The sequence below is a fragment of the Streptomyces sp. NPDC016677 genome, assembly GCF_055562815.1.
In genome coordinates, this window is the sequence record NZ_JBVHEO010000003.1 from 1 (window position 1) to 393,087 (window position 393,087).

The 393,087-nt window shown below is 72.3% G+C and carries 366 protein-coding genes, 6 pseudogenes and 1 riboswitch; of the genes and pseudogenes, 228 read left to right on the forward strand and 144 right to left on the reverse strand.

The genetic code is table 11. From position 1 onward, the window contains the following. From ACZ3IG_RS09695 to ACZ3IG_RS09705, 3 genes and pseudogenes are all read right to left on the reverse strand, one after another. Positions 1-269 (reverse strand): annotated as a pseudogene (locus tag ACZ3IG_RS09695) (IS701 family transposase); the annotation flags it as partial. 10 nt (positions 270-279) lie between these two features. Further along, complete coding sequence (locus ACZ3IG_RS09700; protein ID WP_467430597.1) at positions 280-1,086, reverse strand: helix-turn-helix domain-containing protein; 807 nt, start codon at positions 1,084-1,086, stop codon at positions 280-282. Positions 1,087-1,276: 190 nt separating this feature from the next. After that, the gene (locus ACZ3IG_RS09705) at positions 1,277-1,723 is read right to left on the reverse strand and encodes an ATP-binding protein (protein WP_467430599.1); all 447 of its coding nucleotides are present in this window, start codon (positions 1,721-1,723) and stop codon (positions 1,277-1,279) included. A gap of 159 nt (positions 1,724-1,882) precedes the next feature. Between ACZ3IG_RS09705 and ACZ3IG_RS09710 the strand changes: the two genes are divergently transcribed. Together ACZ3IG_RS09710 and ACZ3IG_RS09715 are read left to right on the forward strand one after the other, a co-directional pair. Next, a complete protein-coding gene (locus ACZ3IG_RS09710) occupies positions 1,883-2,731 on the forward strand; it encodes a helix-turn-helix domain-containing protein (RefSeq protein ID WP_467431631.1) in 849 nt (282 codons plus the stop codon). Continuing rightward, positions 2,728-2,931, forward strand: a complete 204-nt coding sequence (locus ACZ3IG_RS09715; protein WP_467430600.1) for a DUF397 domain-containing protein — start codon at positions 2,728-2,730, stop codon at positions 2,929-2,931. The genes ACZ3IG_RS09710 and ACZ3IG_RS09715 overlap by 4 nt, the downstream gene beginning before the upstream one ends. On the opposite strand, the gene ACZ3IG_RS09720 is transcribed toward ACZ3IG_RS09715, so the two are convergent. Further along, on the reverse strand, positions 2,928-3,860 hold the full coding sequence (locus ACZ3IG_RS09720) for a LysR family transcriptional regulator (protein ID WP_467430602.1): 933 nt from the start codon (positions 3,858-3,860) through the stop codon (positions 2,928-2,930). The genes ACZ3IG_RS09715 and ACZ3IG_RS09720 overlap by 4 nt on opposite strands. A gap of 90 nt (positions 3,861-3,950) precedes the next feature. On the opposite strand from ACZ3IG_RS09720, the gene ACZ3IG_RS09725 reads away from it, so the two are divergent. Further along, positions 3,951-5,162 carry an MFS transporter gene (locus ACZ3IG_RS09725; protein WP_467430603.1) on the forward strand — a complete coding sequence of 404 codons (1,212 nt, stop codon included), beginning with the start codon at positions 3,951-3,953 and terminating at the stop codon, positions 5,160-5,162. Positions 5,163-5,164: 2 nt separating this feature from the next. Here the strand turns inward: ACZ3IG_RS09725 and ACZ3IG_RS09730 are convergent, their stop codons facing one another. Continuing rightward, complete coding sequence (locus tag ACZ3IG_RS09730) at positions 5,165-7,174, reverse strand: leucine-rich repeat domain-containing protein (RefSeq protein ID WP_467430604.1); 2,010 nt, start codon at positions 7,172-7,174, stop codon at positions 5,165-5,167. Positions 7,175-7,327: 153 nt separating this feature from the next. Here ACZ3IG_RS09730 and ACZ3IG_RS09735 point away from each other — a divergent pair, with 153 nt between their 5' ends. Next, on the forward strand, positions 7,328-8,503 hold the full coding sequence (locus ACZ3IG_RS09735) for an acyltransferase family protein (RefSeq protein WP_467430605.1): 1,176 nt from the start codon (positions 7,328-7,330) through the stop codon (positions 8,501-8,503). A gap of 15 nt (positions 8,504-8,518) precedes the next feature. Here ACZ3IG_RS09735 and ACZ3IG_RS09740 read toward each other — a convergent pair whose 3' ends face one another. Beyond that, positions 8,519-9,577 carry a hypothetical protein gene (locus ACZ3IG_RS09740; RefSeq protein ID WP_467430607.1) on the reverse strand — a complete coding sequence of 353 codons (1,059 nt, stop codon included), beginning with the start codon at positions 9,575-9,577 and terminating at the stop codon, positions 8,519-8,521. 448 nt (positions 9,578-10,025) lie between these two features. Here ACZ3IG_RS09740 and rpsJ point away from each other — a divergent pair, with 448 nt between their 5' ends. From rpsJ to truA, 31 genes are all read left to right on the forward strand, one after another. Next, positions 10,026-10,334, forward strand: a complete 309-nt coding sequence (gene rpsJ / locus ACZ3IG_RS09745; RefSeq protein ID WP_003948644.1) for a 30S ribosomal protein S10 — start codon at positions 10,026-10,028, stop codon at positions 10,332-10,334. Positions 10,335-10,350: 16 nt separating this feature from the next. Next, positions 10,351-10,995: a 50S ribosomal protein L3 gene (gene rplC, locus ACZ3IG_RS09750; protein WP_467430609.1), complete on the forward strand. Its 645-nt coding sequence runs from the start codon at positions 10,351-10,353 to the stop codon at positions 10,993-10,995. A gap of 8 nt (positions 10,996-11,003) precedes the next feature. Next, positions 11,004-11,660 carry a 50S ribosomal protein L4 gene (gene rplD, locus ACZ3IG_RS09755; RefSeq protein WP_467430611.1) on the forward strand — a complete coding sequence of 219 codons (657 nt, stop codon included), beginning with the start codon at positions 11,004-11,006 and terminating at the stop codon, positions 11,658-11,660. Then, on the forward strand, positions 11,660-12,079 hold the full coding sequence (gene rplW, locus ACZ3IG_RS09760) for a 50S ribosomal protein L23 (protein WP_215167408.1): 420 nt from the start codon (positions 11,660-11,662) through the stop codon (positions 12,077-12,079). The genes rplD and rplW overlap by 1 nt, the downstream gene beginning before the upstream one ends. 40 nt (positions 12,080-12,119) lie before the next feature. Further along, complete coding sequence (rplB, locus tag ACZ3IG_RS09765; RefSeq protein WP_018543909.1) at positions 12,120-12,956, forward strand: 50S ribosomal protein L2; 837 nt, start codon at positions 12,120-12,122, stop codon at positions 12,954-12,956. Positions 12,957-12,968: 12 nt separating this feature from the next. Then, entirely contained in the window at positions 12,969-13,250 is a 282-nt protein-coding gene (gene rpsS / locus ACZ3IG_RS09770; RefSeq protein ID WP_003948639.1) for a 30S ribosomal protein S19, read from the forward strand. Between the two features lie 42 nt (positions 13,251-13,292). After that, positions 13,293-13,640, forward strand: coding sequence for a 50S ribosomal protein L22 (rplV, locus tag ACZ3IG_RS09775; protein WP_019329637.1), 348 nt, complete (start codon positions 13,293-13,295; stop codon positions 13,638-13,640). Then, positions 13,640-14,476 (forward strand): 30S ribosomal protein S3, encoded by an 837-nt coding sequence (gene rpsC / locus ACZ3IG_RS09780; RefSeq protein ID WP_215167409.1) that lies wholly within the window; start codon positions 13,640-13,642, stop codon positions 14,474-14,476. Before rplV ends, rpsC begins: the two co-directional genes overlap by 1 nt. 6 nt (positions 14,477-14,482) lie before the next feature. Then, the gene (rplP, locus tag ACZ3IG_RS09785; protein ID WP_190206087.1) at positions 14,483-14,902 is read left to right on the forward strand and encodes a 50S ribosomal protein L16; all 420 of its coding nucleotides are present in this window, start codon (positions 14,483-14,485) and stop codon (positions 14,900-14,902) included. Then, positions 14,902-15,126: a 50S ribosomal protein L29 gene (gene rpmC, locus ACZ3IG_RS09790; protein ID WP_010036720.1), complete on the forward strand. Its 225-nt coding sequence runs from the start codon at positions 14,902-14,904 to the stop codon at positions 15,124-15,126. Before rplP ends, rpmC begins: the two co-directional genes overlap by 1 nt. Beyond that, on the forward strand, positions 15,126-15,413 hold the full coding sequence (gene rpsQ / locus ACZ3IG_RS09795; RefSeq protein WP_189417909.1) for a 30S ribosomal protein S17: 288 nt from the start codon (positions 15,126-15,128) through the stop codon (positions 15,411-15,413). Before rpmC ends, rpsQ begins: the two co-directional genes overlap by 1 nt. A 97-nt stretch (positions 15,414-15,510) precedes the next feature. Then, positions 15,511-15,879, forward strand: a complete 369-nt coding sequence (gene rplN / locus ACZ3IG_RS09800; RefSeq protein WP_003974257.1) for a 50S ribosomal protein L14 — start codon at positions 15,511-15,513, stop codon at positions 15,877-15,879. A gap of 2 nt (positions 15,880-15,881) precedes the next feature. Beyond that, positions 15,882-16,205, forward strand: coding sequence for a 50S ribosomal protein L24 (gene rplX, locus ACZ3IG_RS09805; RefSeq protein ID WP_003992365.1), 324 nt, complete (start codon positions 15,882-15,884; stop codon positions 16,203-16,205). After that, positions 16,205-16,762, forward strand: a complete 558-nt coding sequence (gene rplE, locus ACZ3IG_RS09810) for a 50S ribosomal protein L5 (protein WP_030930495.1) — start codon at positions 16,205-16,207, stop codon at positions 16,760-16,762. Before rplX ends, rplE begins: the two co-directional genes overlap by 1 nt. A 5-nt stretch (positions 16,763-16,767) precedes the next feature. Continuing rightward, positions 16,768-16,953, forward strand: a complete 186-nt coding sequence (locus ACZ3IG_RS09815) for a type Z 30S ribosomal protein S14 (protein WP_003948630.1) — start codon at positions 16,768-16,770, stop codon at positions 16,951-16,953. A 211-nt stretch (positions 16,954-17,164) separates the two neighbouring features. Then, the gene (gene rpsH, locus ACZ3IG_RS09820; protein WP_007384075.1) at positions 17,165-17,563 is read left to right on the forward strand and encodes a 30S ribosomal protein S8; all 399 of its coding nucleotides are present in this window, start codon (positions 17,165-17,167) and stop codon (positions 17,561-17,563) included. Between the two features lie 24 nt (positions 17,564-17,587). Beyond that, positions 17,588-18,127, forward strand: a complete 540-nt coding sequence (gene rplF, locus ACZ3IG_RS09825) for a 50S ribosomal protein L6 (protein ID WP_215167410.1) — start codon at positions 17,588-17,590, stop codon at positions 18,125-18,127. A gap of 3 nt (positions 18,128-18,130) precedes the next feature. After that, a complete protein-coding gene (gene rplR / locus ACZ3IG_RS09830; protein ID WP_215167411.1) occupies positions 18,131-18,514 on the forward strand; it encodes a 50S ribosomal protein L18 in 384 nt (127 codons plus the stop codon). A gap of 36 nt (positions 18,515-18,550) precedes the next feature. Next, positions 18,551-19,156 carry a 30S ribosomal protein S5 gene (rpsE, locus tag ACZ3IG_RS09835; protein ID WP_108014598.1) on the forward strand — a complete coding sequence of 202 codons (606 nt, stop codon included), beginning with the start codon at positions 18,551-18,553 and terminating at the stop codon, positions 19,154-19,156. 2 nt (positions 19,157-19,158) lie between these two features. Continuing rightward, positions 19,159-19,341, forward strand: coding sequence for a 50S ribosomal protein L30 (rpmD, locus tag ACZ3IG_RS09840; protein WP_003974250.1), 183 nt, complete (start codon positions 19,159-19,161; stop codon positions 19,339-19,341). A 2-nt stretch (positions 19,342-19,343) separates the two neighbouring features. After that, a complete protein-coding gene (gene rplO, locus ACZ3IG_RS09845) occupies positions 19,344-19,799 on the forward strand; it encodes a 50S ribosomal protein L15 (protein WP_189417905.1) in 456 nt (151 codons plus the stop codon). A 241-nt stretch (positions 19,800-20,040) separates the two neighbouring features. After that, positions 20,041-21,354: a preprotein translocase subunit SecY gene (gene secY / locus ACZ3IG_RS09850; RefSeq protein ID WP_467430613.1), complete on the forward strand. Its 1,314-nt coding sequence runs from the start codon at positions 20,041-20,043 to the stop codon at positions 21,352-21,354. Continuing rightward, positions 21,354-22,007 carry an adenylate kinase gene (locus ACZ3IG_RS09855; RefSeq protein ID WP_215167413.1) on the forward strand — a complete coding sequence of 218 codons (654 nt, stop codon included), beginning with the start codon at positions 21,354-21,356 and terminating at the stop codon, positions 22,005-22,007. Before secY ends, ACZ3IG_RS09855 begins: the two co-directional genes overlap by 1 nt. Before the next feature lie 216 nt (positions 22,008-22,223). Then, entirely contained in the window at positions 22,224-23,060 is an 837-nt protein-coding gene (map, locus tag ACZ3IG_RS09860; RefSeq protein ID WP_215167414.1) for a type I methionyl aminopeptidase, read from the forward strand. A 153-nt stretch (positions 23,061-23,213) separates the two neighbouring features. Beyond that, positions 23,214-23,435 carry a translation initiation factor IF-1 gene (gene infA, locus ACZ3IG_RS09865; RefSeq protein ID WP_003948620.1) on the forward strand — a complete coding sequence of 74 codons (222 nt, stop codon included), beginning with the start codon at positions 23,214-23,216 and terminating at the stop codon, positions 23,433-23,435. A gap of 68 nt (positions 23,436-23,503) precedes the next feature. Next, positions 23,504-23,617, forward strand: coding sequence for a 50S ribosomal protein L36 (rpmJ, locus tag ACZ3IG_RS09870; RefSeq protein ID WP_003974245.1), 114 nt, complete (start codon positions 23,504-23,506; stop codon positions 23,615-23,617). A gap of 188 nt (positions 23,618-23,805) precedes the next feature. Beyond that, the gene (rpsM, locus tag ACZ3IG_RS09875) at positions 23,806-24,186 is read left to right on the forward strand and encodes a 30S ribosomal protein S13 (protein ID WP_004984507.1); all 381 of its coding nucleotides are present in this window, start codon (positions 23,806-23,808) and stop codon (positions 24,184-24,186) included. A gap of 69 nt (positions 24,187-24,255) precedes the next feature. Continuing rightward, a complete protein-coding gene (rpsK, locus tag ACZ3IG_RS09880) occupies positions 24,256-24,660 on the forward strand; it encodes a 30S ribosomal protein S11 (RefSeq protein ID WP_003948617.1) in 405 nt (134 codons plus the stop codon). 118 nt (positions 24,661-24,778) lie between these two features. Further along, positions 24,779-25,801 (forward strand): DNA-directed RNA polymerase subunit alpha, encoded by a 1,023-nt coding sequence (locus ACZ3IG_RS09885; RefSeq protein ID WP_003966937.1) that lies wholly within the window; start codon positions 24,779-24,781, stop codon positions 25,799-25,801. Between the two features lie 115 nt (positions 25,802-25,916). After that, positions 25,917-26,387, forward strand: a complete 471-nt coding sequence (rplQ, locus tag ACZ3IG_RS09890) for a 50S ribosomal protein L17 (RefSeq protein ID WP_467430617.1) — start codon at positions 25,917-25,919, stop codon at positions 26,385-26,387. 144 nt (positions 26,388-26,531) lie between these two features. After that, a complete protein-coding gene (truA, locus tag ACZ3IG_RS09895) occupies positions 26,532-27,398 on the forward strand; it encodes a tRNA pseudouridine(38-40) synthase TruA (RefSeq protein ID WP_467430618.1) in 867 nt (288 codons plus the stop codon). Positions 27,399-27,446: 48 nt separating this feature from the next. On the opposite strand, the gene ACZ3IG_RS09900 is transcribed toward truA, so the two are convergent. Then, entirely contained in the window at positions 27,447-28,334 is an 888-nt protein-coding gene (locus ACZ3IG_RS09900) for a hypothetical protein (protein ID WP_467430620.1), read from the reverse strand. Between the two features lie 74 nt (positions 28,335-28,408). Here ACZ3IG_RS09900 and ACZ3IG_RS09905 point away from each other — a divergent pair, with 74 nt between their 5' ends. From ACZ3IG_RS09905 to glmM, 4 genes are all read left to right on the forward strand, one after another. Continuing rightward, complete coding sequence (locus tag ACZ3IG_RS09905; protein WP_467430621.1) at positions 28,409-29,623, forward strand: glycosyltransferase family 87 protein; 1,215 nt, start codon at positions 28,409-28,411, stop codon at positions 29,621-29,623. Positions 29,624-29,827: 204 nt separating this feature from the next. Beyond that, a complete protein-coding gene (gene rplM / locus ACZ3IG_RS09910; RefSeq protein WP_055632362.1) occupies positions 29,828-30,271 on the forward strand; it encodes a 50S ribosomal protein L13 in 444 nt (147 codons plus the stop codon). Positions 30,272-30,315: 44 nt separating this feature from the next. Further along, positions 30,316-30,828 (forward strand): 30S ribosomal protein S9, encoded by a 513-nt coding sequence (gene rpsI / locus ACZ3IG_RS09915; protein WP_215167419.1) that lies wholly within the window; start codon positions 30,316-30,318, stop codon positions 30,826-30,828. A 178-nt stretch (positions 30,829-31,006) separates the two neighbouring features. Then, the gene (gene glmM / locus ACZ3IG_RS09920) at positions 31,007-32,365 is read left to right on the forward strand and encodes a phosphoglucosamine mutase (protein WP_467430623.1); all 1,359 of its coding nucleotides are present in this window, start codon (positions 31,007-31,009) and stop codon (positions 32,363-32,365) included. A 92-nt stretch (positions 32,366-32,457) separates the two neighbouring features. Here the strand turns inward: glmM and ACZ3IG_RS09925 are convergent, their stop codons facing one another. After that, complete coding sequence (locus ACZ3IG_RS09925; RefSeq protein WP_467430624.1) at positions 32,458-33,198, reverse strand: NADPH-dependent F420 reductase; 741 nt, start codon at positions 33,196-33,198, stop codon at positions 32,458-32,460. A 118-nt stretch (positions 33,199-33,316) separates the two neighbouring features. Between ACZ3IG_RS09925 and ACZ3IG_RS09930 the strand changes: the two genes are divergently transcribed. Continuing rightward, positions 33,317-34,165 carry a LysR family transcriptional regulator gene (locus ACZ3IG_RS09930; RefSeq protein WP_467430625.1) on the forward strand — a complete coding sequence of 283 codons (849 nt, stop codon included), beginning with the start codon at positions 33,317-33,319 and terminating at the stop codon, positions 34,163-34,165. A gap of 45 nt (positions 34,166-34,210) precedes the next feature. Here the strand turns inward: ACZ3IG_RS09930 and ACZ3IG_RS09935 are convergent, their stop codons facing one another. Further along, a complete protein-coding gene (locus ACZ3IG_RS09935; RefSeq protein ID WP_467430626.1) occupies positions 34,211-35,152 on the reverse strand; it encodes a DUF389 domain-containing protein in 942 nt (313 codons plus the stop codon). Between the two features lie 35 nt (positions 35,153-35,187). Continuing rightward, positions 35,188-36,201, reverse strand: a complete 1,014-nt coding sequence (coaA, locus tag ACZ3IG_RS09940; protein WP_467430627.1) for a type I pantothenate kinase — start codon at positions 36,199-36,201, stop codon at positions 35,188-35,190. Positions 36,202-36,364: 163 nt separating this feature from the next. On the opposite strand from coaA, the gene glmS reads away from it, so the two are divergent. Then, positions 36,365-38,212, forward strand: a complete 1,848-nt coding sequence (glmS, locus tag ACZ3IG_RS09945) for a glutamine--fructose-6-phosphate transaminase (isomerizing) (RefSeq protein ID WP_467430628.1) — start codon at positions 36,365-36,367, stop codon at positions 38,210-38,212. A 182-nt stretch (positions 38,213-38,394) separates the two neighbouring features. Continuing rightward, complete coding sequence (locus tag ACZ3IG_RS09950; protein WP_403533320.1) at positions 38,395-38,766, forward strand: holo-ACP synthase; 372 nt, start codon at positions 38,395-38,397, stop codon at positions 38,764-38,766. Between the two features lie 7 nt (positions 38,767-38,773). Here the strand turns inward: ACZ3IG_RS09950 and ACZ3IG_RS09955 are convergent, their stop codons facing one another. After that, entirely contained in the window at positions 38,774-39,382 is a 609-nt protein-coding gene (locus tag ACZ3IG_RS09955) for a helix-turn-helix domain-containing protein (RefSeq protein WP_467430630.1), read from the reverse strand. Further along, positions 39,366-40,049 (reverse strand): TetR/AcrR family transcriptional regulator, encoded by a 684-nt coding sequence (locus tag ACZ3IG_RS09960; protein WP_467430632.1) that lies wholly within the window; start codon positions 40,047-40,049, stop codon positions 39,366-39,368. The genes ACZ3IG_RS09955 and ACZ3IG_RS09960 overlap by 17 nt, the downstream gene beginning before the upstream one ends. Positions 40,050-40,162: 113 nt before the next feature. On the opposite strand from ACZ3IG_RS09960, the gene ACZ3IG_RS09965 reads away from it, so the two are divergent. The 7 genes from ACZ3IG_RS09965 to ACZ3IG_RS09995 all read left to right on the forward strand — a co-directional run bounded on the left by ACZ3IG_RS09965 (position 40,163) and on the right by ACZ3IG_RS09995 (position 48,432). Continuing rightward, entirely contained in the window at positions 40,163-41,275 is a 1,113-nt protein-coding gene (locus tag ACZ3IG_RS09965; protein WP_467430634.1) for an FAD-dependent oxidoreductase, read from the forward strand. 144 nt (positions 41,276-41,419) lie between these two features. Beyond that, positions 41,420-42,667 (forward strand): hypothetical protein, encoded by a 1,248-nt coding sequence (locus tag ACZ3IG_RS09970; RefSeq protein ID WP_467430635.1) that lies wholly within the window; start codon positions 41,420-41,422, stop codon positions 42,665-42,667. A gap of 56 nt (positions 42,668-42,723) precedes the next feature. Then, the gene (locus tag ACZ3IG_RS09975) at positions 42,724-44,196 is read left to right on the forward strand and encodes an NAD(P)H-hydrate dehydratase (RefSeq protein ID WP_467430636.1); all 1,473 of its coding nucleotides are present in this window, start codon (positions 42,724-42,726) and stop codon (positions 44,194-44,196) included. 926 nt (positions 44,197-45,122) lie between these two features. Beyond that, entirely contained in the window at positions 45,123-46,292 is a 1,170-nt protein-coding gene (gene alr, locus ACZ3IG_RS09980) for an alanine racemase (RefSeq protein ID WP_467430638.1), read from the forward strand. A 47-nt stretch (positions 46,293-46,339) separates the two neighbouring features. Further along, complete coding sequence (locus ACZ3IG_RS09985; protein ID WP_467430639.1) at positions 46,340-47,605, forward strand: alpha/beta fold hydrolase; 1,266 nt, start codon at positions 46,340-46,342, stop codon at positions 47,603-47,605. Further along, positions 47,562-48,095 (forward strand): tRNA (adenosine(37)-N6)-threonylcarbamoyltransferase complex ATPase subunit type 1 TsaE, encoded by a 534-nt coding sequence (gene tsaE / locus ACZ3IG_RS09990; RefSeq protein WP_467430641.1) that lies wholly within the window; start codon positions 47,562-47,564, stop codon positions 48,093-48,095. The genes ACZ3IG_RS09985 and tsaE overlap by 44 nt, the downstream gene beginning before the upstream one ends. A gap of 187 nt (positions 48,096-48,282) precedes the next feature. Continuing rightward, positions 48,283-48,432 carry a hypothetical protein gene (locus ACZ3IG_RS09995; protein ID WP_467430643.1) on the forward strand — a complete coding sequence of 50 codons (150 nt, stop codon included), beginning with the start codon at positions 48,283-48,285 and terminating at the stop codon, positions 48,430-48,432. Between the two features lie 20 nt (positions 48,433-48,452). Here the strand turns inward: ACZ3IG_RS09995 and ACZ3IG_RS10000 are convergent, their stop codons facing one another. Further along, positions 48,453-49,034 (reverse strand): hypothetical protein, encoded by a 582-nt coding sequence (locus tag ACZ3IG_RS10000; protein ID WP_467430644.1) that lies wholly within the window; start codon positions 49,032-49,034, stop codon positions 48,453-48,455. Positions 49,035-49,177: 143 nt separating this feature from the next. Here ACZ3IG_RS10000 and tsaB point away from each other — a divergent pair, with 143 nt between their 5' ends. Genes tsaB through ACZ3IG_RS10020 form a run of 4 tightly spaced genes read left to right on the forward strand, consistent with a single transcriptional unit; the run spans position 49,178 to position 51,699 of the window. After that, positions 49,178-49,831 carry a tRNA (adenosine(37)-N6)-threonylcarbamoyltransferase complex dimerization subunit type 1 TsaB gene (tsaB, locus tag ACZ3IG_RS10005; protein ID WP_467430645.1) on the forward strand — a complete coding sequence of 218 codons (654 nt, stop codon included), beginning with the start codon at positions 49,178-49,180 and terminating at the stop codon, positions 49,829-49,831. Between the two features lie 35 nt (positions 49,832-49,866). After that, entirely contained in the window at positions 49,867-50,361 is a 495-nt protein-coding gene (gene rimI / locus ACZ3IG_RS10010; RefSeq protein ID WP_467431634.1) for a ribosomal protein S18-alanine N-acetyltransferase, read from the forward strand. Then, positions 50,354-51,445: a tRNA (adenosine(37)-N6)-threonylcarbamoyltransferase complex transferase subunit TsaD gene (gene tsaD, locus ACZ3IG_RS10015; protein WP_467430646.1), complete on the forward strand. Its 1,092-nt coding sequence runs from the start codon at positions 50,354-50,356 to the stop codon at positions 51,443-51,445. The genes rimI and tsaD overlap by 8 nt, the downstream gene beginning before the upstream one ends. Next, the gene (locus tag ACZ3IG_RS10020; RefSeq protein WP_467430648.1) at positions 51,442-51,699 is read left to right on the forward strand and encodes a hypothetical protein; all 258 of its coding nucleotides are present in this window, start codon (positions 51,442-51,444) and stop codon (positions 51,697-51,699) included. Before tsaD ends, ACZ3IG_RS10020 begins: the two co-directional genes overlap by 4 nt. 186 nt (positions 51,700-51,885) lie before the next feature. Here ACZ3IG_RS10020 and ACZ3IG_RS10025 read toward each other — a convergent pair whose 3' ends face one another. Further along, a complete protein-coding gene (locus tag ACZ3IG_RS10025; protein ID WP_467430649.1) occupies positions 51,886-54,201 on the reverse strand; it encodes a beta-xylosidase/alpha-l-arabinosidase in 2,316 nt (771 codons plus the stop codon). 146 nt (positions 54,202-54,347) lie between these two features. On the opposite strand from ACZ3IG_RS10025, the gene ACZ3IG_RS10030 reads away from it, so the two are divergent. From ACZ3IG_RS10030 to ACZ3IG_RS10050, 5 genes are all read left to right on the forward strand, one after another. Beyond that, on the forward strand, positions 54,348-55,397 hold the full coding sequence (locus tag ACZ3IG_RS10030; RefSeq protein WP_467430651.1) for a LacI family DNA-binding transcriptional regulator: 1,050 nt from the start codon (positions 54,348-54,350) through the stop codon (positions 55,395-55,397). A gap of 184 nt (positions 55,398-55,581) precedes the next feature. Next, entirely contained in the window at positions 55,582-56,592 is a 1,011-nt protein-coding gene (locus ACZ3IG_RS10035; RefSeq protein ID WP_467430654.1) for an LCP family protein, read from the forward strand. A 195-nt stretch (positions 56,593-56,787) separates the two neighbouring features. After that, complete coding sequence (locus ACZ3IG_RS10040; protein ID WP_467430656.1) at positions 56,788-57,144, forward strand: YciI family protein; 357 nt, start codon at positions 56,788-56,790, stop codon at positions 57,142-57,144. A 162-nt stretch (positions 57,145-57,306) separates the two neighbouring features. Continuing rightward, positions 57,307-58,539 (forward strand): RNA polymerase sigma factor, encoded by a 1,233-nt coding sequence (locus ACZ3IG_RS10045; RefSeq protein ID WP_467431636.1) that lies wholly within the window; start codon positions 57,307-57,309, stop codon positions 58,537-58,539. Between the two features lie 229 nt (positions 58,540-58,768). After that, a complete protein-coding gene (locus ACZ3IG_RS10050) occupies positions 58,769-60,823 on the forward strand; it encodes a cell wall-binding repeat-containing protein (RefSeq protein ID WP_467430657.1) in 2,055 nt (684 codons plus the stop codon). On the opposite strand, the gene ACZ3IG_RS10055 is transcribed toward ACZ3IG_RS10050, so the two are convergent. Then, positions 60,801-62,045, reverse strand: coding sequence for a THUMP-like domain-containing protein (locus ACZ3IG_RS10055; protein ID WP_467430658.1), 1,245 nt, complete (start codon positions 62,043-62,045; stop codon positions 60,801-60,803). The two genes, ACZ3IG_RS10050 and ACZ3IG_RS10055, sit on opposite strands and share 23 nt — an antisense overlap. 89 nt (positions 62,046-62,134) lie before the next feature. On the opposite strand from ACZ3IG_RS10055, the gene ACZ3IG_RS10060 reads away from it, so the two are divergent. The 4 genes from ACZ3IG_RS10060 to groL all read left to right on the forward strand — a co-directional run bounded on the left by ACZ3IG_RS10060 (position 62,135) and on the right by groL (position 66,171). Next, the gene (locus tag ACZ3IG_RS10060) at positions 62,135-63,052 is read left to right on the forward strand and encodes a polysaccharide deacetylase family protein (protein WP_467430659.1); all 918 of its coding nucleotides are present in this window, start codon (positions 62,135-62,137) and stop codon (positions 63,050-63,052) included. 88 nt (positions 63,053-63,140) lie between these two features. Further along, complete coding sequence (locus ACZ3IG_RS10065) at positions 63,141-63,854, forward strand: polysaccharide deacetylase family protein (protein WP_467430660.1); 714 nt, start codon at positions 63,141-63,143, stop codon at positions 63,852-63,854. A 251-nt stretch (positions 63,855-64,105) separates the two neighbouring features. After that, positions 64,106-64,414, forward strand: a complete 309-nt coding sequence (groES, locus tag ACZ3IG_RS10070; RefSeq protein WP_019329594.1) for a co-chaperone GroES — start codon at positions 64,106-64,108, stop codon at positions 64,412-64,414. 131 nt (positions 64,415-64,545) lie between these two features. Continuing rightward, positions 64,546-66,171, forward strand: coding sequence for a chaperonin GroEL (groL, locus tag ACZ3IG_RS10075; RefSeq protein ID WP_467430662.1), 1,626 nt, complete (start codon positions 64,546-64,548; stop codon positions 66,169-66,171). Between the two features lie 372 nt (positions 66,172-66,543). Here groL and ACZ3IG_RS10080 read toward each other — a convergent pair whose 3' ends face one another. Next, positions 66,544-66,972 carry an ATP-binding protein gene (locus ACZ3IG_RS10080; RefSeq protein WP_467430663.1) on the reverse strand — a complete coding sequence of 143 codons (429 nt, stop codon included), beginning with the start codon at positions 66,970-66,972 and terminating at the stop codon, positions 66,544-66,546. Between ACZ3IG_RS10080 and ACZ3IG_RS10085 the strand changes: the two genes are divergently transcribed. Then, entirely contained in the window at positions 66,856-67,143 is a 288-nt protein-coding gene (locus tag ACZ3IG_RS10085) for a Scr1 family TA system antitoxin-like transcriptional regulator (RefSeq protein WP_467430665.1), read from the forward strand. The genes ACZ3IG_RS10080 and ACZ3IG_RS10085 overlap by 117 nt on opposite strands. Then, positions 67,140-67,346 (forward strand): DUF397 domain-containing protein, encoded by a 207-nt coding sequence (locus tag ACZ3IG_RS10090; protein ID WP_467430666.1) that lies wholly within the window; start codon positions 67,140-67,142, stop codon positions 67,344-67,346. The genes ACZ3IG_RS10085 and ACZ3IG_RS10090 overlap by 4 nt, the downstream gene beginning before the upstream one ends. A gap of 87 nt (positions 67,347-67,433) precedes the next feature. Here ACZ3IG_RS10090 and ACZ3IG_RS10095 read toward each other — a convergent pair whose 3' ends face one another. Continuing rightward, positions 67,434-68,204, reverse strand: coding sequence for an SDR family NAD(P)-dependent oxidoreductase (locus ACZ3IG_RS10095; protein ID WP_467430667.1), 771 nt, complete (start codon positions 68,202-68,204; stop codon positions 67,434-67,436). Between the two features lie 96 nt (positions 68,205-68,300). Then, positions 68,301-68,978, reverse strand: coding sequence for an MOSC domain-containing protein (locus ACZ3IG_RS10100; protein ID WP_467430669.1), 678 nt, complete (start codon positions 68,976-68,978; stop codon positions 68,301-68,303). 81 nt (positions 68,979-69,059) lie between these two features. Between ACZ3IG_RS10100 and ACZ3IG_RS10105 the strand changes: the two genes are divergently transcribed. After that, on the forward strand, positions 69,060-69,959 hold the full coding sequence (locus tag ACZ3IG_RS10105) for a LysR family transcriptional regulator (RefSeq protein ID WP_467430670.1): 900 nt from the start codon (positions 69,060-69,062) through the stop codon (positions 69,957-69,959). Between the two features lie 41 nt (positions 69,960-70,000). Here the strand turns inward: ACZ3IG_RS10105 and ACZ3IG_RS10110 are convergent, their stop codons facing one another. Next, positions 70,001-70,330 carry a WhiB family transcriptional regulator gene (locus tag ACZ3IG_RS10110; RefSeq protein ID WP_403533241.1) on the reverse strand — a complete coding sequence of 110 codons (330 nt, stop codon included), beginning with the start codon at positions 70,328-70,330 and terminating at the stop codon, positions 70,001-70,003. Positions 70,331-70,719: 389 nt separating this feature from the next. On the opposite strand from ACZ3IG_RS10110, the gene ACZ3IG_RS10115 reads away from it, so the two are divergent. From ACZ3IG_RS10115 to ACZ3IG_RS10130, 4 genes are all read left to right on the forward strand, one after another. Continuing rightward, a complete protein-coding gene (locus ACZ3IG_RS10115; RefSeq protein WP_003948568.1) occupies positions 70,720-71,331 on the forward strand; it encodes a response regulator transcription factor in 612 nt (203 codons plus the stop codon). Positions 71,332-71,737: 406 nt separating this feature from the next. Further along, positions 71,738-72,328, forward strand: a complete 591-nt coding sequence (locus ACZ3IG_RS10120; RefSeq protein ID WP_215167476.1) for a sigma-70 family RNA polymerase sigma factor — start codon at positions 71,738-71,740, stop codon at positions 72,326-72,328. 198 nt (positions 72,329-72,526) lie between these two features. Beyond that, a complete protein-coding gene (guaB, locus tag ACZ3IG_RS10125; RefSeq protein WP_467430671.1) occupies positions 72,527-74,029 on the forward strand; it encodes an IMP dehydrogenase in 1,503 nt (500 codons plus the stop codon). A gap of 105 nt (positions 74,030-74,134) precedes the next feature. Next, the gene (locus tag ACZ3IG_RS10130) at positions 74,135-75,259 is read left to right on the forward strand and encodes a GuaB3 family IMP dehydrogenase-related protein (RefSeq protein WP_467430674.1); all 1,125 of its coding nucleotides are present in this window, start codon (positions 74,135-74,137) and stop codon (positions 75,257-75,259) included. A 705-nt stretch (positions 75,260-75,964) separates the two neighbouring features. On the opposite strand, the gene ACZ3IG_RS10135 is transcribed toward ACZ3IG_RS10130, so the two are convergent. Beyond that, a complete protein-coding gene (locus tag ACZ3IG_RS10135; RefSeq protein WP_467430676.1) occupies positions 75,965-77,173 on the reverse strand; it encodes a nucleotide sugar dehydrogenase in 1,209 nt (402 codons plus the stop codon). A 323-nt stretch (positions 77,174-77,496) separates the two neighbouring features. On the opposite strand from ACZ3IG_RS10135, the gene ACZ3IG_RS10140 reads away from it, so the two are divergent. The 7 genes from ACZ3IG_RS10140 to ACZ3IG_RS10170 all read left to right on the forward strand — a co-directional run bounded on the left by ACZ3IG_RS10140 (position 77,497) and on the right by ACZ3IG_RS10170 (position 91,902). Next, the gene (locus ACZ3IG_RS10140) at positions 77,497-79,203 is read left to right on the forward strand and encodes a glycerol-3-phosphate dehydrogenase/oxidase (RefSeq protein WP_467430677.1); all 1,707 of its coding nucleotides are present in this window, start codon (positions 77,497-77,499) and stop codon (positions 79,201-79,203) included. A gap of 514 nt (positions 79,204-79,717) precedes the next feature. Continuing rightward, positions 79,718-81,754, forward strand: a complete 2,037-nt coding sequence (locus ACZ3IG_RS10145; RefSeq protein ID WP_467430678.1) for a serine/threonine-protein kinase — start codon at positions 79,718-79,720, stop codon at positions 81,752-81,754. Between the two features lie 165 nt (positions 81,755-81,919). Further along, on the forward strand, positions 81,920-84,772 hold the full coding sequence (locus ACZ3IG_RS10150; protein ID WP_467430679.1) for a protein kinase: 2,853 nt from the start codon (positions 81,920-81,922) through the stop codon (positions 84,770-84,772). Between the two features lie 234 nt (positions 84,773-85,006). Then, positions 85,007-86,737: a serine/threonine-protein kinase gene (locus ACZ3IG_RS10155; RefSeq protein WP_467430681.1), complete on the forward strand. Its 1,731-nt coding sequence runs from the start codon at positions 85,007-85,009 to the stop codon at positions 86,735-86,737. A gap of 213 nt (positions 86,738-86,950) precedes the next feature. Continuing rightward, complete coding sequence (locus tag ACZ3IG_RS10160; RefSeq protein ID WP_467430682.1) at positions 86,951-88,225, forward strand: serine/threonine-protein kinase; 1,275 nt, start codon at positions 86,951-86,953, stop codon at positions 88,223-88,225. A 137-nt stretch (positions 88,226-88,362) separates the two neighbouring features. Further along, a complete protein-coding gene (locus ACZ3IG_RS10165) occupies positions 88,363-90,015 on the forward strand; it encodes a succinic semialdehyde dehydrogenase (protein WP_467430684.1) in 1,653 nt (550 codons plus the stop codon). 78 nt (positions 90,016-90,093) lie between these two features. Beyond that, positions 90,094-91,902, forward strand: a complete 1,809-nt coding sequence (locus ACZ3IG_RS10170) for a GMC oxidoreductase (protein WP_467430686.1) — start codon at positions 90,094-90,096, stop codon at positions 91,900-91,902. Between the two features lie 148 nt (positions 91,903-92,050). Here ACZ3IG_RS10170 and ACZ3IG_RS10175 read toward each other — a convergent pair whose 3' ends face one another. Then, entirely contained in the window at positions 92,051-93,022 is a 972-nt protein-coding gene (locus tag ACZ3IG_RS10175) for an LAETG motif-containing sortase-dependent surface protein (RefSeq protein WP_467430688.1), read from the reverse strand. Positions 93,023-93,858: 836 nt separating this feature from the next. Beyond that, positions 93,859-94,209, reverse strand: coding sequence for a chorismate mutase (locus tag ACZ3IG_RS10180; protein WP_467430689.1), 351 nt, complete (start codon positions 94,207-94,209; stop codon positions 93,859-93,861). A gap of 336 nt (positions 94,210-94,545) precedes the next feature. Here ACZ3IG_RS10180 and guaA point away from each other — a divergent pair, with 336 nt between their 5' ends. Further along, a complete protein-coding gene (gene guaA, locus ACZ3IG_RS10185; RefSeq protein WP_215172913.1) occupies positions 94,546-96,129 on the forward strand; it encodes a glutamine-hydrolyzing GMP synthase in 1,584 nt (527 codons plus the stop codon). A 13-nt stretch (positions 96,130-96,142) separates the two neighbouring features. On the opposite strand, the gene ACZ3IG_RS10190 is transcribed toward guaA, so the two are convergent. After that, positions 96,143-96,616: a pyridoxamine 5'-phosphate oxidase family protein gene (locus ACZ3IG_RS10190; protein WP_467430691.1), complete on the reverse strand. Its 474-nt coding sequence runs from the start codon at positions 96,614-96,616 to the stop codon at positions 96,143-96,145. 152 nt (positions 96,617-96,768) lie between these two features. Between ACZ3IG_RS10190 and ACZ3IG_RS10195 the strand changes: the two genes are divergently transcribed. Next, the gene (locus ACZ3IG_RS10195; RefSeq protein WP_467430692.1) at positions 96,769-97,572 is read left to right on the forward strand and encodes a class II aldolase/adducin family protein; all 804 of its coding nucleotides are present in this window, start codon (positions 96,769-96,771) and stop codon (positions 97,570-97,572) included. 169 nt (positions 97,573-97,741) lie between these two features. Here ACZ3IG_RS10195 and ACZ3IG_RS10200 read toward each other — a convergent pair whose 3' ends face one another. Next, entirely contained in the window at positions 97,742-98,587 is an 846-nt protein-coding gene (locus ACZ3IG_RS10200; protein ID WP_467430694.1) for a DUF4429 domain-containing protein, read from the reverse strand. Positions 98,588-98,754: 167 nt separating this feature from the next. On the opposite strand from ACZ3IG_RS10200, the gene ACZ3IG_RS10205 reads away from it, so the two are divergent. Together ACZ3IG_RS10205 and ACZ3IG_RS10210 are read left to right on the forward strand one after the other, a co-directional pair. Beyond that, complete coding sequence (locus ACZ3IG_RS10205; RefSeq protein WP_467430697.1) at positions 98,755-100,029, forward strand: hypothetical protein; 1,275 nt, start codon at positions 98,755-98,757, stop codon at positions 100,027-100,029. A 282-nt stretch (positions 100,030-100,311) separates the two neighbouring features. After that, positions 100,312-100,836, forward strand: coding sequence for a DoxX family protein (locus ACZ3IG_RS10210; protein ID WP_467431638.1), 525 nt, complete (start codon positions 100,312-100,314; stop codon positions 100,834-100,836). Between the two features lie 111 nt (positions 100,837-100,947). Here the strand turns inward: ACZ3IG_RS10210 and ACZ3IG_RS10215 are convergent, their stop codons facing one another. Then, on the reverse strand, positions 100,948-101,199 hold the full coding sequence (locus ACZ3IG_RS10215; protein WP_467430698.1) for a hypothetical protein: 252 nt from the start codon (positions 101,197-101,199) through the stop codon (positions 100,948-100,950). Beyond that, entirely contained in the window at positions 101,186-102,613 is a 1,428-nt protein-coding gene (locus ACZ3IG_RS10220) for a PspC domain-containing protein (protein WP_467430700.1), read from the reverse strand. The genes ACZ3IG_RS10215 and ACZ3IG_RS10220 overlap by 14 nt, the downstream gene beginning before the upstream one ends. Positions 102,614-102,792: 179 nt before the next feature. On the opposite strand from ACZ3IG_RS10220, the gene ACZ3IG_RS10225 reads away from it, so the two are divergent. From ACZ3IG_RS10225 to ACZ3IG_RS10235, 3 genes are all read left to right on the forward strand, one after another. Continuing rightward, entirely contained in the window at positions 102,793-104,085 is a 1,293-nt protein-coding gene (locus ACZ3IG_RS10225; RefSeq protein WP_467430702.1) for an ATP-binding protein, read from the forward strand. After that, a complete protein-coding gene (locus ACZ3IG_RS10230) occupies positions 104,082-104,801 on the forward strand; it encodes a LuxR C-terminal-related transcriptional regulator (RefSeq protein WP_467430703.1) in 720 nt (239 codons plus the stop codon). The genes ACZ3IG_RS10225 and ACZ3IG_RS10230 overlap by 4 nt, the downstream gene beginning before the upstream one ends. A gap of 178 nt (positions 104,802-104,979) precedes the next feature. Next, entirely contained in the window at positions 104,980-105,333 is a 354-nt protein-coding gene (locus tag ACZ3IG_RS10235; RefSeq protein WP_437085466.1) for a hypothetical protein, read from the forward strand. Between the two features lie 64 nt (positions 105,334-105,397). Here ACZ3IG_RS10235 and ACZ3IG_RS10240 read toward each other — a convergent pair whose 3' ends face one another. Beyond that, on the reverse strand, positions 105,398-106,561 hold the full coding sequence (locus tag ACZ3IG_RS10240; protein ID WP_467430706.1) for a C40 family peptidase: 1,164 nt from the start codon (positions 106,559-106,561) through the stop codon (positions 105,398-105,400). A gap of 8 nt (positions 106,562-106,569) precedes the next feature. After that, positions 106,570-106,744: riboswitch (cyclic di-AMP (ydaO/yuaA leader) on the reverse strand. 231 nt (positions 106,745-106,975) lie between these two features. Between ACZ3IG_RS10240 and pcrA the strand changes: the two genes are divergently transcribed. Beyond that, on the forward strand, positions 106,976-109,486 hold the full coding sequence (pcrA, locus tag ACZ3IG_RS10245) for a DNA helicase PcrA (RefSeq protein ID WP_467430708.1): 2,511 nt from the start codon (positions 106,976-106,978) through the stop codon (positions 109,484-109,486). Positions 109,487-109,597: 111 nt separating this feature from the next. Here the strand turns inward: pcrA and ACZ3IG_RS10250 are convergent, their stop codons facing one another. Together ACZ3IG_RS10250 and ACZ3IG_RS10255 are read right to left on the reverse strand one after the other, a co-directional pair. Further along, positions 109,598-111,283, reverse strand: coding sequence for a M23 family metallopeptidase (locus tag ACZ3IG_RS10250; RefSeq protein ID WP_467430710.1), 1,686 nt, complete (start codon positions 111,281-111,283; stop codon positions 109,598-109,600). Between the two features lie 254 nt (positions 111,284-111,537). Continuing rightward, positions 111,538-112,569: an esterase/lipase family protein gene (locus tag ACZ3IG_RS10255; RefSeq protein ID WP_467430712.1), complete on the reverse strand. Its 1,032-nt coding sequence runs from the start codon at positions 112,567-112,569 to the stop codon at positions 111,538-111,540. Positions 112,570-113,079: 510 nt separating this feature from the next. Between ACZ3IG_RS10255 and ACZ3IG_RS10260 the strand changes: the two genes are divergently transcribed. After that, positions 113,080-113,496 carry a cobalamin B12-binding domain-containing protein gene (locus tag ACZ3IG_RS10260; RefSeq protein ID WP_467431640.1) on the forward strand — a complete coding sequence of 139 codons (417 nt, stop codon included), beginning with the start codon at positions 113,080-113,082 and terminating at the stop codon, positions 113,494-113,496. Positions 113,497-113,587: 91 nt separating this feature from the next. Here ACZ3IG_RS10260 and ACZ3IG_RS10265 read toward each other — a convergent pair whose 3' ends face one another. After that, a complete protein-coding gene (locus tag ACZ3IG_RS10265) occupies positions 113,588-115,240 on the reverse strand; it encodes a DUF5691 domain-containing protein (RefSeq protein WP_467430713.1) in 1,653 nt (550 codons plus the stop codon). A gap of 159 nt (positions 115,241-115,399) precedes the next feature. Continuing rightward, positions 115,400-116,761: an SWIM zinc finger family protein gene (locus ACZ3IG_RS10270; RefSeq protein WP_467430714.1), complete on the reverse strand. Its 1,362-nt coding sequence runs from the start codon at positions 116,759-116,761 to the stop codon at positions 115,400-115,402. Between the two features lie 133 nt (positions 116,762-116,894). On the opposite strand from ACZ3IG_RS10270, the gene ACZ3IG_RS10275 reads away from it, so the two are divergent. The 7 genes from ACZ3IG_RS10275 (at position 116,895) to sucD (ending at position 126,571) form a co-directional block, all read left to right on the forward strand. Next, complete coding sequence (locus ACZ3IG_RS10275; RefSeq protein WP_467430717.1) at positions 116,895-118,079, forward strand: ATP-binding protein; 1,185 nt, start codon at positions 116,895-116,897, stop codon at positions 118,077-118,079. After that, positions 118,076-118,267 (forward strand): hypothetical protein, encoded by a 192-nt coding sequence (locus ACZ3IG_RS10280; protein ID WP_467430719.1) that lies wholly within the window; start codon positions 118,076-118,078, stop codon positions 118,265-118,267. The genes ACZ3IG_RS10275 and ACZ3IG_RS10280 overlap by 4 nt, the downstream gene beginning before the upstream one ends. Then, positions 118,254-120,968 (forward strand): DUF5682 family protein, encoded by a 2,715-nt coding sequence (locus ACZ3IG_RS10285; RefSeq protein WP_467430721.1) that lies wholly within the window; start codon positions 118,254-118,256, stop codon positions 120,966-120,968. The genes ACZ3IG_RS10280 and ACZ3IG_RS10285 overlap by 14 nt, the downstream gene beginning before the upstream one ends. Continuing rightward, a complete protein-coding gene (locus tag ACZ3IG_RS10290) occupies positions 120,965-122,140 on the forward strand; it encodes a VWA domain-containing protein (RefSeq protein ID WP_467430723.1) in 1,176 nt (391 codons plus the stop codon). The genes ACZ3IG_RS10285 and ACZ3IG_RS10290 overlap by 4 nt, the downstream gene beginning before the upstream one ends. 842 nt (positions 122,141-122,982) lie before the next feature. Further along, positions 122,983-123,705, forward strand: a complete 723-nt coding sequence (locus ACZ3IG_RS10295; RefSeq protein ID WP_467430724.1) for a hypothetical protein — start codon at positions 122,983-122,985, stop codon at positions 123,703-123,705. 771 nt (positions 123,706-124,476) lie between these two features. Next, positions 124,477-125,658: an ADP-forming succinate--CoA ligase subunit beta gene (gene sucC / locus ACZ3IG_RS10300; RefSeq protein ID WP_467430725.1), complete on the forward strand. Its 1,182-nt coding sequence runs from the start codon at positions 124,477-124,479 to the stop codon at positions 125,656-125,658. Between the two features lie 28 nt (positions 125,659-125,686). Continuing rightward, on the forward strand, positions 125,687-126,571 hold the full coding sequence (sucD, locus tag ACZ3IG_RS10305; RefSeq protein WP_403533145.1) for a succinate--CoA ligase subunit alpha: 885 nt from the start codon (positions 125,687-125,689) through the stop codon (positions 126,569-126,571). Between the two features lie 93 nt (positions 126,572-126,664). On the opposite strand, the gene ACZ3IG_RS10310 is transcribed toward sucD, so the two are convergent. After that, the gene (locus tag ACZ3IG_RS10310; protein WP_467430727.1) at positions 126,665-128,014 is read right to left on the reverse strand and encodes a helix-turn-helix domain-containing protein; all 1,350 of its coding nucleotides are present in this window, start codon (positions 128,012-128,014) and stop codon (positions 126,665-126,667) included. Between the two features lie 96 nt (positions 128,015-128,110). Between ACZ3IG_RS10310 and ACZ3IG_RS10315 the strand changes: the two genes are divergently transcribed. Beyond that, positions 128,111-129,796 carry a cell division protein PerM gene (locus tag ACZ3IG_RS10315; RefSeq protein WP_467430728.1) on the forward strand — a complete coding sequence of 562 codons (1,686 nt, stop codon included), beginning with the start codon at positions 128,111-128,113 and terminating at the stop codon, positions 129,794-129,796. A gap of 84 nt (positions 129,797-129,880) precedes the next feature. Here the strand turns inward: ACZ3IG_RS10315 and ACZ3IG_RS10320 are convergent, their stop codons facing one another. Further along, positions 129,881-130,723 carry a hypothetical protein gene (locus tag ACZ3IG_RS10320; protein ID WP_467430730.1) on the reverse strand — a complete coding sequence of 281 codons (843 nt, stop codon included), beginning with the start codon at positions 130,721-130,723 and terminating at the stop codon, positions 129,881-129,883. A gap of 277 nt (positions 130,724-131,000) precedes the next feature. Between ACZ3IG_RS10320 and purN the strand changes: the two genes are divergently transcribed. After that, the gene (gene purN / locus ACZ3IG_RS10325) at positions 131,001-131,639 is read left to right on the forward strand and encodes a phosphoribosylglycinamide formyltransferase (protein WP_467430731.1); all 639 of its coding nucleotides are present in this window, start codon (positions 131,001-131,003) and stop codon (positions 131,637-131,639) included. After that, complete coding sequence (gene purH / locus ACZ3IG_RS10330) at positions 131,636-133,198, forward strand: bifunctional phosphoribosylaminoimidazolecarboxamide formyltransferase/IMP cyclohydrolase (RefSeq protein WP_467430732.1); 1,563 nt, start codon at positions 131,636-131,638, stop codon at positions 133,196-133,198. The genes purN and purH overlap by 4 nt, the downstream gene beginning before the upstream one ends. Positions 133,199-133,316: 118 nt before the next feature. Here the strand turns inward: purH and ACZ3IG_RS10335 are convergent, their stop codons facing one another. The 3 genes from ACZ3IG_RS10335 to ACZ3IG_RS10345 all read right to left on the reverse strand — a co-directional run bounded on the left by ACZ3IG_RS10335 (position 133,317) and on the right by ACZ3IG_RS10345 (position 136,666). After that, positions 133,317-134,915 carry a serine/threonine protein kinase gene (locus ACZ3IG_RS10335; protein WP_467430733.1) on the reverse strand — a complete coding sequence of 533 codons (1,599 nt, stop codon included), beginning with the start codon at positions 134,913-134,915 and terminating at the stop codon, positions 133,317-133,319. Then, positions 134,912-135,700 carry an FHA domain-containing protein gene (locus ACZ3IG_RS10340; protein ID WP_467430734.1) on the reverse strand — a complete coding sequence of 263 codons (789 nt, stop codon included), beginning with the start codon at positions 135,698-135,700 and terminating at the stop codon, positions 134,912-134,914. Before ACZ3IG_RS10340 ends, ACZ3IG_RS10335 begins: the two co-directional genes overlap by 4 nt. Positions 135,701-135,850: 150 nt before the next feature. Beyond that, the gene (locus ACZ3IG_RS10345; RefSeq protein ID WP_467430735.1) at positions 135,851-136,666 is read right to left on the reverse strand and encodes an RDD family protein; all 816 of its coding nucleotides are present in this window, start codon (positions 136,664-136,666) and stop codon (positions 135,851-135,853) included. Positions 136,667-136,956: 290 nt separating this feature from the next. On the opposite strand from ACZ3IG_RS10345, the gene ACZ3IG_RS10350 reads away from it, so the two are divergent. The 9 genes from ACZ3IG_RS10350 to ACZ3IG_RS10390 all read left to right on the forward strand — a co-directional run bounded on the left by ACZ3IG_RS10350 (position 136,957) and on the right by ACZ3IG_RS10390 (position 149,101). After that, positions 136,957-137,814 (forward strand): bifunctional methylenetetrahydrofolate dehydrogenase/methenyltetrahydrofolate cyclohydrolase, encoded by an 858-nt coding sequence (locus ACZ3IG_RS10350; protein ID WP_467430737.1) that lies wholly within the window; start codon positions 136,957-136,959, stop codon positions 137,812-137,814. A gap of 40 nt (positions 137,815-137,854) precedes the next feature. Beyond that, the gene (locus tag ACZ3IG_RS10355) at positions 137,855-138,427 is read left to right on the forward strand and encodes a DUF3017 domain-containing protein (RefSeq protein WP_467431642.1); all 573 of its coding nucleotides are present in this window, start codon (positions 137,855-137,857) and stop codon (positions 138,425-138,427) included. 576 nt (positions 138,428-139,003) lie between these two features. Further along, entirely contained in the window at positions 139,004-140,338 is a 1,335-nt protein-coding gene (locus tag ACZ3IG_RS10360; protein WP_467430738.1) for a helix-turn-helix domain-containing protein, read from the forward strand. Positions 140,339-140,666: 328 nt separating this feature from the next. Beyond that, positions 140,667-141,656 (forward strand): malate dehydrogenase, encoded by a 990-nt coding sequence (locus ACZ3IG_RS10365; RefSeq protein WP_467430739.1) that lies wholly within the window; start codon positions 140,667-140,669, stop codon positions 141,654-141,656. A 242-nt stretch (positions 141,657-141,898) separates the two neighbouring features. Beyond that, positions 141,899-143,428 carry an aldehyde dehydrogenase family protein gene (locus ACZ3IG_RS10370; protein ID WP_467430742.1) on the forward strand — a complete coding sequence of 510 codons (1,530 nt, stop codon included), beginning with the start codon at positions 141,899-141,901 and terminating at the stop codon, positions 143,426-143,428. 64 nt (positions 143,429-143,492) lie between these two features. Then, positions 143,493-145,025: a GMC family oxidoreductase gene (locus ACZ3IG_RS10375; RefSeq protein ID WP_467430744.1), complete on the forward strand. Its 1,533-nt coding sequence runs from the start codon at positions 143,493-143,495 to the stop codon at positions 145,023-145,025. Beyond that, a complete protein-coding gene (locus ACZ3IG_RS10380) occupies positions 145,022-146,209 on the forward strand; it encodes a quaternary amine ABC transporter ATP-binding protein (RefSeq protein ID WP_467430746.1) in 1,188 nt (395 codons plus the stop codon). Before ACZ3IG_RS10375 ends, ACZ3IG_RS10380 begins: the two co-directional genes overlap by 4 nt. Next, entirely contained in the window at positions 146,209-148,152 is a 1,944-nt protein-coding gene (locus ACZ3IG_RS10385) for an ABC transporter permease subunit (protein WP_467430748.1), read from the forward strand. Before ACZ3IG_RS10380 ends, ACZ3IG_RS10385 begins: the two co-directional genes overlap by 1 nt. Before the next feature lies 1 nt (position 148,153). Further along, complete coding sequence (locus ACZ3IG_RS10390; protein WP_467430751.1) at positions 148,154-149,101, forward strand: ABC transporter substrate-binding protein; 948 nt, start codon at positions 148,154-148,156, stop codon at positions 149,099-149,101. A gap of 43 nt (positions 149,102-149,144) precedes the next feature. Here the strand turns inward: ACZ3IG_RS10390 and ACZ3IG_RS10395 are convergent, their stop codons facing one another. From ACZ3IG_RS10395 to ACZ3IG_RS10405, 3 genes are read right to left on the reverse strand one after another with little or no spacing between them, the layout of a single operon-like run. Next, positions 149,145-149,864 (reverse strand): isocitrate lyase/PEP mutase family protein, encoded by a 720-nt coding sequence (locus ACZ3IG_RS10395; protein WP_467431645.1) that lies wholly within the window; start codon positions 149,862-149,864, stop codon positions 149,145-149,147. After that, the gene (locus tag ACZ3IG_RS10400; RefSeq protein ID WP_467430753.1) at positions 149,861-150,331 is read right to left on the reverse strand and encodes a carboxymuconolactone decarboxylase family protein; all 471 of its coding nucleotides are present in this window, start codon (positions 150,329-150,331) and stop codon (positions 149,861-149,863) included. The genes ACZ3IG_RS10395 and ACZ3IG_RS10400 overlap by 4 nt, the downstream gene beginning before the upstream one ends. Next, positions 150,328-150,831 (reverse strand): carboxymuconolactone decarboxylase family protein, encoded by a 504-nt coding sequence (locus ACZ3IG_RS10405; RefSeq protein WP_467430754.1) that lies wholly within the window; start codon positions 150,829-150,831, stop codon positions 150,328-150,330. Before ACZ3IG_RS10405 ends, ACZ3IG_RS10400 begins: the two co-directional genes overlap by 4 nt. A gap of 46 nt (positions 150,832-150,877) precedes the next feature. Between ACZ3IG_RS10405 and pdxR the strand changes: the two genes are divergently transcribed. The 5 genes from pdxR to ACZ3IG_RS10430 all read left to right on the forward strand — a co-directional run bounded on the left by pdxR (position 150,878) and on the right by ACZ3IG_RS10430 (position 155,168). Beyond that, positions 150,878-152,269, forward strand: a complete 1,392-nt coding sequence (gene pdxR / locus ACZ3IG_RS10410) for a MocR-like pyridoxine biosynthesis transcription factor PdxR (protein WP_467430757.1) — start codon at positions 150,878-150,880, stop codon at positions 152,267-152,269. A gap of 79 nt (positions 152,270-152,348) precedes the next feature. Then, entirely contained in the window at positions 152,349-152,534 is a 186-nt protein-coding gene (locus ACZ3IG_RS10415; protein WP_467430759.1) for a DUF1737 domain-containing protein, read from the forward strand. Positions 152,535-152,582: 48 nt separating this feature from the next. Beyond that, the gene (locus ACZ3IG_RS10420) at positions 152,583-153,413 is read left to right on the forward strand and encodes a class I SAM-dependent methyltransferase (protein ID WP_467430761.1); all 831 of its coding nucleotides are present in this window, start codon (positions 152,583-152,585) and stop codon (positions 153,411-153,413) included. Positions 153,414-153,665: 252 nt separating this feature from the next. Beyond that, positions 153,666-153,977, forward strand: a complete 312-nt coding sequence (locus tag ACZ3IG_RS10425) for a hypothetical protein (RefSeq protein ID WP_467430763.1) — start codon at positions 153,666-153,668, stop codon at positions 153,975-153,977. Between the two features lie 6 nt (positions 153,978-153,983). Then, complete coding sequence (locus ACZ3IG_RS10430; RefSeq protein WP_467430764.1) at positions 153,984-155,168, forward strand: glutathionylspermidine synthase family protein; 1,185 nt, start codon at positions 153,984-153,986, stop codon at positions 155,166-155,168. A gap of 33 nt (positions 155,169-155,201) precedes the next feature. Here the strand turns inward: ACZ3IG_RS10430 and ACZ3IG_RS10435 are convergent, their stop codons facing one another. From ACZ3IG_RS10435 to ACZ3IG_RS10445, 3 genes are read right to left on the reverse strand one after another with little or no spacing between them, the layout of a single operon-like run. Next, a complete protein-coding gene (locus tag ACZ3IG_RS10435; RefSeq protein ID WP_467430766.1) occupies positions 155,202-155,906 on the reverse strand; it encodes an alpha/beta hydrolase fold domain-containing protein in 705 nt (234 codons plus the stop codon). Between the two features lie 41 nt (positions 155,907-155,947). Continuing rightward, a complete protein-coding gene (locus ACZ3IG_RS10440) occupies positions 155,948-156,151 on the reverse strand; it encodes a hypothetical protein (RefSeq protein ID WP_467430767.1) in 204 nt (67 codons plus the stop codon). A 23-nt stretch (positions 156,152-156,174) separates the two neighbouring features. Beyond that, a complete protein-coding gene (locus tag ACZ3IG_RS10445) occupies positions 156,175-157,101 on the reverse strand; it encodes an oxidoreductase (RefSeq protein ID WP_467430768.1) in 927 nt (308 codons plus the stop codon). A 95-nt stretch (positions 157,102-157,196) separates the two neighbouring features. Here ACZ3IG_RS10445 and ACZ3IG_RS10450 point away from each other — a divergent pair, with 95 nt between their 5' ends. The 5 genes from ACZ3IG_RS10450 (at position 157,197) to ACZ3IG_RS10470 (ending at position 163,509) form a co-directional block, all read left to right on the forward strand. Further along, positions 157,197-157,772 carry a TetR/AcrR family transcriptional regulator gene (locus ACZ3IG_RS10450; RefSeq protein WP_467430770.1) on the forward strand — a complete coding sequence of 192 codons (576 nt, stop codon included), beginning with the start codon at positions 157,197-157,199 and terminating at the stop codon, positions 157,770-157,772. Between the two features lie 213 nt (positions 157,773-157,985). Next, the gene (locus ACZ3IG_RS10455) at positions 157,986-159,440 is read left to right on the forward strand and encodes a glycine hydroxymethyltransferase (protein WP_467430772.1); all 1,455 of its coding nucleotides are present in this window, start codon (positions 157,986-157,988) and stop codon (positions 159,438-159,440) included. Between the two features lie 101 nt (positions 159,441-159,541). Next, positions 159,542-160,555, forward strand: a complete 1,014-nt coding sequence (trpS, locus tag ACZ3IG_RS10460) for a tryptophan--tRNA ligase (RefSeq protein WP_467430774.1) — start codon at positions 159,542-159,544, stop codon at positions 160,553-160,555. 132 nt (positions 160,556-160,687) lie between these two features. Further along, positions 160,688-161,269: a 2'-5' RNA ligase family protein gene (locus ACZ3IG_RS10465; protein WP_215172880.1), complete on the forward strand. Its 582-nt coding sequence runs from the start codon at positions 160,688-160,690 to the stop codon at positions 161,267-161,269. A 53-nt stretch (positions 161,270-161,322) separates the two neighbouring features. Beyond that, complete coding sequence (locus ACZ3IG_RS10470; RefSeq protein ID WP_467430776.1) at positions 161,323-163,509, forward strand: serine/threonine-protein kinase; 2,187 nt, start codon at positions 161,323-161,325, stop codon at positions 163,507-163,509. Positions 163,510-163,529: 20 nt separating this feature from the next. Here the strand turns inward: ACZ3IG_RS10470 and ACZ3IG_RS10475 are convergent, their stop codons facing one another. Both ACZ3IG_RS10475 and ACZ3IG_RS10480 read right to left on the reverse strand, forming a co-directional pair. Continuing rightward, positions 163,530-164,285: a decaprenylphospho-beta-D-erythro-pentofuranosid-2-ulose 2-reductase gene (locus ACZ3IG_RS10475; protein WP_467430779.1), complete on the reverse strand. Its 756-nt coding sequence runs from the start codon at positions 164,283-164,285 to the stop codon at positions 163,530-163,532. A 9-nt stretch (positions 164,286-164,294) separates the two neighbouring features. Continuing rightward, complete coding sequence (locus ACZ3IG_RS10480; RefSeq protein ID WP_467430781.1) at positions 164,295-165,650, reverse strand: FAD-binding oxidoreductase; 1,356 nt, start codon at positions 165,648-165,650, stop codon at positions 164,295-164,297. Positions 165,651-165,794: 144 nt separating this feature from the next. Here ACZ3IG_RS10480 and ACZ3IG_RS10485 point away from each other — a divergent pair, with 144 nt between their 5' ends. From ACZ3IG_RS10485 to ACZ3IG_RS10500, 4 genes are read left to right on the forward strand one after another with little or no spacing between them, the layout of a single operon-like run. Next, positions 165,795-166,319 carry a phosphatase PAP2 family protein gene (locus ACZ3IG_RS10485; protein WP_467430783.1) on the forward strand — a complete coding sequence of 175 codons (525 nt, stop codon included), beginning with the start codon at positions 165,795-165,797 and terminating at the stop codon, positions 166,317-166,319. After that, positions 166,312-167,262 carry a decaprenyl-phosphate phosphoribosyltransferase gene (locus tag ACZ3IG_RS10490; RefSeq protein ID WP_467430784.1) on the forward strand — a complete coding sequence of 317 codons (951 nt, stop codon included), beginning with the start codon at positions 166,312-166,314 and terminating at the stop codon, positions 167,260-167,262. The genes ACZ3IG_RS10485 and ACZ3IG_RS10490 overlap by 8 nt, the downstream gene beginning before the upstream one ends. Then, positions 167,259-167,777: a GtrA family protein gene (locus tag ACZ3IG_RS10495; RefSeq protein ID WP_467430787.1), complete on the forward strand. Its 519-nt coding sequence runs from the start codon at positions 167,259-167,261 to the stop codon at positions 167,775-167,777. The genes ACZ3IG_RS10490 and ACZ3IG_RS10495 overlap by 4 nt, the downstream gene beginning before the upstream one ends. Further along, the gene (locus tag ACZ3IG_RS10500; protein WP_467430788.1) at positions 167,765-168,682 is read left to right on the forward strand and encodes a YihY/virulence factor BrkB family protein; all 918 of its coding nucleotides are present in this window, start codon (positions 167,765-167,767) and stop codon (positions 168,680-168,682) included. The genes ACZ3IG_RS10495 and ACZ3IG_RS10500 overlap by 13 nt, the downstream gene beginning before the upstream one ends. Here ACZ3IG_RS10500 and ACZ3IG_RS10505 read toward each other — a convergent pair. Further along, the gene (locus ACZ3IG_RS10505; protein WP_467430790.1) at positions 168,630-169,916 is read right to left on the reverse strand and encodes a D-alanyl-D-alanine carboxypeptidase family protein; all 1,287 of its coding nucleotides are present in this window, start codon (positions 169,914-169,916) and stop codon (positions 168,630-168,632) included. The genes ACZ3IG_RS10500 and ACZ3IG_RS10505 overlap by 53 nt on opposite strands. Before the next feature lie 91 nt (positions 169,917-170,007). Between ACZ3IG_RS10505 and ACZ3IG_RS10510 the strand changes: the two genes are divergently transcribed. Continuing rightward, positions 170,008-170,247, forward strand: coding sequence for an SCO4848 family membrane protein (locus tag ACZ3IG_RS10510; protein WP_467430792.1), 240 nt, complete (start codon positions 170,008-170,010; stop codon positions 170,245-170,247). Between the two features lie 33 nt (positions 170,248-170,280). Continuing rightward, on the forward strand, positions 170,281-171,612 hold the full coding sequence (locus ACZ3IG_RS10515; protein ID WP_467430794.1) for a metallophosphoesterase: 1,332 nt from the start codon (positions 170,281-170,283) through the stop codon (positions 171,610-171,612). Between the two features lie 30 nt (positions 171,613-171,642). On the opposite strand, the gene ACZ3IG_RS10520 is transcribed toward ACZ3IG_RS10515, so the two are convergent. Continuing rightward, positions 171,643-173,121, reverse strand: a complete 1,479-nt coding sequence (locus tag ACZ3IG_RS10520) for a sensor histidine kinase (protein WP_467431647.1) — start codon at positions 173,119-173,121, stop codon at positions 171,643-171,645. A 5-nt stretch (positions 173,122-173,126) separates the two neighbouring features. Beyond that, positions 173,127-173,816, reverse strand: coding sequence for a response regulator transcription factor (locus tag ACZ3IG_RS10525; RefSeq protein WP_467430795.1), 690 nt, complete (start codon positions 173,814-173,816; stop codon positions 173,127-173,129). 172 nt (positions 173,817-173,988) lie between these two features. On the opposite strand from ACZ3IG_RS10525, the gene ACZ3IG_RS10530 reads away from it, so the two are divergent. Beyond that, positions 173,989-176,382 (forward strand): MMPL family transporter, encoded by a 2,394-nt coding sequence (locus ACZ3IG_RS10530; protein WP_467431649.1) that lies wholly within the window; start codon positions 173,989-173,991, stop codon positions 176,380-176,382. On the opposite strand, the gene ACZ3IG_RS10535 is transcribed toward ACZ3IG_RS10530, so the two are convergent. The 11 genes from ACZ3IG_RS10535 to ACZ3IG_RS10585 form a co-directional block, all read right to left on the reverse strand. Further along, positions 176,375-177,130, reverse strand: coding sequence for a TetR/AcrR family transcriptional regulator (locus tag ACZ3IG_RS10535; RefSeq protein WP_403533053.1), 756 nt, complete (start codon positions 177,128-177,130; stop codon positions 176,375-176,377). The two genes, ACZ3IG_RS10530 and ACZ3IG_RS10535, sit on opposite strands and share 8 nt — an antisense overlap. Before the next feature lie 9 nt (positions 177,131-177,139). Continuing rightward, complete coding sequence (locus ACZ3IG_RS10540) at positions 177,140-177,676, reverse strand: thiol-disulfide oxidoreductase DCC family protein (RefSeq protein WP_467430798.1); 537 nt, start codon at positions 177,674-177,676, stop codon at positions 177,140-177,142. A gap of 4 nt (positions 177,677-177,680) precedes the next feature. Then, on the reverse strand, positions 177,681-178,088 hold the full coding sequence (locus ACZ3IG_RS10545) for a hypothetical protein (RefSeq protein ID WP_467430800.1): 408 nt from the start codon (positions 178,086-178,088) through the stop codon (positions 177,681-177,683). A gap of 94 nt (positions 178,089-178,182) precedes the next feature. Further along, positions 178,183-178,593, reverse strand: a complete 411-nt coding sequence (locus tag ACZ3IG_RS10550; protein ID WP_467430802.1) for a VOC family protein — start codon at positions 178,591-178,593, stop codon at positions 178,183-178,185. A gap of 18 nt (positions 178,594-178,611) precedes the next feature. After that, complete coding sequence (locus tag ACZ3IG_RS10555) at positions 178,612-178,986, reverse strand: Uma2 family endonuclease (RefSeq protein WP_467430804.1); 375 nt, start codon at positions 178,984-178,986, stop codon at positions 178,612-178,614. An 8-nt stretch (positions 178,987-178,994) separates the two neighbouring features. Then, the gene (locus tag ACZ3IG_RS10560; RefSeq protein ID WP_467430805.1) at positions 178,995-179,120 is read right to left on the reverse strand and encodes a hypothetical protein; all 126 of its coding nucleotides are present in this window, start codon (positions 179,118-179,120) and stop codon (positions 178,995-178,997) included. A 158-nt stretch (positions 179,121-179,278) separates the two neighbouring features. Then, a complete protein-coding gene (locus tag ACZ3IG_RS10565; protein ID WP_215168579.1) occupies positions 179,279-180,058 on the reverse strand; it encodes a succinate dehydrogenase iron-sulfur subunit in 780 nt (259 codons plus the stop codon). After that, on the reverse strand, positions 180,058-181,812 hold the full coding sequence (sdhA, locus tag ACZ3IG_RS10570) for a succinate dehydrogenase flavoprotein subunit (RefSeq protein ID WP_467430806.1): 1,755 nt from the start codon (positions 181,810-181,812) through the stop codon (positions 180,058-180,060). Before sdhA ends, ACZ3IG_RS10565 begins: the two co-directional genes overlap by 1 nt. 17 nt (positions 181,813-181,829) lie before the next feature. After that, positions 181,830-182,309: a succinate dehydrogenase hydrophobic membrane anchor subunit gene (locus ACZ3IG_RS10575; RefSeq protein WP_215168577.1), complete on the reverse strand. Its 480-nt coding sequence runs from the start codon at positions 182,307-182,309 to the stop codon at positions 181,830-181,832. 5 nt (positions 182,310-182,314) lie between these two features. After that, positions 182,315-182,695, reverse strand: coding sequence for a succinate dehydrogenase, cytochrome b556 subunit (gene sdhC, locus ACZ3IG_RS10580; protein WP_215168575.1), 381 nt, complete (start codon positions 182,693-182,695; stop codon positions 182,315-182,317). 212 nt (positions 182,696-182,907) lie between these two features. After that, positions 182,908-183,426: a 2-oxo-4-hydroxy-4-carboxy-5-ureidoimidazoline decarboxylase gene (locus ACZ3IG_RS10585; protein ID WP_467430808.1), complete on the reverse strand. Its 519-nt coding sequence runs from the start codon at positions 183,424-183,426 to the stop codon at positions 182,908-182,910. A gap of 219 nt (positions 183,427-183,645) precedes the next feature. Here ACZ3IG_RS10585 and ACZ3IG_RS10590 point away from each other — a divergent pair, with 219 nt between their 5' ends. From ACZ3IG_RS10590 to ACZ3IG_RS10605, 4 genes are all read left to right on the forward strand, one after another. Continuing rightward, positions 183,646-185,274 (forward strand): beta-N-acetylhexosaminidase, encoded by a 1,629-nt coding sequence (locus ACZ3IG_RS10590; protein ID WP_467430809.1) that lies wholly within the window; start codon positions 183,646-183,648, stop codon positions 185,272-185,274. A 140-nt stretch (positions 185,275-185,414) separates the two neighbouring features. Further along, a complete protein-coding gene (locus ACZ3IG_RS10595) occupies positions 185,415-185,924 on the forward strand; it encodes a hypothetical protein (protein ID WP_467430810.1) in 510 nt (169 codons plus the stop codon). Between the two features lie 93 nt (positions 185,925-186,017). Further along, entirely contained in the window at positions 186,018-186,434 is a 417-nt protein-coding gene (locus tag ACZ3IG_RS10600) for a hypothetical protein (protein ID WP_467430812.1), read from the forward strand. 489 nt (positions 186,435-186,923) lie between these two features. Beyond that, a complete protein-coding gene (locus tag ACZ3IG_RS10605) occupies positions 186,924-187,304 on the forward strand; it encodes a beta/gamma crystallin domain-containing protein (RefSeq protein WP_467430813.1) in 381 nt (126 codons plus the stop codon). Between the two features lie 62 nt (positions 187,305-187,366). Here the strand turns inward: ACZ3IG_RS10605 and ACZ3IG_RS10610 are convergent. The 3 genes and pseudogenes from ACZ3IG_RS10610 to ACZ3IG_RS10620 all read right to left on the reverse strand — a co-directional run. After that, positions 187,367-187,813 (reverse strand): annotated as a pseudogene (locus tag ACZ3IG_RS10610) (integrase core domain-containing protein); the annotation flags it as partial. Positions 187,814-188,125: 312 nt separating this feature from the next. Further along, complete coding sequence (locus ACZ3IG_RS10615; RefSeq protein ID WP_467430816.1) at positions 188,126-189,406, reverse strand: nucleotide disphospho-sugar-binding domain-containing protein; 1,281 nt, start codon at positions 189,404-189,406, stop codon at positions 188,126-188,128. Between the two features lie 135 nt (positions 189,407-189,541). After that, the gene (locus ACZ3IG_RS10620) at positions 189,542-191,773 is read right to left on the reverse strand and encodes an ATP-binding protein (protein ID WP_467430818.1); all 2,232 of its coding nucleotides are present in this window, start codon (positions 191,771-191,773) and stop codon (positions 189,542-189,544) included. Positions 191,774-191,902: 129 nt separating this feature from the next. Here ACZ3IG_RS10620 and ACZ3IG_RS10625 point away from each other — a divergent pair, with 129 nt between their 5' ends. From ACZ3IG_RS10625 to ACZ3IG_RS10635, 3 genes are all read left to right on the forward strand, one after another. Beyond that, positions 191,903-192,706, forward strand: a complete 804-nt coding sequence (locus ACZ3IG_RS10625; protein WP_467430820.1) for a nuclear transport factor 2 family protein — start codon at positions 191,903-191,905, stop codon at positions 192,704-192,706. Between the two features lie 679 nt (positions 192,707-193,385). Next, positions 193,386-194,048, forward strand: coding sequence for an RNA polymerase sigma factor (locus ACZ3IG_RS10630; RefSeq protein WP_467430821.1), 663 nt, complete (start codon positions 193,386-193,388; stop codon positions 194,046-194,048). Continuing rightward, a complete protein-coding gene (locus tag ACZ3IG_RS10635) occupies positions 194,048-195,304 on the forward strand; it encodes a hypothetical protein (RefSeq protein ID WP_467430823.1) in 1,257 nt (418 codons plus the stop codon). Before ACZ3IG_RS10630 ends, ACZ3IG_RS10635 begins: the two co-directional genes overlap by 1 nt. A gap of 147 nt (positions 195,305-195,451) precedes the next feature. Here the strand turns inward: ACZ3IG_RS10635 and ACZ3IG_RS10640 are convergent, their stop codons facing one another. Then, a complete protein-coding gene (locus ACZ3IG_RS10640; RefSeq protein ID WP_467430825.1) occupies positions 195,452-196,357 on the reverse strand; it encodes a L,D-transpeptidase family protein in 906 nt (301 codons plus the stop codon). Positions 196,358-196,739: 382 nt separating this feature from the next. Between ACZ3IG_RS10640 and ACZ3IG_RS10645 the strand changes: the two are divergent. The 5 genes and pseudogenes from ACZ3IG_RS10645 to ACZ3IG_RS10665 form a co-directional block, all read left to right on the forward strand. Then, positions 196,740-196,925 (forward strand): annotated as a pseudogene (locus ACZ3IG_RS10645) (Uma2 family endonuclease); the annotation flags it as partial. 182 nt (positions 196,926-197,107) lie between these two features. Beyond that, positions 197,108-197,758, forward strand: a complete 651-nt coding sequence (gene leuE / locus ACZ3IG_RS10650; RefSeq protein WP_467430828.1) for a leucine efflux protein LeuE — start codon at positions 197,108-197,110, stop codon at positions 197,756-197,758. 38 nt (positions 197,759-197,796) lie between these two features. Next, positions 197,797-199,023: a sensor histidine kinase gene (locus tag ACZ3IG_RS10655; RefSeq protein WP_467430829.1), complete on the forward strand. Its 1,227-nt coding sequence runs from the start codon at positions 197,797-197,799 to the stop codon at positions 199,021-199,023. Further along, entirely contained in the window at positions 199,020-199,700 is a 681-nt protein-coding gene (locus tag ACZ3IG_RS10660; protein ID WP_467430831.1) for a response regulator, read from the forward strand. Before ACZ3IG_RS10655 ends, ACZ3IG_RS10660 begins: the two co-directional genes overlap by 4 nt. A gap of 104 nt (positions 199,701-199,804) precedes the next feature. Then, complete coding sequence (locus tag ACZ3IG_RS10665; protein ID WP_467430834.1) at positions 199,805-200,713, forward strand: lysostaphin resistance A-like protein; 909 nt, start codon at positions 199,805-199,807, stop codon at positions 200,711-200,713. Between the two features lie 107 nt (positions 200,714-200,820). Here the strand turns inward: ACZ3IG_RS10665 and ACZ3IG_RS10670 are convergent, their stop codons facing one another. Then, positions 200,821-202,236 (reverse strand): FAD-dependent monooxygenase, encoded by a 1,416-nt coding sequence (locus ACZ3IG_RS10670; RefSeq protein ID WP_467431650.1) that lies wholly within the window; start codon positions 202,234-202,236, stop codon positions 200,821-200,823. A 93-nt stretch (positions 202,237-202,329) separates the two neighbouring features. Here ACZ3IG_RS10670 and ACZ3IG_RS10675 point away from each other — a divergent pair, with 93 nt between their 5' ends. Then, the gene (locus tag ACZ3IG_RS10675; protein WP_467430837.1) at positions 202,330-202,992 is read left to right on the forward strand and encodes a TetR/AcrR family transcriptional regulator; all 663 of its coding nucleotides are present in this window, start codon (positions 202,330-202,332) and stop codon (positions 202,990-202,992) included. 34 nt (positions 202,993-203,026) lie between these two features. On the opposite strand, the gene ACZ3IG_RS10680 is transcribed toward ACZ3IG_RS10675, so the two are convergent. Beyond that, complete coding sequence (locus ACZ3IG_RS10680; RefSeq protein WP_467430838.1) at positions 203,027-204,169, reverse strand: acyltransferase family protein; 1,143 nt, start codon at positions 204,167-204,169, stop codon at positions 203,027-203,029. Between the two features lie 274 nt (positions 204,170-204,443). On the opposite strand from ACZ3IG_RS10680, the gene ACZ3IG_RS10685 reads away from it, so the two are divergent. Continuing rightward, positions 204,444-205,901 carry a glycosyltransferase family 29 protein gene (locus ACZ3IG_RS10685; protein ID WP_467430840.1) on the forward strand — a complete coding sequence of 486 codons (1,458 nt, stop codon included), beginning with the start codon at positions 204,444-204,446 and terminating at the stop codon, positions 205,899-205,901. Next, positions 205,898-208,231 carry a glycosyltransferase gene (locus tag ACZ3IG_RS10690; RefSeq protein WP_467430843.1) on the forward strand — a complete coding sequence of 778 codons (2,334 nt, stop codon included), beginning with the start codon at positions 205,898-205,900 and terminating at the stop codon, positions 208,229-208,231. The genes ACZ3IG_RS10685 and ACZ3IG_RS10690 overlap by 4 nt, the downstream gene beginning before the upstream one ends. Positions 208,232-208,276: 45 nt before the next feature. Here the strand turns inward: ACZ3IG_RS10690 and ACZ3IG_RS10695 are convergent, their stop codons facing one another. From ACZ3IG_RS10695 to ACZ3IG_RS10705, 3 genes are all read right to left on the reverse strand, one after another. Beyond that, complete coding sequence (locus ACZ3IG_RS10695; protein ID WP_467430845.1) at positions 208,277-209,125, reverse strand: FkbM family methyltransferase; 849 nt, start codon at positions 209,123-209,125, stop codon at positions 208,277-208,279. A 124-nt stretch (positions 209,126-209,249) separates the two neighbouring features. Continuing rightward, positions 209,250-210,587: a polysialyltransferase family glycosyltransferase gene (locus ACZ3IG_RS10700; protein ID WP_467430846.1), complete on the reverse strand. Its 1,338-nt coding sequence runs from the start codon at positions 210,585-210,587 to the stop codon at positions 209,250-209,252. Then, positions 210,584-211,564 (reverse strand): glycosyltransferase family 2 protein, encoded by a 981-nt coding sequence (locus ACZ3IG_RS10705; RefSeq protein WP_467430849.1) that lies wholly within the window; start codon positions 211,562-211,564, stop codon positions 210,584-210,586. Before ACZ3IG_RS10705 ends, ACZ3IG_RS10700 begins: the two co-directional genes overlap by 4 nt. Positions 211,565-211,762: 198 nt before the next feature. On the opposite strand from ACZ3IG_RS10705, the gene ACZ3IG_RS10710 reads away from it, so the two are divergent. From ACZ3IG_RS10710 to ACZ3IG_RS10725, 4 genes are all read left to right on the forward strand, one after another. Beyond that, positions 211,763-213,085, forward strand: coding sequence for a DUF6716 putative glycosyltransferase (locus ACZ3IG_RS10710; protein ID WP_467430850.1), 1,323 nt, complete (start codon positions 211,763-211,765; stop codon positions 213,083-213,085). 62 nt (positions 213,086-213,147) lie between these two features. Beyond that, positions 213,148-214,368 (forward strand): cytidylyltransferase domain-containing protein, encoded by a 1,221-nt coding sequence (locus tag ACZ3IG_RS10715; RefSeq protein WP_467430852.1) that lies wholly within the window; start codon positions 213,148-213,150, stop codon positions 214,366-214,368. A 17-nt stretch (positions 214,369-214,385) separates the two neighbouring features. After that, a complete protein-coding gene (locus tag ACZ3IG_RS10720) occupies positions 214,386-215,324 on the forward strand; it encodes an N-acetylneuraminate synthase family protein (protein WP_462706737.1) in 939 nt (312 codons plus the stop codon). A 50-nt stretch (positions 215,325-215,374) separates the two neighbouring features. Next, entirely contained in the window at positions 215,375-216,439 is a 1,065-nt protein-coding gene (locus tag ACZ3IG_RS10725) for a hypothetical protein (RefSeq protein ID WP_467430853.1), read from the forward strand. 55 nt (positions 216,440-216,494) lie between these two features. Here ACZ3IG_RS10725 and ACZ3IG_RS10730 read toward each other — a convergent pair whose 3' ends face one another. Further along, the gene (locus ACZ3IG_RS10730; RefSeq protein WP_467430854.1) at positions 216,495-217,517 is read right to left on the reverse strand and encodes an alpha/beta hydrolase; all 1,023 of its coding nucleotides are present in this window, start codon (positions 217,515-217,517) and stop codon (positions 216,495-216,497) included. A 53-nt stretch (positions 217,518-217,570) separates the two neighbouring features. Further along, positions 217,571-218,209 (reverse strand): TetR/AcrR family transcriptional regulator, encoded by a 639-nt coding sequence (locus ACZ3IG_RS10735; RefSeq protein WP_467430856.1) that lies wholly within the window; start codon positions 218,207-218,209, stop codon positions 217,571-217,573. A gap of 114 nt (positions 218,210-218,323) precedes the next feature. Between ACZ3IG_RS10735 and ACZ3IG_RS10740 the strand changes: the two genes are divergently transcribed. Further along, positions 218,324-219,493, forward strand: coding sequence for an FAD-dependent oxidoreductase (locus ACZ3IG_RS10740; protein ID WP_467430858.1), 1,170 nt, complete (start codon positions 218,324-218,326; stop codon positions 219,491-219,493). Between the two features lie 9 nt (positions 219,494-219,502). On the opposite strand, the pseudogene ACZ3IG_RS10745 reads toward ACZ3IG_RS10740, so the two are convergent. Then, positions 219,503-219,769 (reverse strand): annotated as a pseudogene (locus ACZ3IG_RS10745) (type 2 periplasmic-binding domain-containing protein); the annotation flags it as partial. Here ACZ3IG_RS10745 and ACZ3IG_RS10750 point away from each other — a divergent pair. From ACZ3IG_RS10750 to ACZ3IG_RS10765, 4 genes and pseudogenes are all read left to right on the forward strand, one after another. Next, positions 219,753-220,181, forward strand: a pseudogene (locus tag ACZ3IG_RS10750) (GNAT family N-acetyltransferase); the annotation flags it as partial. The pseudogenes ACZ3IG_RS10745 and ACZ3IG_RS10750 sit on opposite strands and share 17 nt — an antisense overlap. Before the next feature lie 213 nt (positions 220,182-220,394). Then, positions 220,395-221,636, forward strand: coding sequence for a M20 family metallopeptidase (locus ACZ3IG_RS10755; protein WP_467431653.1), 1,242 nt, complete (start codon positions 220,395-220,397; stop codon positions 221,634-221,636). A 19-nt stretch (positions 221,637-221,655) separates the two neighbouring features. Beyond that, complete coding sequence (locus tag ACZ3IG_RS10760) at positions 221,656-221,958, forward strand: hypothetical protein (protein ID WP_467430859.1); 303 nt, start codon at positions 221,656-221,658, stop codon at positions 221,956-221,958. Between the two features lie 183 nt (positions 221,959-222,141). Further along, complete coding sequence (locus tag ACZ3IG_RS10765; RefSeq protein WP_467430862.1) at positions 222,142-223,737, forward strand: MFS transporter; 1,596 nt, start codon at positions 222,142-222,144, stop codon at positions 223,735-223,737. 179 nt (positions 223,738-223,916) lie between these two features. On the opposite strand, the gene ACZ3IG_RS10770 is transcribed toward ACZ3IG_RS10765, so the two are convergent. Beyond that, complete coding sequence (locus ACZ3IG_RS10770; RefSeq protein ID WP_467430864.1) at positions 223,917-224,411, reverse strand: recombinase family protein; 495 nt, start codon at positions 224,409-224,411, stop codon at positions 223,917-223,919. 94 nt (positions 224,412-224,505) lie between these two features. Continuing rightward, positions 224,506-225,717 carry a helix-turn-helix domain-containing protein gene (locus tag ACZ3IG_RS10775; protein ID WP_467430865.1) on the reverse strand — a complete coding sequence of 404 codons (1,212 nt, stop codon included), beginning with the start codon at positions 225,715-225,717 and terminating at the stop codon, positions 224,506-224,508. A gap of 243 nt (positions 225,718-225,960) precedes the next feature. On the opposite strand from ACZ3IG_RS10775, the gene ACZ3IG_RS10780 reads away from it, so the two are divergent. The 7 genes from ACZ3IG_RS10780 (at position 225,961) to ACZ3IG_RS10810 (ending at position 234,115) form a co-directional block, all read left to right on the forward strand. Next, positions 225,961-227,016, forward strand: coding sequence for a BMP family lipoprotein (locus ACZ3IG_RS10780; RefSeq protein WP_467431655.1), 1,056 nt, complete (start codon positions 225,961-225,963; stop codon positions 227,014-227,016). Between the two features lie 190 nt (positions 227,017-227,206). Next, on the forward strand, positions 227,207-228,256 hold the full coding sequence (locus ACZ3IG_RS10785; protein WP_467430868.1) for a BMP family lipoprotein: 1,050 nt from the start codon (positions 227,207-227,209) through the stop codon (positions 228,254-228,256). Positions 228,257-228,429: 173 nt separating this feature from the next. Further along, complete coding sequence (locus ACZ3IG_RS10790; protein WP_467431657.1) at positions 228,430-230,031, forward strand: ABC transporter ATP-binding protein; 1,602 nt, start codon at positions 228,430-228,432, stop codon at positions 230,029-230,031. Then, complete coding sequence (locus tag ACZ3IG_RS10795) at positions 230,031-231,155, forward strand: ABC transporter permease (RefSeq protein ID WP_467430869.1); 1,125 nt, start codon at positions 230,031-230,033, stop codon at positions 231,153-231,155. The genes ACZ3IG_RS10790 and ACZ3IG_RS10795 overlap by 1 nt, the downstream gene beginning before the upstream one ends. Beyond that, a complete protein-coding gene (locus ACZ3IG_RS10800) occupies positions 231,152-232,426 on the forward strand; it encodes an ABC transporter permease (RefSeq protein ID WP_467430871.1) in 1,275 nt (424 codons plus the stop codon). The genes ACZ3IG_RS10795 and ACZ3IG_RS10800 overlap by 4 nt, the downstream gene beginning before the upstream one ends. Next, positions 232,423-232,815, forward strand: coding sequence for a cytidine deaminase (locus tag ACZ3IG_RS10805; RefSeq protein WP_467430874.1), 393 nt, complete (start codon positions 232,423-232,425; stop codon positions 232,813-232,815). Before ACZ3IG_RS10800 ends, ACZ3IG_RS10805 begins: the two co-directional genes overlap by 4 nt. Before the next feature lie 16 nt (positions 232,816-232,831). Continuing rightward, on the forward strand, positions 232,832-234,115 hold the full coding sequence (locus ACZ3IG_RS10810) for a thymidine phosphorylase (protein ID WP_467430875.1): 1,284 nt from the start codon (positions 232,832-232,834) through the stop codon (positions 234,113-234,115). A 26-nt stretch (positions 234,116-234,141) separates the two neighbouring features. Here ACZ3IG_RS10810 and ACZ3IG_RS10815 read toward each other — a convergent pair whose 3' ends face one another. From ACZ3IG_RS10815 to ACZ3IG_RS10830, 4 genes are all read right to left on the reverse strand, one after another. Continuing rightward, entirely contained in the window at positions 234,142-234,795 is a 654-nt protein-coding gene (locus tag ACZ3IG_RS10815) for a hypothetical protein (RefSeq protein WP_467430877.1), read from the reverse strand. Positions 234,796-234,849: 54 nt separating this feature from the next. After that, the gene (locus ACZ3IG_RS10820) at positions 234,850-235,188 is read right to left on the reverse strand and encodes a hypothetical protein (RefSeq protein ID WP_467430879.1); all 339 of its coding nucleotides are present in this window, start codon (positions 235,186-235,188) and stop codon (positions 234,850-234,852) included. 13 nt (positions 235,189-235,201) lie between these two features. After that, complete coding sequence (locus tag ACZ3IG_RS10825) at positions 235,202-237,403, reverse strand: glycoside hydrolase domain-containing protein (RefSeq protein WP_467430881.1); 2,202 nt, start codon at positions 237,401-237,403, stop codon at positions 235,202-235,204. Positions 237,404-237,936: 533 nt separating this feature from the next. After that, the gene (locus tag ACZ3IG_RS10830; protein ID WP_467430883.1) at positions 237,937-238,857 is read right to left on the reverse strand and encodes an AEC family transporter; all 921 of its coding nucleotides are present in this window, start codon (positions 238,855-238,857) and stop codon (positions 237,937-237,939) included. A gap of 213 nt (positions 238,858-239,070) precedes the next feature. Here ACZ3IG_RS10830 and ACZ3IG_RS10835 point away from each other — a divergent pair, with 213 nt between their 5' ends. Together ACZ3IG_RS10835 and ACZ3IG_RS10840 are read left to right on the forward strand one after the other, a co-directional pair. Then, positions 239,071-239,385, forward strand: coding sequence for a hypothetical protein (locus ACZ3IG_RS10835; RefSeq protein ID WP_467430884.1), 315 nt, complete (start codon positions 239,071-239,073; stop codon positions 239,383-239,385). Between the two features lie 142 nt (positions 239,386-239,527). Next, on the forward strand, positions 239,528-239,803 hold the full coding sequence (locus tag ACZ3IG_RS10840) for an STAS domain-containing protein (protein ID WP_467430886.1): 276 nt from the start codon (positions 239,528-239,530) through the stop codon (positions 239,801-239,803). Here ACZ3IG_RS10840 and ACZ3IG_RS10845 read toward each other — a convergent pair. Then, positions 239,696-240,700 (reverse strand): sigma-70 family RNA polymerase sigma factor, encoded by a 1,005-nt coding sequence (locus tag ACZ3IG_RS10845; protein WP_467430888.1) that lies wholly within the window; start codon positions 240,698-240,700, stop codon positions 239,696-239,698. The two genes, ACZ3IG_RS10840 and ACZ3IG_RS10845, sit on opposite strands and share 108 nt — an antisense overlap. A gap of 123 nt (positions 240,701-240,823) precedes the next feature. Continuing rightward, a complete protein-coding gene (locus tag ACZ3IG_RS10850; protein ID WP_467430889.1) occupies positions 240,824-242,101 on the reverse strand; it encodes an MFS transporter in 1,278 nt (425 codons plus the stop codon). 63 nt (positions 242,102-242,164) lie between these two features. Here ACZ3IG_RS10850 and ACZ3IG_RS10855 point away from each other — a divergent pair, with 63 nt between their 5' ends. Continuing rightward, on the forward strand, positions 242,165-243,115 hold the full coding sequence (locus ACZ3IG_RS10855) for a LysR family transcriptional regulator (protein ID WP_467430891.1): 951 nt from the start codon (positions 242,165-242,167) through the stop codon (positions 243,113-243,115). A 4-nt stretch (positions 243,116-243,119) separates the two neighbouring features. Here ACZ3IG_RS10855 and ACZ3IG_RS10860 read toward each other — a convergent pair whose 3' ends face one another. Next, positions 243,120-243,878 carry an alpha/beta hydrolase family protein gene (locus tag ACZ3IG_RS10860; RefSeq protein ID WP_467430893.1) on the reverse strand — a complete coding sequence of 253 codons (759 nt, stop codon included), beginning with the start codon at positions 243,876-243,878 and terminating at the stop codon, positions 243,120-243,122. A 146-nt stretch (positions 243,879-244,024) separates the two neighbouring features. Here ACZ3IG_RS10860 and ACZ3IG_RS10865 point away from each other — a divergent pair, with 146 nt between their 5' ends. Together ACZ3IG_RS10865 and ACZ3IG_RS10870 are read left to right on the forward strand one after the other, a co-directional pair. After that, entirely contained in the window at positions 244,025-245,143 is a 1,119-nt protein-coding gene (locus ACZ3IG_RS10865; RefSeq protein ID WP_467430895.1) for an adenosine deaminase, read from the forward strand. Positions 245,144-245,320: 177 nt separating this feature from the next. Next, positions 245,321-245,674, forward strand: coding sequence for an ATP-binding protein (locus tag ACZ3IG_RS10870; RefSeq protein ID WP_467430896.1), 354 nt, complete (start codon positions 245,321-245,323; stop codon positions 245,672-245,674). A gap of 104 nt (positions 245,675-245,778) precedes the next feature. Here ACZ3IG_RS10870 and ACZ3IG_RS10875 read toward each other — a convergent pair whose 3' ends face one another. From ACZ3IG_RS10875 to afsQ1, 5 genes are all read right to left on the reverse strand, one after another. Next, positions 245,779-245,982 (reverse strand): PspC domain-containing protein, encoded by a 204-nt coding sequence (locus ACZ3IG_RS10875; protein ID WP_403532910.1) that lies wholly within the window; start codon positions 245,980-245,982, stop codon positions 245,779-245,781. A gap of 93 nt (positions 245,983-246,075) precedes the next feature. Next, positions 246,076-246,627, reverse strand: coding sequence for a VanZ family protein (locus ACZ3IG_RS10880; protein WP_467430899.1), 552 nt, complete (start codon positions 246,625-246,627; stop codon positions 246,076-246,078). Between the two features lie 105 nt (positions 246,628-246,732). After that, positions 246,733-247,335: a hypothetical protein gene (locus tag ACZ3IG_RS10885; protein WP_467430900.1), complete on the reverse strand. Its 603-nt coding sequence runs from the start codon at positions 247,333-247,335 to the stop codon at positions 246,733-246,735. Beyond that, positions 247,335-248,927, reverse strand: coding sequence for an ATP-binding protein (locus ACZ3IG_RS10890; protein ID WP_467430901.1), 1,593 nt, complete (start codon positions 248,925-248,927; stop codon positions 247,335-247,337). Before ACZ3IG_RS10890 ends, ACZ3IG_RS10885 begins: the two co-directional genes overlap by 1 nt. After that, positions 248,924-249,601 carry a two-component system response regulator AfsQ1 gene (gene afsQ1 / locus ACZ3IG_RS10895; RefSeq protein WP_467430903.1) on the reverse strand — a complete coding sequence of 226 codons (678 nt, stop codon included), beginning with the start codon at positions 249,599-249,601 and terminating at the stop codon, positions 248,924-248,926. Before afsQ1 ends, ACZ3IG_RS10890 begins: the two co-directional genes overlap by 4 nt. A 233-nt stretch (positions 249,602-249,834) precedes the next feature. Between afsQ1 and ACZ3IG_RS10900 the strand changes: the two genes are divergently transcribed. Further along, positions 249,835-250,587 carry a SigE family RNA polymerase sigma factor gene (locus tag ACZ3IG_RS10900; RefSeq protein ID WP_467430905.1) on the forward strand — a complete coding sequence of 251 codons (753 nt, stop codon included), beginning with the start codon at positions 249,835-249,837 and terminating at the stop codon, positions 250,585-250,587. Between the two features lie 230 nt (positions 250,588-250,817). Here ACZ3IG_RS10900 and ACZ3IG_RS10905 read toward each other — a convergent pair whose 3' ends face one another. From ACZ3IG_RS10905 to deoC, 4 genes are all read right to left on the reverse strand, one after another. After that, positions 250,818-251,522, reverse strand: coding sequence for a uridine kinase family protein (locus ACZ3IG_RS10905; protein ID WP_467430908.1), 705 nt, complete (start codon positions 251,520-251,522; stop codon positions 250,818-250,820). Positions 251,523-251,619: 97 nt separating this feature from the next. Beyond that, on the reverse strand, positions 251,620-252,507 hold the full coding sequence (locus ACZ3IG_RS10910) for an aldehyde dehydrogenase family protein (RefSeq protein WP_467430909.1): 888 nt from the start codon (positions 252,505-252,507) through the stop codon (positions 251,620-251,622). After that, positions 252,500-253,936, reverse strand: a complete 1,437-nt coding sequence (locus tag ACZ3IG_RS10915; RefSeq protein WP_467430910.1) for an aldehyde dehydrogenase family protein — start codon at positions 253,934-253,936, stop codon at positions 252,500-252,502. The genes ACZ3IG_RS10910 and ACZ3IG_RS10915 overlap by 8 nt, the downstream gene beginning before the upstream one ends. A 5-nt stretch (positions 253,937-253,941) precedes the next feature. Beyond that, complete coding sequence (deoC, locus tag ACZ3IG_RS10920) at positions 253,942-254,898, reverse strand: deoxyribose-phosphate aldolase (RefSeq protein WP_467430913.1); 957 nt, start codon at positions 254,896-254,898, stop codon at positions 253,942-253,944. Positions 254,899-254,990: 92 nt separating this feature from the next. Between deoC and ACZ3IG_RS10925 the strand changes: the two genes are divergently transcribed. Together ACZ3IG_RS10925 and ACZ3IG_RS10930 are read left to right on the forward strand one after the other, a co-directional pair. Then, on the forward strand, positions 254,991-255,674 hold the full coding sequence (locus ACZ3IG_RS10925) for a PH domain-containing protein (protein ID WP_467430914.1): 684 nt from the start codon (positions 254,991-254,993) through the stop codon (positions 255,672-255,674). Positions 255,675-255,908: 234 nt separating this feature from the next. Continuing rightward, on the forward strand, positions 255,909-256,253 hold the full coding sequence (locus ACZ3IG_RS10930; protein WP_215168509.1) for a hypothetical protein: 345 nt from the start codon (positions 255,909-255,911) through the stop codon (positions 256,251-256,253). A gap of 483 nt (positions 256,254-256,736) precedes the next feature. Here ACZ3IG_RS10930 and ACZ3IG_RS10935 read toward each other — a convergent pair whose 3' ends face one another. The 3 genes from ACZ3IG_RS10935 to ACZ3IG_RS10945 all read right to left on the reverse strand — a co-directional run bounded on the left by ACZ3IG_RS10935 (position 256,737) and on the right by ACZ3IG_RS10945 (position 259,837). Then, on the reverse strand, positions 256,737-258,371 hold the full coding sequence (locus tag ACZ3IG_RS10935) for a phospho-sugar mutase (RefSeq protein ID WP_467430917.1): 1,635 nt from the start codon (positions 258,369-258,371) through the stop codon (positions 256,737-256,739). A gap of 77 nt (positions 258,372-258,448) precedes the next feature. Continuing rightward, positions 258,449-259,273 (reverse strand): purine-nucleoside phosphorylase, encoded by an 825-nt coding sequence (locus ACZ3IG_RS10940; RefSeq protein WP_467430919.1) that lies wholly within the window; start codon positions 259,271-259,273, stop codon positions 258,449-258,451. A 126-nt stretch (positions 259,274-259,399) separates the two neighbouring features. Beyond that, positions 259,400-259,837 (reverse strand): gamma-glutamylcyclotransferase family protein, encoded by a 438-nt coding sequence (locus tag ACZ3IG_RS10945; protein WP_215164575.1) that lies wholly within the window; start codon positions 259,835-259,837, stop codon positions 259,400-259,402. 84 nt (positions 259,838-259,921) lie between these two features. Here ACZ3IG_RS10945 and ACZ3IG_RS10950 point away from each other — a divergent pair, with 84 nt between their 5' ends. Beyond that, positions 259,922-261,370 carry an NAD(P)H-quinone dehydrogenase gene (locus ACZ3IG_RS10950; RefSeq protein ID WP_467430921.1) on the forward strand — a complete coding sequence of 483 codons (1,449 nt, stop codon included), beginning with the start codon at positions 259,922-259,924 and terminating at the stop codon, positions 261,368-261,370. A gap of 145 nt (positions 261,371-261,515) precedes the next feature. Further along, positions 261,516-262,490: a DeoR/GlpR family DNA-binding transcription regulator gene (locus ACZ3IG_RS10955; RefSeq protein WP_467430922.1), complete on the forward strand. Its 975-nt coding sequence runs from the start codon at positions 261,516-261,518 to the stop codon at positions 262,488-262,490. Positions 262,491-262,731: 241 nt separating this feature from the next. Here the strand turns inward: ACZ3IG_RS10955 and ACZ3IG_RS10960 are convergent, their stop codons facing one another. Beyond that, positions 262,732-264,507 (reverse strand): acetyl/propionyl/methylcrotonyl-CoA carboxylase subunit alpha, encoded by a 1,776-nt coding sequence (locus ACZ3IG_RS10960; protein ID WP_467430924.1) that lies wholly within the window; start codon positions 264,505-264,507, stop codon positions 262,732-262,734. Positions 264,508-264,884: 377 nt separating this feature from the next. Between ACZ3IG_RS10960 and ACZ3IG_RS10965 the strand changes: the two genes are divergently transcribed. After that, positions 264,885-265,325 carry a hypothetical protein gene (locus ACZ3IG_RS10965; protein ID WP_467430925.1) on the forward strand — a complete coding sequence of 147 codons (441 nt, stop codon included), beginning with the start codon at positions 264,885-264,887 and terminating at the stop codon, positions 265,323-265,325. Here ACZ3IG_RS10965 and ACZ3IG_RS10970 read toward each other — a convergent pair. From ACZ3IG_RS10970 to ACZ3IG_RS10985, 4 genes are all read right to left on the reverse strand, one after another. Continuing rightward, positions 265,294-265,914 carry a nucleoside triphosphate pyrophosphatase gene (locus tag ACZ3IG_RS10970; RefSeq protein ID WP_215164579.1) on the reverse strand — a complete coding sequence of 207 codons (621 nt, stop codon included), beginning with the start codon at positions 265,912-265,914 and terminating at the stop codon, positions 265,294-265,296. The genes ACZ3IG_RS10965 and ACZ3IG_RS10970 overlap by 32 nt on opposite strands. Before the next feature lie 51 nt (positions 265,915-265,965). Next, on the reverse strand, positions 265,966-266,094 hold the full coding sequence (mmpB, locus tag ACZ3IG_RS10975; RefSeq protein WP_467430926.1) for a morphogenic membrane protein MmpB: 129 nt from the start codon (positions 266,092-266,094) through the stop codon (positions 265,966-265,968). A 100-nt stretch (positions 266,095-266,194) separates the two neighbouring features. Further along, on the reverse strand, positions 266,195-266,398 hold the full coding sequence (locus ACZ3IG_RS10980; RefSeq protein WP_467430928.1) for an acyl-CoA carboxylase subunit epsilon: 204 nt from the start codon (positions 266,396-266,398) through the stop codon (positions 266,195-266,197). 9 nt (positions 266,399-266,407) lie between these two features. After that, positions 266,408-267,997, reverse strand: coding sequence for an acyl-CoA carboxylase subunit beta (locus ACZ3IG_RS10985; RefSeq protein ID WP_467430930.1), 1,590 nt, complete (start codon positions 267,995-267,997; stop codon positions 266,408-266,410). Between the two features lie 109 nt (positions 267,998-268,106). Between ACZ3IG_RS10985 and ACZ3IG_RS10990 the strand changes: the two genes are divergently transcribed. The 4 genes from ACZ3IG_RS10990 (at position 268,107) to ACZ3IG_RS11005 (ending at position 272,374) form a co-directional block, all read left to right on the forward strand. Next, entirely contained in the window at positions 268,107-268,973 is an 867-nt protein-coding gene (locus tag ACZ3IG_RS10990; protein ID WP_467430932.1) for a biotin--[acetyl-CoA-carboxylase] ligase, read from the forward strand. Between the two features lie 244 nt (positions 268,974-269,217). After that, positions 269,218-270,345: an adenylate/guanylate cyclase domain-containing protein gene (locus ACZ3IG_RS10995; RefSeq protein WP_403532847.1), complete on the forward strand. Its 1,128-nt coding sequence runs from the start codon at positions 269,218-269,220 to the stop codon at positions 270,343-270,345. 23 nt (positions 270,346-270,368) lie between these two features. Next, positions 270,369-271,169: an enoyl-CoA hydratase/isomerase family protein gene (locus ACZ3IG_RS11000; protein WP_467430934.1), complete on the forward strand. Its 801-nt coding sequence runs from the start codon at positions 270,369-270,371 to the stop codon at positions 271,167-271,169. Between the two features lie 53 nt (positions 271,170-271,222). Next, complete coding sequence (locus tag ACZ3IG_RS11005; protein ID WP_467430937.1) at positions 271,223-272,374, forward strand: GGDEF domain-containing protein; 1,152 nt, start codon at positions 271,223-271,225, stop codon at positions 272,372-272,374. On the opposite strand, the gene ACZ3IG_RS11010 is transcribed toward ACZ3IG_RS11005, so the two are convergent. Together ACZ3IG_RS11010 and ACZ3IG_RS11015 are read right to left on the reverse strand one after the other, a co-directional pair. Continuing rightward, the gene (locus ACZ3IG_RS11010) at positions 272,371-273,162 is read right to left on the reverse strand and encodes a hypothetical protein (RefSeq protein ID WP_467430938.1); all 792 of its coding nucleotides are present in this window, start codon (positions 273,160-273,162) and stop codon (positions 272,371-272,373) included. The two genes, ACZ3IG_RS11005 and ACZ3IG_RS11010, sit on opposite strands and share 4 nt — an antisense overlap. Continuing rightward, a complete protein-coding gene (locus tag ACZ3IG_RS11015) occupies positions 273,159-273,740 on the reverse strand; it encodes a hypothetical protein (protein ID WP_467430939.1) in 582 nt (193 codons plus the stop codon). The genes ACZ3IG_RS11010 and ACZ3IG_RS11015 overlap by 4 nt, the downstream gene beginning before the upstream one ends. Before the next feature lie 132 nt (positions 273,741-273,872). Between ACZ3IG_RS11015 and hutH the strand changes: the two genes are divergently transcribed. Beyond that, the gene (hutH, locus tag ACZ3IG_RS11020) at positions 273,873-275,411 is read left to right on the forward strand and encodes a histidine ammonia-lyase (RefSeq protein ID WP_467431659.1); all 1,539 of its coding nucleotides are present in this window, start codon (positions 273,873-273,875) and stop codon (positions 275,409-275,411) included. A 96-nt stretch (positions 275,412-275,507) separates the two neighbouring features. Here hutH and ACZ3IG_RS11025 read toward each other — a convergent pair whose 3' ends face one another. Further along, the gene (locus tag ACZ3IG_RS11025; RefSeq protein ID WP_467430941.1) at positions 275,508-275,822 is read right to left on the reverse strand and encodes a hypothetical protein; all 315 of its coding nucleotides are present in this window, start codon (positions 275,820-275,822) and stop codon (positions 275,508-275,510) included. A gap of 109 nt (positions 275,823-275,931) precedes the next feature. On the opposite strand from ACZ3IG_RS11025, the gene ACZ3IG_RS11030 reads away from it, so the two are divergent. The 6 genes from ACZ3IG_RS11030 to ACZ3IG_RS11055 all read left to right on the forward strand — a co-directional run bounded on the left by ACZ3IG_RS11030 (position 275,932) and on the right by ACZ3IG_RS11055 (position 286,018). After that, a complete protein-coding gene (locus tag ACZ3IG_RS11030; RefSeq protein ID WP_467430942.1) occupies positions 275,932-276,336 on the forward strand; it encodes a hypothetical protein in 405 nt (134 codons plus the stop codon). Between the two features lie 222 nt (positions 276,337-276,558). Then, positions 276,559-277,806, forward strand: a complete 1,248-nt coding sequence (locus tag ACZ3IG_RS11035; protein WP_467430945.1) for a L,D-transpeptidase — start codon at positions 276,559-276,561, stop codon at positions 277,804-277,806. A 153-nt stretch (positions 277,807-277,959) separates the two neighbouring features. Next, on the forward strand, positions 277,960-279,456 hold the full coding sequence (locus ACZ3IG_RS11040; RefSeq protein ID WP_467430946.1) for an ABC transporter permease: 1,497 nt from the start codon (positions 277,960-277,962) through the stop codon (positions 279,454-279,456). Positions 279,457-279,532: 76 nt separating this feature from the next. Next, positions 279,533-280,216, forward strand: coding sequence for an ABC transporter ATP-binding protein (locus tag ACZ3IG_RS11045; RefSeq protein WP_467430947.1), 684 nt, complete (start codon positions 279,533-279,535; stop codon positions 280,214-280,216). Positions 280,217-280,464: 248 nt separating this feature from the next. After that, positions 280,465-283,803 carry a S8 family peptidase gene (locus ACZ3IG_RS11050; RefSeq protein WP_467430949.1) on the forward strand — a complete coding sequence of 1,113 codons (3,339 nt, stop codon included), beginning with the start codon at positions 280,465-280,467 and terminating at the stop codon, positions 283,801-283,803. A 130-nt stretch (positions 283,804-283,933) separates the two neighbouring features. Further along, entirely contained in the window at positions 283,934-286,018 is a 2,085-nt protein-coding gene (locus ACZ3IG_RS11055) for an NACHT domain-containing protein (protein ID WP_467430950.1), read from the forward strand. A gap of 16 nt (positions 286,019-286,034) precedes the next feature. Here ACZ3IG_RS11055 and ACZ3IG_RS11060 read toward each other — a convergent pair whose 3' ends face one another. From ACZ3IG_RS11060 to ACZ3IG_RS11070, 3 genes are all read right to left on the reverse strand, one after another. Next, positions 286,035-287,189 carry a hypothetical protein gene (locus ACZ3IG_RS11060; RefSeq protein WP_467430951.1) on the reverse strand — a complete coding sequence of 385 codons (1,155 nt, stop codon included), beginning with the start codon at positions 287,187-287,189 and terminating at the stop codon, positions 286,035-286,037. Positions 287,190-287,253: 64 nt separating this feature from the next. Continuing rightward, on the reverse strand, positions 287,254-287,625 hold the full coding sequence (locus ACZ3IG_RS11065; RefSeq protein ID WP_467430953.1) for an ATP-binding protein: 372 nt from the start codon (positions 287,623-287,625) through the stop codon (positions 287,254-287,256). Next, a complete protein-coding gene (locus ACZ3IG_RS11070) occupies positions 287,622-287,843 on the reverse strand; it encodes a hypothetical protein (RefSeq protein ID WP_467430955.1) in 222 nt (73 codons plus the stop codon). Before ACZ3IG_RS11070 ends, ACZ3IG_RS11065 begins: the two co-directional genes overlap by 4 nt. 116 nt (positions 287,844-287,959) lie before the next feature. Here ACZ3IG_RS11070 and ACZ3IG_RS11075 point away from each other — a divergent pair, with 116 nt between their 5' ends. From ACZ3IG_RS11075 to ACZ3IG_RS11085, 3 genes are all read left to right on the forward strand, one after another. Next, complete coding sequence (locus ACZ3IG_RS11075) at positions 287,960-288,823, forward strand: helix-turn-helix domain-containing protein (RefSeq protein ID WP_467430957.1); 864 nt, start codon at positions 287,960-287,962, stop codon at positions 288,821-288,823. Next, a complete protein-coding gene (locus tag ACZ3IG_RS11080) occupies positions 288,795-288,995 on the forward strand; it encodes a DUF397 domain-containing protein (protein WP_467430959.1) in 201 nt (66 codons plus the stop codon). Before ACZ3IG_RS11075 ends, ACZ3IG_RS11080 begins: the two co-directional genes overlap by 29 nt. A 1,083-nt stretch (positions 288,996-290,078) precedes the next feature. Then, entirely contained in the window at positions 290,079-290,930 is an 852-nt protein-coding gene (locus ACZ3IG_RS11085; RefSeq protein WP_467430961.1) for a helix-turn-helix domain-containing protein, read from the forward strand. An 80-nt stretch (positions 290,931-291,010) separates the two neighbouring features. Here the strand turns inward: ACZ3IG_RS11085 and ACZ3IG_RS11090 are convergent, their stop codons facing one another. Both ACZ3IG_RS11090 and ACZ3IG_RS11095 read right to left on the reverse strand, forming a co-directional pair. Then, on the reverse strand, positions 291,011-291,577 hold the full coding sequence (locus ACZ3IG_RS11090) for an ester cyclase (protein ID WP_467430962.1): 567 nt from the start codon (positions 291,575-291,577) through the stop codon (positions 291,011-291,013). Between the two features lie 134 nt (positions 291,578-291,711). Continuing rightward, positions 291,712-292,221: an MmyB family transcriptional regulator gene (locus ACZ3IG_RS11095; RefSeq protein ID WP_467430964.1), complete on the reverse strand. Its 510-nt coding sequence runs from the start codon at positions 292,219-292,221 to the stop codon at positions 291,712-291,714. Between ACZ3IG_RS11095 and ACZ3IG_RS11100 the strand changes: the two genes are divergently transcribed. Next, positions 292,211-292,723: an SDR family NAD(P)-dependent oxidoreductase gene (locus tag ACZ3IG_RS11100; RefSeq protein ID WP_467430965.1), complete on the forward strand. Its 513-nt coding sequence runs from the start codon at positions 292,211-292,213 to the stop codon at positions 292,721-292,723. The two genes, ACZ3IG_RS11095 and ACZ3IG_RS11100, sit on opposite strands and share 11 nt — an antisense overlap. Positions 292,724-292,768: 45 nt before the next feature. On the opposite strand, the gene ACZ3IG_RS11105 is transcribed toward ACZ3IG_RS11100, so the two are convergent. Continuing rightward, a complete protein-coding gene (locus ACZ3IG_RS11105) occupies positions 292,769-293,674 on the reverse strand; it encodes a DUF5829 family protein (RefSeq protein WP_467431661.1) in 906 nt (301 codons plus the stop codon). A gap of 56 nt (positions 293,675-293,730) precedes the next feature. Further along, positions 293,731-294,636, reverse strand: coding sequence for a helix-turn-helix domain-containing protein (locus ACZ3IG_RS11110; RefSeq protein ID WP_467430966.1), 906 nt, complete (start codon positions 294,634-294,636; stop codon positions 293,731-293,733). A gap of 206 nt (positions 294,637-294,842) precedes the next feature. Here ACZ3IG_RS11110 and ACZ3IG_RS11115 point away from each other — a divergent pair, with 206 nt between their 5' ends. Continuing rightward, complete coding sequence (locus tag ACZ3IG_RS11115; protein WP_467430967.1) at positions 294,843-295,883, forward strand: NAD(P)-dependent alcohol dehydrogenase; 1,041 nt, start codon at positions 294,843-294,845, stop codon at positions 295,881-295,883. Between the two features lie 61 nt (positions 295,884-295,944). Here the strand turns inward: ACZ3IG_RS11115 and ACZ3IG_RS11120 are convergent, their stop codons facing one another. Next, a complete protein-coding gene (locus ACZ3IG_RS11120; protein WP_467430968.1) occupies positions 295,945-296,589 on the reverse strand; it encodes a GAF domain-containing protein in 645 nt (214 codons plus the stop codon). A gap of 665 nt (positions 296,590-297,254) precedes the next feature. Here ACZ3IG_RS11120 and msrA point away from each other — a divergent pair. Further along, positions 297,255-297,767, forward strand: a complete 513-nt coding sequence (gene msrA / locus ACZ3IG_RS11125) for a peptide-methionine (S)-S-oxide reductase MsrA (protein ID WP_215164607.1) — start codon at positions 297,255-297,257, stop codon at positions 297,765-297,767. A gap of 36 nt (positions 297,768-297,803) precedes the next feature. Here msrA and ACZ3IG_RS11130 read toward each other — a convergent pair whose 3' ends face one another. The 4 genes from ACZ3IG_RS11130 to ACZ3IG_RS11145 form a co-directional block, all read right to left on the reverse strand. Then, a complete protein-coding gene (locus tag ACZ3IG_RS11130; protein WP_467430971.1) occupies positions 297,804-298,820 on the reverse strand; it encodes a MerR family transcriptional regulator in 1,017 nt (338 codons plus the stop codon). Positions 298,821-298,823: 3 nt separating this feature from the next. After that, positions 298,824-299,498, reverse strand: coding sequence for a HEAT repeat domain-containing protein (locus ACZ3IG_RS11135; RefSeq protein ID WP_467430973.1), 675 nt, complete (start codon positions 299,496-299,498; stop codon positions 298,824-298,826). Positions 299,499-299,646: 148 nt separating this feature from the next. Next, positions 299,647-300,240, reverse strand: a complete 594-nt coding sequence (locus tag ACZ3IG_RS11140; RefSeq protein WP_467430974.1) for a DUF4291 domain-containing protein — start codon at positions 300,238-300,240, stop codon at positions 299,647-299,649. 85 nt (positions 300,241-300,325) lie between these two features. Further along, complete coding sequence (locus ACZ3IG_RS11145) at positions 300,326-301,444, reverse strand: hypothetical protein (RefSeq protein WP_467430976.1); 1,119 nt, start codon at positions 301,442-301,444, stop codon at positions 300,326-300,328. Positions 301,445-301,566: 122 nt separating this feature from the next. On the opposite strand from ACZ3IG_RS11145, the gene ACZ3IG_RS11150 reads away from it, so the two are divergent. Next, positions 301,567-302,721, forward strand: coding sequence for a cystathionine gamma-synthase (locus ACZ3IG_RS11150; protein WP_467430978.1), 1,155 nt, complete (start codon positions 301,567-301,569; stop codon positions 302,719-302,721). Between the two features lie 4 nt (positions 302,722-302,725). Here the strand turns inward: ACZ3IG_RS11150 and ACZ3IG_RS11155 are convergent, their stop codons facing one another. From ACZ3IG_RS11155 to ACZ3IG_RS11165, 3 genes are all read right to left on the reverse strand, one after another. Further along, on the reverse strand, positions 302,726-302,974 hold the full coding sequence (locus tag ACZ3IG_RS11155) for a hypothetical protein (protein WP_467430979.1): 249 nt from the start codon (positions 302,972-302,974) through the stop codon (positions 302,726-302,728). Between the two features lie 58 nt (positions 302,975-303,032). Further along, positions 303,033-303,545 (reverse strand): RNA polymerase subunit sigma-70, encoded by a 513-nt coding sequence (locus ACZ3IG_RS11160; protein ID WP_467430981.1) that lies wholly within the window; start codon positions 303,543-303,545, stop codon positions 303,033-303,035. A gap of 120 nt (positions 303,546-303,665) precedes the next feature. Then, on the reverse strand, positions 303,666-304,172 hold the full coding sequence (locus ACZ3IG_RS11165; protein ID WP_467431663.1) for a MarR family winged helix-turn-helix transcriptional regulator: 507 nt from the start codon (positions 304,170-304,172) through the stop codon (positions 303,666-303,668). Positions 304,173-304,336: 164 nt separating this feature from the next. Between ACZ3IG_RS11165 and ilvA the strand changes: the two genes are divergently transcribed. The 3 genes from ilvA to ACZ3IG_RS11180 all read left to right on the forward strand — a co-directional run bounded on the left by ilvA (position 304,337) and on the right by ACZ3IG_RS11180 (position 307,644). Further along, the gene (gene ilvA / locus ACZ3IG_RS11170; protein WP_467430983.1) at positions 304,337-305,566 is read left to right on the forward strand and encodes a threonine ammonia-lyase; all 1,230 of its coding nucleotides are present in this window, start codon (positions 304,337-304,339) and stop codon (positions 305,564-305,566) included. A gap of 232 nt (positions 305,567-305,798) precedes the next feature. Further along, the gene (locus ACZ3IG_RS11175; protein WP_467430985.1) at positions 305,799-306,782 is read left to right on the forward strand and encodes an ATP-binding cassette domain-containing protein; all 984 of its coding nucleotides are present in this window, start codon (positions 305,799-305,801) and stop codon (positions 306,780-306,782) included. 55 nt (positions 306,783-306,837) lie between these two features. After that, the gene (locus ACZ3IG_RS11180; RefSeq protein ID WP_467430988.1) at positions 306,838-307,644 is read left to right on the forward strand and encodes an ABC transporter permease; all 807 of its coding nucleotides are present in this window, start codon (positions 306,838-306,840) and stop codon (positions 307,642-307,644) included. 225 nt (positions 307,645-307,869) lie between these two features. Here ACZ3IG_RS11180 and greA read toward each other — a convergent pair whose 3' ends face one another. Together greA and ACZ3IG_RS11190 are read right to left on the reverse strand one after the other, a co-directional pair. Next, the gene (gene greA / locus ACZ3IG_RS11185) at positions 307,870-308,367 is read right to left on the reverse strand and encodes a transcription elongation factor GreA (RefSeq protein ID WP_215164619.1); all 498 of its coding nucleotides are present in this window, start codon (positions 308,365-308,367) and stop codon (positions 307,870-307,872) included. A 190-nt stretch (positions 308,368-308,557) separates the two neighbouring features. After that, positions 308,558-308,956 carry a DUF4307 domain-containing protein gene (locus ACZ3IG_RS11190; RefSeq protein ID WP_467430989.1) on the reverse strand — a complete coding sequence of 133 codons (399 nt, stop codon included), beginning with the start codon at positions 308,954-308,956 and terminating at the stop codon, positions 308,558-308,560. A 149-nt stretch (positions 308,957-309,105) separates the two neighbouring features. Between ACZ3IG_RS11190 and mca the strand changes: the two genes are divergently transcribed. Both mca and ACZ3IG_RS11200 read left to right on the forward strand, forming a co-directional pair. Further along, the gene (gene mca, locus ACZ3IG_RS11195; protein WP_467430990.1) at positions 309,106-309,987 is read left to right on the forward strand and encodes a mycothiol conjugate amidase Mca; all 882 of its coding nucleotides are present in this window, start codon (positions 309,106-309,108) and stop codon (positions 309,985-309,987) included. Further along, positions 309,980-310,237, forward strand: coding sequence for a hypothetical protein (locus tag ACZ3IG_RS11200; RefSeq protein ID WP_467430993.1), 258 nt, complete (start codon positions 309,980-309,982; stop codon positions 310,235-310,237). Before mca ends, ACZ3IG_RS11200 begins: the two co-directional genes overlap by 8 nt. Before the next feature lie 234 nt (positions 310,238-310,471). Here ACZ3IG_RS11200 and ACZ3IG_RS11205 read toward each other — a convergent pair whose 3' ends face one another. After that, positions 310,472-313,675: a tetratricopeptide repeat protein gene (locus ACZ3IG_RS11205; RefSeq protein ID WP_467430994.1), complete on the reverse strand. Its 3,204-nt coding sequence runs from the start codon at positions 313,673-313,675 to the stop codon at positions 310,472-310,474. A 481-nt stretch (positions 313,676-314,156) separates the two neighbouring features. Here ACZ3IG_RS11205 and ACZ3IG_RS11210 point away from each other — a divergent pair, with 481 nt between their 5' ends. The 7 genes from ACZ3IG_RS11210 (at position 314,157) to ACZ3IG_RS11240 (ending at position 324,421) form a co-directional block, all read left to right on the forward strand. Then, positions 314,157-315,389, forward strand: a complete 1,233-nt coding sequence (locus ACZ3IG_RS11210) for a sensor histidine kinase (protein WP_467430996.1) — start codon at positions 314,157-314,159, stop codon at positions 315,387-315,389. A gap of 1 nt (position 315,390) precedes the next feature. Further along, positions 315,391-316,065, forward strand: coding sequence for a response regulator (locus tag ACZ3IG_RS11215; RefSeq protein ID WP_467430998.1), 675 nt, complete (start codon positions 315,391-315,393; stop codon positions 316,063-316,065). 135 nt (positions 316,066-316,200) lie between these two features. Beyond that, positions 316,201-317,046, forward strand: coding sequence for an ABC transporter ATP-binding protein (locus tag ACZ3IG_RS11220; RefSeq protein ID WP_467431001.1), 846 nt, complete (start codon positions 316,201-316,203; stop codon positions 317,044-317,046). Then, positions 317,043-319,577, forward strand: a complete 2,535-nt coding sequence (locus ACZ3IG_RS11225; RefSeq protein ID WP_467431003.1) for an FtsX-like permease family protein — start codon at positions 317,043-317,045, stop codon at positions 319,575-319,577. The genes ACZ3IG_RS11220 and ACZ3IG_RS11225 overlap by 4 nt, the downstream gene beginning before the upstream one ends. Positions 319,578-319,694: 117 nt before the next feature. Continuing rightward, entirely contained in the window at positions 319,695-321,092 is a 1,398-nt protein-coding gene (locus tag ACZ3IG_RS11230) for an MFS transporter (RefSeq protein ID WP_467431005.1), read from the forward strand. Next, positions 321,089-322,303 carry an FAD-dependent monooxygenase gene (locus ACZ3IG_RS11235; protein ID WP_467431007.1) on the forward strand — a complete coding sequence of 405 codons (1,215 nt, stop codon included), beginning with the start codon at positions 321,089-321,091 and terminating at the stop codon, positions 322,301-322,303. Before ACZ3IG_RS11230 ends, ACZ3IG_RS11235 begins: the two co-directional genes overlap by 4 nt. A gap of 111 nt (positions 322,304-322,414) precedes the next feature. After that, a complete protein-coding gene (locus ACZ3IG_RS11240) occupies positions 322,415-324,421 on the forward strand; it encodes a thioredoxin domain-containing protein (RefSeq protein WP_467431008.1) in 2,007 nt (668 codons plus the stop codon). Positions 324,422-324,497: 76 nt separating this feature from the next. Here ACZ3IG_RS11240 and ACZ3IG_RS11245 read toward each other — a convergent pair whose 3' ends face one another. Further along, complete coding sequence (locus ACZ3IG_RS11245; RefSeq protein WP_467431010.1) at positions 324,498-325,214, reverse strand: Mut7-C RNAse domain-containing protein; 717 nt, start codon at positions 325,212-325,214, stop codon at positions 324,498-324,500. A 110-nt stretch (positions 325,215-325,324) separates the two neighbouring features. After that, the gene (trhA, locus tag ACZ3IG_RS11250) at positions 325,325-326,029 is read right to left on the reverse strand and encodes a PAQR family membrane homeostasis protein TrhA (RefSeq protein WP_467431011.1); all 705 of its coding nucleotides are present in this window, start codon (positions 326,027-326,029) and stop codon (positions 325,325-325,327) included. Positions 326,030-326,378: 349 nt separating this feature from the next. Between trhA and ACZ3IG_RS11255 the strand changes: the two genes are divergently transcribed. Next, positions 326,379-328,199, forward strand: coding sequence for a phosphoenolpyruvate carboxykinase (GTP) (locus tag ACZ3IG_RS11255; protein WP_467431014.1), 1,821 nt, complete (start codon positions 326,379-326,381; stop codon positions 328,197-328,199). A gap of 181 nt (positions 328,200-328,380) precedes the next feature. On the opposite strand, the gene ACZ3IG_RS11260 is transcribed toward ACZ3IG_RS11255, so the two are convergent. The 4 genes from ACZ3IG_RS11260 to ACZ3IG_RS11275 are packed head-to-tail and all read right to left on the reverse strand — an operon-like array spanning position 328,381 to position 332,800. Next, a complete protein-coding gene (locus tag ACZ3IG_RS11260; RefSeq protein WP_467431015.1) occupies positions 328,381-328,983 on the reverse strand; it encodes a hypothetical protein in 603 nt (200 codons plus the stop codon). Continuing rightward, on the reverse strand, positions 328,970-330,544 hold the full coding sequence (locus ACZ3IG_RS11265) for a substrate-binding and vWA domain-containing protein (protein WP_467431017.1): 1,575 nt from the start codon (positions 330,542-330,544) through the stop codon (positions 328,970-328,972). Before ACZ3IG_RS11265 ends, ACZ3IG_RS11260 begins: the two co-directional genes overlap by 14 nt. After that, the gene (locus tag ACZ3IG_RS11270) at positions 330,541-331,710 is read right to left on the reverse strand and encodes a toxic anion resistance protein (protein ID WP_467431019.1); all 1,170 of its coding nucleotides are present in this window, start codon (positions 331,708-331,710) and stop codon (positions 330,541-330,543) included. Before ACZ3IG_RS11270 ends, ACZ3IG_RS11265 begins: the two co-directional genes overlap by 4 nt. Positions 331,711-331,723: 13 nt before the next feature. Continuing rightward, positions 331,724-332,800, reverse strand: a complete 1,077-nt coding sequence (locus ACZ3IG_RS11275; protein WP_467431021.1) for a substrate-binding domain-containing protein — start codon at positions 332,798-332,800, stop codon at positions 331,724-331,726. 210 nt (positions 332,801-333,010) lie between these two features. On the opposite strand from ACZ3IG_RS11275, the gene ACZ3IG_RS11280 reads away from it, so the two are divergent. After that, a complete protein-coding gene (locus tag ACZ3IG_RS11280; protein ID WP_467431023.1) occupies positions 333,011-334,756 on the forward strand; it encodes an Ig-like domain repeat protein in 1,746 nt (581 codons plus the stop codon). A 21-nt stretch (positions 334,757-334,777) separates the two neighbouring features. Here ACZ3IG_RS11280 and ACZ3IG_RS11285 read toward each other — a convergent pair whose 3' ends face one another. From ACZ3IG_RS11285 to ACZ3IG_RS11300, 4 genes are all read right to left on the reverse strand, one after another. Further along, positions 334,778-335,200 carry an SCO4983 family protein gene (locus ACZ3IG_RS11285; protein ID WP_467431025.1) on the reverse strand — a complete coding sequence of 141 codons (423 nt, stop codon included), beginning with the start codon at positions 335,198-335,200 and terminating at the stop codon, positions 334,778-334,780. 82 nt (positions 335,201-335,282) lie between these two features. Then, positions 335,283-336,494: a pyridoxal phosphate-dependent aminotransferase gene (locus ACZ3IG_RS11290; protein WP_467431027.1), complete on the reverse strand. Its 1,212-nt coding sequence runs from the start codon at positions 336,492-336,494 to the stop codon at positions 335,283-335,285. Between the two features lie 75 nt (positions 336,495-336,569). Then, positions 336,570-338,189 carry an N-acyl-D-amino-acid deacylase family protein gene (locus ACZ3IG_RS11295; RefSeq protein WP_467431028.1) on the reverse strand — a complete coding sequence of 540 codons (1,620 nt, stop codon included), beginning with the start codon at positions 338,187-338,189 and terminating at the stop codon, positions 336,570-336,572. 12 nt (positions 338,190-338,201) lie between these two features. Next, positions 338,202-339,482 carry an amino acid deaminase gene (locus ACZ3IG_RS11300; protein WP_467431030.1) on the reverse strand — a complete coding sequence of 427 codons (1,281 nt, stop codon included), beginning with the start codon at positions 339,480-339,482 and terminating at the stop codon, positions 338,202-338,204. 163 nt (positions 339,483-339,645) lie between these two features. On the opposite strand from ACZ3IG_RS11300, the gene ACZ3IG_RS11305 reads away from it, so the two are divergent. The 5 genes from ACZ3IG_RS11305 to ACZ3IG_RS11325 all read left to right on the forward strand — a co-directional run bounded on the left by ACZ3IG_RS11305 (position 339,646) and on the right by ACZ3IG_RS11325 (position 344,016). Further along, positions 339,646-340,662 carry a sugar kinase gene (locus tag ACZ3IG_RS11305; RefSeq protein ID WP_467431032.1) on the forward strand — a complete coding sequence of 339 codons (1,017 nt, stop codon included), beginning with the start codon at positions 339,646-339,648 and terminating at the stop codon, positions 340,660-340,662. After that, positions 340,659-341,441: an IclR family transcriptional regulator gene (locus ACZ3IG_RS11310; protein WP_467431033.1), complete on the forward strand. Its 783-nt coding sequence runs from the start codon at positions 340,659-340,661 to the stop codon at positions 341,439-341,441. The genes ACZ3IG_RS11305 and ACZ3IG_RS11310 overlap by 4 nt, the downstream gene beginning before the upstream one ends. Next, positions 341,438-341,848 (forward strand): RidA family protein, encoded by a 411-nt coding sequence (locus ACZ3IG_RS11315; protein WP_467431035.1) that lies wholly within the window; start codon positions 341,438-341,440, stop codon positions 341,846-341,848. The genes ACZ3IG_RS11310 and ACZ3IG_RS11315 overlap by 4 nt, the downstream gene beginning before the upstream one ends. A gap of 107 nt (positions 341,849-341,955) precedes the next feature. Further along, positions 341,956-343,407 carry a GntP family permease gene (locus ACZ3IG_RS11320; RefSeq protein ID WP_467431036.1) on the forward strand — a complete coding sequence of 484 codons (1,452 nt, stop codon included), beginning with the start codon at positions 341,956-341,958 and terminating at the stop codon, positions 343,405-343,407. 69 nt (positions 343,408-343,476) lie between these two features. Beyond that, on the forward strand, positions 343,477-344,016 hold the full coding sequence (locus ACZ3IG_RS11325; protein WP_467431038.1) for a hypothetical protein: 540 nt from the start codon (positions 343,477-343,479) through the stop codon (positions 344,014-344,016). Positions 344,017-344,034: 18 nt separating this feature from the next. Here the strand turns inward: ACZ3IG_RS11325 and ACZ3IG_RS11330 are convergent, their stop codons facing one another. Next, complete coding sequence (locus ACZ3IG_RS11330; protein ID WP_467431039.1) at positions 344,035-345,384, reverse strand: M14 family metallopeptidase; 1,350 nt, start codon at positions 345,382-345,384, stop codon at positions 344,035-344,037. A gap of 177 nt (positions 345,385-345,561) precedes the next feature. On the opposite strand from ACZ3IG_RS11330, the gene ACZ3IG_RS11335 reads away from it, so the two are divergent. Next, entirely contained in the window at positions 345,562-346,866 is a 1,305-nt protein-coding gene (locus ACZ3IG_RS11335) for an Nramp family divalent metal transporter (RefSeq protein ID WP_467431041.1), read from the forward strand. Between the two features lie 23 nt (positions 346,867-346,889). Here the strand turns inward: ACZ3IG_RS11335 and ACZ3IG_RS11340 are convergent, their stop codons facing one another. The 3 genes from ACZ3IG_RS11340 to ACZ3IG_RS11350 form a co-directional block, all read right to left on the reverse strand. Continuing rightward, the gene (locus ACZ3IG_RS11340) at positions 346,890-347,627 is read right to left on the reverse strand and encodes a hypothetical protein (protein WP_467431042.1); all 738 of its coding nucleotides are present in this window, start codon (positions 347,625-347,627) and stop codon (positions 346,890-346,892) included. A 318-nt stretch (positions 347,628-347,945) separates the two neighbouring features. After that, complete coding sequence (locus ACZ3IG_RS11345; protein ID WP_467431044.1) at positions 347,946-349,214, reverse strand: hypothetical protein; 1,269 nt, start codon at positions 349,212-349,214, stop codon at positions 347,946-347,948. A 96-nt stretch (positions 349,215-349,310) separates the two neighbouring features. Next, a complete protein-coding gene (locus tag ACZ3IG_RS11350; protein ID WP_467431046.1) occupies positions 349,311-349,829 on the reverse strand; it encodes a SigE family RNA polymerase sigma factor in 519 nt (172 codons plus the stop codon). Between the two features lie 233 nt (positions 349,830-350,062). On the opposite strand from ACZ3IG_RS11350, the gene ACZ3IG_RS11355 reads away from it, so the two are divergent. Both ACZ3IG_RS11355 and ACZ3IG_RS11360 read left to right on the forward strand, forming a co-directional pair. Continuing rightward, positions 350,063-351,355 carry a glycosyltransferase gene (locus tag ACZ3IG_RS11355; protein ID WP_467431047.1) on the forward strand — a complete coding sequence of 431 codons (1,293 nt, stop codon included), beginning with the start codon at positions 350,063-350,065 and terminating at the stop codon, positions 351,353-351,355. A 211-nt stretch (positions 351,356-351,566) separates the two neighbouring features. Then, entirely contained in the window at positions 351,567-352,469 is a 903-nt protein-coding gene (locus tag ACZ3IG_RS11360) for a hypothetical protein (protein ID WP_467431048.1), read from the forward strand. A gap of 54 nt (positions 352,470-352,523) precedes the next feature. On the opposite strand, the gene ACZ3IG_RS11365 is transcribed toward ACZ3IG_RS11360, so the two are convergent. Then, entirely contained in the window at positions 352,524-354,272 is a 1,749-nt protein-coding gene (locus ACZ3IG_RS11365) for a chitinase (protein ID WP_467431049.1), read from the reverse strand. 292 nt (positions 354,273-354,564) lie between these two features. On the opposite strand from ACZ3IG_RS11365, the pseudogene ACZ3IG_RS11370 reads away from it, so the two are divergent. From ACZ3IG_RS11370 to ACZ3IG_RS11440, 15 genes and pseudogenes are all read left to right on the forward strand, one after another. After that, positions 354,565-355,419, forward strand: a pseudogene (locus ACZ3IG_RS11370) (hypothetical protein); the annotation flags it as partial. Positions 355,420-355,707: 288 nt separating this feature from the next. Then, the gene (gene cpaB, locus ACZ3IG_RS11375) at positions 355,708-356,415 is read left to right on the forward strand and encodes a Flp pilus assembly protein CpaB (protein ID WP_467431051.1); all 708 of its coding nucleotides are present in this window, start codon (positions 355,708-355,710) and stop codon (positions 356,413-356,415) included. A 9-nt stretch (positions 356,416-356,424) separates the two neighbouring features. After that, on the forward strand, positions 356,425-357,681 hold the full coding sequence (locus ACZ3IG_RS11380) for an AAA family ATPase (RefSeq protein ID WP_467431053.1): 1,257 nt from the start codon (positions 356,425-356,427) through the stop codon (positions 357,679-357,681). Beyond that, the gene (locus ACZ3IG_RS11385) at positions 357,678-358,064 is read left to right on the forward strand and encodes a TadE/TadG family type IV pilus assembly protein (protein ID WP_467431055.1); all 387 of its coding nucleotides are present in this window, start codon (positions 357,678-357,680) and stop codon (positions 358,062-358,064) included. The genes ACZ3IG_RS11380 and ACZ3IG_RS11385 overlap by 4 nt, the downstream gene beginning before the upstream one ends. Position 358,065: 1 nt before the next feature. Continuing rightward, the gene (locus ACZ3IG_RS11390) at positions 358,066-358,431 is read left to right on the forward strand and encodes a TadE/TadG family type IV pilus assembly protein (protein ID WP_467431056.1); all 366 of its coding nucleotides are present in this window, start codon (positions 358,066-358,068) and stop codon (positions 358,429-358,431) included. Between the two features lie 18 nt (positions 358,432-358,449). Continuing rightward, positions 358,450-359,787, forward strand: a complete 1,338-nt coding sequence (locus ACZ3IG_RS11395) for a CpaF family protein (protein ID WP_467431057.1) — start codon at positions 358,450-358,452, stop codon at positions 359,785-359,787. Between the two features lie 31 nt (positions 359,788-359,818). Further along, on the forward strand, positions 359,819-360,763 hold the full coding sequence (locus ACZ3IG_RS11400; protein WP_467431059.1) for a type II secretion system F family protein: 945 nt from the start codon (positions 359,819-359,821) through the stop codon (positions 360,761-360,763). Positions 360,764-360,775: 12 nt separating this feature from the next. Next, complete coding sequence (locus ACZ3IG_RS11405; RefSeq protein ID WP_467431061.1) at positions 360,776-361,663, forward strand: DUF5936 domain-containing protein; 888 nt, start codon at positions 360,776-360,778, stop codon at positions 361,661-361,663. Positions 361,664-361,672: 9 nt separating this feature from the next. Further along, on the forward strand, positions 361,673-363,067 hold the full coding sequence (locus ACZ3IG_RS11410; RefSeq protein WP_467431063.1) for a sensor histidine kinase: 1,395 nt from the start codon (positions 361,673-361,675) through the stop codon (positions 363,065-363,067). Continuing rightward, a complete protein-coding gene (locus ACZ3IG_RS11415; RefSeq protein ID WP_467431065.1) occupies positions 363,064-363,852 on the forward strand; it encodes a response regulator in 789 nt (262 codons plus the stop codon). The genes ACZ3IG_RS11410 and ACZ3IG_RS11415 overlap by 4 nt, the downstream gene beginning before the upstream one ends. A 105-nt stretch (positions 363,853-363,957) precedes the next feature. Further along, a complete protein-coding gene (locus ACZ3IG_RS11420; RefSeq protein ID WP_403532714.1) occupies positions 363,958-364,155 on the forward strand; it encodes a Flp family type IVb pilin in 198 nt (65 codons plus the stop codon). Then, complete coding sequence (locus ACZ3IG_RS11425) at positions 364,152-364,757, forward strand: pilus assembly protein TadG-related protein (protein WP_467431664.1); 606 nt, start codon at positions 364,152-364,154, stop codon at positions 364,755-364,757. Before ACZ3IG_RS11420 ends, ACZ3IG_RS11425 begins: the two co-directional genes overlap by 4 nt. A gap of 32 nt (positions 364,758-364,789) precedes the next feature. Then, a complete protein-coding gene (locus tag ACZ3IG_RS11430; RefSeq protein ID WP_467431067.1) occupies positions 364,790-365,377 on the forward strand; it encodes a hypothetical protein in 588 nt (195 codons plus the stop codon). A gap of 7 nt (positions 365,378-365,384) precedes the next feature. Then, complete coding sequence (locus ACZ3IG_RS11435) at positions 365,385-365,999, forward strand: OmpA family protein (RefSeq protein ID WP_467431069.1); 615 nt, start codon at positions 365,385-365,387, stop codon at positions 365,997-365,999. Between the two features lie 5 nt (positions 366,000-366,004). Beyond that, on the forward strand, positions 366,005-366,508 hold the full coding sequence (locus tag ACZ3IG_RS11440) for a hypothetical protein (RefSeq protein ID WP_467431070.1): 504 nt from the start codon (positions 366,005-366,007) through the stop codon (positions 366,506-366,508). Here the strand turns inward: ACZ3IG_RS11440 and ACZ3IG_RS11445 are convergent. Then, entirely contained in the window at positions 366,495-366,878 is a 384-nt protein-coding gene (locus ACZ3IG_RS11445) for a DUF192 domain-containing protein (protein ID WP_467431071.1), read from the reverse strand. The two genes, ACZ3IG_RS11440 and ACZ3IG_RS11445, sit on opposite strands and share 14 nt — an antisense overlap. Then, positions 366,875-367,510 carry a DinB family protein gene (locus ACZ3IG_RS11450; RefSeq protein ID WP_467431073.1) on the reverse strand — a complete coding sequence of 212 codons (636 nt, stop codon included), beginning with the start codon at positions 367,508-367,510 and terminating at the stop codon, positions 366,875-366,877. The genes ACZ3IG_RS11445 and ACZ3IG_RS11450 overlap by 4 nt, the downstream gene beginning before the upstream one ends. A gap of 195 nt (positions 367,511-367,705) precedes the next feature. Here ACZ3IG_RS11450 and ACZ3IG_RS11455 point away from each other — a divergent pair, with 195 nt between their 5' ends. From ACZ3IG_RS11455 to ACZ3IG_RS11475, 5 genes are all read left to right on the forward strand, one after another. Beyond that, the gene (locus tag ACZ3IG_RS11455) at positions 367,706-368,584 is read left to right on the forward strand and encodes an LLM class flavin-dependent oxidoreductase (RefSeq protein ID WP_467431074.1); all 879 of its coding nucleotides are present in this window, start codon (positions 367,706-367,708) and stop codon (positions 368,582-368,584) included. A gap of 10 nt (positions 368,585-368,594) precedes the next feature. Next, complete coding sequence (locus ACZ3IG_RS11460; protein ID WP_467431076.1) at positions 368,595-369,380, forward strand: class I SAM-dependent methyltransferase; 786 nt, start codon at positions 368,595-368,597, stop codon at positions 369,378-369,380. 936 nt (positions 369,381-370,316) lie between these two features. After that, complete coding sequence (locus ACZ3IG_RS11465; protein ID WP_467431078.1) at positions 370,317-371,639, forward strand: PhoH family protein; 1,323 nt, start codon at positions 370,317-370,319, stop codon at positions 371,637-371,639. Positions 371,640-372,033: 394 nt separating this feature from the next. Further along, complete coding sequence (locus ACZ3IG_RS11470) at positions 372,034-372,753, forward strand: aggregation-promoting factor C-terminal-like domain-containing protein (protein WP_467431080.1); 720 nt, start codon at positions 372,034-372,036, stop codon at positions 372,751-372,753. 146 nt (positions 372,754-372,899) lie between these two features. Further along, the gene (locus ACZ3IG_RS11475; protein WP_467431082.1) at positions 372,900-374,324 is read left to right on the forward strand and encodes an AI-2E family transporter; all 1,425 of its coding nucleotides are present in this window, start codon (positions 372,900-372,902) and stop codon (positions 374,322-374,324) included. A gap of 89 nt (positions 374,325-374,413) precedes the next feature. Here the strand turns inward: ACZ3IG_RS11475 and ACZ3IG_RS11480 are convergent, their stop codons facing one another. Further along, a complete protein-coding gene (locus tag ACZ3IG_RS11480; protein ID WP_467431083.1) occupies positions 374,414-374,947 on the reverse strand; it encodes an alkyl hydroperoxide reductase in 534 nt (177 codons plus the stop codon). A gap of 6 nt (positions 374,948-374,953) precedes the next feature. After that, positions 374,954-375,508, reverse strand: coding sequence for a peroxiredoxin (locus ACZ3IG_RS11485; protein ID WP_467431085.1), 555 nt, complete (start codon positions 375,506-375,508; stop codon positions 374,954-374,956). Positions 375,509-375,637: 129 nt separating this feature from the next. Between ACZ3IG_RS11485 and ACZ3IG_RS11490 the strand changes: the two genes are divergently transcribed. After that, the gene (locus ACZ3IG_RS11490; RefSeq protein ID WP_467431666.1) at positions 375,638-376,591 is read left to right on the forward strand and encodes a LysR substrate-binding domain-containing protein; all 954 of its coding nucleotides are present in this window, start codon (positions 375,638-375,640) and stop codon (positions 376,589-376,591) included. Positions 376,592-377,055: 464 nt separating this feature from the next. Here ACZ3IG_RS11490 and ACZ3IG_RS11495 read toward each other — a convergent pair whose 3' ends face one another. From ACZ3IG_RS11495 to ACZ3IG_RS11505, 3 genes are read right to left on the reverse strand one after another with little or no spacing between them, the layout of a single operon-like run. Continuing rightward, positions 377,056-379,386, reverse strand: coding sequence for an ABC transporter permease (locus tag ACZ3IG_RS11495; RefSeq protein WP_467431087.1), 2,331 nt, complete (start codon positions 379,384-379,386; stop codon positions 377,056-377,058). After that, entirely contained in the window at positions 379,383-380,075 is a 693-nt protein-coding gene (locus ACZ3IG_RS11500; protein ID WP_467431088.1) for an ABC transporter ATP-binding protein, read from the reverse strand. The genes ACZ3IG_RS11495 and ACZ3IG_RS11500 overlap by 4 nt, the downstream gene beginning before the upstream one ends. After that, positions 380,072-380,596 carry a PadR family transcriptional regulator gene (locus tag ACZ3IG_RS11505; protein ID WP_467431091.1) on the reverse strand — a complete coding sequence of 175 codons (525 nt, stop codon included), beginning with the start codon at positions 380,594-380,596 and terminating at the stop codon, positions 380,072-380,074. Before ACZ3IG_RS11505 ends, ACZ3IG_RS11500 begins: the two co-directional genes overlap by 4 nt. Before the next feature lie 415 nt (positions 380,597-381,011). On the opposite strand from ACZ3IG_RS11505, the gene ACZ3IG_RS11510 reads away from it, so the two are divergent. Continuing rightward, positions 381,012-383,309, forward strand: a complete 2,298-nt coding sequence (locus tag ACZ3IG_RS11510; RefSeq protein WP_467431092.1) for a transglycosylase domain-containing protein — start codon at positions 381,012-381,014, stop codon at positions 383,307-383,309. A 103-nt stretch (positions 383,310-383,412) separates the two neighbouring features. Here ACZ3IG_RS11510 and ACZ3IG_RS11515 read toward each other — a convergent pair whose 3' ends face one another. The 4 genes from ACZ3IG_RS11515 to ACZ3IG_RS11530 form a co-directional block, all read right to left on the reverse strand. Next, positions 383,413-385,491, reverse strand: a complete 2,079-nt coding sequence (locus ACZ3IG_RS11515; RefSeq protein ID WP_467431093.1) for an ATP-binding SpoIIE family protein phosphatase — start codon at positions 385,489-385,491, stop codon at positions 383,413-383,415. 280 nt (positions 385,492-385,771) lie between these two features. Further along, on the reverse strand, positions 385,772-386,467 hold the full coding sequence (gene fomD, locus ACZ3IG_RS11520; RefSeq protein ID WP_467431096.1) for a cytidylyl-2-hydroxypropylphosphonate hydrolase: 696 nt from the start codon (positions 386,465-386,467) through the stop codon (positions 385,772-385,774). A gap of 143 nt (positions 386,468-386,610) precedes the next feature. Beyond that, entirely contained in the window at positions 386,611-387,996 is a 1,386-nt protein-coding gene (locus ACZ3IG_RS11525) for a class II fumarate hydratase (RefSeq protein ID WP_467431668.1), read from the reverse strand. A 54-nt stretch (positions 387,997-388,050) separates the two neighbouring features. Then, positions 388,051-389,727 (reverse strand): fumarate hydratase, encoded by a 1,677-nt coding sequence (locus tag ACZ3IG_RS11530; protein ID WP_467431098.1) that lies wholly within the window; start codon positions 389,725-389,727, stop codon positions 388,051-388,053. A 145-nt stretch (positions 389,728-389,872) separates the two neighbouring features. On the opposite strand from ACZ3IG_RS11530, the gene ACZ3IG_RS11535 reads away from it, so the two are divergent. Both ACZ3IG_RS11535 and ACZ3IG_RS11540 read left to right on the forward strand, forming a co-directional pair. Further along, on the forward strand, positions 389,873-390,568 hold the full coding sequence (locus ACZ3IG_RS11535) for a DUF1707 SHOCT-like domain-containing protein (protein WP_467431099.1): 696 nt from the start codon (positions 389,873-389,875) through the stop codon (positions 390,566-390,568). 123 nt (positions 390,569-390,691) lie between these two features. Further along, positions 390,692-391,069: a WhiB family transcriptional regulator gene (locus ACZ3IG_RS11540; protein ID WP_467431101.1), complete on the forward strand. Its 378-nt coding sequence runs from the start codon at positions 390,692-390,694 to the stop codon at positions 391,067-391,069. A 150-nt stretch (positions 391,070-391,219) separates the two neighbouring features. Here the strand turns inward: ACZ3IG_RS11540 and glpX are convergent, their stop codons facing one another. Continuing rightward, positions 391,220-392,254: a class II fructose-bisphosphatase gene (gene glpX, locus ACZ3IG_RS11545; protein WP_467431103.1), complete on the reverse strand. Its 1,035-nt coding sequence runs from the start codon at positions 392,252-392,254 to the stop codon at positions 391,220-391,222. Between the two features lie 125 nt (positions 392,255-392,379). Between glpX and ACZ3IG_RS11550 the strand changes: the two genes are divergently transcribed. After that, positions 392,380-392,913 carry a DUF4245 domain-containing protein gene (locus ACZ3IG_RS11550; RefSeq protein WP_467431105.1) on the forward strand — a complete coding sequence of 178 codons (534 nt, stop codon included), beginning with the start codon at positions 392,380-392,382 and terminating at the stop codon, positions 392,911-392,913. The last annotated feature ends 174 nt before the right edge of the window (positions 392,914-393,087 follow it).

A 393,087-nucleotide genomic window follows, 5' to 3' on the forward strand; every position in this document is an offset into this window, starting at 1 on the left:
CAGATGGCCGGCAGCCTGGCGGCGGCCCAGTCGTAGACGCGCGGGCCTTTGGCGCCGTCGCCGCAGGAGTGGCGTTCCCATGCCTCATCTGGTGCCTCGGCGATGGCGCGGTCGATACGGCTGAACGGGCCGTGGAGGTGCTGGGACTTCGGCACGGCCAGGACGTAGCCGATGCCGGCTTCTTCCAGGGTGCGGCGCATGCGCCATTCCTGTCCGTAGGCGCAGTCACCCGTCACCCAGGCGAGCGGCAAGGGTGAAGCAAGAGCTCGCCTTGCGGGGTTACGGGTGGGTGGGTGTGCGGCAGTCGCGGCAGCGGCTTTCTGTGCCGGTCGGGCGGAAGCCGCGGTCGCAGCCGTCGCAGTTGCGCATGCGGAGCGGTGGGGGTGGGGGCAGGGGCGTCGCCGGGGTGCGGAACGGGGGTGCGGGTGGGAGTCGGTCCGTGAGGCGGTGGGCCAGCAGGGCGGCCGGGCGGCGGAGGTCTTCCAGGGGGAGGTCCGTGGTCAGGGCGGCGCGTACGGCCGTGGGGGAGACGTCCCGTTCCAGCCAGGCGGCGACACCCGGGGCCAGGTGGGCGGTGTCCGACTCGGACAGCAGCAGGCGGCGGTCGTGGCGGCGGAGGCCGGCGAGGACGTCGGTGGCTTGCTGGAGGAGGGCGGGGGCGGGGTACGACGGCTTCGGTACGGCGGGCAGGGCGCGTTTTCGGGGAGGGGCCGTCGGCTTGCGGGACGGTTGCCTCGGCTGTGCGTGGGCGCCTGGCTGGTTGCAGGAGATCGTGCGGGTGACGATCCGGCCGTTCGGCGTGCGAACGCGCTCGCGGCGGAGGTAGCCGTGGGTCTCCAGTTCGCGCATGGCTGCGGCTACTCGGGTGGTGCCCTCGCGGAGGCGGGCGGCGACGGACTTGATGTCGGCGGGGGTGCCGGTCGGCAGTGACTGGAGGTGGACGGCGACGCCGATGGCCAGGCCGGAGAGTTCGCTGTGCTGCGCGAGGTGGTTGCCGATCACCACGAAGTGGGTGGTGTGGCGGGTGTTTTCGTGCATCACGCCGGAGCGGGGAGGGCAGGGCGCGATAGGGTTTTGGGTATCCATCGGGAAGGTCTCTTCTTCCTGGGTGGTGAGGCCCTCGCTCTGGGATGCCAGTCCCTGCGGGGGCCGTTCTGTTGCCGCTGAGCGTAGGGCAGTTGGGGGAGTCGAAAGCCAGCCCGGCCGGTGATGTTCACCCGGGCGAGTGAGCGGGCGCCACGGGAGGGAAGGCGGGGCTTGGTCGGGTTCTTTCTCTCTACGGTTCTTTGGAGAAGGCGGTCGCGGCACCGGAGTTCGGAGAATCGGGTTCCGGTGGGGTGAGGCGCAGTTCCGCCCACACGGTCTTGCACGGGAAGCGGTCGTCCGCTACGCCCCAGCGGTCGGCCAACGCGTCGACGAGCAGCAGGCCACGGCCGGTTTCGGCGTCCGGCGGCGTGTCCTGGGGTTTGGGAAGGCGGTCGCCCTGTGTGTCGGTGACCTCGATGCGGAGGGTGCCGTCGATGACGTGGAGTACCAGGCGGAAGTCGCGACCCTGGACTCGGCCGTGGGTCGCGGCGTTGGCCGCCAGTTCGGCGACGAGGAGGTCGGCGGGGTGGGTGGGGAGGCCCCAGGAGCGGAGTTGCTCGGTCGACAGGAGGCGGGCGAGGCGGGCGCCTCGGGGTGTTGAGGAGAGCTGCACGTTGAAGGGGCATTTCTGATTCACGCCACTCAGCGTGGCGTTCTCTGCTTACCGTGGACAGTGACTCTGCGGATGCGTGCCGTGACTGTCCGGAGCTTGTCCTGAGCGTCCGGGGCTGTCGGTGTGGGGCGGAGGGGTAGGGCGGTGGGTGACGTTGCGGGTTCGACGAAGGGGTGGTGCGTGATGGCCGTCGAGGTGGATGAGCCGGGGTGGGAGGTCGACCCGGACGATGAGTGGGGGGTCGCGGTCATCGCGATGGTCGGGCGGCAACTGAAGTTGCTGAGGGAGGCGGCGGGGATGCGGGCCGCCGAGTTCGGGGCGGCGATCGGGTATGGGGAGGACCTTGTCTACAAGGTCGAGGGTGGGAGGCGGATTCCTCGGCAGACATATCTGGACCGGTCGGACCAGGTACTGGACGCGGGTGGGGTCATCTCAGCGACCTGGGAGGACGTAAAGAAGGTTCGCTATCCGAAGAAGGTTCGGGAACAGGGGAAGGCCGAGGCGAAGGCAGTTGAGATCGGCCTGTACGAGTGCCACATCATTCCCGGCTTGTTGCAGACGCGGGAGCACGCCGAGGCCGTGATCGGGGCAGCGCAGCCGCCGTACTCCCCAGACGATGTGGAACGCATGGTGGCTGCTCGTCTGGCCAGGCAATCGATCTTCGGACGTTCGCCTGCTCCCGCGCTCAGCTTCGTCATGGAGGAAGGGGTTCTACGGCGTCGTATCGGCGGCACAATGGTCTGGTGTCGGCAGCTCGAACGTCTGCTGGAGGTGGGGAACTTGCACAACGTCGTGCTCCAAGTGATGCCGATGGCCTGCGAGACCCACTCCGGTCTGGACGGCCGGATCGAGCTGTTGAAGTTCCCGGACGGCACGGCGGTCGGTCGTTCCGACGGTGCGTTCAATGGCCGATCGACCGCCGAACCCAAGCACCTGCGCATTCTTGAGCTGCGCTATGGCACCATCCGGGCTCAGGCTCTCTCGCCGGGGGAGTCGCTGGCCTTCATCGAGCAACTGCTGGGAGAGACATGATCCGCGAGACCACTGCCGGGGACGCCTTCGAGCTGGCGTGGTTCAAGAGCAGCTACAGCGGCGGAAACGACGGCACCTCCTGTGTCGAGATCGCGATAACCCCCCGCACCATCCACGTCCGCGACTCCAAGACCACGGACGGCCCCCACCTGATCCTCCCCCCGCAGACCTGGGCGGCGTTCCTCTCCCAACTCCGCTAACGCCGCCGTACCCACCCCGGCACCCACGCCCCGCTCCCGCCCCTCTCCCCGCCGCCCGCGAGGTGCCCCCGCAGCGCCCCCAACCCCGGGTGGGCATTGTCCCGGTGCCACAGCAGTGAGTGCGGATACACGGGCGTCGGGTCGGTCACCGGGATGAGGCGCAAGTCGTGGGCCGTCGGCCAGATCAGGCGGGTGCGGGTGCCCATGAACGTGGCCAGGGACGGTGTGTCGGCGATGGTGTCGAGCAGTGCGTCGCTGCCGAAGTTGGGGCCGGTCGCCTCGATGGTCAGGCCGAACTCGGCGACCAGGTCGTCGTAGTACGCGGCCCACTCCGTGCCCGGGACGATGCCCGGCATCCAGATCCGGTGGCCGGCGAGGTCGGCGAGGCGCACCGAGCGGGCGTCGGCCAGGGCGTGGCCGGGGCCGGTGAGGAGGTGGAGCGGCTCGTCGAGCACCCGTACCGACCGGATGTCGTCGGGCAACGGCCGCCCCGGTGCCGCCACCGCGCGGAACGTCGCGTCGAGCGCGCCCGAGCGGATCGCGGCGACGGCGGTGTCGATGCCGAAGATCGTCATCACGTCGAGGTCGATCTCGGGGTGTGCCTCGTGGAAGCCGCGCATCAGGCGGGACTGCGCGCTGCGTGAGGTGAGGACGTCGACGCGCAGGGGGCGGCGGCCGGCGCGGACGGACGCCTCCGCGCGCTCGGCCACGCGCAGCAGCTCGCGGGCGTGGGGGAGGAAGGCCCGTCCGTCGATGGTCAGGTCGGCGCCGCGCGGCGTGCGGACGAACAGCCGGACGTCGAGGCTCCGCTCCAGCGCGGCGACGCGTTTGGAGACGGCCTGCTGGGTGAGGCCCAGCTCGGCGGCGGCCTCCTGGAACTGTCCCGCGTCGGCGACGGCGACGAAGGTCCGGACGGTGGCGAGGTCCATGACGACACCGTAGACGTACAACGAGAAGTTGTGATGCGAGGGTGCCTGGGTTGTTTGATGCCAGCGCTTCCCGATCGCTTTGATGTCGGCATGGGATGGCTCTGGGCGGCGTACGGGACCAGCGCGCTCGGGACGTGGCTCGCCTTCGGGGCGTTTCCGCTGATCGCCGTGGAGGTGCTGCACGCCGGGTCGGCCGAGGTCGCCGCGCTCTCCGCCGTGGGGACCGCTGTGGGCGCGGCCGTGGCGGTGCCGCTCGGGCCGTGGGTGGAGTTCCGGCGCAAGCGGCCGGTGCTGATCGGGACGGATCTGGTGCGGTGCGTGGCACTGCTGACGGTCCCCGTCGCCCACGGGGTCGGCGCGCTGAGCCTCGTACAACTGATGGTGGTGTCCATCGTCGTCGCGGCTGGGGATATCGGGTTCCGGGCCGCCTCCGGGGCGTATCTGAAGGCGGTGCTGGACGGGGAGGAACTGCTCGTCGCCCACGCGCGGCTGGAGGCCACCACCTGGTCGGCCACGATCGTCGGGCCGCCGCTGGGCGGTGCGGTGAGCGGGGTGCTCGGGCCGGTGGTGACCGTCGCGGCCGACGCGGTCAGCTATCTGCTGTCCGCGCTGGGTATCCGGGCGACGGGCCGGGGAGGGCGGGACGCCTTGCCCCGGAGGCCGGAGGCCGCGGTGCGGACGCGGGCCGGGGAGCTGTTCGACGGGTGGCGGTTCATCGTCTCCGACGCGGCGCTGCGGGCGCTGTTCCTCAACACCGCGCTGTTCAACGGGCTGGTGATGGCCACCTCACCGTTGCTGGCCGTGCTGATGCTCGGGCCGCTCGGGTTCGCGCCGTGGGAGTACGGGCTGGCCTTCGCCGCGCCCTCGGTCGGCGGGCTGCTCGGGGCGCGGCTCGCCCGGCCGCTCGTCCGGCGGTTCGGGCCGTACCGGGTGCTGGTCGGGGCAGGGGCGTCGCGCGCGCTCTGGCCGGTCGGGCTGGTCTTCGTCGGGCCGGGGGCGGGTGGGCTGCTGGTGGTGGTCGGCGTCGAGTTCGGGCTGATCCTGTGCTGCGGGGTCTTCAACCCCGTCCACGCCACCTACCGCCTCCAGCGGACCCCGGCCGACCGGGTCACCCGCACGCTGACCGCCTGGACGGTCACTACCAGGGGCTCGACCGCGCTGCTCACGGCCCTGTGGGGCGTACTGGGCGGGCTCCTCGGGCCGCGTACCGCCGTCGGTCTGGCCGGAGTACTCCTGCTGGCGACCCCGCTGCTGCTGCCCCGCCGCCCGGTGCCGGACGGCGGGGGCGGGCGGCGGCCGTGAGGTCAGTGCCAGTCGACGGTCACCTCGCGGGTCTCCAGCTCGGCCAGGACGAGGTCGGGCCGGTCCGACAGCGCCTGCGCGCGCATCTGGCGCGACCTCTTGACGCGGCGCAACGACTCCACGTCGAGCAGGGGGCCGGTGTCCGTGAGGAGGGGGAGATCGATGAAGTCGATCTCGGCGAGGTCGGGCAGCGCGGTCAGGGCGCTGATGTCCGTCAGCTTCTCCATGGTCCCCAGCTCCAGCTTCCGGAGCGAGGTGAGACGGGTCAGCGGGGACAGGTCCGGCCACGGAAGGTGGGACAGGGAGAGGTCGGTGAGGGAGCTGGTGTCCGGCAGCTTCGTCAGGGTTTCGGCCCCCCGGAGATCCAGTGTGCGGAGGCCGGGGCAGTTCTCCAGGCCGTCCAGTGCGGGCAGGCTCGTGGCGTCCATCAGTCTCAGCTCGGTGAGCGGGGCGCCGGACAGCCCGCTGATGTCGGTGAGTGACCGGCAGTCCGACAGGTCGACCCTGGTGACCGGGGCGCCGGCCAGCGCGTCGAGGTCCGTGAGCGCCGGGCAGCCCCAGACGCGTACGTGAGTGAGCGCGGGCAGCCGGTTCAGGCGCCCGAGGCCGGTGAGGGAGGGGACGCCGGACAGGTCCAGTTCGCGCAGGGCCGGCAGGCCGTCGAGGTCGGCGAGGGTGCGCAGGCCGTGGGCCTGGCTGACGGAGCACCGGGTCAGCTCGGGGTGGACGCCGAGGCCGGTCAGGTCGGTCAGCCCGTGGCAGGTGCCGAGGCTGAGCGTCCGCAGGCCGGCGAGCGCGGCGAACGGGGAGAGGTTCCCCAGCGCACCGGGTCCGGTCAGGTGGAGGTGGCGCAGGCCGGGGAGGAGGGCGAGGCCGGAGAAGTCCTCCAGCGCGGGGCAGTCGAGGAGGACGAGCCGTTCCAGGGAGGGCAGCGGGCCGACGCCCGCGACGGAGACCAGTCCCTCGCCCCCCTCGACGCGCAGGTCCGTCAGGCCGGTCAGCGCGGCGACGCCGGTCAGGTCGCGCAGGGCCGGGCAGCCCTTGACCCTGAGCGCCGTCAGCCGGGGGTGGTGGCCGAGCCCGCGGAAGCTCTGGAAGCGGGGGCAGTCCTCGACGACCAGCTCGGACAGGTTCGGGGCCGCGGCGATGCCGGTCAGGTCGCGCAGGCGCTTGCAGCTCGCCAGGTCGAGCGCGAGGAGGTCGGGGACGTCGGCCAGACCGGTCAGGTCGCGGACGCCGGTCCAGCCGAGGTCCAGGCGGGTGAGCCGGGTCAGCCCGGACAGCTCGGCGGGGGTCTTGAAGGACCGGCAGCCGCGCAGGTTCAGCCGCTCCAGGAGCGGGAAGGCCGCGCCGAAACCGGCGACCGACGTCACCCGCGTCATGCTCAGGTCCAGGTCGCGCAGGCGGCCGAGGGTCAGCAGGGGCGCCGTGTCGGCCACGGCGCGGCAGCGGTGCAGGTCGAGCCGGGTCAGCTCGGTGAGGGCGCTGAGCGGGGTGAGGTCCTCGACCTTGGCGCAGCCGCGCAGGTCGAGGCCGGTCAGGCCGGTGAGGGCGGCGAGCGGGGAGATGTCCTCGACCCCGGAGCAGCCGTACAGCCCGAGGGAGGTCAGGCCGGTGAGCGCGCCGATCTCCGTGAGGTCGGTGATGTCCTTGCTGCTCTCCAGCTCCAGCTTGCGCAGCATGGTCAGGTGGCGCAGCCCGGTCAGCGTGACCATGCGGGTCAGCCGCAGCGTGGTACGGCCCTCACGGCGGAACGCCGGTGCCAGCACGGCGGCGGCGAAGCCGTCCTCGTCGGCGGCGGACCGCCACCACAGCTGAAGCAGCGAATCCGAGGACAGCTCGGCGACCGGGGCGAAGCGCGCGGCCAGCTCCAGCGCCGCCCCGTCGTCGGAGATCTGCGCCAGTTCCCGTAAGGCGGAGCGGGCCTGGGCGCGGGTGGCCGTCTCCAACCGCCCGCTCCAGTACGCGACTCGGGAACCGATGGCGTTACGGGAACCGTCATTCGAAGGCATGCGCGAACCCTAAGCGCCGGGTGTGACACGGCACACCCGGAACGGCCGGAGCGGCGCCCGTAGGTGAACTCCCCGCCAACTCTGTGGGGGAGCTTGGCGACAGCTGTCCCAAACCCCTACCGCTCACTGTGAACACTGTTCTTGTCTGGAAGGATGAGACATCCGTTGCCCCCGCTCACCGCGACCGTCCCCGCCCAGCGCTCCTCGGCACGCCACGGGACGCGCGGGACGGCCGGGACGGACACGGCCAAGGGACGGGGCGCGGGGCGCCGGCTGTACGTGATCGACGGCATCCGTCTCGTCGCCGCCCTGATGGTGGCCCTGCACCACTTCGCCGGCACCGAGCGGACCGACCGGCCGGGCAACGTCATATGGGGCCGGCCGGTCGGCGACATCATGCCGACGGTGCACCACGTCGGCACCTACGGCTGGATCGGCGTCGAGATCTTCTTCGTGATCAGCGGCTTCGTGATCTGCATGTCGAGCTGGGGGCGCACGCCCCGCCAGTTCTTCGTCTCCCGGGTGATCCGGCTCTACCCGGCGTACTGGTTCGCGGTCCTGTTCACCACGGCCGTCCTGGTCGCCGTACCGGGCGTGTGGGAGCGCCTCAAGGTGCGCGAGATCCTGCTCAACCTCACCATGCTCCAGTCCGGCTCGGCCGTGCCCAACGTCGACGGCGTCTACTGGACGCTCTGGTCCGAGCTGCGCTTCTACCTGCTGTTCCTGGTCGTCGTCGCGATGGGGCTGACGTACCGCAGGGTCGTCGCCTTCTGCTGCGTGTGGGGCGCCGTGGCGATGCTGGCGCCGATCTCCGACCTGCCGCTGCTGGAACTGGTCGCCAACCCGGACGGCGCCTGGTTCTTCATCGCCGGACTCGCCCTGTACCTGATGCACCGCTTCGGCCCCGACCTGCTGCTGTGGGGCATCCTCGGCACGGCCTGGCTGATGGGCCAGCTGGAGCTGGGGAAACGTATCGACGAGGTCGAGCACGTCTCCGGCTGGCGCGGCGCCTTCCTGATCTACACCGTCTTCCTGCTCTTCATGGCCGCCGTCGCCCTCGGCTACACCGACCGTATCCAGTGGAAGTGGCTGGTGACGGCGGGTGCGATGACGTATCCGCTGTACCTGATGCACTACGCGGCGGGGACGGCGCTGATCAGCCGGCTGCGGGACACGATGGACCCCCGGCTGCTGGTGGTGGCGCTGATCGCCGGGTTCTGCGTACTGGGCTGGCTGGTGCACCGGTGCGTGGAGCGGCCGCTCTCCCGTCTGCTGAAGAGCGGCCTGGACACGTCGTTCGCCCGGCTGCGCAACGCGCGCGAGCAGTGATCAGACGGTGGACATTCAGGCCTCGGTCGGCAGTAGCGTCCCGGACCTGTTCTTCTCCACGGTGATGGTGTCGACGAACAGCTGGAAGAGCAGCTGGCTGGCGCCCACCTCGCGTTCGCCCCGCTTGTTCGGCGGGGCGCCCTGGGCGATGCTCAGGCTGAACGGCTCGTTCGACTCGGCCTTCACGCCTATGTAGCCCTGAAGGACGCCCTCGTTGTTGGTGCCGTTCTGGAACTCGCCGCCCTGCGCCTGGCGGATGGCCTCGGCCTTCTTGCCGCCCTGGAGCGCCATGTACTCCGGCGTGAAGAGGTACTCGTGCGCGCCGGGCTTCAGGGTGAACTTCAGCATGACCGCGTAGCCCGGTGTCTGACTGTTGTAGTACTGGTCCGCCTGGCCCAGGTCGCCGAGGTGCTTGCCCACGGTCAGGCCCTTGTTCCGTCGCTTGAACTGCGACGCGGGCTCGCGGGCGGTCAGGTACTCCTCGACGGCCGCCCGGTCCGGGCTGCCCCAGTACGTCAGCAGGCTCTGCGCCTCCTCCAGGCTCATCGCCCGGTACAGCACCAGCTGCCCGCCCTGCTTGTCCTTGAGCTGGTCCAGGAGGGCCGGGCCGACCCGCTCGATGATGTCCGAGATCTGGCGCGGCGTGCCTGTGGTGGACATACCCGCCTTGCCCCCTTTGCCACCCTTCTTGCCCTTCGAGGCGTCCAGCAGGGCCGCCTTGAGCGGCTTGGCCGCCTTGCCCTTCCCGGCCTTGCTGGAGCTCGGCTGCGCCGCGGGCTCGGCAGCCATCTTGGCTGCGGCCAGGCCGTCCCAGTGTTCCTGGGTCAGCAGGTACTGGAGGTCCTCCGCCTCCGGTGCCGCCTCCGCCGTCTCCGCAGTCTCCTCCGCCTCCGCAGTCTCCACGCGCTGGACGGCGTGCGGGTGGCCGGTCGCCCGCAGCCGCTGCACGATCGCCGTGTTGCCGGCGCCAGCGGGCAGGCCGAGCATGGCCTGAAGGGGCGTGGTCGTGGGCGGGCGGACCGCGAGACGGGCCACGTCGGCCTCTGTCTGCTTGGTCTTGTCGTGAGCGTGCACGGGTCTCTCTTCCGGTGCGGAGCGGACGGCTGACGTCGGGCTACAGGCGGATCAAGGGATTGGTTTGATCCACATCGGCTCCGGGGTAAGGTCTTCCGCTTGATTGGCGTCCCCGATGCCCCGTATGGCAGACTAGCGGGGTTGCTCGGTCGAGTGCCGATGCTGCGCGCCTCCCGCCGGGAGGACCGGAAGCGAGTCCCACAGTACTCGTCGCCCCTGCTCAGGAGCGGACGTACGGGAATCTTCCGGGAAGCGTATGCGGGGTTCCGACCAGGTGCCCGGTGGGTTTTCACCCCCGGTCCGCGGTTCCGGAAGGGCCCGCACTCCCCATCGCAGGGATGTTCGAGGTAGGGCATCTGTGTCAGCGAGAGTGCGACACGCCCGACCGCGTGGGTCGGAGGAGTGCCGGATGCCAGAGCGTGAAGAGAGACAGGACTACGGAGTAGCCATGGCGGGACAGAAGATCCGCATCCGGCTCAAGGCCTACGACCACGAGGTCATCGACAGCTCGGCGAAGAAGATCGTCGAGACGGTGACCCGCACTGGTGCGTCGGTCGCGGGCCCGGTGCCGCTGCCCACTGAGAAGAACGTGTACTGCGTCATCAAGTCGCCGCACAAGTACAAGGACTCGCGCGAGCACTTCGAGATGCGCACGCACAAGCGCCTGATCGACATCCTCGACCCGACCCCCAAGACCGTTGACTCCCTGATGCGACTCGACCTCCCGGCCGGTGTCGACATCGAGATCAAGCTCTGAGGCCGGTGATCTGAAGATGACCAAGCAGATCAAGGGCATCCTGGGCGAGAAGCTCGGCATGACGCAGGTGTGGGACGAGAACAACCGTGTTGTTCCGGTCACCGTCGTCAAGGCCGGCCCCAACGTCGTCACCCAGGTCCGCACGAACGACGCCGACGGCTACGAGTCGGTCCAGATCGCCTTCGGCGAGATCGACCCGCGCAAGGTGAACAAGCCCCTCAAGGGTCACTTCGCCAAGGCCGACGTCACCCCGCGCCGCCACCTCGTCGAGATCCGGACGTCCGACGCCGCCGAGTACACCCTCGGCCAGGAAGTCACCGCCGAGGTCTTCGAGTCCGGCGTGAAGGTCGACGTCACCGGCAAGAGCAAGGGCAAGGGCTTCGCCGGTGTCATGAAGCGTCACAACTTCAAGGGCCTCGGCGCCGGTCACGGCACCCAGCGCAAGCACCGCTCGCCCGGCTCCATCGGTGGCTGCGCCACCCCGGGCCGCGTGTTCAAGGGCCTCCGTATGGCGGGTCGCATGGGCAACGAGCGCGTCACCACCCAGAACCTGACCGTCCACGCCGTTGACGCGGAGAAGGGTCTGCTGCTCATCAAGGGCGCGGTTCCCGGTCCGAACGGCGGCCTCGTCCTGGTCCGCACCGCGGCCAAGGGGGCCTGAGGTAACCGATGAGCACTGTTGACATCCTTTCGCCTGCCGGCGAGAAGACCGGTAGCGTCGAGCTCCCCGCGGAGATCTTCGGCGTGGAGAAGGTCAGCATCCCGCTGATCCACCAGGTCGTCGTCGCGCAGAACGCCGCCGCCCGCCAGGGCACGCACAAGACCAAGCGTCGTGGCGAGGTCCGCGGTGGCGGCAAGAAGCCGTACCGCCAGAAGGGCACCGGCCGCGCCCGTCAGGGCTCGACCCGCGCGCCGCAGTTCGCCGGTGGTGGCGTCGTGCACGGTCCCGTGCCGCGTGACTACTCGCAGCGGACCCCGAAGAAGATGAAGGCCGCGGCTCTGCGCCACGCCCTCACCGACCGGGCCCGCCACAACCGCATCCACGTCGTCACCGGCGTGATCGAGGGCGACACCCCCTCGACCAAGGCCGCCAAGACGCTGTTCGGCAAGATCTCGGAGCGCAAGAACCTGCTCCTGGTCGTCGACCGCGCCGACGAGGCCGCGTGGCTGTCCGCCCGCAACCTGCCCCAGATCCACATCCTGGAGCCGGGCCAGCTGAACACGTACGACGTTCTCGTCTCGGACGACGTGGTCTTCACCCAGGCCGCGTTCGAGTCCTTCGTGTCTGGCCCCAAGGCCGCTGACACCGAAGGGAGCGAAGCCTGATGGCTACGCGTCACCCGAGCATCGCCTCGAAGGCGGCCAAGGCCGCCAAGGCCGCGCGCGTCGCCAAGGCACGTCGCCACGAGGCCGAGGGCAAGAACACCGTCGTCACCCCGGCGAGCAAGGCGTTCACGGACCCCCGTGACGTCCTGCTGAAGCCGGTCGTGTCGGAGAAGAGCTACGCGCTGCTCGACGAGGGCAAGTACACCTTCATCGTCGCGCCGGGCGCCAACAAGACCCAGATCAAGCAGGCCGTGCAGGCGGTCTTCTCGGTCAAGGTCACCGGGGTCAACACGATCAACCGCCAGGGCAAGCGCAAGCGCACCCGCACCGGTTTCGGCCAGCGTGCCGCGACCAAGCGCGCGATCGTGACCCTCGCCGAGGGCGACCGTATCGACATCTTCGGCGGTCCGACCTCCTGACGGAGGTCCGGATCGTCCGATATCGGACGAGGACTGAGAAATGGGAATCCGCAAGTACAAGCCGACGACTCCTGGCCGTCGTGGCGCCAGCGTCGCCGACTTCGTCGAGGTCACGCGGTCCACGCCGGAGAAGTCGCTGGTTCGCCCGCTGCACAGCAAGGGCGGCCGTAACAACGCCGGTCGTGTGACCGTTCGCCACCAGGGTGGCGGACACAAGCGCGCCTACCGCGTGATCGACTTCCGTCGGCACGACAAGGACGGCGTGCCGGCGAAGGTCGCGCACATCGAGTACGACCCCAACCGCACCGCGCGCATCGCGCTGCTGCACTACGCCGACGGCGAGAAGCGCTACATCCTCGCTCCGCGCAACCTGCAGCAGGGTGACCGCGTCGAGAACGGTCCCGGGGCCGACATCAAGCCGGGCAACAACCTCGCCCTGCGCAACATCCCGGTCGGTACGACCATCCACGCGATCGAGCTGCGCCCCGGTGGCGGCGCCAAGTTCGCCCGCTCCGCCGGTGCCTCCGTGCAGCTGCTCGCGAAGGAGGGCGCCTACGCCCACCTGCGCATGCCGTCCGGCGAGATCCGCCTGGTCGACGTCCGCTGCCGCGCCACTGTCGGCGAGGTCGGCAACGCCGAGCAGTCGAACATCAACTGGGGCAAGGCGGGCCGCAAGCGGTGGCTGGGCGTTCGCCCGACCGTCCGTGGTGTGGTCATGAACCCGGTGGACCACCCGCACGGTGGTGGTGAGGGCCGGACCTCCGGTGGCCGTCACCCCGTGTCCCCGTGGGGCAAGAAGGAAGGCCGTACTCGTTCGCCCAAGAAGGCGTCGAACAAGTACATCGTCCGCCGCCGCAAGACGAACAAGAAGCGCTAAGGACGGGTTGAGATGCCGCGTAGCTTGAAGAAGGGGCCCTTCGTCGACGACCACCTGATCAAGAAGGTGGATGTCCAGAACGAAGCCGGCACCAAGAACGTCATCAAGACCTGGTCCCGTCGCTCGATGATCGTCCCGGCCATGCTCGGCCACACGATCGCGGTGCACAACGGCAAGACCCACATCCCGGTGTTCGTCACCGAGTCCATGGTCGGCCACAAGCTCGGCGAGTTCTCGCCGACGCGCACCTTCCGGGGTCACGTCAAGGACGACCGGAAGTCGAAGCGCCGCTAAGGCGGGGTGGAATCGACTATGACTAACACCGAAGGGACAACCATGGAAGCCAGGGCCCAGGCGCGGTACATCCGCGTCACGCCCATGAAGGCCCGCCGCGTGGTGGACCTCATCCGTGGCATGGACGCCACGGAGGCTCAGGCGGTCCTGCGTTTCGCCCCGCAGGCCGCGAGCGTGCCGGTCGGCAAGGTGCTGGACAGCGCCATCGCCAACGCCGCGCACAACTACGACCACACCGACGCCGACAGCCTCTACATCTCCGAGGCGTACGTCGACGAGGGCCCGACCCTGAAGCGGTTCCGTCCGCGCGCCCAGGGCCGCGCCTACCGGATCCGCAAGCGGACCAGCCACATCACCGTGGTCGTCAGCAGCAAGGAAGGAACCCGGTAATGGGCCAGAAGGTAAACCCGCACGGGTTCCGGCTCGGTGTCACGACCGACTTCAAGTCGCGTTGGTACGCCGACAAGCTGTACAAGGACTACGTCAAGGAAGACGTCGCCATCCGTCGGATGATGACGTCCGGCATGGAGCGCGCCGGCATCTCGAAGGTGGAGATCGAGCGCACCCGTGACCGTGTCCGCGTGGACATCCACACGGCGCGTCCGGGCATCGTCATCGGCCGCCGCGGCGCCGAGGCCGACCGCATCCGCGGTGACCTGGAGAAGCTGACCGGCAAGCAGGTCCAGCTGAACATCCTCGAGGTCAAGAACCCGGAGACGGACGCTCAGCTGGTGGCCCAGGCCGTCGCCGAGCAGCTCTCCTCCCGCGTCTCCTTCCGCCGCGCCATGCGCAAGAGCATGCAGTCGGCGATGAAGGCGGGCGCCAAGGGCATCAAGATCCAGTGCGGTGGCCGCCTCGGCGGCGCCGAGATGTCCCGCTCGGAGTTCTACCGCGAGGGCCGTGTGCCCCTGCACACGCTCCGCGCGAACGTGGACTACGGCTTCTTCGAGGCCAAGACGACCTTCGGCCGCATCGGCGTGAAGGTCTGGATCTACAAGGGCGACGTCAAGAACATCGCCGAGGTCCGCGCCGAGAACGCCGCTGCCCGCGCCGGCAACCGCCCGGCCCGTGGTGGCAACGACCGCCCGGCCCGTGGTGGCCGCGGTGGCGAGCGTGGCGGTCGCGGTCGCAAGCCGCAGCAGCAGTCGGCTCCGGCCGCCGAAGCCCCCAAGGCTGACGCGCCCGCCGCTGCGGCTCCGGCTGAGAGCACCGGAACGGAGGCCTGACCAGTCATGCTGATCCCCCGTAGGGTCAAGCACCGCAAGCAGCACCACCCCAAGCGCAGTGGTATGGCGAAGGGTGGCACGCAGGTTGCGTTCGGCGAGTACGGCATCCAGGCGCTGACCCCGGCGTACGTCACGAACCGCCAGATCGAAGCGGCTCGTATCGCCATGACCCGCCACATCAAGCGTGGCGGCAAGGTCTGGATCAACATCTACCCGGACCGCCCCCTCACCAAGAAGCCCGCCGAGACCCGCATGGGTTCCGGTAAGGGTTCGCCGGAGTGGTGGGTGGCCAACGTCAAGCCCGGACGCGTCATGTTCGAGCTGTCGTACCCCAACGAGAAGATCGCGCGCGAGGCCCTGACCCGTGCGGCTCACAAGCTGCCGATGAAGTGCAAGATCGTCAAGCGCGAGGCAGGTGAAGCGTGATGTCGGCCGGTACCAAGGCGTCCGAGCTGCGCGAGCTGGGCAACGAGGAGCTGCTCAACAAGCTCCGCGAGGCCAAGGAAGAGCTGTTCAACCTCCGCTTCCAGGCGGCGACGGGTCAGCTCGAGAACCACGGCCGGCTCAAGGCCGTCCGTAAGGACATCGCGCGGATCTACACCCTGATGCGTGAGCGCGAGCTGGGCATCGAGACGGTGGAGAGCGCCTGATGAGCGAGAGCAACGTGACTGAGAACAACACCGAGGCGCGCGGCTTCCGTAAGACCCGTGAGGGCTACGTCGTCAGCGACAAGATGGACAAGACCGTCGTCGTCGCCGTCGAGGACCGCGTCAAGCACGCGCTGTACGGCAAGGTCATCCGCCGTACCAACAAGCTCAAGGCGCACGACGAGCAGAACGCCGCGGGTGTCGGCGACCGCGTCCTCCTCATGGAGACCCGGCCGCTGTCCGCCACGAAGCGCTGGCGCGTCGTCGAGATCCTCGAGAAGGCCAAGTAATTCTCCTGCGGGCAAACCCGCAGGACAGTTCCGCCAGGCTCCGGGGGCCGGTCGCTGACCAGCCCCCGGGGAACCGGCAGACAATCAGGAGATAGACGTGATCCAGCAGGAGTCGCGACTTCGTGTCGCCGACAACACGGGTGCGAAGGAAATCCTCACCATCCGTGTGCTCGGTGGCTCAGGTCGCCGCTACGCGGGTATCGGTGACGTCATCGTCGCCACCGTCAAGGATGCGATCCCCGGTGGCAACGTGAAGAAGGGTGACGTCGTCAAGGCGGTCATCGTTCGCACCGTCAAGGAGCGCCGCCGTCCGGACGGCTCGTACATCCGCTTCGACGAGAACGCCGCCGTCATTCTGAAGAACGACGGCGACCCTCGCGGCACCCGTATCTTCGGCCCCGTCGGCCGTGAGCTGCGCGAGAAGAAGTTCATGAAGATCATCTCCCTCGCGCCGGAGGTGCTGTGAGCATGAAGATCAAGAAGGGCGACCTGGTCCAGGTCATCACCGGTAAGGACAAGGGCAAGCAGGGCAAGGTCATCGCGGCCTTCCCCCGCGAGGACCGCGTCCTGGTCGAGGGTGTCAACCGGGTCAAGAAGCACACCAAGGCCGGGCCGACCGCTCGCGGTTCGCAGGCCGGCGGCATCGTCACCACCGAGGCGCCGATCCACGTCTCCAACGTCCAGCTGGTCGTGGAGAAGGACGGCAACAAGGTCGTGACCCGCGTCGGTTACCGCTTCGACGACGAAGGCAACAAGATCCGCGTTGCCAAGCGGACGGGTGAGGACATCTGATGGCTACCACCACCACTCCGCGTCTGAAGACGAAGTACCGCGAGGAGATCGCGGGCAAGCTGCGTGACGAGTTCAAGTACGAGAACGTCATGCAGATCCCCGGCCTCGTCAAGATCGTGGTCAACATGGGTGTGGGCGACGCCGCCCGCGACTCCAAGCTGATCGACGGCGCGATTCGCGACCTCACCACGATCACCGGTCAGAAGCCGGCCGTCACCAAGGCCCGCAAGTCCATCGCGCAGTTCAAGCTGCGTGAGGGTCAGCCGATCGGTGCCCACGTCACGCTCCGTGGCGACCGCATGTGGGAGTTCCTGGACCGCACCCTGTCGCTCGCGCTGCCGCGCATCCGCGACTTCCGCGGCCTGTCCCCCAAGCAGTTCGACGGCCGTGGCAACTACACCTTCGGTCTCACGGAGCAGGTCATGTTCCACGAGATCGACCAGGACAAGATCGACCGCGTCCGGGGTATGGACATCACCGTGGTCACCACGGCGACCAACGACGCTGAGGGCCGCGCGCTCCTTCGTCACCTCGGCTTCCCCTTCAAGGAGGCGTGAGCGAGATGGCGAAGAAGGCTCTGATTGCCAAGGCTGCTCGCAAGCCCAAGTTCGGTGTGCGTGGCTACACCCGCTGCCAGCGCTGTGGCCGCCCGCACTCCGTGTACCGCAAGTTCGGCCTCTGCCGCGTGTGCCTTCGTGAGATGGCTCACCGTGGCGAGCTGCCGGGCGTGACCAAGAGCTCCTGGTAGTCCCCTTACAGGGACTCCCCAGGGCTCTCGGTAAGCAACTGGGTCGGCAGGGGCCCACCCTCGCATGCCTTAGGCTTGTGGGGTTGGGCGCCTGTCGTGCCCATACGACTTACTACGCCGTAGGTCCACCGCGCCGCACCCGTCCCGTCTCGGATCGGGGAGAGGGATGGCGCACCAGGAAACCCCGGCGAGAGAGGCCGAAGGCCAATTCATGACCATGACTGATCCGATCGCAGACATGCTTACGCGTCTGCGGAACGCGAACTCGGCGTACCACGACTCCGTGACGATGCCGGCGTCCAAGATCAAGTCTCACATCGCGGAGATCCTCCAGCAGGAGGGCTTCATCACGGGCTGGAAGGTCGAGGACGCCGAGGTCGGCAAGAACCTCGTCCTAGAGCTGAAGTTCGGCCCCAACCGTGAGCGCTCCATCGCGGGCATCAAGCGGATCTCCAAGCCCGGTCTCCGGGTGTACGCGAAGTCCACCAACCTGCCGAAGGTGCTCGGCGGCCTGGGCGTGGCGATCATCTCCACGTCGCACGGGCTCCTCACCGACAAGCAGGCCGGCAAGAAGGGCGTGGGTGGGGAAGTCCTCGCCTACGTCTGGTAGCGGAAGGGAACGGAGGAAACAGCTATGTCGCGCATCGGCAAGCTCCCCATCGCGGTTCCCGCCGGCGTGGACGTCACCATCGACGGCCAGACGGTCTCGGTCAAGGGCCCCAAGGGCTCGCTGACCCACACCGTCGTGGCGCCGATCGAGATCGCCAAGGGTGAGGACGGCGTGCTCAACGTCACCCGCCCCAACGACGAGCGTCAGAACAAGGCCCTGCACGGCCTGTCCCGCACGCTGGTGGCGAACATGATCACCGGCGTGACCCAGGGTTACGTGAAGAAGCTCGAGATCAGCGGTGTCGGTTACCGCGTTGTCGCCAAGGGTTCGAACCTGGAGTTCTCCCTCGGCTACAGCCACCCGATCCTGGTCGAGGCCCCCGAGGGCATCACCTTCAAGGTCGAGGCCCCCACCCGTTTCTCGGTCGAGGGCATCGACAAGCAGAAGGTCGGCGAGGTCGCGGCCAACATCCGCAAGCTGCGCAAGCCCGACCCGTACAAGGCCAAGGGCGTCAAGTACGAGGGCGAAGTCATCCGCCGCAAGGTCGGAAAGGCGGGTAAGTAAGCCATGGCATACGGGCAGAAGATCCTCAAGGGCGACGCTTACAAGCGCGCCGCGATCAAGCGCCGTCACATCCGCATCCGCAAGCGTGTCGCGGGTACGGCGGAGCGTCCCCGTCTGGTCGTGACCCGCTCCAACCGCCACATCGTGGCGCAGGTCATCGACGACCTGAAGGGCCACACCGTGGCGTCGGCGTCCACCCTGGACACCTCGATCCGCGGTGGCGAGGGCGACAAGTCCGCGCAGGCCAAGCAGGTCGGTGCCCTGGTCGCCGAGCGCGCCAAGGCCGCCGGTGTCGAGGCCGTGGTGTTCGACCGTGGTGGTAACCAGTACGCCGGGCGCATCGCCGCCCTGGCGGACGCCGCCCGCGAGGCCGGGCTCAAGTTCTGAGCCGCTTGTAGCTAGCGGAAAGAGAGAGGTAATCCAATGGCTGGACCCCAGCGCCGCGGAAGCGGTGCCGGTGGCGGCGAGCGGCGGGACCGGAAGGGCCGTGACGGCGGCGCTGCTGCCGCCGAGAAGACCGCATACGTTGAGCGCGTCGTCGCGATCAACCGTGTCGCCAAGGTTGTGAAGGGTGGTCGTCGCTTCAGCTTCACCGCGCTGGTCGTGGTGGGCGACGGTGACGGCACCGTGGGTGTCGGTTACGGCAAGGCCAAGGAGGTGCCGGCCGCCATCGCCAAGGGTGTCGAGGAGGCCAAGAAGCACTTCTTCAAGGTCCCCCGTATCCAGGGCACCATCCCGCACCCGATCCAGGGTGAGAAGGCCGCCGGCGTCGTGCTGCTCAAGCCCGCGTCGCCCGGTACCGGTGTTATCGCCGGTGGTCCGGTGCGTGCCGTGCTGGAGTGCGCCGGTATCCACGACATCCTGTCGAAGTCGCTCGGCTCCGACAACGCGATCAACATCGTGCACGCGACCGTGGCGGCCCTCAAGGGCCTGCAGCGTCCCGAGGAGGTCGCGGCCCGCCGCGGTCTGCCGCTCGAGGACGTCGCCCCCGCGGCTCTTCTCCGTGCGCGTGCCGGGGCGGGTGCGTAATCATGGCGCAGCTCAAGATTACGCAGGTCAAGTCCTACATCGGCAGCAAGCAGAACCACCGTGACACCCTGCGTTCCCTTGGTCTCAAGGGCATCAACACGCAGGTCGTCAAGGAGGATCGTCCCGAGTTCCGCGGCATGGTGCACACCGTCCGCCACCTCGTGACGGTCGAGGAGGTCGACTGATCATGGCGGAGCAGAACCCGCTCAAGATCCACAACCTCCGTCCCGCCCCGGGCGCCAAGACCGCCAAGACCCGTGTGGGTCGTGGTGAGGCGTCGAAGGGTAAGACGGCCGGTCGTGGTACCAAGGGTACGAAGGCCCGCTACCAGGTTCCGGAGCGCTTCGAGGGTGGCCAGATGCCCCTCCACATGCGTCTTCCGAAGCTGAAGGGCTTCAAGAACCCGTTCAAGACCGAGTACCAGGTCGTGAACCTCGACAAGCTGGCCAAGCTCTACCCGCAGGGTGGCGAGGTCACGGTCGAGGACCTGGTGGCCAAGGGCGCCGTTCGCAAGAACAGCCTGGTCAAGGTCCTCGGCGAGGGCGAGATCTCCGTGGCGGTCGAGGTGAAGGTCGACAAGGCCTCCGCCTCCGCCAAGGAGAAGATCGCCGCCGCCGGCGGCAGCGTCACCGAGCTCGTCTGAACACCACAGGCGTCTCGATGACTTGAGCGATCCCGACCGGGGATACCCCACAAATGGGGTATCCCCGGTTGGTCGTTCCAAGGGCAGTGGTCTCGCCGGTAAGGTGACCGGAACTGCCCACTTTCACGGGTGTCACACATGGGGCACCCTGAGCGGCAGTTGACCGTTACTCATTAAGTCGTCAGTCGAACCTCAAGACCGTCACCCTTGACGCGCCAGCGCGGGGGTCGCAGGAGGCACCGTGCTCACCGCGTTCGCCCGGGCGTTCAAGACGCCCGACCTGCGCAAGAAGCTCCTCTTCACGCTCGGGATCATCGTCGTGTACCGCGTGGGTACGCACATCCCCATCCCGGGCGTCGACTACAAGAGCGTTCAAGAGTGTGTGGACCAGGCGTCCGGCAACCAGGGCCTCTTCGGTCTGGTCAACATGTTCAGCGGCGGCGCCCTGCTGCAGATCACGGTCTTCGCGCTCGGCATCATGCCGTACATCACGGCCAGCATCATTCTGCAGCTGCTGACCGTCGTGATTCCGCGCCTGGAAGCCCTGAAGAAGGAGGGCCAGGCGGGTACGGCGAAGATCACGCAGTACACCCGCTACCTGACCATCGCGCTCGCCATCCTCCAGGGCACCGGCCTGGTCGCCACCGCGCGCAGCGGCGCCCTGTTCTCCGGCTGCACCGTCGCCGGTCAGATCGTTCCCGACCAGGCCATCTTCACCACCATCGTCATGGTGATCTGCATGACCGCCGGTACGGCCTGTGTCATGTGGCTCGGTGAGCTGATCACCGACCGCGGCATCGGCAACGGCATGTCGATCCTCATGTTCATCTCGATCGCCGCCACCTTCCCGTCCGCCCTGTGGGCCATCAAGACGCAGGGCTCGCTGGCCGACGGCTGGATCGAGTTCGGCACGGTCATCGCGGTCGGCCTGGTCATGGTCGGCCTGGTGGTCTTCGTCGAGCAGGCACAGCGCCGCATCCCCGTGCAGTACGCCAAGCGGATGATCGGCCGCCGCTCCTACGGCGGTACGTCCACGTACATCCCGCTCAAGGTGAACCAGGCGGGCGTGATCCCCGTCATCTTCGCGTCGTCGCTGCTGTACATCCCGGCTCTGATCGCCCAGTTCTCCAGCGGCACGTCCGGCTGGAAGACCTGGATCGAGGCCAACCTCGTCCAGGGTGATCACCCCATCTACATCACCCTCTACTTCTTGCTCATTGTTTTCTTCGCGTTCTTCTACGTGGCGATCTCCTTCAACCCCGAGGAAGTCGCGGACAACATGAAGAAGTATGGTGGCTTCATCCCGGGCATCCGGGCTGGCCGACCGACCGCTGAGTATCTGAGCTACGTACTCAACCGGATCACCTGGCCGGGTTCGCTGTATCTGGGTCTTATCGCTCTCGTGCCGACGATGGCGTTGGTTGGTTTCGGGGCAAACCAGAACTTCCCGTTCGGTGGTACCAGCATCCTGATCATCGTGGGTGTGGGACTGGAGACGGTGAAGCAGATCGAGAGCCAGCTCCAGCAGCGCAATTACGAAGGGTTCCTCCGCTGATGCGAATCGTCCTCGTCGGGCCGCCGGGCGCCGGTAAGGGAACGCAGGCCACCCGCCTTGCCGAGACGCTGCACATCCCGCACATCTCCACGGGTGACCTGTTCCGCGCCAACATCAGCCGGCAGACGGAGCTGGGCAAACTCGCGAAGTCCTACATGGACGCGGGGAATCTCGTCCCCGACGAGGTCACCATCGCCATGGCGAAGGACCGCATGGAGCAGCCCGACGCCGAGGGCGGCTTCCTGCTGGACGGCTTCCCGCGCAACGTCTCGCAGGCGGAGGCGCTGGACGAGCTGCTCGAGACCGAGGACATGAAGCTCGACGCGGTGCTGGACCTGGAGGCACCGGAGGAAGAGGTCGTCAAGCGCATCGCCGGACGGCGCGTGTGCCGCAACGACTCGTCGCACGTCTTCCACGTCACGTACAAGCAGCCGGCCAAGGAGGGCGTCTGCGACGTCTGCGGCGGGGAGCTGTACCAGCGGGACGACGACTCCGAGGAGACCGTGCGCAAGCGGCTGGAGGTCTACCACACGCAGACCGAGCCGATCATCGACTACTACAAGTCGCAGGGGCTGGTCGTGACCATCTCCGCGATGGGAGCGGTCGACGAGGTCACGGGGCGGGCGCTGGAGGCGCTGAAGCGGGACCAGTAGGTTTTTACGGTCGCTGCAGCCGCGGTCCGCTTTTTTGCGGGCCGCGGCTGTGCTGTGGGGGGTGCGTCGCGCAGCCCGGCGCTTACGGGGCGCCGCCGCGCCCGCCCGTGCCGCCCCAGGCGGCACGACTGCCCGCGGAGTGACGGCCCCCGTATCGTTGAGGATGTCGTCGAGGGTTTTCGCCCTTCCCTGGTTCAGAGAGGCCGCAGGTTTTCCATGGTGCAGATCAAGAGTCCCGAGCAGATCGCCAAGATGCGCGAGGCGGGGCTGGTCGTCGCCGCCATTCACGCGGCCACGCGGGAGGCCGCCGTGCCCGGCGCCACCACCAAGGACCTGGACCAGGTCGCCCGCAAGGTGCTCGCGGAGCACGACGCCAAGCCGAACTTCCTCGGCTACGGCGGCTTCCCCGCGACGATCTGCACCTCGGTCAACGAGGTCGTCGTCCACGGCATCCCCTCCGACGAGGTCGTGCTCAAGGACGGGGACGTCATCTCCATCGACTGCGGCGCGATCATCGACGGCTGGCACGGTGACGCCGCCTACACGGCCTTCGTGGGCTCCGGTCACTCCCCGGAGCTGGTCGAGCTGTCCCGGGTGACCGAGGAGTCGATGTGGGCCGGGATCGCCGCCATGAAGCAGGGCAACCGGCTGGTCGACATCTCCCGGGCGGTCGAGACGTACATCCGCCGGCAGCCCAAGCCCGGCGGCGGCCGGTACGGGATCATCGAGGACTACGGCGGCCACGGCATCGGCACAGAGATGCACATGGACCCGCACCTGCTGAACTACGTCGACCGGCGCCGGGGCAAGGGGCCGAAGCTGGTCCCCGGGTTCTGCCTGGCCATCGAGCCGATGGTGTCGCTCGGCACCCCGAGGACGCGAGTCCTCGAGGACGAGTGGACGGTCATCACGACCGACGGCACCTGGTCCTCGCACTGGGAGCACTCCGTCGCGCTCACTGAGCAGGGCCCCCTGGTGCTGACCGCCCCCGACGGCGGCAAGGCCAAGCTGGCGGAGCTGGGGATCACGGCCGCGCCCGACCCGCTCGCATAGTGATCTCCCCGGTGGGGCAGACTTCCTCGTTTCGCCTTTCCGGGGGTGCTGACGTAGACTGACTCGTCGGCTCTGGTGCACCCGCATGTCTGCATGCAGACGCGTGCGAGTGTGGCGAGAGTCGATCAAGGTAGTCGATTCGAAGGGCGAAGCGTGGCCAAGAAGCAGGGTGCCATCGAGATCGAGGGCACTGTCGTCGAGTCTCTGCCGAACGCCATGTTCAAGGTTGAGCTCCAGAACGGCCACCAGGTCCTGGCACACATCAGCGGCAAGATGCGTATGCACTACATCCGCATCCTCCCTGACGACCGGGTCGTGGTGGAGCTGTCTCCGTACGACCTGACGCGTGGCCGGATCGTCTACCGGTACAAGTAGATCTTGCCCACGCCCCGTGGCCGCCAGGCCGGGGGGCCGCCGGCAACTGACCCGGAGAACCTCACCCCATGAAGGTCAAGCCGAGCGTCAAGAAGATCTGCGACAAGTGCAGGGTGATCCGCCGTCACGGTCGGGTCATGGTCATCTGCGACAACCCGCGCCACAAGCAGCGCCAGGGCTGACGCAGTACCCTCCCTCCGCGATTCGCAGTACTTCGCGCGACGCGAGCTGAATATGTTCATACGCAGAACCCGGGCGCTCAGGTGCCCGACACCCCCGGTTCGGAGGCCGGGGACCCGGTCCGTACCTGGTACGGCGGGCGGGGAGCCGGTTCTGTGGAAGACCTCCGAAGATCACCAGGAGCCATTGAATGGCACGCGTTTCCGGTGTTGACATCCCGCGCGAAAAGCGCGTGGAGATCGCCCTCACCTACGTGTTCGGCATCGGCCGGACCCTCTCGCAGCAGACGCTCGCCGCGACCGGCGTGGACCCGAACACCCGTGTTCGGGACCTCTCCGAGGAGCAGCTCGTCGCGATCCGCGAGTACGTCGACAACAACATCAAGACCGAGGGTGACCTCCGTCGCGAGATCCAGGCCGACATCCGCCGCAAGGTCGAGATCGGCACCTACCAGGGTCTGCGTCACCGCCGTGGTCTGCCGGTGCGCGGTCAGCGCACCAGCACGAACGCTCGTACCCGCAAGGGCCCGCGTCGCGCCATCGCCGGTAAGAAGAAGCCGGGCAAGAAGTAGTCCTCAGCGGACAACGCTTCATCAGCGGTCTTCGCTGTAGGACCGACCACCTCCCCGTAGGAGTTACAGATGCCCCCCAAGGGACGTCAGGGCGCTGCCAAGAAGGTGCGCCGCAAGGAAAAGAAGAACGTCGCTCACGGCCACGCGCACATCAAGAGCACGTTCAACAACACGATCGTGTCCATCACGGACCCGACCGGCAACGTGATCTCCTGGGCCTCCGCCGGCCACGTCGGCTTCAAGGGCTCCCGGAAGTCCACGCCGTTCGCCGCGCAGATGGCCGCCGAGTCGGCCGCCCGTCGCGCGCAGGAGCACGGCATGCGCAAGGTCGACGTGTTCGTGAAGGGCCCGGGTTCCGGTCGTGAGACCGCGATCCGTTCCCTCCAGGCCACCGGTCTGGAGGTCGGCTCCATCCAGGACGTCACGCCGACCCCGCACAACGGCTGCCGTCCGCCGAAGCGCCGTCGCGTCTGACGTTCGCTTCTCGGCTTGCGGTTCCGGGCGGTACGGCTCCTTTCGGTCGTGCCGCCCGTACCCTTGCAGTACATGGTCGGGCGTCAAATAGCGGGCGCCCCTGACTGAAGGAACACACATGCTGATCGCTCAGCGTCCCTCGTTGACCGAAGAGGTCGTCGACGAATTCCGCTCCCGGTTCGTGATCGAGCCGCTGGAGCCGGGCTTCGGCTACACCCTCGGCAACTCCCTGCGTCGTACGCTCCTGTCGTCGATCCCCGGTGCGGCTGTCACCAGCATCCGGATCGACGGTGTCCTGCACGAGTTCACCACCGTGCCGGGCGTCAAGGAGGACGTGACCGACCTGATCCTCAACATCAAGCAGCTGGTCGTGAGCAGTGAGCACGACGAGCCGGTCGTGATGTACCTGCGCAAGCAGGGTCCGGGTCTGGTCACCGCCGCCGACATCGCGCCGCCGGCCGGTGTCGAGGTGCACAACCCCGACCTCGTCCTCGCCACGCTCAACGGCAAGGGCAAGCTGGAGATGGAGCTGACGGTCGAGCGCGGCCGCGGTTACGTCTCCGCCGTGCAGAACAAGCAGGTCGGTCAGGAGATCGGGCGCATCCCGGTCGACTCGATCTACTCGCCGGTGCTGAAGGTCACGTACAAGGTCGAGGCCACGCGTGTCGAGCAGCGCACCGACTTCGACAAGCTGATCGTCGACGTCGAGACCAAGCAGGCGATGCGTCCGCGTGACGCCATGGCCTCCGCCGGCAAGACCCTGGTCGAGCTGTTCGGTCTCGCCCGCGAGCTGAACATCGACGCCGAGGGCATCGACATGGGCCCGTCCCCGACGGACGCCGCGCTCGCCGCCGATCTGGCGCTGCCGATCGAGGAGCTGGAACTCACCGTCCGGTCGTACAACTGCCTCAAGCGCGAGGGCATCCACTCCGTGGGTGAGCTGGTCGCGCGGTCCGAGGCGGACCTGCTCGACATCCGCAACTTCGGTGCGAAGTCCATCGACGAGGTCAAGGCCAAGCTCGCGGGCATGGGCCTGGCGCTGAAGGACTCGCCTCCCGGGTTCGACCCGACCGCCGCCGCCGATGCCTTCGGCGCGGACGACGACGCGGACGCCGGGTTCGTGGAGACCGAGCAGTACTGATCGGTCCGCTTTCCGGGGGACGTCCGCGTCCCCCGGATCTCCGACAGGCGACCGCCTGCTCGGATACTGACTCCGGTACCTGATACGGCCGGGGCAGACACCTAGGAGAAACATCATGCCGAAGCCCACCAAGGGTGCCCGTCTGGGCGGCAGTGCCGCGCACGAGAAGCTGCTGCTCGCGAACCTCGCGAAGTCGCTCTTCGAGCACGGCAGGATCACCACCACCGAGGCGAAGGCCCGCAAGCTGCGGCCGTACGCCGAGCGTCTGGTCACCAAGGCGAAGAAGGGCGACCTTCACAACCGCCGTCAGGTGCTCCAGGTGATCACGGACAAGAGCATCGTCCACACGCTCTTCACCGAGATCGGCCCGCGCTACGAGAACCGGCCGGGCGGCTACACGCGTATCACCAAGATCGGCAACCGCCGTGGTGACAACGCGCCCATGGCCGTCATCGAGCTGGTCGAGGCGCTGACGGTCGCCCAGCAGGCGACCGGTGAGGCCGAGGCCGCGACGAAGCGTGCGGCCAAGGACGCCGAGGCGGCCGAGGCCACCGAGGCGCCCGCCGAGGAGTCGAAGGACGCGTAAGCGTCTGCCGGGTTCCGCGCGGTTGGCGGCTGCGGGTTCGTCGTGGCTGGTCGCGCGGTTCCCCGCGCCCCTGGAGGGGCGCGTTGCGGGTCCGTTCCTTTTCGAAGGGGCGGGCCCGCTTTCGCGTGGTGAAAGGATCTGGGTGTGAGCGATGGAGTAGCGGACGGGCACGTGCGGGTGCGGCTCGATCTGTCCTATGACGGGACCCACTTCTCCGGCTGGGCCAAGCAGGCCGGGGGGCGGCGGACCGTGCAGGGGGAGATCGAGGACGCGTTGCGGACGGTCACGCGGTCGGGGGAGCGGACGTACGAGCTGACCGTGGCCGGGCGGACGGACGCGGGGGTGCACGCGCGGGGACAGGTCGCGCACGTGGATCTGCCGGTGGAGGTGTGGGAGGCGCACCGGGAGAAGCTGCTCAAGCGGCTGGCCGGGCGGTTGCCGAAGGACGTGCGGGTGTGGTCGGTCGAGGAGGCGCCGGCGGGGTTCGACGCGCGGTTCTCGGCGGTGTGGCGGCGGTACGCGTACCGCGTCACCGACAACCCGGGCGGGGTCGACCCGCTGCTGCGGGGGCATGTGCTGTGGCACGACTGGCCGCTGGACGTCGACGCCATGAACGAGGCGGCGCGGGCGCTGCTGGGGGAGCACGACTTCGCCGCGTACTGCAAGCGGCGGGAGGGGGCCACCACCATCCGGACCTTGCAGGAGCTGAGCCTGGCGCGGGGGGCGGACGGGGTCGTCACCGCGACGGTGCGGGCCGACGCCTTCTGCCACAACATGGTGCGGTCGCTGATCGGGGCGCTGCTGTTCGTCGGGGACGGGCACCGGGGGCCCGAGTGGCCGGGGAAGGTGCTGGCGGCCGGGGTGCGGGACTCGGCGGTGCATGTGGTGCGGCCGCACGGGCTGACGCTGGAGGAGGTCGGCTATCCGGCCGACGAGCTGCTGGCGGCGCGGAACCTGGAGGCCCGGAACAAGCGGTCACTGCCCGGCAGGGCGGGCTGTGAGGCCTGCTAGTCCCCCAGAGTCCCCCTCCGCTGCCGGAGCGCCGGCGGGCGACCGGAGTCAGCCGCTCGCCGCCGCCGAGGCCTGCGCCTCCCCCCGCCGGTGGATCTGGCGGTAGGTGAACGTGCCCAGGTCGTCGCCGGTGCGGAAGACCGCCGTGTCCTGCTCCGTGACGTCCTTGCCGCCGGTGAAGCCGGCGACGGTGAAGTAGACGTAGCGGCCGTAGGAGTTGGTCGTGTTCCGGCAGACGGGGCCGTCGCAGAAGGAGGCGACGCCGCCGCCGGAGAGCGGCTTGACGATGCTCTTGGTGTCGGTCTGCGACTTGGCCTGGGCCGCCTTCGCGGCCGTGTCGAAGACGGCGACGCCGACCGTGACCGCGATGTCGTCCTTGGTGTAGGTGACGCGCATCAGCCGGGTGCAGTCGTTGGCCTCCAGCACCTTCGGCAGCGTCCGCTGGGCGGCCGAGGAGCAGGTGGTGGTGTCGGCCGTCGGGCCCTTCTTGTAGACCGTCTCGCCCATGGTCAGCTGGGTGCCGGGGAAGAGGGTCTCCGGGCTGAGCGCGGCCGTGTCCTTCTTGGCGCTGGAGATGAAGTCCTTCGGGTCCAGCGGAGGCGGCGCGCTGGTCGGGGCGAACGACGGGGCCGCGGCCGACGCGCTCGGGATCTCGGCCGCGCTCGGCAGCCGGGACGTCGGCGAGTCCGACGCCTGGCCCGAGCCGTCCGCCGAGACGACGGCCACGGCGACGGCGGTCGCCACCGCCACGGTGGCCAGCGCCCCTCCGCCGATGAACAGCAGCCGGCGGCGCTTGGCGCGCGCCTCGGACGCCTCGGCCAGCGCGGCCCAGTCCGGGGTGTCACCACCCCCGCCGTTCCACGGCTGTTGCCGCTGTTGGGATTGCGGTGTCCAGGGATCCCACTGGGAGTCAGGTCCCCCCTGCCCAAAGCTCATGGGGCGCATCTTAGACGGGACAGATGGCGTGCTGGTCCGTGTCCACAGGGAGGGGAGCGCCTAGCGTTCCGGGCATGTGTACGGGCAAAAGTGACATCTCGGGGTGGTTGGGGCGGCCGGCGGGACGGGCGGCGTGGGCGGTGCTCGTGGCGGTGCTGGGCGCCCTGGTGGCGCACGCCGCGCGGGTGACCTCGGACGGAGGGATGGACAACGCCATCGTCGTACGGGCCGCCCGGACCTGGCTGGCCGGCGGCGACCCCTATGACGATCCCCACTTCCTCTATTTCCCGAGCGCGGTCCTGGCCGCCGTACCGCAGGCCCTGCTGCCGCCGGCGGTGCTGCGGTGGGCGGTGCCGCTCGTGGTCGCCGGGCTGCTGGCGCTGGGCTGGGCGTGCGCGCTGCGGCTGCACGGGGTGGCGCGGGGCAGCCGGCTCGCCGTACTGGGGCTGACCGGGCTCGCGGCGGGGTTCGCGCCGTTCGCGCACCTGGTGCGGCTGGGCAACTGGACCGTCACGGCGGCCCTCGCCCTGCCGCTCTGCCTGCTCCTCGCGCACCGGGGCCGGTGGGCCGCGGCGGGCGCGGTGCTCGGCGCCGCCGTCGCGCTGAAGCCGCTGCTGGTCCCGGCGGCCCTGCTCTTCGTGCTGGCCGGGAGGTGGCGGGCGCTGGCGGCGGCGGCCGCGGTGCCGGCCCTCGCCTGCGGCATGGCGGCGCTGCTGATGCCCGACCCGGCCGGCTTCTTCACCCGCACCCTCCCCTTCCTGCTGAGCGGCGACGACGGCTTCGTACGGCTCTACGAGGCGTCCCCGGCGGCCGTGCTGCCCCGGCTCGGCGTGCCCGCGCCGCTCGCCCAGGGGCTGGCCGTCCTGGCCGCGGGCGCCGGGGTGCTGTGCGCCCGGCGGCGCTGGCGGCGCGGTGACCCCGGCCCGCTGCGGTTCGCCGAGACCGCCGCCGGCCTGATGCTCTCGGCGTTCCTGGTCTCCCGCCCGTCCTACGACCACTATCTGCTGGTCGTCGTGGTCCCGCTGCTGGCCGGGCTGCCGTACGGCGACTCGGTCGCCCGGCGCCCCGGGTTCTGGGTCGCGCTGGTGCCGCAGCTGCCCGGGGTGACCTGGCCCTGGCTGGAGACGGGGCGGCGGCGGGCCTTCCGGGACGCGTTCACGCTGGGTGCGCTGGCGGTGACGGTGGCGGCGCACGCCCGGGGACGCCGGGACCACCGGGTTCCGCGGGGCGGTGCCGTCCGGTCACGTACGCTGGAGATGGACAGCGGTTCCCGGCGCCCCTCGTTTTGACCCTTCTGGGGGCACACCGGTATCCTGCATGTTCGTTGTGTATTGGCTTGCTCATTCTCACGGGACGGGCCCTTACACCGGTCCACCGGGCCGATGACCAGCGACCCACGTACGCGGTATGCGTCGCCGCAGTGCGGTCCAGGCTGTCGTGATCGTTTCGGTGACCTGTTCAGGACCATTCACTCGAAGCGAAGGCTACGAACCGTGCGTACGTACAGCCCCAAGCCCGGCGATGTGACGCGCCAGTGGCACGTCATCGACGCTCAGGACGTCGTCCTGGGCCGTCTGGCCTCCACCGCGGCCTCCATCCTGCGTGGCAAGCACAAGCCGATCTACGCGCCCCACGTCGACACCGGTGACTTCGTCATCATCATCAACGCCGACAAGGTGCACCTCTCCGGCAACAAGCGGACCCAGAAGATGGCCTACCGCCACTCCGGCTACCCGGGCGGTCTGCGCTCCGTCCGCTACGACGAGCTGCTGGACAAGAACCCGGAGAAGGCCATCGAGAAGGCCGTCAAGGGCATGCTCCCCAAGAACACGCTGGGCCGTCAGATGCTCTCGAAGCTGAAGGTCTACAAGGGTGACCAGCACCCGCACGGCGCGCAGCAGCCGCAGCCGTTCGAGATCACCCAGGTCGCGCAGTAAGTCCGGCCACCCCCAAGACTGAACAGAATCTTCTGAGGAGAATCGTGGCCGAGACCACTGCCGAGCAGCCGCTCGAAGAGCTTGACATCGACAGCTACACCACCGAGTCCGAGGTGCCCGTCGAGGGCGAGTACACCTCCGAGTCGATGGCCTCCCGCTTCGGCGAGCCCCAGCCGGCCGCCGGCCTGGGCCGCCGCAAGAACGCCATCGCCCGTGTCCGGATCGTCCCGGGCACCGGCAAGTGGAAGATCAACGGCCGCACCCTTGAGGACTACTTCCCCAACAAGGTGCACCAGCAGGAAGTCAACGAGCCCTTCAAGGTGCTCGAGCTGGACGACCGCTACGACGTCATCGCCCGGATCTCCGGCGGCGGCGTCTCCGGCCAGGCCGGTGCCCTCCGTCTCGGTGTCGCCCGCGCGCTGAACGAGGCCGACGTGGACAACAACCGCGGCGCCCTCAAGAAGGCCGGCTTCCTGCGCCGCGACGACCGCGCGGTCGAGCGGAAGAAGGCCGGTCTGAAGAAGGCCCGCAAGGCTCCGCAGTACAGCAAGCGCTAAACCCCACGCGCCCGCGCGTACTCCGAACGCCCCGGCGGCACGCCACTTGTGCCTCCGGGGCGTTCGTTTATCCACAGCCGGGGGCGTATAACGGCACAAGACGCTCAAAGGCTTATGTGATCGGATGCCGGTTCGGATGTCGGTGCGGTGTGCATCTGACGATTCCTCAGGAGGACAAGTGGGACGACTCTTCGGCACGGACGGCGTGCGCGGTGTCGCCAACGCGGATCTGACGGCCGAGATGGCTCTCGGCCTCTCCGTCGCCGCGGCGCACGTACTGGCCGAGGCGGGCACGTTCGAGGGACACCGGCCGACCGCCGTGGTCGGACGTGATCCGCGGGCGTCCGGGGAATTCCTGGAGGCCGCGGTCGTCGCGGGCCTGGCCAGCGCCGGTGTCGACGTGCTGCGGGTCGGTGTGCTGCCGACGCCCGCGGTCGCCCACCTCACCGGCGCGCTCGGCGCCGACCTCGGGGTGATGCTCTCCGCGAGCCACAACGCCATGCCCGACAACGGGATCAAGTTCTTCGCCCGCGGCGGCCACAAACTCGCCGACGAGCTGGAGGACCGCATCGAGTCCGTCTACGCCGAGCACCGCACCGGGGCACCCTGGGACCGTCCGACCGGGGCCGGCGTCGGCCGGGTGCGGGAGTACAAGGAGGGGCTCGACCAGTACGTCGCCCACCTCGTCGGCGTGCTGCCGAACCGGCTGGACGGGCTGAAGATCGTGCTCGACGAGGCGCACGGCGCGGCCTGGCGGGTCTCGCCGGAGGCGTTCGCGCGGGCCGGCGCCGAGATCGTCACCATCGGTGCCGAACCGGACGGCCTCAACATCAACGACGGCTGCGGCTCCACCCACCTGGACCTGCTGAAGGCCGCCGTCGTGGAGCACGGCGCCGACCTCGGCGTCGCGCACGACGGTGACGCCGACCGCTGCCTGGCCGTGGACCACACCGGCGCGGAGGTGGACGGCGACCAGATCCTCGCCGTGCTGGCCCTGGCGATGCGGGAGCGGGGCGCGCTGCGCTCGGACACGGTCGTCGCGACCGTCATGTCCAACCTGGGCTTCAAGCTGGCCATGGAGCGCGAGGGCATCCAGTTCGTGCAGACCGCGGTCGGCGACCGGTACGTGCTGGAGGCGATGAAGCAGCACGGGTACGCCCTCGGCGGCGAGCAGTCCGGGCACGTGATCGTGCTGGACCACGCCACCACCGGCGACGGCACCCTGACCGGGCTGCTGCTGGCGGCGCGGGTCGCGCAGTCCGGACGTACGCTGCGGGAGCTGGCGTCGGTGATGGAGCGGCTGCCGCAGGTGCTGATCAATGTGCCGGACGTGGACAAGACCCGGGTGAGGACTTCGGCGGAGCTGGCCACGGCGGTGGCGGAGGCGGAGCGGGAGCTGGGGGCCACCGGGCGGGTGCTGTTGCGTCCCTCCGGGACGGAGCCGTTGGTGCGGGTGATGGTGGAGGCGGCCGACATCGAGCAGGCGCGGGCGGTGGCCGGGCGGCTGGCTGATTCGGTGAAGTCGGCGCTCGGATAGCCGTCCGCGCCGGGTCCGGGGCCGGGCGCGGTGGTGTGCGTCCCGCCGCGCCCCTCACCTCCCGGGCACCGCTCGGCACCCGCCGGGGTCCGCTACTCCATCCGGAAGCCCGCCGGGCCCCGCACCGCGGCGGCGGCGAGTTCCTGCACCCGGGCGGCGGGCACCGGCACACCGGGCGCCTGCTGGACCCAGGCCACGAACTCGTCGACCGACAGGCCGGACGGCGGCTCTCCCACGTACGGGAGGGCGTACAGCGGGGTGTTGGGTTCGCTGCGCCAGCTGTCCGCCAGGGGGCCGAGGTCCACGGTGTCGAAGCCGAGGACGTCCAGCAGGTCCGCCGCCTCCTTCATGGCCCGCGGCTCGTCGCCGGACAACGGCAGCGCGGTGCGGTCGGGGGCGCCGGCCGGGCGGTGCAGCTCCAGCAACTGCTTCGGGCCGATGTTGTGCAGCGCCTTCACCACGTGGGCGCCGGCGAGATGGCGCTGCACCAGCTGGCTGGAGGTCAGCTCGTCGCGGTCGAGCTCGGGCAGCCGGAAGCCGGGGTACAGCGCGTAGTTCATCGGGTCGATGACGGTCTTGCCGGCCAGCTCCGCGCGGGGCAGCCGCTGGTGGGCGGCGAGCGGCACGGCCGCGAGGACCAGGTCACCGGCGCTCGCCGCCTCGGCCGGGGTGGCCGCGCGGGCCCGCGCACCGAGCTCCGCGACGACACCGGCCAGGGTGTCGGGGCCGCGCGAGTTGCTCAGGACGACGTTCAGGCCGGCGTCGACGGCGCGGCGGGCTGCCCCGAGGCCGACCATGCCGGTGCCGATGACGCCGAGGGTGGTTGTGCTCACTGTGGTGTCCGTTCTGTTCCGCGGTGGCTTCGCTGGTATCCATCACAGCCCGACTGACCTGCGCGAACAATGACCAGAAACGCTCGGCAGCGATCACTTCGTGTGATAGATCGGAGTGATGGAACTGAGAGCGCTGCGGTACTTCGTCACCGTCGCCGAGGAGCTGCACTTCGGGCGCGCGGCGCAACGTCTGGGCATCGTGCAGCCGGCGGTGAGCCAGCAGATCGCCCGGCTGGAACGCGAGCTCGGCGTGCGCCTGCTCGACCGCACGTCACGCCGGGTGCGGATCACCCCGGCCGGCGAACGGGTGCTCGTCGAGGCCCGTGCGGCGCTCGCCGCGGCGGCCCGGGTGCGGGTGGTCGCCGGGGAACCCGCGGCCGTCCTGCGGATCGGGGTGGCGTCCTGCGTCACCCGGCGGATCGAGCGGGCGGTGCGCCGCCTGAGCGACGGGGAACGCCCCGCCGAACCGACACTGGTCGACCTGCCGGTGACCGCGCGGCTCGACGCCGTCCGCGGCGGCGAGCTGGACCTGGCGCTGGTGCGGGGCGCGCTCGCCACCGAGGCGGTGACGGTGGTGCGCGCCTGGACCGAGCCGCTGCACGCGGTGCTCGGACGGGACCACCCGGCCGCCCACCGGCCCGCGGTCGCCCTGGCCGACCTCGATCCGCGCGGTCTGCGGCTGCCCGCCCGGGACAGCGACCCGCCGCTGCACGACGCCGTCCTCGCCGCCCTGCCCGTGGCTCCGCTCCGGCCGCCCGCCGGGGACATGCTCAACGTGCTGTTCGAGGTGGGACGGGACCCCGGGGGCTGGACGCTGGCGCCGGCCGAGCAGTTCGACGGGTCCGGCTCCGAGCGGCTGCTCCGCAAGCCGCTCGACCCGCCGGTGACCGTCGACGGCCACATCGTCACCTCGCGGGCCACCCCGAGGTCGTGCGTGGCGTCGTACGTGGCCGCGTTCGCGGACTGAACCCCGGGCGGACGCGCACGGCCCCGGACCGGGCGGGCCGACGGGTCAGGGGCGGGACCTGAGCCGCCGTTTCATCGGTGCCCACAGTGCCTTCTGGGCGAGCAGGGTCAGGGTGCCGGCGACGACGATGCCCGCCAGGTTCAGCAGGAGCTGCTCGGTCGAGTGCCAGGTCTGGCCGGCGTCGCCGTAGATCAGGGCCACGGCCGCGTTCGCGGCGGCCGGGACCGTGGTGACCGAGATGGCCACGCCGACCAGGGCGCCGGACTTGGCGGAGGTCAGGGAGAGCATGCCGGCGGCCCCGGCCAGCACCGCCACCACGAACGAGAACCAGTCCGGGGCGTAGACGAAGCCGGTGTTGGGCCGGTCGGCCTCCAGCTTCGCCTCGGTGAACAGGCCGACGGAGTCCATGAAGACGCTGAAGCCCGCGGTGACCGCCATGGCGACCGCGAAGCCCGCCAGCAGGGCGACGGCCGAGCGCAGCGCCAGGCGCGGGGCGCGCTGGACGGCGGCGGTGCAGATGCCGGCCAGCGGGCCGAACTCCGGGCCGACCGCCATCGCGCCGACGATCAGGATGGCGTTGTCCAGCACCACACCGCAGGCCGCGATCATCGTGGCGAGCGTGATGAAGGCGACGTAGGTGACCGAGAGGGTCGACTCCTCGTGGGTCGCCTCCTGGAGCTGCTCCCACAGGACCGCGTCCGCCGCCTCGCCCGGCGCCTCCTTCTCGGCCCGGTCGGCGTACTCGGACAGCGACAGGTCGATGTCCTCGGCGGTGATGGCGCCGTGGCGTTGCAGGCCCAGCTCGCGCAGCCGGCCGATGAGGTCGTCGCCCGCCTCCCGTGCCACGTCGCACAGCACCACGTCCCCGGCGGGGGAGCGGGCGGCCCCGGGGAGGACGATCAGGTGCGCGGTGCCGACGGTGGTGTCGAGGAGACGGACCACCTCGTCGGTCCGCTCGGGCGGGGTGATCAGGCGCAGATGCAGCATGCGGCCTATTGAACCGTCGGACGGCCCCGGTCAGGTCACAGTTTGCGCAGGTGCAGCCGCTGCACCTTGTGGTCCGGGCCCTTGCGCAGGATCAGGGTGGCGCGGCCCCGGGTGGGGGCGACGTTCTCGATCAGGTTGGGCTTGTTGATGGTGCGCCAGGTGGTGCGGGCGTAGTCGAGGGCCTCCTCCTCCGACACCTGGGTGTACTTGCGGAAGTAGGAGGAGGGGTTCTGGAAGGCGGTCGCGCGCAGCTTCTTGAAGCGGTTGAGGTACCAGCTCTCGATGTCCTCGGGGCGGGCGTCGACGTACACGCTGAAGTCGAAGTAGTCGGCGAGGCCGACCCTGGTGCGGCCGTCCTTGCCGGGGAGGGCGGGCTGGAGGACGTTGAGGCCCTCGACGATGAGGATGTCCGGGCGGCGGACGGTCAGCTTCTCGCCGGGGACGATGTCGTAGATCAGGTGGGAGTAGACGGGCGCCGTCACCTCCGCCTTGCCGGCCTTGATGTCGGCGACGAAGCGGGTCAGCGCGCGGCGGTCGTACGACTCGGGGAAACCTTTCCGCGCCATCAGGCCGCGCGCCTCCAGCTCCCGGGTCGGCAGCAGGAAGCCGTCGGTGGTGACCAGCTCGACGCGCGGGTGCTCGGGCCAGCGGGAGAGCAGCGCCTGGAGGAGGCGGGCGACGGTCGACTTGCCGACCGCGACCGAGCCGGCCACGCCTATGACGAAGGGGGTGCCGGACTGGGAGCCCTGTTCGCCGAGGAAGGTGTTGAGCGCGCCGCGCAGGCCGTCGGTGGCGCCGACGTAGAGGTTGAGCAGCCGGGAGAGCGGGAGGTAGATGTCCCGTACCTCGTCGAGGTCGATGACGTCGCCGAGGCCGCGCAGCTTCTCCACCTCCTCGGCGGTGAGCGGCAGCGGCGTCTTCTCGCGCAGCGCGCTCCACTCGGCGCGGGTGAGGTCGACGTAGGGAGTCGCCTCCGGCCTGGGCCGGTGGGCGCTCCGGGGGGTCGAGGGGGCGGCCGAAGGTGCCGTCGGAGGGACCGGAGAGATCACAGTCCATTGTTAACGGAGTTCGAACGGGGTGCAGGGTGGGGTCGGTCACGTCGCCCGGCCGGGGCCCCTGCGGGCCGACGCGGGCCCCGGCAGCCGTGGGAATTTCCGATATCGGGCACGATCCGGCAGGTTCGTGATCGGATCTGACCGTAGGCTGCCGATCATGTGCGGAATCGTGGGATATGTGGGAACGCAGTCGGCCCTCGACGTCGTGATGGCCGGGCTGAAGCGACTGGAGTACCGGGGATACGACTCGGCGGGCGTCGCCGTGCTCGCGGACGGCGGCCTCGCCGCGGCCAAGCGGGCCGGCAAGCTCGTCAACCTGGAGAAGGAACTGGCCGAGCATCCGCTGCCGGCCGGGACCACCGGCATCGGCCACACCCGGTGGGCCACGCACGGCGGCCCCACCGACGCCAACGCCCATCCGCACCTGGACAACGCGGGCCGGGTCGCCGTCGTGCACAACGGCATCATCGAGAACTTCGCCGCGCTGCGGGCCGAGCTGACCGAGCGCGGTCACGGCCTCGCCTCCGAGACGGACACCGAGGTCGTCGCCCACCTGCTCGCCGAGGAGTACTCGGCCTGCGCCGACCTGGCGGAGGCGATGCGGCTGGTGTGCCGGCGCCTTGAGGGCGCGTTCACGCTGGTGGCGACGCACGCGGACGAGCCGGACGTGGTGGTCGGCGCCCGCCGCAACTCGCCGCTGGTGGTCGGGGTCGGGGAAGGCGAGTCCTTCCTCGCCTCCGACGTGGCGGCGTTCATCGCGCACACCCGCGAGGCCCTCGAACTCGGCCAGGACCAGGTGGTCGAGCTGCGCCGGGACGGCGTCACGGTGACCGGCTTCGACGGCTCCCCGGCCGACGTCCGCGCCTACCACGTCGACTGGGACGCCTCCGCCGCCGAGAAGGGCGGCCACGCCTCCTTCATGCTCAAGGAGATCGCCGAACAGCCGAAGGCGGTCGCCGACACGCTGCTGGGCCGCATCGACGCGGCGGGCTCCCTGACCCTGGACGAGGTGCGGATCCCGGCGCACGAGCTGCGCGAGACCGACAAGGTCGTCATCGTCGCGTGCGGTACGGCCTTCCACGCCGGGCTGATCGCCAAGTACGCCATCGAGCACTGGACCCGCATCCCCTGCGAGGTGGAACTGGCCAGCGAGTTCCGCTACCGCGACCCGATCCTCGACTCCCGGTCGCTGGTCATCGCCATCTCCCAGTCCGGCGAGACCATGGACACGCTGATGGCCCTGCGGCACGCCCGCGAACAGGGCTCCAAGGTGCTGGCCATCTGCAACACCAACGGTTCGACGATCCCCCGCGAATCCGACGCCGTGCTCTACACGCACGCCGGTCCGGAGGTCGCCGTCGCCTCGACCAAGGCGTTCCTGACCCAGCTGGTCGCCTGCTACCTGGTCGCGCTGTACCTGGGCCAGGTGCGCGGCACCAAGTGGGGGGACGAGATCCGGGCGGTGATCCGGGACCTGGCCGGCATCGGGGAGGCGGTCGGCCGGGTGCTGGAGACCATGGAGCCGGTACGGGAGCTGGCGCGCACGCTCGCCGGGAAGGACACGGTGCTGTTCCTGGGGCGGCACGTGGGCCATCCGGTCGCGCTGGAGGGCGCGCTCAAGCTGAAGGAACTGGCCTACATGCACGCCGAGGGCTTCGCGGCGGGGGAGCTGAAGCACGGGCCGATCGCGCTGATCGAGGAGGACGTGCCGGTCGTCGTGGTGGTGCCGTCCCCGCGCGGGCGCTCGGTACTGCACGACAAGATCGTCTCCAACATCCAGGAGATCCGCGCCCGGGGCGCCCGCACCATCGTCATCGCCGAGGAGGGCGACGACGCGGTGACGCCGTACGCCGACCACCTGATCCGGGTACCGGTCACACCGACGCTCCTCCAGCCGCTGGTGACGACGGTGCCGCTGCAGGTCTTCGCCTGCGAGCTGGCGACGGCCCGGGGCAACGAGGTGGACCAGCCCCGGAACCTGGCGAAGTCGGTGACGGTGGAGTGAGGGCCTGAGCCGCCCGGCCGGTCCGGCAGGATCGCCGCATAAGGGGCGGAACTGCCGGAAGCGGGCCTGGAGAACACTCCGGCCCGGGAGGCGAAGAGGTTCATCTCCTGCTTCCCGGCGGCCGGGCGGGCGGGGACCTCTTCGGTGCGGGGGAGGAGCGGGGCGCCCCGTAGGGTGCCCGCATGAGCATCATCGGGGTCGGGATCGACGTGGCGGAGATCGAGCGGTTCGCGGCGTCGTTGGAGCGTACGCCCGCGTTGGCCGGGCGGCTCTTCCTGGAGAGCGAGTTGCTGCTGCCGGGCGGTGCGCGGCGCGGGGTCGCCTCGCTGGCCGCCCGGTTCGCGGCGAAGGAAGCGCTGGCCAAGGCGCTGGGGGCGCCCGCAGGGCTGCTCTGGACCGACGCCGAGGTCTACGTCGAGGACAGCGGGCGGCCCCGGCTGCGGGTGACCGGGACGGTGGCGGCCCGGGCCGCCGAGCTGGGTGTGACCTCGTGGCACGTGTCGCTGAGCCATGACGCCGGGGTGGCGTCGGCCGTGGTGATCGCGGAGGGGTGAACGCCGGTCAGTCCCGCGTCGGGCGGACCCTGACGTGCATGCGCTCGCCCTGGGCGCCGTACAGCGCGATCCACTCCACCGGGCGGTCGCCCGCGTTGGCCAGGCCGTGCGGGACGCGGGTGTCGAACTCCGCCGACTCGCCCGCCGCGAGGACCAGGTCGCGGTCGCCGAGGGCGAGCAGCAGGCGGCCGGAGAGGACGTACAGCCACTCGTGGCCCTCGTGGGAGCCCTGCTCGGGGCGGGTGGTGCGCGGGGCGGCCGGGGCCGGGAGGATCTGCTTGTAGGCGTGCAGGCCGCCGAGGTGCGGGGCCGGGGTGAGGGGGATCCAGGTCTGGCCGTGGCGGACGAAGGGCCGGGGGTGGACGCGGGGGTCGCCGGTGCGGGAGCCGACCAGTTCGTCCAGGGAGACGCGGTACGCCTCGGCCAGCGGCAGCAGATGACGCAGGGTCGGCTCGCGTTGCCCCGACTCCAGCCGGGACAGGGTGCTCACGGAGATGCCGGTGGCCGCGCCGAGCTGGGCCAGCGTGGTGCCGCGGGCCTGGCGCAGGGCGCGCAGGCGGGGGCCGAGGCCGGCCAGCACCGTTGGCGGACCGCTCTGCTCACGCGGGTCGTTCACGGGACACGATGCCGGTGAGGATGAGGTCGATGCCGGCCAGGAACTCCACCCGGTCGTCGTGGTGGGGCAGGTCGCCCGCGATGTCCCGGACGAACCGGTACTCCTCGGGGTCGAGGTCCGCCCAGGCCGCCGCCATCGCGGTCAGGAACTCGGTCCGGTCGGTGCCCGGCTCGACCGTACGGGCGCTGGCCGCGTTCTGTCCGGCCACTCCGACGACGTAGTTCAGCAGCGCGGACGCCGCCGTGAACTGGACGGCGCGGGGTACGCCGAGCGCCTGGACCTGGCGGCCGAGGCGTTCGAAGATCCGCAGGATCGGCGCGTCCATGGAGGAGCGGGCGAGCTGCGCGCCGACCCACGGATGGGCCTCGATCGCGTCGAACACGCCGAGCGCGGTGGCGCGGACGGCGTCCCGCGGGGAGGTGCCGGCGGCCGCCGGGGACACGGCGGCGGTGACGACCGCGTCGGTGGCGGCGTGCAGGAGTTCGTCCTTGCCGGTGACGTGCCAGTAGATCGCGCCGGGCCCGGTGGCGAGCCGCTCGGCGAGGGCGCGGAAGGTGAGCCCGCTCTCGCCCGCCGCGTCGAGCAGTCCGATCGCGGCCTCGACGATGCGCTCGCGGGAGAGCGGGTGCTCGCGTCGCTCGGTGCGGCGGGTCCTGGTGGCTGCCATGCGCTCATCCTCCCACAGGGCTGGAACCTCGTTCCAGCTTGACTTTCCTGGAACGGCGTTCCAGGGTGGCCGGAGACGCACTGGAACGTCATTCCAACGTTATGGAGGCTGTCATGACCACCGACATCACGATCATCGGCGCCGGGCTCGGGGGACTGGCTCTCGCCCGCGTCCTGCATGTCCACGGCATTCCCGTCACCGTCTACGAGGCGGAGGCGTCGGCAGACGCCCGCGCGCAGGGCGGGATGCTCGACATCCACGACCACAACGGGCAGCTCGCCCTCAAGGCGGCCGGTCTGTACGAGGAGTTCCGCGGCCTCGTCCTGGAGGGCCGCCAGGCATCCCGCGCCCTCGCCCCGGACGGGACCGTCCTGCTCGACGAACCCGACGACGGCACGGGGGGACGCCCCGAGGTGCAACGCGGTGAGCTGCGGCGACTGCTGCTCGACTCGCTGCCGGAGGGCACCGTGCGGTGGGGGCGCAAGGTGAGCGGCGTCCGGGCGCTGGGCGAGGGCCGGCACGAGGTGGCCTTCGCCGACGGCGCGACCGCTCTGACGGAGCTGCTGGTCGGCGCGGACGGGGCCTGGTCGCGGGTGCGGCCGGCGCTGTCCGCCGCGACACCCGAGTACACCGGCACCTCGTATGTCGAGACGTACCTGTACGACGCCGACACCCGGCACCCGGCCACCGCGCGGGCGGTCGGCGGCGGGGCGATGTACGCGCTCGCGCCGGGCAAGGGCGTCATGGCCCACCGGGAGCGCGGGGGCACCCTGCACACGTACGTGGCGCTGACCAAGCCGCTGGAGTGGTTCGACGCCGTCGGCGTCGACGAGATGACGGCGGAGTTCGAGGGCTGGACGCCGGAGCTGACCGCGCTGATCACCGACGGCGAGACCCCGCCGGTGCACCGGCCGCTGTACACACTGCCGGCCGGACACCGCTGGGCGCGGGTGCCCGGCGTGACGCTGCTCGGGGACGCCGCGCACCTCATGATCCCGTCCGGGGAGGGCGCCAACCTGGCCCTGTACGACGGGGCCCGGCTCGGCGAGCTGCTCGCCGGGCACCCCGACGACCGGGAGGGCGCGCTCGCGGCGTACGAGGAGGAGATGTTCGCGCGCAGTGCCGCCGAGGCGGTCGGGGCGGGGCGGCTGCACGAGCTGATGTTCGGCGCGGACTCGCCCCACGGCTTGCTCGACCTGTTCACCGGAGGCGAGCGGTCCGCCTGACGGGGAAGGGCGGTCCGCCGTCAGTGCTTTCCCTCCAGTTGCCTCTCCGGACTCCTGGAAGAAATCGAGGTGACCTAACGTCAGTCACCTTTCTTTCCTCCTTCTTTCCCCCGGTTCCGGCGACGGAGAAACAATCGGTGTCCGATGCCAGGTGATTTTCGGCGCAATACGCTCAAGGTGACCGGGCGGGCCGAGGACGACGCACACCGCGTCCCCCTGTCCCGCCTGCGGCAGCCGGACGCCGCGCTGCTCGTGAACGGCCGCCGGGTGGCGGACGACCCGCGGGCGGTGGCCGAAGTACAGCGCCGGGCGGGCAACCGCGCCACCGCCCGCACCGTACGGCTCCGGATGGACCGGCACAACGTGCTGGACCTCACCGCGGCCGCCGTTTACGACGAAGCCGCCGGGTCCGTCACCCCGCGCGGGCGGAGCGCGGCGCTCCGGAACATCGTGTGGGCGGAGCACTGGGCGCCCATTTCGGAGGTGTGCCGGAAACACAAGTACACCATCGCCGTCCGGCAGGCCGGCGAGTATTCCATCCGGCGTATCGCGGAAGGCGCCAAAGCCAAACCGCACGACGTCCTGGAGAAATCGATCAAGCCGTCCTCCGTCCGCCAGGCCTACGGTACGGAGTCCGGGCAGGCGGAGAGCGACCCGGCGACCGTACTGCGCTGGCTGACCACCCACGACCTGGACGGTTTCGTCGGCCACTGGAACGAGCGGGGCCTGGCCGGCGTGCGGATCGACCACCCGCCGCAGCCGGTCCTGGACGCCGGGATCGTGCGGACCGGCGCCCAGGGGGAGCAGTACGTCCCGATCGACATGAAGGCGCCCGGCGGCGGCCCACAGCTGAGGCGTCTGAAGACCGACCCGAACTGGAAGCAGTACCTCTACACCGGGGACTACGACCTGCACGAGGCGTACGCCGCGACCGGTGGCACGAACGGTGGCCAGATCGCCGAGGCCACCCCCGAGAAGGCCAAGCTGCTCAGCCGTCTCAACGACGGCATCGCGAGCGGCGCCCGGGAGAAGGTGGTGCGCGGCGGCACCGCCGCCGTGGGCCCGCGCGGGCTGCACATGGCGAGCGGCTCCGACTACGCCATGTTCCAGCACGGCGACCAGGCCACCTACCGGATGAACCAGTACCTGGAGGCGCGGGCGCTGGAGGAACCGGTCGGCCGGCAGGCGGCGCAACTGGTGCGGGCGGTCGCCACCGAGAGCGACGAGCCCCTGGCGTGGTGCCGCATGGGGCAGTGGTACGTGACCATGAACCGCGAGGAACACGCGGTCCTGCGGGACCGCTGGAAACTGGCCGTGCCCCACACCTGGGGTGACGCGGAGCAGGAACGCACCGCCCGCGGCGGTTACCGCACCGCCCGCTACACGGACTGACCGCCGCCCCTGCTGTCCCCGCGTTTCGCCGCGCGGTGCGGGGCACACTCGGACCCATGCGGACTGCGTACAGCGTGGAGACGGTCAGGACGGCGGAGCGGGCGGCGATGGCGCGGCTGCCCGAGGGAGCCTTGATGCGACGCGCGGCGGCCGGGCTCGCCGCCGCCTGCGCCGAACTGCTCGGCCGGGTGCCGGGCCGGGTGTACGGCAGCCGGGTGGTGCTGCTGGTCGGCAGCGGCGACAACGGCGGCGACGCCCTGTACGCCGGTGCGCGGCTGGCCCGGCGGGGCGCGGGCGTGACCGCCGTCCTGCTCGCGCCCGAGCGGGCGCACGCCGGGGGGCTCGCGGCGCTGCGCCGGGCGGGCGGGAGCGCGGCGGGCGCGGATTCCGGGGCGGGGCTGATCGAGCGGGCCGACCTGGTCGTCGACGGCATCGTCGGGATCGGCGGCAAGGGCGGGCTGCGGCCGGAGGCGGTGCCGCTCGCCGAGGCGGCGGAGCGGGCGCGGGCCGCCGTGGTCGCCGTGGACCTGCCGAGCGGGGTGGACGCGGACACGGGGCAGGTGCGGGGGGCGGCCGTGCGGGCCGACCTGACCGTGACGTTCGGGACGCACAAGCCGGGGCTGCTGATCGACCCGGCGCGGGAGCACGCCGGGTCGGTGCGGCTCGTCGACATCGGGCTGGAACTGGACGGGACGCCGGCGCTGGAGGCGGTGCAGCACGCGGACGTGGCGCGGCTGCTGCCGGTGCCGGGGGCGGAGAGCGACAAGTACCGGCGGGGGGTGGTCGGCATCGCCGCCGGGTCGGCCCGCTATCCCGGCGCCGCGGTGCTCGCGGTGTCGGGCGCGCTGCGGGGCGGGGCGGGTGCGGTGCGGTACGTCGGCCCGGCCGGGGACGCGGTGATCGCCCGGTTCCCCGAGACGCTCGTGTCCGACCGGGGACCGGAACGGGCGGGGCGGGTCCAGGCCTGGGTGGTCGGACCGGGGGCCGGTGACGACGCCGGGACGGTGGCGGAGGTGGTCGCGGCGGACGTGCCGGTGCTGATCGACGCGGACGGGCTGCGGCTGGCGGACGCCGGGGCGGTACGGGCCCGGACGGCGCCGACGCTGATGACGCCGCACGCCGGGGAGGCGGCGGCGCTGCTCGGGGTGAGCCGCGAGGAGGTCGAGGGTGCGCGGCTGGCGGCGGTGCGGGAACTGGCGGGGCGGTACGGGGCGACGGTGCTGCTGAAGGGGTCGACGACCTTGGTCGCGGGGGCGGGCGGGGGGCCCGTGCGGGTCAACGGGACGGGGACGCCCTGGCTGGCCACGGCCGGCAGCGGCGACGTGCTGTCCGGGCTGGCGGGGTCCTTGCTGGCGGCGGGGCTGTCGGCGGTGGACGCGGGGAGCGCGGGGGCGTATCTGCACGGGCTGGCGGGGAGGCTCGCGGCGACGGGGGCGCCGACGGGGGCGCACGACGTGGCGGCGGCGATTCCTCGGGCTTGGCGGGATGTGCGGGATGCGCGGGATGCGCGGGGTGCATGGGGTGCGTGAGGTGCCCGGGATGGGCGGGGCGGTTGGCGGGGTGCAAGGGTGCCCGGAGTGCTCGGGGTGCGGGGTGTTTGCGGGGGTGCAGGGGTGCGCCGGAGCGGTCGGGGTGCGGGGTGTTTGCGGGGTGCAGGGGTGCGCCGGAGCGGTCGGGGTGCGGGGTGTTTGCGGGGTGCAGGGGTGCGCCGGAGTGCTCGGGGTGCGGGGTGTTTGCGGGGTGCAGGGGTGCGCCGGAGCGGTCGGGGTGCAGGGTGTTCGCGGGGGTGCACGGGTGCCCGGAGGTCGGGGTGCATGGGGTGCGTGAGGTGCACCGGGTGTGCGGTTCGCGGGATGCGCCGGGTGCACAGGGGCCCGGAGCGCTCGGGATGCGCCGGGTGCACGGGGTGCCCGGAGCACTCGGGGTGTGCGGGCTGTAGGGGGTGTGCGGGGTGTGGGGTGCGCGGAGCGCGTGGGATGCACGGGTGTGCGGGGTGTGCGGAACGTGCGGCATGTACGTGGGTGACGTGCAGGCCGGTCACGGGGCACGGGGGCACGAGGCCACGGGGACGGCGGGGCCGCAGGGCCCACGGTGCCACGGGGAACGTGGTGCCGGTGCCGGTGCCCGTGCCCGTGCCCGTGCCGGTGCCCGTGCCCGTGCCCCTGCCCGTGGCAGGGCGCGCGGTGTCGGTGCCGGCGCCGGTGGTGTACGCCTCCGCCCGGCCGCCGGTGTTGTACGCCTCCGCCGGCCGCCGGTGTTGTACGCCTCCGCCGGCCGCCGGTGTTGTACGCCTCCGCCGGCCGCCGGTGGTGTACACCCCCTCCGGCCGCCGGTGGAGCACGCCCCCGCCCGGCCGCCGGTGGTGTACGCCCCCGCCCGGCCGCCGGCGGCGTACGCCCCCGCCGGAGACATCCCCGGCCGCCCTGTCCGACCCCTCTGAGACACTGGCCCCACGATGAGTGAGACAACCGCCCGCCGGGGCGCCGCCCTGCGGGCCCGGGCCGAGATCGATCTGGACGCCCTGCGGGGCAACGTGCGCACCCTGCGCGCACTGCTCGCGCCGGGCGCGGAGCTGATGGCCGTGGTGAAGGCCGACGCCTACGGCCACGGCGCGATCCCGTGCGCCCGCGCGGCGGTCGAGGCAGGCGCCACCTGGCTCGGTACCGCCACCCCGCAGGAGGCCCTCGCGCTGCGCGCCGACGCCGGGCTGCCGGACGACCTCCGGATCATGTGCTGGCTCTGGACGCCCGGAGGGCCCTGGCAGGAGGCGGTCGAGGCCGGTCTCGACGTCTCCGTCAGCGGCATGTGGGCCCTGCGCGAGGTCGAGGACGCCGCCCGGCGCGCCGGGCGTCCGGCGCGGGTGCAGCTCAAGGCCGACACCGGGCTCGGCCGCAGCGGCTGCCAGCCGGGCCCCGACTGGCACGAGCTGGTCGGCGCCGCCCTGCGCGCCGAGGACGCGGGGCTGCTCCGCGTCACCGGACTCTGGTCCCACTTCGCCTGCGCCGACGAGCCCGGCCACCCCTCCATCGCCGCCCAGCTCACCGTCTTCCGGGAGATGACGGCGTACGCCGAGGAGAGCGGCGTGCGCCCCGACGTACGGCACATCGCCAACTCCCCGGCCACCCTCACCCTCCCCGAGGCCCACTTCGACCTCGTACGCACCGGCATCGCGCTCTACGGCCTCTCGCCCAGCCCCGAGCTGGGCACCCCCGCCGACCACGGACTGCGTCCGGTGATGACGCTGTCCGCCTCCCTCGCCCTGGTCAAGGACGTCCCCGGCGGCCACGGCGTCAGCTACGGGCACCACTACACGACCGCCGGCGAGACCACCCTCGGCCTCGTCCCCCTCGGCTACGCGGACGGCATCCCGCGGCACGCCTCCGCCACCGGCCCGGTCCTGGTCGACGGCAAGTGGCGTACGGTGGCGGGCCGGATCGCGATGGACCAGTTCGTGGTCGACCTCGGCGGCGACCGGCCGGCGGCCGGTGCCGAGGCGGTGCTGTTCGGACCGGGCGACCGGGGCGAGCCCACCGCCGAGGACTGGGCGCAGGCCGCGGGCACCATCGGGTACGAGATCGTCACCCGGATCGGGGCCCGGGTGCCGCGCGTCCATGTGCGTGAGTGACGTGCGTGATCGTGCGTGAGTGACCCGGTGGCGAGGAGGAGCGGTACGTGAGCGAGAGCAGCGGGGAGACCGTCGCCGCGGCGGCCGTCGCCGAGGTCGCCGAGGCCGCCGTCGAGGTCGCCGCCGGCGGCTGGCGCCGGGCGACCGGCATAGCGGGCGTCGCGATAGGCGTGGTCGCGGCGGGCGCCGCGGCCGGCGTCGCGATAGAGCGGCTCACCGTCGGCCGCGGCATGCGCCGGCGGGCCCGCCTCGCCCTCGACTCGACGGGCCCCTACGGCGCGCTGCGCGGCATACCCGGCCAGGTGTACGCCGACGACGGCACCGAGCTGTACTACGAGATCGACGACGTCGAACCGGAGGACGGGACCGCGCCGCGCCGCCGCCGGCTCTTCGGCCGCAAGGCCCCCGTCCCCGTGACCGTCGTCTTCTGCCACGGCTACTGCCTCAGCCAGGACTCCTGGCACTTCCAGCGCGCCGCCCTGCGCGGCGTCGTCCGGTCCGTCTACTGGGACCAGCGCAGCCACGGCCGGTCCGGGCGGGGCGTGTCCCAGGTCCGGGACGGCGAGCCGGTCAGCATCGAGGACCTGGGCCGCGACCTGAAGGCGGTCATCGACGCCACCGTCCCCGAGGGACCGATCGTGCTGGTCGGGCACTCGATGGGCGGGATGACCGTGATGGCCCTGGCCGACGAGTTCCCCGAGCTGATCCGCGAGCGCGTCGTCGGCGTCGCGCTGGTCGGCACCTCGTCGGGGCGGCTCGGCGAGGTCAACTTCGGACTCCCCGTGGCCGGCGTGAACGCCGTGCGGCGGATACTGCCGGGCGTGCTGAAGGCGCTGGGGCAGCGGGCCGAACTGGTGGAGCGGGGACGCCGGGCGACCGCGGACCTGTTCGCCGGGATCATCAAGCGGTACTCCTTCGCGGCCCGGGACGTCGATCCGGCCGTCGCCCGGTTCGCCGAGCGCATGATCGAGTGCACGCCGATCGACGTCGTCGCCGAGTACTACCCGGCCTTCGACGACCACGACAAGACGGCGGCCCTCGTCCGCTTCCAGGACATACCCGTCCTGGTGCTGGCCGGCGTGCGGGACCTGGTGACGCCCAGCGAGCACAGCGAGGCCATCGCCGGCGAGTTGCCGGACGCGGAACTGGTCCTCGTACCGGACGCCGGGCACCTGGTGATGCTGGAGCACCCGGAGGTGGTCACCGACCGCCTCGCCGACCTGCTCGTCCGCGTCGGCGCCGTCCCCTCAGGGGCTACCGTGGGTGGCTATGGAAGCACCAGCAGCCCCGCAGGGCCCGGACAGCCCGGCTGAGCAGACCCCTGCCGCAGAGATCACCGTCACCTCCCCCGAGCAGATGCGCGAGCTGGGCCGCCGCCTGGCCAAGCTGCTGCGCCCCGGCGACCTCGTGATGCTCAGCGGCGAGCTGGGCGCCGGCAAGACCACACTGACCCGGGGACTCGGCGAGGGCCTCGGCGTGCGCGGCGCCGTCACCTCCCCGACGTTCGTCATCGCCCGCGTCCACCCCTCCCTCGGCGACGGCCCGCCGCTGGTCCACGTCGACGCCTACCGGCTGTCCGGCGGCCTGGACGAGATGGAGGACCTCGACCTGGACGTCTCGCTGCCGGACTCCGTGATCGTCGTGGAGTGGGGCGAGGGCAAGGTCGAGGAGCTGACTGACGACCGGCTCCAGCTCGTCATCCACCGTGCCGTCGGCGACACCACCGACGAGGTGCGGCACGTCACGCTGACCGGGATCGGCGCGCGCTGGGCATCGGCCGACCTGACGGTCCTGACCGCCTGAGCCGACCAGACCTCCCCCCCGGCTCGCCCCCCCCCGGCTAGCCGCCGGCTCCTCCCCTGCTTCCCGATACTTCCCGACAACACGTCGGGAACATATTGCGTTCCGCGTGCTGCCCGTGGTCACATGGTATCCAGCACGTGGTTAGGCATGCCTAACCACGCCCGCCCCCGAGCGTCAGGAGGCGACCATGTCGGCTTCGCAGACCCAGCCGGTCCAGGTGCCCATGCGCGAGCTGCTGGCCGCCTGCGCCGCGGCCCGGACCATCTCCACACCGCCGCGCGCACCCGAGCCCGAGCCCCGGCGGCAGCCCGCGCCACAACACCGCGACGCCGCCTGAGCCGGGCCGCCGCGCGGCACTCAGCGGACGACGACGACCTTCTGTCCGATCGTCGCGAAGTCCCACATGGCGTCGCCGTCCGCGCGTGTCTCCCGGATGCCGCCCGTCTTCGCGCCCGGCGCGGCCTTCTCCGTCGAGCCGTCCACCGCCGCGCTGAACCCGATGACCACCCCGTCGACGCTGGTGAAGCGCACGACGTGCTCGACCGGGACGCCGTCGGAGCCGGTGACGCGCTTGGAGCGGGAGGTGACCGCGTAGGTGCCCGGCGCCGGGTCCACCGTGCTGGGCGTGACCCGGAAGGTGCGCTGGACCCGGTCGCCCGCGCCGACCAGCCAGACCCGGTCGTCGTCCACCGAGTACACCACTCGTTCACCCGTTCCGGACCTCCTCGGCAGGGCCTCGGGGTGCCGCTTGTCGCGCGGTGCCCCGGAAGCCCCGGAAGCCCCAGGGGCTCCGGAGACGCCGGGGGAGGGGGAGGCGCTCGCGCGCGGCCCGCCCAGTTCGGCCGGGACGGTCGCCGACGCCTGGTAGGCGAGGAAACCGATCACGGCCAGGGCCGCCGCGGTGAGCCCGGTGACCATCACGGAGCTGCTGCTTGGCACTGACGACCACCTCGGCGTCGTACGGGACGCGGCGGACGCCGTCCCGCGCCGCGCCGTCACTGATTCCGTAGCGACGGTAGCAGTCCGTGACCTCCCGACCGGCCCGGCCGACACGGCTGTCCGGGCCGCCGTAGGCTGTCCGTGTGCTCTTGCTCGCTCTGGATACCGCCACCCCAGCCGTCACCGTCGCGCTGCACGACGGCACGGACGTCATCGCCTCCGCCGGCCAGGTGGACGCGCGCCGCCACGGTGAGCTGCTGCTGCCCGCCGTCGACCGGATGCTCGCCGAGACCGGGCTGCGGCTCGACGCGGTCACCGGCGTCGTCGCCGGCACCGGCCCCGGGCCGTACACGGGGCTGCGCGTCGGCCTGATGACCGCCGACACCCTCGGGCTCGCGCTCGGCGTGCCCGTGCACGGAGTGTGCACGCTGGACGGCCTCGCCTACGCCGCCGACCTGGAGGGCCCCTTCGTGGTGGCGACCGACGCCCGCCGCAAAGAGGTCTACTGGGCCCGCTACGCCGACTCCCGCACCCGGCTCACCGACCCGGCCGTGGACCGCCCCGCCGACATCGCGGAGGAGGTCGCGGGCCTCCCGGCGGTCGGCGCGGGCGCGCTGCTGTACCCGGACACCTTCCCCCAGGCCCACGAGCCCGAGCACGTCTCCGCCGCCGCCCTCGCCCGCCTGGCCGCCGAGCGGCTCGCGGCCGGCGAGGAACTGCCCCCGCCCCGGCCGCTCTACCTGCGCCGCCCCGACGCCCAGGTCCCCAAGAACTACAAGGTGGTCACCCCCAAGTGACCGCCCCAGTGAGCCCGACCGCCGCACTGCGCGAGATGCGCTGGTGGGACATCGACCCGGTGCTGCTCCTGGAACGGGAGCTGTTCCCCGAGGACGCCTGGTCCCGGGGCATGTTCTGGTCCGAACTGGCACACGCCCGGGGCCCGGCGGCGACCCGCCGCTACGTCGTCGCCGAGGAACCCGCCGACGGCCGGATCGTCGGCTACGCGGGACTCGTCGCCTCCTCCAGCGACCAGGCCGACGTCCAGACCATCGCCGTGGCCCGCGACCAGTGGGGCACCGGCCTCGGCTCCCGGCTGCTGACCGAACTGCTCCGCGCGGCTACCGCCTTCGAGTGCGCCGAGGTGATGCTGGAGTGCCGCGTCGACAACGTCCGGGCGCAGCGACTCTACGAGCGCTTCGGCTTCGCGCCCATCGGCGTCCGGCGCGGCTACTACCAGCCGGGCAACGTGGACGCCCTGGTGATGCGCCTCACCGACCCGGCGAACTCCGTACCCGATCCCGTACAAGGAACCGAGACCCATGGCTGACGAACCCCTGGTACTGGGGATCGAGACCTCCTGCGACGAGACCGGTGTCGGTGTCGTGCGCGGCACCACCCTGCTGGCCGACGCCGTCGCCTCCAGCGTCGACGAGCACGCCCGCTTCGGCGGCGTCGTCCCGGAGGTCGCGAGCCGCGCCCACCTGGAGGCGATGGTCCCCACCATCCAGCGCGCCCTGAAGGACGCCGGGGTCGGCGCCCGCGACCTCGACGGCATCGCCGTCACCGCCGGTCCCGGCCTCGCCGGCGCCCTGCTGGTCGGCGTCTCGGCGGCGAAGGCGTACGCCTACGCGCTGGGCAAGCCGCTCTACGGCGTCAACCACCTCGCCTCGCACATCTGCGTCGACCAGCTGGAACACGGCCCGCTGCCCGAGCCGACGATGGCCCTGCTGGTCTCCGGCGGACACTCCTCGCTGCTGCTCTCCTCCGACATCACCTCCGACGTGCGGCCGATGGGCGCGACCATCGACGACGCGGCCGGCGAGGCGTTCGACAAGATCGCCCGGGTACTGAACCTCGGCTTCCCCGGCGGCCCGGTCATCGACCGCTACGCCCGCGAGGGCGACCCGTCCGCGATCGCGTTCCCGCGCGGTCTGACCGGGCCGCGCGACCCGGCGTACGACTTCTCCTTCTCGGGGCTGAAGACGGCCGTGGCCCGCTGGATCGAGGCGAAGCGGGCGGCGGGGGAGGAGGTGCCGGTGCGCGATGTGGCGGCCTCCTTCCAGGAGGCGGTCGTCGACGTGCTGACCCGCAAGGCCGTGCGGGCCTGCAAGGACGAGGGCGTCGACCACCTGATGATCGGCGGCGGCGTCGCCGCCAACTCCCGGCTGCGGGCGCTGGCCCAGGAGCGCTGCGAGGCGGCCGGCATCCGGCTGCGGGTGCCGCGCCCCAAGCTGTGCACGGACAACGGGGCGATGGTGGCCGCGCTCGGCGCCGAGATGGTCGCCCGCAACCGGGCCGCCTCCGACTGGGACCTGTCGGCGGACTCCTCCCTCCCGGTCACCGACCCGCACGTGCCCGGCCACTCCCACGACCATGTGCACGAGATCGGCGAGGAGAACCTGTACTCATGACCGTCGCCGTGATGTGGGAGGCGCGGGCCGTCCCCGGCCGGGGCGAGGAGCTGCTGGCCTGGGCCCGCGCCCAGGAGCTGCCCGCCGCCCCGCTGCGCCGCGAGACGTTCCGCGCCCCGCAGGACCGCGTCCTCGTCATCACCTGGTGGGACGCGGAGTACGGCGCCGGCCTGCCGGAACTCCCGGAGCCGGCCGAGGACCTGGTCACCCGGGCGGTGCACCGCTGGCGGTTCGAGTCGGTCGCGGAGGACTGACCGGCGTGCAGGAGTGATCCGACGGGTCCCGGCCCTCGCGGCCCTTCCACAGCCGGACCCCGCGCCGGCGTCGGCCCCCTGCGGCGCCCGGCCCACGACCCACGGCCCACGGCCCACGGACCACGGCCCACGGCCCACGGTCCACGGCCCACGGCCCACGGACCGCCGGAGGTTCCGGCGCCGGGCTCACTCCGTGGCCGACACCTCCGTCTCGCAGCGCAGCCGCCGGTCGGAGCCGACCTTCCGTGCGGGTCCCGTGAGGGTGAGCCGGGCCGTGTGCCGTACGTCCGCGCTGGACGCTCCCAGGCGTAGGTCCAGCGCGCCCGGTTCGACCACCCTTCGCCCGGAACGGTCGGTGAAGGAGGAAAGATCCGCATGGAACCGGAACGTCACCCGCCGGGCCTCGCCCGGGGCCAGTTCCAGGCGCCGGTAGCCGATCAGACGGACGTCGGGGCGGGTCACCCGGGCCACCGGGTCGTGCAGGTAGAGCTGCACCACCTCGGCGCCCGCCCGGTCGCCGGTGTTGCGGACGGTCACGGACACGTCGTACGAGCCGTCCGTGCCGATCACGGCGGGCGGCCCGGTGAAGTCCTCCCACGCGAACGCCGTGTACGAGCGCCCGTGTCCGAAGGGGTACAGCGGCGTCGGGTCCAGGTTGCTGACCTCGCCGGCCAGGCCCAGCGGGGGCTGGAGGTAGGTCCACGGCTGGCCGCCGGGCAGCCGCGGCACGCTCACCGGGAGGCGGCCCGACGGGTTGACGCGCCCGGACAGCACGCCCGCCACCGCCGGGCCGCCCTCCTCCCCGGGGAAGAACGCCTGGACCACCGCGCCCAGCCGCCCGTGCCAGCGGCCCAGCGCGTACGGCCGCCCGGTGAGGAGCACCAGGACCACCGGGACGCCGGTGGCGACCAGCGCGTCGAGCAGCTCGCCCTGCACGCCCGGCAGCCGCAGGTCGCTCGCGTCGCAGCCCTCGCCCGAGGTGCCCCGGCCGAACAGGCCCGCCCGGTCGCCCAGTACGGCCACGCACACGTCGGCCTCGGTGGCCCGCGCCACCGCCTCCGCGATGCCGGCGGTGTCCGGCTCCGAGGTGTCGCAGCCCTCGGCGAAGGTCACCTTGGCGTCCGGGAGTTCGGACCGCAGGGACTCCAGGACGGTCGGGATGTCGATGCCGGCCGGGGTGCCGGGGTGGCTGGGCAGGACGTGGGACGGGAAGGAGTAGCAGCCGAGCATCGCCAGCGCGTCGTCGGCCCGGGGGCCGACCACCGCGATCCGGGTGTCGGGGGCCAGCGGCAGCAGGCCGCCGGGGTTGTCGAGGAGGACGACCGACTCCTCGGCCAGGCGGCGGGCGAGGGCCCGGTTGGCGGGGGAGTCCAGGTCGACGGGGCCGTCGCCGGCGGGCGGCGCGGGCGTCCAGTCCTCGTCCAGCAGGCCCAGTTCGCACTTCTGGAGCAGGACGCGCCGCGCCGACTGTTCGATCAGCGCCTCGGGGACCTCGCCCGCCCGGACCGCTTCGAGCAGCGGGGTGCCGTAGCACTTGACCGTCGGCAGCTCCACGTCGATGCCGGCCGCGAGGGCGAGGTGGGCCGCCTCGGCGGGGCTCCCGGCGACGCGGTGCAGGGACTGGAGGAAGTTGACGCCGAAGTAGTCGGCGACCACCGTGCCGGTGAAGCCCCACTCCTCGCGCAGCAGGCCGGTCAGCAGCGCCGGGTCGGCCGAGGCGGGCACCCCGTCGGTCTCGGTGTACGCCGCCATCACCGACCGGGCGCCGCCCTCGCGCAGGGCCAGCTCGAACGGGGGCAGAGTCACGTCCGCCAGCTCCCGCACCCCGGCCCGCACCGGCGCGAGGTTGCGCGCCCCCGCCGACGCGGCGTACCCGGCGAAGTGCTTGAGCGTGGCGACGATCCCGGCCGACTCCAGCCCCCGCACATAGGCGGCGCCGACCGTGCCGACCAGGTACGGGTCCTCGCCGATGGTCTCCTCCACTCGGCCCCAGCGCGGATCGCGTACGACGTCCAGGACCGGGGCGAGGCCCTGGTGGACGCCGACCGAGCGCAGGTCGCGGCCGATGTGCTGGGCCATCTCCTCGACGAGGTCGGGGTCGAAGGACGCGCCCCAGGCCAGCGGCACCGGGTAGGCGGTGGCCCGCCAGGCGGTGAAGCCGGCCAGGCACTCCTCGTGGGCGAGCGCCGGGATGCCGAAGCGGCCGGCCGCCATGATGCGCCGCTGGGCGCTCGCCAGCGACCGGGCGCCGGCGGCCGGATCGACGGGCGCGGTGCCGAAGGGGCGGGTGAGCTGCCCGAGGCCCCGGGTGATCAGCTCCTCCCAGTCGTACTCCTCGGTCATCTCGCGCTGGAGGGGGGCGACGCCCGCACCGTCCGCGGAGGCGCCCACCCACACGCCGTAGAGCTGGGCGGTCTTCTCCTCCAGGGTCATCCGGGCCAGGAGGTCGTCGACACGGACGGCGGCGGGCAGGGCGGGGTCACGCCAGGGCGCGGTGGTCATGGAACTCCTGTTCCGGGAACTCCGAGGCTCTTACGGTCGATGGACTGAAAGGATTCGAATGTTTCGATGTATCAAGCGAATGTTCCGGGAACCTATGGCCCCGCGCACTCTTCGTCAAGAGGTCCCGCAGGGATACGATCGCCGCCATGACATCCCCGCAGCCCGCTGAAACCCGGACGCGAGGGCGGTCCTCGCAGACCGCGACCCTCGCCGAGATCGCCCGCGAGGCCGGTGTGTCGGCGCCGACTGTTTCGAAGGTCCTCAACGGCCGTGCCGACGTCGCCCCGGCCACCCGTGCCCGGGTGGAGGAGCTGCTGCGCGCCCACGGCTACCGGCGCCGCCGCGCCGAGGCCACCCGCTCGCCCCTGATCGACCTGGTCTTCCACGAACTGGAGAGCGCCTGGGCGATGGAGGTCATCCGGGGCGTGGAGAACGTCGCCCGCGACACCGGCCTCAGCGTCGTGCTGTCGGAGAGCGCGGGCCGGCTCACCCCGGGCCGGACCTGGGCCGACCAGGTCGCCGCCCGCCGCCCGCACGGGGTGGTCCTCGTCCTGTCCGGCCTCGACGAGTCCCAGCGCGCGCTGCTGACCAGCCGTTCCATCCCGTTCGTGGTGATGGACCCGGCCGGCGACCCGGGCGCCGACGTGCCCTCCATCGGCGCCACCAACTGGCAGGGCGGGCTAGCCGCCACCCGGCACCTGGTCGAGCTGGGCCACACCCGCATCGGCGCGATCAGCGGACCCACCCGGATGATGTGCAGCCGCGCCCGCATCGACGGCTACCGGGCCGCGCTGGACACCGCGGGGCTGCCCGCGGACCCCGCCCTGATCCGCACCGGCGACTTCCACCACGAGACCGGCTACCGCCAGGGCCTGGAACTGCTGCGCCGCCCCGACCGGCCCACCGCGGTCTTCGCCGGCAACGACCTCCAGGCGCTCGGCCTGTACGAGGCCGCCCGCGAACTGGGCCTGCGCGTCCCGGAGGACCTGAGCGTGGTCGGCTTCGACGACCTGCCGGTGGCCCGCTGGGTGGGGCCGCCGCTGACGACGGTGCGGCAGCCCCTGACGGAGATGGCCGAGGCCGCCGTCCGGCTGGTGCTCGACCTCGGCCGCGAGGGCGGCTCCGCGGCGGCGACCCGGGTGGAGCTGGCGACCAGCCTGGTGGTGCGCAGCAGTACGGCGCCGCCGACGGCGTAGCCCCGCGCCGGTCGGTCACGGGCCCGAAACTTTCGACTCCCCCGGAAGTCTGAGAATTTCCGCAGAAATGGCCCCCGTGTGTCGCCGCCCGCAACAATTCGGACGTACGTTCTTCCCGGGCGGGCACCCGGTGACGGCACCGTGGGGCGTGGGCAGGGGCGACAGAGCCGACAGGGGCGGACGCATGGGCGGGCGGGCAAGAGGGCTGAAGGTCGCCGGCCTCACGATGGCGGGCCTCCTGCTGCTGGGCGTCGCAGCGGCCGGCTGGGTCTACTGGCACCTCAACGACAACATCACCGGCGTCGACATCAACAGCGCGCTCGGCGACGACCGTCCCGCCCGTGCCACCCCGGAGCCGTCCGCGTCGGCGTCCGTGTCCGCGCGGGCCACCGGCCCCCTCAACATCCTGGTCCTGGGCTCGGACTCGCGCAGCGGCGAGGAGAACGAGGAACTGGGCGGCGGCGACAGCGAGGGCGCCCGCTCCGACACGGCGATGGTCGTCCACCTCGACGCCGGCCGGACCGGCGCCACCGTGGTCAGCATCCCGCGCGACACCCTCGTCACCCGCCCGTCCTGCCCGCTGGCGGACGGCACCTCGACGCGGGAGGCGTACCAGGTCATGTTCAACACCGCCTACGCGGTGGGCGGTCCGGTGTGCGCGGTGAAGACGGTCGAGTCCATGACGGACGTCCGTATGGACCACTACATCGAGATCGACTTCTCCGGTTTCGCCAAGCTGGTGGACGCGCTCGGCGGGGTCACCGTCACCACCGACGAGGACATAGACGACGAGAAGAGCCACCTGACGCTCGACGCGGGCACCCACCACCTCGACGGCACCCAGGCCCTGGGGCTGGCCCGCACCCGGTACGGCATATCCGGCGGCAGCGACCTCGCCCGCATCGAACTCCAGCAGAAGCTGGTCAAGGCGCTGCTGAAGCAGATCTCCGGCACCGACCTGCTCACCGACCCCGCCCGGCTCTACTCCGTCGCCGACGCCGTCACCGGCAGCCTCACCACCGACACCGGCCTGGACTCCCTGGGCGAGCTGACGAGCCTCGGCCAGAGCCTGGGGAGCCTCGCGGAGGACGAGGTGAAGACGGTGACGATGCCGGTCGTGCAGGCCCCTTCCGACGTCAATCGGGTGGTCGCCGACGAGCCGGACGCGAGCGCGCTGTGGGAGTCGCTGCGCTGACCGCGCGAAGCCGACCGCGACCGCCACCGCCACCGCGCGAAGCCGACCGCCACCGCCGCCGCGACCGCGACCGCGCCCGCGCGAAGCCGACCGCGCGAAAAAAAACTCCGCGGCCGTGTCGATCCGGCCGCCTCCCGATCGACGTACGGGTGAGAGGCCGGGACGGACCCCGGCCGCCGACCCCGAGGAGTCACCATGCCCCGCTTCCTGTCGCTGATCCGCGTCGACGAGGTCAACGCCCCCGCCGACGGTCCCAGCCCCGAACTGATGGAACGCATGGGGAAGCTGATGGAGGAGATGACGAAGGCCGGCGTCCACCTCGACGACGGCGGCCTCGCTCCCACCGCCCAGGGCGCCCGCGTCCACTACACGGGCGGACGGCTCTCCGTCACCGACGGCCCGTTCACCGAGACCAAGGAGGTCATCGGCGGGTACGCGATGCTCCAGGCCAAGGACCAGGCCGAGGCCGTCGAGTGGGTCAAGCGCTTCCTGAAGACCCACGAGGAGTACTGGACGATCACCTGCGAGGTGCGGGAGATCATGGGCGGCTGACGCCCGCGGTTGGTCCGGGGCGGCCCACGGTGTTGCATGGGGGCTGTGGAACCACAGCCCACCGCGACAGCCGGGGACGCCCGGACCGCCCGGACCGTTCATACCGCCCAGTCCGCCCAGTCCGCCCAGTCCGCCGAGTCCGCCGAGTCCGCCCAGTCCGTCCTGGAGACCGTCTTCCGCCTGGAGTCCCCGCGCGTCGTCGCCGGCGTCGCCCGCGTCGTCCGCGACCTCGGCATCGCCGAGGAACTCACCCAGGACGCCCTGGTCGCCGCCCTGGAGCGGTGGCCCCGCGACGGCGTCCCCGACAACCCGGGCGCCTGGCTCATGACCACCGCCCGCCGCCGCGCCGTCGACCTGGTGCGCCGCCGGGAGAACTACGCCCGCAAGCTCGCCGAGATCGGCCGGACCCTCGACGACACGGCCCCGCCCGAGGAGCCCGCCGACCCGGATGACATCGACGACGACCTGCTCCGCCTGGTCTTCACCACCTGCCACCCGGTGCTCTCCGCAGAGGCCCGCACCGCCCTCACCCTGCGCCTGCTCGGCGGCCTCACCACCGCCGAGATCGCCCGCGCGTTCCTGGTCCCCGAGCCGACGGTGGCCCAGCGCGTCGTCCGCGCCAAACGCACCCTGGCCACCCGGAACGTCGCCTTCGAGGTGCCGTACGGCCCCGACCGCGAGGCCCGCCTCGGCTCCGTCCTCGACGTCATCTACCTGATCTTCAACGAGGGATACGCGGCCACCGCCGGGGACGACTGGCTCCGCCCCGCGCTCTGCGAGGACGCCCTGCGCCTCGCCCGCCTGCTCTCCGTCCTGATGCCCGAGGAACCGGAGGTGCACGGCCTCACCGCCCTGCTGGAGTTCCAGTCCTCCCGCGCCGCCGCCCGCACCGGCCCCGACGGCGCCCCGGTCCTCCTCAAGGACCAGAACCGCGGCCGCTGGAACCGCCTGCTCATCACCCGCGGCCTCACCGCCCTCGCCCAGGCCGACGCCGCCTCCCCGGGCCCGTACGTCCTCCAGGCCGCGATCGCCGCCTGCCACGCCCAGGCGTACACGTACGAGGAGACCGACTGGCCCCGCATCGCGGCCCTCTACGCCCTGCTCGCCGCCCGCGCCCCGTCCCCGGTCGTGGAGCTGAACCGCGCGGTCGCCGTCTCGATGGCCGAGGGCCCGGCCCCCGCCCTGGAGATCGTCGACGCCCTGGCCGCCGAACCGGCCCTGCGCGCCTACCACTTGCTCCCCAGCGTCCGCGGCGACCTCCTCCACCGCCTGGGCCGTACGGCGGAGGCCCGCGCCGAGTTCGAACGGGCGGCGTCCCTGACCGGCAACGCCCGCGAACGCGAGCTGCTCACCCGGCGTGCGGAGGAGTGCGGTCCGCCCCGCTCCCGCGACTGAACCGGCCTCTTCACCCGCCCGCGACCCACTGTTCACCCAATGATCGACTCGAACACGTGTCCCGAGCGTCCCGCCCGCCCCTACACTGACGCCGCCGCTGTGGAACGGCTGTGAGGTCGACGGGAGAACGCACCGACCCGGCCCCGCGCGGCACTTCTCCGTGACATCGGCACCGGCGTCGACAGCGACGCCGACATCGATGTCCTCCGATCCGTGGGGGGTCGACAACTTGAGACTGTTCACGCGCCGCCGTGCCGCGGCGCTCGCCACCTCGGCGGTACTCGCCGCCGTGGGCACCCTGGCCACCGTGCCCGGCGCCGTCGCCGACGACGCCGGACCCTGGCCGGGTACCGAGGGCAGGATCCTCACCAGTGGGGGAGGGCTGATCGACCCGGCGACCGGGCGGGTCGCCCAGATCCCCGGCGTCGGCGGCACCGACGCCGCCTGGGCGCCGGACGGCAGCCGGCTGATCACCTCCGCCGGCCAGATCACCAGCTACCGGCCGAGCGGCTCCACGCCCATCACCCTGCCCTGGGCGGAGGGCGTCCGCTCCAGCGCCGCCTACGAGGATCTGGCCTACTGGTGGGGCGGGCGCTACGTCGTCTTCTCCACCGGCGGCCAGCTCGTCTACGGCCCGTCCGACGGCTCGTGGGCGCCCGTCCCGCTGCTGACGGACGCCCAGGAGCCGTCCACCGTCTGCGACACCGACCCGGCGGTGAACCCGTCCGGCCAGGTCGCCTTCACTCGCAGCACCGGCTACGGCTGCTACGACAACGCCGGCGTGTACGTCTTCGACGGCGACGCCGGCACGATCAAGCGCGTCCTGACCGACGCCGCGCAGCCCGCCTGGTCGCCGGACGGCACCCGGCTCGCCTTCGTCCGCGCGGACGCCGACGGCAACCCGCAGGTCTTCACGGCGAACGCCGACGGCAGCGCGGTCACGCAGCTCACCAGCGGCCCGCGCTGGTACGCCAACCCGTCCTGGTCGCCCACCGGCGAGCGGATCGTCTTCGACGCCCACACCACCGGGAACAGCGCCGACGTGCACACCGTCGAGTACGCCGACCTCGCCACCGGCGAGCTGACCGCCGTCACCGACGCCACCCAGAGCGCGTACGTCGACAGCCCGAGCTGGCAGCCGCTGCGTCAGAACAGCACCGCCCGGGTCTGGGGCGCCGACGCCTACGCCACCGGCATCGCCTCCTCCCGCTGGACCTTCGACGACATCGGCGGCGACGTGCCGGGGCTGCTGGACGCCAAGGCGGCCGTCCTGGTCCAGCAGGACAGCCCGGAGTACGCGCTGACCGCCGCCACCCTGGCCGGCAAGAAGCAGGCGCCGGTCCTGATGACCCCGAAGACGGGGCTGTCGACGGCGGTGAAGAACGAGCTGAAGCGGACGCTGAAGCCCGGCGCCGACGTGTGGATGATCGGCGGCACCTCGGTACTGAGTTCCTCGGCCGCCGCCCAGCTGCGCACCCTCGGCTACGTCCCCAAGCGGATCTCCGCCGCGGACCGGTACGCCACCTCCGTCTCGGTGGCCAAGGTGGTCACCACCGCCCCGAAGTACGTCTTCCTCGCCGACGGCACCGACTACCAGGGCGCCCTCGCCGCAGCGGCCGCGGCAGGCGCCGACGGCACCGGCAGCGCCGGCGGCCTGGTGCTGACCAGTGGCAACAAGCTCAGCACCGGGGTGCGGTCCTACCTCAACAGCCTGAACCCCGACAAGACCATGATCATCACGGTCGGGTCGGCGGCGAAGTACGCGCTGACCCACTCCACCTTCTCCAAGTGGCCGTCGACGTACTCGTACTATCCGATCACGGGCTCCACCGACGCCGCGCTGTCGGTGGCCGTCGCCAAGTTCTGGTGGACCGCGCCCAGCCAGGTCGGCCTCGCCTACGCGGGCAACTGGCGCGACGGTGTCTCGGCGGGCTCGGCCATGAACGTCTTCGGCCCGCTGCTGTGGACCTCCCGCCCCGCGCTGTCCGCCGAGACCAAGAGCTACCTGCTGCGCCAGTCGGCCGGCACCCAGGGGGCGATCGCCTTCGGTGACACCGCCGCGGTGACGGTGACCGCGCTGAACTCGGCGGGCTCGTCGATCAGCGCGAGCGGCACGCAGTTCACGTACCACCCGTACTACGACGGCAAGGTCCCGGCGAGCCCCGCGGCGACCGCCCGGTCGGCGATGCGGACCAACGACGGGCAGGAGATCACGGTCGCCCGCTCCGGCCCCGTCGGCTCCGACCCGCACCTGGACTCCCTCAGGACGGTCCACCGCCAGTGACCGGACCGCCGGTGACGGGGCCGTCGGAGAGCGGACCCCCGGCAGCCGGACGCGCGGGGGCGCCGACGAGCATGAACGGCGCCCCCGCCACCCGGGTCAGGAACACGGTCGCCGCGTGCGGCCCCTGCGGCTTGACCTTCCTCCGCAGCTCCTCCGGCTCGACCGCCGACCCCCGCTTCTTCACGGTCAGCGTCCCGACGCCGCGCTCCCGCAGCAGCGCCCTCAGCTTCTTGACGTTGAAGGGCAGCAGGTCGGTGATCTCGTACGCCGTGGCGTACGGCGTCGGCAGCAGCGCGTCCGCGGTGACGTACGCGATCGTCGCGTCGAGCAGCCCGCCGCCGACCTGGTCGGCCACCTCGGCGACCAGATGGGCGCGGATGACGGCGCCGTCCGGCTCGTAGAGGTACCGGCCGGGGGTGCGGACGTCCGGGTCGGGCAGCCGGCGGGAGAGCAGGGTGCGCGGGCCCGGCAGCAGCGTCGCCCGCACCGCGCCCGGCTCGGTGCCGAACCACAGCACCGCCTCCTTGACGTCCCCGCCGTCGGAGATCCACTCGGCCTCGGCGCCCTCGGGCACCGCCTCGTGCGGGATGCCGGGCGCCACCTTCAGCGCGGCGGCCCGGGACGCCGTACGGGCCGCCCGCACGGCCCACGACAGGGGCGGCGAGTAGGCCTCGGGGTCGAAGATCCGGCCCCGGCCGCCTCGCCGGGCGGGGTCGACGAAGACCGCGTCGTACCCGCCGGTCTCCACCTCCGCGACATCCCCCTCCCACACCTCGATCAGCCCGTCGAGCCCCAGCGCCTCGGCGTTGGCGCGGGCCGCGGCGGCCGTCGCCGGGTCCCGGTCCACCGCCAGCACCCTGATCCCGGCGCGGGCCAGCGCGATCGCGTCCCCGCCGATCCCGCAGCACAGGTCGGCGACGGAGGTCACGCCCAGCTCGGTGAAGCGCCGGGCGCGGTACGCGGCGACACTCGCCCGCGTCGACTGCTCGACCCCGTTGGGCGTGAAGAACATCCGCCCGGCGTCCTCGGCCCCGAACTTCGCCACCGCCCGCTGCCGCAGCCGGGCCTGGCCCAGCGCCGCCGAGACGAGGCCGGCCGGGTGGGTGCGGCGCAGCCGGGTGGCGACGGCCAGCTCCTCGGCGGGATCGGTGTCGCGCACCTGGTCGAGCAGGTCGCGGCCGGCGGGGGTGTCGAGGGCGAGGAGGGCGTCGAGGTCGTTCACCGGGCCATTGTGGGCCAGGCGGTGGACCGTTCACCTCCGGTCGCGTGTCGGGCGGGCTGACGGTCCGGCGGCTGCGAGGATCCGGCACCATGCGAGCAGTAGTACAAAATGACAAAAATCGGGTACGTCGCAGAGGGAAGGCGCGCGTCCGTGGCGGTCTCGCCGTGCTCGCCCTCGCCATGCTCGTCCCGGGCTGTGCGCTGGGCTCCTCCGACGTGCGGCCCGCCGCCGGCCAGCCCCTCCAGGCGCCCCCGGCCCGCGCGCTGGACGCCTACGCAGGCAAGCTGCGCGCCGCGCACGCCGTGGCGAAGCGCTGGGGGCTGAAGCGGGCCCCGCTGCCCGCGCCCCCGCCCCCGGCCGAGAAACCGGAGATCCCCACCCGCGACGGCTTCGAGGTCGACGACCACACCGAACGCGGCCTCCCGCCGGTCTTCACCACGGTCCCGACCAAGGAGAAGATCGTCTTCCTCACCATCGACGACGGCGGCGAGAAGGACCGCCGCTTCCTGAAGATGATGAGCGACCTCAAGGTGCCGTACACCGCCTTCCTCAGCGACTACCTGGTGAAGGACGACTACGCCTACTTCAAGAAGATGCGGGCCCGCGGCGTCACCCTGAACAACCACACCCTCACCCACCCCTACCTGCCCGGCCTCTCCTACGCCGAGCAGCGGCGCGAGATCTGCGGCATGCAGGAGGTGATCCGCGAGCAGTACGGCAAGCGCCCCTCCGTCTTCCGCCCGCCCTTCGGCAACTACAACCAGGACACGCTGGTCGCAGCCAAGAGCTGCGGCATCACACACGTCCCGCTGTGGAACGAGGAGGTCTTCGCCGACCACTGGGACTACCGCGAGTGGGACCGCGAGATCCACCCCGGCGACATCGTCCTCACCCACTTCCGCGGCACCAAGGACTGGGACGGCACCATGCGCGACATGGTCCGCCGCTTCCTGGACAAGGTCACCGCCGAGGGATACGCGGTGGCCCGCCTGGAGGACTACCTGTGAGGCGCTCGGAGGACCACCCGCGAGCCGCTTGGAGGCCCGCCTGCGAGCCGCGCGGAGGACTATCTGTGAGGCGGCTGGAGGACCACCTGTGAGGCGGCGCCGGGCGGCCGCGGCGGGAGCCGCCCTGGCCGCCGCTCTCCTCACCGCCTGCGCCACGGCCGGCGCCCCCGCCCGTCCCGGGACGGGCCCCGGGACGGGCGGGGGTCCGGCGGGCGGCCTGCCGCCCGTCGTCGACCACGTCCCGACCCGCGACCGCGTCGTCTTCCTCACCTACGACGACGGCGCCGAACGCGACCCCGGCTTCCCCGCCCTGGTCCGCGACCGGCGGCTGCCGGTCACGCTGTTCCTCACCGACAAGGTCGCCGGACCGGCGTACGGCCACTTCGCGCGGCTGCGCGCGGTCGGCGCGAGCCTGCAGAACCACACCCTCGACCACCCCGCCCTGCGCGGCCTGCCCTACGCCGGTCAGCGCGCCGAGATCTGCGGCCAGCAGCGCAAGCTGAAGTCCCGCTTCGGCGTCCGCCCCCGGCTCTTCCGCCCGCCCTACGGCCGCTACGACACGGCGACCCTGCGGGCCGCCGCCGGCTGCGGCATCACGGCGGTCGTCCTGTGGCGGGCCGCCCCGGACGCGACCGGCGCGCTGGCCTTCACCCGCGGCGAGCCCCGCCTGCGCCCCGGCGACATCATCGCCGTCGACCCGGACCGCCCGAAGGGGGCATCCCTGACGGCGCGTACGGAGCGGGTGCTGCGGGAGATCGAGAGGGAGGGGCTGAGGGTGGGGCGCCTGGAGGACTACCTGTGACGTCCCGGTGACGCCCCTCGCCGGAACGTCACGGAAACCGGCGTCCACCAGCGAATCCCCGCCGACGCGCCGCGAGGATTGGCACTCCGCTTGACCGAGTGCTAACCACAGTCATAGTCTCAGGTCTGGCACTCCCCCCAGGAGAGTGCCAACAACGCGACGGGCAGGTCCGGCACCCGCGACGACGGATCGACCTGGTCGCCACCTCAGACAGTTAACCCCGTGAGATCTCCGAAGGGGGAGGTCGGATCGTGACGACCGCCAGCTCCAAGGTTGCCATCAAGCCGCTCGAGGACCGCATCGTGGTCCAGCCGCTCGACGCCGAGCAGACCACGGCCTCGGGCCTGGTCATTCCGGACACTGCCAAGGAGAAGCCCCAGGAGGGCGTCGTCCTGGCCGTGGGCCCGGGCCGCTTCGAGGACGGCAACCGTCTTCCGCTCGACGTCTCCGTCGGCGACGTCGTGCTCTACAGCAAGTACGGCGGCACCGAGGTGAAGTACAACGGCGAGGAGTACCTCGTCCTCTCGGCCCGCGACGTCCTCGCGATCGTCGAGAAGTAGTTCACCCGAAGCACTTCGCTTCGAAGCACATTGCTTTTCAGCTGCGCCCCTGGCCCCCGCCACCACCAAGAAGCCGGGCGCCCGGGGCGCAGCGTCGTTAACCCATATTCCGGAAGAGGGCTCACGCTCCCATGGCGAAGATCCTGAAGTTCGACGAGGACGCCCGTCGCGCCCTCGAGCGCGGCGTCAACAAGCTCGCTGACACGGTGAAGGTGACGATCGGCCCCAAGGGCCGCAATGTCGTCATCGACAAGAAGTTCGGTGCCCCCACCATCACCAACGACGGTGTCACGATCGCCCGTGAGGTCGAGATCGAGGACCCGTACGAGAACCTGGGCGCCCAGCTGGTGAAGGAGGTGGCGACCAAGACCAACGACATCGCGGGTGACGGCACCACCACCGCCACGGTCCTGGCCCAGGCGCTGGTCCGTGAGGGCCTGAAGAACGTCGCCGCCGGTGCCTCCCCGGCGCTGCTGAAGAAGGGCATCGACGCGGCCGTCAAGGCGGTCTCCGACGACCTTCTCGCCACCGCCCGCCCGATCGACGAGAAGTCCGACATCGCCGCCGTCGCCGCGCTGTCCGCGCAGGACAGCCAGGTCGGCGAGCTGATCGCCGAGGCGATGGACAAGGTCGGCAAGGACGGTGTCATCACCGTCGAGGAGTCCAACACCTTCGGTCTGGAGCTGGACTTCACCGAGGGCATGGCCTTCGACAAGGGCTACCTGTCGCCGTACTTCGTCACGGACCAGGAGCGCATGGAGGCCGTCCTGGAGGACGCCTACATCCTGATCAACCAGGGCAAGATCTCCTCCATCCAGGACCTGCTGCCGCTGCTGGAGAAGGTCATCCAGGCCAACTCCTCCAAGCCGCTGCTGATCATCGCCGAGGACGTCGAGGGCGAGGCCCTCTCCACCCTGGTCGTCAACAAGATCCGCGGTACCTTCAACGCGGTGGCCGTCAAGGCCCCCGGCTTCGGTGACCGCCGCAAGGCGATGCTCCAGGACATGGCCGTCCTCACCGGCGCCACGGTCATCTCCGAGGAGGTCGGCCTCAAGCTCGACCAGGTCGGTCTGGACGTGCTCGGCACCGCCCGCCGCATCACCGTCACCAAGGACGACACCACCATCGTCGACGGTGCCGGCGACAAGGCCGACGTCGAGGGCCGCGTCAACCAGATCAAGGCCGAGATCGAGGCCACGGACTCCGACTGGGACCGCGAGAAGCTCCAGGAGCGCCTCGCCAAGCTGGCCGGCGGCGTGTGCGTGATCAAGGTCGGCGCCGCCACCGAGGTGGAGCTGAAGGAGCGCAAGCACCGTCTGGAGGACGCCATCTCCGCGACCCGCGCCGCGGTCGAGGAGGGCATCGTCTCCGGTGGTGGCTCCGCCCTGGTCCACGCGTCCAAGGTCCTGGAGGGCAACCTCGACAAGACCGGCGACGAGGCCACCGGTGTCTCCGTGGTCGCCCGCGCCGTCGTCGAGCCGCTGCGCTGGATCGCGGAGAACGCCGGCCTGGAGGGCTACGTCATCGTCTCCAAGGTCAAGGAGCTGGAGAAGGGCAGCGGTTACAACGCCGCCTCCGGTGAGTACGGCGACCTGGTCAAGGCCGGCGTCATCGACCCGGTGAAGGTCACCCGCTCCGCCCTGGAGAACGCCGCCTCCATCGCCTCCCTCCTCCTGACGACCGAGACCCTGGTCGTCGAGAAGAAGGAAGAGGAAGAGCCGGCCGCCGCTGGTCACAGCCACGGCCACAGCCACTGAGGCTCCCCGCGCGCTGAACGCCGGTGCCCGGCATCCCCTTTCGAGGGGGTGCCGGGCACCGGCGCGTTGTCAGTGGGCTCGGGCATGCTGTGAGCACGGACGCAGGGGAGGGGGCGGCGCTGCGTACACCGGTCAGGGGCGACGTCATGTTCGATGCCTTGCGTGCCGATCCCGGGGTTCCGCGTCGCGCGGTGCTGAAGCGACTCCTCAGCGGCGCCCGCCGTACCGGCCGCCGCAGCCCCACCCCGGCCAGCCGAGGCCGGCTCCCCGGCAGGCGGACAGCCGACGGCCCACCACCCGGCAGGGCCTCGGCCGATACCTGGGCACGCTCACACCGACGCCCCCGGCCAGGGGCCAGACCCACGGGGAGCACTACCCGGACCTGTTGGCGGAGGTCCGCTCGCTGTGCGGCGAGGGGCACGGACCGGAGGCGTAGCGCCCGTCGGACACGGCCACGACCATCGCCCACACCGTCTTCCCGGGACCGCCGGCCCGTTCGCACACGCCCCAGCGGTCGGCGAGCGCGGCCACCAGCAGCAGACCACGCCCGCTGTCCTCGCCGGGATCACCGCTCGTCGGCCGCGGCAGGCACTCCCCGAGCGTGTCGCTCACCTCGACCCGTACGAACCCGAGGTCAGGGAAGGGGACCAGCCGCATCTCCGCGTCCCGTCCGGGGACCCGGCCGTGCGTGACGGCGTTCGCGGCCAGCTCGGCGACGATCAGCGCAACGTCGAGTTGCAGGTGATGCCGACAGACCGCGATGAACACGCGGGTCTGGCCGGTCCGTTCACGTTGATCCACTCGGCGGATCAGCGCAGGATGGCTTACATGGAGGTACAGGACGTGAGCGCCCTGTACGCGGACCCGAAGAAGGTCGGTTCGTTGGAGGCGACGTACGGCGTTCTCCGAGCGCAGGCGCTGACTCCGAGGGAGTCTCTGACCTTCATCGAGAAGCTGTTGGGAGAAGTATGAAGACAGGCGGTCCCACGTCCGGCGCTGCTGAGCCGCTCTGGGCCAAGAGCAGCTACAGCGCAGGCAATGGCGGAGATTGCGTCGAGGTCGCGGACATCGGCGCGTCCGTGCTGATACGTGACTCCAAGCGGCCGACGGAGTCGATCCTCACCGTCGGCGTCGATGAATGGGCGGCGTTCGTGCGCATGGCAACGCGCCGTTGACGCGCGGGGGGAGGGGCGACCGGCCGACCGGTCGCCCCTCCCCTCCATCACCCGCGGCTGTGCGTCACGCCCACCCCGGGGCGCGGCTCACTGCGGCCCGTACTTCCGCGTCCGCGAGCTGACCGCCCCCAGCATGCCCCGCGGCACCAGCTTCGCCGCGCCCATCAGGGCCTTGTAGCGGGGGTCGGGGATCGACAGGGTCTTGCCGCGGGCCAGGTCGTCGAGGGCCGCCGCGACCACCTTGTCGGCGTCCAGCCACATCCAGTCGGGGATGCTGTCCGTGCCCATCCCGGCCCGCTCGTGGAACTCCGTGCGCACGAAGCCGGGGGCCAGCGCCATGAGCCGTACGCCGCTGCCGGCCAGGTCCCTCGCCGCGCCCTGCGTGAACTGCACGACCCACGCCTTGGAGGCGCCGTACGTGCCGCGCGGGACGAACGCCGCGACCGAGGCCACGTTGACCACGCCGCCGCGGCCCCGCGCGCGCATCGCCGTCGTCGCCGCCGACGTCAGCCGCAGCACCGCCTCGCAGTGCACCTTGAGCATCCGCAGCTCGTCGGCCATCGGGACGTCGAGGTAGCGGCCCTTGTTGCCGAAGCCGGCGTTGTTGACCAGCAGGTCGACCGGGTTCTTGCGGTCCTCCAGCCGGGCGGCCACCGCCTCGATGCCGGTGTCCTCGGCCAGGTCGGCGGTCAGGACCTCGGCCTCGATACCGTGCCGGTCGTGCAGTTCGGTCGCCTGCTCGCGCAGTCGCCGGGTGTCACGGGCGACCAGCACCAGGTCGTGCCCGTCGGCCGCCAGCCGCCGCGCGAACGCGGCGCCGATGCCTGACGTCGATCCCGTAATCAATGCCGTTGTCATGACGCAAGGTTAGTGACCCGGACTGTCGGCGTCCGGTTCGCTCACCGAGCCTCCGTCCGGTGAAGCGCCGGTGAAGGTACGGCAGGCCCGCCGGTGCTACGGGGAAACGGCGGCCGTCCGGGACCCCTCCGCGTACGCCCGTGCCTTCGCGAGCGCCACCGGGTGCAGCGCCTCGCCCGCCGCCAGCAGGCGCGGCAGCAGCTCCCGCTCGGTCGTCACCGCGCGGAACTGCAGCGCCACCGTCACCTCGTGAGCAGGCCGGTGCACGACTTCGACCGGGTCGCCCGCCCGCACCTCGCCGGGCACGATCACCCGCAGATACGCGCCCGGCGCGCCCTTGCGGGTGAACCGCTTCACCCAGTGTTTCTCACCCAGGTGGCCCTGGAAGGTGAGGCACGGGATACGTCCGCTGGTGACTTCGAGGACCACGTCGGGGCCGATCCGCCAGCGCTCGCCGATCAGCGCCCCGGAGACGTCCACACCGGAGGTGGTGAGGTTCTCGCCGAACGCGCCGGAGCGCAGCGTGCGCCCCAGCTCGCGCTCCCAGCCGTCCAGGTCCTCGCGGGCCACCGCGTACACCGCCTGGTCGTCCCCGCCGTGGTGGCGGGTGTCGCAGACCGTGTCCCCGGCGACGCCGCTCGCGCCGTCCGGCCCGGGCGCCACGATCCGCACCGGCCCGTCGGCCGGCCTCTTGTCGATGCCGGTCACCCCTTGGGGGTGGTCCGTGTACGACACGGTCTCGGGACGGCCCAGATTCACCGAAAGAAGCCTCATGACCCGCACGGTAGACGAGCGCGGTCAAAGCGTCGACGCATTTGTCGCCGGTACGTCAAAGCTTCGCTTATCCTCGGTCGCGTGATCGAGGCTCGTCATCTCCGCGTGCTGCGCGCCGTGGCCGCCACCGGCTCGTTCTCGGCGGCGGGGCGCGCGCTGGGCTGCACCCAGCCCGCGGTCAGCCAGCAGATGAAGGCCCTGGAGGCGTCCGTCGGCACGCCCCTGCTGGTCCGCGGCCAGCGCGACATGCGGCTGACCCAGGCCGGCGAGGCCCTGGTCCGGCACGCCGCGGGCATCCTCGCCGGGCTCACCGCCGCCGAGGAGGAGGTCGCCGCCATCGCCGGGCTGCGCGCCGGCCGGGTCCGCCTGGTCTCCTTCCCCAGCGGCAGCTCCACCCTCGTCCCCACCGCACTCGCCGCCCTGCGCGCCGCCCACCCCGGCACCCGGGTCTCCCTGGAGGAGGCCGAACCCCCGGCCTCGGTCGAACTGCTGCGCGAGGGCGACTGCGACGTGGCGCTCACGTTCCGTTACGAGGGAGCCGCGGGCGGCGCCGAGGAATGGGACGACCTCGTCGTACGGCCGCTGCTGTCGGACCGGCTCGTGGCGCTCGTACCCGACCGGCACGCCCTGGCGCGCGCCGGGTCCGTCGCCATCGGGGAGCTGGCCGACGAGCCGTGGATCGCGGGCTGCCCGCGCTGTCGCGGCCAGTTGGTCGAGGTGTGCGAGGCGGCCGGTTTCTCCCCCCGGATCGACTTCGCCACCGACGACTACCCGGCGGTCGTCGGCCTGGTCGGCGCCGGTCTCGGCGTCGCCGTCCTGCCCCAGCTCGCGGTCGACTCGGTACGGCCGCGGGGTGCCCGCACGGTGCGGCTGGAACCGGCGGTGCGGCGGGAGATCGTCGCCCTCACGCTGCCGGACCTGGCGCAGGTGCCGGCCGTCGCGGCGACGCTCGACCAGCTGGCGCGGGCCGCGGGGCGCTGACGCGCGCGCGTGCCACGTACGGCGCTTGCAGAAACGTTCCTTCAGCTGTTCGGGGCGGCGTCCGTGCCGCCGGCCGCCGCGGGTACCAGACGGTGGCGCGCCCGCCCCATCAGTTCCTCACGCTCGTCCTCGGTCAGTCCGCCCCACACGCCGTACGGCTCACGTACGGCCAGCGCGTGCGCGGCGCACTCGGCGCGGACCGGACACCGCATGCAGACCTCCTTGGCCGAGTTCTCGCGAGCGCTTCGGGCCGCGCCGCGCTCCCCCTCCGGATGGAAGAAGAGCGAGCTGTCCACCCCGCGGCAGGCGGCCAGCAGCTGCCAGTCCCACAGGTCCGCGTTAGGTCCGGGAAGGCGGGAGAAATCTGCCATTGCGTGACCCCTTGTAACCGATATGGGTGGATGCCGTATCCACGACCGTACAACTACGATCTAAGGAGATGAAAATATGACCCATTGCGAATCTAGTGCCAGACACCTCCAAAGCGGAAGAAAAGCGTCTAAATGGGGCACGGGTTGTGGTGAAAGATTGAGGGTCCCCGCGCGTGACTGCGTCGTGTTCGTCCCCTCACGTAGAGTGCCGAAGACGACACACAGCCCCGTAACTCTTTCGAGTGACCGTCGTTGAGAGGGCGGAGGCGGTTGCAGGAACAAGCGCTCGGGCGGGCGTCCGAGACGGTGACCGCACAGGTGACGAATTCCGTACCAGCCTGGAGGCTCAAGGTGACGCGCAGCAGCTGTGAGAGCCGCGGAGGACAGCCATGACATCCGTCCTCGTCTGCGACGACTCCCCGCTTGCCCGAGAGGCGCTCCGCCGCGCGGTCGCGACCGTGCCCGGCGTCGAGCGCGTGACGACGGCGGCCAACGGCGAGGAAGTCCTCCGCCGCTGGGGTGCCGACCGCTCGGACCTGATCCTGATGGACGTGCGCATGCCCGGCCTGGGCGGCGTCGAGACGGTCCGGCGGCTGCTGTCCGCCGACCCCGGCGCGCGCATCATCATGCTGACGGTCGCCGAGGACCTGGACGGCGTGGCCCTCGCGGTCGCCGCCGGCGCCCGTGGTTATCTGCACAAGGACGCCTCGCGCGCCGAGCTGCGGGCCACGGTCACCCAGGCGCTGGCCGACCCGACCTGGCGGCTCGCCCCGCGGCGGCTGCGCTCGGCCGAGATGGGCGCCGCGCCCACGCTCACCGCGCGCGAGATCCAGGTCCTGGAGGGCATGAGCCACGGCCGCTCCAACGCGGAGATCGGCCGTGAGCTGTTCCTCTCCGAGGACACCGTCAAGACGCACGCCCGGCGGCTCTTCAAGAAGCTCGGCGCCTCGGACCGGGCACACGCGGTGGCGCTCGGTTTCCGGTGGGGCCTGGTCCGCTAGGCAACGCCCGTGAGGCGCGGACCCACGGGGGCGTACGGAGGCGCGGCCGGCCTCGGCCAGGGTGCGACGGACCCCGGTGAGGGCGCGACGAGCCCCGACGGACGTGCGGCAGTCCCTGACGGAGGCGCGGCAGTCCCTGACGGAGGCGCGGCAGTCCCTGACGGAGGCGCGGCGGGCCCCGCTCATCACCAGGTGGGCGGGGGTGACGAGCGGAACCGCCGGGTGCCCGCTGCCCGTTTCGGCGCCGATGCCGCATCCTTGAGGTGTGGAGTTCCTCGGGGACGAGTCGGTCGAGCGGAAGGGGAGGGCGCAGGGGATGAGTTCCGGCGCACCTGCTCATAACGCTTCGGTGCACAACAACGGACGCGGCGGAGCGGACCAGACGGCCGCAAGGCACCATGGACCGATGCGTGACGACGAGACGGCCCCTGGGCAAGGGGGAACAGTCGGTGCGCTCGTCCACCGTGCCGTAGACGGGGACGAGCAGGCCACGCACGACCTGCTCGCCCATGTCCACCCCCTCGCACTGCGCTACTGCCGCACCCGGCTGTCCCGGCTGCCCGGCGACGCGCGTCACTTCGTGGAGGACCTGGCCCAGGAGGTCTGCGTGGCGGTGCTCCTGGCGCTGCCCCGCTACAAGGACACCGGGCGCCCGTTCGAGGCGTTCGTCTTCGCCATCGCCGCCCACAAGGTCGCCGACCTCCAGCGCGCTGCGATGCGCCACCCCGGCTCGACCGCCGTCCCCTCCGACGAGATGCCCGAGCGGCCCGACGACTCCCTCGGCCCCGAGGAACGCGCCCTGCTCAGCAGCGACGCCGAGTGGGCCAAGAAGCTCCTGGCCAACCTCCCCGACAACCAACGGGAACTGCTCCTGCTGCGCATCGCGGTGGGGCTCACGGCGGAGGAGACCGGTCAGATGTTGGGAATGTCACCCGGCGCCGTCCGCGTGGCACAGCACCGCGCGCTGAGCCGGCTGCGGGCCCTGGCGGAGCAGTAGCCGCCCCGACGGCGCAGGCGTGCCATGCCGGGCGCGGGCGCGCCTGCCCGGGGCGGCGGCCACCCCGTTGAACGGGCGGCCCGTCACCTTCGTACGAACATACGGCGGTGGAAGATGCCCATGATCGTGGAATGCGCCACCTTCACTTCCCGTTAGCATGGACATCCGCACCGATCAAGGCCATTTGGGGAAGGTGTCATGACTGCGAACGTCGACGGAGTGCCCGATAAATTCGCGACACTCGGGCTGACCTACGACGACGTGCTGCTGCTGCCGGGCGCCTCCGCGGTGCTCCCGAACGCGGTCGACACCTCGTCCCGTATCTCCCGCAACGTGCGGGTCAACATCCCGCTGCTCTCCGCGGCGATGGACAAGGTGACCGAGTCCCGGATGGCGATCTCCATGGCCCGTCAGGGCGGTGTCGGTGTCCTGCACCGGAACCTGTCCATCGAGGACCAGGCCAACCAGGTCGACCTGGTCAAGCGCTCCGAGTCCGGCATGGTGGCCAACCCCATCACCATCCACCCGGACGCCACCCTCGGCGAGGCGGACGCGCTGTGCGCCAAGTTCCGCATCAGCGGCGTGCCGGTCACCGACGGCGCCGGCAAGCTGCTCGGCATCGTCACCAACCGTGACATGGCCTTCGAGACCGACCGCTCCCGGCGGGTGCGCGAGGTCATGACGCCGATGCCGCTGGTCACCGGCCAGGTCGGCATCTCCGGTGTGGACGCCATGGAGCTGCTGCGCCGCCACAAGATCGAGAAGCTGCCGCTGGTCGACGGCGACGGTGTCCTCAAGGGCCTGATCACGGTCAAGGACTTCGTGAAGGCCGAGCAGTACCCGCACGCCGCGAAGGACGCGGAGGGCCGCCTGATCGTCGGCGCCGCCGTGGGCGCCAGCCCCGAGGCGCTCGACCGCGCCCAGGCCCTCGCCGAGGCCGGCGTGGACTTCCTGGTCGTCGACACCTCGCACGGCCACAACAGCAACGCCCTCAGCTGGATGGCGAAGATCAAGTCGAGCGTCGGCATAGACGTCATCGGCGGCAACGTCGCCACCCGCGACGGCGCCCAGGCACTCATCGACGCCGGTGTCGACGGCATCAAGGTGGGCGTCGGCCCCGGCTCCATCTGCACCACCCGAGTGGTCGCCGGCATCGGCGTCCCGCAGGTCACGGCGATCTACGAGGCGTCCCTCGCCGCCCGGCCCGCCGGCGTGCCGCTGATCGGCGACGGCGGACTGCAGTACTCCGGCGACATCGGCAAGGCGCTGGCCGCCGGCGCCGACACGGTGATGCTGGGCAGCCTGCTCGCGGGCTGCGAGGAGTCGCCGGGCGAGCTGCAGTTCATCAACGGCAAGCAGTTCAAGTCGTACCGCGGCATGGGCTCGCTGGGCGCCATGCAGTCCCGTGGCCAGGGGAAGTCGTACTCCAAGGACCGCTACTTCCAGGCCGAGGTCGCGTCCGACGACAAGCTCGTGCCCGAGGGCATCGAGGGCCAGGTGCCCTACCGGGGCCCCCTGGCCAACGTGCTGCACCAGCTCGTCGGCGGCCTGCGCCAGACCATGGGCTACGTGGGCGCGGCCACCATCGAGGAGATGGAGTCCAAGGGCCGCTTCGTGCGGATCACCTCCGCGGGCCTGAAGGAGAGCCACCCGCACGACATCCAGATGACGGTCGAGGCGCCGAACTACAGCCGTAAGTGAGCGAAGCGCTTCCCGAGGGCGGCCCCGGAGCACCGGGGCCGCCCTCGTCCGTGTCCGTCGGGGATACTGGAAGACGCTGCAACGCATGAGGGAAAGGCCACACACGTGACTGAGATCGAGATCGGGCGCGGCAAGCGCGGCCGCCGGGCATACGCCTTCGACGACATCGCCGTCGTCCCCAGCCGCCGTACGCGGGACCCGAAGGAGGTCTCGATCGCCTGGCAGATCGACGCCTACCGCTTCGAGCTGCCGTTCCTGGCCGCCCCCATGGACTCGGTCGTCTCCCCGGCCACCGCCATCCGCATCGGCGAACTGGGCGGCCTCGGCGTACTCAACCTGGAAGGGCTCTGGACGCGCTACGAGGACCCGCAGCCGCTGCTCGACGAGATCACCGGTCTCGACGCGGAGACCGCGACCCGCCGCCTCCAGGAGATCTACGCCGCCCCGATCCGTGAGGAGCTGATCGGGCAGCGCATCAAGGAGGTGCGCGAGGCCGGTGTCGTCACCGCCGCCGCGCTCTCCCCGCAGCGCACCGCCCAGTTCTCCAAGGCCGTGGTCGACGCGGGCGTGGACATCTTCGTCATCCGCGGTACGACCGTCTCCGCGGAGCACGTCTCCAGCGCCGCCGAGCCGCTGAACCTGAAGCAGTTCATCTACGAGCTGGACGTTCCGGTGATCGTCGGCGGCTGCGCCACCTACACCGCCGCCCTGCACCTGATGCGCACCGGCGCCGCGGGTGTCCTCGTCGGCTTCGGCGGCGGCGCCGCGCACACCACGCGCAACGTGCTGGGCATCCAGGTGCCGATGGCGACCGCGGTCGCCGACGTGGCGGCGGCCCGCCGGGACTACATGGACGAGTCCGGCGGCCGGTACGTGCACGTCATCGCGGACGGCGGCGTCGGCTGGTCCGGCGACCTGCCCAAGGCGATCGCCTGCGGCGCGGACTCGGTGATGATGGGCTCGCCGCTGGCCCGCGCCACGGACGCGCCGGGCAAGGGCCACCACTGGGGCATGGAGGCCGTCAACGAGGAGCTGCCGCGCGGCAAGAAGGTGCACCTCGGCACGGTCGGCACGCTGGAGGAGGTCCTCACCGGGCCGTCCCACCACCCCGACGGCTCGATGAACCTGTTCGGCGCCCTGCGCCGCGCGATGGCCACCACCGGCTACAGCGAGCTGAAGGAGTTCCAGCGGGTCGAGGTGACGGTGGCGGACTCGCAACACCGGCGGTAGTCACGACGGACCGTCGTCACGACGGACGGTCGTCGCGGAGGCCGGTCGCCCTTGCGGGGGTGACCGGCCTCTTTCGTGTGTCCGGGCGTTCGGGCGTTCGGGCGTCCGGGCGGTCCGGCGCGGGGGCGCGCAGGGTGATCGGGGGGCGCATGGTCGTCTTCGGCCCGAATACGCCGAAATGCGCCCTGGAGCGCCGGTAACGTCCGTGTCCGGCGCCCCGGTTCTTCTGGGACGCCCCCTTCCAAGGAAACGCGTTCCGGGCCCCGTCCCCTCGGGGCCCGGCCCGAATCCAGACGCGCCGCCCACCGGGCTGACGGCGGCATCGTGGAAGGGGGCGTGCCCATGGGACGTCACCGCAAGCCCACCCGCTGGGACCGGATCCGTCTTCGGATGGTTCAGTGCCGGAGGAGGTGGATCTTGCGGATTTTCGGATGGTGAGCGGCCACCCCCACGAGAACTAGGGGTGGACACTCCGTGATCCATCTTGGAGCCTGCCGCAGCTTCAGCCCTGCGGTGGGCTCCGCCTTCTGTGTTGCGGAATTCCGGATGGTGAGCGGCCATCCCAAGGAGAACTAGGGGTGGACACTCCGTGATCCATCTGGGGTCCGCCGCAGTGCCCTCTGCGGTGGGCCCGCCTCTACGTTACCCACCCAGCCCGCCGCCCACCACACCCCTCGTGGCGGGGACGGCATGCGCGCGCCCCTCTCACAACCGATGCGCCGCCCCCGTGGGGGTCGCCCCCCGCGTGTCCAGCAGCAGCTGGGCCTTCACCGACAGGCCCTGGAGGTCGTACGTGCGGTGCTGCTGGAGGAGGATCGTCAGGTCGGCGTCGGCGGCTGCCTCGTAGAGGGAGTCGGCGCGGGGGATGGGGCGGTCCAGGACGGTCCAGGACGGGATGTGCGGGTCGTGGTAGCTGACCGCGGCGCCCATCGAGAGCAGGCGGGTCGCGACCTCCTGGGCCGGCGTGCCCTGCTGGTCGGCGAGGTCGGCCTTGTACGTGACGCCGAGGAGGAGCACGCGGGCGCCGCGCGCGGACTTGCCGTGCTCGTTGAGGAGGGCGGCGGCGCGCTGGACGACGTAGCGGGGCATCTGGGTGTTGACCTGCTGGGCGAGTTCGACCATGCGCAGGCCGCGGGGGGCGTGGCCGGCCAGGTCCTGGGCCACGGAGTGGCCGCCGACGCCGGGGCCGGGGCGGAACGTCTGGAAGCCGAAGGGCTTGGTCTCCGCGCAGCGGATGACGTCCCAGAGGTCGACGCCGAGGTCGTGGCAGAGGACGGACATCTCGTTGACGAGGGCGATGTTCACATGGCGGAAGTTGGTCTCCAGGAGCTGGACCGTCTCCGCCTCGCGGGGGCCACGCGCGCGTACCACCTTGTCGGTGAGCCGGCTGTAGAAGGTCGCGGCCGACTCGGTGCAGGCGGGGGTGAGGCCGCCGATGACCTTGGGGGTGTTCGCGGGGGTGAAGTCGCGGTTGCCGGGGTCGACGCGGCTGGGGGAGTAGGCGAGGTGGAAGTCGCGGCCGGCGCGCAGGCCGGAGCCGTTTTCGAGGAGAGGGCGGAGGAACTCCTCCGTCGTGCCGGGGCGGACGGGCGACTCCAGGATCACCGTGGTGTGCGGGCGCAAATGTGCCGCCAGGGTGCGCGCCGCGGCCTCGACCTGGCCGAGATCAGGGCCGCCGCCCTCGCTCGGCGGGGTCGGGGCGCAGATGACCGCGGTGCGGACCCGGCCCAGCTCGGCCGGCCCGGCGGCCGTCCGGAAGCCGCCCGCGAGCATCCGGCGCAGCTCGGCGGGGGTCAGGGAGCCGGCCTCGGGCCCGGTCCGGTAGCCGAGGGTGGGGATGCCGGCGGCGATGGCGGCCTGGGCCAGGGGCAGGCCGTAGGGGCCGAGTCCGATGACGGCGAGATCTGCGGGCATGGCGTGGGCCGTCCTTCCCAATATCCGGAGCGGGACAGGTGCGCAAGCCCTGTGGACAGAACGGGCGAGCACAACGTCAGACTAGGAGTAAATATGACCGATTTGTGGGATTGGTCGGCCGAGTTTCGGTGAGTGTTGAGGGCTCTGTGCACCGGAAGAGCCCTCTGAGGTTGTCCACAGGCTCTGGGTGCGTGGTGGCTGAAGTCGGGCAACCCGGTCAGAATCTGGGCAGGGGGGTACTGGGAACCACCGGGCTTCGCCTGCCTGACGGGTGCGGCCGACGCGACCGATCGATGGATGAGCGGGATGAGCGGGAGGCAGCGGTGAGGACAGCGACACTGGGCCCGGCGCAGCGAGCCGAGTCGCTCGCGGCCATGGCCGAGCGGGAACTGGACGTACTGGTCGTCGGCGGCGGCGTGGTCGGCGCGGGCACCGCCCTGGACGCCGTGACCCGCGGCCTGTCCACCGGGCTGGTCGAGGCGCGGGACTGGGCGTCGGGCACCTCCAGCAGGTCGAGCAAGCTGATCCACGGCGGCCTGCGCTATCTGGAGATGCTCGACTTCGCGCTGGTACGGGAGGCGCTGAAGGAACGCGGCCTGCTGCTGGAGCGACTCGCCCCGCATCTGGTGAAGCCGGTGCCGTTCCTGTATCCGTTGCGGCACACGGGATGGGAGCGGCTGTACGCCGGTTCGGGCGTCGCGCTCTACGACGCGATGTCGATGGCCCGCGGGCACGGCCGGGGCCTGCCGCTCCACCGTCATCTCACACGCCGTCACGCCCTGCGCGTGGCACCGGCACTGAAGAAGGACGCGCTGGTCGGCGCGCTCCAGTACTACGACGCGCAGATGGACGACGCCCGCTTCGTGACCACGCTCGTCCGCACGGCGGCGGCGTACGGCGCGCCGGTCGCCAACCGCGCGCGGGTGACCGGTTTCCTGCGTGAGGGCGAACGGGTCGTCGGGGCCCGGGTGCGGGACGTCGAGGGCGGCGGCGAGTACGAGATCCGCGCCAAGCAGATCGTGAACGCCACGGGCGTGTGGACCGACGACACCCAGTCGCTGGTGGGGGAGCGCGGGCAGTTCCACGTCCGGGCCTCCAAGGGCATCCACCTCGTGGTCCCCAAGGACCGCATCCACTCCTCGACCGGGCTGATCCTGCGCACCGAGAAGTCCGTGCTGTTCGTCATCCCCTGGGGCCGGCACTGGATCATCGGCACCACCGACACCGACTGGGACCTGGACAAGGCCCACCCGGCCGCCTCCAGCGCGGACATCGACTATCTCCTTGAGCACGTGAACTCGGTCCTCTCCGTGCCGCTGACCAGGGACGACGTCCAAGGCGTGTACGCGGGGCTGCGCCCGCTGCTGGCCGGCGAGTCGGACGCCACCAGCAAGCTGTCGCGCGAGCACACCGTCGCCCACCCGGCGCCGGGGCTGGTCGTCGTGGCGGGCGGGAAGTACACGACGTACCGGGTGATGGCCAAGGACGCGGTCGACGAGGCCGTGCACGGACTCGACATGCGCGTCGCCGACTGCGTCACCGAGGACGTGCCGCTGCTGGGCGCCGAGGGCTTCTCGGCGCTGTGGAACGCGCGGGCCCGCATCGCCGCCCGCACCGGCCTGCACGTCGTGCGCGTGGAGCACCTGCTGAACCGGTACGGCACCCGGACCGAGGAACTGCTGGAGCTGATCGCCGCCGATCCCTCGCTCGGCGACCCCCTCCAGTCCGCCGACGACTATCTGCGGGCCGAGGTCGTCTACGCCGCCTCGCACGAGGGGGCACGGCATCTGGACGACGTGCTGACCCGGCGCACCCGCATCTCCATCGAGACCTTCGACCGGGGCACGCGCAGCGCCCGCGAGGCCGCCGAACTGATGGCGCCGGTGCTGGGCTGGGACAAGGACCGGATCGAGCGCGAGGTGCAGCACTACGAGAAGCGGGTGGAGGCCGAGCGGGAGTCCCAGCGCCAGCCCGACGACCTCACGGCGGACGCGGCACGGCTGGGGGCACCGGACATCGTGCCGTTGTGACGGGGTCTTCGGACCTGTCGTGACGGGGTCTTCGGGCCTGTCGTGACGGGGTCTTCGGGCCCGTTGTGACGGGCCTCCGGACCCGACGTGGCAGGGTCTCCGGCCCCGTCGGTCCCGTCGGCCGCATTCACTCGAACGGGTGTGCGTGGTCGGGATATCCGGGCGGACGCCGGGCGTTCTACCGGGTGTAAGGGCAGAACTCGGGGGCGGACACAGGGTCGTGCGGACCGGGCGGCGAAGTACGGGAACCAGGGGAGGAGGTGACGGACGGTCCCGACGGAAGGACCGGTTGGGGAGAGGTCAGAACCAGACGGAGGTCTGGAGCGTCCCAAGCGGTGGCGCCACGGTTTCGTCCGCGTCGCGCCACTCGTCCAGGGCGGGGGGAACGGCCGGTTCACCGGGCTGCCCGGTACTCGGGGCCGCGGGGCGCGGTCAGGGGGCACCCTGGGCGTCGAGCACTTGTCGGGTGAGAGACAATGAAGGCTCTGTCAGGGCGGGTTGCATGAGGGGACGCATGTCGGAGGCGGAGCGGGCGGGGACATCCCGTCAGGACAAGAGCGCACGTCTCCTCGCCGGGCGGTACCGGCTGGGAGATGTGCTCGGCCGCGGCGGCATGGGGACGGTGTGGCGGGCCCAGGACGAGACCCTGGGACGCACGGTCGCCGTCAAGGAGCTGCGGTTCCCGACCAACATCGACGAGGAGGAGAAGCGGCGCCTGATCACGCGGACGCTGCGCGAGGCCAAGGCGATCGCGCGGATCCGCAACAACGGCGCCGTGACGGTCTTCGACGTGGTCGACGAGGACGACCGGCCGTGGATCGTGATGGAACTCGTCGAGGGCAAGTCGCTCGCCGAGGCCATCCGGGAGGACGGCCTCCTGGAGCCCAGGCGCGCGGCCGAGGTGGGGCTGGCGGTGCTGGACGTGCTGCGGTCCGCGCACCGCGAGGGCATCCTGCACCGCGACGTGAAGCCGTCGAACGTGCTGATCGCCGAGGACGGCCGGGTCGTGCTCACCGACTTCGGCATCGCCCAGGTCGAGGGCGACCCGTCCATCACCTCCACCGGCATGCTCGTCGGCGCGCCCTCCTACATCTCCCCGGAGCGGGCCCGCGGGCACAAGCCGGGACCGGCGGCCGACCTGTGGTCGCTGGGCGGACTGCTGTACGCGGCCGTCGAGGGCACGCCGCCGTACGACAAGGGCTCGGCGATCGCGACGCTCACCGCGGTGATGACCGAGTCGCTGGAGGAGCCGAAGAACGCCGGTCCGCTGCGGGACGTCATCTACGGACTCCTCACCAAGGACCCCGCCCAGCGCCTCGACGACGCGGGCGCCCGCGCGCTGCTCAACAAGGTGATCCACGCGCCCGCGAGCACACCGGCCGAGCCGATGGACGCGACCAAGGTCGTGCCGTTGCCCGCCCAGCCGGACGAGCGTTCCGGGAGCAGGCGGGGCGAGGAGGCCGGGGAGCGGCTGAAGGGGGCGCTGCGCTCGGTGCGCAAGGCCGCGGTGTCGGCCGGAGCGGTCGGGGCGGCTGCCGGGGCCCGCGCCAAGTCCCGGAGCGGTTCGGCCACCACCGGGTCGGCCACTACGGGGTTCGGGTCCGGGTCCGTCGCCACGGGGTCCGGCGCTGGGGCCGCCGAGGGCGCGGCTGCTGCCGGTGCGGTGCGTGGGACCGGTGCCACGGCGGCCACGCCTGCCGCGGGCGGCGGGAACACGACGACGGGCGGCCGGAGTTCGGGCTGGCCCGTGATGACGCCGCCCGACCTGCCGTCCCGGCCCGTGCCGAAGGCGTCCCTCACCGACGTGGTGCCGCGGCGCACGCTGGTGATCATCGCGGTGGTCGTCGTGCTCGCCGTGATCGGCACCGTACTGGCCTTCACGCTGGGCGACGACGGCGAGGAGAGCGGCGGGAGCGGCGTGGGGACCACGGCCACCGCCACCGCGAGCGACCAGACCAAGCAGGACGACAGCACGGACAGCGCGGGAGCGTCGGCGCCCACCGCGGACGGCTCGACGGGTGCGGAGGCGAGCGCGTCCGGTGGCACGGGCACGGGCGGTTCCGCCGAGGACGAAGAGGACGGGAACGAGGACTCGACGGGGACGGAGGACTCCGGCAACGGGGCCGTCGCCACGCACGAGGGTGACCAGGGGTACGAGATAGGACTGCCCGAGGGCTGGAAGTACCAGACCACGGGCTCCGCAGGGGACCGGTTTACCGGACCGGACGGGCAGAAGCTGCTCGTCGCCTGGACGTCCACGCCCAAGGACGACCCGGTGGCGGACTGGAAGAACCAGGAGCGGTACATGACCCGCTCCCAGTACAAGAAGATCCGCATAGAGGAGGTGGACTACCGGGGGTGGAACACGGCCGACTGGGAGTTCACCTATGTGGACAGCGGTACCAAGTACCGCACGATCGACCGGGGATTCGTCGTCGACGACGATCAGGGGTACGCCCTCATGTACACCGCCAAGGCCGCCGACTGGGGCACTGACCAGCGCCGGGAGACCTGGCAGACCCTCACGAAGAGCTTCGAGCCGCAGCCCTGATCCCTCCCTGCGCCCGGCGTGCGCGGGTTTGGTGATGCCGAGATGTGGTGACACCTCTTTGCGGGTTGCCTCCGGCACGTATCGTGAGTGCTTGCGGACCGTACGCAGTAGGAACGGCCCGCGGGGCGAACGGAATTGACCGACCGGGATGCCGGGGGAGGCAACGTGGACGACTACGCGGGACGGGTCCTCGCCGACCGCTACCGGCTGCCGCTGCCGCCCTCCGACGAGTACGAACTCACCGAGACCCGCGCCTTCGACACCTACAGCGGGCAGGAAGTGCTGGTCAGGCAGGTGCCGTTGCCCGAAGTCGTCGAGGCCGAGGTACTCGACGCGGAGGGGCTGCCGGACGGGTTCACGGCGCGTGACGGTGCGCCGCGCCGGCCGGTCCAGCGGCCGTCGGCCGCGCGTGGCAGTACGCGGCGTCCGGCCGACCCCGTGGTGCGGCGGGCCGTGGAGGCGGCCCAGGCGGCGGCCGGCATTCCCGACCATCCCCGCCTTGACCAGGTCTTCGACGTGTTCGCCGAGGGCGGTTCGCTGTGGGTCGTCAGCGAACTGGTGCCCGCCCGGCCGCTGGCCGCGCTGCTCGCCGAGCAGCCGCTGACGCCGTACCGGGCGGCCGAGATCGCCTCCGACGTCCTCATGGCCCTGCGGGTGCTGCACGCCCACGGCTGGGTGCACCGGAACATCACCGCCCGCACGGTGCTGGTCTGCGACGACGGCCGCGTGCTGCTGACCGGCCTCGCGGTCGGCGCGGCGGAGGAGGCGTTGTGCGGGTACGACCCGGTGCCGGGGGACGATGAGGAGGAGGGTGAGGGGGACGGCCCGCATGGCCTTCGTGGCCTTCATGGTCCTCACGGCTCTCATGGCCCCCACGCTTCCCAGGGTTCGCACCGGCACGGTGGTCCCGTTGGACACGGCCCCGTTGGACACGGCCCCGTTGGACACGGTGGTTCCGTCGGACAAGGCGGTCCCGTCGGCTCCGCCGGCCCCAGCGGTGTCAGTGACCCGGGCGGCCCCGGCAGTTCCAACGGCCCTGAGCACCCTGTGGACGCCTCATCCACTCGGCTGGATCCCGAGGCCGCTCGGCGGGCCGCCATTCAGGCGCGGGCGGCCGGGGTACTGCCGGGGCAGGGGGCCGGGGCGGCCAACGGGCGGGTCGACGCGGGCGGGGCGCGTTCGCTCGGGGACGGCAGTGCGGACGTCCGGGCCGCGCGGGCCGGGGCGATCGCCGCCTACCGGGCGGGTGCGCGGGCCGCGGCCCGTGTCCAGGAGGCGGAGAACGGCCGGGCGGCCCTGCCCGGCGCCCGCCCCGCCCCCGGCAGCGGCGCCCTGCCGTACGGCGGTGGCGACGGCGGCGGCAATGCCAACACCAACGGCAACGGCAACGGTGCGGAGCGGTCGCCGTACGGCCCTGGCGGGACCCCGCCGGGGCAGATCCCCGACCCCTACGGCGTCCGCACCACCTCCTGGCACGGTGCAGCGCCCCGGACCGCCGGTGATGTCCGGTCGTCGTCCGGCCAGGCCGCGCTGCCCGCAGCACGTGGCCTGTCCAAGACACCCGCCTCGCCCGTGCCGCCCGCCGAACCGGCCGTAACCGGGGCGTCCGCCGAGCCCGTCGTGCCTGGAGCGCCCGCCGCGTCCGCCGTCCCCGAGGCGGGCGCGGCGTCGCAGACCAGTCGTTGGGACGACCTGGTCGCCAAGACGCCCCCGCGCCGGGGCCCGGCCACCGCGCTCGCCGCCGAGCGGGCCCGGCAGGCCAGGATGGCGGTGGTCGGCCCGGTGACCGAGCGCTGGGCGCCGGAGCAGGCCGGCCCGGTGCACGAGAACTGGCAGCTCGCACCGCCCATCGGCCCCGCCACCGACCTGTGGGCGCTCGGCGCCCTGCTCTTCCGGGCCGTACAGGGACACGCGCCGTACCCGGAGGAGTCCACCGCCGAGCTGGTGCAGATGGTGTGCGCGGAGCCGCCGGCGTACGCCGAGGAGTGCGGACCGCTCCGGCCGGTCGTGGAGTCGCTGCTGCGCCAGGACCCCACCGAGCGTCTGGACTTCGAGGAACTGCGCGGCTGGCTGCGCTCCCTGGTGCGTTCGGCGCCCGAGGCGGACGCCGGACTGAACGTCGTCCCGGCCCCGCCGGCCGACGCCAGCCGGTTGCCGATCGTCCGCCGCCGGGGCGAGCTGGTGCGCAGGCGGCGCGCCGGGCTGCCCGCCCACCACGGACGCCACAAGCGGGCCAAGCGGGACGGCGGCTCACCGCGCCGGCTCGGCCGCACGCTGCTCCTGCTGATACTGCTCGGTATGGCAGCGCTGATCGCGTACGCCATGCTGTTCATGCCGAAGAGCGAGGAGACCGGCGCTGTCGGCGGGACGGACCGCACGGGGGCCACCGGATCGGTGGACGCCAGCGACGAGCCGCGGCCCGAGCGCGAGTCGCCGCAGGAGTCGGACGGTTCGGACAGTTCGGATGGTTCCGGGGGCTCGGACGGTTCGAAGGGGTCGAAGGGGGAGGCGAATCCCTCCCGGTCCGCGGGCTCCACCGAGCCGCAGACCGCCGAGCCCGAGGTCGCCGAGGGCTTCACCCTGCGCAAGGACGCGGAGGGCTTCCGCGTCGCCGTCGCCGAGGGCTGGGACCGCGCGGCGATCAACGGACGCGGTCAGGTGGTGTACGCGAAGGGCGACTTCGAGCTGATCGTCGTACCCGGCCGCGACGGCAGTGACGACTTCGGGGGCGACCCGATGACGTACCAGCGGGACCGGGAACCCGAGTTGCAGCCCTACCGCGACTCCAGCTGGGCGACCTCCTCCGGGCTGAAGTCCATCGAGGTGGGCGGACGGTCCATGGCCGAGGGGCAGTTCACCTGGACCGGCGACGACGGGGGCGAGCTGTTCGTGCGCAACCTCGCCATCCTGATCGACGGGCACTACCACGTGGTGCAGGTACGCGGACCGGAGGCGGAACGCGACGAGGTGACCCGGCTGTTCGAGCAGGCGTCGACGACGTACCAGTACACCGGCTGACCGCGCCTGAGGCGCTGACGCGTCGGACAGGTCTGAGGTATTGGCGTCTGTTTCTGCCAGATCGTCAAGCAAATCGGCAGAGCAGTGACGCAAGTTGAGCGCCTTTGGTTGCTCAGCAGAACAGAAAGCGACAACCGTCACAGAGCGGTCTCCGGGGTACCCCACCGGTTCCCTGGACGGGGGCCGGTCCCTACGCTGACCCTGTCAAGAGCATTGCGGGGCAACGTGAATCAGATGCAGGGCCAGCTCCTCGCCGGCCGCTACCGGCTCGGCGACGCCATCGGCAGCGGTGGCATGGGCCGGGTGTGGCGTGCCCACGACGAGGTGCTGCACCGAGTCGTCGCCATCAAGGAGTTGACCGCCGCGCTCTACGTCTCCGAGAGCGACCGGGCCGTACTGCTGGCCCGCACCCGGGGCGAGGCGCGTGCGGCCGCGCGGATCAACCACCCGGCCGTCGTCACCGTGCACGACGTACTCGAACACGACGGCCGGCCGTGGATCGTCATGGAACTCGTCGAGGGCCGTTCGCTGGCCGACGCGGTCAAGGACGAGGAACGCGTCGAGCCGCGCGAGGCCGCCCGGATCGGTCTGTGGGTGCTGCGCGCCCTGCGTGCCGCCCACACCGCCGGTGTGCTGCACCGCGACGTGAAACCGGGCAACGTGCTGCTCAGTACGGACGGACGCGTACTCCTCACCGACTTCGGCATCGCGCAGATAGAGGGCGACTCCACCATCACGCGGACGGGGGAGGTGGTCGGTTCGGTCGACTACCTGGCGCCTGAGCGCGTCCGCGGCCATGACCCCGGTCCGTCGTCCGACCTGTGGGCGCTCGGCGCGACGCTGTACACCGCGGTGGAGGGCCGATCACCGTTCCGCCGCACCTCGCCGCTGACCACCATGCAGGCGGTCGTCGAGGAGGACGCCGAACCGCTGGAGTACGCCGGTCCGCTGGAGCCCGTCGTCAGCGCCCTGCTGCGCAAGGACCCGGCCACCCGCCCCTCCGCGGCAGAAGCCGAGCAGATGCTCGCCGAGGCGGCGGAGGGCCGCCGGCCGGACGCGGCGCAGGCGTATGTGCCGACCGGGCCGGTGCGGTACGGGACGACGGAGACGCAGACCGCCGGAACCGGGACCGGAACCGGGACCGGAACCGGGACCGGGGCACGCGCAGACGCCGGCACCGGTGCCAGTACGGGCACCAGCACCGCTTCCGCGCAGACGGCTGCCACCGCGCGTCCTTCGCCGGTCACCGCGGTGTCGTCCGTCCGGCCGAAGCGCGGGCACCGGCTGCGCACGGTCGCGCTCGTCGTCGCCCTCGCGGCGCTCGTCGGCGGGGGTGTCGCGGTCACGCTGCACCAGTTCGGCTCGGACGGCTCCAGCGCCTCCGCCTCCGTATCGCAGACTCCGAATGCCGGTGCCAGCGACAGCGCCAGTGCGGGCGCCAGTGCCGACGTCAATGCCACACCGAGCGGCGAGGGCGCTCAGGGGGCGGTACCCGAGGGTTGGGAGCGGCGCGAGGACCCGGTGGGCTTCAGCATCACCCTGCCCGAGGGGTGGAAGCGGTCCGTCTCCATCGACCAGGACGGCATCCAGCAGGTCGACTACTCGCCCGACAACGGCAAGCACCTCGTGCGGGTCGCCATCGACACCGCGCCGGACTTCAGCACCTCGTACGAGCACATGAGCTACTTGGACGAGCGGCTAGCCGCGCGGTTGCGGGACTACGAGCAGGTGGTCCTCAAGGAGGAGCTCTTCCGTGACCTGCCGGGCGTCCGGTGGGAGTACACGTGGAACGCGCTGGCCGAGGACGCGCCGCACTACTTCGCGGGGCCCTACCGTGCCATCGACGTCGGCTACATGAAGAGCGACGGCACCGAGTACGCCCTCTACGCGTCTGCGCCGGCCGACGACTGGGCCACCACCAGCGAGCAGTTCGACGTGATGCTGCGGAGTTTCCAGGAGGGCTGATCCCCTCGACATGATTCCTTTGAGGTGAACCCTGTGAGGTAAGCCCTGTGAGGTGAGCCCGTCGAGGTGACCCCTGCGAGCTGCTCCCGGAGAAGCCGGTGGGGATTGCCGGTGCGAACAGACGGGTAATCGTCTGATCGGTGGCCGGGTGGCGACACACTTGGCCGGTCACCGCCCCGGAAGGGGCCCGCCCGGGGCGGCATGATGAGACACATGGGGAGCCAGGGGAGCCAGGGAAGTCATGGGGGCAATTCCCCTCTCGTAGCGAACCGGTACCGCCTGGAGGCACAACTGGGGCGCGGCGGCATGGGCGTGGTGTGGCGGGCGAGAGACGAACTGCTCGGCCGGCGGGTCGCCGTCAAAGAACTCCCCTTCGACGTGAGCCTTTCCGACGCCGAGGCCCGGCAGTGGCGGGAGCGCACGCTGCGCGAGGCCCGCGCGGTCGTGCGACTGAGCCACCCGCACATCATCGTCGTCCACGATGTCGTCGAGGACGGTGAACGTACGTACATCGTCATGGAGCTGCTCGACGGCGGCTCGCTCGCCGACCGCATCGCCCGGTACGGCCCGGTCGGTCCCGTCGCGGCGGCCCGGATCGGGATCGCCCTGCTCGGTGCCCTGCGCACCGCGCACGCGGCCGGGGTCCTGCACCGCGACGTGAAGCCGTCCAACGTCCTGGTCGCCGAGGACGGCCGGATCGTGCTCACCGACTTCGGCGTCGCCCAGGTCCCGGGCGCGACCACCCTCACCGAGTCCGGCTCCTTCGTCGGCTCGCCCGAGTACACCGCTCCCGAACGGATGTCCGGGGCCGGGACCGGGCCGGAGTCCGACCTGTGGTCGCTGGGCGCCCTGCTGTGCACCGTCCTCAGCGGTGAGTCCCCGTTCCGCCGGGACTCGCTGGGCGGCATCCTGCACGCCGTGGTCTCCGGGGAGTTCCGGCCGCCCCCACAGGCCGGTCCGCTCCTCCCCGTCATCGAGGGCCTGCTCGAACGCGACCCGCGACGGCGGCTGGACGCGGCGGAGGCGGAGCGGATGCTGCGCGCCTATCTGGCCACGGGCCTCAGTCCCCTCCCGCCCGGAACCGGGCGACCGCGTTCCAGACGGAGCGTGCTCACGGCGGCGCTGCTGGCCGCCGCGACGGCGGGCGCGGGCATCTCCGCTGCGGTCCTGCTGATCGACGACATCGGCGACGACGATGAGAACGGCGGCGGCGACGGTGACGGGAACGGGAACGGCGGCAAGGGCGGCGACGGGAACGGGGGCGGCGACGGGAACGGGGACGGGAACGGGGACGGCGGCACGTCACCGACGCCCCCGACGCCCCCGACGCTCCCCACCCCCCACACGCCCCCGACCGCCCCGCACCCCTCGCCCCCGATGCCCACCGCCACGGTCACCGTGACCCGCCCGCCCCTGTCCCCCGCCGCCTCCTCGCCCCCCGCCTCCACGTCCCCGGCCGCGACCCCGCCTCCACCGCTCTCGTCCTGAGGAAAAACGTCGGCACAGCCGGACAACGCCCTGATCAGGCATTCGTTGCCACCGATCACTGGCGCCATGTGAGCAGTCGGTGAATCTGGATTACCGACGGGTACACAAGGGCCCCGGCGCGGCATACCCTGCCGCTCATGACGGATGCGCAGGCCCTGGACAGCACCGAGAAGACCGGCACGGGACGGACCGGCCCGGCACCGGCCGGCACCAACCCCCTCGCCCCCGCACCGGAGGGCGCCCGCACCGCCGCCGACGTGGTCACGCCCGAGCTGATCGCCCAGCTCACCAAGGGGGTGACCGGTTCCGGACGGACGGTCAGCCACGCGCCGTTCACCGGCCGGAAGCTGGCCGACCTGCCGGAGTCCTCGCCGGCCGACGTGGCGAAGGCGTACGACCGTGCCCGTGCCGCCCAGCCCGCCTGGGCGCGGACCCCGGTCCGGGAGCGGGCCGCCGTCCTGCTGCGCTTCCACGACCTGGTCCTCCAGCGCCAGGCCGAGGTCCTCGACCTGATCCAGCTGGAGACCGGCAAGGCCCGCCTGCACGCCCATGAGGAGGTCCAGGCCGTCGCCGTCGCCGCCCGCCACTACGGCCGCCGCGCCACCGCGTATCTGAAACCGAGGCGGCACACCGGCGCCGTACCGACCCTGACGAAGGTCACCGAGCTGCGCCACCCGCGCGGCGTCGTCGGCCAGATCGCCCCCTGGAACTACCCCCTCGAACTGTCCGTCGGCGACGCGCTCCCCGCGTTCGTCGCGGGCAACGCGGTCGTGATGAAGCCCGACACCGAGACCTGCCTGACCGCCCTGTGGGCCCGTGACCTGCTCATCGAGGCCGGGCTGCCCGCCGAGGTCTTCCAGGTCGTCCTCGGCGAGGGCCCGGTCGTCGGCCCCGAGGTCGTCAAACACGCCGACTACGTCTCCTTCACCGGCTCCACCCGCACCGGCCGCGAGGTCGCCCAGGGTGCCGCCGCCCGGCTGGTCGGCGTCTCCCTCGAACTCGGCGGCAAGAACGCCATGCTGGTCCTGGAGGACGCCGACATCGAGAAGGCCGCCGCGGGCGCCGTCCGCGCCTGCTTCTCCTCGGCCGGCCAGCTCTGCATCTCCGTCGAGCGGCTCTACGTCCACGAGTCCGTCGCCGACGCCTTCCTGGAGCGCTTCGCCGCCCGCACCAGGGCGATGCGGCTGGGCAACTCCCTGGCCTACGGCGCCGACATGGGGTCGCTGGTGGGGGAACGGCAGCTGGAGACCGTACAGCGGCATGTGGCGGACGCCGTCGAACGCGGCGCGAAGCTCGTGGCCGGCGGGGTCGCCCGCCCGGACATCGGACCGTACTTCTACGAGCCGACCATCCTCGAAGGCGTCACCGCACCCATGACGGTGTGCACCGAGGAGACCTTCGGCCCGGTCGTCTCCGTCCACCGCTTCCACACCGAGGAGGAGGCCGTCGTACTCGCCAACGCGACGCCGTACGGCCTCAATGCCTCGGTGTGGACCAGGGACGCCCGGCGCGGCCACGGGGTCGCCGCCCGTCTGCGCACCGGCACCGTCAACATCAACGAGGGGTACGCCGCCGCCTACGGCAGCGTCCAGGCGCCGATGGGCGGCATGAAGGACTCCGGCCTCGGCCGCCGGCACGGCTCCGAGGGCATCCTCAAGTACACCGAGGCCCAGACCGTCGCCCACCAGCGCCTGCTGCCGATGGCCCCGTCGCTCGGCATGGACGACGAGAAGTACGCCCGGTTCATGTCCCGCAGCCTCCGCCTGATGAAGACGTTGCGGCTGCGCTAGGGCCTGTCCGAGGCCCCTGGCCCCGGGCCCCTGCCACCACAGACGAACCCGCACGTGAAACTCGACGAGGAGACAACCGTGCCCCAGGACGCTTACGACTACGACGTCATCGTCGTCGGCTCAGGCTTCGGTGGCTCGGTGAGCGCCCTGCGCCTCACCGAGAAGGGCTACAAGGTGGGCGTCCTGGAAGCCGGCCGCCGTTTCACCCGCGCGTCGCTGCCCAAGAACTCCTGGGACCTGAAGAACTACCTCTGGGCCCCCCGGCTCGGCATGTTCGGCCTCCAGCGCATCCACCTCCTCGGGAATGTCATGGTCCTGGCAGGTGCCGGGGTCGGCGGCGGTTCCCTCAACTACGCCAACACCCTCTACGTCCCGCCCGCGCCCTTCTTCGAGGATTCCCAGTGGCGTGACATCACCGACTGGAAGGACGAGCTGGCGCCCTACTACGACCAGGCCCGCCGCATGCTCGGCGTCCGGCTCAACCCGACGACGACCCCCTCCGACGTCCATCTGAAGGCCGCCGCCGAGCGGATGGGCTGCGGCGACACCTTCCATCTGGCCCCGGTCGGCGTCTTCTTCGGCGACGGGCGGGACGCCGACGGGTCGGTACGGGCCAGGCCGGGGGAGCGGGTCGCGGACCCCTACTTCGGCGGCGCGGGCCCGGACCGGCACGCCTGCGCCGAGTGCGGCGAGTGCATGACCGGCTGCCGGCACGGCGCGAAGAACACCCTGAACGAGAACTACCTGTACCTCGCCGAGAAGGCGGGCGCCGTCGTGCACCCGATGACGACGGTCGTCTCCGTCACGGACGACTCCCGGGGCGGCTACGCGGTGACCACCCTCCCCACCGACCGCCGGGACCGGAACCGGAACCGGACGAGGGGCGAGGGCCGCACCCTCACCGCCCGCCGGGTGGTCCTCGCGGCCGGCACGTACGGCACCCAGACCCTGCTGCACCGGATGAAGGCCGGCGGGCAGCTCCCGTACATATCCGACCGGCTCGGGTCGCTGACCCGGACCAACTCAGAGGCGCTGGTCGGCGCCCAGACCGACGACCGGCGCTACCGCAAGGCCACCGGGGAGCCGAAGGCCGACTTCACGCGGGGCGTCGCCATCACGTCCTCGGTCCACCCCGACGCCAACACCCACATCGAACCGGTCCGTTACGGCAAGGGGTCCAACTCGATGGGCGGCCTGTCGATCCTCCAGGTCCCGTACGCCGGCCGGACCGCCTCCGGGACCACCCGCGTCCTGGGCTTCCTGGCCAACGCGGCCAGGCACCCGCTGCTGGTCCTGCGCTCCCTCTCCAACCGGCGCTGGTCGGAGCGGACCATCATCGGCCTGGTGATGCAGTCGCTGGACAACTCCCTGACGACGTACCTGAAACCGGCGGGCGTCGGCAAGGGCCTGCTCACCGCCCGCCAGGGCCACGGCTCGCCCAACCCCAAGCAGATCGAGGCCGCCACCGAGAGCGCCTCCGCGCTCGCCGCCGAGATCAACGGCTTCCCCGGCTCCAACGTCGGTGAGCTGATGGGCACCCCGCTCACCGCCCACTTCCTCGGCGGCTGCCCGATCGGCGCCACGCGCGAGACCGGCGTCATCGACCCGTACCACCGGCTCTACGGCCACCCCGGCATCTCCGTCGTCGACGGCGCCGCGGTCTCGGCCAACCTGGGCGTCAACCCCTCCCTGACCATCACGGCCCAGGCGGAACGGGCCATGTCCTACTGGCCCAACAAGGGCGAGCCCGACCCGCGCCCGGCACAGGGCACGGCGTACGAACGTCTGGCCCCCGTCGAACCCAAGTCCCCGGCGGTCCCGCCGGACGCGTTCGGCGCGCTGCGGCTGCCGTTCCTGGGCATGCCGACGGTGCCGCCGAAGCCGTAGCCGTAGCCGTAGCCCGCCGGCCCCCGGCTGCCGGCCCGCCGGGAAGACGCGGTCGGAAAGGAGAAGGACCCGCACCCCCCTCCGAGCGCGGGTCCTCCCCTGTTCTGCGGCGGGCCCGGTCCACAGGCCCGCGGGTACCACGTGCCGGCTACGCCCCGGCGCCGGCCTTGCGCCGCCGCACGGCGAACACCGCGCCGGCGCCGGCGACGACGGCGAAGCCGCCGACCAGGCCGACCATCGGCAGCGCGGAACTGGAGCCGGTCTCGGCGAGGTTGCCGGTGACCTGCGGGGTACCGGCCGTGGGCGAGGCGCTGGCCACGGGCACCGTGCCGCCAGTCTGGGGCTTGGTGCCGGTGGTGTCCGTGCCGGCGGCGACGATCTGGAACTGGTACGCCACCTCCAGGTCGCGGACGCACAGGTCCTCGTCGGCGTAGAGCGTCGAGCCGATCGTGAAGGCGGTGCCGGCCGCGGCGCCGGCGGCCACGTTGACGCGCAGCGGGACCTCGGCCTCGTAGCCGGGCTTGAGTTCCTCGGTCATACCGGCGTAGCCGATGGCGTAGCCGTACTCGTCGAGGTCGTACCAGCTCTTCTCCTCGGGGTCGTACGCCTGGAGGCGGACGGTCCGGCTGGTGAACAGGTCGTCACCGGCCTTGTTCGAGGCGGCGCTGATCAGGTAGCCGAGCCCGTAGAGCGTGCCGTCGGAGGTGTTCTTCACGGTGAGGGAGAACTCGTGCCAGCCGCTGCCCGCCGCGATCTTGCCCGGCAGCCCGGTGATGTCCGAGTCGACGGCCTCGGCCACGCACTCGCTCGGCTCGGGTTCCGGCGACTGCGACTCCTCGGGCTTCGAGGTGCTCGGCGACGGGCTGCTGGAGCCGGTGGGCGAGGCGCTCGCCGAGGACGACTGGCCGGCCTCGGCCGTCGGGGCGGCGCTCGTGGAGGTGTTCTCCTCGGGCGCGGTCTCCGGCGCGGAGGTGGACGGGGCGGGCGGCGTGCTCTCGGCGGCCGGCACGCTCGCGGAGGTGCTCGGTGAGGCGGACGGCGTCTCTCCGGTGGCGTACGCGGCCGGAGCGGCGAGCAGCGCCACGGGGGCGATCACTGCCGTCGTGGCTGCTGCTGCCATGGCGCGGCGAAGCTTCATGAACACCTCGGGAAGTCGGGCGTACCGCTGGGACGCGGCACGGACGGTGAAGGAAACCTCCGCGGTGGGGCGCGGCCGGGGCCCTTGGGTCAGCAGGTTGGATCAGTGAGACCTGTGAATGGTTGTCCGCGCGTTCATGGAATTCTCATGTGGCTTGGATCACTACTGTCCGGCACGGTTCGCTCACGGTCGGCTTCCGTGTCCGTTCGGACCGGACTGACTGGTCGGGCCGGGCTGACGGGACTGACGGAACGACGGGGCTGACGGGGCTGACGGGGCTGACGGGACTGACCGGTCGGACTGGGCGGACCGACATGGCGAAGGGCCCCGCGGTGGATGGCCGCGGGGCCCTTCGTCGGCCGGCACCGGCGGCAGGGCGGCGCCGGTGCCCGCGGAGCGGCGCCGGGGGGTCGCGCCGCTGGTCACGGATGGCCCGGCGCGTCGGCACGGGGCATCGGACTACGGGAGAGAAGAGCTGGGGCTGCGCACGCATCGTGCTGGAGGAGGAACAAGCTCCGCAACCGTTTGACGCGGACTTGAACATTCCTGGACATGTACCGACGGTCGGCCCCGGGCGTCCCCGGAGCCGACCGTTCTGTTGGGTGACCGGGCTGCTGTCCCCTGCCGTCCGGTCACTTCCCTGGAGCGAGGTCCCACGACGTACGGCACGATCCGTACGTCTCATCGCTCCAGCGAGCCACGCGTGGTTCTTTCGGGCCCGCCCCTGGCTGGCACGGACACCGGGACCAACGAAGCGGCGCGGCCACCGGTCACGCGCCGTACGGGTGAGAACGGCCCCGAACTCATCTGCGACCGGTTCAGACGCGGCCCCGGCACAGTTCCAAGAGGGTCATGGCGAGGGCGGTGCCCGGCTTGCCCAGGGCGTCGCGGTAGTGGGAGAGGACGCCCATCTCGCGGGAGAGGTTCACGCGCCGGCCGCCGGAGGCGATCCGGGCGTCCTGGATGACGGCCGAGACGGCCATGCGTTCCTGGATCAGACCGATGATCCGGTCGTCGAGCGCGTCGATGCGTTCCCGGGCGCCGGTGATCACGTCGGCTGCTTCAGGGGTGTGTGCGCCGGTCGCGTCGGTGGCGGTGATCGCGGTGGTGGCGGTGGTGGCGATTGCGGTGGCGGTGGTGGCGGCGGCGGTTGTGGTGGCGGCTGTCATGGGCGGGGGCTCCTCGTCGGACGGGGTGCCCCGGGACGACAGGATCCGGGAGAAACGTCAGGCGCCCCGGGCCTTGTCGGCCCGGGGCGCCTGGGAAGTCGCTGTCAGTTGCTCAAGCAGCACGACCATGGCAGCCGGTGGGCCGGTTGCCATAGGTAAACAGGAAAGCCTGCTGCGGAGTGAGCATGGACCCAGTATGCCGGGGGGAACGCACGGTGGCCAAGCCCTTTCGCATGGTGAGACGTGCCACCGGCGTCCGCGGCCGGGACGGGTCACGTGCCCGCCTCGGTAGAATCGGAGTCACAAGCCCCCCGCCCGACCGCCGGAAGGCACCTCGTGTCATCAGCGACTCCCGCTGCCAACGCCGCCCCCGACACCGTTCTGGTCGTCGACTTCGGCGCGCAGTACGCCCAGCTCATCGCCCGCCGAGTCCGCGAGGCCCGGGTCTACAGCGAGATCGTGCCGAGCACCATGCCGGTCCAGGACATGCTCGCCAAGAACCCGGCGGCCATCATCCTCTCCGGCGGCCCCTCGTCCGTGTACGAGGAGGGCGCCCCCCGCCTCGACCGCGAGATCTTCGAGGCCGGCGTCCCCGTCTTCGGCATGTGCTACGGCTTCCAGCTGATGGCGCAGTCCCTCGGCGGCACGGTCGACAACAGCGGCGCCCGCGAGTACGGCCGTACCGACCTCGCCGTCTCCCGACCGTCCTCCACCCTCTTCGAGGGCACCCCGGCCGAGCAGGCGGTCTGGATGTCGCACGGCGACGCCTGCTCCGCCGCCCCCGAGGGCTTCACCGTCACCGCGTCCACGGACGTCGTCCCGGTCGCCGCCTTCGAGAACGACGAGAAGAAGCTCTACGGCGTCCAGTACCACCCCGAGGTGATGCACTCCACGCACGGGCAGCAGGTGCTGGAGCACTTCCTGTACCGGGGTGCGGGCCTGACCCCCGACTGGACCACCGGCAACGTGATCGAGGAGCAGGTCGCCGCGATCCGCGAGCAGGTCGGCGACAAGCGCGCCATCTGCGGCCTGTCCGGCGGCGTGGACTCCGCGGTCGCCGCGGCCCTCGTCCAGAAGGCCATCGGCTCCCAGCTGACCTGCGTCTACGTCGACCACGGCCTGATGCGCAAGGGCGAGACCGAGCAGGTCGAGAAGGACTTCGTCGCCGCGACCGGCGTGCAGCTGAAGGTCGTGGACGCCGAGGAGCGGTTCCTGACCGCGCTGAAGGGCGTCTCCGACCCCGAGGAGAAGCGGAAGATCATCGGCCGGGAGTTCATCCGGGTCTTCGAGCAGGCCCAGGCCGAGATCATCGCCGACGAGGGCCCGGCGGTCGAGTTCCTCGTCCAGGGCACCCTCTACCCGGACGTGGTCGAGTCCGGCGGTGGCACCGGCACCGCCAACATCAAGTCGCACCACAACGTCGGCGGGCTCCCCGAGGACCTCGAGTTCCAGCTGATCGAACCGCTGCGCAAGCTGTTCAAGGACGAGGTCCGGATGGTCGGCCAGGAACTGGGCCTGCCGGAGGAGATCGTCCAGCGCCAGCCCTTCCCCGGCCCCGGCCTCGGCATCCGGATCGTCGGCGAGGTCACCAAGGAGCGGCTCGACCTGCTGCGCGAGGCCGACGCCATCGCCCGCGAGGAGTTGACGGCGGCCGGTCTCGACCGCGAGATCTGGCAGTGCCCGGTGGTCCTGCTCGCGGACGTCCGCTCGGTCGGCGTCCAGGGCGACGGACGCACCTACGGCCACCCGATCGTGCTACGGCCCGTCTCCTCCGAGGACGCGATGACGGCCGACTGGTCCCGGCTGCCGTACGACGTGCTGTCCAAGATCTCGACCCGCATCACCAACGAGGTCAAGGACGTCAACCGGGTCGTCCTCGACGTGACGTCGAAGCCGCCGGGCACCATCGAGTGGGAGTGACCCCTGTGAGCCCCTACGTGCGCCTCACGGTGCGCAGGGGCTCTCCGGGCTGCCAGACCTGGACGACGAGATACGCGTCGTCCTCCACGGAGGTCCGCACGACCTCCGTCAGCTCGGTACGGAAGAGGTGGAACGGCTCCGGCGGTTCCACCTCTTCGACGTATCCGGCCTTCGTCCCCGCGTCCTCGACCTCGAACGCCCGCCCGCTGATCCGTACGTCCCCGCCGCCCATGCCGGTGCCCTCCCCGAGGTTGGCCTGGAGCGCGAAGCGCGGGTCGCGGCGCAGGTCCAGGGCCTTGAGCGAGCCCGGCATCAGACCGAGCCACAGCTCACCGGCGAGAAAACGCACCTCCAGACCGCTGGTCCGGGGCGAGCCGTCCTTGCGCAGGGTCGCGAGGACATGGTGGGTGAAGGCGCCGAAACGTCGCTCCACGGTCGTGGCGAGATCGGGTTCGGCGGCGGCGAAGAAGGCCCAATTCGCTGTCATGTGCCGAGTCTCCCGCCCAAACCAGACATCTGCTGTCGGGTATCGGCCGGACGGCGTCGATCAGTCCCACACATTTACGGAACAGAACTGTCTTCCCCGGCTCACCGACGGTAACTTCACGCCCCGTGAATCAACCCAGTGCCGGAGGGCACATGCACGGGACGCCCGGGGCCGCTCCGCCCCCGCCGCGGCCACTCGACACGCTCCAGTTCGCGATGCCGCCGATGCACGAGTCCGTCGCCGACGAACGCCGGCACCGCAAGGAGCGGCTGGCGGGCGCCCTGCGCATCTTCGGGCGGTACGGCCTGGAGGACGGCGTCTCCGGGCACATCACCGCCCGCGATCCCGAGTTCACCGATTGCTTCTGGGTCAACCCCTTCGGCCTGCCGTTCCGGCACGTCACGGTGAGCGATCTGGTCCTGGCCAACGCCGACGGCCAGGTCATCGAGGGCCGCTACCACGTCAACCAGGCCGCCTTCACCGTCCACTCCCGGGTGCACGCCGCCCGCCCCGACGTCGTCGCCGTCGCCCACTGCCACTCGGTGCACGGCCGCGCGCTCGCCGCCCTCGGCGACCTGCTCGACCCCATCACCCAGGAGAGCTGCGCCTTCTACGAGGACCACGCCCTCTACGACTCCTACAGCGGCGTCACGGTCGACGCCGAGGAGGGGCGGCGCATCGCCGCGGCGCTCGGCTCCCGCAAGGCGCTGGTGCTGCGCAACCACGGGCTGCTGACGGTCGGTGACTCGGTGGACGCGGCGGCCTGGTGGTTCCTGTCGATGGAACGGTGCTGCCAGGTGCAACTGGCGGCCAAGGCCGCGGGCCGGCCCGTACTGATCGAACACCGACGGGCGACGGCGACCTGGGAGCAACTCGGCGGGGACCTGGTGGCGTGGATCAACTACCAGCCCCTGTGGCGCGAGGTCACCCGCGACGAACCGGACCTGCTGGACTGACGGGTCAGACGGGTGAGACGGGTCGGACGGGTCGGACGGGTCGGACGTGTCAGACGGATCACATGGGTCTGGCAGACCGGCGAGTACGGCAGACCGGCGAGTACGGCAGACCGGCGGGTCCGTGGGGTCCGTCGGGTCCGTCGGGTCTGGCCCGTGGCAGGGCCGCGTCTCAGAACTTCCGGAGCACCACCGCCTTGGTCATCGCGAACTCCTCGTCGGTGAGCACCCCGTCGCGGTGCAACCGCCCCAACTCGCGCAGCCGGCACAGCAGTACGTCGTGATGGCCGGCCCGCGCCGGCGCGGCGCGGGCCGACGGGTGCGGCAGCCGGGCGGTGACCGCGGTGGCGACCAGCGCGGTGAGCAGATCGCGGCGGGCGTTGCCCCACAGATCCAGGGCGTACGGGTCCTTCTCCGGCGGCAGCTCGGAGAGGACCGTCTCCCGCGTCACGAAGCGCAGAACGCCGTCCCCGTGACCCGAGTTGGGCAGCCACTCGACCCGCACGAGGTCACCCACGTGGAGGATCCTGGGCCCCGTGGCGCGTTTGACCCGCTCGGAGGTGTCCGCCCAGTCGATCCGTACCCGGGTGCCGTCGAAGGAGACCGTGCCGTCGGAGGAACGGACCGAGACCGGGACCGGAGGGCCCGGCAGCAGATACGCCTGGGTGGGCTCCTGCGGAACCCGGTCGAGCAGCAGTGCCCGGCGGATCTCCTCCACGACGTACTCGGCGATCCCGGCGCGGTCGGTGTCCACTGTCAGCCGGTAGGGGTCCGCCGGGTCGGGGAGCCGGCCGCCGGTCGCCTGGAGCAGGGGGTCGGCGCCTTCCCGAAGCCGCAGCCGGAGCCGCCCGCCTTTGCGTTCCGGCTCGAAGACGGCGCCCGAGACGGCCTCCAGCGGTACGGCGACCTCCCCGTACGTCTGCCGGAACAGCGGCACCGAGCGGTGCAGGCCCGGGGTGATCCTGACCGTACTGCCGTCGAAGGCCCAGGCCCCGTCACGCTGGATGATCTCGGCCATAAGGGAATTCTCGCAGGCGGGTCAACACTGCGGACCGCACGTCACCCGTGCTGAGCAGAGGAGGCCGGGGGCGCCCGGCGCGAACGGGGTGGTGTAGGGCACAATTCGCTGTCGTCCCGGGGGAGTTGCGGGTCCGGTCGCAAGGGTGCGGAAGGTGGATGTCGGGCGTGGCGGTGCAGGAGGCGAGACACGGTGGGGCGGGCGTGCACGGCGGCGGGTGCACGTGCGGGGACTGCCCGCACGGCGCACGTGAGGGCCATCGGCGGGCGGTCGCCGATTTCGCCCTGCGCAGGGACGAGTTCGCGGCCGGACAGGGGCTGCCGGCCGCAGTGGCCCACTCGGCGTCGGCCTCCCGGCAGTGGGTCTCCGAGGAACTGACCCAGTCCGCCGGACTCGTCGCCGAACGCGGCCGGGCCGAGGGCGGGGCCTGGCTGGCCGGCCTGTGGCGCCGCACGGCCGGTGCGGCGCTGGCCGCCGTGGTGGTCCTGCTGCTGGTGCAGGCGCTCACCGCGGTGGGCGCCGGCTGGACTCCCGCCCGCACCGCCGGTCTGGCGGCGGCGCTGGTCGTGGCCGGGGCGCTGACGGCGGCGTCCTGGTTCCACCGGGCCCGGGGCGGCGCGCTGGCTCCGGTCATCGGCGAGGACAACCGGCTCTCCACGTCCCGCGCCGTGGCAGTGGCCTGGGTACTGTTCGTCGCCTACGCGGTACTGGTGCTGGTGGGAGAACTCGCGCTGGCCTCCGCGCCCGGAGACCGGGACGCCCTCATCTCCGGCCTCGAACTGCGTCGGGGCGCCGGCGTGGTGACGGTGCTCGCGGTGGTCTGCGGGATCGCGGTCCTGGTACGGCGGGTGGTCGGGCTGCGGGTGCTGGGACAGCGGCTCCAGAAGGTACGGGCGGACCGGCCGCGCGCGGCCGATCTGCTGACGGACGACGCCGGACGCGGGACCTTCGCCGACATCCAGTACGTCGTGATCAACGGGGTCGCCCTGGTGTTCGGGGCGGTACGGCTGGCCCGCCGGCCGGAGCAGTTGCCGGACCTGCCGTGGGGGCTGGCGGTCGTGGTGCTGGTGTCGGCGGCGACCTACCTGGCCGGCAAGTACGCCGAGGGCGGCCGTCCGGTGGTCCTCTCGGTGGTGCGGGCCCGGGAGGCCGGTGCTCTGGACGGGCCCATCCGGACGGGCGACGACATCGAGATCCGGGGCGCCGGATTCGTACCGCCGGGGGCGCAGAGCGCGGACCGGCTGTCCCGGATGGTGGTGCGGATCGGCGCGGTCAATGTCCACGTGCCGCTGGTCCCGGTCGCCGGAGGTTTCAGCAACCCCACCGACACGCTGCTGACCGTGCCCGTACCGGCGGACGTGGAGCCGGGGCGGGTCGAGGTGCAGGTGGTCACGGCGGCGGGAGTGGAAACCAACCGGTGCGTGGTCGACGTGACGGAGTGAGGGCAGTGAGGGCAGTGAGGGCCTGGAGCGGTCTCCACTGGGGTCCACGCAGGGTGGGTTTCACGTAGGTGGGCTCCGTGCAGGGGGGCGTCCGTACAAGGCGGTCTCCAAGCAAGGCGGTCTCCAAGCGCGGTGATCTTTGAGCAGAGCGGTCGTCCATCGGTCAGAAATCGATCCAGTCGGGAAAAATCTCGGCCCGTGAGGATTGAGCGGGTCCTCGGTGTCGTACGTATGGACGTCGAGGGGGTCTCGGCACGCGGCGGCGAGAGGCGGCTGGCAGCGATGGCTCACGGCATGCGGACGGACACGTCCCCCACCGACGGCGCCCTGGACTGGCGCGAGCGGGCCACCCGGTACGCGCTCCTTCCTCTGCGGGTCTTCCTCGGCATCACCTTCGTCTACGCCGGCATCGACAAACTGACCGACAGCGCCTTCATGAAGGACTCGGGCTCCGGTTCCGTCGGCGACATGATGCGGACCGTCCGTGACTCCTCGGCCATTCCCGCCCTGGTCGACCTCTCCCTGAAGAGCCCGTCCGGCTTCGGCTACGCCATCGCCTTGGGGGAACTGGCCGTCGGCATCGGCACCCTGATCGGTCTCCTCGCCCGGCTCGCCGCGTTGGGCGGCGCCCTGATCTCGCTCAGCCTGTGGCTGACGGTGAGCTGGGCGTCCGACCCGTACTACTACGGCAATGACCTGGCCTACCTCATGGCGTGGATTCCTCTCGTGCTGGCGGGTGCGCCGCTGCTGTCGCTGGACGCGGGGTTGCGTGCGCGGCGACGGCGGCGACGAGACGCGAGCCGGTGACCCCGGTGACCCCGGTGACGCCGGTGACTCGGTGACCCGGCGATCCGGGGGTCGGGGGTCGGGACGAGAGAAAACGGAGTTGCGGGGTCCGCGTCGGTCCTCCGCCTGGTCTCAGCCCCGGGCGTCCGCGTGCGGCTCGGCGGTGTCGGGCGGGCGGTGGCCCGGCGTCCGCCGGCGTCGCCGTACCCCGTGGGCCAGCGTGCCCACCGCACCCGCGAGACAGAGGCCGCCGATGACGACGGGGATCACCACGAACCACGGTGTCTCCCACAGCTTCCCCGCGTCGCCGGCGTAGACGACGCCCGCCACGGTCAGGAAGGCCCCGGCCACCAGCCGCCCCGGCTGGAACTCATGACGCAGCACGGCTCACCTCCGCCTGGCCGAGGCCGACCTCCACATCGAGGTCGAGTGTCCCGGCGTCCTTCCCGCCCCCGGTGGGGGTCAGGGTCACCCGCCGGTGTTTGTCCGGTGCCACGTCCACGTCCTTCTGATCGTCGCCGGGCAGTTGGATGTCGCCCAGTCCGACCTCGACGTCCAGCCGCACCGTCACGTCCGGCGGCACGATGACCCGTATTCGGCCCAGGCCCGCCTCGGCCCGGGTGGTGACCGTCCGGTCCGTGCCCAGGTCCAGCCGGGACAGGTCCAGGGTGCCGACGCCGGTGCCGACCTCGTACCGCTGCTTCACCTCCGCCGGCGAGGCGGGTGTCCAGTCGGCGCGCACCCACTCGGTGCCGATGTCCTTGGGCAGGGCGGCCGACGCGGCGAGCAGCCCCGCCGTGACGATCGCCAGGAAGACCGAACCGGCTCCCGTGCGCCCGAGGAAGGCGCTGACCGCGATGCCCAGACCGAAGACGGCCAGCGCGCAGGCCAGGCCGGTCTGCAGGCTGGTGCCCAGCGCCTGCTCGCCCCAGGACGCCCGGGTGCCGAGGGCGCCGGCGACGAGGGCCAGCAGGAAGACCCAGCCGCCGATCCCGCGGGGACCGCGCGGCCTGGGCGGCCGGGAGCGCGGTTTGCCCGGGCCCGCCCGGTCGCGGTCGTGGCCGTGGTCGCCCAGGCTGATGTTGACGGCCGCCGCTATGTCCCGGGCGCGGGCGTCGCTCGGCCCCCACAGATAACCCGTGCCGCCGGCATGGGAGCCGTCCTTGACGATGGGGTCACGCCACCAGGACGGCCAGGTGATGATGACCGGTGGCGCCTTCGCCTCGGGCGGGGCGTCGGCGACGGCCTGCGCGGCGAGCGGGTCGGGCCCGGGCGTGCCGCGCTGTTGCGACCAGTACCCCGCGCCCGCGAGCAGAAGGGAGAGGACCACGGCGAAGGTGAGCACCCCGCTGTTGTGCAGCATGGTCAGGAAGACGCCGCAGCCGACCAGGGCGAAGAGCACGGCTGCCAGCGCCTGGCCGTCGACGCGTCCGGTCAGCAGCTTGCGTACCTCGTTCTCCTCCTCGTCGTCGGCCGGGACGAACAGCCACGCGAAGCCGTAGAAGAGCAGACCGAGGCCGCCGGTCGCGGAGAGCACCGCCAGCGTGATCCGGAAGATCACCGGGTCCATGTCGCACTGCCGGCCGAGCCCCGAGCACACCCCGGCGACCATCTTGTGCCGCCGGTCGCGGCGGAACCGGTGCGGAGGCCCGGGCACGCCCGGCCCGACCCCGGCATCGGCGCCGGCACCGGGCGTGGCAGCCGCGCCGGGCGCGGTGTCCTGCGGCCCGGCGCCCCGTGGCGGGCGCGGGCCGGCACCGGGCCCCGTATCCGCCGCGGCGCGCTCGTTTTCTGTCATGCGTCCATGGTGGCGGGCGCGGCGCCGCGGCGGCAGCCGGTACGACCCTGGTCGGACCCTGATATCGGCCCTGATGAGGCGCCGGGGAGATGTTCGACGACACGCCGCCGCGAAGATCAGGGGAGTCTCCGGGATACACCCTGATGCCCTGGCCCCGGGGCCGTGTGACCATCGTTGGCATGCCGGAAGCCGCAGCAGCGCCAGTCGTCGAGCCACGGCCGCCGCGCAAGCTCTACCGCAGCAGCGACGGACGCTGGCTCGGTGGAGTGGCGCGGGGGCTCGCGGGCCACCTCGGGCTGCCCGTGGTCTGGGTGCGGCTGGTCTTCGTCGGCCTGTTCATGGCCGACGGGCTCGGCGCGCTGCTCTACGCGGCGTTCTGGTTCTTCGTGCCGCTCGGCGTCGGCGGTGTCGACGCGCAGAAGCCGCCGTCCCTCGTCTCCACCGAGACCTCCCCGGACGGCCGCCGCAGACTCGTCGCCCGCAGACCGGACAAGGGACAGATCGTCGCCCTGCTCCTCATGGTCGTCGTGGCCATGGTCTTCGTGGGCAACGTGGATCTGAGCGGCGGGGTGAAGGCGTACCTCTGGCCGACCGTGCTGGTCGGTGCGGGCGTCGCCCTCGTCTGGCGGCAGGCGGACAACGCCCGCCGGGCCCGCTGGGTCGAGGCGGGCCGGCGCCGACGCACGGTCCGGCTGCTGCGCGCGGTGGCCGGGGTACTGCTGGTGACGGCCGGTGTCTCCGGCATCTTCGTGCTCCAGGGCTCCGCCGCCCACCTCGGGTCGGTGCTCCAGGCGGCCCTCGCGGTCCTGGTCGGCATAACGCTGCTGGCCGGGCCGTATCTCGTGCGCATGACGCAGGACCTCTCCGAGGAACGCCTGATGCGCATCCGGGCGCAGGAGCGCGCCGAGGTCGCCGCCCATGTGCACGACTCGGTGCTGCACACCCTGACCCTGATCCAGCGCAACGCGGAAAGTCCCGGCGAGGTACGGCGCCTGGCCCGCGCTCAGGAGCGGGACCTGCGCGCCTGGCTCTACAGACCGGAGGGCAACGGCAAGGACGAGGACGACGAGCCGGCGACCCTCGCCGAAGCCGTGAAGCGCGACGCCGCCGAGGTCGAGGACAAGCACGGCGTCCCCATTGAGGTCGTCGTGGTCGGCGACTGCCCGCTCGACGAACGGATCGGGGCACAGACGCAGGCCGCGCGCGAAGCGATGGTGAACGCGGCCAAGTACGGTGGCGAGGGCGGTGCCGTACAGGTCTTCGCCGAAGTCGAGGGCAGGACGGTCTTCGTGTCCGTCCGGGACCGGGGGCCCGGCTTCGACCCCGAGTCGATACCCGCCGACCGGATGGGTGTCAGAGAATCGATCATCGGCCGCATGGAGCGCAACGGCGGCACGGCGCGACTGCGCGCGGTGCCCGGCGGCGGCACGGAGGTCGAGCTGGAGATGGAGAGGGCGGAGAAGACGTCATGAGCGACCCGACCGAAGCGAACACGGAGTCCGCCGAGTCGACCGGCGGAGCGGCCGGACGGCAGGTGCGCGTGGTCCTCGTCGACGACCACCGCATGTTCCGTACGGGCGTGCAGGCCGAGATCGGCCGGACCGAGCAGACCGGGGTCGAGGTGGTCGGGGAGGCCGCCGACGTCGACCAGGCCGTCACGGTCATCACCGCGACCCGGCCCGAGGTGGTCCTGCTCGACGTCCACCTCCCGGGCGGCGGTGGCGTCGAGGTCCTGCGTCGCTGCGCCCCGTTGATGGCCGACGCCGAGCGGCCCGTCCGCTTCCTCGCCCTGTCCGTCTCGGACGCGGCGGAGGACGTGATCGGCGTGATTCGCGGCGGTGCCCGTGGCTATGTGACCAAGACGATCACCGGCTCCGACCTCGTCGACTCGGTCTTCCGCGTCCAGGAGGGCGACGCCGTCTTCTCGCCCCGTCTGGCCGGCTTCGTCCTGGACGCCTTCGCCTCCACCGACGCCCCGCCGGTCGACGAGGACCTCGACCGCCTCACCCAGCGGGAGCGCGAGGTGCTGCGCCTGATCGCCCGCGGCTACGCGTACAAGGAGATCGCCAAGCAGCTGTTCATCTCCGTCAAGACGGTCGAGTCCCATGTCTCGGCGGTCCTGCGCAAACTCCAGCTCTCCAACCGGCACGAGCTGACGCGGTGGGCCACCGCACGGCGCCTCGTCTGACGCGGCCCGTACCGGACGGCCTTGGCGGCCTGTGCATGTGACTCAGGCCCCCCACGGGCCCGTTCTCTCGCAGGGTGATGACCGATGTGTGGAATCGGGAGCGCGGCGGCCGGGGGGTCGGGGAACTTGGGGGACTGGTGGCCGGCCGGATTCGCGCCCTTCATTAGGCTCCGGACTCATGGACGTACTCATCCACCTCTTCGTCGGTCTGCACATCATCGGCATCGCGGCACTGCTCGGCGGCTTCCTCACTCAGATGAAGGCGATGGGCGAGGGCACCGCCCGCTTCGGTCCGGCGATGCTGCACGGCGCGCTGACCATGCTGGTCACGGGGGTGATCCTGGTCGGGCTGAACCAGGCCGACGACCAGTCCGTCAACAACATCAAGATCGGCGTGAAACTGGCCGTGCTGGTCGTGATCCTCGGCCTCGTCTACGTGAAACGGGACGAGGAGAAGGTGGAGAAGGGCCTGTTCGGGCTGGTCGGCGCGCTGACCATGGTGAACGTCTTCATCGCGGTGCTGTGGACCTGAGCGCCGGCCGCGCGGACACGACCGGCGCACCAGGCCGGGGCCGGTGCCGAGCGAGCGGAACCGCTCAGGCCGGACGCACCACGCTGTAGATCGACGACTCGCCGTCGTAGTAGACGGACTCCTCGCGGACGTACGCGCCCGGCTTCGGCGCGTGGATCATCATGCCGTTGCCGATGTAGATGCCGACGTGCGAGATGTCGTCGTAGAAGAAGACCAGGTCACCGGGTTGCGCCGCGGAGATCGACACCGTGGTGCCGGCGTTGACCTGGTCGTAGGTGACGCGGGGCAGGTCGACGCCCGCGTCCTTCCAGGCGGCCTGGGTGAGGCCGGAGCAGTCGTAGGAGTCGGGGCCGGTGGCGCCCCAGACGTACGGTTTGCCGATCTGGGCGCGGGCGAAGGCCAGGGCCTTCCCGGCCTTGGTGGCGTACGAGGAGTCGGTCGCGGACGACGACCCGGTCGACCCCGAGGAACTGCTCTCCTGCGCGGCGGCGGTCTTCGCGGCCTCCTCCTGGCGCTGCCGTTCCTCGGCCTGCTGCCGGGCCAGCTCCTGGGCCTTGCGGGCCGCCTCCTGCTGCTTCTCCTTCTCGATCGCGGCGAGCCGCGCCTTCTCCTGGGCGGTCAGGTCGGCCAGCAGCTCACGCGCGGAGGCGAGTTTCGTCTGGACGGTGGCCTTGGCCGTCTTCAGGTCCTTCTGTGACGTGGTGAGCGTCTGGAGGCTCTCGGTGGCCTCCTGGCGTTTCTCCATCGTCTCGGCCTGCTGGGTGACGTAGTCGTCGACCATCTGCTTCTGGCGGCCGGTGAGCCGGTCCATCAGCTGGTTCTGGTCGAAGTAGTCCTGCGGGGAGTCCGCGAGCAGGAGGGTCGCGGTGTCGGAGACGGCCGCGCCGGTGCGGTACTGGGCGGCGGCGAAGGAGCCCAGCTCCTCGCGCGCGTCGTTCAGCTCCTGGGTGCGCTGGGCGACGTCGTCCAGGAGGCTGTCGACCTGCTCGCGCTGCTTCGCGGTCTTCTCCTCGGCCGCGTTGTACTTCTCGGTGGCCGACCCGGCCTGGCGGTAGAGGTCGTCGACCTTCTTCTGGACCTCTTCGAGGCTCGGCCGGTCGTCGGAGGGGGCCGCGGTGGCCGTCTGGGGGAGCAGGGCCACGGAGGTCAGCGCGGCCGTGGCCAGGACCGGGGTCCGTATGCCTGCCATGAGCGTTCCGGCGGGACGCGACTTGCGGTGCGACGCCAAGGGAGGCGACTCCTTCCGTGCTCCGCCTACCGGGTTAGCTGTCGGGTTCGGGCGGTGTGGTGTTACGGAAGGCTGCCCTACGGTTCGCGCCCGGAGCGGGCTGTGAACCGACTCACCCCATGTCACGGTGGGTCCCCGGTTCCGGGCGCCACGCGGGCACGCCGGATTCGGCGGAGGCCGCGCGGCCCGGCGACGTTCGCCGGTGGGGGTCGAGCGGCCCGCCCGCACCGTAGCCAACTCGTGTGCCCCCTGTGAAGGTTGAAGGGTGATATGCCCGATACATTTTCGTGACCTAGAGGGCTTCCCTCACGGTGGGTGATGTGCGGTGACGGGAGCGTGTCCGGCGGTACGGGTCCGGCCGGGTTTTCGAGGGGGCGTCCGGTTGTCGGTGGGGCGCCCTAGACTCGTAGAGCGATGAGCAGCCTCTTTGACGACAGCTTCCTGGCGAGCCTCCAGGCCCCCCGCGGGCACGAGGAGGAACCTCCGCCACCGCCCGAGGACGAGCACGTACCGGAGCCGATCCCGGACGATCTGTTCGCCGGGAAGTTCGACGTGCCGCCGGACCGGGACCCCTACTACCGGGACGGCGCCCCGCGCCCGGTGACGGACCCCGCCGCGCTCCTGGAGGGGCTGAACGAGAACCAGCGCGCCGCGGTCGCCCACGCCGGCTCCCCGCTGCTCATCGTGGCCGGTGCCGGTTCCGGCAAGACCCGCGTACTCACCCACCGCATCGCCCACCTGCTCGGCGCGCGCGGTGTCCACCCCGGCCAGATCCTCGCGATCACCTTCACCAACAAGGCCGCCGGTGAGATGAAGGAGCGCGTCGAGCAGCTCGTCGGCCCGCGGGCGAACGCCATGTGGGTCATGACCTTCCACAGCGCGTGCGTACGCATCCTGCGGCGGGAGTCGAAGAAGCTGGGTTTCACGTCGTCGTTCTCGATCTACGACGCCGCCGACTCCAAGCGGCTGATGGCGCTGGTCTGCCGTGACCTGGACCTCGACCCCAAGCGCTTCCCGCCGAAGTCCTTCAGCGCCAAGATCTCCAACCTGAAGAACGAGCTGATCGACGAGGAGGACTTCGCCGCCCAGGCCGCCGACGGCTTCGAGAAGACCCTCGCCCAGGCGTACGCGATGTACCAGACGCGCCTGCGCGAGGCCAACGCCCTCGACTTCGACGACCTCATCATGACGACGGTCAACCTGCTGCGCGCCTTCCCGGACGTCGCCGAGCACTACCGCCGCCGCTTCCGGCATGTCCTGGTCGACGAGTACCAGGACACCAACCACGCCCAGTACGCCCTGGTGCGCGAGCTGGTCGGCACCGGCGCGCACGACGAGGACGTCCCGCCGGGCGAGGGCGACGTCCCGCCCGCCGAGCTGTGCGTCGTGGGCGACGCCGACCAGTCGATCTACGCCTTCCGCGGCGCGACCATCCGCAACATCCTCCAGTTCGAGGAGGACTACCCGGACGCGACCACGATCCTCCTGGAGCAGAACTACCGCTCCACGCAGACCATCCTGTCCGCTGCCAACGCGGTCATCGAGCGCAACGAGTCGCGCCGGCCGAAGAACCTGTGGACCAACGCGGGCGCGGGCGAGCGGATCACCGGGTACGTCGCGGACACCGAGCACGACGAGGCGCAGTTCGTCGCCGACGAGATCGACCGGCTCACGGACGCGGGCGAGGCCAAGGCCGGCGACGTCGCCGTCTTCTACCGCACCAACGCCCAGTCCCGTGTCTTCGAAGAGGTCTTCATCCGCACCGGCCTGCCCTACAAGGTCGTCGGCGGCGTCCGCTTCTACGAGCGCAAGGAGGTCCGGGACGTCCTGGCCTACCTGCGGGTCCTCGCCAACCCCGAGGACTCGGTGCCGCTGCGGCGCATCCTCAACGTGCCCAAGCGGGGCATCGGCGACCGGGCCGAGGCGATGATCGACGCCCTTGCCCAGCGCGAGAAGATCAGCTTCCCGCAGGCGCTCCGGCGCGTCGACGAGGCGTACGGCATGGCCGCGCGCTCCACGAACGCCGTCAAGCGCTTCAACACGCTGATGGAGGACCTCCGCACGATCGCCGAGTCCGGCGCCGGACCGGCCACCGTGCTGGAGGCGATACTGGAACGCACCGGCTACCTCGCCGAGTTGCAGGCCTCCACCGACCCGCAGGACGAGACCCGGATCGAGAACCTCCAGGAACTCGCCGCCGTCGCCCTGGAGTTCGAGCAGGAGCGGGCGGAGGCGGAGGGGGAGCAGGCCGGGACCGGCACCCTCGCCGACTTCCTGGAGCGGGTCGCGCTGGTCGCCGACTCCGACCAGATCCCCGACGAGGAGGACGGCGACGGCGTCGTCACGCTGATGACGCTGCACACCGCCAAGGGCCTGGAGTTCCCGGTCGTCTTCCTGACCGGCATGGAGGACGGCGTCTTCCCGCACATGCGCGCCCTCGGCCAGACCAAGGAACTGGAGGAGGAGCGGAGGCTGGCGTACGTCGGCATCACGCGCGCGCGTGAGCGGCTGTACCTGACCCGTTCGACGCTGCGCAGCGCCTGGGGGCAGCCGTCGTACAACCCGCCCTCACGGTTCTTGGAGGAGATCCCGGCCGCCCATCTGGCGTGGAAGCGGACGGGCGCGAGTGCCGCCGCCTCGTCCGCCGGGCCGGTGTCCGGGGTGGCGGCCTCGCTGTCGTCCTCCCAGTCCCGGTCCCGGTCGCGTTCGTCGGCGTCCGGCGGGTCCGGGTTCGCCACGCGCCGGGCCGGTGAGCAGCCGGCGGTGTCGCTGGCGGTCGGGGACCGGGTCACGCACGACCAGTTCGGGCTGGGGACCGTGGTCGCGGTGAAGGGCACGGGAGGCAACGCCGAGGCGACGATCGACTTCGGTGACACCAAGCCGAAGCGGCTGCTGCTGCGGTACGCGCCGGTGGAGAAGCTCTGACGGAACCTCGGACCTGCGCCCCCTTCGGGGGCCGGGGCCCGGGCGGTTTACGCCGGGTGGTTCGGGCTTTCTACGTCCGGGGAGTCCGGGAAGTCCGGGGGGCCGGGCCGCTCACGTCGGGTCGAGGTCGTGGCTGCGCAGCCACGCCAGCGGGTCGATCGCCGAGCCGCCGGAGGGGCGCACCTCGAAGTGCAGGTGCGGGCCGGTCGAGTTGCCGGAGTTGCCGGAGTACGCGATCGCGTCCCCGGCCTTGACGGTCGTACCGGAGGCGACCTGGTAGCTGGAGAGGTGGCAGTACCACGTCTCCGTGCCGTCCTTCGCCGTCACGATCATCATGTTCCCGTACGCGCTGTTGTACTGGGTGCGGACCGTGCCGTCGGTCGCGGCCACGACCGTCGTGCCGTACGAGACGGGGAAGTCGATGCCGGAGTGGACGGACATCCAGTTGATGCCGGACTGGCCGTAGTAGGCGCTGAGCCCGTGCTGTGCCACGGGGAGCGCGAACTTGGGGCGCAGTCGCTCCTTGCGCGCCGCCTCCAACGCCGCGCGCTTCTTCTCCGCCGCCTGCTCGGCCCTGAGGTCGATGCGCTCCTGGGTCCGGCTGGCCCGGTCGGCGAAGTCGTCGGCACCGGCGGAGAGACTGGCGAGCTGGGTGTCGAGCTTGTTGTTGGCGGCGGACGGCTTCACGGCCTGGGGCTGGGGGTCCGACGCCGAGGCCGTGTTCTCCTTGCCGCCGTCGCCGTTCAGGCCGTCGACGGAGGCGGCGGCGATACCGGCCACGCCCATCACACAGGCCGAGGGCACGGCGATGGTCAGCAGCGCGGAACGCTTGGCGGGCTGGCGGCGGCGCGACCGGGATCCGCTCCGGGAAGCCGCGCGGGCGGCGGCGCGGGTGCCGGGCGCCTGCGGCACGTCAGCGGCAGGTGCGGTCTCTTCCTGCCCCTCCAGCAGCGGCGCGACGGCGGGGAGTTCGCCGGTGGCGGCGAGGCCGTCGTCCGGACCGGCGTCGTGCGGGTCGCTCTGGGGGTGGTTCTGCGGGTTGCCCTGCGGGTTGTCCTGTGCGGTGCCGTCGTGCGTCGGCGTGCCGTCGGTGTTCCACTGGGTGGCGTCGTACGCGCCGGTGTCGAAGGTCTGCGTGCCCCAGTCCCACTGCTGGGTCTGGGCGGCGGGGTCCGCCGGGGCCGGGGTGGAGGCCGGGGCGCCGGACTGGTCGATCTGGTCGAGCCGGTCAGGCTGGAGCCAGGCGCTGCTGTCCCACTGACCGCTGGTGTCCGGGGCCCCCGGCTGCGGCGGCACGGTGGGCAGGGGCTGGCAACCGTCCGCCCAGGTGGTGGTGTCGAAGGCTCCGGTGTCGTACGTGGCGTGATGCTGAGCGGCGTACGCGTCGTAGTTCAGGGTCTGGTGGCTGCCGGTGTCCAGCGTGTGGTGGCTCCCGGTGTCCAGGACATGGTGTCCGCCGGTGTCCAGGGTCTGGTGACCGCCGGTCCACTGGGTGGTGTCGTACGTGCCGGTGGTGTCGTAGGCGGCGTACGCGCCGGTCGTGTCGTACGTGGCCGTGGCGGCAGCCGCGGCAGTCGTGGCGGCGGCGTACGGAGCGGCCTCGTATTCGCCAGTGCTCTGACCCGGGAGACTGCCGAAGAGCGGGTCCGCGGCAAAACCAGTGGTGTCGTAGCCGCTGTACGTGGTGAGGTCGCCGTACTGGGCTTCCTGGATGCCGTACGACGCGTAGTGCGCCGAGGCGGCTTCGGAAGCCGCGGTCGGGGCGGTGGGGGTCCCCGACGGGTGACGGTCGTTCACCAACTTCTCTTTCGCCTCGACAACAGGGGCTGCCAGAGCAGTGCGGCGACTGTACCCGGCGGTACGCGGGCGCGACAATCTTCCTCAGGTTTCGCTCGCGCAGGAAACGGGCAATCGGCCGTGATTCGGCGGACTGCGGGCACGGGTTTGGTCTTGTGTTCGAGAGTTGTTCGATGGGCCGGTCGCGAGTGAACGTCTTTTCGCGTTCGGTGGACGCGCGCTGGATGCCGGATGCGTGGCCTGTCGGACGGCTGTCAGGCGACCGTGAGCCCGGTGGGGCCGGTGGAACCGGTCGGGGCGTCGGAGTCGGCCTCCGACGGTGCGCTGATATGACTCGCGTCGAGGGCCTGCCGGATTCCGGTTGCCACCGCGGGGTGAACCGGCAGGGCCAGATGGCCGATGCCGCTGACCCGTACGTTCTGCGCCAGCAGGTCCGGGTGGTCCAGGCGGGCCGCCTCCAGCGGAACCATGAGCGGGTCCAGGTCGCTCCAGAAGCTGACGAAGCGGGTACGGCAGCCGGGCGCGGGGCGGGCCAGTTCCTCGATCACCGGAGAGCCGGGGCGCATCTGGCGCACGATCGGGTGCGCGTTGGCCAGTGGCGCCACGCGGGTGCCGGTGTGCGGGGTGCCGAGGGTCACCAGCATCCGGACGCGCCGGTCACCGCCTAGGCGCTGGACGTAGTACCGGGCGATCAGCCCGCCGAGACTGTGCCCGACGATGTCCACCTGGTCCTTGCCCGTGCGCTCGCAGATGTCCTCCAGGTGCCGGCCCAGCAGCTCCGCCGCGGTGCGTATGTCGCAGGTCAGCGGCGAGTAGTTGAGCGACTCGACCTGCTGCCTGCCGTGCTGCGCCAAGCTGCGGCGGAGCAGGACGAAGACGGACCGGTTGTCGATGAAGCCGTGCAGCAGGACGACCGGGGGGCGGTTCTCGGCCTGCGTCGGCAGTCGCGGGGGTGCGATGGAGGTTCCGGCGGAGCTTTCGGCGGCGGTGCGGCCGTCGGGGGCGGGGGCCTCGGTGGCGGTGGGGGTGGCGGTAGCGGTGTCGGCTTCGTCGTGCGTGGCGGAGGGCCGGCGGTCTGGCGAGACCGGCGTGGGCAGCGTCGGTGCCGCCCGGCGTTCCTGGATGATGCCCGAGGGGTAGAGGATGACGTGCCCCGCCAGGATCGCGATCTCCAGGGCCGTCGCCTTCAGCAGGCCCAGGGACACACCCGCGACCTTCACCGGCAGAACCGGTGCGAGCCGCTGACACAGCGGTCGAAAGGGCTGCACTGCCCAGCTGACCTTCATGGCCGGCCTCCCGTCGGTACGCGGAAGAACGCCTCTGTCTCCCGTGTGCCCTCATGGAGAGCCGTGACACGGGTGCCGGGCGGTGCAAATGGGGTACAGCGTGACTTCTGCGAGGGGTGAGGTCCGGCGCACCAGCGATGAGCTGGTAGTTCGCGTATTCCGTCGATGCGTCGGTGGTGTGCCGGCGGTCTGCCGGTGGTGTGTGGTGGTGTGTGGTGGTACGCCGGAGGGTGTGCGTGCGGTGAGCGGGTATCCCGCGTGCGGCCCGCGTACTGTCCCCGTGCTGTGCGTGTCCCCGTGTTCGCTGCGCGTGTGCTGTGCTGCCCGGTGCGTCCGTGTCGGGCGCGGCTCTCCTTGCGCGGTCCCGCTGATGGTCGGAACGCTGCGCGGTCAATATGTTCTTCTGTGTGATTTCCCCCTCGGTGTCCACCGCGAAACTGCCGGTTGCGGGATGCTGGAGATAACGTTCGTTCACTTCATCAGAGGTCGCTTCATGTCATGGAGGCAGTGATGGGCGTGGCAGCCGGACCGATCCGAGTGGTGGTGGCCAAACCGGGGCTCGACGGACATGACCGAGGGGCCAAGGTGATCGCGCGGGCGCTGCGCGACGCGGGAATGGAGGTCATCTATACCGGGCTCCATCAGACCCCCGAGCAGATCGTCGACACCGCGATTCAGGAGGACGCCGACGCGATCGGCCTGTCCATCCTCTCGGGCGCGCACAACACGCTCTTCGCCGCCGTGATCGACCTTCTTGAGGAGCGGGACGCGGCGGACATCCTGGTCTTCGGGGGCGGGATCATTCCGGAGGCCGACATCCCGCCGTTGAAGGAGAAGGGCGTCGCGGCGATCTTCACCCCTGGCGCGACCACGACATCGATCGTGGAATGGGTGCGGGAGAACGTGCGGCAGCCCGCGGGGGCATGAGGGTCAGGGAGCGGAATGGATGGGCAGGGGCAGAGGCAGGGGCAGGGGCGCAGGGGACGGAACGGGCGCGGTACGGCGGGGCGGCCCCACGTCAGTGTGGCCTCTGGGCTCGGGGAACGTCCGTGAGGGCCGGGCCCGGCTCCAGTTCCTCCGCCATCGTCGCGCGCAGCCGCAACGTGGTGACCAGGCGCTGGAACGCCTCCGCCCAGTACCCGCCGGCCCCTGGTGACGCGTCCTCCGGCTCGTCCGGTATCGCCGACAGCCCGTCGAAACGGTCCGCCTCGGAGGGGTCGAGACACCGTTCGGCCAGGCCCATGACCCCGCTGAAGCTCCAGGGGTAATTCCCGGCGTCCCGAGCGATGTTGAGGGCGTCGACCACCGCCCGTCCCAGCGGCGCGGCCCACGGCACCGCGCACACCCCGAGGAGCTGGAACGCCTCGGACAGACCGTGCGTGGCGATGAACCCGGCGACCCACTCGGCCCGTTCGGCGGCGGCCAGGACACCGAGCAGCTTGGCCCGCTCGGCCAGGGACACCGCGCCCGGCCCTCCGGCCTCGGGCGCCGTGGGCGAGCCGAGGAGTGCCCGTGCCCACGCGGTGTCCCGCTGGCGTACGGCCGCCCGGCACCACGCGGCGTGCACCTCGCCCTGCCAGTCGTCCGCCACCGGGAGCGCGACGATCTCCTGGGGCGTGCGTCCGTCCAGGCGCCGGGTCCACGTCGGCAGCGGCGCCGCTTCCAGCAACTGGCCCAGCCACCAGGACCGCTCGCCCCGTCCGCTGGGCGGCTTGGGGACGACACCGTCGCGCTCCATGCCCGCGTCGCACTCGTGCGGCGCCTCCACGACGATCGTCGGGGCGCTCTGTGTGCGGTCGATGGACACACAGGTCACCGCTCTCGCGGCCATCCGCTCCGCGAGCGCCGAACCCGGCAGCGCCGACAGCAGCTCCGCCGCCGTGGCCCGCACGTTGCGGCTGCGGTCGGTGAGCGCCTGCTCCAGGAACGGTTCGTCGTCCGGGCCGAGGCCCGTGCGGAGCGAGTCGAGGAACATCAGGCGGTCCTCGGCCCGTTCCGTCGCCCAGGTGGTGGCGAGCAGGTCGCGGGCGTCGGCGGGGTGCCGGGCGCGCAGGGACGAGAGCAGCGCGACCCGCTCGGCGAACAGGCCCTCTTCCCACAGCCGGCGAACCCGGTCCGTCTCCTCCGGGAGCGGCAGTGCGGAGTCGCCGCCCGGTGCCGCGCGCAGGGCGAACCGCCAGTCCGGGTTCAGCCGCGCCAGCCACAAGGCGCGGGGCCCGGCGAATTCCAGGGCCGCCGGGCGCAGGTCGGTGCGTCCGCGTGCCGCGTCCAGCAGGGCGGGCAGTGCCTCCGGCGGGGCCGCGTACCCGTGGTCGTTCGCCGCCGCCAGCCACTGGGGCAGCAGCTCCATGAGGTCCGGGGCCGACCCGCGCCGGCCGCCGCCCGTGCCGGGACGGTCCGTGAGCAGCAGGGCGAGCCTGCGGGCGGCGGCCTCCGGCAGGGGCGGACGGTGATCGGCGGGGGCCGGCGCCGGACGCTCCGCCGACCGGGCGGGACGCAGGGAGGCCCTCCTGCGGACGGTCTCCATGGCCGCCGCGTCCAGCAGGGCCGTCGGAGCGTGCGGACCGGGTGCGCAGCCTGGCGGAGTACGCCGTTCCGTGCCGAGCAGGGCCGCGGTGACCAGTTCCTCCCAGACGGGCGGCGCGGTCGCGGGCGCGGATGTCCTGGACATGCGGTTCCTTTTCCTGGAGAGGGTCGGGACGGGTGTCTGAAACGCTGAGGAGGCGGATTCCTGGGGATCTGAAGGAGTCGGGATCTCTCGGGAACAGCCACGGAACGAGGAGGAGTGGATCCCTCGGGCAGCAACGGAGTCCGGAGGAGGCAGGGTGGGTCAGTGCAGCGGCACCGCCGGGCCCCGGCCGGTCGGCCAGGCCGTCAGCGGGGTGAAGCCCCGGTGGCCGCACTCGCCGAAGACCTTGACGGGCGCGCCGCCCGACAGCGCGACCAGGCGCCACAGCCCCGGGCGGTTGCGAGCCGCGGGTGTGAGGGGCAGGGCCGTGTCGCCGTCGGCGTCCGCCAGTTGCCAGCCGTCGCCGTCCGGGACCGGTATGACCCCGTCCAGTGTCACCGGGACGGAATCCAGCCAAGGATCGTCACGAAGGGCCTCACCGTAGCGGGCAGCGGCCCGCGACGTACTGACTCCCGGGGGACGTCTCTCCGTCACGGCGGGCGGGGCGACCCGCTCGCCCAGGGAGGCCCGGTACTGGCCGGCTCCCGGATAAGGGGACACCTCGGTCTCCAGTGCCAGTCCCACCGGCAGCGCGAGCTCCGGGGCCCGGCCGGCGGCGCCGTAGGAGAGGAGCAGGGCGGTGCGGTCCGACTCGGTCCCGTACAGCCAGACCCGGCGCGTGGTCAGCCGCGCGTCCGTCGTGTCGTACTGGGCGAGGACCAGCCACCGGTCGCGGACGGCTGGTCCGTCCGGCGAGGCGGGCAGGCCCACCCGCGAGCGGACCGTCGCCGCCAGTTCCTCCGGCAGACGGTCACGGCGCAGCCAGCCCCGGTCGAGCAGGTGGAGCAGGGCGCACTCCTCCAGCAGCCGGACCGGCCAGCCGGGTCCGGACGACGGGATCGAACCCAACTCGCGCGCCCGGGCGGCCAGTCCGGGAGCCTGGGCGTCGACCATGCGGGCTGCGGTCTCCTCCCACAGCTCGTACCCGGCCGTCTCCGCGCCGGCCAGACCGCCGCGCAGCAGGTCCGTCAGGCGCTGCTCCAGCTCCGTGGCGCCCGCCGAGATCCGCTCGGACCGGCGCTCCGCCCGGCGCCGCGCCGCGTCCGGATCGACGGACGCGGTACCGGAGCCGGAACCCGAGGCCTCCGCCCGTCCCTTCCGCTCCGCTTTCCCCCGCCGCGTCGACAGCCACTGCTCGGCCCAGTCCGGTGCCTGGGCCGACGGAACCGCGCCGTCCCCGCCCGTCCAGAGCAGCAGCAGGCCGAGCGCGTGTTTGCACGGGAACTTGCGGCTCGGGCAACTGCACTTGTACGCGGGCCCGCTCCCGCCCCCGAGATCGACGACCGTCTGGTACGGCTTGCTGCCGCTGCCCTTGCACAGTCCCCACACCGCCCCTTCTTCGGTACATCCCGCTCCGGACCACGGCCCGGCCGCGCCGAGTTTGCTCCCCGCCTTGCGTGACGACGCGTCAGGCGCCAGTGCCAGGACCTGGTCCGCCGTCCAGCGCTCCCCCTGCTGAGTCATGCCCTCGAAGTTAGGACCTGCCACTGACAATCACCCCTCGCGAAGGCGTTTGTGCAGGTCAGAGCGATTGTCAGTGGGGTGGTGCACCGTTGATGTCAGATCCGAACCGGCCGAGCTGGAGGGGGACTCAGCCATGCCTGTGTCCGCAGAACCGACGTCCGTCGACCCGAGCCAGAGCGGGTCCGCGCCCGTGCCCACGGACGCGCAGACCCAGACATCCACAGGAGTGCGGGAGAGCGCGCAGGCCCTGCGACCGCACGCCGAGAACGCCTTCGCCGGCGAACTGGCGGCACTCGCCGCGCAGGACGACCGCCCGCGCCCGGCCCGCTGGAAACTGTCGCCGTGGGCCGTCGCGACGTACCTGCTCGGCGGCACCCTGCCGGACGGCACAGTGATCACGCCGAAGTACGTGGGTCCGCGCCGCATCGTCGAGGTCGCCGTCACCACGCTGGCCACCGACCGCGCCCTGCTCCTGCTGGGCGTGCCCGGTACCGCCAAGACCTGGGTGTCCGAGCACCTGGCCGCGGCGGTCAGCGGCGATTCGACGCTGCTGGTGCAGGGCACGGCCGGCACGCCCGAGGAGGCGATCCGGTACGGCTGGAACTACGCGCAGCTGCTGGCCCACGGCCCCAGCCGGGACGCCCTGGTGCCGAGCCCGGTCATGCGGGCGATGGCCGAGGGGATGACCGCCCGGGTCGAGGAACTGACCCGTATCCCGGCCGACGTGCAGGACACGCTCATCACGATCCTGTCGGAGAAGACGCTGCCGATACCGGAGCTGGGCCAGGAGGTGCAGGCGGTCCGCGGCTTCAACTTGATCGCCACGGCCAACGACCGCGACCGCGGGGTCAACGACCTGTCCAGCGCCCTGCGCCGCCGCTTCAACACCGTCGTACTGCCGCTGCCGGAGAGCCCCGAGGCCGAGGTCGACATCGTCTCGCGCCGCGTCGAGCAGATCGGCCGCTCCCTCGACCTGCCCGCCGCGCCCGACGGCATCGACGAGATCCGCCGCGTCGTCACCGTCTTCCGTGAACTGCGCGACGGGGTGACGACCGACGGACGCGTCAAGCTGAAGTCGCCCAGCGGCACGCTGTCCACGGCCGAAGCGATCTCCGTCGTCACCGGCGGTCTCGCGCTGGCCGCGCACTTCGGCGACGGCGTGCTGCGCTCCGGCGACGTCGCGGCCGGCATCCTCGGCGCCGTGGTCCGCGACCCGGCGGCCGACCGTGTCATCTGGCAGGAGTACCTGGAGACGGTCGTCCGCGAGCGCGACGGCTGGAAGGACTTCTACCGCGCCTGCCGGGAGGTGAGCGCATGACCGGCATCCGTGGGGCGTCCCGGAGGACGGAAGGGCTGGGGCTGGTGGCGTACGACGGACAGGCCCTGGTGGGGCGCTCCGGTGACGAGGACGACACGACATGGTCCTGCACGGGCGTCCGGGCGTCGGCGGGAGTCCGGGAATCCGTGGGGGAGTTCAAGGGAGGGGGACGGTGTGACGAGCACTGACGCCCACGTCCCCGGGGGCGGCCCGCTGCTGCTGGGCGTACGGCATCACGGGCCGGGGTCGGCTCGCGCGGTGCGGGCGGCGCTGGCGGCCGTCCGGCCCCGGGTCGTCCTGATCGAGGGACCGCCCGAGGCCGACGCCCTGGTTCCGCTGGCCGCCGACGAGGGGATGCGGCCGCCGGTCGCCCTCCTCGCCCACGCCGTGGACGAGCCCGGCCGCTCGGCGTTCTGGCCGCTCGCCGAGTTCTCGCCGGAGTGGGTCGCCCTCCGCTGGGCCCTGGACCACGACGTCCCGGTCCGCTTCTTCGATCTGCCGGCCACGCACACGCTGGCCATGCGGGAGCGGACGGAGGAGAGGGGTGGGTCCGGTGAGCCGGGCGGGCCGGGTGGGTCTAGTGAGCCTGCCGGGTCCGATGGGATCGACGGGTCCGAGGACGGGTCTGATGGGTCCGGCGGGACCGGCGGGTCCAATGGAGCCAGTGGTTCCGGTGAGTTCGGCGGGCGCGCGGAGTCCGATGTGCCCGATCAGGCGGGTTTGGAGGCGTTGACCGGGCGGACCGGCCTTCGGACCGAACCACGGATCGACGTTCGGACCGATCCGCTCGCCGTGCTCGCCGACGCCGCCGGGTACGACGACCCCGAGCGCTGGTGGGAGGACGTCGTGGAACACCGGGGCACGGGAGAGGACGACCCGCTCGCACCGTTCGCCGCACTGGAGGAGGCGATGGGGGCGCTGCGGGAGACCGAGACGGCGGAGGGGGCGGAGGGGACCGGTTCGCCGAGCCCGTCGGGAACGCCTGGACCGCCGGGGCCGCCGGGGGCGGACACCGAGCACGGCCGGGACCTGGTTCGCGAGGCGTACATGCGGCTGCAGGTCCGGGCCGCGCAGCGCGAGTTCCCGGGCGGCGTGGCCGTGGTGTGCGGGGCCTGGCACGTGCCCGCGCTGCGCCGGAAGACCACCGTCACCGCCGACCGGGCGCTGCTCAAGGGCCTGCCCAAGGTCAAGGTGGACATGACGTGGGTGCCGTGGACCCACCGCAGGCTGTCCCGGAGCAGCGGCTACGGCGCGGGCATCGACTCACCGGGCTGGTACGGGCATCTGTTCGCGGCGCCGGACCGGCCCGTCGAGCGGTGGCTGACCAAGGTCGCGGGTCTGCTGCGGGAAGAGGACCGGATCGTGTCCTCGGCCCACGTCATCGAGGCGGTGCGGCTGGCCGAGACGCTCGCCGTGATGCGCGGACGTCCGCTGCCCGGTCTGACCGAGACGACCGACGCCGTGCGCGCGGTGATGTGCGAGGGCTCGGACGTGCCGCTGGGCCTGGTGCACGACCGGCTGATCGTCGGGGACGAGCTGGGGGAGGTGCCCGAAGCGGCGCCGGCGGTACCGCTGCAACGCGACCTGACGCGGACACAGCGCTGGCTGCGGCTCAAGCCGGAGGCGCTGGAGCGGGAGCTGGAGCTCGATCTGCGCAAGGAGAACGACACCGAGCGCAGCAGGCTCCTGCACCGGCTGCGACTGCTCGGCGTCGGCTGGGGCGAGCCGGCCACGTCACGCGCGGGCACGGGCACGTTCCGCGAGACCTGGCGGCTGCGCTGGGAGCCGGAGCTGTCGGTGCGGGTCGCCGAGGCCGGTGTGTGGGGCACCACGGTGCTCGCCGCCGCGACCGCCAAGGCCGAGGCGGACGCCGTCGCCGCACCGCACCTCGCCGACGTTACGGCCCTCGCCGAGCGCTGCCTGCTGGCCGAACTGCCGGACGCGCTGCCGGTGGTGATGCGGATCCTGGCCGACCGGGCGGCGCTGGACACGGACGTCGGCCGGCTCGCCCAGGCGCTGCCGGCGCTGGTCCGGACCCTGCGCTACGGCGATGTGCGTGGTACGGACACCGGTGCCCTGGCCGGGGTGGCAGCGGGCCTCGCCGAGCGGGTGTTCGTCGGCCTGCCGCCGGCCTGTGCCGCGCTGGACGCCGACGGGGCAGAGGAGATGCGGCGCCATGTGGACGCGGTGCACGGGGCGGTGGGCTTGCTGGGGGACGCCCCCGCGCCAGGCCACGGTGATCTGCGCGCCCGCTGGCGCCGGGTGCTGCGGGTGCTGTCCGCGCGGGACACCGTGCCCGGCGTCATCCGAGGACGTGCCGTGCGGCTCCTGCTGGACGACGGGGAACTGCCGGCGGAGGAGGCTGCCCGCCTCATGGGGCTGGCGCTCTCCCCGGGGACACCACCAGCGGATGCCGCCGCCTGGATCGAGGGCTTCGTCGGCGGCGGCTCCGGGGGCGGCATGCTCCTCGTCCACGACGAGCGGCTGCTGGGGCTGGTCGACGCCTGGCTGAGCGACGTACCGGAGGAGGCGTTCACGGACGTTCTGCCGTTGCTGCGCCGCACGTTCTCGGCGTACGAGCCCGGGGTACGGCGCACGCTGGGCGAACTGGTGCGGCGCGGGCCCGGGACGAGGGGGAGCGCGGCCATCGGCGGTTCCGGCATACCGGGCTTCGCCCCCGAGCCGGATGCCGTACGCGCCGACGCGGTGGAGCCGGTGGTGCGGCTGTTGTTGGGCCTGGACGATCCGGGTCCCGATTCGGAGTCGGGGGCGGGGTCGGGGTCGGGGTCGGAAACGTGGGTGAGCGGCAGTGCGGGTGCGAGTCAGGGTCCGGGCAGGGACGACAAGGGTGACAGGGACGGCAGGGACCTTGTGGGGGTGGAGGCGTGACGGTCTCATCGGCTGAACTGGGTGATCCGGGGGCGGAGCGGCTGCGGCGGTGGCGGCTGGTGCTGGGCGGTGACGCGGCCGACGGCACCGGATGCACCCTCACCGGGCGCGACGCCGGGATGGACGCGGCGCTCACCTCGCTCTACGGGAAGGGGGACAAACCGCAGACGGCGGGACGGGAGCGTTCGGCCGGGCTCGGGGCGTCGGCGCCGTCCGTGGCGCGCTGGCTGGGGGACATACGGACGTACTTCCCCTCCTCCGTCGTCCAGGTGATGCAGCGCGACGCGATCGACCGGCTCGGGCTCTCCACACTGCTGCTGGAGCCGGAGATGCTGGAAGCGGTGGAGGCGGACGTGCACCTCGTCGGCACGCTGCTCTCCCTCAACAAGGCGATGCCGGAGACGACGAAAGAGTCGGCACGGGCCGTGGTGCGCAAGGTCGTCGAGGACCTGGAGAAGCGACTCGCCACCCGGACCCGGGCCACTCTCACCGGCGCCCTCGACCGCAGTGCCCGGATCAACCGGCCGCGCCATCACGACATCGACTGGAACCGCACGATCGCGGCCAACCTCAAGCACTATCTGCCGGAGTACCGGACGATCGTGCCGGAGCGGCTGATCGGCTACGGGCGGGCGTCCCAGTCGGTGAAGAAGGAGGTCGTCCTCTGCATCGACCAGTCCGGGTCGATGGCGGCATCGGTCGTGTACGCGTCGGTGTTCGGGGCGGTGCTGGCGTCCATGCGGTCGATCAGCACGCGGCTCGTCGTCTTCGACACGGCGGTCGTGGATCTCACCGATCAGCTCGATGACCCGGTCGACGTGCTCTTCGGTACCCAGCTCGGTGGCGGTACGGACATCAACCGGGCGCTGGCGTACTGCCAGTCACAGATCACCCGGCCCGCGGAGACGGTCGTCGTGCTGATCAGCGACCTCTATGAAGGGGGCATACGGGACGAGATGCTCAAGCGGGTGGCGGCGATGAAGGCGTCGGGGGTGCAGTTCGTGACGCTGCTGGCGCTGTCCGACGAGGGAGCGCCCGCCTATGACCGGGAGCACGCGGCGGCGCTTGCCGCGCTGGGCGCGCCGGCCTTCGCCTGCACGCCGGACCTGTTCCCGGACGTGATGGCGGCGGCGATCGAGAAACGGCCACTGCCGATACCTGACACGGTGTGAGGGCCGAGGCGGTGCGTCGGTGACAGAGGGCTTGCGCGGACTCCGTATATCCGTGCGAGTATCGGCGTCTGTCAGCGGTGACTCGCAATGCGCTCGTCCGTATTGCTGGGCCGCTGGGCCGCTGTACCGCGTCACGCCGGCAGGTGCCCGTGACGCCCACCTCGTTCCCTCGCACGGGAGGCATCTCCTTGTCCTGGCCGGCCGCTCCGCACGCTGCCGTTCGGCGCGCGCTCCTCGGCGTGCTGCTGGTCGGAGGGGTGTTCCTCCTCGGGCTGCTCCTCGGACAGCCCGCGGAGGCGGCCGAAGACGCGGGGGGCGTGACGTCGTCGCCTTCCGAGCGGGGGGCGTTGTCGCTGGTGGGTGGGGTGACCGACCGGGTGGTCGAGCCGGGGGCCGACGGTTCGGGGGCGGCCCGTACCGGTGGTACCGGTGGTACCGGTGGTACCGGTGGTACTAGTGGTGCCCGTAGCGCCAGTGTTGCCGGAGGTTTCGTCAACGGTCGGGCGGCGGAGCCGGTGAGGGACCGGGGCGCGGAGTCGGTCGGTGACGTGGTGGGGGCGGTGGCCGAGGGGCTCGGTTCAGTGCGGGGGACCTCCTCGCTGGAGCCGTCGCCGTTGCCGTCGTTGCCCTCGTCTCCGGCGGGAGGTCGGCCTGACGCCCCGTCCGGCCGACCGAGCGTGCCCGATCTGCCGAGCGTGCCGGACCTTTCGGGCCCCGCCGATCCGCCGAGTCAGTTGCCGTCGCCGGGTGGGTCCGGTGCCTCGGAGGGGGCGCCGAGTCTGCCCGCTCCGCAGTCCCCGGCCGACTCACCGGCCCTGCCCACCTCACCGGCCCTGCCCACCTTGCCGGTCCTGTCGGATCTGCCGGTCGTCTCCGACCTGCCCATCCTTTCCGACCTGCCGAGCCTGTCGGACCTGCCTGTCCTGTCGGACCTGCCTGTCCTGTCGGACCTGCTGCCCATCGTGTCCGACCTGATCGGCGGCTCGACGCTCCCCGCGTGGCCCGCGTTTCCCGAGTCCCCCGTTGCTCCGGCCGAGCCCGTGCTTCCGGTGCTTCCCGAGTTGCCGATGTCCCCCGCGCTGCCTGCGGACCTGCTGCCCGCCCCGATCGGATCCGCGGCCGAACCTGTCGGATCCGGGGCGGGGGCCGGGTCCGTGCCGGACGAATCCGCCTCGCCGTCGGAATCGGTGACCACGTCCCCGGCAGGAGGTCACGGCGCCGACGGTCAGGTGGCCGGAGGTCAAGGCGGTGCGCGGAGCGTGGTGGCCGGTCCGTACGGACCGCGTTTCGTCGGTGGGGCGACGCACTTCGGTGGGAGCGGTGACGGTGGTCCGTCCTTGGGCGCGGGATACGTACCCGGCCCCGTTCACGAGTCGCCCGCAGGGCCGGACGGCGCCTCGGGTGACGCGTCGGCGGCTGATCACGGCACGCCGCGGCACGGTGACGCGTCGGCCGTCGCCCTGAGCATCCGCATCCCCCTGCGACTCGCGCCAGGCGCCGTCGCGTACGCCGACGCGGGCGACGTCCGCGACCGGTACCGGGACATTCCCGTTTCCCCTGCCTAGTCCGGGTCCGGGGGCGGCAGCAACGCGACCGACCGACCCGGTGACCCCGCCACTTCGGCACACCGTCGATCGCCGTAACTCGCCGTAGCTCGCCGTAGCTCGTTTGGTTCGGCGTGCCGCGTGCGTGCCCGTCGTGCGGCTGGCGCCCCAGCACCCCGCGCCCCAGCACCCCCGCGCCCCTGTCCAGCTTCCGTCCTGCGGCCCCTGCGGCCCCCGCGGCCCGCGTCTGCGGCTACGTCGACGCCCAGGCCCCCGGCGTCAGCGGGACGGGTGTCGACGCCGCGGAGCCTCCGGTGCCGGACGGCCGAAATCCGTCGGTTCCGTCCGGTACGGGAGACCGCGGGCGGGGTGGCGGTCCCCAGGGGTGGGGATCGACCACCCCACGCCCCGAGAGCACCGGCATTGCCGTGGCTCAGGGGTGTTCACCGGCCTCACCGGGCCGACCCCAGCCCGGTGAGGCCCCACGCAGGCCCACGCAGCCCCACGCAGTCCCACCTGCGCCTCGCCCGTTCACCCCACCTGCGCCCCCAGCCGTTCACCTCACCTGCGGCACGCGGTGCCAGAGAGGCAGGCATCATGTGACAGGTATCACCGCTCAGGTGTGAGATGAGATTTAGAGACCGTCCGCAAGCGGCGATAACCTGCGAGACGGACATGCCGCGCGCTCGGACACCGTGTGCGCCTCCCCTGTGACAGCGGACGTCACGTTGCCCTTCGCGGCACGCCCACGCATCCAACGAACCGCGAGATCACTGATAGGGACGGAAGCGCGTGGACCTGTTCGAGTACCAGGCGAGGGACCTCTTCGCCAAGCACGATGTACCGGTGCTGGCCGGTGAAGTCATCGACACGCCTGAGGCGGCCCGCGCAGCCACTGAGCGCCTCGGTGGCAAGTCCGTCGTCAAGGCCCAGGTGAAGGTCGGCGGCCGCGGCAAGGCCGGCGGCGTCAAGCTCGCCGCCGACGCGGACGAGGCCGTCGCCCGCGCGACGGACATCCTCGGCATGGACATCAAGGGCCACACGGTCCACAAGGTGATGATCGCCGAGACGGCCCCGGAGATCCTGGAGGAGTACTACGTCTCCTTCCTCCTCGACCGTGCCAACCGCACCTTCCTCTCCATCGCCTCCGTCGAGGGCGGCATGGAGATCGAGGAGGTGGCGGCCACCCGCCCCGAGGCCGTCGCCAAGACCCCGATCGACGCGAACGAGGGGGTCACCCCCGAGAAGGCGCGCGAGATCGTCGAGGCCGCGAAGTTCCCGGCCGAGGTCGCCGACAAGGTCGCGGACATCCTGGTCAAGCTGTGGGACACCTTCATCAAGGAGGACGCCCTCCTGGTCGAGGTCAACCCGCTCGCGAAGGTCGCCTCCGGTGACGTCATCGCCCTGGACGGCAAGGTGTCGCTCGACGACAACGCCGAGTTCCGTCACGACTGGGACGAGCTGCACGACAAGGCCGCGGCCAACCCGCTGGAAGCCGCCGCCAAGGAGAAGAACCTCAACTACGTCAAGCTCGACGGTGAGGTCGGCATCATCGGCAACGGCGCGGGTCTCGTCATGAGCACCCTGGACGTCGTCGCGTACGCCGGTGAGAAGCACGGCAACGTCAAGCCCGCCAACTTCCTGGACATCGGTGGCGGCGCCTCCGCCCAGGTCATGGCGAACGGCCTGGAGATCATCCTCGGCGACCCGGACGTCCGTTCCGTCTTCGTCAACGTCTTCGGCGGCATCACCGCCTGCGACGAGGTCGCCAACGGCATCGTCCAGGCGCTGAAGCTCCTGGAGGACCGCGGCGAGAAGGTCGAGAAGCCGCTGGTCGTCCGCCTCGACGGCAACAACGCCGAGCTGGGCCGCAAGATCCTCACCGACGCCAACCACCCGCTGGTGCAGCGCGTCGACACGATGGACGGCGCCGCCGACAAGGCCGCCGAGCTGGCTCACGCCGCCGCCAAGTAAGCACTCAGGACGAGGACACCAACACACCATGGCTATCTGGCTCAACAAGGACAGCAAGGTCATCGTCCAGGGCATGACCGGCGCCACCGGCATGAAGCACACCAAGCTCATGCTCGGCGACGGCACCAACGTCGTGGGCGGCGTGAACCCGCGCAAGGCGGGTCAGTCCGTGGACTTCGACGGCACCGAGGTACCGGTCTTCGGCACCGTCAAGGAGGCCATCGAGAAGACCGGCGCGAACGTGTCCGTCATCTTCGTGCCGGAGAAGTTCACCAAGGACGCCGTCGTCGAGGCCATCGACGCCGAGATCCCGCTGGCCGTCGTCATCACCGAGGGCATCGCCGTGCACGACTCGGCGTCGTTCTGGGCGTACGCCGGCAAGAAGGGCAACAAGACCCGCATCATCGGCCCGAACTGCCCCGGCATCATCACCCCGGGCCAGTCCAACGTCGGCATCATCCCGGGCGACATCACCAAGCCGGGCCGCATCGGCCTGGTGTCGAAGTCCGGCACGCTGACGTACCAGATGATGTACGAGCTGCGTGACATCGGCTTCTCCACCGCCGTCGGCATCGGTGGCGACCCGATCATCGGCACCACGCACATCGACGCGCTCAAGGCGTTCCAGGACGACCCCGAGACCGACCTGATCGTCATGATCGGCGAGATCGGCGGCGACGCCGAGGAGCGGGCCGCGGACTTCATCAAGGCCAACGTGACCAAGCCGGTCGTCGGCTACGTCGCGGGCTTCACCGCGCCCGAGGGCAAGACGATGGGCCACGCCGGCGCCATCGTCTCCGGTTCGTCCGGCACCGCCCAGGCGAAGAAGGAGGCCCTGGAGGCCGCGGGCGTCAAGGTCGGCAAGACCCCGACCGAGACGGCGAAGCTGGCGCGCGAGATCCTCGCCGGCTGACCCTCCGCACCGCAGGACATGGAAGGGCCCGCGCCCCCGGAACTCCCCGGGGTGCGGGCCCTTCCGCGTACCGGGGAGTTCCGGGGGCGTGTCTCAGCGCACCTGCGGAACCAGCCGCTCCGGCCCGTCCTGCAACTCCTGCCGCAACTTGTTCCGCAGGGACAGCTCCTCGTCCGACAGCGCCCCCGGTGCCACCCGGGCCGGCACGCCCCGTACCGCCTCTCCCACGGGCACCGGCGGCTCGTACTGCGTCGGAGCCGTCCGCAGGGTCAGCGCCGTCGTGCCGATCAGGGCCGCAGTGAAGGCGATCGCGGCCCTGGTCCAGAACCTGGCCCGGCGTTCACTGCCCGTCCGTACGGCCGGAGCGTCGGCCGCCCGCAGCCGCGCGGTGGACGCCAGCTCGGCGAGCCGGCGGTGCAGTTCGGCCGGGTCGGCCAGTTCCGGCAGCCGGGCGGCGACGGCCTCACGGGCGCTCAGCAGACGGTTCGCCGCCGCCGGGGTGGTCGCCTCCGTCTCGGCCGCCGTCTCCGGCAGGCCGAGGCCGACACCGTCGTAGAGGACGAGGGTGCGGCGGCGGGAGGGCGGGAGTTTCAGCAGGGCGTCCAGCAGGACGCGGCCGTCGGCGTCGGCGGCGGGCGGCTCGGAGCGCCGGGGGCGCAGCCGGAACCGGTGCCAGGGGGAGAGGGCGGCCTCGTACGCCGCCGCCCGCACCCAGCCCGCCGGGTCCCGGTCGCGGGCCACCTCGGGCCAGCGCTCCCAGGCGAGTTGGAAGGCCCGCTCGACCGACTCACGCGCCAGTTCGCGCCGGCCGGTGAGCAGGTACGCCTGCCGTACGAGGGCGGGGGCGCAGAACGCGTACAGCGCGTCGAACGCCTGAGCGGGTGTCAGGGCGGGCGGGCTCGGGACCGGCTCGTGCGGCGGCTCACCTTGTGGCGCTGGGGCCGGCTCCGGGCCTGGTTGCGGCTCCGGGTGCGGCTCCGGCTCCGGAGCCATCTCGGTCGCAGTAGCAGTAGCAGTAGCGGTAGCAGTCTCGGTCTCCGCCTCCGCCTCCGCCTCCGCCTCCGCCTCCGCCTCCGCCTCCGCCTCCGCCTCCGTCTCAACCTCCGCCTTCGGCCTCTGCTCCCGTGCCTGTTCCCGTTCCGGCTTCGCGGGAGCGGTGTGAGCGGTGTGAGCGGTGAGTGCGGTGGTCGTGGGCTGCTCAGGTGGTGACCACACGAGCGTCTCGCCGGTCTGCTGTGTCTCCTGGGCCAGCCTGGCCAGCAGTTTCGCGTAGGTCTCCCGTTTCCGGCCGCGCGGAGTCATGCGGCCCGTCTCCCACGCGCGTACCGTCTCGCGGGTGACACCCACTCGTGCCGCCAGCTGAGCCTGTGTCAGCGAGGCGGCCTCCCGCAGGCGTCGGCGTGCCTTGGGAGGGGGAAGCGGAATGGCAGGACTCTCCGTCACCAGGCGCCCCTCCGTGCGAAAAAGTACATAAACATATATTGAGCGACACAGCGGAGCTTCGCCTGTTACGACGGGAAGGCGCGTGTCGTTGGGAGCATGACCGGCGTGATCCCCACGACCGTTCGCCGACCGTTGCTGTTCGTCCTGCTCGCCCGCTGGCACGTCCGCTGGCGTGACCGTTCGCCGGGCCTCGCCGCCGGTCTGCTGGGCGGAGCGGTCGCGGCCGGCCTTGGACTCGCCTCCCTCGCCGTCCTCGTGACGGTGCTGTGGATCAGCTCGCCGTACCCCGACAGCGGGGCCGGCGGCGCCCTGCACGCCGCCGCGACCCTGTGGCTGCTCGCCCACGGTGTCGAACTGGTCCGCACCGACACTCTCTCCGGCACCCCCGCGCCCGTCGGGATCACCCCGCTGCTCCTCACCCTGTTGCCCGTCTGGCTGCTGCACCGCGCCGCCCGGGACGTGACCGACCCCGGGGACGGCGCGGGCGTGACCGTGGGGGCGGGGCCGGGGGTCCACGTCCGGGACTTCTCGGGGCCACCGCCGGTCTCCGCGCGCAACGCCTGGGCGGGCGTGGTCCTCGGCTACCTGGCCGTCGCCCTGCCGGTGACGCTGCACGCGGACAGCGCGGACGGCGGTGTGCTGCGGCCTTCCTGGGCGGGGGTGGTGGTCTGGCTGCCGCTGGTGGTCATGGCCGCGGCGGGCACGGGAACGTGGTCGGCGTTCGGCCGACCGGGCGGCCCGGTGGGCCGGACGCTGCGGCTGCTGCCCCGGACCCCGCGCGAACTGATCGTGGAACCGGACGCGCGGGTGGGGGCCTCGGCACGGGCGGCGGGCGCCGGGGCGGCGGTGCTCGTCGGCGGCGGGGCCCTGCTGTTCCTGGTGTCGCTGGTGGGGCACGGCGGTGCGGTCCGAGGGGCGCTCCTGCTGCTGGCCGACGGGTGGGTGGGGCTGCTCTCCGTCGTGCTGCTGTGTCTCGCGCTGGTGCCGAACGCGGCCGTCTGGGCGGCGGCGTACTCCCTCGGTCCGGGCTTCGCGCTCGGCACCGGTCATGCCGTCGGCCCGTCCGTCTCGGCCCCCGCCGCGCTGCTGCCGCCGTTGCCGCTGCTGGCGGCGGTGCCGGACGCCGGTCCGGGCACGCCGCTGCACTGGGCGGTGGGCGTGGTGCCGCTGGCTGCCGGGGCGACGGTGGGGTGGTGCACCGCCCGGTCGGCCGTCGCGCCCGCCCGCGCCCCGGTCCCCACGATGACCTCATCGGCCACGGTGACCTCTGCGGCTTCGGTGACCTCTGCGGCTTCGGGCGGCCCGGCGGGCGGTGAGGGCCGTGCCGACCCCTGGTCGAGCGGACGTACGGCCGTCGCCGCGTCCCTCGCGGCACTGCTCTGCGCGCTCCTGGTCGCGTTGCTCGCCGCGCTGGCCGGGGGACCGCTCGGCAACGGGGCCCTCGCCCGCTTCGGACCGGTGTGGTGGCAGGCCGGGGGCGCGGCGCTGGCGTGGATCTGGCCGGTGGCCGTGCCGACGGCCCTGGCCGCACGGGTCTTGCTGCGGCGGGTCGCCGCCGCGGGCGGGCGCCGGCGGAGGTCTTGGCCGTTGCCGTTGCCGTTGCCGTCGCCGTTCGGGAGGCGGCGCGGGCGGACGAAGGCCGGGGCGGGAGGCCGCGGGGCAGTGGTGCGACGAGGACGCCGTGCCGCTCGGGCCGTACGCCGGAGATGGCGGGGATGGCGGGGATGGCAGGGATGGCAGGTACGGCAGCAATGGCGGGGAGGGCGAGGCCGACGGCGGTGACTGACGACGCCCACCGACGGCTCAGCCCTCCGCCCCCGGCCCTCGATCCTCCGCCCTCGATCCTCCGCCCTCAGCCCTTCGCCCTCAGCCCTCCGTCCCCAGCACCCCCCGCAGCTCCTCCGGCAGATGCCGGCTGCACGACTGCCTGGCCTCGTTGGTGAGGGCGTCGCTCTGGCAGGTGTAGTAGTCGCTGTAGACGAGCTGCGCGGCGAAGGACGCGGCGACCAGCAGGATGCCCAGCGACGCCGTGACCAGGCCGCTGACCGCGGCGGTGGTCTGCGGGCGGCCGGGCGGCTGCTCGGGCGCCGGGGTGTTCGGGTCGGCGGCGGCGCGGGGCTTGGCACGCAGGGCGCTGATGCCCCAGTACAGAGCCAGGGCACCCAGCAGCAGCGCCACGTACCCCCAGCTGAACAGCGCGAAGAACAGGGCCCACATGCCGCTCAGCAGGGCGTACCGGGCGCGGCGCTGGGCGGGGTCGGTGGGGTCCCAGCGCGGGCCGGGGGCGCCGGACGGCTGCTCGGGACCGTTGCCCGGGCCGCCGGGGCGGTCGCCGAAGCCGCCGGGGGAACGGCCGGGCTGCCGGTCGCTCCACCGACCGCCCCACGGCCGGTTGCCGTCACCTCGGCCCGAGGAGCCCCGCGAGCCGTCGCCGCCGGACCCGTGCCGCGGCTGCCAGGGCTGGTCCGGGGAGCCCTCGGGCGGCGGGGCGAAGGGGTTGTCGTCCTGCTGGGCGCCCTCCCGGCGCCCCTGCCGGGCACCGTCCCGGGAATCCTTCCGGCTCTCGCCCCGCCCCTCGCCGGACCCGTGGCCGCCCGGCGCGTCGGGCGGCGAGGACGGGCGCTCCCGCAGCAGCACGACGGCGCTGTGCTCCCTTCCCTGCGCCGACTGCTGGGGGAGCGTGAGCAGTCGCGGGCTGCGGTCCGGCATCAAGTGAGCGTCTTCCCCTTGGCTGTGCGGATCGGGCGGGTACGAGTGGTGAACGCGCGGTGCGCGGACAGCGTTCCCGGCGCGCCCTCGACCCGACGCTACCTTCCGGCCACGCCCCCGTCCCGAGGGGGCCGCCCGGAGTGCCGGTATCGTTGCTGCCGGTCGGCTGCTTCGTAGGCTTCCCCGTATCCGGGGGCGTGAAGCATTCGTATGACCGCACAAACGCGGTCGTGCGAGCCGCCCGTACGCACCCGTTTCCCCGAGAAAGGGCCCCATCGTGGCCGCCAAGCCCGTGGCCGAGGGCGTCGCACGCCTCGTCGTCCTGGTCTCCGGATCCGGCACCAACCTCCAGGCGCTCCTCGACGAGATCGACGCCACCGGCACCGCGGCCTACGGCGCCGAGGTCGTGGCCGTGGGCGCCGACCGCGACGGCATCGAGGGGCTCGCGCGCGCCGAGCGCGCCGGGCTGCCGACCTTCGTCACGAAGGTCGGGGACCACGCCACCCGCGAGGAGTGGGACGTCGCGCTCGCCGAGGCCGTCGCCGCGTACGAGCCCGACCTCGTCATCTCGGCCGGGTTCATGAAGATCGTGGGCAAGGAGTTCCTCGCACGGTTCGGCGGGCGCCTGATCAACACCCACCCCGCCCTCCTGCCCAGCTTCCCGGGCACCCACGGCGTGCGCGACGCGCTCGCGTACGGCGCGAAGGTCACCGGCTGCACCGTCCACTTCGTCGACGACGGCGTCGACACCGGGCCGATCATCGCGCAGGGCGTGGTGGAGATCCGGGACGAGGACGACGAGAGCGCGCTGCACGAGCGCATCAAGGAAGTCGAACGAAAGCTGCTCGTCGACGTCGTGGGGCGGATCGCCCGCAACGGCTGTTCGATCGAGGGACGAAAGGTAGTTATCCCGTGACCGCCGAGAGCAACAAGCGGGCCATCCGCCGCGCACTGGTCAGCGTCTACGACAAGACCGGTCTTGAGGACCTCGCCCGCGGCCTGCACGAGGCGGGCGTCGAACTCGTCTCCACCGGCTCCACGGCCGGCCGGATCGCCGCCGCCGGGGTCCCGGTCACCAAGGTCGAGGAGCTCACCGGCTTCCCCGAGTGCCTGGACGGCCGGGTCAAGACCCTGCACCCCAAGGTGCACGCCGGCATCCTCGCCGACCTGCGCCTGGAGAGCCACCGGCAGCAGCTCGACGAGCTGGGCGTGACCCCGTTCGACCTGGTCGTGGTCAACCTCTACCCGTTCCGCGAGACCGTCGCCTCGGGCGCCGGCCCCGACGAGTGCGTCGAGCAGATCGACATCGGCGGCCCCTCGATGGTCCGCGCCGCCGCCAAGAACCACCCCTCGGTCGCCGTGGTCACCAGCCCCGGGCGCTACGCCGACGTCCTGTCGGCCGTGCGGGACGGCGGCTTCGACCTGGCCACCCGCAAGCGGCTGGCCGCCGAGGCGTTCCGGCACACCGCCGAGTACGACATCGCGGTCTCCTCCTGGTTCGCCTCGTCCTACGCCCCGGCCGACGACTCGCAGTTCCCCGAGTTCCTCGCCACCAGCCTGGAGCGCTCGCACACCCTGCGCTACGGCGAGAACCCGCACCAGCCGGCCGCCCTCTACACCTCGGGCACCGGCGGTCTCGCCGAGGCCGAGCAGCTGCACGGAAAGGAGATGTCGTACAACAACTACACGGACACGGACGCCGCCCGCCGTGCCGCGTACGACCACGCCGAGCCCTGCGTCGCGATCATCAAGCACGCCAACCCGTGCGGCATCGCGGTCGCCGCCGACGTCGCCGAGGCGCACCGCAAGGCGCACGCCTGCGACCCGCTGTCGGCCTTCGGCGGGGTCATCGCCGTCAACCGGCCCGTCTCCAGGGAGATGGCCGAGCAGGTCGCGGAGATCTTCACCGAGGTCATCGTCGCGCCGGACTACGAGGACGGCGCCCTCGAAGCCCTCACCAAGAAGAAGAACATCCGGGTACTGCGCTGCCCCGAGACCCCGGCCCACCCGGTCGAGGTCAAGCCGATCGACGGCGGTGCCCTGCTCCAGGTCACCGACCGGCTCCAGGCCGAGGGCGACGACCCGGCCACCTGGACCCTCGCCACCGGTGAGGCCCTGCCGGAGGCGGAGCTGGCCGAGCTGGCCTTCGCCTGGAAGGCGTGCCGGGCGGTCAAGTCCAACGCCATCCTGCTCGCCAAGGACGGCGCCTCGGTCGGCGTCGGCATGGGCCAGGTCAACCGGGTCGACTCCGCGAAGCTCGCCGTGGAGCGGGCGGGCGCCGAGCGCGCGCGGGGGGCGTACGCCGCCTCCGACGCGTTCTTCCCCTTCCCCGACGGCCTGGAGATCCTCACCGAGGCCGGTGTGAAGGCGGTCGTCCAGCCGGGCGGCTCGGTCCGGGACGAGCTGGTGGTCGAGGCCGCGAAGAAGGCCGGCGTGACCATGTACTTCACCGGCACGCGGCACTTCTTCCACTGATTCCACCGGCGTGACCGACGGCGGTACGGGGGCGACGACCTCATCCCCGTACCGCCGGACTCATAGCCGCGTCTCACCGCCGTCGGCGTACAGCTCGGCGCCCTGAGAAGTCTCAGGGTCACGTCCGGCCCGGAGGCGTGTATTCCTTGAGGTAGTGAGCGACGCGGTCGGCGTAGTCGCGGTACTTCGGGGGAACACCGGCCGCGTCGTTCACCGTGCCGTACGACGTCCGGTAGGCGGCGGCGATCAGGACGCGGCGGTCGCCGGGCAGGTCGTCGGCCAGGCGGGGGGCGATCCAGCACAGGTAGCGGCCCATCGCCGGGATGGACTCGGCCGGCGGGAACGGCGGCTCGGGCACCGTCTCGGCGGGGGTGCCGTCGTCGTTCATCCACCAGCGCAGCACCTTCGGCGTCCACCGGGCGATGCCGTACTCGTCGAGTGCGTGGTCGGCCAGGTCCGGGTCGAAGTCGCTCTCCACCTTCAGCATGGCGGCGATCAGCGCCGGGGTGACGTGCTCGTCCGCGCAGTCGTGGGCCGTCTCCACGATCAGCAGCCGGTAGGCGGACGGGACGCCCCGGTCGGTGCGCAGCTCGGCGGCGCCGTAGGAGGCGGCGGCGACGGCCGGGGCGCCGGCCGTTCCCGTGCCGCTCCCGTCCCGCCGGTCCGGCCCGGCGGCCGTCAGGCCGGCGACGCCGTACGCCAGCGCCGCGACGGCCGCCGTGGCGGCCGCGGCGGCGAGGCCGCGCCGGCGGCGTCGTCCGGGCACGTCCCGGCGGGCGGACGGGCGAGGCGGCCAGGGGAAGCGCCGGCCGGCCGGTGCCGTGGCCGTGGCGTCCGAGACCCGGCGCAGCAGCGCCTCGGTGCCGACGCGGTCGGCGTGCGTACGGGTCAGACAGGCGCGGACGATCTCCCGCCACGCGTCGGGCAGCGCGGGCGACAGGCGCAGCTCGTCGCTGCCGCGGGCGTAGGCGACGGCGGCGTCGCGGCGGGCCGTCGGGGTGCCGCCGGGCAGCGGGAAGGAGCCGGTGAGCACCAGGTGGGCGAGGACCCCGAAGGCCCAGACGTCGGCGGACGGGCGGGTCTGCCGGCCCCGCTCCCCGACCTCGGACCACAGCAGCTCGGGCGGGGTGTAGTCCGGGGTGGAGAAGGCGGGCGTGTAGGCGTGGGTGCCCTCCAGCTCCGCGGCCATGTTGAAGTCGGCCAGGCGCACCGAACCGTCCGCCATCAGCAGCACGTTGCCCGGCTTCAGGTCGCCGTGCACCCAGCCCGCCCGGTGCAGCTGGGCCAGGCCCTCGCAGACCTGGGCGAGCAGGACGGGACCGGACGGCGGGCGCGGGGTGGCGGCCAGCAGGCCGGACAGCGAGCCCTCGGCCCGTTCCAGTACGAGGACGGTGGCGCCGTCGAGGCGGGGCGCGCCGGGGTCGTCCACGGTGAGGGTCTCGTACATCCGCACCAGCCGGGGCCGCCGCAGCCGGCCGAGCAACCGCACCTCACGGTCGATCAGTTCGCGCAGGTGGGCGAGTTGGCGGGGCGTCCCCGTGCCGGTGGGCAGGAACTTCAGGGCGACCGAGTCCGGGGCGTCCGGCCCGCCCTCGCCGGCGTCGGCCCGGCGGGCCGCGTACACGCTGCCGAAGGCGCCGGTCGCGATCGGCTCGCGCACCTCCCAGCCGCCCACCCGGTACCCCCGGGGCACCGGCACGGCGTACGGCTCGGTCACCGCGGCACCCGTCGGGACGGCGCGAGGACCAGCAGGTCGTCCTCGCGGACCAGGTCGAAGCGGAGCGCCAGCGACACCAGCGACTCCTTCTTGCCGTTGAGCCGCGTACCCGGCTCGGCCGTCTCCGGGCCGGGCTTGAGGCGGAGCTTGACGGCCAGGTAGTCGATGTTCCACTGCACGGAGGTGCGGGACGCGGCCGGCCAGGCGGGGCGCAGCCGCTCCACGACCTGGTCGACGGTGGGCAGCGGGGCGTGCGGCGCGCCCCGCAGGCGCGGCTCGCACAGCGCGGCCAGGACCGCGAAGTACCGCTTGGTGCGGTCCACGGAGAAGGCGGGCGCGGTCGGTTCGCCGTCGGTTCCGTCGTCGGCGCGCGGGCAGTCGTGTCCGTCCTCGGCGCGCAGGTAGTCGTGGCGCGGCGCCCACACCTCCACGGGGAGCAGGTCGCCCGCCGCGGGCAGCACGATCCGCGAGAACTCGAACGGCACCGGCGCGTCCAGCCGGCCCGGCGCCACCTTGATGTGCTCGCCCGCGCCCTCCGGGTTCTCCACCACGTACGTCTGGTGGGCGGAGAGGTTGCTCAGGGTCCAGAAGGCGCCCTGGGCGGTGATCTCACCGGCTCTGCGGGACACCCCGTCGTGCGGGATGAGCAGGCCGTCCGCGCCCACCGCCCGCCCGAAGGCGAGCCGCTCGCCGGGAGCGAGCCGGACCTGGGCGCGGTCGACGGGGCCGGCCGGTCCCCGTCCGTCCTCCGTGGTCGGCGGAGGTACCACGATGATGCTGTACAAGGTGCGTCTCCCCGTGCCTGACGGCTGCCTCGGCCAGCCTAGGGGGACACGAGAGGGCCGTGTCCCCCTCGAAAGGGTGGAACACGGCCCTCACGGTTGAATGGCGAGAACGGGACCCCGGACGGGTACGGATGTCCGTTCTGACGGATGTCAGTTCTGGATGACCATCGTGCCGGCGGCCTTGTCGTGCCAGCCCTGCTGGCGGCCGGACTTGTCCCAGAACGGGGACAGGTAGACGAGCAGCTGGCCGATACCGCAGGCGAAGCCGCCGACCACCGGGATGATGTAGCGGATGAACGACGACCCCAGGCCCGGCTTCTGGCCGGTGTCGACCTTCACCACGCGGATGCCGACGCAGAGCTTGCCGAGGGTGGCGCCCACCAGGCCGGTCATCAGCCACTCGTAGAGCACGCCGATCAGCAGGAACACGCCGAAGATCGCGCCGAACGAGCTCAGGAAGTCCGAGCCGGCGTCGTTCATGCAGCTGTCGTAGTTGACGGAGGCCGGGTCGCAGTCCTGCATCGCGTCGACCGAGCCGGCCACGCCGATGAAGGCGAGCACGGCGTAGATGATGAGGAAGGCCACGCTGTCGATCAGGCGGGCGCTGAAGCGGCGGCCCATGGAGGCGACGCGCGGTCCGCCCGGGTAACCGCCCTGCTGCGGGTAGCCGTACCCCTGCTGCGGCGGGACGCCCGGCGCCTGCGGGTAGCCGTAGCCGGCCTGGCCCTGCTGGGGGTACTGGGGGTAGCCGTAGCCCGGCTGACCTGGCTGGCCCGGCTGTTCCTGCGGCGCGCCGTAGCCCGGCTGGCCCGGCTGTTCCTGCGGCGCGCCGTAACCCGGCTGCCCCGGCTGCCCCGGCTGCCCCGGCTGCCCCGGCTGACCGGGCTGGCCGTCCTGGGGAGCGCCGTACCCGGGCGGGGGGTTCTGCGGCTGACCGTACGGATTGTTGGGCGAGCCGAAACTCATGGCGGATTTCCTCCGTTGCGCAAGCGGGGACGGTGCGGACGCCGCGGAGGAACGTCAGGACGTGAGCGGTTCGCCCCCCGAGCTTGACCGCGGTACTGCGCCGTTCATCGTCGTCGGCGGGTCGAGCCCTTGTCCAGCCGATCGCCGCACTGTTGTGCAAGTGCAACATCCCTGATCAAGGACGGACACGGCGGGACAAGCCGTCTGTTGCCGTCCGGGGCTGCCCAGGGACGGTGGCCCGATGGTGGCCGGATTGGAACAGGAGGGCGGTCATCCGCGAGGATGGAGGCATGACCGCCCAGATTCTCGATGGCAAGGCCACCGCAGCCGCGATCAAGTCCGAACTGACCGCCCGCGTGGCGGCCCTGAAGGAGAAGGGGGTCACGCCGGGGCTCGGCACGATCCTCGTCGGGGAGGACCCCGGCAGCCAGAAGTACGTCGCCGGCAAGCACCGGGACTGCGCCCAGGTCGGCATCGCCTCCATTCAGCGTGAGCTGCCCGCGACCGCGACGCAGGAGGAGATCGAGGCGGTCGTCCGCGAGCTGAACGAGGACCCGGCCTGCACCGGCTACATCGTCCAGCTGCCGCTGCCCAAGGGCATCGACGAGAACCGCATCCTGGAGCTGATGGACCCGGAGAAGGACGCGGACGGCCTGCACCCGATGAACCTCGGCCGCCTCGTCCTCAACGAGCCGGCGCCGCTGCCCTGCACCCCCAACGGCATCCTCACCCTGCTGCGCCGCCACGGCGTGGAGATCAAGGGCGCCGAGGTCGTGGTCGTCGGCCGCGGGGTCACCATCGGCCGGCCGATGCCGCTGCTGCTCACCCGGCGCAGCGAGAACGCGACCGTGACCCAGTGCCACACGGGGACGCGCGACCTGGCCGCCCACCTCAGGCGCGCGGACATCATCGTCGCCGCGGCCGGCTCTCCGCACCTGGTCCGGGGCGAGGACGTCAAGCCGGGCGCCGCCGTCCTGGACGTCGGTGTCTCGCGCAACGCCGAGGGCAAGATCGTCGGCGATGTCCACCCGGACGTCGCCGAGGTCGCCGCCTGGATCTCCCCCAACCCCGGCGGCGTCGGCCCGATGACCCGGGCCCAGCTGCTGGTCAACGTGGTCGAGGCGGCGGAGCGCAGTGCCGGCCGATGAGAAGGCCGCGGACACGGTCGAGGAACGGGGCGCGGACGCGGTGACGGAGGCCGGAGTGGCGCGGAAGGCGACCGAGGGCGCGGCCGGTGACGCTGACGCCCGTCAGAACGGTGCCGGCGCCGGTGACGCCGGCGCCCGTGGGAACGGCTTCGGTGACGGCGCCGACGAGCTCACCGTGCGGGACCCCGTCAGCGCCCCCGACGCCCAGGGCCGCCCACGCCGCGTCACCCGCCGCTTCCCCCTGTTCACCAGGGACACCGCGCGTCCCGAGGGCGGCGGCCGGGCCGCCCCCGGTGACGCCCCGGCGCCCGCCCGGCAGTGGCCGGTGCTCACCGTGACGGGACTGGTCGGGCTCGGCCTGCTGCTGACCGCGCTGGACGTGTTCCGGTACGGGACGCTGCTCATCGGCCTCGCGCTGCTGGGCGGCGCCGCGCTGCGCTGGTTCCTGCCCGACGTCGGCATGCTCGCCGTACGGTCGCGCTTCACGGACATCGCCACGTACGGCTTCCTGGGCCTCGCCATCGTGCTGCTGGCGTTGATGGCGCAGCCGAAGCCGTGGCTGGAGATCCCGTTCCTGAAGGACACGCTCCACTTCACGGTGAGCAACGGATAACACGCGCGCCTGCCCGCGTCACGAACGGCTGTCACGGAACGGCTGTCACGGAACGGCGGCCCGTCCCCTCGCCCCCCGGCGTGAGGACGGGCCGCCGTTCGCTGTCCGGGCCGCCGTTCGCTGTCCGGGGCCCGGGCCGGTCCCCGCGCCGTTCGTCTACCAAGACACCCGCCGAACCCGTGACCGGAGAGAATCGTGCGCCGGTCGTGACAGGGCGTGCGCGGGCGTGTGCATTCGGTGTGATGATGTGACGACAAGTTCGCGGATGTGTGGTCAACTCGTCCGAGAACCGCTTCACTTGGTCAATCGGGACGGTCCGGGGCGTCCCGACGGAAAAACAGGGCTCCGTGATTGGGACCACGAGGGCCTCGGTGGGAGACTGGTCCGCGATCCAGCGGGCGTGCGACGGTGCTCGCCCGCGGTTGCTGTGCTTCTGTGCGCCCCCACCCCGGGAAACCGAGTTCCACGCCGGGCGCATCCCTGTGGGTAGCCAGAACGGGACTCGGCGGAGCGCATGCGCACGGGGGAACGACCAGCACGACCCAGCAAGACATCCGGGGGGAAGAGGGGGAAGCAATGCCTCGTTGGAAGGCCTTGCCCGACGAACTCGATCCGCAGATCAAGGAGTTCGCCGGCCAGTTGCGCAGGCTCGTCGACCGCAGCGAACTGAGCATCGCGGCGGTGGCCGACGCCACGGGCTACAGCAAGACGTCCTGGGAGAGGTACCTCAACGGCCGGCTGCTCGCGCCCAAGGGGGCCATCGTGGCCCTGGCCGAGGTCACGGGGACCAATCCGGTCCATCTGACCACCATGTGGGAGCTGGCCGAGCGGGCGTGGAGCCGCTCGGAGATGCGGCACGACATGACCATGGAGGCCATCCGGATCTCCCAGGCGCGCGCGGCGCTGGGCGAGTTGACCGCGCCCCAGCAGAAGGCCAGGAGCGGCCGGGGCGCCACGGACACCGCGGGGGCCGCGGGGGCCACGGCGGCGCCCGCGGAAGCCAAGGGCGCCGCGGGGGCCAAGAGCGGCCGTGCGGCCGGCCGTGCGGTGTTCACGCCCGGGATCGCCGGTCCGGCCGGGGTGGCGCCCACCGTGCCGCCGGTCCCGGCGCAGCCGACCGCCGCCGACAGCCAGGACTGGGCCGGTGACCGGGGGGCCCGGGACGGCGGTGCGGTCGCCGAGGTCTCCGGCGCGTCCTCCGGTGTCTCCTCGGGCGCGTCCTCGGGAGGCAACTCCTGGGGCATGGCCGGTTACCGCGGACCCGCGCCCTCCGGCAACCGGAGAGCCACGCCGCCCGGCGCACCCGTGCCGGACGCCACCGTGGCGCTGGGCACCTTCGGGAGCCCCCGGCCCGCGGGCACGCAGCCGCAGGGCGGACCGCCGCCCGGCGACCACGGGCCGGGGCAGGGCTCCGGAAGCGGCGGCAAGCGGCTGGTGACCTTCGTCGCGGGCGTGGTCGGCGTCCTCGTCGTGATAGCCGGCGCCTTCTTCCTGCTGAACGACGGCGGCGAGAAGGACGCGGAGGCCCGTCCGTCCCCGTCGCCCACCGTGTCCGCCGGCCCGGATCTGCCGGCCGGCGTGAAGTGCAGCGGCGACCAGTGCACCGGCAAGGACGCCGAGACCATGGGGTGCGGCGGAGACCTGGTGACCACCGAGCGGACGGCGACCGTCGGCACGGCCGTCGTCGAGGTCCGGTACAGCAAGACCTGCGGTACGGCATGGGGCCGGGTCACCCAGGCCGGACAGGGCGACGAGGTCGAGGTGAGCGCCGGCGGGGCCGAGCAGACCGGGTCGATCACGGTGGCCGGCGACACCATCGCGTACACGCCGATGGTGGCCGTCGACAGCGCGGCCGACGCCAAGGCGTGCGTGACGCTCGCGTCGGGGGAGAAGGGCTGCACGGAGCAGTAACGAGAGAACCGGGAAAACAATCCGTCGGGCAGGCATGGCCGGCGGCTTCGGGGGCACGCGAACAGTACCCCCACGGGATCCGGCAACGGGTGTCCCATACGGCGGCCGCTCACGTCCCCCCTCTCCCGGACGGGCGGCCGCCTCTTTTTCGCAGGCCCGGGGGGTTGTGGGCCGGTGACCTGTGGGCTGGGCCACACACACCCGGAGGTCCGGGATGCCGGATGCGCGATAGCCTGACGGCTGGATGGATCTCTTGATAACGAGAGATCGATCAAACGTAGCGGGGCAGGGACGCCGCCCCACCGCCAGCTGTCATACGGAGAACGCCATGACCCGCACTCCCGTGAACGTCACCGTCACCGGCGCGGCCGGCCAGATCGGTTACGCCCTCCTCTTCCGCATCGCCTCCGGCCAGCTGCTCGGCGCGGACGTGCCGGTGAAGCTGCGCCTGCTGGAGATCACCCCGGCGCTGAAGGCCGCCGAGGGCACGGCGATGGAGCTGGACGACTGCGCGTTCCCCCTCCTCCAGGGCATCGACATCACCGACGACCCGAACGTCGCCTTCGACGGCGCCAACGTCGGTCTGCTCGTCGGCGCCCGCCCCCGTACCAAGGGCATGGAGCGCGGTGACCTCCTGGAGGCCAACGGCGGCATCTTCAAGCCGCAGGGCAAGGCCATCAACGACCACGCCGCGGACGACGTCAAGGTCCTGGTGGTCGGCAACCCGGCCAACACCAACGCCCTGATCGCGCAGGCCGCCGCGCCCGACGTACCGGCCGAGCGGTTCACCGCGATGACCCGCCTGGACCACAACCGCGCGCTGACCCAGCTCGCGAAGAAGACCGGCTCGGCCGTCTCCGACATCAAGCGGCTGACCATCTGGGGCAACCACTCCGCCACCCAGTACCCGGACATCTTCCACGCCACCATCGCCGGCAAGAACGCCGCCGAGGTCGTCGACGACGAGAAGTGGCTCGCGGACGAGTTCATCCCGACCGTCGCCAAGCGCGGCGCCGCGATCATCGAGGCGCGGGGCGCGTCCTCCGCCGCCTCGGCCGCCAACGCCGCCATCGACCACGTCCACACCTGGGTCAACGGCACCGCCGACGGCGACTGGGTCTCCATGGGCATCCCGTCGGACGGCTCCTACGGCGTCCCCGAGGGCCTCATCTCCTCCTTCCCGGTGACCTGCAAGGACGGCAGGTACGAGATCGTCCAGGGCCTGGAGATCAACGACTTCTCGCGCGCCCGCATCGACGCCTCCGTCAAGGAACTGGCCGAGGAGCGCGACGCGGTCCGCGGTCTCGGCCTCATCTGAGCCGCCCCGCCCACGACGTCCGAAGGGCCCCCTTCCGGTACTGACCGGAAGGGGGCCCGCGGCGTTCGCGACAGTGACATACCGCACTTTCAGCCGTCGATCCGGCATGCAAACAGGCGACCGGGGCAGGGCTCCCGGTCGCCCGAGCGCGCGGCACCCGAACGTGCCACCCGAGGGACACCCGGGCGCTGAACAGGACCGAAAGGCGGACATCAGGCATGGCGGCAGGTACGGCGGCAGACATGGCGGACAGAGCGGCACCGTCGGCGGAGCGCACGCGTCGCAGCATCCACGCGGGAGGCGAGTGGCGGGAAGCGTCCTGTGGGGCCACCCGGGAGGTCGTCGACCCCGCGGACGCCCTGCCGTTCGCCGTCGTCGCGGAGGGCGACGCGAAGGACGCCGACCTCGCGGTGGCCGCCGCGCGCCGCGCCTTCGACGAGGGCCCGTGGCCGCGCACCCCGGTCGCCGAACGCGCCGCCCTGCTGCGTCGCGTCGCCGCCCTCCTGGTCCGCGACCGGGAGCGGATCGGCCTGCTGGAGAGCCGGGACGCCGGCAAGACCGTCGAGGAGGGCCGCGTCGACGTCGACTGTGTCGCGGACGCCTTCCGCTACTTCGCGGACCTGGTCGCCGCCGAGGCCCCCGGCCGGGTCGTCGACGCGGGCACCCCGGACGTGCACAGCGTCGTCGTCCACGAACCCGTCGGCGTCTGCGCGCTGATCACGCCCTGGAACTACCCGCTGCTCCAGGCCAGTTGGAAGGTCGCCCCGGCGCTCGCGGCCGGCAACACCTTCGTGCTCAAGCCGAGCGAGATCACCCCGCTGACCACCATCGCCCTGATCGAGCTGCTCGTCGAGGCGGGGCTGCCGGCCGGTGTCGCCAACCTCGTCACCGGTCCCGGCGACACCGTCGGCGCCCGGCTCGCCGAGCACCCCGACGTCGACCTGGTCTCCTTCACCGGCGGCCTGGTCAGCGGCGTCAAGGTCGCCCGGGCCGCCGCCGTCACCGTCAAGAGGACCGCCCTGGAACTCGGCGGCAAGAACCCCAACGTGGTCTTCGCCGACGCCTGCGCCACCGCCGAGGGCTTCGACACCGCCGTCGACCAGGCACTCAACGCCGCCTTCATGCACAGCGGCCAGGTCTGCTCGGCGGGTTCCCGCCTGATCGTCGAGGAGTCCGTCCGCGACCGCTTCGTGGCCGAACTCGCCCGCCGCGCCGAGCGGATCCGCCTCGGCCGCGGCACCGAGGAGGGCGTCGAGTGCGGCCCCCTCGTCTCCGAGCGGCAGCGCGCCCGCACCGAGGAGTACGTCGCCTCCGCGCTCGCCGAGGGCGCGGTCCTGCGCTGCGGCGGCAAGCGCCCCGCCCCCAGCGCCGTACGCCCCGAAGCCGGCTACTTCTACGAGCCGACCGTCCTCGACCGCTGCCACCGCGAGATGCGCGTCGTCCGCGAGGAGGTCTTCGGCCCGGTCCTCACCGTCGAGACCTTCCGCACCGAGGACGAGGCGGTCGCTCTCGCCAACGACACCGAGTACGGGCTCGCGGGCGCCGTGTGGACCGCCGACGCGGGCCGCGCGCGCCGGGTCGCGGGCCGGCTGCGCCACGGCACCGTCTGGATCAACGACTTCCACCCCTACCTGCCGCAGGCGGAGTGGGGCGGCTTCGGCAAGAGCGGCACCGGCCGCGAACTGGGCCCCGCGGGCCTTGCCGAGTACCGCGAAGCGAAGCACGTTTATCAGAACCTCGCGCCCGCGCCCGTCCGCTGGTTCGCCGGCTGACACCGCTCCGCCCCGTTCGCCGCAAGCTCCCTCTCCCCGCCCCGGCCCCACCTGGAGTACCCCCATGCCAGAGACCCCCCATGTCTACGACTACGTCGTCGTCGGCGGCGGTACCGCCGGCTCGGTCATCGCCGCCCGCCTGACCGAGAACCCCGACACCACCGTCGCCGTCATCGAGGGCGGCCCCAGCGACGTCGGCCGCGACGACGTGCTGACCCTGCGCCGCTGGATGGGCCTGCTCGGCGGCGAACTGGACTACGACTACCCCACCACCGAGCAGCCGCGCGGCAACTCGCACATCCGGCACAGCCGCGCCCGCGTGCTCGGCGGCTGCTCCTCGCACAACACCCTCATCGCCTTCAAGCCGCTGCCGTCCGACTGGGACGAGTGGGAGGCGGCCGGCGCCAAGGGCTGGGGCGCGGTGCCGATGGAGGCGTACTGGGCCCGGCTGCTGAACCACATCGTCCCGGTCGACGAGAAGGACCGGAACGCCATCGCCCGCGACTTCGTCGACGCCGCCCAGAAGGCCCTCGAAGTCCCCCGGATCGAGGGCTTCAACAAGAAGCCGTTCACCGAGGGCGTCGGCTTCTTCGACCTCGCCTACCACCCCGAGGACAACAAGCGCTCGTCGGCGTCGGTGGCCTACCTGCACCCGGTGATGGACGAACGCCCCAACCTCACGATCATGCTGGAGACCTGGGCGTACCGGCTGGAGCTGGACGGCACCCGCGCCGAGGGCGTGCACGTGCGCACCAAGGACGGCGAGGAGATCCTCGTACGCGCCCGCCACGAGGTCGTCCTCTGCGCCGGCGCCGTCGACTCCCCCCGGCTGCTGCTGCACTCGGGCATCGGACCGCGCGCCGACCTCGAAGGGCTCGGCATACCCGTGGCGCACGACCTGCCCGGCGTCGGCGAGAACCTTCTCGACCACCCCGAGTCGGTGATCGTCTGGGAGACCAACGGCCCCATCCCGGAGAACTCCGCGATGGACTCCGACGCCGGCCTGTTCGTGCGCCGCGACCCCGAACACGCGGGCCCGGACCTGATGTTCCACTTCTACCAGATCCCGTTCACGGACAACCCCGAGCGACTGGGCTACGAACGCCCGGCGTCCGGCGTCTCGATGACCCCGAACATCCCCAAGCCGCGCAGCCGCGGCCGGCTCTACCTGACCAGCGCCGACCCGTCCGTCAAGCCCGCCCTGGACTTCCGCTACTTCACCGACGAGGACGACTACGACGGCCGCACCCTCGTCGACGGCATCCGGATCGCCCGCGAGATCGCGAAGACCGAGCCGCTGGCCGGGTGGCTCAAGCGCGAGGTGTGCCCCGGCCCGAACGTGCTGGGCGACGCCGAGCTGAGCGAGTACGCCCGCAAGGCCGCGCACACCGTCTACCACCCGGCGGGCACCTGCCGGATGGGCGCCCCCGACGACCCGCTCGCCGTCGTCGGTCCCGACCTGCGGGTGCGCGGCCTTGCGGGCCTGCGGATCGCCGACGCCTCCGTCTTCCCGACGATGCCCGCCGTCAACCCGATGATCGGCGTGCTCATGGTGGGGGAGAAAGCCGTGGAGCTGATCGGCGGTGACGCCCGGTGAGCGCCGTCACCCGGACCCCGGCCGAGCGTCCCCCCGTCTTCTCCGTGGACGGCCTGTGGAAGGTCTTCGGCCCGAAGGCCGACCGCGTCCCCGGCGACCCCTCCCTCACCTCCCTCACCCCGGCCGAGCTGCGCTCCCGTACCGGCTGCACGGCCGCCGTCCGGGACGTCGGCTTCGAGGTGCGCAAGGGCGAGGTCTTCGTCGTCATGGGCCTGTCCGGCTCCGGCAAGTCCACCCTCGTACGCTGTCTGACCCGGCTGATCGAACCGACGGCCGGCACCATCACCATCGACGGCGACGACGTACGCGCCATGGACCGCGCCCGGCTGCGCGCCCTGCGCCGGCACCGCACCGCGATGGTCTTCCAGCACTTCGGCCTGCTCCCGCACCGCACCGTGCTCGACAACGTCGCCTACGGCCTGGAGATCCAGGGCGTGGGCCGCGCCGAGCGGCGCGAACGGGCCGCCGCCGTCATCGCCAAGGTCGGCCTGGAAGGCATGGAACGGCGCCGGCCGGCCCAGCTCTCCGGCGGTCAGCGCCAGCGCGTCGGTCTCGCCCGCGCGCTCGCCGTCGACCCCGAGGTGCTCCTGTTCGACGAGCCGTTCAGCGCGCTCGACCCGCTCATCCGGCGGGACATGCAGGAGGAGGTCGTCCGGCTGCACCGCGAGGAGGGCCGCACGATGGTCTTCATCACCCACGACCTCCAGGAAGCCCTGAAGCTCGGTGACCGCATCGCCCTGATGCGGGACGGGCGGGTGGTGCAGCTGGGCACGCCGGAGGAGATCGTGGGCTCGCCCGCCGACGACTACGTACGGGAGTTCGTGCGGGACGTGCCGCGCGAGCAGGTCCTGACGGTCCGTACGGCGATGCGGCCCGCCGCCGACGCGGACGAGGCGGGCCGCGGTCCGGCGCTGCGCCCCGACGCCACCGTCTCGGAGGCCATCGAGGCCGTCGCCCGCGCCGGATCGGCGGCCCGGGTGATGGCCGACGGCCGTTGCCTGGGGGTGGTCGACGCGGGCGCGCTGCTCGGCGTGGTCGCCGGGACCGGAGGCGGCGCCGGAACCGGCCCCGAGGACGCGGCAGTCCCCGACGATCCTGAAGACCCTTCAGACCCTTCAGACCCTGAAGACCCCGAAGACCCTGAAGACCCCGAAGAGACGGAACGGCCGAAGGAGGCGGTCTGATGGCGACCGCCACGGCGTCCACCGCCCCGCGTCCCGCCCTGCCGGCCCTCCTGCGCCGCCGCCCCGTCGGCAAGCTGCTGCTCCTCGCCGTCGCCGCCGCCGTCCTCGCCCCCCTCGCCCACGCCCAGGGGGCCGGCGGAACCTGGCCGGCCGCCCTCACCGTCGACGTCTCCGCCCCGCTCGGCGACGTCAGCGACTGGATCATCGACAACCGCGACAGCCACCCGCTCTTCCTCTACTTCCTCGGCCACGTCAGCAACGCCGTCGTCCTCTCCGTACGCGCCGTCTACCTCTCCCTGCTCGCCGTCGGCTGGGCGGGCGTCCTCGCGATCGGTGCCCTGGCCGCCTGGCGGGTGGCGGGCGCCCGGCTCGCGCTCGGCACGGCGGCGGCGTTCGGGGCCTGCGGCCTGCTCGGCATGTGGGTGCCGACGATGCAGACGCTCGCCCTGATGGCCGTGGCCGTCCTGGCCTCGGTGACCGTGGGCGCCCTGCTCGGGCTGGCCGGCGGGCTGTCCGACCGGATGGACCGGCTGCTGCGCCCGGTCCTGGACACCATGCAGGTGCTCCCCGCCTTCGCCTACCTCCTCCCGGTCGTCCTGGTCTTCGGCATCGGCGTCCCCGCCGCCGTCCTGGCCACCGTCGTCTACGCCGCCCCGCCCATGGCCCGGCTCACCGCCCTCGGCCTGCGCGGCGCCGACAAGGAGGTCCTCGAAGCCGTCGAGTCCCTCGGCACCACCGCCCGCCAGCGGCTGCTGACCGCCCGTCTCCCGCTGGCCCGCGGGGAACTGCTGCTCGGCCTCAACCAGACGATCATGATGGCGCTGTCCATGGCCGTCATCGCCTCCGTCATCGGCGCCGGCGGCCTCGGCGACCGCGTCTACCAGGCGCTCGCCTCGGTCGACGTCGGCGCGGCGCTCGCCGCCGGCGTCCCCATCGTGCTGCTCGCCGTCGTCCTGGACCGGGTGACCGGCGCGGCGGGGGAGGGCAACCGGCCTTCGTACACCTGGCCGTACGCCCTGTTCGCCGCCGTGGCCGCCCTGGCCGTCGCGGTCGCCGGCCGCCTCGCCGGCCGCCTGGAGTGGCCGGAGTCCTGGGTGCTGGGCATCGCCGAACCGGTCAACCGCGCCGTCGACTGGATGACCGCCCACCTCTACTCCGGCGTCCCCGTCGTCGGCGGCACCGCCGACTGGGCGGGCCGCTTCACCACCTGGGTCCTCGACCCGCTCCGGGACGGCCTGCTCTGGCTGCCCTGGTGGTCCGTGCTCCTCCTCGTCGCCGCCCTGGCCTGGCTGATCGGGACCTGGCGCACCGCGCTCACCGCCGTCCTGGCCATGGCCGCGATCGGCGTCCTCGGCGTGTGGGAACCGTCCCTGGACACCCTCTCCCAGGTCCTGGCGGCCGTCGCCGTCACCCTGGTCATCGGCTTCGCCGCCGGCATCGCGGCGGCCCGCGGCGACCGCTTCGAACGGCTGCTCCGCCCGGTCCTGGACGTCTTCCAGACGATGCCGCAGTTCGTGTACCTCATCCCGGTCGTCGCCCTGTTCGGCGTCGGCCGTGCCCCCGCCGTGGCCGCCGCCGTCGTCTACGCCCTCCCCGCCGTCGTCCGGATCACGGCCCAGGGCCTGCGCGGTGTCGACCCGGGAGCCCTGGAGTCGGCCCGCTCGCTCGGCGCCACCAGCGGGCAGCAACTGCGGCAGGTGCAGCTCCCGCTGGCCCGTCCGGCGCTGCTGCTCGCCGTCAACCAGGGCGTGGTGCTGGTCCTCGCCGTCGTCGTCATCGGCGGCCTGGTCGGCGGCGGCGCCCTCGGCTACAGCGTCGTCTTCGGCCTCGCCCAGGGCGACCTGGCGACCGGTCTGGTGGCCGGCGCGGCCATCGTCTGCCTCGGCCTGACGCTCGACCGGGTGACCCAGCCCACCGAACGCCGCGCGCGGAAGGGAGCCTGACATGTGCCGTCGCGTCATCGCCCTGGCGGGCTCGCTGCTGCTGCTGACCGGCTGCGGCGCCGCCGACATGACCAAGCAGGCGTCACCGTTCGCGAACGCGCAGGGCGCGAAGACGGTGACGCTGTCCGTGCAGTCCTGGGTCGGCGCCCAGGCCAACGTGGCCGTCGCCCGGTACCTCCTGGAGCACGAACTCGGCTACCGCGTCGACACCGTCCAGGTCGACGAGGTCCCCGCCTGGGACGCGCTCAGCCAGGGCCGCGTCGACGCCATCCTGGAGGACTGGGGCCACCCCGAGCAGGAACAGCGCTACGTCGAGGACAAGCGCACCATCGTCAACGGCGGCGACCTCGGCGTCACCGGCCACATCGGCTGGTTCGTCCCGACGTACTTCGCGAAGGCGCACCCCGACGTCACGGACTGGAAGAACCTGAACGAGTACGCCGGCCGGCTCCGCACCCCGGAGAGCGGCGGCAAGGGCCAGCTCCTGGACGGCTCCCCGTCCTACGTCACCAACGACAAGGCGCTGGTGGCCAACCTGGACCTGGACTACCAGGTCGTGTTCGCCGGCTCCGAGGCCGCGCAGATCACCCAGATCCAGCAGTTCGCGAAGGAGAAGAAGCCCTTCCTGACGTACTGGTACACCCCGCAGTGGCTGTTCGAGAAGGTCCCGATGACCGAGGTGCGGCTCCCCGCCCGCGAGGACGGCTGTGACGCCGACCCCGCGAAGACCGACTGCGCCTACCCGGTCACGCCCCTCCAGAAGTACCTCAACGCCGGCTTCGCCCGGGACGGCGGCGAGGCGGCCCAGCTGCTGAAGAACTTCCAGTGGACCACCGAGGACCAGAACGAGGTCTCCCTGATGATCGCGGAGCAGAAGCTGTCGCCGGAGGAGGCGGCGGAGAAGTGGGTGGACGGCCACGCGTCGGTGTGGCGGGCGTGGCTGCCCTGACCCGTGACCCGCGCGCGGCCCGCCTCCGGTCCTCCCGTGGCCCTCAGCTCCGTAGCCGCGCGGCCGTCTCCCGCAGCGCCTGGGCCGTCCGCCGCTGGAACCCCGGCCCGAAGGTGACCCGGGTGGCCCCGAGCCCGCCGAGTTCGGCGGGGGAGGGGCCCTCCCCGACCAGGGCGCCGACGTTCAGCGGCCCCTCGATCCCGGCCCGCAGCAGCGGCAGTACGGCCACGGGGGCCATGATCGGGTAGACGCAGTCGGCGCCCGCGGCCACGTACAGCGCCGCCCGCTCCAGGGCCCGGCCGGGATCGGTGACCCCGCGGACGAACGTGTCGACCCGCGCGTTGACGAAGAGCCGGTCGCCGGCCGCCTCCCGGACCCCGGCCAGCCACTCCGCGTGCTCCCGGGGGTCCTTGAGGACGCCGTCCACGGAGTCCTCCAGGTTGCAGCCCACGGCACCGGCTGCCAGCAGCCGCTCCACCAGCTCCCCCGGCGCCAGCCCGTACCCGTCCTCGACGTCCGCCGAGACCGGCACGTCCACCGACCGGACGATCCTGGCCACGGCCGCGAACATCTCGTCGGCCGGGGTCTGCCCGTCCTCGTACCCGAGGGACGCCGCGACCCCCGCGCTGGGCGTCGCGAGCGCCGGGAACCCGGCGGCCTCGAACACCCGGGCGCTCGCCGCGTCCCACGGTCCGGGCAGCACCAGGGGGTCCTCCGGGGCGCGGCGGCGGTGCAGGGCGCGGAACCGCTCCGCCTTGGTCACCACGGGCTGCCCCCCGCCGGGACGCGCCGGGCGACCATCAGCCGGTTCCAGCTGTTGATGGCGGTGATCAGCGCGAGGAGGTGGGCGAGCCGGTCCGCGTCGAAGTGCGCGGCGGCCCGCGCGTACACCTCGTCGGACACCGGGCTGTCCGTCAGCACCGTCACCGCCTCGGTCAGCTCCAGCGCCGCCCGTTCCCGGCCGTCGAAGACGTCGTCCCCCGCCTCCTCCCAGGCGGCCAGCAGATCCAGCTGCCGCTGCCCGACCCCGGCCTTCCGGGCGATCTCCAGATGCATGTCGAGGCAGAACGCGCAGTGGTTGAGCTGCGAGGCGCGGATCTGGACGAGTTCGGCGAGGGCGGCGTCGCCGAACCCCCGCTTGGCGGCGGCGCTCACCGCCTGGAGCGCGGACCGCACCCCGGCGTCCAGACGCGACGTACGAGCCGTACGAACATCTGTGCGAGCCGTCACGCGTACTGCCCCGGCGTGTAGTGCCCCGGCGTCATCCGGCAGGTCACGCCGAACCGGTTCCAGGCGTTGATCACCGTGATGGCGGCGATCAGCTGGCTCAGCTCCGCCTCGTCGGGGAAGTGCGCGGCGGCCCGCGCGTACACCTCGTCCGGCACGAACCCGTCCGTCAGCACGGTCACCGCCTCGGTCAGCTCGATCGCCGCCAGCTCCTTCTCCGTGTAGAAGTGCCGCGACTCCTCCCAGGCGCTGAGCTGCACGATCCGCTCCACGCTCTCGCCCGCCGCGAGCGCGTCCTTGGTGTGCATGTCGAGGCAGAGGGCGCAGCGGTTGAGCTGCGAGGCACGGATCTTGACCAGCTCGTACAGCTTGGGGTCCAGGCCCTTCTTGGCGGCGGCGTCGAGCCGGACCATCGCCTTGTAGACCTCGGGGGCGTGCTTGGCCCACTGGAGCCGGGGCTCGTGTTCGCCGGCGTACGTGGTGGTGTTCTCGTTGTCCGTCATGCCTCGACCCTAGAGAGCGAACAGCCCACGGGTATGGTCCACTTCCGTGACGGAAACGCGGGCCAATCTCGGCATCGACCTGCACCTGGAACCGGCCGGTCCCGGCCTGCGCCGCGGCCTGACCGACGCCCTGCGCGACGCCGCCCGCACCGGCCGCCTCGCCCCCGGCACCCGGCTGCCGTCCTCCCGCGTCCTCGCCGCCGACCTGGGCATCGCCCGCAACACCGTCGCCGACGCCTACGCCGACCTGGTCGCCGAGGGCTGGCTCACCGCCCGGCAGGGCTCGGGCACGAGGGTCGCCGACCGCCCCGTCGCCGCCCCGCCCGCCGACCCCGTGCCCCAGGGCCGCGCCCCCGCCCGCCCCGCCTACGACCTGCGTCCCGGCACCCCCGACCTGGCCTCCTTCCCGCGCGCCGAGTGGCTCAAGGCCGCTCGCCGCGCCCTGCACAGGGCCCCGCACGACGCCCTCGGCTACGGCGACCCCCGAGGCCACCACGACCTGCGCGCCGCACTCGCCGGCTACCTCTCCCGAGCCCGCGGTGTGCACGCGGACCCGGCCCGCGTCCTGGTCTGCAACGGCTTCGTGCACGCCCTGTCCCTGCTCGCCGCGGTGCTGCGGGCCCGCGGCGTCCACACCGTCGCCGTCGAGTCCTACGGCCTCCACATCCACCGCGACCTGCTGACCGCCGCCGGTCTGCGCACCGTCCCGCTGCCCTTCGACGACCAGGGCACCGACCCGAGCGCCCCCGCCGGCGACGCCGGGGCCGTCCTGCTCACCCCGGCCCACCAGTTCCCGATGGGCATGCCGCTGCGCCCCGACCGCCGCGCCGCCGTCGTCGACTGGGCCCGCCGCACCGGCGCCCTGGTCCTGGAGGACGACTACGACGGCGAGTTCCGCTACGACCGCCAGCCCGTCGGCGCCCTCCAGGGCCTCGATCCCGACCGCGTCGTCCACCTCGGCACCACCAGCAAGGCCCTCGCCCCCGGCCTCCGCCTGGCCTGGGCCGTCCTCCCGCCGCCGCTCGTCGACGAGGTCCTGGACGCCAAGCACAACCTCCCCACCTGCTCCGCCCTGGACCAGCTCACCCTCGCCGAGTTCCTCACCTCCGGCGCCTACGACCGCCACGTCCGCGCCTGTCGCCTGCGCTACCGGCGCCGCCGCGACGCCCTGGTCACCGCCCTCGCCGCCCGCGCCCCCGGCGTCCGCCCCACTGGCATCGCCGCCGGCCTGCACGCCGTACTCCTCCTGCCGCCCGGCACCGAACAGTCCGTCGTCCAGGCCGCGACCTGGCAGAACCTCGCCCTCTACGGCCTCTCCCTCTTCCGTCACCCCGCCGCCACGACACCCCCCACCGACGCCCTCGTCGTCGGCTACGGCACCCCGCCGGACCACGCCTGGACGGGGGCGCTGGACGCCCTGTGCCGGGTGCTGCCGTAGGCCCCGGGGCCGTTCCCCGGGGCCTGGGAGCGCCGGCTCGCCGGACCGGTCGGCGGGTGAGTCTGAGACCCTTCTCCGCATGAGCACACCACCAGACGGACTGCCCGTCTACCGAGTCCTGACCGGTCCGGACGACGCCGCGTTCTGCCGACGCGTGAGCGAAGCGCTCGGCCTCGGCTACGAACTGCACAAGGGCCCCGCCGTCACCTTCGACGGCGAGAACGTCATCGTCGCGCAGGCCGTGGTCTGGCCGGCACGGCCTTGACCTGCTCCGCCTCTTGGTGCGTGGGCAGTTGCCCACTAAGGTGGGCGCATGCCCACTCCAGAGCGAGAGCAGCCAGAGCCGGTGCGGCCGCATCAGGCTCGCCAGACCGCCGAGTCGTTCGGCGCCGACGCGCGACGTTACGACCGGGCCCGCCCCGGCTACCCCGATGACCTGGTGACGCGGGTCATCACCGGAAGCCCGGGGTCCGGCGCGCCCGACGTGCTGGACGTCGGCTGCGGCACCGGCACGGCCGCCCGCCAGTTCCAGGCCGCCGGCTGCGCCGTGCTCGGTGTGGAGCCGGACGTGCGGATGGCCGAGGTCGCGCGAGCCCGTGGCCTGCGGGTCGAGGTGGCGGCCTTCGAGGCCTGGGAGCCGGCCGGCCGGACGTTCGACGCGCTGACCGCCGCCCAGTCGTGGCACTGGGTCGACCCGGCCGCCGGCGCCGCGAAGGCGGCCCGCGTGCTGCGTCCGCGCGGGCGTCTGGCGATCTTCGGGCATGTCTTCGAGCCCCCGGCCGAGGTGGCCGAGGCGTTCGCCGCCGCCTGCCTGCGGGTGGCGCCCGACTCCCCGTTCAGCGGCCGGCCGGCGCGACGTCCGCTGGAGATGTACCGGGCGGGGTACGCGCAGATCGCCGGCACGGTCCGCGAGACCGGGCGGTTCGACGAGCCGGAACAGTGGCGGTTCGACTGGGAGCGGCCCTACACGCGCGACCAGTGGCTGGACCTGCTCGCCACGACCGGCGGCGTCACCGGGCTCCCCGCCGGCCGGCTCGCCGAGATCCTGGGCGAGGTGGGCGACGCCATCGACGCGCTGGGCGGCGGGTTCACCATGCGGTACACCACACTGGCGACCACCGCCGTACGCACAGCGGCTCCCTAGGAGGTGTCCGCCAAGTCGCGCCTGCCTCGCGACGCCCGGCACGCACTCCGGCCGCACCGGGCGAACACCCGAGTACGACCAGTACGCGGGCGTCCGCCCGGCACTCCCCGGGCCGCCACCGCACGCCCGTGCGCGTTGCCACCCGCACGGGCTCCTGCCGTAGCATCCACCTCCGACGGCGGCCGTACATCTGAGCGACCCGACGGCCGTACGTCCGGACGGACATCGGCAACAGCAACGGGGGATGGGGACATGGCAGAGACTCGGCGACGGCTGCGGTCGAGCACCGTCGTACTCGGCGGTATGGGGGTCCTCGCGGCGGCCCTGTCCTCGTGCGGCTCGGAGCCCGACCGGCGCTGTGTGGACCGCGACAACTACACCTTCACCGACGGCTACAAGGTCGTCGCCGACAAGAACTGCAAGTCCTCCACCAGCCTTTCGAGCTCGGACTGGTACTACGACTCCGAGGTCACCCGCGGCCGGGCCGACTACGGCACCTTCGACCGCGACGAGGCCGTCGACCGGGGCGGCTTCGGCTGCTCCTCCGGCAGCAGCGGCGGCTGAGCGGCCGTGGAGCGCCGCACCACCGAGCCCCGCCCCGGCTGGCAGCGGACCGTCGAGGAACAGGGGCTCGTCTACCCCCTCACCCGCTACCCCGACGGCTCCCTGCGCCCCTACTGGGACGAGAGCGCCTACTACGTGTTCTCCCTCCCCGAGGTCGAGGCGCTGGAAGAAGTCGTCGAGGAACTGCACCGCATGTGCCTGGCCGCCGCCGAGCACATCGTCACCACCGGCCGCTTCGCCGACCTCGGCATCACCGACCCCCGCGTGGCCGGGGCCGTCGCCGAATCCTGGCGGCGCCGCGCCGAACTCCCCTCCGTCTACGCCCGCTTCGACCTGCGCTACGACGGCTCGGGACCGGCGAAGCTGCTGGAGTACAACGCCGACACCCCGACCTCCCTCGTCGAGGCGGCCTCCCCGCAGTGGTTCTGGATGGAGGAGCGCTTCCCCGGCGCCGACCAGTGGAACTCCCTCCACGAGCGCCTGATCGACGCCTGGAGGAAACAGGCCGCCCTGCTCCCGCCCGGCAGCCCCCTGTACTTCGCGCACTCCACCGCCGACGAACTCGGTGAGGACCTGATGACGGTCGCCTACCTCCAGGAGACCGCCGAACAGGCCGGCCTGAGGACCGAGTCGCTCTCCATGGAGGAGATCGGCTGGGACCGCCTCTCCGGCCGCTTCGTCGACACCAGGCTCCGCTTCATCCGCAGCTGCTTCAAGCTCTACCCCTGGGAGTGGCTCACCACCGACCGCTTCGCCGGCCACGTCCTCGACACCCTCGACAACGGCGGCGGCACCGGCACCACCCTGTGGATCGAGCCCGCCTGGAAGATGCTGCTCAGCAACAAGGCGCTGCTCGCCGTCCTCTGGGAGCTGTACCCCGGCCACCCCAACCTCCTCCCGGCCTACCTCGACGGCCCCCGCGAACTGGCCGAGGGCCCCGGCTGGGTCGCCAAGCCCCTCCTCGGCCGCGAGGGCGCCGGCGTCACGGTCCACGAGCCCGGCAGCCCGGCCGTCCTCCGCGACGAACCCTGCTGCTACCAGGCCCTCGCCCCGCTCCCCGACTTCGACGGCAACCACGTCGTGCTGGGCGCCTGGGTGGTCGAGGACGCGTCGGCGGGCCTGGGCATCCGGGAGTCGTCGGGCCTGGTGACGGACGAGTACGCGCGCTTCCTGCCCCACGTGATCCTCTAGGCACCCGCGGGCGGCGGGCGGAACGGGAGCGGGTCAGGAGGCCAGGCGGGCGCTGAACCAGGACGAGACGCGTGCGGCGACGGCGCGGCCGGTGCGGGGGGCCAGGGTGTTGAAGCCGTGGACGCCGCCGGGCCAGACGTCGAGGTCCGCGTGGTTGCCCGCGGCCCGCCAGCGGGCGGCCATGAACAGGCTGTCGTCCAGGAGCGGGTCGAGGGAGCCGACGGTGAACAGGGCCGGCGGCAGGCCGTCGAGCTGTGCGTGGAGCGGTGAGAGGGCCGGGTCGCGCGGCCGCTCGGCGTCGAGGCCCGGGAAGGCGTTGGCGGCGAAGCCGCGGATCCAGTGGGCGGGCAGGACGAGGGTGCGGTCGTCGGCGAGGCGCCGGCTGGGGGTGCCGCTCAGGTCGTACGCGCCGTGGAGCAGGCCGGCCGCGGCGATCCGGGCGGCCACCCGGGGGTGCGTGTCGCGCAGCCGCAGCAGGGTCGCCGCGGCCAGGTGCGCGCCGGCCGAGGCGCCGTGCGGCAGGAGGCGTTCGGTGCCGGACTCCGCGGCGGCGTGCTCGGCGACCCACAGGACGCCGGCCAGGCAGTCGTCGACCGCCGCGGGCATGGGGTGCTCGGGGGCGAGCCGGTAGCCGATGCCGACGGTCGCGATGCGGGAGCGGCCGGCGTAGTAGTCGTTGAGCCAGTCGTCCTCGGCCGGGGTGCCGGCGCACCAGCCGCCGCCGTGCATGCCGATCATGACGGCCTCGGGCGGCCCCTCGGGCCGGATGATCCGCGGCGTCAGCTCCCCGCCGGGGCCGGGGACCGTCCGCTCGCTGACGGGACGGCTCGGGCGGCCGCGGGCGAGAAGCCGGTCGCGCGTACCGCTGCCAGGCCCTCGGGGGTGGTGAGATCGGGGTACCGCGTCATCGTGGCGATCCGTCGGCCGGCGGCGGCCGGCTCGGCCGCGTCGGGGTTCGGGACGAATCCGTCGGAGCTGGTCACGGGCTCTCTCCTGGCCGGCACGGTCAGGTCTGCGGGACCGGGAAGGTGACGCCGGTCAGCCGTTCGCTCTCGCGCCACAGCCGGGCCCCCACGCCGGGGTCGTCGGCCCCGGCGGGCAGCCGGACCGGCCTCGGCGTGCCGGAGGTCTGATCGCGTCCGGCCGGGCCCAGGTAGGCCCCGTTGACGGCCTCGGGGTGGGTCGCGGCGTACAGGGACGGCCAGGCCGCGCCGTCGGGGGAGCCCATCAGCGTGCGGGAGGCGAGGGCCACGAACAGCCGCCCCGTCCGGCTGGTGGAGGTGTGGCGCTGGAGGTTGGTGACGGCCGAGCCCGGATGGACGACCACGGCGCGGTGCGGGCCGCCGGCGAGGCGGCGGGCGAGTTCCCGGGTGAAGACGACGTTGGCGCGCTTGGACTTCGCGTACGCGCTCATCGGGCGGTAGCCGCGCTCGCTCATCAGATCCGTGAGGTCGCCGGAGCGCCAGGCGGCGGCGACGGCGCTGACCGTGACGACCCGGGCGGCCGCGGAGCGCCGCAGGGCGGGCATCAGGTACGCGGTCAGCGCGAAATGGCCGAGGTGGTTGGTGCCCACCGTGAGTTCCAGGCCGTCGCGGGTCAGCCGGCGCTCCGGGACGCTCATCACACCGGCGTTGTTGATGAGCAGGTCGAGGGTCCCGGCCGCGGCGAGCGGGGCGGCGGCCTCGCGGATCGAGGCGAGGCTGGCGAGGTCGAGTTCCACCGTCTCCAGGCGGGCGCCGGGCACCTCCGCGCGCAGGCGGCGGGCGGCATCCGCCAGGGAGTCGGGTCGCCGGCCCGCGAGCAGGACGCGGGCGCCGCGCTCCGCCAGCACCTGCGCGGTGCGGAAGCCGATGCCGCTGTTGGCGCCGGTGATCAGCGCGGTACGGCCTTCGAGGCCGGGGATGTCGGCCGGGGACCAGTGTGAATCGACCATGTCACTTCCTAAATGAATGTTCATTTACTTCGGCCCCAGTATGGGGAACCCGGCCCGAGTTGTAAAATGAACGTTCAGTAAGCAAGGTTGGCGGCATGGCAACACGCGACCCCGACCGCAAGCGTCAGCAGCTGATGGAGGCGGCCCTCGCCGAGTTCGCCGAGTTCGGTGTGGCCGGAGCCCGCGTGGACCGGCTCGCCAGGCGTGCGGGGATCAGCCCCGGCCTGGTGTACTCCTTCGCCGCCGGCAAGGAGGGCCTGTTCCAGGCCGTCTACGAGGCGATCGCCGAGCAGACCGTGAACGCGGTCCCCCTCGACGCCGACGACCTGCCCGAATACGCCGGCCGCCTGTACGACGCCGGGCAGGCGCACCCCCAGGTCATGCGCTTCCTCACCTGGTACGCGCTGGAAAGCGCCGAACGGCCGGCGTCCGACGCCGTGGCCCGCTCGATGCGGGACAAGACCGCCGCGGTCGAGGCCGCCCAGCGGCGCGGCACCGTCCGGCGGGACAAGCCCGCCGCGGAGATCCTGGCGCTCGTCCTGACGCTCGCGAACATGTGGCAGCACCACACCGAGGACGTCAACTCCCTGGTCCCGCCCGCACGGCAGCGCGCGACGATCACCGACGCCGTACGCCGCCTGGTCACCCCGGACCGCCCCGCCGAGCGCTGACCGCGCACGTCATGCCGCCCGGCCCGCATGATGGACGCTTGACGTCCGCATTACCGTCCCCCGGGTAATCTGGCCCCCGGGCCGTGACTGGCGCGCTGGGATGGGACCGACCATCGGGAAGCGGCCCCCGGACCCCGCGACCCGGGGCCCGGACAGTGCCGTGCGCCTGGGCCCCGTACCGTGAACGCTGATTGTCGACGTCCGGAGGTCCCCATGTCAGCCGAGCAGCAGCCCCTCTCCACCGAGTCCGCCGCCTACCGCGCCGCCCTCGACGTGATCCGTGCCGTCGAGCCGCGCGTCGCCGACGCCATCGGGCAGGAGGTGGCCGACCAGCGCGAGATGCTCAAGCTGATCGCCTCGGAGAACTACGCCTCCCCGGCCACGCTCCTCGCGATGGGCAACTGGTTCAGCGACAAGTACGCCGAGGGCACCGTGGGCCGCCGCTTCTACGCCGGCTGCCGCAACGTCGACACCGTCGAGTCGCTCGCCGCCGAGCACGCCCGCGAGCTGTTCGGCGCCCGGCACGCCTACGTCCAGCCGCACTCCGGCATCGACGCCAACCTGGTCGCCTTCTGGGCCGTCCTCGGCGCCCGCGTCGAGGTCCCGTTCCTGGAGCGGACCGGCGTCCGCCAGATCAACGACCTCACCGACGAGGACTGGGCCGAGCTGCGCCGCGCCTTCGGCAACCAGCGGATGCTCGGCATGTCCCTGGACGCCGGCGGCCACCTCACCCACGGCTTCCGCCCGAACATCTCCGGCAAGATGTTCGACCAGCGCTCCTACGGCACCGACCCCGCCACCGGACTCATCGACTACGAGGCCCTGCGCGCCTCCGCCCGCGAGTTCAAGCCGCTGATCATCGTCGCGGGGTACTCCGCGTACCCGCGCCTGGTGAACTTCCGGATCATGCGCGAGATCGCCGACGAGGTCGGCGCCACGCTCATGGTCGACATGGCGCACTTCGCCGGTCTCGTCGCGGGCAAGGTCCTCACCGGCGACTTCGACCCGGTCCCGCACGCCCAGATCGTGACGACGACCACGCACAAGTCGCTGCGCGGTCCGCGCGGCGGCATGGTGCTGTGCGACGACTCGCTCAAGGACCAGGTCGACCGGGGCTGCCCGATGGTCCTCGGCGGCCCGCTGCCGCACGTCATGGCCGCCAAGGCCGTCGCCCTCGCCGAGGCCCGGCAGCCCGCCTTCCGGGACTACGCCCAGCGCATCGTCGACAACTCCCGCGCGCTCGCCGAGGGACTGATGAAGCGCGGCGCCACCCTGGTCACCGGCGGCACCGACAACCACCTCAACCTGATCGACGTCGCCTCCTCCTACGGGCTCACCGGCCGCCAGGCCGAGGCCGCCCTGCTCGACTCCGGCATCGTCACCAACCGCAACGCCATCCCCGCCGACCCCAACGGCGCCTGGTACACCTCCGGCATCCGCATCGGCACCCCCGCTCTGACCACCCGTGGCCTGGGCACCGCCGAGATGGACGAGGTCGCGGGCCTGATCGACCGCGTCCTGACCGCCGCCGAGCCCGGCACCACCAAGTCCGGCGCCCCCTCCAAGGCCTCCCACGTCCTGGACGCCAAGATCTCCGACGAGATCTCCCGCCGCGCCACCGACCTGGTCGCCGGGTTCCCCCTGTACCCGGAGATCGACCTCGGCTGAGGGGCCCCGAATCGGGGCGGGCGACCGCGCGACCGGCCACGGCGGTCGCGCGGTTCCCCGCCCGCCGAAACCATCCATGACCCTCTGAGACAATGGTGGGCATGGCGAATGACCGAGCTCGTGTGCTCTCCGGAATCCAGCCCACCGCAGGCTCGTTCCACCTCGGCAACTACCTGGGCGCGGTCCGCCAATGGGTGGCCCTCCAGGACACCCACGACGCGTTCTACATGGTCGTCGACCTGCACGCGATCACGGTCCCGCAGGACCCGGAGGAGCTGCGGGCCAACACCCGCCTGGCCGCCGCCCAGCTCCTCGCGGCCGGCCTCGACCCGGACCGCTGCACCCTCTTCGTCCAGAGCCACGTCCCCGAGCACGCCCAGCTCGCCTGGGTCATGAACTGCCTCACCGGCTTCGGCGAGGCGTCCCGGATGACCCAGTTCAAGGACAAGTCCGCCAAGCAGGGCGCCGACCGCGCCTCCGTCGGCCTGTTCACCTACCCGGTCCTCCAGGTCGCCGACATCCTCCTCTACCAGGCGCACGAGGTGCCGGTCGGCGAGGACCAGCGCCAGCACATCGAGCTGACCCGCGACCTCGCCGAGCGCTTCAACGGCCGCTTCGGCGAGACCTTCACCGTCCCCAAGCCGTACATCCTCAGGGAGACGGCGAAGATCTACGATCTCCAGGACCCGACGGTCAAGATGAGCAAGTCCGCCTCCACGCCCAAGGGCCTGGTCAACCTGCTGGACGAGCCGAAGACCACCGCCAAGAAGGTCAGGAGCGCGGTCACCGACACCGACACGGTCATCGTCTACGACGCCGAGAACAAGCCCGGCGTCAGCAACCTCCTCACCATCTACTCCACCCTCACCGGAGCGGGCATCGGAGAGCTGGAGGAGAAGTACGCGGGCAAGGGCTACGGCGCGCTCAAGACCGACCTCGCCGAGATCATGGTCGACTTCGTGACGCCGTTCCGGGAGCGCACCCAGCAGTACCTGGACGACCCGGAGACGCTGGACTCGGTCCTGGCCAAGGGCGCGGAGAAGGCGCGGGCGGTCGCGGCGGAGACCCTCTCCCAGGCGTACGACCGCGTGGGCTTCCTGCCCGCCAAGCACTGAGAGCCACCCCGAGCGCCGCACATCACCCCGGTTGCGCCTGCCCGCTGCCGGGCCGTGGCCGTACAGTCGATGAACAGGTGGCCGCACCGGCGGCCGCTTCCGGAACGACGACAGGTCAGAACAGGAGACGACGTGGGGACCGTAACGATCGGCGTGTCGATCGCGGTCCCGGAGCCGCACGGCAGCCGGCTGCAACAGCTGCGCGCGGGCTTCGGCGACGCCGCCGCTCACGGCATCCCCACGCACGTCACCCTGCTGCCGCCGACGGAGGTCGACGCCGCGACGCTGCCCGCGATCGAGGCGCACCTCGCGGAGGTCGCCGCCGCCGGGCGGCCCTTCCCGATGCGGCTGTCCGGCACCGGCACCTTCCGCCCCCTCTCCCCGGTCGTCTACGTCCAGGTGGTGGAGGGCGCGGAGGCCTGCTCCTGGCTGCAGAAGCAGGTCCGTGACGCGTCCGGGCCGGTCGCCCGCGAGCTGCAGTTCCCGTACCACCCGCACGTCACCGTGGCGCACGGCATCGAGGAGGCGGCCATGGACCGCGCCTTCGAGGAGCTGGCCGACTACGCGGCCGAGTGGCCCTGCACCGGCTTCGCCCTCTACGAGCAGGGCACCGACGGCGTCTGGCGCAAGCTGCACGAGTACGTGTTCGGCGGTACCGTCGTACCCCCACAGCCCGGTGCCCCGCGCGCCCGGGGCGGCCTGCCCGCCCGCTGACCGCCGCGGCCCGGGCGCACAGGCACTCATGGGCATGGGGGAGGGCACGAGGGGTGGGGGTCACTGGGCTCAGATCCGACGACCCGGTCACGGTGGGGGACTTCCGCCTGCTGGGCCGGCTCGGCGCGGGCGGTTTCGGCACGGTCTACCTGGGGCTCACCGCGGGCGGCCGCAGGGTCGCGGTGAAGACGGTGCACCGGCACATCGCCGACCACGACGGCTTCCGGGCCCGGTTCCGCCGCGAGGTGGAGGCGCTGCGCCGGGCCGGAGGGTTCTTCACCGCCTCGCTCGTGGCCGCGGACCCCGCCGCGCCGCTGCCCTGGTTCGCCACCGAGTACGTGGCCGGGCCCGACCTCGGCACGGTCGTCGCCCGCGGCGGCCCGCTCGCCCCCGACGCCGTCTGGCGGCTCGGCGCCGGGCTCTGCGAGGCACTGGCCACCCTGCACGGCGCCGGGCTCGTGCACCGCGACCTCAAGCCGTCCAACGTGCTCCTGGCCGAGGACGGCCCCCGGGTCATCGACTTCGGCATCGCCTCCCTCGCCGACGCCACCCGCCTCACCGTCACCCACGAGGCGGCGGGCACCCCGGGCTACGCCGCCCCCGAGCAGTTACGGGGCATGCGCGACGTCGGCCCGGCGGCGGACGTGTTCGCGCTGACCTGCCTCCTGGTGTACGCGGCCGGCGGCCGGAGCCCGTTCCGCGGCGGCACGCTGGTCGAGTACATCGCCCACGTCCTGCACGAACCGCCCGACCTCCCGGACGGCCTCGACGCGCCCTTCGCCGCCCTGGCCGAGGCCGGACTCGCCCTCGACCCCGCCGCCCGCCCCGCCCTGTCCGACCTGGCGGCGCTGTGCGCCGAGCGGGCCGGCCGGGCCGGGCCGCCGCGCCCCTTCGCCGGGTTGCTGGCCCCCGCCGTCCAGGACCTCCTCGCGGGCGCCGAGTCGCAGGCGGCGACGGCGGTGGCCTCGGCGGCGGTGGCGTCCGCCGGGCAGGAAGCACGGGGAGCGGCCGTACGGCCCCGGCCGTGGGAGTGGACGGCGCCCGAGCGCGCGGGCACGGAGTGGGTCCCGCTGCGCGGCCCGGCCCTCGCGTACACCGGGGACGGGACCGGCGTGGTGTGCGTCGCGGCCGGCGGCCGGCTGTACGGGCTGGACGCGGCCGCCGGCACCGTGCGCTGGAGCGTCCCGACCGGCTGGAGCGGCCTGGCCGCGGGCCCCGTGGCGGCCGGGGACGTCTTCGTGGTCGCCGACGCCGACGGCCGGATCAGCGGCCACCGGGTGGCGGACGGGGCCTGCCGGTGGACCCGCCAGGAGAAGGAGGCGTCCGGCGTGTCCCTGGGCGCCCGGCTGTTCGTCACCGGCACACCGCGGCACTGGGTCGCCCTGCGCCACACCGTGCGCGACCCCGCCCCCGAGACGCCCGACCACTCGGTGGCGACCTGGGAGCACGTCTACCTGCTGGACCCGGCCACCGGCGAGCCGGTCATGACGCCCCTGATGAGCAACGACCCGGGCACCACGCTCTGGGGCACGACCCTCTGGGCGGCCCACCACCGGCTGTTCGTCCAGGGCTACCGGCACCTGGAGTCAGTGGGGCTGGCCACCGACGCGGGCGACCGCTGGCGGGAGCGGGCGGAGGCCTCCGCCTCCCTCGGCGAGCGCGTCTTCACCTGGCGGCCCCGCTGGGGGCTGGCCTGCCGGGACGGTGTCACCGGCACCGTCCTGTGGCGCAGCCGCAGACCCCGGGGAGCCGACGGCGCGGTGAGCGTCGATCCCGACCGGGACGTGGCCGCCGTGGTGACGGCCAAGGGCATGTGGGCCTTCGCCGCGCGCACCGGCCGGCTGCTGTGGTCGGCGCCGGCGTACGGCGACCGCGACACGCTGTCCCACACGTACACCGGAGCCGTGGACGGTGTGCTGTGGGCCGTGGCCGGCGGGGTGGCGTTCGCCCGTGACACGGCCCGCGGCGAGCTGCTGTGGCGGGCGGAGGCCGGACGGAGCGCGGGCGCCCCGGAGTTCACACCGGAGCGGCACGGCGGTCTGCTGTTCCTCTACGACCGGTCGCGACTGCGCGCGGTACGGCCGGCGGACGGTCACGAGGTGTGGTCCGCGGAGTCGGTCCACGAGCCCGCGGCCGGCGACACCCAGCCGCACTGGACCTGCGGCGACCTGCTCTACCTGCGCGGCCCCGGCGGCGTACGGGCCTGTCACGTCCCCGGCCTGTCACCGGACGGCGGGTAGCGGCACAGCGGGCCGGAGCCCTACACCGGCAGCCGCCGGAACACCGTGCGGGGCAGATGGCGCAGGGCCGACATCACGACCCGGAGCGCGCCGGGCACCCACACCGTCTCCGAGCGGCGCCTCAGGCCCAGCTCGATGGCGGTCGCGACCGCCTCGGGCGTCGTCGCCAGCGGCGCCTCCTCCAGACCGGCGGTCATCTTCGACCGCACGAACCCGGGGCGTACGACCATGACGTGCACGCCGGTGCCGTGCAGCGCGTCGCCCAGGCCCTGCGCGAAGGCGTCCAGGCCGGCCTTGCTGGAGCCGTAGATGAAGTTGGCGCGGCGGGCCCGCTCCCCGGCGACGGAGGAGAGGACGACCAGGGAGCCGTGGCCCTGGTCCTGGAGCGCGGCGGCGCACACCAGGCCGGCGGAGACGGCGCCCGTGTAGTTGGTCTGCGCGACCCGCACGGCGCTCACCGGCTCCCGCTCGTCGTGCGCCTGGTCGCCCAGGACGCCGAAGGCGAGCAGCACCAGGTCGATGTCGCCCTCGGCGAAGACCTTCCCCAGCACCTCCTCGTGCGACTCGGGGTCGAGGGCGTCGAAGGCGACCGTGCGCACCTCGGCGCCGAGCCCCCGCAGCCGCTCGGCGGCCTCGTCGAGGGCGGGGGAGGGGCGCCCCGCCAGCCAGACCGTGCGGGTGCGGCGGGCCACCAGGCGGCGGGCGGTGGCCAGCGCGATCTCGGACGTACCGCCGAGGACGAGGAGGGACTGGGGCAGGCCGAAGGCGTCCTTCATGGCGGTCTCCTAGAGGTCGAGGCGGCGGGAGAGGTCGGAGACGAACACCCCGCGCGGGTCCAGCTCCGCGCGCAGCGCGCGGAAGTCGTCGAGGCGCGGGTACATCGCGGCCAGCAGTTCGGGCCGCAGCCGGGAGTCCTTGGCGAGGTAGACCCGGCCGCCCGCCCCCGCCACCTCCTCGTCCAGCGCGTCGAGGAGGGCGCCGAGGCCGGGCAGGCGGGCCGGGATGTCCAGGGCCAGCGTCCAGCCGGGCACCGGGAAGGACAGCCAGCCCGGGTCGGCGTCCCCGAAGCGCTTGAGGACGGCCAGGAACGACGGACAGCGGTGCGCGCGGATGCGGTGCACGATGCGGCGCAGGGCCTCCTCCTGGCCGTGGCCGACGGCGAACTGGTACTGGACGAAGCCGCCGCGGCCGTAGATCCGGTTCCAGTGCGGGACGCCGTCCAGGGGATGGAAGAAGGACGGGATGCGCTGGAGCCGGCCGGTGCGGGCGCGGGGGGCCTTGCGGAACCAGGCTTCGTTGAAGAGGCCGACGGTGGACCGGGTCAGCAGCCCCTCCGGAACGTACGCGGGGGCGGCCGGGAGGCGGGCGGTGCGGAACGCGAGGGGGTCCCGGCGGGCGCGGCGCGGCAGGGCGTGGGGCGGGGCGTGGTCGCCGCGGGTGAGGACCGCGCGGCCGGTCGCGGCACCGCGGGCGAGCAGGTCGATCCAGGCGACGGAGTACCGGTAGCGGTGGTCGGTCGCGGTCAGCCGGGCCAGCAGGTCGTCCAGGTCGGCGGCGCGCTCGGTGTCGACCGACATCCACGAGGAGCCGACGCGGTGCAGGCGGACCGTCGCGGTGAGGATCACGCCGGTCAGGCCCATGCCGCCGGCGGTCGCGTCGAACAGCGGCGTGCCCGGCGTGACGGTCCGCACCCGCCCGTCGGCGGTGAGCAGCTCCAGCGACCGTACGTGCCGGGAGAAAGAGCCGCTGACGTGGTGGTTCTTGCCGTGGATGTCGGCGCCGATCGCCCCGCCGACGGTGACGTAGCGGGTCCCCGGCGTCACCGGCACGAACCAGCCGAGCGGCAGCAGCACCTCCATCAGCCGGTGCAGGGAGACGCCCGCGTCGCACAGTACGGTGCCGCCCTCGACATCGATGGCGTGGATCTTGTCCAGGCCGGTCATGTCCAGCACGGCCCCGCCCGCGTTCTGCGCCGCGTCGCCGTACGCCCGGCCCAGGCCCCGGGCGACGGCGCCGCGCCGGCCGCAGGCACGGACGGCGAGCGCCGCCTCCTCGTACGTCCGGGGGCGGACCAGGAGGGCGACGGTGGGGGCGGTGCGGCCCCAGCCGGTGACGGGAGCCCAGTCGGTGTCGGCAGACATGCCGGTGACCGTATCGCCCCTTTATCCAACATCCATTCTGAAACCTCCGGTTTATCCCCGAAATGGGTGATTAATGGGATGTCGCTCAATAGTTCCGGAGTTTTGCCGGAGTTCCGCCGCCACCGGCATGAACAGTGAGTCCGTATGGACCACCACCTCGACCACCGCGACGGCATGGACCACCGGATCGTCTCCGCCCTCAGAGCGTGCGGCGGCGACCCGCGCGTGGCGGGCGCCGCCCGCGCCCTGTCCTTCGTCGGGGAGCACGGGGCGCTGTGGCTGGCGGCGGGCCTCGCCGGGGCCGCCGTGGACGGCGCCCGGCGCGGCGCCTGGCTGCGCGGCACCGCGCTCACCGCGGGCGCGCACCTGGCCAGCATGGGCGTGAAACGGGTCGTGCGCCGTCCGCGCCCCGCGCATGTGCGACCCCTGGTGGCCACCGCGGGGCGGCACTCCTTCCCCAGCTCGCACGCCACCTCCGCGGCGGCCGCCGCCGTCGCCTTCGGCACCCTCGGGGTCCGCGCCGCCTGGCCGGTGGCCGCCGCCGTGTGCCTCTCCCGGCTGGTCACCGGCGTCCACTACCCCTCGGACGTGGCGGCCGGCGCCGCCCTGGGCGCCCTCACGGCCCGCCTCGGCGCCGACTGGATGCGGGGAGGCGCCGCCCGTGGCTGACACCACCGCCGTCCCGCGCCGGCGCACCCCCGAGCGGCCCCCGGCACCACCGCCCGGCGCGGGCGGCCTGCTGACCGGCCTGGTCCGCACCGCGCGCCCCAAGCAGTGGGTCAAGAACGTCCTGGTCGTCGCCGCCCCGGCCGCCGCCGGCGAACTGTTCACCACGCCCGCCCTGACCCGGCTCCCCCTGACCTTCCTCCTGTTCACCGCCTGCGCCGCCGCCGTCTACCTGGTCAACGACGCCCGCGACGCCGACGCCGACCGCGCCCACCCGGTCAAACGGCGCCGCCCGGTCGCCGCCGGACAGGTCCCCGTCCCCGTCGCCTACGCCGCCGGCACCGCCCTCGCCCTCCTGGCGCCCGCCACCGCGCTCTGGCTCTGCCCGCCCGCCGTCGCCGCCGTGCTGACCGCCTACCTCGGCATGCAACTGGCGTACTGCGTCACCCTCAAGCACATCCTCGTCGTCGACCTCGTCGTCGTCACCACCGGCTTCCTGATGCGCGCGGTGACCGGCGGACTGGCGCTCGGCATCCCGCTCTCCCGCTGGTTCCTGATCACCACCGGTTTCGGCGCGCTGTTCATGGTCTCCGCCAAGCGCTACTCCGAGGCCGTGCAGATGGCCGGGGCGGCGGGCGCCACCCGCGCGCTGCTCACCGAGTACACCGTCGGCTACCTGCGCTTCGTCTGGCAGCTCGCGGCCGGGGTCGCCGTCCTCGGCTACTGCCTGTGGGCCCTGGAGGAGGGCGGCGTCCCGCACGCCGGTCTGCTGCCCTGGCGCCAGCTCTCCGTGGTCGCCTTCGTCCTCGCCGTGCTCCGCTACGCCGTCTTCGCCGACCGGGGCGCGGCCGGCGAACCCGAGGACGTGGTGCTGCGCGACCGCGCGCTCGCCGTCATCGGGGTGGTCTGGGCCGCGATGTACGGGGCCGCGGTGGCCAACTGGTGAGCGCGGCGCACGGTGGCATGGCGCGCGGGCCGGGCGACACGGCGATCGGGCCGGGCGACACGGCGATCGGGCCGGGCGACACGGCGAGCGCGCCCGGCCCCCGCCGGGAACTCCTCGGCTTCGCCTCCGTCGGCCTGCTCGCCTACGCCGTCGACCTCGCCCTCTTCACCTGCCTGCGCGGACCGGCCGGACTCGGCCCGCTCACCGCCAAGACGCTCGCCTTCGTCGCCGGCTGCTCGGTGGCGTACGCCGGCAACGCGCTCTTCACCTACCGGCACACCCGGCCCCGGGGCCCGCGCCCCTGCGCCGTCTTCTTCGCGGTGAACCTCGCCGGGGCCGCCGTACAACTCCTCTGCCTCGCCGTCAGCCACTACGGCCTCGGCCTCACCTCGCAGCGCGCCGACACCGTCTCCGGCGCGGGAATCGGCATGGCACTGGCCACGCTGCTGCGTTTCTGGGGCACAAGGACACTGGTTTTCCCGACCAGGGGCGGAGACGGACCATGGACTGGCTGAAAAAGCTTCCCGTAGTGGGCCCGTGGGCGGCGCGGCTGATGGCCACGCACGCGTGGCGGTCGTACGAGCGCCTGGACCGGGTGAAGTGGACGCGGCTGGCCGCCGCCATGACCTTCAGCAGCTTCGTCGCGCTGTTCCCGCTGCTCTCGCTGGGCGCCGCGATCACCGCCGCCACGCTCAGCGAGCGGCAGCAGAAGGAGGTCCAGGACGCGATCACCGACCAGTTCCCCGGCCTCGGCGACCAGCTGGACATCGAGGGGCTGGTGGCGAACGCCGGCACCGTCGGGCTGATCGCCGGCGCCCTGCTGCTGTTCACCGGCATGAACTGGGTCGACTCGACCCGGGGCTGTCTGCGGGCGGTGTGGGAACTGCCCGACGAGGACGACAACCCCCTCCTGCGCCGGGCCAAGGACGGCGGCGTCCTGATCGGCTTCGGCGGCGCGCTGCTGGTCACCCTCGCCCTCTCCACCGTCGCCTCCACGCTGGCCGGCCGGCTCGTCCGGCACCTGGGCATGGACGACGGCGGCGTCGGCGGGGTGCTGCTGCACGTCGCCGCGTTCGCCGTCGCCGTACTCGCCGACTTCCTGGTGCTGCTCTACGTCCTCACCCTGCTGCCCGGCGCCGAGCCCGAGCGCCGCCGGCTGCTGGTGGCGGCGCTGATCGGCGCGGTCGGCTTCGAACTGCTCAAGCTGCTGCTGAGCGGCTATGTGCGGGGCGTGGCCGCGAAGAGCGTGTACGGCGCGTTCGGCGTGCCCGTCGCCCTGCTGCTGTGGATCAACTTCACCTCGAAGCTGGTCCTGTTCTGCGCCTCCTGGACGGCGACGGGCGGCAAGGAGACCGAACCCGCCGGCGTCACGGACGGGTCCGGCGACGCACCAGGTCCGGCAGCGGCCACCGGCGGTTGACCAGGAACACGGCGCCCGCGAGCAGCACCAGCACCCCGCCGGTGACCGCCAGCGCCGTCCCGGCGCCGCCGGAGCCGCCCGCCGCGGCGGCACCGACGGGCGTGGTACCCGTGGCCGCGTCACCGCTGCCCCCGGCCTCACCCCCGCCCGTCGCCGGGGAGGCGCTCGACCCGGCGCCCCTCGGGGCCACCAGCTCGCCCACCGGCTCGACCTTGCCGGCCGCCTCGAACCCCCAGTCGAACAGCTCGGCGGTCTCCTTGTAGACCTCGTTGTGGTCGTTCTTCTCCGGGTTCATGACCGTGACCAGCAGCACCTTGCCGTCGCGTTCGGCGACCCCGGTGAAGGTGGCGCCCGCGTTGGTGGTGTTGCCGTTCTTGACGCCGGCGATGCCCTCGTACTGCTCCATGTCGTAGTCGCCGGTCAGCAGCCGGTTGGTGTTCTGTATCTCGAAGGACTCGCGGACCGTCTTGCCCTTCTTGTTCTTCGTCGTCTCGCCCGGGAACTTCGCGCTGACCGTCGAGCAGTACTCGCGGAAGTCCGCCTTCTGCAGCCCGGAGCGGGCGAACAGGGTCAGGTCGTACGCGGAGGAGACCTGCCCGGGGGCGTCGTACCCGTCCGGGCTGACCACGTGGGTGTCGAGGGCCTGGAGCTCCTCGGCGTGCTCGTTCATGTCGGCGACCGTCCGGTCCACGCCGCCGTTCATCGCGGACAGCACGTGCACGGCGTCGTTGCCGGAGCGCAGGAAGACACCGAGCCACAGGTCGTGGACGGTGTACGTCTCGTTCTCCTTGATCCCGACCATGCTGGAGCCGGAACCGATGCCCTCCAGGTCGGAGGGGGCGACCTTGTGCTCGGTGGTCTTCGGGAACCGCGGCAGCAGCGTGTCGGCGAACAGCATCTTCAGGGTGGACGCCGGGGCCAGCTGCCAGTGGGCGTTGTGCGAGGCCAGGACCTCGCCGGACTCGGCGTCGGAGACGATCCAGGAGCGGGCGGTGATGCCCTTGGGCAGCACGGGCACGCCGTCGGCGAGATTGGCCTGCGTCCCCGGCTGCCCGAGGCGGGCGCCGCCCACGGTCGACATGTTCGCCGGGGGCGTGGCGGACGGGCTCGCCGAGGAATCCGGGCTCGGCGCGGCGTACGCGGCCGGTGCGGCCAGCGCGAGCGCCGAGACGGTGGTCAGGACGGCGGGAGTGACCAGCAGCGGTCGCCGGACGGTCTTCTTGGGTGCGGGCACGGTCGAGAACGTACCGCCCGTTCCCCGCGCCGTCCCACCCGCCTCCCCACCCCGGACACGGAACCGGACACGCGGCGGCGATACTGGCTGCATGAAGCTCAGCCGTCCCGTCTCCTGGTTCCTGCTCGCCTTCGGGGTGTGGTCCTGGATCATCTGGATCACTTTCGTCAAGAATCTCGCCAAGGACAGCAGCGGGCTCGCGTTCGAGGACGGCGACCCCACGGCGTACTTCTGGGTCCACCTGCTGCTGGCGGTGGTCTCCTTCGTACTGGGGACGGTTGTCGGGGTCATCGGGTTGCGCGGACTGCGCGCACTGCGCCGCACGTCATAGTCGCGGTTTCACAAGGGGTGGGGTAGGAACACGATGGTGATCGTCTTCGCGCTGGTCGCGCTGCTGGTGGTGGGCGTCCTGGTGGCGGCCAACTGGTATGTGTGGCGGCGCCTGTTCCGCGACACGACCCGGCGCGCGGGCGGCGTGCGCCGGGCGGGCGCGGTACTGGTCGCCGGCGGCTGGCTGCTGGCGATCGGCGCGCTGGTCGCCGAGCGCTCGGGCGCGCCCTTCTGGCTCCAGCGGGTGCTGGGGTGGCCGGGCTTCCTGTGGATGGCCCTCTCGGTCTACCTGCTGCTGGCGCTGCTGGTGGGGGAGGCGGTACGGCCGCTGCTGCTGCGGTACCCGGCGCGGCGGGCCCCGGTCACGCCGGTCACGGAGGAGGCCGTCGCCCGGACACCGGCGGCCACGGTACCGGCGGCCACGGCACCGGCTTCCCCGGCCGAGGCGGGCGCCGGGACCGAGTCCGACGCCCCCACGACCGATGCCCCCACGACCGGCGCCCCGGTGCCCGGCACCCCCGTGCCGAGCCCCCTCGCCGTCCCCTCCCGGCGGCTCTTCGTCTCCCGGGTCGTCGGCGGGGCCGCCGCCGCGGTGGCCGTCGGGACGGTCGGGTACGGGACGTACGGCGTGCTGAACGGGCCGACGGTCAAACGCGTCACCGTGCCGCTGGCCAAGCTGCCGCGCGCCGCGCACGGGTTCCGGATCACCGTGGTCAGCGACATCCACCTCGGCCCGGTCCTCGGCCGGGGCTTCGCGCAGAAGGTCGTCGACACGGTCAACGGCACCCAGCCCGACCTGATAGCGGTCGTCGGCGACCTGGTCGACGGCAGCGTCAAGGACCTCGGCCCCGCCGCCGCGCCGCTCGCGCAACTCCGCGCCCGGCACGGCGCGTACTTCGTCACCGGCAACCACGAGTACTTCTCCGGCGCCGAGCAGTGGGTGGAGGAGGTGCGGCGGCTGGGCCTGCTGCCCCTGGAGAACGCCCGTACCGAGCTGCCCCACTTCGACCTGGCCGGCGTCAACGACATCAGCGGCGAGGACGAGGGCCAGGGCCCCGACTACGAGCGCGCCCTCGGCGACCGCGACCGCAGCCGCGCCTGTGTGCTCCTCGCCCACCAGCCGGTGATGATCCACGACGCCGTCGACCACGGCGTCGACCTCCAGCTCTCCGGCCACACCCACGGCGGCCAGCTCTGGCCTGGCCCGCTCCTGGCCGCCGCCGCCAACCCGACCGTGGCCGGCCTGGAGCGCTACGGCGACACCCAGCTCTACGTCAGCCGCGGCGCGGGCGCCTGGGGCCCGCCCACGCGTGTGGGCGCCGAGTCCGACGTCACCGTGATCGAACTCGCCTCCCGCCAGGCCTGACGACCTCGTCCGGGATCCGGCCGGGCGCCCTCACCCGGCTCCCGGCCCCGCCACCGCCCCCTCCGCCCCCTCCGCCCGGTCGGGCAGTACCACCGTCACCACGAGCCCCTCGCCCGGCGCGGTCCGCACGTCCACGTCACCGCCGTGCGCGTGCACCGCGCCCTGCACGATCGCCAGCCCCAGGCCGCTGCCCGCGCCGCCGCCCGCCCGGAAGAACCGGTCGAAGACCCGGGCCGCGTCCTCCGCCGTCAGCCCCGGTCCCCGGTCCTCGACCGACAGCCGCACCGCCCCGTCGACACGCTCCGCGGCGAGCCGTACCGGCACGTCCGCCGGGGTGTGCACCCGTACGTTCGCCACCAGGTTGCCGACCACCTGCCGCAGCCCCGACTCGTCGGCGCACACCGTCAGCGCCCCCTCGGCGTCCACGGTGACCGGCCGCTCCGGCTGCTGGACGCGCAGGTCCCCGGCCGCGTCCCGCAGCAGCCGGCCGACGTCTACCGGGCGCAGCCGCAGCTCGGGGCGCTGGTCGAGGCGGGCGAGGGTGAGCAGCTCGTCCACCAGCCGCCCCATCCGGTCGGCCTCCGCCAGCACCCGCTCCCAGGCCCGCTTCCGCTCGGCCGGCTCACGCAGCATGCCCTTGTCGTAGAGCTGGAGGTAGCCGCGTATCGCGGCCAGCGGGGTGCGCAGTTCGTGCGAGGCGTCGGCGACGAAGCGGCGCAGCTGCGCCGTGCTGCGCTCGCGCGTGCGGTACGCCGACTCCACCTGGTGGAGCATGGAGTTCAGCGCGAGCCGCAGTTGCTCCACCTCCGCGGTGGCCTCCCGGCTGGAGGGCACCCGCCGGGTCAGGTCCCCCTCGGCGATCGCCGACGAGGTCTCCACCATGTCCTCCAGGGGCCGCATCCGGCGCCGCACGCTCATCATCGTCAGCCAGGCCAGCGTCGCCAGCAGCAGCGTGCCGACGCCCAGGTCGAGCCGGAGGGCCTTGGCGACGCCGGTGTGCAGGGCGTCGGTGGAGGCGGCGACCAGGACGAACGTTCCGTCGGAGAGCCGGGTCGCGGTGACCCGGTAGGCGGTGTCGCGCACGGTGACGTCGTGCGGCTCGGGGCCGGCGGCCAGCGGCGCCGGGTCGGCCACGGCGGCGGCCAGGGCCCGCTGGCCGCCGGTCGGTTCGTACCCGGCGAGGGCGAGTGCCCGGCCCCGCCGGTCGGTGGCGGCGATGAGGCTGTCCGGCGCCCGGTCGCCCGTGTCGCCGTTGAGGAACCGGTCCCGGACCAGCGTCACCGCGCCCAGCGCGTCGAGCTGCTCCAAGGTGAGCGGCGCGGTGCCCAGCGACTGGCGGGTGCCGAGCAGTTCGGCGTCGATCTGGTCGATCAGGTAGTGCCGCATGCCCACCAGGCTGACGGCGGTCGCCACGACGACGCCCACGGCGAGCAGGGCCATGTTCGCCACCGCCAGCTTGGCGCGCAGCGAGGGGATGCCCCGCCTCCGTCGGGGCAGGACGCGCCGCAGGACCCTCACGCGAGCCCGTATCCGACGCCCCGCCGCGTGGTGATCAGCGGTGGTCCCAGCGCGTCCAGCTTGCGCCGCAGATAGCTGACGTAGGTCTCCACCACGGTCGACTCGGACGGCGCGTGCTCGTACTGCCAGACATGGCGCAGCAGTTGGTCCTTGGGCACGATCCGGCCGCCGTTGCGCACCAGGAAGCGCAGGAGCGCGTACTCGGTCGGGGTCAGCTCGACCGAGCGGGCGCCGCGCCGGGCCGTGTACGTCGTCTCGTCCAGCTCCAGGTCGCCGTAGGTGAGCGGGGGCCGTTCGGGCAGTACGTCTGCGGGGCGGACCCGGCGCAGCACCGCCTGGACGCGGGCGACCACCTCGTCGATGTTGAACGGCTTGGTGATGTAGTCGTCGCCGAAGCCGAGCGCGCCGACTATCTCGGCGGGCGCGTCGCGCGCGGTGACGAAGACGAGCGCCAACTCCGGGCACCGGACGCGCAGTTCCCTGCCGAGCGCGCGGCCGTCGCCGTCGGGCAGCATCACGTCGAGCAGGGCCGCGTCCGGCCGGGTGATCCCGGCGAGCGCGAGGGCGTCGCGGACCGTGGCCGCGCACATCACCTCGAAGCCGTGGAAGCGCAGGGCGATGGCGAGGACGTCCGCGATGCTCGGTTCGTCCTCCACCACCAGCACGGTGCCTGGACCCGTCGTCATGCCCCCCAGTATCGGCGCGGGCACCGGCGGCGGGGGCGGTTCCCGCTTTGGAGTTCCTTGAGAGTCGGGCCGAGCCGGTGTCCACGCCCGTGCCGCGCCCCCGATTCTGAGGCGCAGGACCTGGGGGGACCGACCGACTTTTCCTGGAATGAAGGAGTTTGGCGTGACGGCTTTGGCGCGATGGTGCTACCGGCACCGGCTGGTGGTCCTGGTGTTGTGGGCGGGGGCGGTGTTCGGGCTCGTGGCGGGGGGTTCGGCCGCGGGGACGGACTACTCGAACGTGTTCTCGCTCCCGGACACGGACTCCAGCGAGGCCCTCGACCTGATGGAGAAGGCGTTCCCGGAGAGTTCCGGCGACACCGACACGGTGGTGTGGAAGGTCGACGAGGGCTCGGTGCGGGACGCCGCCGTACGGTCCCGGATCGAACCCGCGCTGGAGGAGATCGGGCGGATGGCGGGGGTCGGCGCGGTCAGCAGCCCCTACGGCGCCGACGGCGCGGCCCAGGTGAGCCGGGACGGGACGATCGCGTACGCCCAGGTCACCTTCACCGAGCAGGCCAACTCGGTGGAGCTCGCGGTGATCGAGGACGTCGTGGACACGGCGCAGGGCGCCGAACGCGCCGGTCTGACGGTGGAGCTGGGCGGGCAGGCCATCGCCCGCACCCAGGAGCTGCCGATGGGTACCGCCGAACTGGTCGGCATCGTGGCGGCGGCCATCGTCCTGTTCCTGACCTTCGGGTCGCTGTTCGCGATGCTGCTGCCGCTGGTCACCGCGATCGCCGGCGTGGCGAGCGGACTGATGTCCACGACCCTGCTCAGCCATGTCACCGACGTGCCCGAGGTGGCCCCGCTGCTGGCCACGCTCATCGGCCTCGGCGTCGGCATCGACTACGCCCTGTTCATCGTCACCCGGCACCGGCGCGGCATCCTGCGCGGCATGGCTCCGGAGGACGCGGCCGTGACCGCCCTCAACACCTCCGGGCGGGCGGTGCTGTTCGCGGGCGGCACGGTGTGCATCGCGCTCGCCGGGATGCTGGTGATGAACATGGACTTCCTGAACGGCGTGGTCGTCGCCACCTCGCTGACCGTCGTCCTGAGTGTGCTCGCGGCCGTCACCCTGCTGCCCGCGCTGCTCGGGGTGCTCGGCACGCGGGTGCTCAGCCGGCGGCAGCGGCGGCGGCTGGCCGCGACGGGACCGGAGCCGAAGGAGTCGGCCGGTCTCGCGGCGCGCTGGGCGGCGTTCGTGCAGCGGCGCCCGCGCGGTACCGCCGCGGTGGCCGTCGTGGTGATGGCGGTGCTCGCCATCCCCGTCTTCTCGCTGCGGCTCGGCGCCAGCGACCAGGGCAACCTGCCGGAGTCCACCACCACCCGGCAGGCGTACGACCTGCTCGCCGAGGGCTTCGGACCGGGCTTCAACGGCCCGCTCCAGGTGGTCGTGGAGGGCGATGCCCCCACCGGCCTGGTCCGGGCGATCGAGTCCACCGAGGGCGTCGCCCGGGTGGCCGCCGTACCGCCCGCGAACGGGGTGTCCGTCATCCAGGTGGTGCCGACGACCTCACCGCAGTCCGCGGAGACGGACCAGCTGATCGACCGGCTGCGCGACGACGTGATCCCGCAGGCGGGCGTGGACGCGCACGTGGGCGGGGTGACGGCCGTCTTCAAGGACTTCGCGACCGTCACGGGGGACCGGCTGCCGTACTTCGTCGCGACCATCATCGCGCTGGGCTTCCTGCTGCTCCTGGTCGCGTTCCGGTCCCTGGTGGTGCCGCTGACGGCCGCCGTGATGAACCTGGTGGCCGCCGCCGCGTCGTTCGGCGTGCTGGTGGCGGTCTTCCAGTGGGGCTGGGGCTCGGAGGCCCTCGGCTTCGGCGCGGAGGGGCCGATCACCTCCTTCCTGCCGGTCATCATGCTGTCGCTGCTGTTCGGCCTGTCGATGGACTACCAGGTCTTCCTGGTGAGCCGGATGCACGAGGAGTGGGAGCACACCAAGGACAACGCCCGCGCGGTGCGGGTCGGCCTCGCCGAGACCAGCCGGGTCATCAACTCCGCCGCCCTGATCATGATCAGCGTGTTCGCCGCGTTCGTGCTCAGCGGCGACACGGAGGGCGCGATGGCGGGCATCGGCCTGGCGGCGGCGGTCGCGCTGGACGCCTTCATCCTGCGTACGGCCCTGGTGCCGGCGGCGATGTACCTGCTGGGCCGGTCCAACTGGTGGCTGCCGAAGGGCCTGGACAAGCGGCTGCCGCACCTGGCCGTGGAGCCGGCCGAGGAGCCGGCGGCTGCGGAGGGACCCGCCTCGGTCGTGCACGGCTTCGTGCGCACCGCCGACGGCGGCCCCGTCGAGGGCGCGTCCGTCACCCTGCTGTCGTCCGGCGGCCGGCGGCTCGACCACGTCACGGCCCTCGCCGACGGCTCGTACATCCTCGCCGTCCCCGCGCCGGGCACCTATCTGCTGGCCACGACCGCCCCCCGGTACGGCTCCCGGGCCGCGCACGTCACCGTGGCCGACGGCCCGCTCACGCACGACGTGGAGCTGGCCGGGCACCAGGTCGACGCGGTCAACTGACCCCGTCCGGCGGACGCTGCCTCTTCCTGCCGGGATCGGGCAGCGCCGCCGTCATGCCCGGCAGGAAGTCCCTGAACAGTTCGTGCACCTCGCGCACCAGCGGGCGCAGCACCCGGAACCGGGCCAGTACGACGCCCCGCGCGGTCAGCCGGGCGCCGCGCTCGGCCAGCCGGTAGCTGCGCTCGCGCCCCTCGGTCCGGTCGAAGATCCAGTATAGGACGAGCCCCATCTGCGACAGCCACATCAGCTCCGGCAGGATGTCCCGCAGTTCCTCCGGCACCTTGGTCTTCGTGCCGGCCAGCACCGCCCGGTGGACGCTGATGGCCTCCACGCGCGCGTGCTCCGACTCCGGGGAGAACGGGCTGAGCGGGCTGTCCGGGTCGGCGGCGTTCTTGAAGAACTGGACCGCGAACTCGTGGTACGGCGTCGCGATGTCCAGCCACACCTTCAGCACGCCCGCCAGCCGGGCCTCCAGGTCGGTCTCCCGGGCCAGCACGTCCCGGACCGCCACCTGGTGCTCGGCGGCGATCCGGTCGTAGAAGCCCTGGATGAGGTGTTCCTTGCCGGCGAAGTAGTAGTAGGCGTTGCCGACGGAGACCCCGGCCTCCTGGGCGATGGCCCGCATGGTCGTCTTGTCGTACCCCCGCTCCTGGAACAGCCGCATCGCCGTCTCCAGGATCAGGGCGCGGGTCTGCTCGGACTTGCTGAGGTGGGCTCCGTCACCGGGGCCGTCGTTCTTCGCGGGCACGTTCAGAGCCTAGGGCCTGTCGTCCCCTTCCCGTCGTCCGCCCGGAGGCAGACGGGAAGGGGACGACAGGCCCTGGCCAGTGCGGCAGGAGCCGTCGGCGCAGCCCGGCGCGGTGTAGGTCCAGCCGGCGCTCGGGTGGTACGTCCAGCCGTCGGCCCGGCGGTACGCCTGGCCGCCCCACCGGGCGCCCCGCCACTTGGCGGCGGCCAGCACCGCGCCCCTGGCCAGCTTCGCCCCCGAGGGGGTGCTGAGCCGGTGGGCGAGCGGCCGGTGCTCGCGCAGGGCCCACAGCACGGCGACCCAGGCGGCGGCTCCCCGGTAGACCTGCCCGGCGTCCCCGACGACGGTGATCTCGTCGAGGGTGGCGGCGTGGTCGAGGCCGGGGAACCGGTCGCGGGCCTCGGCGGACCCGGCGGGCACCGGCTCCAGCTCCACCAGCTGCGGCTGCCGCGTCAGCCAGTCCCGTACGAAGGCGCACAGCGCGCACTCGGCGTCGTAGAGGACGGTGAGCCGCCGTACGGGTACGGCGGCCGTCTCGGCCGGCATCGGCTCAGTGCCCGACCGTCGGAGCCACCCAGCCCTGCGGCGGCACGGGCGGCGTCTGCTCCCGCTCCATCACCCCGCGCCGCCGGATGCGGTTGAGCACGTACACGTTGCCCAGGTGCATCACGCCGAGGACCAGCAGCACCACGCCGAGCTTGGTCGACAGGGCCTCGAAGACGCCCCGGGTGTCGCTGATGGTCTCGTCGCCGCTGAGGTAGAGGGCGACGAAGCCGAGGTTGACGAGGTAGAAGCCGACCACGAGGAGGTGGTTGACCGCGTCGGCGAGCTTCTCGTTGCCGTGCAGTACGTCGGCGAGGAAGACCCGCCCGTTGCGGCTGAGCGTACGGGCCACCCAGATGGTCAGCCCGATGCTGACGGCCAGGTAGATGACGTAGGCGATGACGGTGCGGTCCATGCCCCACCCCTTCTTGAACGCGTTCAAAACGCTGACAGGAGAGACTCTAGACCTGCTTTTGAACGTGTTCAACTCAAGGGGTGGGTGGCCCGCGTCACGCGCGGCGGGCGAGCTGGGGCCGCTTGCGGTAGTCGGTCAGCCCGATCACGTTGCCCCAGGGGTCGGCGAACTCGACCGTCCATCCGGTGGCGCTGGAGAAGGGCCCGTCGTACGGCTCGACCCCGGCGTCCGTCAGCGCCCGCGCGGCGGCCTTGGCGTCCGGCACCTCCAGCCAGACCCGGGGGGCCGGCCAGGGCGGCGGCCGGTGCCCGAACCCGTCCTCGTGGCGCAGCAGGATGCCGGGGGTCTCCTTGCCGGCCTTCAGCAGCGCGATCCCGCCCTCGTCGAACCGGAACCCGACCTCGAACCCGGCCCGCTCGTAGAACTCCACCGCCTCGCCGAGATCCCCGACGGGCAGCAGCACGTTGTCGAACCCGAGCAGCTCGTACGACTCGTCATCTGACATGGCGTCAGGGTAGGGCGATCATCGCCCGGGGAGGCTGATTGTCAGTCCTCGCCGGGTGCGCGATTGGGCCGTCCGGCGGCAAGGACCCCGGCGACGTCGAGGGTGACCGTGGCACCGAGCGACGATGACGTACAGGGGGATTCCGGCCCCCGCGTAGGCGGTCGCTTTCGTACGCAGGTCATGTCGCCAGTTCTCGGAGGTCACCTCCAGGACCAGGCGGAAGCAGGCGGGGGCGTAGCAGTTGTACTGGACGTGGTGATCCGCGATGGGGTCTTCCCTGACCGAGAGGTCCGCGATCGCGTAGTCGTCGGGTTCGCCGGGGAGCTTCAGGGCGACGCCCTGGACGACGATGGAGGACCCGTCGTGCAGGCCCGCCGTCCAGAACCGCCGCATGAGGGTGGTCAGAGCGTGACCGTGCGGGCCGTCCCGCAGTGGACGGTGACGAGGATCTGACCCTGGATGCTCTCGACTCGGCAGCCCGGGTGCCGTTCCATGATGTCGTCGGCGATCCTGGTGAGCATGAGCATCACGTATCTCCTGCCGGGTGAGCTTCTCGGAGCATCGTGAGGAAACCGGCGGGGTGCTGGAGCCGCAGCCGATCACCTTCACTCGAACGCGTGGCCCATGCGAAAGGGCCCCGTCTCCCAGCGGAAACGGGGCCCTGACCGGCGTGAACCGACGGACGTCAGAAGCGGCGCGTGATCAGCGCTCGCTTCACCTCCGCGATGGCCTTGGTGACCTCGATGCCGCGCGGGCAGGCGTCCGTGCAGTTGAAGGTCGTGCGGCAGCGCCAGACGCCGTCGCGGTCGTTGAGGATCTCCAGCCGCTGCTCGCCGGCCTCGTCACGCGAGTCGAAGATGAAGCGGTGGGCGTTGACGATCGCGGCCGGGCCGAAGTACTGGCCGTCGTTCCAGAAGACCGGGCACGAGGACGTGCACGCGGCGCACAGGATGCACTTGGTCGTGTCGTCGAACCGCTCGCGGTCCTCGGCGGACTGCAGGCGCTCGCGCGTCGGCTCGTTGGTGTCCTTCGTGATCAGGAAGGGCATCACGTCCCGGTACGCCTGGAAGAACGGCTCCATGTCGACGACCAGGTCCTTGAGGACCGTCAGGCCCTTGATGGGCTCGACCGTGATCGGCTTCTCGGGGCTGATGTCCTTGATCAGCGTCTTGCAGGCGAGGCGGTTCTTGCCGTTGATCCGCATCGCGTCGGACCCGCAGATGCCGTGGGCGCAGGAGCGGCGGAAGGTGAGCGTGCCGTCCAGTTCCCACTTGATCTTGTGGAGGGCGTCCAGGACGCGCTCCTTGGGGTCCATCTCCAGCTGGAAGTCTTCCCAGGTCGCCTCGGCCGAGACCTCCGGGTTGAACCGGCGCACGCGGACCGTGACGGTGATGTAGGGGGAGTCGGCGAAACCGGGCTCGGGGGCTCCGGCCGCGTCCGCCTTGTCCAGAACAGGGGTAGCCATCAGTACTTACGCTCCATCGGCTGGTAGCGGGTCTGGACGACCGGCTTGTAGTCGAGACGGATGGACTCGGTGCCGTCGTCGCCGACCTCGCGGTACGCCATGGTGTGGCGCATGAAGTTCACGTCGTCGCGGTTGGGGTAGTCCTCGCGGTAGTGACCGCCGCGCGACTCCTTGCGGGCCAGCGCGGAGACGGCCATGACCTCGGCCAGGTCGAGCAGGTTGCCCAGCTCGACGGCCTCCAGGAGGTCGGTGTTGAACCGCTTGCCCTTGTCCTGGATCGAGACGTTCTTGTAGCGGGCGCGCAGCTCGCCGATCTTCTCGACCGCCGTCTTGATCGTCTGCTCGGTGCGGAACACCATGACGTTGGCGTCCATGGTCTCCTGCAGCTCGCGGCGCAGCTCCGAGACCCGCTCGTTGCCGGTGGAGGTGCGCAGCCGCTCGATCTGCTCGACGACCAGGGACTCGGGGGAGTCCGGCAGCTCGACGAAGTCCGCCGAGTGCGCGTACTCCGCCGCGGCGATGCCGGCCCGCTTGCCGAAGACGTTGATGTCGAGCAGCGAGTTGGTGCCCAGGCGGTTGGCGCCGTGCACCGAGACGCAGGCGACCTCGCCGGCCGCGTACAGGCCCGGCACCACGGTGGTGTTGTCCGCCAGGACCTCACCCGCGACGTTGGTCGGGATGCCGCCCATCGCGTAGTGCGCGGTGGGCTGGATCGGGATCGGGTCCGTGTACGGCTCGATGCCGAGGTACGTACGCGCGAACTCGGTGATGTCGGGCAGCTTGGCGTCGAGCTGCTCCGGCGGGAGGTGGGTGAGGTCCAGGTAGACGTGGTCGCCCTCGGGACCGCAGCCGCGCCCTTCCCGGATCTCCGTGTAGATGGACCTCGACACCACGTCGCGCGACGCCAGGTCCTTCATGACGGGCGCGTACTTCTCCATGAAGCGCTCGCCGTCCTTGTTGCGCAGGATGCCGCCCTCACCGCGGGCGCCCTCGGTGAGCAGGATGCCCATGCGCCAGATGCCGGTCGGGTGGAACTGGAAGAACTCCATGTCCTCCAGCGGCAGCCCGCGCCGGTAGCAGGCCGCCTGGCCGTCACCGGTGAGGGTGTGCGCGTTGGAGGTCACCTTGAAGAACTTGCCGGTGCCGCCGGACGCGTAGATCACGGACTTGGCGTGGAAGACGTGGATCTCGCCGGTGGCCAGCTCGTAGGCGACCACACCGGCGGACTTCTTGACGCCGTCGACCTCGGTCATGATCTGGTCCAGGACGTAGAACTCGTTGAAGAACTCCACGCCCTCCTTGACGCAGTTCTGGTACAGCGTCTGGAGGATCATGTGACCGGTGCGGTCGGCCGCGTAGCAGGACCGGCGGACGGGAGCCTCGCCGTGGTTGCGGCTGTGCCCGCCGAAGCGGCGCTGGTCGATCGTCCCGTTCGGCGTCCGGTTGAACGGCAGGCCCATCTTCTCCAGGTCGAGGACGGAGTCGATGGCCTCCTTCGCCAGGATCTCGGCGGCGTCCTGGTCGACCAGGTAGTCACCGCCCTTGACCGTGTCGAAGGTGTGCCACTCCCAGTTGTCCTCCTCCACGTTGGCGAGCGCGGCGGCCATGCCGCCCTGCGCGGCGCCCGTGTGGGAGCGGGTGGGGTAGAGCTTCGTCAGGACGGCCGTGCGGCTGCGCTTGGTCGCCTCGATGGCGGCCCGCATACCGGCGCCACCGGCGCCGACGATGACGGTGTCGTACTTGTGTACCTTCATGATTCGCAGCCCCGTGCCTAGCGGATGTTCGGGTCGAAGGTGAAGATCACCAGCGTGCCCAGCAGGATGGTGAACACCGTGGCGGTGTAGAGCAGGCCCTTCAGCCACAGGCGCGTGTTCGGGCGCTCGGCGTAGTCGTTGATGACCGTGCGCAGGCCGTTGGCGCCGTGCAGCATCGCCAGCCACAGCATCAGCAGGTCCCAGACCTGCCAGAACGGGGACGCCCAGCGGCCCGCCACGAAGGCGAAGCCGATCTTGGAGACGCCGCCGTCGAGCACCAGCTGGATCAGCAGGTGGCCGAGGACCAGGACGACCAGCACCACGCCGGACAGGCGCATGAACAGCCAGCCGTACATCTCGAAGTTGCCCCGGGTGGACTTCGGGGACTTCTTGGTGCGCTTGCGCGGGGGCTCGATGAGCGGCGCGGGGTTGTCGACCGTGTAGACGGAGGAACCCTCGACGGGGCCGACCCCGGAGGCGGTTTCAGTCGTGGACATCTGCGTCAGCTCCCGAACAGTTCACGAGCGGCGTGGCCGAGGACCGGGTACAGGGCCCCGATCATCAGCACCAGCCACACGGCGACGACGGACCAGAGCATCTGCTTCTGGTAGCGAGCGCCCTTGACCCAGAAGTCGACGGCGATGACGCGCAGACCGTTGAGCGCGTGGAAGAGGATGGCGGCGACGAGGCCGTACTCCAGCAGCGCGACGATCGGCGACTTGTACGTGGCCACGACCTTGTCGTAGGCCTCGGGGGAGACACGCACGAGAGCGGTGTCCAGCACGTGTACGAACAGGAAGAAGAAGATGAGGACGCCGGTGACTCGGTGAGCCACCCAGGACCACATTCCTTCCCGGCCGCGGTACAGCGTTCCAGCCGGCACGGAAGTTTCCTCCGGGAGCGGGGGTTGGGGCCGCGCCGGCTTCTCTGTCGGTGGGCCCGGCCGGGTACGGTCCACCGGCCCCCAGCATCGTAGCCAGCGCTCGCTGTCGTTCTTACAGCGGGCCTACCGGTGTGATCAAAGTTGCACGCAACGGAGTACCGCCGGTGGTTGCCGGGGGCGGGGGCTCGTCCGGTTTGTCCGGTGCGGGTGGGTCAGTGGCTGGTCGCGCGGTTCCCCGCGCCCCTGATGGCGTGCCTCAGCCGCTGTCCCGCCAGGCGCCGGAGCTCCTCTGCCGCGACCACCCGTTCGTCCTCGGGATCGTTCGCCAATCGTGATCGAACGGCGGTCAGGACGTGGTTCAGGCGCTCGTCCTCGGACATTCCGTCGAGGCAGATGACGAACGCGTGTCCGAAGCGGGACTCGTAGGCCGCGTGCGCGGCGCGCAGGGCCGTGCCGGCTGCCGCGTACGTGTTCTCGGGCAGGACGGGGAGCGTCTCGGCCGCCAGGGCTTCGGTCAGCTCTTCGGCGTTCAGGTCGTACGACGCCTCGTCGGCCGCGGCCAGCAGGGCCGGGAGGTCGGGGTAGGGGCGGTGGGCGGCGACGAGACGGGCCCAGCGCGGGCTGCGCAGGCAGGTCAGGAGGGTGCTGACGGTGTCCTCGGGGCTCGCGGTGTTGAAGAAATGCAGGGGGGTCGCAGTGGTACGGGTTTGGGCCGGTACGGGTATGGCCACCCGGCCGGGGAGATCTGGAAGACGGTGCGCAGGCAGCGTGGGTCCTTGTGCGTCACGTGTGTGTCGGGTGTGTCGGCAGGGGCTCGTGTGAGTTGTGTGGCGTCACGTTAGCGAGTGAGGGCATGACATGTCCGAGCGATGCCTGAATTTCACCCGAACGGGAGAGTTTCAGAAAGGGTGCAGGACGTTTCCCGCCAGTGCCGGCCGTAGGTTGACGCCGTGAGTCAGCACGGACGCCGTGGACCGGCGAGGCAGAAGGTGGGACGGCGGGCGGTGGCCGCCGGTACGGCGGTCGTCGCGCTCGGCGCGGGGCTGTGGGCCTGCGACGGGGGGTCTTCGGGGCCGGCGGGCCGCTCCGCCGAGGGGCTCTCCGCGGCCTCCCCCTCGGACAGCCCGTCGCCGGCCCGGTCCTACGCCCTGTCCGGCGAACCCCGCACCATACCCGCCGTACGCGACCACACCCCCGCGCGCGGACCGGGCTGGAAGCCCGCCGACGACCACCGGGTCGTCGTCTCCGACGCCGCCCTCGCCGACGAGGGCAGGCTCATAGCGAGCGAGCTGGGGCTGACGTACGCGGGCGAGAAGGACGACGAGAGGTCCGGGGACCTGCGGCTGGAGACGAAGGACTCCGCGGGCTCCGCCGGCGCCGGGAGCGAGTCGTACACCATGACCGTGCGCGACGGGCGGGTCACCGTCAGCGCGCCCGGCGAGAGCGGCGTCTTCTACGGCACCCGGACCCTGAAGCAGGCGGTCCGGGCGGACGGCACGGCGCCCGAGGGGGTCGTGGAGGACGAGCCCGCCAAGGAGCGGCGCGGATTCATGCTGGACATCGCCCGCAAGCACTACTCGGCCGACTGGATCAAGGACCGGATACGGGAGCTGGGCGACCTGAAGTACAACGAGCTGGGGCTGCACTTCTCCGACGACCAGGGCTTCCGTATCGAGTCCTCCTCGCACCCGGAGATCGTCTCGGCCGACCACCTCACCAAGGCGCAGGTCAAGGAGATCGTCGCGCTGGCGGAGGAGCGGCACATCACCGTGGTCCCCGAGATCGACTCGCCCGGCCACCTGGGCGCCGTCATCGAGGCCCACCCCGACCTCCAGCTGCGCAACGCGCAGGGCACGGCGACCAAGGGCGCGATCGACATCTCCGAGCCGGGGGCCGCCGAGATCGTCGACGACCTGATCGACGAGTACTCCGACGTCTTCCCCGGCGGCCAGTGGCACCTGGGCGGTGACGAGTACCAGGCGCTGACCGTCTCCGACCCCGAGGCGTCCTACCCGCAGCTCGCCGCCGCGGCCCGCGAGAAGTACGGCTCCGGCGCCACCGTCGAGGACCTCACCGCCGGCTGGCTCAACGACCGCGCCGCCACCGTCCAGAAGAACGACCGCACCCCGCGCGCCTGGAACGACGGCTTCTTCAAGGACAGCGACCCGGCGGCGGCCGACGACATCCTCGTCGCCTACTGGACCGGCAAGGAGATCGGCGCCCGGCAGCCCGCCGAGTACCTGGCCGAGGGCCGCGACGTCATCAACTACAACGACGAGTTCCTCTACTACGTGCTCGGCCAGCCGCAGACCTTCGTCTACCCGACCGGTGAGCGGATCTACGAGCAGTGGACCCCGCGCGTCATCCGCGGCACCGAACCAGTCGATGCCAAGTACGACGATCAGATCCTTGGTGGCAGCTTCGCCGTCTGGGGCGACTATCCGAGCGCCCAGACCGAGGACCAGGTCGCGAACGGCATCCGCCTGCCGCTGGCGGCGACCGTCCAGAAGCTCTGGGACCCGGGTGACCCGGAACTGTCCTGGACGGAGTTCCGCGCGCTGGCCGGCCGGCTGGACTGACCCGCGTACGCCCGCGCGTCTGTGGCGATTCCCGCGCCGTTCCGGACCGGAACGATGCGGGAATCGCCCGGGAGTTGCTGCGAACTCCCCTCGACTGTGGTGGTCTGTGGACGAGCCAACGGAACACGGGGGAGCCGGACATGGGCTACTGGGGGTATCTCGTCGTGGGCCGCGCCGAGCGGCCGCTCGCCGCACTGGACACGCTGCCCGGCGCCGAGGACGGCATGACCCTGCGCGCGTCGGCGCCGGGCGGCTGGCAGGTGTGGGAGTACCCGGGCGAGGCCGGCGTCGGCAACATGAACGACCTGGCCGCCCAGACCGGCGCGCCCGCGCTGTTCGGGTACGTCATGGACGGCGCCTGCGTGGTCGTGGAGGCGGCGGCGCCGGAGAGCGGGGCGTGGACGACCTGTCTGGGCCGGGCGGCGATGGCCGGGTACCTCGGCGCGGAGCGGAACGGCCTGACCCTGGAGGACTACTTCCTGGAGCCGCCCGACGCCGCGGAGCGGGCCGTCGCCTGGGCCGCCGAGGCCGGGCACCCGGCCGAACGCGGCGACCTGCTCGGCGTACTGACGGCCGAGCCGCCGGCCGGGGACGCCGAGGAGCTGTTCTTCCGCCTCCTGGACCGGTTGGGTGTCGTGGCGCCCTCGTGACCGTCGGGGCCGAGATGTGGCGGTCCTGCGCCGATTGCGGGCAGCCGCCCCGATCCGCGTGACGAAAGGCCGCCGGGCGACGCTGCTGCCGGTGTGACGACTTGGACCAGTACGACAGCGACAGCGACGGCGGCACCGGGGACCAGGCCCTCCGCCGCCAACCGGCCGGTGCGGTGGGCGGCGGACGCGGTGACCGCCCTGCGCGAGGGCGCCCGGCTGCGCCTCGACTACTCGGCGCAGAGCCTGTGGCGCGTCGACCGGATGATCGAGGGCATCCGCCGCGAGGAGGCGCCGTACGCCGCGGTGGAGACCGTGCTGCGCGGCTTCGGCGCCTACGCCGGTGAGGTGATCGTCCGCCGGACGGGCGGTGAGTGGTGGACGTCCGGCGGCGACCACTGGGTCCGCACCCCGGACGGCCGCTTGTGGGACCCGATCGACGAGGCCCGCCGCTGCTACGCCGGCGACGGCTCGCTGCGGCTGCTGTGCCGGGAGGCGACGACCTCCCCGTGACCCGCCCGGGGCGGTGACCACGGGGGACTGCCGGGTGCGGGCCCGGGGTGTGGTGGCGCCAGCCGCAGTCATGCGTCCCGTCTGAATCGGCCCTCATCCGGGTGTTTCTGGCTGTCCTGACCGCTACTGGTCACGCGCTGGTCACGTGGTCGGCCCAGCCCCGCTGTTGCCTTCTCGTCCGCCTCGGCGGCATCGGTGCCCGCGCCCCCTCGCCTGCCCGGCCCGTGGTCCCGAACCCAGAGGCGCAGGCCCCGGACGGCCACCCGGTGTCAAGACCCCAACACCGGGCCCCTGCTACGATGTTGGAAAAATCATTCGACGCTCCGAGACCCTCAAGGCCATCGGCAAGCCCGGAAGACCTTGGTAGACAAAGAACAAGCCGAGGAAGGGCAGAACCCTTGCCGCATCGACGACGTCGTTGCTGTGCGTCGAGGGCACGCGCCCGCCTCCCCGTCCTTCCCTCCAGGAACCGAGAAGTGGAGAGCTGCCGTGCAGCGAGGTGTACGCAAGGCCGTACTGGCCGGTTTGTCGGCCGCAGCACTGCTGACGTCCATGAGCGTCGGGGCGTCAAGCGCATCCGCGATTAACCAGGTCCCTTGCGGAGCCGAATTCCTCAAGGTCCATATGCACGACGCCAGTGGCAATACTTTCGTCAACTGTTACGCCAATGCGGGTCAGACGGCCGTCGCCCCTGGCCGCGAAGTGTGGGTCACCAAGATCGAGACCGGGAACAACATGGTCCAGTGGTACGGGGTGGGGAAGTGGCAGCCCGCGGTGCCGATCGACAAGTGGACCGTGTACATATGGCCTCAGTATCCGGACGGAGTGAGGATCGAGCGCGTGAACATCACCGCTGCGGTCAATCCGTAGCGAGCTGCCCGAGATGGGTAGCAGCCGTTGATGGAAGTACTGAGCAGAAGCTGATGGGTTGCCTACTGGATCGTGTGGCGGACGGGTCGAGCAGCGAAGTGCTGAACTCGCATTCGTGATGCCGGAAGCTCCTGTGGCCTCGCTCTCGCGTGACGGTCCGCCGACGGAGTCGGTGGACCGTTCTCGTGTCTGTGGGTTGAGGCGGGGAAAGTCGAGGACCCGAGTGCCGTCCCGGGTTCGGCAGGAGTGTGAGCTGTTCGAGTGCAGCGGTGAGGTGGCTGGCCCAAGGTGGTCAGTGAGGCACCAGTCAATGCGTGGCGGTCCTCGGGCTCGGCGGGCGGGACGTGACCTGACTCTCCGTGGAGTCTTCGCTGGTTGACCCAGTCGATGTATTCGGCGACGCCGGTCTCGACGTCGTTGATGCCCTTCCAGGGGCCGCGGTTGCGGATCAGCTCGGCCTTGAACAGGCTGTTGAATGCCTCGGCGAGGGCGTTGTCGTACGAATCTCCCCGAGATCCGGCCGAGGCGACCGCGGCAGCTCTCGCCGTAGCAGGCGCTGTCTACGCGAAGACGCCGGGTGAAGCACTCGATCCCGTAGCCGGGGGAAAAGGGAAACACAGGGCGGGCGAACACCGCGGCTGCCAGACGCCGGAGCCGCGGTACACGTGCGGGGCTCGCCGCCGACCTTCGGGTACGCAGTGCTCGGCCGCGCCCACCCCGCCGGGGCCGTGCCGAACGGGGACGTCGGTCACTGTCGACGATGCTGGCCGAGTCACAGACGATGCTGGCCGAGTCACAACGGACGGTCTTGGAGGGAGAGGTTACGCGCCGTCGATGATGTCGAGAACGGCGCGCACTGGGTCTGCGGACCGGTACTCCGCGCTCAGGTCTTGCGCCCGGCGGCGGAACGCCGGCTCGTCGAGCACCCGCCGGACGGCCTGTCCGACCGCGGCGGTTGCCGGTCGTCCTGTGCGCAGGTCGACACCGACTCCGAAGTCCGAGACCCGGGCGGCCACGGCGGGCTTGTCCTCGCTGCCGCCTGCCACGACGAGCGGCACGCCGTGGTGCAGGGCGAGCTGCACGCCGCCGTATCCACCGTTGGTGACCACGACGTCGGCCAGTGGGAAGAGCGCGTCGAACGGGATGAACGACTCGACGCGCGCGTTCGACGGCACGCGCAGGTCGCCGGGGGCGATCTCGCGTCCGCCGAGCCCGGCCACGACGAGCACGTCCTCGTCGGCGAGCGCGTCGAGCGTCGGTTGGACGAGATCGGTCAGGTCCTGGTTGGCCACCGTGCCTTGCGTGAGCGCGACGACTCGGCGCTGCGACAGCTCGGGCCACCAGGAGGGTGGCTGCCATGCGGTGGGCGGTTCGGGCGGCAGGGCCCCGATCAGCCGCAGCGTCGGCGGCGCATCGATCCGGGGATATTCGAAGGACGGGACGGTGAGCTGAGCGAACATGTCGGGCAGCAGGACCTGCGCGTCGCTGATCACGGGCAGTGTGGCCGTCGCGCCCAGCCCCGCCATGACGTGCTGGGCGTGCGCGGTGGCGCCGGCGAGCTGGGCGGCGAGTTCGGCGTTGAACGCCGCAGCCGCTCCCCGCACGTCGAGCCCGGCGCGTGGGGGAGGAGGCCCCATCATGGTCAGTTCGGCCCCGCTGAGGGTCAGAGGGAAGATCCCGAGGCCGACGGTGCGCCGTGGCCGGATCCCGGGTGCGCCCAGCAGTTGCGGCCACGTTCCGTAGAAGGCGGCCTCGTGGATGACGGCGGCGTCCGGCTGCTGTGCCAGCACCTCCTGCAGCACGGCGTTCTGCGTGGGTGCCATGTCGGTGAACCAGCCGAACATGGCCTCCAAGAAGGCCGGGCCCGGCGGCAGCTCGTGCAGCCACGGCTGCAGCTCACCGAGGCGGCGGTCGTCGAAGTCGGCCGGTCCGGCCAGCGTGACGAACGCCGCCCCCGCTGCGTCGGCCTGCCGCGCGAACCGGCTGCCGCTGACGACCGTGACCTGTCGTCCGGCCGCGACGAGATGGCGGGCGAGGTTCAGGATCGGCCGGACGTGACCGGTGAGCGGGGTCGCGGCGAGCACGACGGGGGCGGCTGTCATGGGGGGCTTCCTCGGGGTCGACGGAGGTCGGCCCGCGGGGGCGGCCGACCCGATGAACCCGATCCTGGCCCTCTCGCCCGGGGGGAGACCACCGGACATCGACCGGACAGCGCCGGTACGGGCGGACGGCCGGGCTCAGTCCCGCCCGGAAACGGTCTCTGCACGCCGGACAAGTTCCCGGAACCGTTCCCCGAGTTGGTCGGAGTCCGGGGCCGGCTTCGAGCCTGCCACTCCCTCCCACCATTGCGCTGATGCCACGTCACCGAGGTCGGCGGCCACGGCTGCGGCCACGCCCGCCAAGTGTGTCCGCGGCCGCTCGTCCTGCTGGGGGGAGAGTTCGGCGGCGGCGGCGAGCATCACGGCGGCGTCGCCCAGGCGTCCTTCGCTGCGGGCGGCCTGCGCGCACTCCGCGAGGACCGCTGGGACCGAGAACTCACTGCCCAGCTTTCGCGCCGTGTCCGCGGCGGCCCGCCAGTGCCGCGCTGCCGCGGCCCGGTCGCCGCGCAACAGCGCACCGTCGCCGTAGCCGATGGGCACGTGCACGGCCGCCCACACGTCGCGCTCCACATCAAGGCGCTTCTTCATCAGGACCTCTGCCCTGGCCAGCAGAGTCTGTGAACCGTCGAAGTCCTCCAGGCGCAGCGCCGCCGCCGACGCGAAGATCGCTGCTTCCGCGGCCAGCGAGGCGTCGTCGATCCGCTCGGCAAGGCGCATCGCCCGCTCCGCGGTGGTGAACAGATCCGCGGCGACGCGATGGGACCCGGCGCGCGCCACCAGCCAGCGGGCCCGCCCATGTTCGCTCAGGTCGTTCTCGTGCAGGCGGTTGGTCCAGGCGAGGGCTTCGTGGGTGTGCCCGGTCATCCACAGCGGCAGCCACACCGACCACAGCAGCTCGGCGGCGGCGTCGTACTGGCCGGTGTCGACGAGGTGGTCGAAGCCGAGCCGCAGCACATGGCGGTCGGCCTCGACCCGCTCGACCGCCGTCATGTCGCCGCGGCCCCGGATCCGCGCACCGTGTTCGCGTCCCGCCCGCAGGGCCCATCGGGCCACGCCCCGACGGACGTGTTCCCGGCCGGCCGGTTCGAGGGTCTCGACGGCGTGCCGGCGGACCGGTTCCAGCAGCCGGTACCGCGTGACCGGCCCCGTGTCGTCGGCGCGCGCCACCAGGGAGTGCTCGATCAGCTCGGCGAGTGCACCCACCGCGTCCGCCGCGTCCGCCGCGTCCGCCGCGTCCGCCGCGTCCGCCGCGTCCGCCGCGGCGATCGCGTCGACGGTGTCGAGGGAGAAGCTGCCCGGCACCACGGCAAGCCGGGGGAGCAGCCGCTGGGCCGCTGGACCGAGCAGCTGGCAGCTCCACTCGATGGTGGCCGCCATGGTGCGTTGCCGCGCCGGCAGATCCTGTGGGCCGGCCACGGGCAGTTCCGTGAGTGCGTCGATCCGCTCAAGCAGCGCCCGCGGCCCCAGCCGGGCCGCTGCGGCGGCCAGAAGCTCGATGGCCAGGGGCAGCCCGTCGGCCTGTCGGCACAGCTGCGCGACGGCACTGTCGTCGGCCCTCCTCATGAGCGGTGCCCCGGCGGCGGCCAGCCGGTCGCCGAAGAACCGCTCCGCCGCGCCCGGACCGAGCGGGGCGATACGCACCTCACGTTCCCGGCGTACGCGCAGCGGGACGCGGCTGGTGGCCAGGATCACCGTGTCGGGAGAGGCCGTGAGCAACTCGGCCAGGTGGGGGCCGCAGGCCGTGACGCGCTCCAGGTTGTCGAGCACGAGCAGGGCCGACGTCCCGGCGAGATGCTCGGCGAGTCCGGTCACGGTGCCGGCGGCGCAGGCCGCCGCGTGGGCCACGGCCGCGAGGGCGTCGTCGGGTTCGGTGACGTCGGTGAGGTCGGCGAAGTACACGGCGCCCGGGCGCTCGGCGGCCATCACCTCAGCGGCTACGAGGGCGACGGTGGTCTTGCCCACCCCGCCCGGACCGGTGAGCGTCACCAGCCGGCCCGGCGTGGTGCCCAGGGAGGCGACGATCTCCGCGACCTCGTCGTCACGCCCGACCACCTCGACGCTCGGCGGCGACGGCGTGCGGGGCGTCAGCTTGCGGGACGGCATTTCGAGCGCCGCGTCCCCGGCCCGGCCCAGGGTGGACAGCAGCGCCATGCGTTCGGCGTCGCGGAGCCGCAGCGCCGTGGCCAGCGCCCGCACGGTGTGCGGCTGGGGCTGGGTCCGTCGCCCGCGTTCCAGCGCGCTGACCGCGTCGACGGACACCCCGGCGGCGGCGGCCAGCTCCTGCTGGGTCAGCGACCTGGCCTCCCGTAAGTCCCGCAAGAGCGCCGCGAAGCTGATCGCCTTCCGTGCCGGTCCCGCTGAATCGTTCACGATGCCGATTATGCCGCCGGGTCCGGACCGCTGTCCGGGCGGTGTCCCGGCAGTGTCCGGTTGTCGGGCAGCACCCCCGATGCTCATGATCGACAGGACAGGACGAACCCCCGCTAGGAGATCCACGCCATGCTCCCCCAGGCCCTTCAGTCACTGCGCGACGCGATCAACTCCCACGTCCCGGAACGGATCGCCGGCTGTTTCACCGAGGACTACGTCGCCGAACGACCGCTGCGACCGGCCGAAGGGTTCATCGGTTCCGGCGAGGTCGCCGCGAACTGGACGAAGATCCTGGCCGGGCTGCCCGACCTCCACGTCGAGATCCTGCGCCACGCCCAGAACGGCGACGAGCTGTGGTCGGAGTGGGAGTACCGGGGCACCGCCCCGACCGGGGCGACGGTCCTGCTGCGCGGCCCGGTCATCCTCACCACCCGCGACGGACGGATCGCCTGGGCCCGGTTCTACCCCGACCCGGTCACCCTTGAGGGCCCGACCCACACCACCGTCTCCCAGGTACTGAACGCACCGGCCGAACGGATCTTCGCCGTCCTCCGCGACCCCCGCCGCCACCCCGAACTCGACGCCACCGGCCGCCTCCGGCACGCAGAGACCTCCCAGCCGCTCGCCGCCGTCGGCGACACCTTCATCATGGCCATGCACAGCGAGGAGCACGGCGACCACCGGATCGAGAACCGCGTCGTCGCCTTCACCGAGAACCAGAGCATCGGATGGGCCCCCGGACAGCCCGGACAGCGCCCGATCGGGCACCGCTTCACCTGGAAGCTCACCCCGACCGGCGACGGCCGCACCGAGGTGACCCTGACCTACGACTGGGCGGCGGTCACACACCCGGCACACCTGGTGCGACTGCCGGTAGTCGCCGCGCACGAACTCGATGCATCGCTGACCCGCCTGGCCGCTGTGCTGGCCTGACTGACTGTTCTCTATCCGGCCGGGTGGTCGACGCGTGCGAACAGGGGCCTGGTCCGGGTCCTGGGTGTGACCGTCTCGCCCACAGGTTCGGGAACGCGGCCGGCCGGCCGGGGCGGGCGGCCGGAGGGCTACTGCCACCGCCAGACGACCGACGCGGTGTGCTACCTCGCCCTCTCCACGACTGGAGGCGCAGCAAGGTCACCAACGATCCGGATGCCGGCAGTACGGGAAGCGCCGAGTCGAAGGCGCCCGCAAGCTCGCGGCCTGGGACGGCTCAGCGCACAGGTCTGGAGGGCATCGCACGAAGTGCCGGACGCGCTGGTCACGCTACTGGTCACGGCGATGGGGAATGCCACACCAGTGCAGGTCACGTAGGTGAAAGCCACGGCGACGACCGGGGCCGCCACCCCCCACAGGAGAGGCCCCGGCCGACGCGCGGCACGGGCCGCGCGGCGGCCCGTACTTCCTACTGCGCCACGCTCGCGATATGTGTCACACCCCCGCGCGTCACGGGTTAGTTGCGTCTTGTACGGCCTGTCCTCCGGGCATGGACGGGGACCGGTTTCACGACGTAACGTGCCTTTCGCGCCGGAGTGCGGAGGGCGGTGCCCCCGTCCCGAGCTGCGGTAGACCACCGCAACCACCCACGGAGAGTCAGGCGCAAAGAGAGGCGCGCGCGGTGCTGGGGGACGACGCGGAGCTGACCGCCGCCGTACACGCGGCACAGGACGGGGACGAGACCGCGTTCCGGACCGTGTACCGCGCGGTGCACCCACGGCTGCTCGGCTACGTCCGCACACTCGTCGGCGAACCCGACGCCGAGGACGTGGCCTCCGAGGCGTGGCTGCAGATAGCCCGCGACCTGCACCGGTTCGCAGGCGACGCGGACCGGTTCCGCGGCTGGGCCGCCACGATCGCCCGCAACCGCGCCCTGGACCACATCCGGACACGCGGGCGCCGCCCCCTGATCGGCGGCGACGAGACCGAACTGACCGGCCGGGCCGCCCCGTCGGACACCGCCGGCGAGGCCATCGAGGCGCTCACCACCGGCACCACCCTCTCCCTGATCGCCGCGCTGCCCCAGGACCAGGCCGAGGCCGTCGTCCTGCGGGTCGTGGTGGGCCTGGACGCCAAGACGGCCGCGAAGACACTGGGCAAACGCCCGGGGGCCGTCCGTACCGCCGCGCACCGCGGTCTGAAGCGGCTGGCCGAACTGCTCGGCGACGATCCGGAATCGGCCGCCGGGCTCCGCGTACCGCCGGCGCGGCGAGAACCGCGCGGCCGTGCGGTGACGTCCGCGACTGTGACGCAAAGCGGCGCGCGGACGCAGAAGGACATGTGATGGCCGACAAGCAGGGCGGGTGGCTGGACCGCGAAACAGCGGAGCGGGTGCTGCGCGGAGACCCGCCGACCGGCGACCCGGTGGCCCGGGCCCGCGCCGAACGGCTCGCCGCCTCCCTCGCCACGCTGGCCGCCTCGGCCCCGCCGGCCGGCGAGGAACTCCCCGGCGAGGCCGCCGCGCTGGCCGCCTTCCGCGCCGCGCACGCCGGTCGGGCGGGAGCGGCGGGAGCGCCGGCCCCGACCGGCGGCGGGGACACCTCCGACGCCCCGCTGGTGCGCATCGGCGGCCGTGACGGCGGTGCCCGGCCCGCCCGCCGGCCCCGCCCGCTGCGGCTGGGCCTGGCCGCGATGCTGGCGGTCGGCGCGGTCGGCGGGGTCGCGGTGGCGGCCGGAACCGGAGGGCTGGTCCCGTTCGGCGGCGACCCCGGGCCCGCTTCCTCGGCCTCCGCCGGGGTCACCCCCGACCGCCCGCTGGTGTCGCCGTCCCCGCCCGGTGTCCCGCGGCGCGAGGACACCGACGGCTCCGCCAACGCCCCGACCGGGGAGGCCCCCTCGGCGCGGGAGGACGGCGGCGTCACCGGGCAGGACCCCGGCACGGGTACGGGCGGGGACACGGGTACGGACACGGACCTCGGGCGGTCCGGCGCCGACGATCCGGCGGGCGACGGCACCGCGGTGCGCGAGGGTCTCGCCGGGTCCTGCCGTGACCTGGGCACGGGCCAGCAGCTCGACCGCACCCGCCGACGGGCCCTGACGGAGGCGGCCGGGGGGCCCGCCCGGGTCCGGGCCTACTGCGCACAGCTCCTCGCCGGCTCCGGGGAGAAGAGCGGCGAGAAGGCGGAGGGAGTCGGGGGCGGCGTCGGCGACGGTGTCGGGGAGAAGACCGGCAAGGGCGACGACGGGTACGTCAAGGGCGACGTCGACGTCGACGACGATGTCGACGGTGCCGGCGCCGGAGACGAGGACAGGGACGACCGCGCGCACGGTGGGCACACCCGGCCGACACGGAACGCCAACGTCCTGATCGGCAACGGCGACGGCCCCCGCACCGGCCCCCGCGAGGACTGCGACACGGACGGCGCCGACCGGAGGAAGCACCGGGGCGACCGGGCGGGCGACGGCCGCTTCGGCCACCGCTCCGGCCCCCGCGCGGACACCCGGCGGTCCGCGTCCGGGCCGGACCCCGTCGCGCACCCGGCGACGGGCTCGGGCCGGGAGTCCGCCCAGGTCACGAAGGCCGCCACGGCGCCGGTGTGACACTTTCGGACGCCCCGACGCAGTAGGGAGTGAGCCGACTGGTCATCGGCTTCCGCACAGAGCCGGGGTTCCCCCCGTACCCGCGGCTCGTGCACCCGCGCGGACGGGACTCGTTCCCCCGGTCCCGTCCGCGCCCCCTCACTTCCCTCAGCGGTACACGACGACCTTGTCGCCGTCGCGGACCTCCGCGTACAGCTGCTTGACGGCCGCCTCGTCCCGGACGTTGACGCACCCGTGCGAGGCACCGGCGTAACCGCGGGCGGCGAAGTCGGACGAGTAGTGCACGGCCTGGCCGCCGCTGAAGAACATCGCGTACGGCATGGGCGAGTCGTACAGCGTCGACCAGTGGTTCCGGGACTTCCAGTAGACGGAGAACACGCCCTCCCGGGTCGGGGTGCCCCGGGAACCGAAGCGGACCGCCATCGTCGACACGGTCCGGCCGTCGATCATCCAGCGCAGCGTCCGGCTCTCCTTGCTGACGCACAGCACCCGGCCGGTCAGACAGCGCGGGTCGGGCGCGGCGGCGGGCTGGCCGCCCATGAGGTACAGGTCCCAGTGGCCCGGCTCGCGGGTCATGCCGCGCAGCCGTTCCCAGGTGACCGTGTCCGTCCGGCCCGTCACCGGCAGCCCGCGCTTGCGCTGGAAGCCCCGGACCGCCTCCTCCGTCAACTCGTCGTAGGTGCCGGTCGGCCCGTCGTACAGCCAGGCGATCTGACGCAGCCGGGCCTGGACCTCGCGGACGTCCCGGCCGGTGGCGCCGGGTCCCCAGAGCACGGGGGCGGGCACCACCGGGGGCGGCGGGGCGCTGCTGCGCTGCGTGGGGACCGCGGGAGTCGTGGGAGTTGCGGGAGCTGTGGGGGCTGAGGGAGTTGAGGGGGCAGTCGGGGCAACGGGTGCCGTGGTCGCCGGGCCGCCGCTGCCCGGCAGCTCGATGTGCACCGGCGAGCGGCCCTTCCCGTCGCCGTCGACCGGCTGCACCGTGCAGCCGCCGACACCCCCGACGGCCAGCGCCAGCAGCGCGGCGAACCCCGTTCCCGTACGCGCCCTACGCATCGACGTCACCCTGGATGTCTCCCCACCCGGAGCGGCTCCGATACCCGCACGGGTGATCGTGGGCGGAAGTGGCCGCGCCCCGGCTGCGCTCGTTGCAGAGTGAGCCCCGCAAGGGGGACGCCAAGGCCGTACCGCAGCAGGAGATGACCCTGGGCGAGGCTGCCGACCGGCTCGCCCGCGCACTGCCTGGCCACCGCGTGGAGATCCTCCAGGGGAGGCTCACTGTGACACCGCTGCCGGAGGGCTCGCATCAGCTGGCGTTGACGAAACGCGGCAGGGTGATGGAGCGGCAGGGATCGCCGCGACCGAGCATGAGTACGTACAGGGTCTCGGGCTGTGACTACCGAGTCTGCCCGCGGATTTCGCGATCCCCGACTTCTCCGTGGCCGACGCCGACTTCCGCGACGCCCACGTCACCAAGAACCATCACGCCCCGCACGTCTTCCGCGTGGTCGTCGAGACCACCTCGTCGGACTGGGCCGACGACCTGAACACCAAGGCCGAGTGCTCCGAGTGCTACGCCCAGGCCGGTGTCCCGGCGTACCTGATCGCGGACCGCAAGCACGACGAGGTGCTGCTCTGCACGGAACCGGCCGACGGGAAGTATCCCGCCCCCCCAGCACTTCAAGCGCGGCCGGGACATGCCCCTGCCGGAGTCGGTCGGTGTGCGCGCCGAGCTGTCCGTGGACACCCTTCTCGACGGCTGAAACGGCGCGGCGCGTTGTCGTACCCCCGTGCGACACTCCTCCCATGTTCGGCGTCATCGATCTGCCCACCTACCTGGCGGGCCTCGTCCTCATCATCCTGCTGCCCGGGCCCAACTCCCTCTACGTGCTGTCCGTCGCCGCCCGCCGCGGAGTGCGTGCCGGGTACCGGGCCGCCGCCGGGGTCTGGTGCGGGGACACCGTGCTGATGACCCTCTCCGCCGCCGGGGTCGCCTCCCTGCTCCAGGGCAACGCCGTGCTGTTCGCGATAGTGAAGTACGCCGGTGCCGGGTATCTGACCTGGCTCGCGGTGGGGATGCTGCGGGCGGCTTGGGCGATGTGGCGGACGCGGCGCGAGCGGACCGCGGGACGGGCGCCGGACGCGCCCGCCGGTGACGAGCGGCCGTTCCGCCGGGCCCTGGTCGTCAGCCTGATCAACCCGAAGGCGATCCTGTTCTTCATCGCCTTCTTCGTGCAGTTCGTCGACCCGGGGTACGCCTACCCCGCCCTCTCGTTCGTCGTCCTCGGCGCCTTCGCCCAGCTGTTCAGCTTCCTGTACCTGAGTGCCCTGATATTCAGCGGCACCAGGCTCGCCGCCGCCTTCCGCCGCCGCAGGCGGCTGTCGGCGACGGCCACGTCGGCGGCCGGTGCGCTGTTCCTGGGCTTCGCGGTGAAGCTGTCACTGGCCAGCGCCTGAGCGGCACGACACGCGGGCTCGGTACTAGGCTCCCGTCCGTGGCGGAAACGACTGGGGCGGCACTGGTCAGGAGCGGGCGGGACGTCGCGGCCCGCTGGAGCGCGCTCGGCGTCGTGACCCGGGACGCGGTGGGCACCGTACTGCTCGCGCCGGTGGTGTTCGCACCGGTGACGGCGTCGATCGGCGCCCAGTTCGGGGACCTGCCGCAGCGGCCGTACGACCTGCCCGGCGTGCTGCTCACCGCGGCGCTGTGGCTGCCGCTGGCGGTGCGGCGGCGGTGGCCCGGGGTCTGCCTGGTGCTGGTGGCTCTCGCGTTCGCGGCGCGCGAACTGATCGCTTACCCGCCGGTGTTCGCGAGCGTCGGGCTGTACGCCGCCCTGTACGCCGTGGGCGCCCACGGCGGCCGTACGGCGGACCGGGTGCTGCCGGGGGTGGGCACCGCGCTGTACGTGGCGTTCGCGCTCGGGCTGCACGCCCGGGGCGCCCCGCACGACGGCGCCGCGTACGCCCTGATGTACCTGGTGCTGGCCGCGTTCTGGGGCGCGGGCCGCACCGTACGGGCCCGCCGGGCCGCCGAGGCCGACCGGCGGCGGCTCGCGGCCGAGGCCGCCGTCGCCCGCGAACGGGCCGGGATCGCCCGGGAGTTGCACGACGTCGTCACCCACCACGTCACCGCGATGGTGGTGCAGGCCGACGCGGCGCAGTACATGCTCGACGTCGCACCGGACAAGGTCGCCACCGGGCTCGGCGCGATCAGCGACGCGGGCCGGCACGCGCTGACCGACCTCCAGTACCTGCTGGGCGTCCTCAAGGCGGCCGACGGGCGACCGGACCACGGGGCGCCCGCCGCACCCGCACCGGGCAGCCTCGCGGACCTGGTGGCACAGACCCGGGCGGCGGGCCAGCCCGTGGAACTGGCCGAGAGCGGCGAGCGGCGGCCCATGGCGTCGGCGGTGGAACTGGCCGCCTACCGGGTGGTCCAGGAGGCGCTGACCAACGCGCTCAAGCACGCACCGGGGCGGCCCACGCGCGTGCGGGTGGCGTACGGGGCCGAGCGGCTGGAGGTCGAGGTGATCACCGAGGCGACGGAGGCCGCGGTTCCGGTGGGCTCCGGGGGACCCCGGCCGCTCGGCCGGGGCGGCGGGCACGGTCTGATCGGGCTGCGCGAGCGGGTGAGCGTGTGCGGCGGCGAACTGGAGGCCGGCCCGCGGCCGGACGGCGGGTTCGGCGTCCACGCCCGGATACCACTGACGGAGGCGGCATGACCCTGCGGGTAATGATCTGCGAGGACCAGGAGCTGGTGCGGGCCGGCTACGCGATGATCTTCTCCGCCCAGCCGGACCTGGAGGTCGTGGGCGAGGCCGCCGACGGCCGGACGGGCGTCGAGGAAGCGCGGCGGCTGCGGCCGGACGTGGTGGTGATGGACATCCGGCTGCCCGTCCTCGACGGCATCGAGGCGACCCGGCTGCTGGCCGGGCCCGAGGTCACCGATCCCGTGAAGGTCCTGGTGGTGACCACCTTCAACCTCGACGAGTACGTGTACGAGGCACTGCGGGCCGGCGCCAGCGGGTTCCTGCTGAAGAACGCGCCGCCGCGCGAACTGATCGACGGCATCCGGACCGTCGCCGCCGGCGAGTCCCTGCTGGCGCCGGCCGTCACCCGGCACCTCGTGGGCCGCTTCGCCGACCGCATCCGCCCGGCCGGGGGACGCCGCCAGGCGGCACTGCCGGAGGCGGTCGCGGCGCTCGCCCCGCGCGAGGCCGAGGTACTGCGGCTGATCGCCGAGGGGCTGTCGAACACGGAGATCGCCGACCGGATGGTGCTCAGCCGCGAGACGGTGAAGACGTACGTCTCCCGCATCCTGACCAAGCTCGATCTGCGGGACCGGGTCCAGGCGGTGGTGCTCGCGCACCGGGTGGGGCTGGTGTCCGCCGACGACTGAACGGGGCCGGGGGCGGCGGCGCCGGTGTCACCCGAGGGAGCTACACGGAGCTGTCCACCCCGGGGGGACGTCCCGCCCCGCCCCGCGCTCATAGCGTTCCGGACATGGACCTCACGAAGGCAGCAGCGCCGTTCTCGCTGCTCAAGCCCCTGTTCGCGCAGACCCCGGCCGTCTCCTCCGGCCGGGTGCGGCATGCCGGTGTCCGGCTGGTGGTGCTGGTGGCGGCGTTCCTCGTCGTGACGGTGCTCGCCGCCGGGGTGCGCGCCGTGGCCGGCGACAACCCGGTGCTCTCCCTCGTCGGCGGCGCGCTCGTCGCCGTGGGCGCGCTGTGCGTCTACGCGGCCGTCGTCCGGGCCCTGGAACAGCGCTCGGTCACCGAACTCGACCCCGCGCGGGTCCGCCCGGAGCTGTGGACCACGACCCTGGCCGGCCTCGGCCTGTTCGCCGCGACCTTCGTCCTGATCGTCCTGTGCGGCGGCGGGTACGACAGCGAGGGCGGGGTGTCCGTCGGCGGCGCGATCACCGTGTTCGGGCTGATGGCGGGGGTCGCCGTCACCGAGGAACTGCTCTTCCGCGGGGTGGTCTTCCGGCTCGTCGAGGAACTGGCCGGCACCACGGGCGCGCTGCTGGTCTCCGCCCTGCTGTTCGGCGGACTCCACCTGGTCAACCCCGAGGCCACCCTGTGGGGCGCGCTGGCGATCGCCGTCGAGGCCGGCCTGATGCTCGGCGCCGCCTACGCCGCCACCCGCTCCCTGTGGGTGCCGATCGGCCTGCACCTGGGCTGGAACTTCGCCGTCAGCGGGATCTTCGGCGTGACCGTCTCCGGCGACGACGGCGCCCCGGCCGGTCTGCTGCACGGCACCCTCTCCGGCCCCGAGGCGCTCACCGGGGGCGTCTTCGGACCGGAGGCGAGCATCTTCGCCATCCTGGTCTGCGCGGTGCCGACGGTCCTCTTCCTGCGGACGGCGCGGCGCCGGGGCCGGCTGCGGGCGCGCGGCGGCCACGCCGCCTGACGGTCGGCCCGCGTCTGACGGAGGGCCCGCGCCTGGACGGCTCCGTCCTCCCTCCTCCCGGACCGGGAGGAGGGAGGACAGAGCCGTTTCACCGGACCGGCAGGCCCTCACCCCAGCCCCACGCGCCCCAGGTACTCGGCCGGCACGGCCGCCCCCGAAGCCCCGCTCCAGCCGACGTACCCGTCCGGCCGGACCAGGAACAGACCGCTCCCGTACGTCGGGTGGGCCGGCCCGCTCACCACCCGCACCGCCCCCGGCAGCACCCCGGGCACCTCGGCGTCCAGCGCGAGCAGCGTCCAGTGCGGCCCCCGGAACGCGTCGAAGAGCCGTACGCCCGCCACCGTCGCGTCGGGGGCGCGGTCGCCGGCCCGGACCGGACCGTCGGGGGTCGAGCGGGTCGACAGGGCGAGGGACGACTCCCGGTAGTTCAGCCCCAGTTGCGAGGTCACCTCCCCGCGCCGCACCTCACCCCGGTGCACCCCGCTGGTGAGCCCGAGCATCTCGGCGGCGAGCGGGCGCCGCTCCTCCTCGTAGGTGTCCAGCAGCGCGGGGTCCGCGCCCCCGCGCAGTACCGCGCCCAGCTTCCAGCCCAGGTTGTAGGCGTCCTGGACGCTGGTGTTCAGGCCCTGTCCGCCGGCCGGCGAGTGGATGTGGGCGGCGTCCCCGGCGAGGAAGACCCGGCCGTCCCGGAAGCGGTCGGCGAGGGCCTCACGGGGCCGGAAGTTCGAGGCCCAGCGGACCTCGGTGACGTCCTCGGCGGCGAGGTGGGAGCGGTCGGCGACGGTCTTGCGGACGCCGTCGGGGGAGAGGTCCACCTCGGTGCCCTCCGGGAAGTCGGCGTAGACCTGGAAGTCGTCGGTCCCGGCGAGCGGGCAGGCGGCCAGCACGACGCTGTCCTTGGTGACAGGCCCCTGGCCGGCCGTGAAGAAGTGCCAGTTGTTCCGGTCCAGGCCGGTGATCCGGACGTCCGCCACCAGCGCCGGCCTGGGGTCGATGGTCCGGCCGGTCATCGCCACGCCGAGCGCGCGGCGCACGGCCGAGCGGCCGCCGTCGGCGGCGACCGCGTACCGGGCGCCCAGCTCGGTCCCGTCGGCGCACCGGACCCGGACCCCGTCCGCGTCCTGGACGACGCCGGTGACCTCCCGGCCGAACTCCACCCGGCCGCCCAGCTCCGTCAGCCGCGCGTACAGGATCTCCTGGGTGCGCCACTGCGGCACCATCCACGACGAGGCGTACGGCGCGGACTCGTCCGCCTTCAGCGGGTCGGCCATGTGGTGCTCACCGAGCCGCTCGCCGTCCCGCCAGAACATCCCGACGGGGTACTCGCCGCCCGCCGCCTGGATCGCGTCGATGACGCCGAGGTCGTCGAAGACCTCCCGGGTGCGGGGCTGCAGGCCCTTGCCGCGGGAGCCGGGGAACAGCCCGTCCGCCTTCTCCACCACCAGCGCGTCGATGCCGCGCCGGGCCAGGTCGATACCGAGGGCGAGTCCGGTCGGCCCCGCGCCCACGATCAGCACGTCCATACCATCGGTTTTCACGCATCTCACCTTAACGTCGTTAAGCAGTGTCGACGACGAGCATGGCCTTAATGCCGTTAAGGTGTCAAGCTGTCAGGCGTGGAAAGTAGAACGACCGGACGACAGCGCACGCCCCTCGACCGCCGCCGGGTCGCGGACACGGCGCTGCGCCTGCTCAACGAGGTCGGCCTGGACGGCCTGACCCTGCGCACCATCGCCCGTGAGCTGGACGTGAAGGCGCCCGCGCTGTACTGGCACTTCAAGGACAAGCAGGCGCTGCTCGACGAGATGGCGACGGAGATGTACCGCCGGATGGTCGCCGGGACCCCCCTGGACCCGGCCGACACCTGGCGTGAGCGCCTGCTGAAGACCAACCGGGGGCTGCGCGCGGCGCTGCGCGGCTACCGCGACGGCGCGAAGGTCTTCAGCGGCTCCCGCTTCACCGGCATGGTGCACGCCGAGCAGATGGAGGAGGTCCTGCGGCTGCTCACCGCGGCCGGCTTCACCCTCCCGCAGGCCGTGCGGGCGACCACCACGACGTACGCCTTCACCCTCGGCTTCGTCACCGAGGAGCAGGGCGTCGAACCCCTGCCCGGCGAGCGGCGCGAGGGCTACGACGTGGCCGAACGCACCCACAGGATGGCCGACTTCCCGCTCAGCGCGGCGGCCGGCCCGGAGATCTTCGCCGACTACGACCGCCACTTCGAGGAAGGGCTGGCACTGCTGCTCGACGGCATCGCCGCCCGCTACCGCGCCGGCTGAACGCCCCGGGGCCCTCTCCCTCTCCCGGCCCCGGTCAGCGGGTGCGGGACAGCGCCTTGCGCAGCCGCGGCGTCAGCGGCTTCTCGACGAACCGGTTCAGCAGCCAGGCCAGTACGAGCATGGAGGCGACGGTCAGCACGAACGTCGCCGCCGACGGCACGCCCAGCGTGCGGTGCAGGGCGTGGATCACCACCCAGCCCAGGTGCTCGTGGACCAGGTAGAACGGGTACGTCAGCGCCCCGGCCACCGTCAGCCAGCGCCAGTTCGCCCAGCGCAGCCAGCCCAGCGCGATCGCCGCCACCGCCACGAAGCCGAAGGCGACGATCGCGATGATGCCGAAGGTGGTGCGGGAGGAGAAGGCGTCCGGATTGCCGGCGGTCCACAGGTTGTCCACCATGTAGTGCTGCCCGATCAGGAAGCAGACGGCGGTGAGGAACCAGGCGTGCGCGTCCCGGCGGTCGCGGTGGATCAGGTACAGGCCGATCCCGCCGATGAAGAACGGGGCGTACTCCGGCAGCAGCACGAGGTCGAGCAGCGGCTCCTCGGAGGCCCGCGCCAGCACCGACGCCAGCAGCCAGCCGCCGCAGAACATCAGCACCCGCCGGCGGTTGGCGCCGGGCAGAACGACGCACAGCGCGAACAGCGCGTAGAAGCGGATCTCCACCCACAGCGTCCAGCACACGCCCAGCACCCGGTCGGCGCCCAGCGGCTGCTGCATCAGCGTCAGGTTGACCAGCGCGTCGCTGGGGGAGACGGCCTGGTAGACGACCTGGGGCAGCGCGAAGACCGCCGTCACCAGGATCACCGCCACCCAGTAGGCGGGCATCAGCCGGGACACCCGGGAGGCGAAGTACGCCGTCAGGGTCCGCCCCCAGCCGCTCATGCAGATCACGAACCCGCTGATCACGAAGAACACCTCGACGCCGAGGCAGCCGTAGGCGAACAGCGTGTGCAGGGTCGGGAACTGGTGCGCGGCGGAGCCGCCCCAGGCGGTGGTGACGTCGCCGCCGCGGCCGCCGTAGTGGTACGCGGCCACCATCAGCGCGGCCACCAGCCGCAGCCCGTCCAGGGCGCGCAGCCGGTGCTCCCGGCGCGGTGCCGCGGCGGTCTCCGGCACGGGGGCCGGTCCGGTCGCCTCGGCCCCTTCGGCCACCGGTCGGACGGTCGCGCTGGTCACGGGATGCTCCTCGCCGGATGTCTGTGGGCCCTCGGTCAGCCGTGGGCCGGCTGTGAACCACCGGCCACGTTAGTCAGCACGTCAGTCCGAATCACGGTATGACCGTTCGAAGGCGCAACGATTCGCCCCGTGGACCCAGCCCGTTCACCTGTGCGTCGTTTTGGCTTTCTAAATTCGCCCAGCATCCCCCCACGTCGCAGTCAGTCGCCTCTCCTTCGCGGCACGCGTGGCTGCGGGTGCAAGAAACGCTTGGCAAAAGAAGACCGGGAGTGGCATGACGAGGGTCCAGAACAAACGTGCGCGCGGGGGTGAGCTGGACGCCTGCCTGCGCGCCTGCGCGGTGCACAGCGGCAAGCTCGTGGGCAGCCTCGACCGGCGCCGCGTGGAACTCGCCGAGGAGCTGCGCAAGCTGCTCGTCGTGTGGGGGACGCACCGCACCGACAGCCCCGCCGCGGCTCCGTCCGGTGCCACCGCCCTGCTCAAGCGCGCCGTCAAGGGCTCGGCGGCCCCCGCCGCCGGCACCATCTCGGGTGACCTGCTCGACGCCCTGCTGGCCGTCGCCAACAAGGCCCTGCAGTGCGGCTACGACGACGAGCTGAACCTCGCCCTCGTCATCAGCGACACGGTCCTGGCCCAGCGGAAGAACTCCCGCGCCGGCTGGCGCCTGCGCGCCCGGCTCCTGGAGGCCCTCGGCGACGAGGCCGACGCCATCGAGGCCTACGAGAAGTACGTCTCCCTCACCGACGCCGACGGTTTCGGTGTCCGCCCCCGCATCGCCGGCCTGCGCGCCGCGGGGGAGAAGGAGCGCGAACTGCTCGCCCTGCTGGCCCGGCAGTGCCCGGCCGCCCGGGACCACGCCCGCGGCTCCGCCACCGACGTATGGGCCGAAGGGCTGGCCCTGCACGCCGCCGGCGACTGGGCCGCCGCCGAGCCGCGGCTGGTGGGAGCGCTCCTGGTCCAGGCCGAGGAGGAGGCCCCGGTCGCCGACCGGCAGGACCTGCTCAGCCAGTACCTGGACCTGCGCACCGCCGTCGACCGGGACCTGCCCGCCCTCACCGAGGTCCTCGCGCTCTACGCCGAGCAGCGCCGCCACCGGATGCGCGGCCCCGTCGCCGACCCGACCGTCGGCGGCGTCCAGTGGATCACCCTCGGTGAGTTCCGCAACCTGGTCGCCGGCAAGTCCGTCTGCCTGATCGCCAACTCGGGGCGGGTCGGCGCGAGTTCGATGGGCTCCCAGATCGACGACTACGACCTGGTGGTGCGCTTCAACTCGTACAGGATCGACCCGAAGCACACCGGCAGCCGTACCGACATCCACGCCACCATCCACAAGCACGGCTTCAACTGGGACCAGAAGGTCACCACGCGGCTGGTCTTCGGCGGGATCTCCGGCGACTGGAAGTGGTCCCTGCGCAACCGCCTCGTCCCGGGCGCCCAGACCTACCTCGGCGACGAGTCGCTGCGCTGGCCCGTGCGCAACATCGGCAGGCTCGGCGCCGACGTCTGGTCGGGCATCCCGACCACCGGCTTCAACATGCTGTTCCTGCTGGACTTCCTGGACGTCAGCCCGAAGCTCGACCTGATCGGCTTCGACTTCTACGAGTCCGGCGCCTACCGCGTGCCGGAGGCGATGAAGCTGGCCATCACGTCCGTGCACGAATACACCAGCGAGAAGGAATGGGTCATGCAGCGGGCCCAGAGCGTGACCGACATGAGGATATCCCTGCGATGACGACGACCTCCCTGACGCCGGCCGCCGCACCCCAGGCCCCGGTGACCGCGGCCCACGACCTCACCGGCAAGCGCCGCATCGCCTTCGCGTCCTACGTCGACGAGAACTACCTCCCCGGTTTCCTCGTCCTGCTGCGCAGCCTCGCCCTGTCCAACCCGAGCGTGTGCGAGGACTTCGTCGTCCTCTACGACGACCTGCGCCCCGGCTCGATCGCCAGGATCCGCGCCCTGCACCCGCGCATCGTGCTGCGCCGCGTGAACGCCGAGCACTACGACTCGTACAAGAAGGGCGACCAGGACAACTACCTGGTCCGCAAGGCGTACTTCATCCTGGACGTCTTCCGCATCCGCGAGTACGACACGATCATCACCCTGGACACCGACATGGTGGTCCTCGGCGACCTCGGCGAACTGCTCAAGCTCCGCGAGGGCCTGGCGGCCGTCCCGCAGTTCTTCTACGGGCAGCACAAGCTCAACTCGGGCCTCCTCGTCATCCAGCGCGAGTACCTCTCCGACGAGTTCTGCGCCAAGCTCGACGCCACCGGACGCAGCGGCGACTACGAGCTGGACAAGCACGACCAGGGCATCCTCAACGCCGTCCTGGACGGCGACTTCGTCCGCCTCGACGCCCGCTACAACTTCGTCAAGCGGCGCCTCTCCGGTGACCTGCCGGTCCCCGAGGACACCGCGATCCTGCACTTCACCGGGCGGCACAAGCCCTGGCAGGGCGGTGAGTCCGGGTACTCCCAGGCGGAGGACCGCTGGCGCGAGTTCGACATGAGCGACGCCGACTTCCACGCGGCCTACCTCAACTCCTCCGGCGGCCTCCACCACGACCTGCTGGTGCACTTCGGCACCCCGCACGTCAAGCGCACCGGGAACGTCGAGTACGCCCGCAAGGTGGCCGCCGCGCACATCGCGGCCGGCGACTACCAGGACGCCGTCGACGTCCTCTCCGGCGTGCGCATCCCGCTCGACGAGGCCTGGCCGCACGAGGTGCTCGGCCACGCCCTGATGAGCGTCTCCCGCTACGACGAGGCCAAGGCCCAGCTGCTGCTGGCCACCGCCGCGCCCAACCGGGCCGCCACCGCCTACGCCCGGCTCGCCCAGATGTCCTGGGTGCACGGCGACAACGCGGCGGCCCTGGAGTACGCCACGGCCGGCCTCTCCGTCGACATCACCCACCGCTCCAACCGCCTGTGGGCACAGCGCGCCTCCAGCGTCCCCGCGCAGGAGCTGGGCGCCCCCGAGGACCAGCTCGCGCACGTCGCGTTCTACATGGACCGGCAGGGCAATGCCGGAGACAAGCTGCTCCCGGAGACGGTCCGGCTCGGCTTCGGGGCGGACACCTCCACCCGCCGCTGGCACTCGGTCCACGCCCACCGCTACTTCGACAAGGAGGCGCTGGACCGGGTCAACGCCCGGCGCGGCCTGGTCATCGGCGGCGGCGGCCTGTTCATCCCGGACACCATGCCCAACGGCAACAGCGCCTGGCAGTGGAACGTCCCCGACGAGCACCTGCGCGCCATCGACGTGCCGATCATGGTTTACGCGGTCGGCTTCAACGCGTTCGACGGCCAGTCCTACCGGGCCGGCCGGTTCCGGGAGAGCCTGCGGCTGCTGGTGGAGAAGTCCTCCTTCTTCGGCCTGCGCAACCACGGCTCCATCGCCAAGGTGCGGGCCATGCTCCCGGCGGAGCTGCACGACAAGGTCCGCTTCCAGCCCTGCCCCACCACGGTCAGCCGCCAGCTGGTCCCCGGCTGGACCGACCCGTCGTACCGCGAGGACACCGTCCTGCTCAACGCGGCCTACGACCGTGCCGGCCTGCGCTTCGGCCACGACTACGCGCACTTCCTCGGCGAGATCGCCAAGGCCGTGCGGGGCATCGGGGCGCACACCGAGGTCAAGTGCGTGGCGCACTCGCTCGACGACGAGAAGATCGCCTTCGACCTGCGCCGCGAGCACGGCATCTCGCTGCCGGTGATCCCGATGTACGACTTCGACAACGACGAGATCCGGGATCTGTACGCCAAGACCCGCCTGGTCATCGGCATGCGCGGACACGCCGGCATGATCCCGTTCGGAGTCGGCACGCCGATCATCAGCCTGATCTCGCACCCGAAGATGGCGTACTTCCTGGCCGACATCGAGCGCCCCGAGTGGGGCGTCTCGGTGCACGACAAGAACCTGGGCGCGATCCTCACCGAGCGGGCGATCGGCATCCTGGACAACCACGCCAGGACGGTCGCCGACGTCCACGGGCGCCAGCAGGAACTGTGGAAGGTCACGGAGGCCAACGCGGCCGACATCAAGGCCATCCTGGGCCGCTGACCCGGAGCCCCCGCGGCCTCATGGCCCCGGGGGCTCCCGGCAGCCCTAGGGCCTGTCCAGCGGCGTGAACAGCAGGTTCCGGGTGCCGCGGGGGCGTGGCGCGGAGGACGGGATCAGGGTGCCGTCGGCCTCGGCGATCCAGTGGGCCTCGTAACCGAGCGGGACGAACTCGTCGAGGAGCGGATCCAGCGACGCGCCCACCAGGGCCTCCAGCATCACCGTCGGCCGGTCGCGCTTGAGCACCTGACGGGCGCCGCGCAGGACCGCCATCTCATGGCCCTCGACGTCGATCTTGACCAGGTCCAGCTTGGTGTGGCCGAACATGTCGTCCAGGGTGAGCAGCTGGACGCGCTTCAACTGGGCGTCGTCGGCGGCGTGTTCCAGGGACGACCCGGTGGAGAGCAGGTTCCCCGCGAAGCGGACGCTGATCTCGGAGAACCCGGGCTCGCTGGAGACGCCCGCCTGGTGGCGCTTGACGTTCTGGACGTTGTTCAGCCGGAGGTTCACCGCGAGACGGGCGTGGACCTCGTCCACCGGCTCGAACGCGTGCACCTGGGCCTTCGGGTTGGCCAGCGCGGCGATCATCGAGAAGTACCCGACGTGCGCGCCGACGTCGGCGATCGTCCCGCTCTTCGCGGCCAGCCGGGCCCAGGTGGCCAGGGAGCCGGGCTCGTAGCCGAATTGCCCGTTCCACAGCGTGTCGAGGGCGACCGCGTCGTCGTTGACGCAGAGCATCACGAACGGCGGACAGTACGGGGAATCGATCTCGGCCAGGCCCCGGTACGGGAATTTCTTGCGGTGGGTGCGGATGATGTCGCCCGTGGACACCGGTCGGACAGTTGGTGCGTGGGCCAGCATCCGGGCATTGGTTTCTTCGAGCTGGGCTATGCGCATTCCGCGATCGTAGGTGGGGAACGCGCCGGGGAACCGGAACCCGGAAGTGAGTCGGCCCCTTGTTCCCCTTTGTTTCCGCGGGCATGGGGCCGCTCGACGTCAACTGTTCATGATTGTTCCCGGATCAGCGGCGCACCATCCGCCGCTGAAGGCTGCGTGCCGTGCGGGCCACCCGGCGTACCGTCGCGTTGCGTGGCAGGAAGCCGAGCTGTGCGGGCACACCGCCGGGCAGGCCCAGGGAGGTCAGGCGCTTCTTCTTGAAGTACCGCCAGGTGCGCTCGTCCAGCCGTGCCGACAGGTACTTCTCCGTCTCCGGGCGCAACTGCGGCAGTATCCGCGGCTGCATGGTGTAGCCGACCGCCCGCACCAGTTCCGCCAGGGCGTCGGTGTCCGTGCCGGGGCGGCGCTCCGTGACCGCCGCGCGGTCGGCGAGGTCCGGCAGCAGGGCGTCGACGATGGTGACGGGCATCCGGTTGCTGTTCTCGAACGGCGTCAGCCGGTCCAGGAGCGTGTCGGTGCCGACCCGGGCGACGGGCAGGCCGTACAGCGCGGAGGCGGTCAGCAGGGCGGTGGAGAAGCAGCCGACGACCAGCGCCGGGCGCATCCGCTGGTACAGCACCTCGGCCAGGACCGGCGTGTCCAGGACGGTGAGGTCGACGCCGAGCTTCTCGGCCTCCTCCTCCAGGGTGCGGGTGAAGCGGGCCGGCGCGGTGGGGTGCGGCTTGAACACCACCCGGGTGTGACCGAGTCCGACGGCGCCCTTCAGCATCCGTACGTGCAGGTCCTCCTCCTGCTCGGCGCTGAGGATCTTCAGCGCCGAGAGGTACTGGCCCAGCAGCAGCGCGGGCTCCTCGATCCGCGGCAGACCGGCGCCGGTGTCGACCAGCTCCGCCAGCACCTTGGTGAACGCCTCGGTCGGCACCACCTCGGCTTCGACACCGAACTCGGTGAGCAGCAGCGGGCGCAGCCCCGGCACCAGGTCCAGGTGGAGCAGCCGCTCCACGCGCGTGCCGACCAGCGGGTCGATCTTGTTGCGGGTGGGGCCGTAGCTCATCAGGCCGTCCGCGTAGACGGTCACGGGCGCGTCGGTGAGGATCTGTGCCACCCCGAGTGCCGGGTTGACCTGGATCGACTCCACGGCCAGGGCCACGTCGTCGTCGCCCAGCCGCCACGCGAGCCGCAGGTACCTCTCCCACAGCGGGAGGTCGTCCGGGCGGGGCGCCCAGGCGCCGGGGTGGAACGGGAAGATCGCCTCGTTCCAGGAGACGACCTCGTCGAACCGGGACCGCAGCCGCTCGAAGCCGGGCATCTCGTCCACGGCCGGCGTGGTCTCGGGTGTCATCGCGTTGTTGGAGACCAGCAGGATCCGCCGGTCGGACGGGTCGAAGCAGCCCGCGTCCAGGGCGGCGGCCAGCGTGGCGGTGCCGTACAGCGTCGACGCCATGAAGATCTGCGTGGTCACGCCGCCACCTCCGCGGCCGACCCGGAACGGCGGCGGAGCCGGCGCAGCCGGCCGGCCCGCTCGGCGTCCATCGACGCCAGCGCGTCGTCGAGCACCGTCTGCGGCATCCTGCGCAGCGCGGCGGCGCTCATCTCCTTCAGCTTGCGGGCCACGGGTGCCTCGAACCTCTCGATGGAGCCGAGATGATGGGAAATGATCGCGCAGTACGTGCGCACGGCCTTCGGCAGCAGGGCCGCCGCCTCGGCGTCCTCGGCGGTCTCCTCGATCACCTGGTCGAAGGCGCGGATGAAGTCGAGCTGCCGGGCGTCACCGATCTGGGTGAGCGAGGAGGCCACCCCGCGCCGGTAGAAGACCCCGAGGAGGCTGGTCACCGCGAAGGACTCCGCCTCCCGGTGCAGCTTCCAGATCCAGGGGCGGTCCTCGGCGGTGCGCAGCCCGTGGGTGAAGTGCAGCAGGCCGCGGTCGACCAGCCGGCGGTGGTAGATCCCGGCCCAGGCGTAGGCGTAGTCGACGGAGGTGGTGCGGTGGGCGGGCAGGATCGCGTCGCGCGGGCGCATCACCGTATTGCGGCGCCCGTGCGGCACCCGGTGCACCGAACGGGCCCGTGCCGTGCACTGCACGTGGTCCGTGCGGACGAAGTCGCAGCCCAGCTTCTCGATGACGGCGACCAGCTGCTCGTAGTAGCCGGGGGCCAGCCAGTCGTCGCCGTCCAGGAAGGTCAGGTACTCCCCGCGGGCGGCGTCGATGCCGGTGTTGCGGGCGGTCGCCAGGCCGCCGTTCTGTTCGTGTCTGACCAGCACCGCCCCCGGCAGGTCGGGTTCCGCGCGCGCGAGCAGGTCGGCGGTCCCGTCGGTGGAGCGGTCGTCGACGAGAATGAACTCGAAGTCGTCGCGTGCGTTGGCGCGAAGACTCCGCAGGGCATCGGGGACGTATTGGCGCACGTTGTAGAACGGCACGATGACGGAGAGCTTTGGCACACCCGGGACGTTAGGGGGCGGCCCGGCCCGTCGATTTACCCGAACCTTGATACCGGGTGAACGCCATGTGGCGAAGCCGTGACGCGAACCTTTTTTCGAGCCGTGGACGTGCCGATTCGCCATTCGGCGGTGTGCTGTTAACCGTTTGTTGTGTTCTGGTTGGGCGGTTCCTCGGAATCGCTTCCTAGCGTCTTCGATGTGCCAGCCAGTGCAACGAAGGCCCTGCGGGTCGCCGTCCTCGCGGATTCCGACACCCGGTGGAAATGGGGCGCGCTCACCGCGAGCCGCATCGCCCCCACGACCACCCACGATACGGACATCCGCCTCGACGGCTACCTGCTGCGCGGCCGTGCGACCCCGACCGCCCGCCAGCTCGGCGAGGTGGGCGTCCGAGCGGACGCCCTCACCGAGGTGACCTCGGTCGAGTTCCTGCGGGCGATGGGCGAGAAGGAGTACGACCTCGTCGTCCTCGCCCTCGTCGGCGGCGGTGTCCAGGCGATGCTGCACGGCCTCGGCCGGGTCTGGTCCGACCGCTCCGACCGCCCCGTGGTCGTCACCGGCTACGTCGGCGTCGTCTACGAGAAGCTCGCCGACGGCCTGCTGCTGCGGCACGGCGCGGACCTGGTCCTCGCCAACTCCCGCCAGGACGCGGACCGCTTCCGGGCCGTGTACGACGGGGTCGGCGCCGACGCCTCCTCGGTCACCGAGGTCGCGCTGCCCTTCCTCGGCGGCGCCCCCTACACCGGCGAGCACGACCCGTACACGGTCGTCTTCGCCGCCCAGCCCTCCGTGCCGGAGAGCCGCAAGGACCGTACGTACCTGCTGAACCGGCTCATCCGGCACGCCCGCAAGCACCCTGAGCGGGAGGTCGTGCTCAAGCTGCGCTCCAAGCCCGGCGAGCACACCACCCACATCGAGGAACTGCCGTACCAGAAGCTGGTCCAGAAGGCCGACCCGCCGCCCAACTTCCACCTGAAGTACGGGAACATGGGCGAGGTCCTGGACCGCACCGACCTGCTGGTCACCGTCAGTTCCACGGCCGCGCTGGAGTCCCTGCACCGCCGCATCCCGACCGTGGTCCTCACCGACCTCGGGGTGCGCGAGGCGCTCGGCAACCACCACTTCGTCGGCTCCGGCTGCCTTGCCTCCTGGGACCAGCTCGACGAGGGCCACCGGCCCACGCCGGACGAGGACTGGGTCGCCCGGCAGGGCGTCGCCGCCGACGGCGGGTACGACACCGCCTTCGACGCCGCCCGCGAGCGCATCGCCAAGCTGCTCGCCCGCCCCGGCGGCCTCTCCCCGCTCACCCCGTACTACACACCCGTCACCGCCCCCGGCTACCTGCCCGGCATCCTCGCCCGGCACCACCTCGCGCCCGACGGCCACCCGCTGCCCGGCGCGCCCGCCGCCGACAAGGAGCCCGGCCCGGTCCGGCAGGTCGTGCGCCGCGCGGCCCGCGGCGCCTACCGGCACGGCGTGCAGCGCGTCGCCCCGGTGATCCGGCGGATGGGCGAGCTGTGACCGCCCGGACCGACGGGCACCCCGCGACCGCCGTCCCGACCCCCGACCGAGAGGTACACCTCATGCCCGATCCGCAACCGGTACGCCGCGTGCTCGCGGTCATCCCCGCCCGCGGCGGCTCCAAGGGCGTACCCGCCAAGAACCTCGCTCCGGTGGGCGGCGTGCCGCTGGTGGTCCGGGCGGTGCGCGAGTGCCTGGCCACCCGGCTGGTGACCGACGTCGCCGTCTCCACCGACGACCAGGCCATCGCCGCCGCCGCCCGCCAGGCCGGCGCCGAGGTGGTGCTGCGGCCCGCCGCCATCGCCGGGGACACGGCCACCTCCGAGGCCGCGGTGCTGCACGCCATGGACGCCCACGAGGCGGCGCACGGCGCCCCCGTCGACGTGGTCCTGCTCGTGCAGTGCACCAGCCCGTTCCTCGTCCGTGAGGACATCGACGGGGTGGCCGGCGCGGTCGCCGAGGGCGGCGCGGACACCGCCGTGACCGTCGCCCCCTTCCACGGCTTCGTCTGGCGCGAGGGCGCCGACTCCGGCGAGGAGCCCGGCGGCCACGGCGTCAACCACGACAAGTCCTACCGCCCCCGCCGCCAGGACCGCCCCCAGGACTTCCTGGAGACCGGCGCCGCCTACGCGATGGACGCGGCCGGCTTCCGCACCCACGGCCACCGCTTCTTCGGCCGCACCGAACTGGTCCGCACCGACCCGGCGCGCGTCCTGGAGATCGACGACCCGCACGACCTGGCCCGCGCCCGCGCGCTGGCCCCCCTCTTCGACGGCGCCCGCCCCGGCGCCCTGCCGACGGCCGCCGACATCGACGCGGTCGTCCTCGACTTCGACGGCACCCAGACCGACGACCGGGTGCTGATCGACTCCGACGGACGCGAGTTCGTCTCCGTCCACCGCGGCGACGGCCTCGGTATCGGCGCCCTGCGCAAGGCCGGGATGCCGCTGCTGATCCTCTCCACCGAGGTCAACCCCGTCGTCGCCGCCCGCGCCCGCAAGCTCCAGATCCCGGTGCTGCACGGCATCGACCGCAAGGACCTCGCCCTGAAGCAGTGGTGCGAGGAACAGGGCATCGCCCCCGAGCGGGTGCTCTACGTCGGCAACGACGTCAACGACCTGCCCTGCTTCGACCTCGTCGGCTGGCCCATCGCGGTCGCCGGCGCCCATGACGTCGTACGCGGCGCCGCCCGCGCGGTCACCACCGTGCACGGCGGTTCCGGCGCGATCCGGGAGATCGCCGGCTGGCTGCTCGGCCCCTCTCTCGACACCCTCACCAAGTAAGCCAAGTTAGGACACCCCTGATGAGCAACTCCCGTATCCGCAAGTTCGGCGACCGCGAGGCCGGCCCGGGCCGTCCCGTCTACATCTGCGGCGAGATCGGCATCAACCACAACGGTGAGCTGGACAACGCCTTCAAGCTGATCGACGTGGCCGCCGAGGCCGGCTGCGACGCCGTCAAGTTCCAGAAGCGGACGCCCGAGATCTGCACCCCGCGCGACCAGTGGGACATCGAGCGGGACACCCCCTGGGGCCGGATGACGTACATCGACTACCGCCACCGCGTGGAGTTCGGCGAGGACGAGTACCGCCAGATCGACGCGTACTGCAAGGAGAAGGGGATCGACTGGTTCGCCTCCCCGTGGGACACCGAGGCCGTCGCCTTCCTGGAGAAGTTCGACGTCCCCGCCCACAAGGTGGCCTCCGCCTCCCTCACCGACGACGAGCTGCTGCGCGCCCTGCGCGCCACCGGCCGCACGGTCATCCTCTCCACCGGCATGTCGACCCCGAAGCAGATCCGCCACGCGGTCGAGGTCCTCGGCTCGGACAACATCCTCATGTGCCACGCCACGTCCACCTACCCGGCCAAGGCCGAGGAGCTGAACCTGCGCGTGATCAACACCCTGCAGCAGGAGTACCCGAACGTCCCGATCGGCTACTCCGGCCACGAGACCGGCCTGCAGACCACGCTGGCCGCCGTCGCCCTCGGCGCCACCTTCGTCGAGCGCCACATCACCCTCGACCGCGCCATGTGGGGCTCGGACCAGGCCGCCTCCGTCGAGCCGCAGGGCCTGGAGCGCCTCGTCCGCGACATCCGCACCATCGAGGCGTCCCTCGGTGACGGCGTCAAGAAGGTCTACGAGTCGGAGCTGGGCCCGATGAAGAAGCTGCGCCGCGTCACCGGCGTGGTCGCCGAGGCGGAGATCGCCGCCGCGGCCGGCGAGCCGGTCAACGTCTGACCCGCACCGCCCACCCCACCCCACGCCCAAGACGGGACGGTCCTACGCCGATGAGCCCCCGCGCCGGGAACGCCGGCCCTCGCACTCTCGCCTTCGTCGAGAGTCCGGTACAGCTCCTGAACGTGCTGGAGTGGGCGCACACCCGCGCCCCCCGGACGGGGCTCACCCTCGTCGTCCTGTCACCCGTGGACCCCATGACCCGGGGCCAGCTCCGCCGCATGTCGGAGCTGGCCCGCGAGGACGGTCACGAGGTCCGCTGGGAAGAGGCGCGGGGCGGGGCCTCGGCCCCCTTCCGCACGGTCGGGGGCCTGGCGGGCCTGCTCCGCCGCGCCGAACGCATCGTCATGGGCGACCCGTTCTCCCGCTACGTACAGCTGCTCCTCACCATCACCCGCGCCCGCGACCTGGTCGTCGTCGACGACGGCACGGCCACGATGGAGTTCGTGGGCCAGCTCGCCCGCGGCGAACGCCTGGTGCGCTGGCACCGCAAGGGCAGCCGGCCGGGCCCCCGCGACCTGGTCTTCGCCCCGGTGTCGGCCTCGGCCCGCCGCCGGCTCACCCCGGCCGAGGGCCGACGGGTGGAGGTCTTCTCCTCCATGCCGATCGAAGAGGTCCCCGACGGCGTCACCGTCACCGCCCACGACTTCGCCTGGACCCGGGAGCGTTTCGGCCCGCCCCGCATCACCAAGGGCGCCGACATGGTCGGCACCTCCCTGGTGGAGACCGGCGTCGTGGACGCCGAGGCGTACCTCGACGCGGTCCGCCGCCTGGCCAAGACCCACGGCGCCACCCGGTACTTCGCCCACCGCCGCGAGGCGACCGAGAAACTCCACCGGCTGGCCGTGGAGACCGGCCTGGAGGTCGTCCGCCCCGACCTCCCCCTGGAACTGATCGCCCGCCGCGGCCCGGTCGGCCGTACGATCCTCAGCTTCCCCTCCACGGTCGTCCACACCCTTCCGCTGGCCCTGGCCGGTACGGAGGTCAAGGTCGCCGTCTGCGACATCGACCCGGCCTGGCTGACCCAGGGCGCCTCCCCCCGGGCCCAGGGCTTCCTGGACGGGGTGACGGGGACGGCCCGGGGAGTGGAGCGGCTGCTGGCGGTGCCGGGGGTCTGACGGTCCCTGGCCCGCGGGGCCGTTCGCGCGACCGTGCGCGGAGCCGTGCGCGCGGCTACCGGCGGGGCCGGCCGTGCAGGGCGGCCAGCAGCATCGGCAGCGCGTGCCGCAGTTCGCGGTACCCGTAGGTGCCGGTGTGGGTGCCGCGGTAGAGGTGCGTGGTGACCGGTGCCCCCAGCGACTTCAGCCGGTCGCTCAGCATCCGGGTCTCTTCCGCGCAGACGGCTTCGGTGACGGAGACGACGCCGGGGTCCGCCAGCGCGACCCACTTCTCGGTGCCCGGGATGTGCGGCTCGGGGTCCTCGCCGTCGAGAGGACCCGGGGTGCCGTCACCGCAGGCGAGGTAGACGGGCGTGTCGCGCAGGCCGGCGGCGTGGCGGAAGGGGTCCCAGTCCAGCCACACCTTCCACTGCTCCCACGGATCCCCGAAGATCGCGTAGCCGTCCACGCCCACGAACTTCGCGCCGGACAGCCACATCTCGGGGTGCCGGACCGGGTGCACCGGGGCCCCGAACGCGGCGACGGCGCGGAACAGCCCGGGAACCCGGGCGGCCATCCCCAGGGCGCCGAAGCCCCCCTGGGACTCACCGGCCGCCGCCCGGCGCGTCCCGGCCCCGTAGTCCCGCTCCACCAGGGGCACGACCTCGCGCAGGAAGTACGTCCGCACCCGGGGCGGGCCGCCCTCCCCGTGGTTCCACCAGTCGGTCCAGAACCCGAACAGCGGCATGCCGGGCATGACGACCAGGACGTCGCGCAGTTCGGCCAGCTCCTGCACACGGAACAGCGTGGTCCACGCGGTGTGGTCCCCGTCGCCGCCCGCCAGCAGGTACAGGGTGGGCCAGCGGTCACCGGGCCGGCGCCGGTCCCATCCCCGGGGGGTGAGCAGGGCGACCCGGCCGGGACCGCCGAGGGCCGGGGAGTCCACCGTCAGCTCGACGAGCCGTTCGTCCACCCGCCGCTCCGCGAGGACCCGGCCCGCGGCCCCGGCCAAGTCCGCCCCCCGCAGTGATGTCCCGCCGGCGGTCAGCAGAGCGGCGCCGGTGAGCACCGTACGGCGGCGTGCGTGTGAGTCGGGCATGCCCGTTCTCATCGGCCGGGGGACACCGTGACTTGAGGGTGAACCCGTGGTGGTCAGGGGGCGGGCGGCCGCCAGCCGTCGGTCAGGATGCCGAAGATCTCCTCGATCGCGGCCCGGTGGTCGGGCCGCCCCTGGGCGAGGGCGGGGGCGTCCAGGACGAACCGGGCGAGCGCGGTGCAGGCCAGGTTGTCGTGTGCCACGCCGAACTCGTCGGCGATGGCCGCGGCCAGGGTGGCGGTGTGCCGGACCCACATGCGTTCCGCGTACGCGCGCAGTGCCGGGGTGGAGTCCACCAGCCGGTTGAACTCCACCCGCTGCGGGTGCTCCGCGATCGGCAGCCAGGTGGCCAGCACGTGCGCCCGCAGGGCGTCGGGGACGGTGGTGCCCGGGGCCCGGTCGCGTACGGCCGAGGCGAGGGCGGCGTCGGTGCTCTCCTCCCGGTCGAAGACGAGCGCCTCCTTGCCGCTGAAGTGCTTGAACACGGTGGTGACGGAGACGTCGGCCGCCTCCGCGACATCCCGGACGCTCACGTCGTCGTAGCCGCGCTCCAGGAAGAGCCGGAGCGCGGCGTCGGCGATCGCCTGCCGGGTCGCCGCCTTCTTGCGCTCGCGGCGTCCGGGAGCGGGGGCGGGGGCGGTCGCGGAGGCGGTCGCGGAGGCGGTGGGGCCGGCGGGGGCGGTGGGCTCGGGCATGGGGCCATCCTAACCGGTCATGGCATCCGTAGCTTTATTGAGTCTGTGACTAAGTTGTCAGATTGCACTTTTGCTCCTACGGTGGTCCCGCCCGCTTCCGTCGGAAGGACACCCATGGCTTCTCCGCACCCCTCCCGCGCCCGGATCAGCGTCATCGGCGCCGGTCCCGGCGGCCTGACCTGCGCCCGCATCCTGCAGCGGCACGGCCTCCGGGTCACCGTCCACGACCGTGAGCCCGGCCCCGGCTCCCGCGACCAGGGCGGCTCCCTGGACCTGCACGCCGACAACGGCCAGCTCGCCCTGCGCGCGGCCGGTCTGCTGGACGCCTTCTTCGCACACGCCCGCCCCGAGGGGCAGGAGATGCGGCAACTGGACCTCACCGGCGCGATCACGGACCACCGGGTCCCGGCGCCCGACGAGATGTTCAAGCCGGAGATCGACCGCGGACAGCTCCGCGCACTGCTGCTCGACTCCCTCGCCCCCGGCACCGTGCGGTGGGGGCAGGCGCTGACGGAGGTCGACGGCCCCGCCGACGGGCCCCGGCGACTGCGCTTCGCCGACGGCTCCACCGTCGAGACGGACCTGGTCATCGGCGCCGACGGGGCCTTCTCCCGGGTCCGCCCGGCCGTCTCCGACGCCACTCCGGCACACACCGGCGTGAGCTTCCTGGAGGCGTGGTTCGACGACGTCGACCGCCGGCACCCCGAGATCGCGGACCTGGTCGGCCGGGGCGGCGCCCACGCCCGGGACGGCGAGCGCGCCCTGTTCGCCCAGCGCAACGGCGGCGGCCACATCCGCGTCTACCTGATCCAGCGCGTCCCGGCCGACTGGATCGGCGCGAGCGGCCTGACACCCGGGGACACCGGCGGCATCCGCGCCCTGCTCCTGGAGCGCTACGCCCACTGGTCGCCCCGCCTGCTGAAGACGATCACCGACAACGACGGCCCGTACGTCGACCGCCCGATCCTCGCCCTGCCCGTGCCGCACACCTGGGAGCCCAGCCCCACGGTGACCCTGCTCGGTGACGCGGCCCACCTCATGCCGCCGCTGGGCGTCGGCGTCAACCTCGCGATGCTCGACGCGGCGGAACTCGCCGCGGCCCTCGCGGAGTCCGACACGGTCGAGGACGCCGTCCGCCGCTACGAGAAGACGATGCTGCCCCGGTCGACGGAGATGGCACGCCGGCTGGAGGGCGGGGCGGAGCACCTGATCGCCGTCGACGACGACGGCGATGGTGGCGGTGACGGTGGCGGTGACGGGCACGATGGCCCCGGGGGCGCGTGACCGGCCGCGTCAACCGGGGGCGCGCAGGGCGCGGCGAACAGCGTCCCGGAGCCATCGGTGGGCTCCGTCGGCCGCGTGGCGGGGGTGCCAGGCCATGCCGATGGTCACGGGCGGCAGCGGCAGGGGGATGTCGAGGAGGCACAGGCCGAGGGCGGTGGCGGTACGGGTGAGAGGCGACGCGGGGGCGCCGGGAAGGGCGGCGGGGACGAGACAGACGACGTCGCCGCCGGCCGCGAGGGTCATCGCCGCCAGGTGACCGGGGAGCAGCGAACACACGGAGGCGGCGGCCGCCTTCTGGGTGCCGCCGGAGGCCCAGGCCAAGGCCGTCCCCGACGCGGAGGCCGTCCGGCAGCTCCAGGACGTCCTCGGCGACCGGGCCCCGTACTTCCGGGACACCATCGAGACGGCCGCCCGGCACACCCCCCGGGAACCGCACTGGTACCTGGCGGTGATCGGCGCCGACCCGGCCGCCCAGGGACAGGGACACGGCGCCGCCCTGCTGCGCTCGGGGCTGGCCAGGGCCGACGCGGCAGGGCTGCCCGCCTACCTGGAGTCCTCCAAGCCGTCCAACCTCCCCTTCTACGAGCACTTCGGCTTCACCGTGCGGCAGGAACTGCGGCTGCCTGGGGACGGGCCGGTGCTGTGGGGGATGTGGCGCGAGCCGCGCGGCCCGCACGCCGACGCGTAGGAGGCGTGAGGCGTGGTAGCCGTGAGGGACGGGGTGGGAGCCGGGCCGGAGCGGTGCGCCGCGGCCCGGTCGGTAATCGGCGGATTTTACCCACCCTCGCCGGGGCATATGCGTCCGGCGGCCGGATTTTCGTCCCCTGAGGGGCTGAAGTTTTGTTGATCGTGGGTCGGTCGGCCGTCCGGGCGTCCTACCCTTCAAAGGGTGAAGCAACTGATGTCACTGGAGTCCGAAGCCGACGTCCCCGGGGAAGCCACGCTGCCCGGCACCCTGCCGGAGGCGCTGCGGGCGGAACTCATCGCCTTCCGCCGCGATCTGCACATGCACCCCGAGCTGGGAAACCAGGAGTTCCGCACCACCGCCGCGATCAAGGAGCGGCTGGAGCGGGCCGGACTGGCGCCGAGAGTCCTCCCCGGCGGCACCGGCGTCATCTGTGACATCGGCACCACCCCCGGGCGCCCGTCCGCCGGGCCCGCCGGTCCGGGCGTGCTCGCCCTGCGCGCCGACATCGACGCCCTGCCCATCCCGGACGTCAAGACCGGATGCCCGTACCGCTCGACCGTGCCCGACCGCGCCCACGCCTGCGGCCACGACGTGCACACCACCGTCGTCCTCGGCACCGGCCTGGTCCTGGCCGCCCTGCACGAGCGCGCCCCGCTGCCCCGCCCGGTCCGCCTGATCTTCCAGCCCGCCGAGGAGGTGCTGCCCGGTGGCGCCGAGGACGTGATCGAGGCCGGGGCGCTCGACGGCGTGCACCGCATCCTCGCCGTGCACTGCGACCCCCGGGTGGACGCCGGCCGGATCGGGCTGCGCGAGGGCCCCATCACCTCCGCCTGCGACCGGCTGGAGATCGCCCTGGACGGCCCCGGCGGCCACACCGCCCGGCCGCACCTCACCACCGACCTGGTCACCGCCGCCGCCCGGGTCGCCGTCGACGCCCCCGCCCTCCTCGCCCGGCGCGTCGACAGCCGCGGCGGCCTCTCCCTGACCTGGGGCCGCATCGAGTCCGGCCACGCCGCCAACGTCATCCCGCAGCACGCCGAGCTGTCCGGGACCGTGCGCTGCCTCGACCTCGACGCCTGGCGCCAGGCCCCCGACCTGGTGGTCGCGGCCATCGACGAGATCGCCAACCTGCACCGCGCCAAGTCCGAGATCACCTACGTACGGGGCGTCCCGCCCGTCGTCAACGAGGTGACCAGCGTCGAACTCCTCCAGACCGCGATGATCGCCCGGCGCGGCACGGACTCCGTGGAGTCCACCGAGCAGAGCCTGGGCGGCGAGGACTTCTCCTGGTACCTGGAGCGCGTCCCCGGCGCCATGGCCCGCCTCGGCGTCCGCCCGCCCGGCGAGCGCGCGGTGCGCGACCTGCACCAGGGCGACTTCGACGTGGACGAGCACGCCATCACGGTGGGGGTGGAGCTGTTCACCGCCGCCGCCCTCATCGACACCGGAGTCTGAAAGCGGCTGTCGGGCCACCGTGCCGGCCACTCCGGTGCGGTCGTCCGGCACGCCCGCGACCGTCACGACGGCCCGCCGGCGCACGCCCCGCCGCGAGGACGCGGACCAGCGCGCCGCCGATGCCCCGGCGGTGCCGCGGGACCCGATCAGGGGTCCCCGCCCGGCCGGACGGCGGAACTCCTCGCCGTGGACCGTGAACGAGCCGGCGGGCGGCCCTGAGCGCCGCCAGGACGAGACCGGCCGACGCCGGCGGGCCCTCGGCACACCGGTCATCGGCGAGACCCCCGCTCAGCGGGGCCCCGCTGAGCGGGACCACTCCTGAGCGACCCGCTGAGCACGGACGCGTTTGCGTGCGAGGCTGTCCGGCTCCCCGTCTTCTTGCCTCATGAGCAACACCGTATGCCTACGACGCAAGGCGGGGTTAGCGTCGACGTACGCGACCCCAGCACCGCGCGACCGGACCCTGGTCCGGCGCCTGTGCGGCATGCCCTGTTGAGAGGAACCCATGAGCGCGAACGACCCCGCACAGTCCCCTGAACCCGGCGCGGGCGACGTCCTCGACGCGCGTCAGCTGCGCAGCGTCCTGATCGCCGTCTCCCTGGCGCTGATGGCCGTCATCGCCTCGGTGTCCGGGCTGGGCGTGGCACAGACCCACATGGCCGTCGAGTTCGGCGCCTCCCAGAACACGATCCTGTGGATCATCAACATCTACGCCCTGACGCTGGCCGCGCTCCTGCTGCCGCTCGGCGCGATCGGTGACCGCCTGGGCCGCAAGCCGATGCTGATCGCCGGACTGGGTGTCTTCGGCGCCGCGAGCGCTCTGGCGGGACTGGCCCCGACGGCGGAGGCCATGCTGGCCGCGCGGGCGGCCGGCGGCGTCGGCGCGGCGATGATCATGCCGATCACCCTGGCCGTCATCACCTCCACCTTCCCCGAGGAACAGCGCGGCAAGGCGATCGGCGTGTGGACCGGCGTCGCCGGAGGCGGCGGCATCCTGGGCATGTTCCTCTCCGCGCTCCTCGTCGACGTCGCGGACTGGCGTTGGCTGTTCCTGCTGCCCGTCGTCCTGACGGCCGTCGCCCTGGCCATGACCTTGAAATCGGTCCCCAACTCCCGCGAGAAATCGGCCCATCGCTTCGACACCGTCGGCGCCCTGGTCTCCGCCGTCGCCGTCACCGGCCTCATCTACGTCCTCCAGGAAGGCCCCGAACGCGGCTGGACCGCCCCCGAGGCTCTGCTCGGCCTCGCCGTCGGCCTCCTCGCCACCCTCGGCTTCGTGGCCTGGGAACTGCGCCGCCGCGACGCCGCACTCCTGGACGTTCGGCTCTTCCGCGAGCGGGGCCTCGCGGGCGGCTCCGTCACGCTGCTCGTGGTCTTCGGCGTCCAGGCGGGCATCGCCGTGGTCCTCTTCCCGTTCTTCCAGGCCGTGCTCGGCTGGTCGGGACTGCTCTCCACGCTCGCGCTGATGCCCATGGCCGTCATGATGATGGTGACCTCGGGCCTGGCCCCCAAGCTCGCCGCACGCGTCGGCTCCCGCCCGACCATGGCCGTCGGCGTCGCGCTGGCCGGCGTCGGCCTGGCCCTGATGGCCCTGCTCGTCTCCGCCGACGGCTACCTGACCATCCTGCCCGGCATGCTCGTCATGGGCATCGGCATGGGCCTGTCGATGACCCCCTCCACCGAGGCCATCACCGGTTCCCTGCCGCGCGAGAAGCAAGGGGTCGCCTCCGCCCTGAACGACGTCACCCGCGAGTTCGGCACCGCCCTCGGCGTCGCCCTGCTCGGCGCGCTCCTGTCCGCCGGCTACCGCAGCGCCGTCGACGACCGGTTGGACGGCATCCCCCAGGGCACCGCGGACACCGCCCGCGAAGGCGTCGCCAACGCCGTCGAGGCGGCGGACAGCGCCGGCCCGTACGCGCAGGACCTGCTCCACGCCGCCCAGCAGTCCTTCGTCGACGGCTGGCAGCAGGCCATGTGGGCGGGCGTGGCCGTCATGGGCGTCCTGTTCGTCTACCTCACCTTCCGCGGCCCCGGGACCACGGTCCCCACGGTCACAGAACAGCCGGAAACCCCGGAGCCCGCCGCCACCCGACAACCCTGACGGCGCCCCGACGCGGCGAGACCAAGGGGCTCGGCCCCCGCCCCGGGCGGAAAACGGATGACACTTCGGGCTGAAGTGTCATCCGTTTCCGGTGCCCCCTCCCGTCGGGCGGCGGCCAGGACGTACGGAGATCCGTGGACCGGCGGCGGCGAAGGTGCCGACAGCCTCCGGGGCGAAGATCACGCCGGGTGCCCGGCGGCCCGCGTGAGCCCCCTGCGTGCCGAATCCTTGACGTGCAGGAAGCCGCCGGCCTTCTCGATCTCGCGGGCGACCTCGTCGTACTCCTGCGGAACGGAGGAGATCATCGAGCGGCACGCCGTGAGCACCGCCCCGGCCGCTCCCTCCTGGACGCGTTCGACGGCTCGCCACAGCCCGGCACGCCCTCGCGGCGGCAGCAGGCCCGCGCGTTCCTCGATCACGTCCGTGATCTCCCACCCGAACGCCTCGGCGTACTCCCTGCACTCCCGGCCGGGGCGCGTGATGTCCGTCGGGGGAGCGCCGCACAGGTAGATCACGCAGCGGAACCGCTCGACCTTCGCCGCCTCGGCCAGTACGTCGGCCTCCCCCGGCGAGACCCCCGCCGCCGCGTCCGCCAGTGCCTGGCGTCGTCTCAGATCGCCCTTGGTGCGGCGGCGGGCCGGTTCCTGCGTCTGTGCGCTCTTGTAGCTGACCATGCGTCAACTGTGCTCGATCGATCACGCACAGTGAAGTGACGAGACGTACGACAAGGAGAGGTTGTCCGGCCCCGACTCGTACGCTCCGTACGAGTCACGCGATCAGGGGTACGCCGATCACTTCGCCGATCCTGCGCACGCGAGCCGTCGACACCTTCGCGAGCCGCTTCCCGATGACGCCGGGCAGCGCCTGGTGCCTGACCCACTCCGGGGCGTCGAGTCCCACCTCGATCAGGGTGTCTCCCGCCTGGTCGTAGAGGCCGGCGGAGCACTGCGCGAGGGCGACGTCCAGTTTGTAGCGGTTGCGGGCCACTTTCGACATGGATGCGGGAAGTCTTTTCATGTCCGGCTGGCCGGCGAGCGTGAGTGCGCGCCCGTAGTTCCTCAGTGCTACGTGGATTCCGACGGCCTCGGTCTTCGCTGCGGTCGGACCGAAGCTCGTCCCGTACAGCTTCTCGTCCCGGCCGAGCCTCGCCGCCGCGGCGTGCGCCTGCGACAAGTAGTCATCGGCCGCGCTCTCGTCCTCGCGCCGCGACGCGGCCACGGCCGCGGAGATCATCAGGCGACCGTACGCCAGCAACTGCGGGCGAGAGCCGGTGCTGAACGACGGCTCGATCGCCACTGCCGCGCGCTCGGCCACGGCCACGGCGCGCGGCAGCTTGGCGCCGCGCAGGTGGATCCACGACAGCGTGGACTCAAGCAGCGCCGTCAGCACGGGGTCGTCGACGCTCCGCGCGAGGTGTTTCGCTGACGTCAGCGCGCTCAACGCGAGGTCGCGTTGCCCGAAGCCGTTCGAGCACGACGCGGCTACGCGGTACGTGCTGGCCAGGATCGACCCCAGTCGCTCACGCTCGCTGCCGGTGGCACTGGCATACCTGACCTGTCCTTCCATGAGGACATTCGAGGCATAGCTGCTCACCTTGGCCGTGTCGCTCGCCCAGTAGGCGTCCCAGGCGCGGTCGCGGGCCTCGCTCAGTTCCTTGACGGTGCTCGGGTCATCGATGCCCTCCCACTCGCCGAGGGCGCTCTCGTGCACGGCATCGGACAGTCGGCGCAGCGCGGCGCGGTCAGCCTGGTCCATCCCTCGACGCGGAGCCTGTTGCCCCAGAATCACCGACACATCCGTGTTCAGCGCGTGCGCAAGCTTCAGCAGGGAACCGACGGACAACTCCCCCCGGTCCTGCTCGGCCTTCTGCACCAGGGCCAACGACAGCCCCGACGCCTCCGCCAGCCCCTGCTGGGTCAGGTCGGAACCTCGTAGGTGCTTGATGCGCTTACCGGTCGTCAGGTCTGCCCAGTTGCTCACGGTCACCCCAGTGGGTCTGTTTCGCTCCGGCTTGCCGTACCTCGATGGTAGGGCGGTGCCCGGACGTTTCCGCCCCCTTCGAACCGCTGGTTCACACCCCCGTAACCCCCTCCGGCACGAATGGATAACGGCCCCGAGGAACCCCGTTCCCAGGAGTTTCTACGCGCGTTAATGTGCGCCGAACCGGGCGCCCGCCGCGGGGACTTGAGGGATGGGGAACTTCAGATGCGTCGGACAACGAGTCTGCGTCGGACACCGAGACTGACCAGCGCCGTGGTCGGGGTCGCGTCGCTCGCGCTCGCCGCCACCGCCTGTGGAGGCACCAGCACCGAGGGCGGCGGTGACGGCGGCGGCTCCGAGGAAGACATGGGCATGGCCATCGCCTACGACATCGGCGGCAAGGGCGACCAGTCCTTCAACGACGCCGCCTACGCGGGCCTGGAGCGGGCGAAGAAGGAGTACGGCTACAAGACCGCCGACATCGAGCCCACCGACGGCGAGACCGACGCCGACAAGGAGCAGCGGCTCGCCTCGCTGGCCAGGCAGGGCTACAACCCGGTCGTCGGCGTCGGCTTCGCCTACGGCCCGGCGATGGAGAAGGTCGCCGCCGACTACCCGGACACCACCTTCGGCATCGTCGACTCCGTGGTCGAGGGCGACAACGTCGCCTCCCTCGTCTTCGCCGAGAACGAGGCGTCCTACCTGGCCGGCGTCGCCGCCGCCAAGGCGACGAAGACCAGGACGGTCGGGTTCGTGGGCGGGGTCGACGTCCCGCTGATCCACAAGTTCCAGGCCGGCTTCGAGCAGGGCGTCGCGGACACCGACCCGAAGGTCGAGGTCCTCTCGCAGTACCTGACGCAGACCGCGGAGGAGGGCGGCTTCTCCAGCCCGGACAAGGGCAAGGCCGCCGCCGAGGGGCAGATCGAGAAGAAGGCGGACGTCGTCTACCAGGCGGCGGGGCTGTCCGGGCAGGGGGTCATCGAGGCCGCCGCCGCCAACAAGGTGTGGGCGATCGGGGTCGACTCCGACCAGTACCAGCAGGAGGCCCTCGCCCAGTACAAGGACTCCATCCTGACCTCCGCGCTCAAGGACATCGACGGGGCCGTGTTCGCGCTGGCCCAATCGGTGGAGGACGGCGAGCCGCTCACCGGCACCAAGACCTTCGACCTGAAGTCCGACGGCGTGGGCCTGTCCGAGAGCAACCCGGAGTACGCCGAGGTCCCCGGGCTCACGGACGCCGTCGCCAAGGCCGAGGAAGGCATCGTCGACGGGTCGATCAAGGTGAGGACCGAGCCGTAACAGACCCCCTCCAGCCCTTGCCGGGCGTCACGGAACGCCACCTCGCGTTTGCGCCCGGCGAGAGTTGGGCACGGGCCGATAACAAGGTGGACAGAAGGGGTTTTCAGGCCGGTCTACGCGCGTTAATCTGCGGCGAACCCAGCGCCGCAGCCGAACCCCGTCCGGCGCTTGTACGACAGGAGCACCACACATGCGCCGGATTTCCCGGATCACGGTCGCAGGCGCAGCGACCGCCTCCCTGGCCCTCGCGCTCGCCGCCTGCGGTGGTACCTCGACCTCGTCCTCCTCCTCGGAGTCCAAGGGCGACAAGGGTCTCGCGATCGCGTACGACGTGGGCGGCAAGGGCGACCAGTCCTTCAACGACGCCGCCTACGCGGGCCTGGAGCAGGCGAAGAACGAGTTCAAGTACGAGACGGCGGACATCGAGCCGACCGACGGTGAGACCGACGCCGACAAGCAGCAGCGCCTGGAGTCCCTCGCCAAGCAGGGCTACAACCCGATCGTGGGCGTCGGCTACGCGTACGCCTCCGCCGTCAAGGGCGCGGCCGAGAAGTTCCCGGACGTCACCTTCGGCATCGTCGACGACTCCACCATCGAGGCCAAGAACGTCGCCGACCTCGTCTTCTCCGAGGAGCAGGGCTCCTACCTGGCCGGCGTCGCCGCCGCCAAGTCCACCAAGAGCAACGTGGTCGGGTTCATCGGCGGTGTGGACAACCCGCTGATCCACAAGTTCCAGGCCGGCTTCGAGCAGGGCGTCAAGGACACCAACCCCAAGGCCAAGGTCCTCTCCCAGTACCTGACGCAGACCGCGGAGGAGGGCGGCTTCTCCAGCCCCGACAAGGGCAAGACCGCCGCCGAGGGCCAGATCGAGAACAAGGCCGACGTGGTGTACGCCGCGGCCGGGCTGTCCGGGCAGGGCGTGATCGAGGCCGCCGCCGCCAACAAGGTGTGGGCGATCGGCGTCGACTCCGACCAGTACCAGCAGGAAGCCCTCGCCAAGTACAAGGACTCGATCCTCACCTCGGCGATGAAGGACGTCGCCAAGGCGGTCTACAACCTGGCGAAGTCGGTCGAGGACGGAAAGCCGGAGACCGGTATCGTTCGGGGCGATCTGAAGACCGGTGAAGTGAGCCTGTCGGACTCCAACCCGAAGTTCGCGGACGACACCGAGCTCCAGGAAGCCATCAGCACGGCCAAGGACAAGATCATCAGCGGCGACATCAAGGTCAAGAGCAGCTGACACCGGCAGCACCCGCACCGTGCCACCACCGCGGTCGCGCAGCCGCTCGGCGGGGTACGGGGAGGCGCCCTCGGGCGTCCGCCCCGTACCCCGCCGAGGCAGGTGTGCCACCGCTTTCGATGCCGTAGGGGCGCTACACGCGTAGACGGCCCCCGTCCCCAGGAGAGTGCGCCATCAACGCGTCCAGCAGCCCTCCGGCCTCGGCAGCGGCGGGCAGCGGTCAGGCGACCGCCGTCCAGCTCGCCGGGATCACCAAGCGTTTCCCCGGAGTCGTGGCCAACCACGACATCCACCTCACCGTCCGCAAGGGCACCGTGCACGCCCTCGTCGGCGAGAACGGCGCCGGCAAGTCGACGCTGATGAAGATCCTCTACGGCATGCAGAAGCCGGACGAGGGGACGATCGCGGTCGACGGCGAGCAGGTCTCCTTCTCGTCCCCGGCCGACGCGATCGTGCGCGGCATCGGCATGGTCCACCAGCACTTCATGCTCGCCGACAACCTCACGGTCCTGGAGAACGTGGTCCTCGGCAGCGAGAAGCTGTACGGCATCGGCTCCAGGGCCCGCCGCAAGATCCAGGAGATCTCCGAGCGCTACGGCCTCGACGTCCGCCCCGACCTGCTGGTCGAGGAGCTGGGCGTCGCCGCCCGCCAGCGCGTGGAGATCCTCAAGGTCCTCTACCGGGGCGCCCGCACCCTCATCCTCGACGAGCCGACCGCCGTGCTCGTGCCGCAGGAGGTCGACGCGCTCTTCGACAACCTGCGCGAGCTGAAGGCCGAGGGCCTGTCGGTCATCTTCATCTCCCACAAGCTGGGCGAGGTGCTCTCCGTCGCCGACGAGATCACCGTCATCCGGCGCGGCACCACGGTCGGCACGGCCGTCCCGTCCGAGACGACCCCGCACCAGCTCGCCGAGATGATGGTCGGCAGCGAACTGCCCACCCCGGAGACGGCCGAGTCCACGGTCACCGACCGCCCCGTGCTCACCGTCGACAAGCTGCGCCTCGCGGCCCCCGGCGGCAAGGCCCTCCTCGACGACGTCACCTTCACCATCCACGCCGGTGAGGTGCTCGGCATCGCGGGCGTCGAGGGCAACGGGCAGACCGAGCTGGTCGACGCGCTGATCGGCCTGCGCGCCCCCGACTCCGGGTCGATACGCCTCGCCGACGACGAGATCACCGCCTGGACCACCCGCAAGCGCCGCGAGCGGGGCGTCGGCTACATCCCCGAGGACCGGCACCGCCACGGCCTGCTGCTGGAGGCCCCCCTCTGGGAGAACCGCATCCTGGGCCACGTCACCGAGAAGCCCAACGCCAAGGGCGTCTGGCTGGACATCAAGGCCGCCCAGGACGACACCCGCCGCATCGTCGAGACGTACGACGTCCGCACCCCCGGCATCGACGTCACCGCCGCCTCCCTCTCCGGCGGCAACCAGCAGAAGCTGATCGTCGGCCGCGAGATGAGCCACCGGCCGCGCTTCCTGATCGCCGCCCACCCCACCCGGGGCGTGGACGTCGGCGCCCAGGCCGCGATCTGGGACCACATCCGCGAGGCCCGCCGCGAGGGCCTGGCCGTGCTGCTGATCTCCGCCGACCTGGACGAGCTGATCGGCCTGTCCGACACCCTCCGGGTCATCTACGACGGCAGGCTCGTCGCCGACGCCGACCCGGCGACCATCACGCCCGAGGAACTGGGCTCCGCGATGACGGGCGCGGCCACCGGCCACCTGGAGCACGAAGAGAACCCCGAGCCCGCGGAAGACGACGAGGCCCGCTGATGAAGAAGTTCGACAAGGAGCGCGTGCTCCTCGCGGTGGCCGGACCGGTCATCGCGCTCGCCGTGGCCTTCGTGCTGAGCGCGATCGTGCTGATCGCCTCCGGCAAGAACCCCGTAGAGCCGTTCGCCTTGATGTTCGAGCAGGCCGGGTTCTCCGACATCCAGGTCCTGATCGTCAACCAGGCGTCGATGTACTACATCGCCGCCCTCGCGGTCGCCATCGGCTTCCGGATGAACCTGTTCAACATCGGCGTCGACGGCCAGTACCAGCTCGCCGCCATGATGGCCGCAGTCGTAGGCGCCCACGTGGCCCTCCCGGGCGTCCTGCAGATCCCGCTGCTCCTCCTCACCGCCGTCCTCACCGGCGCCTTCTGGTCCGGCATCGCCGGCGTCCTGAAGGTCACCCGGGGCGTCAGCGAGGTCGTCGCGACGATCATGCTGAACTCCATCGCCACCGCCGTCATCGGCTACCTGTGGCTGCCCGACGTCTTCGGCGTCAAGGTCGGCAACAACAACACCACCGGCGAGATGCACGACTCCGGCTGGGTCCCCGGCATCGACATGGGCGCGGCCGGCGAGATCTACGGCCTGGTCGTCCTCGCCGTCCTCCTCGGCATCGGCTACTGGGTCGTCCTCAACCGCACCCGCTTCGGCTTCGACCTGCGCGCCTCGGGCGCCTCGGAGACCGCCGCCTCGGCCAGCGGCGTCGACCCCAAGCGCATGGTCCTGACCGCCATGCTCATCTCGGGCGGACTGGCCGGCCTCGCGGGCCTGCCCATCCTCCTCGGCGACACCCACACCTACAGCCTCAACTTCCCCACCGGCATCGGCTTCCTCGGCATCGGCATCGCCCTGCTCGGCCGCAACAGCCCCGTCGGCATCGCCTTCGCCGCCCTGCTGTGGGCCTGGCTCGACAAGGCCAGCCCCGAGCTGGACTTCCACGGCTACGACAAGGAGATCGCGGTCATCATGCAGGGCCTGATCGTCCTCTCCGTGGTCGTCTCCTACGAGGCCGTACGCGAGTGGGGCCTGCGCCGCCAGCAGCGCCGGGTCGGCGCGGAACTGGCCGCCGGGCACGTCCTGGGCGCCACCGACAACACGGACAAGGAGGTGGCGGCCCGATGACCGCTCCCCTCATGGCGAACGATCTCAACCAGCCGACGATGAAGCCGGCCGCCCCCACCGGCCGCCGCGTGTCCCTGCCGGTGCTGCTGCTCGTCATCGCCGGAGCCCTGGCGCTGACCTCGATCGTCCGCATCATCACCGGCGCGGACGGCATCACCAACGTCAGCCAGATGTCCACCGCCCTCCAGCTCGCCGTCCCCATCGGCCTCGCGGGCCTCGGCGGTCTGTGGGCGGAGCGCGCGGGCGTCGTCAACATCGGCCTCGAAGGCATGATGATCCTGGGCACCTGGTTCGGCGCCTGGGCCGGCTTCCAGTGGGGCCCGTGGACCGGCGTCCTCGTCGGCATCGTCGGCGGCGCGCTCGGCGGTCTGCTGCACGCCATCGTGACGATCACCTTCAACGTCAACCACATCGTCTCCGGCGTGGCGCTGAACATCCTCGCCCTCGGCGCCACCCGCTACCTGGCCCCCCTCGCCTTCGAGGGCCACCAGGGCGGCAGCGCCAAGCAGTCGCCGCCGGTCGACTCGCTGGGGCACTTCACCGTCCCCGGCCTCTCCGACGGACTGAAGTCGCTCAACGACCAGGGCTGGTTCTTCGTCTCGGACATCGCGGGACTGCTCGGCGGCCTGGTCACGGACGTCTCCTGGCTGACGCTCGTCGCGGTCGCGCTGATCCCCGCCACCTGGTGGGTCCTGTGGCGCACGCCGTTCGGTCTGCGCCTGCGCTCCTGCGGCGAGAACCCGGTCGCCGCCGAGTCCCTCGGCGTCAACGTCTACAAGTACAAGTACCTCGCCGTGATCATCTCCGGCGGCCTGGCCGGTCTCGGCGGCGTCTTCCTCTCCATCGTCGCCAACCCCTTCTACCTGGAGGGCCAGACCAGCGGCCGCGGCTACATCGGCCTCGCCGCGATGATCTTCGGCAACTGGATGCCGGGCGGCCTCGCCGTCGGCGCCGGGCTCTTCGGCTACACCGACAGCCTCAACCTGCGCGGCGGCTCGGCCAACGTGCACGCGCTGCTGCTGCTGGGCGCGCTGCTGCTGCTCGCGGGCGCGATCTGGCTGGCGGTCCGCAGGAAGTACGTCAAGGCCGTGATCACCGTCGTCGTCGGCGCACTGGTCTTCGCCTGGTACGCGGGCACCGACGAGGTCCCCAACCAGGTCGTCTCCGCCACGCCGTACGTCATCACCCTCGTCGTCCTCGCCCTGTCCGCGCAGCGCCTGCGGATGCCCAAGGCGGACGGCATGCCGTACCGGAAGGGACAAGGGAAGTGACCGACGCCGACTGGGAGTCGCTGCGCCAGGCCGCCCGGGACGCCATGTCCCGGGCGTACGCCCCCTACTCCGGCTACCCGGTCGGCGCGGCGGCCCTGGCCGACGACGGCCGCACCGTCACCGGCTGCAACGTGGAGAACGCCAGCTACGGCATCGGCCTGTGCGCCGAGTGCGGCCTGGTCTCCGCCCTGCTGAACTCGGGCGGCGGCCGGCTGACCCACTTCACCTGCGTCGACGGCCACGGCGAGGTCCTCGTCCCGTGCGGACGGTGCCGCCAGCTGCTGTACGAGTTCGGCGGCCCCGGCCTGCTCCTGGAGACCCCGGCGGGCGTCCTCCCGCTCTCGGAGATGCTCCCGCAGGCCTTCGGTCCCGACCACCTCACCAAGTAAGTAAGGAAGTCCCGTCATGGCCATGGACGTCATCTCCGTCATCCGCACCAAGCGCGACCGCGGGGAACTCAGCGACGAGCAGATCGACTGGGTCATCGACGCGTACACCCGCGGCGAGGTCGCCGACGAGCAGATGTCGGCGCTCGCCATGGCCATCCTCCTCAACGGCATGAACCGCGGCGAGATCGCCCGCTGGACGGCGGCGATGATCGCGTCGGGCGAGCGCATGGACTTCTCCTCCCTGTCCCGCCCCACCGCCGACAAGCACTCCACGGGCGGCGTCGGCGACAAGATCACCCTCCCGCTGGCCCCGCTGGTCGCGGCCTGCGGCGCCGCCGTCCCGCAGCTCAGCGGCCGGGGCCTCGGCCACACCGGCGGCACGCTGGACAAGCTGGAGTCGATCCCGGGCTGGCGCGAGCTGCTCTCCAACGCGGAGATGCTGGACGTACTGGACTCCACGGGCGCGGTGATCTGCGCGGCCGGCGACGGCCTGGCCCCGGCGGACAAGAAGCTGTACGCCCTGCGCGACGTGACCGGCACGGTCGAGGCGATCCCGCTGATCGCCTCCTCCATCATGTCCAAGAAGATCGCCGAGGGCACCGGCTCGCTCGTCCTCGACGTGAAGGCGGGCAGCGGCGCCTTCATGAAGACGGTCGAGGACGCCCGCGAGCTGGCCCGCACGATGGTGGGCCTGGGCACCGACCACGGCGTGAAGACGGTCGCCCTGCTCACCGACATGTCCACCCCGCTCGGCCTGACCGCCGGCAACGCCCTGGAGGTCCGCGAATCGGTCGAGGTCCTGGCCGGCGGCGGCCCGTCCGACGTCGTCGAACTCACCCTCGCCCTGGCCCGCGAGATGCTCGACGCGGCGGGCATCCGCGACGCCGACCCGGCCAGGGCGCTGGCCGACGGCTCCGCGATGGACGTCTGGCGCCGCATGATCAGCGCCCAGGGCGGCGACCCGGACGCGGCCCTGCCCACCTCGAAGGAACAGCACGTGGTGACGGCCGGCGCCTCCGGTGTCCTGACCCGTCTGGACGCCTACGACATCGGCGTCGCCGCCTGGCGCCTGGGCGCCGGACGCGCCCGCAAGGAGGACCCGGTGCAGGCGGCGGCGGGCGTGGAACTGCACGCCAAGCCCGGCGACGAGGTCCGCGCGGGCCAGCCCCTGCTGACCCTGCACACGGACACGCCGGAGCGGTTCGCGTACGCGCTGGAGGCGGTGGCGGGCTCCTACGACATCGCGGCCCCGGGGACGGAGTTCAGCGGCCCGCCGGTGGTGCTGGAGCGCATCGCCTGACCGGGCCCGCGAGGACGGACCCCCGGCTAGCCGACAGCCACGGCCGCCCCGGCACCCTTGCCGGGCGTGGCCTCACCTCTCCGCAACCGGTCCGCGAGCTCGCGTACGCGCGCGTCCTGCGGGCCCGCGTCCAGGTAGAACAGTGACTCGTCAGCCGGGGAGTGGTCACCGCCCCATCCGACGACGCCCGCGCAGTCGGCGAGTATCTCCCTCAGCGCCGTCCTCTCCAGCGGGAACAGACTGCCCGCCGCGGACGCCCCCGGGCGGATCCGGACCGCGGTGCCGGACGCCAGGTTGGCCTCCGGGACCGCGGCTGCCAGCCCGTCCGCCTGCTGCCAGCCGCTCAGCTCACCGGCTCGGATCTCCGTCACCTCGTAGTGGTACCGGCGCACGAGGTACAGCAGGATCGCCTCCGGGGCGCCGATCCACACCGGCACGTCGAGCCCGGTACCGGCCACCGCACGGGTCCACACCTGGGAATCCCGATCGGTGTTCGTCTGCACGGGCCACCCGTTCGGTGTGGTCTCCCGGGGCCCGGCGGCACCCTCCCGCCCCGCCTCCGTCTCCTTCGCGCCCACGGCGGACGCCGTGGCCGATCCCGCCGCCAGGGAAGCAGCGGTCATCGCGCCCAGTACGGCCGCGGACCGGACCACGGTCCGTCGTGTGATTCCGTCGCTCAAGGTTCTCTTCCTCTCCTCGGATCTCATTCAGCGGGTTCGTCCAGCGGCTTGCGCTCAGCCGAATCCGGTGGCCAGGAAGAACGGGGCGATGGTCAGCGTCGCCGACACCAGCCAGTAGGGGTACGGCGGGGCCCCGGGGACCAGTCTGCGCCGCATCCATACGTTGACCAGTGCCCAAAGTCCTCCGAAACCCGCCACCAGCGGAACGATGATGATCAGCCACAGCAGCATCCCGTCGTTCTCGTTCGGGTCCCGCTGTGTCCAGCCGACGTCCGCAAACGGGCCGTTGGACAGGAAGTACCAGATCAGGAAGACCGGCACGACGGCCGGGATTCCGAGCAGCAGATTCACCGCCACGGGGACGAGGGACTTCCACAGTCGCGCGTTCTTCACAGGCTCTCCGGGGTCAGCTGGCGCGGCAGCGCGCGTTGTAGTTCTCCAGCACGTTGTAGAGACCGATCAGCTCGCGCCCGTACTGTTCCGCCTTGTCGCCGGTGCCGTTGTAGCGGGCGAGGAGCGCCTGCGTGTCGGCCGGGCCGGTGGTCGTTCTCGGCCGGTCGATGCCCAGCTGGTGGGCGTTGTAGACGGTCAGGTAGGCGGCGGTGGGGATGGTGTACTCGGGCTCTTGGAGATCGTCCCAGACAGCGCGGGTGTCACTGCTGGTCAAGGGGGTCCCGTTGATGATGCCTTGTCCCATGCAGTAGTTGCGGGCCTCGATGGCCACCCACGCGTAGATCTGTCCCCAACCGGTGGTCGAGTCGTCCTTCAGGCCGTACTTGACCGCTTCGTCGGCGGCCGCGTCGAGGGGGTTCAGTTTGCGCAGTTCCCACAGGACCGGGGCCTGGACGAGCGCCTTGCGCAGCTTCAGCGTCCGCGCCATGTTGGTGAACAGCCAGTCGGCGTCCATGATCATATTGAAGGCCTCGGTCGTGGACAGGACGTTGTACGTGACCCAGTCGCCGTCGGCGGTCCAGCCCTCCCCGCCGGTCTCCGGGACACCGATCGAGTCCAGGTACGTCTGCACGTCGCTCAGCATCGCCGACCGGTAGGCGTCCTTGTCGAAGTCGACGTCGAGGCCGCTCTCCACCGGCGTACCGGGATCGAAGTCGCCCTGACCGGTGTCGCGTCCGGAGGCGATGTTGTTGTCGATCTCGATCGAGCCGTCGCCGGACCCGACCGTGACGGTGGATATCTGGTCGAAGGCCCAATTGGTGGGCAGCGGATAGCCGAGGTTCCCGGAGAAACCCGAGGACATGTCGGAGACGAAGCCGGCCGCGGCGTAACCGGCGTCGCCGACGCGCTGGCAGACATTGCGCGGGCCGTACACCCCGACGTCGTACCCCGAGTTCTCACGGATCGTCCGCATCACACCCCGGAAGTGCGGAAGGACGTAATCGGTGACCTCACCGTCCATGGCGTCGTAGTCGACCGCGAAATAGATGATGGTGCCCGACTTGAATCCGTGCATCGTGGCCCACTCGATGGCGTTGGTGGCGTCGATGCAGCCCTGGGCGTAGCTGAAGTAGTCGGCCGAGCGGCTCCAGGTCTGGTAGATCGGGAAACAGCGCAGCCCGTACTCCTTGATGGTGGCCAGTTCACCGGGCTGGATCTGCTTCTCCGGCAGGGATGTGCTGGAGGGATTGAACAGGTAACGGCCGATGTACTGGTAACCGGCGTCCTTCAGCGCCTGGGCGCGGGCGGGCGTGACCATCGTGACGCCGTCGCAGGCGGTCCCCTTGCGGGACTGGTCGCCGTAGGAGACGAGCAGCGAGGACCAGGTCGGGAAGTCACCCTGCCCGGTGACGGACAGCCTGGAGAAGGACTGGAAGGTTTCCACCGCGGACTTCACCGAGGAGGTGAAGTCACCGAAGGCCACGGCGCGCTTGTTCAGGATCATGGCGGCGGTGAAGAGCCGCGCCCAGACGCCGGTGGTTCCCACGGACACGGTGTGCGACTTCAGGCCGGCCTGGGTGCCGGGTCCGAAATTGCCGTTGGCGGTGCCGTCCGCCATGCCCAGCTCGTACTGGATCGCGAAGAGCATGGACTTGGCGACGTCCCGGGAGTGGTGACCATCACAGGGGATCACGTAGAAGTCCGCGCGCGGCAGGTAGCGGCCGTTCAGCCACTGCTGGATGGAGCGGATGGTGTCCGAGCCGCTGTTGACGGTGACATAGGCGTCCATGGTGAACAGACCCTTGGTCGTCTTCGGCCACAGCGATCCACCGGGGTAGATGCCGTCGACGCCCATGTCCCGGTGGAGCTCGGCGACCGCGCCCTTGACCCGGTCGTTGTACGTGCCGTCGATCTCGCCACCGTCGTAGCCCTTGCAGTAGAGGGCCGACTGGATGATGCGGCAGAAGACCGCGGACGGGACGGTGGTGTCGTCGATCTTTCCGTACAGCGAGCCGATCTTGCCCAGGGTGGCTGGGCCGAAGGAGTCGGACAGCGCGGTGATGCCCATTTCGTACTGGAGGGCCCGGGTGAGGGCATACATGACCGGCCATCCGGTCTGGCCGTTCTCCTCCAGCTTGGATATGCCGAGGGTGGTGCCGTCGTTGTAGGTGGTGTTCACGAATCTCTGGGCGCGGAGCACCATCTCGTCGGCCATGGGGATTCCTTTCTCCGGATGAGTGTGGGAGTGGCCGCCGCCGGCGAAAGAAATAAGGGTCCGTACCGGAGAAAAAGGGCATACAGGCCCGCCCGGATGTACCGGTGGCGCATGAATCCCCCTGAGGCCGAACCGACTGCGCGGCGGGTCGGGCGGCGCCTTTCCCGGTGTGATCACCTTCCCATGAAGATCACCGGCTTCGGCAAGGGGGCGATGTCAAACTTCTGGTGGCTCCGGGGGATGCCCACGACATCGGCGTCGCCGTCTGGCGCCCGGGTGCCGGACGCGCCCGCGAGGAGGCATCGATACCGGGGAGTTCCCCGGAGGCCGAGTGGCGCGTGGGTTCGGTGCCTCGCTCGTGGTGGCGAACTCCGGTGTCGGCAGGCGGGGGCGGCCGTACGCCGGCCGTGTACGCCTGCGGCGTCGTACCGGACATGCCGATCTCTGGCGCCTCGAACTCGCTCCCGCCCCCATGCTCGTCGTGTGCGCACTGCGGGACCCAGCCGGACTCTCCCGGCAGTAACCGCGGCTGATCACCCCAGCATCGTCGCGATCACCACCAGCACCGGCACCGCCACCACCGTCGACACCAGCACCACGTCCCGGGCCAGCCGCTCGCCCACCCGGTAGGCCGACGCGTACGTGTACATGTTCTGCGCGGTCGGCAGGGCGGAGGTCACCACCACGTCCAGCAGTTGGGCGCCCCGCAGTCCGAAGACGCCCGCCGCCAGGGCCCAGGCGACCGCCGGCTGGCCGGCCGCCTTCAGGGCCACCGCCAGCAGCACCGGGCCCCGGTCCGGGCCCCGGAAGGGCATCGCGCTGCCGCGCAGGGATATGCCGAACGCCATCAGGACCGCCGGGACGGACATGTTGCCGATCAGGGTCAGGGGGTCCATGACGGGCGCGGGGACGTGGAGTCCGAGCGCCGCCACCGCCACCCCGGTCAGCGACCCGACCGCGATGGGGTTGCGCAGCGGGGTGAGCAGCCGGGACCACGGTGAGCCGGACCGTTCCGTGCCGGCCAGATCCAGGAACGTCAGGCCGACCGGCGCCACCACGACCAGCTGGAACAGCAGCACCGGCGCGACGAGGGAGGCGTCGCCCAGGACGTACACGGCGATCGGGATGCCGAGGTTGCCCGAGTTGACGTATCCCGAGCACAGGGCGCCGATCGTGATCCGGCCGGTGCCCCAGCGGCGTACCGCGCCGACCGCGATGAAGACCCCGGCCACCGCGACCGTGCTGAGCGCCGTCACCAGCAGCCGGCTGGAGAAGACCACCGAGAGGTCGGCCTGCGCGCAGGTCGTGAACAGCAGCGCCGGGGAGGCCACGTGGAAGGCGAGCTTGGTCAGCACCTCGCGGCCCTGATCGCCCAGGTATCCGCCCCGGCCGAGCAGATACCCGACCCCGATCACGACCGCGATCACCGCGAACCCGGTCAGCACCCCTTGCACGGCACCCCCCGAGCGGCGCGAACGGCATCGGGCGGGATACGGGGAGGGGATGCGTGCGGCATACAGCAAACCTTCCGCCGTAGAGCATGCGCAGGTCAATGTGACCCCGGCGGCACCCCTGCGGCACGTCCGGATTCCCCGCTTCCGGAACCCGTGCCGGCGCCCCGGCGTCTGACTCCCCGACGGACGGCTGCCGATCACCAGGGAGAGCACGTGGCGAAGAAGGAGAAGGCGACGGCACAGGAGAAGGACCGCGAGCGGTGGCTGGCGCGTTTCCAGGTACGGCTGGCCATGCAGCCGGGCGTCGACCGGGCCGTCGTGCTCCAGGGGGTCAAGGAGGTCACGGCGCACTGCGAGGAGACGGGGGAACACCCGAGGACCGCTCTCGGCGACCCGGACGCCTGTGCCGTGCGGACCGCCGAGCGCCTGGTTCCGGCGGACCGGGCGGAGCGGGCACGGCGCAAGGACAAGTGGCTGGACGCGCTCGACTCCGTGGGCAAGAAGGCCGAACACATCGCCGGGATGTGACCCGGTGGCGATGCGGCCCCGCCGCCACCGATGAGTTCCGCCCCGCCTCCCGGTCTACCGGGACGTGGATGCCGTGACACCCGCCGTACTCGTGCTGCCGGGGCCCCTGTCCAGGGAGACCCTGCCCCGGCTCTGTGCCGAGGTGCGCGCGCTGCTGGACGCCACCGGGGCCGGGGTGGTCGTCTGTGACGCCGGCGGGGTGGGGCCGCCGGACCTCGCCGCGGTCGACGTGCTGGCCCGGATGCAGCTGACCGCGCTGCGGTGCGGGGGCCGGATCAGACTGCGGGACCCCGATCCGGCCCTGCGCGCCCTAATCGGCCTGGTCGGCCTCCGCTTCGAGGTGGAGGGGGAGACCGAACAGCGGGAACCACCGCTTGGTGTCCAGGAAGCAGTGGAACCCGGTGATGCGGCCGTCTGAGATCTCCAGCACCTGCACCGCCCAGGGCGAGAAGCCGCCCGCCTCCGGGTCCGGCTTGTAGTGCGCGAAGGCCGGCAGCCCGTTGGCCTGGACCGGGACCAGCCGGGAGCCCGCGCAGGACGCGCCGATGGTGGTCATGAAGCCCGTGATGTCGGCCGGGCCGGCCAGCCACAGGTCGAACGGCGGCATCGTCATGACCGCGTCCTCGTGCAGCAGCGCGGTGAGCGCCGTCATGTCGTAGCCCTCGAAGGCGGCCACGTACCGCTCCAGGAGCTTCTGCTGCTCCTCGTCCAGGGGGTCCGAGACCGCGCCCGCGGCCTCCAGGTCCGAGCGCTCCGCGAGGGTCGCGCGGGCCCGCTGGAGGGCGCTGTTCACCGACGCCACCGTGGTGCCGAGCAGCTCGGCCACCTCGCTGGCCCGCCAGGCCAGCACCTCACGCAGGATGAGCACCGCCCGCTGCTTGGGCGGGAGCTGCTGAAGGGCGGCCATGAAGGCCAGCCGCACCGACTCCTTGGCCACCGCGGCCTCCGCCGGGTCGTCGGTCGTGGGCAGCATCCGGGCGTCCGGCATCGGCTCCAGCCAGGTGTTGTCCGGGCGGGGCGTCAGCGCCGCCCGGGCCAGCGGGGTCGCCTCGGTCAGGTCGACCGGGCGGGCCCGCTTGTTGCCCGCGGTCAGCATGTCCAGGCAGACATTGGTCGCGATGCGGTAGAGCCAGGAGCGCAGACTGGACCGGCCCTCGAACTTGTCGTAGCTCCGCCAGGCGCGGACCAGGGTGTCCTGGACCGCGTCCTCCGCCTCGAAGGAGGAGCCGAGCATCCGGTAGCAGTACCCGGTCAGCTCGACCCGGTGCTTCTCCAGCGCGGATTCCAGCTCCGGCGTCACCGTGCCGTTGGTCATCGTCCACCCACCCCTGTGGCCGTCCTGCCGGGCGCGTCTTCGCGCCTCGCACTTCGGAAGCTACAGGAGAGGACTGACATTGGCCCGTGCAGCCGAGGAATCAGCAGGTCACAGCGGTCCTGATCAGGCCGCGGCGGGGAGCTTCGCGCGCTGTCCGCGGGCCGCCCGGGTGCCGAACAGGGTGACCGTCACGACCCCCAGCACGGCCAGCAGCCCGACCCCGACCGTCCCGGCCCAGCCGCCGGAGTGGAAGGCCACCGCGCCCACCGTGGAGCCGGCGCTGGAGCCGATGTAGTACGCCGACTGGTACAGGGCCGACGCCTGTGCCCGGCCGTGCGTCGCCGTACGGCTGACCGCCGAGGACGCCACCGAGTGGCCCGCGAAGAAGCCCGCCGTGATCAGGACCAGGCCCAGCAGGACCAGGGGCAGGGAGTCCGCGAGGGACAGCAGCAGACCGGCCGCCGTCGTGCCGCCCGCCAGGTACAGGGCACCGCGCCGGCCCAGCCGGCCCACCAGCCGGCCCGACGAGGACGCGGAGACCGTGCCGACCAGGTACACCAGGAAGACCGAGCCGACGATGCCCTGGGGGAGGGAGAACGGAGCCTGGGTCAGGCGGTAGCCGATCACCGTGTAGACGCCGCCGAAGACCGTCATGAACAGCGCGCCGATCGCGTACAGGCGGCGCAGGAGGGGGTCGGCGAGGTGATCGCGGAGCGTCCCGGCCAGGACGCGGGGGCGCAGGGAACCCGGGCGGAAGTGCCGCGGCCTCGGCAGCAGCATCCGGAACGCCACCGCGCAGCCGACGGCGACGACGCCGATCACGGCCACGGCCACCCGCCAGCCCCACTCCTGCGCGACCCAGCCGGTGATCACCCGGCCGCTCATGCCGCCGACGCTGTTGCCCGCCACGAACAGGCCGATCGCCGTGACCAGCGCCTTCGGCGTGACCTCCTCGGCGAGATACGCCGTCGCGGAGGCCGGCAGTCCGGCCAGCGCCGCGCCCTGTACGGCGCGCAGCGCGACCAGCACCGGCAGCGAGGGGGCGAAGGGGACCAGCAGCCCGACGGTCACCGCGACCGCGAGCGACGCCGTCATGACCGTACGCCGTCCGAACCGTTCCGACAGGGCGCTCATCGGGATGACGAACAGCGCCAGGCCGCCGGTCGCGGCGGCCACCGTCCAGCTCGCGTCGCCCGCCGTCACCCCCAGGTCGCCGGAGATCAGCGGCAGCAGGGCCTGCGTGGAGTAGAGGAGCGCGAAGGTGGCCACGCCCGCGAGGAACAGGGCGAAACTCATCCGGCGGTAGCCGGGGCCGCCCGGGGCCACACGCGTGTCGGGGAGATCGGGGACGGAGGCGGCGGCGCCCACGGTGGTGGACGCCCCGGTATCGGCGGGAGTCATGCCATGACCGTACGAAGCCCCTTACTCATCCGTCCAATGCATGGAACGTCCATAATCGTTCCCATGGCGCATCAGCGAAGCTCACAAGGGCGGCTGTCACGGGACAGTGACACAGAAGACATCGTCGCGCTGCTCGCGCCGCGCCTCGCGCACTTCGCCGGCGTGGCCCGCACCGAGCACGTCACCCGCGCCGCCCAGGAGATGAACGTCCCGCAGTCGACCCTCTCCCGGGCCGTCGCCCGCCTCGAACACGACCTCGGCGTCGACCTGTTCGCCCGGCACGGCCGCGCCCTCTCCCTCACCCCCGCCGGGCACACCTTCCTCGCCTCCGTCGAACGCGCCCTCGCCGAGATCGAGCGGGCCGCCGACGAGGTCCGCGCCGACGCCGACCGCACCACCGGCAAGGTCGCCTTCGGGTTCCTGCACACCATGGGCGCCGAGACCGTGCCCGGACTGATCCACGCCTTCCGCGCCGACCACCCCAGGGTCCGCTTCAGCCTCGTCCAGAACTACGGCGAGGCCATGCTGGAGAGGCTGCGCGCCGGGGAACTGGACCTGTGCCTGACCTCCCCGGTGCCCGACGCCCCCGACCTCGTCGCCCGCCGCCTGGACGAGCAGCGGCTGCGCCTGGTCGTCCCCGCCGACCACCGGCTCGCCGCCCGCCGCCGGGTGCGGCTCGCCGAGGCCGCCGACGAGCCCTTCGTGACCCTGGAGCCCGGCTACGGGCTGCGGCGCATCACGGACGCGGTCTGCGCGGAGGCCGGTTTCCGGCCCAAGGTGGCCTTCGAGGGGGAGGAGGCGGAGACCCTGCGGGGGCTGGTCGCGGCGGGCCTGGGCGTCGCCCTGCTGCCGCCGCCGGCCGTGCCCCGCCCGGGGGTGGTGGAGCTGACGGTCACCGCGCCCCGCGCGGCCCGGGAGATCGGCGTGGCGTGGCTGGCGGGGCGGGCGGACACGCCGCCGGTGGCCGCGTTCAAGAAGTTCCTGCTCTCCAGACGGGGCCGCCTGCTGCCCTGAGGCGTCACCGCAGCGTCTTCCCGAACCCCACCGCCAGCGGCATCCGCAGCCCCAGCGGCGGCGGGGCCGCCAGCGCGTCCGCCACCGGCCGTGAGAACGGCCGGCCGAACAACGCGCCCAGCGCGAAGTCCTCCGCCAGCGCCGCCACTTCGTCGCGGTAGTGCCGCAACCCGTGCCCCTCGCTGTGCACTTCGAACCGGCACACGTCCCGGTTGGCCTTCTTCGCCCGCGCCGCCAGCCGGAACGACAGCTCCGGATCGCACCGCCCGTCGTCCGTGCCGTGCACGATCAGCACCCGCCGCCCGGTGAGCTGTTTCACCGGTTCGGGCGGCGCCGCCACGTCCTCGTCCGGCAGCCAGGGGGCGATCGCCAGCACGGAGTTGACGGCCTCGTGGCCGCCCGCGCGCAGCGCCGCCCGGCCGCCCATGCCGACGCCGACCAGGCAGACGGGGACGTCGCCGTAGAGCCGTACCGCCTCGTCGGCGGCCCAGGCGGCGTCCCGGGCGAGATGCGCCTCGCTGCCGTTCCAGCCCCGGTAGCGGTAGTGCACGACGTGGGCCGCCAGCCCCTCGTCGCGGCCGGCCCGTGTCAGCCGGCGCCCCAGCGCGCGGACGGAGGCGTTCGCCAGCAGGGGGGACGGTCTGCGGCTGGAGACCTCGTCGCCCGCCGGGAGCAGTACGGCCACTCCGCTCACCGCCGCCGTCTGCGGGCCCAGCGCCCGCCCCAGCCGGGCCTCGCGCACCGGTGTCACTTGTTGTGCCATGACAAAACAGTGTCAGAAGAGCGGGTGTCCGCCATCCGTACGCGCGGTCACTGTTACGTATCGGCCGGTGCGTCGGTCACCTGGTCCTGCCACGGAGTTTCGTCGTCCGCCCGGTGATCTACGCGCGTAGGAGCTACAGTGCGGAGATGACGAGCCAGACCACCGCGAAGTCCCCGACGCCGGAGCAGATCCGCCGGGCGCCCAAGGTTCTGCTGCACGACCACCTCGACGGCGGGCTGCGCCCCGGCACCGTCGTCGAACTCGCCCGCGAGACCGGCTACTCCGGGCTGCCCGAGACCGACCCCGACACACTGGGCCACTGGTTCCGCCAGGCCGCCGACTCCGGGTCCCTGGAGCGGTACCTGGAGACCTTCTCGCACACCGTCGGCGTGATGCAGACCCGCGACGCCCTGGTCCGGGTGGCCGCCGAGTGCGCCGAGGACCTCGCCGAGGACGGCGTGGTCTACGCCGAGGTGCGGTACGCCCCCGAACAGCACCTGGAGGGCGGCCTCTCCCTCGAAGAGGCCGTCGAGGCGGTCAACGAGGGCTTCCGGGAAGGGGAGCGGCGGGCCCGCGAGGCCGGCCACCGCATCCGCGTCGGGGCCCTGCTCACCGCCATGCGGCACGCCGCCCGCTCCCTGGAGATCGCCGAACTCGCCAACCGCTACCGGGACCTCGGTGTCGTCGGCTTCGACATCGCCGGCGCCGAGGCCGGTCACCCGCCCACCCGGCACCTGGACGCCTTCGAGTACCTCAAGCGCGAGAACAACCACTTCACCATCCACGCCGGCGAGGCGTTCGGGCTGCCGTCCATCTGGCAGGCGCTGCAGTGGTGCGGCGCGGACCGGCTCGGGCACGGGGTGCGGATCATCGACGACATCCAGGTGGCCGGGGACGGCGCGGTGAAGCTGGGGCGGCTCGCCTCCTACGTCCGGGACAAGCGCGTCCCGCTGGAACTGTGCCCCTCCTCCAACCTCCAGACCGGGGCGGCGGCCTCGTACGCCGAGCACCCGATCGGGCTGCTGCGGCGACTGGGATTCCGCGCGACGGTCAATACGGATAATCGTCTGATGTCCCACACCAGTATGAGCCAGGAATTCGAGCACCTTGTCGACGCGTTCGGTTACACGCTCGACGACATGCAGTGGTTCTCTGTCAATGCGATGAAATCAGCGTTCATTCCTTTCGATGAACGACTGGCCATGATCAATGACGTGATCAAGCCCGGATATGCGGAGCTGAAGTCCGAATGGCTGTTCCGGTAGACCGCTCCCACCAGGGATTATTCGGGAAGTGAGGGTCGAGTGGAGGGGAACGGGGGTCGTGCGCGCGGACCGGCTTTCACAATCCGTTCGCATTTCGATGTTTGCGGCGGGCGATGGTGCGTGTTTACGGTCGAGGACCGCTCAGATCCCCGACCTCCCATTTCGAGGACGCATTTCATGAAGCAGTCTGCTGCCAAGACCCTCGGTGTCGCCGCCCTCGGTGCCGCTTTCGCCGCCGCCGGCGCGGGCGCGGCCAACGCGGCCCCGGTCGTCCCGGTCGGCCCGACGGTCGACGGCGTCGTCCGTACGCTCCCCGCCGCCGAGCGCCTCGCCCAGGCCGCGCACGGCGCCCAGGAGCCCGGGACCCAGGCGCCCGGCGCCAAGGGGGCCGACGCGAAGAAGACCACCCCCGGCGCGGAAGCACGGCCGGCCGCCGCGCAGTCGGTCGCCGACACGCTCACCAAGGGGCCGGTCGCGCCGGTCGCCCGGATGCTCGGCGGCCTGCCGGTCAAGGGCCTGTCGCTCGGCTGAGCCGCGCCCGTCACGAAGCGCCGACGGGGCGCGCCCGGTACTGCCGGGTGCGCCCCGTCGGCTTTCCAGAGGGAGATCCGGAGCGCGGCCGTCGGCCGTCGTCGTCACCAGGCCGTGCGGGCCGCCTTCTCCTCCGACGGGAGGAGTATCCACAGCGCCAGGTAGAGCAGGAACTGCGGGCCGGGCAGCAGGCACGAGGCCAGGAAGACGACGCGCATCGTCGTCGCGGAGGTGCCGAAGCGCCGTGCCAGCGCGGCACACACTCCGCCGATCATGCGGCCGTCGGTGGGGCGGGCAAGGCGGGACATGGCGGCTCCTTCGTGAGCGTCGGTCCGAGGCGCCTCGTCGGTCGCCTCATCTGCCCTCCACGCTACGGGGACGAACAGGGGCGAAGCGTCGCTCTACGGGGCGATCCCGACCCTGGGAATCGTCGGGGTCCGACCCTGAGAGGGCTCCTCCTGGGGGAGGTCCCCGTTGCGCCCCGCCTCGGACCTGCGACGGAGCCAGGCCCGGCCCGCCGGGACCACCGCGAGGTGCGCGAGGGCCACGCCCACGGTGTTCAGCAGCAGCGAGTCGATGTCGGCGACCCGGCCGGGCACCCCGGTCTGCAGCAGCTCGATGCCCAGGGACAGCAGGGCGCCCGCGGCGGTGCTGCGCAGCAGGGAGGCCGGCACCGAGACGACGGTCCGGCCGTTCACCATCGGCAGCAGGACGCCCAGCGGCGCCAGCAGGCCCAGCCCGCCGCCCACGCACCGGACCGCCTGCGGCCAGCCCAGCGCCACCTCGGCCCGGATGCCGTCGAAGGGGTGCAGGTTGGGGGGCGTCACCCAGGGGACGTCCAGGGGACGCAGCGTGAGCCAGGCGACGACCACGAGGTGCGCGGCCAGGAGGACGCCTCCCGTCGCACGGATGCGGAGCGCGGCGCTGCCGCCGAAGAACCCTTGACGCTGCACGCCCCCCTAGACGCGACCCCCGGCGCGCGCGGTTCCGGACTCTCCCCCACACGGGTGAGTCATGCGCCACACCGGGGCGGACCGGACACCTCGGTCACACCTCGGTCAGTCCCGGGTGACCTCGCTGGACGGCGGTTCGTTGCTGCCCGGCCGGGTGCGGACCTCGTCCGTGCACACGTACCGGCGCGGCGCCCGCTCGTCCGGTCCGCCGAGGACCACGGAACCGTCGTCCTCGGCCACGGCCGACTGGGCGAACGTGCAGACGGTCTGGGCGAGGGCGTACGAGGTGAGGTCGCCCGGCGCGGTGCTCAGCCGCAGGGTGGTGTCCGGGTCGCCGTCCCGCGGCCCCGAGACCGTGATCCCGCCGGGCACGTCGGTGGTGTACCGGGCCTCCGTCTCGGCGGCGGAGGGCGGCGCGGCGAGCTGGCTCAGCAGCCCCCTCGCCACCGCCACCCGGCGCGCGGCACCGGCCGAGCCCCGCGGCACCCGTACCGTCCGGTCCACCGTGACCAGCGACGAGCCGCACAGCAGGGACACCCGCACGGCCACGTCCCGCCCGGACCCGGTCGGCGCCTCCGGTTCGGCGGGCGAGCAGCGGACCCGCGAGGGCGCGGGGCCGAAGTCCGTCGGCACTTCCGTGGCCCGGATACCGCATCCGGTGAGCAGTGCGGCGAGTACGGGGAGCGCCAGCAGGCGGCGTACGGTCATCAGCCCTGTTCCTTCGCGTCCTTGCCCTTGCCCTTGCTCCCGGAGCCCTCGGCGTCCGCGCCGGCTTCCGTCAGCGACGACGCGTCCCGCGGCAGCCGCAGGGTGAACACCGCCCCGCCGTCGGGGGAGTTGCCCGCGGTGATCTCACCGCCGTGGATGTGCGCGTTGGCCAGGGCGATGGACAGGCCGAGCCCGCTGCCCTCGGAGCGCGGCCGGGAGGCGCTCGCCTTGTAGAACCGGTCGAAGACGTGCGGCAGGACGTCCTCGGGGATGCCGGGCCCGTGGTCGCGCACGGCGATGACCACCGCGTCGTCCACCGCGCTCACCGACACCCGCACCGGTGACCCGCCGTGCTTGAGCGCGTTGCCGATCAGGTTGGCCAGGATGACGTCGAGGCGGCGCGGGTCGAGGCGGGCGTGGATGCCGCGCTCGGCGTCCAGGTCGACGGCGTCCAGCCAGGCGCGGGCGTCGACGCAGGCGGTGATCTGGTCGGCGACGTCCACGTCGTCCAGGACCAGCCGGGCGGTGCCCGCGTCGAAGCGGGTGACCTCCATCAGGTTCTCGACCAGGTCGTTCAGCCGCCGCGTCTCGCTGACCACCAGCCGCACGGCCGGTTCGATCATCGGGTCGATGGACCCCGACTCCGCCTCCAGCTCGTCCTCCAGCACCTCCGTGACCGCCGTGATCGCGGTCAGCGGCGTACGCAGCTCATGGCTCATGTCCGCGACGAACCGCCGGGACGACGCCTCCCGCGCGGCCATGTCCTCGACCCGTTTCTCCAGGGACTCGGCCGCCTTGTTGAACGTCCGGGACAGCTCGGCCAGTTCGTCGGTGCCGGAGACCCGCAGCCGGGTGTCCAGCTTGCCCTCGCCGAGCCGGCGGGCGGCGCTGCCCAGCCGGTGCACGGGCTTGAGCACGGTCGTCGCCAGGGCCTGCGCGAGCAGCGCGGAGCCGATCAGCGCCAGCGCGGTCGCGATCCCCAGCGACCAGGCCAGCGAGTCGATGTCCTTGGCCTCCGGCTCCAGCGACTTGAGCATGTAACCGGTCGGCCCGCCGCCGACCACCCGGCTGCCCGCCACCAGGTACGGGGTGTCGTCGACGGCGATCCGCTGCCAGTACAGGTGGTACGGGGACTTGTTGGCGTCGGTGACCTTCTGCTTCTTGTTCACCGCCGTACGCAGCGACTCGGGCACGTCGGACAGGGCGAAGCCGTCCGGCCCGCCCGCGCTGCCGTACACGGTGCCGCCGTCGGTGTCCTCGGCGACCAGCAGCACGCCGAAGCGCTGGCTGCTGTTGGCCATCTGACCCGCGGTGTGCTGGAGCTCGTCCGCGGTGGGGTGCTGGGGCAGCGACCCGGCCCGGTTGCGCATCTCCTGCTCGAAGTCGCCCAGCACGGCGTCCTGGGCGCGGGTGAGCACGGCCTCCCGGTTCAGCCAGTACGCGATCCCGGACGCGGACACGGCGGCGGTGAGCGCCACCAGTCCGAAGACGACGACCAGCCTGAGCCGCAGGCTGGTGAAGCGCAGCCGCGACCAGACTCCCTTGCGCGCCGCGGACCAGCCGCGGTGACCCCCTGGGTGTTCCTGTGTCACTGAGGCGGATCCAGCCGGTAGCCCACGCCCCGCACGGTACGGATCAGCGTCGGGGAGGACGGCACGTCCTCGACCTTGGCGCGCAGCCGCTGCACACAGGCGTCCACGAGCCGGGAGTCGCCGAGGTAGTCGTGCTCCCACACCAGCCGCAGCAACTGCTGCCGGGAGAGCGCCTGGCCGGGCCGGCGGCTCAGTTCGAGCAGGAGCCGCAGCTCGGTCGGCGTGAGCTGGAGGTCCTCCCCGTTCTTGGTGACGGTCATCGCGGAGCGGTCGATGACCACGCCGCCGAAGGTCGCCGAGTCGGTGGACTCCCGCTCCCCGCGGCGCAGCACCGCCCGGATACGGGCGTCGAGGACCCGCCCCTGCACCGGTTTGACGACGTAGTCGTCGGCGCCCGACTCCAGGCCGACGACCACGTCGATGTCGTCGTTGCGCGCGGTCAGCAGGATGATCGGCAGCTGGTCGGTGCGCCGGATGCGCCGGCACACCTCGAAACCGTCGATGCCGGGCAGCATCACGTCCAGCACGATCAGGTCCGGCCGCTGCTCGCGCAGCAGCTTCAGACCGTCTTCACCGCTGGCCGCGGTGGCCACCCGGTGGCCCTGGCGCGTCAGGGAGAGCTCCAGGGCCGTGCGGATGGCGTCGTCGTCCTCGATCAGCAACAGGGAAGGCACGGTCTCATTCTGGCCCATGGAGGGAGCGGGGTTCGACCGGCGGGTGGAGAAGCGGGCCTTTGTACCGCCGGACCTTGTGAAGGGCCTGTGGTTCCGCGGTGACCGGGCGCTGTGACAGGTCTGTGACAGTCGGCGGACACGGCCATGAAGTGGCCTCGGCAGGATTCTCGGCACAGAGCAGGACGGCGACACCGCAAGACGGACACCGGTAACTCCACGACGGGGGGCGCATGATGAACACGCTGACTCGCACCAGCACCAGCGCAGTGATCACGCGTCTGCACGACGTGAACGGGCACCGGGGTTGTGAGAAGTCCGGTGTTGTGAGCGGGCGGGGGTGCGCTCGCGGCACCGGGCGTCAGCACGCGACGACGTACATGTCGGTGCTCGACGCGAAGTCGGGGGAGTCCCAGGGGGGGACGGGGACCGCGTACGGGGAGGAGCCGGAGGAGCGAAGCTCGTTGTCGGAGGCGGAGTTCACCGCCTACGTCCAGGAGCGCCGCGCCTCCCTGTACGCCACCGCCTACCACCTGACCGGCGACCGCTTCGAGGCCGAGGACCTGCTGCAGAGCGCGCTGTTCTCGACGTACCGGGCGTGGGACCGGATCAGCGACAAGGCGGCGGTCGGCGGTTACCTGCGCCGCACCATGACCAACCTGCACATCAGCGCCTGGCGGCGCCGCAAGCTCAACGAGTACCCGACCGAGGAACTGCCGGAGACGCCCGGCGACACGGACGCCATGCGCGGCACCGAACTGCGCACCGTCCTGTGGCAGGCGCTGGCCCGGCTGCCCGAACTCCAGCGCACCATGCTGGTCCTGCGCTACTACGAGGGCCGCACGGACCCGGAGATCGCCGACATCCTCGGCATCAGCGTCGGCACGGTGAAGTCCAGCATCTGGCGCTCGCTGCGCCGGCTGCGCGAGGACGAGGTCCTCAGCTTCGGCCGTGACCGTCAGGACGCCTTCGGCGAACTGGTCGCCTGAGGGGCCCGAGGGGGCGGAAAAAAGTATGGGCCCGGGTGTATCAGGGGGAGGGTGCCGGGCTCTTACTCACGGGGGAAACACCCCGCGGGGGAACAACGGGGGAACGGGGAACACGGGGGAAAGCACGGGGGATACGGGGGATCACGGGGGAAGAAGCGGGACTGGAGGGCCGGGGGGTCCGTCCAGTCCCGCTTCGCCGTGTGGCCCTCGGGGCCTGTGCGACACGTCCGTCAGGCCGCCGTACGCGCGCCCGCGCACCGTCCCGCCGCCGCGGCGGCCAGCCGGCCCATCGCCTCGTCCCGGTCGCAGGCGTGGGCGCCCAGCGCCGTCTGGCGGGCGACGATCGACCGTTCCAGCCGCATCAGCCGCCAGCCGCGGCGCAGCAGGAACGGCACCGACTTGCGGCCCTCCTTCAGGTCCCGCAGGAAGCGGCGGCGGAAGGTGGTCAGCGGGCCCCGGCTCAGACAGAGCGCGTCGGCCAGCACGCCCAGGTCCCGGCAGCGCGCCACGATCTCCGCGGCGAAGACGCCCTCCGCGATGAACAGCGGGGTCCGCCCGATGTCGACCGTGCCCTCGCCGGTGCGGGCGCTGAGCGCGATGTCGTAGGCCGGCACGGACGTACGGCCCGTACGGCACAGCTCCACGATGGCGGCGACGGCCGTGTCCGCGTCCCACGAGGCGGGATGGTCCCAGTCGATGTCCGGACCCCCCGCCACCAGCGGCAGCGTCGGGTCGGTGCCCTCTTTGTAGAAGTCGTCGAGCCGCAGCACCGGGAGGCCGGAGCGGGCGGCGAGGAGGGACTTGCCGGAGCCGGAGGGGCCGCAGAGCAGCACGACTCGGGTGGGTATGGGCGGATGGGAGGTCACGGGAGACCAGTGTGCGGCATCGACCGGCCGCGGGCCGACCCGGCGGAGCGGGTTTGCGGCGCGCGTCACATCGCCCCCGCGCGGCGGGGCGGCGCGACCACGCCGCGGAGCGCGCCGACGGCCGGCTGGACGTCGGCGCGCTCCGGTTCCCGGGGCGGCGCGGGGGTCAGTACGAGGACCCCGAGACCCCCAGCGCCCCCGTCGGGTGCCACACCGTCTTCGTCTCCAGGAACGCCGTCATGCGGTCCGGGCCCGGAGTCGCCGACCAGTCGTCCACAGGCTGTGGACGCAGGACGCGCTTCAGGTTGTCCGCCGCGGCGATCTCCAGTTCCGTCGCCAGTGCCTCGTCGGCGCCCGCGAGGTCGATCGCGTTGACGTCCTGGTGGGCGGCGAGGGTCGGGGCGATCTCCGCCGTACGGCCGGAGAGGAGGTTGACGACTCCGCCGGGGACGTCGGAGGTGGCCAGGACCTCCGCCAGGGAGAGGGCGGGGAGGGGGGACTTCTCGGAGGTGACGACCACCGCCGTGCTGCCCGTCGCGATGACCGGGGCGACGACCGAGACCAGGCCCAGGAGCGAGGACTCCTGCGGGGCCAGGACCGCGACCACGCCGGTCGGCTCGGGGGAGGAGAGGTTGAAGTACGGGCCCGCGACCGGGTTGGCGCCGCCGGTCACCTGGGCGATCTTGTCGGTCCAGCCCGCGTACCAGACCCAGCGGTCGATCGCCGCGTCCACCTGCTCGGCCGCCTTCGCCTTCGACAGGCCCTCGGCGCCGGCCACCTCGTGGACGAACTGGGCCCTGCGGCCCTCCAGCATCTCCGCGACCCGGTACAGCACCTGGCCCCGGTTGTAGGCCGTCGCGCCGGACCAGCCGCCGAACGCCTTCCGGGCGGCCACCACCGCGTCCCGGGCGTCCTTGCGGGAGGACAGGGGCGCGTTGGCCAGCCACTTGCCTTTCGAGTCCGTCACCTCGTACACCCGGCCGCTCTCGGAACGCGGGAACTTCCCGCCCACGTACAGCTTGTAGGTCTTCAGGACACTCAGTCGGTCAGACATCGAGGTACGCCTCCAGGCCGTGACGACCGCCCTCGCGGCCGAAGCCCGACTCCTTGTAACCGCCGAAGGGCGACGTCGGGTCGAACTTGTTGAACGTGTTGGACCAGATGACGCCCGCGCGCAGCCTGCTCGCCACCGCCAGCATGCGCGAGCCCTTCTCCGTCCAGATGCCCGCCGACAGGCCGTACGGCGTGTTGTTGGCCTTGGCGACCGCCTCGTCGGGCGTACGGAAGGTCAGCACCGACAGGACCGGGCCGAAGATCTCGTCGCGGGCGATGGTGTGCGCCTGGGTGACGCCCGTGAACAGCGTCGGGGCGAACCAGTAGCCGGAGGAGGGGAGCGCGCAGGCCGGGGACCAGCGCTCGGCGCCCTCCGCCTCGCCCTGGTCGGCCAGCGCGGTGATCCGGGCGAGCTGCTCGGCGGAGTTGATCGCGCCGATGTCGGTGTTCTTGTCGAGCGGGTCGCCGAGGCGGAGGGTGGAGAGCCGGCGCTTGAGCGACTCCAGCAGCTCGTCGTGGAGCGACTCCTGGACCAGCAGCCGGCTGCCCGCGCAGCAGACCTGGCCCTGGTTGAAGAAGATGCCGCTGACGATGCCCTCGACGGCCTGGTCGACGGGGGCGTCGTCGAAGACGATGTTGGCGCCCTTGCCGCCCAGCTCCAGCGTGAGCTTCTTGCGGGTGCCGGCGACCGTGCGGGCGATCTCCTTGCCGACGGCCGTGGAGCCGGTGAAGGCGACCTTGTCCACGTCGGGGTGGGCGACCAGGGCGGCGCCGGTGCGGCCGTCGCCGGTGACGATGTTGACCACGCCGCGGGGCAGGCCGGCCTGGCGGCAGACGTCCGCGAAGAACAGGGCGGAGAGCGGGGTGGTCTCGGCGGGCTTCAGCACCACCGTGTTGCCCGTCGCCAGCGCCGGGGCGATCTTCCACGCCAGCATCAGCAGGGGGAAGTTCCAGGGGATGACCTGGCCGGCGACGCCGAGCGGGCGCGGGTTCGGGCCGAAGCCCGCGTGCTCCAGCTTGTCGGCCCAGCCCGCGTAGTAGAAGAAGTGCGCGGCGACCAGGGGGAGGTCGGCGTCGCGGGTCTCCCTGATCGGCTTGCCGTTGTCCAGCGTCTCCAGGACGGCCAGTTCGCGGCTGCGCTCCTGGATGACGCGGGCGATGCGGAAGAGGTACTTCGCGCGCTCCGAGCCGGGCAGCGCCGACCACTTCTCGAACGCCTTGCGGGCGGCCTTGACCGCCCGGTCGACGTCGTCGGCGTCGGCCTGGGTGTACTCGGCGAGCACTTCCTCGGTGGCCGGAGAGACCGTCTTGCGCAGCTCCCCGCCCGAGCCTTCGGTGAACTCCCCGTCGATGAACAGGCCGTACGACGGCGCGATGTCGACGACCGCGCGCGATTCGGGTGCCGGTGCGTACTCGAAAACAGGTGCCATGGTGATCAGTCCACCGTCACGTAGTCGGGGCCGGAGTAGCGGCCCGTGGCCAGCTTCTGACGCTGCATCAGCAGGTCGTTCAGGAGGGAGGAGGCGCCGAAGCGGAACCAGTGGCTGTCCAGCCAGTCCGGGCCGGCCGTCTCGTTGACCAGGACCAGGAACTTCACCGCGTCCTTGGCCGTCCGGATGCCGCCGGCCGGCTTGACGCCGACCTGGACGCCGGTGGCGGCCCGGAAGTCGCGTACCGCCTCCAGCATCAGCAGGGTGTTGGCGGGCGTGGCGTTGACGGCGACCTTGCCGGTCGACGTCTTGATGAAGTCGGCGCCCGCCAGCATGCCGAGCCAGCTCGCGCGGCGGATGTTGTCGTACGTCGACAGCTCGCCGGTCTCGAAGATGACCTTGAGGCGGGCGTCCGTGCCGCACGCCTCCTTCACGGCCGTGATCTCCTCGTACACCTTGAGGTAGTTCCCCGCGAGGAACGCGCCCCGGTCGATGACCATGTCGACCTCGTCGGCGCCCGCCGCCACCGCCTCGCGCACGTCGGCCAGCTTGACGGCGAGGGAGGCGCGGCCGGCCGGGAACGCGGTGGCGACGGAGGCGACCTTGACGCCGGAGCCGGCCACGGCCTCCTTGGCGGCCGGCACCATGTCCGGGTAGACGCAGACGGCGGCGGTCGACGGGGTGGCGCGGTCGGTGGGGTCGGGGCGGACCGCCTTGGCGCCGAGCGCCCGGACCTTGCCGGGGGTGTCCGCGCCCTCCAGCGTCGTCAGGTCGACCATCGAGATGGCGAGGTCGAGGGCGTACGCCTTCGCGGTCGTCTTGATCGAACGGGTGCCGAGCGCGGCGGCGCGGGCCTCCAGGCCGACCGCGTCGACGCCGGGCAGTCCGTGCAGGAAGCGGCGGAGCGTGCCGTCGGACGCGGTGACGCCGGCGAGTCCGGGTGCGGGTGCAGTGGTGGGCATGGTCACCAGCCGAGCATATCTACGCGCGTAGCGGCTGTACAGCCCCCGGGCCGGGACCGGTCCGTCCGGGGCGCGTCGGGCACAATCGGCACATGACGACCCCGGAGCATCCCCCGCCCCCACCGCAGCCCCCGGTGCCCGCAACCAAGGACCGGGTCCACCGCTCGCCCGCGGGCATCGCCGGCGGGGTGCTGCTGCTCGCCGTCGTCCTGTGGCTCGGCCTGGACGCGGTGGTCGCGGGCGAGGGGCGCACCCCGTGGCTGGCGCTGGCCGCGATGCTGCTGGTGGTGCCGCTGGTGGTCGCCTACACCCTGCGCCCGGCCGTCTTCGCGGGCGAGGACCGGCTGCGGGTGCGCAACCCGCTGCGCGTCGTCGTGCTGCCCTGGGGGCGGATCGCCTCGCTGCGCTCCGGTTACTCCAACGAGGTCGTCACCGACTCCGGGGCCAAGTACCAGCTGTGGGCCGTACCCGTCTCGCTGCGCGCCCGCAAGAGGGCGGCCCGGCGGGAGGCGCGGCGGACCGCCGGGGACGGCCGGGGCGCGGCCGGGCGCGGCGGCTTCGGGCTCACCGGGCAGCGGACGGCCGCCGCCGGGGCCGCGGACGGGCCGGTGCGGGCGGAGAGCGACAAGGTGATGGACGAACTGCGCTCCCTCCTGGAGGCGCGGCAGCAGAGCGGGACCGCCCAGGGCGAGGTGACCGTCCGCTGGGCCTACGAGATCCTGGCGCCGGCGGCGGCCGGGGCGGTGCTGCTGGCGGTGCTGACCGGGATCGGGTGAGGAGCCGGGCGGACAGTTTCCCTTTGCATTGCCTACGGGTTGCCTAGGGGATACTTCGATATGAAGCGTGGCCCCGGTGACCGGATTGGCCTGTCTGCCGTCACCGCCGTCTCACTAGATTGCCTCTGTCGCCCGTAGCTCCTTACCTGCACATTTTCTCGTTCTCGGGCGACGGGGGTGGGGAAGTTGGAGCGGTCAGAGGAGACGGCGAGAGCCGCCGTCCCGGCAGCGGGCATGAGATGTCTCATCGACATCGACGGCGCGGGAGGATTCGGCTGGCGCCTGGTGGCGCCCAACGGCCGGCCCGTCGCGGTGTCGCTCACCTCGCACGACACCCACGACCGGTGTCGCGCCGCTTTCGAGCGGCTGTGCGAGCGGTACGCCGAAGTCGGCGGAGGGGTGCAGCACAGTACCGAGGGCGGCTGGGTGTGGGCCGTCTGGGACCGGTCCGGACGCCATGTGGCCGGTTCGGCGCGGACCTACGAACGGCACGCCACGTGCCGTACGTCGTACGAGCGGTTCCGTGCGACGCTTCCTCAACTCCGTTACTCGGGGCCCGAGTTATGGGGTGATGCCTGACCGGACACCCGTGACCGAAGTTGCCCCCAGGGCACCTCTGGGCCACCCTTCGGGCCGGGCGTGGCCACCGGGGGCCCGGAGCGTCGGGAACGTGCGTTCGCTGAGGGGAACCAGACAACCGCGGCTCGCGGCGGTCGGCCCCGCCCCCGAGGCAGGGGCCGACGTACCGAGACGGCTGTACGCCGATCCCGGCCTGCCCGACCGGCTGTTCCGCCTGCTGCTGCGCTCCGGCGGCGGCCTGGTGCTGACCGTCATGCTGCTGGTCGGCGGATTCCTGCTGTACCGCGCCTGGCTGGCCCTGGACGGCCGGGGGCCGGGCGTCCCGCGACGCGAAGGGGGGCTGCGGGACGCCGACGCGAACGCCTCCGAAGGGGGGACGGAAACGTCCGCGCTCCGCTCCACCGTGCGACGGCCGGGCCCGCGGCGGACGCACGAGACGCGTGCGACAGACCAACCTCCGGTGAAAGAAGGGGCGCCGGGGAATCAGAGACCGGCCGCGGCGGACAGATCCCGCTTGATCTCCGCCAGCAGCCCGGCCGCCGCGGACCGGGCCGCGGGCAGACCGGCACGGTCGGCGACCGGGACGACCACCTCCAGGTAGCACTTGAGCTTGGGCTCGGTACCGCTGGGCCGGACGATCACGCGGGCGCCGTCCAGGGTGTACCGCAGCCCGTCGGTGGGCGGCAGCCCGTCCGCGCCCTCGGTGAGGTCCTCCGCCCTGGTGACCGCCAGGCCTCCCAGCACGCCCGGCGGGCGCTCCCGCAGCCGCCGCATGGCGTCGGCGATGACGGTGAGGTCCTCGACCCGTACCGACAGCTGGTCGGTGGCGTGCAGCCCGTGCGCGACGGCGAGGTCGTCGAGGAGGTCGAGCAGGGTGCGCCCCTCGGCCTTGAGCACGGAGGCCAGCTCGGTGACGAGCAGCGCGGCGGTGATGCCGTCCTTGTCCCGCACGCCCTGAGGGTCGACGCAGTAGCCGAGGGCCTCCTCGTAGCCGTAGCGCAGGCCCTCGGCGCGGGCGATCCACTTGAAGCCGGTGAGGGTCTCGGTGTGCGGCAGCCCGGCCGCGGCGGCGATGCGGGCGAGCAGCGAGGAGGAGACGATCGACTCCGCGAAGGTCCCGGTCACTCCACGCCGCACCAGGTGGGCGGCGAGCAGCGCCCCGACCTCGTCCCCGCGCAGCATCCGCCACCCGCTGCCGTCGGGTACGGCCACGGCGCAGCGGTCGGCGTCCGGGTCGTTGGCGATGACCAGGTCCGGACCGGCCGCGCGGGCCGTCGCGAACGCGAGGTCCATGGCGCCGGGCTCTTCGGGGTTGGGGAAGGCGACGGTCGGGAAGTCCGGGTCCGGGTCGGCCTGTCCGGCGACGAGGACGGGTTCCGGGAAACCGGCCCGCGCGAAGGCGGCGAGCAGCGTCTCCCGGCCGACGCCGTGCATCGGGGTGTAGACCGTACGGGCCGTACGCGGGGAGCCGGGGGCGAGGACGGCGTCCGTGCGGGCGAGGTAGGCGTCCAGGACGCGGTCGTCGAGCGTCTCCCAGCCGGAGTCGGGCCGCGGTACGTCGTCCAGGCTCCCCACGGCGTCGATCTCGGCGGCGATGTCCGCGTCCGCCGGGGGCACGATCTGCGAACCGTCGCCGAGGTACACCTTGTAGCCGTTGTCCCGGGGCGGGTTGTGGCTGGCGGTGACCTCCACGCCCGCGACGGCACCGAGGTGCCGGATGGCGAAGGCGAGGACGGGGGTGGGCAGGGGGCGGGGCAGGACGGCCGCGCGCAGACCGGCGCCGGTCATCACGGCGGCGGTGTCCCGGGCGAAGTCGGACGACTTGTGCCGGGCGTCGTACCCGACGACGACGAGGCCGTCGCTCCCGTGGCCCTGCTTCCTGAGGTACGCGGCGAGGCCGGCGGCGGCCCGGATGACGACGGCGCGGTTCATGCGCATCGGCCCGGCCCCCAGCTCGCCGCGCAGACCGGCGGTGCCGAACTGGAGGGTGCCGGAGAAACGGGCGGTGAGTTCGGTGACGTCCTCCTTGTCGATGAGCTGGGCCAGCTCGGCGCGGGTCTCCGGGTCGGGGTCCTCGGCCAGCCAGGTCCTGGCCTGTGCGATGACATCGGCGTGCACGGGAGTCCTCTCGGTGCGGTGCGGTGGGGAGGGGGCGCGCGGTCCAGGGGGCGCGGCGCAGCCCCCTGGTACGGCAACTAAAGCCGACCCAGCACCTGCGTCAGCAGCGACCCCATCCGCGCCGCGGAGTCCCGTCCCGCCCGCAGCACCTCCTCATGGTTCAGCGGCTCCCCGGTCATCCCCGCGGCGAGGTTCGTGACCAGGGAGATCCCCAGCACCTCCGCCCCCGCCTCCCGCGCGGCGATCGCTTCGAGGACCGTCGACATGCCCACCAGGTCCGCCCCGATCACCCGGGCCATCCGGATCTCCGCCGGCGTCTCGTAGTGCGGCCCGGGGAACTGGGCGTACACGCCCTCCTCCAGCGTCGCGTCGACCTCCTTGCACAGCGCCCGCAGCCGCGGCGAGTACAGGTCGGTGAGGTCCACGAAGTTCGCCCCGACGATGGGGGAGGTCGCCGTGAGGTTGATGTGGTCGCTGATCAGGACCGGCTGGCCGGGGCGCATGCCCTCGCGCAGACCGCCGCAGCCGTTGGTCAGGACGACCGTCTTCGCGCCGGCCGAGACGGCGGTCCGCACGCCGTGCGCGACGGCGGCGACGCCGTGACCCTCGTAGTAGTGGGTGCGGCCCAGGAAGACCAGGGCGCGGCGGTCGCCGATGCGGTACGAGCGGATCTTGCCGCCGTGGCCCTCGGCCGCCGGCGGCGGGAACCCGGGCAGGTCGGTGACCGGAAGCTCGGCCTCGGGGGCGCCCAGGGCGTCCACCGCCGGGGCCCAGCCGGAGCCCATCACGAGGGCGACGTCGTGGGTCTCGGCGCCCGTGAGCTCGCGCAGGCGGGCGGCGGCGGCGTCGGCAGCGGCGTAAGGGTCGCCCTGGATGTCGTCCGGAAGAAGAGATGCGTTCACGCGGACGAGGGTAGCCGGTCCGGGCCTACGCGCGTAGATGGTGAGGTCGGCCGGTTTCCGATTGTTGCGCTGTCGTTTCCGTCGTCCCTGTCGTTCCCGGCGTGGCGACCGCCGAAGGGCCCGGCGTCAGCACGGCCGCTTGCGCAGTTCCATCACGTAGTCGTGCGGCGCCCCCGCCGACTCCGCGGCGTCGGCCAGTTCGCCCAGATAGCGGGCCGAGGGGAGGCCGCCCTCGTAGGCGTTGAGGACGTAGGTCCAGGCGCCCTCCTCGCCGTCCAGGGTGTGGGCCCGGACCCGGGTGCGGCGGTAGATGTCCAGGCCCGCGCCCTCCCAGCGGTCGAGCGCGTCCTCGTCCATCGGGGCGATGTCGTACAGCGCGACGAAGACCTGGCAGAGCGGGTCCTCGACGAGCGTGGCCAGCGCGCCCTCCCAGCCGAGCCGCTCGCCCCCGAAGGTCAGCCGCCACCCGTTCAGCCAGCCGGTGGCGCGCAGCGGCGAGTGGGGGGCGCGGCGGGACATCAGCCGCGCGTCGAGGTTGCCGGCGTACGCGGCGTAGAGCGACATGGGGAGAGGGTACGGGGTGTTCCGGATAACGGGGGCGCATCGGGCGGGGCCCCCGGGCGGTGCGCCGTTGAAGCGTGCGGGACAATGGAGTACGTGACTCGGATCGTGATCATCGGTGGCGGACCCGGCGGATACGAAGCGGCGCTGGTCGCCGCACAGCTCGGCGCGGAGGTGACCGTCGTCGACTGCGACGGTCTGGGCGGGGCGTCGGTGCTCACCGACTGCGTGCCGTCGAAGACCCTGATCGCCACGGCCGAGGTGATGACCACCTTCGACTCCTCCTACGAGGAGCTGGGCATCATCGTCGCCGACGACACCCCGCACATCGAGCGGGCCGCCCGGGTCGTGGGCGTGGACCTCGGCAAGGTCAACCGGCGCGTCAAGCGCCTCGCGCTCGCCCAGTCGCACGACATCACCGCCTCCGTGACGCGCGCCGGAGCGCGCGTCATGCGCGGGCGCGGGCGCCTGGAGGGCATGCAGGCCCTGGACGGGTCGCGCAAGGTCGTGGTGCGCGCCGCCGACGGCAGCGAGGAGACGCTGACCGCCGACGCCGTACTGATCGCGACCGGCGGCCACCCGCGCGAGCTGCCCGACGCCCGCCCCGACGGCGAGCGCATCCTCAACTGGACCCAGGTCTACGACCTCGACGAGCTGCCCGAGGAGCTGATCGTGGTCGGGTCGGGTGTCACCGGCGCCGAGTTCGCCGGCGCGTACCAGGCGCTCGGCTCCCGGGTCACCCTCGTCTCCTCCCGCGACCGGGTGCTGCCCGGCGAGGACCCGGACGCCGCCGCCGTCCTGGAGGACGTCTTCCGGCGGCGCGGCATGAACGTCATGGCCCGCTCCCGCGCCCAGTCCGCCAAGCGGGTCGGCGACCGGGTCGAGGTCACCCTCGCCGACGGCCGGGTCATCACCGGCTCGCACTGTCTGATGGCGGTCGGCGCCATCCCCAACACCGAGGGCATGGGCCTGGAGGAGGCCGGGGTCACGCTCAAGGACTCCGGGCACATCAAGACCGACAAGGTGTCCAGGACCTCCGCGCCGGGCGTGTACGCAGCCGGTGACGTGACCGGCGTCTTCGCGCTCGCGTCGGTCGCCGCCATGCAGGGCCGGATCGCCATGTACCACTTCCTGGGCGACGCGGTCACGCCGCTGAACCTGAAGACCGTCTCCTCCAACGTCTTCACCGACCCCGAGATCGCCACCGTCGGCTACACGCAGGCCGACGTCGAGGCCGGGAAGATCGACGCCCGCGTCGTCAAGCTGCCGCTGCTGCGCAACCCGCGCGCCAAGATGCAGGGCATCCGGGACGGCTTCGTCAAGCTCTTCTGCCGGCCGGGCACCGGGATCGTGGTCGGCGGTGTGGTGGTCGCGCCGCGCGCCTCGGAACTCATCCACCCCATCTCGATCGCGGTCGACAACAATCTGACGGTCGAGCAGATCGCGAACGCCTTCACCGTGTACCCCTCGCTTTCGGGCTCGATCGCCGAGGTGGCGCGGCAGTTGCACACCCGGAAGTCCGGCGCGGAGGGCTGACCTGCGGGGCGGTTCGCGCCCGGTCACCGCTGGTCACAGGGCCGGTCGCGGGCTTATACCACTTCCGGCGGGGCAGTGCGAACAACTTCTGTTATTCGGCGCAAACTGCTGAAAGCAGACGGTCGCTGGGGTTACTGTCAGTTTCGTGTTCGCTGCAGAACGTCGCCAATTGATCCTCGAAATGGTGCGAGCGAACGGGGCCGTGTCGCTCCGTGAACTCGCCCGCGTCGTCCAGACCTCCGAAGTGACCGTACGGCGGGACGTGCGCGCGCTGGAGGCAGAAGGACTCCTCGACCGCCGGCACGGCGGTGCGGTACTGCCGGGCGGTTTCACGCGGGAGTCCGGCTTTCCGCAGAAGTCCCATCTCGCGACCGCCGAGAAGACGGCCATCGCCGATCTCGCCGCGGGCCTCGTCGAGGAGGGCGAGGCCATCGTGGTGGGGGCGGGAACCACCACCCAGGAGCTGGCCCGCCGGCTCGCCCGGGTGCCCGGCCTGACCGTGGTCACCAACTCCCTGCTGGTCGCCCAGGCGCTCGCCCACGCCAACCGGGTGGAGGTCGTGATGACCGGCGGCACGCTGAGAGGGTCCAACTACGCCCTCGTCGGCAGCGGCGCCGAGCAGTCCCTCCAGGGGCTGCGGGTCTCCAAGGCCTTCATCTCGGGCAGCGGGCTGACCGCCGAGCGGGGGCTGTCCACCTCCAACATGCTGTCGGCCTCCGTCGACCGGGCGCTGGTGCAGGCCGCCGCCGAGGTCGTCGTCCTGGCCGACCACACCAAGCTGGGCACCGACACCATGTTCCAGACCGTGCCCACGGAGGAGATCACCCGCCTGGTGACGGACGAGCCGCCCGGTCACGACGACCGCGCGGGCGCCGAACTCCAGGTCCTCGCCGACCAGGGCGTACAGATCGCCGTGGCCGGTGCCTCGGGGGGAGCGGCGGGCCGGCCAGGCCCGGGGGATGAGGCCGGTCCGGGGCGCCAGCAGCGCCGGGACGTGCCCCTGCCCGGCCCGCGCCGCCAGGTCCCCGGGGCGGGTCCGGGACTGCGTACGGCCGCGCCGCTTGACCAGGGCGCCGGGCCGGAACAGCGGGCCCGGGTCGCCGACCTGCGGCGGCGCTGAGCCGTCCGGACTCCGGTGAGGTCCGTCGGGTCCGCGCGGTGCGGGTTTCGGGTGAGGTCCGTCGGGTCCGCGCGGTGCGGGTTTCGGGTGAGGTCCGTCGGGTCCGCGCGGTGCGGGTTTCGGGTGAGGTCCGCCGGGTCCCACGGCCCGGGCGCCGGGTGAGGTCCGCCGCGTCACGCGGCAGGGCGCCCGGCGGACCGGCCGTCGCGGTCCACCGGGCGCCCGGGTGCGTGCCGTGCGGTCAGTCCTTGATCTCGCAGATCGCCGCACCGGACGTGACCGACGCGCCGACCTCGGCGCCCAGGCCCTTGATGGTGCCGGACTTGTGGGCGTTGAGGGGCTGTTCCATCTTCATGGCCTCCAGGACGACGATCAGGTCGCCCTCCTTGACCTCCTGGCCCTCCTCCACCGCGACCTTCACGATGGTGCCCTGCATGGGCGAGGCGAGGGTGTCGCCGGAGGCCGCCGGGCCGGACTTCCTCGCCGCCCGGCGCTTGGGCTTGGCGCCCGCCGCAAGGCCCGTACGGGCCAGCGACATGCCCAGGGACGACGGCAGGGAGACCTCCAGGCGCTTGCCGCCGACCTCGACGACGACCGTCTCGCGGCCGGCCGTCTCCTCGTCGGTGTCCGCGCCGGCGCCGGCCGTGAAGGGCTTGATCTCGTTGACGAACCCGGTCTCGATCCAGCGGGTGTGGACCGTGAACGGGTCCGTGGAGCCGGTCAGCTCCGGCGCGAACGCCGGGTCCCTGACGACCGCGCGGTGGAACGGGATGGCCGTCGCCATGCCCTCGACCTGGAACTCCTCCAGGGCCCGGGAGGCCCGCTCCAGCGCCTCCTTGCGGGTGCGGCCGGTGACGATCAGCTTGGCGAGCAGGGAGTCCCACGCCGGGCCGATGACCGAGCCGGACTCCACGCCCGCGTCCAGCCGGACACCGGGACCGGAGGGCGGGGCGAACAGGGTGACCGTGCCGGGCGCCGGGAGGAAGTTCCGCCCCGGGTCCTCGCCGTTGATCCGGAACTCGAAGGAGTGGCCGCGCAGCACCGGGTCGCCGTAGCCCAGCTCCTCGCCGTCGGCGATGCGGAACATCTCGCGGACCAGGTCGATGCCGGCGACCTCCTCGGTCACCGGGTGCTCGACCTGGAGCCGGGTGTTGACCTCCAGGAAGGAGATCGTGCCGTCCAGGCCGACCAGGAACTCGACCGTGCCGGCGCCGACGTAGCCGGCCTCCTTCAGGATCGCCTTCGACGCGGAGTACAGCTGGTCGAGCTGGTCCTGGGAGAGGAACGGCGCCGGGGCCTCCTCGACCAGCTTCTGGTGCCGGCGCTGCAGGGAGCAGTCACGGGTGGAGACGACGACCACGTTGCCGTGCTGGTCGGCCAGGCACTGGGTCTCCACGTGCCGGGGCTTGTCCAGGTAGCGCTCCACGAAGCACTCCCCGCGCCCGAACGCCGCCACGGCCTCGCGGACCGCCGAGTCGTACAGCTCCGGGACCTCTTCGAGGGTGCGGGCCACCTTCAGGCCGCGCCCGCCGCCGCCGAAGGCCGCCTTGATGGCGATCGGCAGACCGTGCTCCTCGGCGAACGCGACGACCTCGTCGGCCCCGCTCACCGGGTCGGGCGTACCGGCGACCAGCGGGGCACCGGCGCGCTGGGCGATGTGCCGGGCGGCGACCTTGTCGCCGAGGTCGCGGATGGCCTGCGGCGGCGGGCCGATCCAGATCAGGTCCGCGTCGAGGACGGCCTGGGCGAACTCGGCGTTCTCCGAGAGAAAGCCGTAGCCGGGGTGGACGGCGTCCGCGCCCGACTCGCGCGCCGCCTTCAGCACCTTCCCGATGTCCAGGTAGCTGCTCGCCGGAGTGTCACCGCCCAGGGCGAACGCCTCATCCGCGGCGCGGACATGCAGAGCGTCCCGGTCCGGGTCGGCGTAGACGGCCACGCTCGCGATCCCGGCGTCCCGGCAGGCCCGGGCCACGCGGACAGCGATTTCGCCACGGTTGGCGATGAGCACCTTGCGCACGATTGAGGCTCCCTCCTTGAAACAAGCCGAGTTTAGGGACTGCCGACACGGGCCTTCGACCCGTCCCCAGTGGTGAGCTTGCCCACACGGAGTGTGATGCGAGGCTTGCTCGACCCGCGAAAGCCCTTGTCGCATCAGGGTGCGGCGGACTCCTCCGGCAAACCCTAGCCGCCCGGTGTGGTCAAGGTCTCTGTGAGAGCGTGCTGCGCCCCACTCCGTTTCTTTGTCGAGTCCCTACGAATGGACCAACGATTCTTTGCCGCCGACGCGACTCTTGCCCCTGGGTTTACCCTCCGCCAGGCCCTTAACGAGCTGGGGGGACCCCCAGTAGCGTCCGTGAAGTACCGAACGTACTCCGGGCAAGGGTGGCGATCGCGATGGTGCGCAGGCCGGTGGCGTGGGCGGTGGCGGTCGTGTTCTTCGCCGAGGCGCTGGGCGTCGCCGCGCTGAACTGGTTCCTCGGGATCGTCGTCGACCGGCAGGAGATGTCCCTGGCCGGCCTGGACGCGGGCGCGATGTCGGTCTCCGCGAAGACCGGCGGTCTCGTCTTCGGGCTCTACTTCGCCCTGTGCGGCCTGGTCGCCCTGCTGGTGGCGGTGCGCGACCGCCCGCCGGCCGGCCTCGGCCGGGCCCTGCTGATCAGCGCGGCCGTGGTGCACGGGCTGCTCGGCGCGGTGTGCTGGGGGCTGGTGGGACCGGCGGCGTTCGTCCTCATGGTCCTGGTCCTCGGGCTGGTCGTGCTGCTGCTGATGACCCACGACGCGCCCGAGGAACCCGGCGACCGGGTCAGCTCTCCGCCGGCGCCCACAACTCCGTGATGCCGACGCCCAGTTCCGCCAGGAGCCGGCGCAGCAGGGGCAGGCTGAGGCCGATCACATTGCCGTGGTCGCCCTCGATGCCGTCGACGAACGGCGCCGAGCGGCCGTCCAGGGTGAACGCCCCGGCGACGTGCAGCGGCTCGCCGGAGGCGACGTAGGCGGCGATCTCCTCGTCGCTGGGATCGCCGAAGCGGACGACGGTGGAGGCGGTGGCGGAGGTGTGGCGGCCGGTGGCCGTGTCCCAGACGCAGTGCCCGGTCTGCAGGGTGCCCGCCCGGCCGCGCATCGCCTTCCAGCGGGCGGTGGCCTCCTCGGCGTCGGCGGGCTTGCCGAGCGCCCGGCCGTCCAGGTCGAGGACCGAGTCGCAGCCGATCACCAGGGCGCCGTGCACCTCCGGCCGGGCGGCCACGACGGACGCCTTGGCCTCGGCGAGGGCGAGGGCCAGCTCGGCCGGGGTGGGGGCGGTGACGGCGTCCTCGTCGACACCGCTGACGATCACCTCGGGGGTGAGTCCGGCTTGGCGCAGCAGGCCCAGCCGGGCGGGGGACTGGGACGCGAGGACGAGTCGGCGGCGGGGCTGATCAGTCATGCGGTCAGGTTAGTCACGCGGGGGCCTTCGGCTCACCTCGCGCGGATCACGTCACCTCGTGTAGATCACGATCATCGCCGCGATCATGGCCAGGGCCATGAGCAGACCGAGCCGCCGGAGCATGGCCTGCGCGTCGCGCAGCTCCTCGGGGGGCTTGTCGTCGGGGTCGGACCAGAGCATGCCACCAGCGTGCGGCCTGGGCGGGGAGGGCGCCTGAGTAGGGGTACTCATTCGGCGCCCTCGGTTCCGGCTCCGCGCGCGGTTCCCCGCGCCCCTGGGTTCATGGCCAGTAGGTGCGTGTCCAGGCGGACGGGCCCGGGTGCGGGAGGCGGGTGCGGGCGATGCGGGACGGGTCGGACCAGGTGTCGGGCGTCGGCTCCGGGGCCGGTTCGGCGGCCGGCGTCGCGGTGCGGGCCTTGACGACCGCCAGGGCGGCGGCCAGTTCCTCCGGGGACGGGTTGCCCCGTATGACCCTGATGGTCACAGCGGCTCCTTACAGGGGGATGTTGCCGTGCTTCTTCGGCGGGAGGGACTCCCGCTTGGTGCGGAGCTGGCGCAGCCCGCGGACGACGTGGGCGCGGGTGTCGGACGGCATGATCACGGCATCGACGTAGCCGCGCTCGGCGGCGGTGTAGGGGTTGAGGAGGGTGTCCTCGTACTCCCGCATCAGCCGGGCCCGGGCGGCCTCGGGGTCGTCGGCGTCGGCGATGGCGCGCCGGTGCAGGATGTTGACGGCGCCCTGCGCGCCCATCACGGCGATCTGGGCGGTGGGCCAGGCCAGGTTGAGGTCGGCGCCCAGGTGCTTGGAGCCCATCACGTCGTACGCGCCGCCGAACGCCTTCCGGGTGATCACCGTGATCAGCGGGACCGTCGCCTCCGCGTAGGCGTAGATCAGCTTGGCGCCGCGGCGGATGATGCCGTCGTGCTCCTGGCCGACGCCGGGCAGGAAGCCGGGGACGTCGACGAAGGTCAGGACGGGCACGTTGAAGGCGTCGCAGGTGCGGACGAAGCGGGCGGCCTTCTCGCTCGCGGTGATGTCCAGGCACCCGGCGAACTGCATCGGCTGGTTGGCGACGATCCCGACCGGGCGGCCCTCGACGCGGCCGAAGCCGGTGAGGATGTTCGGCGCGAACATCGCCTGCGTCTCGAAGAACTCCGCGTCGTCGAGGACGTGCTCGACGACCGCGTGCATGTCGTACGGCTGGTTGGCGGAGTCGGGGACGATGACGTCCAGCTCGCGGTCCTCGTCGGTGACCGCGAGGTCGGCCTCCTCGGGGAAGGCGGGCGGCTCGGAGAGGTTGTTGGACGGCAGGTACGACAGCAGCTGCTTGACGTACTCGATGGCGTCCTTCTCGTCGCCGGCCATGTGGTGGGCCACGCCGGAGGCGGTGTTGTGGGTGCGGGCGCCGCCCAGCTCCTCGAAGCCGACGTCCTCGCCGGTCACCGTCTTGATCACGTCCGGGCCGGTGATGAACATGTGGGACGTCTGGTCGACCATGACGGTGAAGTCGGTGATCGCCGGGGAGTACACCGCGCCGCCCGCGCAGGGGCCGACGACCAGGCTGATCTGCGGGATCACACCGCTGGCGTGGGTGTTGCGGCGGAAGATCTCGCCGTACGCGCCGAGCGAGGCCACGCCCTCCTGGATACGGGCGCCGCCGGAGTCGTTGATGCCGATGACCGGGCAGCCGGTCTTCAGCGCGAAGTCCATCACCTTGCAGATCTTCTGCCCGTACGTCTCGCCGAGCGCGCCGCCGAAGACGGTGAAGTCCTGGGAGAAGACGGCGACCGGACGGCCGTCGACCGTGCCGTAGCCGGTGACGACGCCGTCGCCGTAGGGGCGGTTGTCCGCCAGGCCGAAGTTGGTGGAGCGGTGCCGGGCGAACTCGTCCAGCTCGACGAAGCTGTCCTCGTCGAGGAGCAGGGCGATCCGCTCACGGGCCGTCAGCTTGCCTTTGGCGTGCTGCTTCTCGACAGCGCGCTGTGAACCGGCGTGCGTCGCCTCGTCGACACGGCGTCGCAGGTCCGCGAGCTTGCCCGCGGTCGTGTGGATGTCGGGCTGCTGCCCTTCCGGCTCGGACATCGGGATGGGGCTCCCTGCCTGGTCAAATGAGCGGTCGGTTGTTCATCGCAGCGTAGTGGGGTGCCTACCGATCGGCAGTGCGGCGTTTGCCACACCTAGGGTGGCTTGCATGACTCCGCGAGATGACGCAGACCGCAGCCGCAGCCGGTGGTCCGACCTGGACCGGCCGCCCCTGAACGCCACCGCCCTGCGGCGCGGCCTGGTGCGGCCGGGCGGGCTGTGGCGCGAGGTGGACGTCGTGCAGCGCACCGGCTCCACCAACTCCGACCTGGTGGCGCGGGCCGCCGCCGGCCGGGCGACGGAGGGCACCGTCCTGGTCGCGGAGGAGCAGAACGCGGCCCGGGGCCGCCTGGACCGGCGGTGGACCGCACCGGCCCGCTCGGGCCTGTTCTTCTCCGTCCTGCTGACGCCCGCCGAGGTACCGGTCGCCCGCTGGGGCTGGCTGCCGCTGCTCACCGGCGTCGCCGTGGCCGCCGGCCTGTCCCGCGCGGCCGGCGTCGACACGGCCCTCAAGTGGCCCAACGACCTCCTCGTCACCGTCGGCGGCGAGGAACGCAAGGCCGGCGGCATCCTCGCGGAACGGGCCGGCCCCGACGGCGTGGTCGTCGGCATCGGCGTCAACGTCACCCTGCGCGCCGGTGAACTGCCGGTCCCGCACGCCGGCTCGCTCGCCCTGGCCGGCGCGATCAGCACCGACCGCGACCCCCTGCTGCGCGGCGTGCTGCGGTCGCTGGAGGAGTGGTACGGGCGCTGGCGCGCGGCCGGCGGGGACCCGGGGCCCTCGGGGCTCCAGGAGGCGTACGCCGCCGGCTGCGCGACGCTCGGCCGCACCGTACGGGCCGAGCTGCCGGGCGGCACCGACCTGGCCGGCGAGGCGGTGGCCGTGGACGGGGACGGACGGCTGGTGCTCGCCACCGAGGACGGGGTGCGCGCACCGGTGGGCGCGGGGGACATCGTCCACCTGCGGCCCGCGTGAGGGTGGGCGGCCTGCGCGGCGGCGTACGTACGTGAGGTGAGCGGCCTGTGGGGCAGTGGCCCGCGTGAGGAGGAGCGGCCTGTGGGGCGGTGGCTCGCGTGAGGGTGTGTGGCCTGTGGGGCGGTGGCTCGCGTGAGGGTGTGCGGCCTGTGGGGCGGCGGCTCGCGGGAGTGAGCTGGCCCACAGCTGTCGTAAAGTTGGGCCCGGTCGCTATCTGACCGCGGCAGATCGGAAGGCAGCAGGCGTGACCGTAGACGACACGGGCTCGGGCACGGACGGGAACGGCGAGGTGGACCCCGCCGAACCCGGCGAACCCGGCGACGACCCGCTCGCGCTCCGTCTGGAACAGCTCATCCTGGGCGCCGGGCGCCGCTACACCCCCTTCCAGGCCGCCCGCAGCGCGGGCGTCTCCATGGAACTGGCCTCGCGTTTCTGGCGGGCCATGGGCTTCGCCGACATCGGGCAGGCCAAGGCGCTCACCGAGGCCGACGTACTGGCCCTGCGGCGCCTGGCCGGTCTGGTGGAGGCCGGGCTGCTCAGCGAGGCGATGGCCGTGCAGGTGGCCCGGTCCACCGGGCAGACCACCGCCCGGCTGGCCGAGTGGCAGATGGACTCCTTCCTGGAAGGGCTGACCGAGCCGCCGGAGCCGGGGATGACCCGCACCGAGGTCACGTATCCGATCGTCGAGCTGCTGCTGCCGGAGCTGGAGGAGTTCCTCGTCTACGTCTGGCGGCGCCAGCTCGCCGCGTCGGCCGGGCGGGTCGTGCAGGCCACCGACGACGAGGAGATGGTCGACCGGCGCCTGGCCGTCGGCTTCGCCGACCTGGTCGGCTTCACCCGGCTGACCCGCCGCATGGAGGAGGAGGAACTCGGCGAGCTGGTCGAGGCCTTCGAGACCACCGCCGCCGACCTGATCGCCGCCCGCGGCGGACGCCTGGTCAAGACGCTGGGCGACGAGGTCCTCTACGCCGCGGACGACGCCGGTACGGCCGCCGAGATCGCCCTGCGGCTGATCGAGACCATGTCGGGTGACGAGACGATGCCGGAGCTGCGGGTCGGCATGGCCTTCGGCACGGTCACCACCCGGATGGGCGACGTCTTCGGCACCACCGTCAACCTGGCGTCCCGGCTCACCTCGATAGCTCCGCGCGACGCTGTCCTCGTCGACTCGGCCTTCGCGCAGGAGCTGATCCGCACCGGGGACGCGCCGGCCTCCGAGGCGCAGGCGGCCCAGGAGGCCGAGGCGGCGGAGAAGGAGGGCGAGGAGCCGCCGGCGTACCGCTTCGCGCTCCAGCCGATGTGGCAGCGCCCGGTGCGCGGCCTCGGGGTCGTCGAACCCTGGCTGCTGACGCGGCGGGGGGAACCGTTGTAGACGTCTTCAACCGGAGGGGTGTCATGAGCGAGGAGCGGTACGGGGAGTCCGTGCTGGTACAGCGGCACGCGGACGGGCACGTCGCGGAGCTGGCGCTGGACCGGCCCCAGGCCATGAACGCCGTCTCGACCGGCATGGCCCGGTCCATCGGCGCGGCCTGCGCGGCGCTGGGCGCGGACCCGGGCGTACGGGTGGTGGTGCTGACCTCGACCCATGAGCGGGCGTTCTGCGTCGGCGCCGACCTCAAGGAGCGCAACTCCTTCACCGACGCCGACCTGCGGCGCCAGCGGCCGGTCACCCGGGGCGCGTACACGGGCGTACTGGAGCTGCCGGTGCCGACGGTCGCGGCCGTGCACGGGTACGCGCTGGGCGGCGGCTTCGAGCTGGCCCTCTCCTGCGACGTGATCGTCGCCGACCGTACGGCCGTGGTGGGGCTGCCCGAGGTGTCCGTCGGGGTGATCCCCGGGGGCGGCGGTACACAGCTGCTGCCGCGCCGGGTGGGGGCGGCGCGCGCCGCCGAGCTGGTCTTCACGGCGCGGCGGGTGGAGGCGGCGGAGGCGCGCGAGCTGGGCCTGGTCGACCAGCTGGTGGACGAGGGACGGGACCGCGACGAGGCGCTGGCGCTGGCCGGCCGGATCGCGGCCAACTCCCCGGTCGGCCTGCGCGCCGCCAAGCGGGCCCTGCGGCTCGGTCAGGGGCTGGACCTGCGGGCCGGCCTCGAAGTGGAGGACGCGGCCTGGCGGACGGTGGCGTTCTCGGGGGACCGGGCGGAGGGCGTGGCGGCGTTCAACGAGAAGCGGAAGCCGCGGTGGCCGGGGGAGTAGCCGAGAGGCGACCCCCGGCGGCGGTCCGTCCCGTATGTCCCTAACCTGATGAAATGGGTGAGGACAGACGTCTCGCGGCCGTCGTCGCGCTGGCGCAGGGGATGGCCGCCGCGCACGGCCTGCGGGAGGCGTGGCGGGCGGCGGCCGTCGGCGGCTGCCGGGCGCTGGGCGGCAGCTTCGCCGCCCTGTCGGTGTGGGAACGGGAGCTGGGCCGCCTGCGCGTGCTGGTGAACGTGGGGGAGCGGGCCGAGGGCGAGGAGGAGTTCCCGGAGGACGAGTCCTACCCGGTGCACCAGTTCGCGGAGATCACCGAGTTCCTGCACGAACGCTGGGCCGGCGGCGGCGAGCCCGACGCCTGGGTGGAGACGGCGCGGGGCCCGGCGGCCGGACGGCCGGGCTACGTCCATCAGCGCGTCGCCGCCCTGCGCCGCCGGGGCCGCGGCTGCTGCGTCGTCGCCCCGATCGTGCTGCACGGCCGCGCCTGGGGCGAGCTGTACGTGGCCCGGCCGGTGGGGGCGCCCGTCTTCGAACGGGGCGACGCCGACTTCGCCACCGTCCTGGCCTCCGTCGTCGCCGCCGGGATCGCGCAGACCGAACGCCTGGAGGAGGTACGGCGCCTGGCCTACACCGACGCGCTCACCGGCCTGGCCAACCGCCGCGCCGTCGACGCCCACCTGGACGAGGCGGTGGAACGCCACCGCCGCGACGGTGTGGTGGTCAGCCTCGTCGTCTGCGACCTCAACGGCCTCAAACGGGTCAACGACACCCACGGGCACGCCGTCGGCGACCGGCTGCTGGAACGGTTCGGCTCGGTGCTGTCGCTGTGCGGGGCGATGCTGCCGGGCGCGCTGGCGGCCCGGCTCGGCGGCGACGAGTTCTGCCTGCTGGCGGTCGGCCCGCCCGCCGACGCGGTGGTCGAGGCGGCCGGGGAGCTGTGCCGCCGGGCCGCCGTACTGGAGCTGGGCGACGGGGTGGCCTGCGGGGTGGCCTCCACCGGCGACCCGATCGGCCCGGTCCGCTCCGCCCGCCGGCTCTTCCGGCTCGCGGACGCCGCGCAGTACCGCGCGAAGGCGGACCGCGCCGACTGCCCGGTCGTCGCCGGCCGCGAGGGCCCCGACGACCCGGTCGTCCGCCTGGCCGACCAGCCGTCCGGGGAGGAGCGGGACGGGGAGCGCCGCCGCTTCCGGGGGCGGCACGCGCCCTAACCTCTCCTGCCCAGCCGCCGCAGCCAGCCGCGCAGCCCGCCGGGGGGCGTCCGCGGCCCGCCGCCGTCGGCCGCGGCGCGGGCGCGGACGCGGTCGAGGGCGGCGCGGTGGCCGAGCACGGAGGCTTCCGCCACGGGGAGCGCGGCCAGCTCGCAGCCGTTCTGGTGACGGTGCCTGTGGTGACAGGCGGGACAGAGGTCCGTCGGCGGCGGTCCGCCCTGCGGCTCGGCGGCGCGGCGCGTGTGGACGCGGTCGAGCGCGGCACCGTACCCGAGCACCGCGGCCTCCTCCACCGGCAGCGGTTCCAGGGAGCAGCCCGGCTGGTGCCGGTGGGTGTGGTGGCAGGCGGGGCAGGTCGCGGACGGGGGCGGTGGGGCGCCCGGTACGGGGTGTCCGCCGCCGTGTGCGCGGACGCGGGCGAGTGCGGCGTCGTGGCCGAGGGCGGCGGCGTCGTCCACCGGCAGCGGTTCCAGGGGGCAGCCCGGCTGGTGCCGGTGGGTGTGGTGGCAGGCGGGGCAGGTCGCCGACGGGGGCGGTGGGGCGCCGAACGCCTGCGGGGGCGGCGTCGGCGGGGCCGGCTGCTGGGCGCCCTCGGCCCGCGCGCGCACCTGCTCCAGGGCCGCCTCGTAGCCGAGCGCCGCGGCCTGGCTCACCGGCAGGGAGGCCAGGTCGCAGTCCGGGGTGTGGCCGCGCGAGTGGTGACAGCCCGGACAGGCCGACGCGGGCGGTGGTGCTGCCCTGTCGTGCTCGTAGTCGCCCCACCACTCCCGCGGATCGCCGCCCGTCATGCGTCCCCCCGAAGCAAGCGGCGCCGCCGCACCCGGCGCCGGATCGATGGATACGTGCTCCACACCGCCTCGCCCACCGCCGCGCAGGCCGCCACGGCCGCCGCCGCCCAGCGGAACGGTGTGTCCAGGGAGGTACCCGGCGTGGGCGGTACCAGAACCAGCGACACACCCAGCCACAGCATGATCAGGCCACCGCTGTAGGTGACGTAGGTGCGGCGGCGCCAGGCGTCCCACAGTTCGAAGTCGTGGTTCTGTTCCTCGCGCAGCAGGTCACGGCGGTCCCGTACCTCCTCCTCCGTCCACCAGGCGGTGATGTCGGCGTACGAGTACAGGTGCCGGCGGGCGTGGAAGCCGAACTGCACGCAGGTGACGAAGAGCAGGGCCGCCAGGGTCAGGAACAGCAGGACGGGGCCGGGCCAGCGGAACTTGTCGCTGTCCGCGGCGACCACCCCGATCGCGGCGACGGCGAACCCCGCCAGCAGCGGCGCGGCGACATTGCTCACCGCGTCCACGGCCACCCCGAAACCCAGCGGCGACGGCTTGCGCCACTGCGGCGACGACGGCCTGTACGGGCTCAACGGGACCTCCGGAAAAGGGTGTTCGGCGCAGCAAACTACCGGCCCGGCGGACGGTCCGCGCGATGTAAGGGGTGAACGGCCGCCCCAGGGGTGACACCGTCGCATTCACTGCGTACGCTCCTGAATATGACTATGCACACTGTGGTGGTGGGGACGGCCGGAGTCACCGCGTCCGACGTCCTCGCCGTGGCGCGCGGCGGCGCCCGGGTCGAGCTCTCCGGGGAGGCGGTGGCGGCGCTGGCCGCGGCCCGCGAGACCGTGGACGCGCTGGCCGCCAAGCCGGACCCCGTCTACGGCGTCAGCACCGGCTTCGGCGCCCTGGCGACCCGGCACATCAGCCCCGAGCTGCGGGCCCGGTTGCAGCGCAACATCGTCCGCTCGCACGCCGCCGGAATGGGGCCGAGGGTGGAGCGGGAGGTCGTACGGGCCCTGATGTTCCTGCGGCTGAAGACCGTCTGCTCCGGGCGCACCGGCGTCCGCCCCGAGGTCGCCCAGGCCATGGCGGACGTGCTGAACGCCGGGATCAGCCCCGTCGTGCACGAGTACGGCTCCCTCGGCTGCTCGGGCGACCTCGCGCCCCTGTCCCACTGCGCGCTGACGCTGATGGGCGAGGGCGAGGCGGAGGGTCCGGACGGGACCGTACGGCCCGCCGGCGAGTTGCTCGCGGAGCACGGGATCACCCCCGTCGAGCTGCGCGAGAAGGAGGGCCTCGCCCTGCTCAACGGCACCGACGGCATGCTCGGCATGCTGGTCATGGCCCTCGCCGACCTCGACACCCTCTACACGTCGGCCGACGTCACCGCCGCCCTCACCCTGGAGGCGCTGCTCGGCACCGACAAGGTGCTCGCCCCCGAGCTGCACGCCATCCGCCCGCACCCCGGACAGGCCGCGTCCGCCGCCAACATGGCCGCCGTGCTGGCGGGCTCCGGCCTCACCGGCCACCACCAGGACGACGCCCCGCGCGTCCAGGACGCCTACTCGGTGCGCTGCGCCCCGCAGGTCGCCGGCGCCGGCCGGGACACCCTGGCCCACGCCCGCCTGGTCGCGGAGCGGGAGCTGGCGGCGGCGGTGGACAACCCGGTCGTGCTGCCCGACGGCAGGGTGGAGTCCAACGGGAACTTCCACGGCGCCCCGGTCGCCTACGTCCTCGACTTCCTCGCCATCGCCGTCGCCGACCTCGCCTCCATCGCCGAGCGGCGCACCGACCGGCTGCTGGACAAGAACCGCAGCCACGGTCTGCCGCCGTTCCTCGCCGACGACCCCGGGGTGGACTCCGGGCTCATGATCGCCCAGTACACGCAGGCCGCGCTGGTCAGCGAGTTGAAGCGGCTCGCCGTACCGGCGTCGGCGGACTCCATCCCGTCCTCGGCCATGCAGGAGGACCACGTGTCGATGGGCTGGTCGGCGGCGCGCAAGCTGCGCACGGCCGTCGGCAACCTCACCCGGGTGATCGCCGTCGAGCTGTACGCCGCCACCCGGGCGCTCCAGCTCCGTGAGGGACTCACCCCGGCCCCGGCCTCCCGGGCCGTGATCGACGCCGTACGGCGGGCCGGGATCGAGGGCCCCGGTCCGGACCGCTTCCTGGCGCCCGACCTGGCCGCCGCGGACGCGTTCGTACGTGACGGGCGGCTGGTCGAGGCGGCGGAGACGGTGACCGGACCGCTGCGCTAGTCATACGAAAGCGCTGTGCCGGTGACAGTTCACCGGCACAGCGCGTCAAGAAAAAGCCAAGAACACCAAAAGCTTTGAGAAACCCTCAGGAGTTCCTCAGAAGTCCAGGCGTTCGCGGCGCACCGAATAGACCACGAAACCGGCGCCCAGCCCCAGACAGGCGGTGCCGCCGATGACGTACGGAGTGCTGTCGAAGCTGCCGGTGTCGGCCAGCCGGGTGCTCCCGTCGACGGCCCCGGGGGCCGTGGCGGCGAGTCTCGCCTGCTCGGTGACCTGCGGAGACGGGCTGCTGGGCGGGGTGTTTCCCGCGGCGGTCTCCGGGGTCGCGTTGGCGGACGGGACGAACCACAGGGCGCACAGCAGGGAGCCCGCGGCAGCGGCGGTCAGCAACGGACGGCGAGCGGATGACACTGAATATCGATCCCCTTGTGGCGCTGGTGAATTGGCCGTGCGGGGCGATGTTAGTGAAAGGCGCGGGTCACCGGAAAGCCGCGGGGGTCGTCGGCCGTACGCTCCGGACATGAGCGCTGATGAGACATCACGGTATGTACGGATTCGTGTCGACCTCGTCCTGGAGGTCGAGGACGACGAGGCGGTCACCCGGGCCGCGCTGCGGCGGATCGCCGGGGACGCCGCCCTGCCCGAGGCGGAGCGGACGGGCGCCGAGGACGCTGTGACGGAGGACACCGCGGAGGCGCTGGCCCATCTCGTCGACCCGTTCGACCTGGTCAGCGAGGTGCCGGGGGTCGAACTCCAGCAGGCGTCCTGGAGCGGCGAGTGGATCGACTACGACCCCGATTCGCCGGACTGGGGCCTCGACGAGGATGATGGCCCCCTGTACGACGGATACGGCGACGGCGGCGACGACGACGGCGGCCACGGAGGCGGTCGCGGCGCGCGTGACCCGGAAGTGACGGTCGGCTGACGCTCCTTGGGGAAACCGTGACCCCGGGCGGCAACCGCCGCCCGGGGTTTCGCCGTCTCACCCGGCGCACGGACCGATACCGGCGCGGGAGCGTCCGTCCCGCGGACGTGGTGTGGCCCACACCTGGGGGCCATGTGGAACGGGACGAACCGGTCGTAGCGTTGAACAGGTTGACGGGGAATCTCGTGGTTTCCGGAATCGGTAGCGATGGAGAAGCGTGTGATGACGAACAGTAAGCGGCGCAAGGGCCTCGCGGCCGCGTCCGCGCTGCTCGGGGGTGTACTGGTGCTCTCGGCGTGTTCCGGCGGCGACGACGACGCGGCCGGTGGCGGCGGTGAGTCCTCGCAGGCCCAGGTCGACAAGGCGGCGGCCGAGAAGACCTCCGAGGCGCAGATCAAGATCAAGCCGGAGAACGGGTCCGACAACGCGTCCATCAACAACTCCGCGACCGTCTCCGTGACCAAGGGCACGCTCACCGAGGTCAAGATGACCACCTCGGACGGCACCGAGGTCAGCGGCGAGATATCCGCCGACAAGACCAGCTGGAAGCCCAGCGCGCAGCTGGAGCGGGCCACCACCTACAAGCTGACGGTCACCGCCGAGGACTCCGACGGCCGCGCGGCGCACGAGAACGCGTCGTTCACCACGGTCGCCCCGAACAACAGCTTCATCGGCACCTTCACGCCGGACGACGGCACCACGGTCGGCGTGGGCATGCCCGTCTCGATCAACTTCGACAAGGAGATCACCGACAAGGCCGCCGTCCAGAAGGGCATCACGGTCAACACCGACAGCGGCCAGGAGGTCGCCTGTCACTGGTTCAGCACCCAGCGCATGGACTGCCGCCCCGACGAGTACTGGAAGGAAGGCTCGACCGTCACCCTGAAGCTCGCGCTCGACGGTGTCGAGGGCGCCGACGGCGTCTTCGGTGTCCAGCAGAAGACGGTCACCTTCAAGGTCGGCCGCAACCAGGTCTCCTATGTCGACGCGCAGACCAAGCAGATGAAGGTCACGCAGGACGGCAAGACCGTCAAGACGATCCCGATCTCGGCCGGCTCCCCGGAGAACAAGACCTACGAGGGTCAGATGGTGATCTCCGAGAAGTACAAGGAGACCCGGATGGACGGCTCGACGGTCGGCTTCACCGACGACGACGGCAAGGGCGAGTACGACATCAAGGACGTACCGCACGCCATGCGGCTGAGCACCTCCGGCACCTTCATCCACGGCAACTACTGGGGTGCCAAGTCCATCTTCGGCAGCCAGAACACCAGCCACGGCTGTGTGGGCCTGTCGGACACCAAGGGCGCCAACGACTCCAGCACCCCGGCCGCCTGGTTCTACGACAACTCCCTCATCGGTGACGTGGTCGTCGTCCAGAACACCGGCGACGACACCATCGCCCCGGACAACGGCCTCAACGGCTGGAACATGGACTGGGCCGAGTGGAAGGCGGGCTCGGCGATCTGACGCCCCCGCAATTCACCGCTGCCGCACCGCCGTTCGCCCCTCAGAGGGCGGGCGGCGGTTCGCTTTGGTCACACATCGGCATCTCTCAGCCTTCTCATCCTCCTCTTATCGGAGGCTTATCCGCCCATCACGCGCCGTCCCTACTTTGCGGCCATGTTCTTCACCTACCTGAGGCGCGAACTGCGCCGCCGTAGAAAGGCGGCCCTCGTCGTCGCCTCCGGACTCGCGCTGGGCATCGCGCTGGTCATCGTCGTCAACTCCGTGTCGTCCGGCATGGGCAAGGCCCAGGAGAAGGTCCTGGAGTCGCTGTACGGCCTCGGCACCGACATGACCGTCACCAAGGCCGCCGCGGCGGACAGCGGCGGGAGCGGGCAGGGCGAGCGCCCCCGTTTCGAGTTCGACGCGCAGGACAGCGACTCCGACGAGGAGCAGTCCAGCGACCGGGTCATGGTGCAGGGCTTCCAGACCCTGGCCGGCTCCACCGTCGGCGAGGTCGCCGGCCAGAGCGGCGTGGCCGACGCGGTGGGCGGGCTCAGCCTCCAGGTCATGAAGGTCAGCGGCCAGTTCACGCGCGGTCAGTTCCAGCAGGGCGGCGGGGGCCAGACGCAGGGTCAGGGCCAGGGCGGCGCCCCCAGCGGCGGCACCGGCAGTCAGCAGGGCGGCGAAGTCCGGGGCGGCGGCGCCGACTTCGACGTCAACAGCTACTCCGTCTACGGCACCGACGTCACCGAGACCGCGCTCGGCCCGCTGACCTCCTCGAAGATCACCAGCGGCCGGACCTTCAAGACGTCCGAGACCGACGCCGAGGTCGCCGTCGTCGACTCGGCGTACGCCAAGGAGAAGGAGCTGAAGACCGGCTCCACGCTCACCATCAGCAGCACCAAGTTCAAGGTCATCGGGATCGCCACCGCCGACAGCGGGGACGCCGCGGCCAACGTCTACATCCCGCTGAAGCGGGCCCAGACGCTGGGTGACGCCAAGAACAAGGTCACCACCGTCTACGTCCAGGCGTCCGACTCGCAGCAGATCGACGCGGTCAAGTCGGCCATCCAGAAGAACATCTCGGGGACCACGGTCACCACCTCCGCCGACCTCGCCGACACCGTCTCGGGCTCGCTGTCCACCGCCTCCTCGCTGGCCACCAGCGTCGGCAAGTGGCTCTCCGTCCTGGTGCTGGTCGCCGCGTTCCTGGTCGCCGGCCTGCTCACCTCCTCGGCCGTCTCCCGCCGCGTACGCGAGTTCGGCACCCTGAAGGCGCTCGGCTGGAAGTCCGGCCGGGTGACCCGGCAGGTCGTCGGCGAGGCCGTCGTCAACGGCCTGGTCGGCGGCGTCCTCGGCATCGCGCTCGGCCTGGCGGGCGCGTACGCCGTCACCGCGGTCAGCCCCAGCCTGGAGGCCCAGCTCGGCGCCACCGCCGGCGGCACGGGCGGCGGCCCCGGCGGCGGCATGGGCGGCGGTCCCGGTGGCGGCATGGGCGGCGGACAGTCGGCGTCCAAGACCCTGGAGGTCGCCCTCACCGCGCCGGTCAGCCTCACCACCATCGCCCTGGCCGTCGTCCTCGCCGTGACGGGCGGTCTGATCGCCGGCGGCTTCGGCGGCTGGCGCGCCTCCCGGCTGCGCCCGGCGGACGCCCTGCGCCGCGTCGAGTAGCGCCGCCCCGCGCCGCGCCGAGCAGCGCGCGCCCCGCCCCGCCCCTCCCCTCACGTTTTCCAGGAGTCGGACCACCATGTACGAACTCAGAGGCGTCACCAAGCGCTATACGCGCGGCAAGGACACCGTCAACGCCCTCGACGGCATCGACCTGACCATCCCCGACGGCGACCGGCTGGTCATCCAGGGCCCCACCGGCGGCGGCAAGTCCACGCTGCTCCAGATGCTGGGCGCGCTGGACCGGCCCACCGCCGGCGAGATCGTCCTCGACGGCACCGACCTGGCCAAGCTGTCCGAGGCCCGGCTGACCCGGGTGCGCAGCGAAACCATCGGCATCGTCTTCCAGTCGTTCAACCTCATCCCCACGCTGACCGCGCAGGAGAACGTCGAGACCGCGCTGGTGCCGCTCGGCGTCAGGACCAGGGAACGGCGCGAACGCGCCGCCGAGGCACTGGAGTCGGTCGGCCTCGGCGAACGGCTCGGCCACCTGCCCAGCGAGATGTCCGGCGGCCAGCAGCAGCGGGTCGCCATCGCGCGGGCCCTGGTGAAGCAGCCCAAGGTGCTGCTCGCCGACGAACCCACGGGCAACCTCGACGAGTCGATGCGCGACGAGATCATGGACGTACTCGAACGGATGTGGAAGGAACTGGACCTGACCTTCGTGATGGTCACCCACGACTCCGCCATCGCCAAGAAGGCCCCGCGCCTGGCGACGATCCGCAAGGGGAAGATCACGATCCGGGAGAACGCGGAGGCGTGACCCGCGTGGCCCGAGTGATCCGCGCGACACACGGGCTCCTGTGACCGCCGGTAATCCATCGGTCAGGTAACGGAGTTCCCGCGGGGGCGTAACAGTAGTCCGGCGGTTCTCTCACCTTTCTCTCATCCGATTGAGGCAGATGATCGTCCCCGGCATACTGCGTGCACCGGGGGGTGCGCACTGGCGTACGAGACCACCCCCGGCCGGGTGAACCGCGTGGTTGGCCCGGACATCCGCTAGGGGGAACCTTGCGCAGACAAAAGAACAGAGGGCACGCCGCCACGGTCGCCGTGGCGGCGGCCGTCGCCCTCGCCGCCGGACTGACCACCCCGGCCGGCGCGGCCGGCACCGAGGCGCGGGGGACGGCCGACACGGCCGGCACCGCGCTCACCGCCACCCACCACATCACCCTGATCACCGGCGACCGGGTCGTCGTCGACGCGCGGGGCCGGGTCACCGGCCTCAAGCGGGCCAAGGGCCGCGAGCACATACCCGTGCAGGTCCGCCGCGCCGACGGGCACACCTACGTCGTCCCGGCCGACGCCGCCCGCCTGGTGGCCACCGGCAAGCTCGACCGGCGCCTGTTCGACGTCACCGAGCTGAACAAGGCCACGACCCGCAAGGCCCAGAAGAAGGGCCTGAAGGTCATCGTCGGCTACAAGGGCGCCCCCGCGGCGACCAAGGCCGACGTCCGCGAGGCGGGCACCCTGCGCCGCAGCCTCAAGTCCCTGAATGCCGACGCCGTCCAGACCCCGCAGAAGGACGCTCCCGACCTGTGGAAGGCGGTCACGGACGGCGAGAAGACCGCCTCCGGCATCGCCCACGTCTGGCTGGACGGCGTCCGCAGGGCCAGCCTCGACACCTCCGTTCCGCAGATCGGCGCCCCGCAGGCGTGGGAGGCCGGCTACGACGGCAAGGGCGTCAAGATCGCCGTCCTGGACACCGGCGTCGACGCCACCCACCCCGACCTGAAGAACCAGGTCGTCGCGGCGAAGAACTTCACCGCCGCGGCCGACGCCACCGACAAGTTCGGGCACGGCACCCACGTCGCCTCCATCGCGGCCGGCACCGGTGCCAAGGGCGGCGGGACGTACAAGGGCGTCGCGCCCGGCGCCCAGCTCCTCAACGGCAAGGTGCTCGACGACTCCGGCTACGGCGACGACTCCGGCATCCTGGCCGGCATGGAGTGGGCGGCCGAGCAGGGCGCCGACATCGTCAACCTCAGCCTCGGCGGCGGCGACACCCCCGAGATCGACCCGCTCGAAGCCGAGGTCAACAAGCTCTCCGCGGAGAAGGGCATCCTCTTCGCCATCGCCGCCGGCAACGACGGCGAGTTCGGCGACCAGACGATCGGCTCCCCGGGCAGCGCCGCCGCGGCCCTCACCGTCGGCGCGGTCGACGACAAGGACGCGCTCGCCGAGTTCTCCAGCACCGGCCCCGGCCTCGACGGCCAGATCAAGCCGGACGTCACCGCCCCCGGCGTCGACATCACCGCGGCCTCCGCGTCCGGCAGCGTCATCGCCCAGGAGGAGGGTGAGAACCCCGAGGGGTACGTCACCATCTCCGGTACGTCGATGGCGACCCCGCACGTCGCGGGCGCGGCGGCGATCCTCAAGCAGCAGCACCCGGAGTGGACGAACACCGAGCTGAAGGCGGTCCTCACCGGCTCCGCCAAGGGCAACGGCGCCTACACGCCGTCCCAGCAGGGCACGGGCCGCATCCAGGTCGACAAGGCGATCACCCAGACCGTGATCGCCGAGCAGTCCTCGATCAGCTTCGCGCCGCAGCAGTGGCCGCACGCCGACGACCAGCCGGCCACCGAGAAGCTGACGTACCGCAACCTCGGCACCGAGGACGTCACCCTCAAGCTGACCTCGACGGCCATCGACCCCAAGGGCAAGACGGCCCCGGCCGGCTTCTTCACCCTGGACGCCGACACGGTCACCGTCCCCGCGGGCGGCACCGCCTCCGTCGGCATCACCGCCGACACCCGCCTCGGCGGCACCGTCGACGGCGCGTACTCGGCGTACGTGACGGCGACCGGCGGCGGCCAGAGCGTCCGCACCGCCGCGGCGGTCCAGCGCGAGGTGGAGTCCTACGACGTCACGCTGAAGGCCATCGGCCGGGACGGCAAGCCGTCCGCCAACTACAACATCGACCTGGCCGGCATCTCCGGTCTGGCCGCCGACGAGTTCTACAACCCGTACGAGGCCGACGGCACCGTCACCGTGCGCGTGCCCAAGGGCGGTTACATCCTCAACTCCTCGCTCTACGTCAACGCCGACCCGGAGAAGTACGAGGGCGCCGACTGGCTGGCCCAGCCCAAGCTGAGCATCACCAAGGACACCACGATCACGCTGGACGCGCGTACCGCGAAGCCGGTCGACATCACGGTGCCCGACAAGGCCGCCGAGCCGGTCCTCGGCTCCGCCGACTTCAGCGTGGACACCGCCGACGGCGGTTACAGCTTCGGCTGGTTCCTGGAGTCCTACGCCAACTTCCGCAGCGGACACCTCGGCCCGCAGATCACCGACGGGTCCGTGACCCAGCAGTGGGACGCGCACTGGGCCAAGGGCACCAAGGAGCAGTACGACACCGTCACCGGCGGTGCGGTCAAGAAGCTCGCCACCGGCTTCACCCGGCACTACAAGGCCAGCGAGCTGGCCACGGTGAAGGCGTCCCTGGGGGCCTCGGCCGGCGGCAAGACGGGCGACGTCAGCGCGGTCGGCTGGCTCCCGGCCAGCGGCGGCGGCTCCGGCACCAGCGTCCCGCAGACCCTGCCCGGCGTGCACACCCTGCACCTGTCCACCACGTCGGACGTCCAGTGGGACCTGTCCTTCATGCAGTACGGCGGCACCGACGAAGAGGGCTTCCCGATCCCGGACGCCTTCTACGCGCAGGACCCGGGGCAGATCTACAAGGCGGGCAAGAGCTACTCGACGACGTTCAACACGGCCGTCTTCTCCCCGCGCATCACCTCCGAGTTCGGCGTCTTCCGTGACGGCAACGGCATCAGCGGCCTGATCCCGCTGTTCGCCGACGGCAAGGGCCACGCGGGCTCGTCGGACTTCTCCTCGGTCACCACGACGCTCTACCGCAACGGCACCAAGGTCGGCTCCAACGACGACCCGCTCTTCGGCGAGCAGGAGTTCAGGGTCCCGTCCGGTGACGCGGCGTACAAGCTGACGACGTCGGTGAAGCGTTCCTCCAAGGTCGCCGCGGCGGCCAGCCGGATCGACGCGACCTGGACCTTCCGTTCCAAGAAGACCAGCGAGCGCACCCAGCTGCCCGCCTCCTCGGCCCGCTTCGGCGCGACCGTGACGCTGGACAGCAAGAAGACGGCCGGCCAGAAGGCGGTCATCCCGGTCACGGTGGAGGGCGCCGCCAAGGGCTCCAACCTGAAGTCGCTGGTGGTGTACAGCTCCTACGACACCGGCAAGACCTGGAAGAAGGTCACCGTCACCAAGGGCAAGATCACCGTCAAGAACCCGTCGAAGGGCAAGGGCATCTCCTTCCGCGCCAAGATCACCGACAAGAAGGGCAACACGTCGATGATCTCGCTGTACAACGCCTACTACGGCAAGTGAGCCGTTAGCCCGTAACACCGGGGCCCGCCGCAGTCACCGACTCCGGCGGGCCCTTCCGCGTCGGGGCCCCCGGCGGACGTGGTCGCCAAAAGTCCGCGCGGGCGGCGCGGGAGACGGCGATGATGTCCGCATGCGGTTCGGGGGACGTGGTCATCGGCGTGTCTGGCAGGCGGTGTTCGTCTGCAGCGGAGTCGCACTGGCGGGATGTGCGACATGGACCCTGCGCGCCCTGCTCCGGGGCGGCCTGGAACCGCAGGACACGGCGGGTGTCGTGGGCCTCGTGGTCGCGGTCCTGGCGCTGGTGGTCTCCGTCGCGGGGCTGCGGCGCAGTCCGTGGGAGCCGGTGGACACGCCCCTGCTGGCCGAGGATCTGGCCGCGCGCGTGCGCGAGTCGGAGACGTTCCAGCGCGGACAACTGCTCGGCACCGACCACGTCGCGATCGACCTGCGGTTCGCGGTCCGTGCGCAGGCGCGGTCGGCGGCCGTACCCGGTCCTTCGGGCCCCGTGTCCGGCGGGCGGCTCGCAGAGATCGGCTCGTTCCACACACGCACCCCCTACGGGCGCACAGTGATCACGGGGCCGGCCGGGGCCGGCAAGACCGTGCTGGCGGTGGAACTGGTCCTGGCCCTGCTCGACAGCCGCCGGCCCGACGACCCCGTGCCGGTGCGGCTCGGTCCGGCGGGCTGGGACACGCGGCGCGACTTCGCGGACTGGCTGGCCGAGCGGCTGGTGGAGGAGTACGACCGGCACCCGGCCGTCGCCAGGCTGCTGGTGCGCCAGGGGCGCGTGCTGCCCGTCCTCGACGGGCTGGACGAGATGGACCCGGCCGCCTCCTCCGCCGCCGGGGCGCCGCACGCCCGTGCCGCCCTGCGGGCGCTGAACGGCCGGTTCCAGGGACGTGCCCCGGCCCCCGTCGTCGTCACCTGCCGCACCGAGCGGTACGAGGCGCTGAGCGGCGACGGCACCGGCCTGCGGGACTCGGTCTGGATCGACCTGACCGCCGTCACCGCCGAGCAGGCCCACCGGTACCTGGCGGAGCGTGCCGCGCACGACGGCTGGCGACCCGTCCTCGACGAACTCGCGCGGCACCCTGGGGGCCGCCTGGCCGGGACCCTGTCGACGCCGTGGGCGCTGACGCTGGCCGCCACGGTGTACGCGGAGGGCGGAGATCCGGATCAGTTGCGTACCCGGGCGTCCGACGGCAGCCTGCGGGCCCACCTGCTCGCCGAGTTCCTGCCGGCGTCGGTACGGCTGCACCCGGAGAGCCCCGGCCGCTTCGAGGCGGAGGCCGTTCAGGAGTGGCTGGCCACGCTGGCGCGGCACCTGCGGGCCGTGCCGTCGCAGACCGGTACGGGATCGCGGCGCGGGGCGCCGACGGGCGGGGCCCTCGCCGACCCGAATCCGCCAGCGGCGCCGGACCTGGACATCGTGCCGCACCGGCTGTGGCTGCTGGCCGGCCCCCGGCGGGTGCGCCTGGCCCACCTGGTGGTCTGCACCGTACTGGTCGCCCTGGCCGCGGCCGGGTTCGGGCTCCTGGCCCGGCTGTCCGACGCCGCACCGCCGTTCCTGTTCGTCGCCGGGGCCGCCGCGGTGGTGTGCCTGTGGGGGCTGCCGCAGTGGAGCCGGCCGTGGCCCCCGCCGAGACGGCTCATGTCCTACCGGAGGATGCGTGCCGCCGCCTCGTGGCTCAACGGCGGTCTGGCGCTGCTGGGCAGCGCGGGCGCGGCCGTGGTGTCGATCCTCACCGACATCTACCCGCACCGCCTCGGCCTGGACGTGCTGGCCGCACTCGGCGTCGGGGCGGGGATCGTCATGACGGTGAGCACGTTCCTCCTCGGCAGGGCCACCTCGCTGCCCGTGGACGGAGCGGACCACCCGGTGAGCGACCCGTGGCGGCTCCTGCGCGGCGACCTCGCGGCGGGGCTGGTGGTCGCGCTGGTCTTCGGCCTGATCGTGGGCACGGGGGCCGGCGTCACCATGGGGGTCCTGCCCGGCCTCGCCCTGGGCGTCGTGTCCCTGCTCGCGGTGGTGCTCGTGGCGAACGCGTGGACGCGCTACGTCGTCTCGCTGCTGTGCATGAGACGCCTCCTGCCCTTCAGACTGGGGGAGTTCCTCGACTGGGCCCATCGCGGCGGGCTGTTGCGCGTCTCGGGCAACGCCTACCAGTTCCGCCACCACGAACTGCAGGAGTGGCTCGCCGGCCGGCGGCGTTGACCGGTACCGTTGCGGCTCACGCCTGTTCCTCCTCGGGGGGCGGTTCCAGTTCCTGCTCCGACCGGGGCCGGCCCGAGCGGGCCCGCTCCATGTCCGCCCGCGCGTGGATCAGCAGCGCCACGGCCTTGATGATCGCGGCCGTACTCATGCCGATGGCCGACCCCAGCGCGCCGATGGCGGCGAGCACCTGGGCGGTGTCCGAGGGGCCCAGCCGATCGCCGTGGACGCTGTCCAGCACGGAGCCGCCGGCGAGGTAGGCCACCAGGTACGCCGCGGCGGCGCCGGCGGCCAGCCACACCGCGACCCACGCCTCGGCCCGCCGGCGGTGCGGGTCGTCCGGGGCGGAGCGGGCCGCGGAGGGCGCGCCGCCCGGGCGGCGGGCGGACAGCGACCACCAGGAGACCATGACGACGGAGACCATGACGACGGAGACCATGACGACGGAGACCGAGCCGAGGAGCAGCGCCGCCCAGCTGACCGCACCGGCACTCACGTCCACGCCGGTCACACCGGAGTCAGCCCCGTCGCCGAGCACCGCGGCGCACAGCTGAGCGAGGACGACGGCGCAGAGGAAGGCGATCAGGGCCGCGGCCCGCCGCAACGTCGTGGACCCGCCCCGCTCCTCCCGCACGCTCCCGCCCGCGAGTCCCGCGACGACCTCGGGACGGCGGAACAGCGCGTCGCAGTGGCCCGGTTCGCGGTCCAGGAGGACCAGCACCTTGTAGGAGGCGCCGCGGTCGAGGCGTACCCGGGGCAGCCGGAGGGAATCGTCGCGGGCGTGGAGGGCGGGGGAACCCAGGAAGTGGTCGGCCAGGTGGGGATGGCTGAATTCGGTCGGGGCCATGCCTACGACGCGGCGGCCCGGGAACCTGACCCGGATGCCCACGGAGGCCCCGTCGAGGGCCAGGTAGTCCTGCTCCTCGATCCGCGTCCAGCCGCTGTTCCGGATCCGCAGCAGGACGAACGACGGATCGGCCGGCCGGGCGCCGTGGACGTCCCCGATCTCCCGCAGAGGACCGGCATACGGCTGATGCGCCGCGTCACGCGGATCCATGTCCAACTGCACCTGGTGGCCGAGCCGTTTGCGCTGCCCGACGGCCATGTACAACGCGACGACCACCGGAACGGCCACCCCCAGGAGCCCGAGCATCACCACCCAGGCACCGTCCATGACAACCCCCCAGCCACCTCGGCGCACGGCGACAGCCATGATCCCGTACGGCGGCGCGACCCTGTCAAGGCGCGCGGACCCGGCACACTTCGCACCACACCGTCTTGTGGTCCGGGCCCTGCTCCACGCCCCATCGGGCCGCGACCCCGTCGACGAGGGCGAGTCCGCGTCCGGACTCGCAACCGTCCGACGCGGAACACAGGACCGGCAGGGCGCGCGGGGCGGGGTCGGTGACCTCCACACGGACGCGGCCGGTCCCGGTGTCGTGGACGCGGACGGTCACGGGGGTGCCCTCGCCGAGGTGGTCGATGACGTTCGTGAGCAGTTCGCTCGCGCAGAGCAGGACGTCGTAGGTGTGGTGGCGCAGCAGGCGGCGCAGTTCGGGGACGGCCTTGGGCGTGGCGAGGAGGCGGACGTCGACGGTCACGCGGGTCACGCCGGCGCCGCCGTCCGGAGGGCCGCGGTGAGCGCGCGGGCCGTGGCGGTGTTGCAACTGCCGAGCGCGATCAGCCCCGCGGAGGGCGCGTACGTGCCGGCGAAGGTCAACGGGTCCACGCGGAGGGAGGGGAGTCTGATGCCGTGGAGGGCGAGCGCGGCGCGGAGTTCGTCCACGCAGCGGGTCATGTCGTCTTCCTGGGGGCGGGGCTGGGGCATGGGGCTGCGCCTTTCCGTGTGCGGGCTGTGATGAATCACTCACAGAGTGACGTCGGGCGCCCTACCGTGAAAGGGGTCTCGCGTAGGCGGCACGGAGTGTGGAAGAGGGCAGGCCAATGGCACGGCGCAAGGACATCGACGGCTCGATGAGCGTCCCGACCTTCTACGGCAAGGAGTTGCGGTGGAAGAGGGAGGCGGCGGGGCTGTCGCTGGAGGGGCTCCTCGAAGGGAGCTTCTACGGGAAGTCGTACCTCAGCGACATCGAGCACGGGGAACGGCGGATGCCGATGGATCTGGCTCGGCATGTGGATCGGGTGCTGAAGACGGACAAGTTCTTCGAGCGGCATTGCGAGGATGTGCGGAAGGCGCGGCGGGGGCCGCACGCCGCGTACTTCGAGAAGGTCCTGGAGGCGGAGCAGCACGCCGAGTCCATCGAGGAGTGGTGCCCCAGCACGTTCCCCGGACTACTCCAGACCGCCGCGTACGCGCGGACCCTCGTACGGTCGGCTCACCCGTACGCCTGCGACGAGGAGGTGGAGGAGAAGGTCCAGGCCCGCCTGGCGCGCGCCCGCCTCTTCGAGGACGATCACGCCACCCCGGAGTACTGGACGGTCCTCCACGAGTCCCTGCTCCTGGACCCCATCGTCTCGTCGGAGGAGATGGCCGGACAGCTCGACCGGATCGTGGAGTTGGCCGAGTGGCGCCGGATCACTCCACAGATCGTTCCGCGGAAGTGTGGCGCGTATCCCCTGATGGCGGCCCCTATCAAGGTCATGACCTTCTCCGACGCGCCGCCGCTCCTCTACATCGAAGCGTCGTACAGCGGGGACACCATCGACGATCCGGCCCTCGTGAAGCAGTACCGAAAGGCATACGATCGGCTCAGGGCCGCCGCACTGTCACCGAAGGCGTCCCTGGCCAGGATCAAGGCTGCGGCAGGGGAATACCGAAATGGCGAGCAACCGGATCGACTTGACTGAAGCGCTCTGGACGAAGAGCAGCTACAGCAACGGTGACGGCGGCGACTGCGTCGAGGTTGCCGACGGAGTCGTCGGCCTTGTCCCCGTTCGGGACTCCAAGGTTCCGGACGGGCCGGTGCTGGTGGTTGCCGCTTCTGCGTGGGGGGCCTTCGTCGCCGGGGTGCGGGGCTGAGTGATGCGGGCCGTCAGGAGGTTTGCGTCGCCGCCTGTGGTGAGGGCGCCGCTGGTGACGTAGGCGGTGGTGTCGGTGACGGCGACGGACGTGGTGTTCTGGAGGCCGTCGCTCGCGTCGAGGACGGTGCGGGCGGGGTGGCCCGGGGTGATGAGTACCACCTCGCTGGGGATGTTGAGGGCGGCCAGGAGCTGGTCGCCCCGGCCGGTGAAGGCGAAGTCGTCGACGCTGTCCAGACCCGACGCCTTGAGCTGGGGCCGGCCGGCCCCGCCCGTGGCCGTCAGGGGGATGCGCAGGATCGTCCCGCGGTCGATGTTGGACACCCACACCGCGCCGTTGTGCACCTTCACGCCGTTGGCGCCGAAGAAGCCGGTCGGGGCGAGGGCGGGGCCGTCGGCCCAGACGGTGGCCGGGCCGCCGTGCGGAGGGACCCGCCACACTTTCCCCCGGGTGGAGTCCGTGATGTAGAAGTTCCCCGTGCGGTCGTCCCGGGCGAGCCCGTTGGCGAAGCTCGTCGCGGGGAGAGCCGCGACCCGCGTCGGCTCGCCGCCGCCCGGGGGCAGCTTCCACAGGCCGGTCAGGGCGCCGTCACCGGCGGAGTAGAGGAAGTAGAGAGTGCCGCCCGGGGTGCGCTCGATGCCGGTCACGTTGGCGGTGCCGACGCCCGGGGTGTTCACCCCTCCGTCCGCCGGCAGCGGCATGGTGGCCAGCACCTCGACGCGGCCGTCGAGGGACACGTGCGCGATCTGGCGGGACAGGATGAGGCCGACGTCGGCCGAACCGTCCGGCTCCACGACGACGCTCTCCGCCGCCTGCCCGGAGGGCCGGTCGAAGTGGGCCACGACGCGCGGGTCCGACAGGGGCGGCGCGGCGGCTCCCGCCGGTGCCGGGACCGCGGCGAGTCCCAGGGTCATGCCCGCCAGGGCCAGTCGGACGGCGAGGTGGGTGCGCATGGGTGCGCTCCGATCTGACGCGTTCGCTCGCGCCGAGCATCGATCGCCGCGCGCGGGCCGGCCAGTACCCGGCGTAACCCTGGAACCGCAGTACCACGCTGCGGACGGCCCGGTGGGCGAGACTGGGCCCATGAGCGTGCCGGACAACTCCCTGGGCGAGGCGCTGCGGGCCTGGCGGGACCGCCTGACGACGGACGACGTCGGCCTGCCGGCCACGGGGCGCCGGCGGACGGCGGGACTGCGCCGCGAGGAACTCGCCGCGCTCGCCGGGATCTCCGTCGACTACCTGCTCCGCCTCGAACAGGGCCGGGCCCGGCGCCCGTCCCGCCCGGTGGTCGCCTCGCTCGCCCGCGCGCTGCGGCTGACGGACGACGAGACGTGTCATCTGCACCTGGTCGCGGGGCTTCTCCCGCCGGCACCGGGGCGGATTCCGCAGGAGGTGCCGCCGAGCGTCGACCGGCTGATCAGCCGCTGGGGAGACATTCCGGTGGGCGTGTTCTCGGCCGCCTGGACCCTGCTGTCCTGGACGCGGTCCTGGGCGGCCCTGCTGGGCGACCCGGCGGCCCGGTCGCCGAGGGAACGGAACCTGGTACGGGCGGTCTTCGCCGAACCGGCGACCGGGACCGGCCGCGCCCCGCTCTTCCCCTTCGCCCCCGACGGGGCGGCCCTCGTCGCCGATCTGCGGCTCGCCCGCGCCGCGTACCCGGGGGAGAGGGAACTCGACGAGCTGGTGCGGGAGACCTGGCGGGCCAGCGCCGGCTTCCGGGAGCTGTGGGCCACCGCGACGCTCGGCTCGCGACTCGGCGGCGACCAGCGGAACCGGCACCCGCTCGTCGGGGAGATCGTGCTGGACAGCGACGTGCTGAAGGTGCCGGACCACGACGTGCGGATCATGACGTTCACGGCCGAACCCGGCAGCCCGGACGCGCGGAAGCTGGACCGCCTGCGCTCCGCCGCCGGACAGGGCGCCGGAAAACCGTGAGCACTTCGCCCCGAAGTGCTCACGGTTTTCCGAACCCCTGACCCGGACCGTCCGTCACGGCCCCCAGGCCGGCCGCCCCGTCACTGCCGCAGGTCGGCCGGCACGGTGGTGGACAGCAGGCGCGGATCGGGTTCGCGGGTCATCGACGCCAGGCCCTTCACCGCCTTGGCGAGCTTGAGCAGGTCGCGCGGGTTCTTGAAGTCGAGCGCCTTGAGGAGCTGGCGGAGCATCGAGAGGGTGTCGAAGTAGACCCGCTCGCATATCAGCCGCTCGTCCTCGTCGAAGAGGAAGTACGCGGTCATACGGACCCGGAAGCGACCGCCGGTGGGCGGGATCTTGCCGAGCGGTCCGCGGTGGGTGCCCAGCAGCCAGAACTCGACGATGACGGCGTCCGCGCTGTGCCGCAGCTCGATGATCTCGTGGTCCTGGTCGGGGAAGGCGACGCGGGTCTCGTGGTAGTAGCCGCGGACCGCGGAGTCGCCGTCGTGCACGGTCATGGTCGGGACCAGCTCGTAGTGCGGGTGCGGGAAGGTCGACAGTACGTCGTCCCACGCGTGGACGACCTCGTCGTGGAAGTGGTCCAGGACCAGCTTCTGCCGGGCCTGGAGGACGTCACGGTCGGGGATGTCGAAACGCGTGCGGGTCATCGCTGGTCTCCCTGGGACTGGGGGTCGGGCGGGGCGGGTGAGGTGTCCGCGCGTGAGGTGCAGCTTAGGGGCAACTGCCGCACGGCCGGTCCGCACGCCGGAGGTGCCGCTCCGCCCGCCACCGTCCGCCGTCGCTACTCCGTGCCGAGCGAGCGGGTGGCGCGCAGCGACGCCAGCAGGCGCAGCCGGTCCGCGTCGGGGCCGCCCGGCTCGGCGGTGAACACGAGCAGGAACGGGCCGGGGGAGCCGGGCAGCGGGTACGTGTCCCGGTCCAGGACGAGGTCACCGACCTCGGGGACCCGGAAGGTCTTGGTTCCGCTGACCGGCGTGCGTACGTCGTGCCGGGCCCACAGCCGGCGGAACTCCGCGCTGCGGACGCTCAGTTCGCCGATGATCGCGGTGGCGCGCGGATGGGTGGGGTCGGTGGCGACGGCGGCGCGCATCATGCCGATGTACTCCAGGGCCTGCCGCTCCCAGTCCGGACAGCTCCGTTCGCCGGTCAGCGTGTCGTCGAACATCAGCAGCAGCATGTAGAGCCGGTCGCGCGGACGGTCCCCCGGGCTGCCGAGCAGCGCCTCGGCCATCACGTTCCAGGCGAGCAGGTCGAGGTGCCGGCCGCGCACGACCGCCGGGGTGTCCAGCACCCGCAGCAGCCGCCGGGTGCTGTCCGGTACCCGCTCCGGACCGTGGTCCCCGCGGGCACGGGCCGGCGGGCGGCGCGGGCCAGGCCGAACACCGGCCCGCCCCGCCTACGGCCGCTCCAAGTTCGCCACCACGGTCTTCGGCGTCGAGCTGGACCGCCGGCTGCGCGCGGTCGACGCGCCGGTCGTCAGCGTGCTGGCCCACCCCGGTCTCACCCGCACCAACCTGACCCCGCGGGCGTGGGAGCACCGCGGCCGGCTGGGGCGGCTGATCGCGTCGGCCGGTCCGCTGGCCACCCAGCCGGTGGAGCGGGGCGCGCTGCCGCAGTTGCGCGCGGCGACCGAGCCCGGTGTGCGGGGCGGCCGGTTCTTCGGGCCGGCCGGGCCGTGGGAGACCCGGGGCCGGGTCACCGACGCCCGGCTCAGCCAGGAGGCGGCCGACCCGGCCGTCGGGGCGCGGTTGTGGGCGGTGGCCGAGAAGCTGACCGGCGTCAGCCACCTGTGAACCGGACCGGCCGGCCCGGCGGCACCGGTGACGAACCGGCCGTCGCTACTGTCCGCCGCCCGCGAAACTCCACCCCGCCCGGGCCCCCGGCCCGACCACGAGCGTGGAGTCCCCGATCCGCTCCACGCGCCGCTCGGCCACCGGCCGGTTGAGGGCGAAGCCGAGGGACCGCAGCCCCGCCCGGTCGCGCGCGACGGTGTCCAGCCGGATCGTCGTGGTGCCGTCCTCCGCGACGACGCCACCGCCCGGCACCGCCCGCACCGCGAACCCGCCCGCGCGCAGCAGCGGCACCGTGTCGGCCAGGTCCCCTTGCGTCACCCCGAGGCGGACGGACGTCACGTTCCGCATCAGGTGATCCCGGTAGCCGTCGGAGAGGTACCGCTCCCGGCCGACGTCCCCCGGCCCGCTCGCCGGCTCCGTGTTGCCGCGCGGGTCGGCGAAGTACTCGGGCCGGTACTCCATCCCCCACGCCCCGAAGGCGTCGTACCGCGTGTCGGTGAACACCGCGTCGAACCACGGCACCGGCACCCCGTCCCCGAAGTCACGGGTCTGCTGGAACTCGACCGGCTCGGGGACGCCGTACTCCGGCAGCCGATCGACGACCTTCGCCAGGTCACCGGCGCGCTCGACCGACACCCCGAGCCCGGCGGAGCCCAGCGTGCCGTCCTGGCCGGGCAGGTCGCCCACCCCGAACAGTTCGACGTACGTCTCGCGCCCCATCAGATAACGCCCGGTCCACGTCCGCCCGTCCGCCCCGGTCGTGGTCCGCACCTGGAAGTCGGCGAACTCCCGCAGATACGCCGAACCCTCGATCGCGTCGGCGGTCTCCCGGTCGAGCACCCCGTACGCGTGGTTGAAGTACAGCAACGGCTCCTCGCCCGCCCGCGCCGTCACACCACTCGCGACCACCCCCGTCAGCGTCACGGCGATTATCATGACTGCTCGTAACATTCCGCGAAACGGCATGCGCGCGAGGGTAGTTGAGTCTCGGCCGCCGTGTGCGGCTTTCAGACGCGAGCGGCTGTCTCCGCGCTCCAGCTCGCCAGCAGGCGCAGCGCGTCCGCCGACGGGGAGCCCGGCTCGGCGTGGTACGTGATCAGGGACTGTTCCGCGTCGTCCACCAGGCGGAACGTCTCGAAGGACAGGGTCAGCTCCCCGACCAGCGGATGCCGCAGCCGCTTGACGCCGTGGCTCTTCTCCTTGACGTCGTGCGCGGCCCACAGCCGCCGGAACGTCTCGCTCTTCACCGACAGCTCCCCGACCAGCGAGGCCAGCAGCGGGTCGTCGGTGTGGCAGCCGGCGTCCATCCGGAGGTAGCCGACGATGTCGGACGCCTTCCCGTCCCACTCCACGAACAGCTCGCGGTAGTCCGGCCGCAGGAAGACCAGCCGGGCCCAGTTCCGCTCCCGGGCCGGCATCCGGTCCCAGTCGCCGAAGAGGGCCGAGGCCAGCGGGTTGTAGGCGAGGACGTCGGTGCGCCGGCCGGTGATGTACGCCGGGACCGTGTCGAGCGAGTCCAGCAGCTGCCGCAGCTCCGGCCGCACCTGCTGGGCCCGCACCGCGTGCCTGCCCCGCTGCTGCTTCGGCTTGGCCAGGTGGGTCAGGTGCGCGCGCTCGGCGTCGGTCAGCCGCAGCGCGCGGGCGATGGCCTCCAGGACCTCCGCCGACACGTTCCGCCCGTTGCCCTGCTCCAGGCGGGTGTAGTACGCCACGGACACCCCGGCGAGCTGCGCCAGCTCCTCCCGGCGCAGCCCCGGCACCCGGCGGGCCCGCCCGTACGAGGGCAGCCCGACGTCCTCCGGCTTCAGCCGGGCCCGCCGGGTGCGCAGGAACTCGCTCAGCTCGGCGCGCTGGTCCAGGCCCGGGCCGGCCCCGGGTGCGGGCGAGGGTGCGGTCTCGGGCGGTACGTCCATGCTCTCCAGTATCCCCGTCCGTATTCCTGGACACCGGCGGTCGTACGCACGGAGCCTGATCCTGTCAGTGGTACGCACGGCGGACGTACGCAGAACCGTGGTCTGGGTGGCAGCCGCCGCGGGCGGCACGCTGGGTGACGCGCCCCGGCCGACCGGCCGGCCGGCGCTCCGCAAGACCCCGCTACGAAGATTCCGGAGAACCCGGCATGACCACTGTCGCCGCGTACGCCGCCCCCGCCGCCAAGGCTCCGCTGGAGCGCACCACCATCGAGCGGCGGGACGTCCGCGAGCACGACGTCCTGATCGACATCCAGTACGCCGGTATCTGCCACTCCGACATCCACCAGGCCCGTGAGGGCTGGGGCGAGGCCATCTTCCCGATGGTCCCCGGCCACGAGATCGCCGGTGTCGTCTCGGAGGTCGGCTCCGGTGTGACGAAGTTCAAGGTCGGCGACCGCGTCGGCGTCGGCTGCATGGTCGACTCCTGCCGCGAGTGCGAGAACTGCCGGGCGGGCCAGGAGCAGTACTGCGTCCGTGGCCAGATCGGCACGTACAACGCCATCGGCCACGACGGCGAGCCCACCTACGGCGGCTACTCGCAGAAGATCGTCGTCGACGAGGCGTTCACGGTCCGCATCCCGGACGGCCTGTCCCTCGACGAGGCCGCGCCGCTGCTCTGCGCCGGCATCACCACGTACTCCCCGCTGAAGCGCTTCGGCGCCGGCCCCGGCAAGAAGGTCGCCGTCGTCGGCCTGGGCGGCCTCGGCCACATGGCCGTCAAGATCGCGCACGCCCTCGGCGCCGAGGTGACCGTCCTGTCGCAGTCGCTGCGCAAGAAGGACGACGGTCTCAAGCTGGGCGCCGACCACTACTACGCCACCAGCGACCCGGCGACCTTCACCGAGCTGGCCGGCACCTTCGACCTGATCGTCTCCACGGTCTCGGCGCCCCTGGACTTCGGCGCGTACCTGGGCCTGCTGACGGCGGGGGGCACCCTGGCCAACGTCGGCGCCCCCGAGGAGCCGATCTCGCTGAACCTCTTCTCCCTCATCGGCGGCGGCAAGAACCTGGCCGGCTCGATGATCGGCGGCATCGCCGAGACGCAGGAGATGCTGGACTTCTGCGCCGCGCACGGCATCGGCGCGGAGATCGAGCTGATCGAGGCGAGCCAGATCAACGAGGCCTACGAGCGGGTGCTCGCGAGCGACGTGCGCTACCGCTTCGTGATCGACACGGCGACTATCTGACCGACGCGACGGCAGGACCACCGCTCCCGTGCCGGTTTCCTCTCCGGGGACCGGCCGGGGATCAGCGGGACAGGGCTGCCCCGAGAAGTTCCGCCAGGATTCTCAGCAGTACCTGCTCCGTGGCGCTGAGAGCGCCCGCCTCTTCAGCGTCTATGGACAAACAGCCGTAACTCTGCGTCCCACCCCACACAGTGACTGCCATGAAGGTCTTGAAGTCGGCTCCCGCCGGAAAGGCCACGCCAGGGTCATCCACGTTCTCGATATAGACCGCGCCCCTGCTCTCCGCTATTCCGATGATGGTGTCACTGCCGTCGTTCATCCCCTCTTTGAAGCAGAGATACAGCTTCGCGCTCCTGCCCTTCCAGACGCTGTTGCACCTCAGGACTCGCGGTGGCCCCGGAACGAGTTCCAGCAGGCAGGCGCGCGTACGCGCCGGACCGATCTTTTCCGCGGCCAGATCAACCACCAACTGCTTCATCTGCTGCTGATACGTACTCCGCGTGCTTGCGTTGGGAGCGCTTATCACTTCCCCGAGCAGACTGACGGCCGGCGCCAACAGGTCTTCCAGAACCGTTCGTTCGTCCGCCACAGCCGCCTCGCAGAGGTCTTCGGCCGCCCTTCGCGCGATCCGCTGGCGCGAAACCTCACGCGCCGGAATGAAAACACTTACGGCCATCAAAAGCGCCCCGCCAACTCCGATCAGCACGCGAACAGGAGTTGGCACCTCCTCGGCAAGAACTGCCCCGACGTAAGCCAAAGCTGAGCAACTAGCGGTGATCCCGGTAGCGACATCCCAGCGGCGTATAAATTGCAATGCCGACATGAACGGGAAGCATACAGGCGGTTATTGTTACCATTGATGTGGCTGCATCGCCCGGCAGGGGGCGCATGGGAGCGCTGGGGGGCGTGAAGCGGCGCTTGTTCCGGTAGCCATTGCGCGGCCGCCTATCCTTCGTTTAGATATCGGCAGTTTGCGGTAAGCGATCAGGGGGGCATGTTGTCGAGCCGAGCGGGGGCTAAAATGGAAAGTCCCAAGGTTACTCACGTACCGTCTCGGGATCCGAAGATCGACGAGATCTTGCAAGACACATCGGCATACTTCGCACGCGTCGACGTCACTCGCAAGGTTCAGGCGAAGACGTGGCTGCAGGAAGAGATGGAGCGTTTACTGCGCGAGCGCGCGCCCGCGCGACGCAAGCTCTCTCACGTCCTCAGGGGTCTGTTCAGCTCAAGAATCTGACGTGTGTCCCGGGCGCGGAATCGCGCGGGGCGCTCGTGCGTTGTGACGGGTGGCCGTGGGCGCCCGTGGTGTGTGAGCCGAGGGGCCCGAGTGATTCAGTGACACTGAAGTGACAGAGAGTGGAGGCCGCGATGGCCGCGCAGACGCAGAGGGCCGTGCTGGCGGGCGGATGCTTCTGGGGGATGCAGGACCTGATCCGCAAGCTCCCGGGCGTGACGGCGACCCGGGTCGGCTATACCGGGGGTGACGTGCCGAACGCGACGTACCGCGACCACGGGACGCACGCGGAGGCCATCGAGATCCTCTTCGACCCGGAGCAGACCGACTACCGGGCGCTCCTGGAGTTCTTCTTCCAGATCCACGACCCGAGCACCAAGAACCGCCAGGGCAACGACATCGGCATGAGCTACCGCTCGGCGATCTACTACGTGGACGACGAGCAGAAGCGCATCGCGGAGGACACCATCGCGGACGTGGACGCCTCGGGGCTGTGGCCGGGCAAGGTCGTCACCGAGGTGGAGCCGGTCGGCCCCTTCTGGGAGGCCGAGCCCGAGCACCAGGACTACCTGGAGCGTTACCCCGACGGCTACACCTGTCACTTCCCGCGCCCGGGCTGGCGGCTGCCGGCCCGCGCCGAGGGCTGACGCCGCGGGCTGCGCGGCCCGTCACCGCGTGGCCCGTCACCGCGCGTCGCGCAGCCGCAGGAGGTACGTCGCGGTGAGCGAGACCGCGCGGTCCGGGTCGGACGACAGTTGCACGAGGGCGCGGGAGGCCGTGGGCCCCGGGATGTCCGCCAGCGCCTGGGTCAGCCGCACCCGGGCGGGCGCGGTGGAGGCGCCGTGGGCGAGGCGGTCGGCCAGCGCGGTGGCGATCCGCTCCGCCGTCGCCGCGTCGTCCGCCAGCACACTCAGCGCGTCGGCCGCGTCGGTGTCGTTCCTGCCGTCCGCGATCATGTCGACGAGTGTGGGGACGGTGTCCGCCGACCCCCGCGTCCCGAGCGCCAGGGCGGCCTGGCCGTGGACCACGGGATCGGGGTGGGCGAGGGCCTCCCGCAGCCGCGCGGCGGCCCGGTCGCCGGGCAGCGCGGCGAGGGAGCGGACGGCCCGTTCCCGCACCGCCGCCACCGGTGAGCCGAGGGCGTCGGCCAGCAGCGCCGCACCGCCGTCGTCGCTGCCGTCGCCCGACCGTGCCAGCGCCCAGCGCAGGGCTCCGGCGACGTTCGGGTCCGTCTCGCTCAGTACCGCCTCGACCAGGGCCTCCACCGGCACCGGAACCTCGTCGCCCGAGGACAGGGCCGCGCGCTGACGGTCGACGGCGCTCTTCGAACCCAGCGCCTGGAGGACCGCGACGACCTGGAGGACGTCCTCCCAGCCGGCGGGCTCCGCGGCGTCGATCCGGCGCAGCCGCGTCAGCAGCTCGGTCTCGGCCGCGATGCGCCGGCGCGTCTGCCGGATGAGGTCGTCGACGAGCGCCGAGGGCGTGAAGCCGGAATCGTCGAGCGCCCGCCCGATCTCGCGCAGCGACAGCCCCAGCGACCGCAGGCTCTCGATGTGGAAGATCCGCCGGATGTCCTCGCCGGAGTACTCCCGGTAACCGGAGCCCGTCCGTCCCGAGGGCCGCAGCAGGCCCAGCGACTCGTAATGCCTGAGCATGCGGGCGCTGACCCCGGACCGCCGCGCCACCTCACCGATCAACACGCCCTATCGTCCCTCCTGACGGCCGGCCCCGCCGAGGGCCACGACGCGCTTCGCCTCCTCGATCGCGAACTCGAACCCCGCGTCCGGGTCGCGCAGCAGCCGTTCCGTGGCCAGCGCGTGCGCCCGCGCGTCCCGGTCGGAGCCAACGGCCACGGCGCGCAGTACCGGCGTCGCCGCCTCCCCCAGTGCCACCAGCGCCCGGCTCAGACTGAGCTGCGTCTCCCGCCCGCCCCGCCCGAGCTGCGTCGCCAGCACCGCGGCCAGCTCCGGCTCCTCATCCTCCGGCACCAGCAGGACCGCGGTCCGCCAGGCACTGCGCGCCACCTCGTCGTCGGCGTCGGTCAGCAGTTCCCGGGTGATCGCCGGCCACGCCCGCCGGTCCCCGATCTTGGACAGTGTGTGCAACGCCTGACTCCGCGCCCGCGCCCGCTCGGAGCGGACCTCGCGGAGCAGCGCGGGGAGCGTCAAGGAGACCGGGTGCCGGGTGAGCGCCCAGGTCAGCATGTCCCGGACGAAGAACTCGGGCTCGACCGCGCAGCGCTCGACGAGCGCGTCGACGTACCGCGGATCCGGCACCGTACCGACGGCCAGAGCCGCGCTCAGGCGCACGGAGGAGCGGTCGTCCGCCAGCGCCCGGAGGGCGCGCGGCGGCTCCGTCTCCGGTTCTTCCATGGCCATCGTGAACGCCTCCTCGGCAAGCGGTGACAGGTGACAGCAGTGAACGCCCTGTCACGGTGTCAAGGTCAAGGAACCCGCTGCCGATGGGCCGCGACGTGGCCGCGACTCGTCGAACAGTCCCCCCGTCCCCGACCGAGCGCGGCCGCGGTCATGGGCGCAGGTGGGCCATCAGTTCGTCCGCGACGGGGTAGGCCCGCTCTTCCGGCAGCAACCGGGCCGCGGCGTCCGGGGCGCCGCCGCTCACGCGTGCGTGGATCTCGTGGGCGAGCGGAGTCACGTCGCGGATGGAGACCGTCCACTCGTCCGCGTACCGCCGGACAGCCTCGCCGGAGAGCCCGAGCTGCAGCGACCGGTAGGGCAGGGGCTGGAGGCGCAGATCGCGCTCAGGGTCCCACTGGACGCGCGCCGGCGCCCGCTTCACCTCACGCTGCCAGGCGTCGCGGTCGGGGTGCAGTCCGCGTACGTGGCTCGACAGGCACGCGTTGCGCAGCGCCCACTCGAAGCCGTCACGCGTGATCTCGACGGCGAGCACGGTCTCCTGCCCGGGCTTCGTGGCCCAGCCGCAGCGGTACATCATCCACAGGAACGACGGCTTGATCCACGTCATGCGGTCGCGCTTCCACGCGCTGGGGAATCGGCCCTGGTCAGTCGCAGGCCGGCCGATCTCGGGCGCGTACGCCTGGTAGACGGTGATCGTGGATGCCGTGTAGAGGGCACGGATCCCGCGGTGCGGTTCTTCCATGGAGCACAGCGTGCGGCCGGCGGATCTCCGTCCGCCATCGATTTACGCGATGCGGCGGCCGCCACCGGCAGCAGCCCCGACGGGATCAGTGCGGCAGCGTCGCCGGGCTGCCCCCGTTGGCCTCGTAGCCCGCCACCGCCAGGGCCCGGTAGACCGCGAACTCGGCCGCCGGGTCGGCGGACAGGGTCCAGGGGAGGGCGCCGACGTGGCCGTCTATGTGGACCAGCTGGTTCATGGCCTCGGCCCAGCGCTCGCCGCGGACCAGGAAGAAGAGCAGCAGATGGCGGACGTGCGCCGACATCGGGTCGTCGGGGCGGGCGCCGTGGACCGCGTGCAGGGCGCCGTGGACCGCCTTGGTGACGACCTCGCTCTGGTGGAAACCGCTGACCAGGTTGACCTCGGGCAGGTGCTCGAACACCGCGAACAGCGGCATCGCGGCGAGCAGGGAGCCCCTGGGCGCGCGGGCCGCCGCGGCCTCGGCGAAGGAGTAGGCCAGCTCCCGGGAGCCGTGCCACTTCTCGCACCAGTAGTGCAGCGCGGCCAGGTGCGCCCCCATGTGCGCCGGCGCGCGGTCGAGGATCTTCAGCCAGAGCTGCTCGAACTCCGCGCGCTCGTAGCCCAGGCCGCGGGCCACCGACAGCTCGATGATGTACGGCACCGGATCGCCGGGGGCCAGCAGCGCCGCGTCGCCGCACGCCGCCCGCGCCTCCTCCATGATGATCCGGAACTCGTCCGTGCCCGGCGTCGACGTCCGCCACGCCTGCTGCACCAGGAACTCGGCGTGCACCGCCGCGCCGCCCGCTTCCTTGGGGTTCTCCGCCCGCCACACCCGCAGCCACTGGCCGCCCGGCGTGTCCGTGACCCCGCCGGGCCGCTGCTGCAGCTCCAGCGCCGCCGCGCCCGCGAACGCCTGCACCCGCTGCCAGCGCCGCTCGCCCTCCGCCTCCGTACCGGCGAGGAGCTGCAGCGCCGCGCGGTAGTCCCGGGTGCGCTGCACCAGGTCCAGGACGTCGATCAGGTCCTGGTCGGGGCCGGGCATCCGGATGTCCAGCTCCTCCTCCAGGACGAAGCCGTAGTGCGCGGGGTCCGCGGCGTCCGGATGACCGGGCGGCACCTGCTCGATCATGCCGCGCCGGCGCCGGAAGACGGGGAGCAGCACGAAGCCGATCATGACCAGCGCCAGCAGGACCCAGAGAATCTCCATGCCTCAAGCGAACCAGACCGCGCCGACAATTGGCCAACCTGCCCCCGAGCCTGTGGAAAACCCGCCCGGCCGTACGTCCTCGCGCACGTCGTGGACGCTCGCGGCGCACTACGCTCAGCCCCATGAGCGACAGGCATTTCAGTCAGCACTTCGAGACCCTCGCGATCCACGCGGGCAACACCGCCGACCCCCTGACGGGCGCGGTCGTCCCGCCGATCTACCAGGTCTCCACCTACAAGCAGGACGGCGTCGGCGGCCTGCGCGGCGGCTACGAGTACAGCCGCAGCGCCAATCCGACCCGGACCGCGCTGGAGGAGAACCTCGCCGCTCTGGAGGGCGGCCGCCGCGGCCTCGCCTTCGCCTCCGGACTGGCCGCCGAGGACTGCCTGCTGCGTACGCTGCTGCGCCCCGGCGACCACGTGGTCATCCCCGACGACGCCTACGGCGGCACCTTCCGGCTCTTCGCCAAGGTCGCCACCGCCTGGGGCGTGGAGTGGTCGGTGGCCGACAGCTCCGACCCCGCCGCCGTACGGGCCGCGCTCACCCCGAAGACCAAGGCCGTCTGGGTGGAGACGCCCTCCAACCCGCTGCTCGGCATCACCGACATCGCCGCCGTCGCCCAGGTGGCCCGGGACGCCGGGGCCAGGCTCGTCGTCGACAACACCTTCGCCACGCCCTACCTCCAGCAGCCCCTCGCCCTCGGCGCGGACGTCGTCGTGCACTCCCTCACCAAGTACATGGGCGGCCACTCGGACGTCGTCGGCGGCGCGCTGGTCGTCAGCGACCCCGAACTGGGCGAGGAGCTGGCGTTCCACCAGAACGCGATGGGCGCGGTCGCCGGGCCCTTCGACTCCTGGCTGGTGCTGCGCGGCGCCAAGACGCTCGCGGTGCGCATGGACCGGCACAGCGAGAACGCCGGCAAGGTCGCCGACCTGCTCACCCGGCACGCGCGCGTGACGAGCGTCCTGTACCCGGGGCTGCCGGACCACCCCGGGCACGAGGTGGCCGCCAAGCAGATGCGGGCGTTCGGCGGGATGGTCTCGTTCCGGGTGGAGGGCGGCGAGGAGGCGGCCGTCGAGGTCTGCAACCGCGCGAAGGTGTTCACGCTGGGCGAGTCCCTGGGCGGCGTCGAGTCGCTGATCGAGCACCCGGGACGGATGACGCACGCCTCGGCGGCCGGTTCCGCCCTGGAGGTCCCGGCCGACCTGGTGCGGCTGTCGGTGGGCATCGAGAACGCCGACGACCTGCTGGAGGACCTCCAGCAGGCCCTGGGCTGACCGGTCACCAGCCCATCGGCGGAGGCGTCGTCCCGGACGGCGGGGCCACCCACGGGCGGGCGGTCAGCGCCCAGACGGTGAAGGCCACGGCGGCGGTGAGGAGCAGCAGCCACAGCAGGCGGCGGGCGGCGGTCCGGCGGCGCAGCGCGCGGTCGCCGAGCCGGACGGCGTCGGCGTACAGGCCGGGCGGTAGCCGGGGCGGCGACTGCTCCATGATCCGCCGTACCGCCGCCTCCCGCTCGGGCCGGTTCACGGCCGCCTCCGTCCGCCGCAGGCGGCCCTGGCCAGGACTCGCCCTACGCGCGCGTGGCTCATGACGTCGCCCGCGCGCGGGGCCGTCCGGGCGCCGCCGGCCGGGCCGGCCGTGCCGGTGCGTGCAGCAGGGTCGCCGTGGCCCGGTCGCAGACCGCGCGGACCCGGTCCCGGTCCAGGCCCAGCAGGGCCGCGGCCTGCTCCTCGGCGACGCCCTCGTACAGCCGCAGGACCAGGACCAGGCGCTCCAGCGGACTCAGCGCGGCCAGCGGACCGGCCGGCCGCGTCCGGGCGCGTCCGGGGAGGCGGTGGCGGTGCCAGGCCTCGCGGGCGAAGCGGGTGGCGAGGTACTGGCGGGCGAGGTCGTACGGGTCCTCGCCGCGCAGCCGGTCCCAGCGGGCGTAGGTGTGGGCGAGGGAGAGCGTCAGGAGGCGCCGGGCGTGCCGATTGTCGTCCGGGGCCTCGGCCGTGAACAGGGTGGCGGCATGCAGCAGCCGCCCCGCCGCGCCCGCGACGAACGCCTCGAACTCCCGGGCCCGGCGGGCACCCCGCGCCGCATGCCGTTCGCGCACCGCGCCCTCCCGCCTGCGGGCGACCCCGCCGGTCTCATCTGAGGACAGCGGCGGCCCGGCGGTCAAGGGCCGGGAGCGCATCAGCCGTACGCGGCCGTGCGCGGCCGTACCGGGCGGTGCTCAGGAGACCGGCGGGGTCTCCGCGCCGCCGCTCCCCTGGGGGGCCATACGGGCGGACAGGGCGCTGTTGAAGCGCGTGAGGAGCGCGCAGAACGTCTCGCGCTCCTCCGGTGCCCAGTCCTGGGTGAGTTCGGCCATCAGTTGACGGCGGGAGGAACGCACCTCGTCCAGCCGGGACACCCCGCGCTGGGAGAGCTGGAGCACGACCGCGCGGCCGTCCTCGGGGTGCGACGTGCGCTTGACGAGGCCGGTGTCGACGAGCGGGGCGACCTGCCGGGTGACCGTCGAGGAGTCGATCCCCATGCTCGCGGCGAGCGCCTTGACGCCCATCGGGCCTTCCTTGTCGAGGCGGTTGAGCAGCAGGTACGCGGCGCGGTCCATGGTGTTGCGCACCTGCCCGACGCCACCGAGCCGGGTCTGCTCGGCACGACGGGCGAACACCGCGACCTCGTGCTGCAACGTGTCGAGGAGACCGGGGTCACCGGCGGTCGTCATGTCCATCGACATTTCAGGTGTTGTGGGCATGGCCGGAGGCTCACTTCGTGAAGGGCTGCTGGGTTGGGGGACAGGGTACGCGGCCCGGGCCCGGGGCGTGGGGGCGCTGCGCAAAGCCGGTCTCGGACGGTGGTCACGACGACGGGCGCGGCCCGTGAACTGCGATGCTGGATGTCATGAGCTACAGCACGGCTGACCTCTCGCGCCCCGTCACCCTCGACGATGTGCGCGGGGCCCGGAAGATGCTCTCGGGCGTGGCGCGGATGACGGCGATGGAAGGGAGCAGGCACCTGTCCCAGCTGGTCGGCGCGCCCGTGCACTTCAAGTGCGAGAACCTCCAGCGGACCGGCTCCTTCAAACTGCGCGGCGCCTACGTGCGGATCGCCGGCCTGCTGCCGGAGCAGCGGGCCGCCGGTGTGGTCGCCGCCAGCGCCGGGAACCACGCGCAGGGCGTGGCCCTCGCCTCGTCGCTGCTGGGCGTGGCCTCGACCGTGTTCATGCCGAAGGGCGCCCCGCTGCCCAAGATCAGCGCCACCCAGGAGTACGGCGCCGAGGTGCGCCTGCACGGCCAGGTCGTCGACGAGACGCTGGCCGCCGCCCAGGAGTACGCGCGGGAGACGGGGGCGGTGTTCATCCACCCCTTCGACCACCCCGACGTCATCGCGGGCCAGGGCACGGTCGGTCTGGAGATCCTGGAGCAGTGCCCCGAGGTCCGCACGATCGTGGTGGGCGTCGGTGGCGGCGGGCTGGCGGCCGGGATCGCGGTCGCGGTGAAGGAGGTGCGGCCCGACGTGCGGATCGTGGGCGTGCAGGCCGAGGGCGCGGCGGCGTACCCGCCGTCGCTGGCGGCCGGGCGTCCGGTCTCCCTCGCCCAGCCGGTGACGATGGCCGACGGCATCCGGGTGGGGCGGCCCGGCGACGTGCCGTTCGGGATCGTCGGGGACCTGGTGGACGAGGTGCGCACGGTCACCGAGGACCAGCTGTCGGCGGCGCTGCTGCTGTGTCTGGAGCGGGCCAAGCTGGTGGTGGAACCGGCCGGGGCGAGCCCGGTCGCGGCGCTGCTGGCCGAGCCGGGGTCGTTCGAGGGCCCGGTCGTGGCGGTGCTGTCCGGGGGCAATGTCGATCCGGTGCTGATGCAGGGCGTGCTGCGGCACGGCATGGCGGCGCAGGGCCGCTACCTGGCGGTACGGCTGCGGCTGACGGACCGGCCGGGCGCCCTCGCCACGCTGCTGGGGGTGTTGTCAGTGGTCGATGCCAATGTTCTGGACGTCAGCCATGTGCGGACCGATCCGCGGCTCGGGCTCACGGAGGCGGAGGTCGAACTGCATCTGGAGACGAAGGGTCCCGAGCACTGCGTCGAGGTCGGCCAGGCGCTGCGCGACGCGGGCTACACGGTCATGCGGTAGGGCCGCCCGGCCCGGCCACGCACCGGCCACCCGTTCGGGTGAGCCCATTGTAAGACGCGATACATCGCGATAATGTGAAGCGTGTGCCGCCGTACTCGCGGCACGCGGTCCCGCGGCGACGCACGCGCGGAAGCGCAAGAAGCCATGCATGAAGAAAAGCGGGACCAGAACGGCAAATCTAGGCTTTCCGCAGAATCCCGACGACAGAATCCCCGACGACGTGGAGACTCATATGCCTGGCGCCATCTACGCCGAGGGTCTGGTGAAGACCTTCGGCACTGTAAGGGCTCTGGACGGCGTCGACCTCGATGTCCCCGAGGGTACGGTCCTGGGCCTGCTCGGGCCGAACGGCGCGGGGAAGACCACCGCCGTCCGCTGCCTGACGACCCTGCTGCGCCCGGACCGCGGCAGGGCGGTCGTGGCCGGCCTCGACGTGCTGAAGCAGCCCGACGCCGTACGTCGCTCCATCGGCCTGTCCGGCCAGTTCGCGGCGGTGGACGAATACCTGACCGGCCGGGAGAACCTCCAGATGGTCGGCCGGCTCTACCAGATGCGCGCCAAGGAAGCGAAGCGCCGCGCGACCGAGCTGCTGGAGCAGTTCCACCTCTCCGACGCCGCCGACCGGACCACCAAGACCTACTCCGGCGGCATGCGCCGCCGGCTCGACCTCGCCGCCGCCCTCGTCGTCTCGCCGCCCGTGATGTTCATGGACGAGCCGACCACCGGCCTCGACCCCCGCAACCGCCAGCAACTGTGGGAGGTCATCAAGCAGTTGGTCTCCGGCGGTACGACGCTGCTGCTCACCACCCAGTATCTGGAGGAGGCCGACCACCTCGCCCACGACATCGCGGTGGTGGACCACGGCCGGGTGATCGCCCAGGGCACCTCCGACCAGCTGAAGGCACGGACCGGCGGCGAGCGCGTCGAGGTCGTGGTGCACGAGCGCGAGCACCTCCCGGCCGCCTCGGAGGTGCTGCGCGGCTTCGGCAAGGGCGACACCACGGTCGAGGACCACATGCGCAAGCTCACCGTCCCCGTCACCGGCGGCGCGAAGCTGCTCTCCGAGATCATCCGCGAGCTGGACACCCGCGGCATAGAGATCGACGACATCGGCCTGCGCCGCCCCACCTTGGACGATGTCTTCCTCTCCCTCACCGGTCACGTGGCCGAGTCCGGGGGAGCCGGCCAGGAGAGCGAAGAGGAGACCGCCCGGTGAGCGCCGTCACCGACACCGTCCGCACGCGCCCGAGCCGAGGGAAGGGGTGCCCCGCATGAGCATGGTCGCCGACTCGCTGGTCATCGCCCGCAGGAACCTGATCCGGATGACCAGGATTCCCGAGATGGTCCTTTTCGGGATCATCCAGCCCGTCATGTTCGTCGTCCTCTTCACCTACGTCTTCGGCGGCTCGATGAGCGTCGGGGGGACCACCGACCCGGACGTCTACAAGGACTTCCTGATGGCGGGCATCTTCGCCCAGACGGTCACCTTCGCCACCGCCGGCTCGGCCGCCGGCATCGCGGACGACATGCAGAAGGGGCTGGTCGACCGCTTCCGGTCGCTCCCGATGGCGCGCGGCGCCGTGCTGACCGGCCGGACCGTCGCCGACCTCGTCCAGACGTGCATCACGATGGTCGTCCTCGCGATCGTGGCGCTGATCGTCGGCTGGCGCACGGGCTCGGCCGAGCCGACCAACGCCGCGAAGATCCTCGGCGCCTTCGGTCTGCTCCTGCTGCTCGGATACGCCTTCACCTGGATCGGCGCGCTCATCGGACTCTCGGTCCGCACCCCGGAGGCGGCGACCTCCGGCGGCATCATCTGGCTGTTCCCGGTGACCTTCATCTCGAACGCGTTCGTCGACTCCAGCCAGATGACGCCCTGGCTGCGGCACATAGCCGAGTGGAACCCGTTCAGCGCGACCGTGCAGGCGGCGCGCGAACTGTTCGGGAACCCGGGCGTCGTGCAGTCCGACGCGTGGCCCATGCAGCACCCGGTGTGGGCGTCGCTGATCTGGTCGGTGCTGATCATCGCCGTGTTCCGGACGCTCGCGGTGCGCAAGTACCGCTCGGCCGACGGGTGAGCGCCCGCCCGCTCCTCGGCTGACGTGAGGGCGCCGTCCTCGCCGCCGTCGACGTGCTCCGGGCCGATTCCGCGGGCGCGTCAAGGCCACGAGGCGCCCACCGCCACCTGAGCGGCTCGTCGAGCAACTGAGGGGGGCGGCCACCACGGCCGGGGACCGGCATGACGGAGCCCCGGCGTCACAGGACGCCGGGGCCGGTCAAGGTCCTCGGGGAGGGGGCCGGGATCAGCCGTTGTACGGCTCGGCCTTCAGGATCTTCACGGAGGCCTTCTTGCCGTTCGGCAGCTCGTACTCCGCGTCGTCACCGACCTTGTGGCCGGTCACGCCGGAGCCCAGCGGGGACTGCGGCGAGTAGGTCTCGATGTCGGCGCTCGCGTACTCGCGGGAGGCGAGCAGGAACGTCAGGGTGTCGTCCTCGTCACCGTCGAAGGCGATGGTGACGACCATGCCGGGCGCCACGGCGCCGTTGGCCGCCGGCGCCTCGCCCACCTTGGCGGTCTCCAGGAGCTGGGTCAGCTGGCGGACACGGAGCTCCTGCTTGCCCTGCTCCTCCTTCGCCGCGTGGTACCCGCCGTTCTCGCGCAGGTCCCCCTCCTCACGCGCCGCGGCGATCTTGGCAGAGATCTCCGTGCGCGCAGGACCAGTAAGGTAGTCAAGCTCTTCCTTGAGCTTGTTGTACGCCTCCTGGGTCAGCCAGGTGACGTTCTCGCTGGTCTGGGTCACAGGTGCTCCTCGTCCGTACTGGGAATACAAAGCATCGCCCTACCCAGGAACATGTTCCTCCACGGAAGGGCGAAACCACGAGCCTAACAATTGAGTGGCCAAAGGGGGAGGACATAAGCCACCAGTTTCCCGTTGGCGCAGGTCAGCCGCGACGGAAACCGGAGAAGAAGACCGGTCCGCGCTCCACGGGTCAGTCCGCGTGGCAGCCGATCAGCTCCGCCGTCGTGCCCGGGGCCTTGGTGCGCAGGGTGACGACCTCGTCGAAGCGGGTCTCGTCGCCGGTGAAGCGGAAGTCGGCCCGGCCGACCTCGGCGCCGTCCTCCGCCTGGGACCGTACGGTGCAGTAGCCGCTGACGCCGGCGTCCTTGTGAACCTCCAGGTGCACCTTGACCGACTTCTCGCCGGTCTCGAAGGTGATCACCTCGCCGCTGATCTCGTTCTGTGCCACGTAGTGGTAGCCGAACCAGCCGATCAGCGCGAGCAGGGCGACCCCGAGAACGGCGCCGACGACCTTGAGCGTGCGGTCGGCCTGAGCGTCCGAGGAGCGGCCGTAGCGGCTCTCGGGCGGGCGCGTCGTCGCCGTACTCATGATCGTCCTCTCGGCAGGAGCGGGACGGACGTCCCGGCAGGGGCCCCGGAGCCGGACCCCGGAATTATTCGCCCTGCGATTCGGTCACTATAGAAGCCGCCGACCGCGCCCGCAGACACCGGGGCGCCGACTTAACCGAGGACCGAGTCTTGACTGATCAGCTGCGACTGATGGCCGTCCACGCCCACCCCGACGACGAGTCGAGCAAGGGCGCGGCCACCATGGCGAAGTACGTGTCCGAGGGGGTGGACGTGCTCGTGGTGACCTGCACGGGCGGGGAACGCGGCTCCATCCTCAACCCCAGGCTCCAGGGCGACCCGTACATCGAGGAGAACATCCACGAGGTGCGCAGGAAGGAGATGGACGAGGCCCGCGAGATCCTGGGCGTCAAGCAGGAATGGCTCGGCTTCGTCGACTCCGGGCTGCCCGAGGGCGACCCGCTGCCGCCGCTGCCGGAGGGCTGCTTCGCCCTGGAGGACGTCGACAAGGCGGCCGGCGAGCTGGTGCGCAAGATCCGCTCCTTCCGGCCCCAGGTGATCACCACCTACGACGAGAACGGCGGCTACCCGCACCCCGACCACATCATGACCCACAAGATCACGATGGTGGCGTTCGAGGGGGCGACGGACACCGAGAAGTACCCGGAGAGCGAGTACGGACCGGCGTACCAGCCGCTGAAGGTGTACTACAACCAGGGCTTCAACCGGCCCCGCACCGAGGCCCTGCACCAGGCGATGCTGGACCGCGGCCTGGAGTCGCCCTACGGGGACTGGCTCAAGCGCTGGAACGAGACGGAGCGCGTGGAGCGCACGCTCACCACGCACGTCCCGTGCGCCGAGTTCTTCGAGATCCGCGACAAGGCGCTGATCGCGCACGCCACGCAGATCGACCCCGACGGCGGATGGTTCCGGGTGCCGATGGAGGTCCAGAAGGAGGTCTGGCCCACCGAGGAGTACGAGCTCGCGAAGTCGCTCGTGGACACTTCCCTCCCCGAGGACGACCTCTTCGCGGGCATCCGGGACAATGCCTGACATGAGCGCAAGCGCAAGCCTGGCAATGACGCACCTCGTCACCCTCGCCGAGGTGGACGAGGACAAGGTCACCCCCGGTGTCCTCGGCTTCATCGTCTTCGCGGTGATGGCCGTGGCGGTGTGGTTCCTGATGCGGTCCATGAACCGGCACATGGGCAAGGTCGACTTCAAGGAGGCCCCCGACGCGGAGCCGGAGGCGTCCGGGAAGGGCGGCCCGGGCTCCGGCCGGGTCGAGCCGCAGCGGGGCTGAGGAGCGCCGCGGCAGGGCTGAGCGGCGGCGTGGACGGACGGCCGGGCGGCGACGAGTCGCCGGGCCGCTCACTCCTGCCTCGTCCCTGACTGATCCCTGTCCCTGCCTGGCTCCTGCCTCGTCCTTGGCTCCTGCCTCGTCCCTGACTGATCCCTGTCCCTGCCTGGCTCCTGCTTCGTCCTTGACTCCTGCCCCGTCCCCGCCTGATCCCCACCCCTGCCTGATCCCCCTGGCTCACCCCTGCCTGATCTCCACCTCCACCCCCATGACCTCCCGGGCGTGCCGGTTCGGGACCATGCCCAGGCGCCAGGCCTGCCAGCCGGACTCCAGCTGGACGCCCCGTTCCAGCAGGAGCTGGTAGGCGCCCAGGCCCTCCTCCAGGCGAGGGTCACGGGCCGGGTGGCCCGCGCGGGAGAGCTGGGCCAGCTCCTCCTGCGCCACCGCCGTGCCGACCTCCACCCCGCCGGGGGCGGCGTACGGCAGCAGGGTGCAGCGCAGGAAGCGGGCCCAGTCGTCGCCGCGCCGGTCGCCGTACGAGGCGAACAGGGTGACCGCCTCGTCGCACAGGGCCAGCGCCTGCGCCGTGCGGCCGTTGCCCGCGTCGACCACCGCCAGCTCCAGACAGGTCCACGCCTCGCCGTGCGCGACGCCGATGCGGTGGAAGTCGGCGCGGGCGTCGACCAGGAGCTGCCGGGCGAAACCGGAGTTGCGCAGCGAGCCGGTCTGCGCGGCGCGCTGGTCGCGGGTGACGCGGGCCGAGTGGTGCCGGGCGCAGGCCAGGCCGTACACGTCGCGCATCCGGGAGAACATCGTGCGGGACCGTTCCAGCTCGCGCACGGACCGGTCCAGGTCACCGGTCTCCTCCAGCGCCTGGCCCAGGTAGTACAGCGTCCACGCCTCGCCGCGCGCGTCCTCGTTGTCCCGGTGCCGGCCGACCGCCCGGCGCAGTTCCTCCGCCGCGCGGGACGCCTCGCCCGCGACCAGCCGGGCCCGCGCCAGCTGGGTCAGCGCCCACGCCTCGCCGCGCACGTCCTGGGTACGGCCGTACAGGCCCAGCGCCGCCCGCAGGTCGGCCTCCGCGCGCGGTACGTCGCCCCGGCGCAGGTGCAGCTGGCCGAGCTGGAAGTGGGCCCACGCCTGGCCGTGCACCGACTCGCCCGCGCGGTGCAGGAGCAGCGACTCCTCCAGCAGCCCCAGGGCCTCGGCCAGCCGGGAACGGTCCCGTTGCACCGCCGCCAGGGCGTGCAGCGTCCACGCCCGGTCGGTGGCCAGCTCGGGGGCGGCCTGGAGGTCCAGCGCCTCGTGCAGCTTGGCCGCCGCCCCGGTCAGGTCGCCCTGGTGGTGCAGGGTGATGCCGAGCGAGGTCAGCGCCCGCGCCGCGCCCGCGTCGTGCTGCGCCTCCAGATACAGGTCGACCACGGACGCCAGCGTGGTCCGCGCCGTGTCCAGCTCGCCGAGCTGCCGGGCCGCGATACCGGTGCGCCACTGCACCGAGCGCAGCAGCAGCCCCTGGTCGACGGCCTGCGCCAGGTCGCTGATCTCACCGAGCCGGTACAGGTCGCCGCGGAGCAGGCAGTAGTCGCACAGCGCGCCCAGCAGATTGAGCACCGCGCGCTGGTCGACGCCCTCGGCGTACCGGAGCGTCGCCGTGATGAAGCTGGACTCGTCGTCCAGCCAGCGCAGCGCCTCGTCCAGCGAGGTGAAGCCGTGCGGCCCGATCCGGTCCGAGCGGGTCGACATGTTGCCGTCGACCAGGCGCAGCACGGAGTCGGCCAGTTCGGCGTAGTTGGCGATCAGCCGTTCCTGCGCCGCCGCCCGCTCGGCCGCCTCCTCCTCGTCGAGGAGCCGGGCCCGCGCGAAGGCCCGCACCACGTCGTGCAGGCGGTACCGGCTGCCGCGCACGTGGTCGATCAGCCCCGCCCGGGACAGCGCCGTCAGGTGTCTGGTCGCCTCCGGCTCGCCGGTGGCCAGCAGCGCGGCAGCGGCGGCGGCGCCCAGCGAGGTACGGCCGGCCAGCGCGAGCCGGCGCAGCAGCCGGCGGGCGGGTTCCGTCTGGTCGGTGTAGCGCAGCCACAGCGCCCGCTCGACCGGCTCCACCGGACCGTAGGCGCCCAGGTCACCGGCGAGGGCGCGCGGCGAGCGCGGTCCGAGGGCGGAACCGGCGATCCGCAGCGCCAGCGGCAGCCCGCCGCACAGCTCCCGGACGAGGTCGGCGGAGTCGGCGTCGTAGGGCCCCGACGCGTCCTGCGCGGCGGACGCCAGCAGCTCCTCCGCGCCCGCCGCGTCCAGCGGCTCCACCGGCAGGTGGTGCACCCGGGCGGGCAGGTCCGCGGGCAGTTCGAGCGGCCGGCGCGCGGTGACCAGGACCAGGCTGTCGGAGCGTTCCGGAATGAGCGTGCGGACCTGTTCCGCGTCGCTGGCGTCGTCCAGGACGACGACGACCGGGACGCCCGTCAGATGCTGGTGGTACAGCTCGCTCAGCCGTCTGACCTGCTGGGCCGCCGAGGACCGCTCGCGGAACAGCAGCTGTTCGCGGGGCGCGCCGAGCCGGTTGAGCAGGTGCAGCAGGGCGTCCCGGGTGGGCAGCGGCGACTCCCCGGGGGTGTCCCCGCGCAGATCGACGAGGCAGGCGCCGCGGAAATGGTCCCGCAGATCGTGGGCGGCGCGCACCGCCAGCGTCGTACGGCCGCTGCCGGGCGCCCCGTGCAGCACCACCACCGTCGGCTTGGTCTCCGTGCCGGCGCGGGCCGCCCGCACCCACTGCCGCAGCCGGGCCGTCTCCTGCCGCCGGCCCGCGAAGGCGCCCGGCGGCTCCGGGAGCTGCCCGAACGACTGCTCCAGCACCGTCCGCCCCCGCGCCGCCGCGCTCTTGTCCGCGCCGCGCAGCTTCGGCCCCGGCTTGCCGCCGCCGGTGGAGGCGGCGAGCACCCGCTGCTGGTCCAGGAACGGCCGGATGCCCCGTACCTCCAGCGCCGTCAGCCACTGCAGCCGCAACTGCTCGGGCCCGCCCGGCTGGTTGACCGCGCCCGCCCGGTGATGGGCGGCGGGCAGGTGCGCGCCGACCACCTTCACCACCGTCGCCGCCGCGCCCACCACCCCGACCGCCAGGCCCGCGCCCACCGCGGTGCCCGTGCCGGTGCCCAGCGCGACGTCGGCCACCACCGCCGCGACCGCCGCCACGGCAGCCACCGCGAGCGGTGCGCCCGCACCCTCCCGGGCGTAGCGCTGGCGGAAGGTGAGCCGGCCCGCCTCGGTCTCGTCCAGGGCCCGGGTGTACGCCTCGTACTCCTCGGCGGCGGTCCGCGCCATCGAGTCCAGCGCGCCGCGCGCCCGGGACAGCAGCACCCCGCCGTCCACCCGTCCGCCGGTGCGCCGCACCTCCTCCTCCACGGCCCGCACCAGCAGCCGTTCGGCCTCCACGCGATGACTGTCCCGCATGTCCCCTCCCCCTCCGAGGGCCCCGGTCGTCCCCTGTGCCGCCCGCCCGTCCACAGGTCCTTCCCCGCCGGACCCGCGGTCAAGTGTCCCGCCGTGTGAACTCCCTGGGGAGAGGTGCGGCGTCGACGGCGGTGCCGGGTCCACCCCCTACCCGGGTATCACGGCGGCTTGGCTCCCCGGTATGACGCGTCGGCCACCACCGTCTTCCTACTGTGCGCTCGTCACCACGGACGAGACAGGAAGAGACGGGCGGATGCGCCGCTTCGAGACGTTGCCGACCACCGTCGTGCCGACGACACCGCCGGTGGGGGCCCGCTGCCGCGACCTGGGCGTCCCCCACGCGGAAACGGGCCTCGTCGACTCCTGCCGCCACGCCCCGCGGCACGCGCACGAAGTGGGAGAACCGCCGCGTGCCGGCAGTTGAGAGGCCGACGCCCCGGGCCTCTTCGGACGCCGTCGCGGCGCGCATAGGCTGGTGCGCATGATCTCAGCGGAGGAGGAACGCCCGCGCGCCCCGCTCGCGGGGGCTTCGCGGCGGTGGGTACGGCTGGTGCCGTGGGCCGTGGCGTTCGTGCTGTGCGTCGCCCTGATGCCCACGACCATCGTGGTCCTCACGGCCGACTACGGCCTGAACGGCGGCGTCGCGGCCGGGCTGGCCGTCGCGCAGGCCGCGCCGCTGCTGTTCGCCGTCGTACGGCCGCTGCACGCCTGGTACGTGGTCTTCGTCGCGGACGTGGCCGGCGCGCTCGTCCTGCTCACCGTCGACTTCCCGGAGCGGCTGCTGTGGCCGTTCCCGCCCATGGAACTCGTCGGGTACGTCGGTCTCTGCCTCGCCCTGGGGCTGCGCGAGCGGCGCCGGACGCTGCTGCTGGTGTGGCTGGCCACGGCGGGCGCGAACGTGGCTCTGGGGTTCTTCGCGCCGCACGGCTCCGGTGCCATGGAGCTGCTGTTCACCATCCTCGGGGGCGTCGCGCTCCTGCTGGGCGGTGTGCTGCGGGAGCGGTCCGAGGTGCAGCGCAGGCTGGCCGAGCAGGAGACGATCAGCGAGGCCGAGCGGGGCCGGCGGACGCTGCTGGAGGAGCGCGCCCGGATCGCCCGCGAGCTGCACGACGTGGTGGCGCACCACATGTCCGTCATCACGGTGCAGGCGGACACCGCGGAGTACCGCCTCGACAGGGTTCCGCCGGACGTGCGGGAGGAGTTCACGTCCATCGCGGCGACCGCGCGCGAGTCGCTCGGCGAGATGCGGCGCCTCCTCGGGGTGCTGCGCAACGAGGAGGCGCGCGGCGAGCTGGTGCCCCAGCCGGGCCTGGCGCAGATCGGACAGCTGGTGGAGGCGACGGCGAGGGCCGGCGGGCCGGTGGAGTTCACCCCCTGCGACGCCGACGTGCCCGAGGCGGTCGGCCTGTCCGCGTACCGGATCGTCCAGGAGGCCCTCGCGAACGTCGTGCGGCACGCGCCGGGAGCGCGCACACAGGTGTCGCTGTCGGTGCCGGAGCCCGGTCCGCAGGAGGACGCGCGGCTCACCGTCCTGATCGTCAACGGACCCCCGCCCGAGCCGCCCGCCGCACCGCTGGAGGCGAGCGGCACCGGGCACGGCCTCGTCGGCATGCGCGAGCGAGTACGGATCATCGGCGGCACTCTCGACACGGGGCCGCTGCCGGACGGCGGCTTCCGGGTCGCCGCCCGACTTCCCCTGACGAAAGAGATCTGACGTGACAACGCGTGTCGTCGTCGTCGACGACCAGGCCATGGTGCGGGCCGGTTTCGCCGCGCTGCTGGCCGCCCAGAGCGACATCGACGTGGTGGGCGAGGCCCCCGACGGTGCCCAGGGCGTCGAACTGAGCCGGCGTACCCGTCCCGACGTCGTGCTGATGGACGTCCGGATGCCCGAGATGGACGGACTGGAGGCCACGCGCCGCCTCATGGAGCCGCCGCCGGGAGTGACACACCGGCCGCGCGTCCTGATGCTCACCACCTTCGACATCGACGACTACGTCTACGAGGCGCTCAGGGCGGGCGCGAGCGGCTTCCTGCTCAAGGACGCGCCGCCGGCCGACCTCATCGCGGCGGTCCGCATCGTGGCCTCGGGCGACGCGCTGCTCGCCCCTTCCGTGACGCGCCGTCTCATCGCCGACTTCGCCAAGCAGCGTCCCACCGCCCGCGGCAAGCCGGCGCTGCGGCTCAAGGGCCTGACGGAACGCGAGACCGAGGTCCTCACCCTGGTCGCCCGTGGCCTGTCGAACGGGGAGATCGCGCAGACGCTGGTACTGGCCGAGCAGACCGTGAAGACACACGTCAGCCGCGTCCTCACCAAGCTCGGCCTGCGCGACCGCGCGCAGGCGGTGGTCTTCGCCTACGAGTCGGGGCTGGTGGCCCCGGGCGAGTAGGACCGTCCCCGGCCCTCCACCACCCCCTACCGCGGTAGCACCTCCACATCGGCTCCCCGGTATGACGCCCGGCGCACAGCCGCTCCCGCACTCTTCACCCGTCACAGCAAGTGGGTGTGAGCAGGGAGAGGGAACATGAGGCTACGCAAGGGCAAGCGGCAGAAGGCGGACGGCCGGCCGGAGGTGGACGACCGGCCCGGGGTCCCGTCCGCCACGCCCGGCCTCGCCGTCGAACTGCGGGACGTCCGGCGGCAGTACGGCCGCGGGGCGGGCACGGTGCACGCACTCGCGGGCATCGACCTCGCCCTGCCGCGCGGCACGTTCACCGCGGTCATGGGCCCGTCCGGGTCCGGCAAGTCCACCTTCCTGCAGTGCGCCGCCGGTCTCGACCGGCCGACCTCGGGGTCCGTGTGCCTGGGCGGTACGGAGATCACCGGCATGAGCGAGAACGAGCTGACCGAGCTGCGCCGCGACCGGCTCGGCTTCGTCTTCCAGGCGTTCAACCTGCTGCCGTCGCTGACCGTGGAGCAGAACGTGCTGCTCCCGATGCGCCTGGCCGGGCAGCGCCAGGACCGCCGCCAGGCGCAGACGGTGCTCGCCCAGGTCGGGCTCGCCGACAAGGCGAAGCGCCGGCCCGGCGAACTCTCCGGCGGCCAGCAGCAGCGCGTGGCGGTCGCCCGCGCCCTGGTCACCAACCCCGACGTGATCTTCGCGGACGAGCCCACCGGCGCCCTCGACACCGGCACCGCCGCCGAGGTCCTCGGCCTGCTGCGCAACGCGGTGGACACCCTCGGCGCCACCGTCGTCATGGTCACCCACGACCCGGCCGCGGCCGCCTGGGCCGACCGTGTGCTGTTCCTCGCCGACGGCGCCTTCGCCGACCACCTCGAACGCGGTTCGGCGGAGCGGATCGCGGCACGGATGGCCGTGCTCACCTCCCGCGCTCCCCGCGCCGGTGCGGTGGCGGGGGTGGCGGCATGAGGCGCCCCAACGGACTGGCCCGCGAGGCCGTCCGCTTCAAGCCGGTGTCCTTCGCGGGGACCTTCCTCGCGCTGCTGATGTCCGCCCTGATCGTCTCGGCCTGCGGCATCCTGCTGGAGACCGGCCTGCGCGCCGTGGTGCCGCCGGAGCGGTACGCGAACGCGCCGGTCGTCGCGGCGGCGGACCAGAACGAGTACGTCGTCACCGGCAGCGGCGAGGACCGCGAGAAGGAGGCCACGCCGCTGCCGGACACGGCACGGATGGACGCCGGGCTGGCGGCGAAGGCCGCCGGGGCGCCGGGTGCGGCCGCCGCCGTCGCGGACTTCACCTTCCCGGTGCACGCGACGGACGCCGGCTCCGGCACCCGCGCGCTGTCCGTCGCGGGCGGTGTGCTCACCGCGCACGGATGGGGCTCGCACGTCTTCACCGGAACCTCGCTGACCAGCGGTTCCGCGCCCAGCGAGGGTGAAGTCGTGCTCGACGCGGCAACGGCCCGCGCCGCGCACGCCGCGGTCGGGGACACCGTCGCGCTGGAGACCGCCGCCGGGCAGCGGGACTTCCTCGTCGCCGGCGTCGCCGAGGCCGGCCGCGCGGACACCGCCCGGAACACCGGGGGCACCGCCCTGGCCTGGTTCGCCGACACCCAGGCCGCCACGCTCGCCGGGCACCCCGGCAAGGCCGACGCCGTGGTCGTGCTGGCGGAGGAGGGCACCGGAACCGGCGCCCTCGCCGACGCCGTGCGGCAGGCCCTGGCCGGCTCCGGCGTCCAGGTCCACACCGGCGACGACCGCGGTGCCGTCGAGGACCCGGTCCTCGGATACGCCAAGGTGACGCTCTTCGGGATCGGCGGTTCCTTCGGCGGCATCGCCGCCATCGTCGCGGTCTTCACCGCCGCCGGAACCGTCGCGCTCTCGGTCGGCCAGCGGGCCCGCGAGTTCGCCCTGCTGCGCGCCGTCGGCGCCACGCCGCGGCAGATCCGCCGCGCGGTCGCCGCCGAAGCACTGCTCGTCGCGCCGCTCGCCGGGATCATCGGCTGCCTGCCCGGCATCGGGCTCGCGCACTGGTGGTTCGGGCAGCTCCAGGACCGGGGCGCCGTCCCGCACGCCGTGGAGCTGCGCGTCTCCGGGCTCCCGCTGCTCGCCGCCGTCGTCATGGGGCTGCTGACCGCGCTCGGCGCGGGCTGGGCGGCCGGCCGCCGGCCCGCGAGGATCAAGCCCGGACAGGCGCTGTCCGAGGCGTCGGTGGAGCGGCTGCGGCCCGGACTGGTCCGCACCCTCCTCGGCGTCGGCGCCCTCGTCGGAGGCGCCGTACTCACCGGCGTGTCCGCCGGCTCGGCCGGGGACGACGCGGCGGGCGCCGCCCTCGGCGTCGTCATGCTCTTCATGCTCGCCGTCGGGCTGCTCGGCCCGCTGGTGGCCCGGCTGTGCGCCGGCCTGTTCGGCATCCCGCTGCGCGCCGCCGGCCCGGCGGCCGGACTCGCGGCCGCCAACTCCCTCACCAACGCCCGCCGCCTCGCCTCCGCGATCACTCCGATCGTGCTCGCCGTGGCCTTCTCCTCGACCCTCGTGTTCATGCACACGAGCGAGGCCCGCGCCGCCGACAAGCAGCTGCGCGCGGGCGTCACCGCGGACCACGTGGTGACGGACCCGGCCGGGCTCCCGGTGGACGCGGTGGACCGCGCCGCCCGCGCGCCGGGCGTGGAGGCGGCCGTCGGGCTGCTCGACACGCAGGTGCTCGTGCCGACCGGCTCCGGCGAGTTCGCGGCATTCCAGGGCGCCGCCACCCAGGGCGTCACCGGCTCCGGCGCCGAGCTGGCGAAGGTGCAGGACCTGGACGTCCGCGAGGGCAGCCTCGACCGGATCGGCACGGGCCGGATCGCCATCGACAAGTCCCTGGCGAGCGCGGCGGACGCCGGCGTCGGCGACCGTCTCCGGCTCTACCTCCCCGACGGCACCGAGGTCAGCCCCGAGATCGTCGCGGTCTACGGCCGCGGCCTCGGCCTGGCCACGGTCACCATGGACCGGGCGTTCCTGGACGGGCACGTCACCTCCGCTTTCGACAGCACGCTGCTGGTACGGGGCGGCTCGGCGAAGTCGCTCACCGCCCTGGGCGAGGTCACCGACGCCTCCGGCTACGCCACCGAGCAGAACCGCGACGCGAAGCTGGGCGCCTGGCTGAACAACACCATGGCCGCGGTCCTCGGCGGCTTCGCGGCCGTCGCCGCCGTCAACACCCTGGTGATGACGGTCCTGGACCGCCGTGGCGAGCTGGGCACGCTGCGCCTGGTCGGTTCCACCCGGCGCCAGGTGATGACGATGCTCCGCTGGGAGGGCCTGCTGGTCTCCGCGGTGGGCCTGGTCCTCGGCTCCGGGATCGCCGCGGCCACGCTGATCCCGATGATGCGCGGCGTGACCGGTGACCTGCCGTACGTGCCCCCGCTGCTGTACGGGTCCCTCGTGGTCGCCGTCGGCGGCCTGGCACTGCTCGCGGTCACCCTGCCGGCCAGGGCCGCGCTGCGCCGCTGGTCCTAGGCCCGTCGTTCGCCTGTCGATCAGCCCCCGCGGACGCGGTGAGCACCCCCACAACCCCGAGCAGTTCCACGACCCCGCCGCCGGCGACCCCCGCTCGGCGATGACGGAAAGGACACCATGACCACAACCCTGGCTCCCCCGGTCCCCATCGGGAAGGCCGCTGTCGGAGCCCTCGGCCTGCTGGCCCTGTCCACCGGGGCCCTGGAGTCGGTGGTGTCACCGACGATCCCGCTCCTGGAACGCGAACTGGACATGAGCCAGTCCGAGGGGGCGCTGCTCAGCATCGTGCTCCTCATCACCGGCGCGCTCATCACGCCGTTGGCGGGCAAGTTCGGCGACCGCTACGGCGGGAAACGGGTCCTGATCCGGCTGATGGCGGTCGTCGCGGTCGGCGGCACCGTCTCCTCGCTCGCCCCGAACCTGCCCGTACTGCTGCTCGGGCAGGTGCTGCAAGGGGCGATGGTGGGCGCGCTGCCCCTGTCGTTCATCGTGGTGCGCAAGAACCTCTCCGCGGGAGAGTCGAAGGTCGCCATCGGGGTGGTCAGCGGACTCTTCGTCGGGGGAGGGATGGTCGGCATGCTGTCGGCCGGGCCGGTGGCGGAGCAGCTCTCCCGGCACTGGATGTTCGCGCTGCCCACGCTCGCGGTCATCGGGGCCACCCTGCTCGTGAACAAGCTCATGCCGTCCGATCCGCCGGGCGGCTCGCACGACGACGGCATCGACTGGCCCGGCCTGCTGCTCCTGAGCGGGATGCTGGTCACGCTCATGCTTGTACTCGCCCTGGCGCCCGAGGCCGCCTCACAACCCCTCGTGCTCGGCGCCCTCGTCGTGCTGCTGGCCGCGTTCGTGGCCGGCTGGGTGCGCGTCGAACGGCGGGCGACCGCGCCGATGATCGACCTGCGCATGCTGGCCCGGCCCGCCATCTGGAAGGCGTGCGTGCTGACGTTCGTCATCTGTCTCGGCACCTCGATGGCGGTCTACCTCGTCCCGCAGCTGCTCGACGAGCGCGGCGACGGCTACGGGTTCAGCGCCAGTGCCACGGAGATCGGCTTCTTCCTGCTGCCCGGCGCCGTCGCCGCGACGCTGGCCGGGCCGCTCGGCGGCATCGGGGACCGGCGGTTCGGCTCGCGTGCCGTGGTCAGCACCGGGGTCGTCATGATGGCCGTCTCCCTGGTGGTCCTGGCGTCCGTACACAGCGAGGTCTGGCACCTCGTCGTCGGCAAGGCCCTGATCGCGCTGGCCAACGGCCTGTGCGTCACGGCGATGATGACCAGCACCGCCACCGCCGTCGATGCCGGGGACACCGGCATCGCCACCAGCCTGATCCTGGTGAGCCGCGTCCTCGGCTACGCCGTGGGCGGGCAGCTCGGCGGTGCGCTCCTCACCGCCGCGACCCCCGCCGGGTCGGAGGTCGCGGCCGAATCGGCCTACGTCACCGGCTTCGTCATAGCCGGCGCCGTCACATTGCTGGCCCTGTTCATCACTCGCACCATGCCCAAGGGAGTCAAGAAATGACCTTCACCGACCAGTCGACGCCCCGCCGCTCCACGCCGGGGCGGACGGTCCTGATATCCGGGGCCAGCATCGCGGGGCCCGCCCTCGCGTTCTGGCTGAACCGCTACGGCCACACGGTCACGGTCGTGGAGAAGGCGCCCACCCCGCGCGGGGGCGGCTACCCCATCGACATACGCGGCACCGCGCTGGAGGTCGTCCGGCGGATGGGTATCCTGCCGCGGCTGCGGGACGCGCACATCGACCTGCGGCGGCTGACCTTCCTCGACGCGGACGGCGGCGAGGTCGCCTCGCTGCACCCGCACGCCGTCAGCGGCGGTGTCGCGGGCCGGGACCTGGAGGTGCGGCGCGGCGATCTGACCGACGCCCTCTACGCGGCGGTCCGCGACGACGTGGAGTTCCTGTTCGACGACTCCATCGACACCCTCGACCAGACCGAGCACGGGGTCGACGTCACCTTCCGCGGGGGCGGCAGCCGTACGTTCGACGTGGTGGTCGGCGCGGACGGCATGCACTCGCGCACCCGGCGGCTGCTGTTCGGCCCCGAGGAGCAGTTCCACCGCTACCTCGGCTACTGCTTCGCCGTGTTCACCATGCGCAACACCTTCGGGCTCTCCCACGAGACCGTGATGTGGAACACCCCGGGCCGGGCCGCCGCGCTCTACGCCGTCGGGGACGACGACGAGGTGCACGCCTTCCTGAACTTCGCCCGGCCGGAGCCCCCCGTCGACGCGTTCCGCGACCCGGAGGCCCAACGCGACCTGGTCGCCGAGGTCTTCGCCGACGCGGGCTGGGAGGTCCCGGGCATGCTGACCGCCCTGCGCGAGGCGCGGGACCTGTTCTTCGACGGGGTCGGCCAGATCCGGATGCCCCACTGGTCGAGCGGCAGGGTCGCGCTGGTCGGCGACGCCGCGTACGCGCCCTCGTTCCTCACCGGACAGGGCACCAGCCTCGCCCTCGTCGGCGCGTACATGCTCGCCCATTGCCTCGCGGACCAGGGCCCCGTCGCGGGCCTCGCCGCCTACGAACGCGGCACCCGGGAGTTCGTGACCGCGAACCAGGAGCTGGTCGGCCAGGGCGGCGCCACCCTCTTCCCGACCACCGTCCGGGACCTGGAGCGGCGCAACGACCGGCTGCGCGGTCTGAGCGCCATCCCCGTCCCAGCGGGACGGCCGGCCCATTCGGCCCTCACCCTGCCGCCCGCACGCCCCTGACGTGATCCCGGTGCCGCACCGGCAGGACGTGCCCCCCATTCTCTTCGCCCCGTTCGTGCGCCGCCCCGTGGCGCATGGGCGGGGCGGTGGCGGGTGCGCGAGGATGGGGGTATGCCCAACCGACTCGCGCAGGCCACGTCCCCGTACCTCCTCCAGCACGCGGACAACCCCGTCGACTGGTGGCCCTGGGAGACGGACGCGTTCCAAGAAGCCCGGCGGCGCGACGTGCCCGTGCTCTTGAGCGTCGGCTACAGCGCCTGCCACTGGTGCCACGTCATGGCCCACGAGTCCTTCGAGGACCGGGCCACCGCCGACTTCCTCAACGCGCACTTCGTCAGCGTCAAGGTCGACCGCGAGGAGCGGCCGGACGTCGACGCCGTCTACATGGAGGCGGTCCAGGCCGCGACCGGGCAGGGCGGCTGGCCGATGACGGTCTTCCTGACGCCGGACGCCGAGCCGTTCTACTTCGGTACGTACTTCCCGCCCGCGCCCCGCCAGGGCATGCCCTCCTTCCGGCAGGTCCTGGCCGGCGTCCAGCAGGCGTGGACCGAGCGGCGCGGGGAGGTCACCGAGGTCGCCGGCAAGATCGTCCGGGACCTGGCCGGACGGGAGATCTCCTACGGCGACGCCCGGGTGCCCGGCGAGGAGGAGCTCGCGGCGGCGTTGCTCGGCCTCACCCGGGAGTACGACCCGCAGCGCGGCGGGTTCGGCGGGGCGCCGAAGTTCCCGCCGTCGATGGTGCTGGAGTTCCTGCTGCGCCACCACGCCCGCACGGGCGCCGAGGGCGCGCTGCAGATGGCGGCCGACACCTGCGAGCGGATGGCGCGCGGCGGGATCTACGACCAGTTGGGCGGGGGGTTCGCGCGCTACTCGGTCGACCGCGAGTGGGTGGTCCCCCACTTCGAGAAGATGCTCTACGACAACGCGCTGCTGTGCCGCGTGTACGCCCACCTGTGGCGCTCCACCGGCTCCGCGCCCGCCCGCCGGGTCGCCCTGGAGACCGCCGACTTCCTCGTCCGCGAGCTGCGCACCGCCGAGGGCGGGTTCGCCTCCGCGCTGGACGCCGACAGCGATGACGGCACCGGCAAGCACGTCGAGGGCGCGTACTACGTGTGGACGCCCGAACAGCTCGCCGAGGTGCTCGGCGACGAGGACGCCCGGCTGGCCGCCCAGTACTTCGGCGTGACCGAGGAGGGCACCTTCGAGCACGGCGCCTCCGTGCTCCAGCTCCCGCAGCACGAGGGCGTGTACGACGCCGAGCGGATCGTCTCCGTACGGGAGCGGCTGCTGGCCGCGCGTGCCGGGCGGCCCGCTCCCGGCCGGGACGACAAGGTCGTCGCCGCCTGGAACGGCCTGGCGATCGCCGCGCTCGCCGAGACCGGCGCCTACTTCGACCGTCCCGACCTGGTCGACGCCGCCGTCGCCGCCGCCGACCTGCTGGTCCGCCTCCACCTCGACGACCAGGGCCGGCTCACCCGCACCAGCAGGGACGGGCGGGCCGGCGCCAACGCGGGCGTGCTGGAGGACTACGCCGATGTCGCCGAGGGCTTCCTCGCGCTGGCCTCCGTCACCGGGGAGGGCGTCTGGCTGGACTTCGCCGGGCTGCTCCTGGACCACGTGCTGACCCGGTTCCGCGACGAGGCGGGGTCGCTGTACGACACGGCGGTGGACGCGGAACGGCTGATCCGGCGCCCGCAGGACCCGACGGACAACGCGACGCCCTCCGGGTGGACGGCGGCGGCGGGGGCGCTGCTGACGTACGCGGCGCACACCGGGTCGGGGCCGCACCGGGAGGCGGCGGAGCACGCGCTGGGGGTGGTGAAGGCGCTCGGGCCGCGGGTTCCCCGGTTCGTGGGGTGGGGGCTGGCCGTGGCGGAGGCGTTCCTCGACGGGCCGCGGGAGGTCGCCGTCGTGGGGGACGGGGAGCTGCGCCGGGCGGCGCTGCTGGGGACGGCGCCCGGGATGGTGGTCGCCTTCGGCGAGGCGGGGAGCGAGGAGTTCCCGCTGCTCGCCGGGCGGGGGCTGGTCGGCGGGCAGGCGGCGGCGTACGTGTGCCGGGGCTTCGTGTGCGAGGCGCCCACCACTGATGTGGGGCGGCTGCGGGAGGCCGTTCGGTGACGGGTTCGCCGGGACTGGCCGCGCCCGCGCGGCGGGGCCGCGGAACGGCACGGCCGCGCGCCGCTGACGACAGGCCCTAACGCGGCACGTACTTGTTGACGATGTTCTCCAGTTGCTCGTGGTGGGCGCCCCGCCAGTACGCCCGCCCGCACGCCTCGCAGCGGGCGAAGACGTCGTACGACCGTTGCGTACCGCTCTCCAGCTGGTCGGCGACCTCGTCCTTGGTGGCCGCGCGCAGCAGGCCGTTGCAGGCCGTGCAGCGGGTCCAGGGGCGCAGGTCGGGGGCGAAGCGGTGCAGTACGTCGTGCAACTGGTCGTCGGGGCGGGTGCTGTAGACGAAGGCGCCGGCCCACAGTTCGCGGCGGCGCAGCAGACCCCGGTCGCGGCTGAGCAGGACGCGGCGCTCGGCGGCGGAGCGGGCGGCGAGCGCCGGGTCGCCGATGTCGGAGGACTCGTAGGCGGCGTCCACGCCGAGCAGGCGCAGGCGGCGGGCGAGGGTGCCGAGGTGCACGTCGAGGAGGAACCGCAAGGGGGCGCCCGGCACCCGCTGCGGACGGTCCACGGGGTGTACGGTCACCGACTCGCCGGCCGTCGGGATGTGTCCGGGCGGCACGGTACGGCCGTCGACGACGAGGGTGCCGACCTCGGTCAGCGGGACGCCCAGGGACTCCACGACATGGCCGAGGGTGGAGACGCCGTCGACGGCGGCCGGGGTGGTGCCGGACCGGCGTGCCCGGGGGACGAAGAGCAGCAGCTCGGGGGCGAACTCGACGCGGATCTCGGGACCGTTCACCCCGTCAGGATGTCATGATCGCCGCCCCCGGGGCCGGTGCTTTTCCGGCGTCCGCCCATCGCGGGGACCCGGACCTCCGGGTCCCTCCCGCAGCCGTCCGGCGGGGCCCCCTAATAGGCGATCAGCGAGATCCCCACGTAGTGCGCGGTGAACGCGGCCAGCGTGAAGGAGTGGAAGACCTCGTGGAAGCCGAACCAGCGCGGGGAGGGGTTGGGGCGCTTGATGCCGTAGACGACGCCGCCGACGCTGTAGAGCACCCCGCCCACGATCACCAGGACCAGGACCGCGATGCCGCCCGCCCGCATGAAGTCGGGCAGGTAGAAGACGGCCGCCCAGCCCATGGCGAGATAACAGGGGGTGTAGAGCCAGCGCGGGGCGCCGACCCAGAAGACGCGGAAGGCGATGCCGGCCACCGCGGCGGCCCAGATGCCCCACAGCAGCCACCGCCCCTTGGCCTCGGGGAGCAGCAGCATGGTCAGCGGGGTGTAGGTGCCCGCGATGATCAGGAAGATGTTGGCGTGGTCCAGGCGGCGCAGGACGCCGTCCATGCGGGGGCTCCAGTCGCCCCGGTGGTACAGGGCGCTCACGCCGAACAGCAGGCAGGCCGTCAGGACGTAGACGCCGCAGGCGATCCGTCCTCTGGTCGAGTCGGCGAGGGCGGTGAGCGCGAGACCCGCGACGAGTACGGCCGGGAACATCCCGAGGTGCAGCCAGCCCCGGAGCTTGGGCTTGACCGGATGCGGCAGGGAGAGCGCGACGGGACCGCGGCCGGCGGCCGGGGAATCCGTGTGCGCGTCGGAGGCGGACGCAGTCATGCGCGGCATCGTACCTACGGAACCGTAAGTTACGCGTCAGTACAACCGTATGAATCCGGTCGCGCGTTCCATGGTCTCACGATCGACGACCGGTCGCCGAGTAAAGGAAGTGCCAGGTGAACTCCATGTATACGCAAAAAAACGGGCGGGCTCGCGGCGGAACGGCGAGGTGCGTGGCGCTCCTCACGTCGCTCAGGTGTGCGCTCCTCTGGACAGATGGGCGCGGGCGTCGGATGATCAAATGAGTGCGGTCGGCACCGGATGAGCGCTCGGGTGATCCCGGGCGGGCGTCCGGGTCGCAGCCCCCACGGGGCCTGTCAACAACACATCCCCGCCTTGAGGAGCAATCGTGGCGCGCGACATCGCGGCTTCCCCCGTCCCCACCCGGCACCAGGAGCTGGTCTCGTGGGTGGACGAGATCGCCGAACTGACGCAGCCGGACGCCGTGGTCTGGTGTGACGGATCCGAGGCCGAGTACGAGCGGCTGTGCGAGGAGCTGGTGGCCAAGGGCACCTTCCGGAAGCTCGACCCGGTCAAACGCCCCCACTCCTACTACGCGGCCTCCGACCCCTCCGACGTCGCCCGCGTCGAGGACCGGACCTTCATCTGCTCCGCGAAGGAGGAGGACGCCGGCCCGACCAACCACTGGAAGGACCCCGCCGAGATGCGGGAGATCTTCAGCGGGGAGAACGGCCTGTTCCGCGGGTCGATGCGCGGCCGGACCATGTACGTCGTGCCGTTCTGCATGGGGCCGCTGGGCTCGCCGCTGTCCGCGATCGGCGTCGAGATCACCGACTCCGCCTACGTCGCCGTCTCCATGCGCACCATGACCCGCATGGGACAGCCGGTCCTGGACGAGCTGGGCGAGCACGGCTTCTTCGTCAAGGCGGTGCACTCGCTCGGTGCCCCGCTGGGCGAGGGGCAGCAGGACGTCCCCTGGCCCTGCAACCGGACCAAGTACATCTCGCACTTCCCCGAGGACCGCGAGATCTGGTCCTACGGCTCCGGCTACGGCGGCAACGCCCTGCTCGGCAAGAAGTGCTACGCCCTGCGCATCGCCTCCGTCATGGCCCGCGACGAGGGCTGGCTCGCCGAGCACATGCTCGTCCTGAAGCTGACCCCGCCGCGCGGCGAGGCGAAGTACGTCGCCGCCGCCTTCCCCTCCGCCTGCGGCAAGACCAACCTCGCCATGCTGGAGCCCACCATCCCGGGCTGGACGGTCGAGACCATCGGCGACGACATCGCCTGGATGCGGTTCGGCGAGGACGGGCGCCTGTACGCGATCAACCCCGAGGCCGGCTTCTTCGGCGTCGCTCCCGGCACCGGCGAGCACACCAACGCCAACGCGATGAAGACGCTGTGGGGCAACTCCGTCTTCACCAACGTCGCCCTGACCGACGACAACGACGTGTGGTGGGAGGGCATGACCGAGGAGACCCCCGCCCACCTCACCGACTGGAAGGGCAACGACTGGACCCCGGAGTCGGGCACCCCCGCCGCCCACCCCAACGCCCGCTTCACCGTCCCCGCCGCGCAGTGCCCGATCATCGCGCCGGAGTGGGAGGACCCCAAGGGCGTGCCGATCTCGGCGATCCTCTTCGGCGGGCGCCGCGCCACCGCCGTACCGCTGGTCACCGAGTCCTTCGACTGGAACCACGGCGTCTTCCTCGGCGCCAACGTGGCCTCCGAGAAGACCGCCGCCGCCGAGGGCAAGGTCGGCGAGCTGCGCCGCGACCCGTTCGCCATGCTGCCGTTCTGCGGCTACAACATGGGCGACTACATGGGCCACTGGATCGACGTCGCCAAGGGCAAGGACCAGGCGAAGCTGCCGAAGATCTACTACGTCAACTGGTTCCGCAAGGACGACGACGGCCGGTTCGTCTGGCCCGGCTTCGGTGAGAACGGCCGCGTCCTGAAGTGGATCGTGGAGCGGCTGGAAGGCAAGGCCGAGGGCGTCGAGACGCCGATCGGCGTGCTGCCCGCCAAGGGCGCGCTGGACACCGACGGCCTGGACCTGTCCGAGGCCGACCTGGAGTTCCTGCTCACCGTCGACAAGGACGTGTGGCGCGAGGAGGCCGCGCTGGTGCCCGAGCACCTCGACACCTTCGGTGACCACACCCCCAAGGAGCTGTGGGACCAGTACCGCGCGCTGGTGGAGCGCCTGGGCTGAGTACCGCCGTCTGAGACTTCGCGGCCGGTCCGGCATGCCCTGACCAGCGATGTCGTCACGAAGGCCGGCCGCGAGAGGGCTCCTCCCGCTCCCGTAGCTCGATGTCCCGGAGCAGACGGAGGCGCCCCGTCCGGGCCGGGTCCCCGCACAACGGCGTGCGACGGACCCGGCCCCCACCGCGTCAGTTCGAGCGGTCCTCCAGGTAGCGGGTGTGGGTCTCCTGGCGGCGCTCCTCCGTCTCCCGCAGCCGCGCGGCCAGCGCGGACGCCTCCTCGTGGAGCAGGCCGAGCTGGCGTTCCAGATGCCGTTCCGGCGGTTCGCCGCCCGGCGTCATCCGGTGCCACCAGCGGGTGCGCAGATACGCGTCGACGGCCTCCGGGACGTCCTGCCGCACCGCCCGGGTCAGCGTGTGCACCCCCTCCGGGTCCTGGGCCAGCACCCCGGTGACCCAGCCCGGCTCCAGCAGCGCGCCGAGCAGCTCGGTCAGCTCGGTGAGGCGCCCGGCCGCGGCCGGCGGCAGGTCGGCGTCCGCGAGATAGGCGCCGAGCCGCTCCCAGTCGGCGCGGATCACGTCGAGCTGGGCGGAGGGGTCGGGGAAGGCGGGCGGGGCGGGCCGCTCCGGCGGGGCGATCAGCGCGCCCGCGCCGTACAGCCCGGCGACGACCACCGGCCAGTACGGTCCCGCGACCCCCGTGAAGGTCAGCACCAGCCCGGCCAGGCCGCAGGCGCTGCCGGTCAGGTTCTTCCGGGACTCGACGTAGGCCCAGACCTTACTGGTAGCCACGGATCTCCTCGAAGGCGCCGTCCAGCGACCCCCGCTGGGCGTCGAACAGCCGGCCGCCGGTCAGGTCGGCGATGTGTTCCAGCTCCGCCCGGTCGGAGTCGCCGAAGAGGATGGGGAAGACCGGGATCTGCCGCTGTCCGGCGGTCAGCGCGCGGTAGAAGCCCTCGAAGTCGGCCGCGTCGGCGCCGGTGGTGTTCTCGCCGTCCGTCATCAGCACGATCGACGTGAACGTGTCCTCGCCGCCGCCGAGGTGGTCGTACGCCTTCTCCAGCGAGGTGTAGACGGCGGTGTCGCCCGAGGCGGTGAGCGCCTCGGTGTCCGCGCGGATCGCCGACAGGCCCCGCTCGGGATTCCCGGGGTCCACGACATGGGTGCGCACGCTCTTCACCGCCGAGCCGAACGGCATCAGCGTGACCTCCTCCCGTTCCCGGAAGTCGCCGGTCAGACCGGTGAGCGCGGTCTTCAGGCCCGCCAGGCGGTCGCCCCGCATGGAGCCGGAGGTGTCCAGGACGTACACCGTGCGCGAGGGGCGGCGCAGTTCGTTCTCGTAGGAGTCGAGCAGGCCGTCGGCGACGGAGCGGGTGCCGGGGAAGGGCAGTTCGCGCCGGCGTTCGGTGCCGAGGCCGGCGGCGGGGGCGACCGAGGCGACGACCGGGCGGCGCAGGGTGGTGTCGGTGATCCGCCGCTGGAGCCGCTCGGTGCGCAGGGCGTCGGCCACCTTCCGGACGTCCTCGCGGGTCGCGGCGTCCGTGGAGGCCAGGGAGGAGAGCGGGTAGTCGGCGGTGACGACGCCGTCGCGGGGGCGGATCACCGTCAGACCGTCGATGCCCTTGAGGACGGACTCGTAGTTGAGCAGCGCGTCGACGTTCCCGCGCCGCTCGTAGGCCGCCGCCAGCCAGCCCGAGGAGCCCGAGGTCAGCCGCTGGCCCTGGAAGAACTCCTTCAGCCGGGGCCGGGCCTCGCGCACGTCCGCGTCGGTGAGCGCCGCCTCGGCGCCGGAGAGCGCGGAGGCCACCGAGACCAGCGTGGCGAAGCCGGAGTTGGAGCGGGCCGGGTCGGTCATGCCGTAGGCCAGCTTGCCGTCCGCGACGGCCTCCTCGACCTGGGACCAGGTGACGCCGTCGGGCTTCCAGCCCAGCTCCCGCGCCGTGGCGTCCCGCACGCCGATGGCGACCGGGCTGGTCATCACGGGCGTCTCGGACACCACCTGCCGCGCGGCCTCGGGGCGCAGCCGCAGATAGTCGTTGGACGACAGCCACACGGCGTCGTACCGCCCGTCCGTCTTCCCCTTGGCCAGCATGTCGACGGCGTCGAGGGTGCCCATGGGGGTGAGGCGGACGGTGACGCCGGTGTCCTCGCGGACCTGCTCCAGCACCGGGGCCATGTCGGTCAGTTCGCTGGAGGCGAGGACGCGCAGGGTGCCGGGTTCGGCGGGGCCGGGGACGCCGGGGGTGGAGATGCCGGCGGCGGCCCCGTCGTCGTCGGTGGTGCAGGCGGTCAGCAGGGCGAGGGCGGCGGCGGTCAGACAGGCCGCGAAACTGCTCCGGCGACGGCGTCTCATGCCGGGCCGCCGTCCAGCGCGCCCTGCGCGCGGCTGCGCTCCAGGTAGCCGCTCGCCTGCTGGAGTTCGGCGGTCAGCGACTCGACCGTGGCCGCCATCGCCTCCGTCGCCCGCGCCTTGTAGGTGTCGATGGTGTCCAGGGTGCGGTAGATCTGCTGGAACGCCTGGCGCAGGGTGTCCGCGCCGACCGCCGGGTCGGCGGCGATCCGCTGGATCTCGCCGCTCTGCGTGGCGAGCATCTCCGCGTTGCCCCGGATCAGGTCCTCGGTCGTCCCCCGCAACGCGTCGACCTGCTCGACGACCTTCTTCTGGTGGTCGAGCGCGGAGGCCAGCATCACGGAGATGCGCAGCGCGGACACGGTGGTCGTCGCCGCCCGGTCGACGCCCTTGATCAGCTCGTCGTTGTTGCGGCGTACGACGTCCATGGCGAGGTAGCCCTGCGCGCACACCGCGAGCTGGGTGAGCAGGTCCTGGTGCTTCTGCCGGACGGGGAAGAGGACGTCGGCGCGGAGCGCGTCGGCCTCCTGGGGGTCGGTGACGCCCGCGATGTGCTCCTCGACGGCCGTGTCCAGGGCCTCGGTCAGCACCACGTACTCCTGGAGCTTGCCCAGGGTCTCCCACAGGCGGACCCGCTCGGTCTGCAACGCGGCGTTGTCGCGGCGCAGTTCGTCCTGGCCGCCGCGCAGCGCACCCACGATCGCGTGGAGCGTGCCCTGCGCGGAGGCGTACTTGGCGAGGTGGTCGCGGAGTCTGTTGCCGCCGGGCAGCCGGGACAGGAACCGGCGGCCCTTGGCGGCCGGCAGGTCGCGCGGGTCCAGGTCCTCCACGACCCGGCGCAGCTCCACCAGCGAGCCCGCCACCTGCGACTGGGCGTCACCGCCCTTGCCGGGCAGGCTGCGTACCGTCCGCTCCAGCATCCGGTTGGACTGCGCGGCGGCGGCCCGCATCTCCCCGGCGCCCAGGCCGGTGATCTCACCGACCTTGCCGGCGAACTCCGGGGAGCGGGCGTCCAGCGCCGCGAGCGACTCGACGTAGGCGGCGGCCTTGCGGGACATCTCGGCGCGGGCGCCGTCGTCCACGGGGACGAGCCCGCCGGCCTTCTCCCTGGGCACGGCGGCCACCGGCTCGGGCGGGGTGAGTACAAAACTGGCGTCGTTGTCGGTCATGCCGGGTCCCCCGTCATCCACGGGCCCGGCGGGCGATGTCGCGCAGCACCTCGGAGGTGGGCACGGGCGCCTGCCGGACGCCGGTCAGCTGTTGGTTGAGATAGGCGGTGTGGTCCTGGGTCGCCCGGGTGAACTCGGCGGTGGCTCCCTGCGGCCGGAAGCCGTGCCGGACGGCGAGCCCCCGCAGCTCCGGGTCGCCGGCGAGCAGTTCGCCCAGCTTCCGGCCGTCCTCGGTCAGCGGTACGACCGTGTGGTCGCTGGTCGTGGTGGTGTCCGGGTAGAGGACGGTGAGGTCGCCGACGTCCTGGTCCTCCTGGAGCAGGGCGGTGACCTGGGACTCGTACACCAGCACCAGCGGGTTGCCGACGCCGCTGACGAAGTCCCGGAACGCGGCGTCCGAGCTGGACTGCTGGGCGCCCTGCACCTGGACCAGCTTGCGCATCAGGGGCGCGGTGCGCTCCACGTCCGCTTCGGAGGCGGCGACCCGGTCGCCGCCCGCGACGTAGGAGGCGGCGGCGAGCCACAGGGCGCCGGAGTTGGAGGTCTCCGGGTCGGTGGTCGAGACGTAGACCGTCCCGCGCAGCTCACCGTGCTTCCCGGCGCCCTTGAGCTGCTGCCAGGTGCGGTCGTCGCGGGCGGCGTCCAGGAAGGCACCGGTCCGCAGGGTGCCGCCGTGGGTGCGGTCGAGGGCCGCCAGGCCGCTCGCCGCCAGTACGTCGGCGGCGGCGCGGTGGGCGACGACGACCAGCGGCGAGTAGAACGGCCGGGGCAGCGGCTCCCGTACGCCGTACCGCTTCGCGAGTTCGTCGGCGGGGGCCTGGCTGGAGGGGAAGGCGAGGTCGTAGCCCTTGAGGTCGAGCTGTTCCATCGCCCAGGACCCGGAGGTCTCGGTGGTCACGGTCCAGCCCTTGGCGGCGAGGGCTTCCACCACGTCCGGGTCGGCGAAGAACTCCGCCTTCTCCGACCCGATCACGGCCCGCACGGTCTTCGTTGCCGTGCTCTGTTCCCCGCTGTCCCGCCCCGCGACGACGGCTGCCACCACACCGCCGACGAGCAGGACCGCGAGGACTATCCCTGCGATACGTCTCACAGGCGGAGCATCCTTGCGGAAGCCAACGTTCCCCGGTGTCCCGGGTGAACGAACGGTGTCCGGGCCATACCGGTATGCAACAGGAACAGGTCGTTCCGCGCGCCACGCCGGGAAATCCCGCCGTGTCGCGGGGTATCGCGGTGTACGCTCCCGATCTTGCCGGGCCCGAACTGCCGTTCGGGTCATCGACGCATCCTGTGGGGGGAACAGTTGAACACAGTCCGAGGTACCAGACGCGCCGGCCGTCTCGCGGCCCCGCTGCTCGCCGCCGCGCTCGCCGCCGGCGCGCTGACCGTCACCGCCGCACCGGCCGCGCACGCGGCGGCCGCCGACCTCGTGGCCAAGCTGCCGATCTCCTCGTTCTCGGCGCTCACGGTCGACTCCGCCAACCAGCGCGTGTACGTCGCCGACAGCAACGTGGGCTACGCGACCAACACCGGACTCGTCGCCGTCTACGACTTCTCCGGCGTGCGGATCGACAGCATCACCACCCAGCGCCACATCTCCGGCCTGGCGCTGAACGCCGACAACAGCGTGCTCTACGTCGGCGGCCGGGAAGGCATCCTGCGGTACGACACCGCCACGTACCAGGCGCTCGGCACCACGTCGGCCAGTCTGGACACCTGCGGGCGCAGCCTGGCCTTCGCGGGCGGCAGGGAGTACCACACCGCGCCGACCGCCACCAACTACGTCTCCGACTGCGAGGCGACGCTCACGTACCTGGACTACGGCCTGCCCGACAACACCTTGCAGCGCAGCGGCTGGCAGGACTACGGCAAGCTCCAGCTGGAGGCCGGGCCCGGGGACCGGCTGATGATGGGCCAGCCGGCCGGCACCAAGGCCGCCAACCCGTTCGTCGCGGTGTTCGACGCGAGCGGGGAGACCCTGGTGCGCACGGCCGGGCGCCGGTTCGCCGACGCCGGGGGCAAGGGCGCGCTCGACTTCAAGGACATGGCGTTCTCCGCGGACGGCGGCAAGGTGGCCGTCGCCGACGCGAGCGCGGGGACCCGGCTGCTCAACACCGACGACCTGTCCGACGCGGCGACCGGCTACCCGGCGCTGCCGGCCGGCGCCGCCGCCTCCGCCGTCGCCTTCAGCGGGGACGGGAAGTACCTCGCGCGCGGCGCCTCGGCCTCCGGCGCCACGCCCGACCTGCTGCTCTCGCCCGCCGACCCGGCCGATCCGACGCCCGCGCTGGAGTTCGCCTTCGACGGCAGCCTGGACGGCGACCGGGTGGCGCCGCGCGGCCTGGAGTGGTCCGCCGACGGCTCCCGGCTGTTCGCGGTCACCACCAACACCGCCGGGAACCAGTACTGGCTGCACGTCGTCCAGCCGCCGGCCGTCCAGTACGACACCCGCTTCACCGGCGGGCTGACCCACAGCCCCGCCGCGGCGGCCGCGGGCGAGGCGCTGGCGGTGCGCGGCAGGCTGGAGCTGGACGGCCCCGCGCCCACCGAGCCGCTGAAGGTCACGGCGACCCGCACCGACGCGTCCGGCACCCACGAGATCGGCACCGCGACCGTCAGGGCGGACGGCACCTTCACCGTGCTGGACGAGCCGGACCTGGTCGGCGAGGCCACGTACACGGTGTCGTTCCTCGGCGACCTCACGCACCGCCCGGCCACCGACGTGGTCCAGACGGTGACGGTCGGCAAGGCGGCCAGCTCGATCACGCTGACCGCGCCGGCGGAGGCGTCGAAGGCCGCCGGTGTGCACATCACCGGCACCTTCGCCGCGCAGGGCGCGGCGCTGCCCGAGCGGGCGGTGCTGGCGGTGGAGCGCACCGACCGGCTCGGCACCGGGGCGCTGTCGTCGGTGACGGTCGCCGCCGACGGCACCTTCACCCTCGACGACCTGCCGCGCACCCGCCGGGACACGACCTACACGGTCAGCTGGCCAGGCGACGACCTGCACGCCGGGTCGACCGCGGCGGCGACGGTCCGCGTCACGGCCTGAGCGAGCGGACGGGGGCGGACCTCACCGGGACGCGAGCGCGCGCGGCTCCAGCGCCGCCGCGTGGGCGTCCATCCGCTCGGCGGTGAGGATCGCCGCCGCCGTGTCGGCGCGGGAGGCCGCCACCACCAGGGCGCGGCCCGCCAGGGTGTGAGCCCGTCGGTGCAGGTCGGCGAGGGGCGCGGGGTCTTCCGCGGCGGTCAGCGGGACGCGGGCCGGCGCCTCGCCTCCCCGCAGCCGGGCCACCTGCCCGGCGAGCCGCTCGGCCGCCGCGTCCAGCTCGTCGCCGGGCGCGAGGGCCCGCAGCTCGTCCGTCACGGTGAGCAGCGCGGCGAGATGGCCCGCGAGCTGGATGTCCAGCTCCTCCTCGCGGGACCGGTGGGGGAAGTCAGGGGTGCTGCCGGCCGTCGTGCTGTGGACCGACTTGGCGCGGATCGGTTCGTACATGGACGGCCTCCAGAGTGATTTCAGGAAACCATCCTACATTGGAATCATTCTAAAGTTGTGTTGATCCAGAAGAGAGGGACCGTCAGGGCTGGCTGTAGCCGTCCAGGAAGCGGCCGATACGCCCCACCGCGTCCCGCAGGTCCACGGCCGAGGGTAGCGTCACCACCCGGAAGTGGTCCGGCTCGGGCCAGTTGAAGCCGGTGCCGTGCACGACCATGATCTTCTCCTGGCGGAGCAGGTCGAGGACCATCTGCCGGTCGTCCTTGATCTTGAAGACCTCGGGGTCCAGGCGCGGGAAGAGGTACAGCGCCCCCTTCGGCTTCACACACGTCACGCCCGGGATCTGCGTCAGCAGCTCGTAGGCCGTGTCGCGCTGCTCGCGCAGCCGTCCGCCCGGCAGCACCAGGTCCCTGACCGACTGCCGTCCGCTGAGCGCCGCGACCACCCCGTGCTGGCCCGGCATGTTGGCGCACAGCCGCATGTTCGCCAGGATCGTCAGGCCCTCGATGTAGGACGCGGCGTGCGCGCGCGGCCCCGACACCGACATCCAGCCGACCCGGTAGCCCGCCACCCGGTACGCCTTCGACATGCCGTTGAAGGTGAGCGTCAGCAGATCCGGGGCGATCGACGCGGTCGGGACGTGCACGGCGTCGTCGTAGAGGATCTTGTCGTAGATCTCGTCCGAGCAGACCAGCAGATTGTGGCGGCGGGCGATGTCGGTCAGGCCGCGCAGCAGCTCCTCGTCGTACACCGCGCCCGTCGGGTTGTTGGGGTTGATGATGACGATCGCCTTGGTGCGGTCGGTGACCTTGCGCTCGATGTCGGCGAGGTCCGGCATCCAGTCGGCCTGTTCGTCGCACCGGTAGTGCACCGCCGTGCCGCCGGACAGCGACACGGCCGCCGTCCACAGCGGGTAGTCCGGCGCCGGGACCAGCACCTCGTCGCCGTCGTCGAGCAGCCCCTGCATCGCCATCACGATCAGCTCGGAGACGCCGTTGCCGATGAAGACGTGCTCGACGTCGGTCTCGATGCCCAGGGTCTGGTTGTGCATGACGACCGCCCGGCGCGCGGCCAGCAGACCCTTGGCGTCGCCGTACCCGTGGGCCGTCGACACGTTGCGGAGGATGTCCTCCAGGATCTCCGGCGGGCACTCGAATCCGAAGGCCGCCGGATTGCCCGTGTTCAGCTTCAGAATGCGGTGCCCGGCCGCCTCCAGCCGCATCGCCTCCTCGAGCACCGGGCCCCGGATCTCGTAACCGACGTTGGCGAGCTTGGTCGACTGGATCACCTGCATGACCGCGAGCTTACGGCCAGGTAACGGTCGCCGGGCCGTGTTTTCCGCCACGTGGGACGGGCGGTTCGGGCGGATTCACCGGTCCGGGTACGGCGTCCGCCGCACCGACCGCCCCGCCAGGACGTCCGTGCGGCGCCCGTCCTCGATCACGAAGCGGCCGTCCACCAGGACGTGCGGGATGCCCGTCGGCAGCCGGCGCGGCTGTTCGTACGTCGAGCCCGCCGCGACCGTCGCCGGGTCGAAGAGGACCAGGTCGGCCCGGTACCCCTCGCGGACCAGCCCGCGGTCGGGGAGGCGCAGCCGGGCGGCCGGACGTGAGGTGAGGTGGGCCACGCACTCCTCCAGCGACAGCAGGCCCAGCTCGCGCACGTAGTGCCCGAGGTAGCGCGGGAAGGTGCCGTAGGCGCGCGGGTGCGGTTTCGCGCCCTGGAGGATGCCGTCCGAGCCGCCGGTGTGCACCCGGTGCCGCATGATCGCCCGGACGTTCTCCTCGTGGCCGACGTGCTGGAGGATGGTGGGCGCCAGCCGGTCCTCCAGGAGCAGCCGGCGGACGACCGTCCACGGGGTCTCGCCGCGGGCCGTCGCCGACTCCTGGACCGTGCGGCCGACGTACTCCCCGAGCGACGGGTCGCCCGTGCCGGAGATCTCGATCGTCTCCCACTCCATGGGCACGCCGTGGCACCCGTCGGAGCCGGTCACCTCCAGGTGGTGCCGGACGCGTTCGGCGGTGTCGTCGTCGGCGAGGCGCTTGAGGATCTCCTCCGGGCCGCCCTCGCTCGCCCAGCTCGGCAGCAGCGCGGCCAGCGTCGTGGAGCCGGGGGTGTAGGGGTAGGTGTCGAGGGTGAGGTCGGCGCCGGCGGCCAGCGCGTCGTCCAGCAGGGCCAGCAGCTCGCCGGCGCGGCCCTTGTTGACGCCGAAGTTCATGGTGGCGTGGGTCAGGTGCAGCGGGCAGCCCGCCTCCCGGGCCAGCTGGATCATCTCCGCGTACGCCTCCAGGGCCCCGGCCCCGTAGGAGCGGTGGTGCGGGCAGTAGTAGCCGCCGTACGACGCCACCACCCGGCACAGTTCGGTCAGCTCGGCGTCCTCGGCGTACATGCCGGGCGTGTACGTCAGCCCCGACGACATGCCGACCGCGCCCTGTTCCATGCCCTCGGCGACCAGCCGCCGCATGTGGTCCAGCTCGGCCGGTGTCGGCTCCCGGTCGTCCCAGCCGACGGCGAGCGCGCGCACCGTGCCCTGCGGGATCAGGTAGGCGGCGTTCACCGCGATGCCCCGGTCGAGGCGGTCCAGGTACTCGCCGACCGAGCGCCAGTCGAGGTCGAGGTCGTCGCCGGGGCCGTTCCAGCCGGCGATCGCGCGGCGCACCTCGCCGAGGGTGCGGTCGTCCACGGGGGCGTAGGACAGGCCGTCCTGGCCGAGAACCTCCAAGGTGACGCCCTGCGCGGCCTTCGCGCTGTAGTCGGGGTCGCGCAGCAGCGCGAGGTCGCTGTGGGCGTGCATGTCGATGAAGCCGGGGGCCAGGACCAGCCCCTCGGCGTCCAGTTCCCGGCGGGCGGTGGGCCGCTGGCAGCCGGCCGCCGCGGCCTCCCGGACGATCGACACGATCCGGCCGCCGTCGACCACGACGTCCGCCCGGTAGGCGCTCCCGCCGGAACCGTCGACGACGTCGGCGTCCCGGATGACCAGCTCTTCCATGACGGAGCCCTCCTAGAAGTACGTACGGATGTATTCGACGACCGTCCCGTCCGCCTCCGCGACCGGGATCAGCTGCCACTTGTCGAACGACGTGCACGGATGGGACAGACCCATCCCGACCCAGTCCCCGACCTCCAGGTCCGCCTCGGCCGTCGTACGCAGCCAGGCGTGCTGGTCGGACAGGCCGGTCACCGTGACACCGGTGGCGGGCCGCTCGGCGCCACCGTCCCGGCGGACCACCTGGGCGAAGGGGAGGTGGAGGTCGTACGCCGCGTCCCGCTTGCCCGCGTTGGTGAACGCCTGCTCGGGGGAGGGGCGGGAGACCACCTGGCTCCACAGGCGGAAGGCGGGTTCCAGGGCGCCTTCCTCGGGGACCCGGTTGAAGGGGGTCAGCTCGCGGTAGTGGCCGTCGTCGTGCGAGACGTACGCCCCGGAGCGCAGCAGCTTCAGCACGGGCCGGGAGAGGGCGGGGATGTCGGCGAACACGTCGGCCACCGCGTCGAACCAGGCGCTGCCGCCCGCGCTCACCACGATCTCGTCCGCCCCGGTGAAACGGCCCTGCTCGTCGAAACCGGCGGCCAGCGCCACAAGGCGGCGCAGATAGGCCCGCACCCGCTCCGGATCCGCGTCCGGCACCTCGCCCTCGTACCCGGCGACCCCGACCAGCCGCAGCGCCCGCGCGGCCGTCACCGCGTCCGCGACCGCCGCGCACTCCGCCTCGGTGCGGGCGCCGGTCCGCGCGCCCTCGCCCGCGGCCAGCTCCACGACCACGTCCAGCGGCCGCGCGGCCCCCTCCAGCGCCGCGTCCATCAGCTCGGCCCCGCGCACGGAGTCGACGTAGCAGACGAGGCGGAAGTCCGGGTCGGCGTCCTGCTCGGCGGCGATCCAGCGCAGCGCGGCGGCGTCGACCAGTTCGTTGGCGAGGAAGACCCGCCGGATGCCGAAGGCCCGCGCCACCCGCACCTGGTGGGGCACGGCGAGGGTGATGCCCCAGGCGCCGTGCTCGATCTGCCGGTGGAAGAGCTGGGGCGCCATGGAGGTCTTGCCGTGCGGCGCGAAGGCCAGGCCGTGCCGGGCGGAGTACGTCTCCATGAGCGCGAGGTTGTGCGCCAGGCGCTCGGCGGACAGGGCCAGCACGGGGGTGGTGAAGCCGCCGGTGAAGAGGTTCCGGCGCTGGGCGGCCAGCTCGGCGACGGTCAGGCCGTACGCGTCCGGCGGGAGGCCCTTGAAGCGGTGGTCGACGTGCTCCTCGGCCAAGTCGGCGAGGGCTTCGGTACCGGTGTCAAGGGCCATCGGGCCTCCCAGGTCCAGGGTGTTGCATTCTGTGCAACGCTCATTGCGTATGTCGCTTACCGCTGTCTAACATCTCGGCGAACGCGGGTCAACGGGGCCGCCGCTCGCCGGGCACGGAACCCGTCGCCAGCACAACTCGCCGCACACGACAAGGAGCCTGCCCATGGATGCCGTCGACGTTGTCACGCTCGGCGAGTCCATGGTCACCTTCCTGCCCTCCCGCCCCGGGCGGCTGGCCGACGTCCCCTCCTTCGACCGGGCCATCGGCGGCGCCGAGTCCAACGTCGCCTGCGCGCTCGCCGCCGCCGGCCACACCGCCCGCTGGGTCGGCCGGGTCGGCGCGGACGGCTTCGGCGACCACCTGGTGGAGACGATCGGCGGCCACGGCGTCGACGTCAGCGCCGTCCGGCGGGATGCGGCACGCCCGACCGGCGTGTACTTCCGCACCGCCGGGGACCGGGCCGGTGACACGCACGAGGTGGCGTACTACCGGGCCGGATCGGCCGCCTCCGCCATGTCCCCGCGGACGGTGGACCCGGCCGCCGTCCGCGCCGGACGCGTACTGCACCTGTCCGGTATCACGGCCGCGCTCTCCGCCGACTGCCTGCTGCTGATGCGGGAACTGACCGCGCGCCGCGCGGAACGGCCACGGGTGTCCTTCGACGTGAACTACCGTTCCGGGCTGTGGAGCCGTGCGGCGGACGGCCCCGAGGTCCTGCTGGAACTGGCACGGGGGGCGGACATCGTGTTCGTCGGGGACGACGAGGCCCGCGACGCCTGGGGCCTGCGCGGCGCGCGGGCCGTGCGGGACGCGCTGCCGGAGCCCGAGCTGCTGGTCGTCAAGCGGGGCGCCGCCGGCGCCACCGCCTTCCACGGCCCGCACGCCACCTCCGTACCGGCCCTCCGCGTCGACGTCGTCGCCGCCGTGGGCGCCGGTGACGCCTTCGCCGCCGGGTTCCTCTCCGCCACCCTGCGCGGGCTGCCGGTACGGGACCGGCTGCGCCACGGCCACCTGTGGGCCGCCGCCGCCCTCACCGTCCCCGGCGACCTCGCCCCGCCCCCGGCCCGCGACCTGGCCGACCGCCTGGCCGCCCTGGACGAGCCCGCATGGGGGAGACTGCGACTCGGCCCCGGCTGGACCCGTGCCGAGAAGGCCGACGAGGAGGTACGCACCCCATGAGCCAGACCGTCGACCGCGCGCTCAGCATCCTGCCGCTGCTCGCCGAGGGCCCCGCCGACCTCGGCCGGGTCGCCGACGCGCTCGGCGTCCACAAGTCCACGGCCCTGCGCCTGCTGCGCACCCTGCACGACCACGGCTTCGTCTACCGCCAGTCCGACCAGCGCTACCGTCTCGGCTCCCGGCTGATCGCCCTCGCCCAGGAGGCGATGGAGAACCTCGACGTCCGCGAGATCGCCCACCCCCACCTCGTACGCCTCAACGAGACCTGCGGCCACACCGTCCACCTCGCCGTCCACGAGGAGAACGAGGTCCTCTACATCGACAAGGTGGAGAGCCGCTACCCGGTCCGCATGTACTCCCGGATCGGCAAGCCCGTCGCCATCACCGTCGCCGCCGTCGCCAAGCTGCTGCTGGCCGACCTCCCCGAGGGCGAGCGGCGCGCGGTCGTCGAGCGGCTCGACTACCCCATGTACACACCCCGTTCGACACCGAGCGCCGACGCCTTCCTCAAGGAACTGGCCAAGGTGCGCGAACAGGGCTGGGCCACCGACCTCGGCGGCCACGAGGAGTCCATCAACTGCGTCGCCGCACCCGTCAGGGACGCGGCCGGCCGGGTGGTCGCCGCGATGTCGGTCTCCGCGCCGAACGTCGTCGTCACCGCCGACGAACTCCTCACCCTGCTCCCGCTGGTGCGCCGTACGGCGGACGCCATCAGCGGCGAGTACTCCGGCAGAACCCCAGCCTCAGCCTCAGCCTCAGCCAAGGAAGTCACCGCATGACCGAGAAGACCGCGCTCACCCCCTCCACCCACACCGTGCCGCCGGCGAAGTTCAGCCACGGCGTGAAGAAGGGGAACATCCTCCAGGTCGCCGGCCAGGTCGGCTTCCTCCCGCACGAGGAGGGCAAGGCCCCGACCCCGGCCGGCCCCACCCTGCGCGAGCAGACCCTCCAGACCCTCGCCAACGTCAAGGCGATCCTGGCAGAGGGCGGCGCGAGCTGGGACGACGTGATGATGATCCGCGTCTACCTCACCGACGTCGACCACTTCGCCGAGATGAACGAGATCTACAACGCCTACTTCGAGGAGCAGGGCCTCACCCAGCCCCCGGCCGCCCGCACGACCGTCTACGTCGGCCTGCCCGCCGGACTCCTCATCGAGATCGACGCGCTGGCCGTCCTGGGCTGACCGTCCCTCCCCGCTCGTCCGCGTACGGCACGGCGCTCCCCGCACGGGGCGCCGTGCCGCGATCCCCCCTGCCCGAAAGCTCCATGCACCTCTCCAGAGGACCCCCTATGCCCGACTCCCCGTCCCACACCGGCGGTCTGCTGCTCCTGATCGACGGCACGGCCGGTCTGCTGACCGTCGCCGCGATCGGCATCGCGCTGCTGCTGTTCCTCATCATCAAGGCCAGACTCCAGCCGTTCGTCGCGCTGCTCGCCGTCTCCATAGCCGTCGGCCTGCTCGCCGGCCTTTCGGTCACCGAACTCTTCGGCACCGTCCAGAAGTCCGACGCCGTCTCCACCATCGAGTCGGGCATGGGCGGCATCCTCGGCCACGTCGCCATCATCATCGGCCTGGGCACCATGCTCGGCGCGATCCTCGAAGTCAGCGGCGGCGCACAGGTGCTGGCCACCCGTCTGCTCGGTCTCTTCGGTGAGAAGCGGGCGCCGCTCGCCATGGGCCTCACCGGCCTGATCTTCGGCATCCCGGTCTTCTTCGACGTCGGCATCTTCGTCCTCGCCCCGATCGTCTACGCCGCCGCCAAGCGCTCCGGCAAGTCGGTCCTCCTCTACTGCCTGCCCCTGCTGGCCGGCCTCTCCATGACCCACGCCTTCCTGCCGCCGCACCCCGGCCCGGTCGCCGCCGCCGGACTGCTCCACGTCGAGCTGGGCTGGGTCATCCTCATGGGCGTCGTCTGCGGCGTCCCCGCCGTGCTGGCCGCCTGGGCCTGGTCCGCCTGGATCGGCCGCCGCCTCTTCGTCGCCGTACCGCAGGACATGGTGGAGGCCGCCGAGGAGGCCAAGGCGGCCGTCGTCGCCGAGCAGCGCGCGGCGGGCGTGACGCCGAAGGAGACCCCGGTGCCGCTCGGCACGGTCCTCGGCATCATCGGCACCCCGCTGGTCCTGATCCTCGCCGCGACCTTCTCCTCGATCGTCCTGGACCCCTCCACCGGCCGCTCGGTGATCGAGTTCTTCGGCAACCCGTTCGTCGCCCTCACCCTCGCCCTGTTCCTCGCCTACTACCTGCTGGGCATCCGGCGCGGCTGGTCCCGCAAGTCCCTGGAGACCGTCTCGACGGCCTCGCTGAAGCCGGTCGGCAACATCCTGCTGGTCGTCGGCGCGGGCGGGGTCTTCGGCGCCGTCCTCAAGGGCAGCGGCGTCGCCCAGGCCCTCTCCGACACGTTCGACGGCGTCGGCCTCCCGGTGATCGCCCTCTCCTACCTGATCTCCCTGGTGCTGCGCGTCGCCCAGGGCTCGGCGACGGTGGCGATCGTGACGACGGCGGGCATCGTGGCCCCGCTGCTCGCCGAGGGCGACCACTCCCAGGCGTTCGTCGCCCTGGTCATCATGGCCATCTCGGCCGGCTCCATCTTCGCCTCGCACGTCAACGACGGCGGCTTCTGGATGGTCGCCAAGTACTTCGGCATCAGCGAACGGGACACGCTCAAGTCGTGGACCGTACTGGAGAGCGTGCTGTCACTGGCCGGGTTCGCGGTCGCGGCGGTGCTCAGCCTCTTCGTGTAGCGGCATCGTCGTGGTAACGATGCCGGGGGCGGCTGTGTGCGGCACAGGTTCGTCGACCATACTGCCCGCGTGGAGCAGCGCATTGGATCGAGCAGCCAGCCCCTGGAGGGCGCCGGGTTCGACCCGGCCTTCATCCCCGGGCTCACCTCGCCCGGGTCCGGCGAACCGGAGGACGCGAAGCCGGCGGACGCGGGCCGGGAGGAGCCCGAACCCGAGCCCGAACAGGCTCCCGAGCCGGCCGACGAGGCCCAGGACGAACCGTCCGCCGACGGACCGGTCTTCGAGGCGGCCGACCGGCGCGCCCGGATCGTCGCCGACCACCGGGGCGTACGCCTGGCCCTGGACGACCAGGAGTGCGAGTTCCGCTGGGACGAGATCGGCGCGGTCGAGACGGAGACGCCCCGCTTCGGCAAGCGGTTCACCGTGACCGTGCACACGCCGGAGCGGCGCTGGTACTACCTGGAGATCGAGGCCGCCTCCCGCAGCCGCTTCGCGGAGTGGGAGACGGCGCTCGACGCGGTCCTGGACGCGTACTTCGAGGACGGAGCCGCCGGGGACGCCGGGGACGAGGCGGACGAGAGGGACGACGGCGAGGCAGCCGCCTCCTAGCCCGGAACCAGCCCGTGACTAGGCCGTGCAGTACTGCGCGGCCTTCCCTATGGACCGGTACATGCAGTCCGCGTTCTCCAGGAGCTGCAGTACCGCGTCCCGGTTACGGGACGTCTCCCGCTCGACGACCTCGTCGGGCGGGTAGAAGCCGCCGCCGGAACTGGACGACGGGTACATCTCGAAGGTGTACCCGAAGATCTTCTGGTTCCCCCACAGCCAGTCGTCGATCGACCCGTCGGTGATGTACAGGTCGCTGGACTGCTCCGCCGTGTAGCCGTTGCTGGCGGCCATCTTCTGCCCGACCGTCGCGAAGGCGTTGCGGTCGTCGGCCGTCATCCCGGTGGTGGTGTCGGCGGTGGTGTAGCCGAAGGGCCACAGCACCAGTTCGCTGTACGTGTGGAAGTCGATGCCCGCCTTGATCTGCTGCACCCCGCCGACGACCCGGCTGCGCACGAAGTCGGCGACGACCTTCACCTCGGGCGCCGACTCGCCGGCCGGGCCCCGGTAGGTCTCCGAGGACGGCGAGCCGGAGGAGCCGCCGCAGCAGCCCCAGCGGTAGGCCCAGTTCCGGTTCAGGTCCGTACCGACGTAGGAGGAACCGGAGTTGGGCTGGCGGTTCTTGCGCCAGGACCGGTAGGAGCCGGTGGCGATGTCGTACTCGCCGCCGTCCGGGTTCATGTCCGGCACGATCCAGATCTCGCGGCCGTTCACCATGCTGGTGACCCGGGAGTCGGAGCCGTAGCCCGCCCCCAGCTCGCGGATCAGGTAGAGCGCCATCTCCACCGTCAGGTGCTCGCGGGCGTGCTGGTGGTGGGTGAAGAGCACCTCGGGCTCGTTCTCGTCGGACGCCACGTTGTCGCTGATCTTGACGGCGACGATGTCCCGGCCCTGGTACGACTTCCCGATCACCCGCTTGCTGATGATGCCGGGGTACGCCGCGATCCGGGCGTCGATCTCCGCGGTCATCTCGGCGTAGTTGTGGTAGCGGGAGTCGGCCGAGGGGAAGTCGAGGAGCCGTACGTCGTCCGCGCCGTCCGAGCGGTCGGGGACGGCGCCCATCGGGGTGACGTCGTAGCCGAGCCGCTTCAGCTCCTTGATCTGGTCGGCGCGGCCCGAGACGAAGACCGAGTGGTCGTCGGCGTCGTCCACCGTGACGCCGGTGCGCTGGATCGCGGTGCGCGACGCGGAGTCCGAGCGGGTGCGCACCTCGTACTGGCGGATGTCGTCCGCCGACGGGGCGGCCTCGCGGGCGCTGTCGGCACCGGCCTCGGTCGTCGCGGAGAGCGGGGCGGCGAGCGCGAGCGCGAGGAGGGCGGCGAGCGCGGCCCAGTGTCTGCGGCTGCCGGGGCCTCGTGAGCGAAGTCGCATGAAGTCTCCTGGATTCTCCGGGGCCTCCGGGATCTCCGGAGGCGGGGGAGTGGAGCGGGGGGTGGTCCAGCGACGTGCTGTGCGGATGTGGCGCTCATCCTGGCGGGGTGACATGGTCAGGTCAAGTGCGCCCGCGCGCTCTTGCGCCGCGGTGCTCTTTACGCTTTCTTGATCGGCATGGCGGACGCTACGGGCACCCTCGGCAACACCGGCACTCCTCGCAAGTCAAGCTGGCGCTACATCGGCCCCGGCATCGTCGTCGCCGCGACCGGCGTCGGCGCCGGCGACCTGGTCGCCACCCTCATCGCGGGCGCCAACTTCGGCTACACCCTGCTGTGGGCGGCGGTCCTCGGCTGCCTGGTGAAGATCTCCCTGGCGGAGGCGGCGGGCCGCTGGCACCTGTCCACCGGCCGCACCCTCTTCGACGGCTGGGCCAGCCTCGGCCGCTGGACGACCTGGTTCTTCGCCTTCTACGTCGTCGTCTGGGGCTTCGTCTACGGCGCGGCGGCGATGTCCTCCAGCGCGCTTCCCCTCCAGGCCCTCTTCCCGGACGTGATGGACCTGAAGTGGTGGGGCGTGGCCTGCGCGGTGGTCGGCCTGGTCTTCGTCTGGTTCAACAAGTACGCCGTCTTCGAGAAGGTCATGACCGTCCTGGTCGGCGTCATGTTCGTGGTGACCGTCTACCTGGCGGTCCGCGTCACCCCCAACCTGGGCGACGCCTTCGCCGGCCTCCTCCCGGTCCTGCCCGACGAGAAGGACTCGATCCTCAACACCCTCGGCCTGATCGGCGGCGTCGGCGGCACGATCACGCTGGCCGCGTACGGCTACTGGGTCAACGCCAAGGGGTGGACGGACACCGGCTGGATGAAGGTGATGCGCCTGGACAACCGGGTCGCCTACCTCACCACCGGCGTCTTCGTCGTCGCGATGCTCTTCGTCGGCGCGGAACTGCTGCACAGCGCGGGCATCGCCATCGCCAGCGGCGACAAGGGCCTGGTCCAGCTCAGCGACATCCTGGAGGACCGGTACGGCACGGCCACGGCGAAGTTCTTCCTGATCGGCTTCTTCGCCACGTCCTTCACCTCGCTGATCGGCGTCTGGCACGGCGTCAGCCTGATGTTCGCCGACTTCGTGGCCCGGCTGCGGGCCGGCACGGCGGAGGCGACGGGCGAGAAGATCGCCGCCGGCGAACGCGAACGCTCCTGGCCGTTCCGCCTCTACCTCCTCTGGCTGACCTTCCCCCCGATCGTCCTGCTCTTCCAAGGCCAGCCCTTCCGCCTGGTCATCATCTACGGCGTGCTGGGCGCCGCCTTCATGCCCTTCCTCGCCCTGACCCTGGTGTGGCTCCTCAACTCCTCCCGCACCCCCGCCGAGTGGCGCAACGGCTGGCTGAGCAACGGCATGCTGGGCATCGCGGGCCTGCTGTTCCTGGTGCTGTGCGTGAAGCAGATCTGGGACCAGCCGTGGTCGGAGTTCTTCTAGCGCCTGCCGGAGCCGCGCCGCCTTCAGGCGAGCTGCTCACGACCGGACGCGGGTACGAACATCTGGGCGTGGTCGTCGGGCCACCCTTCGCCGGCGTACCACTGCTCGAAACCGGCGTGGCTCACTTGATCGAGCCCCTCGATGAACAGGTACTTGCGGGGGATGTTGCCCTGGTACGCCCACGCGCCGTTGTCCGACGTGCCGCCCAGTTTCTTGGGATGGTCACCCTTCAAGTTGCCCTTCGAGAACACTCCGGGCTCCCTCAGACCCGCCATGCGGATCTTCACCCGGATGCTGCTGTCCTGTCCGACGCCGTTGATGATCCCCGCAGCGCCGTTGAGTCCCTTGGGCCTTGCGTCCCACATGAAGACGTGCTGGTGGTGCCCCAGCTTTTCGCTGCCGCCAGAGAGTTTGATGTTGAGACTCTCGGCTGTCTTGAGGCCGTTCGCGTTGAGCATGAGGAAGAGCTGGTCGAGGCCGACGCCGTTCTTGTCGACGGCGACATGGGTGTACTCCGGGACGGACTTGCCTTCCGACGCTGGGGAGCCGAAGGCACGCTGCACGGGGTGACGCCGGACCTGTCGCAGGGCGCGCGAGACGGCCGCGTTTCCCACGCTCCGCTGAAGCGCCGTCACGGTGTGCGGCGTGAGAGCGGCCGCTTCGGACAGTTCGGGCGGATTCAGCGTGGCCAAGGGGGTAGGGGCCGCGGGAAGCCGCGGTTCCGTCCTGTCCGGCGCCTTGCCCGAATCCTGCGCGTGCATGCGACGAAACCTTCCAGCGGGCGTATGTGGGCTGCCCTGCAGGTCTACGCCGCGAGCGTGCCCGACCGGAAGGGCGAGAAGGGCACGGCTCGCCGCTCTTGGGGACTTGGCCGCAAGGGGTGTTCGGCCAGGCGCGTTGCCCCTTGCGGCCCGCCGGTCCGCGGAGGCCGACTACTTCTGCCCGAGCCCGCGGCACCGCTGCGCCGCCCTCCGCCTGATCCTCGGTCTCACGTCCCAGTGGCACCTCGAAAACGGATGACACTTCGGCCTCAGTGCTCACGGTTTCCGGAACCACTGCCCTCGGCGTCGGTCAGTGTCTCAGCGCAGCGCGTCCCACTCCGCGCTGAGGGCGATCTTCCGCAACTGTTCCAGGCTGAGCGCCGGCTCGTCGCGGCTCGGCTCGGCGTTCCCGGCGCTGTTGTTGAAGGCACTGACCACGACCCGGAACCCGTCCTCGCCGGCGCGCAGGGTGTCGGCGGTCCACATCACGACCCCGGCGACCCGGTTGTCACCGGTCCCCTGCCGGGTGGTGACGCGGGTGCCGTCGGCGAGGGTCTCGGCGGAGCCGTAGAGCTGACCGGCGACGTCGTTCATGCCGTGCTGGACGTTGACCTGGACCAGGCTCTCGCCCTCGCCGTCGTCGACGACGGCATAGGCGAACTCGCCCTCGCCGCCCCGCCGGACCACCTCCAGACCGTCGGGGAGCAGCCCGGCGAGGGTGTCGCCGACGGCCTCGCCGGAGACGGACGACGGCGTGGCGCCCGTCCCGCCGTCCTCCACGAGCTTTCCGTTCTCCGGCAGCGCGTCCGCGACCCGGCGCCACACCTCGGCCGAGACCAGTTCCCTCAGTTCGGCCGCCGACAGCGGAGGCTCCTCACGGCTGACCGGCCGGTCCTTCTCCGCGGGCGAGTTCCACTCGCTCACGCTGATGTGCTGCCCCTCGGCCGTGACGAGGTCGGCGGTCCAGAGCTTGGTGTCGACCCGCCGGTCCGGATACTCGTAGCCCTTGACCACCCTGAGCAGGGAGCCGTCGGCCGACCGGCCGGTGGCGCAGTCGTCGTGCGGGGCGAAGGCCGAGTCCGGGCACTCGGTGAGCTGACCCGCCTGCTCGCCGCCCGGCTCGACCCGGGCGAAGCCCACCCCGATCGCGGCGGCGCCGTCCCCGTCGTCGTACACGACCTGCACGTACGGGCCCTCTTCCGCGTCCGAGCCGCGCACCACTCCCTGACTGACCTCACCCGGCGGGAGCAGGCCCTCCAGCGTGTCGAAAAGCTCCCTGGCGGAGAAGCCGGACGGGGTGGCCGAGGGGGACGGCTGCCCGCTGTCCGGGGAGGCCGCGACGGAGCGCCGGGTGCCGGGGTCGGCCCCCTGCGGCAGCAGCACCGCCCCGCCCACCCCGATCAGCGCGATCCCGGCCGCCCCGCCGAGCACGCCGGCCCGGCGCCGTACCCGGGCCCGGCGCCCGCGCAGCTGTCCGCCGGCGACGAGGGCCGTCCGGTCGGCCTGGAAACCGTCACCGGTGTCACGCAGGGCGGCGGTGAGCCGGTCCTCGAAGCGATCCGGCGCGTCCTGCTGGTTCTCGGGCATGGCGAACACCCTTTCCGCAAGGTGAGAGGTGAGAAGTGAGAGGTGAGAAGTGAGGGGTGAGGGGTGAGAGGTGAGAAGGTCTTCTGACGGGGCGGGTCAGGGTCTGGCGTACTCCGCGAGGTCCTCGCCGAGCAGCGCGCGCAGCTTGCCCAGCGCCCGCACGCAGCGCGTCCGCACCGCCGCCGAGCTGACGTTCAGCACGTCGGCGGTCTCCTCGACGGAGCGGTCCTCCCAGTAGCGCAGGACGACGACGGCCCGGTCCTTGGCGGGCAGCCGGGCCAGCGCGTCGAGCAGGGTGAGCCGCAGCGGCGCGTCCCCGTCGGCGGCACCCGGCAGGTCGGGGAACGTGTCCGTGGCCCGCTCCCGGCTGCTGCGCCGCCGCTGATGGGTGAGGAAGGCCCGGGCGAGGACGGTCTGCGCGTACCCGGCCGGGTTCCCGACCCGCGCCATCCGTCCCCAGCGGACGTACAGCCGGCCGAGGGTCTCCTGCACCAGATCCTCGGCGAGGTGGGTGTCACCGGCGGTCAGCAGACACGCGGACCGGTAGAGGTGCCCGGCCCGCGCCGTCGCGAACTCGGCGTACTCGTCCTCCCGGCCCTGCCGCTTCTGCCACATCCGCGCGCTCCCCCTGTCGTACCGCCGTCACCTCTTTGACGCGATGGGACGGGGGGAATGTTTCACACACCAGGATCAGACCCCGGGACCACGGGCCGGGCCGTGTGTGCGCCGAGGTCTGCCCGTGAGTGAGGCCGTGCGGTCCTTGTGGTGTCCTGGCCGGTTGTCAAGGGTGCCCATGAGGACCGCTTCGGTTCAGGGCGTGGCGTCCGGCTTGAGATCAAGGAGATCCTTTGACACGCGATCACCTGGCGAGAGACCCGGCCGCACAGCGGGAGCCGAAGGCCAAGCCGATGTCCCGGGCGGTCGGCGTGAAGGGCTGGACGCCCGGGACGCCGGTGGACCGGGCCGGTGTGACGGCGCTCCAGCCGGTCGCGGGCAACGCCGTGGTCGCCCGGCTGGTCGAGGGGCAGCGCCACGCTCACGGTCCCGGCCGTGGGCATACGGACAGGACCGTGCAGCGGTTGCCCGTCCAACGAGCCCCGCTCCATGTCACGCACAGAGGGGACGGGACCACGGGCCCGCAGGCCGTGGACTCCGACAACGAGCGGGACGTCCGCACGTTCATCTTCGATTCGCTGTCCAGGGGCGACCACGACGCGGTCTCTCTCGCCATGAACCGTCTCGCAGCCCTCGATCCGCAGCCGGCCTATCTCGCCGGCCTCCGCGAGACGGTGTCCGAGGTCTCTGCCCCGGAACGCCCCCGCATCCCGTCCCTGGTCCATTTCATCTGGATCGGCGGCAACATCAGCAAGGACGCGCTCGACAACGTCCTGGAGTGGGCGGCGAAGGCCCGGAACTCCGACTGGCGCATCCGTCTCTGGACGGACCGGCACAGTAAGTGGTCGCTGGGCGACAGAGTCCGGGTGCGGACGACCCCGGGGATCTCGTTCCACTACATCGAGGACGCCCTCGACGAGCGGGTCAGGGCCACGTACCAGACGGCGACCCAGGGCTCGAAGAAGGCGTACCCGGTCGCCTCCGACATCGCCCGGTACAGCATCCTCAAGAAACACGGCGGCGTGTACGCCGACGTGGACCTGGGGTCCGGAACGATCGACCTCAAGCAGACCCGGCCGACGCTCCGCGAGAACGACCTCCCGATCCTCGGGCCCCTCATCCGGGACAAGCTCAGCCTCGGCTCCGCCCTCTCGCAGGCGGGGGCCCCGCCCGTCACGGGCGTCGCGACCGACGAGCAGGTCAGGACCGCGGCACGCTACCTCCTCGACACGGGCGGCTACGGCAACCACTTCATCGGTGCCCAGCGGAACTCGGCCTTCATGGAGAAGCTGATCGCCAGGATCGCACCCGACATCAGCGCCATGGACGCCGAAGAACTCCACTCGAGCGGTCCCGTGCTGACCGGGCCCTTCGCCGTCATCAAGGTGGTTGACGAGCACCTCGGCTCGGAGTTCGGCGTCCAGAGCCTCCAGGCCGGGGAGTACCCGCTCTTCCAACAGGCGGGGAAGCAGTTCCACGACCACATGCGGTGGCTGACCGCGGAGAGCGAGAACCAGGACTACTGACCTACTGACCTACTGACGTACGCGGGCGTCACGGGCGTGTTGACGGCGTCCGTCCACGGCGGCGGCAGCCCGCGGACCCCTCCCGTACGCGGTACGGGTGAATGGCCGCATGGTTCACGTCGGTGCAGGTGACGGGTCTTCTACGTTCTCCCAGTGGACCCCGGGGCCGGAGGAAGGGCCCTGCGGGCGGGGAACGGTGAAAGGCCACCGGATGTCGGGGTTGGGGAGCGCGCTGGCGCGGCTGGTGGACTTCGGGCCGGCCGTCGGCTGCTGCGTGCTGGCGGTCTCGCTGGTGCTCCGCGCGCGGTGGGCGAGCGGACGGGTGCGGACCCGTCTGCTGCTGTTCGGGGGGTCGGCGGCGACCGGGGGCGTGTACCGGGTGGTGGCCGGCGTGCTGTCGGCCCGCCCTCCGGATCCGGGGCCGGGCGAGCGGCCGCTGGTGGAGTCGGTGGTGATCGTCGGAGCGACGCTGGCGGTCGGCCTGGGCACGGCCGGTCTGGTGGTCGCGGCCGACGCCGGTACCGGCCGGTCCGTGCTGGTGCGGCGGGTGCTCGACGGGAGCGTCGCGGCGGGAGCCCTGTTCATGACGGGCTGGGTACTGCTGAACGGGACCGGTGACGGCTGGCGGCTGGGGGAGGGGATGGTGGGCCTTCTGTGGGCCGCCGATCTGGTCTTCCTCAGCTTTCTGCTGGCCCTGCGCCGTCGCGTACGCAGTGACCGGAGAGCCGCCCTGTGGGCGGGGATCGCCGGACTGTCCCTCATGCTGATCGGCGACACCCTGCAGCTCTGGACGGCCGGCCCGCCCCGGCCCGGGGTGCCGGCCGGGCAGTGGCTCGATGCCTGGCAGACCACCGGCCTGCTGGTGATCGCCGTCGGCCCGTGGCTGCCCGGCGGGGCGAGCGTCCTGGGCATGGCCCCGCCGACGATGCGCTGGGGGATGGAAGGTGCGGCGGCGTTCGTTCCGTTGACGGTCTGCACGGTCACCACCCTGGGACACGTCCTGGCTCCCACCGCCCACGACCCGGTGCCGCTGCTGGTCGGCGGGACGGTGCTGCTGGGCCTGTGGGTACGCCAGAAGTTCCTGCCGAGCGGGAACCCGGGAAGGGGCGACTGAGCCCGTGCGGCCGCCGTGGTACGCGGGGCAGCCGCACGGGCCGGACGACAGGCCCTACGGCAGCGCGTCCACGTGCGGGCCCACCGCGCTCGACCAGCTGTTGCCCGCCGTCGCGTCCCAGTTGGTCGACCAGGTCATCGCGCCCCGCAGGTCCGGGTACGCCTTCGACGGCTTGAAGGAACCGCAGTTGGTGAGCCTGGTCAGGCAGTCCAGGGCGTTGTTCACCACGGACGGTGCCACATAGCCGCCGCCCGCCGCCCGGGTCGAGGCCGGGGTGCCGATACCCACCTGGGACGGGGACAGGCCGCCCTCCAGCTGGATGCAGGCCAGCGCGGTCAGGAAGTCCACCGAGCCCTGGCTGTAGACCTTGCCGTCGCAGCCCAGCATCGAACCGCTGTTGTAATACTGCATGTTGACGACCGTGAGGATGTCCTTCACGTTCAGCGCCGTCCGGAAGTAGGAGCCGGACGTCGACTGCATGTCGATGGTCTGCGGCGCCATGGTCAGGATCATCTCCGGGCCCGCCTTCGCCGACAGGGCGCGCAGGGCCTGGGTCATGTACGTCGCGTTGAGGCCGTTCTCCAGGTCGATGTCGACGCCGTCGAAGCCGTACGTCTGCATCAGGGAGTGGACCGAGTTCGCGAAGTTCGTCGCGGAGGCGGCGTCGGCGACCGACACCGTGCCCTTCTCGCCGCCGACCGAGATGATCACCTTCTTGCCGGCCGCCTGCTTGGCCTTGATGTCGGCCTTGAACTGGTCGACGGTGTAGCCGTCCAGGCCCGCCGAGTCCAGATTGAAGGTCACCGCGCCCGGCGTCGATGTCGCGTCCGCGAAGGCGACGGCGATGATGTCGTACGCGGACGGGACGTCGGAGAGCTTCTGGACCGTCGCGCCGTTGTCGAAGTTCTGCCAGTAGCCGGTCACGGCGTGCTTCGGCAGGTCGCCGCCGCTGTCGCCGGACTGGGCCGTACGCGCCGTCACCGCCGCGGACTTCACCGACTCCCCGGCCGCGTTGGTGGCCGTGACCTGGAAGGAGTACGACGTCGCGGCCGACAGGCCGGTCACGGTCGCCGAGGTGCCGGTCACCGCCGTCACCTTCGTACCGTCGCGGTAGACGGAGTAGCCCGTCGCGCCGGACACCGCGTTCCAGGACAGGGACACCGAGGAGGAGGTCGTGCCGGAGACGCTCAGGCCGGCCGGGGCGGAGGGGACGGAGGGCTGTTCGCCGTCGTCGCCGCCGCCCCCGTCGGGGCCCTGCACGGAGATGTCGTCGGCGTAGTAGGCGGACTGGCCGTACCAGCCGTGCGTGTACACCGTCACCGAGGTCGTCGAGGGGCCGGTCCTGAAGGTCGTCGAGAGCTGTTTCCACGTCGTGGAGTCGGGGGTCCAGGTCGACACGTCCGTCGTGCCCGTGCCGGTGACGCCCAGGTAGGCGTACCCGCCCCGCACCCAGGCGCCGAGCGTGTACGTCGAGTCGGGGACCACCGCGACCGTCTGCGTACAGCGGGCGTTGTCCTGGCCGCCCGGCGTCGCCTTCAGCGCGGCGGCGCCCGTGCGGACCGGCGAGGACACGGTCGTACCGCTGCCCGCCGAACAGGTCCAGCCGCTCAGGCCGGACTCGAAGCCCGCGTTGCTCGCGTTGTTGACGTCCGCGGCGTCCGCGGCGTCCGCGGCGGCCGCGGCGGCCGCGGCGGACGAGGCGGACGCGGGTCCGAGCGCCGTCACGGTCAGGGCGAGCGCGGCGGTGGCGGCGCCGGCCCAGCTGCCGACGCGTCTTCCGTGCTGTCTGCGTACGGGGTCCACTGGTGCCTCCGGGGGGAAGTAGGGGGACGGTGGCCACCGTTGGGAGTACAAGGTGGTCCAGACCAATTGGCCTGTCAAGGGGTAGGCGCGGGCGGGGGAGGGGGAAATGGGCGCGGACATGCCATCGGAAAATGCTCAACCTGTCCCGATTTGGCGCAACTTGTGCGTCACAAGTTGTTCCGCAGCTACAGAAACGCTGTTCTCCGGTCACAGACGCGTGGATACAGTGCTCGGGAAGTCACGCAGTGAAGTCATCCGGGTGTGCCGGAGTTACACCGGTGGACCGACGGGCATGGGAGACGGGGAGCCGCGCGTGCCAACTGCCATTGCCGTGACCAGTGCCGACCTGGCACTGCCGCCGCAGGACGAGCGGACCATGCCCGCCATAGTCCTCCAGGACGTCGGGCAACGGCCCCTGGAGCAGGTGCTGACCGAGCTGCAGGGCCTGGTCGACCAGTACGGCCATGTCATCGTCGTCTGCTCGGCGGCCGCCCCCGCCGCGGTCGAGCGGCGGCTGCGCACCGTCCGCTCCCTGCTGGAGAGCGACCGGATCGCCCTGTTCCGGCCGGACCTGCCGCCCCTGGGACTCGCGGTTCTCGTACGGCAGTTGCGGCAGCTCGCCTCCTGCGACCTCAGCCCAGGTGTGCTGGCGTCGGCGGGGCGGCTGCTCACCCACTACATCCACGCCGGTGCCCTGCTCGGCTCGGTCGCCCGGCTCGACCGGGTGCCCGTCGGGCTGAAGGCGCACGCCAAGTCGTGGGTGCCGGGCAGCCAGTTCGCCGTACTGGCGCACCCGGAGCCGCAGCTCGTGCGGATCGGTCCCGAAGCGGCGCTCGGCGGACCGGACTTCGGCACCTGGATGCTGGTCGCCAAGGGCCAGCTCCCCTCCGACTGGATCACCCAGACCCTCGCCCCCTCCTGGAACGTGCTCGGCATGCGCGAGACGCCGCTCCCCGCCGACTCCCCGGCCTGGTGGGGGACGGGCCGGATGACCGAGTTCTGCGCCTTCCTGCCCGACCTGTCCGTCCTCTACCAGCTGGTGACCTCGGTGCGGCAGAGCACCTGCCACTGGTGCGGCATCGACGTCATCGGCGACCGGTGCGTCTTCTGCTCCGCCGGTCCGCCGCCCGACGAGCCCCGCCGGCGCGACGGCCGCAGAGCCCTGCCGACGGGCACGCGGCAGGAGCGGGGCGGCCGGTACGGCGTCCAGGACGGCCCTCAGCACACCGGCCGGAGCAGCGGTCCGTACGGGAGACACGGCGGCCGGCACGGGTGGCCGTACGAGATCGAGTCCGGCGGCGTCCCGAACGGGACGTCACGGGGCGCCCTTCCCGCCGGCCCCGGCCCCGGTCCCGGCGGGTGAGGCCGTGATCCGCCCGCGTCCCGAGTCCCCCGTCCCCGCCCGACCGATATCCCCGATGAGGTTGCACGGCACATGAACTCCCGTCAGCGCCGCGGCGTGATCCTGCTCGTCCTGTCGGTCCTGTGCGCCTTCGGCGCCTTCGCCGGCGTCCTGTCCGTCATCAGCGACGTGAAGTCCAAGGTCGGCCCGGAGGTCACCGCGTACCGGCTCAAGGGCGAGATCAAGCCCTACACCCCCCTCAGCCCGGACCAGTTCGAGAAGATCGAGATGCCCGAGCGGTGGCTGTCGGAGAACGCCGTCACCGACCTCTCCGCCGTCCGCGGCAAGATCGCGGTGACGACGCTGAAGGGCGGCTCCCTGCTCCAGAGCGACATGATCGTCGACCAGCCCGCCCTCCAGCCCGGACAGCAGGAGGTCGCCATCATGATCGACGCGGCGACCGGGGTGGCCGGCAAGATCACCCCCGGTTCCACCGTCAACGTCTACGCCACCTTCGAGGGCGCCCGGGAGGGCGACCCCGACCAGTCGAAGATCATCGTGACCGGCGCCAGGGTCCTCGACGTCGGCAAGCTCACCTCACTCGAACCCGACGAGAACAGCAGCCGCCGGGACGCCTCCGAGGCCGTCCCCATCACCTTCGCACTGTCCACCCTCGACGCCCAGCGCATCACCTACGCCGAGTCGTTCGCCCAGCGGGTCCGGCTCGCGCTGGTCGCGCCCGGCGGCGACAGCACGGTCCCCGAGCAGGACCGGACGTACGAACTCGCGAAGGACAAGTGAGAGGCCCGCATGCCCACGAGGATCCTCCCGGCGGTCGGTGACGCGGACGCCGTCCGGTCCATCACCACGCTGCTCAGCCAGCTCCCCGACGCCGAGCCGGTCGCCCCCGTCACCGACTCCACCCAGCTCGTCGACACCCTCGCCCGGCTCGCCGCCGAGTCGGTCGACGAACTGCCCGAGGTCGTCGTCGTCCACGAGCGGATCGGCCCCGTCCCGGCCCTGGAGCTGATCCGCGAGGTCGCCCTGCGCTTCCCGGCCGTCGGCGTCATCCTCGTCACCTCCGACGCCGGACCGGGACTCTTCCAGGCGGCCATGGACTACGGCGCCCGCGGCCTGATCGCCCTCCCGCTCAACTACGAGGAACTGGCCGCGCGCGTTCACGTCGTCGCCCAGTGGGCGGTGGGCGTACGCCGCCACCTGGGCAGCGGCGGCGACGCGATCACCGGCGCGGGCGGCACCGTCGTCACCGTCAGCGGCGCCAAGGGCGGCGTGGGCGCCACCGTCACCGCCGTCCAACTGGCCCTGGCCGCCCAGGCGTCCGGCCGCTCCACCGCCCTGCTCGACCTCGACCTCCAGACCGGCGACGTCGGCTCCTACCTGGACGTCCAGTTCCGCCGCTCGGTGCTGGACCTGGCGGCGATCACCGACATCTCCCCGCGCGTCCTGGCCGACGCCGTCTTCCGCCACGACAGCGGCCTGGCCCTGCTGCTCGCCCCCGCCGAGGGCGAACGCGGCGAGGACGTCACCGACCGGGCCGCCCGCCAGATCGTCGGCGCCCTGCGCTCCCGCTACGACGTCGTCGTCATCGACTGCGGCGCCCAGCTCGGCGGGGCCGGCGCGGCGGCCGTCGAGACCGCCGACACCGCGCTGCTGGTCACCACCCCCGACGTGGTCGCCGTCCGGGGCGCCAAGCGCGCGGTGCGGATGTGGGAGCGGCTCCAGATCCGCAAGGCCGAGGAGACCACCGTGGTCGTCAACCGGCACACCCGCGCCACGGAGATCCAGCCCCCGCTGATCGGCCGGATCACCGGCACCGCCGTCGCCGCCACCACGATCCCCGCCCACTTCAAGGAACTCCAGGCCGCCGTGGACGCCGGCCGCCTGCACGAGCTGGACGCCCGCTCCACCGTACGGCAGGCCCTGTGGGGTCTCGCCGCCGAGACCGGCCTGGTCAAGGCCCCCGGGGCCGCGGTGCAGAAGGCCGGCCGGTTCCGCGGCGACCGGGGCGCGGTGAGCCTGCGGCGGCGCAGGGGAGGCGGGGGATGAACCGCTTACGGCGGTACGGGCGCGGGGACCGGGGCCAGGTCACCGTCGAGTTCCTCGGCATGACCCCGGTGATCCTGGTGACGCTGGTGGTGCTGTGGCAGCTCGTGCTGGTGGGGTACACCTACACGCTCGCGGGGAATGCTGCGGACGAGGCGGTACGGGCGGGGACGGCGGCGGCACCGGGGGAGCGGCAGGGGGCCTGCCAGGCGGCCGGCCTCGACAAGCTGCCGGACGCGTGGAGCGGCAGCGCGGGCTGCGAGACCGGGGGTGGGTATGTCACGTCGACCGTCGAACTCCAGGTCCCCGTCCTCTTCCCGGGCGCCTTCGGGCTGCCCTTCACGGTCCGCGGCCACGCGGGCGCGGTCGAGGAGGAGACGGACTGAGATGCCGTACCGACGCCGTCACCGGACGTACGGCGACCGCGGTCAGGTCGCCATCGAGTACCTCGGGTTCCTGCCGGTCCTGGTCCTGGTCGCGCTGGCCGCCGTACAGCTCGGGCTGGTCGCCTACACCGCCCAGCAGGCCGGTACGGCGGCCCGGGCCGGGGCGCGTGCCGCCTCGCTCGACGAGAGCGCCCAGCGGGGATGCGCGGCGGCGGTCAGCGGCTGGCTGGCCGACGGGACCGCCTGCCCGGCCTCCTTCGGCGGCGACGAGGTGACGGTCACCGCCACCGTCGACATCCCCTCCGTCGTCCCCGGCTGGGACTTCGGCGACGCCACCCGGACCGCCACCATGCCGCTGGACCACTGAGCAAGGAGCACCGGACGCATGAGCCTGCGCGCGCGCATCCACTCCCCCGAGGAGCACGGCAGCCGGGGCGAGGACGGCCACCTGGTCGCCTCGTACCGGTCGAAGCTCCTGGAGGAGATCGACCTCGCGGAGATGAGCGGCCTCGCCGCCGCCGAGCGCCGGGCCCGTCTCGAACGGGTCCTCGGGCACATCATCAGCCGCGAGGGACCCGTCCTGTCGACCGTCGAACGGTCGCAGCTGATCCGGCGGGTGGTCGACGAGGCGCTCGGCCTCGGCATCCTGGAACCGCTGCTCGAAGACGCCTCCATCACCGAGATCATGGTCAACGGGCCCGACGCGATCTTCGTGGAGCGCGGGGGCAGGGTGGAGCAGCTGCCGATCCGGTTCGCCTCCCACGACCAGCTGATGCAGACCATCGAGCGGATCGTCTCCACCGTCAACCGGCGGGTGGACGAGTCGAACCCGATGGTCGACGCCCGCCTCCCGTCCGGGGAGCGCGTCAACGTCATCATCCCGCCGCTCTCCCTGACCGGCGCGATCCTGACGATCCGCCGCTTCCCGCGCTCCTTCACCCTCCAGGAGCTGATCGGCCTCGGCTCGCTCGACGAGCACATGCTGTACCTGCTGGCGGGGCTGGTGCGGGCCCGGTTCAACATCATCGTCTCGGGCGCCACCGGCACCGGCAAGACCACCCTCCTCAACGCCCTCTCCGGGCTGATCCCGGAGCACGAGCGCATCATCACCATCGAGGACTCCGCCGAACTCCAGCTCCAGCAGTCCCACGTCATCCGCCTGGAGTCCCGCCCGCCCAACGTCGAGGGCAAGGGCGTCATCACCATCCGCGACCTGGTCCGCAACTCGCTGCGGATGCGCCCCGACCGGATCGTCGTCGGCGAGGTCCGCGGCGGCGAGTCCCTGGACATGCTCCAGGCCATGTCGACCGGCCACGACGGCTCGCTGGCCACCGTCCACGCCAACAGCGCCGAGGACGCCCTGATGCGGCTCCAGACCCTGGCCTCCATGTCCGACGTGGAGGTCCCCTTCGTCGCCCTGCACGACCAGATCAACAGCGCCGTCGACGTGCTCGTCCAGCTCACCCGCTTCCCCGACGGCGCCCGCCGCATCACCGAGGTCGCCCTGCTGGCCAGCCACGGCGGGGAGCCGTACCGGCTGGCCACGGTCGCCCGCTTCCACGCCCAGCCCATGACGCCCGACGGCCGGGTGCACGGCGTCTACGAGCACTACCCGCTGCCGCGCCGTACCGCCGACCGCCTCCACATGGCCAGCCAGCCCATCCCGCAGGCGTTCGGCGTCGCCCGCTCCGCTGAGCAGCTCGCCACCCGAGAGACCCGGTAGACCCGGTAGACCCGGTAGGAGACCCGTCCCGATGGAACTGTCCGCCCTCGTCCGGCTCACCACCGGCATCACCCTGCTGACCTGCGTCCTGGCCGTCGCCGGTCTGCACTCCTACGCCTCCGGCCGGGCCCGGCGCCAGGCCCTCGTCGACCGGCTCACCGCCACCGGTCAGGTCTCCTACAACGGCCGCCGCCGCCACTTCCCGAACCTGGACCGCCGGCTGCGCCGCACCCGGCTCGGCAAGAACCTGGAACTGCGGCTGTCCGCCACCGGCCTGGACGTCACCCCCGGCGAGTTCTTCGTCTACCTGCTCGCCGTCGTGGCCGGGCTCTGGCTGATCGGCCAGGCGGCCCTCGCCCCCTTCTTCGGCCCGATCGCCGGGCTGCTGGGTATCTGGGCGGCGGTCCAGTTCCTCACCTGGCAGCGCCAGAAACGCATCGAGAAGTTCATCAACCAGCTCCCCGAACTCGCCCGCATCCTCGCCAACGCCACCCACGCCGGACTCGCCCTGCGCACCGCCATCGGCATGGCGGCGGAGGAGCTGGAGGCCCCGGCCGGCGAGGAGCTCGGCAGGGTCGCCAACCAGCTCGCCGTCGGCGCCTCCATGGACGACGCCCTCGGCGAACTCGCCCAACGCCTCCCCTCCCGCGAACTCGTCGTCCTCGTCACCACCCTGGTCCTGTCCAACAAGGCGGGCGGCCAGGTGGTCAGCGCCCTGCGCAACCTGACGGAGACCCTGGAGGAGCGCAAGGAGACCCGCCGCGAGATCCGCACCCAGCTCTCCCAGGTGAACATGACCTCGTACGCCGTCCCGGTCCTCGGCGTCGGCTCGCTCTTCCTGATGAACGGGGTGAAGGACGGCGCCCTGGAACGCATGACGGGCTCCCCGGCCGGACAGATCGCGGTGCTCGTCGCCTTCAGCCTCTACACCGTCGGCTTCGTCCTCATCCGCCGCCTGTCCCGTATCGACGTCTAGGGAGGTCATGTCATGGGACTGCTGCTCGCCACCGTCATGGGCCTCAGCGTGTGGGGCGTCTTCGCCGGCATCCGCATGTACCGGGCCGACGCCAAGCTCCCCGGCGACCTGGCCCTCGCCCTGGAGATCGGCGCCACCCGCACCGGCGCCGTCGACTCCCTGATCGACCGCATGGGCATGCGGTACGCCCCCGCCGTGCTGCGGCTGATGGGACCGGGGCAGGTCGCCAAGTACCGCCGCCGCATCGACCTCGCCGGCAACCCCGGCGGCCTGACCATCGACCGCTACGCCGCCCGCCGCGCGGTCTACGGCGTCCTGGGCGCCGTGGGCTTCCTGGTCTTCCTGCTGCGCGGCCAGTACCTGGTGGCGCTGCTCCTGCTGGCGTTCGGCGCGTTCTGGACGGAGGTCGGCATCTGGTCGGCGATCCGGGTCCGCAAGGACGTCATCGAGCGCACCCTGCCCGACTTCCTGGACGTCCTCGCGGTCGTCGTCTCGGCGGGGCTCGGCTTCCGCCAGGCCCTGGACCGGGTGGCGACCCGCTACGAGGGACCCTGGGCCGACGAACTGCGCATCACCCTGCGCCAGATGGACCTCGGCATGAGCCGCCGCCAGGCCTTCGCGGAACTGAGGAGGCGCAACGACTCCGAACAGGTGGCGATGTTCGTCACCGCGCTCCAGCAGGGCGAGGAACTCGGCGCCCCCATCGTCGACACCCTCGTCGCCCTCGCCAAGGACATGCGCCGCACCGACGCGCAGAACGCCCGCCGCAAGGCCGCCCGCGCGGTCCCCAAGGCCACCATGATGATCACCACCTTCATGGTCCCGGCCACGATGATCCTCCTCGGCGCCGGTCTGATCCTCGGCTCCGGCACCGACTTCACCACCCTCACCGGTGAGTAGGCGGGGCGGATGACGATCATGGGGACCACCTGGCGACGCCCCGGGCCGCCGCGCCGCCGCCCGAGGGCACCCGAGATCACCGGCCCGCCGGTGGGCTCCGTGCCGCCGGGGCAAGTGGCGGTGCCCGGACAGCGCGCGCGGGCTCCGCGCACCCCCGGGATCGGCCTCCAGGTCAACGCCCTCCAGGCGATGTGCCGCCAGGTCTTCGGCTTCCGGCTGGCGATGATCGCCGTGGCCGCCCCCGCCGCGCTCCTCAACGCCGGCCCCGGCGTGGGCGTCCGGCTGGTCGGCGCCGCCGTGGTCGTCACCTTCATGGGCTCCTACGTCCTCTTCCGGGACTGGGAGCGGTTCGGTCCGCTCCTGCTGCGCCACCCGACCCTGCTGGCCGCGGACACCCTCTTCGGCGCCCTGCTCCTGGTCTCGGCGGGCCCCGACACCACCCTGGCCTACGTCAGTGTCTGCACCCCGCTGCTGGCCGGCCTGGTCTACGGCTGGCGCGGCGCCGCCGTCTTCGCCTCGCTCCAGTCGCTGATCCTGCTGCTGGCCCACGCGACGGCCCCCGACTTCTCCCCGGGCGTCGCGGAGTCGCTCCTGCTGCCCGGCCTCTGCGTCGTCGCCGGGGCCGCCGGCTCCAGCCTGCGCGGGCTCGTGCTCCGCTTCGGCTCGGCCACCCGGGCCCTGACGGCCGTACAGGCCCGGCTGGCGGCGACGGAGGCGGTCAGCGCCGAACGCGCCCGACTCGCCCGCGAACTGCACGACTCCGTCGCCAAGACCCTGCACGGCGTCGCCCTCGCCGCGGACGGCCTGGCCGCCACGGCCGGCGCCGACCGGCTGGACCCGGCCCTGGTACGGCGGCAGGCGGAACTGGTCGCCCGCTCGGCCCGCCGGGCCGCCGCCGAGTCCCGGGAACTCCTCACCGACCTGCGGCGCGAGTCCGACCCCGAGCACGGCACGGACGTGCTGGTCGAACTCGCCGCCCGCACCCGTGCCTTCGGTGCCCGCACCGGTCTGCCGGTCGTCTACCACGCCACCGGCGGCCACGCCGTCCCCCCGGTCGCCCCGGCCGTGGCCCGCCAGGTGCTGACGATCGCCGAGGAAGCCCTGGAGAACGCCCACCGCCACGCCGGCGCCACCCGCGTCGACGTCCGGGCGGGCGTCCACGACGACCACCTCCGCGTCACCGTCGAGGACGACGGGACGGGCCTCCCCGAGGGCACCTCCCTCGAACAGCTCCGCCGCACCGGCCACTTCGGCCTCGTCGGCATGGTCGAGCGGGCCGCGTCGATCGGCGCCCGCGTCCGCGTCGGCCCGGGCGAACGCGCACGGGGCACGGAGGTCCGCCTGGACCTGCCACTGGCGGCGCTGCCCACCGCCCCTCGACCAGCCGAGGAGGAACCCCGATGACATCCCCGCTGCCGCCGGTCCCGCCGGTCCCCCCGCCCCCGGCCGCGCTGCGGGTCGTCGTCGCGGACGACAACCCGGTCGTCCGCGCCGGCCTCACCGCCCTGCTCTCCGGCCGCCCGGACATCACGGTGGTCGCCGAGGCCGCCGACGGCCGCCAGGCCTGCGAGGCCGCCGACCGGCACCGCCCCGACGTGGTCCTCCTGGACGTCCGCATGCCGGGCGTGGACGGCCTCTCGGTCCTGCCCTACCTGGTGCGCATCGCCCCGGTGATGATGCTGACGTACAGCGGGGAGTCGGAGACGGTACGGGAGGCGCTGCGCCGGGGAGCGGGCGGCTACCTGGTCCACGGCGAGTTCACCGCGGACCAGCTGATCACGGCGGTACGGGACACCGGGGCGGGCCGCACGCACTTCTCACCGACGGCTGCGGGAGCCGTCCTTGAGCAGCTCAGGAGTGCGAATGCATACGGTGATGCGGTACGACAACCTCCGTATATTGCCAGCGGCACGGCGAGTTCGCCCGCTTTCGTGGAAAACCTTTCGCGAATGCAACTGGATGTGGGACAGTCGTCGAGTGGCAAGCCGGGGTTCCAGCTGAGCGCCAGGGAGGCGGAGATCATGGACCTCATCGCGTCCGGCATGACCAATCAGCAGATCGCCGCGGCCTGCTTCATCAGCGAGAAGACGGTCAAGAACCACATCAACCGCATCTTCGCCAAGCTGCACAGCACCAGCCGTGCCGAGGCGACCGCCAAGTGGCTGGGCAACTGGGGTGATCCGCGATGAGGCGCCGGATTTGGGCCCGGAATTGGGCCCTGGGGCCCTCGGGAGGCCGGCCCCGGCCCCCGTACGGTGCGGCCACCGGCACCGGCCACCGCGAAGGGGAACACCATGGGCAACTGGCTGCACACGACGGCCGCGTACCTGCAGACCCGCGCCGCCCGGGGGGACAAGGGGCAGACGGCGGTGGAGTACCTGGGCATCATCGCGGTGGTGGTGGCGATCGTGCTGGCCATTACGGGGACGAGTATCGGGCAGACGATCTTCGACGCGATCACCACCAAGATCAGCGAAGTCACCGGCGGCTGAGCCGGTTCCGTCAGCACGGCGACGCAGGGCAGGCCTTTCCCATCTACCTCACCGTGGTGGGCGGCCTGCTCTTTCTCGCGCTCGCGTACCTGGCGGTGGGACAGGCCGGAGCCAACCGGAACGGGGCCCAGACCGCCGCTGACGCGGCGGCCCTGGCGGCGGCGCAGGACTGGCGGGACCAACTCGCGGGACAGTGGGTCGAAAACGTGTCCGACCCGGAGTCCTGGCAGGACATCTTCGACGGCTTGGGTCAAGGGCTCACGCCCTCCTGTTGGCGAGCGGAACAGCTCGCGGCACAGAACGGCGCGGCTCTCGACGCCTGCTCTCCAGTCGGGCCGCTCGAATACACGGTGGAGGTCACCGCGGAGGAGTCCGTCGGTGAATCCATCGTCCCCGGCACGGAGAACGTGCACGCGCGTGCCGTCGCCGCCGCGGTCGTCGAATCACGCTGCACGTTCGAGCTTCCCGGTCCCGACGCGGACGACGAGACGCTGCCGGGACTCACCTGCGAGGGCGGCGAGGAGTGGAAGCTGGACCCGGACGATCCCAGCGGGCTCCCGGAGCCGCGCGACCTCTTCGACGTCCATCTGACCGACGCTTGAGAGAACAGACGAGTGATGAAGGAAGCGGAGTCATGAGCATGCGGTTCCCACCGAAGGCCCTCAGAGGGATGGTCGCGTTGACCGCTGTGGCCGCAGTGGCCCTCGGAGTGACCGGCTGCGGTGGCGGTGGCGGGGGCGGGGAAGAAGAGAGCCCCGACGCCTCGGCGTCCGCATCCAAGGACACGGGGCCCGCCCCGAGCACTCAGGACGGCAAAGCCGAGGCACCGTTGGCCGAGGTGCAGGGGTCGAACGGCCTGCTGCTGCGGATCACCTCCGCCGAGCGGGACGCCGGCGGCTTCATCACGGTGAACGCGGACCTGAAGAACGACGGGGACAAGGGCGTCACCGTTCCCTCGGCACTCAGCGGCAACGAAACGGAGATCACCAGAAACGGCCGGTCCCTCGGCGGAGCCACCCTCGTGGACTCGAAGAGCAAGAAGCGGTACTACGTCCTGCGCGACACCGACGGCCGCCCCCTGACCACCACCGGGTTCACGACCCTCAAGGCCGGCGACAGCCTCGCCGTCTTCATGCAGTTCCCCGCTCCGCCGGCGGACACCACGGAGGTCACCTTCCAGCTGCCGACCTTCGCCAGCGCGACGCTCTCCATCTCCGGGTGAGGCCCCCATGACCCCCACCCGACTCACCGCCACCCTCGGCATCACCGTCCTCCTCCTCGCCGGCGGCACCCTCGCCCACGCCGACGACGCACCCAGCGTCCCGCCGGGAACCGAAGCCACCCCGTCCGCCCCCGTCGAAGTGGACCCCAACGACCCCGACCTGAAGCTCCCCGAAGGGGCCACGCTCGCCGGGGCCAAGGTGCTGGACATCAAGTCGGTCGTCGAGGACCAGAGCGGGGACGAGCGCCGGGAGGACACCAACACGGACGTGAAGTTCGCGCTCCAGGCGGAGGTGCTGTTCGGGAAGGACAGCGCGAAGCTCGGCGGCGAGGCCAAGTCCCGGATCGCCGGCATCGCCCAGGAGATCAAGGCGCAGAACGCCACCAGGATCCGCGTCTTCGGCTTCACCGACGACCTCGGCTCCGCCGCCCACGGAGACGACCTGTCCAAGGAACGCGCCAACGCCGTGCACGACCTCCTCTCCCAGGCCCTGGACGACCCCGGCATCACCTACGAGGTACGCGGCTACGGCGAGCAGTACCCGATCTCCGACAACTCCACGGAACCGGGCCGCAAGAAGAACCGCAGGGTCGAGGTCTCCTTCCCCCGGACGGAGAACTGACCCGAGTGGTACGTGAGCCGATCGCCCTGACCCTCCTCGCGGTACTCACCCTGGCCGGCTGCGGGAGCGGCCCGGACCGCGCCGCCGACGGGACGTCCACGCCCCGCCCACCGTCCTCGCCGCCCCCGTCCTCGTCCTCCTCGCCCCCGTCACCGACGACGACCGCGGCGGACGGACGGAACACCGACGCCTGCGCCGACGCCGACTGCGAGGTCACCGTGTCCGAGCCGGTGGCCATCCCCTTCCGGGGCCCGGAGGGCCACGCCGAGCTGTCCGTGACCGAGGTCGGCCCCGACCGGGTCCACTACGAAGTCACCGCCGGCGACGGCCGCTCCAGTGGCGGCGCCGACGGCCCGGGCTGGGGCTGCTACACCGTCCTCGGCGAGGACAGCAGCAGCAACGGATGCGGACCGGCGGCCCCGGCACCCAGCGCGGCCCCCGGCACCGTGGTCCTCCACCTGACGACCGCCCCCGACGGCACGGCGACCGTCCGGATCAGCTCGGGATGACCTCCACCGCCACCCGCGTCCCCGGCCGCACCCCCCACCCGGCCATCACCCCGGCCGCCGCCTCCAGCACGTGCCGCGACCGCACCCGGGGCAGGCCCAGCCGCCCCGGCGGCATCGTGCGCACCGCGAGCACGGTGAGCCTCCGGTCCAGATAGGCCACGTCGATCGGCATCCGCATCCGGAACGTGTGCACCGAACCGGCCGGCGACAGCAGCAGCGCCCCGTCCACGGCGTCCCGCCCCAGCAGCCCCCGGGTCCGGGCCCGGTAGGACGCCGCGATCTCCAGCGGAACCCGTACGTCCGTCCCGGCGGGCCCCCGCGCCGGTACCACCAGCGTGCCCCGGCCGTCCCGCCACCGCCGCCCGGTCACCGCGGCACGCTCCCGGCGGACGCCCGGTACAGGTCGCGCAGCAGGGCGATCTCCGCACCGTGGTGCAGCAGTTCCTGGTTGACCCACCACACGATGTCGAGGAACGGCTCCTCCGCGTCGCTGCCGTGCGGATAGGTGCAGTGGCCCACCCGGTCGAGCGCGGCGTCGTCCGCGCTCAGCAGCGCCTCCCGCCAGGCCGCCGCCCCGGCGTCGAACGCGGCGACCGCCCCCGCCGCGTCGCCGGGGACCGCGATGTCGTCCCGGGTCAGGGAACGGCTCCCCGAGGTGTGGTCGGCGCGCAGCGCCAGCATCTCGGCGAGGTGGCTCAGCCGCCACGCGAGGGTGGTGAAGGGCGGCGGCCAGGGGTGGGGGTAGGGCGCCGCGTCCCGGCCCCACTCGCCGCGCTCCGCACCCGCCAGGAACTCCGCCCGCGCCCCCGGCCCGTCCGTCCGCCGCCGCACCGACCAGCAGCCCGGCACCGGCTCCCAGAAGTACTCCGCGTCGGTCAGCGGCCCGACCGCCGTCTCCGACCCGTCCCCGCTGTCCATCACGGGCCCGGACAGCCGGGCGGCCAGCCGCTCCCGGGCGAAGTCGAACTGGTCGAGCAGGGAAGTGAGACGGGGAGGAATCACGCTGCACGCTCCTGTGACGATCGGGCGGTCCTGCGGTCGGGCGGTCTGGCGGTCGGGCGGTCCTGCGGTCCGGCGCGTCGGCCGACCCGCCAGCCTGGCACAGCCCACCCCCGTACCGCGCCCCTTTTCCCGGCGCCGGATCATCCGGCCGAAATCGCGTTGTACGGCGCCCCACCGCCCCGGTAGGAAGATCCCATGACCACACTCGGCGCTGTGTTCCGTCCCCAGCTCGCCCCCGAACGGCTGCGTGCCGTGGCCCGGACCGCCGACGAGGCGGGACTCGACGCACTGTGGTTGTGGGAGGACTGCTTCCGGGAGGGCGGTATCTCCACGGCCGCCGCCGCGCTCGCCTGGACCGAACGGGTACGGGTCGGCGTCGGCCTCCTCCCCGTACCGCTGCGCAATGTCGCCCTCACCGCGATGGAGGCCGCCACCCTGCACCGGATGTTCCCCGGCCGGGCCGTCCTCGGCGTGGGGCACGGCGTGCAGGACTGGATGGGCCAGGTCGGTGCGCGGGCCGAGTCCCCGATGACCCTGCTGCGGGAGTACCTCACCGCGCTGCGGGCCCTGCTGGCGGGCGAGCGGGTCACCACCGAGGGCCGGTACGTCCGCCTCGACGACGTGGCCCTGGACTGGCCGCCGGACGCGCCCGGCGGCGCCGAGGTGTTCGCCGGAGCCACCGGCCCGCGCTCGCTGCGGCTGTCCGGCGAGGCCGCGGACGGCACGGTGCTCACCTCGGCCACCCCGCCCGACGGGGTACGGGCGGCCCGCCGGCTCATCGACGAGGGCCGGGCCGCGGCCGGCCGGACCGGCGGGCACGAGGTCGTCGTCTACCTCCTCACCGCCACCGGCCCCGACGCCGGCGCCCGGCTCCGCGCCGAACTGGCCGCCGAGGGCCTGGACTCCGTACCGGATCTCGGGGTGGCCGGCGACGCGGGTGCCGTCGCCGAGGCCGTCGACCGGCTGGCCGCGGCCGGCGCCGACACGGTGATCCTCCAGCCGACCGCGGACGAACCGGACCCCGAGGGCTTCGTCCGCTTCACGGCGGAACGCGTCGCCCCCTTGCTGACCTGAGGACACCCCTGTGCGCACGTACGAGGACCTGGTCGCCGAAGCCGTGGCCGCCCCCACCGAGGGCTGGGACTTCTCCTGGTTCGAGGGCCGGGCCACCGAGGAACGGCCCTCCTGGGGATACGCCCGCTCGCTGGCCGGACGGCTGGCCGGCGCCGGCGCCGTGCTGGACATCCAGACCGGCGGCGGCGAGGTACTGGACTTCGCGCTCGGCGCGGCCCCGCGACCGCCCCGGCTCACCGTCGCCACCGAGGGCTGGCCGCCGAACGTCGCCAGGGCCACCGCCCTGCTCCGCCCGCGCGGCGTCGCGGTCGTCGCCGCACCGGAGGACGCTCCGCTGCCCTTCGCGGACGGTGCCTTCGACCTGGTCGTCAGCCGGCACCCCGTCAGGCCGCGGTGGACGGAGATCGCCCGGGTGCTGAGCCCCGGCGGCACCTACTTCGCCCAGCACGTGGGCCCCGCCAGCGCCTTCGAACTCGTCGAGTACTTCCTCGGGCCCCGCCCCCGGGAGAGCCGTCGCGACCGTCACCCCGAGGTCGAGCGGGCCGCCGCCGAGGCCGCCGGGCTGGAGGTCACCGAGCTGCGGGCGGAGCGGCTGCGGATGGAGTTCCACGACATCGGGGCCGTCGTCCACTTCCTGCGCAAGGTCGTGTGGATGGTCCCGGGGTTCACCGTGGAGGCGTACGAGCCCCGGTTGCGCGCCCTGCACGAGCGGATCGAGGCCGAGGGGCGGCCCTTCGTGGCCCACAGCTCCCGGCACCTCGTCGTGGCCCGGCACGCGGCTTCACGCGATGCCTGACGACACACCCCCAATCACGTTTGCACCGTTTGCGGCACCTATGTCCGATAACTCCACCGAGGATCTCCACGGGGTTTCCACATCGTTATCCCGCATGGTGTCCCGCGACTCGATCGAGTCCCGCCATGTCGCGTAAGTTCAGACCAAGTTGATTCGCGTGAGCAAATCCACGTGAGTGGCACCGCGCGGCGGAGGGGGCTGCGCGGTGCCGGGTCACGTGCGCGTTCGCCGGTGACGCCGCCCGGCGGGGGAAGCCGGGGGCGTCTCACCGAGCGGGCCGGGGCCGTGCGCCGGACCCTGTGGAACGTCTCTCCTGGCACACGCCTCCCGTGGGGTTGCGCTGTGTTCCGGCCATGATCACGGTGTGAATCGGGGTCCCGTCGGCCAGCGCGGCGTCGCCGGGCGAATTCGGAGAGTAGTTGTGTCGCGCCGATGCAGCCAGTAGCCCTTACGAAGGGTTATGGTGGAAACCCCCCCTCGGGCCGGTCCGTATCCCCCCCACGGACCGGCCCGTTTTTCTGTGTGGCCGACGCGTGGCCGACGCGTGGCGGTGCGCAGCCGGTGCGCGGCCGACGTGCGGCCGGACCGGGCCGTGCGCGCGCCGTCCCGTCCCCGCCGGACCCGCGGGTGTGCCGGCGGGCTCACGTGTAACGAACAGTTCATCAGCGCGCCGTCATATGCCGGGGCATGGCCGCGTCGCGGACCGGGCATAAAGCAACCAGGTCGACACCCGAACCACGGGTGTCGGTTCTCAGCGGGCGGCGCGGGGCCGTCCCGCCCGGGAGGCCCTTTGCACCAGCCCGACCGTGCGGTCTCGGCACGGGAGAAGCAGTGGAGGGCCGGTCCCCGGCCCGTGCGGTGTGTGCATCGCGGCCGACGACCGGTCCAGCCCCACTCCGTCGCTCCCCGACCTCTCCCGAGGGGGTACGTCCTTCCGTGGTGACCAGCGCAAAGCGCCCCAAGCCAGACCGGCGCACCTACGTTCTCGACACCAGTGTCCTGCTGGCCGATCCGAACGCTCTCAGCCGCTTCGACGAGCACGAGGTCGTGCTTCCGATCGTCGTGGTCACGGAACTGGAGGCCAAACGGAACCATCCCGAACTCGGCTACTTCGCCCGGCAGGCCCTGCGGCTGCTCGACGACTGCCGGGTGCGGCACGGCCGCCTGGACGCCCCGATCCCGATCGGGGAACTGGGCGGGACCCTGCGGGTCGAGCTGAACCACTCGGACCCCAGCGTGCTGCCCAGCGGCTACCGCCTGGGGGACAACGACTCCCGCATCCTCGCGGTCGCCCGCAACCTCCAGGCCGAGGGATTCGACGTCACCGTCGTGTCGAAGGACCTCCCGCTGCGGATCAAGGCGTCCTCCGTGGGGCTGCTGGCCGAGGAGTACCGGGCCGAACTGGCCATCACGGACTCCGGCTGGACCGGGATGGCCGAGCTGACCCTGCCCGGCGAGCAGGTGGACATCCTCTTCGAGGAGGGCCACCTCCATGTGCCCGAGACCGCCGACCTGCCCGTGCACACCGGGCTGACCATCCAGTCGGAGCGGGGCAAGGCACTCGGCCGGGTCACCCCGGAGGGGAACGTCCGCCTGGTACGCGGCGACCGGGAGGCGTTCGGCATCAAGGGCCGCAGCGCCGAGCAGCGGATCGCGCTCGACCTGCTGCTCGACCCGGACATCGGGATCGTGTCGATGGGCGGCAGGGCCGGCACCGGCAAGTCGGCGCTGGCGCTGTGCGCGGGACTGGAGGCGGTCCTTGAGCGCCGGCAGCACCAGAAGGTGATGGTCTTCCGGCCGCTGTACGCGGTGGGCGGCCAGGAGCTGGGCTACCTGCCCGGCACCGAGGCCGAGAAGATGAGCCCCTGGGCGCAGGCGGTCTTCGACACCCTCTCGGCGGTCACCAGCCGCGAGGTCATCGAGGAGGTCACCGCGCGCGGCATGCTGGAGGTGCTGCCGCTCACCCACATCCGCGGCCGGTCGCTGCACGACGCGTTCGTCATCGTGGACGAGGCCCAGTCCCTGGAGCGCAACGTCCTGCTGACCGTGCTGTCCCGGATCGGCGCCGACTCACGGGTCGTGCTCACCCATGACGTGGCGCAGCGGGACAACCTCCGCGTCGGACGGTACGACGGTGTCGTGGCCGTGGTGGAGAAGCTGAAGGGGCATCCGCTCTTCGCGCACGTCACGCTGACCCGGTCCGAAAGGTCCCAGATCGCTGCGCTCGTCACCGAAATGCTGGAGGACGGCCGCATTTGACACCCGCGCGGGGGCGCCGTCCGGAAAAGGCCAAGAGCCTAGCCGGGCGGCGCCTTCGCGTGCGGGAGTTTCCGTAAATCCCCGGGGACGAACGAGGTGTGAGCTTTCACACGCAACTCAAGATTGCCTCACGCCGTGCGGTTGCGGCAGAGTCTCGTTCCTGTCAGGCCCCGCATACGACACACGTGTACCCCCAGCGGTACGCAATCACAGCAGTACCAGGTCAACTCCATAGGCACGTCGTATGCCGCCCGAGCATCACGCGGCGCTCCCGTACCGGGAGTTGCCCACCGGGCCCGCGCCTCCCGTGACCCCGAAGTTGGGGAGGCCAGCGCCAGGGGCACGATTGCGTCCGCGAGGGTCACCGAAGCGGGCGATGCTGGAAGGAAACCGTGTGAGCCGGATCTCGGTCCGGGGATTCGCAGTGGCCTCGGCCACGGCGGTCACCGCTGTCGGAAGCGTCGTCGGTGTTGCCTCGGGCACCACCATGCAGGGCAACAGCGACGCCGAGGCGACGGCCAGTGGCACGACGCTCCTCGCGGACATCCCCGCGGGGCAGCAGGCCCAGGTCCAGACCGCGTCGCTGACGCAGCAGGCCGACGCGCAGGCCATCGCCGCCGACGCTGGCGCCAGGAAGCAGGCGGAGGAGGCGGCACGCAAGGCCGCCGCCCAGACCGCGGTCGCCAAGAAGAAGCAAGCCGACGCGGCGGCCAAGAAGGCCGCGCAGGCCGCGCGGGACGCGCAGGAGCGCGAGGACGCCGACGAGCAGGCCAGCCGCGACGCCACCCGCGACGCCTCCGACTTCTCCGTCCAGAGCTCCTACACCGTCGCCCAGATCCAGTCGATGGCGCGTCAGATGGTGCCGAGCGCGCAGTTCCAGTGCTTCAGCAACATCGTCGACCACGAGTCGAGCTGGAACTACCAGGCGGTCAACCCGTCCTCCGGCGCCTACGGTCTCTTCCAGGCCCTGCCCGCCTCCAAGTACTCCTCGGTCGGCTCCGACTGGCAGACCAACCCGGCCACGCAGATCAAGTGGGGCCTGAACTACATGAACGATCGCTACGGCAGCCCGTGCGACGCCTGGACCTTCTGGCAGGCCAACCACTGGTACTGAGCCGCCCGCGGCCCCCGTGCCGCCGCTCAACCCCGCGCAGCCCCTCGCCGTCCTACGGTGAGGGGCTTTCGCGTGCCCGCCCTGTACGGTCGGAGCGACGACTCCAGGGGGGAGTGGTGGGGAGAGACGGGGGAAGAGGACGGATCATGTCGCGAGTGCCAGGGTGGATCGGCCGGCTCGGCGCCGGGCTGACCCGGGTGAGCCGGACGCTGGACCAGCGCCGCGCGGAGGCGGAGCGGGAGGACTCCGCCGCCGACGCCGCGGAGACACAGCCGTACGAGCTGCGGTCCTACGGCCGGCAGTCCTACGGGCAGCAGTCGCACGAGCAGCAGGCGTACGGACAGCAGGCGTACGAGCAGCGGTCGCAGGACCACGTACCGCCGCCGCCGGACCACCCGCCCGCCGTCGCCGCCCGGCCCGATCCCGCCCAGGCCGTGCCGTGGGGCGTGCGGGTCGCGGCCGAGGCGGGCTGGCGGCTGCTGGTCCTCGCGGGCACCCTGTGGGTGCTGATGCGGATCATCAGCGCCGTCCAGCTGGTCGTGCTGGCCTTCGTCGCCGCGCTGCTGATCACGGCGCTGCTCCAGCCGACGGTGGGGCGGCTGCGGCGGCGCGGGGTGCCGCGCGGAGTGGCCACGGCGCTCACCGCGATCGGCGGGTTCGTGGTGATGGGCCTGATCGGCTGGTTCGTCACCTGGCAGGTCATGGAGAACATCGACAGCCTCTCCGACCAGGTCCAGGACGGCATCGACGAGCTGCGCCGCTGGCTGCTCGACAGCCCCTTCCACGTCACCGACAAGCAGATCAACGAGATCGCCGAGAACCTGCGGGACGCCGTCGGCGCCAACACCGACCAGATCACCTCCGCGGGCCTGGAGGGCGTGACGGTCGTCGTCGAGGCGCTGACCGGCATCCTGCTGGCCGTCTTCTCCACCCTGTTCCTGCTCTACGACGGCCGGCGGATCTGGGAGTGGTCGCTGAAGCTGGTCCCGGCCGCCGCCCGGCCCGGCGTGGCCGGCGCCGGTCCGCGGGCCTGGCGGACGCTGACCGCGTATGTGCGCGGCACGGTGATAGTGGCCCTGATCGACGCCGTCTTCATCGGCCTCGGCATCTACTTCCTCGATGTGCCGATGGCCGTGCCGCTGGCCGTGTTCATCTTCCTGGGCGCGTTCGTCCCGCTGGTCGGCGCCGTGGTGTCGGGGGCGCTGGCGGTCGTCGTCGGGCTGGTGACGCAGGGCGTGTTCACCGCCGTGATGGTCCTCGTCGTGGTGCTGGCGGTGCAGCAGATCGAGGGGCACATCCTCCAGCCGTTCATCCTGGGGCGGGCGGTGCGCGTCCATCCGCTCGCGGTGGTGCTGTCGGTGGCGGCCGGCGGGCTGGTGGCCGGCATCGGCGGCGCGGTGGTCGCCGTACCGCTGGTCGCGGTGACCAACACCGTCGTGGGCTATCTGCGGGCGCACTCCCGGGAGGCGGCGCTGCGGGGCACGCCCAGGCCGCACGGGGCCACGTCGACGGACGCCGCCCCGGCGGCCGGGGAGCCCTCCGCCGCCGGCCCGCCGCCGGCCTCCGTCTGACGCCGTGCCGACGGGCCCCGCCCACCGGGAGGTGGGCGGGGCCCGTCGCCGTACCGGGTACGGAGGGCTCCGTACCGGGGTACGCGGGACTACTCGGCGAGGACCGCCTCGGCGTCCAGCGTGGCGCCCACGGCCTGGATCACGGCCGCGATCTTGAAGGCTTCCTGGACCGTCTCCCGGTCCAGGCCCGCCTTGCGGAGCACCTGCTCGTGCGAGTCCAGGCACATGCCGCAGCCGTTGATGGCGGAGACCGCGAAGGACCACAGCTCGAAGTCGACCTTGTCGACGCCCGGGTTGCCGATGACGTTCATCCGCAGCCCGGCGCGCAGGGTGCCGTACTCGTGGTCCGACAGCAGGTGCCGGGTGCGGTAGAAGACGTTGTTCATCGCCATGATCGCGGCGGCCGACTTGGCGGCCGTGTACGCCTCCGGCGTCAGGTTCGCCTTCGCCTCCGGCTCCAGCTCGCGCAGCACGATCGGGGAGCGCGAGGCGATGGCGGTCGCCAGCACGGTGCCCCACAGCCGCTGGGCCGGGAGGTCGGAGTTGCCGATGACGGAACCCAGGTTGAGCTTCAGGTCCTTGGCGTAGTCCGGTATGGCGGACTTCAGGGTGTCGAGGGACATGTCAGCTCACTCTCCCGACAGCAGCGCGACGGGGTCGAGGGTCTCGTCGCCCTTGGTCCAGTTGCACGGGCACAGCTCGTCCGTCTGGAGGGCGTCGAGGACCCGCAGGACCTCCTTGGGGTTACGGCCGACGGAGCCGGCGGTCACCATGGTGAACTGGATCTCGTTGTTCTGGTCCACGATGAAGACCGCGCGCTGCGCGAAGCCGTCCTCGCCCTCGATGCCGAGCGCGCGCATCAGCTCGTGCTTGGAGTCGGCCATCATCGGGAACGGCAGGTCGGTCAGGTCCGGGTGGTCCTTGCGCCAGGCGTGGTGGACGAACTCGGAGTCACCGGAGAAGCCGAGGATCTGGGCGTCCCGGTCGGCGAACTCCTCGTTCAGCTTGCCGAAGGCCGCGATCTCGGTGGGGCACACGAAGGTGAAGTCCTTGGGCCAGGCGAAGACGACCTTCCACTTGCCCTCGTAGGTCTTGTGGTTGATCTGCTCGAACTCCTTGCCCTTCTCCAGCGAGACGCAGGCGGTCAGTTCGAACTCGGGGAACTTGTCACCGACAGTGAGCACACGCTCTCCTTGCAGCGCGGAAACGCCCAGTTTGCAGGCGTTTCCCATGGGTTGGACGGTCCCGATGCTGGCACAGGGTGCATTGATTGTGGAAATAGCTACACTCGGTCAGGTTGATCGGAGGTAGTTATCAGTACGGCCGGTAATAAGCCCAGACAGCCCAGCCTCGCCCAGCTCCGCGCGTTCGCCGCGGTCGCCGAGCACCTGCACTTCCGCGATGCCGCCGCGGCGATCGGCATGAGCCAGCCCGCGCTCTCGGGGGCGGTCTCCGCCCTGGAGGAGACACTCGGTGTCATCCTCGTCGAGCGTACGACGCGCAGGGTGCTGCTCACTCCGGAGGGTGAACGTCTTCTGGTCCGGGCCAAGGCGGTACTGGAGGAGATAGGGGCGCTGACGGAGGAGGCCACGGCCCTGCGCGCCCCGTTCACCGGGGCGCTGCGCCTGGGCGTCATCCCGACCGTCGCGCCGTACGTACTGCCGGCCGTGCTGCGCCTGGCGCACGAGCGCTACCCGGACCTCGACCTCCAGGTGCACGAGGAGCAGACCGCGAGCCTGCTGGACGGGCTCACCTCCGGCCGCCTGGACCTGCTGCTGCTCGCCGTCCCGCTCGGCATGCCCGGCGTCGTCGAACTCCCGCTCTTCGACGAGGACTTCGTCCTGGTCACCCCGCTCGGCCACTGGCTCGGCGGCCGCGAGGGCATCCCGCGCGAGGCGCTGCGCTCGCTCAACCTGCTGCTGCTGGACGAGGGCCACTGCCTGCGCGATCAGGCCCTGGACATCTGCCGGGAGGCCGGACGCGCGGACGTGCCGGCGACCACCACGGCCGCCGGCCTGTCCACGCTGGTCCAACTGGTCGCCGGCGGCCTCGGCGTCACCCTGCTGCCGCGCACGGCGGTCCGGGTGGAGACCTCCCGCGCCGCCGGGCTCCTCACCGCGTACTTCGCCGACCCCGCGCCCACCCGCCGGATCGCCCTGGCCATGCGCGGCGGGGCGGCGCGGACCGCGGAGTACGAGGAACTGGCGGCCTCCCTGCGGGAGGCGATACGCACCCTGCCGGTCCGGGTCGTGAACCCGGAGCCCTGACCGGTCCGGGACCGACGGCTCCGGCTTACTCCTCGCACGGGCCCGCGGGCCCTGGCTGGTGCGGTCGCGGTGGTGCCGGTCCGCTCCCTGGACGGGCCCCGGGGTTCCCGCCGGTCCGGTTCCGGCCGTGCCGGCCTGTTCCGTACGCGGGTCCCGGGGTTTCGGCCGGTCCGGTTCCGGCCGTGCGGTTCGCCGCCTGGGCAGGTCTCCGGGCCGTGGCCGTTCGGGGCCCGGCTGTCCCGCCTGCTCCCCGCGCGGGCCTGGGGGTTCCGGCCGGTCCGGTTCCGGCCGTGCCGGCCTGTTCCGTACGCGGGTCCCGGGGTTTCGGCCGGTCCGGTTCCGGCCGTGCGGTTCGCCGCGTGGGCAGGTCTCCGGGCCGTGGCCGTTCGGGGCCCGGCTGTCCCGCCTGCTCCCTGGACGGGCCTCGGGGTTTCGGCCCGTCCGGTACCCGCCGCTCGGGCCGGCTACTCCGTGCGCAGGCCGTCCGGGCGCAGCATCCGCAGCAGCGGTGGCAGGCTGAGCAGCGTCACGGCCAGGACCACCGCCGCGCCGACGCCGGTCATCGACAGCAGGCTCGGCCAGTCGATCCGGACCGTGGTGCCGGTCATCTTCAGCAGGACCGTGCCGAGCGTCAGCCCCACCACCGCGGAGAGCAGCAGGCCCACCGCGATCGGGACCGCCGTCTGCCACAGCACCGACAGCCCCAGCGTGCGGCGCCGGGTGCCGAAGGCGACCAGGGACGACAGCAGCTTGCGGCGCTCGCGCAACTGCTCCAGCTGGGTCACCAGCAGGCTCGCGCCGATCAGCGCCAGCACACAGGCGGCGCCGACGAACAGGCCGGTGCGGATGGCCGTGAACCTCTCGCTGCGCGTGACGGCCGACCAGACCTCGGCGCGCGCCAGCGGATCGACGGCCGCGGCGGTGTTGCGCACCCGCTCCTGGACGTCCGGCACCGACTGGTCGAGCCCCAGGTAGACCTCCGTGCGCAGACTCGACAGGGCCTTGTCGTCGAGGGCCCCGGGGGTGAACAGGAACCCCGTCGTCGTGCTGTTGGTCAGGCCGACGCGTTCATGGGCCTCCTTGACGCCCGCAGGGACCGTCCAGGCGACCCGCGCGTCCGGGAAGCCGTCGTACGACGGTTCGAAGTACAGCCGCCGCCCCGGCTCGGCCAGCGTGCCGATGGCCGAGTCGTACGAGGGGTGGAGGACGGCGAAGACGTCGCCGTCCGCGCAGGAGTCCAGCCGGACGACCTGCCGCAGCGCCGTGCAGTCCCCGACCGTCACCTGCTCCGAGTCCTCCGGGTTCATGGGCCGGTCGCCGATGGAGCCCTCGGAGTAGGCGTAGACGTCCTCGACGCCCCGGGTGGAGCCGAACTCCGCGGCCGCGGAGTGCTTCGCGCCGTCCGACAGAGTCACCTGCATCTGAGCCCGCGTGACGTCCTGGCCGGTGCTCTTGGTGTAGTCGTCGTCCACCCCGGCGAACAGCATCTGCAGGGCGATCGCCCCGGCGACCGCCACCGCCACGCCGTTGACCATGCGGGCCGCGGTGCCGCTGTTCACCTGGAGGCGCCGGACCGCCAGCTGCCAGGAGACACTGCCCGCGCCCAGCCGGGCGACGAACCGCTCCACGATCCACGGCAGCAGCGCCGTCACGCCGACCAGCAGCAGGACGACTCCGCCGACCACCAGGTACTCGTTGAAGGTGCCGTTGTCGCGGCCCTGGCCCAGCATCGGGTAGAGCATGGCCAGACCGGCCAGCGGCAGCAGCAGCCGCCACCACAGCCGGCGCCGCGCGGGCCGGGCCGTGCGGACCACGCCGAGCGGCTCGATGACCACCCCGCGCAGCGCGAACAGCGTCACCAGCACCGCCGCCGCCGGGACGGCCACCGCCACCAGCAGGGCCAGCCAGGGCGAGGGGTTCAGGTAGCTCGGGAAGACGCTGACGTCGAACACCACGGCCCGGCCCGCGAGCTGCCGGCCGAGCAGGAAGAACACCGTGCCGAAGACCAGGCCGAGCACCGAGCCCGCCAGTGCCTCCCCGGCGGCGATCCGCCGGGTCATCTGGCTGTCGGACCCGACCAGCCGCAGCGCCGCGAGCCGCCGGTCGCGCCGCTCGCCGCCGAACCGCACGGCCGTGGCGATGAACACGGCGACCGGCATCAGCAGCACCACGAAGACGACGAGGATCAGCAGCAGCAGTACGGGGTCCAGCTCGTCCGGCGCGCTGTCGACGGGACCGAAGTGGTCGATCCTGGTGACGCTGGGGCTGTCGAGGTGCGCGGCGAGTCCCCCGGCGCCCCGGACGAAGGTGAACTCCTGGGAGCCGACCAGGCCCTCCTCGGCGATGGTGCCGGTGATCCGGTCCGGCAGCCGCTCGCGCAGCAGCTTCCCGGAGTCGGACTCCAGCAGCTCCTTCAGCGCGGGGGAGACGAGCATCTCGCCCTCGGCCGGCACGGCGTCCATCCCGGGCGGTACCGGCGCGTCGGGCCCCTCGGGCTCCATCGCGCGGCCCCGGATCTCCTGGTCCCGGAACTGCGTGTCCAGGTCCGCGACCAGCAGGGTGTCGTTCCCCTTCGGCGGGACGGAGGTCTCCAGCCACGAGATGTCGGTGCGGGCGTCCTCCCGGTCGTGCCGGGCGGAGAGCGCGTTCGGGATCGCCGTCGTCAGCAGCAGCAGCGCCACGCCGAGCCCCACGCCGACGGCCGTCAGCAGCGCCCGGGTCCACCCCTCGCGCCCGCCGGTCAGGGTGAACCGGACACCCAGGGCCAGGTCGCGGCCCCACTGCCGGACGTTCATACGACCCGCTCCATGTTCCGGGACTTCCCGTCCCGCACGACGACCTCACGGTCCGACCAGGCGGCCACCCGTGCCTCGTGCGTGACCAGCACGACGGCGGCGTTGGTGGACCGGGCGGCCTCGGTGAGCAGCTCCATCACGCGCTCGCCGTTGAGGGAGTCCAGGGCGCCGGTGGGCTCGTCGGCGAAGAGCACGCGCGGGCCGGTGACCAGCGACCGCGCCACGGCGACCCGCTGCCCCTGCCCGCCGGAGACCTCGCCGGGCCGCTTCCTGGCGAGGCCGTCGACCTCCAGGCGCTCCATCCAGCCGAGCGCGGTCCGCTCGGCCTCCTTGCGGGACGTGCCGTTCAGCCGCAGCGGCAGGGCCACGTTCTCCACACAGGTCAGCTCCGGCACGAGCTGGCCGAACTGGAACACGAACCCGAACTCGCTGCGCCGCAGGGCGCTGCGCTGGGCGTCGTTCATGGCGGACAGTTCGCGCCCGTCGTAGGTGATCGTGCCGGAGTCGGGCGGGACGATGCCCGCCAGGCAGTGCAGCAGCGTGGACTTGCCGGAGCCGGAGGGCCCCATCACGGCGACGACCTCGCCGGGGTGGATGGAGAACCCGGCGCCGTCGAGGGCGAGGGTCGGGCCGTAGGCCTTGCTGAGGTCCAGCGCGGTGAGCAGGGAACCGGGGGGAGGGGTCGTCACGAGGTCACCGCCGTACGGAGCTTGTCGAGGCGCGCCGCGGTGAGCTCCAGCCACCGCAGGTCGGCTTCCAGGTGGAAGAGGGCGTGGTCGCAGATGAGCTGGTCGGCGAGGTCGCCCTTGCGCTTGCGGTCGGTGAGGACGCGCATGTGGCGCAGGTGCTCGGCGCGCTGCTCGTCGAGGATGTCGGCGGCGTCGCGGTGCGTGAGCAGGGCCAGGACGACCTTGGTGTACAGCGTCGACTGGAGGTACGGCTCCGGCTTCTCCGGCGTCGCCAGCCACCGCTCCACGTCGGTGATGCCGGCGTCGGTGATCGCGTACCGCTTGCGCTCCGGTCCGCCGCCGGCCTCGATGCCGTCGACCTCCACGAGGCCGTTCTTCAGCAGGCGGGACATCGTCGAATAGACCTGGCCGTAGTGGAGCGGCCGGTCGTGACCGAACTTCTCGTCGAAGGCCCGCTTCAGGTCGTAACCGTGGCGGGGCCCGGACTCCAGGAGACCGAGCAGAGTGTGACCGATGGACATGCCGCGCACTCTACACAGGGTGTATACCCGGTGTGTATACACCCTGTGTTCAGTTGGTGAGGGCGGACGTCGCGGCGCAGGTCGCGGGGTGTTGTCACGGTTCTGTCACCGCCCCCGGGGCCCTGCTTGCCGCTGCTCGGGAGCGGGGCCGTGGCGGTGGCGGCGGGGGTTCGGCGTCGCGGACGCGACGGCGGCCGCATAGGTGACATACCTGTCGATTCCGCTCCGCCGTGGCAACCCTCGGCCCCTCCCGTACGTCGGTTCCAAGGGACAGGGGTGCTGATTCTCACGTCCCCAAAAGGCTGGATCAGCGACTCTTTGTCACACCTGGCGGTGCTAGCTTCTTACGCTGACCTGCTGACGGAACCTGTGTGTCTTGTGAGCACACACGAACGAAGCGGAGCGGAACGGGCCCATGGGACGAGCGGAAGAGAGAAGAGCGCGACAGCGTGGCGGACGCCGCGCGGCGCCCAAGCGCCGCCGTCCACCGGCCGCGAACGGCAAGGGACGGATACGCCGGCTCTTCACCTGGAAGAAGATCCTCGGGACCGTCTTCGGACTCTGCCTGCTCGGCATGGGCGCCTTCGTCGTGCTGTACATGATGATCCAGATACCCGAGGGCAACGCCGACGCGACGCTGCAGAGCAACGTCTACAAGTACGGCGACGGCACCGTCATGACCCGCAGCGGCGAGCGCAACCGTGAGATCGTCGACCTCTCCAAGGTGCCCAAGGACGTCCAGCACGCCTTCGTCGCCGCCGAGAACAAGACCTTCTACGACGACTCCGGCGTCGACATCAAGGGCACCGCCCGCGGCCTGCTCAACACCCTCTCCGGCAAGGGCGCGCAGGGCGGCTCGACCATCACCCAGCAGTACGTCAAGAACTACTACCTCACCCAGGACCAGACCGTCACGCGCAAGCTGAAGGAACTGGTCATCTCCCTCAAGCTGGACCAGCAGAAGTCGAAGGACTACATCCTCGCCGGCTACCTGAACACCAGCTACTACGGCCGCGGCGCCTACGGCATCCAGGCCGCCGCCCAGGCCTACTACCGCGTCGACGCCGAGGAACTCACGGTCGAGCAGGGCGCCTACCTCGCCGCGCTGCTCCAGGCGCCCAGCCAGTACGACTGGGCGGTCGCCACCGAGACCGGCAAGAAGCTGGCCAAGGCGCGCTGGAACTACGTCCTGGACAAGATGGTCGAGCAGGACTGGCTGAGCACCTCCGACCGGCAGGCCGCGAAGTTCCCGGTCCCCGAGGAACCCCGGGGCGTCGCGGGCATGCAGGGCCAGAACGGCTACCTGGTGGACGCGGCCAACGACGCGCTGGAGGACCAGCTCGTCGCCGCCGGCACCGCCGAGGACAAGGAGCAGGCCGCCGCGATGGTCGAGGCCGGCGGCTGGACCGTCACCCTCAACATCGACAAGAAGAAGCAGGCGGCGCTGGAGAAGTCCGTCAAGGAGCAGCTGACCGGCAAGCTCGACGCCGACGAGCGGGACGTCGACGCCGACGTCCAGGCGGGCGCCGTCTCCGTCGACCCGAAGACCGGCGCGGTCGTGGCGATGTACGGCGGCGTGGACTACCTCAAGCACTACGTCAACAACGCCACCCGCAAGGACTACCAGCCCGCCTCCACCTTCAAGCCGGTCATCCTCGCCGCCGCCGTGGACCAGGACGCCGAGACCCAGGACGGCGTGCCGATCACGGCCAACACGGTCTACGACGGCACCAGCAAGCGCCAGGTCGAGCAGAACGGCACCAAGGTCGGCTTCGCGCCCGAGAACGAGGACGACGTCGACTACGGCGACATCTCCGTCCAGACGGCCATGAACAAGTCCGTCAACTCCGTCTTCGCGCAGATGGGCGTCGACGTCGGCATGGACCAGGTGGTGGACGTCGCCGCCGACCTCGGCATGGACGACGACCTGCAGGCCGTACCGGCCCAGACCCTGGGCAGTATGGGCGCCAGCCCGCTCCAGATGGCCGGCGTCTACGCCACCCTCGACAACCACGGCAAGAAGGTCACCCCGGCCATCGTGAAGTCGGTCGAGCACAACTCCCGCGCGGTCGAGTTCCCCGACCCGGTCGGCGAGCAGGTCATCAGCCGCGAGGCCGCCGACACGGTGACCAGCGTGCTGACCGGCGTGGTCGACGACGGTACGGCCAAGACGTCCGTACGGGACAACCCGATGCGCGACGGCCAGCAGGTGGCCGGCAAGACCGGTACCTCCGACAACAACAAGTCGGCCTGGTTCACCGGCTTCACGCCCAAGCTGGTCACCTCCGTCGGCCTGTTCGGCGAGGACGCCAAGACCCACGGCCAGGTCGCGATGTACGGCGCGGGCGGCGAGGACCGCGTCAACGGCGGCGGGTTCCCGGCGCAGATCTGGGCGGCGTACACCTTCGGCGTGATGGACGAGACCAGCAAGTTCGACCTGGACACCAAGCAGGGCGCCGCGGTCGCGCCCAGCACGTCGGCACCGCCGACCGAGACGACCTCGTCGCCGCCCCCGGAGGAGACGACCTCGGCCCCGCCCACGGACGAGGAGACGACCTCGGCGCCGCCCACCGACGAGGAGACGACCACCACGCCGCCCCCGGACGACGAGACCACGACGCCTCCGCCGGACGACGAGGAGAGCACCACGCCCCCGCCGACCGGTGACGAGACCGACGAGGAGGACGACGGCTTCCCGGGCGGCGGCTGGTAGCCGTCGGACGGACGCGACGGAAAGCGGACGGAAAGCGGACGGAAAAGGGGGAGGGCGCCCGGTGTGCACCGGGCGCCCTCCCCCTTTTCCCGGGGCCGTACGCTCAGCCGTGGTTCAGCTCGAACCAGACCACCTTGCCGGTGCTCAGCCGGGTCGCGCCCCAGCGCCGGGCCAGCCGGTTCACCAGGTACAGCCCGCGCCCGCCCTCGTCGGTGGCGCGGGCCTGCCTGAGGCGCGGCAGCTGCGGCACGTCGTCGCCGACCTCGCAGCGCAGCACGTCGGTGCGGAGCAGCCGCAGGGTCACCGGGCGGGAGGCGTACCGCACCGCGTTGGTGACGACCTCGCTGACCAGCAGTTCGACGGAGTCGGTCAGCTCCTCCAGACCCCAGCGGGCCAGCGCGTGCCGGGCCAGGCGGCGGGCGCGGCCGGGCGCCGCGTCCTCCGGCTCCAGGTACCAGTACGCCACGTCGCTCGGCGCGATCCCGTCGAAGCGGGCGGCGAGCAGTGCGATGTCGTCGTCCCGGTCGCCAGGACCGAGCATGTCCAGCACCTCGTCGCACAGGGCTTCCAGGGGCGGCGGATGGTCCGGGCCGGTCAGCTGGGCGGTCGCGGCGAGCTTCTCCCGCAGCTGCTCTATGCCGGTCCACACGTCGCGCAGGCGGGACTCGACCAGGCCGTCCGTGTAGAGCAGCAGCGTCGCCCCGGCGGGCGCGTCCAGCTCCACCGCCTCGAAGTCCACGCCGCCGACGCCGATCGGGGCGCCCGGCGGCACCCGCAGCACCTCGGCCCGGCCGCCCAGGTGCAGCAGGACGGGCGGGGGATGGCCGGCGTTGGCGATGGTGATGCGGTGCGAGACCGGGTCGTAGACCGCGTACAGGCAGGTCGCCATGCGGTCGGTGCCCAGGCGCTGGGCCTGCTCGTCGAGGTGGTGCAGCACCTCCTGCGGCGGCAGGTCGAGCCCGGCGAGGGTCTGCGCGGTGGTGCGCAGCTGGCCCATGATGGCCGCCGACGTCATGGAGTGGCCCATCACGTCCCCGACGACCAGCGCGACCCGGCTGCCGGGCAGCGGGATCGCGTCGTACCAGTCGCCGCCCACCCGGGCCGTCTCGGCGGCCGGCAGGTAACGCGAGGCCAGCCGTACGCCGGTGCAGCGCGGCAGGTTCTCCGGCAGCATCGTGCGCTGCAACTCGTCGGCGATGTACGCTTCGCGGCCGTACAGCACCGCCTTGTCGATGCCCAGCGCGCTGTGCGTGGCGAGCTGCGCGGCCACCAGCAGGTCGTCGGCCTCGAAGGCGGCCCGCTCCGGACGGCGCAGGAACAGCGCGGCGCCGATCACCCGGCGCCGGCCGCGCAGCGGAGCCAGGACGGCACGCCGTCCGTCGGGCAGCGGGAGGTCGCTGAGGTCGCCGAGGAGTTCGGGCAGGGCGGCGCGGGCCGCGGGCGCGTCCGTGAAGACCGGGCGCACCCCGCGCAGCACCTCGGCCAGCGCGCTGCCCGGCCGCACCTCGCACAGCTCCGCTCCGACCGTGTCCAGGTCGGCCGGTTCGGGCTGGACCGGCGGCATGAACCCGCCCTCGGTGTCCCGCTCGGCGGGGATGCGGTCGGTGCGGCGCAGCCGCAGCACCAGCGGACCGGTGGGCCGCTCGTCGCCGACCGGCAGCGGCTCGCGCAGATAGACCAGGATGGCGTCGGCGAACGTCGGCACGGTCGCCCGGCACAGCCCCATCACGATCTCGTCCAGGTCCATGCCCCGGGCGATCCGCCGGGTGGCGGCGCCCACGAAGCGCAACCGGTCCCCGTCCCGCCGCATCGGCGTGGGCCGTCCCGGCGGCAGCGGCTGCCCGCTGCGCCGCTCGGCCCCGGTCTGCTCGGCCGGGACACCGCCGGGTGGGGCCGGGACGCCCTCCGGCACCGGTATCGGCCGCGGGCGGTGCGCGTCGGGTCCGGCCGGCTGCTCGGTGCCCGGCTGGGCGTGCTCGGAGACGTCGACGGGGTCCCCGCCCACCGCGGCGGTCCCGGGCGGCGGGACGTCCCCGGCATGGCCCTGGGCCGGCAGGGCGCCTTCCGGGGCGCGCGGTGGCGCCGGGGTGTGCAGCAGCGCCCCGCGGGGGTCCGTGGGGTCGCTGCCCGCCTGGGGGCGCTCGAAGGAGATCGGGTGCTCCGTCACGCGTGTCGAATCCATCCGTGAGCGACCGCGCGCCGCGCGCGCGGTTCGTCCCGCAGAAGTCCCGATACCCGCAACACGCGCCCCGGGAACGGAATTCCCGCGCGGTCGAAGGCTGTTCCTGGACTGCCGCCGGGCCTGCCGTGATCCGTGCCGGCGTTGCCCTCGTACCCCTCGCTCACGTCCTGCCGCCCCTCGGTGACGTTCGGTCAAGCCCTGCGTGTGCCACGCCTGTTGCCACCGCGAGCCCTTGCGGAGGACGATCCTACGTTTGTTGCCCGGGGGCGTATCAAGGGTCTCACGAGGACACGTGCGCGGGCGTGCGATCCCAGTCCGCCGGGAGGGCCGGTACCGGCCACGCCGGGTCCGGCCGCCAGTGCTCCCAGCCGGCGGAGTACGGCGGCCCCCAGGCGCGGATCACCTCCACCGCCGCCCGCCCGGCCTCCCGTACCCGCTCGGCGAGGGCCGCGTCCATCAGGCCGTCCCGCTGGGCCTGCGCGAACTCGTCCTCGTCCCGCCAGTGCCACGTGCGGTCCGGGTGCACGGAGATGTCCAGAAAATGATCCTCGGAGTCGACCCCGCCAGCCCAGCGGGCCAGCGGCTCCTCCAGGTTCACGTACCAGTTCTTGAACGCCCAGCCCGGTTCCCAGAACAGCCACACCGACCAGGACTCGCCGGGCCGGGCCAGCTTCAGCACCCCGGTGCCGAACCAGCGGTCGCGCCGCACGGTCCGGGGTCTGGTGTAGCGCGTGGACAGGGGCTCCCGGTGCAGCGGGGTGCCGTCGGCCAGTACGGGCTTGACGCACTCGGTGCCGGGGGCCAGCCAGACGGCGAGCAGATCGGCGTCGTCGCGTACGACGGTGACGGGGCGGGCGATGTGCGGGCGCGGTCCGCCGTTCTCCCGGTAGCGCCACAGGATCTGGCTGCCGGGTGTCCAGAACGCCGCCCGCCCGTCCGTCCCCGTCGCCCCGCTCACCGTCTCACCGTCTGCCATGGACAGATATTAGGTGCCCCGGGCACCCGGCGCTGCGGCATCCGTCACGCCGGGGCACCGGGAGGAGCGCGGGCGGGCCGGGTGCGCCGGAGCGGGGGACGTCAGGGACGGGCGGTGCCGGCGGCCGGAGTCGGCGGGACAGGTCAGGGCCGGGTCATCCGCAGCACGTCCAGCGCCTCGTCGAGCTGCTCCTCGGTCAGGTCGCCGCGCTCCACGTACCCGCTTTCCACGACGACCTGACGGATCGTCTTCCGCTCGGCCAGCGCCTTCTTGGCGACCTTGGCGGCCTCCTCGTACCCGATGTACTTGTTCAGCGGCGTGACCACGGACGGCGAGGACTCGGCGTACTCGCGGGCCCGGTCCCGGTGGGCGGTGATGCCGTCCACGGTCCGGTCGGCCAGCAGCCGCGAGACGTTGGCGAGCAGCCGCACCGACTCCAGCACGTTCTTCGCGATGACCGGCAGCATCACGTTCAGCTCGAAGTTGCCGGCCGCGCCCGCCGTCGCCACGGTGGCGTCGTTGCCGACCACCTGGGCGGCGACCATCAGCACCGCCTCCGGGATGACCGGGTTCACCTTGCCCGGCATGATGGACGACCCCGGCTGGAGGTCGGGCAGCGAGATCTCCGCGAGCCCGGTGCGCGGCCCCGACGCCATCCACCGCAGATCGTTCGCGATCTTCGTCAGTCCGACCGCGATGGTCCGCAACTGCCCGCTGGTCTCGACGATCCCGTCCCGGGCGCCCTGCGCCTCGAAGTGGTCCCGCGCCTCGGTCAGCGGCAGCCCGGTGACGCGGGCCACCTCCGCGATGACGGCGGCGGAGAACCCGGGCGGCGTGTTGATCCCGGTCCCGACCGCCGTGCCGCCCAGCGGCAGTTCGGCCAGCCGCGGCAGCGAGGCGTGCAACCGCTCGACGCCGTACCGCACCTGGGCCGCGTACCCGCCGAACTCCTGGCCCAGGGTGACGGGCGTGGCGTCCATCAGATGCGTACGCCCCGACTTCACCACGTCGGCGAACTCCTCCGCCTTGCGCTCCAGGGCCGCCGCCAGGTGCTCCAGGGCCGGGATCAGGTCCCGGCTGACGGCGGCGGTGGCGGCGATGTGGATGGAGGACGGGAAGACGTCGTTGGACGACTGGGAGGCGTTGACGTGGTCGTTGGGGTGGACGTCCCGCCCGAGCCGCTCGGTCGCCAGGGTGGCGAGGACCTCGTTGGTGTTCATGTTGGACGAGGTGCCGGAGCCGGTCTGGAAGACGTCGACCGGGAAGTGCGCGTCCCACTTCCCCTCGGCCACTTCACCGGCCGCCTCCTGGATCGCCCCGGCGATCTCCTCGTCCAGCACCCCCAGCTCGGCGTTGACCTTCGCCGCGGCCCCCTTGATCCGGGCGAGCGCCTCGATGTGCGCCCGCTCGATCCGCTGCCCGGAGACGGGGAAGTTCTCGACGGCCCGTTGCGTCTGCGCGCGCCACTTGGCGTCGACGGGGACGCGGACCTCGCCCATGGAGTCGTGCTCGATGCGGTAGTCGCTCATGTCCGGTACAGCGAACGGCACCGGCCCGTTGTTCCTGGACGAGGTCCGTTCGGGTCAGGCCAGCCCCGGCCCCCGTACCGGAATCGACGTGAACGTCGGCTGCGGCGCCGGGTCCTGGAAGAAGTCGTTGCCCTTGTCGTCCACGACGATGAACGCCGGGAAGTCCTCGACCTCGATCTTCCAGACCGCCTCCATGCCCAGCTCCTCGTACTCGACGACCTCGACCTTCTTGATGCAGTCCTGCGCCAGCCGCGCCGCCGGCCCGCCGATCGACCCGAGGTAGAAGCCGCCGTGCGCACCGCACGCGTCGGTGACCTGTTTGCTCCGGTTGCCCTTGGCGAGCATCACCTTGGAGCCGCCCGCCGCCTGGAACTGCTCGACGTAGGAGTCCATGCGCCCGGCGGTCGTCGGACCGAAGGACCCGGACGCGTACCCCTCGGGCGTCTTGGCCGGACCCGCGTAGTACACCGGGTGGTCCTTCAGGTACTGCGGCATCTCCTCACCCGCGTCCAGCCGCTCCTTGATCTTGGCGTGCGCGATGTCGCGGGCCACGACCAGCGGGCCGGTCAGCGAGAGCCGGGTCTTGACCGGGTACTTGGTCAGCTCGGCGAGGATCGCGTCCATCGGCTGGTTGAGGTCGATCTGGACGACGTCGCCGTCGGCGGCGAGGTGCTCGTCCGTCGTCTCCGGCAGGAACCGCGCCGGGTCGGTCTCCAGCTGCTCCAGGAAGACGCCCTCGGCGGTGATCTTCGCGACGGCCTGCCGGTCGGCGGAGCAGGAGACGGCGATGGCGACCGGGCAGGAAGCCCCGTGCCGCGGCAGCCGCACCACCCGCACGTCGTGGCAGAAGTACTTGCCGCCGAACTGCGCGCCGATACCGATCTTCTGCGTCAGCTCGAAGACCTTCTCCTCCAGCTCCTTGTCCCGGAAGCCGTGCCCCAGCTCCGACCCCTCGGCCGGGATCTCGTCCAGGTAGTGCGCGGAGGCGTACTTCGCGGTCTTCAGCGCGTACTCGGCCGACGTGCCGCCGACGACGATCGCCAGGTGGTACGGCGGGCAGGCGGCCGTACCGAGCGAACGGATCTTCTCCTCCAGGAACTTCATCATGGAGGACTCGTTCAGGACGGCCTTCGTCTCCTGGTAGAGGAACGACTTGTTGGCCGAGCCGCCGCCCTTCGCCATGAACAGGAACTTGTAGGCGCCGCCGTCGGTCGCGTACAGCTCGATCTGCGCGGGGAGGTTGGAGCCGGTGTTCTTCTCCTCCCACATGGTGAGCGGGGCCATCTGGGAGTAGCGCAGGTTCAGGTTCTTGTAGGCGTCGTAGATGCCCCGGCTCAGGGCCTCCTCGTCGCCGCCGGCCGTCAGCACGTTCTGGCCGCGCTTGCCCATCACGATCGCCGTGCCGGTGTCCTGGCACATGGGCAGCACGCCCGCCGCCGCGATGTTGGCGTTCTTCAGCAGGTCCAGCGCGACGAACTTGTCGTTGGACGACGCCTCGGGGTCGTCGATGATGCGGCGGAGCTGGGCCAGGTGGGCGGGGCGCAGATAGTGCTGGATGTCGTGGATCGCCTCTTCGGCCAGCTTGCGCAGCGCCTCCGGCTCCACCTTGAGGAACGTACGCCCGTCGGCCTCGAAGGTGGAGACACCCTCGGAGGTCACCAGCCGGTACGGGGTGGTGTCCTCTCCCTGGGGGAGCAGATCGGTGTACACGAACTCAGGCATGTCGCCCATTCCTCACTCGACAGACGGCCGCTGGCCTCCATTGGCAGCGTCCACCAGCGTAGAACCTGCCGGGAACGGCGAACTTGTGAGGTTGTCCTCAGTAAACCCGGGCAAGGGGTAGTCGCGATCTATCGCGTTTCGGTACGCTGCTGCCGTGGACCTTCACAAGCACGCCCCGCAGCAGGACGTCCCGACCCCCGTCTCCGAGCTGCGCGCCTCGGACGCCGACCGGGACCGCATCGCCGACATGCTCCGCGAGGCGCTCGCCGAGGGGCGCCTCACCGCCGACGAGCACGCCGAGCGCGTCGAGGGCGTGCTGACCGCCAAGACGGTGGGCGAACTGGACGTGTTCGTACGGGACCTGCCCGCCGGCCACGAGCGGCGGGCGTCCGCCGCCGCTCCGTCGCGCCCGCCCGTGCCCGGCGTGCTGCCGGCCGACCCGGACGACCGGGTCGTCGCGGTGTTCAGCGCCGCCGTCCGCAAGGGCCGCTGGCGGGCGGGCCGCCGTATCCACGCGTACTCGGTCTTCGGCAGCGTCGAGATAGACCTCGGCGAGGCGGTCTTCGAGTACCAGCAGGTGGTGGTCAAGGCGGTCTCGGTCTTCGGCAGCGTCGAGGTCCGTGTGCCGGAGAACGTGACGCTGCGCGGCGCGGGCGGCGCCGTGCTCGGCAGCTTCGAGGTGGACACGGCCGACGCGACGGACCCCGAGGCCCCCGTGGTCCACGTGGACGGCTGGGCCGTGCTGGGCAGTGTCGAGGCCCGCCCGAAGCGGGGCAGCCGGGTGGTGGACATCCTCGACCGGGTGCAGCGCAAGGTCGACCGGCATGTGCGCAAGCATCTGGGGCACTGACGTTGCCCCCGCGAAGTCCGGGAGCGGACCCGGCGGTTCGGGACCCAGTGCATAGGCGCGCGTACAGCGGGTAAGGCTTGCTGCATCGTCTCTCGCTCGCGAAGCCGTCGTCAGGAGTAGACCGTGCTGCAACCGCCGCCTTCGTCCCTGCAGGTAGCCGCCGTTCCGGCCCAGCGGGTGCCGACGCGAGACCGGGACCAGGACGCCCCCTGGCACACCGAGGCGGTGTGCCGCCGCGACGAGGCGGGCCTGTTCTTCGCACCCTCCAAGGAGCCGACCGCCGCCCGGCTCTCCCGCGAGGAGGCGGCCAAGCGTGTCTGCGCGCGCTGTCCCGTCATGGTCGAGTGCCGCGAGCACGCCCTGCTCCAGCCCGAGCCCTACGGCGTCTGGGGCGGCCTCACCGCCGCCGAGCGCCGCGTGGTCCTGGCCCGCAGGCGCCGCCGCGACCTGGAACTGAAGAAGGCGGCCCGCGCGACGGGCCAGATAGCGGCGGCCGGCTGACCCGGACGCGGAGGAACGCGGAGGAAAAGGCACCCTCTCCGCACAGAGGGTGCCTTTTCGATGCCGGCTCCCAGGGGTGTCCGACCTCACCGACGGAGACGGGGTCACTTCACCGACGGAGACGGCGTCACTTCACCGACGGAGACGGCGTCACTTCGCCTGGTCGAAATTGACCGCGCTGTACGCCCGCAGCTTGCTCAGCCGGTGCTCGGAGTCGATCCGCCGCACCGTCCCCGACTTGGACCGCATCACGATCGAGTCCGTCGTGGCCGTCTCCGACCGGTACCGGACCCCCCGCAGCAGCTCGCCGTCGGTGATGCCGGTGGCGACGAAGAAGACGTTCTCGCCGGTGACGAGGTCCTCGGTGGTCAGCACCCGGTCCAGATCGTGCCCCGCCTCCAGCGCCCGCTGCCGCTCCGCGTCGTCCTTCGGCCACAGCTTGCCCTGGATCGTGCCGCCCAGGCACTTGACCGCGCAGGCCGAGATGATGCCCTCGGGGGTGCCGCCGACGCCGAGCAGCAGGTCGATGCCGGTGCCCTCGCGCAGCGCCAGGATGGAGCCGGCCACATCGCCGTCGGAGATCAGCTTGATGCGCGCGCCGGTCTCCCGGACCTGCTGGATGAGGTCCGTGTGCCGGGGCCGGTCCAGGATGACGACCGTGACGTCCTCGGGCGTGACCCGCTTGGCCTTGGCGACCCGGCGGATGTTCACGGAGACCGGTGCGTTGATGTCGACGAAGTCGGCGGCCTCGGGGCCGGTGACCAGCTTGTCCATGTAGAAGACGGCCGACGGGTCGAACATGGAGCCCCGCTCGGCGGCGGCCAGCACGGCGATCGCGTTGGTCATGCCGTTCGCGGTCAGGGTGGTGCCGTCGATCGGGTCGACCGCGATGTCGACCTCGGCGCCGGTGCCGTCGCCGACCCGCTCCCCGTTGAAGAGCATCGGGGCCTCGTCCTTCTCCCCCTCGCCGATGACGACGACGCCGTTCATCGACACGGTCTGGACGAGGGTCCGCATGGCGCGCACGGCGGCACCGTCGGCGCCGTTCTTGTCGCCGCGCCCGACCCAGCGGCCCGCGGCCATCGCCGCCGCCTCGGTCACGCGGACCAGTTCCATCGCGAGGTTGCGGTCGGGAGCCTCGGCGGGCACGTCCAGTTCGGAGGGAAGATGATGATGTTCGGTCATCGAAACGCACCTTTCTGTACGACGACGGCCGGATGAGGGTATGACCATGACTCTATCGCCAGTCTGTCTGAATGAGCAGGGGACCCCACGGATGAGCGCCCCGGGTACCTGCGACGATAGGGGGCGTGGCAGGTAGAAACGGCAAGCAGAAGACCGCTCGCAACATGATCTACTCGCTGGGCGTCACCGTCCTGGCGGGGCTGGTCATGTGGGCCTTCGTCCCGCACGACGACAAAGAGCCCGACCTCCAGCGGGTCGACTACCGGGTGGAGCTGCTCACCGCCCGCCGTGCCGCGCCGTATCCGGTGGCCGCGCCCCAGGGGCTTCCCGCCGAGTGGAAGGCGACCTCGGTCCGCTATCAGGGCACCCAGTCCGACACCTGGCACCTGGGCTTCCACCTCCCGGACGGCCAGTACGTACAGGTCGAGCAGTCGACGGGGAAGGTGTCCGCCTTCATCGAGGAGGCGAGCCAGGGCGCGACGGCGACCGACGTCACCGAGGAGATCGACGGCCGGTCCTGGACGCGCTACACGGGCGGCCGGTACAAGGCCCTGGTACTGAAGGACACCGAGGGCGTGAAGGGCGCGACGACGATCGTGGCCGGCACCGGTTCCTTCGGCCAGCTGACGAAGATGGCGGCGGCGCTGAAGATGTCCTGAGCGGACAGGGTGTCCTGAGCGGACAGGGTGTCCTGAGCGGACAGGTTCTCCTGAACGGGCGTGGGCCCCGGGAACCCCCACCGTTAGCCGGGGCGACCCCCGGGCAGCAGCGCGGGGTGGGAGTAAGGTGGTGTCGGCCCGCGGCGGGGGCCCCCGCGGGGGGCGCGGGGGGCG

Bases quoted from the DNA above. Each gene is read 5' to 3' on its own strand.
- ACZ3IG_RS11060 (WP_467430951.1), bottom strand. From the start codon at position 287,189: ATGGACGGTGCCTGGGTGGTGATGCTCGGGCTCCTGGGGGTGGCCGTT.
- sdhA (WP_467430806.1), bottom strand. From the start codon at position 181,812: ATGAAGGTACACAAGTACGACACCGTCATCGTCGGCGCCGGTGGCGCC.
- ACZ3IG_RS10120 (WP_215167476.1), top strand. From the start codon at position 71,738: ATGCGTGACGACGAGACGGCCCCTGGGCAAGGGGGAACAGTCGGTGCG.
- ACZ3IG_RS10345 (WP_467430735.1), bottom strand. From the start codon at position 136,666: ATGAGTTTCGGCTCGCCCAACAATCCGTACGGTCAGCCGCAGAACCCC.
- rpmC (WP_010036720.1), top strand. From the start codon at position 14,902: ATGTCGGCCGGTACCAAGGCGTCCGAGCTGCGCGAGCTGGGCAACGAG.
- ACZ3IG_RS10685 (WP_467430840.1), top strand. From the start codon at position 204,444: ATGACGAGGGTCCAGAACAAACGTGCGCGCGGGGGTGAGCTGGACGCC.
- ACZ3IG_RS10925 (WP_467430914.1), top strand. From the start codon at position 254,991: ATGACGACCCCGGAGCATCCCCCGCCCCCACCGCAGCCCCCGGTGCCC.
- ACZ3IG_RS10725 (WP_467430853.1), top strand. From the start codon at position 215,375: ATGAGCCCCCGCGCCGGGAACGCCGGCCCTCGCACTCTCGCCTTCGTC.
- rplB (WP_018543909.1), top strand. From the start codon at position 12,120: ATGGGAATCCGCAAGTACAAGCCGACGACTCCTGGCCGTCGTGGCGCC.
- ACZ3IG_RS10375 (WP_467430744.1), top strand. From the start codon at position 143,493: ATGCCAGAGACCCCCCATGTCTACGACTACGTCGTCGTCGGCGGCGGT.
- ACZ3IG_RS11235 (WP_467431007.1), top strand. From the start codon at position 321,089: ATGACCTTCACCGACCAGTCGACGCCCCGCCGCTCCACGCCGGGGCGG.
- ACZ3IG_RS10450 (WP_467430770.1), top strand. From the start codon at position 157,197: ATGGCAACACGCGACCCCGACCGCAAGCGTCAGCAGCTGATGGAGGCG.
- ACZ3IG_RS10550 (WP_467430802.1), bottom strand. From the start codon at position 178,593: ATGTCAGATGACGAGTCGTACGAGCTGCTCGGGTTCGACAACGTGCTG.
- ACZ3IG_RS10845 (WP_467430888.1), bottom strand. From the start codon at position 240,700: ATGACCAACGGCACGGTGACGCCGGAGCTGGAATCCGCGCTGGAGAAG.
- ACZ3IG_RS10970 (WP_215164579.1), bottom strand. From the start codon at position 265,914: ATGACTGATCAGCCCCGCCGCCGACTCGTCCTCGCGTCCCAGTCCCCC.
- ACZ3IG_RS11145 (WP_467430976.1), bottom strand. From the start codon at position 301,444: ATGGAGATTCTCTGGGTCCTGCTGGCGCTGGTCATGATCGGCTTCGTG.
- rplC (WP_467430609.1), top strand. From the start codon at position 10,351: ATGACCAAGCAGATCAAGGGCATCCTGGGCGAGAAGCTCGGCATGACG.
- ACZ3IG_RS10200 (WP_467430694.1), bottom strand. From the start codon at position 98,587: ATGGCCGAGATCATCCAGCGTGACGGGGCCTGGGCCTTCGACGGCAGT.
- ACZ3IG_RS10035 (WP_467430654.1), top strand. From the start codon at position 55,582: ATGGGCGGGCGGGCAAGAGGGCTGAAGGTCGCCGGCCTCACGATGGCG.
- ACZ3IG_RS11200 (WP_467430993.1), top strand. From the start codon at position 309,980: ATGCCTGACATGAGCGCAAGCGCAAGCCTGGCAATGACGCACCTCGTC.
- ACZ3IG_RS10420 (WP_467430761.1), top strand. From the start codon at position 152,583: ATGCCCACTCCAGAGCGAGAGCAGCCAGAGCCGGTGCGGCCGCATCAG.
- trpS (WP_467430774.1), top strand. From the start codon at position 159,542: ATGGCGAATGACCGAGCTCGTGTGCTCTCCGGAATCCAGCCCACCGCA.
- ACZ3IG_RS10715 (WP_467430852.1), top strand. From the start codon at position 213,148: ATGCCCGATCCGCAACCGGTACGCCGCGTGCTCGCGGTCATCCCCGCC.
- ACZ3IG_RS10990 (WP_467430932.1), top strand. From the start codon at position 268,107: ATGACTCCGCGAGATGACGCAGACCGCAGCCGCAGCCGGTGGTCCGAC.
- ACZ3IG_RS10900 (WP_467430905.1), top strand. From the start codon at position 249,835: ATGAACACGCTGACTCGCACCAGCACCAGCGCAGTGATCACGCGTCTG.
- ACZ3IG_RS10060 (WP_467430659.1), top strand. From the start codon at position 62,135: ATGCGAGCAGTAGTACAAAATGACAAAAATCGGGTACGTCGCAGAGGG.
- ACZ3IG_RS09730 (WP_467430604.1), bottom strand. From the start codon at position 7,174: ATGCCTTCGAATGACGGTTCCCGTAACGCCATCGGTTCCCGAGTCGCG.
- ACZ3IG_RS10095 (WP_467430667.1), bottom strand. From the start codon at position 68,204: ATGACAACGGCATTGATTACGGGATCGACGTCAGGCATCGGCGCCGCG.
- ACZ3IG_RS09970 (WP_467430635.1), top strand. From the start codon at position 41,420: ATGCCAGGTGATTTTCGGCGCAATACGCTCAAGGTGACCGGGCGGGCC.
- mmpB (WP_467430926.1), bottom strand. From the start codon at position 266,094: ATGCTCTGGTCCGACCCCGACGACAAGCCCCCCGAGGAGCTGCGCGAC.
- ACZ3IG_RS11480 (WP_467431083.1), bottom strand. From the start codon at position 374,947: ATGTCCCTCGACACCCTGAAGTCCGCCATACCGGACTACGCCAAGGAC.
- ACZ3IG_RS10545 (WP_467430800.1), bottom strand. From the start codon at position 178,088: ATGGACCGCACCGTCATCGCCTACGTCATCTACCTGGCCGTCAGCATC.
- ACZ3IG_RS11115 (WP_467430967.1), top strand. From the start codon at position 294,843: ATGACCACTGTCGCCGCGTACGCCGCCCCCGCCGCCAAGGCTCCGCTG.
- ACZ3IG_RS10540 (WP_467430798.1), bottom strand. From the start codon at position 177,676: ATGCCGGCCGAGACGGCCGCCGTACCCGTACGGCGGCTCACCGTCCTC.
- ACZ3IG_RS10695 (WP_467430845.1), bottom strand. From the start codon at position 209,125: ATGCGCATAGCCCAGCTCGAAGAAACCAATGCCCGGATGCTGGCCCAC.
- ACZ3IG_RS10910 (WP_467430909.1), bottom strand. From the start codon at position 252,507: ATGTCTGACCGACTGAGTGTCCTGAAGACCTACAAGCTGTACGTGGGC.
- tsaE (WP_467430641.1), top strand. From the start codon at position 47,562: ATGGAAGCACCAGCAGCCCCGCAGGGCCCGGACAGCCCGGCTGAGCAG.
- ACZ3IG_RS11385 (WP_467431055.1), top strand. From the start codon at position 357,678: ATGAACCGCTTACGGCGGTACGGGCGCGGGGACCGGGGCCAGGTCACC.
- rpsK (WP_003948617.1), top strand. From the start codon at position 24,256: ATGCCCCCCAAGGGACGTCAGGGCGCTGCCAAGAAGGTGCGCCGCAAG.
- rpsS (WP_003948639.1), top strand. From the start codon at position 12,969: ATGCCGCGTAGCTTGAAGAAGGGGCCCTTCGTCGACGACCACCTGATC.
- ACZ3IG_RS11075 (WP_467430957.1), top strand. From the start codon at position 287,960: ATGGCACGGCGCAAGGACATCGACGGCTCGATGAGCGTCCCGACCTTC.
- ACZ3IG_RS11030 (WP_467430942.1), top strand. From the start codon at position 275,932: ATGAGCGCTGATGAGACATCACGGTATGTACGGATTCGTGTCGACCTC.
- ACZ3IG_RS11045 (WP_467430947.1), top strand. From the start codon at position 279,533: ATGTACGAACTCAGAGGCGTCACCAAGCGCTATACGCGCGGCAAGGAC.
- pcrA (WP_467430708.1), top strand. From the start codon at position 106,976: ATGAGCAGCCTCTTTGACGACAGCTTCCTGGCGAGCCTCCAGGCCCCC.
- ACZ3IG_RS10370 (WP_467430742.1), top strand. From the start codon at position 141,899: ATGGCGGACAGAGCGGCACCGTCGGCGGAGCGCACGCGTCGCAGCATC.
- ACZ3IG_RS09905 (WP_467430621.1), top strand. From the start codon at position 28,409: ATGTGTACGGGCAAAAGTGACATCTCGGGGTGGTTGGGGCGGCCGGCG.
- ACZ3IG_RS10145 (WP_467430678.1), top strand. From the start codon at position 79,718: ATGTCGGAGGCGGAGCGGGCGGGGACATCCCGTCAGGACAAGAGCGCA.
- rpsJ (WP_003948644.1), top strand. From the start codon at position 10,026: ATGGCGGGACAGAAGATCCGCATCCGGCTCAAGGCCTACGACCACGAG.
- ACZ3IG_RS11395 (WP_467431057.1), top strand. From the start codon at position 358,450: ATGAGCCTGCGCGCGCGCATCCACTCCCCCGAGGAGCACGGCAGCCGG.
- msrA (WP_215164607.1), top strand. From the start codon at position 297,255: ATGGCCGCGCAGACGCAGAGGGCCGTGCTGGCGGGCGGATGCTTCTGG.
- ACZ3IG_RS11090 (WP_467430962.1), bottom strand. From the start codon at position 291,577: ATGACCCGCACGCGTTTCGACATCCCCGACCGTGACGTCCTCCAGGCC.
- rpsM (WP_004984507.1), top strand. From the start codon at position 23,806: ATGGCACGCGTTTCCGGTGTTGACATCCCGCGCGAAAAGCGCGTGGAG.
- ACZ3IG_RS10280 (WP_467430719.1), top strand. From the start codon at position 118,076: ATGACCGGCATCCGTGGGGCGTCCCGGAGGACGGAAGGGCTGGGGCTG.
- ACZ3IG_RS10635 (WP_467430823.1), top strand. From the start codon at position 194,048: ATGGCCGACAAGCAGGGCGGGTGGCTGGACCGCGAAACAGCGGAGCGG.
- ACZ3IG_RS11225 (WP_467431003.1), top strand. From the start codon at position 317,043: ATGAGGCGCCCCAACGGACTGGCCCGCGAGGCCGTCCGCTTCAAGCCG.
- ACZ3IG_RS11340 (WP_467431042.1), bottom strand. From the start codon at position 347,627: ATGCACGCGCAGGATTCGGGCAAGGCGCCGGACAGGACGGAACCGCGG.
- ACZ3IG_RS10690 (WP_467430843.1), top strand. From the start codon at position 205,898: ATGACGACGACCTCCCTGACGCCGGCCGCCGCACCCCAGGCCCCGGTG.
- ACZ3IG_RS10950 (WP_467430921.1), top strand. From the start codon at position 259,922: ATGGAGTACGTGACTCGGATCGTGATCATCGGTGGCGGACCCGGCGGA.
- ACZ3IG_RS10225 (WP_467430702.1), top strand. From the start codon at position 102,793: ATGCCGGAAGCCGCAGCAGCGCCAGTCGTCGAGCCACGGCCGCCGCGC.
- ACZ3IG_RS10795 (WP_467430869.1), top strand. From the start codon at position 230,031: ATGAAGAAGTTCGACAAGGAGCGCGTGCTCCTCGCGGTGGCCGGACCG.
- rpmJ (WP_003974245.1), top strand. From the start codon at position 23,504: ATGAAGGTCAAGCCGAGCGTCAAGAAGATCTGCGACAAGTGCAGGGTG.
- ACZ3IG_RS10230 (WP_467430703.1), top strand. From the start codon at position 104,082: ATGAGCGACCCGACCGAAGCGAACACGGAGTCCGCCGAGTCGACCGGC.
- ACZ3IG_RS10755 (WP_467431653.1), top strand. From the start codon at position 220,395: ATGTCACTGGAGTCCGAAGCCGACGTCCCCGGGGAAGCCACGCTGCCC.
- ACZ3IG_RS10110 (WP_403533241.1), bottom strand. From the start codon at position 70,330: ATGGCAGATTTCTCCCGCCTTCCCGGACCTAACGCGGACCTGTGGGAC.
- ACZ3IG_RS10740 (WP_467430858.1), top strand. From the start codon at position 218,324: ATGGCTTCTCCGCACCCCTCCCGCGCCCGGATCAGCGTCATCGGCGCC.
- ACZ3IG_RS10615 (WP_467430816.1), bottom strand. From the start codon at position 189,406: ATGACAGCCGCCCCCGTCGTGCTCGCCGCGACCCCGCTCACCGGTCAC.
- ACZ3IG_RS10455 (WP_467430772.1), top strand. From the start codon at position 157,986: ATGTCAGCCGAGCAGCAGCCCCTCTCCACCGAGTCCGCCGCCTACCGC.
- ACZ3IG_RS10825 (WP_467430881.1), bottom strand. From the start codon at position 237,403: ATGGCCGACGAGATGGTGCTCCGCGCCCAGAGATTCGTGAACACCACC.
- ACZ3IG_RS10275 (WP_467430717.1), top strand. From the start codon at position 116,895: ATGCCTGTGTCCGCAGAACCGACGTCCGTCGACCCGAGCCAGAGCGGG.
- deoC (WP_467430913.1), bottom strand. From the start codon at position 254,898: ATGCCCACCACTGCACCCGCACCCGGACTCGCCGGCGTCACCGCGTCC.
- ACZ3IG_RS11150 (WP_467430978.1), top strand. From the start codon at position 301,567: ATGAGCGACAGGCATTTCAGTCAGCACTTCGAGACCCTCGCGATCCAC.
- ACZ3IG_RS10500 (WP_467430788.1), top strand. From the start codon at position 167,765: ATGGACTGGCTGAAAAAGCTTCCCGTAGTGGGCCCGTGGGCGGCGCGG.
- ACZ3IG_RS10565 (WP_215168579.1), bottom strand. From the start codon at position 180,058: ATGGCTACCCCTGTTCTGGACAAGGCGGACGCGGCCGGAGCCCCCGAG.
- ACZ3IG_RS10425 (WP_467430763.1), top strand. From the start codon at position 153,666: ATGGCAGAGACTCGGCGACGGCTGCGGTCGAGCACCGTCGTACTCGGC.
- ACZ3IG_RS11350 (WP_467431046.1), bottom strand. From the start codon at position 349,829: ATGTGGCAGAAGCGGCAGGGCCGGGAGGACGAGTACGCCGAGTTCGCG.
- ACZ3IG_RS11380 (WP_467431053.1), top strand. From the start codon at position 356,425: ATGCCCACGAGGATCCTCCCGGCGGTCGGTGACGCGGACGCCGTCCGG.
- ACZ3IG_RS10415 (WP_467430759.1), top strand. From the start codon at position 152,349: ATGAGCACACCACCAGACGGACTGCCCGTCTACCGAGTCCTGACCGGT.
- ACZ3IG_RS11335 (WP_467431041.1), top strand. From the start codon at position 345,562: ATGGCGGACGCTACGGGCACCCTCGGCAACACCGGCACTCCTCGCAAG.
- ACZ3IG_RS11140 (WP_467430974.1), bottom strand. From the start codon at position 300,240: ATGGAAGAACCGCACCGCGGGATCCGTGCCCTCTACACGGCATCCACG.
- ACZ3IG_RS10315 (WP_467430728.1), top strand. From the start codon at position 128,111: ATGACCGGCGTGATCCCCACGACCGTTCGCCGACCGTTGCTGTTCGTC.
- ACZ3IG_RS10730 (WP_467430854.1), bottom strand. From the start codon at position 217,517: ATGCCCGACTCACACGCACGCCGCCGTACGGTGCTCACCGGCGCCGCT.
- cpaB (WP_467431051.1), top strand. From the start codon at position 355,708: ATGAACTCCCGTCAGCGCCGCGGCGTGATCCTGCTCGTCCTGTCGGTC.
- ACZ3IG_RS10930 (WP_215168509.1), top strand. From the start codon at position 255,909: ATGAGATGTCTCATCGACATCGACGGCGCGGGAGGATTCGGCTGGCGC.
- ACZ3IG_RS10405 (WP_467430754.1), bottom strand. From the start codon at position 150,831: ATGACGGACAACGAGAACACCACCACGTACGCCGGCGAACACGAGCCC.
- ACZ3IG_RS10365 (WP_467430739.1), top strand. From the start codon at position 140,667: ATGACCCGCACTCCCGTGAACGTCACCGTCACCGGCGCGGCCGGCCAG.
- hutH (WP_467431659.1), top strand. From the start codon at position 273,873: ATGCACACTGTGGTGGTGGGGACGGCCGGAGTCACCGCGTCCGACGTC.
- ACZ3IG_RS11210 (WP_467430996.1), top strand. From the start codon at position 314,157: ATGATCTCAGCGGAGGAGGAACGCCCGCGCGCCCCGCTCGCGGGGGCT.
- ACZ3IG_RS11180 (WP_467430988.1), top strand. From the start codon at position 306,838: ATGAGCATGGTCGCCGACTCGCTGGTCATCGCCCGCAGGAACCTGATC.
- ACZ3IG_RS09975 (WP_467430636.1), top strand. From the start codon at position 42,724: ATGCGGACTGCGTACAGCGTGGAGACGGTCAGGACGGCGGAGCGGGCG.
- ACZ3IG_RS11175 (WP_467430985.1), top strand. From the start codon at position 305,799: ATGCCTGGCGCCATCTACGCCGAGGGTCTGGTGAAGACCTTCGGCACT.
- rpsC (WP_215167409.1), top strand. From the start codon at position 13,640: ATGGGCCAGAAGGTAAACCCGCACGGGTTCCGGCTCGGTGTCACGACC.
- ACZ3IG_RS10445 (WP_467430768.1), bottom strand. From the start codon at position 157,101: ATGGTCGATTCACACTGGTCCCCGGCCGACATCCCCGGCCTCGAAGGC.
- ACZ3IG_RS11435 (WP_467431069.1), top strand. From the start codon at position 365,385: ATGACCCCCACCCGACTCACCGCCACCCTCGGCATCACCGTCCTCCTC.
- ACZ3IG_RS10985 (WP_467430930.1), bottom strand. From the start codon at position 267,997: ATGTCCGAGCCGGAAGGGCAGCAGCCCGACATCCACACGACCGCGGGC.
- ACZ3IG_RS11240 (WP_467431008.1), top strand. From the start codon at position 322,415: ATGCCCAACCGACTCGCGCAGGCCACGTCCCCGTACCTCCTCCAGCAC.
- ACZ3IG_RS10870 (WP_467430896.1), top strand. From the start codon at position 245,321: ATGAAGCAGTCTGCTGCCAAGACCCTCGGTGTCGCCGCCCTCGGTGCC.
- ACZ3IG_RS09930 (WP_467430625.1), top strand. From the start codon at position 33,317: ATGGAACTGAGAGCGCTGCGGTACTTCGTCACCGTCGCCGAGGAGCTG.
- ACZ3IG_RS10915 (WP_467430910.1), bottom strand. From the start codon at position 253,936: ATGGCACCTGTTTTCGAGTACGCACCGGCACCCGAATCGCGCGCGGTC.
- ACZ3IG_RS11505 (WP_467431091.1), bottom strand. From the start codon at position 380,596: ATGTCCATCGGTCACACTCTGCTCGGTCTCCTGGAGTCCGGGCCCCGC.
- ACZ3IG_RS10515 (WP_467430794.1), top strand. From the start codon at position 170,281: ATGGTGATCGTCTTCGCGCTGGTCGCGCTGCTGGTGGTGGGCGTCCTG.
- rimI (WP_467431634.1), top strand. From the start codon at position 49,867: ATGCGCTGGTGGGACATCGACCCGGTGCTGCTCCTGGAACGGGAGCTG.
- ACZ3IG_RS10180 (WP_467430689.1), bottom strand. From the start codon at position 94,209: ATGACAGCCGCCACCACAACCGCCGCCGCCACCACCGCCACCGCAATC.
- ACZ3IG_RS10660 (WP_467430831.1), top strand. From the start codon at position 199,020: ATGACCCTGCGGGTAATGATCTGCGAGGACCAGGAGCTGGTGCGGGCC.
- ACZ3IG_RS10165 (WP_467430684.1), top strand. From the start codon at position 88,363: ATGACGGATGCGCAGGCCCTGGACAGCACCGAGAAGACCGGCACGGGA.
- ACZ3IG_RS09960 (WP_467430632.1), bottom strand. From the start codon at position 40,049: ATGGCAGCCACCAGGACCCGCCGCACCGAGCGACGCGAGCACCCGCTC.
- ACZ3IG_RS10875 (WP_403532910.1), bottom strand. From the start codon at position 245,982: ATGTCCCGCCTTGCCCGCCCCACCGACGGCCGCATGATCGGCGGAGTG.
- ACZ3IG_RS11390 (WP_467431056.1), top strand. From the start codon at position 358,066: ATGCCGTACCGACGCCGTCACCGGACGTACGGCGACCGCGGTCAGGTC.
- ACZ3IG_RS09720 (WP_467430602.1), bottom strand. From the start codon at position 3,860: ATGGACCTCGCCACCGTCCGGACCTTCGTCGCCGTCGCCGACGCGGGA.
- ACZ3IG_RS09710 (WP_467431631.1), top strand. From the start codon at position 1,883: ATGGCCGTCGAGGTGGATGAGCCGGGGTGGGAGGTCGACCCGGACGAT.
- ACZ3IG_RS11315 (WP_467431035.1), top strand. From the start codon at position 341,438: ATGACCGAGAAGACCGCGCTCACCCCCTCCACCCACACCGTGCCGCCG.
- ACZ3IG_RS11455 (WP_467431074.1), top strand. From the start codon at position 367,706: ATGACCACACTCGGCGCTGTGTTCCGTCCCCAGCTCGCCCCCGAACGG.
- fomD (WP_467431096.1), bottom strand. From the start codon at position 386,467: ATGGCAGACGGTGAGACGGTGAGCGGGGCGACGGGGACGGACGGGCGG.
- ACZ3IG_RS10115 (WP_003948568.1), top strand. From the start codon at position 70,720: ATGACATCCGTCCTCGTCTGCGACGACTCCCCGCTTGCCCGAGAGGCG.
- ACZ3IG_RS10040 (WP_467430656.1), top strand. From the start codon at position 56,788: ATGCCCCGCTTCCTGTCGCTGATCCGCGTCGACGAGGTCAACGCCCCC.
- ACZ3IG_RS10575 (WP_215168577.1), bottom strand. From the start codon at position 182,309: ATGTCCACGACTGAAACCGCCTCCGGGGTCGGCCCCGTCGAGGGTTCC.
- sucD (WP_403533145.1), top strand. From the start codon at position 125,687: ATGGCTATCTGGCTCAACAAGGACAGCAAGGTCATCGTCCAGGGCATG.
- ACZ3IG_RS10640 (WP_467430825.1), bottom strand. From the start codon at position 196,357: ATGCGTAGGGCGCGTACGGGAACGGGGTTCGCCGCGCTGCTGGCGCTG.
- ACZ3IG_RS11190 (WP_467430989.1), bottom strand. From the start codon at position 308,956: ATGAGTACGGCGACGACGCGCCCGCCCGAGAGCCGCTACGGCCGCTCC.
- ACZ3IG_RS10670 (WP_467431650.1), bottom strand. From the start codon at position 202,236: ATGGACGTGCTGATCGTGGGCGCGGGGCCGACCGGACTCGCCCTCGGT.
- ACZ3IG_RS11105 (WP_467431661.1), bottom strand. From the start codon at position 293,674: ATGTTACGAGCAGTCATGATAATCGCCGTGACGCTGACGGGGGTGGTC.
- ACZ3IG_RS09735 (WP_467430605.1), top strand. From the start codon at position 7,328: ATGAGACATCCGTTGCCCCCGCTCACCGCGACCGTCCCCGCCCAGCGC.
- ACZ3IG_RS11035 (WP_467430945.1), top strand. From the start codon at position 276,559: ATGACGAACAGTAAGCGGCGCAAGGGCCTCGCGGCCGCGTCCGCGCTG.
- ACZ3IG_RS09715 (WP_467430600.1), top strand. From the start codon at position 2,728: ATGATCCGCGAGACCACTGCCGGGGACGCCTTCGAGCTGGCGTGGTTC.
- map (WP_215167414.1), top strand. From the start codon at position 22,224: ATGGTGCAGATCAAGAGTCCCGAGCAGATCGCCAAGATGCGCGAGGCG.
- ACZ3IG_RS09885 (WP_003966937.1), top strand. From the start codon at position 24,779: ATGCTGATCGCTCAGCGTCCCTCGTTGACCGAAGAGGTCGTCGACGAA.
- ACZ3IG_RS10510 (WP_467430792.1), top strand. From the start codon at position 170,008: ATGAAGCTCAGCCGTCCCGTCTCCTGGTTCCTGCTCGCCTTCGGGGTG.
- ACZ3IG_RS10155 (WP_467430681.1), top strand. From the start codon at position 85,007: ATGCAGGGCCAGCTCCTCGCCGGCCGCTACCGGCTCGGCGACGCCATC.
- ACZ3IG_RS10850 (WP_467430889.1), bottom strand. From the start codon at position 242,101: ATGACTCCCGCCGATACCGGGGCGTCCACCACCGTGGGCGCCGCCGCC.
- ACZ3IG_RS11165 (WP_467431663.1), bottom strand. From the start codon at position 304,172: ATGTCGATGGACATGACGACCGCCGGTGACCCCGGTCTCCTCGACACG.
- ACZ3IG_RS11285 (WP_467431025.1), bottom strand. From the start codon at position 335,200: ATGTACGAACCGATCCGCGCCAAGTCGGTCCACAGCACGACGGCCGGC.
- ACZ3IG_RS10135 (WP_467430676.1), bottom strand. From the start codon at position 77,173: ATGCCCGCAGATCTCGCCGTCATCGGACTCGGCCCCTACGGCCTGCCC.
- ACZ3IG_RS11055 (WP_467430950.1), top strand. From the start codon at position 283,934: ATGCGGTTCGGGGGACGTGGTCATCGGCGTGTCTGGCAGGCGGTGTTC.
- ACZ3IG_RS09995 (WP_467430643.1), top strand. From the start codon at position 48,283: ATGTCGGCTTCGCAGACCCAGCCGGTCCAGGTGCCCATGCGCGAGCTG.
- ACZ3IG_RS10480 (WP_467430781.1), bottom strand. From the start codon at position 165,650: ATGTCTGCCGACACCGACTGGGCTCCCGTCACCGGCTGGGGCCGCACC.
- ACZ3IG_RS09900 (WP_467430620.1), bottom strand. From the start codon at position 28,334: ATGAGCTTTGGGCAGGGGGGACCTGACTCCCAGTGGGATCCCTGGACA.
- groL (WP_467430662.1), top strand. From the start codon at position 64,546: ATGGCGAAGATCCTGAAGTTCGACGAGGACGCCCGTCGCGCCCTCGAG.
- ACZ3IG_RS10860 (WP_467430893.1), bottom strand. From the start codon at position 243,878: ATGGCACAACAAGTGACACCGGTGCGCGAGGCCCGGCTGGGGCGGGCG.
- glpX (WP_467431103.1), bottom strand. From the start codon at position 392,254: ATGACCGAACATCATCATCTTCCCTCCGAACTGGACGTGCCCGCCGAG.
- leuE (WP_467430828.1), top strand. From the start codon at position 197,108: ATGTTCGGCGTCATCGATCTGCCCACCTACCTGGCGGGCCTCGTCCTC.
- ACZ3IG_RS11305 (WP_467431032.1), top strand. From the start codon at position 339,646: ATGGATGCCGTCGACGTTGTCACGCTCGGCGAGTCCATGGTCACCTTC.
- ACZ3IG_RS10255 (WP_467430712.1), bottom strand. From the start codon at position 112,569: ATGAAGGTCAGCTGGGCAGTGCAGCCCTTTCGACCGCTGTGTCAGCGG.
- ACZ3IG_RS11005 (WP_467430937.1), top strand. From the start codon at position 271,223: ATGGGTGAGGACAGACGTCTCGCGGCCGTCGTCGCGCTGGCGCAGGGG.
- ACZ3IG_RS11290 (WP_467431027.1), bottom strand. From the start codon at position 336,494: ATGCAGGTGATCCAGTCGACCAAGCTCGCCAACGTCGGTTACGAGATC.
- ACZ3IG_RS10770 (WP_467430864.1), bottom strand. From the start codon at position 224,411: ATGGTCAGCTACAAGAGCGCACAGACGCAGGAACCGGCCCGCCGCCGC.
- guaB (WP_467430671.1), top strand. From the start codon at position 72,527: ATGACTGCGAACGTCGACGGAGTGCCCGATAAATTCGCGACACTCGGG.
- ACZ3IG_RS10800 (WP_467430871.1), top strand. From the start codon at position 231,152: ATGACCGCTCCCCTCATGGCGAACGATCTCAACCAGCCGACGATGAAG.
- rplE (WP_030930495.1), top strand. From the start codon at position 16,205: ATGGCTACCACCACCACTCCGCGTCTGAAGACGAAGTACCGCGAGGAG.
- alr (WP_467430638.1), top strand. From the start codon at position 45,123: ATGAGTGAGACAACCGCCCGCCGGGGCGCCGCCCTGCGGGCCCGGGCC.
- ACZ3IG_RS10350 (WP_467430737.1), top strand. From the start codon at position 136,957: ATGACCGCCCAGATTCTCGATGGCAAGGCCACCGCAGCCGCGATCAAG.
- ACZ3IG_RS10390 (WP_467430751.1), top strand. From the start codon at position 148,154: ATGTGCCGTCGCGTCATCGCCCTGGCGGGCTCGCTGCTGCTGCTGACC.
- ACZ3IG_RS10190 (WP_467430691.1), bottom strand. From the start codon at position 96,616: ATGACAGCGAATTGGGCCTTCTTCGCCGCCGCCGAACCCGATCTCGCC.
- ACZ3IG_RS11415 (WP_467431065.1), top strand. From the start codon at position 363,064: ATGACATCCCCGCTGCCGCCGGTCCCGCCGGTCCCCCCGCCCCCGGCC.
- ACZ3IG_RS09725 (WP_467430603.1), top strand. From the start codon at position 3,951: ATGGGATGGCTCTGGGCGGCGTACGGGACCAGCGCGCTCGGGACGTGG.
- ACZ3IG_RS10435 (WP_467430766.1), bottom strand. From the start codon at position 155,906: ATGATCGGCATGCACGGCGGCGGCTGGTGCGCCGGCACCCCGGCCGAG.
- ACZ3IG_RS10020 (WP_467430648.1), top strand. From the start codon at position 51,442: ATGACCGTCGCCGTGATGTGGGAGGCGCGGGCCGTCCCCGGCCGGGGC.
- ACZ3IG_RS10885 (WP_467430900.1), bottom strand. From the start codon at position 247,335: ATGACCGTACGCCGCCTGCTGGCGCTCCCCGTACTCGCCGCACTGCTC.
- ACZ3IG_RS11265 (WP_467431017.1), bottom strand. From the start codon at position 330,544: ATGAGACGCCGTCGCCGGAGCAGTTTCGCGGCCTGTCTGACCGCCGCC.
- ACZ3IG_RS10560 (WP_467430805.1), bottom strand. From the start codon at position 179,120: ATGCTCATGCTCACCAGGATCGCCGACGACATCATGGAACGGCACCCG.
- ACZ3IG_RS10525 (WP_467430795.1), bottom strand. From the start codon at position 173,816: ATGACGACGGGTCCAGGCACCGTGCTGGTGGTGGAGGACGAACCGAGC.
- ACZ3IG_RS11085 (WP_467430961.1), top strand. From the start codon at position 290,079: ATGAGCGTGCCGGACAACTCCCTGGGCGAGGCGCTGCGGGCCTGGCGG.
- ACZ3IG_RS11475 (WP_467431082.1), top strand. From the start codon at position 372,900: ATGTCGCGAGTGCCAGGGTGGATCGGCCGGCTCGGCGCCGGGCTGACC.
- rplP (WP_190206087.1), top strand. From the start codon at position 14,483: ATGCTGATCCCCCGTAGGGTCAAGCACCGCAAGCAGCACCACCCCAAG.
- ACZ3IG_RS10785 (WP_467430868.1), top strand. From the start codon at position 227,207: ATGCGCCGGATTTCCCGGATCACGGTCGCAGGCGCAGCGACCGCCTCC.
- ACZ3IG_RS10765 (WP_467430862.1), top strand. From the start codon at position 222,142: ATGAGCGCGAACGACCCCGCACAGTCCCCTGAACCCGGCGCGGGCGAC.
- ACZ3IG_RS10210 (WP_467431638.1), top strand. From the start codon at position 100,312: ATGGCTCACGGCATGCGGACGGACACGTCCCCCACCGACGGCGCCCTG.
- ACZ3IG_RS09815 (WP_003948630.1), top strand. From the start codon at position 16,768: ATGGCGAAGAAGGCTCTGATTGCCAAGGCTGCTCGCAAGCCCAAGTTC.
- ACZ3IG_RS10945 (WP_215164575.1), bottom strand. From the start codon at position 259,837: ATGTCGCTCTACGCCGCGTACGCCGGCAACCTCGACGCGCGGCTGATG.
- rpsH (WP_007384075.1), top strand. From the start codon at position 17,165: ATGACCATGACTGATCCGATCGCAGACATGCTTACGCGTCTGCGGAAC.
- ACZ3IG_RS10595 (WP_467430810.1), top strand. From the start codon at position 185,415: ATGGGCTACTGGGGGTATCTCGTCGTGGGCCGCGCCGAGCGGCCGCTC.
- ACZ3IG_RS10625 (WP_467430820.1), top strand. From the start codon at position 191,903: ATGCTCCCCCAGGCCCTTCAGTCACTGCGCGACGCGATCAACTCCCAC.
- rplQ (WP_467430617.1), top strand. From the start codon at position 25,917: ATGCCGAAGCCCACCAAGGGTGCCCGTCTGGGCGGCAGTGCCGCGCAC.
- ACZ3IG_RS11410 (WP_467431063.1), top strand. From the start codon at position 361,673: ATGACGATCATGGGGACCACCTGGCGACGCCCCGGGCCGCCGCGCCGC.
- ACZ3IG_RS11000 (WP_467430934.1), top strand. From the start codon at position 270,369: ATGAGCGAGGAGCGGTACGGGGAGTCCGTGCTGGTACAGCGGCACGCG.
- ACZ3IG_RS10385 (WP_467430748.1), top strand. From the start codon at position 146,209: ATGGCGACCGCCACGGCGTCCACCGCCCCGCGTCCCGCCCTGCCGGCC.
- ACZ3IG_RS10485 (WP_467430783.1), top strand. From the start codon at position 165,795: ATGGACCACCACCTCGACCACCGCGACGGCATGGACCACCGGATCGTC.
- ACZ3IG_RS11530 (WP_467431098.1), bottom strand. From the start codon at position 389,727: ATGGGCGACATGCCTGAGTTCGTGTACACCGATCTGCTCCCCCAGGGA.
- ACZ3IG_RS10100 (WP_467430669.1), bottom strand. From the start codon at position 68,978: ATGAGGCTTCTTTCGGTGAATCTGGGCCGTCCCGAGACCGTGTCGTAC.
- ACZ3IG_RS10360 (WP_467430738.1), top strand. From the start codon at position 139,004: ATGCCTCGTTGGAAGGCCTTGCCCGACGAACTCGATCCGCAGATCAAG.
- ACZ3IG_RS10265 (WP_467430713.1), bottom strand. From the start codon at position 115,240: ATGTCCAGGACATCCGCGCCCGCGACCGCGCCGCCCGTCTGGGAGGAA.
- ACZ3IG_RS11230 (WP_467431005.1), top strand. From the start codon at position 319,695: ATGACCACAACCCTGGCTCCCCCGGTCCCCATCGGGAAGGCCGCTGTC.
- trhA (WP_467431011.1), bottom strand. From the start codon at position 326,029: ATGACTGCGTCCGCCTCCGACGCGCACACGGATTCCCCGGCCGCCGGC.
- rpsE (WP_108014598.1), top strand. From the start codon at position 18,551: ATGGCTGGACCCCAGCGCCGCGGAAGCGGTGCCGGTGGCGGCGAGCGG.
- ACZ3IG_RS11295 (WP_467431028.1), bottom strand. From the start codon at position 338,189: ATGGAAGAGCTGGTCATCCGGGACGCCGACGTCGTCGACGGTTCCGGC.
- ACZ3IG_RS09700 (WP_467430597.1), bottom strand. From the start codon at position 1,086: ATGGATACCCAAAACCCTATCGCGCCCTGCCCTCCCCGCTCCGGCGTG.
- ACZ3IG_RS10965 (WP_467430925.1), top strand. From the start codon at position 264,885: ATGGTGCGCAGGCCGGTGGCGTGGGCGGTGGCGGTCGTGTTCTTCGCC.
- rplV (WP_019329637.1), top strand. From the start codon at position 13,293: ATGGAAGCCAGGGCCCAGGCGCGGTACATCCGCGTCACGCCCATGAAG.
- ACZ3IG_RS10195 (WP_467430692.1), top strand. From the start codon at position 96,769: ATGCACGGGACGCCCGGGGCCGCTCCGCCCCCGCCGCGGCCACTCGAC.
- rpmD (WP_003974250.1), top strand. From the start codon at position 19,159: ATGGCGCAGCTCAAGATTACGCAGGTCAAGTCCTACATCGGCAGCAAG.
- ACZ3IG_RS11430 (WP_467431067.1), top strand. From the start codon at position 364,790: ATGAGCATGCGGTTCCCACCGAAGGCCCTCAGAGGGATGGTCGCGTTG.
- ACZ3IG_RS10025 (WP_467430649.1), bottom strand. From the start codon at position 54,201: ATGACCACCGCGCCCTGGCGTGACCCCGCCCTGCCCGCCGCCGTCCGT.
- ACZ3IG_RS10270 (WP_467430714.1), bottom strand. From the start codon at position 116,761: ATGACTCAGCAGGGGGAGCGCTGGACGGCGGACCAGGTCCTGGCACTG.
- ACZ3IG_RS11360 (WP_467431048.1), top strand. From the start codon at position 351,567: ATGTCGGGGTTGGGGAGCGCGCTGGCGCGGCTGGTGGACTTCGGGCCG.
- ACZ3IG_RS11405 (WP_467431061.1), top strand. From the start codon at position 360,776: ATGGGACTGCTGCTCGCCACCGTCATGGGCCTCAGCGTGTGGGGCGTC.
- ACZ3IG_RS11525 (WP_467431668.1), bottom strand. From the start codon at position 387,996: ATGAGCGACTACCGCATCGAGCACGACTCCATGGGCGAGGTCCGCGTC.
- rplR (WP_215167411.1), top strand. From the start codon at position 18,131: ATGGCATACGGGCAGAAGATCCTCAAGGGCGACGCTTACAAGCGCGCC.
- ACZ3IG_RS11400 (WP_467431059.1), top strand. From the start codon at position 359,819: ATGGAACTGTCCGCCCTCGTCCGGCTCACCACCGGCATCACCCTGCTG.
- glmS (WP_467430628.1), top strand. From the start codon at position 36,365: ATGTGCGGAATCGTGGGATATGTGGGAACGCAGTCGGCCCTCGACGTC.
- ACZ3IG_RS10030 (WP_467430651.1), top strand. From the start codon at position 54,348: ATGACATCCCCGCAGCCCGCTGAAACCCGGACGCGAGGGCGGTCCTCG.
- ACZ3IG_RS11010 (WP_467430938.1), bottom strand. From the start codon at position 273,162: ATGACGGGCGGCGATCCGCGGGAGTGGTGGGGCGACTACGAGCACGAC.
- ACZ3IG_RS11320 (WP_467431036.1), top strand. From the start codon at position 341,956: ATGCCCGACTCCCCGTCCCACACCGGCGGTCTGCTGCTCCTGATCGAC.
- ACZ3IG_RS10320 (WP_467430730.1), bottom strand. From the start codon at position 130,723: ATGCCGGACCGCAGCCCGCGACTGCTCACGCTCCCCCAGCAGTCGGCG.
- ACZ3IG_RS09965 (WP_467430634.1), top strand. From the start codon at position 40,163: ATGACCACCGACATCACGATCATCGGCGCCGGGCTCGGGGGACTGGCT.
- ACZ3IG_RS11330 (WP_467431039.1), bottom strand. From the start codon at position 345,384: ATGCGACTTCGCTCACGAGGCCCCGGCAGCCGCAGACACTGGGCCGCG.
- ACZ3IG_RS10665 (WP_467430834.1), top strand. From the start codon at position 199,805: ATGGACCTCACGAAGGCAGCAGCGCCGTTCTCGCTGCTCAAGCCCCTG.
- ACZ3IG_RS10160 (WP_467430682.1), top strand. From the start codon at position 86,951: ATGGGGAGCCAGGGGAGCCAGGGAAGTCATGGGGGCAATTCCCCTCTC.
- ACZ3IG_RS11515 (WP_467431093.1), bottom strand. From the start codon at position 385,491: ATGGATTCGACACGCGTGACGGAGCACCCGATCTCCTTCGAGCGCCCC.
- ACZ3IG_RS11220 (WP_467431001.1), top strand. From the start codon at position 316,201: ATGAGGCTACGCAAGGGCAAGCGGCAGAAGGCGGACGGCCGGCCGGAG.
- tsaD (WP_467430646.1), top strand. From the start codon at position 50,354: ATGGCTGACGAACCCCTGGTACTGGGGATCGAGACCTCCTGCGACGAG.
- ACZ3IG_RS11270 (WP_467431019.1), bottom strand. From the start codon at position 331,710: ATGACCGACAACGACGCCAGTTTTGTACTCACCCCGCCCGAGCCGGTG.
- ACZ3IG_RS10810 (WP_467430875.1), top strand. From the start codon at position 232,832: ATGGCCATGGACGTCATCTCCGTCATCCGCACCAAGCGCGACCGCGGG.
- ACZ3IG_RS10220 (WP_467430700.1), bottom strand. From the start codon at position 102,613: ATGACAGAAAACGAGCGCGCCGCGGCGGATACGGGGCCCGGTGCCGGC.
- rplO (WP_189417905.1), top strand. From the start codon at position 19,344: ATGGCGGAGCAGAACCCGCTCAAGATCCACAACCTCCGTCCCGCCCCG.
- ACZ3IG_RS10855 (WP_467430891.1), top strand. From the start codon at position 242,165: ATGGCGCATCAGCGAAGCTCACAAGGGCGGCTGTCACGGGACAGTGAC.
- ACZ3IG_RS10475 (WP_467430779.1), bottom strand. From the start codon at position 164,285: ATGAAGGACGCCTTCGGCCTGCCCCAGTCCCTCCTCGTCCTCGGCGGT.
- ACZ3IG_RS10260 (WP_467431640.1), top strand. From the start codon at position 113,080: ATGGGCGTGGCAGCCGGACCGATCCGAGTGGTGGTGGCCAAACCGGGG.
- ACZ3IG_RS09855 (WP_215167413.1), top strand. From the start codon at position 21,354: ATGCGAATCGTCCTCGTCGGGCCGCCGGGCGCCGGTAAGGGAACGCAG.
- ilvA (WP_467430983.1), top strand. From the start codon at position 304,337: ATGAGCTACAGCACGGCTGACCTCTCGCGCCCCGTCACCCTCGACGAT.
- ACZ3IG_RS09935 (WP_467430626.1), bottom strand. From the start codon at position 35,152: ATGCTGCATCTGCGCCTGATCACCCCGCCCGAGCGGACCGACGAGGTG.
- ACZ3IG_RS09950 (WP_403533320.1), top strand. From the start codon at position 38,395: ATGAGCATCATCGGGGTCGGGATCGACGTGGCGGAGATCGAGCGGTTC.
- ACZ3IG_RS11510 (WP_467431092.1), top strand. From the start codon at position 381,012: ATGGGACGAGCGGAAGAGAGAAGAGCGCGACAGCGTGGCGGACGCCGC.
- ACZ3IG_RS10865 (WP_467430895.1), top strand. From the start codon at position 244,025: ATGACGAGCCAGACCACCGCGAAGTCCCCGACGCCGGAGCAGATCCGC.
- ACZ3IG_RS11205 (WP_467430994.1), bottom strand. From the start codon at position 313,675: ATGCGGGACAGTCATCGCGTGGAGGCCGAACGGCTGCTGGTGCGGGCC.
- ACZ3IG_RS11420 (WP_403532714.1), top strand. From the start codon at position 363,958: ATGGGCAACTGGCTGCACACGACGGCCGCGTACCTGCAGACCCGCGCC.
- ACZ3IG_RS11495 (WP_467431087.1), bottom strand. From the start codon at position 379,386: ATGAACGTCCGGCAGTGGGGCCGCGACCTGGCCCTGGGTGTCCGGTTC.
- ACZ3IG_RS11070 (WP_467430955.1), bottom strand. From the start codon at position 287,843: ATGCCCCAGCCCCGCCCCCAGGAAGACGACATGACCCGCTGCGTGGAC.
- ACZ3IG_RS10090 (WP_467430666.1), top strand. From the start codon at position 67,140: ATGAAGACAGGCGGTCCCACGTCCGGCGCTGCTGAGCCGCTCTGGGCC.
- rplF (WP_215167410.1), top strand. From the start codon at position 17,588: ATGTCGCGCATCGGCAAGCTCCCCATCGCGGTTCCCGCCGGCGTGGAC.
- ACZ3IG_RS11110 (WP_467430966.1), bottom strand. From the start codon at position 294,636: ATGGACGTACCGCCCGAGACCGCACCCTCGCCCGCACCCGGGGCCGGC.
- ACZ3IG_RS11310 (WP_467431033.1), top strand. From the start codon at position 340,659: ATGAGCCAGACCGTCGACCGCGCGCTCAGCATCCTGCCGCTGCTCGCC.
- ACZ3IG_RS10555 (WP_467430804.1), bottom strand. From the start codon at position 178,986: ATGCGGCGGTTCTGGACGGCGGGCCTGCACGACGGGTCCTCCATCGTC.
- ACZ3IG_RS11345 (WP_467431044.1), bottom strand. From the start codon at position 349,214: ATGCCCGAGAACCAGCAGGACGCGCCGGATCGCTTCGAGGACCGGCTC.
- rplD (WP_467430611.1), top strand. From the start codon at position 11,004: ATGAGCACTGTTGACATCCTTTCGCCTGCCGGCGAGAAGACCGGTAGC.
- ACZ3IG_RS10175 (WP_467430688.1), bottom strand. From the start codon at position 93,022: ATGGCAGCAGCAGCCACGACGGCAGTGATCGCCCCCGTGGCGCTGCTC.
- ACZ3IG_RS10735 (WP_467430856.1), bottom strand. From the start codon at position 218,209: ATGCCCGAGCCCACCGCCCCCGCCGGCCCCACCGCCTCCGCGACCGCC.
- ACZ3IG_RS11300 (WP_467431030.1), bottom strand. From the start codon at position 339,482: ATGGCCCTTGACACCGGTACCGAAGCCCTCGCCGACTTGGCCGAGGAG.
- ACZ3IG_RS11135 (WP_467430973.1), bottom strand. From the start codon at position 299,498: ATGGCCATGGAAGAACCGGAGACGGAGCCGCCGCGCGCCCTCCGGGCG.
- rpsQ (WP_189417909.1), top strand. From the start codon at position 15,126: ATGAGCGAGAGCAACGTGACTGAGAACAACACCGAGGCGCGCGGCTTC.
- ACZ3IG_RS10235 (WP_437085466.1), top strand. From the start codon at position 104,980: ATGGACGTACTCATCCACCTCTTCGTCGGTCTGCACATCATCGGCATC.
- rplW (WP_215167408.1), top strand. From the start codon at position 11,660: ATGGCTACGCGTCACCCGAGCATCGCCTCGAAGGCGGCCAAGGCCGCC.
- ACZ3IG_RS11040 (WP_467430946.1), top strand. From the start codon at position 277,960: ATGTTCTTCACCTACCTGAGGCGCGAACTGCGCCGCCGTAGAAAGGCG.
- rplX (WP_003992365.1), top strand. From the start codon at position 15,882: ATGAAGATCAAGAAGGGCGACCTGGTCCAGGTCATCACCGGTAAGGAC.
- ACZ3IG_RS11080 (WP_467430959.1), top strand. From the start codon at position 288,795: ATGGCGAGCAACCGGATCGACTTGACTGAAGCGCTCTGGACGAAGAGC.